Annotated in this window: 389 protein-coding genes, 10 tRNA genes and 2 pseudogenes (1 of these 401 only partly in view); 242 read left to right on the top strand and 159 right to left on the bottom strand. The window is 55.2% G+C overall.

Annotation, left to right across the window (positions count from 1 at the left end; genetic code table 11):
- From plsY to DSD30_RS07550, 6 genes are all read right to left on the bottom strand, one after another.
- Nucleotides 1-564, bottom strand: the 5' portion of a protein-coding gene (gene plsY, locus DSD30_RS07575) for a glycerol-3-phosphate 1-O-acyltransferase PlsY (protein WP_114009048.1). Its footprint begins 102 nt before the window's first position; the window shows 564 of its 666 coding nt (coding positions 1-564); it begins with the start codon at nt 562-564; its stop codon lies off the left edge, out of view.
- Between the two features lie 73 nt (nt 565-637).
- Nucleotides 638-1951 carry a dihydroorotase gene (locus DSD30_RS07570; RefSeq protein ID WP_425359452.1) on the bottom strand — a complete coding sequence of 438 codons (1314 nt, stop codon included), beginning with the start codon at nt 1949-1951 and terminating at the stop codon, nt 638-640.
- A 6-nt stretch (nt 1952-1957) separates the two neighbouring features.
- Entirely contained in the window at nt 1958-2905 is a 948-nt protein-coding gene (locus DSD30_RS07565; RefSeq protein ID WP_114009047.1) for an aspartate carbamoyltransferase catalytic subunit, read from the bottom strand.
- A 130-nt stretch (nt 2906-3035) separates the two neighbouring features.
- Complete coding sequence (locus tag DSD30_RS07560; RefSeq protein ID WP_114009046.1) at nt 3036-3977, bottom strand: AEC family transporter; 942 nt, start codon at nt 3975-3977, stop codon at nt 3036-3038.
- Between the two features lie 135 nt (nt 3978-4112).
- Nucleotides 4113-4664, bottom strand: coding sequence for a Holliday junction resolvase RuvX (gene ruvX, locus DSD30_RS07555; RefSeq protein ID WP_114009045.1), 552 nt, complete (start codon nt 4662-4664; stop codon nt 4113-4115).
- Between the two features lie 64 nt (nt 4665-4728).
- Nucleotides 4729-5310: an NADPH-dependent FMN reductase gene (locus tag DSD30_RS07550; protein ID WP_114009044.1), complete on the bottom strand. Its 582-nt coding sequence runs from the start codon at nt 5308-5310 to the stop codon at nt 4729-4731.
- Nucleotides 5311-5607: 297 nt separating this feature from the next.
- On the opposite strand from DSD30_RS07550, the gene gatC reads away from it, so the two are divergent.
- The 7 genes from gatC to DSD30_RS07515 all read left to right on the top strand — a co-directional run bounded on the left by gatC (nt 5608) and on the right by DSD30_RS07515 (nt 11794).
- The gene (gene gatC, locus DSD30_RS07545) at nt 5608-5895 is read left to right on the top strand and encodes an Asp-tRNA(Asn)/Glu-tRNA(Gln) amidotransferase subunit GatC (protein WP_114009043.1); all 288 of its coding nucleotides are present in this window, start codon (nt 5608-5610) and stop codon (nt 5893-5895) included.
- Nucleotides 5896-6030: 135 nt separating this feature from the next.
- Nucleotides 6031-7503, top strand: a complete 1473-nt coding sequence (gene gatA / locus DSD30_RS07540; RefSeq protein ID WP_114009042.1) for an Asp-tRNA(Asn)/Glu-tRNA(Gln) amidotransferase subunit GatA — start codon at nt 6031-6033, stop codon at nt 7501-7503.
- Between the two features lie 9 nt (nt 7504-7512).
- A complete protein-coding gene (locus DSD30_RS07535; RefSeq protein WP_157967608.1) occupies nt 7513-7857 on the top strand; it encodes a chorismate mutase in 345 nt (114 codons plus the stop codon).
- Between the two features lie 61 nt (nt 7858-7918).
- Nucleotides 7919-9382, top strand: coding sequence for an Asp-tRNA(Asn)/Glu-tRNA(Gln) amidotransferase subunit GatB (gatB, locus tag DSD30_RS07530; protein ID WP_114009040.1), 1464 nt, complete (start codon nt 7919-7921; stop codon nt 9380-9382).
- 252 nt (nt 9383-9634) lie between these two features.
- Nucleotides 9635-10198, top strand: coding sequence for an NnrU family protein (locus tag DSD30_RS07525; protein ID WP_114009039.1), 564 nt, complete (start codon nt 9635-9637; stop codon nt 10196-10198).
- 388 nt (nt 10199-10586) lie between these two features.
- Nucleotides 10587-11042, top strand: a complete 456-nt coding sequence (locus tag DSD30_RS07520) for a GNAT family N-acetyltransferase (RefSeq protein WP_114009658.1) — start codon at nt 10587-10589, stop codon at nt 11040-11042.
- A 485-nt stretch (nt 11043-11527) separates the two neighbouring features.
- Entirely contained in the window at nt 11528-11794 is a 267-nt protein-coding gene (locus DSD30_RS07515) for an SEL1-like repeat protein (protein WP_114009038.1), read from the top strand.
- 180 nt (nt 11795-11974) lie between these two features.
- Here the strand turns inward: DSD30_RS07515 and ubiV are convergent, their stop codons facing one another.
- The 3 genes from ubiV to ubiT all read right to left on the bottom strand — a co-directional run bounded on the left by ubiV (nt 11975) and on the right by ubiT (nt 14651).
- Nucleotides 11975-12904 (bottom strand): ubiquinone anaerobic biosynthesis protein UbiV, encoded by a 930-nt coding sequence (gene ubiV / locus DSD30_RS07510; RefSeq protein WP_114009037.1) that lies wholly within the window; start codon nt 12902-12904, stop codon nt 11975-11977.
- A 16-nt stretch (nt 12905-12920) separates the two neighbouring features.
- Nucleotides 12921-13901 (bottom strand): ubiquinone anaerobic biosynthesis protein UbiU, encoded by a 981-nt coding sequence (gene ubiU, locus DSD30_RS07505; RefSeq protein ID WP_114009657.1) that lies wholly within the window; start codon nt 13899-13901, stop codon nt 12921-12923.
- A gap of 159 nt (nt 13902-14060) precedes the next feature.
- Nucleotides 14061-14651, bottom strand: a complete 591-nt coding sequence (ubiT, locus tag DSD30_RS07500) for a ubiquinone anaerobic biosynthesis accessory factor UbiT (RefSeq protein ID WP_114009036.1) — start codon at nt 14649-14651, stop codon at nt 14061-14063.
- An 888-nt stretch (nt 14652-15539) separates the two neighbouring features.
- On the opposite strand from ubiT, the gene guaB reads away from it, so the two are divergent.
- The 11 genes from guaB to DSD30_RS07445 all read left to right on the top strand — a co-directional run bounded on the left by guaB (nt 15540) and on the right by DSD30_RS07445 (nt 26959).
- Nucleotides 15540-17039 (top strand): IMP dehydrogenase, encoded by a 1500-nt coding sequence (gene guaB / locus DSD30_RS07490; RefSeq protein ID WP_114009034.1) that lies wholly within the window; start codon nt 15540-15542, stop codon nt 17037-17039.
- Nucleotides 17040-17146: 107 nt separating this feature from the next.
- On the top strand, nt 17147-17884 hold the full coding sequence (locus DSD30_RS07485; protein WP_114009033.1) for a hypothetical protein: 738 nt from the start codon (nt 17147-17149) through the stop codon (nt 17882-17884).
- Nucleotides 17885-18069: 185 nt separating this feature from the next.
- On the top strand, nt 18070-18861 hold the full coding sequence (locus DSD30_RS07480) for a hypothetical protein (RefSeq protein WP_114009032.1): 792 nt from the start codon (nt 18070-18072) through the stop codon (nt 18859-18861).
- 106 nt (nt 18862-18967) lie between these two features.
- On the top strand, nt 18968-19939 hold the full coding sequence (locus tag DSD30_RS07475; protein WP_198662869.1) for a zinc transporter ZntB: 972 nt from the start codon (nt 18968-18970) through the stop codon (nt 19937-19939).
- Nucleotides 19940-20102: 163 nt separating this feature from the next.
- Nucleotides 20103-20234: a hypothetical protein gene (locus DSD30_RS21965; RefSeq protein WP_280955305.1), complete on the top strand. Its 132-nt coding sequence runs from the start codon at nt 20103-20105 to the stop codon at nt 20232-20234.
- A 21-nt stretch (nt 20235-20255) separates the two neighbouring features.
- Nucleotides 20256-20954: a hypothetical protein gene (locus DSD30_RS07470; RefSeq protein ID WP_157967607.1), complete on the top strand. Its 699-nt coding sequence runs from the start codon at nt 20256-20258 to the stop codon at nt 20952-20954.
- 212 nt (nt 20955-21166) lie between these two features.
- On the top strand, nt 21167-22462 hold the full coding sequence (locus tag DSD30_RS07465; RefSeq protein WP_114009029.1) for an RsmB/NOP family class I SAM-dependent RNA methyltransferase: 1296 nt from the start codon (nt 21167-21169) through the stop codon (nt 22460-22462).
- 122 nt (nt 22463-22584) lie between these two features.
- Nucleotides 22585-23187 carry a MarR family winged helix-turn-helix transcriptional regulator gene (locus DSD30_RS07460; RefSeq protein ID WP_114009028.1) on the top strand — a complete coding sequence of 201 codons (603 nt, stop codon included), beginning with the start codon at nt 22585-22587 and terminating at the stop codon, nt 23185-23187.
- A 431-nt stretch (nt 23188-23618) separates the two neighbouring features.
- Nucleotides 23619-24692: a biotin synthase BioB gene (gene bioB, locus DSD30_RS07455; protein WP_425359451.1), complete on the top strand. Its 1074-nt coding sequence runs from the start codon at nt 23619-23621 to the stop codon at nt 24690-24692.
- 231 nt (nt 24693-24923) lie between these two features.
- Nucleotides 24924-26474, top strand: a complete 1551-nt coding sequence (gene guaA / locus DSD30_RS07450; RefSeq protein WP_114009027.1) for a glutamine-hydrolyzing GMP synthase — start codon at nt 24924-24926, stop codon at nt 26472-26474.
- Nucleotides 26475-26608: 134 nt separating this feature from the next.
- A complete protein-coding gene (locus DSD30_RS07445) occupies nt 26609-26959 on the top strand; it encodes a TfoX/Sxy family protein (protein WP_114009026.1) in 351 nt (116 codons plus the stop codon).
- Between the two features lie 40 nt (nt 26960-26999).
- Here the strand turns inward: DSD30_RS07445 and DSD30_RS07440 are convergent, their stop codons facing one another.
- The gene (locus DSD30_RS07440; protein ID WP_114009025.1) at nt 27000-27512 is read right to left on the bottom strand and encodes a L,D-transpeptidase; all 513 of its coding nucleotides are present in this window, start codon (nt 27510-27512) and stop codon (nt 27000-27002) included.
- 283 nt (nt 27513-27795) lie between these two features.
- Nucleotides 27796-28152, bottom strand: a complete 357-nt coding sequence (locus DSD30_RS07435; RefSeq protein ID WP_114009024.1) for a TraR/DksA family transcriptional regulator — start codon at nt 28150-28152, stop codon at nt 27796-27798.
- Between the two features lie 534 nt (nt 28153-28686).
- On the opposite strand from DSD30_RS07435, the gene DSD30_RS07430 reads away from it, so the two are divergent.
- The 9 genes from DSD30_RS07430 to gltX (DSD30_RS07390) all read left to right on the top strand — a co-directional run bounded on the left by DSD30_RS07430 (nt 28687) and on the right by gltX (DSD30_RS07390) (nt 39075).
- Nucleotides 28687-29256 (top strand): NnrU family protein, encoded by a 570-nt coding sequence (locus DSD30_RS07430; RefSeq protein WP_114009023.1) that lies wholly within the window; start codon nt 28687-28689, stop codon nt 29254-29256.
- A gap of 384 nt (nt 29257-29640) precedes the next feature.
- Nucleotides 29641-30318, top strand: a complete 678-nt coding sequence (locus DSD30_RS07425; RefSeq protein WP_114009022.1) for a DUF2659 family protein — start codon at nt 29641-29643, stop codon at nt 30316-30318.
- Complete coding sequence (locus DSD30_RS07420; RefSeq protein ID WP_114009021.1) at nt 30315-31682, top strand: outer membrane protein assembly factor BamB family protein; 1368 nt, start codon at nt 30315-30317, stop codon at nt 31680-31682. Before DSD30_RS07425 ends, DSD30_RS07420 begins: the two co-directional genes overlap by 4 nt.
- Before the next feature lie 252 nt (nt 31683-31934).
- Complete coding sequence (gene der, locus DSD30_RS07415; RefSeq protein WP_114009020.1) at nt 31935-33383, top strand: ribosome biogenesis GTPase Der; 1449 nt, start codon at nt 31935-31937, stop codon at nt 33381-33383.
- A gap of 26 nt (nt 33384-33409) precedes the next feature.
- Nucleotides 33410-33898, top strand: a complete 489-nt coding sequence (locus DSD30_RS07410) for a hypothetical protein (RefSeq protein ID WP_114009019.1) — start codon at nt 33410-33412, stop codon at nt 33896-33898.
- 194 nt (nt 33899-34092) lie between these two features.
- The gene (locus DSD30_RS07405; protein ID WP_114009018.1) at nt 34093-35475 is read left to right on the top strand and encodes a class II 3-deoxy-7-phosphoheptulonate synthase; all 1383 of its coding nucleotides are present in this window, start codon (nt 34093-34095) and stop codon (nt 35473-35475) included.
- 130 nt (nt 35476-35605) lie between these two features.
- On the top strand, nt 35606-35917 hold the full coding sequence (locus DSD30_RS07400; protein WP_114009017.1) for a DUF2834 domain-containing protein: 312 nt from the start codon (nt 35606-35608) through the stop codon (nt 35915-35917).
- Nucleotides 35918-35982: 65 nt separating this feature from the next.
- Complete coding sequence (locus DSD30_RS07395) at nt 35983-37695, top strand: NAD+ synthase (RefSeq protein ID WP_114009016.1); 1713 nt, start codon at nt 35983-35985, stop codon at nt 37693-37695.
- A gap of 39 nt (nt 37696-37734) precedes the next feature.
- Entirely contained in the window at nt 37735-39075 is a 1341-nt protein-coding gene (gene gltX, locus DSD30_RS07390) for a glutamate--tRNA ligase (protein ID WP_114009015.1), read from the top strand.
- Here gltX (DSD30_RS07390) and DSD30_RS07385 read toward each other — a convergent pair.
- Nucleotides 39035-40195, bottom strand: coding sequence for a DUF2865 domain-containing protein (locus tag DSD30_RS07385; RefSeq protein WP_157967606.1), 1161 nt, complete (start codon nt 40193-40195; stop codon nt 39035-39037). The two genes, gltX (DSD30_RS07390) and DSD30_RS07385, sit on opposite strands and share 41 nt — an antisense overlap.
- 381 nt (nt 40196-40576) lie before the next feature.
- On the opposite strand from DSD30_RS07385, the gene DSD30_RS07380 reads away from it, so the two are divergent.
- Complete coding sequence (locus tag DSD30_RS07380) at nt 40577-41056, top strand: flavin reductase family protein (RefSeq protein ID WP_114009013.1); 480 nt, start codon at nt 40577-40579, stop codon at nt 41054-41056.
- 86 nt (nt 41057-41142) lie between these two features.
- Here DSD30_RS07380 and DSD30_RS07375 read toward each other — a convergent pair whose 3' ends face one another.
- Nucleotides 41143-42711, bottom strand: coding sequence for a SulP family inorganic anion transporter (locus DSD30_RS07375; protein WP_114009012.1), 1569 nt, complete (start codon nt 42709-42711; stop codon nt 41143-41145).
- Between the two features lie 374 nt (nt 42712-43085).
- Here DSD30_RS07375 and DSD30_RS07370 point away from each other — a divergent pair, with 374 nt between their 5' ends.
- Entirely contained in the window at nt 43086-43592 is a 507-nt protein-coding gene (locus tag DSD30_RS07370; protein WP_114009011.1) for a CreA family protein, read from the top strand.
- Nucleotides 43593-43609: 17 nt separating this feature from the next.
- Here the strand turns inward: DSD30_RS07370 and DSD30_RS07365 are convergent, their stop codons facing one another.
- The 5 genes from DSD30_RS07365 to DSD30_RS07345 form a co-directional block, all read right to left on the bottom strand.
- The gene (locus tag DSD30_RS07365) at nt 43610-44500 is read right to left on the bottom strand and encodes an aminotransferase class IV (RefSeq protein WP_114009010.1); all 891 of its coding nucleotides are present in this window, start codon (nt 44498-44500) and stop codon (nt 43610-43612) included.
- On the bottom strand, nt 44493-45065 hold the full coding sequence (locus DSD30_RS07360; RefSeq protein ID WP_114009009.1) for an anthranilate synthase component II: 573 nt from the start codon (nt 45063-45065) through the stop codon (nt 44493-44495). The genes DSD30_RS07365 and DSD30_RS07360 overlap by 8 nt, the downstream gene beginning before the upstream one ends.
- Entirely contained in the window at nt 45062-46576 is a 1515-nt protein-coding gene (gene pabB / locus DSD30_RS07355; RefSeq protein WP_114009008.1) for an aminodeoxychorismate synthase component I, read from the bottom strand. The genes DSD30_RS07360 and pabB overlap by 4 nt, the downstream gene beginning before the upstream one ends.
- Nucleotides 46577-46694: 118 nt before the next feature.
- Entirely contained in the window at nt 46695-46991 is a 297-nt protein-coding gene (locus DSD30_RS07350; RefSeq protein WP_114009655.1) for an ArsR/SmtB family transcription factor, read from the bottom strand.
- Nucleotides 46992-47482: 491 nt separating this feature from the next.
- Nucleotides 47483-47851 carry a hypothetical protein gene (locus DSD30_RS07345; protein ID WP_114009007.1) on the bottom strand — a complete coding sequence of 123 codons (369 nt, stop codon included), beginning with the start codon at nt 47849-47851 and terminating at the stop codon, nt 47483-47485.
- Between the two features lie 160 nt (nt 47852-48011).
- Between DSD30_RS07345 and cysS the strand changes: the two genes are divergently transcribed.
- From cysS to rarD, 3 genes are all read left to right on the top strand, one after another.
- On the top strand, nt 48012-49412 hold the full coding sequence (gene cysS, locus DSD30_RS07340; RefSeq protein WP_114009006.1) for a cysteine--tRNA ligase: 1401 nt from the start codon (nt 48012-48014) through the stop codon (nt 49410-49412).
- A gap of 151 nt (nt 49413-49563) precedes the next feature.
- Nucleotides 49564-51150 (top strand): citramalate synthase, encoded by a 1587-nt coding sequence (cimA, locus tag DSD30_RS07335; RefSeq protein WP_114009005.1) that lies wholly within the window; start codon nt 49564-49566, stop codon nt 51148-51150.
- Nucleotides 51151-51237: 87 nt separating this feature from the next.
- Complete coding sequence (gene rarD / locus DSD30_RS07330; protein WP_114009004.1) at nt 51238-52173, top strand: EamA family transporter RarD; 936 nt, start codon at nt 51238-51240, stop codon at nt 52171-52173.
- On the opposite strand, the gene DSD30_RS07325 is transcribed toward rarD, so the two are convergent.
- The gene (locus DSD30_RS07325; protein ID WP_114009003.1) at nt 52170-52631 is read right to left on the bottom strand and encodes a DMT family transporter; all 462 of its coding nucleotides are present in this window, start codon (nt 52629-52631) and stop codon (nt 52170-52172) included. The genes rarD and DSD30_RS07325 overlap by 4 nt on opposite strands.
- A gap of 202 nt (nt 52632-52833) precedes the next feature.
- The gene (locus tag DSD30_RS07315) at nt 52834-53445 is read right to left on the bottom strand and encodes an LOG family protein (RefSeq protein ID WP_114009654.1); all 612 of its coding nucleotides are present in this window, start codon (nt 53443-53445) and stop codon (nt 52834-52836) included.
- Nucleotides 53446-53793: 348 nt separating this feature from the next.
- On the opposite strand from DSD30_RS07315, the gene DSD30_RS07310 reads away from it, so the two are divergent.
- From DSD30_RS07310 to DSD30_RS07300, 3 genes are all read left to right on the top strand, one after another.
- Nucleotides 53794-55500, top strand: coding sequence for a LysM peptidoglycan-binding domain-containing protein (locus DSD30_RS07310; protein ID WP_114009001.1), 1707 nt, complete (start codon nt 53794-53796; stop codon nt 55498-55500).
- A 207-nt stretch (nt 55501-55707) separates the two neighbouring features.
- On the top strand, nt 55708-56073 hold the full coding sequence (locus DSD30_RS07305; protein ID WP_114009000.1) for an ArsR/SmtB family transcription factor: 366 nt from the start codon (nt 55708-55710) through the stop codon (nt 56071-56073).
- A 73-nt stretch (nt 56074-56146) separates the two neighbouring features.
- A complete protein-coding gene (locus tag DSD30_RS07300; RefSeq protein WP_280955304.1) occupies nt 56147-58075 on the top strand; it encodes an ABCB family ABC transporter ATP-binding protein/permease in 1929 nt (642 codons plus the stop codon).
- Nucleotides 58076-58345: 270 nt separating this feature from the next.
- On the opposite strand, the gene DSD30_RS07295 is transcribed toward DSD30_RS07300, so the two are convergent.
- The 10 genes from DSD30_RS07295 to rpsF form a co-directional block, all read right to left on the bottom strand.
- Complete coding sequence (locus DSD30_RS07295) at nt 58346-59098, bottom strand: SDR family NAD(P)-dependent oxidoreductase (protein ID WP_114008999.1); 753 nt, start codon at nt 59096-59098, stop codon at nt 58346-58348.
- Nucleotides 59099-59134: 36 nt separating this feature from the next.
- Nucleotides 59135-60631, bottom strand: coding sequence for an amidophosphoribosyltransferase (gene purF / locus DSD30_RS07290; RefSeq protein ID WP_114008998.1), 1497 nt, complete (start codon nt 60629-60631; stop codon nt 59135-59137).
- 262 nt (nt 60632-60893) lie between these two features.
- Complete coding sequence (locus DSD30_RS07285; protein ID WP_114008997.1) at nt 60894-61499, bottom strand: CvpA family protein; 606 nt, start codon at nt 61497-61499, stop codon at nt 60894-60896.
- A 217-nt stretch (nt 61500-61716) separates the two neighbouring features.
- Nucleotides 61717-63114 carry a DNA repair protein RadA gene (gene radA, locus DSD30_RS07280; protein ID WP_114008996.1) on the bottom strand — a complete coding sequence of 466 codons (1398 nt, stop codon included), beginning with the start codon at nt 63112-63114 and terminating at the stop codon, nt 61717-61719.
- Nucleotides 63115-63155: 41 nt separating this feature from the next.
- Nucleotides 63156-64328 carry an alanine racemase gene (gene alr / locus DSD30_RS07275; RefSeq protein ID WP_114008995.1) on the bottom strand — a complete coding sequence of 391 codons (1173 nt, stop codon included), beginning with the start codon at nt 64326-64328 and terminating at the stop codon, nt 63156-63158.
- Between the two features lie 292 nt (nt 64329-64620).
- On the bottom strand, nt 64621-66108 hold the full coding sequence (locus DSD30_RS07270) for a replicative DNA helicase (RefSeq protein ID WP_114008994.1): 1488 nt from the start codon (nt 66106-66108) through the stop codon (nt 64621-64623).
- 314 nt (nt 66109-66422) lie between these two features.
- On the bottom strand, nt 66423-67040 hold the full coding sequence (gene rplI, locus DSD30_RS07265) for a 50S ribosomal protein L9 (protein ID WP_114009652.1): 618 nt from the start codon (nt 67038-67040) through the stop codon (nt 66423-66425).
- Between the two features lie 136 nt (nt 67041-67176).
- Nucleotides 67177-68157: a DUF2232 domain-containing protein gene (locus DSD30_RS07260; RefSeq protein ID WP_157967605.1), complete on the bottom strand. Its 981-nt coding sequence runs from the start codon at nt 68155-68157 to the stop codon at nt 67177-67179.
- Nucleotides 68158-68305: 148 nt separating this feature from the next.
- Nucleotides 68306-68539: a 30S ribosomal protein S18 gene (gene rpsR / locus DSD30_RS07255; protein WP_114008992.1), complete on the bottom strand. Its 234-nt coding sequence runs from the start codon at nt 68537-68539 to the stop codon at nt 68306-68308.
- 14 nt (nt 68540-68553) lie between these two features.
- Entirely contained in the window at nt 68554-68973 is a 420-nt protein-coding gene (gene rpsF, locus DSD30_RS07250) for a 30S ribosomal protein S6 (protein WP_114008991.1), read from the bottom strand.
- Nucleotides 68974-69665: 692 nt separating this feature from the next.
- On the opposite strand from rpsF, the gene fabD reads away from it, so the two are divergent.
- The 7 genes from fabD (at nt 69666) to gmk (ending at nt 77387) form a co-directional block, all read left to right on the top strand.
- On the top strand, nt 69666-70610 hold the full coding sequence (gene fabD / locus DSD30_RS07245; RefSeq protein ID WP_114008990.1) for an ACP S-malonyltransferase: 945 nt from the start codon (nt 69666-69668) through the stop codon (nt 70608-70610).
- 202 nt (nt 70611-70812) lie between these two features.
- The gene (gene fabG / locus DSD30_RS07240; protein ID WP_114008989.1) at nt 70813-71553 is read left to right on the top strand and encodes a 3-oxoacyl-[acyl-carrier-protein] reductase; all 741 of its coding nucleotides are present in this window, start codon (nt 70813-70815) and stop codon (nt 71551-71553) included.
- A 527-nt stretch (nt 71554-72080) separates the two neighbouring features.
- The gene (locus DSD30_RS07235) at nt 72081-72317 is read left to right on the top strand and encodes an acyl carrier protein (RefSeq protein ID WP_114008988.1); all 237 of its coding nucleotides are present in this window, start codon (nt 72081-72083) and stop codon (nt 72315-72317) included.
- Between the two features lie 376 nt (nt 72318-72693).
- Nucleotides 72694-73956 carry a beta-ketoacyl-ACP synthase II gene (gene fabF, locus DSD30_RS07230; protein ID WP_114008987.1) on the top strand — a complete coding sequence of 421 codons (1263 nt, stop codon included), beginning with the start codon at nt 72694-72696 and terminating at the stop codon, nt 73954-73956.
- A gap of 199 nt (nt 73957-74155) precedes the next feature.
- Nucleotides 74156-75631, top strand: coding sequence for an endolytic transglycosylase MltG (gene mltG, locus DSD30_RS07225; protein ID WP_114008986.1), 1476 nt, complete (start codon nt 74156-74158; stop codon nt 75629-75631).
- A 223-nt stretch (nt 75632-75854) separates the two neighbouring features.
- Nucleotides 75855-76742, top strand: a complete 888-nt coding sequence (locus DSD30_RS21720) for a YicC/YloC family endoribonuclease (protein ID WP_138147625.1) — start codon at nt 75855-75857, stop codon at nt 76740-76742.
- A 6-nt stretch (nt 76743-76748) separates the two neighbouring features.
- Nucleotides 76749-77387: a guanylate kinase gene (gmk, locus tag DSD30_RS21715; protein WP_138147626.1), complete on the top strand. Its 639-nt coding sequence runs from the start codon at nt 76749-76751 to the stop codon at nt 77385-77387.
- A 64-nt stretch (nt 77388-77451) separates the two neighbouring features.
- On the opposite strand, the gene rsmA is transcribed toward gmk, so the two are convergent.
- The 6 genes from rsmA to lptF form a co-directional block, all read right to left on the bottom strand.
- A complete protein-coding gene (rsmA, locus tag DSD30_RS07215; RefSeq protein ID WP_114008985.1) occupies nt 77452-78303 on the bottom strand; it encodes a 16S rRNA (adenine(1518)-N(6)/adenine(1519)-N(6))-dimethyltransferase RsmA in 852 nt (283 codons plus the stop codon).
- Between the two features lie 41 nt (nt 78304-78344).
- Nucleotides 78345-79349, bottom strand: coding sequence for a 4-hydroxythreonine-4-phosphate dehydrogenase PdxA (pdxA, locus tag DSD30_RS07210; RefSeq protein WP_114008984.1), 1005 nt, complete (start codon nt 79347-79349; stop codon nt 78345-78347).
- 219 nt (nt 79350-79568) lie between these two features.
- Nucleotides 79569-80501 (bottom strand): SurA N-terminal domain-containing protein, encoded by a 933-nt coding sequence (locus DSD30_RS07205; protein ID WP_114008983.1) that lies wholly within the window; start codon nt 80499-80501, stop codon nt 79569-79571.
- Between the two features lie 151 nt (nt 80502-80652).
- Nucleotides 80653-82977 (bottom strand): LPS-assembly protein LptD, encoded by a 2325-nt coding sequence (locus DSD30_RS07200; RefSeq protein ID WP_114008982.1) that lies wholly within the window; start codon nt 82975-82977, stop codon nt 80653-80655.
- 2 nt (nt 82978-82979) lie between these two features.
- Nucleotides 82980-84068 carry an LPS export ABC transporter permease LptG gene (lptG, locus tag DSD30_RS07195; RefSeq protein WP_280955303.1) on the bottom strand — a complete coding sequence of 363 codons (1089 nt, stop codon included), beginning with the start codon at nt 84066-84068 and terminating at the stop codon, nt 82980-82982.
- Between the two features lie 15 nt (nt 84069-84083).
- Nucleotides 84084-85319, bottom strand: a complete 1236-nt coding sequence (gene lptF, locus DSD30_RS07190) for an LPS export ABC transporter permease LptF (protein WP_157967604.1) — start codon at nt 85317-85319, stop codon at nt 84084-84086.
- 324 nt (nt 85320-85643) lie between these two features.
- Here lptF and DSD30_RS07185 point away from each other — a divergent pair, with 324 nt between their 5' ends.
- The 3 genes from DSD30_RS07185 (at nt 85644) to DSD30_RS07175 (ending at nt 88563) form a co-directional block, all read left to right on the top strand.
- Nucleotides 85644-87134, top strand: coding sequence for a leucyl aminopeptidase (locus DSD30_RS07185; RefSeq protein WP_114008979.1), 1491 nt, complete (start codon nt 85644-85646; stop codon nt 87132-87134).
- A gap of 109 nt (nt 87135-87243) precedes the next feature.
- Complete coding sequence (locus tag DSD30_RS07180) at nt 87244-87711, top strand: DNA polymerase III subunit chi (protein WP_198662866.1); 468 nt, start codon at nt 87244-87246, stop codon at nt 87709-87711.
- Nucleotides 87712-87861: 150 nt separating this feature from the next.
- On the top strand, nt 87862-88563 hold the full coding sequence (locus DSD30_RS07175; RefSeq protein ID WP_114008977.1) for an MORN repeat-containing protein: 702 nt from the start codon (nt 87862-87864) through the stop codon (nt 88561-88563).
- Between the two features lie 24 nt (nt 88564-88587).
- Here the strand turns inward: DSD30_RS07175 and DSD30_RS07170 are convergent, their stop codons facing one another.
- Nucleotides 88588-89001, bottom strand: coding sequence for a VOC family protein (locus DSD30_RS07170; protein WP_114008976.1), 414 nt, complete (start codon nt 88999-89001; stop codon nt 88588-88590).
- 3 nt (nt 89002-89004) lie between these two features.
- The gene (locus DSD30_RS07165) at nt 89005-90885 is read right to left on the bottom strand and encodes an ABC-F family ATP-binding cassette domain-containing protein (RefSeq protein WP_114008975.1); all 1881 of its coding nucleotides are present in this window, start codon (nt 90883-90885) and stop codon (nt 89005-89007) included.
- 236 nt (nt 90886-91121) lie between these two features.
- Here DSD30_RS07165 and DSD30_RS07160 point away from each other — a divergent pair, with 236 nt between their 5' ends.
- The 3 genes from DSD30_RS07160 to DSD30_RS07150 all read left to right on the top strand — a co-directional run bounded on the left by DSD30_RS07160 (nt 91122) and on the right by DSD30_RS07150 (nt 92979).
- On the top strand, nt 91122-91811 hold the full coding sequence (locus DSD30_RS07160) for a glutathione S-transferase family protein (RefSeq protein ID WP_114008974.1): 690 nt from the start codon (nt 91122-91124) through the stop codon (nt 91809-91811).
- Between the two features lie 226 nt (nt 91812-92037).
- Nucleotides 92038-92460, top strand: coding sequence for a nucleoside-diphosphate kinase (gene ndk, locus DSD30_RS07155; protein WP_114008973.1), 423 nt, complete (start codon nt 92038-92040; stop codon nt 92458-92460).
- A 135-nt stretch (nt 92461-92595) separates the two neighbouring features.
- Nucleotides 92596-92979: a GFA family protein gene (locus DSD30_RS07150; RefSeq protein WP_114008972.1), complete on the top strand. Its 384-nt coding sequence runs from the start codon at nt 92596-92598 to the stop codon at nt 92977-92979.
- A 6-nt stretch (nt 92980-92985) separates the two neighbouring features.
- Here DSD30_RS07150 and DSD30_RS07145 read toward each other — a convergent pair whose 3' ends face one another.
- Nucleotides 92986-93606: a LysE family translocator gene (locus tag DSD30_RS07145; RefSeq protein WP_114008971.1), complete on the bottom strand. Its 621-nt coding sequence runs from the start codon at nt 93604-93606 to the stop codon at nt 92986-92988.
- Nucleotides 93607-93914: 308 nt separating this feature from the next.
- Here DSD30_RS07145 and DSD30_RS07140 point away from each other — a divergent pair, with 308 nt between their 5' ends.
- Nucleotides 93915-94238, top strand: coding sequence for a hypothetical protein (locus DSD30_RS07140; RefSeq protein WP_138147638.1), 324 nt, complete (start codon nt 93915-93917; stop codon nt 94236-94238).
- A gap of 90 nt (nt 94239-94328) precedes the next feature.
- Here DSD30_RS07140 and purN read toward each other — a convergent pair whose 3' ends face one another.
- Both purN and purM read right to left on the bottom strand, forming a co-directional pair.
- Nucleotides 94329-94982: a phosphoribosylglycinamide formyltransferase gene (purN, locus tag DSD30_RS07135; protein WP_114008969.1), complete on the bottom strand. Its 654-nt coding sequence runs from the start codon at nt 94980-94982 to the stop codon at nt 94329-94331.
- 2 nt (nt 94983-94984) lie between these two features.
- Nucleotides 94985-96070, bottom strand: a complete 1086-nt coding sequence (gene purM / locus DSD30_RS07130; RefSeq protein ID WP_114008968.1) for a phosphoribosylformylglycinamidine cyclo-ligase — start codon at nt 96068-96070, stop codon at nt 94985-94987.
- Nucleotides 96071-96362: 292 nt separating this feature from the next.
- On the opposite strand from purM, the gene DSD30_RS07125 reads away from it, so the two are divergent.
- The 6 genes from DSD30_RS07125 (at nt 96363) to DSD30_RS07100 (ending at nt 103824) form a co-directional block, all read left to right on the top strand.
- Entirely contained in the window at nt 96363-96899 is a 537-nt protein-coding gene (locus DSD30_RS07125; protein WP_114009651.1) for a CDP-alcohol phosphatidyltransferase family protein, read from the top strand.
- Nucleotides 96900-97037: 138 nt separating this feature from the next.
- Entirely contained in the window at nt 97038-98147 is a 1110-nt protein-coding gene (locus DSD30_RS07120) for an AI-2E family transporter (RefSeq protein WP_114008967.1), read from the top strand.
- A 39-nt stretch (nt 98148-98186) separates the two neighbouring features.
- Nucleotides 98187-98867 (top strand): HdaA/DnaA family protein, encoded by a 681-nt coding sequence (locus tag DSD30_RS07115; protein WP_114008966.1) that lies wholly within the window; start codon nt 98187-98189, stop codon nt 98865-98867.
- A gap of 418 nt (nt 98868-99285) precedes the next feature.
- Entirely contained in the window at nt 99286-101550 is a 2265-nt protein-coding gene (locus DSD30_RS07110; protein ID WP_114008965.1) for an RNA degradosome polyphosphate kinase, read from the top strand.
- Nucleotides 101510-103063: a Ppx/GppA family phosphatase gene (locus tag DSD30_RS07105; protein ID WP_114008964.1), complete on the top strand. Its 1554-nt coding sequence runs from the start codon at nt 101510-101512 to the stop codon at nt 103061-103063. Before DSD30_RS07110 ends, DSD30_RS07105 begins: the two co-directional genes overlap by 41 nt.
- A gap of 38 nt (nt 103064-103101) precedes the next feature.
- Nucleotides 103102-103824 (top strand): hypothetical protein, encoded by a 723-nt coding sequence (locus tag DSD30_RS07100; RefSeq protein WP_114008963.1) that lies wholly within the window; start codon nt 103102-103104, stop codon nt 103822-103824.
- 80 nt (nt 103825-103904) lie between these two features.
- Here DSD30_RS07100 and rnd read toward each other — a convergent pair whose 3' ends face one another.
- Nucleotides 103905-105155 (bottom strand): ribonuclease D, encoded by a 1251-nt coding sequence (gene rnd, locus DSD30_RS07095; RefSeq protein ID WP_114008962.1) that lies wholly within the window; start codon nt 105153-105155, stop codon nt 103905-103907.
- A gap of 360 nt (nt 105156-105515) precedes the next feature.
- On the opposite strand from rnd, the gene aspS reads away from it, so the two are divergent.
- Nucleotides 105516-107297, top strand: coding sequence for an aspartate--tRNA ligase (gene aspS / locus DSD30_RS07090; RefSeq protein WP_114008961.1), 1782 nt, complete (start codon nt 105516-105518; stop codon nt 107295-107297).
- A gap of 173 nt (nt 107298-107470) precedes the next feature.
- Here the strand turns inward: aspS and DSD30_RS07085 are convergent, their stop codons facing one another.
- Nucleotides 107471-109597 (bottom strand): hypothetical protein, encoded by a 2127-nt coding sequence (locus DSD30_RS07085; RefSeq protein ID WP_114008960.1) that lies wholly within the window; start codon nt 109595-109597, stop codon nt 107471-107473.
- A gap of 460 nt (nt 109598-110057) precedes the next feature.
- Between DSD30_RS07085 and DSD30_RS07080 the strand changes: the two genes are divergently transcribed.
- The 3 genes from DSD30_RS07080 (at nt 110058) to DSD30_RS07070 (ending at nt 116070) form a co-directional block, all read left to right on the top strand.
- Nucleotides 110058-111665 (top strand): EAL domain-containing protein, encoded by a 1608-nt coding sequence (locus DSD30_RS07080; protein WP_157967603.1) that lies wholly within the window; start codon nt 110058-110060, stop codon nt 111663-111665.
- A 174-nt stretch (nt 111666-111839) separates the two neighbouring features.
- Nucleotides 111840-113435, top strand: coding sequence for an EAL domain-containing protein (locus tag DSD30_RS07075; RefSeq protein WP_198662865.1), 1596 nt, complete (start codon nt 111840-111842; stop codon nt 113433-113435).
- 334 nt (nt 113436-113769) lie between these two features.
- Nucleotides 113770-116070: an NADP-dependent malic enzyme gene (locus DSD30_RS07070; RefSeq protein WP_114008957.1), complete on the top strand. Its 2301-nt coding sequence runs from the start codon at nt 113770-113772 to the stop codon at nt 116068-116070.
- Nucleotides 116071-116126: 56 nt separating this feature from the next.
- Here the strand turns inward: DSD30_RS07070 and DSD30_RS07065 are convergent, their stop codons facing one another.
- On the bottom strand, nt 116127-117614 hold the full coding sequence (locus DSD30_RS07065) for an AMP nucleosidase (protein ID WP_114008956.1): 1488 nt from the start codon (nt 117612-117614) through the stop codon (nt 116127-116129).
- Between the two features lie 39 nt (nt 117615-117653).
- Nucleotides 117654-118358, bottom strand: coding sequence for a hypothetical protein (locus DSD30_RS21490; RefSeq protein WP_157967602.1), 705 nt, complete (start codon nt 118356-118358; stop codon nt 117654-117656).
- Between DSD30_RS21490 and DSD30_RS07055 the strand changes: the two genes are divergently transcribed.
- Nucleotides 118357-118980, top strand: a complete 624-nt coding sequence (locus DSD30_RS07055) for a LysE family translocator (protein ID WP_114008954.1) — start codon at nt 118357-118359, stop codon at nt 118978-118980. The two genes, DSD30_RS21490 and DSD30_RS07055, sit on opposite strands and share 2 nt — an antisense overlap.
- A gap of 90 nt (nt 118981-119070) precedes the next feature.
- On the opposite strand, the gene DSD30_RS07050 is transcribed toward DSD30_RS07055, so the two are convergent.
- A complete protein-coding gene (locus DSD30_RS07050) occupies nt 119071-122730 on the bottom strand; it encodes a vitamin B12-dependent ribonucleotide reductase (protein ID WP_114008953.1) in 3660 nt (1219 codons plus the stop codon).
- Between the two features lie 735 nt (nt 122731-123465).
- On the opposite strand from DSD30_RS07050, the gene DSD30_RS07045 reads away from it, so the two are divergent.
- The 3 genes from DSD30_RS07045 (at nt 123466) to DSD30_RS07035 (ending at nt 125538) form a co-directional block, all read left to right on the top strand.
- Nucleotides 123466-124233 (top strand): response regulator, encoded by a 768-nt coding sequence (locus DSD30_RS07045; protein WP_114008952.1) that lies wholly within the window; start codon nt 123466-123468, stop codon nt 124231-124233.
- A 186-nt stretch (nt 124234-124419) separates the two neighbouring features.
- Nucleotides 124420-124833, top strand: coding sequence for an NADH:ubiquinone oxidoreductase subunit NDUFA12 (locus DSD30_RS07040; RefSeq protein ID WP_114008951.1), 414 nt, complete (start codon nt 124420-124422; stop codon nt 124831-124833).
- Between the two features lie 315 nt (nt 124834-125148).
- Nucleotides 125149-125538 (top strand): DUF2155 domain-containing protein, encoded by a 390-nt coding sequence (locus DSD30_RS07035; protein ID WP_245418433.1) that lies wholly within the window; start codon nt 125149-125151, stop codon nt 125536-125538.
- A 61-nt stretch (nt 125539-125599) separates the two neighbouring features.
- Here the strand turns inward: DSD30_RS07035 and aat are convergent, their stop codons facing one another.
- From aat to DSD30_RS07005, 6 genes are all read right to left on the bottom strand, one after another.
- Entirely contained in the window at nt 125600-126244 is a 645-nt protein-coding gene (aat, locus tag DSD30_RS07030; protein ID WP_114008950.1) for a leucyl/phenylalanyl-tRNA--protein transferase, read from the bottom strand.
- A 161-nt stretch (nt 126245-126405) separates the two neighbouring features.
- Nucleotides 126406-127752 (bottom strand): acetyl-CoA carboxylase biotin carboxylase subunit, encoded by a 1347-nt coding sequence (gene accC, locus DSD30_RS07025; protein WP_114008949.1) that lies wholly within the window; start codon nt 127750-127752, stop codon nt 126406-126408.
- 72 nt (nt 127753-127824) lie between these two features.
- Entirely contained in the window at nt 127825-128307 is a 483-nt protein-coding gene (gene accB / locus DSD30_RS07020) for an acetyl-CoA carboxylase biotin carboxyl carrier protein (RefSeq protein WP_114008948.1), read from the bottom strand.
- A gap of 68 nt (nt 128308-128375) precedes the next feature.
- On the bottom strand, nt 128376-128825 hold the full coding sequence (gene aroQ / locus DSD30_RS07015) for a type II 3-dehydroquinate dehydratase (protein ID WP_114008947.1): 450 nt from the start codon (nt 128823-128825) through the stop codon (nt 128376-128378).
- A 268-nt stretch (nt 128826-129093) separates the two neighbouring features.
- Nucleotides 129094-129885: a DsbA family protein gene (locus DSD30_RS07010; RefSeq protein WP_198662864.1), complete on the bottom strand. Its 792-nt coding sequence runs from the start codon at nt 129883-129885 to the stop codon at nt 129094-129096.
- Nucleotides 129886-130081: 196 nt separating this feature from the next.
- Entirely contained in the window at nt 130082-131542 is a 1461-nt protein-coding gene (locus DSD30_RS07005; protein WP_114009649.1) for a M48 family metalloprotease, read from the bottom strand.
- A gap of 166 nt (nt 131543-131708) precedes the next feature.
- On the opposite strand from DSD30_RS07005, the gene DSD30_RS07000 reads away from it, so the two are divergent.
- Nucleotides 131709-132857, top strand: coding sequence for a pyridoxal phosphate-dependent aminotransferase (locus DSD30_RS07000; RefSeq protein ID WP_114008945.1), 1149 nt, complete (start codon nt 131709-131711; stop codon nt 132855-132857).
- Between the two features lie 82 nt (nt 132858-132939).
- Here DSD30_RS07000 and DSD30_RS06995 read toward each other — a convergent pair whose 3' ends face one another.
- Nucleotides 132940-135948, bottom strand: a complete 3009-nt coding sequence (locus DSD30_RS06995) for a ribonuclease E/G (RefSeq protein ID WP_114008944.1) — start codon at nt 135946-135948, stop codon at nt 132940-132942.
- Nucleotides 135949-136704: 756 nt separating this feature from the next.
- Here DSD30_RS06995 and DSD30_RS06990 point away from each other — a divergent pair.
- The 3 genes from DSD30_RS06990 (at nt 136705) to prfB (ending at nt 142037) form a co-directional block, all read left to right on the top strand.
- A complete protein-coding gene (locus DSD30_RS06990) occupies nt 136705-138021 on the top strand; it encodes an N-acetylmuramoyl-L-alanine amidase (RefSeq protein ID WP_114008943.1) in 1317 nt (438 codons plus the stop codon).
- A gap of 313 nt (nt 138022-138334) precedes the next feature.
- Complete coding sequence (locus tag DSD30_RS06985; RefSeq protein WP_114009648.1) at nt 138335-140785, top strand: penicillin-binding protein 1A; 2451 nt, start codon at nt 138335-138337, stop codon at nt 140783-140785.
- A gap of 117 nt (nt 140786-140902) precedes the next feature.
- Nucleotides 140903-142037 (top strand): peptide chain release factor 2 gene (prfB, locus tag DSD30_RS06980; protein ID WP_114008942.1). Its coding sequence is split into 2 segments (ribosomal slippage): nt 140903-140971 and nt 140973-142037, totalling 1134 coding nucleotides; the frame shifts between segments, so codons are not numbered across the junction.
- A gap of 88 nt (nt 142038-142125) precedes the next feature.
- On the opposite strand, the gene DSD30_RS06975 is transcribed toward prfB, so the two are convergent.
- Nucleotides 142126-143571 carry a M23 family metallopeptidase gene (locus tag DSD30_RS06975; RefSeq protein WP_157967601.1) on the bottom strand — a complete coding sequence of 482 codons (1446 nt, stop codon included), beginning with the start codon at nt 143569-143571 and terminating at the stop codon, nt 142126-142128.
- Nucleotides 143572-143837: 266 nt separating this feature from the next.
- Nucleotides 143838-144323: a thioredoxin-dependent thiol peroxidase gene (gene bcp / locus DSD30_RS06970; RefSeq protein WP_198662863.1), complete on the bottom strand. Its 486-nt coding sequence runs from the start codon at nt 144321-144323 to the stop codon at nt 143838-143840.
- A gap of 306 nt (nt 144324-144629) precedes the next feature.
- On the opposite strand from bcp, the gene DSD30_RS06965 reads away from it, so the two are divergent.
- Complete coding sequence (locus tag DSD30_RS06965; RefSeq protein WP_157967600.1) at nt 144630-148064, top strand: AsmA-like C-terminal domain-containing protein; 3435 nt, start codon at nt 144630-144632, stop codon at nt 148062-148064.
- A gap of 82 nt (nt 148065-148146) precedes the next feature.
- Here DSD30_RS06965 and tyrS read toward each other — a convergent pair whose 3' ends face one another.
- Nucleotides 148147-149403, bottom strand: coding sequence for a tyrosine--tRNA ligase (gene tyrS, locus DSD30_RS06960; RefSeq protein WP_114008939.1), 1257 nt, complete (start codon nt 149401-149403; stop codon nt 148147-148149).
- Nucleotides 149404-149704: 301 nt separating this feature from the next.
- Here tyrS and DSD30_RS06955 point away from each other — a divergent pair, with 301 nt between their 5' ends.
- Together DSD30_RS06955 and DSD30_RS06950 are read left to right on the top strand one after the other, a co-directional pair.
- Nucleotides 149705-150853: an anhydro-N-acetylmuramic acid kinase gene (locus DSD30_RS06955; RefSeq protein WP_245418396.1), complete on the top strand. Its 1149-nt coding sequence runs from the start codon at nt 149705-149707 to the stop codon at nt 150851-150853.
- Nucleotides 150854-151004: 151 nt separating this feature from the next.
- Nucleotides 151005-151715 carry a tryptophan 7-halogenase gene (locus DSD30_RS06950; protein ID WP_157967599.1) on the top strand — a complete coding sequence of 237 codons (711 nt, stop codon included), beginning with the start codon at nt 151005-151007 and terminating at the stop codon, nt 151713-151715.
- 65 nt (nt 151716-151780) lie between these two features.
- Here the strand turns inward: DSD30_RS06950 and DSD30_RS06945 are convergent, their stop codons facing one another.
- Nucleotides 151781-152485: an alpha/beta hydrolase gene (locus DSD30_RS06945; protein WP_114008937.1), complete on the bottom strand. Its 705-nt coding sequence runs from the start codon at nt 152483-152485 to the stop codon at nt 151781-151783.
- Nucleotides 152486-152843: 358 nt separating this feature from the next.
- Here DSD30_RS06945 and DSD30_RS06940 point away from each other — a divergent pair, with 358 nt between their 5' ends.
- The 8 genes from DSD30_RS06940 (at nt 152844) to sufA (ending at nt 160463) form a co-directional block, all read left to right on the top strand.
- Entirely contained in the window at nt 152844-154034 is a 1191-nt protein-coding gene (locus DSD30_RS06940; RefSeq protein ID WP_114008936.1) for a cysteine desulfurase family protein, read from the top strand.
- A 262-nt stretch (nt 154035-154296) separates the two neighbouring features.
- On the top strand, nt 154297-155781 hold the full coding sequence (gene sufB, locus DSD30_RS06935; RefSeq protein WP_114008935.1) for a Fe-S cluster assembly protein SufB: 1485 nt from the start codon (nt 154297-154299) through the stop codon (nt 155779-155781).
- Between the two features lie 40 nt (nt 155782-155821).
- Nucleotides 155822-156184 (top strand): hypothetical protein, encoded by a 363-nt coding sequence (locus tag DSD30_RS06930; RefSeq protein WP_114008934.1) that lies wholly within the window; start codon nt 155822-155824, stop codon nt 156182-156184.
- Between the two features lie 38 nt (nt 156185-156222).
- Nucleotides 156223-156975 (top strand): Fe-S cluster assembly ATPase SufC, encoded by a 753-nt coding sequence (gene sufC / locus DSD30_RS06925; protein ID WP_114008933.1) that lies wholly within the window; start codon nt 156223-156225, stop codon nt 156973-156975.
- 14 nt (nt 156976-156989) lie between these two features.
- Nucleotides 156990-158297: a Fe-S cluster assembly protein SufD gene (sufD, locus tag DSD30_RS06920; RefSeq protein WP_114008932.1), complete on the top strand. Its 1308-nt coding sequence runs from the start codon at nt 156990-156992 to the stop codon at nt 158295-158297.
- Nucleotides 158298-158341: 44 nt separating this feature from the next.
- Nucleotides 158342-159589: a cysteine desulfurase gene (locus DSD30_RS06915; RefSeq protein WP_114008931.1), complete on the top strand. Its 1248-nt coding sequence runs from the start codon at nt 158342-158344 to the stop codon at nt 159587-159589.
- A 50-nt stretch (nt 159590-159639) separates the two neighbouring features.
- Nucleotides 159640-160035, top strand: coding sequence for an SUF system Fe-S cluster assembly protein (locus tag DSD30_RS06910; RefSeq protein WP_114009645.1), 396 nt, complete (start codon nt 159640-159642; stop codon nt 160033-160035).
- 41 nt (nt 160036-160076) lie between these two features.
- Nucleotides 160077-160463 carry a Fe-S cluster assembly scaffold SufA gene (sufA, locus tag DSD30_RS06905; protein WP_114008930.1) on the top strand — a complete coding sequence of 129 codons (387 nt, stop codon included), beginning with the start codon at nt 160077-160079 and terminating at the stop codon, nt 160461-160463.
- 64 nt (nt 160464-160527) lie between these two features.
- Here sufA and DSD30_RS06900 read toward each other — a convergent pair whose 3' ends face one another.
- From DSD30_RS06900 to parE, 7 genes are all read right to left on the bottom strand, one after another.
- Entirely contained in the window at nt 160528-161520 is a 993-nt protein-coding gene (locus DSD30_RS06900) for a GGDEF domain-containing protein (protein WP_245418395.1), read from the bottom strand.
- 406 nt (nt 161521-161926) lie between these two features.
- Nucleotides 161927-163438 carry a DEAD/DEAH box helicase gene (locus tag DSD30_RS06895; protein WP_114008928.1) on the bottom strand — a complete coding sequence of 504 codons (1512 nt, stop codon included), beginning with the start codon at nt 163436-163438 and terminating at the stop codon, nt 161927-161929.
- Between the two features lie 252 nt (nt 163439-163690).
- Nucleotides 163691-164167 carry a hypothetical protein gene (locus tag DSD30_RS06890; protein ID WP_114008927.1) on the bottom strand — a complete coding sequence of 159 codons (477 nt, stop codon included), beginning with the start codon at nt 164165-164167 and terminating at the stop codon, nt 163691-163693.
- 117 nt (nt 164168-164284) lie between these two features.
- Nucleotides 164285-165043, bottom strand: a complete 759-nt coding sequence (locus DSD30_RS06885; protein ID WP_114008926.1) for a hypothetical protein — start codon at nt 165041-165043, stop codon at nt 164285-164287.
- 43 nt (nt 165044-165086) lie between these two features.
- The gene (locus DSD30_RS06880) at nt 165087-165362 is read right to left on the bottom strand and encodes a hypothetical protein (protein ID WP_245418394.1); all 276 of its coding nucleotides are present in this window, start codon (nt 165360-165362) and stop codon (nt 165087-165089) included.
- A gap of 158 nt (nt 165363-165520) precedes the next feature.
- Nucleotides 165521-165901 carry a TIGR02301 family protein gene (locus DSD30_RS06875; protein ID WP_157967598.1) on the bottom strand — a complete coding sequence of 127 codons (381 nt, stop codon included), beginning with the start codon at nt 165899-165901 and terminating at the stop codon, nt 165521-165523.
- Between the two features lie 16 nt (nt 165902-165917).
- A complete protein-coding gene (parE, locus tag DSD30_RS06870; RefSeq protein WP_114008924.1) occupies nt 165918-167978 on the bottom strand; it encodes a DNA topoisomerase IV subunit B in 2061 nt (686 codons plus the stop codon).
- 339 nt (nt 167979-168317) lie between these two features.
- Between parE and DSD30_RS21485 the strand changes: the two genes are divergently transcribed.
- The gene (locus DSD30_RS21485; RefSeq protein ID WP_157967597.1) at nt 168318-168491 is read left to right on the top strand and encodes a hypothetical protein; all 174 of its coding nucleotides are present in this window, start codon (nt 168318-168320) and stop codon (nt 168489-168491) included.
- 163 nt (nt 168492-168654) lie between these two features.
- On the opposite strand, the gene DSD30_RS06860 is transcribed toward DSD30_RS21485, so the two are convergent.
- From DSD30_RS06860 to DSD30_RS06850, 3 genes are all read right to left on the bottom strand, one after another.
- On the bottom strand, nt 168655-170688 hold the full coding sequence (locus DSD30_RS06860) for a methyl-accepting chemotaxis protein (RefSeq protein WP_198662862.1): 2034 nt from the start codon (nt 170686-170688) through the stop codon (nt 168655-168657).
- A 240-nt stretch (nt 170689-170928) separates the two neighbouring features.
- A complete protein-coding gene (glnA, locus tag DSD30_RS06855) occupies nt 170929-172338 on the bottom strand; it encodes a type I glutamate--ammonia ligase (protein WP_114008920.1) in 1410 nt (469 codons plus the stop codon).
- 146 nt (nt 172339-172484) lie between these two features.
- A complete protein-coding gene (locus DSD30_RS06850) occupies nt 172485-172823 on the bottom strand; it encodes a P-II family nitrogen regulator (RefSeq protein WP_114008918.1) in 339 nt (112 codons plus the stop codon).
- Between the two features lie 490 nt (nt 172824-173313).
- Here DSD30_RS06850 and DSD30_RS06845 point away from each other — a divergent pair, with 490 nt between their 5' ends.
- The 11 genes from DSD30_RS06845 (at nt 173314) to DSD30_RS06800 (ending at nt 184697) form a co-directional block, all read left to right on the top strand.
- Nucleotides 173314-174951 carry an NAD(P)H-hydrate dehydratase gene (locus DSD30_RS06845; RefSeq protein WP_114008917.1) on the top strand — a complete coding sequence of 546 codons (1638 nt, stop codon included), beginning with the start codon at nt 173314-173316 and terminating at the stop codon, nt 174949-174951.
- Between the two features lie 160 nt (nt 174952-175111).
- Nucleotides 175112-175196, top strand: a tRNA-Leu gene (locus tag DSD30_RS06840).
- A gap of 371 nt (nt 175197-175567) precedes the next feature.
- On the top strand, nt 175568-176920 hold the full coding sequence (gene tig, locus DSD30_RS06835) for a trigger factor (protein WP_114008916.1): 1353 nt from the start codon (nt 175568-175570) through the stop codon (nt 176918-176920).
- A gap of 94 nt (nt 176921-177014) precedes the next feature.
- On the top strand, nt 177015-177470 hold the full coding sequence (locus tag DSD30_RS06830; RefSeq protein WP_114008915.1) for a DUF1499 domain-containing protein: 456 nt from the start codon (nt 177015-177017) through the stop codon (nt 177468-177470).
- A gap of 591 nt (nt 177471-178061) precedes the next feature.
- Complete coding sequence (locus DSD30_RS06825) at nt 178062-178715, top strand: ATP-dependent Clp protease proteolytic subunit (protein ID WP_114008913.1); 654 nt, start codon at nt 178062-178064, stop codon at nt 178713-178715.
- A 258-nt stretch (nt 178716-178973) separates the two neighbouring features.
- On the top strand, nt 178974-180242 hold the full coding sequence (clpX, locus tag DSD30_RS06820; RefSeq protein ID WP_114008912.1) for an ATP-dependent Clp protease ATP-binding subunit ClpX: 1269 nt from the start codon (nt 178974-178976) through the stop codon (nt 180240-180242).
- 510 nt (nt 180243-180752) lie between these two features.
- Nucleotides 180753-183179, top strand: a complete 2427-nt coding sequence (gene lon / locus DSD30_RS06815; protein ID WP_114008911.1) for an endopeptidase La — start codon at nt 180753-180755, stop codon at nt 183177-183179.
- Between the two features lie 57 nt (nt 183180-183236).
- Nucleotides 183237-183545 carry a hypothetical protein gene (locus DSD30_RS21480; protein ID WP_157967596.1) on the top strand — a complete coding sequence of 103 codons (309 nt, stop codon included), beginning with the start codon at nt 183237-183239 and terminating at the stop codon, nt 183543-183545.
- Nucleotides 183546-183596: 51 nt separating this feature from the next.
- Nucleotides 183597-183872, top strand: a complete 276-nt coding sequence (locus DSD30_RS06810; protein WP_114008909.1) for an HU family DNA-binding protein — start codon at nt 183597-183599, stop codon at nt 183870-183872.
- 111 nt (nt 183873-183983) lie between these two features.
- Nucleotides 183984-184496 carry a hypothetical protein gene (locus DSD30_RS06805; RefSeq protein ID WP_114008908.1) on the top strand — a complete coding sequence of 171 codons (513 nt, stop codon included), beginning with the start codon at nt 183984-183986 and terminating at the stop codon, nt 184494-184496.
- A gap of 39 nt (nt 184497-184535) precedes the next feature.
- Nucleotides 184536-184697, top strand: coding sequence for a hypothetical protein (locus DSD30_RS06800; RefSeq protein WP_157967595.1), 162 nt, complete (start codon nt 184536-184538; stop codon nt 184695-184697).
- Between the two features lie 39 nt (nt 184698-184736).
- On the opposite strand, the gene DSD30_RS06795 is transcribed toward DSD30_RS06800, so the two are convergent.
- The 3 genes from DSD30_RS06795 to DSD30_RS06785 all read right to left on the bottom strand — a co-directional run bounded on the left by DSD30_RS06795 (nt 184737) and on the right by DSD30_RS06785 (nt 186389).
- Nucleotides 184737-185507 (bottom strand): hypothetical protein, encoded by a 771-nt coding sequence (locus DSD30_RS06795; protein WP_138147681.1) that lies wholly within the window; start codon nt 185505-185507, stop codon nt 184737-184739.
- Nucleotides 185508-186098: 591 nt separating this feature from the next.
- Nucleotides 186099-186175 (bottom strand) — tRNA-Val (locus DSD30_RS06790).
- A gap of 137 nt (nt 186176-186312) precedes the next feature.
- A tRNA-Val gene (locus tag DSD30_RS06785) sits at nt 186313-186389 on the bottom strand.
- Nucleotides 186390-186802: 413 nt separating this feature from the next.
- Between DSD30_RS06785 and DSD30_RS06775 the strand changes: the two genes are divergently transcribed.
- Both DSD30_RS06775 and DSD30_RS06770 read left to right on the top strand, forming a co-directional pair.
- A tRNA-Asp gene (locus tag DSD30_RS06775) sits at nt 186803-186879 on the top strand.
- A gap of 45 nt (nt 186880-186924) precedes the next feature.
- Nucleotides 186925-187001, top strand: a tRNA-Asp gene (locus DSD30_RS06770).
- Nucleotides 187002-187322: 321 nt separating this feature from the next.
- Here DSD30_RS06770 and DSD30_RS06765 read toward each other — a convergent pair.
- Entirely contained in the window at nt 187323-188426 is a 1104-nt protein-coding gene (locus tag DSD30_RS06765; RefSeq protein ID WP_157967594.1) for a carbohydrate kinase family protein, read from the bottom strand.
- A gap of 615 nt (nt 188427-189041) precedes the next feature.
- Here DSD30_RS06765 and DSD30_RS06755 point away from each other — a divergent pair.
- From DSD30_RS06755 to dnaE, 25 genes are all read left to right on the top strand, one after another.
- Nucleotides 189042-189407, top strand: coding sequence for an NADH-quinone oxidoreductase subunit A (locus DSD30_RS06755; protein ID WP_114008900.1), 366 nt, complete (start codon nt 189042-189044; stop codon nt 189405-189407).
- Complete coding sequence (locus DSD30_RS06750) at nt 189398-189979, top strand: NuoB/complex I 20 kDa subunit family protein (protein WP_171021946.1); 582 nt, start codon at nt 189398-189400, stop codon at nt 189977-189979. The genes DSD30_RS06755 and DSD30_RS06750 overlap by 10 nt, the downstream gene beginning before the upstream one ends.
- 103 nt (nt 189980-190082) lie before the next feature.
- On the top strand, nt 190083-190685 hold the full coding sequence (locus tag DSD30_RS06745; RefSeq protein WP_114008897.1) for an NADH-quinone oxidoreductase subunit C: 603 nt from the start codon (nt 190083-190085) through the stop codon (nt 190683-190685).
- Nucleotides 190686-190710: 25 nt separating this feature from the next.
- Nucleotides 190711-191901: an NADH-quinone oxidoreductase subunit D gene (locus DSD30_RS06740; RefSeq protein WP_114008895.1), complete on the top strand. Its 1191-nt coding sequence runs from the start codon at nt 190711-190713 to the stop codon at nt 191899-191901.
- A gap of 97 nt (nt 191902-191998) precedes the next feature.
- Nucleotides 191999-193096, top strand: coding sequence for an NADH-quinone oxidoreductase subunit NuoE (gene nuoE / locus DSD30_RS06735; RefSeq protein ID WP_114008894.1), 1098 nt, complete (start codon nt 191999-192001; stop codon nt 193094-193096).
- A gap of 8 nt (nt 193097-193104) precedes the next feature.
- Nucleotides 193105-194409, top strand: a complete 1305-nt coding sequence (gene nuoF, locus DSD30_RS06730) for an NADH-quinone oxidoreductase subunit NuoF (protein WP_114009643.1) — start codon at nt 193105-193107, stop codon at nt 194407-194409.
- Nucleotides 194381-194761 carry a pentapeptide repeat-containing protein gene (locus DSD30_RS06725; RefSeq protein ID WP_114008893.1) on the top strand — a complete coding sequence of 127 codons (381 nt, stop codon included), beginning with the start codon at nt 194381-194383 and terminating at the stop codon, nt 194759-194761. The genes nuoF and DSD30_RS06725 overlap by 29 nt, the downstream gene beginning before the upstream one ends.
- Before the next feature lie 2 nt (nt 194762-194763).
- Nucleotides 194764-196848 (top strand): NADH-quinone oxidoreductase subunit NuoG, encoded by a 2085-nt coding sequence (gene nuoG, locus DSD30_RS06720; protein WP_114008892.1) that lies wholly within the window; start codon nt 194764-194766, stop codon nt 196846-196848.
- 11 nt (nt 196849-196859) lie between these two features.
- Nucleotides 196860-197909: an NADH-quinone oxidoreductase subunit NuoH gene (gene nuoH, locus DSD30_RS06715; RefSeq protein WP_114008890.1), complete on the top strand. Its 1050-nt coding sequence runs from the start codon at nt 196860-196862 to the stop codon at nt 197907-197909.
- An 18-nt stretch (nt 197910-197927) separates the two neighbouring features.
- On the top strand, nt 197928-198173 hold the full coding sequence (locus DSD30_RS06710) for a hypothetical protein (protein WP_114008889.1): 246 nt from the start codon (nt 197928-197930) through the stop codon (nt 198171-198173).
- Nucleotides 198174-198190: 17 nt separating this feature from the next.
- Nucleotides 198191-198448: a hypothetical protein gene (locus DSD30_RS06705; protein ID WP_114008887.1), complete on the top strand. Its 258-nt coding sequence runs from the start codon at nt 198191-198193 to the stop codon at nt 198446-198448.
- A 1-nt stretch (nt 198449) separates the two neighbouring features.
- Nucleotides 198450-198938: an NADH-quinone oxidoreductase subunit NuoI gene (gene nuoI / locus DSD30_RS06700; RefSeq protein ID WP_114008886.1), complete on the top strand. Its 489-nt coding sequence runs from the start codon at nt 198450-198452 to the stop codon at nt 198936-198938.
- Nucleotides 198939-198996: 58 nt separating this feature from the next.
- Nucleotides 198997-199611: an NADH-quinone oxidoreductase subunit J gene (locus DSD30_RS06695; RefSeq protein WP_114008884.1), complete on the top strand. Its 615-nt coding sequence runs from the start codon at nt 198997-198999 to the stop codon at nt 199609-199611.
- Nucleotides 199612-199671: 60 nt separating this feature from the next.
- Nucleotides 199672-199980 carry an NADH-quinone oxidoreductase subunit NuoK gene (nuoK, locus tag DSD30_RS06690; protein WP_114008883.1) on the top strand — a complete coding sequence of 103 codons (309 nt, stop codon included), beginning with the start codon at nt 199672-199674 and terminating at the stop codon, nt 199978-199980.
- A 4-nt stretch (nt 199981-199984) separates the two neighbouring features.
- Complete coding sequence (nuoL, locus tag DSD30_RS06685; RefSeq protein WP_114008881.1) at nt 199985-201943, top strand: NADH-quinone oxidoreductase subunit L; 1959 nt, start codon at nt 199985-199987, stop codon at nt 201941-201943.
- Nucleotides 201943-203454 carry an NADH-quinone oxidoreductase subunit M gene (locus DSD30_RS06680; protein WP_114008879.1) on the top strand — a complete coding sequence of 504 codons (1512 nt, stop codon included), beginning with the start codon at nt 201943-201945 and terminating at the stop codon, nt 203452-203454. Before nuoL ends, DSD30_RS06680 begins: the two co-directional genes overlap by 1 nt.
- Nucleotides 203455-203488: 34 nt before the next feature.
- Nucleotides 203489-204934 (top strand): NADH-quinone oxidoreductase subunit NuoN, encoded by a 1446-nt coding sequence (gene nuoN / locus DSD30_RS06675; RefSeq protein WP_114008878.1) that lies wholly within the window; start codon nt 203489-203491, stop codon nt 204932-204934.
- Nucleotides 204935-205194: 260 nt separating this feature from the next.
- Nucleotides 205195-205959: a biotin--[acetyl-CoA-carboxylase] ligase gene (locus DSD30_RS06670; RefSeq protein WP_114008876.1), complete on the top strand. Its 765-nt coding sequence runs from the start codon at nt 205195-205197 to the stop codon at nt 205957-205959.
- Between the two features lie 29 nt (nt 205960-205988).
- Nucleotides 205989-207653, top strand: coding sequence for a ribonuclease J (locus DSD30_RS06665; protein ID WP_198662860.1), 1665 nt, complete (start codon nt 205989-205991; stop codon nt 207651-207653).
- 87 nt (nt 207654-207740) lie between these two features.
- On the top strand, nt 207741-208145 hold the full coding sequence (gene mce / locus DSD30_RS06660) for a methylmalonyl-CoA epimerase (RefSeq protein WP_114008873.1): 405 nt from the start codon (nt 207741-207743) through the stop codon (nt 208143-208145).
- Between the two features lie 25 nt (nt 208146-208170).
- The gene (locus DSD30_RS06655) at nt 208171-208446 is read left to right on the top strand and encodes a DUF1467 family protein (RefSeq protein WP_114008872.1); all 276 of its coding nucleotides are present in this window, start codon (nt 208171-208173) and stop codon (nt 208444-208446) included.
- 806 nt (nt 208447-209252) lie between these two features.
- Nucleotides 209253-210581: a proline--tRNA ligase gene (gene proS / locus DSD30_RS06650; protein WP_114008870.1), complete on the top strand. Its 1329-nt coding sequence runs from the start codon at nt 209253-209255 to the stop codon at nt 210579-210581.
- A gap of 161 nt (nt 210582-210742) precedes the next feature.
- Nucleotides 210743-212011 (top strand): lipoprotein-releasing ABC transporter permease subunit, encoded by a 1269-nt coding sequence (locus DSD30_RS06645; protein WP_114008869.1) that lies wholly within the window; start codon nt 210743-210745, stop codon nt 212009-212011.
- 337 nt (nt 212012-212348) lie between these two features.
- Complete coding sequence (locus tag DSD30_RS06640; protein ID WP_114009642.1) at nt 212349-213050, top strand: ABC transporter ATP-binding protein; 702 nt, start codon at nt 212349-212351, stop codon at nt 213048-213050.
- 775 nt (nt 213051-213825) lie between these two features.
- The gene (gene dnaE / locus DSD30_RS06635; protein ID WP_114008867.1) at nt 213826-217272 is read left to right on the top strand and encodes a DNA polymerase III subunit alpha; all 3447 of its coding nucleotides are present in this window, start codon (nt 213826-213828) and stop codon (nt 217270-217272) included.
- Nucleotides 217273-217296: 24 nt separating this feature from the next.
- Here the strand turns inward: dnaE and DSD30_RS06630 are convergent, their stop codons facing one another.
- Nucleotides 217297-218217, bottom strand: coding sequence for a DMT family transporter (locus DSD30_RS06630; RefSeq protein WP_425359455.1), 921 nt, complete (start codon nt 218215-218217; stop codon nt 217297-217299).
- A 235-nt stretch (nt 218218-218452) separates the two neighbouring features.
- Here DSD30_RS06630 and DSD30_RS06625 point away from each other — a divergent pair, with 235 nt between their 5' ends.
- From DSD30_RS06625 to lpxB, 16 genes are all read left to right on the top strand, one after another.
- Complete coding sequence (locus tag DSD30_RS06625; protein ID WP_245418393.1) at nt 218453-219319, top strand: helix-turn-helix domain-containing protein; 867 nt, start codon at nt 218453-218455, stop codon at nt 219317-219319.
- Between the two features lie 201 nt (nt 219320-219520).
- Nucleotides 219521-220321 carry a 30S ribosomal protein S2 gene (gene rpsB / locus DSD30_RS06620; RefSeq protein ID WP_114008864.1) on the top strand — a complete coding sequence of 267 codons (801 nt, stop codon included), beginning with the start codon at nt 219521-219523 and terminating at the stop codon, nt 220319-220321.
- Between the two features lie 107 nt (nt 220322-220428).
- The gene (tsf, locus tag DSD30_RS06615) at nt 220429-221352 is read left to right on the top strand and encodes a translation elongation factor Ts (RefSeq protein ID WP_114009640.1); all 924 of its coding nucleotides are present in this window, start codon (nt 220429-220431) and stop codon (nt 221350-221352) included.
- A gap of 343 nt (nt 221353-221695) precedes the next feature.
- Nucleotides 221696-222412 (top strand): UMP kinase, encoded by a 717-nt coding sequence (gene pyrH / locus DSD30_RS06610; protein ID WP_114008862.1) that lies wholly within the window; start codon nt 221696-221698, stop codon nt 222410-222412.
- 148 nt (nt 222413-222560) lie between these two features.
- Complete coding sequence (gene frr / locus DSD30_RS06605; protein WP_114008861.1) at nt 222561-223121, top strand: ribosome recycling factor; 561 nt, start codon at nt 222561-222563, stop codon at nt 223119-223121.
- A 243-nt stretch (nt 223122-223364) separates the two neighbouring features.
- Nucleotides 223365-224156, top strand: coding sequence for an isoprenyl transferase (locus tag DSD30_RS06600; protein ID WP_114008859.1), 792 nt, complete (start codon nt 223365-223367; stop codon nt 224154-224156).
- 150 nt (nt 224157-224306) lie between these two features.
- Complete coding sequence (locus DSD30_RS06595) at nt 224307-225095, top strand: phosphatidate cytidylyltransferase (RefSeq protein WP_114008858.1); 789 nt, start codon at nt 224307-224309, stop codon at nt 225093-225095.
- A gap of 47 nt (nt 225096-225142) precedes the next feature.
- A complete protein-coding gene (locus DSD30_RS06590; protein ID WP_114009639.1) occupies nt 225143-226378 on the top strand; it encodes a 1-deoxy-D-xylulose-5-phosphate reductoisomerase in 1236 nt (411 codons plus the stop codon).
- A gap of 54 nt (nt 226379-226432) precedes the next feature.
- Nucleotides 226433-227353, top strand: coding sequence for an alpha/beta hydrolase fold domain-containing protein (locus tag DSD30_RS06585; RefSeq protein WP_114008856.1), 921 nt, complete (start codon nt 226433-226435; stop codon nt 227351-227353).
- A 126-nt stretch (nt 227354-227479) separates the two neighbouring features.
- Nucleotides 227480-228625, top strand: a complete 1146-nt coding sequence (rseP, locus tag DSD30_RS06580) for an RIP metalloprotease RseP (protein WP_114008855.1) — start codon at nt 227480-227482, stop codon at nt 228623-228625.
- Between the two features lie 227 nt (nt 228626-228852).
- Nucleotides 228853-231162, top strand: a complete 2310-nt coding sequence (gene bamA, locus DSD30_RS06575) for an outer membrane protein assembly factor BamA (RefSeq protein ID WP_114008853.1) — start codon at nt 228853-228855, stop codon at nt 231160-231162.
- A 65-nt stretch (nt 231163-231227) separates the two neighbouring features.
- Nucleotides 231228-232268, top strand: a complete 1041-nt coding sequence (lpxD, locus tag DSD30_RS06570) for a UDP-3-O-(3-hydroxymyristoyl)glucosamine N-acyltransferase (RefSeq protein WP_114008851.1) — start codon at nt 231228-231230, stop codon at nt 232266-232268.
- Between the two features lie 132 nt (nt 232269-232400).
- Complete coding sequence (gene fabZ / locus DSD30_RS06565) at nt 232401-232868, top strand: 3-hydroxyacyl-ACP dehydratase FabZ (protein ID WP_114008850.1); 468 nt, start codon at nt 232401-232403, stop codon at nt 232866-232868.
- On the top strand, nt 232868-233665 hold the full coding sequence (lpxA, locus tag DSD30_RS06560; protein ID WP_114008849.1) for an acyl-ACP--UDP-N-acetylglucosamine O-acyltransferase: 798 nt from the start codon (nt 232868-232870) through the stop codon (nt 233663-233665). The genes fabZ and lpxA overlap by 1 nt, the downstream gene beginning before the upstream one ends.
- 2 nt (nt 233666-233667) lie before the next feature.
- Nucleotides 233668-234537 (top strand): LpxI family protein, encoded by an 870-nt coding sequence (locus tag DSD30_RS06555; protein ID WP_114008847.1) that lies wholly within the window; start codon nt 233668-233670, stop codon nt 234535-234537.
- Between the two features lie 50 nt (nt 234538-234587).
- Nucleotides 234588-235742, top strand: coding sequence for a lipid-A-disaccharide synthase (gene lpxB, locus DSD30_RS06550; RefSeq protein ID WP_342635038.1), 1155 nt, complete (start codon nt 234588-234590; stop codon nt 235740-235742).
- A gap of 123 nt (nt 235743-235865) precedes the next feature.
- On the opposite strand, the gene gltA is transcribed toward lpxB, so the two are convergent.
- Together gltA and gltX (DSD30_RS06540) are read right to left on the bottom strand one after the other, a co-directional pair.
- Nucleotides 235866-237155 (bottom strand): citrate synthase, encoded by a 1290-nt coding sequence (gene gltA, locus DSD30_RS06545; protein ID WP_114008845.1) that lies wholly within the window; start codon nt 237153-237155, stop codon nt 235866-235868.
- 429 nt (nt 237156-237584) lie between these two features.
- Entirely contained in the window at nt 237585-239006 is a 1422-nt protein-coding gene (gene gltX / locus DSD30_RS06540; protein WP_114008844.1) for a glutamate--tRNA ligase, read from the bottom strand.
- A gap of 159 nt (nt 239007-239165) precedes the next feature.
- Here gltX (DSD30_RS06540) and DSD30_RS06535 point away from each other — a divergent pair, with 159 nt between their 5' ends.
- Nucleotides 239166-241694: a ComEC/Rec2 family competence protein gene (locus DSD30_RS06535; protein ID WP_114008843.1), complete on the top strand. Its 2529-nt coding sequence runs from the start codon at nt 239166-239168 to the stop codon at nt 241692-241694.
- Nucleotides 241695-241886: 192 nt separating this feature from the next.
- Here DSD30_RS06535 and lexA read toward each other — a convergent pair whose 3' ends face one another.
- From lexA to DSD30_RS06485, 10 genes are all read right to left on the bottom strand, one after another.
- The gene (lexA, locus tag DSD30_RS06530; RefSeq protein ID WP_114008841.1) at nt 241887-242600 is read right to left on the bottom strand and encodes a transcriptional repressor LexA; all 714 of its coding nucleotides are present in this window, start codon (nt 242598-242600) and stop codon (nt 241887-241889) included.
- Nucleotides 242601-242777: 177 nt separating this feature from the next.
- Nucleotides 242778-243470: an adenosylcobinamide amidohydrolase gene (locus tag DSD30_RS06525; protein ID WP_245418392.1), complete on the bottom strand. Its 693-nt coding sequence runs from the start codon at nt 243468-243470 to the stop codon at nt 242778-242780.
- A gap of 135 nt (nt 243471-243605) precedes the next feature.
- Nucleotides 243606-244340, bottom strand: coding sequence for an SH3 domain-containing protein (locus DSD30_RS06520; RefSeq protein ID WP_114008838.1), 735 nt, complete (start codon nt 244338-244340; stop codon nt 243606-243608).
- Nucleotides 244341-244424: 84 nt separating this feature from the next.
- Entirely contained in the window at nt 244425-244844 is a 420-nt protein-coding gene (gene csgH / locus DSD30_RS06515) for a curli-like amyloid fiber formation chaperone CsgH (protein WP_114008836.1), read from the bottom strand.
- Between the two features lie 45 nt (nt 244845-244889).
- Nucleotides 244890-245621: a hypothetical protein gene (locus tag DSD30_RS06510; protein WP_157967592.1), complete on the bottom strand. Its 732-nt coding sequence runs from the start codon at nt 245619-245621 to the stop codon at nt 244890-244892.
- A 30-nt stretch (nt 245622-245651) separates the two neighbouring features.
- On the bottom strand, nt 245652-246161 hold the full coding sequence (locus DSD30_RS06505) for a hypothetical protein (RefSeq protein ID WP_114008833.1): 510 nt from the start codon (nt 246159-246161) through the stop codon (nt 245652-245654).
- A 162-nt stretch (nt 246162-246323) separates the two neighbouring features.
- Nucleotides 246324-247865: an autotransporter outer membrane beta-barrel domain-containing protein gene (locus tag DSD30_RS06500; protein ID WP_114008831.1), complete on the bottom strand. Its 1542-nt coding sequence runs from the start codon at nt 247863-247865 to the stop codon at nt 246324-246326.
- 96 nt (nt 247866-247961) lie between these two features.
- The gene (locus DSD30_RS06495) at nt 247962-249629 is read right to left on the bottom strand and encodes a beta strand repeat-containing protein (RefSeq protein WP_114008830.1); all 1668 of its coding nucleotides are present in this window, start codon (nt 249627-249629) and stop codon (nt 247962-247964) included.
- Between the two features lie 312 nt (nt 249630-249941).
- Nucleotides 249942-251006 carry a CsgG/HfaB family protein gene (locus DSD30_RS06490; RefSeq protein WP_157967591.1) on the bottom strand — a complete coding sequence of 355 codons (1065 nt, stop codon included), beginning with the start codon at nt 251004-251006 and terminating at the stop codon, nt 249942-249944.
- A gap of 15 nt (nt 251007-251021) precedes the next feature.
- Complete coding sequence (locus DSD30_RS06485) at nt 251022-251462, bottom strand: curli assembly protein CsgF (RefSeq protein ID WP_245418391.1); 441 nt, start codon at nt 251460-251462, stop codon at nt 251022-251024.
- A 466-nt stretch (nt 251463-251928) separates the two neighbouring features.
- Here DSD30_RS06485 and DSD30_RS06480 point away from each other — a divergent pair, with 466 nt between their 5' ends.
- From DSD30_RS06480 to DSD30_RS06450, 6 genes are all read left to right on the top strand, one after another.
- Nucleotides 251929-254814: a peptidoglycan-binding domain-containing protein gene (locus tag DSD30_RS06480; protein WP_157967590.1), complete on the top strand. Its 2886-nt coding sequence runs from the start codon at nt 251929-251931 to the stop codon at nt 254812-254814.
- A 321-nt stretch (nt 254815-255135) separates the two neighbouring features.
- On the top strand, nt 255136-255435 hold the full coding sequence (locus DSD30_RS06475) for a DUF2849 domain-containing protein (RefSeq protein ID WP_157967589.1): 300 nt from the start codon (nt 255136-255138) through the stop codon (nt 255433-255435).
- 63 nt (nt 255436-255498) lie between these two features.
- The gene (locus DSD30_RS06470) at nt 255499-257169 is read left to right on the top strand and encodes a nitrite/sulfite reductase (protein ID WP_114008824.1); all 1671 of its coding nucleotides are present in this window, start codon (nt 255499-255501) and stop codon (nt 257167-257169) included.
- A gap of 7 nt (nt 257170-257176) precedes the next feature.
- Complete coding sequence (locus DSD30_RS06465) at nt 257177-257884, top strand: phosphoadenylyl-sulfate reductase (RefSeq protein WP_157967588.1); 708 nt, start codon at nt 257177-257179, stop codon at nt 257882-257884.
- 17 nt (nt 257885-257901) lie between these two features.
- On the top strand, nt 257902-258438 hold the full coding sequence (locus DSD30_RS06460; protein WP_245418390.1) for a DUF934 domain-containing protein: 537 nt from the start codon (nt 257902-257904) through the stop codon (nt 258436-258438).
- 384 nt (nt 258439-258822) lie between these two features.
- Entirely contained in the window at nt 258823-259653 is an 831-nt protein-coding gene (locus DSD30_RS06450; protein WP_114008819.1) for a ferredoxin--NADP reductase, read from the top strand.
- A gap of 77 nt (nt 259654-259730) precedes the next feature.
- On the opposite strand, the gene DSD30_RS06445 is transcribed toward DSD30_RS06450, so the two are convergent.
- From DSD30_RS06445 to DSD30_RS06425, 5 genes are all read right to left on the bottom strand, one after another.
- On the bottom strand, nt 259731-260933 hold the full coding sequence (locus tag DSD30_RS06445; protein ID WP_114008818.1) for a molybdopterin molybdotransferase MoeA: 1203 nt from the start codon (nt 260931-260933) through the stop codon (nt 259731-259733).
- Between the two features lie 43 nt (nt 260934-260976).
- Complete coding sequence (gene moaC / locus DSD30_RS06440; protein ID WP_114008816.1) at nt 260977-261462, bottom strand: cyclic pyranopterin monophosphate synthase MoaC; 486 nt, start codon at nt 261460-261462, stop codon at nt 260977-260979.
- A gap of 36 nt (nt 261463-261498) precedes the next feature.
- Entirely contained in the window at nt 261499-262296 is a 798-nt protein-coding gene (trpC, locus tag DSD30_RS06435) for an indole-3-glycerol phosphate synthase TrpC (protein ID WP_114008815.1), read from the bottom strand.
- Nucleotides 262297-262362: 66 nt separating this feature from the next.
- Nucleotides 262363-263379, bottom strand: a complete 1017-nt coding sequence (gene trpD / locus DSD30_RS06430; protein ID WP_114008814.1) for an anthranilate phosphoribosyltransferase — start codon at nt 263377-263379, stop codon at nt 262363-262365.
- A 155-nt stretch (nt 263380-263534) separates the two neighbouring features.
- Nucleotides 263535-265415 (bottom strand): SurA N-terminal domain-containing protein, encoded by a 1881-nt coding sequence (locus DSD30_RS06425; protein ID WP_114008812.1) that lies wholly within the window; start codon nt 265413-265415, stop codon nt 263535-263537.
- 426 nt (nt 265416-265841) lie between these two features.
- Between DSD30_RS06425 and tpiA the strand changes: the two genes are divergently transcribed.
- The 6 genes from tpiA to DSD30_RS06395 all read left to right on the top strand — a co-directional run bounded on the left by tpiA (nt 265842) and on the right by DSD30_RS06395 (nt 271656).
- The gene (gene tpiA, locus DSD30_RS06420) at nt 265842-266594 is read left to right on the top strand and encodes a triose-phosphate isomerase (protein WP_114008811.1); all 753 of its coding nucleotides are present in this window, start codon (nt 265842-265844) and stop codon (nt 266592-266594) included.
- Between the two features lie 262 nt (nt 266595-266856).
- Nucleotides 266857-267258 carry a preprotein translocase subunit SecG gene (gene secG, locus DSD30_RS06415; protein WP_114008809.1) on the top strand — a complete coding sequence of 134 codons (402 nt, stop codon included), beginning with the start codon at nt 266857-266859 and terminating at the stop codon, nt 267256-267258.
- A 357-nt stretch (nt 267259-267615) separates the two neighbouring features.
- Nucleotides 267616-269247: a CTP synthase gene (locus DSD30_RS06410; RefSeq protein WP_114008808.1), complete on the top strand. Its 1632-nt coding sequence runs from the start codon at nt 267616-267618 to the stop codon at nt 269245-269247.
- Between the two features lie 123 nt (nt 269248-269370).
- Nucleotides 269371-270240, top strand: a complete 870-nt coding sequence (locus DSD30_RS06405; protein ID WP_114008806.1) for a VOC family protein — start codon at nt 269371-269373, stop codon at nt 270238-270240.
- 99 nt (nt 270241-270339) lie between these two features.
- Nucleotides 270340-271170, top strand: coding sequence for a 3-deoxy-8-phosphooctulonate synthase (gene kdsA / locus DSD30_RS06400; RefSeq protein ID WP_114008805.1), 831 nt, complete (start codon nt 270340-270342; stop codon nt 271168-271170).
- Between the two features lie 300 nt (nt 271171-271470).
- Nucleotides 271471-271656: a hypothetical protein gene (locus DSD30_RS06395; protein WP_138147715.1), complete on the top strand. Its 186-nt coding sequence runs from the start codon at nt 271471-271473 to the stop codon at nt 271654-271656.
- 72 nt (nt 271657-271728) lie between these two features.
- On the opposite strand, the gene DSD30_RS06390 is transcribed toward DSD30_RS06395, so the two are convergent.
- Nucleotides 271729-272712, bottom strand: coding sequence for a DUF1835 domain-containing protein (locus DSD30_RS06390; RefSeq protein ID WP_157967587.1), 984 nt, complete (start codon nt 272710-272712; stop codon nt 271729-271731).
- A 227-nt stretch (nt 272713-272939) separates the two neighbouring features.
- Here DSD30_RS06390 and DSD30_RS06385 point away from each other — a divergent pair, with 227 nt between their 5' ends.
- The 3 genes from DSD30_RS06385 to DSD30_RS06375 all read left to right on the top strand — a co-directional run bounded on the left by DSD30_RS06385 (nt 272940) and on the right by DSD30_RS06375 (nt 275584).
- The gene (locus DSD30_RS06385; protein ID WP_157967586.1) at nt 272940-273461 is read left to right on the top strand and encodes a GNAT family N-acetyltransferase; all 522 of its coding nucleotides are present in this window, start codon (nt 272940-272942) and stop codon (nt 273459-273461) included.
- Between the two features lie 271 nt (nt 273462-273732).
- Nucleotides 273733-275007, top strand: coding sequence for a phosphopyruvate hydratase (gene eno, locus DSD30_RS06380; protein ID WP_114009636.1), 1275 nt, complete (start codon nt 273733-273735; stop codon nt 275005-275007).
- A gap of 223 nt (nt 275008-275230) precedes the next feature.
- Nucleotides 275231-275584 carry a DUF6693 family protein gene (locus DSD30_RS06375; protein WP_157967585.1) on the top strand — a complete coding sequence of 118 codons (354 nt, stop codon included), beginning with the start codon at nt 275231-275233 and terminating at the stop codon, nt 275582-275584.
- A gap of 81 nt (nt 275585-275665) precedes the next feature.
- Here the strand turns inward: DSD30_RS06375 and DSD30_RS06370 are convergent, their stop codons facing one another.
- The 3 genes from DSD30_RS06370 to DSD30_RS06360 all read right to left on the bottom strand — a co-directional run bounded on the left by DSD30_RS06370 (nt 275666) and on the right by DSD30_RS06360 (nt 278232).
- A complete protein-coding gene (locus DSD30_RS06370) occupies nt 275666-275983 on the bottom strand; it encodes a hypothetical protein (RefSeq protein ID WP_114008799.1) in 318 nt (105 codons plus the stop codon).
- A gap of 112 nt (nt 275984-276095) precedes the next feature.
- Entirely contained in the window at nt 276096-276707 is a 612-nt protein-coding gene (locus tag DSD30_RS06365; RefSeq protein ID WP_157967584.1) for a UbiX family flavin prenyltransferase, read from the bottom strand.
- A gap of 7 nt (nt 276708-276714) precedes the next feature.
- Nucleotides 276715-278232 carry a UbiD family decarboxylase gene (locus DSD30_RS06360; protein ID WP_114008796.1) on the bottom strand — a complete coding sequence of 506 codons (1518 nt, stop codon included), beginning with the start codon at nt 278230-278232 and terminating at the stop codon, nt 276715-276717.
- A 440-nt stretch (nt 278233-278672) separates the two neighbouring features.
- Here DSD30_RS06360 and DSD30_RS06355 point away from each other — a divergent pair, with 440 nt between their 5' ends.
- From DSD30_RS06355 to DSD30_RS06340, 4 genes are all read left to right on the top strand, one after another.
- Nucleotides 278673-278984 carry an FtsB family cell division protein gene (locus tag DSD30_RS06355; protein ID WP_114008795.1) on the top strand — a complete coding sequence of 104 codons (312 nt, stop codon included), beginning with the start codon at nt 278673-278675 and terminating at the stop codon, nt 278982-278984.
- Between the two features lie 175 nt (nt 278985-279159).
- Nucleotides 279160-280203: a pyruvate dehydrogenase (acetyl-transferring) E1 component subunit alpha gene (gene pdhA, locus DSD30_RS06350; protein ID WP_114008793.1), complete on the top strand. Its 1044-nt coding sequence runs from the start codon at nt 279160-279162 to the stop codon at nt 280201-280203.
- 12 nt (nt 280204-280215) lie between these two features.
- A complete protein-coding gene (locus tag DSD30_RS06345; RefSeq protein ID WP_114008792.1) occupies nt 280216-281601 on the top strand; it encodes a pyruvate dehydrogenase complex E1 component subunit beta in 1386 nt (461 codons plus the stop codon).
- An 11-nt stretch (nt 281602-281612) separates the two neighbouring features.
- Nucleotides 281613-282965, top strand: a complete 1353-nt coding sequence (locus DSD30_RS06340) for a pyruvate dehydrogenase complex dihydrolipoamide acetyltransferase (protein WP_114008791.1) — start codon at nt 281613-281615, stop codon at nt 282963-282965.
- Nucleotides 282966-283040: 75 nt separating this feature from the next.
- Here DSD30_RS06340 and DSD30_RS06335 read toward each other — a convergent pair whose 3' ends face one another.
- Nucleotides 283041-284252 (bottom strand): MFS transporter, encoded by a 1212-nt coding sequence (locus tag DSD30_RS06335; protein WP_114008789.1) that lies wholly within the window; start codon nt 284250-284252, stop codon nt 283041-283043.
- 229 nt (nt 284253-284481) lie between these two features.
- Here DSD30_RS06335 and lpdA point away from each other — a divergent pair, with 229 nt between their 5' ends.
- From lpdA to DSD30_RS06310, 5 genes are all read left to right on the top strand, one after another.
- On the top strand, nt 284482-285876 hold the full coding sequence (lpdA, locus tag DSD30_RS06330) for a dihydrolipoyl dehydrogenase (RefSeq protein ID WP_114008788.1): 1395 nt from the start codon (nt 284482-284484) through the stop codon (nt 285874-285876).
- Between the two features lie 233 nt (nt 285877-286109).
- Nucleotides 286110-286352, top strand: a complete 243-nt coding sequence (locus DSD30_RS06325; RefSeq protein WP_114008787.1) for a GlsB/YeaQ/YmgE family stress response membrane protein — start codon at nt 286110-286112, stop codon at nt 286350-286352.
- A gap of 74 nt (nt 286353-286426) precedes the next feature.
- Nucleotides 286427-287410 carry a lipoyl synthase gene (gene lipA / locus DSD30_RS06320; RefSeq protein ID WP_114008785.1) on the top strand — a complete coding sequence of 328 codons (984 nt, stop codon included), beginning with the start codon at nt 286427-286429 and terminating at the stop codon, nt 287408-287410.
- Nucleotides 287411-287429: 19 nt separating this feature from the next.
- Nucleotides 287430-287882, top strand: coding sequence for a type II toxin-antitoxin system RatA family toxin (locus DSD30_RS06315; RefSeq protein ID WP_114008784.1), 453 nt, complete (start codon nt 287430-287432; stop codon nt 287880-287882).
- A gap of 553 nt (nt 287883-288435) precedes the next feature.
- Complete coding sequence (locus DSD30_RS06310; protein ID WP_171021952.1) at nt 288436-289203, top strand: tetratricopeptide repeat protein; 768 nt, start codon at nt 288436-288438, stop codon at nt 289201-289203.
- A 76-nt stretch (nt 289204-289279) separates the two neighbouring features.
- On the opposite strand, the gene xth is transcribed toward DSD30_RS06310, so the two are convergent.
- The gene (xth, locus tag DSD30_RS06305; protein WP_114008781.1) at nt 289280-290071 is read right to left on the bottom strand and encodes an exodeoxyribonuclease III; all 792 of its coding nucleotides are present in this window, start codon (nt 290069-290071) and stop codon (nt 289280-289282) included.
- A gap of 58 nt (nt 290072-290129) precedes the next feature.
- Nucleotides 290130-290459, bottom strand: a complete 330-nt coding sequence (gene erpA / locus DSD30_RS06300) for an iron-sulfur cluster insertion protein ErpA (RefSeq protein ID WP_114009635.1) — start codon at nt 290457-290459, stop codon at nt 290130-290132.
- Between the two features lie 231 nt (nt 290460-290690).
- Between erpA and DSD30_RS06295 the strand changes: the two genes are divergently transcribed.
- The 15 genes from DSD30_RS06295 to DSD30_RS06225 all read left to right on the top strand — a co-directional run bounded on the left by DSD30_RS06295 (nt 290691) and on the right by DSD30_RS06225 (nt 310583).
- Nucleotides 290691-291905, top strand: coding sequence for a deoxyguanosinetriphosphate triphosphohydrolase (locus DSD30_RS06295; RefSeq protein ID WP_114009634.1), 1215 nt, complete (start codon nt 290691-290693; stop codon nt 291903-291905).
- A gap of 217 nt (nt 291906-292122) precedes the next feature.
- Nucleotides 292123-293883 carry an arginine--tRNA ligase gene (gene argS, locus DSD30_RS06290; RefSeq protein WP_114008780.1) on the top strand — a complete coding sequence of 587 codons (1761 nt, stop codon included), beginning with the start codon at nt 292123-292125 and terminating at the stop codon, nt 293881-293883.
- 77 nt (nt 293884-293960) lie between these two features.
- Complete coding sequence (locus DSD30_RS06285; protein WP_114008779.1) at nt 293961-296432, top strand: SPOR domain-containing protein; 2472 nt, start codon at nt 293961-293963, stop codon at nt 296430-296432.
- A gap of 170 nt (nt 296433-296602) precedes the next feature.
- Entirely contained in the window at nt 296603-297478 is an 876-nt protein-coding gene (locus tag DSD30_RS06280; protein ID WP_425359450.1) for a segregation and condensation protein A, read from the top strand.
- The gene (scpB, locus tag DSD30_RS06275) at nt 297475-298194 is read left to right on the top strand and encodes an SMC-Scp complex subunit ScpB (RefSeq protein ID WP_245418389.1); all 720 of its coding nucleotides are present in this window, start codon (nt 297475-297477) and stop codon (nt 298192-298194) included. Before DSD30_RS06280 ends, scpB begins: the two co-directional genes overlap by 4 nt.
- Nucleotides 298195-298305: 111 nt before the next feature.
- Complete coding sequence (locus DSD30_RS06270) at nt 298306-299421, top strand: ABC transporter ATP-binding protein (protein ID WP_114008778.1); 1116 nt, start codon at nt 298306-298308, stop codon at nt 299419-299421.
- Between the two features lie 99 nt (nt 299422-299520).
- The gene (locus tag DSD30_RS06265; RefSeq protein ID WP_114008777.1) at nt 299521-299739 is read left to right on the top strand and encodes a twin-arginine translocase TatA/TatE family subunit; all 219 of its coding nucleotides are present in this window, start codon (nt 299521-299523) and stop codon (nt 299737-299739) included.
- Nucleotides 299740-299893: 154 nt separating this feature from the next.
- Nucleotides 299894-300394 (top strand): Sec-independent protein translocase protein TatB, encoded by a 501-nt coding sequence (gene tatB, locus DSD30_RS06260; RefSeq protein ID WP_114008776.1) that lies wholly within the window; start codon nt 299894-299896, stop codon nt 300392-300394.
- On the top strand, nt 300395-301195 hold the full coding sequence (gene tatC, locus DSD30_RS06255) for a twin-arginine translocase subunit TatC (RefSeq protein WP_114008775.1): 801 nt from the start codon (nt 300395-300397) through the stop codon (nt 301193-301195). It abuts the gene before it with no gap.
- Nucleotides 301196-301474: 279 nt separating this feature from the next.
- The gene (serS, locus tag DSD30_RS06250; protein ID WP_114008774.1) at nt 301475-302752 is read left to right on the top strand and encodes a serine--tRNA ligase; all 1278 of its coding nucleotides are present in this window, start codon (nt 301475-301477) and stop codon (nt 302750-302752) included.
- A 94-nt stretch (nt 302753-302846) separates the two neighbouring features.
- On the top strand, nt 302847-303593 hold the full coding sequence (gene surE, locus DSD30_RS06245) for a 5'/3'-nucleotidase SurE (RefSeq protein WP_114008773.1): 747 nt from the start codon (nt 302847-302849) through the stop codon (nt 303591-303593).
- A gap of 201 nt (nt 303594-303794) precedes the next feature.
- Nucleotides 303795-305798, top strand: coding sequence for a LysM peptidoglycan-binding domain-containing M23 family metallopeptidase (locus DSD30_RS06240; RefSeq protein ID WP_114008772.1), 2004 nt, complete (start codon nt 303795-303797; stop codon nt 305796-305798).
- A gap of 305 nt (nt 305799-306103) precedes the next feature.
- Nucleotides 306104-306835: a PopZ family protein gene (locus DSD30_RS06235; protein ID WP_114008771.1), complete on the top strand. Its 732-nt coding sequence runs from the start codon at nt 306104-306106 to the stop codon at nt 306833-306835.
- Between the two features lie 260 nt (nt 306836-307095).
- On the top strand, nt 307096-309954 hold the full coding sequence (locus DSD30_RS06230) for a valine--tRNA ligase (RefSeq protein ID WP_114009631.1): 2859 nt from the start codon (nt 307096-307098) through the stop codon (nt 309952-309954).
- A 158-nt stretch (nt 309955-310112) separates the two neighbouring features.
- A complete protein-coding gene (locus DSD30_RS06225; protein WP_114008770.1) occupies nt 310113-310583 on the top strand; it encodes a DUF1203 domain-containing protein in 471 nt (156 codons plus the stop codon).
- An 82-nt stretch (nt 310584-310665) separates the two neighbouring features.
- Here DSD30_RS06225 and DSD30_RS06220 read toward each other — a convergent pair whose 3' ends face one another.
- Nucleotides 310666-311541, bottom strand: coding sequence for an ATP-binding protein (locus tag DSD30_RS06220; protein ID WP_114009630.1), 876 nt, complete (start codon nt 311539-311541; stop codon nt 310666-310668).
- A 278-nt stretch (nt 311542-311819) separates the two neighbouring features.
- On the opposite strand from DSD30_RS06220, the gene yajC reads away from it, so the two are divergent.
- The 5 genes from yajC to DSD30_RS06200 all read left to right on the top strand — a co-directional run bounded on the left by yajC (nt 311820) and on the right by DSD30_RS06200 (nt 316202).
- Nucleotides 311820-312107, top strand: coding sequence for a preprotein translocase subunit YajC (gene yajC / locus DSD30_RS06215; protein ID WP_114008769.1), 288 nt, complete (start codon nt 311820-311822; stop codon nt 312105-312107).
- 76 nt (nt 312108-312183) lie between these two features.
- On the top strand, nt 312184-313818 hold the full coding sequence (gene secD, locus DSD30_RS21850) for a protein translocase subunit SecD (protein WP_138147735.1): 1635 nt from the start codon (nt 312184-312186) through the stop codon (nt 313816-313818).
- A gap of 18 nt (nt 313819-313836) precedes the next feature.
- Entirely contained in the window at nt 313837-314796 is a 960-nt protein-coding gene (gene secF / locus DSD30_RS21845; RefSeq protein ID WP_245418388.1) for a protein translocase subunit SecF, read from the top strand.
- A gap of 133 nt (nt 314797-314929) precedes the next feature.
- Nucleotides 314930-315319 (top strand): Mth938-like domain-containing protein, encoded by a 390-nt coding sequence (locus DSD30_RS06205; protein WP_114009629.1) that lies wholly within the window; start codon nt 314930-314932, stop codon nt 315317-315319.
- A gap of 19 nt (nt 315320-315338) precedes the next feature.
- On the top strand, nt 315339-316202 hold the full coding sequence (locus DSD30_RS06200; RefSeq protein ID WP_114008768.1) for a phytoene/squalene synthase family protein: 864 nt from the start codon (nt 315339-315341) through the stop codon (nt 316200-316202).
- 24 nt (nt 316203-316226) lie between these two features.
- Here the strand turns inward: DSD30_RS06200 and trmFO are convergent, their stop codons facing one another.
- Complete coding sequence (gene trmFO / locus DSD30_RS06195; RefSeq protein ID WP_114009628.1) at nt 316227-317624, bottom strand: methylenetetrahydrofolate--tRNA-(uracil(54)-C(5))-methyltransferase (FADH(2)-oxidizing) TrmFO; 1398 nt, start codon at nt 317622-317624, stop codon at nt 316227-316229.
- Nucleotides 317625-317816: 192 nt separating this feature from the next.
- Between trmFO and DSD30_RS06190 the strand changes: the two genes are divergently transcribed.
- Nucleotides 317817-318503 carry a hypothetical protein gene (locus DSD30_RS06190; RefSeq protein WP_198662858.1) on the top strand — a complete coding sequence of 229 codons (687 nt, stop codon included), beginning with the start codon at nt 317817-317819 and terminating at the stop codon, nt 318501-318503.
- A 766-nt stretch (nt 318504-319269) separates the two neighbouring features.
- Here the strand turns inward: DSD30_RS06190 and uvrA are convergent.
- Nucleotides 319270-322173 carry an excinuclease ABC subunit UvrA gene (uvrA, locus tag DSD30_RS06185; RefSeq protein WP_114008767.1) on the bottom strand — a complete coding sequence of 968 codons (2904 nt, stop codon included), beginning with the start codon at nt 322171-322173 and terminating at the stop codon, nt 319270-319272.
- A gap of 432 nt (nt 322174-322605) precedes the next feature.
- On the opposite strand from uvrA, the gene DSD30_RS06180 reads away from it, so the two are divergent.
- Nucleotides 322606-323136: a single-stranded DNA-binding protein gene (locus tag DSD30_RS06180; protein WP_114008766.1), complete on the top strand. Its 531-nt coding sequence runs from the start codon at nt 322606-322608 to the stop codon at nt 323134-323136.
- A 72-nt stretch (nt 323137-323208) separates the two neighbouring features.
- Here DSD30_RS06180 and DSD30_RS06175 read toward each other — a convergent pair whose 3' ends face one another.
- Both DSD30_RS06175 and DSD30_RS06170 read right to left on the bottom strand, forming a co-directional pair.
- Nucleotides 323209-323811, bottom strand: coding sequence for an NADase-type glycan-binding domain-containing protein (locus DSD30_RS06175; RefSeq protein ID WP_114008765.1), 603 nt, complete (start codon nt 323809-323811; stop codon nt 323209-323211).
- Nucleotides 323812-323934: 123 nt separating this feature from the next.
- Nucleotides 323935-324879: a cation diffusion facilitator family transporter gene (locus DSD30_RS06170; RefSeq protein WP_114008764.1), complete on the bottom strand. Its 945-nt coding sequence runs from the start codon at nt 324877-324879 to the stop codon at nt 323935-323937.
- Nucleotides 324880-325046: 167 nt separating this feature from the next.
- Between DSD30_RS06170 and DSD30_RS06165 the strand changes: the two genes are divergently transcribed.
- Nucleotides 325047-326099 carry an efflux RND transporter periplasmic adaptor subunit gene (locus tag DSD30_RS06165; protein WP_198662857.1) on the top strand — a complete coding sequence of 351 codons (1053 nt, stop codon included), beginning with the start codon at nt 325047-325049 and terminating at the stop codon, nt 326097-326099.
- Nucleotides 326086-329304 (top strand): efflux RND transporter permease subunit, encoded by a 3219-nt coding sequence (locus DSD30_RS06160; RefSeq protein ID WP_245418387.1) that lies wholly within the window; start codon nt 326086-326088, stop codon nt 329302-329304. Before DSD30_RS06165 ends, DSD30_RS06160 begins: the two co-directional genes overlap by 14 nt.
- 83 nt (nt 329305-329387) lie before the next feature.
- On the opposite strand, the gene DSD30_RS06155 is transcribed toward DSD30_RS06160, so the two are convergent.
- Both DSD30_RS06155 and DSD30_RS06150 read right to left on the bottom strand, forming a co-directional pair.
- Nucleotides 329388-330947 (bottom strand): CYTH and CHAD domain-containing protein, encoded by a 1560-nt coding sequence (locus tag DSD30_RS06155; RefSeq protein ID WP_198662856.1) that lies wholly within the window; start codon nt 330945-330947, stop codon nt 329388-329390.
- A 116-nt stretch (nt 330948-331063) separates the two neighbouring features.
- Nucleotides 331064-331693 carry a MarC family protein gene (locus DSD30_RS06150; RefSeq protein ID WP_114008762.1) on the bottom strand — a complete coding sequence of 210 codons (630 nt, stop codon included), beginning with the start codon at nt 331691-331693 and terminating at the stop codon, nt 331064-331066.
- Between the two features lie 232 nt (nt 331694-331925).
- Here DSD30_RS06150 and gyrA point away from each other — a divergent pair, with 232 nt between their 5' ends.
- Nucleotides 331926-334706 (top strand): DNA gyrase subunit A, encoded by a 2781-nt coding sequence (gyrA, locus tag DSD30_RS06145; protein WP_114008761.1) that lies wholly within the window; start codon nt 331926-331928, stop codon nt 334704-334706.
- 221 nt (nt 334707-334927) lie between these two features.
- On the opposite strand, the gene DSD30_RS06140 is transcribed toward gyrA, so the two are convergent.
- A complete protein-coding gene (locus tag DSD30_RS06140) occupies nt 334928-335152 on the bottom strand; it encodes a hypothetical protein (RefSeq protein WP_114008760.1) in 225 nt (74 codons plus the stop codon).
- A 230-nt stretch (nt 335153-335382) separates the two neighbouring features.
- Here DSD30_RS06140 and coaD point away from each other — a divergent pair, with 230 nt between their 5' ends.
- The 6 genes from coaD (at nt 335383) to tgt (ending at nt 339778) form a co-directional block, all read left to right on the top strand.
- Nucleotides 335383-335883: a pantetheine-phosphate adenylyltransferase gene (coaD, locus tag DSD30_RS06135; protein ID WP_114009624.1), complete on the top strand. Its 501-nt coding sequence runs from the start codon at nt 335383-335385 to the stop codon at nt 335881-335883.
- 11 nt (nt 335884-335894) lie between these two features.
- A complete protein-coding gene (locus DSD30_RS06130) occupies nt 335895-336440 on the top strand; it encodes a peptidylprolyl isomerase (protein WP_114008759.1) in 546 nt (181 codons plus the stop codon).
- Nucleotides 336441-336551: 111 nt separating this feature from the next.
- The gene (locus tag DSD30_RS06125) at nt 336552-337025 is read left to right on the top strand and encodes a peptidylprolyl isomerase (protein WP_114008758.1); all 474 of its coding nucleotides are present in this window, start codon (nt 336552-336554) and stop codon (nt 337023-337025) included.
- A 26-nt stretch (nt 337026-337051) separates the two neighbouring features.
- Complete coding sequence (locus DSD30_RS06120) at nt 337052-337456, top strand: VOC family protein (RefSeq protein ID WP_171021954.1); 405 nt, start codon at nt 337052-337054, stop codon at nt 337454-337456.
- A 34-nt stretch (nt 337457-337490) separates the two neighbouring features.
- Nucleotides 337491-338537 (top strand): tRNA preQ1(34) S-adenosylmethionine ribosyltransferase-isomerase QueA, encoded by a 1047-nt coding sequence (gene queA, locus DSD30_RS06115; RefSeq protein ID WP_114008756.1) that lies wholly within the window; start codon nt 337491-337493, stop codon nt 338535-338537.
- 80 nt (nt 338538-338617) lie between these two features.
- Nucleotides 338618-339778: a tRNA guanosine(34) transglycosylase Tgt gene (gene tgt / locus DSD30_RS06110; RefSeq protein WP_114009623.1), complete on the top strand. Its 1161-nt coding sequence runs from the start codon at nt 338618-338620 to the stop codon at nt 339776-339778.
- 77 nt (nt 339779-339855) lie between these two features.
- Here the strand turns inward: tgt and DSD30_RS06105 are convergent, their stop codons facing one another.
- From DSD30_RS06105 to DSD30_RS06095, 3 genes are all read right to left on the bottom strand, one after another.
- The gene (locus tag DSD30_RS06105) at nt 339856-340458 is read right to left on the bottom strand and encodes a DUF4864 domain-containing protein (RefSeq protein ID WP_114008755.1); all 603 of its coding nucleotides are present in this window, start codon (nt 340456-340458) and stop codon (nt 339856-339858) included.
- A 366-nt stretch (nt 340459-340824) separates the two neighbouring features.
- Nucleotides 340825-340900: transfer RNA gene (locus DSD30_RS06100), tRNA-Lys, on the bottom strand.
- Nucleotides 340901-341013: 113 nt separating this feature from the next.
- Nucleotides 341014-341089 (bottom strand) — tRNA-Lys (locus tag DSD30_RS06095).
- A 425-nt stretch (nt 341090-341514) separates the two neighbouring features.
- On the opposite strand from DSD30_RS06095, the gene DSD30_RS06090 reads away from it, so the two are divergent.
- A complete protein-coding gene (locus tag DSD30_RS06090) occupies nt 341515-342252 on the top strand; it encodes a cytochrome c biogenesis CcdA family protein (RefSeq protein ID WP_114008754.1) in 738 nt (245 codons plus the stop codon).
- A 23-nt stretch (nt 342253-342275) separates the two neighbouring features.
- Here the strand turns inward: DSD30_RS06090 and DSD30_RS06085 are convergent, their stop codons facing one another.
- Complete coding sequence (locus DSD30_RS06085; protein WP_114008753.1) at nt 342276-343193, bottom strand: DMT family transporter; 918 nt, start codon at nt 343191-343193, stop codon at nt 342276-342278.
- A gap of 194 nt (nt 343194-343387) precedes the next feature.
- Nucleotides 343388-344455: a hypothetical protein gene (locus DSD30_RS06080; RefSeq protein ID WP_114008752.1), complete on the bottom strand. Its 1068-nt coding sequence runs from the start codon at nt 344453-344455 to the stop codon at nt 343388-343390.
- 166 nt (nt 344456-344621) lie between these two features.
- On the opposite strand from DSD30_RS06080, the gene glmU reads away from it, so the two are divergent.
- Entirely contained in the window at nt 344622-345965 is a 1344-nt protein-coding gene (gene glmU, locus DSD30_RS06075) for a bifunctional UDP-N-acetylglucosamine diphosphorylase/glucosamine-1-phosphate N-acetyltransferase GlmU (RefSeq protein ID WP_114008751.1), read from the top strand.
- A 154-nt stretch (nt 345966-346119) separates the two neighbouring features.
- The gene (glmS, locus tag DSD30_RS06070; protein ID WP_114008750.1) at nt 346120-347946 is read left to right on the top strand and encodes a glutamine--fructose-6-phosphate transaminase (isomerizing); all 1827 of its coding nucleotides are present in this window, start codon (nt 346120-346122) and stop codon (nt 347944-347946) included.
- A gap of 60 nt (nt 347947-348006) precedes the next feature.
- Here the strand turns inward: glmS and DSD30_RS06065 are convergent, their stop codons facing one another.
- The gene (locus tag DSD30_RS06065; RefSeq protein ID WP_114008749.1) at nt 348007-348402 is read right to left on the bottom strand and encodes a YbaN family protein; all 396 of its coding nucleotides are present in this window, start codon (nt 348400-348402) and stop codon (nt 348007-348009) included.
- A 322-nt stretch (nt 348403-348724) separates the two neighbouring features.
- Between DSD30_RS06065 and DSD30_RS06060 the strand changes: the two genes are divergently transcribed.
- Nucleotides 348725-349624, top strand: coding sequence for a DUF502 domain-containing protein (locus DSD30_RS06060; RefSeq protein ID WP_114008748.1), 900 nt, complete (start codon nt 348725-348727; stop codon nt 349622-349624).
- An 11-nt stretch (nt 349625-349635) separates the two neighbouring features.
- Here DSD30_RS06060 and recG read toward each other — a convergent pair whose 3' ends face one another.
- Nucleotides 349636-351741: an ATP-dependent DNA helicase RecG gene (gene recG, locus DSD30_RS06055; RefSeq protein ID WP_114008747.1), complete on the bottom strand. Its 2106-nt coding sequence runs from the start codon at nt 351739-351741 to the stop codon at nt 349636-349638.
- 188 nt (nt 351742-351929) lie between these two features.
- Here recG and DSD30_RS06050 point away from each other — a divergent pair, with 188 nt between their 5' ends.
- The gene (locus DSD30_RS06050) at nt 351930-352229 is read left to right on the top strand and encodes an FAD assembly factor SdhE (RefSeq protein ID WP_114008746.1); all 300 of its coding nucleotides are present in this window, start codon (nt 351930-351932) and stop codon (nt 352227-352229) included.
- A 148-nt stretch (nt 352230-352377) separates the two neighbouring features.
- Nucleotides 352378-355881: a transcription-repair coupling factor gene (gene mfd, locus DSD30_RS06045; protein ID WP_198662855.1), complete on the top strand. Its 3504-nt coding sequence runs from the start codon at nt 352378-352380 to the stop codon at nt 355879-355881.
- A gap of 23 nt (nt 355882-355904) precedes the next feature.
- Here mfd and DSD30_RS06040 read toward each other — a convergent pair whose 3' ends face one another.
- The 3 genes from DSD30_RS06040 to DSD30_RS06030 all read right to left on the bottom strand — a co-directional run bounded on the left by DSD30_RS06040 (nt 355905) and on the right by DSD30_RS06030 (nt 361028).
- On the bottom strand, nt 355905-357254 hold the full coding sequence (locus DSD30_RS06040) for a diguanylate cyclase domain-containing protein (protein WP_114008745.1): 1350 nt from the start codon (nt 357252-357254) through the stop codon (nt 355905-355907).
- A gap of 51 nt (nt 357255-357305) precedes the next feature.
- Nucleotides 357306-359015 carry an AMP-binding protein gene (locus DSD30_RS06035; protein ID WP_114008744.1) on the bottom strand — a complete coding sequence of 570 codons (1710 nt, stop codon included), beginning with the start codon at nt 359013-359015 and terminating at the stop codon, nt 357306-357308.
- 120 nt (nt 359016-359135) lie between these two features.
- Nucleotides 359136-361028 carry an extracellular solute-binding protein gene (locus tag DSD30_RS06030; protein WP_245418386.1) on the bottom strand — a complete coding sequence of 631 codons (1893 nt, stop codon included), beginning with the start codon at nt 361026-361028 and terminating at the stop codon, nt 359136-359138.
- 383 nt (nt 361029-361411) lie between these two features.
- Here DSD30_RS06030 and DSD30_RS06025 point away from each other — a divergent pair, with 383 nt between their 5' ends.
- Entirely contained in the window at nt 361412-362059 is a 648-nt protein-coding gene (locus DSD30_RS06025; protein ID WP_114008743.1) for an invasion associated locus B family protein, read from the top strand.
- Between the two features lie 111 nt (nt 362060-362170).
- Here DSD30_RS06025 and hspQ read toward each other — a convergent pair whose 3' ends face one another.
- On the bottom strand, nt 362171-362494 hold the full coding sequence (gene hspQ, locus DSD30_RS06020; RefSeq protein WP_114009620.1) for a heat shock protein HspQ: 324 nt from the start codon (nt 362492-362494) through the stop codon (nt 362171-362173).
- A gap of 396 nt (nt 362495-362890) precedes the next feature.
- The gene (locus DSD30_RS06015; protein ID WP_114008742.1) at nt 362891-363934 is read right to left on the bottom strand and encodes an HpcH/HpaI aldolase/citrate lyase family protein; all 1044 of its coding nucleotides are present in this window, start codon (nt 363932-363934) and stop codon (nt 362891-362893) included.
- A gap of 294 nt (nt 363935-364228) precedes the next feature.
- On the opposite strand from DSD30_RS06015, the gene DSD30_RS06010 reads away from it, so the two are divergent.
- Nucleotides 364229-365179 (top strand): AEC family transporter, encoded by a 951-nt coding sequence (locus DSD30_RS06010; RefSeq protein ID WP_114008741.1) that lies wholly within the window; start codon nt 364229-364231, stop codon nt 365177-365179.
- A 9-nt stretch (nt 365180-365188) separates the two neighbouring features.
- On the opposite strand, the gene DSD30_RS06005 is transcribed toward DSD30_RS06010, so the two are convergent.
- Complete coding sequence (locus DSD30_RS06005; RefSeq protein WP_114008740.1) at nt 365189-366418, bottom strand: UbiH/UbiF family hydroxylase; 1230 nt, start codon at nt 366416-366418, stop codon at nt 365189-365191.
- Nucleotides 366419-366649: 231 nt separating this feature from the next.
- On the opposite strand from DSD30_RS06005, the gene DSD30_RS06000 reads away from it, so the two are divergent.
- The 3 genes from DSD30_RS06000 to DSD30_RS05990 all read left to right on the top strand — a co-directional run bounded on the left by DSD30_RS06000 (nt 366650) and on the right by DSD30_RS05990 (nt 369309).
- Entirely contained in the window at nt 366650-367645 is a 996-nt protein-coding gene (locus tag DSD30_RS06000) for a DUF2182 domain-containing protein (RefSeq protein WP_198662854.1), read from the top strand.
- A gap of 119 nt (nt 367646-367764) precedes the next feature.
- Nucleotides 367765-368460, top strand: a complete 696-nt coding sequence (locus DSD30_RS05995; protein ID WP_114008739.1) for a CDP-alcohol phosphatidyltransferase family protein — start codon at nt 367765-367767, stop codon at nt 368458-368460.
- Between the two features lie 75 nt (nt 368461-368535).
- Nucleotides 368536-369309, top strand: a complete 774-nt coding sequence (locus DSD30_RS05990) for a TerC family protein (protein WP_114008738.1) — start codon at nt 368536-368538, stop codon at nt 369307-369309.
- A gap of 27 nt (nt 369310-369336) precedes the next feature.
- Here the strand turns inward: DSD30_RS05990 and DSD30_RS05985 are convergent, their stop codons facing one another.
- Nucleotides 369337-369564 carry a hypothetical protein gene (locus DSD30_RS05985; RefSeq protein ID WP_157967583.1) on the bottom strand — a complete coding sequence of 76 codons (228 nt, stop codon included), beginning with the start codon at nt 369562-369564 and terminating at the stop codon, nt 369337-369339.
- 14 nt (nt 369565-369578) lie between these two features.
- Between DSD30_RS05985 and DSD30_RS05980 the strand changes: the two genes are divergently transcribed.
- The 6 genes from DSD30_RS05980 (at nt 369579) to DSD30_RS05955 (ending at nt 376395) form a co-directional block, all read left to right on the top strand.
- On the top strand, nt 369579-370514 hold the full coding sequence (locus tag DSD30_RS05980; RefSeq protein ID WP_198662853.1) for a LysR family transcriptional regulator: 936 nt from the start codon (nt 369579-369581) through the stop codon (nt 370512-370514).
- A 496-nt stretch (nt 370515-371010) separates the two neighbouring features.
- A complete protein-coding gene (locus tag DSD30_RS05975; RefSeq protein ID WP_114008736.1) occupies nt 371011-372600 on the top strand; it encodes an ABC transporter ATP-binding protein in 1590 nt (529 codons plus the stop codon).
- Nucleotides 372590-373675: an ABC transporter permease gene (locus tag DSD30_RS05970; RefSeq protein WP_114008735.1), complete on the top strand. Its 1086-nt coding sequence runs from the start codon at nt 372590-372592 to the stop codon at nt 373673-373675. The genes DSD30_RS05975 and DSD30_RS05970 overlap by 11 nt, the downstream gene beginning before the upstream one ends.
- A complete protein-coding gene (locus DSD30_RS05965; protein WP_114008734.1) occupies nt 373675-374595 on the top strand; it encodes an ABC transporter permease in 921 nt (306 codons plus the stop codon). Before DSD30_RS05970 ends, DSD30_RS05965 begins: the two co-directional genes overlap by 1 nt.
- Nucleotides 374596-374719: 124 nt before the next feature.
- On the top strand, nt 374720-375787 hold the full coding sequence (locus tag DSD30_RS05960; RefSeq protein ID WP_114009617.1) for a BMP family ABC transporter substrate-binding protein: 1068 nt from the start codon (nt 374720-374722) through the stop codon (nt 375785-375787).
- A 239-nt stretch (nt 375788-376026) separates the two neighbouring features.
- Nucleotides 376027-376395, top strand: a complete 369-nt coding sequence (locus DSD30_RS05955; protein ID WP_157967582.1) for a hypothetical protein — start codon at nt 376027-376029, stop codon at nt 376393-376395.
- 97 nt (nt 376396-376492) lie between these two features.
- Here DSD30_RS05955 and DSD30_RS05950 read toward each other — a convergent pair whose 3' ends face one another.
- From DSD30_RS05950 to DSD30_RS05940, 3 genes are all read right to left on the bottom strand, one after another.
- Nucleotides 376493-377320: a transglutaminase-like domain-containing protein gene (locus DSD30_RS05950; protein WP_114008732.1), complete on the bottom strand. Its 828-nt coding sequence runs from the start codon at nt 377318-377320 to the stop codon at nt 376493-376495.
- A gap of 84 nt (nt 377321-377404) precedes the next feature.
- Nucleotides 377405-378445: a permease gene (locus tag DSD30_RS05945; protein WP_114008731.1), complete on the bottom strand. Its 1041-nt coding sequence runs from the start codon at nt 378443-378445 to the stop codon at nt 377405-377407.
- A 48-nt stretch (nt 378446-378493) separates the two neighbouring features.
- The gene (locus tag DSD30_RS05940; RefSeq protein WP_114008730.1) at nt 378494-378787 is read right to left on the bottom strand and encodes an ArsR/SmtB family transcription factor; all 294 of its coding nucleotides are present in this window, start codon (nt 378785-378787) and stop codon (nt 378494-378496) included.
- A 474-nt stretch (nt 378788-379261) separates the two neighbouring features.
- On the opposite strand from DSD30_RS05940, the gene DSD30_RS05935 reads away from it, so the two are divergent.
- A complete protein-coding gene (locus DSD30_RS05935) occupies nt 379262-379630 on the top strand; it encodes a hypothetical protein (RefSeq protein WP_114008729.1) in 369 nt (122 codons plus the stop codon).
- Nucleotides 379631-379707: 77 nt separating this feature from the next.
- On the opposite strand, the gene DSD30_RS05930 is transcribed toward DSD30_RS05935, so the two are convergent.
- Nucleotides 379708-381276, bottom strand: a complete 1569-nt coding sequence (locus DSD30_RS05930; protein WP_114008728.1) for an inorganic phosphate transporter — start codon at nt 381274-381276, stop codon at nt 379708-379710.
- A 344-nt stretch (nt 381277-381620) separates the two neighbouring features.
- On the opposite strand from DSD30_RS05930, the gene DSD30_RS05920 reads away from it, so the two are divergent.
- The 3 genes from DSD30_RS05920 (at nt 381621) to DSD30_RS05910 (ending at nt 386700) form a co-directional block, all read left to right on the top strand.
- Nucleotides 381621-382247 (top strand): hypothetical protein, encoded by a 627-nt coding sequence (locus DSD30_RS05920; RefSeq protein WP_157967581.1) that lies wholly within the window; start codon nt 381621-381623, stop codon nt 382245-382247.
- A 260-nt stretch (nt 382248-382507) separates the two neighbouring features.
- The gene (locus tag DSD30_RS05915) at nt 382508-384829 is read left to right on the top strand and encodes a sensor domain-containing protein (protein ID WP_114008725.1); all 2322 of its coding nucleotides are present in this window, start codon (nt 382508-382510) and stop codon (nt 384827-384829) included.
- Between the two features lie 173 nt (nt 384830-385002).
- Nucleotides 385003-386700, top strand: a complete 1698-nt coding sequence (locus tag DSD30_RS05910) for an adenylate/guanylate cyclase domain-containing protein (protein WP_157967580.1) — start codon at nt 385003-385005, stop codon at nt 386698-386700.
- Nucleotides 386701-386781: 81 nt separating this feature from the next.
- Here the strand turns inward: DSD30_RS05910 and DSD30_RS05905 are convergent, their stop codons facing one another.
- Both DSD30_RS05905 and DSD30_RS05900 read right to left on the bottom strand, forming a co-directional pair.
- Entirely contained in the window at nt 386782-387975 is a 1194-nt protein-coding gene (locus DSD30_RS05905) for a PepSY-associated TM helix domain-containing protein (protein WP_157967579.1), read from the bottom strand.
- Nucleotides 387976-388131: 156 nt separating this feature from the next.
- Nucleotides 388132-389418, bottom strand: a complete 1287-nt coding sequence (locus DSD30_RS05900) for an Nramp family divalent metal transporter (protein WP_114008722.1) — start codon at nt 389416-389418, stop codon at nt 388132-388134.
- Between the two features lie 264 nt (nt 389419-389682).
- On the opposite strand from DSD30_RS05900, the pseudogene mntR reads away from it, so the two are divergent.
- A pseudogene (mntR, locus tag DSD30_RS05895) lies at nt 389683-390123 on the top strand (manganese-binding transcriptional regulator MntR); the annotation flags it as partial.
- Between the two features lie 45 nt (nt 390124-390168).
- Here the strand turns inward: mntR and DSD30_RS05890 are convergent.
- From DSD30_RS05890 to DSD30_RS05880, 3 genes are all read right to left on the bottom strand, one after another.
- Nucleotides 390169-390447, bottom strand: coding sequence for a c-type cytochrome (locus DSD30_RS05890; RefSeq protein ID WP_114008720.1), 279 nt, complete (start codon nt 390445-390447; stop codon nt 390169-390171).
- Between the two features lie 77 nt (nt 390448-390524).
- On the bottom strand, nt 390525-392591 hold the full coding sequence (locus DSD30_RS05885; RefSeq protein WP_198662851.1) for a hypothetical protein: 2067 nt from the start codon (nt 392589-392591) through the stop codon (nt 390525-390527).
- A gap of 250 nt (nt 392592-392841) precedes the next feature.
- Nucleotides 392842-395028 carry an FdhF/YdeP family oxidoreductase gene (locus tag DSD30_RS05880; RefSeq protein ID WP_114008718.1) on the bottom strand — a complete coding sequence of 729 codons (2187 nt, stop codon included), beginning with the start codon at nt 395026-395028 and terminating at the stop codon, nt 392842-392844.
- 319 nt (nt 395029-395347) lie between these two features.
- On the opposite strand from DSD30_RS05880, the gene DSD30_RS05875 reads away from it, so the two are divergent.
- Nucleotides 395348-395668, top strand: a complete 321-nt coding sequence (locus DSD30_RS05875) for a hypothetical protein (protein WP_114008717.1) — start codon at nt 395348-395350, stop codon at nt 395666-395668.
- A gap of 133 nt (nt 395669-395801) precedes the next feature.
- On the opposite strand, the gene DSD30_RS05870 is transcribed toward DSD30_RS05875, so the two are convergent.
- Both DSD30_RS05870 and DSD30_RS05865 read right to left on the bottom strand, forming a co-directional pair.
- On the bottom strand, nt 395802-398024 hold the full coding sequence (locus tag DSD30_RS05870) for an EAL domain-containing protein (RefSeq protein ID WP_198662850.1): 2223 nt from the start codon (nt 398022-398024) through the stop codon (nt 395802-395804).
- 262 nt (nt 398025-398286) lie between these two features.
- A complete protein-coding gene (locus DSD30_RS05865) occupies nt 398287-399309 on the bottom strand; it encodes a LacI family DNA-binding transcriptional regulator (RefSeq protein WP_114009616.1) in 1023 nt (340 codons plus the stop codon).
- A 308-nt stretch (nt 399310-399617) separates the two neighbouring features.
- On the opposite strand from DSD30_RS05865, the gene DSD30_RS05860 reads away from it, so the two are divergent.
- From DSD30_RS05860 to DSD30_RS05825, 8 genes and pseudogenes are all read left to right on the top strand, one after another.
- Nucleotides 399618-400949 carry an ABC transporter substrate-binding protein gene (locus DSD30_RS05860; protein WP_114008715.1) on the top strand — a complete coding sequence of 444 codons (1332 nt, stop codon included), beginning with the start codon at nt 399618-399620 and terminating at the stop codon, nt 400947-400949.
- A gap of 101 nt (nt 400950-401050) precedes the next feature.
- The gene (locus tag DSD30_RS05855; RefSeq protein WP_114008714.1) at nt 401051-401998 is read left to right on the top strand and encodes a carbohydrate ABC transporter permease; all 948 of its coding nucleotides are present in this window, start codon (nt 401051-401053) and stop codon (nt 401996-401998) included.
- 59 nt (nt 401999-402057) lie between these two features.
- Nucleotides 402058-402933: pseudogene (locus DSD30_RS05850) on the top strand (carbohydrate ABC transporter permease); the annotation flags it as partial.
- Nucleotides 402930-403118 (top strand): hypothetical protein, encoded by a 189-nt coding sequence (locus DSD30_RS05845; RefSeq protein WP_114008712.1) that lies wholly within the window; start codon nt 402930-402932, stop codon nt 403116-403118. The pseudogene DSD30_RS05850 and the gene DSD30_RS05845, both read left to right, overlap by 4 nt.
- Nucleotides 403119-403121: 3 nt before the next feature.
- Nucleotides 403122-404219: an ABC transporter ATP-binding protein gene (locus DSD30_RS05840; protein ID WP_114008711.1), complete on the top strand. Its 1098-nt coding sequence runs from the start codon at nt 403122-403124 to the stop codon at nt 404217-404219.
- On the top strand, nt 404212-405210 hold the full coding sequence (locus tag DSD30_RS05835; protein WP_114008710.1) for an ABC transporter ATP-binding protein: 999 nt from the start codon (nt 404212-404214) through the stop codon (nt 405208-405210). The genes DSD30_RS05840 and DSD30_RS05835 overlap by 8 nt, the downstream gene beginning before the upstream one ends.
- A 9-nt stretch (nt 405211-405219) precedes the next feature.
- Nucleotides 405220-406845, top strand: a complete 1626-nt coding sequence (locus tag DSD30_RS05830; RefSeq protein WP_114008709.1) for a dihydroxyacetone kinase subunit DhaK — start codon at nt 405220-405222, stop codon at nt 406843-406845.
- Nucleotides 406846-407043: 198 nt separating this feature from the next.
- Nucleotides 407044-407532: a GNAT family N-acetyltransferase gene (locus DSD30_RS05825; RefSeq protein WP_157967578.1), complete on the top strand. Its 489-nt coding sequence runs from the start codon at nt 407044-407046 to the stop codon at nt 407530-407532.
- 63 nt (nt 407533-407595) lie between these two features.
- Here the strand turns inward: DSD30_RS05825 and DSD30_RS05820 are convergent, their stop codons facing one another.
- From DSD30_RS05820 to DSD30_RS05790, 7 genes are read right to left on the bottom strand one after another with little or no spacing between them, the layout of a single operon-like run.
- Nucleotides 407596-408786, bottom strand: coding sequence for an NnrS family protein (locus tag DSD30_RS05820; protein ID WP_114008708.1), 1191 nt, complete (start codon nt 408784-408786; stop codon nt 407596-407598).
- A gap of 35 nt (nt 408787-408821) precedes the next feature.
- The gene (locus DSD30_RS05815; protein ID WP_198662849.1) at nt 408822-409040 is read right to left on the bottom strand and encodes a hypothetical protein; all 219 of its coding nucleotides are present in this window, start codon (nt 409038-409040) and stop codon (nt 408822-408824) included.
- A 17-nt stretch (nt 409041-409057) separates the two neighbouring features.
- Entirely contained in the window at nt 409058-409231 is a 174-nt protein-coding gene (locus DSD30_RS05810; RefSeq protein WP_114008706.1) for a protein NnrT, read from the bottom strand.
- Nucleotides 409232-409245: 14 nt separating this feature from the next.
- Nucleotides 409246-411144, bottom strand: coding sequence for a nitric oxide reductase activation protein NorD (locus tag DSD30_RS05805; protein WP_114008705.1), 1899 nt, complete (start codon nt 411142-411144; stop codon nt 409246-409248).
- 4 nt (nt 411145-411148) lie between these two features.
- The gene (locus DSD30_RS05800) at nt 411149-411943 is read right to left on the bottom strand and encodes a CbbQ/NirQ/NorQ/GpvN family protein (RefSeq protein WP_114008704.1); all 795 of its coding nucleotides are present in this window, start codon (nt 411941-411943) and stop codon (nt 411149-411151) included.
- A gap of 4 nt (nt 411944-411947) precedes the next feature.
- Nucleotides 411948-413297, bottom strand: coding sequence for a cbb3-type cytochrome c oxidase subunit I (locus DSD30_RS05795; protein ID WP_114008703.1), 1350 nt, complete (start codon nt 413295-413297; stop codon nt 411948-411950).
- Nucleotides 413298-413308: 11 nt separating this feature from the next.
- Nucleotides 413309-413761, bottom strand: a complete 453-nt coding sequence (locus DSD30_RS05790; protein WP_114008702.1) for a c-type cytochrome — start codon at nt 413759-413761, stop codon at nt 413309-413311.
- A gap of 124 nt (nt 413762-413885) precedes the next feature.
- Between DSD30_RS05790 and DSD30_RS05785 the strand changes: the two genes are divergently transcribed.
- Nucleotides 413886-414101: a DUF1858 domain-containing protein gene (locus DSD30_RS05785; protein WP_114008701.1), complete on the top strand. Its 216-nt coding sequence runs from the start codon at nt 413886-413888 to the stop codon at nt 414099-414101.
- Here DSD30_RS05785 and DSD30_RS05780 read toward each other — a convergent pair.
- Nucleotides 414085-414804 (bottom strand): Crp/Fnr family transcriptional regulator, encoded by a 720-nt coding sequence (locus DSD30_RS05780; protein WP_245418385.1) that lies wholly within the window; start codon nt 414802-414804, stop codon nt 414085-414087. The two genes, DSD30_RS05785 and DSD30_RS05780, sit on opposite strands and share 17 nt — an antisense overlap.
- A gap of 155 nt (nt 414805-414959) precedes the next feature.
- On the opposite strand from DSD30_RS05780, the gene DSD30_RS05775 reads away from it, so the two are divergent.
- From DSD30_RS05775 to DSD30_RS05765, 3 genes are all read left to right on the top strand, one after another.
- Nucleotides 414960-415391, top strand: a complete 432-nt coding sequence (locus tag DSD30_RS05775; RefSeq protein WP_114008700.1) for a pseudoazurin — start codon at nt 414960-414962, stop codon at nt 415389-415391.
- 48 nt (nt 415392-415439) lie between these two features.
- Entirely contained in the window at nt 415440-416669 is a 1230-nt protein-coding gene (gene nirK / locus DSD30_RS05770; protein WP_114008699.1) for a copper-containing nitrite reductase, read from the top strand.
- Nucleotides 416670-416800: 131 nt separating this feature from the next.
- The gene (locus DSD30_RS05765; protein ID WP_198662848.1) at nt 416801-417463 is read left to right on the top strand and encodes a formylglycine-generating enzyme family protein; all 663 of its coding nucleotides are present in this window, start codon (nt 416801-416803) and stop codon (nt 417461-417463) included.
- 191 nt (nt 417464-417654) lie between these two features.
- Here DSD30_RS05765 and DSD30_RS05760 read toward each other — a convergent pair whose 3' ends face one another.
- The 4 genes from DSD30_RS05760 to DSD30_RS21840 all read right to left on the bottom strand — a co-directional run bounded on the left by DSD30_RS05760 (nt 417655) and on the right by DSD30_RS21840 (nt 421693).
- Nucleotides 417655-418602: an ABC transporter substrate-binding protein gene (locus DSD30_RS05760; RefSeq protein ID WP_198662847.1), complete on the bottom strand. Its 948-nt coding sequence runs from the start codon at nt 418600-418602 to the stop codon at nt 417655-417657.
- Nucleotides 418603-418654: 52 nt separating this feature from the next.
- The gene (locus DSD30_RS05755) at nt 418655-419635 is read right to left on the bottom strand and encodes an ABC transporter permease subunit (RefSeq protein ID WP_114008698.1); all 981 of its coding nucleotides are present in this window, start codon (nt 419633-419635) and stop codon (nt 418655-418657) included.
- Nucleotides 419636-419664: 29 nt separating this feature from the next.
- Nucleotides 419665-421203, bottom strand: a complete 1539-nt coding sequence (locus tag DSD30_RS05750) for a sugar ABC transporter ATP-binding protein (protein WP_114008697.1) — start codon at nt 421201-421203, stop codon at nt 419665-419667.
- A gap of 382 nt (nt 421204-421585) precedes the next feature.
- Entirely contained in the window at nt 421586-421693 is a 108-nt protein-coding gene (locus DSD30_RS21840; protein ID WP_245418427.1) for a hypothetical protein, read from the bottom strand.
- Here DSD30_RS21840 and DSD30_RS21835 point away from each other — a divergent pair.
- Nucleotides 421653-422027 carry a hypothetical protein gene (locus DSD30_RS21835; RefSeq protein ID WP_245418445.1) on the top strand — a complete coding sequence of 125 codons (375 nt, stop codon included), beginning with the start codon at nt 421653-421655 and terminating at the stop codon, nt 422025-422027. The genes DSD30_RS21840 and DSD30_RS21835 overlap by 41 nt on opposite strands.
- Nucleotides 422028-422058: 31 nt before the next feature.
- On the opposite strand, the gene DSD30_RS05740 is transcribed toward DSD30_RS21835, so the two are convergent.
- Nucleotides 422059-422148 (bottom strand) — tRNA-Ser (locus DSD30_RS05740).
- 361 nt (nt 422149-422509) lie between these two features.
- Between DSD30_RS05740 and DSD30_RS05735 the strand changes: the two genes are divergently transcribed.
- The 7 genes from DSD30_RS05735 to DSD30_RS05705 all read left to right on the top strand — a co-directional run bounded on the left by DSD30_RS05735 (nt 422510) and on the right by DSD30_RS05705 (nt 430661).
- Complete coding sequence (locus tag DSD30_RS05735) at nt 422510-423802, top strand: septal ring lytic transglycosylase RlpA family protein (RefSeq protein ID WP_245418384.1); 1293 nt, start codon at nt 422510-422512, stop codon at nt 423800-423802.
- A gap of 293 nt (nt 423803-424095) precedes the next feature.
- Nucleotides 424096-425265, top strand: coding sequence for a D-alanyl-D-alanine carboxypeptidase family protein (locus DSD30_RS05730; protein ID WP_198662845.1), 1170 nt, complete (start codon nt 424096-424098; stop codon nt 425263-425265).
- Between the two features lie 187 nt (nt 425266-425452).
- Nucleotides 425453-426133: a dTMP kinase gene (tmk, locus tag DSD30_RS05725; RefSeq protein WP_114008695.1), complete on the top strand. Its 681-nt coding sequence runs from the start codon at nt 425453-425455 to the stop codon at nt 426131-426133.
- Complete coding sequence (locus DSD30_RS05720; RefSeq protein ID WP_114008694.1) at nt 426134-427228, top strand: DNA polymerase III subunit delta'; 1095 nt, start codon at nt 426134-426136, stop codon at nt 427226-427228. It begins immediately after the preceding gene.
- Between the two features lie 243 nt (nt 427229-427471).
- Nucleotides 427472-429031: a methionine--tRNA ligase gene (gene metG / locus DSD30_RS05715; protein WP_245418383.1), complete on the top strand. Its 1560-nt coding sequence runs from the start codon at nt 427472-427474 to the stop codon at nt 429029-429031.
- An 8-nt stretch (nt 429032-429039) separates the two neighbouring features.
- Complete coding sequence (locus tag DSD30_RS05710; protein ID WP_114008692.1) at nt 429040-429819, top strand: TatD family hydrolase; 780 nt, start codon at nt 429040-429042, stop codon at nt 429817-429819.
- 29 nt (nt 429820-429848) lie between these two features.
- Entirely contained in the window at nt 429849-430661 is an 813-nt protein-coding gene (locus DSD30_RS05705) for an MBL fold metallo-hydrolase (protein ID WP_114008691.1), read from the top strand.
- Between the two features lie 510 nt (nt 430662-431171).
- Here DSD30_RS05705 and DSD30_RS05695 read toward each other — a convergent pair.
- Entirely contained in the window at nt 431172-432353 is a 1182-nt protein-coding gene (locus DSD30_RS05695) for an NAD(P)/FAD-dependent oxidoreductase (RefSeq protein ID WP_157967577.1), read from the bottom strand.
- Between the two features lie 91 nt (nt 432354-432444).
- Here DSD30_RS05695 and mnmC2 point away from each other — a divergent pair, with 91 nt between their 5' ends.
- Together mnmC2 and mazG are read left to right on the top strand one after the other, a co-directional pair.
- Nucleotides 432445-433185, top strand: coding sequence for a tRNA (5-methylaminomethyl-2-thiouridine)(34)-methyltransferase MnmC2 (gene mnmC2, locus DSD30_RS05690; protein WP_114008688.1), 741 nt, complete (start codon nt 432445-432447; stop codon nt 433183-433185).
- Between the two features lie 13 nt (nt 433186-433198).
- Nucleotides 433199-434035, top strand: coding sequence for a nucleoside triphosphate pyrophosphohydrolase (mazG, locus tag DSD30_RS05685; protein ID WP_114009610.1), 837 nt, complete (start codon nt 433199-433201; stop codon nt 434033-434035).
- A gap of 126 nt (nt 434036-434161) precedes the next feature.
- On the opposite strand, the gene hflX is transcribed toward mazG, so the two are convergent.
- The 9 genes from hflX to dusB form a co-directional block, all read right to left on the bottom strand.
- Nucleotides 434162-435541 (bottom strand): GTPase HflX, encoded by a 1380-nt coding sequence (hflX, locus tag DSD30_RS05680; protein WP_114009609.1) that lies wholly within the window; start codon nt 435539-435541, stop codon nt 434162-434164.
- Between the two features lie 18 nt (nt 435542-435559).
- Nucleotides 435560-435841, bottom strand: a complete 282-nt coding sequence (gene hfq / locus DSD30_RS05675; protein WP_114008687.1) for an RNA chaperone Hfq — start codon at nt 435839-435841, stop codon at nt 435560-435562.
- A 362-nt stretch (nt 435842-436203) separates the two neighbouring features.
- The gene (locus tag DSD30_RS05670) at nt 436204-437664 is read right to left on the bottom strand and encodes a TrkH family potassium uptake protein (RefSeq protein WP_114008686.1); all 1461 of its coding nucleotides are present in this window, start codon (nt 437662-437664) and stop codon (nt 436204-436206) included.
- 21 nt (nt 437665-437685) lie between these two features.
- Nucleotides 437686-439062: a Trk system potassium transporter TrkA gene (trkA, locus tag DSD30_RS05665; RefSeq protein ID WP_114008685.1), complete on the bottom strand. Its 1377-nt coding sequence runs from the start codon at nt 439060-439062 to the stop codon at nt 437686-437688.
- Nucleotides 439063-439273: 211 nt separating this feature from the next.
- Entirely contained in the window at nt 439274-440644 is a 1371-nt protein-coding gene (gene ntrX, locus DSD30_RS05660) for a nitrogen assimilation response regulator NtrX (RefSeq protein WP_114009608.1), read from the bottom strand.
- 2 nt (nt 440645-440646) lie between these two features.
- Entirely contained in the window at nt 440647-442992 is a 2346-nt protein-coding gene (locus DSD30_RS05655) for a sensor histidine kinase NtrY-like (protein WP_114008684.1), read from the bottom strand.
- A gap of 179 nt (nt 442993-443171) precedes the next feature.
- Nucleotides 443172-444605, bottom strand: coding sequence for a nitrogen regulation protein NR(I) (ntrC, locus tag DSD30_RS05650; protein ID WP_114008683.1), 1434 nt, complete (start codon nt 444603-444605; stop codon nt 443172-443174).
- Nucleotides 444606-444616: 11 nt separating this feature from the next.
- Nucleotides 444617-445726 (bottom strand): two-component system sensor histidine kinase NtrB, encoded by a 1110-nt coding sequence (locus DSD30_RS05645; RefSeq protein WP_114008682.1) that lies wholly within the window; start codon nt 445724-445726, stop codon nt 444617-444619.
- Nucleotides 445723-446760 (bottom strand): tRNA dihydrouridine synthase DusB, encoded by a 1038-nt coding sequence (gene dusB / locus DSD30_RS05640; protein WP_114008681.1) that lies wholly within the window; start codon nt 446758-446760, stop codon nt 445723-445725. Before dusB ends, DSD30_RS05645 begins: the two co-directional genes overlap by 4 nt.
- A 191-nt stretch (nt 446761-446951) precedes the next feature.
- Between dusB and DSD30_RS05635 the strand changes: the two genes are divergently transcribed.
- Both DSD30_RS05635 and DSD30_RS05630 read left to right on the top strand, forming a co-directional pair.
- Nucleotides 446952-448184, top strand: a complete 1233-nt coding sequence (locus tag DSD30_RS05635) for a bifunctional 2-C-methyl-D-erythritol 4-phosphate cytidylyltransferase/2-C-methyl-D-erythritol 2,4-cyclodiphosphate synthase (RefSeq protein ID WP_114008680.1) — start codon at nt 446952-446954, stop codon at nt 448182-448184.
- A complete protein-coding gene (locus DSD30_RS05630; RefSeq protein ID WP_342635034.1) occupies nt 448108-448758 on the top strand; it encodes a CinA family protein in 651 nt (216 codons plus the stop codon). Before DSD30_RS05635 ends, DSD30_RS05630 begins: the two co-directional genes overlap by 77 nt.
- 151 nt (nt 448759-448909) lie before the next feature.
- Here DSD30_RS05630 and DSD30_RS05625 read toward each other — a convergent pair whose 3' ends face one another.
- Complete coding sequence (locus tag DSD30_RS05625) at nt 448910-450361, bottom strand: TolC family outer membrane protein (protein WP_245418382.1); 1452 nt, start codon at nt 450359-450361, stop codon at nt 448910-448912.
- 341 nt (nt 450362-450702) lie between these two features.
- The gene (locus DSD30_RS05620) at nt 450703-451356 is read right to left on the bottom strand and encodes a protein-L-isoaspartate O-methyltransferase family protein (RefSeq protein ID WP_114008677.1); all 654 of its coding nucleotides are present in this window, start codon (nt 451354-451356) and stop codon (nt 450703-450705) included.
- Nucleotides 451357-451629: 273 nt separating this feature from the next.
- On the opposite strand from DSD30_RS05620, the gene DSD30_RS05615 reads away from it, so the two are divergent.
- A tRNA-Cys gene (locus DSD30_RS05615) sits at nt 451630-451703 on the top strand.
- A 40-nt stretch (nt 451704-451743) separates the two neighbouring features.
- On the opposite strand, the gene DSD30_RS05610 is transcribed toward DSD30_RS05615, so the two are convergent.
- Both DSD30_RS05610 and DSD30_RS05605 read right to left on the bottom strand, forming a co-directional pair.
- Entirely contained in the window at nt 451744-452814 is a 1071-nt protein-coding gene (locus DSD30_RS05610) for a sensor domain-containing diguanylate cyclase (RefSeq protein ID WP_198662844.1), read from the bottom strand.
- Nucleotides 452815-452944: 130 nt separating this feature from the next.
- The gene (locus DSD30_RS05605; RefSeq protein WP_138147802.1) at nt 452945-453673 is read right to left on the bottom strand and encodes a PDDEXK family nuclease; all 729 of its coding nucleotides are present in this window, start codon (nt 453671-453673) and stop codon (nt 452945-452947) included.
- Nucleotides 453674-453887: 214 nt separating this feature from the next.
- Between DSD30_RS05605 and cobD the strand changes: the two genes are divergently transcribed.
- On the top strand, nt 453888-454916 hold the full coding sequence (gene cobD, locus DSD30_RS05600; RefSeq protein WP_245418381.1) for a threonine-phosphate decarboxylase CobD: 1029 nt from the start codon (nt 453888-453890) through the stop codon (nt 454914-454916).
- Nucleotides 454913-455914, top strand: a complete 1002-nt coding sequence (cbiB, locus tag DSD30_RS05595; RefSeq protein ID WP_245418380.1) for an adenosylcobinamide-phosphate synthase CbiB — start codon at nt 454913-454915, stop codon at nt 455912-455914. The genes cobD and cbiB overlap by 4 nt, the downstream gene beginning before the upstream one ends.
- A gap of 71 nt (nt 455915-455985) precedes the next feature.
- On the opposite strand, the gene DSD30_RS05590 is transcribed toward cbiB, so the two are convergent.
- Genes DSD30_RS05590 through DSD30_RS05580 form a run of 3 tightly spaced genes read right to left on the bottom strand, consistent with a single transcriptional unit; the run spans nt 455986 to nt 458340 of the window.
- Nucleotides 455986-457455, bottom strand: coding sequence for a cobyric acid synthase (locus DSD30_RS05590; RefSeq protein WP_245418379.1), 1470 nt, complete (start codon nt 457453-457455; stop codon nt 455986-455988).
- A gap of 50 nt (nt 457456-457505) precedes the next feature.
- Complete coding sequence (gene cobU / locus DSD30_RS05585; RefSeq protein ID WP_114008674.1) at nt 457506-458060, bottom strand: bifunctional adenosylcobinamide kinase/adenosylcobinamide-phosphate guanylyltransferase; 555 nt, start codon at nt 458058-458060, stop codon at nt 457506-457508.
- Nucleotides 458061-458076: 16 nt separating this feature from the next.
- Nucleotides 458077-458340 carry a hypothetical protein gene (locus DSD30_RS05580; RefSeq protein WP_114008673.1) on the bottom strand — a complete coding sequence of 88 codons (264 nt, stop codon included), beginning with the start codon at nt 458338-458340 and terminating at the stop codon, nt 458077-458079.
- 277 nt (nt 458341-458617) lie between these two features.
- On the opposite strand from DSD30_RS05580, the gene DSD30_RS05575 reads away from it, so the two are divergent.
- The 3 genes from DSD30_RS05575 (at nt 458618) to DSD30_RS05565 (ending at nt 461127) form a co-directional block, all read left to right on the top strand.
- Nucleotides 458618-458693 (top strand) — tRNA-Asn (locus DSD30_RS05575).
- 127 nt (nt 458694-458820) lie between these two features.
- Complete coding sequence (locus DSD30_RS05570) at nt 458821-460392, top strand: DUF6538 domain-containing protein (RefSeq protein WP_114008672.1); 1572 nt, start codon at nt 458821-458823, stop codon at nt 460390-460392.
- Between the two features lie 354 nt (nt 460393-460746).
- On the top strand, nt 460747-461127 hold the full coding sequence (locus DSD30_RS05565) for a hypothetical protein (RefSeq protein ID WP_114008671.1): 381 nt from the start codon (nt 460747-460749) through the stop codon (nt 461125-461127).
- Nucleotides 461128-461373: the final 246 nt, after the last annotated feature.

Below are 461373 nucleotides of genomic sequence, written 5' to 3'. Positions count from 1 at the left end.
ATTGGCTTTGTGTTTCACCCACAAAAGAGCCGTTAGCACCGCAAAGACTTCTGCCATCTGCCATTCGCCAAAGCCCATCAGAGCAAAGGGCATCATGCCACTGGCAATCAGGGCAGACAGGGACGAATAGCGTGTGATGAAAGCGGCCGCGAGCCAAGTGAAGGCAAACAGCAGGAATGCGGGCCAATAGAGGCCGAGCAGCACGCCGAGATAGGTTGCGACGCCTTTGCCACCCTTGAATTTCAACCAAAAGGGGAAGAGATGTCCAAGGAAGGCCCCGATGGCGGCCAGATTGGCAGTTTCCGGGCCCCACTGGGCAGCGATGACAACGGGAATGGTGCCTTTGAGCAGATCACCGAGCAGAGTGAAAAAGGCCAACTTCTTGCTGCCGGTGCGCAGCACGTTGGTCGCGCCGATATTGCCTGAGCCGATTTTGCGGACATCGCCCATCCCGGCAAATTTGGTCAGCAACAGGCCAAAGGGTGTGGACCCCAGAATATAGCCGAATGCCAGCGCCATGAGATAGTAGGGCAGGGAATAGGTCAGGCTGATCGGATCGGGCATTGTCTGTCCTCAGGCGCAAGGGGCCGGGCCAAGCGGGTTGGTCCGGCGCGATGTTGATTCTGTTGAGCCAGGCTCAAGAAGGATCGTAATGGTGAACCAGCTGGCCTTCAACGTATGTTTGCAAAACCCGGCCGGATAGACGCGCTTTGTGGAAGGCTGTGTTTTTGGAGCGGGATTTCAGCAGATCGCGATCCATCACCCAAGGTTCATCCGGGTCAAACAGGATGATGTCTGCCGGATTGCCCGGTTTCAGAGTGCCGGCATCCAGAGACAGCAGAGCTGCCGGGGTGGTGGACAGGGCCTTGAAGGCCTGCGACAGGCTCAACTGATCGCTGTGAACCAGACGCATGGCGGCCGCCAACATGGTTTCCAGACCAACCGCACCGTCGGCGCATTCGGCGAAGGGGTGGCGCTTGGTGTCAACGTCTTGCGGATCGTGAGCGGAATGGATGACATCGATGGTGCCGTCGGCAACGCCTTCAACCATCGCCAGCCGTTCGTCTTCGCTGCGCAAAGGCGGGGACATTTTGTAGAAAGTGCGGTAGAGGCCGATGTCATTCTCATTCAGCGTCAGATGATTGATCGAGACACCGCAGGTGACATCGAGACCCTTATCCTTGGCGCGGCGGATGATTTCCAGGCTTTCGGCGCAGCTGATCTGGCTGGCATGGTAGCGACAGCCGGTCAGCTGGGCGAGGCGGATGTCACGGGCCACCATGATGGTCTCGGCTTCGGCCGGAATGCCGGCAAGGCCAAGTCGGGTGGAGGTTTCACCCAAATTCATCACCCCATTGCCGACCAGATCCGGGTCTTCGGGGTGATGGACAATGAGGGCATCGAAATCGCGGGCATAGGTCATAACCCGGCGCATGACCTGGGCATTGGTGATGGCCCGGCGGCCATTGGTCAGGGCGACGGCGCCCGCCTCCAGCATCATGCCAATTTCGGTCATTTCCTTGCCATTGAGACCCTTGGTCATGGCTGCATAGGGGGCGACATGGACGCTGGCCGTGTCACGAGCCCGGCGCTTGATGAAATCAACCAGAGCGATATCGTCGATCACCGGGTCGGTGTCGGGCATGGTGGCGATGGTGGTGACGCCGCCTGCTGCGGCTGCACGGCTGGCGCTTCTGAGGGTTTCGCGATGCTCGGCACCCGGCTCACCGGTGGTGACATGCATGTCGACGAGGCCCGGCGCGGCAACCTTGCCATGGCCATCCACGCGCAAGATGTCGGTCGGAAGCTGGCCTGCCACATTGGCGCCGATGGCCTTGATGCGGCCATCCTCGACGAGGATCGCGCCTTTTTCATCGAGACCGGTCGATGGATCCATCAGATGCAAGTTGGTGAGGGCAAAGGCGGATTGTTGTCTGTCTGGCATGATCATTCTCTCTTATTCCACCTCAACCGGTCCAAGTTCCAGGCTGTTTTTGGCCAGCAGCTCAATGACGGCCATACGGACGGCGACGCCCATTTCCACCTGCTCATGAATGACCGAGCGTCCTGAATCGGCGACCGAGCTGTCAATTTCAACGCCGCGATTCATCGGTCCGGGATGCATCACGATGGCATCCTTGTCGGCATGTTGCAGCTTGTCTTCGTCAAGGCCGTAGAAGTGGAAATATTCACGCACCGATGGGATGAAAGCGCCATTCATGCGTTCGAGCTGCAGGCGGAGCATCATTACCACGTCAGCGCCGTCCAGTCCCTTCTTCATGTCGCGGAAGACCTTGACGCCGAGCGCCTCGACATCGGCGGGCAGCAGGGTGGAGGGGGCAATCAGCCGCACTTCCGCGCCCATGGCATTGAGCAACTGGATGTTGGAGCGGGCTACGCGGGAATGGAGAATGTCGCCGCAAATGGCAACCACCAGATTTTGCAGGCTTGGTTTGTGCTGCAAAATGGTCAAGGCGTCGAGCAAGGCCTGTGTTGGGTGCTCGTGGGCTCCGTCACCGGCATTGATCACCGAGCAGCCAACCTTGCGGGCCAGCAATTGCGGTGCACCGGCGGCGCCATGGCGGACGACCAGAATGTCCGGATTCATCGCGCCGAGGGTCAGCGCGGTGTCGAGCAGGGTTTCGCCCTTGGAGACCGAGGAATTTTTGACCGCCATATTCATGACGTCCGCGCCAAGGCGTTTGCCAGCCAGCTCGAACGAGCTTTGGGTGCGGGTCGAGGCCTCAAAGAACAGATTGATCTGGGTGCGGCCCTTCAGAATGGCCTTCTTTTTTTCGACCTGTCGGGAAACGGCAATGGCTTCCTGTGCCAGTTCCAAAAGAGCTGTGATTTCGGGAGGGGTCAGCCCGGCAATGCCGAGCAAATGGCGATGCGCAAATGCCACGTCTTTATCCTAGCGTTTCGGGGTTTTCGCTAGATGTATAGCTATAGGTGGAATCGTTCCGGGCCGCAAGAGTGAGAAACCGTTTGACTCGTTGAAAATTGATCAACCCGGCAGCGCCCCATTTCATGGGTCATCCGGTGATGAAACTGCGGATGATCAGCAACCACAACGGAATGGTCAGAACGGCGAGGCCGGTTTGCAGCGTGACCATGCCATTCAGCAATTCCGCGTCGCCGCCCATTTTCTTGGCCAGAATATAGCCATTCATGGCGGTTGGTACGGCCATGCAGATGACGGCGATTTCGAGCACTTCGCCCTCAAGGCCAAAAATCAGCCCGACGCCAAGAGCCAGAGCTGGCATGGCAATCAGCCGCCAGAGGGTGCCGATCCAGTTGAACAAGCTGGGCGGGAAGAGATAGCGCAGCTTGAGGCCTGCGCCGACAATCAACAGGCCAGTGGCAAGCCCCGCGCGCGCGGTGACCTCGATGGTGGTGCCGATCGCGTCCCATATGGGGATTTCGAGCATGTTGAAGACCAGCCCGCCTGCGGAGGCCCAGATCAGCGGATTTTTGAGAATATTCATCAAAACGCTGGCGACTTGCGGCTTTGATTTGGAAGCGAAGGTGGCAAGAATGGTGACGACAATCACATTGATCACCGGAATCATCGTGGCCATGGCAACGGCAACCAGAGCCATGGCATCGGTGCCGTAGGCTTTCTGGACGATGGATAGGGCAATGAAACCGTTCCAGCGCAACACGCTTTGATAAATCGAGGTGTAGGCCGGACCATCAAGCGACAGGGCTGACTTCATCATTGGGTAGGCAACCAGCAGAATCAGCGCCATCACGACGAGGGTGGTAATCAGCGCGCCGGCCATTTCGCCCAAAGGCACATTCTTCAAATCCGCCGAGACCAGCGAATGAAAGATGAGCGCCGGGAAGAAAAGCCAATAGGAAAGGGTCTCCAGTCCGTTCCACTGATTTTCCGGCACCATTTCGCTGCGGCGGATATAGAGACCCAGCGCAACAAGGCAAAAGGTGGGAATCATGGCTTCGAGTATGAGCAGCATTGGGCATTCCGGACGGTAAGGGGACCAAAAGGGCGGAGGGACGATTGGACAAGGCTGGCCCGACAGGCTTGATCCTGTGTACCGGGGTCAGTGGGTTACGGCAAGTCTGTAATGCCCACCAATTGCCTTCTTTGATCAGTCTTCAGGTTGGCCGTCATTGTCTTCTGTCCCCCGGTCGGGTGCCAGACGCGCTCGGTCCAGAGCGCCTTGCAGAATGTAGGAGGCGGCCATTTTGTCGACCACTTCGTCACGGCGTGCACGCGAGGTATCGGCATCGAGCAGGGTGCGGGTGACAGCGACGGTTGAAAGACGCTCATCCCAAAAGGTGACGGGGATCGGATCCGTTTCGCGCTCGCGCCACAGATCCCGCAAGGAGAGGTAAAAGTCGCGTGTGGCCTGAGCGCGTGGACCTTCAGAGCCGTCCATATTGAGCGGCATGCCCAGAATGAAGCCGCCGACATTATGCTCCTTGCAAAGAACCATCATCCGTTCGGCATCGAGCGAGAATTTCTTGCGCTGGATGGTCTCAACGGCACTGGCGATCATCCGACCGGTGTCAGACACGGCAACGCCGATGGTTTTGGTGCCCAGATCAAGCCCCATCAGCCGCTCGCCGGGCTTCAATCCGGCGATCAGGTCATGCAGCGGAATGTCAATCGGCGCTTTTTTCTTCTTCTTGCGGGCCATGTGCTGAGTCTCTCGTTGCTGGAATGCCTTGATTGCAGTGTTGTGGCTTGTTGAGCCTGTTGGTTCAACCGATTAATTCGTCTTTGGTCGTTTCACAGGCGTTGGCAAAGGCAGTGAGATAGGTCTGTACTCTGGCATCTTGTTCCGGCGCGCGCATGATATGGGCGATTTCATCGGGAGAAGCCTTCATCAGCGCGAAGCGTTCGAAGATGTCTGGTTCAAATCGACTGGTTATTGTTGAGAGCACCAGCCGCAAGGTGGCGAGCATGTCATCTCCCCGGTGGGAGGCATGCAAGAGCGCTACTGGTTTGTCGATGATCTGCTCGCCGGATACAAGCCAATCAATGGCATTTTTAAGGCCGCCGGGCAGGGTGCGGACATATTCGGGACTGGATATGATGATGCCGTGACAGGTTTCCACTGCTGACATGAAGGCTGCAACGGAAGGGGGCAATGGATTGGCTTCAAGGTCGGGTGAGAAGACGGGCAATGTACCCAACGCATCAAAGACCGTGACATTTATGCCCTCAGGGGCTGCTTTGCGGACGGCGTGGAGCAGCGCAGTGTTGGTCGATTCCTGACGTGCACTCCCGGAAATTGCGAGGAGGCGAAGCGGAACGGATCGCTGTGAGGTTGGCGATGGCATCGCAAAGACCTTGTTCGGGCGGGTAAGGGGGATATCGATTTGCCTTCTTCTTGTCCCGATTCTGAGCGCGCTGTCTTCGGCTTTTTGTGGCAAGAGAATAGCAAATGGGGAAAATCGGCATATTCCTTGATGCCATGGTGACTTTCGTGCGGGCTTTGGACCGTTGGGGAGTTGCACCCCTTTCTTCAGCAATGCTATAGCCCTTGATGAGTGAGATGAGACTCATAGTATGTCCGGGCTGCTGTCTGCGTTTTTTCAAGACGTGCGCCGGACCTTTCATTTGGAAGGCTTGCATTCATGTCAATTGACAAGGATACGGTCAAGCGCGTGGCGCGTCTCGCCCGCCTGTCCGTTACAGAAGAAGAGGCGGAGAACCTCAAGGGTGAACTGAACTCCATTCTCGATTGGGTCGAGATGCTCAATGAAGTGGATGTCAATAATGTGGTTCCGATGACTGCCGTTGTCGATCAGGAAATGAAGAAGCGGGACGACGTGATCTCCGACGGCCACTATGCCGATCGCGTCGTGGCCAATGCGCCCATGTCCGAAGACAATTTTTTCATGGTTCCAAAGGTCATCGAATAGACCCTTTCAGGTGCTTGTCCCCGTTTGGGCGGCAAGTCTTGGCGAACCCTTAAATGAGATGGATCGGGATTGTTCGGACGATAGAGGCCTTGGGGCTTACGGACGACCTTCCTGCAAAGTGATGAGGAAGCCAGAGTGACAGATCTCACGGCTTTGACAATTGCAGAGGCCCGCGACGGGCTGGCAAAAAAAGAATTTACCGCAACCGAGTTGACCCAGAGCTACTTGAGCGCGATTGACGCCGCTGATGCGCTCAATGCCTATATCATCAAGACGCCGGAAAAGGCGCTTGAAATGGCAAAGACGTCTGATGCGCGCATCGCCAAGGGCGAAGCTGGCGCACTGGAAGGCATTCCACTCGGGATCAAAGACCTTTATTGCACCAAGGGTGTCGGCGCACAGGCGTGCTCGCATATTCTGGACAAGTTCACGCCGGAATATGAAAGCACCGTGACGCAAAACCTCTGGGACGATGGCGCCGTTATGCTCGGCAAGCTCAATATGGACGAGTTTGCCATGGGATCTGCTAACGAGACCAGCTATTTCGGCCCGGTTAAAAACCCTTGGCGTGCGACGGGTGAAGACATTGACCGGGTGCCCGGCGGGTCTTCAGGTGGCTCGGCTGCGGCTGTGGCGGCACGCATTTGTGCGGCTGCAACTGCCTCGGATACCGGTGGTTCGATCCGCCAGCCTGCTGCCTTTACCGGTACGGTCGGTATGAAGCCAACCTATGGCCGTTGTTCGCGCTGGGGCATGATTGCCTTTGCCTCGTCGCTCGATCAGGCCGGACCAATCACCCGCACCGTGCGCGATTCTGCTATTTTGATGAAGTCGATGGCGTCGGTTGATGCGAAAGACACCACCAGCGTCAACCTGCCTGTGCCCGATTATGAAGCCGCGCTGACCGGCGACATTCGCGGCATGCGCATTGGCATTCCGAAAGAATATCGCGTCGACGGCATGCCTGCAGAGGTGGATGCCTGCTGGCAGCAGGGGATTGACTGGCTGAAAGCAGCCGGGGCGGAGATTGTCGATATCTCCCTGCCAATGACCAAATATGCCCTGCCAGCCTATTACATCGTGGCACCCGCTGAGGCTTCGTCCAACCTTGCCCGTTATGACGGCGTGAAATACGGTCTGCGCGTTCCCGGTGATGACATCGTCGACATGTATGAAAAGACCCGCGCCGCTGGCTTTGGCTCCGAGGTCAAGCGTCGTATCCTGATCGGCACCTATGTGCTGAGCGCTGGTTATTATGATGCCTATTATCTGCGCGCCCAAAAGATCCGCACGCTGATCAAGCAGGACTTTGAGAAAGCGTTCGAAAGCGTCGACACCATCCTGACGCCAGCTACCCCATCGGCTGCCTTTGAGTTGGGCCGTGAGGTGACTGATCCGGTACAGAACTATCTCAACGACATCTTCACCGTGACTGTGAATATGGCTGGTCTGCCGGGCATTGCGGTGCCTGCTGGCAAGTCGGCTGAGGGCTTGCCGATGGGGCTGCAACTGATCGGCAAGGCATTCGATGAGGAAACCCTGTTCCGCGCAGCGGGCGTTTTGGAAGATGCCGCTGGCATCATGGAAGCGCCAGCCAAGTGGTGGTAGGAGCCGAGATTGAAAGATCAAAAGGCGATGAGAAAGCCTGAAGACTGCACTGAACGTGCTCATATTCGTGAGGAAATCGACCGGGTCGACCGGGAGCTGATCGCGTTGTTCAAACAGCGCGACGGCTATATCCGGCGGATGGCCCACATCAAGACAGACCCCAACGAGGCGCGGGTTGACTGGCGCGTCAAGGATGTTCTGGACAAGGTGTTGGCCGCGCTTGAAGACCATGATCTGCCACCAGATCTCTATATGGAATTCTGGGAGCAACTGATCGACCTCAATATCGATTATGAGACAGTGGCCATCGCGGCCATTCAGGCAGACAAACAAGATACATCCGGCACCGATTGAGTGCTGTTATCTATTGAGTGAGGAGCAGCGGCAACGCGCTCCCATAGCTGAGGACGAAAATATGGCTGAAGCGTCCAGCAAATTGATCAAAGGGGCGACGGGCGACTGGGAAGTGGTCGTTGGCATGGAAATCCATGCGCAGGTCGCCTCCGAGGCAAAACTCTTTTCTGGTTCCTCCACCGAGTTCGGTGGCGCGGCCAACAACCATGTGAGCTTCGTTGATGCGGCCATGCCCGGCATGTTGCCCGTGATCAACGAGGAATGCGTGCGTCAGGCGATCCGGACCGGTCTTGGCCTGAAGGCCGAGATCAACAATCGCTCGGTCTTTGACCGCAAGAACTATTTCTATCCCGATCTGCCACAGGGCTATCAGATCTCGCAATATAAGGATCCGATTGTTGGCGAAGGCGTTGTTATTCTCGACATGCTGGATGGCGAGCGGATCGAAGTGGGCGTTGAGCGGTTGCATCTGGAACAGGATGCGGGCAAGTCGATGCATGACCAGCATCCGACCATGTCTTTTGTTGATCTCAACCGCTCCGGCGTGGCTTTGATGGAGATCGTCTCCAAGCCTGATATCCGCTCGTCAGAGGAAGCCAAGGCCTACATGACCAAGATGCGGACCATCGTGCGGTATCTTGGCACGTCTGACGGCAATATGGAGCAGGGCTCGATGCGGGCCGATGTCAACGTGTCTGTGCGTCGTCCGGGCGATGAATTCGGCACCCGCTGCGAGATCAAGAACATGAACTCGATCCGGTTCATCGGTCAGGCGATCGAGTATGAAGCCCGTCGCCAGATTGCAATCCTTGAGGATGGCGGTTCGATTGATCAGGAAACCCGTCTTTACGATCCGAAAAAGGGCGAAACCCGCTCGATGCGGTCGAAAGAAGAAGCGCATGATTATCGCTACTTCCCGGATCCTGATCTGCTGCCGCTGGAATTTGACGATGCCTATGTGGATGCCTTGCGTCAGGGGCTGCCCGAGCTGCCAGATGACAAGCGGGAGCGCTTCATCACCGAGTTGGGTCTCAAGCCTTATGATGCGTCTGTTCTGGTCGCCTCCAAGCGTCTGGCTGACTTCTTTGAGGAAGTGGCCACGGGCCGCGATTCCCAGCTGGCTGCCAACTGGGTGATCAATGAATGGCTTGGTCGTCTGAACAAGGAAGGTCTCGACATTGATGCCAGCCCGATTTCCGCTGACCAGCTGGGCAAGATTGTCGATCTGATCAAGGCGGGCGATATTTCCGGCAAGATCGCCAAGGATCTGTTTGAAATCGTCTGGACCGACGGGGGCGACCCTGCCGAGGTGGTGGAAGCCAAGGGCATGAAGCAGGTGACCGACACCGGCGCGATTGAAGCCATTGTCGACGACATCATCGCCAACAATCCCGATCAGGTCGAGAAGGTCAAGGACAAGCCGGGCCTGATTGGCTGGTTCGTCGGTCAGGTGATGAAGGCTTCGCAGGGCAAAGCCAACCCGCAGGCCGTCAACCAGATCCTCAAGGACAAGCTTGGCATCTAAGCTTTGCTGACAGTCTGATCATTCATTGCTGACAAGGGCGCGGGAGACATTCCGCGCCTTTTTCTATGGGCACGATTGTGTCTGGCGTGTATGGACTGTCACGCTAATTTTGTCTTGGATAGATAGCAAAAGAGGGGATGCTTCTTTTTGGTAACTTGGTTATCGTTACTGCGATAACTAATTCGTTGACCATGCTGTTCTGTTTCTATCAGCTGGTCACTTGCGGTTTCAGGACCATTGGGGGACCAATCAATGACTTTGCTTGTTTTGGGGGTGCTGCTTTGGTCAGTGCTCCACTTCTTACCCGTCTTTGCGCCAACCATGCGCGCTGGATTTTTGTCCAAACTAGGCGAAGGGCCGTATCGTGGGCTGTTCAGTCTGTTGATGTTCGGCTCAATCGGGCTAATGGTGATGGGCTGGCGCAGCTCGGTCGCTGGGGAAGAGCTGTTTGCTGGTGGCTATTCGTTGCGGCACGTCACCTATGCCTTCATTCTCGCCGCAATCATCCTGTTTGGGGCTGCCAAGGGGCAGAGTCGCATTCGCCGTGTCATTCGTCATCCCATGTTGACCGGTGTCATTGTCTGGGGCACTGGCCATTTGCTGGTCAATAACGACCCGCGTTCGCTGGTTCTGTTCGGTGGCATGGTGGTCTGGGCGCTGATTTCGATTGTTGGGATCAATCGACGCGATGGAGCCTATCGTCCACCGGACCCCTGGAGCTGGATGCGGGAGCTCCGACTGCTGGTCATTTCGGTGGTGCTCTATATCGGTCTTGTTTTTGCCCATCCCTATTTTACCGGTATTGCCCTGTTCTAGCATCGCTACCGGCGATAGTCTTTGATCTTTGATGCGCGTCTGAGTAACTCGGTGTGAGTTGCTTGGGCGCGCTTTGTTTTGGGCCTGTTATTTAAGCGTATAATAGGACCAATTTCTCTTTCTCTGTCAGGAAGACTACAGCTTGCGCTGGCAAATTGGCACAAATCGTCGAACTCAGAGACAAGTGTGCAAATTTTGCGAGAAAAATACCCGTTTTTTGTACTCCTCTGTGGGTCGGCATGACTTATGACAAGACTATCGTATAAGAAGTCGGCTAAAGAAAAGCCGACTTGCCTATCGGCTTCTCCTTAAGGGAGAGCATTGATGGGAGAATCCACATGATAGCCTGTGCCGATCCTCCGGGCACGCTTTTGAAGGAGTTATGATTGTGTTTCAGATTGAAATTCGGGAAGCGCAACGAAAAGATGTCCCTGCTATCGTGTCGATGCTGATTGACGACGTTATCGGCAAAGACCGTGAGAATGACGCTGATCTCACCCCCTATTATGAAGCATTTGACGCAATCTCCGCGGATGCCAACAATTCGATCTTTGTCGCCTGTGACGAAGTCGGTGCGGTGGTGGGCACCTTCCAGCTGGTCTATATGCACGGCCTGTCGGTGATGGCAGCCAAACGCGCCGAGATCGAAGCGGTGCGTATTCACTCCTATTTCCGTGGCCGTGGTCTTGGTAAGCAGATGTTTGCCTGGGCGATGGACAAGGCCAAGGCTGATGGGTGCGCGATCCTGCAGCTGACCACGTCGAAGACCCGCGGCGATAGCCAGCGTTTCTATGATCAACTCGGTTTTGAAGCGACCCATATCGGCTACAAGATGAGTCTTTAACGGCCTCTGGTCGTTATTGGTCTGAGTGTCTGCCTTGCGCCATTTGTGGCCAACAAGCGACCCTCATGGTGGTATGGATTTTTTGGATACCTCTGCAATCGCAGGATTGCAGGGGTTTTTCTTTGCTTTTGCCAGTTTTTGCAGTCTTTCGCCTGCGCCTTACTTTTGGGATGCGCCCTTTGTCCCTTGTTGCTTTTGCTTAGGGCTGTCTTGTTGAAAAGCGTTCGCATGGTTTCCCAATGGTTACCTCGAATGCTCACATTCTCTTCAAGTTTTCCTCACGCCCCGCAGCTTTCTGCCGATTTCTAGGTTACTGAAAAGTTAGCTTCAGGAACTTGTAACCTTTTGTTTTCATTGCGGTAACCAAGGAAATTTACGTCGAATTGAGGGATTTCTTACACCATTGATCTCATGAGGACGGGCAAACGCCCACGGCAATCGGACCTTGGACGGGTCTGGCAGATATCCAGAAATGGGGATGTAAAATGGCTAGAGTAGAATATGAAATTTCAGAGCTGAATGGTGTTGGTCTTGATGCCAGTGGCGAAGTTTTCTTCCAGTTGGGGCTGTCTTTCGCAGTTGGCGAACAGGGTGAGCCGGATCTGGTGGCAGCCCACAAATGGTTCAATCTTGCCGCCATGAAAGGCAACCGTGACGCAGCGATCCGTCGGCAGGAACTGACATTCGAGATGTCGACGCTTGAAATTTCCCGCGCCCAGCGTGAAGCTCGTGAGTGGATGCGCCTGCACTAAGCCTGTCCGATTGCCCGAAGGGGTGATCTCCGCCCGGAAACGAGCGACTGCGTTTCAGGACGGCGAACCAAAGTGAAGGTTCCAGCACCGGACGGTGGCCAATGTGTAAGTTTGAGTGACGGGTACCAGATGTCTGGTGCCCGTTTTTTGTTGTCCTGATGCCTGTGATAAAACCACGCCCTAATGAGGCGTGTCTGTCCCTAGATCCAGCGCCTGTTCCACCTGCTGCATCCCCGGCTGGCCATGGATAAATCCATTGACGAAATCGTGGTTTGGCATCAGCTCGGTGATTTTGGCGCGCGCCTCGGACGCATCGATGTTGCCTTGCGTGAAAGCACGGAAGGTTTCTCCGACCGCCAGCATGTCACCGGTATGGGGGGACAAACGGAAAGCGTTGACCCCGGCTTCAGCAAGAGCAGGCAGTTCGTCGAGCAAGAGCTGGCTGCCATGGGACATGGTCTGGATGCCATTCACCGCCAGAAAATCCTGCCCGGTCAGGCTCTTGACGTCGCGGCCATCGGGATCCACTTCGCAGACAAAGCGACAACTATCCTTGGACAGATGATGCAGACGGGCGTGATAGCAGCGGGCTGACAAGGCCAGCGGCAGCCGCCCGAAGACCTGCAATTCATAGGCTGGCTCAGGAGCCGCCTTGATCAATTGGGCCGTGGTTTCGGCTGGCACTTCTGCTGGCAGCACAAACCGCACAGCACCCCGGCTGGCGAGCGAACGGATGGTTGCCTCGTTATAGATGTTGATATAGGGGCCGACCACATAGTCGCGGCCCTTCAAAAAGGCGAGGGCGGTCAGGTCATTGGCTTCGACCATCCACATATCCTGCTCGCACTGTTCCTGCAGATTCTTGCGCTCCGCCTTGGTGGTCACCAGCGCAAGAGTGGAAATGATGACCTTCTTGCCAGCACTTTCCATCCGCTCGAGAATGTCGGGCAGCACCTTGTTGCGGAAGGGCAGGCGCTTGGAGCAGACCGGCTCGCCAATATAGACCAGATCGAAGTCGCCTTCGTCGGCAACCTTGAAATAGAAATCGCGCCAGTCGCTTTCCGACCAGTTGAACAGGCAGGGGCCAAGGGTGAGTTCGGTATGTTTCATTGCCGGGTCCTTTCCCTTAGCGCCAGGTTTTCTGGTAAGAGCCTTTGGTGGTCTTCTGGCCCTCGGTCAGTGGTGCCAGAATGGCATCGAGATCGACGCTACGCCCGGTGGCAACTGCATCCACCGCGGTGCGGAAGCTTTTGACAACCTGCGCCATATAGGCCTTGCCACGCTGGCGGCCTTCGATCTTCAAAGCTGTAACGCCTGCCTGTTGCAGCTGTGGCAGCAGATGGGCGGCATTCAGGCTGACCGGATCTTCAAACACATAGCCCACTTCGCCATCGCTTTCGAACCGGCCCTTGCAAAGGGTCGGATAGGCGGCGGCTTCCCCCTTGGGATACTGGTTGATGGTGATGCCTTCAAGCGTGCTTTCCAGATGGGAGCCACGATCTTCATATTTGACCGAACCCGGAGGCGAGCAGACGCCATTGATGTTGGGTGACTTGCCGGTGCAATAGGAGGAGAGGGAACAACGCCCTTCTGCCATCACACACAAGCCGCCAAAGATGAAGACTTCGGTCTCGCAGGTGATTTCTGCATTGATCGCGGCGATTTCCTGCACCGTGAGGACACGCGGCAGGACAACCCGTTTGACGTTGAACTCATCCGCATAATAATTGATCATGTCCGCATTGGCCGCAGCGGCCTGCACCGACAGGTGAGCGCGCAAATCCGGATGCTTGGTTGCGGCATAGTCGAGCATGCCCAGATCGGCGAGGATGATCGCATGGGCATTGGACGCGGCGACTTCATCAATGGCCTCGCGCCAGAGGTCGGTCTTGCCGGCTTGTGCAAAGGTGTTGACCGCGACCAGCACCTTGGAGCCGCGCGCGGCGGCATAATCGATGCCCTGATGCAGTTCCTTGGTCGAGAAGTTGAGGCCGGGAAAGTTGCGGGCATTGGTTTCGTTGCGGAAACCGCAATAAACGGTGTCGGCACCGGCATCAACGGCCGTGCGCAGGGCGGCAGGGGTGCCTGCTGGGCAAACCAGTTCCATGGCTTTCTGGGTCATCTCTCCTCCTGGTAACTGCAGATCTGGTCCTTGAACCCTTTTTCGGGATCCAGATGATCGCATGCCCGCAACGTCGAAAAACGTGCGGGCCATGCGGGCTGTTTCTTGTCCTACCGGGTCTTGATGCCCGGTGAATGGAATGGCTTAGGTCGGATAAACCCCATGCATTGGTTCCATCACCATTGCATTGTCATTGGCCTGCCGGGCTGCCGTCGTGAAGGAGCCGTTGCGCAGGGTTTCCAGAATGGCCTTGCCGCCGGATTCAACGGGACGGGACAACTTGCCCGCCATCTGGGCGCATTCGTGGATGAAGTCGATTTCCGCATCATCGAGCGCATTGCGCAGGGCCAGCACGGCTTCGGTGTCGCCTTCAATGGTCAGATCGCGGGAAAAGAACAGGGCATCGCCATCTTCCTCGCCATCCATCAGATCGAGCAGGGACATGAAGGGAGCCGAGACGGTGACATCCCGGTTCGGGAAGGCATCAATCGAGCGTGAGAGGCGAATCTGGACGCGTTCATTGTAGAAGGTGAGACAGGCGATCCAGTCGAGATCTGTCGGCACCACCACAAAACATTTTTCGGCATAGTCGCCCAGACGCTCAAAGAATTCCGGATGCTCGTAGGCAATCCGGTTGGCCGCGCCAGCAATCAGGCGCTCAAGTGGCATCAGGGGCAAAAACTGGGTCAGGCGTGCGACGCATGGGGGGAAAGAACGCACCGTTCCGTCAGTCATTATCGTATCTCCTCAGTCCCGGATTGCGGGCTGTCTTCGAGATGCAGACAATCGCAACCCTGGCGAGGCTATCCTGAGGGGCCTTCGGACTGCGCATTGGAATGCTCATCTTGGCGACAAATAGCAGGTTTTGAATGACAAAAATCATCGCTACCTGCGCCAAAATGGCGCACGTACATTCCCTTAGTTCTTCCGGTTATGGCCTTTTGTTGCGTCCGAGCGGCCAGACACAGGGTTGGCTGAGGTTTGGAGAGGGGCTGGCCAATCGTCCTTTTGCCGCGTTTGCCGCAATAAAGCGCAGAAAACCGTAGATCCGCTGGTGGCTTGCTCGAGCCGCCTTCAAGAAGCCCTTGCCGCTCAGACTGGCGAGCTTGCATCATGCCCGGTTCCCCGACGGAAAGGTGGGGGATTGGGGCGCACTTTGTGCTTCGCCTTTTGGCGTGTTGAAATCTTCCTTCAGGTGAGCGGTGTCACCCCTGTCAGGCGTGCCCAAGGGCATTTGGCATCGGTTTGCACCGCTTTGGCGGTTGGGGACGACAAGTGTTCGCAATTTATCAACAGGCGTTGCTTTGACGGCAACGTTTCTTGGTGTTCCTTATCAGGATGAGGTGCGAAACTTTTCGGATATTGCGCTGCTGTGGCCTGATTTTTTGCATTTTGGACGCAGGCCATTTTTGCTGGGGCAAAAGAAATGACAGAGTCATGATTTTGCTAGGCAAAGGCCAGCAAGCATGGTAGTGACCAGCGTCAACTTCTATCAAATCGCTTCTGATCAAATGGCTCCTGTTTTGCAGTATTCTGGCAGGCTCCATAGAGGCATTTTCCTTTTGGCACCGCGTTTGTCCCCTCCCTCCCGGCATGGCAAACCAAACTCAGAGGACTGTTGACATGGCCATCATCCTTGAACCTTCCACCGGTCGCGAAGCGCTGACGTTTGACGACGTTCTGCTTCAGCCAGATCATTCCATCGTGATGCCCGGCGAGGTGAATATCACCACGCGGCTGACCAAGGAAATTGAACTCAGCTTGCCGATCCTGTCCTCCGCAATGGACACCGTGTCTGAAGCCAAAATGGCGATTGCCATGGCGCAGGCTGGCGGTATGGGTGTGATTCACAAGAATCTGTCCCTTGAAGAGCAGGCCGAGCAGGTCCGTCAGGTCAAGAAATTCGAAAGCGGCATGGTCGTCAATCCGCTGACCATCACACCGGACTATACGGTGGAGGAAGCCAAGGCCCTGACCAAGCAATATGGCTTTTCTGGCGTGCCTGTGGTCGAAGGCACCAAGGATGGCGAGAAGACGGGCCGTCTCGTCGGTATTCTGACCCACCGCGATCTGCGCTTTGCCTCCGATCCCGAGCAGCGCGTCTATGAATTGATGACCCGCGACAATCTCATCACCGTCACCGAGCAGGTGTCGCAGAAAGAAGCCAAGCGGCTGCTGCACCAACACCGCATTGAGAAGCTGCTGGTGGTCGATGACAAATATCACTGCATCGGTCTGATCACCGTGAAGGATATCGAAAAATCCCGTCTCAACCCCAATGCCTGCAAGGATGCGCAAGGCCGTCTGCGTGTGGCCGCTGCTTGCTCCGTGGGTGACAAGGGGTTCGAGATGGCCGAGGCGCTGATTGATGCCGAGGTTGATGCTTTGGTGGTGGATACCGCCCATGGTCACAGCCAGGCAGTGCTTGATGTTGTGACCCGGATCAAGAAGGCAAGCAACAATGTGCAGGTGATTGCCGGTAACGTGGCCACCGCGAGTGCCACCAAGGCGCTGATTGATGCAGGGGCGGATGCGGTCAAGGTCGGCATCGGGCCGGGCTCGATCTGTACCACCCGTATTGTCGCTGGCGTTGGTGTGCCACAATTGACCGCCGTGATGGATTGCTCGGCTGCTGCTGCAGAGGCTGGCGTGCCAACCATTGCGGATGGTGGCATCAAATTCTCGGGCGATCTGGCCAAAGCTCTGGCCGGTGGTGCGATGGTTGGCATGGTTGGCTCACTGTTGGCTGGCACCGACGAAAGCCCCGGAGAGGTTTATCTCTATCAGGGCCGTTCGTTCAAATCCTATCGCGGCATGGGCTCTGTTGGTGCCATGGCGCGCGGCTCCGCCGACCGCTATTTTCAGGCCGAAGTGCGCGACAATCTCAAGCTTGTGCCAGAAGGTGTTGAAGGTCAGGTGCCATATAAAGGCCCGGTTGCAGCGGTTCTGCACCAGCTGGCTGGTGGCCTTCGGGCGGCCATGGGCTATACCGGGTCGAAGGATCTGGCCGAGTTCCGCGAGCGGGCCAAATTCGTCCGTATCTCCTCGGCTTCCTTGCGTGAGAGCCACGCACACGACGTCACGATCACCCGCGAAAGCCCGAACTATGGCGGCGTGAGCTGATTTTTGTGACAAACTGAGTGTTTCAAAAGGCCCTTGCTTCTGCTGGGGTCTTTTTTTGTTTACCACTCAAAAGGAGAATCTTTTAAGGACACAAGGCGGGCGGGTTGATGTTTGAGCATGTGGAGATTTTTTTCTTCAGTGCCCATGAGATGTTTCTCGATATCTTTATGCTCGAAAATTGGGCGCTGGCTTTCTGGCTTTTTGAGGCGGTCGGGCTTTTGGGACTGCTGGTTGTTGCCGGTTATATGTCGCCTCGCCTGTTGTTGTTTATTACGATGCTGCTCGCGGCTATCTTTGTTGCCAGCATCATGATGTTGGGTGGTTTTGACAAGTCTGCGTTCCGCACGATCCATTGGTCCGAACTCAACTTCATAATTTCAAACGGTGCTGTTACGATCTTTCCGATCGTCTTTTTTTCCGTGTTTCTGTTTGCTTATGGTCGAGTGAAGAGGGGGACCGTCGCCGAAGCGTCGCCACTCGGTTCGTTCACTTTGTCGTCTCTTCTCTTGTTCTATCTTCTCCTCTTTCCGATGACCTACTTCTTTTGCTTCTCATTTGGGGGGAGAGGGATATCTTATGACACCGCATCCAAGTTTGTCGCATGGACCAGCGGTGCGCTCCTTTGTGCAGGGGCAGTCTTTGCTCTTGCTCTCTCGGTGCTCGGTTATCTGACACATTCCGTGCCTGTCTTTTTTGCGTCTGAAAAGGTCGCTCGGACTTCTCTGCTTGTTCTATGTGCCGCGCCTTGGCTTTTCTTTGACTTCAAAGACTATATCTGGAAGTTCAACCGTATGTTGGATCTCATTGTTTTGGAAATGGTTCGCTCAGCATTGGCAGGCGGCTAGCTGCGTGGCTGTTGGCTTTTGTGGCTTTGGACCCATGCGTCTTCTGAATCTGGGATAGCGATTGCCGCTCATCCTGATGAGTAACCCGACGAGGTGCACTCATATCAATTGCTGAAGAGAGACTTCCGCTGATTGACAAAAAATCGGGTCTCATTTTGAACTGTCGCTGGGTTAGGAAAACAGGCATGCCTTCCTTCTTCTTGTTGGTCCGTTTTGCGGCTTGGCTGCTCATGGCGGCTGCTGCATCGCTCATACTCTATGTCTTCATCGGTACAGATGGTGAAATATGGGCGATACAAGCGCTGAAGGTTGCCAAGATCTCGGGCTTTGAGATCAATCTGCTCGCCTTTGTCGTGATTGCGATCGCAAAACGAAAATGGCTTGTTGCTGTCAATTTTTTGTTTCTGGGCGCGATGCTGGTCTGTAGCTTCCTCGGCACGTTTGATGTCTTCTGGGCAAATGATGGGCGAAGCGGTAACCAATTGGCCGATATGACTGCGGAAATCGGCGTGATCAACTATGTTGTTGTTGGCTCGATTTTGAAAAAAGAGCGGATCCTGGCTTGTATCGCTCTTCCTGCCATGTTCGTTGTCGTGACCTTCTGTGTTTATTTTGCTGTCGCCCATTCTTTGAAAACTGAATTCGCCAAGTCCGAGGCGCAATCAACTTGCTTCTATCGGATTGATCGCGTGGAATGGAACAAAATCGCGGTGGAGCCTATTCATTCTTTGTCTGGATCGAAACTGGGTTTCTTTGTTGGAGAGCATTCCCCAAGGATCGCAAAGGTTCAAGGCGATAGAGCCCTTTTATATTCTTATGGGTCACGATATTTCTCGAACTCTGTTGGAAATGATTCCCTGCTACGCGATTTGCCTTTTCTCGATGGATTACAAAAACTCTCGAACTCTTTTGGAAATAGCGACCTGCCAAGCGATTTGCCTTCTCAATTGATTTCGCTGTGCAACAAAAGCAGATGAGCAAACGGACAGAGTCTGTTCACTTCTTTGCAGCAAAGTCTGAAAAGTCCGCATAGGCCTGTTAGGGTGAGCCGAGTTCTTTTGCGCGATCAATGAGGTGGCTTTGATGAGCGAGCATATTTTACGGGCCTGTTTGCTGGATGGTGCAGGCGGCGCAACGCCTTTGGCGCAGGATAAGTTGGTCGGGCTGGATCAGGTCGACGGGTTGGTTTGGCTGCACTTTGATGGCTCCAGACCGGAAGCCCGAGACGGATTGAAAGCAGCCTTTCCCAAGCTTGATCTGTTGGTGCTTGATGCCTTGCTCGATGTCGAGACACGGCCACGGATGACGCAGATTGACGATGGTGTTTTGCTGATGCTGCGCGGGGTCAACCTCAATGACGGGCAGGAGCCGGAAGACATGGTGTCGGTCAGTGTCTGGGCTGAGCCGAACCGCATCATTTGTGTCAGCCAAGAGCGAGTGCGGGCGGTTGGTGACCTCGAGGCTTTGCTGCAGTCGGGCAAGGGGCCGAAGGATACGGGACAGTTTCTTAGCATGTTGTGCAAGCGTCTGATCCAGCGGCTTGAGCCGACATTGTCAGCGCTGGATGATGCGACGGATGCGATCGAAGAGCAGGTTTTGCTGACGCCGGATGTATCCCTGCGAGAGCAAATTGTCGACGTGCGTGGACAGGCCATTGCCTTTCGGCGCTATCTGGCGCCACAGCGCGACGCGATTGATTTGCTCTTGCTGGCGGATATCGACTGGCTCGGTGATCGGCACCTTCGGCATTTTCAGGAATCCTATAACCATGTCACCCGCTATGTGGAGGATCTGGACGCCATTCGAGAGCGCTGCCAGATCGTCAAGGACGAGATTGCCCATGCGCTGGCGGACCGATTGAACCGGCAAATGTATGTGCTGTCCGTGATCACGGCGATATTCCTGCCACTGAGTTTTCTGACCGGCCTGCTGGGCATCAATATCGGTGGCATTCCGGGGGCGGAGAGTGGATCAGCCTTCTGGATTTTCCTCGGCCTGCTGGCAGGGCTCGTCGCGCTGCAAGTCGCCCTTTTCAAGTGGCTCAAGTGGTTTTAGAAAGCTGCTGTTTTTGAAATCCTGGTAAGTGTTTGTTCGGCTCCTGCCGATGGGCAGCGGCTGTTTGTGTGTCTGAGTGTGGGCAAAACACCCCAATGAACACGGACTGCTGGAAATTTTGCCTCATGGATGTATGGTTGATTTCGGCAATCTGGGGGTGAATGTGCTGAATTTCCTATTTGATGATTCTGACTATAAGGGCATCCGCAAAACGATCTTTGCGGTTGGATGGGTCAATATTGCGGTGTTTCTACTGCTGAAAACCAAAGGCGTTTCGATTGGCGACCTTCTTTAAACCAGCAAAAAAGTGGATGAGGTGGAGCAAGCCATCCCGTTGATAACCAACATCGAATTGCATGTGCTGCTGGGGTTGGTGTTGGCCTATCTACTCTTTCGATTGTGGTTTGGCCGAGAAATGGCGAAGGCAAAAGCCGTGATTGCGTGGGAAAATGAGAAAATTCATCAATTGCCTGAGTTCAGCAAGGGGTGTGAGCAGCTGAAAGAGTTTTCAGATAAATGGGAGATTGATCCTGTTGATGCTATAAATGAGTTAGAAAAACACAATAAGCAGCTAGAAAAACTCAGTGATAAGATTGGTTGCCTAAGACAATCTCTTGTTGATGAAGTAAAAATTTTTAATCTTAATGTTGAAGGGGTGAGCTCAGAGTCTGAAAAAGACGCATCAATTATTGTTAGAGAAGTTCGTGATTGTGCGAACGGTCTTTTTAAAGAGCTTAATGTTCAAGTTCATACTTTTTCTGATAAAGTAAGGGGTGATCAATTTTATGTTAATATTAAAAATTTGGAAAGTTTAATTAAATTTAGCAATGAAGTGAAGAATGCTTGTTTAGATCAGAATCTAATCGTAATGTTTAAGAGCCTTGATGAAAGTATTTTTCAAAACCGTCGGGAATTTAGAGGGCGAAGGGCAGTGGAATTTGATATATTTGAAATTTATTTTCCTCTTATATTTGGTCTCACCTCTCTGGCGGTCGGTCTGTTCGAAATTTTCTGAATTCCGTTCATCGCGCCCTGTCAGCTGTTGTTTGATTCCGCACGGCCTTCTGCCTGTTGGCTCCGTGATCCACTTTGTTTGGTTCCGTGCATGGTTTGAGGCCGGTTTGAATGCCTTTTCTCGCTCTTTCCTCTTTCCCCTGCGGGCTTTCTCCTCTATATGATCGCCTCTACAATCAAGACTGTTTCATAAGAAAAGACTGGGAAAAGACAATGAAGCTGGGTGGTCGACTGCAAGCTGCTATCGAAGTGCTGGAAGAGGTGGAAGGGCGCAAGCGTCCTGTGGCCGAGGCGCTGAAGGATTGGGGACGCAATCACCGCTTTGCCGGGTCGGGCGACCGTTCGGCGATTGGCAACATCGTCTATGATTCCTTGCGCTCTCGTGCGTCACACGCCTGGAAGATGGGCGAAGAGACCCCGCGCGCGTTGGCACTGGCGACGATGGCCTTTGACTGGAACAAGGATGTCGAGGCTTTGCAGGCCTTGATTGCCGATGACAATCATGCGCCAGCCCCGCTGAGCGATGCCGAGATAGCCGCGATCCAGGCCAAGTCGATGAAAGACGCCCCTTTCTGGGTGCGTGGCGACATTCCTGAATGGCTTGAAGCGAGCTTCATGGAAGCCTTCGAAGAGGATGCTTTGCTGGAGGCCCGTGCCTTTTCCCAGCGGCCGCCGGTTGATATCCGGGTCAATCGCCTCAAGACCAGCATCGAGAAGGTGGAAAAGGAGCTGTCGCGCTTCAATCCGCGCCGCACGGCTCTGGGCAAGGATTGCCTGCGCTTCCCGGCAGGCAAGGGGGATTCGCGCCAGCCGAATATTCAGGGCGATCCGGCCTTCCGCAAGGGCTTTTATGAAGTGCAGGATGAAGGCAGTCAGATCGTGTCCAGCCTGATTTACCCGCGGCCCGGTGAGCAGGTGCTTGATTATTGTGCCGGTGGCGGCGGCAAGACGCTGGCCATGGCCGCGCAGATGGAGAATAAAGGCCAGATCTACGCCTATGATGCGGACGCTTCGCGTCTTGCGCCGATTGTTGATCGGCTGACGCGGGCTGGCGTCCGCAACGCCCAGACCCGGACGCCGAATGACGGTGCGCTGGATGATTTGCTTGGTCGGATGGATCGCGTGGTGGTGGATGCGCCTTGCACCGGAACCGGAACGTGGCGTCGTCGCCCGGAAACCAAATGGAAGCTGACCGAAGAGCAGCTCGGCAAACGGGTGGAAGAGCAGCAGTTGGCGCTGGCACAAGCGCGCCAGTTTGTTCGCCCCGGTGGCTATCTGGTCTATATCACTTGCTCGGTGCTGGCGGCGGAAAATGAAGACCAGATCTATCATTTCATTGAAAATAATCCCGATTTCGAGTTGGTCTCGGCTGGTGAGGTCTGGCAGGATCTTTATGGCTTTGACGCGCCCAAGCCTTGGTCCTCTGACATGATGAGCGTGACCTTGACGCCGGCCTCGACCCAGACCGATGGCTTTTTCTTCTCGGTGCTGGAGCGGCGTCCTGAATAGGTTAATTTTGCTGTTTTCTGTCAGTAACTTCGTCTGATATCATATCCAGTGAATTGAAAAGATCGCGAGGCTGGGGTAAACCACGACTCGTGATTTTTTTGTTTTCGAGAGGGAATGAAGCCATGGCCAAAGCCGGAGATGCCGTGCAGGTTTCGATGTTCGACACTTTGCCGGACATGGCCCCGCCGCAGCCAAAGCTTGCGTTGGAGGAGCCTGCGGACCTGGAGCCCTTGCTGCCCAAGGCAAAGTCTGCGGCCAAGTCTGGCGCCAAAGCAAAAAGCCGTCCGGCTACGGCGCTGGCCAATGACGAGGCTTTCACGCTCGAAAACTTTCTGCCTTACCGCATTCTGGAAGTGGCGCAAGGTTTGTCTCGTCGGATGAGCAAGATGCTGCTGGAGGAATGGGACATGAGCCTTGCCGAATGGCAGGTGCTGGCCTCCTTGTCACGCGAGGGGGCCGTCTCTGTGCGTGAAGTGGAGCCAAAAACGCTGCTGGATACGGTGGCTGTGTCCCGTGCCGCCAAACGCCTGACAGATCGCAAGTTGATCAAGCGTGAAGTGAACAAGCGCGACAAGCGGTTGGTGGTTCTCAAGCCGACCAAGAAGGGCCGCGATGTGGCCTCGGAAATTGGCCATCTGGTGATGGAAATGGAAAGCGACCTCTTGAAGGGCATGAATGTGCAGGATCGCATTCGCCTGTCTCAGTTGCTCAAAACCTTGGCCTGAGATTCTCTCATCGCGCGTCGCTGCTCTTTTTGTGCGGCATCAACCCGGTTTGCTTGCAGGCCGGGTTTTCTGATTCTGGGGGGCGTGGTTTTGAAATGCAAAAGTGACGTGAGATTGGGCTGTTATTATTGATAAAAATGCGTATTGATTGGGATCAATGAAATAAAATTACAATAAACTCCGACTGTTATGAAATTTTAATCTCATGATTTTGATCAATAACTATTGTTGCGTATCGTATGTGTGAATAAATGATCGATAGTTGTTATATCTAAGGTTAGGTATTCTTCGATTTTGCGTTTGGTTTCCTTGTTGTTGCTTGAGGTGGTCGTGATCGCGTGAAATGCTTAGGGATGAATGCCGACAGGCCCCCACTCATTTGATCGCATTGCGGTGACCGACCGAATGCCGTTTGCGAAAGGAGCTTCTTCTTGTCTCTTTCCTTCTTGGCCAATTCCGAAGATTTTTCCCCCCGTCATGACTGGACCCGCGAAGAGGTCATGGCCCTGTTTGTAATGCCGTTCAATGATCTGTTGTTCAAGGCGCAGAGCGTGCATCGCGCCAACTTCCCTGCCAATGAGGTGCAGTTGTCTTCGCTGCTCAATATCAAGACCGGTGGGTGCTCGGAGGATTGCAAATATTGTTCGCAATCTTCGCGTTATCAGACCGGCTTGCAAGCCTCGAAGATGCTGACCAAGGATGTGGTCAAGGCCTATGCCCAGAAGGCGCAGGCTCAGGGTGCGTCGCGCTTCTGTATGGGGGCGGCGTGGAAGAATCTCAAGGATCGGGATATGGAGCGCGTGGCGGGGATCATTCAGGAGGTGAAAAACCTTGGAATGGAAACCTGCATGACCCTTGGCATGCTGAGCCGTGAGCAGGCGGCACAGTTGAAGGATGCCGGGCTCGATTATTACAATCACAATGTTGATACCTCGCCATCCCATTATTGCAAGGTTGTGACCTCGCACTCTTACGAAGACCGGCTCAATACGCTCAAAGCTGTGCAGGAAGTGGGCATCAATGTTTGCTCCGGTGGCATTCTGGGGTTGGGAGAAGAGGAGGTCGACCGGGCTGACATGCTCTGCACCCTTGCCAATCTGCCGATCCACCCGCAATCGGTGCCGATCAACAATCTGGTGCCAGTCGATGGCACACCCTTTGCCGAGCATGTGTCGGTAGAATCTCTCGATTTCATCCGAATGATTGCTGTGGCGCGGATCGTTCTGCCGCGCTCGGCGGTGCGGCTGTCTGCCGGACGCAAGGCCTTGTCGAAGGAAGGGCAGGCCTTATGCTTCTTTGCTGGTGCCAACTCGATCTTTTATGGCGAAACCCTGCTGACGACGGAGAATCCGGATGCGGTGGCGGACCGGCAGTTGCTGGCGCAGCTCGGGATCGAATCCGGTCCGGCCAAGCCGTTTGAAACCCATCCTCATGATCTGGTGCCAGAGGCCAATCTGGAGAAAATGCTGGCCGAAGGAGGGCCTTTGGCTGAGGCTGGCGAATAGAAACAGACCCCTCGGCCTGTCTGCGTTGTGTCCCGGTGTTTTTCGGGGTTCAAAGGCCGGGTTTGTGATGCTGCAATTGGAGCATTGAAGAATGCCGACTTGGAAAAGTCGGCATTTTTCTTTTTGATGCACGGAAATCGTCAAGGAACGTTGCGTTTGCCGTGGCTTCGTCCTAAGAGGATGATTAAAGCTCGAGGACAAGAGCGAAACGCAAATCAGGAAAAAGGGCCAATGACGGATAAGATTCTCATCATCGACTTTGGGTCACAGGTCACGCAGTTGATCGCGCGGCGCGTGCGTGAGGCGGGTGTCTATTCCGAGATCGTGCCGTTCCAGAATGCCGAAAAGGCATTTTACGAGATGCGCCCCAAGGGCATCATCCTCTCTGGCGGTCCGGCCTCGACGACAGATATCGGGTCTCCTCGTGCCCCGCAGGCGATCTTCAATGCTGGCATTCCCATTCTGGGGATCTGTTATGGCCAGATGACGCTGTGTGTGCAGACCGGTGGCAAGGCAGAAGGTTCCGACCATCGTGAATTCGGCCGTGCCTATGTGGAAGTGGTCGGCAAAAGCCCGCTGTTTCAGGGCATCTGGGACAAAATCGGCTCTCGTCACGAAGTCTGGATGAGCCATGGCGACCGGGTCGTCGAGCTGGCTCCGGGCTTTGAAGTGATCGGGGTATCGGAAAATGCCCCTTATGCGGCTTATGCCAACGAAGAGAAAAAGCATTATGGCGTGATGTTCCATCCTGAAGTGGTGCATACGCCGGACGGTGGCAAACTGCTTTCAAATTTCGTGCATCACATCTGCGGTTGCTCCAAAGACTGGACGATGGCGCATTTCCGTGCCGAAGCCATTGCACGCATTCGGGCGCAGGTCGGCGACAAAAAGGTCATTTGTGGCCTGTCTGGCGGCGTCGACTCGTCCGTGACGGCTGTGTTGATCCATGAAGCGATCGGCGACCAGCTGACTTGTATCTATGTCGATTCCGGCTTGATGCGGATGAATGAGAGCGAGCAGGTGGTTTCCCTGTTCCGCGAGCATTATAATATCCCGCTGGTGCATGTGGACGCGTCGGAAATTTTCATTTCCGCTTTGGAAGGCCAAACCGATCCGGAGCGCAAGCGCAAGATCATCGGTGGCCTGTTCATTGATGTGTTCGAAGATGAAGCCGAACGGATCGGTGGCGCGGATTTCCTCGCTCAGGGGACGCTCTATCCAGATGTGATCGAATCCGTCTCCTTCACCGGCGGTCCGTCCGTGACCATCAAATCGCACCACAATGTGGGCGGTCTGCCTGAACGGATGAATATGGAGCTGGTCGAGCCACTGCGCGAATTGTTCAAGGACGAAGTCCGCGCGTTGGGTCGCGAGCTTGGGTTGCCAAGTGACTTTGTTGGTCGGCATCCTTTCCCGGGTCCGGGTCTGGCGATCCGTTGCCCGGGTGGGATCTCCCGCGAGAAACTCGACATTCTGCGTCAGGCTGATGCGATCTATCTTGATGAGATCCGCAAGGCTGGTCTTTACGATGCCATCTGGCAGGCTTTTGCCGTGCTTTTGCCGGTGCAAACCGTCGGTGTAATGGGGGATGGCCGGACTTACGAGTTTGTGTGTGCCCTGCGTGCGGTGACCTCTGTTGATGGCATGACCGCCGATTTTTATCATTTCGACATGAACTTCCTGTCGAAAGCGGCGACTCGTATCATCAACGAAGTCAAAGGCATCAACCGTGTCGTCTATGACGTCACATCGAAGCCACCCGGGACGATCGAGTGGGAATAATTTCTCATTTTTGCTCAAAAACTATTTTCCAAAAAGGCACCTTTCGGGGTGCCTTTTTTTATATGAGTTTGCACTAATATACTTAATTGCTACAATGGCCCTTTAAAAAAGTATTGCGATCTGTGGGGTTTATTATGGCTTTTGATGAAGTTGATGCGCATCGCCTCCGTGATGTCGTGGCTGAGTTGCCCGATGTGACGGAGGTGAAGATGATGGGAGGACTTTGCTTTCTCACCGCTGGCAATATGATTGGCGGCACGCATATTGATAAATCGGGCACTCGGGTTTTTATGTTCCGAGTCGGCAAGAAAAACATGATGGAAGCCTTGGCAAGGCCCGGGGCATCCACCCTGATTAGCGGGTCGCGTCCGATGACCGGATTTGTCCGGGTGGATGCGGATGATTGCTCGCAGGATGAGTTGATTGGCTGGATCGCATTGACGATGCGATTCGTTGGTGACCTGCCACCGAAAGACAAGGAGTAGGCCCTTTCGGCGTCCTTTTACGTGTGGTTCGCTGCTTGTTTTAGCGGCGAATGGCGATGCGGGTGTTGCGAGGACCATTGCGGCGGACCAGATCAAACAGGGTTCTGGCATTGTCGGGATGCAGGCGAATGCAGCCATGAGAGGCAGGGCGCCCCAAACGCTTGATGGCATTGGTGCCGTGGATGGCGTAGCCTCGATAAAAGAAAATGGAGTGGGGCATCGGTGCACCGCGATATCGTTTGGAATAATAACGACGATGCATGCGGGTTGGACGGAATTTGCCAATCGGTGTGCGATAGCCTCGGCGCGCCGTCGAGACAGTCCAGGTGTGACGCCGCTTGCCATTGACTGTGACAAACATCTTCTGACTGGAAATATCAATCGTGACATGAACGCCCCGGCTTTTCGCCTCAGCCGAACGTGGCTGGAAGGTGAGTGCCAAGGCAAGGGCAAGGCATGCCATCATTGTCCATTTGAGAGCACCATGCCTTACGGTTTGGTCTGCAATGGACAAGACGCAATGGTAGAGAGATTTTTGATTGCGGTCGGTCATGGTGTCTGCTCCCCTTGCAGTCTGTTCCCCGATCTTCTGAGGTCGGAAACAGCCGGGCGAGCAAACCGGAGAGCCAATCGAAGGAACATTATCAGGGCATGGCTTGGTGCGCCTGTGGTCTTTTGTGCTGTTCGCTTCGTAACTCTGTCTCTTGAACCGTCAGGTTTGCAAGGCTGTTCACGACTTCGCACAGATTTCCGTGCAGATGATACCTCTATCAAAACCTGCTTTTAGAGCCATTGCAAACTGCAATTGCCTTCATTTTGCCTTAACCTTAAGACCGTCAGTTCTTTTTCAGCTTTTCCAGCAGGGAAGCGCATTGCACGCAGTGGGTTGCGGCGGGGTCGATTTCGAGGCGCTTCAGGGGGATTTTGGAGTCGCACTCGACACAATAGCCAAAGTCGCCATCTTCCAGACGTTGAAAGGCCTGCTCGATCCGCTGTAATTCGACATCGCGGCGGCGCTGGGCTTCCTTTGCCATCGCCTGCCCCTGCAGGGCGTCCATGCGCGACAGGCGGCCGACGCTTTGCTGGTCCAGGGAAACAATGTCACGCGCTTCCTTTGACATATCACTCAGATCTGAAATCTCGATGCGCTTTCCTTCGAGCATTTTCAGGGCAGCTTTGGGCGAGATAGACATGGCACCTCCCGAATGGCGGTTCTGGTCGCCAGCCTAGCGGCCCTGAGGCACTGTCCCGCGATCCGGGCGGGCGCCCGTGTAGGCCTGTTGATGGTTGCTACGCACTTGGCACTTAGCGCTTGCCGAATGGCTCACCCCACTGACCCAGCCCATATACCAGCTTGGGACGGCCTTGGGGAGAAGAGCGTTTCCCTCATGTTGCATGCTTAACGAAAGGGCATCTGACAAGTTCATACCCGATTGCTCTACTTGTCCGTAGAGTTCCTATGTCAGGTAGCGTGGTGCAAGTGGCAGAGAAGGTCAATGGCTTTTTGGTGCGTGCGGACATCTTATCGCATGCGTCTAGACCAATGGATGAAAATGGCGGGTTTCTGGTCAATTGCGTCGGTTACCGCACGGGATGCGGTGTTGGTTGCCGTTAGGGTAGGGTGAGGAGGACGTTTGTCAAATATAGTTGAGTTGTGATCTCAAGAATTGACAGTCACCGCAACATTCGATACCTAGCCCGCAGACCTGACTGAACTGGACATACACATGCTCGCCCTGATTGCCGGAATCATCCTGTTTTTTGCTATTCATCTGGTGCCGCAGCGCCAAACCCTTAAAAATGCACTCGTGGAGCGTATTGGCATGATGGGCTATCGTGCCCTGCATGGGATTGTCGCTCTTGCTGCCGTAGCGCTGATATTCGGGGGGTATTTCGTGGCCCGGTATGATGTGGTGCTGTGGTATCCACCGGTTTGGACCCGCCATTTGGCAGCAACCTTGATGTTGTTTGCCTCCATTCTGCTGTTTGCAGCGCCGTTCAAGGGCAAGATCAAAGAAAAGCTTACCTCACCTTTGTCCGTTGCCATCAAGGTCTGGGCGCTTGCGCATCTGATGGCCAATGGCACGCTGGCTGATGTCATCCTGTTTGGCTTTTTCCTGTTTTATGCGGTCACCTATCGTATTTCGCTCAAAAAACGCATTCAGGCCGGGCTTGTGGTCGTGCCTGAGGGGCGCTGGCTTAATGATGTCTATGCGGTCGTTCTTGGCTTGGGCTTCTATGCGGTGATGGTGCTTTGGCTGCATGAATGGGCCTTTGATGTGGCACCACTCGGCTGAGTGTGTTTTCGCGAAAAAGGTCTGAATAACAGGCCCGTCTTCTGTTTGGTCCGGCAGTTGGTTGCAGGAAAGTGCCGTGCGACCCCATTGCTGCCACATTGCCTGTGGAAGCAATGTCGGCTGGAAAAATACCGGATCGATCCCCGTACTTGCTGCTTGGTGTGGCCAAGCATGGGGTTTTCTCCGTCAATTCAGGGTCTAACGGCATTGCAGTGATTGCGTGTTGTCGTGTGACTCGCTAATGTCCGGCAAAAGATATTAAGTGACGTGCAGGTCTTTTCACCTGCATGGATGAGTTTTGCCGGTGATGGCCGGTATGTGAAGCGATCGGATGCGGGCTTTGACCTGCTGATCGTTTCAGTCGAAGGATGGATGCATTAGATCATGTCGGACACCGATTTTATCCGCGAAGTAGACGAAGAGCTGCGCCAAGAGGAAATCCGCAATCTTTGGGACCGTTTCGGGCCTTTCGTTATCGGCTTCGCCCTGCTGATCGTGTTGGGAACCGCTGCCAACAAGGGCTATGACTACTGGAAGGAAACACAGGCGCAACAGTCTGGTGATGCTTTCCTTGCAGCGCTGACCCTGTCCGACAACAACCAGTCGAGCGAAGCCATCGCTGCCTTGGAAAGCCTGAAGGCCGAAGGGTCTGGTGGCTACCCGTTGCTGGCTGAAATGCGGATTGCTGCCGAGAAAGCCACTTCAGGTGATGTTGATGGCGCAATTGCCGGATTTGAAGCGATTGCTGCCAATCCATCCCATGACGCGGTCATTCAGGATCTGGCGCGGGTGCGGGCCAACATTCTGATGCTGGATCAGGGCAAGGCGGATGACGTTATTTTGCAATTGTCTGGCATGATGGATGACAATGGCTTCCGTCACAGTGCGCGTGAGATGGTCTTGCTGGCCCATATCGAAAAGTCCGAATATGACAAGGCTCTGCCCATTGCCGAGCGTATGGTGGCTGATGCGGAAACGCCCTCGCAGATGCGTCAGCGGGCCGAGGTCTATGCCAACTTCCTGCGCTCGAAATTCGCGCCAAGCGAAGGAAAATCCTCATGAAACCAGCTGAGCTGAACCACGGCAAAAGTCTGAAGTCACGACGGGTTTGCGTTTTGGCGTCGATGCTATTGGTGGGATTGGTGACTGGCTGCACCAGCGTTGCGGATCTGGCCAGTGACATCAATCCTTTCTCAAAGAAGGAAGTGCCTTTGCCCGGCACCCGGACGTCGTTGTTTGAAACCGCGGCTGAAATCAAGTCCGAAGACAGCAGCCCGGTTTCTCTTTCCGGTGCCGTTGCCTTCAATAGCTGGGGGCAGGCTGGTGGTCCGGCTACGAACAATCCGCCACATGCGTCTTATAGCGGTCAGGGCAATCGGATTTGGAGCGTCAGTGCGACCATTCGCGGCGGCGAGAGCGATCCACGTGCCGGTGCGCGTCCGGTCTCTTATGGCGGGCGTGTTGCTGTCTACGGGCCGGATGGCAAGGTGTCTGTTCATTCTGCCGCCAATGGCAGCCGGATCTGGTCGACATCCATTCGGCCGGAAAATGAAAAAGGCATTGCCACGGGCGGTGCCGTGGCAATGGATGCCAACCGTGTCTATGCGGCGTCAGGCTTTAGCGAGCTGGTTGCGCTGGAAGGCGGTTCTGGCCGCCGTCTGTGGTCCTTTGCTCTGGATGCGCCGGCCCGCGGCGCGCCTGCGGTGCAGGGCAATGTCGTGCTGGCGGTGACAGCAACCAATTCGATCTATGCGGTCAATGTGTCTGATGGCACCGAGCTTTGGTCTTTCAACGGCATTCCCGAAGGGGCGGGCCTGATTGGCGCTGCGGCTCCGGCGATCAGTGGCAACACTGTTTTGTTTGCTGGCACTTCCGGTGAACTGGCCGCTCTTGATATCAAAACCGGCGAAATGCGTTGGACCGACACCATGGTGCTTGGGAGCCGCCGCTTTGCCGTGTCTGGCATCTCTGCGGTTGCGGGTGGTCCTGTGATTGCTGATGGGGTTGCTTATGTGGCGTCGGTCAGTGGCAACATGGTGGCTTTCCGTCTGCGTGATGGTGAGCGGCTTTGGGAACGCAATATCGGTTCGAGCCACGCGCCAGTCGTCAACGGCAACAGTGTCTTTGTGCTTGATCTGGATGACCGGATCTTTGCGCTCAATCGCAAGACAGGCAAAATTCGCTGGTCAAACCAGTTGCCGTCCATTAGAGAGAAGAAAAAGCGGTCGACTTGGGCCGGTCCAGTACTTGCCGGTGGTAGCCTTTGGGCTGCGTCTAGTGAAGGACAGCTGGCAGCCGTCAGCCCGCAAACCGGGCAGGTTAAGCTGAACAAAAATACCAAGGATCCTGTCTTCATTGCGCCGATTGCGGTGGGTGGTCGTCTGATCACCCTTAGTGGATCGGGGCGTTTGTCCGGCTATAACTGATCCGGACTTGTCTGACGGACAGTCATCATTGTCTTGATTGATCAGGTCCGCCCGTCCCGCCAAATGCGGGGAGGGCGGGCCTTTCCTTCAAGGCTCGAACAAGAATAAGAAGTGCCCTGGGTCCGGTCCGGGGTTTTGTGTTATCTAGCGGGCTGAGACGGCGCAAGGTTGCGGTCTTCCCCGTTGGCGTTCCCGACAGGCTGTTGCCAAGCAGCGCCGGATGGTCGGGACGGAAAGCGTTTTGGAAACGTTATGAAACTGAATGTGGCCATTGTTGGCCGACCCAATGTCGGCAAATCCACTTTGTTCAACCGTCTGGTTGGCAAGAAGCTTGCGCTGGTTGATGACCGGCCCGGTGTTACCCGTGACCGCCGCGAGAGCGAAGCTCGGATCGGTGATCTGACGATCAACATCATTGATACCGCCGGGCTTGAAGTCGCCGAGGAAGATGCGCTTGAAACCCGCATGCGTCTGCAGACCGAGGAAGCCATTGCCTTGGCGGATGTGGTTCTGTTCATGATGGATGCACGGGCTGGCATCACACCGATGGATGAATATTTCGCCAAGATGGTGCGCAAGGCAGGCAAGCCGACGATCCTGTTGGCCAACAAGTCCGAAGGTCGGGCATCTGATGCGGGCTTTTATGAAGCCTTTGCGCTGGGACTTGGCGATCCTGTGCCTCTGTCCGCCGAACATGGCATCGGCATTTCCGATCTGTATGAAGCATTGCTGAAATATGAGGAAGAAAAACTGGCGGCTGCCGGTCCGCTCAATGATCAGCTCGACAGCTTGCTTGCCGAGGAAGACGGGCCACAGGTTGATGTCGTTATCGAGGATGATGAATCCGAAGCTCCGCTTTATGATCCGACCAAGCCGCTGCGCGTGGCGATTGTCGGGCGTCCCAATGCGGGAAAGTCGACGCTGATCAATCACATGATTGGTGAGGACCGCCTGTTGACCGGGCCGGAAGCGGGCATTACCCGCGATTCCATTTCGGTCAATTGGGAGTTTCGTGACCGCAAGATCAAGCTGTTTGATACCGCTGGCATGCGCAAGAAAGCCCGGGTGCAGGAAAAGCTTGAGAAATTGTCAGTGTCCGACGCTCTGCGTTCGATCCAGTTTGCCGAAGTGGTGGTTGTCACGCTTGATGTGACCAAGCCCTTCGAAAAGCAGGATTTGCAGATTGCCGATCTGGTGCAGCGCGAAGGCCGGGCCATCGTGATCGCTCTCAATAAGTGGGATCTGATCGAGAATCCACAGGAAGTGATGGCTGATCTGCGTGAGAAAGCGTCCCGCTTGCTGCCGCAGATGCGCGATGTGCCGATGGTGCCGATCTCCGGTCTGACGGGCAAGAATCTTGACCGTCTGATGCAGGCCGTTCTCGACATCTATGAAATCTGGAATCGCCGGATTTCGACCTCCCGGCTCAATCGCTGGCTGAATGATGCGGTTGGCTCACACCCGCCTCCGGCTGCTGGTGGTCGGCGCAACAAAATTCGCTATGCCACCCAGATCAAAGCCCGTCCGCCGACTTTCGTGGTGATGTGCTCGCGGCCTGAAGCCCTGCCGGATAGCTATACCCGCTATTTGCTCAACGACTTGCGGGAAAGCTTTGATATTCCGGCTGTGCCCGTGCGGATGCTGATGCGCAAGGGGGACAACCCCTATGCCGCGAAGGCAGCAAAGCGGAAAATCCAGTAAGAAAGGCGTCGGGAGGCGCAAGTGTTGTGAAGCAGTCTGTTGTTGCCGCTTTCGTGGTTGGTCTTGTCTGCGGGATCGTGCTTTGGCCTCTGGCGCTTCTGAAGGCACCCGGTGCGTGGCAGATTGCCCAGCAACAGGTTTGCCAAATTGTTGATGGTGGCCGCTGGGTTGCCAAACCCGGCCTGTGTGTGAAAGCCGATTGCTACCTGAACGGGACCTGTGGTCAATGGGCGGCTTTGCCTGCCAGCGTCTGCAGCTCAGTTGCGCAAGGAGACAATCTGGCAAAGGCCTATTTCGAAATGGGTGAACCGGTGAGCATCAGTGATGATGCCTATCACTGGCGCTGGCATGCAGCGAGTGACGAGGGCCCGATCGCCGTCGTTGATGGAGAGCGTATTGCCGCCTTCACATGCAGCCCGCCAGATGGTCTCGCGTCCTCCCAGACGGATGGCGGCTCGTTGTTTGGCAATTTCAAGCTGCCTTTTTCCGATAAACGCGGGAATATAATGGACTGAATCTGCTGTCTTTCTGTTCTTTTATAACAAAAAGACTCACAGACTTTTCCTGTTTATGCGCTTACATCTATGGAAACGTGTAGTTCAGATGTGTATAACAACGTTTCGACCGGCCTGATATCGGATGAATGCTTGGGGCCGGTCTTTTTGTCCGCCAGGTTTTCCTGGCACTCAGTAAAGAAAAAGAGGGTACTATGAGCAAGACTTGGACCCCGGACAGCTGGCGGTCGATGCCGATCCTGCAAGTTCCGGACTATCCCGACCAGGAGGCAGTAGACGCTGTTGAAGGTCGCCTTGCAACCTATCCGCCTTTGGTCTTTGCTGGCGAGGCCCGCAAACTGCGCAAGCAGCTGGCCCGGGTTGCTGAAGGTGATGGTTTTCTGCTCCAAGGTGGCGATTGCGCCGAAGCCTTTTCAGAGCATCACCCTGACAACATTCGCGATTTCTTCCGCGTATTCCTGCAAATGGCTGCGGTGCTGACTTTTGCCGCCGCATCGCCCGTGGTCAAGGTTGGCCGCATTGCAGGGCAGTTCGCCAAGCCGCGTTCCTCGCCGACAGAGACTGTTGACGGTGTGGAACTGCCAAGCTATCGCGGCGACATCATCAATGGCATCGATTTTACCGAAGACGCCCGTATCCCTGATCCGCACAAGATGGAGATGGCTTACCGGCAGTCAGCGGCGACGCTGAACCTGTTGCGTGCTTTCGCGCAGGGTGGCTTTGCCAATCTCGATCATGTCCATCAATGGACCATGGGCTTCCTTGCTGACAGCCCACAAGGCCACCGCTATCAGGAACTGGCAGATCGCATCACCGAGGCTATGGCTTTCATGCGCGCCTGTGGGGTGGAGCCATCGCAGACGGAAGCACTGCGTTCGACCGATTTCTTCACCAGCCACGAAGCCTTGCTGCTTGGCTATGAAGAGGCCTTCACCCGGGTTGATTCGACGTCTGGCGATTATTATGCCACCTCCGGCCACATGCTGTGGATCGGGGACCGCACCCGCCAGATCGATCATGCCCATGTGGAATTCTTCCGTGGCATCGAAAATCCGATCGGTCTGAAATGTGGCCCGTCGCTTGATCCGGACGATCTTCTGCGTCTAATTGACGTGCTGAACCCGGACAACGAGGCTGGCCGCCTGACCCTGATCACCCGCTTTGGTGCAGACAAGGTTTTTGATCACCTGCCTGCTCTGGTCAAGGCCGTGAAACGGGAAGGCAAAAAGGTCGTCTGGTCCTGTGATCCGATGCATGGCAACGTGGTCAAGGCGAACAATGGCTACAAGACCCGTCCGTTCGAGCGGATCCTGAAAGAAGTCGAGAGCTTCTTTGCGGTTCACCGATCTGAAGGCACCTATCCGGGTGGTATCCATGTGGAGATGACCGGCAAGAATGTCACCGAATGCACTGGTGGCGCGCATGAGATCACTGAAGATGATCTGACCGATCGCTACCACACCGTTTGTGACCCACGCCTCAATGCCGATCAGGCACTTGAGCTGGCCTTCCTGATTGCCGACAATATCAAGAAAGACCGGGAAGAGCGCAAACAGGCTGCTGCCAACGTCGCGTGATCAATTTGATCCTGCTAATAATACAAAAAGCCTGACTTAACGGTCAGGCTTTTTTTGTTGTGCCTTTTGCTTTTGGGTGAACGGGCCTGATCGGGAAGCAGTAAAAGACAACAAAGATCTGGAGATTGATATGACCCTTGCTCGATTTTATCTGTTGATGTGTTTGGTTGGTACGCTTTGGCCGTGGGTCCATTTCGCTGATTTCTTTTCCTCTCACGGCGCTGACTTTGCGTTGTTCTTTGCTCAGATGGCCCCCACTGCTGTGGCCAAGGGACTGACCGTGGATATCAGTCTGTCGATCCTCGTTTTCTGGGTTTGGTCCTTTGTCGATGCGCGCCAACTGAGTGTGAGAAACTGGTGGTTGGTTCTGCCTGCGACACTTTGCGTTGGATTCTCGTTGGCGCTGCCTTTATATCTCTTCTTGAGAGAGAGTAAGGCGTAAGCCTTGCATTGTTGAGATGATTGTGCCCGGCAATTGCCGGGTCGTGTGTCTGCAGCTCGGAATGGATGCCTGTCGTGCAGGCAAGTTCCGGTGCTGCTTCCAAGACAGGAATAAAGCGCGTGACCGATAAGCTCACATTCAGCCTTGCCCAACTCAATCCGATCTTGGGCGACCTTTCTGGCAATGCTGCCAAAGCACGGGCCGCCCATACGGTCGCGTCAGAGCAGGGGGCCGATTGCCTCGTCTTGACCGAGTTGTTCATTTCTGGCTATCCGCCAGAGGATCTGGTGTTGAAACCAGCCTTTCAGGTGGCCTGTCGGGCGGAAGTCGAAAAGCTTGCAGAGGTTACCGAAGGCGATGCACCAGCGATCCTGATCGGCACGCCGTGGGTGCATGATGGCAAGCTCTATAATGCGGTTTGCCTGCTTGATAATGGCGAAGTCCAGACCGTGCGTTACAAGGCCGATCTGCCCAATTATGGCGTGTTTGATGAGAAACGGGTTTTTTCTGCCGGGCCGATGCCGGGGCCGATGTCCATTCGGGGCGTGGCTGTGGGTGTGCCCATTTGTGAGGATATCTGGGATAGCGATGTTTGCGAATGCCTGATGGAGACAGGTGCTGAACTCCTTGTGGTGCCAAATGGGTCGCCGTTCAATCTCGACAAATGGGACATTCGCCAGCAAGTGGCGGTCCAGAGGGTGGTCGAGACCGAATTGCCGCTCATCTATGTCAATCAGGTTGGCGGGCAGGATGAGTTGGTGTTTGACGGCGCGTCCTTTGCCTTGAATGCAGACCGCTCGCTGGCGACACAAATGGTTGGCTTTGCCGAGGATCAGCAGGTGGTAACCGCTGTGCGCGGGGAGCAGGGTTGGCGGCTGGAAGGGCCGATCGTTCCTGTGATGGATCGTGATGCCGGCGCATGGTCTGCCTGCATGTTGGGCTTGCGCGATTATGTCAACAAAAACCGCTTTCCCGGTGTTGTTCTGGGCCTGTCGGGGGGGATTGATTCTGCCATATGCGCCGCTTTGGCCGTGGATGCCTTGGGGGCGGACCGGGTGCATTGTGTGATGCTGCCCTATCGCTATACCTCGGAGGAAAGCCTCAAGGATGCGGCTGATTGTGCCAAAGCCCTTGGCGTGCGCTATGACATTGTCGACATTGCCGAGCCGGTGGATGGCTTTGCTCATGCCCTCTCAAGCCTGTTTGACGGCACGACGGAAGGGGTGACGGAGGAGAATCTCCAGTCGCGCGCCCGTGGCACCATCCTGATGGCGATCTCCAACAAATTCGGCCATATGGTCGTGACCACCGGCAACAAGTCCGAAATGTCGGTTGGCTATGCGACGTTGTATGGCGACATGAATGGCGGCTACAATCCGATCAAGGATCTTTATAAGATGCAGGTCTATCACCTGTCTGCTTGGCGCAATGCCAACAAGCCGGACGGGACGATGGGGCCGGGTGGTGAGGTGATCCCGACCAACATCATTTCCAAGGCTCCAACGGCAGAATTGCGCGAGAACCAGACAGATCAGGACAGCTTGCCGGAATATCCGGTGCTCGATGACATTCTTGAATGTCTGGTCGAGAGGGAAATGGCGGTCGATGAGATTGTCGAACGGGGTCATGACAAGGCTCTGGTCCATCGCATCGAGCATCTGCTCTATATCGCTGAATATAAGCGCCGCCAGTCGGCGCCGGGGGTCAAATTGTCGGAAAAGAATTTCGGGCGCGACCGCCGCTACCCCATTACCAACGGCTTCCGGGACCGCAGCTGACGTTCCGACCGTTTCCAGACTTTAAAGGAAGATCGCCTGATGGCTGAAATCGTTCGCTTCGCTCCGTCTCCGACGGGCAATATTCATATTGGCAATGCGCGTACGGCGCTGATCAATTGGCTGACCGCTGTCAAAAGCGGCGGGCAATTCATCCTGCGGTTTGATGACACCGATCAGGAACGCTCCAGGCAGGAATATGCCGACGGTATTGCAGCAGATCTCGACTGGCTTGGGATCAAGCCTAACCGGGTGGAAAAACAGTCGGCCCGGATGGCGACCTATGATGAAGTGGCCGAGAAGCTGAAGGCTATGGGACGGCTTTATCCCTGTTATGAGACAGCTGATGAGCTGGACCGCAAGCGCAAGCGCCAGCGAGCCCGTGGCTTGCCACCGGTTTATGATCGGGCCGCCTTGGAGCTGACAGAGGAACAAAAAGCCGGCTTTGAGGCCGAAGGCCGTCGGCCCCATTGGCGCTTCCTGCTCGATCACAAGACCGTCGCCTGGCAAGATGGTGTGCGCGGTGAGCAAAGCATTGAATGCGACAGCGTGTCCGATCCGGTGCTGATCCGCGAAGATGGCACTTACCTTTATACCCTCCCATCGGTGATTGACGATATTGATATGGGCGTCACCATGGTGATCCGCGGTGATGACCATGTGACCAACACGGCGGTGCAGATCCAGCTGTTTGAATTGCTTAGCGGCAAGGCTCCGGGCTTTGCCCATCACAATTTGCTGACCAGTGCGACCGGCGAAGGACTGTCGAAGCGTCTTGGGTCCCTGTCGATCCGCACCATGAAAGACGAGGGCTACGAGCCTTTGTCGGTCGCGATTTTTGCGGTTCTGATCGGAACCTCCGAACCGGTGCAGCCGCTTGCTGATATGCAGGCGCTGGCTGATCTGTTTGCCCTTGATAAGGTGTCGCGCAATGCATCGAAATTCGATATGGCCGACCTTGGGCACCTCAATGCGCGCATCCTGCATGAGAAGAGCTATGCACAGGTGAGCGACCGTCTGGCGGCTTTGGGCGTTGCGGGTGGCGAAGAATTCTGGCTCGCCGTGCGTGGCAATATCGAGCGGCTGCCCGACGCCAAGGGCTGGTGGGATATTGTTGACAAAGGCCTGCCCGAAGATGCGGTTGCCAGATCAGAAGATGATTCAGATTTTTATGCCAAGGCCTTGGAATTGCTGCCCAATGAGCCATGGGATGGTACGACCTGGAAGGCCTGGACCAATGCGGTGAAGAGCGAGACCGGGCGCAAGGGCAAAGGTCTGTTCATGCCGCTGCGGGTGGCCCTGACCGGACGGTCCCATGGACCAGAACTGGCGGCTTTTCTGCCTATTCTTGGGTACCAAAAAACTTCGGACCGACTATCCTGATGGAGCGACCATCAGCGGTGTGCACGACGCCTTTGTCGGAGCGCACCTCTGGTGGTTTGTAAGGCGCAAAGGCAACCCCCAAGCGCTGGGCGGCACGGGTGTCCGGGTCAACCATGATGCTCTGTTTGGGCATTGGCAGTGGCACGATTGGACCTGTGGGGGCTGCATTTTCAGGCTCTGGCCGAATGGCCGGGTTGGCCGGTGTTGTCGGCAGCGAGGGGGCACTGTCGCCAGCGATCGAAGCCAGTTGGCTTTGCGGGGCCTGACAGCTGCAATTGGAAACATATTCCTTCTGATAGAGGAAGGCTGTTTCGAGCGAATTGTAGGGGCGTCCGCTCAGGGATCGCATGTCCTCGGGCGTCTCGCCGGGATTTTGATAGATATACAGCTCAACATCGGCGCCGGGGCAGCGTGACTGACAGGTATTTTCATCACGCTCGAAGCTGCCTTGGGTGGTGGAGAAGCTGACCGGGAAGAAATAGCCGTCACAGGCCCGAACGCAGACCGTCTTATAGGTGCCGACTTCCGGGATGTCCCGATCATCATAGCCCCATTGTCTGCTGAGATTGCTCTCACGGGTGCGGAAAATCGAGCCAAACAGGCCACGGCGCTTTTGGACTGGTTCGGCGCGAGCAAAGCGGTCATATTGCTGGCCACAGCCCGCATTGCCCAGCTCACGCAGGATGCGGGCTTTTTCCAGACCATTGTCTTGCGGGGCTGATGGCGCATAGCGTGCGCGCTTTTGCTCCAGAGCGGCGAGATTGCGCTGCATCTTGTCAATGCGCTTCAACAAAGCCGGGCAACTGGCCTTTGGCGAGCGGCGAAACAGGAAACCACGCCGACCGGTGCAGCTGTCCCGTTTGGCCAAGCGGTTGGCATTGTCCAGCTGTGCCAGCTGCTTGTGGACGGCGGCGTCATATTTCTCGAAATTGCGGTTGGAGCGGGAATGTTTGGCGCGTTGCATCCGGGCCAGTTCGCCCTCCAGTTGGGCGCAATGCTGGGCAATGGTGACCCGTGACACGGTCTGCGCGCTGGCATTCGGAGCATTCATCACACCCGCCGATATCGTCATCAGCGCAAAGGTCAATCCGGCAATCTTGGTTCGCAGCGTCAAGGTCATCATCCGCTTTCAGGACGTCTTTTGGCCCGCAGGTAAGGGCTCTTGCTGGTTGGGGCAGGGAAGGGCGCTCAGGCAATGAGAGCGACAGCACCCTTTTGCTGATTTGAATCCAGAATCACCCCAGAATGAGGCGAAATTATTGTCCTTTTGTTTCATCAAACAGTTTCACATGCAAATGCCATGATCAAAAGTGACAAGACACTCACAGGCAGTGTGGGGGGCGACGTTCTGTCTCCGGCATCAGTCTTTCTATTGATGCCCCTTTTCCCCTTGGGGAAAGTGCGCTAAGAGAGCGACAAATCCCAATGGCGCTTCTGGTTCGTAATATGGGCTGAGGAGCAAAGCGGCTACGACCAGTCGCCAAGACGAACGGAAAAGTTGATGATCACGGATGTTGAATTTCGCCAGGCCCTTGGCACCTTTGCCACAGGCATCACGGTTGCCGCTACCCTGGACAAGGATGGTCAGCCACATGGCCTGACCGTGAACAGTTTCAACTCCGTCTCCCTGGATCCGCCGTTGGTTCTGTGGTCCCTCAATAAGCAGTCCCATCAGCTTGATGTTTTTGCGGAGAGCGGTTTTTACGGCATCAGTATTCTGGCCGAAGATCAGATGGAGATTTCCAATCGCTTTGCCGCGATGATCGAGGATCGTTTTGATGGCATCAACTGGCAGGCGGGGGGAACCGGTGCGCCGTTGCTTGATGGGGCTCTTGCGACCTTTGACTGCAAGGTCGAGCAGATTGTCGAAGGGGGTGACCATATCATTTTGATCGGACGGGTGCTGTCGGTCACAAAACGGGACGCCGCACCTTTGCTCTATCATGAGGGCGCTTACAAGAGCCTTGGCTCTGCTCTTTAAAGACCATTTCTTAGCCTGCGAAAAAGCCTCTGTCAGATCTCAATCCGACAGAGGCTTTTTGTTTGGCTTTGCCACACAGCAGCGTTTTAGTTGGCAGCGATACCGTGCTTTTTCCCGAACAATTCGGAATAGTCGACGGCCACTTGGTATTTGGGATCTTCAATCACCGAAACTTCGATGAACTTGTCGGCTTTTTGCAGCAACTCGCGGCAGTCCGGTGACAAGTGGCGCAGATGCAGCTTTTTGCCTTGTTCGTCATATCTGGTGGCAAGGCTGTCTATGGCCTGAAGCGCGGAATGGTCCCAGACGCGGGCAGATTTGAACTCGATAACCACATCCTCGGGATCGCTTTTCGGGTCGAACAGCTCTTGAAAGCTGGCAACAGAGCCAAAGAAGAGCGGGCCGTGCAATTCATACACTTTCCAGCCATGCTCTTCGACGCCGACTTTGACGTCGATGCGTTTGGCGGCTTCCCAGGCAAAGACCAGAGCGGAAACAATCACACCAACGACCACGGCGACAGCAAGGTCGGAATAGACGGTGACGCAGGTCACAAGAATGATGACGAAGGCGTCATGGCGGGGAATGCCGCGCATGATTTTGAGGCTGCGCCACGCGAAGGTGCCGATGACAACCATGAACATCACGCCGACCAGAGCCGCGAGCGGGATCTGTTCAATGAGGCCCGAGGCAAAGAGGATGAAGGACAGCAGGAACAGGGCTGCGGAAATGCCGGACCAGCGGGTGCGGCCGCCGGATTTCACGTTGATCATCGACTGACCGATCATGGCACAGCCGCCCATGCCGCCAAAGAAGCCGGTGACGACATTGGCTGCGCCCTGTGCGATGCTTTCCTTGGAGGCTCCCCCATGGGTGTCAGTCATTTCCGACACGAGATTAAGGGTCAGCAGGCTTTCGATCAGGCCAATGGCCGCCAGAATGGCTGCATAAGGGAAGATGATCTTCAGGGTCTCAAGGGTGAAGGGAACCATTGGAATGTGGAATTCAGGCAGGCCGCCGGCGATGGTGGCTAGATCGCCAACACGCGGAATATTGAGATCAAGGCCAATCACCAGCATGGAGACGCCTACAATCGCCAACAGAGGGGCGGGAATTGCTTTGGTCACCTTAGGCGCAAGCCAGATGATGACCATGGTCAGCACCACAAGGCCGAGCATGGTGTAAAGGGGGGTGCCGGTCATCCAGACCAACTCTCCAGCGGCATCCTTGACCTTGAACTGGGACAGCTGTGCCAGACCGATGACGATGGCAAGGCCATTGACGAAGCCGAGCATCACCGGATGGGGCACCATGCGGATGAATTTGCCCCAACGCATGATGCCGGCGGTGATCTGAAGCAAGCCCATCAGCACGACGGTGGCGAACAGATATTCCACGCCATGATTGATGACCAACGAGACCATCACGACGGCCAGTGCGCCAGTGGCACCGGAAATCATGCCCGGACGACCGCCGAACAAAGCGGTAATCAGGCCGACGATAAAGGCAGCATAGAGGCCGACCAGTGGATGGACCTGCGCCACAAAGGCAAAGGCAACGGCTTCAGGTACGAGGGCCAAAGCCACAGTCAGACCGGACAGCGTGTCTGTCTTGAGCTGTTTTGGGGACATCATATTGGCTAGGCGCGCGCTCATACCCGTCGGGGTAGCGGTTTCCATTGTCATAAGGGTTCCTGTTCGGGAAATGGCATTCAAGCCGAGCAATGTGGTCGGCGAATACGTAAATCAACTAATTTAGAATTCTTCTAACGGACTGATGTGTGTATTGCAAGGCCGCGAACGCCCGAATTTCATGCATGGCTGCAATGAAACTGCCTCATGGCTGTGCGTTTGTTCTTGTCTTGCCTATCTCAGGGTCGCAATTTGATCTGCATGACTTATATCTGAACCAATAAGGGACTTCGCTTTCGCGTGCGAATATTGACGAACCGGCCATATCGGCCTGTTTATCAGATGCAAGCATTATGCGAGTCGATACTGCCAAACCAGTAGCAAAACAGGATTAGACTATGTTTCGTTCATTGATGGGGGCCTGCCTTGCGCTGGCACTTGGGGTTACGTCAGCCATGGCTGCTGACGGGCCGGACTTGATTTTCAAGAAATCGACGGTCTGGAAGTTCCTGACCCCGGATCACAAATTGGCAACCTATGCCATTGACGACCCTCTGATTGACGGGGTTGCCTGTCACTTCACCGTGCCGGAAAAAGGTGGCATTTCAGGGATGTTTGGTGTGGCTGAGGAAGTCTCCGATGCGTCGCTGGCCTGTCGTCAGGTTGGTCCCATTTCTTTCAAGGAGAAGTTTGAGCAAGGGGACGAAATGTTCCGCACGCGTCGGTCGCTTCTGTTCAAGAAAACCCGCATCGTGCGCGGTTGTGACTCCAAACGCAACGTGCTGGTTTACTTGATTTATTCGGACAAGCTGATTGAAGGCAGCCCGAAAAACTCCACTTCCACCGTGCCGATCATGCCTTGGGGCAACAATGAGGCGTCGCGCTGTGGTGACTGGCTGAAATAGGTTTGGTTGCCTACCCTTTAGCGTGCCTCGAGCGGGTGGACTGCTTCCGTCAAGATGCGGCGAAAGAGGGCTTGCAGCTGCGCGATGATGTCCTCGTCTGAGGCAGTATAAATATGGTCATCCAGCTGGTTGACCCTGCGAACGATACGAAGGCTGTTGGTGAGAAAGACACCATCAGCCTTTTTCATGTCGTCGAGGGTGAGGCTTTGCTCCTTCGCTTCGCACCCAATATTCGCGGCATAAGCAAGGACCTTGCTGCGCAGGATGCCTGATAGTAGGCCATCTTGGGGCGGCGGGGTGACGAGATTGTTGCCAAAGACGGCAAAGACATTGCCGATGGTGGTGCAGGCAACCTTGTCCTTGTTGTTGAGCATCAGGGCGTCGCCTGCGCCTGCTTGTGATGCCTCTTTTGCCGCCAATATGTGATCGAGATAATTGAGGCTTTTGAGACTGGCAGAGGGGGAGCCTTCATTCTTGCGGATGGCGCTGGTGATCAGGCTGAGGCAGTCAAAGGCCATGCTGTCGGGATAGGGGGCCACGCTGGCAAAGGCGAAGCCGGGGCTTGCTTCTGCGGGCACAAGACCACGCCCACCCTGTGTGCGGATCACGGTCAATCGCAGGATGGCATTGGTTTGCGCGTTGACACGGCTCAGCTCCTGAACGATGGCGTCTAGCGCCGCCGCCTTCTGCGCGATGCCAAGACGATGGGCGCTGGTCAGCAGGCGGTTGCGGTGTTCTGGCCACCAAATTGGTGCGCCTTTGAGGATTGGCAAGGTCTCAAAGATTCCATCGCCGAGCAACAGACCGCGATTGTCGAGTGCGATCTTTGCTGCTGTGGCCTCTTCGCCGCGCAGAAGGGTATCATCGATCCAGACGGCTTTTGTAAAGCCGGAATGCGGGTCAGTCATCAAGCTCCTCCAGAAAATGCTTCAGCAAATCGTGGCCATGATCGGTCAGGATCGATTCCGGATGGAATTGCAGCCCATGGGTCTGGTGGGTCCGGTGGGAGAGCGCCATGATTTCTCCCGCTTTTGAGCGGGCGGTGATGCGCAGCATATCAGGGACCGTGTCCGGAGCAACGACCAGCGAGTGATAGCGACCAACGCGCAAGGGATTGGGCAGGTTTGCAAACAGGCCGTTGCCATCATGGGAAATCTGACTGGATCGGCCGTGCATTGGTTCAGCTGCGTGGGTGATGGTGCCACCGAAGGCCGCGCCAATGGCTTGATGGCCAAGGCAGATGCCAAGGATCGGGATGCGACCGGAAAAGGACTTGATCAGGTCGATCATGATGCCGCCATCCTCCGGTCTTCCCGGCCCCGGAGACAAAAGGATGCCATCTGGGTCAAGGCGAGCAATGTCATGAAGGCTCAAGGCATCGTTGCGATAGATGGCGACCTGCTCGCCCAGCTCTTCGCAATAGCGGGCCAGATTGAAGACGAAGCTGTCATAATTGTCGAGAATGAGGATCATGAACCGTCCCGACCCACAGGCTTGCTTCGGGCTTCAATCGTGTCTCGTTCCGCTTCAACCGAGGTACCCAAACCGCGAAAAAGGGCAGCGGCTTTGTGTAGGCATTCCTCATATTCCGCAGAGGGATCAGACAGGATCGTGATGCCTCCACCCGTATGAAACTGCACCTTGTCATCGCGGAAGGTCACGGTGCGGATCGCTATGTTGGTATCCATTGCGCCATTGAAGCCAAGATAGCCGATGGCACCACAATAGACGCCACGCGGCAGGTCCTCCAATTCTGTGATGATTTCCATGGCGCGAATTTTTGGTGCGCCTGTGATGGACCCACCGGGGAAGGTTGCACCCAGCAGGGAGACGGCTCCCAGCCCCTCTTTCATCTCACCTGTGACAGAGGAGACCAGATGATGCACTCTAGCATAGCTTTCGAGGGTGCAGAGGTCCGGCACCTTGATCGTTCCGGCCTTGCAAACCCGTGACAGGTCGTTGCGCATCAAGTCGGTGATCATGATGTTCTCGGCTCGGTCCTTGTCGCTGGCTTGCAATGTCGCCGCATGGTCAGCATCACGGGCGGGGTCGGTCAAATCCCGTGGGGCCGTGCCCTTGATCGGTCGTGTCTCGACACAGCCTTTCGCATCCAGCGTTACAAAGCGTTCCGGCGAGCTGGAGGCAATCACATGATCGCCGCAGTCCAGATAGGCGGCGAAGGGGGCAGCGTTTTGCCTGCGCAGCTGGAGATAATAGGCAAGGGGGGAGGCGGCATCTCCTGCTGGCAAGCAAGCGCTGAAACATTGGGTGATGTTGGCCTGAAAGATGTCGCCATCGCGGATATGGGTACGGGTCTTCTCAATAGCCGCTTCAAAAGCCTGTCGGGTGAAATTGGAGCGCCAGCCGGTGATTGCGGGTGGGGTGTCGTTCGAGTTTGACGGGTTGCTCGGGTTTTGCAGCAGATCCCGAAAACATTTTAGCCGCAAACGGGCGCGTGCGGCGCGGGCTTCTCCCCGCTCCGGATAGCCGGACGACAGGATCCAGGCTCGATCACGCGGTGCTGCATCCGGACCATCGGCAAAATGGTCGACCGCTAGAATGACATCATAAAAGGGCAAATGCAGATCGGGCAGTCGGTCTTGATCTCGGCTGGTGGTTGGCAAATGCTCCAGCAAACGGCCCGCTTCATAGGCGAAATAGCCGATGGCGCCGCCCTGAAATGGCGGAATGTCTGCCTCTACCGAAGTCAGTTGATGCGTGTCGAGGGCCTTTTGCAGTGCGATCAACGGGGCATCCGGCAGTATATCGCCGTTCCAGAAGGCCTTGTCATCACGGGAGGTAAGAATGCCGAAGGGATCTGCCGCCAAATAGGAGTAGCGTCCCAGTTTGCCGGACGGGGCAGCGCTGTCGAGAAAAGCAACATGGGGCAAGTCGGCAAGGGCTGTCAGGCACCGGGCCAGAGAGGGCGGAGCAATTTCCTTGATAAACGGGGAAGGTCGTGCCCCGAGATCGTTGCTGAACATGGACTTCGGTCAAACCTTGTCGGCATCTGTCGTCAGACCTGTGGCCATTTCGACAGATGCTGTCCTCAAGATCTAAATCAGACCTTTCGGCTCTTGCGTGGATGTGATGCGGCTGATCCTAAGGCTGACAGAAGCTCTTATGCAAGACCGAAAGCACTTCCTCGACAACCGGGCTGGCGAGGGAATAGTAGATCGTGGTGCCTTCACGACGGGTCGTGACGACGCTTTGGGCGCGCATCAGGGCCATGTGCTGGGACACGGTTGTCATGCGCAGGCCGGTTTTCTCGGCAAGGGTGCCGACATTCTGTTCGCCATCAATAAGTTGGCACAGAATGAGGAGACGAGGGCCGGATGCAAGGAGTTTTAGAAATCCTGCCGCCTCTTCTGAATTTTTTTCCAGGTCTTGAATGTTCATATTCATGTCAGGGTCTCTAGCTCCGGGAGCTCTTGGGTAGACTGATTTTTCGGACGTTTTTTAGTCCGCTTGTCCGCCATACCCCTCCTTCTCCTTGGTGTCGTGTGACAATAGGTCTCCGGTCATCTTGGGACATTACTATACCGATGGCTTAGTCGAGTGAAGCTGTTTTCGCGGATTCCCGTCATTTTTTGTGGTCATTGGTCCACAATTTGGACAGCCCTAGTTACAAATACTAAGCAATTGGACGTTGGAAGCTTAAACGATTATTCAGTTTATCGCGCAGGAAATTGATTGCCTGTGAAGAACGTGACCCGGTTGTTCATGATAAACAGAATCACCCTGTCTGAAAATGGAAAAGCTCCTGACAATGAAGTCAGGAGCTTCCATGCGGCAAAGAGTGGGTGCGACTGGTTCGGGCATAAATGCCCATGGGATGGGTTCTTTGCCGTATTCGATTGCCAGTGTGAGTGGCGAAAATGAAGGTCTCATCAAGCCGAACCATTGTGATCCTGATTGATGAAAACACCATACGAAATGCGGGCTGAACGAAGTCTGAGGTGATCATTCATCTTCGGTTCATGTTGATGAATGGTGATGGTTTGGATGTGTAAAACCATTTTTTCTGACCGCTTTCTCGTCCGTTTTCGGTTCCAAAGTTGCGCGGCATCTTGCAGATATTGCGGGTTGATGCGTGGATAGCGCGCTTTATTCTGCTGTTTGGCGGCTTTGGACGGTTGACGCGCCACGACAATTTGGCCATTGTGGCGGCCATGAAAACGGATCGTCCTACCAACTGCTGCATTATTGGTTCGATTATTATCCACTAGCATATCGCTGGCTGGAGCCGTTTCGCTCATCCCTACAATATCTTGAAACGATTTCCGGCCAACGCCCGATGTGCGGTTGTTGTTCTGGCATGTCCGGTATTTTGCATTCCGGGCCGCGCCAAGGTAACGATGCGTTTGAAATTGAAGACTTTTTCTGCACGAATTGCAGATACAGATTGGGAATGGGTCAATGACCAAACATGCCGAACAAGCAAAGCTGACGCTTTACAATAGCCTGACAAAGCGCAAAGAGGCTTTCGAGCCGATCGATCCGAACAATGTTCGCATGTATGTCTGTGGACCCACCGTCTATGACACGGCCCATATTGGCAATGCCCGTCCGGTCGTGGTGTTTGACATGCTGTTTCGTCTGTTGCGCCATACATATGGGGCCGAGCATGTGACCTATGTGCGCAACATCACCGATGTGGATGACAAGATCAATGCCAGGGCGGCCGATCGCGGCATCTCCATTCGCGAGCTGACCGAGGAAACAACGGCGCTCTATCATGCGGATATGGATGCATTGGGCGCCATGCGCCCGACGATCGAACCGCGGGCGACCGAGCATATCGATGAAATGCTATCGATGATCGGCACCCTGATCGAAAAAGGCCATGCCTATGCTGCCGAAGGCCATGTGCTGTTTGCGGTTGATACGATGAAGGATTATGGCGAATTATCCGGTCGCTCCATCGACGACATGATTGCTGGCGCGCGAGTCGAAGTGGCCCCTTACAAGCGCAATCCGATGGATTTCGTTTTGTGGAAGCCCTCCAAGGAGGGCGAGCCGAGCTGGCCGAGCCCGTGGGGCGCGGGGCGTCCGGGCTGGCATATCGAATGTTCTGCCATGAGCGAGAAGCATCTGGGTGAAGAGTTCGACATTCATGGGGGTGGGATCGATCTGACCTTCCCGCATCATGAGAATGAGATCGCCCAGTCTCGCTGTGCCCATGGCAATCACACCATGGCTCGGGTCTGGATGCATAATGGCTTTGTTCAGGTGGAAGGGGAGAAGATGTCGAAATCGCTTGGCAATTTCACCACCGTGCATGACCTGATCGATCATTGGCCGGGGGAAGCGATCCGGCTGGCCTTGCTGACCACCCATTATGCCAAGCCGTTCAACTGGACGGCGGACGGGGTGCGTGAAGCCAAGAAAATCCTTGATCAATGGTATGCCCTGACGGCTGATGTCGAGGCATCCGTACCAGATGAAGCCGTGATTGCCGCGTTGGCCGACGATCTCAATACGCCCAAGGCGATTGCCGAACTGCATGGCTTGCGCAGCAAAGCGCAAGGCGGGGATCGCGAGGCAGCGGCACGGTTGAAGGCCAGCCTGCAGCAATTGATCGGTGTGTTGGCGCAAGATCCGAAGGACTGGGCCAGCTGGCGTCCGGCGGATGCCGCCAAGGTGGATGAAACAGCCATTCAGGCGCTGGTGGATGAGCGGCTGGATGCCCGCAACAACAAGGACTTTGCCAAGTCTGATGAGCTGCGCGATACGCTTGCCGCCATGGGTGTGGCCTTGAAAGACTCCAAGAATAAAGAAACGGGGCAGTTTGAAACAAGCTGGACCCTGAAAGACTGAATGTAAGGAACCCGCAATGGCGTCATTGCGGGTTCTTCTCTACCCACCTTCCGGAAACAAAGACAATAAGGGGTGGGTGGCAATTGCGGGCTCTAAAAGCCCAAACGACGATCGCAAACACCAACCAGACTGCAATTCAGGACCCAAATCAATGACCAAAGAACGTCTCTATCTGTTCGATACCACGCTGCGCGATGGTGCTCAGACCAACGGCCTTGATTTCAACGTTGAGAACAAGATTGTCATTGCCCGCATTCTTGATGAGCTTGGGGTGGATTATGTGGAAGGGGGCTATCCCGGTGCCAATCCGACGGATGATGCTTTTTTCACCGAGAAGCGGACGGAGAAGGCAACCTTCACCGCCTTTGGCATGACCAAGCGGGCCGGGCGGTCGGTGGAAAATGACCCCGGCGTGCAGGCTCTGATCAATTCTTCCGCCGATGCCATCTGTTATGTGGCAAAGAGCTGGGACTATCATGTTGACGTGGCGCTCGGCTGCACCAATGAGGAAAATCTCGAAGGCATCACCGACTCGGTGAAGGCGGCGATTGCGGCGGGCAAGGTCGCGATGGTCGATTGCGAGCATTTCTTTGATGGCTACAAGGCCAATCGCGACTATGCTCTGGCCTGCGTCAAGACCGCTTATGAGGCCGGCGCGCGCTGGGTGGTGTTGTGTGATACCAATGGCGGCACCATGCCGCATGAAGTCTTTGAAATCATGCAGGATGTGACGCAGCATGTGCCGGGATCCCATCTTGGCATTCACGCCCACAATGATACCGAGCAGGCGGTGGCCAACTCGTTGGCAGCGGTGCGCGGTGGGGTGAGGCAGATTCAGGGCACGCTGAATGGCATTGGTGAGCGCTGCGGCAATGCCAATCTGGTGACCTTGATCCCGACCTTGAAATTGAAGCCGGAATTTGCTGATCGTTTCGAAGTTGGCGTTAACGACACAGGCTTGAAAAGCCTGACGATGATTTCGCGCCAGTTTGATGATTTGCTCAATGAAGCGCCGGATCGGCATCAGCCTTATGTGGGCGAAAGTGCCTTTGCGACCAAGGCCGGCATCCATGCCTCGGCTATCCTCAAAGACCCGCATACCTATGAACATGTGGCGCCGGAACAGGTGGGTAACAGCCGCCGGGTTTTGGTCTCCAATCAGGCAGGCCTGTCGAACCTGATCGATGAATTGGCCCGGATGGGGATCGAAGTCGACAAGAAAGACAAGCGTTTGCCGGACCTGTTGGCCATCGTCAAGCAGCGCGAGGCGGAAGGCTATGCCTATGAGGGGGCGGGCGCGTCGCTGGAATTGCTGGCGCGGCGGCATCTGGGCAGTGTGCCGGATTATTTCCGGGTGGAAAGTTTCCGCACCGTCGTCGAGCGCCGCTACAATGCGATGGGCGATCTGGTGACCATGTCCGAAGCGGTCGTTAAGGTCGAGATTGATGGGGAGACGCGCATGTCGGTGGCCGAAGGGCAAGGTCCGGTCAACGCGCTTGATATCGCGCTTCGCAAGGATCTGGGCACCTTGCAGGACAAGATCGAAAATCTGGAGCTGGTCGATTATAAGGTGCGCATCCTGAATGGTGGCACCAGCGCTATCACCCGCGTGTTGATCGAAAGCCGGGATGGGCAGGGACATCGCTGGTTTACAGTGGGTGTTTCGGAGAATATTGTCGATGCTTCTTTCCAAGCTTTGGTGGATTCTGTCACCTACAAGCTCTTCAAATATTCATGACTGCGTGAGGGGCCGGGGTTCGGTCTGCTCGGATAAAGTGAGGACCCTGTGTCTCAACTGCCAAAAGATAGCGGCGGGCCATCGCCCATGGCCAGCGTCCAGAGTGACGATGCGTCCCAACGGGAGACGCGGCTGGGTCTGTTGGCGGCCATCGGTGCCTATGGGTCATGGGGGATTCTAACCCTCTTTTATGCTCATCTGTCCCATGTGCCGCCGATGGAAGTGGTATCACATCGGGTTGGCTGGTCGCTGCTGGTTCTGTCGCTGTTTTTTGTCTGGCGCAAGCGTTGGGGTGAGGTCTGGCAGATCTTTCGCACCCCGCGAACCTTGCTGATCCTGCTGGCGACCAGCGTGCTGATTTCGGTCAACTGGCTGACTTACATCTGGGCAGTCAGCAACGGACAGGCAACGGAAGCCAGTCTTGGCTATTTCATCGTGCCTCTGGTCAATGTGGCAATGGGATATGTGATGCTGTCCGAGCGGTTGTCTCGCTTGCAAGGCGTGGCGATCGGCTTGGCGGTGGTTGCCATCGGCTTGCAGCTCGCCTTGCTTGGCACTTTGCCGATTGTTTCGATGACGGTGGCCGTGACCTTCGGAATCTATGGCTATTTGCGCAAGATCGTGCCTGTGGGGGCCAATCTCGGTCTGCTGATCGAGTTGATCCTGATTTCGCCCTTTGCCATCGGCTTTCTTATTTATGTGCATGGCATGGGCGAGGGGCATCTGATCGGTTATGGCACCAAGACAACCATGTTTCTGCTGCTGACGGGCCTTGTGACCTATCTGCCGCTGCTATGGTTTTCGTCTGCAGCGCAACGCCTGAGGATGGCGACCATTGGCGTGCTGCAATATATGAACCCGACTATCCAGTTTCTGGTGGCGGTGTTCGTGCTGGGTGAGACGGTCTCGACGAGCAAGCTCGTTACCTTTGCTCTGATCTGGTTGTCGGTGCTGATTTATTGCTATGACGCCCTGACGGCGTCGCGCCGACAGAAGAAGAAACCGACACCTCTGCAAGTCTAGTTGTTTTTGGGCAGCAGTAGCCAGATTGCACCAGCCAGCATGACCAGACCGCCAATGCGGCGCATGTCGATGGGCTGCGGCTCCTGTCCGGTCCAGCCGAAATTGTCGGCCAGCAAAGCGAGGGCCATTTGGCCAAAGATGATCAATGGCACGGCGGCAGCAGGGCTGACATGGCCGAAGGCATAAGCTGAGCCCGTGACAATCACCACACCTGCCAAACCGCCAATCAGTGACAGGCCGATGCGGGACATGTCGAGCGGGGCGACGGTGAAATTACCGGTCGGATAGAGCAGGGTGAGGAAAAAGGCGCCGAGCAAACCGCCGGCAATCAGAATGACAAGGCCGGTGCTGATCGCATTGTCTGCCATGCTCATACGTGCCGCAAAAATCCCCTGCACACCGACAAAAATGCCAACGGCGAGGGCCGAAAGGGTGCCCATCAGGGCAAACTGGTTCATGATCGTTCTCGACTGTCTCGGGGGCTTGATCGCGGCCAGACATTGCGGGCTGCTTCAAGGCGGCAGCAATCGGTCGATTGTGCCCGGGTTCGGCATAGACCACGAAACCAGCGCGGCCAATGCGCCATATCAATTTGATGCAGAAAAGGCATCGTTTGCGGTGGATAGGATCGCAAAATTAGTCCAAAGGATCACAGCGCGATCATAGTCGTTTCAAATCGTCGCTGTCATGACCCACGCCAATGGCGCTGTCCGGCACTGCGGCAGCCGCTTCGATTAGTCGTGGGACGATGTCCTCGGCTCTGCTTGCAGTCAGAAAACCAACTTCCATGCCGTCGCGAATGAACTCCTCATTGCGCATATGATTGAGCAGCACGGTCAGGGGATCCCAGAAGCCGTTGATGTTGGCCAGCAGAACGGGCTTCTTGTGACGCCCAAGCTGGGCCCAGGTGAGCATTTCAACCAGCTCTTCCAAAGTGCCGATGCCGCCGGGCAGGGCGACGAAGGCCTGAGCATGATTGAACATCATGCGTTTGCGCTCATGCATGTCCTCGGTGATGATCAACTCCTGCACATCATCGAGCATTGCCTCGCGCTGTTGCAGGAAGCCCGGAATGATGCCGGTGACCCGACCGCCATGGTCGAGGACACTTTTGGCCGTGATGCCCATCAAGCCAACCGAGCCGCCGCCATAGACCAGCTCAATACCGGCTTTCGCCATGCTTTGGCCGAGGGTTTCAGCGGCCTGAGCATAGGCCGGATCGTTACCACGGCCAGAGCCACAATAAACGCAGATTTTTTCAAGTTTTGCCATGAAATCTGTGTCGCATTGGATGGGGGCCGGGTCAAGAAAGTTGCGCCGCTTTCCCCACGCAATGGTATTTGGAGCGGTTTCGGTGTCATTCTGGGCGCAAATCGCCAGATTCCGGCCAGTTGCAAGGGGCAATTGCTTGCCCGACAGGGAAAAACAGGTTAATCCAAACTGGCAAATAAAAGGAATCCGCCGCTTTCGCGCTCTTTAAGCAGATTGAACAAGGCTCTGTGCTAACGACAAAAATGATAATGGGCGGTAGTATCTAATAGCCCTGTGCAATCTCTTAAGTGACACGATAGTCTGGATGGACCGACGCCAAAAGTGGCGTCAAACAAGTGTGATGGAACTATGAAGCCTGCTGCTCTTTTGATGGCCGTTGGTGGTGGCGTAATTGCCGTTGCTCTCGGTGTGTTTGTCTTTGCCGATCAATTGGGATTGGGAAACAAGACGACGCCTGAAAAACCCGCCGTGACCGAAACTGCCATGCCGTTAGAAAATGCGGCCAAGGCTCCAGACGTGGACGAGCCGAAAACCGACGAAAAGCCAGCTGTGCAGCCCGAGGCAAAACAGCCTGAGCCCGCACCGGTCAAGGAGGTTGCCGAGAATAATCAACCGACGGATGCCGAGCCAGCGGCCACAGAGCCGGCAAAGGCGGCAGAACCGGACGTCACATCCGAGGCCAAACCCGAGGCACCGGCCCCTTCTTTCGATGTGGTTCGTGTCGAGCCCAATGGGGAGACTCTTGTTGCTGGCAAGGCCAGCCCGGGCTGGCTGGTTGAGCTGAAAAATGGCGAAGAGACGCTTGCCAAGGCAGTTGCCGATGCCAATGGTGACTGGGTGATGCTTCTTGCTGAAGCGCTGGAGCAGGGCGTTTCTGATTTGTCGCTGATGGCTTCTTCGAAAGATGGTGCCAACACGGTAGCATCGACCAGCAATGTAACGGTAGCCCTGCCGGAAGATGGCAGCGGTGAGTTGCTGGTTATTGAGACAGCGCCAGGTCAGGCTTCCAAGGTGCTGGCAAAGCTTGCGGCACCAAAGGCAGAAGCCCCGAAGACCGAGCCAATGGTCGCGCCTGCGCAACCAGAGGCAGCGGTTGAGCCAGAAAAGACGGCTCAGGCAGCTGACCCTGCGACCTCCGAGGCCTCGGATCCTGCTGTCGAGGCAGCAAACGATGACACACCTGCGGCTCCTGTCGAGCAAGCCAAAGCGCCAGTTGAAGAGACCAAGCCAGAGGTTGAGAAACCGACTGCTGTGATGAGCGAGGCGAAGGACGAAGCCAAGGCACCTGTCGAGCCTGTCGTTGAGGTGAAGTCAGAAGACTCTGCCGCCGAGATGGTCAAGCAAGAGGAAAAGCCTGCCGAGGAGCCGAAAGAGGTGGACCCAGAGGCAGCGTCATCCAATCAACTCGTCTCGATCGAGGCGGTCGAGATTGAAGGCGATGTTCTGTTCATTGCCGGGGCTGCGGAGCCTGCCGGGTCGATTGTTCGTCTTTATGTTGACAATCGTGCGGTGTCCGATCAGCGCAGTGGTGAGACCGGGCGCTATTTGTTTGATGGCAAGCTGAAACTGAATGCCGGGGAGCATCGTGCGCGCGTCGATCTGCTCGACACCAAGCGTGGCGTTGTCGCCAAACGGGCCGAAGTCGTGTTCACCAAAAAGGCATCTGCACCGGTTGAGAGTGAAAGCAAACCTGCTGTGGTGGCCGAAGCCGACCCTGCTGGTGCGACGAGCGATACACCAGCCCCAGTCAGCGAAACGCCGGCTGCATCTCAGCCTGTTAAGACCAAGAAGGTGATCATTCGCCGTGGTGACAATCTGTGGGAGATCGCACGTCGCGTCTATGGGGCAGGGATTCGCTATTCCACCATTTATGACGGCAATATCGAACAGATCCGCAATCCGAATCTGATTTATCCGGGCCAGGTGTTTGAACTGCCGGAAGGTGAAGATGGATGGGAACGCAATTTTGATGCGGTCGAAGCGCCTCCCGAAGGTGCCGCGGATGCAATGGATGGCGCTGACGCCACAGCGAATAGCCCTGCCAATGGTGGCTGATTGAGCATCTCTTTTTCGTCAGTTCTGGTCTTTCGAGATTCAGGATTTGATTCAACAAATTCCATTAAGCCCGCCTTCTGGCGGGCTTTTTGCTGACTGTCGTTTTATCGTTTTTTTACGATAGATCCTTGCGAGGTGATCTAGACTCTGTTATTCATCGAAAAAAAACGATAAGACTCATGTGGCCAGATCTTCAAGGGGACGCGCGTGACAGATCAGGATATTTGCTCTCGGACCGGGTTGCCTGTCGATGCGGCCGGGCATCGTTGCTGCCACCCGAATGGCGAGCTTGTGCAACTATACAAAGCCTTGGCGCATCCGGTTCGATTGATGATCCTGACGCGGTTGGCTGCCGACCATCATCGCTGTTGCGGTGACATTTGCTCCGAGTTGCCGTTGGCGCAATCCACCGTTTCGCAACATCTCAAAGTGCTGCGCGAGGCAGGCTTTATCGAGCATAAGGCCTGCGGTCAGCATTCCCACTACAAACTCAACGCACAAGGCATCGCTTTGCTGAAAAGCCAGAGCGAGCAATTCTTCCAATCTCTCGATTCTGCGTCACACGTCTCCTGACCCTTTTCGTGTGGTGGCTGCCCTTTGTGGGGTGGTCGCAGGCTCGAAGACCGAACCGCTTTAGGACCACAACATGGTGCAAACACCCAATGTCGCTGCCCCGACAGCCGAGAAGATCGGCCGTGTCGATGCAGAGGCTTCCGCAATGCAGACCCTGCGCAACCTTTGGCCGTATATCTGGCCGTCTGACCGGGTTGATCTGAAACGCCGCGTGGCGCTGGCTATTACCGCTTTGTTGATCGGCAAGGTGATCAACGTTTTGACACCGTATTTCTTCAAATGGGCAACCGATGAGTTGGCGGATCCTTCCGCGCCTGATGGGGTGGGGGTGGCCGCTTGGCTTGCCGTGCCGATCCTGCTGGTTGTTGCTTATGGGGCAGGGCGGATTGTCAATGTCGCCTTCGATCAGACGCGCGATGCCCTGTTTGCCAGGGTGGGGCAACATGCGGTGCGTAATCTGTCCTATGAAACCTTCCAGCACATGCATCGCCTGTCTCTGCGCTTTCATTTGCAGCGGCGGACCGGGGCTTTGTCGCGGATCATTGAACGCGGCACCCGTGCCATCGAAGGGGTGGTCCGCCACACGATCCTGCATGCCATTCCAACATTGATGCAGTTTGTCTTGATGGCGGCCGTCATCGCCTATGAGTTCGACTTTGTCTATGTGATCATCGTGGTTGTGATGATCTCGCTCTATGTTGGTTTCACCATCAAGGTGACAGCATGGCGGATCGATATTCGGCGCAAGATGAACGAGTCCGACAATGAGGCAACCTCGAAGGCTGTCGACAGTCTGCTCAATTTCGAGACCGTGAAGTATTTCGGCAACGAGAAGCTTGAAGCGGCCCGGTTCGATAAGTCAATGGCCGGCTATCAGGTGGCGGCGATCAAAACGTGGGTGTCGCTGGCATGGCTCAATTTTGGTCAGGCTGCGATCTTCTCTGCCTGCATGGCGCTGTGCATGGGGCTGTCGGCCTGGGGCGTTATGAAAGGTGAGAATACAGTCGGCGACTTTGTCCTGATCAATGCGCTCCTGATGCAGTTGGCACCGCCCTTGAACTTCTTTGGGTCGATGCATCGAGAGATCAAGCAAGGCTTGGTGGATCTCGAAGCCATGTTCGAGCTTATGCGTCAACCTGAAGAAGTGCAGGACAAACCGGATGCGCAGCGTTTGGCCGTTGATGGCGGGTCTATTCGCTTTGATAATGTCCATTTCCATTATGATGCTGATCGACCCATTCTCAAGGGCATCAGCTTTGAGGTGCCTGCGGGCAAGACGGTGGCGATTGTCGGGCCGTCGGGGGCAGGCAAGTCGACCATCTCACGGTTGCTGTTCCGTTTCTATGATGTGATCGATGGTTCGATTGCCATCGACGGGCAGGACTTGCGTGCCGTGCAGCAGGATAGCCTCCGCGCCCAAATTGGCATGGTGCCGCAGGATACCGTGCTGTTCAACGAAACGCTTCTTTACAATATCGGCTATGGTCGTCCGGATGCGGACCGGTCCGAGATTGAAGACGCTGCGCGGATGGCGCAGGTGTCCGACTTTATCGCCAGCCTGCCGAAAGGCTTCGAGACAGAAGTGGGCGAGCGTGGTCTGAAATTGTCGGGCGGTGAAAAGCAGCGCGTGGCGATTGCTCGAACCATCCTGAAAGCACCGCCTATCCTCGTGCTTGATGAAGCCACTTCGGCACTCGACAGCCATACCGAGCAGGAAATCCAGTCGGCCCTTGATGAGGTCTCGAACAATCGCACGACCCTTGTCATTGCCCACCGCCTGTCCACGGTGATCAATGCCGATGAGATCATCGTGCTCGAAGCAGGGCGTATTCGCGAGCGCGGACGCCATGGGGAGCTGCTCGAGAAGAAGGGTCTTTACGCCTCGATGTGGGATCGTCAGCGCGAAGCAAGCGAAGCCGAAGAGAAGCTGCGCAAGGTGGAAGATCTCGAACGGCAGGGCTACGGCTCATTTCCGGAAAAAGAGACGGAATTGGCGGAATAAGTTATGGAACTTATTTCTTGTCGTGAGTCTTTTCAGAGTCTTGTGGGGTGGTGCTGAGAGTTTGATTCTGGGCTAATTGAGGAATTGATTCAACAAGTTCAGACGGAGAATCTGCAAATTGAGACATAGAATCACCTCGTTCACAAAATGAGTCAGGGGGGCGAGGAAAGACTCAGGATCTGATTCTTCTTTTGCTGCTAGTTTCCTGTTTTCAAACAAAAAAGCCCCGGATGGCTGACGCCGTCCGGGGCTTTATATTGGTCTGTTCGGTCAGCCAAGGACCGGATGGTCATAGCTCTTCCAAGATCGGGTCGGGAAGTCATAGAGCTGACCATTCTTGTCGCAGTCAGGCAGCAGGCAATCAACGATGAAAGGTACCACTTCGCTTGGATGTGGCACGGTCATCGGATCCTCGCCGGGGATTGCCTTGGCACGCATGCCGGTGCGGGTGCCGCCGGGATTGAAGCTGTTGACCTTGAGATTGGTTTGTTCAATCTCGCCCGCATAGGTGCGGACCATGGCTTCGAGGCCAGCCTTGGAGACGCTATAGACGCCCCAAAAGGGTTTGCACTTGTGGGCAGCGCTGGAACTCATGAACAGGGCACGGCCCGCATCGGACTGGCGCAGCAATGGGTCGATTGAGCGGATCAGACGCCAGTTGGCGGTCAGGTTGACGCCGAGCACCTTGTCCCAGTCCTTGGTCGGGTTTGCGTGGCCAAGGGGGGTGATGGCCCCGAGCAGCCCGGCATTGCCCAGCAGAATGTCGAGCTTGCCCCAGCGCTCATAGATGGCCGCGCCCAGACGGTCGATGCCGTCATAATCCATCAGGTCAAGCGGCACCAAAGTGGTCGACCCGTTGAAGGCCTGAATCGCATCATCGAGTTCTTCCAATGCGCCGACGGTTTTGGCGATGGCAATGATGTGGGCTCCTTCGCGCGCGAGCGCGAGGGCGGCCTGCCAGCCGATGCCACGGGACGCGCCGGTGACGACGGCGATGCGACCTTCAAGGCGTTTTTCAGTCATGAGGTTGCCTTTCCTTGGAGAGAGGGCTGTCCGGGGTCAGTCTTTCAGCAGACCGCCGCCGCGGTGATTTTCCGAGCCGTCCACATCGACCAGCTCGGTAGGATAGTCGCCGGTAAAGCAATGGTCGGTGAATTGCGGAGCCTCGTTGTTGCGGCCCTTGAAGCCACAGGCCCGATAGACGCCATCGATGGAAATGAAGCCCAGAGAATCGGCACTGATATAGTCACGCATGCCTTCAAGGTCATATTGCGCTGCCAACAGCTTCTTCCGGTCCGGGGTGTCGATGCCGTAATAATCAGAATGGGTGATGGGCGGGCTGGCCAGCAGCATATGCACTTCCTTGGCACCGGCGTCGCGCATCATTTGCACGATCTTGGTCGAGGTGGTGCCACGCACGAGGCTGTCATCGACCAGCACGATCCGTTTGCCTTCGACCTGCGAGCGGTTGGCGGAGTGCTTCAGGCGAACGCCAAGGGCGCGGATATGCTGGGAAGGTTCGATGAAGGTCCGGCCGACATAGTGGTTGCGGACAATGCCAAGTTCGAACGGGATGCCGGTCTCTTGCGCATAGCCAAGAGCCGCTGGGACGCCGGAATCGGGGACTGGAACAACCACATCCACGTCGAGCGGCAGTTCCTTGGCCAACTCGCGACCGAGATTCTTGCGCACATCATAGACCGACCGCCCTCCAATCACAGAATCGGGGCGGGAGAAATAGATATATTCGAAGATGTCGAGACGGGCCGGCTTCTCCGGGAAGGGGTGATAGGACTGGATCCCTTCATCGGTGCAGACGACGACTTCACCATTCTCGACGTCGCGAACAAAGTCGGCGCCAATCATGTCGAGGGCACAGGTCTCCGATGCCAGAACCGGTGAGCCATTGAGGTCACCCAGAACCAACGGACGGATACCATGAGGGTCGCGGGCGCCGATCAACTTCTTGCGGGTCAGAGCGACCAGAGCATAACCACCTTCCATCTGCCGGATGGCATCGATGAAACGGTCAACGATATTGTTTTCGCGGCTCTTGGCGATCAGCTGCAGGACGACTTCCGAATCGGAATTGGACTGGAAAATCGCGCCGCGCTTGATCAACGACTTGCGCAGGGTCATGGCATTGGTGAACTGGCCATTGTGGGCCACAGCAATGCCGCCCCCTTCCAGCTCGGCAAAGAGTGGCTGAACATTGCGCAGGGCTGCCCCACCAGCGGTGGAATAACGGTTATGGCCGATAGAGGCTGAGCCGGGCAGGCGCTCCATCACCGAGGCGTTGGAGAAATTGTCGCCCACAAGGCCGAACCTGCGTTCCAGATGGAAATGGTGGCCGTCATAGGTTGCGATGCCTGCTGCTTCCTGACCGCGATGCTGGAGGGCGTGAAGCCCCAGAGCGGTCAGGGCCGAAGCGTCCTCTACATTGTAAACACCGAACACACCGCATTCCTCGTGCAGTGTATCCCCTTCCAGATTCCAATCTTCATCCTGATCCCGCAAGACGCTTTGAGGATCGATCTGTGAGTTGTTTTTTTGCATCGGATTGTACTTCTCAATCTGGGCGCTAGGATTTGAGGCGCGGGAATGTCCGTTTTTTGATTTCGAGCACAAAGCCGTTGGTGGGCTGGTGCTCTGATGTTCAGAGCATCCCTAGCTGGTTTGAGCACAAAAGGGATGCACCAAGCAGTAAAACGACGAATGGCGGGGTGTGCCCCGCCAATTCTGTCTTCTTCCTTTAGCATAGACAGACGCTTTCGTCAGCCTTGCCTTGAAATACGCGACCATTTGGTCATCAACAGCGTCAATTCTTGCTGTTCGAACTGATCAGATTATCCAGCTCTTTGCTTTCGCCGGATTTGTAGCTGGTATTCTCGTTGTCGATCAGCCCCTCTCGGCGCTGCTTGAGCTTTTCAAGCAGCTGCTCTTCGGGGTCCTCCGGCAAGAGGCCGATCAGTTTGTCGCCGATCTGGTTGAGCAAAGGTTTGGCCTTGGCCTGTGCAATCCAGTTTGGCTGGCGGTCTTCAGGCTGGAACCAGTTGAACATGATCATTGCCACCGCCATCAGGATGGCACCACGTGCCGCGCCAAAGACAAAACCAAGGGTCCGGTCGAGTGCACCAATGCGGCTGTCGAGAACAAAGTCGGAAATCTGAATGGTGATGAAGGAGACAACGATCAGCGTGATCAGGAAAATACCCAAGGCTGTGGCTGCCTGTGCGACCAGAGGCTGCGGCAGATAGGTCTTGACGAGGGGTAGGGCCTGATCAAACAGATAGATGGTTGCAAAGGCAGCTGCAACCCAGGCGCCAATGGATAGGACCTCACGCACGAAGCCACGGATCATGGCCAGGAATGCGGAAATCAACAAGACGATGAGAAAAATCCCGTCGAGGAGTGTGATGGGCATCAGAATTCCATCCTGTTAGTGAGCCATGCACGGATCCTGCATGGATGGCTGATCCGGCGTCTTTCGCGTTTGCTTGTTTCTATAGGGCCATGAAGGGGGCAAGAGCAAGGCCTTTTGCGCAACTTATGCGCCTGTTGGGGCAACAAGGACCAATATCGGCCTTGCTGTGCGTCCTCCCTGCAACAAGCTGCAACAATTTGGCATCTGTCGTCCCCGGCTAGTCATCACTCTCGCTCAGGTTCGAGCCGACGGCGATGCGGGCCACCAGATCGGAGAGGGTTTCAAGACTGGTCAGGCTCAATTCGGTGGATTTGGTGGCTTTGAGGGATGCTTCGGGGACCGAGGCGCTGGAGAAACCCAGTTTGGCTGATTCCTTGATCCGGGCAGCGGAATGGGAGACAGGGCGGATGGCTCCCGACAGACTGATCTCGCCAAAATACACCGCCTCGGAGGGCAAAGCCACGCCTGCCAGCGAGGAAACCAGCGCAGCGGCCACTGCCAGGTCGGCCGCCGGTTCGGTGATCTTCATGCCGCCTGCCACATTGAGATAGACGTCGTGACTGGACAGCCGGACACCACAATGGGCGTCGAGCACGGCCAGTACCATGGCGAGACGGCTGGAATCCCACCCCACCACTGCCCGGCGCGGGGTGCCAAGGGGGGATTGGGCGACAAGGGCCTGAATTTCCACCAGCAACGGGCGCGAGCCTTCCATTCCGGCGAAGACCGCTGCACCCGGTGTCGAAAGGTTGCGCTCACCAAGGAACATGGCGGACGGGTTGGCAACTTGTGACAGGCCGCCCCCGGTCATTTCGAACACACCGATCTCGTCGGTCGGGCCGAAGCGGTTCTTGATGGCCCGCAAAATGCGGAATTGATGGCCGGAATCGCCCTCGAAATGCATCACGCCGTCGACCATATGTTCCACAACGCGCGGTCCGGCAATCTGGCCATCCTTGGTAACATGGCCAACGAGGATGACAGCAGCGCCGGTTTGTTTGGCATAGCGAATCATGGCCTGTGCGGAAGCGCGGACCTGTGTGACCGTGCCCGGAGCACTGTCGGCGCTGTCGGTCCAAAGGGTCTGAATGGAATCGATCACCACCATGTCCGGTGCAGGGCCGGAGGTGAGGGTGGCGAGAATGTCTTCCACGCTGGTTTCCGCTGCCAACTGCACTTTGGCCTGCGCGAGACCGAGACGCGAGGCCCGCAGGCGCACCTGATCAATGGCTTCCTCTCCGGAAATATAGACGACTTGGTGACCGCGATGGGTCAGGGCTGCGGAGGCCTGAATGAGCAGGGTGGACTTGCCGATGCCCGGATCGCCACCCAGCAACAGGACGGAGCCTTTGACAAAACCGCCGCCTGTCACCCGGTCCAGCTCGCTGACGCCGGTCTCGATGCGCGGGGCAGGCTGCTCCTGTCCAGACAGAGAAACCAGTTCCACCACCCGGCCTGACTTTCCGCGCACCGTGCGTGGCGAGCCACCAATGCCGGCGCCTTCAACTTCCTCCATGATTGAGTTCCACTCGCCGCAGCTTTCGCACTTTCCCGCCCAGCGGTTGGTGATCGCTCCGCAGGATTGGCAGACGAAGGTGGATTTCTTGCGGGCCATGATGGAGTCCTTGCAGGCTGATTCGAAGCGACGGGTGGGGCTTAGAGATAGCGACGATAGGCGCGCAGGCCAAGGCTCGTCAGGATTTCATAGCCGATCGTTCCCGCATGGGCGGCCACTTCGTCAACAGCGATGTTTGATCCGAACATTTCCACCAAGGTTCCCGGCTCTGTCAGCTCTTCGGGAATGTCGGTGATGTCGATGATCGTCAGATCCATCGTCACCCGGCCAATGATGGGGGCGCGGTGGCCTGCAATCCAGACTGAAGCGCCCTTCGCCTTGTCCGAGCTGCCTGCGGCACGCAAATAGCCGTCCGCATAGCCGATACACAGGGTGGCAAGGCGGCTTTCACGTTTGGTGACCTCGCAAGCACCATAGCTGACGGACCAGCCTTCAGGTACTTTGCGGGTGGATAAGATGCGGCTTTCAAGGGTGGCGACCGCCTGCATAGGATTGGGTGCCTCATTGACCGCCTGGCCGCCATAAAGCGCGATGCCGGGACGCAGAAGATCGAAATGATAGTCGGATCCAAGGAAAATCCCGGCTGAATTGGCAAGGGATGCAGGAATGGTCGGGAAACAGGCGCGGATGGCGCGGAAGCGCTCAAGCTGGTCTTTGTTGAGGGGATGGCTTGGCTCATCGGCACAGGCCAGATGGCTCATGATCAGGGTTACTTCGAAGTTTGGCGGCGTGGCTGCCCAGCGTTCTGACAAGCTGTGGGCGGCCTTCAGGCTCAGCCCCATCCGGTTCATGCCAGTGTCGAAATGCAGTGCACATGGCATCGTTAGCCCCAGTCTTTCGCAATAGGCGTGCCAAAGATCGATCTCCTCGTACGATCCAAGCACGGGGCGCAGGCTGTGGGCACAGATATAGCCAAGCGCTTCGTCACTATGATCACCAACCAAACCATTCAGAACATAGATGGTGGCGTCTGGCAGCTGTGAGCGGACGCGTTCACCTTCACGCGGATGAGCGACAAAAAAGACCTGGCAGCCTGCCTCTGACAAGGCAATGGCAGCCTGTTCCAGACCGGTGCCATAGGCGTCAGCCTTGATGACAGCAGAACAGGCTGCCTGATCGCTTTTGCTGGCGAGAAAGCGATAGTTGGCCGCAAGGGCTGCAAGATCAATCGTCAACAGGCTGCCTGCGGTGGCTTCGCTTGGCGCAGCGGTGAAGGCTATGTGGGTCGAGGGCTGAATTGGCGTTTGGGGCATGGTCGGGTCTTTGCAAAACCGGCTAGAAAAGCGGGCGGAAAAACAGGGACTGAATGCGGTAGCTTGCGCAAAAGCCGCTTGCAACGCAAGGGCTTGTTCGATCTGCCAATGAGCTTTGCACATGGTGCAGAGGCCGCGCCTTGTTTCTGTGCTGCCTTTGTCAATGTTTGACGCTTGCCAAACCCGAGGCAAATTGGTCCGGGCACAGAGACAGCCAAGACCGTCGGACAGACAGTCTCTGACGTCTGTGCCGACCGCGCGGGATTCGCTGCGGTCAGCAGACTGAGATGGCCTATTCGTAGGTATCCGGCAGATAGTCTTCGCGGGCCAAATCGGAGAAGCGGGTGAACTCGCGCTGGAAGGCAACTGGCACGCTACCGGTTGGGCCGTGGCGCTGCTTGGCGATCAGGATTTCTGCCTTGCCCATGGCGCGGTCCATTTCGGCCTGCCAGGTGAAATGTTCCTCGGTGCCGGGTTTGGGCTCCATGCGCTCGAGATAATATTCCTCGCGATAGATGAACATCACGACGTCGGCGTCCTGTTCGATGGAGCCGGATTCACGCAAGTCGGCAAGCTGCGGGCGTTTGTCGTCACGGGCTTCCACCTGACGGGAAAGCTGGGAGAGGGCAATGACCGGCACTGCCAGTTCCTTGGCGAGCGCTTTCAGGCCGGTGGTGATCTCGGTGATCTCCTGCACGCGGCCCTGTGACGCCTTGGAAGAGGAGCCGCTCAACAGCTGCAAATAGTCGATGATCAGCAGGTCGAGGCCCTTCTGGCGCTTGAGGCGCCGGGCGCGAGCGGCCAGCTGGGCGATGGAGATGCCACCGGTCTGGTCAATATGCAACGGTGTGATCTGCATTTCCTGCGCCTTGTGGGCGATGCGGGCAAATTCGTCCTGATCGACTTTACCACGACGGATCTTTTCAGAGGAGACCATCGCCTGCTCGGCAATCACACGGGTTGCGAGCTGTTCGGCGGACATCTCGAGTGAGAAAAAGCCAACGACGCCGCCATTGATGGTTTTCAAAGAGCCGTCTTTTTGCTCTTCGGCGCGATAGGCGCTGGCGACATTGTAGGCGATGTTGGTCACAAGCGAGGTTTTGCCCATCGCGGGACGGGCAGCAAGAATGATCAAATCCGAATGCTGCAAGCCGCCCATCTTCTGGTCGAGATCCTTCAGGCCGGTAGAAATGCCCGACAACTGGCCGTCGCGCTTGTAGGCGGCTTCGGCCATCTCGATGGCTTCGGTCGCGGCGGTGGCGAAGGTAACGAACCCGCCCTTGTCACCACCGGTTTCTGCCAGCTCGAACAGACGCTTTTCGGCGTCTTCGATCTGTTGCTTGGGCGGGGTGTCAATCGGGGCATCAAAGGCGACATTGACCACGTCGGTGCCGATCTCGATCAGATCGCGGCGGGTCGCCAGATCCATGATCAGCAAACCGAAATCCTCGGCATTGATGATCGAGGTGGCCTGAGAGGCAAGACGCAGCAGATAAATATCAACCGGCATTTCCGCGACCATGTGATCAGCGGGGAAAAAGGTCTTGAGCGTCACTGGAGAGGCGATCTTGCCCGCCCGGATCAGCATCGAGGCCTTTTCATAGATTTCACGCAGATTCGGGTCAAAGAAATGGTGCGGCTTGAGGAAGGACTCTACCCTGTCATAGGTCTGGTTGTTGACCAGAATCGCCCCCAGCAGCTGTTGTTCAGCTTCCAGATTGTGCGGTGCCTGACGGGCAAGGGTCGGCTCATCGCCGTCGCGCTTGGCGGCCATTTCCATGTTTTTCGTGCCTCATTGCTCAAGTGGTTATCTAACTAGACACAGGTCGGATGCAAATTGAAGCGTCTGATAGATGATTCACGGCAATCAACAGACGAAATTTTTCGCCGCCCTTTTTTGCTGGACTCTGATTCGATTTGATTCACGTAAGAGAGAATCGTTTCTAGACCGAATTGACAGTATGATCGGGGCGAATTTACCTCCCGATGGCCTGCCGATAGCGTAACATGCAAAAAGGCCCGGCTTGTGGGCCGGGCCTTGATAGCTTGTGGACGATACGGGGATATCCGTATCGCAGTGCGTCGGACGCGATCTTATTCTTCGTCTTCTGCAGCGGCTTCTTCAGAAGCTTCTTCTGCTTCTTCTTCGCCTTCAATTTCTTCCAGCAGCTCTTCGTCGAGTTCCAGATCTTCTTCAAACTCGAAGTTGTCTTCGTCACGCTCGGTGCGGGACAGATCTTCGCCAGCAGCCTGACGTTCTGCTTCGTCCATGGAACGGGCAACGTTGGCGGAAACAGTCAGCTCGACTTCTGGATGCAGAATGACGGTGACAGCGTGCATGCCGATGGATTTGATCGGACGCTCCAGAGAAATCTGGGTACGGCTGATGGAAACGCCTTCTTCGGTCAGGGCATCTGCCAGATCGCGTGGGGAAACGGAGCCATACATCTGGCCGGTTTCGGACGCGGCGCGGATGATGATGACCGTTTTCTCGCCAATGCGCTCTTTGAGGGCTTCTGCCTCGGATTTTGCTTCGAGGTTGCGGGCTTCCAGCTGGGCGCGTTCGGCTTCAAAACGCTTTTTGTTGGCGTCAGTTGCACGGATGGCTTTGCCCTGAGGCAGCAGGAAGTTGCGGGCATAACCAGTACGTACGGACACGATTTCGCCCATCTGGCCAAGCTTGGCAACGCGTTCAAGCAGAATGACTTCCATTTTGATCTCCATTCACCGGAATTGGATCCGGTCTTTGTTGTGGTCGGGCAAGGCCCAATTTGTTGTCTTTGTTGGATCCCTGAATCTCTATAAGAATGAGGGTCCGGTTCATTGTCGTGAGCGGCGTCGGATTGGATCAATCCGGCTCGCTCTGATCGTCATTCTGTCCGTCTGGTCCATCATTGGATCGGGAGGACAGTCTTCTGGCACGCAGATCCAGCAAAACTTCGGTGGTTCCCAAAATGACCACGAAAAAGCTGATCCACTGAAGGATGATGAGCAGAATATAGGTGACCCAAAGAACGCCGCCCCGGAAGGGATTTCCGACCGTCATGTTGTGAATGACAGACAGGCCAACCAGCAACAGGACTGCACCGAAACAGGAGGCGACGATCTGCGCCAGGACGCCTGACAGGTCCGGCAGCACGAAGAGGCCAATGAGGGCGGCAAGGAAGATATAAGCCCCGACCGGCGGGAGCGTCAGCCAATGCAGGCCCGGCCACGGGCGGGCAAGCCGACCTGATTTGTGCACCACCTTGCCAGCAATATAAAGATTGGCTGCCATGCTGAAGACCAGCATCAGGGCTGAGGCCGTGGGCGCCATGCGGCCAACCAGCTGCACCAGACCGTCGAGATCCACCCCTGCATCGGCGAACTGACCGCCGTCATAGATCTGTTTAACCAGCGTGGAGATGGCATCCATGTAGGTGTCGAGGCTAAAGCCAAACGGCACGAACATGGCCAGCGTCGCGACGGCTGCGAATCCCGCGATCCACATCAACAGGCGAGAGAGCGGATAAAAGAAAACCTCGCCAGTGTGTTCATCGACGCGGCTCAGGCTGGCAAGATGGCAGATCCACCAGGCAGGCAGGCTGGTCAGAAGCGCAAACAGCAAACCGGCCAGCGGGCTGATCATCAAAGCTGTGGTGACGCCAGAGGTGAGGGCGGCAATAAGACCGGCAAAGTTGCCCCAGCCAAGCGAGGCGATTATCAGCGGTAGAGGAGCGGCAAGAACCAGAAGAAAGCCAATACCAAAAATACCACCGGCATAACCGGAGATATTCAAAAGGGTTGTGCAGAAGCCTGCAACAATGGCGATGGGAAGATAGTGGTTCATTCTTTTGCTGTCCCGCTGACCGTTCGGTCTCTGGTGGCGGTTAGAGGCAGGTCGCGATGCCATACCCCAACGATCACATTGTTGTTTCTCTCAGGGAGAGATGCGAAGGGCGGTTATCCGTCCTTCGCGAATGTCTGTCTCTCAGCGATTAGCTGATGACATATGGCAGGAGGCCAAGGAAACGTGCGCGTTTGATGGCACGGGCCAGCTCACGCTGTTTCTTGGCAGAAACTGCCGTGATACGGGAAGGAACAATCTTGCCGCGCTCGGAAATGTAGCGCTGCAGAAGACGGATATCCTTGTAATCAATTTTCGGTGCATTATCGCCGGAGAAAGGGCAAGTTTTGCGACGACGGAAAAATGGACGACGTGCTCCAGACATGGTTCTTGCTCCTCTTACTCAGCTGCTGCTTCTTCGCGACGTGGACGACGTGGGCCACGATCCGGACGATCACCGCGATCACCACGAGGACCGCCACGGCGGTCATCACGATCACGCTTCTGCATCATTGCAGACTGATCTTCTTCATGTTCTTCAACGCGAATGGTCATGAAACGCATGACATCTTCGTTGAGGCGCATCTGACGTTCCATTTCAGCAACGGTGTCAGATTGTGCGTCGATGTTCATCAGAACATAGTGTGCTTTGCGGTTTTTGTTGATGCGGTATGCGATCGACCGCAGACCCCAGAATTCAACCTTGCCGACGGTGCCGCCAGCTTCGGTGATCAGGGTTTTATATTGCTCTACCAGAGACTCAACCTGCTGCTGAGAAATATCCTGGCGAGCAAGGAAAACGTGCTCGTACAGCGCCATTGTTCCTGCCTTGTCTATCAAGTTAATGTTCATCAGTCTGGCTGGCGCAAAGCCTCCAAAAAGCCTCAGACAAGGCTCTTTTGAGAATAAACCGCTTTATAGAGCGAAGACACCGGAAGGCGGGAAACATGCTCCCTACCAAAGCCAGAAACTCTGAATGCGGTCGATTCCGCAAGGAATTCAGGCAATAGTCTTCCGTTCAGCCCTCGGCCTCGCCAAGCTGATTGGCGCTTTATAGCGGAAAATCTGGGATGTGCAAGGCAAAAATGGGGTGATTCTGCCCGTTGTTCGGAAAAGCTGCGCTCTTGATCTGGTTGCTTCTGCTTTTGTCAGGTAAATTGTCATTTGTTGTAAAAAGCGGTGAATTTGATTACGTTACGTAATGTCATGTGGAATTTTGACTGAAGATGGGGGCTGTGAAGCCCGGAATAAAGTCTAATTTGGCAAGTTTTTGCGTTGCGCGCGCTGCGTGCTCTTGACTCTTTCGTCTAATAAAGCCAAATGCGTGGAAGGTTGTCACAGACGCGTCAAAGTGACTGGAAAAGCGCGCGGAACAATTGGATTCCGATAGGCCTATCCGGTGAGCGTCTCTTGCTCGGCCCTGTCCAATATGAAAAAGGGCTGGCGGATGTCAGTAAACAAACGTACGTTGAAGAATGTGCGTCCTTTAGGTGTTTGAGGTTGGAAACGCAATGAAGAAAATCGCTTTTACATTCCCTGGTCAGGGCAGTCAGACTGTCGGCATGGGCAAGGCGCTGGCAGATGAATATTCTGTTGCGCGCGCTGTTTTTGAAGAAGTCGACGATGCGCTTGGTGAAAAGCTGTCCGACATCATGTGGAATGGTCCGGCCGAGACGCTGACCCTGACCCGCAATGCCCAGCCAGCTCTGATGGCCACGTCCATCGCCGCATTTCGCGTGCTTGAAGAACGTGGTCTCGTTCTGGCTGACAAGGTTTCCTATGTTGCCGGTCACTCTCTGGGTGAATATTCCGCGCTGGCTGCTTCTGGCGCGTTGAGCCTGTCCGATACTGCTCGCTTGCTGCGCATCCGTGGTGACGCAATGCAACAGGCCGTGCCTGTCGGTGAGGGCGCCATGGCTGCGATCATCGGCATGGACATCGACGATGTCAAAGAAGTTGCCGATTCTGCCTCCGAAGGTGAAGTCTGTCAGGTTGCCAACGACAACTCCGCCGGTCAGGTTGTTCTCTCCGGTGTGAAGGCCGCGATTGAGCGTGCGACCCGTCTGGCGCGGGAAAAAGGCGCCAAGCGCGCTTTGCTGCTGCCGGTGAGTGCTCCGTTCCACTGCGCCCTGATGGCCCCTGCTGCTGACGTGATGTCTCAGGCTCTGGCCAAGGCGACCATCAACCAGCCGGTTGTTCCGCTGATTGCCAACGTTCTGGCTGGTCCGGTTAGCGATCCGGAAGCCATTCGTCGCCATCTGGTCGAGCAGGTCACTGGCATGGTGCGCTGGTCTGAATCCATCTCCTGGCTGGCTTCCAACGGCGTGAGCACACTTTATGAAGTTGGTGCTGGCAAGGTGCTGTCCGGTCTGGCGCGGCGCATTGCGAGAGGCGTTGAAACCATCAATGTTGGCGAACTGACTGATATTGACGCAGCAATGCTGAAATTGGCCTAAAGGCCATTTGAAACATATAAAAACAAACATACATGTCCTGTCGTGAGAGATCATTTTGAAAAGAGGAAGACAGGATTGATCGACCCAGTCTCAGGGAGTTCAGAACCGCAGCGTTGGTTCTGAACTCCTTTCAAGTCGTTGTTTCTGGCTGGTATTCTTGATGATCTGGTGTCAAGCGGGTCGATCCAGGAGGAAGAAGAGAATGTTTGATTTGAGCGGGAAATGTGCACTTGTGACCGGTGCAAGTGGCGGCATTGGCGAATCCATCGCTGCTGCATTGCATGCACAGGGTGCCACAGTTGCTCTTTCCGGTACGCGCGTTGAAGTGCTCCAATCTGTTGCAGAGAAGTTGGGTGGAGAGCGGGTTTTCGTTACGCCAGCCAACTTGTCTGATGCAGATTCGATTGCTTCACTGGTGAAAGACGCTGAAGGCGCGATGGGCCAGATTGATATTCTGATCAACAATGCTGGCATTACCCGTGACGGTTTGTTCATGCGTATGAAGGACGAAGACTGGGAGCAGGTGCTCAACGTCAATCTGACTTCTGCAATGCGTCTGTCACGCGCGGTGCTGCGCGGCATGATGAAGCGCCGCAATGGCCGCATCATCGGTATCACCTCGATTGTTGGCGTGACTGGCAATGCGGGTCAGGGCAATTATGCGGCTGCCAAGGCCGGCATGATCGGCATGACCAAATCTTTGGCGCAGGAAGTTGCCAACCGTGGCATCACGGCCAACTGCATTGCGCCGGGCTTCATCAAGACGGCAATGACCGATAAGCTGAACGAGAAACAGCAGGAAGCCATCAATGCTTCCATTCCGGCGTCCCGGATGGGCACGCCAGAAGAAATTGCTGCAGCGGCGGTGTATCTTGCCAGCGAAGAAGCGGCCTACATCACGGGTCAGACCCTGCATGTCAATGGCGGCATGGCTATGATCTGAAAGAAGACCGGTCCGGGCAAATTGCTTAGGAATCGGTCTTCTCTATTGCTATTTTTGCATCCCGGTTCACATCATGTATGGCATGGAATCGGAATGCATCGGGGAAGAAGGGGATTGGTTGATCTGTCCCTTGTTTGATAGCCTTCTGCCCTGAAAAAGACTTGGGATGATCGGGACTTTTGGCTCTTAGAGCAAATACAGAGCTTCTCAAGCGCAAGAAAGTGTGTTACGAACCGCGCGAATTCCGGGGTAAGCCAAGGGTTTTGGCCGATTTGGAAGTGGTTTGACGGCCAGGTGCTCGCGACAATTGATCTTTTCGATCCTGTGGGCCAGTTGGCGGTGTACGCAATCGGGAAAGTTTTGTCAGGTTTTGCCTCTCAGGACTTTTTTCCCACCGGGGCTCTCTCGCAAGACTTTTGTCAGTCGAGAAGCCATAAGCCAATGAAACAAGGCGCTGTCCTGACGCAAAAAACATGAAATGCGATCAGGTGGAGCTTTAGATCGATTGACAAATTTGAGGAAGAAACATGAGCGATATCGCTGAACGCGTAAAAAAAATCGTGATCGAACATCTCGGTGTAGAAGCTGAAAAAGTGACCGACACTGCAAGCTTCATCGACGATCTGGGTGCAGACAGCCTGGACACCGTTGAGCTGGTTATGGCTTTCGAAGAAGAATTCGGCACCGAAATTCCAGACGATGCTGCTGAAACCATCCAGACCGTTGGCGACGCTGTCTCCTTCCTGACCAAAGCTGCTGGCTAATGGCTTTGGTTGGACCTGATCGCTGAGATCGGGATCAATTGGATTGAAAACCGGAAGGTGCGCATGCTCCTTCCGGTTTTTTTGTATCGGGAGGAATCAGATTTGTTGCCCTACAGCTTTAAAAGGGTTCAAGGGATCTTGTGTGATTTTCTGTAGGGGGAAGTGTATAACCGGGTTGCAGAAAGCTGTGCTTGCTGCATTGTGTTGCCTGCTGGAGGGGGGCTGAGGGCGTTCAAGGGTGTGTGTCCAACTGGAATAAGTGTCGAAAAAGGCTTACTTCTGCGTTTTTTTGCGCTAATAGATTGTGAAATAACACTCGCCACCGGTTCTGTTCCCGATGAGGCGAGATCACGAACAAAAGGATCGGAGACTAAGGATGAGACGAGTTGTCGTAACCGGTTTGGGAACCGTGAGCCCGTTGGGTGCCAATGTGGAAACGACGTGGTCCAATATTCTGGCGGGGAAAAGTGGTGCAAAGCGCGTTGCTGGCTTCGAGTTCGAAGATCTGGCCTGTCAAATTGCCTGCCAGCTGCCATTTGGGGATGGTACCAATGGCACTTTCAATCCTGATACTGTCATGCCTCCGAAAGAACAGCGCAAGGTCGATCCTTTCATCGTTTATGCAATTGCTGCAGCAGAAGAAGCGTTGGCTGATGCCAATTGGAAGCCGGAAAGCTATGAAGACCAGATCGCAACCGGAGTGGTGATCGGGTCCGGCATTGGCGGCCTGTTGGGAATAGAAGCCGCTGCCTACGATCTGCAGGAGAAGGGGCCTCGCCGGATCAGTCCGTTCTTCATTCCCGGTCGCCTGATCAACCTGGCCTCTGGCTATGTTTCCATCCGCAACGGCCTGAAGGGTCCGAACCACTCGGTGGTCACGGCTTGTTCGACCGGGGCCCATGCCATCGGCGATGCTGGTCGTATGATTGCCCTTGGGGACGCGGATGTGATGGTGGCTGGTGGCACTGAAAGCCCGATTGGCCGTCTGTCTTTGGCCGGCTTTGCTGCTTGTCGGGCTTTGTCGACCCACTTCAATGATCAGCCGGAGATAGCTTCCCGTCCGTATGACAAGGATCGCGATGGATTCGTCATGGGAGAAGGCGCTGGCGTCGTCGTGCTTGAAGAGTATGAACATGCCAAGGCGCGCGGTGCGAAAATCTATGCCGAGCTGATTGGCTATGGCATGTCTGGCGATGCCCACCATATCACGGCTCCCGCCGAGGATGGGGACGGGGCTTATCGCTGCATGAGTGCTGCGATGAAACGGGCTGGCATAACGGCGGACCAGATCGACTATGTCAACGCGCATGGCACATCGACACCATTGGGTGACGAGATCGAATTGCGGGCGATTGAGCGTCTGGTCGGTGATGCTGCTGACGGGTTGACCATGTCCTCGACCAAATCGGCGGTTGGTCATCTTCTGGGTGCTGCCGGCTCGCTGGAGGCGATCTTTACCTCGCTGGCGATCCGTGATCAGATTGCACCGCCAACGCTCAATCTTGACAATCCGTCGGTTGAAACGAAGATCGATCTTGTGCCGCACAAGGCCAAGAAGATGGAAATCAAGGTGGCGTTGTCCAACTCCTTCGGATTTGGGGGCACCAATGCCTCGCTTATTCTGAAAGCGCCTGACTAGGGTTCATTGCCTGACACTGCGACGAGAGGCGGTCATCGACCGTCTCTTTTTTGCCATGAAGACTGCTTAGAGCCTTGCTGACTGACTGGAGACTGGTTGCATGCCAGACTTCAAAACGGCAAGGTGCCCCGTACGACGCCGGGTCTTGGACCAATGCCAGCTGGCCCGGCGAAGCACAGTTTATTGACTTGAGGCTGATATGGTTGAAGACACCAAAGACAAGGACGAACTGCCCAAGGATGGTGCCGGTAAAACCGAGAACATCGAAGATGGCCAAAAAGCCAATGAGCCTGAGGCGGTAAGCAAGGCTGACAAGGATCAGGGCGAGACAACCGGCGGTGATGCTCCATCAAAGACAGATGCAGATGCAAGCGTGAGTGCAAAGGCTGATGCTGCGCAGGAGAAAGCCGACGAGGCTGCGTCAACAGATGAGGCCCAGACTAAGTCTGACAATGAGGCCAAGACTACGTCTGACAATGAGGCCAAGATTGAGTCCAAGTCTGAGCCTGTCAGCAAGGTGGATCCCGAGCCAGTCAAGCCTGCGTCGAGTGATGATGGGCAGCTGAAAGCGCCACGCAGTGCGCGTCAGGCAATTGAGCCGGAAACCCCGCCACCACCACCGACCCGGTCAAAAGCTGTGCGCCATCCGGTCGTGGTGTTTTTGAATTTTGTCGTTACTGTCGTGCTGCTTGGTGTTCTGACCGTTGCGGGACTGCTTTACTATGGCAAGCAGACCTTCATCGAAGAAGGGCCGTTGACTCAGGAGAAAACGGTTCTGGTCAGCCGCGGTACGGGACTTGCGACCATTGCCAGCATTCTTGAGCAAGAAAATATCATCAGTGACAAGACGGTGTTCGAATATGGCGTCAAGGCATACCAGCAGCAGGCGAATCTGAAGGCCGGGGAATATCTGTTCAATCCGGGCATTTCAATGCATCAGGTGATGAATGTTCTGACCTCGGGTAAATCGATCCTGCATTCGATTACCATTCCTGAAGGCTATACGTCCTATCAGGTGCATGCTCTGCTGGAAAAGGATTCGGTGCTTGTCGGCGATCTCGGTGAAGTGCCTGCAGAAGGATCGATCCTGCCGGAAACCTACAAATTCTCACGTGGCACGACGCGCGCAGACATGCTCAAGCGGATGATGGATGCCCATACAAGGGCGGTCGATGAAATCTGGGCCCGCCGGACCTCTGATCTGCCGCTCAAGGACAAGCAGGAAATGGTGACGCTGGCTTCGATCGTCGAGAAAGAGACGGGGATGGCCGGGGAGCGCACGCGGGTCGCCGGGGTGTTTGTCAATCGCCTGAACAAGGGCATGAAGCTGCAAACGGACCCGACCGTCATTTATGGCATTTTCGGCGGCAAGGGCAAGCCATCCGGTCGCCCGATCTTCCGCTCCGATCTCGATAAGAAGACGCCTTACAACACCTATCAGATCGAGGGGTTGCCACCGGGGCCGATTGCCAATCCGGGGCGTGCGGCTCTGGAGGCCGTGGCCAATCCAAGCCGCACCAAGGATCTCTTCTTTGTGGCTGATGGCACAGGCGGTCATGCTTTTGCCGAAACACTGGCCGAGCATAATCGCAACGTCAAACGGTGGCGGCAGTTGGAGAGTCAGCGGATTGATGCACAGAAAAAGGCCGGGGAAGCAGACGCTTCGGCCAACTGATCTGCCTTTGCTGACGAGCAGATATAAAAGGGGGCGTCTCATTTAAGGCGCCCTTTTTCTTGGGCTTGTCGCTCACCTTGTTGATACCTCGCAGAAGTGGATGCTGCGCGTCGCTTTTGCCTGTCGGACGCTTGACATGGTGGGGGCTGGGTCAGAATGTAGGGCAAATTTCAGAAGGCTCATGTGCGGTTCATCGCTTGGGGCCATGTCAGGGAAAATGACGATGACGCTTGTAAGCATGACCGGATTCACACGGGCCAGTGGTGCAGTGGAAGGCTATAGCTGGACCTGGGAAATCAAAACGGTGAATGGCAAGGGGTTGGATTTGCGCCTGCGCTTGCCTAACGGGTTTGACGATCTTGACCGCCCGGTTCGTAATCTGGTGTCTCAACGGTTGGCGCGTGGATCCTGCTTTGTGACCTTGACCGTGCAAACCGATGCGGTCGGTCAGACTTTGCAGGTCAATCAGAATGTGCTGGACGCTGTGCTCGACGCTATGGCGCTGGTCGAAGGCAAGCTGGATGTCAAAAAGCCGAGCCTTGATGGCATTTTGGCGATCAGGGGTGTGCTTGAGCCGGTTGAAAAGGAAGAGAGCGAAGAAGAGCGTGCAGCTCTGGTTGCCGCCTTACTGGAAAGCTGCGAAGCCGCTGTGGCGGATCTTGATGCCTCTCGCCGCAGCGAAGGGGCGATGCTTGATGAGATTGTTCGCCAGCGGGTGGATGAAATTGAGGCTCTGACAAAACAGGCCGAAGACTGTCCGGCCCGGACTGCTGACGCCATTCGTGTGAAACTGCGCGCCCAGATCGACCGGATTGTTGAAAGCGACAAGGGCTTTGACGAGGATCGTCTCTATCAGGAAGCCGTATTGTTGGCTGGCAAGGCGGATATTCGCGAGGAGCTTGACCGACTGTATGCGCACTGCGCTGCAGCTCGGGCTTTGCTGGACGAGGGCAAGCCGGTGGGCCGCAAGCTCGATTTTCTGGCGCAGGAATTCAACCGCGAGGCCAATACGCTGTGCTCCAAATCGAACGACACCAGTCTGACGGCAATTGGTCTTGACCTGAAGGCCACCATCGAGCAACTGCGCGAGCAGATCCAGAATGTGGAGTGAAGAAGCATGTCCAATCCAACCATGATCCGTCGCGGCCTGATGCTGGTGCTGTCTTCGCCGTCAGGGGCAGGTAAATCGACCATTTGTCGTCACTTGCTCGATAGCGACCGCAATTTGCACATTTCGGTTTCCGCTACCACACGGGCCAAACGCGGCAGTGAAATTGACGGGGTGCATTATCATTTCACCTCCGAGCGGCAGTTCCATGCCATGCGTGAACGGGGTGACTTGCTGGAATGGGCAGAGGTTCATTCTAACTTTTACGGCACGCCCCGTGATCCGGTCGAGGAAGCCTTGTCGCAAGGGCGCGATGTGCTGTTTGACATAGACTGGCAGGGCACCTTGCAGCTGAAGAAAGCGGCCCGCAAGGATGTTGTGTCGATCTTCATCCTGCCGCCCTCCATGGCAGAGCTGAAAAGCCGTCTGGTGCGCCGGGCTGAAGATGCTGAGGATGTCATTGCCCGTCGTCTGGAAAATGCCAAGATCGAGATCAGCCACTGGGACGAATATGATTATGTGATCGTCAATGATGATCTGGAAAAGGCCTTCAAGGCAGTAACCTCCATCGTCGAGGCAGAGCGGCATCGGCGCGAGCGGGTCATTGGCGCGCGGACCTTTGTTGACGATATGCTGAACAAGAGCTGATCCATTGGCTTAGCAATGAAAAAGGGTGCCACAGTCGATTGTGGCACCCTTTTTTTGTTTCGGATCAGCTTTGTTTCATCGCCTCGAAGATATTGGCTAGATCAACGAAGCCTTCGATGGATACGGTTTCGGCCCGCTGGGTTGGTTCAAGGCCTGCCTGCTCAATCAGGGCCATTTGGTCCACCCCGAGGCTCTTGAGGCTCTGACGCAGCATTTTACGGCGCTGCCCGAACGCCGCGGCGGTCACCTGTTCAAGATATTTGAGCTTGCAGGGCAGGGGATTGGCCTTGGGCGTGAGGTGCACGATCGCAGAGGTCACCTTGGGCGGTGGATTGAAGGCCTCACGGGATACATCGAACAATTTCTCTGCATGACAACGCCATCCCGCAATGATGCCGAGGCGGCCATAGGCCTTGTCTTGCTCGGTCGCAATGATCCGTTCGGCGACTTCCTTTTGGAACATCAAGGTGAGTGAGTCATAGAAGGGCGGCCAAGGGTCCTGCTCGAGCCAGTGAAGCAGCAACTGCGTGCCGACATTGTAGGGCAGGTTGGCAACAATACGGACCGGGCCTTCGGGCACCAGCTCTCGCATATCGACCTTCAAGGCATCGCCCTGAATGACTTCGAGACGGTCCGGGTAATGATCGGAAATTTCGGCCAATGCACTCATGGCGCGGGGGTCCATCTCGATGGCGATGACCTTCTTGGCACCTTCATGCAGCAAAGCACGGGTCAAGCCGCCGGGGCCGGGACCGACCTCAATGATCGTATGGTTGGAAAGGTCCCCTGCCGCACGGGCAATGCGGCAGGTGAGATTGAGATCGAACAGGAAATTTTGACCAAGGCTCTTTTTCGCTCTGAGGTCATGCTTGTCTACGACCTCACGGAGTGGCGGTAGATTGTCGATTTGTGCCATTGGTCTTGTGGGCTTTCCTGCATGCTGACCGGGATGTGTGGTCAGGCTTTCAACTTGCCGGCCAGTTCAATGGCGGCAATCAGGCTTGATGGATTGGCAATGCCTTTTTCAGCAATGTCGAGTGCGGTGCCATGATCCGGCGAGGTGCGGATGAAAGGCAAGCCGAGGGTGACGTTGGCTGTTTCATCAAAGGCGATCGTCTTGACGGGGATCAGTGCCTGATCATGATACATGGCGATGGCGGCGTCATAGGTTTCGCGCGCGCGCTTGTGGAACAGGGTGTCGCCGGGATATGGACCGGAAATGCGAATCCCTTCGGCCTGCAGCTTCTTGACGACCGGAGCGATGATTGCATCGTCTTCGGATCCCATCTTGCCTTCTTCACCGGCATGCGGATTGAGGCCTGACACCACGATGCGTGGAGACACGATGCCGAAGCCCTTTTTGAGGTCATTGGCAACGATCCGGGCGACCAGTTCGATCCGCTCAGGCGTCAAAGCTTCGGGAACGTCCTTGAGCGCAATGTGGGCGGTCACAGGAATTGTACGCAACTCCGGTCCGGCAAACATCATCACTGGCGTGGCGCTTTCTCCGGTCTTCTGCTCAGCCAGCACACCAAGGAACTCTGTATGGCCGGGATGCTCGAATCCGGCTTTGTAGAGATTGCTTTTCTGGATTGGGCAGGTGACAAGGGCTTTGGCCTTACCGTCGAGTACGGCGGCTGTCGCTCTTTCGATGGCCTCGATGACCGCTGGAGCATTGGAAACTTCAAGCTCGCCGGGATTGCAGTTCATCTTGTTTTCGAGCGGTATGACCGGCAGATGCATAGGGAAGGCGTCGAAAACGTCATCCAGACCGCATTTGAGAATGGGTACCGACAGGCCAAACATTCTTGCCCGGCTTTCGAGCAACTCCGGATCGCCAAAGACGACGAAAGGTGACAGGCCTTCCTTCTCACTGGCAAGCCATGCTTTGAGAACGATTTCCGGGCCAATGCCAGCGGGTTCGCCCATTGAGACGGCAAGAATATCGGGTTTTGTAGGCATAACTGTTTCCTGATCAATCTGGTTGGCACGAGCATGTAACGTTGCAAATAGCCACGATGCTCTATGACAGCACAAGCGTTCCGGCCACGAAACCTGCAATTTGCGAGGCAAACGCGACCAAGCCGACTTGGATCAGAGAATATTCGTTCAGGCGATGGTCCCCGACATCTGTCTGATCTTGCGTGCTGTCATCAAAGTGATTGTTGTTTTGCGATGATACTAACGCTTTTCGATGACGGCACGTGCGCGCAATTCAGCGAGATACTTGCGAGACAAGGCTTTGCTTCTATCATCTTTAAGCTTTGTCTCGATCTCGTCGCGCAAGGTGGCCTCTTTGCCGAGGTCTTTCTTGCCACACACAGCCAGCATCTCGTATCCGGTATCCGTTTTCCGCGGCTGTGTCAAACGATTCACTGGCGTATCACGAAGGGTTTTGGAGATGGCAGGCGGCAAGGCGCCGGATTCGCGACGTCCCACTCGGGTCACTGCGACATCGGTCAGGCGTCTTGCTTTCTCAAGGTCCGTGTCGCAGGACTGAAAACTGTCCCTGAAACGCTTGGCTTCACGCAGGCGGAGATTCTGATTCTTGGCGCGAGCGACAAACAGCACTGATGTCAGATCGAACTGGATCGTGCTTTCCACGCTGTTCCTTGATTCACCCTTTTCATTGAGGGCTTGCATAATCTCTGCCTCATCTACGCGGATTTGAGCGTTGAAGCGGGCTCGGATCAGGCTGCGCCAGGCCAATTGGGCCCTCAGCCAATCCTTGAGTGTTTCCTTGTTGACGCCTGCCTGACGGAAAATGCCAATCATCCGTTTCGTTGAGATTTTGGCGTTGCGCGCCATGTTGCCAAGGGCGCTTTCAATATCGGAATCCGATGGGGTTCGGTTGCGGTCGCGGGCTTCAAGGAGCTTCAACTTGTCATCAATCATCGCATTCAGTGCTGCTGATTTGCTCAGCCTGCGTTTTCCACCCGACAGCAGGCGTTCCAGCTTCTGGCGTTGAGTGATATCCAAATCAGTGATTGCAGCGCCATTGACGACAGCAACAATTCCGCTGGCCTTGGCGTTGGGTGCAAGGGTCGGCGCGAGCAGGATGGTCATCGCCAGAGCAAGCAACAGGGCAGAGGATTTCAATCGAATGTCAGTCATGGATCCGCTCGTTGTTTCAGTTTTGTTGCTGTCAGCTGTCGTCACCCGGTACAGTCCGAACAGATTTTATAAAATTGGGACCCGAACCAGCCATCGGCCCAGTCCTCGCCAGACAAAATCGCAAAATTGCGGCAATCTAAAGACGTTCTTACTAGAAGCCGTGGCTGAAGTTGCCACCACCAATGGATTTGATGTCCAGCCGGAACTGAATTTTCTGTTCACTGGTTTCGTCTGTATAGATATCCCGCTCATGGGAATAGTTCAGGCTGATGGCAAAACACTCATCATCATATTTCAATCCGAGGGATCCCTCGACAAAGTCATTCTGCGCCATGTCAAACCGAGCCGCGCCTGCAGCTGTCCAATATTCGCTCAGCTTGTAAGCGGCACTGGTGGAAAGCTCCTGTCGTACCGTGGCGATACCGGCGGAGGGGCGCTTGTCGGTGTAACTGTAGCCAAGGGTCCCTGACAGTCGGCCGTGGGATCCTGAGGCCTCGATGGCCGCATATTTCAGATCTGCTGATTTGGCATCGAAGCGTCCACGGGCAATTGCCTGGAAGGCGCCATTGGAATTGATGCCGACCCGGGCAACATAGTCCGAGGCCTTCTTGTCAAGACCGCTATCCAGACCCGTGCTTGTCAGGTCCTGTTCCGAGAAGGAATTTGTCCCTGCCAAATGATAGGTCCGGCCTGCCAGTGCGTTAAAGGACCAGCCGGAGGCCAACTGCATGCGATACTGGAAGCCCACATTGGCACGGGTGCCGCCTTCAACCCGATCGTAACCGGAGAATTTGTTCGGGTCGAACAGGATGCTGTCGTCAAAAATCAGACTGTGGGCATCGTCGTTGGGCACCGCGCCCACATGGGCTTCATTCGGGCTGACAATGACCTGAGCGATCGGTTCGATGATATGCGACGTGGTGCCGTTGACGGCAAGGATTGGCAAACGGTAGTCGACACCGACGGTCGGCATGCCGCGGAAGGCGTAATCGTCATCGACCAGAGCTGCCGGTGCACCGGATTTGCTCGGCATCCAGTAGAAGTCGCCGCGCAGGGAGGTGAAGGGGGTGATGACCTGACCGCCCGGCGCAATGAATTTGCGCTTCCAGCTGGCTTCGACGCTGGTGCGGTTATAATTGCCATTCAGCCCGTAGGTACGGGTGATGCCACCAACGGTTTCGCTGTTGGTTTCGTTGCGGGTCAGGGTGGTCGAATTGACTTTGAGACGTGCTTCGCCCCCCAGCAGAGGCTGCTTGGCGTAGGCGCTGTAATCAATGGACGGATGAATGATGGCCTGCTGGCCCTGACTCAGATTGTCCGTCATGATGTTGTAATAGTTGGCGCGCGCGTCGAAATGGTTTCGTTCGCCTTGACCAACCAGAAACAATGTCGAGCGTTTGTCTTCGTCAGCGTCGGTCAGATTATAGTCACGCAGGAAGCGCTTGTCCGACAGAAGGGCAACGTCCCAGCCAAATTTCCATTGCTTGGTCAGATTGAATTCTGCTTTGGACTCAATCGCACCCCGGAAATCCTGATTGCCGCTGGTCCCGGAAAATTCCTTTGGATCTTGCTGCAGAATGCCATGCCCGGTGACTTCATACTGGCCCTTTGCCAGATGATGCCGCCATGTGGCCGAGGCCATAAGACCTTGCTTGGAGTAATAGGCTGGCGTGAAGGTCACGTCATAATTGTCGGTCAACGCCCAGTAATAGGGAACGCTGGCATGGACGCCCAGCTTGCTGTCATAGCCAACGGAAGGCAACAGGAACCCTGTTGCGCGTTGTCGGGACGGGTCGGGATGGGCGAAGTAAGGGGTATAGAGCAGCGGTACACCGAGGAACTCGAACTTGGCAGACCGGTAATAGACCATCTTGTCCTTGGAATTGTAGATGATCCGGGAGGCCTTGATCTGCCAGAGAGGCGACTTTTTCGGATTGTCGCGGCAGGGCTCACAAGTGGTGTAAACGCCCTTGTCGAAAATCGTGATATCGTCATCGGGCCGTTCGGCACTTTCAGCTGCAAACCGCGCCTTTTCAGGCGTCTGGACGCGCAGGGACCGGACAAAGCCGGTGCGGAAGTCGTCGGTGATGTCGATATAGTTGGCGGTGACAATGTTGCCATCCGGCTCGGTCAGGCGAACATTGCCCTCGGCAATCAGGCGCGCAGAACTCTGGTCATAGGTGACCTTGTCTGCCTCAAGCGCATAGACGCCGTAATAGATCTGGACATTGCCGACAGCGGACACCCGCTCGCGGTCATAGTCATAGACCATCTGGTCGGCTTCGACCAGCATGCGGGTCTTCTGATCCGGGCGCGTGATATTGAGGGAATTGGATAGACCTTGCGCGTCAGCAGGGACCAAACCGAAGGGGGTAATGAGCAAAACCGAGGCAAGCAAACAGGCGCGCAAACCTGATGGTTTTTCAGGGTGCGAAATCACTGTTTTGGGCCTGTTGGTACGGACGGTACTCATCATACTTATCCGTCCTCCTGATATAACAAAATCGAGAACCCTATCAAGGACGCAACAATCGCTGGAAGCCAAGCTGACAGAATTGGGTTAACCAGTCCTGTACTGCCGAAGTTTTTTGCCAGTTCGGTCACAACATAAAGCACGAACCCGGCCAGAACACCACCCAGAATCATCTTACCCACATTTCCAAAGCGAAAAACACCCAAGGAGACGGTTGCAGCGATCAGGACCATTGCAGCCATGAGCAGAGGGCGGGCTAGGAGTGTTTGATATTGCAAGCGATATCGGTGTGCAGGCAGGCCGGATCGGGCGGCCCGATCGATGACGGCGGCAAGCTCCCAGAAGGGCACTGAACTGGGCTTGGCCATGGTCTCGCTGGCTTCTTCGGCGGTCAGGTGGGTGCTGACCAGATATGTCTCATAATGGCGCGGTGCGGCAGAGGCTGACGTGACCAGAACGTCACTCAACCGCCAATAGCCCTCTTCGAGGCGACCTGTCTTGGCATCGACCCGTTCGAGGAAGTTGCCTTCCTTGTCATAGGAGAAGACCGTTATGCCTGCCAGTTGGCGGCCATTGTCATGGCTGGAAATGGCCTTGAGGATCGAGTCTCCGTCTTCTCCCTGCTGTCGCACCCAGTCCCGACTGGACGCCTGATCGGCGGGACTAAAGCTTGCGCCGAAGATCCGCGCATCAATTTCAAGCGACTTGTCCATCAGATAGGCTGAAACGGGATTGTAGGCAGAGAAAGCCAGAACCCCCAAAGCAACCGCAACAAACAGGGCAGGGCTTAAGAAATGCCAGGCGGACATGCCGGACGCGCGCATGATGACCAGTTCAAGCTTGCGGGAGAGGTTAAGGAAAGCCGCAATCGAGCCGAACAGAACGGCAAAGGGCATGATCTGTTCGGTGAATACAGGCACCCGAAACAGGGACATCATGAACAGGGACCAGAGGTCAGCATTCTCCTTGTCACCACCCCGGCGGATCAACTCGACAAAGTCGATCAGCAGGATCAGCAGGAAACAGCCGATGAAACTGGCCAGAATCATGAAGAGAAACTGTCTGGCGATGTATCTCGAGATAATCTTTGGCAATGTGGTGACCTGACCTTACTGAGCGCCTTGAATGTCGGGCTTGCCGGTGAGTGCGCTCAGCCTATTCGAAATGCGTTCATTGAACAACTCGATGGAGCGGATCAAATTATCGAACAGGATGATCCGGCGGCCTGTGAGAATGACCCAAAGGCTGAGCAGAATTGAAACAACAGGCACCAGATACATGATGGGGACCGCCCAGGCGGACTGCACCGCCAAGCTCATGCAGGCAAAGCCCATCATGCGCAGGCTGGTGGCAATGATCACAGCAATGACAATGGCGCTGCCACGTCGCTCTCGCGTGGTGCGGACCTGTGCCAGAAAAGCGGTGATGACGGTGGCAAAGACGAGATTATAGAGCGGGTTGGCAAAGCGGTCATGCAGTTCGGCGCGGGACCGGTCGGCAAATGCCTGATAGATGGGATCGTCGGTGTCAGGGCTGATCAGATATGCGGTCGAGCGTTCGCGCGGCTTGAAGTAGCGGCTGGCGGTTTCCCCGACGCCGGTGAATTTGGACAGATCGATAGCGTAGGAGTCAAATTCGATGATGTTGACCGAACCGAAATCCTCCTGATTGTCGATGCGTTGACCATTGTCATCAACATTGTGATTCTGCTGCTGGATGGTGCCTCGATCCATTTTCAAGAAGGTGCCTTCGCCTGTTTCGACGATCTGGGCAAACTCCGATGAATAGACCACATGGCGGGCCGGGTCTCGTTCATCGGACAGAAACAGCCCGCGCATGATGCCATTGGGCTCGCGCTTCTGGATATGGAAGGTCATGCCATCTTCAATTTCGGTGAAGATGCCTTCCTTGACGATGCGCGCAACCAGATCGGCACGCACCTGCGAGATATAACCACGCAGGGTGCCCAGAGCGTGAGGCGCCGCATACAGGCTGAGCCCGCCACCAATCAAGGTTGCGACGATGCCGAGCACCAGAATCGGTTTCAACACCACCCATGGCGAAGCGCCGGTGGCGTTGATCACAACCAATTCACTGTCGGCATTCAGGCCGTTGAGGGTGTAGGCCGCGGCAATCATCACCGCAAAGGGGGCAATCACCATCACCAGCGTTGGCAGAACCAGCGAGGTCATGGAAAAAAAGATTAGCAAAGTCTGCCCCTTGGCGGTGACAAGATCCATGTCACGCAGGGCTTGCGACAGCCAGATGATGGCGGTCAATACGGCAGCGGACATTAGAAAAGCCGTGGCTGCACGGAAAAAGATATAGCGTTCAATCAGCTTCATGTGGCCGCGGTTCGTCTGCTGGTCTGGTTTTCTTGCATTGTTCGGCAGCGTTAGGGCCGAAGTGTGTTGGTTATATGGCTTTGAAGCCTCTTGAAAGGCAAGTCTTTTTGGTGGTTCTGACAGGAGTTTGATCCCTCGGGCGCTGTTCGGTGGACAGGAATGGTCCGGCAGTGGGGCTTTTTGCTGATCCGCAGCTTTGCGACTTGAACTTGCTGCGCGATGGTTCCAAGTTATAAGACAACATACTTCATTCTTTCGCATCCGGCTGATCCTTCTTTTCAGGGCGTGCCGGATTTTTCTTCAAGCTAGGAAGACAAGATCATTATGACAAAACTCCCGGACCTCAAATTTCATCCCGTCACTGCCCCCAAGTCTGGCGTCACCATTTTGTTGGTTGGCAAGTCTCTTGCGTTGGGACCAGTGGCCAAACAACTCGATGAGGCCAGCGCTGGCGCCATCAGTCGGGCAATGAAAGTGGCTGAATTCAAAGGGGAACTCGGATCGAAAGCCTCAATCCTTGCACCGTCCGGTGTTGAGCTGGATGGGATTACTCTTGTCGGGATCGGTGAGGAAGCGCTCAGTGAGAAGGACTTCCTGCGTCTTGGTGGCATCGCCATGGCAGAGCTGAAAGGCAAAGCCAAGGGGTCGGTCGTTCTGGAAGCCGAAGGGGTCGAGTTCGATGCTGCTTCTGCGTCGCTGATCGCCATGGGGCTGAAGCTGCGGGCCTATGAGTTTGACACCTACAAGACCGAAAAAGGCAAACCGAAGGAAGAAAAAGACGCGGTTAAGGTGTCCATTCTTTGCGCCGATGTCGAAGGTGCGATTGCTGCATGGGAAAAAGACGATGCGGTGTCTGACGGTGCAATTCTGGCCCGCGATCTGGTCAATGAGCCAGCCAACGTGCTTGGTCCGAAAGAATTTGCGGCACGTGCCAAGGCGCTCGAATCGCTTGGTGCGGAGGTGGAAATCCTCAAACAGCCGGATCTGGAAAAGCTTGGTATGCGGGCGCTTCTGGGTGTGGCCCAGGGGTCTGAGCGCAAGCCACGGGTTGCCATCATGAAATGGAACGGTGGTGCTGAGGGCGAAGCACCCGTGGTGTTTGTCGGCAAGGGTGTGGTGTTTGACACTGGCGGCATTTCCATCAAGCCCGCTGGTGGCATGGAAGACATGAAGGGTGACATGGGCGGGGCTGCTGCTGTGACTGGCCTGATGTGCGCGCTTGCAGGCCGGAAGGCCAAGGTCAATGCCATCGGCATCATCGGTCTTGTCGAGAATATGCCAGATGGCAAGGCACAGCGCCCGGGCGACATTGTCACTTCCATGTCTGGCCAGACCATCGAGGTCATCAATACCGACGCAGAAGGCCGCCTCGTACTGGCTGATCTGTTGCATTATTCCAAGGAAGAGTTCAAGCCGCGCTTCATGATCGATCTGGCGACCCTGACCGGGGCCGTTCTGGTGGCGCTGGGGACGCAGAATGCGGGTATCTTTTCTGATAGCGACGCATTGTGCGCCCAATTGAGTCAGGCGGGCGAAGTGACCGGTGAAACGGTTTGGCGTCTTCCGCTGGCCAAAGAATATGACAAGATGATCGACAGCAAGTTTGCCGACATGAAAAATACCGGAGGTCGCTGGGCCGGTTCGATCACGGCGGCGCAGTTCCTCAAACGCTTTGCCGGGGACACCGACTGGGTGCATATTGACGTTGCAGGTACCGCGATGGATTCGCCCAAAACCGATATCAGCCAGAGCTGGGCATCGGGCTTTGGCGTGCGGTTGCTCGACCGTCTGGTCAAAGACAATTATGAAGGCTGATTTCAGCCTTGTTTGTTGAAAGACAGAGGGGCGCTGAGAATGCGCCCCTTTTGTTTGGCTGCGGGGACATGCTACAAGTCAGTCTGTTGCGTCCAATCAGGGAATGACCATGCCCGCCGACATTTTTTTCTATCATCTGCAAATGCAGCCGCTCGAAGGGACCTTGCCCCTGTTGTTGGAGAAATGCGTCGAGAAGGGGTGGTCCGCCTTCGTTCAAACCGGCTCGCACGAGCGGGCCACCGCGCTTGACAATCATCTCTGGACATGGCGGGAAGACAGTTTTCTTGCCCATGGCATGGCCAGCATGGCGCATGCCGGTCGACAGCCGGTGCTGATCGCTTCTGAGGGGATCAATGCCGAAAATGGAGCGGCGGTGCGGTTTTTCGTTGATGGGGCAAAGCCGGAAAGCGATCTGACCCTGCTTGAGGGGTTGGAACGGGCAATTCTGATGTTTGACGGCAATGATCAGGAGGCTCTGCAAGCCGCGCGGCAAAGCTGGCGAGCGCTCAAGGAGGCGGGCTTCCCTGTGACCTATTGGCAGCAGAGCGAACGCGGCGGTTGGCAAAAAAAGGCCTGACCACTCAGTTTGCCAATGCTGCTTTTCGGTTTGCGGACCTGCGACAATCTATCCTATCTCTTTGTTCAAACTGCTACATCTGGCCGAATTGTCCACCTGTGACGAATTGTGCAGACTTGCCCCGAATCCAAGATTTCCGGGGGACTTACTATGGCTGGATTGGTGCGCGTTTCTGCGCTTGCATTGTCGGTTTTGGCTTTCACGACATTCGAAGCCACTGCCGTGACCATTCAATATAAGGATGGTGTCTATGAGGGGCAGTATATCAGAGGCAAAAACAACAAGAAGCAGCCGCACGGACAGGGAATTTTCCGTTTCAATTCAGGAGCCAGTTACAAGGGCACCTTCGCCCGTGGGCGCATGGCGGGTCATGGCGTCTATACCTACCAGTCTGGCACGCGCTGCCGCGGTGAGTTTTCCAAGGGCAAGATTTCCAGCTACGGCGTCTGCCAATATGCCAATGGCAATGTCTATGAAGGCAACATGGTGCGCAGTGTCAGGCAGGGACAAGGCACGATGACCTTCGCCAAAGGCGGGCGTTATCGCGGCCAGTGGCTCAAGGGCAAGGTGCATGGCGAAGGCAAGATGATTTATGCCAATGGCGCGTCCTATGTAGGGGATTGGCGCAATGGGAAGCGCAATGGGCAAGGCAGCTATCGCGACAGCAAGGGCAATCTGTTGCGCGGCTATTGGCGCAACAACATGAAGGACGGCCCTTTCTATATTCGCTATCAGAAAAACGGCAAGTTCAGCATCTTTTGCGGCAAATATAGCAACAACAACAAGGTTCGGATTGAACGCTACCAGGGGGGGACCGTCGCCAGCTGTTTTCAGTGGGCGCGCACCTTCTAATGCTGGGCCTATCTGCCTTGTAGACTAAAGCTGTTTGAGTGGGGACTGGTCATACTGGACCAGATCCCACCGGTTGCCATAGAGATCTTCAAAGACCGCCACCGTGCCATAGTCGGCCTTTAGTGGCTCGCGGACAAAAGTGACACCGCGATCCTGATAGAGCTTGTAATCGCGCCAGAAATCGTCTGTTTCAAGGAACAGAAACACCCGACCGCCGGCCTGATCGCCAATATACTGGCTTTGATGGTCATTCGAGGCGCGGGCCAGCAAAAGAGCAAAATCCCCGCCGCCTTTGGGCCGGACGGTGACCCAGCGTTTGTCCTGCTCTGGCTGATAAGTGTCTTCGATCAGCTCAAAGCCCAGCGTGTTGACATAAAAGCCAATGGCTTCGTCATAATCGCGCACAACTATGGCGACCAGCGACATGGACTGGGGCATGGTCTAGTCCTCGATTTCTTCGCTCATTTCCAGCCATTTCTCCTCGATCTTTTCGAGCAGGTCTGACAGATCAGAGCGGTCTTTTGACAATTTCGCGCCTTTTTCGGGGAATTTGGCAAACAGGTCCGGGTCGGCGAGCATGTCGTCGATCTTGGCCATGCGGTCGCGGATCTTGTCCATGTCGCGCTCGGCTGCCTGAATTTTGCGGCGCAGAGGGGCTTGTTCCTTGCGCTTTTCTGCTGCAGAGCGGCGTTTTTCGATGGCTTGATTGCTCTCGCCACTGGCGCTTTTGGCTTTTTCCGTGCTGTCGGGATTGTTGCGGGTGGCAAGCAGCAGGCGGCGATAATCCTCCAGATCCCCATCATAGGGCTTGCAAGTGCCGTCATGGACCAGCCACAGACGGTCGACACAGGCCTCGATCAGATGGCGGTCATGGGAAATGAGCAACACTGCCCCTTCATAATCATTGATCGCGTGGACCAACGCTTCGCGGCTGTCGATGTCCAGATGGTTGGTCGGCTCATCGAGGATGAGCAGGTGAGGGCCGTGGAAGGTGGCCAGACCCAGCAGCAGACGGGCTTTTTCACCCCCTGACAGGCTTTTGGCCGGCAGGTCCATTTTCTCGATGCCAAGACCCATATTGGCCACCCGCGCCCGAACCTTTGCTTCTGGTGCGTCGGGCATCAGCGGCTGGACGTGATCATAGGCGCTGTTATTGGGGCGCAATTCGTCCAGCTGGTGCTGGGCGAAGAAGGCAATGTCGAGCTTGTTGGCGCGGAAAATATCGCCAGCATCGATTTGCAGACGGTCGGAAATCAGCTTTGCAAAGGTTGATTTGCCGTTGCCGTTGGCACCCAACAGGGCGAGGCGATCGTCCGGGTCAATGCGTAGGCTGAGATTGCGCAGAACCGGCTTGCCTGGCTCATAACCCACTGAGGCCTTTTCCATCCGGATGATCGGCGGAGCCATGGTCTTTTGCGGGTTGGGGAAGGTGATGGGGTGGATGTGGTCTTCCATAACGGCGGCAATCGGAGCCATTTTCTCCAAGGCCTTCAGGCGACTCTGGGCCTGCTTGGCCTTGGTGGCCTTGTAGCGGAAGCGCTCGACAAACTTTTCCATATGCGCCCGTTGTTCCAGCTGCTTGGTGCGCATTTTCTGCTGCAATTCAAGCTTTTCGCGGCGGGTGCGTTCAAAGCGATCATAGCCGCCGCGATAGGCGGTGAGCTTGAGCTGATCAAGATGGGCGATGTGATCCACCGCCTTGTTGAGCAGGTCTCGGTCGTGGCTGATGATCATCACGGTATAGGGATAGCGTGCGATATAGGCCTCAAGCCAGAGGGTGCCTTCCAGATCGAGATAGTTGGTCGGCTCATCGAGCAGCAACAGGTCTGGCTCGGAGAAGAGAATGGCGGCGAGCGCCACGCGCATCCGCCAACCGCCGGAAAAATCCTTGGTCGGGCGGGCCTGTGCCTCTGCATCAAAGCCCAGACCGTGGAGAATGGTGGCCGCGCGCGCTTCGGCCGAATGGGCGTGAATGTCGGCAAGTCGCAACTGGATTTCCGCAATGCGGTCCGGGTCGGTGGCCGTCTCACTTTCCGCCAACAGCGCGGTGCGTTCCTTGTCTGCCTTAAGGACGAACGACAGCAGTGTCTCGTCGCTGGCAGGGGCTTCCTGTGCCACCTGTCCGACGCGGGCACCCCTGCGGATCGAGGCCGTGCCGCTTTCGGGACTGAGTTCGCCAACGAGAATTTTGAACAGGGTTGTTTTGCCCGTGCCATTGCGCCCGACGAGGCCGACTTTTGCGCCTTCGGGGATGACGAGGGTGGCTTCCTCAAACAGAGTGCGGCCAGCGATGCGGAAAGTGAGATTATTGATATGAAGCATAATTCCTGCCTTGTGCCCCATTTCCCGCCCCTTGGCAATCGCACAACTGGGGTGGTGGCTTTTATCCCGGAACATTTGTGCGGGACGTGGTGAGGAAAACACACGGACGTGAGTGGGAAAATGTCCACTTACCGGAAAATTACTGGTCATCGGCCATGGCGCGTTGCAAACTCTGAGGCCAATAAGGCCCCGATGCTCGAACCAGCCATCGGGGTCAGACGTCTGGAGACAAGAGCATGACCATCAAACTTTATGACCTGTGCGGCGCGGACCGGGCGTTTCGGTTTTCGCCCGCTTGCTGGCGCACAAAGATGGCGCTGGCGCACAAGCAATTGGAATGTGAGACGGTGCCAACCCTCTTTACTGAAATCGGAACCATCGAAGGGGGCGGGCAAACAACCCTGCCGGTATTGGTGGATGAAGACAGTGTGGTGCGGGAATCCTTCGAGATCGCCGTGTATCTGGAAAAGGCCTATCCAGATGCTCCCAGTCTGTTTCGTGGTGAAGGCGGCATTCGAACAGCGCAGTTCATGCATTGGTGGACCAATGCGACAGTGGATGCCCAGATTGCCCGATTCACCTTGCTCGATATCTATGACGGGTTGAACGAAGCGGACAAAGCCTATTTCCGACAGAGCCGAGAAAAACGCTTTGGCAAACAGTTGCATGAAGTGGTGGATCGCACGGAAGATGCCATCCAGCGTTTTCGCGACAGCCTGTTGCCTTTGCGACTGACCGTTCGCAAACAGGATTTCATCGGTGGTGACAGTCCGATCTATGCGGATTATTGTGTCTTTGGCTCGTTCCAGTGGGGGCGGATGGTCTCGGACTTTGCCTTCCTTGAAGCGGACGACCCGGTGGCTCAATGGTTCGAGCGTTGCCTTGATCTTTATGACGGTCTGGGTCGAAAGGCAAAATTCACGTGAGATGCGACGAAATGCTGCGAAAGGCGCGAAGGCCTCGACTATATGGCATAAATCCGTTGAGGAGTGGCGGGCGACCGGGCTGAAATGGGAAAGGGGCTTGCAGGCCGATGCTCAGGCGGCTATATAGCGGCCAAATTCGGCCCGCAAAATAGGCAGAAATCTCTATGGAATTCTGTTCTTGTGATGGGGCCTTTCGCATATCTGATATCTCACGAGGATTCTTTCGATGGCTATTGAACGCACTTTTTCCATCATCAAGCCGGATGCAACCAAGCGTAACCTGACCGGTAAAATCATCGCCAAGTTTGAAGAAGCTGGCCTGCGCATCGTTGCTTCCAAGCGCATCCGCATGTCTCAGGAACAGGCCGAAGGCTTCTACGCTGTTCACAAAGAGCGCCCTTTCTTTGGTGAGCTGGTTGAGTTCATGATGTCCGAGCCTGTTGTTGTTCAGGTTCTGGAAGGCGAAAATGCCATCGCGAAAAACCGCGAAGTCATGGGCGCGACCAACCCAGCAGAAGCTGCTGAAGGCACCATCCGCAAGGAATTCGCTCTGTCCATCGGCGAAAATTCCGTTCACGGTTCTGACGCTCCAGAAACCGCTGCAGAAGAAATCAAATTCTTCTTCTCCGACGACGAACTCGTTGGCTAATCGGATTTCCGATTGATCTTTTGAAAGGCCGTCTGCGTGATGCAGGCGGCTTTTTTTGTTGGTTGGTGCTTGGCTAATCGTGAGCAGCCAGTATGCTTTAAGGATTCATACTGAAAAGCCGAGACGGGGGGCAAAATGAATACAGGAAGATGCAATTGCGGCAAGGTGCGGTTTGAGGTCGAAACGGTGCGTAAAGAACTCAATGTGTGCCATTGCACGATGTGCAGACGGTCGAGCGGCCATATTTGGGCGGCCACCCATGCACCGTTTGATCAGGTCACGTTCATCGAAGAAGAAGGGCTGACCTGGTATGAGTCCTCTGATTTCGCCAAGCGTGGTTTTTGCCGGTTCTGCGGCTCAAGCCTGTTTTATCGGATGAATGATGAAGAGGGCATTGGAATCGCCGCTGGCTGCCTTGACGCGCCGACTGGCCTAGAGATTGGCAAGCATATCTTCGTCAAGGACAAGGGAGATTATTACACAATCGATGATGATGCGCCGCAAATCCAGAAATACTAGGCGGCCTTAGCGGCTGGCTGCGGCCAAAGCTGCACCAAAGCTCATGAAGGTGGCGCCGATGCCGCGGCGCAGATAGCGCATGCGCTTGGCATTGGAGAAGAAACCACGTAAGCGGCTGGAGAGCATGACGACGCTGAGATGGCTCATCAGGCACATTAGGGCATAGGTCACGGCCATGATTGCGCCATCGCGATGCAGGGTGGTGGGATCAGACAGGAAAGGCGGGATGATCGCCAATTGTACGGCTATGGCTTTTGGATTGGTCACCGCCACGCCAAGAGCGGTCAAAAAGATTCCGCGCCGGCTGGGAAGCTTGACCATTTCCGAGGTCATTTCGAAAGAGGACTTGTCGCGCCAGGTCTTGATGCCGAGCCAGACCAGATAGCAGCCGCCGATGATTTTCAATACCAGAAACGCGGTGCTAGAAGTGGCCATCAGGGCGCCGAGGCCGAAGGTCACGCCAAGACCGATGATGGCCATGCCGATTGTGTTGCCCGTAGCCGACCAGATTGGCAAAACTCCACCAAAACGTAAGGCGTTGGACAGGGTCAGCAGCAGGCTCGGACCGGGGCTGAAAGCAGGCAGGACAGACAGGGCGACAAACAGCAGCCAGGTTTCAATGCTCATGGACAATTCTCGAAAGATCGGTCGTGCGTTCGATGTGAAACGCGCGAAAATGGGATTGCATTTCACTGGTAGATCGGATTTTTGCCCATGGCAAGTGGCGAGCTTGGGAAAATACTCATATCTTGCTTTGCCTGTGAGAGTGGAATCTCTAAAGTGATCGTGGTTGACGTTGGGAAAGTATGAAACCCAACTGTTGCGGGTGTGATGCTCTGAGCAGCCAGAATTTGCTTTCTGGTGGTTTGAATGATTGGTGGAGAGGATGCCTCTCCCAAGTGATAATGTTGAGGCCGAGAGGCCAGGAGTTTGTGATGTCCAGAATGCTCAGCAATGTTTGTGTTGCTTTGTTTGCTGTTTCCACCCTGTCGATGTCTGTCGCAGGAGCCAGTGCTGACGATCGGGTTTTGTCGGTGGATGATTATCGCGCCCGTGTGGTCGACTATTGCCTCTATGACCAATGGAAGCGGGCCAAAAATGGCGAGACAAAGGGGATTTTGGGCGACTGCCGCTGTGCCGCCAAGGCCTATGTTAAAAGCCTGTCAAAGGAAGAACTGACAGAGGCGCGCAGTGATAGTGATCTTTCGCGCGCGCAGAAGAAGATCGTTCTGACCAATTATGCCAAATGCAGCAAGTGAATGTCGTCTGACGACTGCTGACAGACAATGAACAAACAAAACCCCGCCTGACAACGTGTCGCGCGGGGTTTTTGATCTGACAAATACCAATCAATTGATCAGCGCGATGGATCCGTCGAGTGCGTCGTCATTGATCTGCACGCGCATGCCTTCGACCGAGACTTTGCCAGCCGCGACCAGCGCGACTGCGCGCGGATAGATCTGGTGTTCGACCTTGAGGATGCGGGCGGTAAGGCTGTCTTCGTCGTCGCCATCGAGCACTGGCACCACCCCTTGGGTGATGATGGGGCCGGAATCCATGTCGGCACGAACGAAATGCACGGTGCAACCAGCAACCCGGCAGCCGGTATCCAGCGCCCGCTGTTGGGTGTGCAGGCCCTTGAAGGCTGGCAGCAGGGACGGATGGATGTTGAGCATCCGGTCTTCCCACTTGGCAACAAAGCCTGCGGTCAGGATGCGCATGAAGCCAGCCAGCACCACCAATTCGATATCATTGTCTGCCAGAATGCGATGGATCTCGGCGTCAAAGGCTTCGCGGTCGCCCTTGAAGGGGCGATGATCGACGACAGCGGTTTTGATACCGGCATTTTGCGCCGTTTCCAGCCCCTTGGCGTCGGGCTTGTTGGCCAGCACCAAGGCAATGTCGGCGGGATAGTCGGCCGCGCGGGCCGCTGCCAGAATGGCTTCCATATTGCTGCCACGGCCCGAAATCAGGATGGCTGTGCGTTTCTTTTGAGCGCTCATGATCAGCCTCCGAAGGAGATCATGCTGTCATAGATGACCGCATCGCCTTCGCGCGGGGCCAGAGAGCCGAGGGCAATCGGGCTTTCACCGGCGGCCTTCAGGCTGTCCATCACCGCGTCTTCATTGGCTTCATCAGTGACGACAATCATGCCAACGCCGCAATTGAAGGTGCGCAGCATTTCCTTGTCGGCAACGCCTCCGAGCTTTTGCAGATAGCCAAAGACGGCAGGTGGCGTGACCGCAGCAAGGTCAAGGTGAGCGGCCAGATTGTCCGGCAGAACGCGTGGGATATTTTCAGGGAAGCCGCCGCCGGTGATGTGCGCCAGCGCCTTGATGCCATCGCTTTCCTTGAGAGCTTTGAGGATCGGCTTGACATAAATGCGGGTTGGCTCCAACAGAGCTTCGCCAATGCTCTTGCCTTCGGCGAAAGGAGCGGGATCAGCAAAAGTCAGGCCGTTGGTCTCCAGAATGCGGCGGACCAGCGAAAAGCCGTTGGAATGAACGCCGGAAGAAGCCAGACCGATCAGCTTGTCTCCAGCTTCAACCTTGCGCGGCAACAGGCTGCCACGTTCGGCAGCACCCACGGAAAAGCCAGCCAGATCATAATCCTGATCCGCATACATGCCCGGCATCTCAGCCGTCTCGCCACCGATCAGCGCGCAGTCAGCCTGCTTGCAGCCCTCGGCAATGCCGCGGATCACATCGGTGGCGGCCTCGACATCCAGTTTGCCGGTGGCGAAATAGTCGAGAAAGAAGAGCGGCTCAGCGCCCTGAACAATCAGGTCATTGACACACATGGCGACGAGATCGATGCCGACCGTGTCATGCTTTCCGGTTTCAATGGCGATTTTCAGCTTGGTGCCGACACCATCATTGGCAGCCACCAGAATGGGGTCCTTGAAGCCTGCACCCTTCAGATCGAACAATCCACCAAATCCGCCGATATCCGTGTCCGAGCCGGGACGCGCGGTTGCCTTGACAATGGGCTTGATGGCCTGCACGAGGGCGTTGCCTGCGTCAATATCCACGCCCGCATCGGCATAGGTGAGATGATTGGACTGAGCCGGCTTGTTCGTCTGGTCTGACATGGTAGCATCCTGAAAGAATGGGCAGAGGCAAATAGCATTTTCCCTGACACACACGAATTTGCAGTCAAAAGCAAGTCTTGTTCAAAAAAAGCACGATTTGCACCTTTGGAAGGTGGATTAACGCTTGGAAATCACTCAGCAAGTGCCCAAATAGGGAGAGGTGTTGCCGCCATTGTTCGCATATTCAGACCAGCCCTTGGGTTGGCTGGTCGCCTCGGTGCTGGCGCACTTCCTGCCCTCGCTCGGTCTCCGTGACAAAAAGAAATATGACAAGACAAAAAGAGTTCCAATTTTGACCCTACCCAATATCATTACGATTGCCCGGATGCTGATGGTGCCATTGCTCGTCTGGTTGCTGGTGGAAGGGCGCTATGATCTCGCCTTCTGGACCTTTCTTGTGGCTGGGGCGTCAGATGCGGTTGACGGAATATTGGCGCGCAAATTCAATATGCAGTCGGTGCTGGGGACCTATCTGGACCCGCTGGCCGACAAGGCGCTGATGGTCAGCATTTATGTGACGCTCGGATTCATGCTGGAAATTCCCACTCATGTGGTGATCGCGGTGGTCAGTCGCGATATACTGATTGTCGGCGCTGTGGTTCTGTCCTGGATGCTGGATCAGCCCGTGCCGATGAAGCCGCTGATGATCTCGAAGGCCAACACGACTGTGCAGATCCTGTTTGCGGGTCTGGTGTTGGCGGAGCTTGGGGCATTCCTGTCGCTGAATGGGGAACGTGATATTCTGGGCAATGTCGTGGTGATTTTCACGGTCACATCGGCGATTGCCTACATGGTGGACTGGGTTGGTCACATGGCGCGGGCCGAGTGATCGTTCATGAGGGCTGGCGGCGACTTTTTCGGAATAAGCCTGACAATGGACTTGCTATGGCCATGGTGGATGGCTAGAGACGAAGCTACCGACTGTCCGAAAGCCCTTTGAGCACATGTTTCGATTGGAGCGACATTCATGACTTTGCAAAAGCAGTTTACCGTCTGGCTCGTCGCGCTGGTGGTGATGATTGTCAGCCTCTATGTCTTTCGGGGCATCCTGCTGCCTTTCGTTGCGGGAATGGCTCTTGCCTATTTGCTGGATCCGGTTGCCGATGCTTTCGAGCGTCTGGGGATGAACCGGATGTGGGCGACGGTGTCGGTGTTGATGGTGTTCGTTCTGTTCTTCATCATGATGCTGGTGGTGCTGGTGCCGACACTTGCCAACCAGATGGCCGGGTTTGCCGAGAAATTCCCCAGCTACATGGCTTCCTTGCAGAAACTGATCCTCACTTCGAGTTCCGACTTTCTGCCGCGTTTCCTGTCTGACTTCGATGCCGCCAGCGTGCAGAACAATATCAAGGACCTGATGGGGCAGGGGGCGAAATGGATCGGGACGTTGATTCAGTCCTTGTGGAATGGCGGTCAGGCGTTGATCGACATGCTGGCTCTGTTGGTGATCACACCGGTGGTTGCTTTCTATTTGCTGTATGATTGGGACCGGATGGTTGCCACCATTGACGGGTGGTTGCCACGGGATCACCAATATACGATCCGTCGTCTGGTCAATCAGATGGACGAGAGCGTTTCGGGCTTTGTGCGCGGGCAGATTACCGTTGGTCTCATTCTCGGGGTCTTCTATGCGGTCAGCTTGTCGCTGCTTGGTTTGAATTTTGGCCTGCTGATCGGCCTCGGGGCGGGCGTTATCAGCTTCATCCCCTATGTGGGGGCGACTTTGGGGCTGTTGGTGGCCGGTGGGGTGGCGATCGTGCAATTCTGGCCGGAACCGCTGCCGATTGGCTTGGCCCTTGGTATTTTTGCCATTGGCCAGTTTTTGGAAGGCAACATCCTGCAGCCTCGCCTCGTGGGGGAACGGGTCGGGTTGCATCCGGTCTGGCTGATGTTTGCCTTGCTGGCTTTTGGTTCGCTGTTTGGATTTGTCGGCATGTTGATTGCTGTGCCAGCAGCTGCTGCTGTCGGCGTCATCATTCGCTACATTCTTGAGCAATATCTTCAGTCACCGCTCTATCGAGGCACCAAGGGAAACCTTGTGTTGAAGCCACAAGAAGAAACCGAAGACGAGGCTTGAGAAGCCTTCCACTCTTCTCGCACAGGAGCATGAAGCTGAATGCAGGGTGATCAAATGTCATTGCGGCTGCCGCATGAGACGGCAATGGGGCGGGAGGATTTCCTGCCCGGGCCATCGAATGCGGCTGCCTTCGACATGATCGACCTGTGGCCGGATTGGCCCTCGACCTGGTTGCTGCTGGCCGGGCCTGTTGGTGCGGGAAAATCGCATCTGGCACGCATCTGGCAAGAACGCTGCAATGCGCGGATTGTAAGCCTAGAAGAGCTCAACAGCAGTGATCCGACGGAGCTGGTCGCGGGTGGGGCAATCGTTGTGGAAGATGCTGATGGGCCGGAGCGCGATGATACAGCCTTGTTTCACCTGTTGAACTCGGCCCGCGAGGCTGGGGCCTATGTATTGATCACAGCACGGGAATGGCCCGATGCGTGGGGTGTGGCCCTGCCGGACCTGATGTCGCGTCTCAGGTTGACCACCCCGGTTGAAATTTTCGAGCCCGATGATGAGTTGCTGCGCTCGGTGCTGGTCAAGCTGTTTGCTGATCGGCAATTGGCACCGGACCCGGCGGTGATCGAGTTCATTGTCCTCAGGATGGAGCGATCGATTGCCGCAGCCTTGAAGGTGGTTGATGCCATTGACCGGGAGGCGCTTGCACGGCGGCGTACCATCACGCGCCCCTTCGCCTCGACAATTCTCAAGGAACTGGATGACGGGGTGATCTAGGCTCCGGTCTGTCGTGTCTTTCTTTTCGATGCAATGGCAGCGTTGAGAGGTGCCGCTCGATGCCTGTTCACAATGCTGCTTTGGTTTCAATGGGATTGAGGCAAACGTCACAAGAATGCTATGCTAGGCCTATATTGGCTGGGTCCGGTTGCGCACGTGATTCACATGATGAATCCGAGGCGTGACTTGGATCTGGCGTCGTCGCTGTCTGCTGTCTTTCCTGCCGTTTTTTGACCCATTCGGGTCGGCGATTGGCGGGTGGTGGTGGCTGCGGTGGCACACTTGCTTTTCACATGCCAAGGGTCGGTACTTTGTTGAAATGATCGATCCATGGCGCTTGGGTGGGGAACCGGACTGCCGGGTGAAGCTTTTGCTTCGGACGGTTTGTTTCGGACGAGACAGCAACGGGCAGAGGTTTATGTCTGACACATTCGAAACGACTTCTGAGACTATCGACCAAAACAACAACGCTCCAGAGCCGCAGCAGGCCAATGACGCTGCAGGCGAGGGTGCATTGGATGACCTGCTTCCCACCGAAGAGGAAATCGAGGCGCTGATGCGCAGCCCCGGGCGTTTTGTCAACCGCGAGCTGTCCTGGCTTGGCTTCAACAGTCGGGTGCTCGAAGAAACCGAAAATCCCGCACATCCATTGCTGGAACGTCTGCGCTTTCTGTCCATTTCGGCCAACAACCTCAATGAGTTTTTCATGGTGCGCGTGGCCGGTCTGAAAGGCCAGGTGCGTGCCGGTGTCCATTCGGTCAGTGCCGACGGGATGGAGCCGAGCCAGCAGCTCGTCAAGGTCAATGCGGCGGTGACCGAACTGGTCAATCGTCAGCAGGAGCGCTACCGTGCCCTGCGGCAGGAGCTTGAAGGCGAAGACATCTATATGGTCGAGCCAGAGGATCTGACGGCGTCTGATATGGAGATGCTGGAAAAGGTCTTCCTTGAGGGGATTTTCACGGTTCTGACACCGCTTGCCGTTGATCCGGCGCATCCGTTCCCCTTCATTCCCAATCTGGGCTTCTCACTGGTGCTTAATCTCGAAGCCACCGATGATCATGAGCATCTGACCGCCATCGTTCGAATGCCGCACACCCTTGACCGGTTTGTCATGTTGCCGAGCCTTGAGGATCGACCATCGAGCAATCGATCCATCCGGGTCGAGCAGGTGGTGTCTTTGTTCATCGACAAGATCTTTCCGGGCTATAATGTCAAGGGACTTGGCGCGTTCCGGATCATTCGCGACTCGGACATCGAGATCGAGGAAGAGGCGGAAGATCTGGTGCGGCACTTCGAAACCGCGCTGAAGCGTCGCCGCCGCGGATCGGTCATCCGATTGGAAATCGAAGCCAGTACCCCACCGGAATTGCGGGCCTTCATTGCCCGGGTTATCGATGTGGTGGAAGACGAAATGGTTGAGATCGACGGGCCTCTGGCGCTTAATGATCTTTCAGATTTGGTTGATATCGATCGCCCGGACCTCAAATTCAAGCGCTACATTGCCCGGTTCCCTGAGCGAATTCGCGAGCATAATGGCGACTGCTTTGCGGCGATCAAGGAAAAGGATCTGATCATCCATCATCCGTATGAGAGCTTTGATGTGGTGGCGCAGTTCCTCACGCAGGCCGCCCGTGATCCGGATGTGATGGCCATCAAGCAGACGCTCTATCGCACATCGAAAAACTCGCCAATCATCCGCGCTCTGGTGGAAGCGGCCGAAGCGGGCAAGTCTGTCACGGCTCTTGTTGAGCTCAAGGCCCGGTTCGACGAAGAGGCCAATATCGGCTGGGCGCGCGATCTGGAACGCGCCGGGGTGCAAGTGGTGTTCGGCTTCATCGAGCTGAAGACCCATGCCAAGCTGTCAATGGTGGTGCGTCGGGAAGGGGGGCGTCTGGTGAGCTATTGCCATACGGGCACTGGCAACTATCACCCCATCACCGCCAAGATCTATACCGATCTCAGCTTCTTCACTGCCAACGAAGAAATCGCCATGGATGTGGCCCGGGTGTTCAATTTCATCACCGGCTATGCCGAACCGGCCGAACTGAAGCATCTGCTGGTCTCGCCATATACCTTGCGTAGCACCCTGATTGACTATGTCGAGAAGGAAATCGAACATGTCAGACAGGGACGTCCGGGGCGGATTTGGGCCAAAGCCAACTCGCTGGTGGATCCGCAACTGATTGATGCCTTCTATCGCGCAAGTCAGGCCGGGGTGAAGATCGATCTGGTGATCCGCGGTATTTGCTGCCTGCGGCCACAATTGCCGGGCCTGTCTTCCAACATCCGGGTGAAGTCGATTGTGGGTCGCTTCCTTGAACATTCCAGAATCGTCTGTTTCGGCAACGGCAAGGAATTGCCAAACCCGGATGCAGTGATTTATATGGGGTCGGCTGATTTGATGCCGCGCAATCTGGACCGTCGTTGTGAAACCTTCATTCCGGTGGAAAATCCGACAGTGCATGCGCAGGTGCTGGATCAGATCATGGCAGCCAACCTGATGGACAACCAGCAGAGCTGGGAAATCCTGCCGGATGGGTCGTCGCGTCGCATCCGGGCAGCGGAAGGGGAAGAACCTTTCAACGCCCATAAATTCTTCATGACCAATCCCAGCCTGTCGGGCCGAGGTGACTCACTAGAACATGACGCTCCAACAGCATTTACCGACCGGGTCCAAGGGTAACAATCCCTTGGACAAGTTCACCATTCAGGGCCGGATCGCCGGATCCGTCCCTGTCGCCGTTATCGATATCGGGTCCAATTCCGTGCGTCTTGTCATGTATGAGCGCCTCGCACGGGCGCCTGTGCCGATGTATAACGAAAAGCAGCTTTGCGGCCTTGGCAAGGGCTTGGCCTCCAGTGGCAAACTCGACAAGAAGTCGGTGGAAGCGGCGTTGAATGCGCTCAGGCGGTTTCGCTTCATGCTGGATCATTCCGGGGTTCGAGACGTGCATGTGCTGGCCACTGCTGCGGCGCGGGATGCCAAGAATGGCCCTGCCTTTCTGACTGCGGTCGAAGAGATATGTGGTGTTGCGCCACAGGTGCTGTCCGGTGAGGATGAAGCCCGCAAATCCGCTCGCGGTGTGATGTCTGCGATGCTGGAGCCTGATGGCGTGGTCGGTGATCTTGGCGGCGGCAGCCTTGAGCTGATTGATGTCGCCGGGCACGCACTTGGTACCGGGTCAACCTATCCGCTGGGTGGCTTGCGCATTCGGGAAATGGCCAACGGTTCGACCAAGAAGGCAATGGAGATCGCCCGCAAATCTCTTGATGAATCTGCCGAACTGGCCGACCTCAAGGGCAAGACCTTCTATGCCGTCGGAGGTACCTGGCGCGCTTTGGGCAAGCTGCATATGGCCTCCATCGCCTATCCGCTCAATGTCATGCATCACTATGAGATCGAGGTGAATGAGGCGATGGAATTCTGTCGCCAGTGCATGCGCGGTGATATCGAGGATTTTTCCGGTATCGGAGCGGTTTCCAAGGCAAGACGCAATCTGCTGCCGTTTGGTGCGGCGGTGATGTATGAGTTGCTGCGCATCGGCAAGCCCAAGCGAGTGGTCATTTCCTCCCTTGGGGTGCGGGAAGGGCATCTGTTTGAACAATTGACCGACGAGCAACGTGCAGAGGATCCCTTGCTCACCGCGTGCGAGGAACTGTGTATTCTGCGGTCTCGGGCACCGCTTTATGCCCATGAGCTGGCAGACTGGATGGACCAGGTCTATGGGACGCTGAAGGTGGATGAAAACGCCTATGAAAAACGGCTGCGTCGGGCGGCCTGTCTGTTGGCGGACATCGGCTGGCGAGCCCATCCGGACTATCGCGGGACGCAAAGCCTCAATATCATTGCTCATGGATCCTTCATCGGCATTGATCATCCGGGGCGGGCTTATCTGGCCATGTCCAACTATTTCCGCTTTGAAGGCCTGTCCGGTTCAAACATGAGTTTGAGAATGCGAGCGGTGACGGATTTGCATTTGCGCACCATGGCACGGGTCACAGGGGCTGCCCTGCGCTTTGCCCATGTCGCGGCCGGGGAATTGCCCGGCATTTTGCCGCAGTTGCGTGTGTCGCTTGAGGATGATGTGGCGACGCTGCATATTCCCGATGAGCTGAAAATGTTGGTGCATGACAAGCTGGTGCGCCGCTTTACCAGTTTTGTGCGATTGCTTGGTTACGATGCTGCTGTCGAATAGTGAGTGGTGTTGCCTGATAACAAGCACTGGAGACAAAAATGAACAAGAGTGACACAAGCGCCATCGCGTCTGAGGGCGCAGCCCCGGTTACTTGGGTCGTGCTGCAAGGAACCCTTGAAGAAGGCGTGCTGCCAGATCCCAAACTGGTGCCTCAATGCTACCATGACCGAGACCCTTATGGTGAGTATGTCTATTTCGCTGCCAGCGATGACAGTGCAATCACCCAGACCGAGGCTGGCAAGCGGATTTCCGTGCTCGATTATCGATGTCTTGCCGAAGTGCGGGTGACGTTTGAAGCCGACCTTGTCGAGCAGGGACTGAGCGATATCGCGTGGTGTGCCGAGGATCATGCGGAGCAGGGGGAGGCCTTCCTTTGCGAAATTTGGCCGAGCTGGCAAGAGGTGCGGCTGGTCGATGTGGCGGAGAGCATGTTTCCACCCGGACAGGATTTTGTCATGGCCCGAAGCGTATTGTCGGTCGAGGACGCGCAGGCAGCATGGATTGAGGTTACCCGGATCGAGGCTGATCAGCCCTCGGAGATGGCTTTGACCTTCTGCCGGGTCGATTCTGATCGGTTGCTGGAAATCAAGGTGGTGCTGAAGGATGATCAGGTGCAGATCGATATGATCGCCGAGATGTGGCGCCGTCTGGTGGCCCGCTATGGTGCGCTGCCTTACACCACATTGAGCGGTGCCGAGCGCATCGAGCCAGATCAGGACGAAGAATTCGACATGATCGGCGAGGTGTCGGGAGAAGCCTGAGCGGTATCCGGGGCGTCCGGCTTTTTGCAACGCTGGATCTGAAAAAAGACGATGTCAGCTGACGCTGGCATCGTCTTTTGCTATTCGGCTTTTTGTGCGGCTGCCTCTTGCTGGATTGGATCCGGCTTTTTGGGCTTGCGGCGGCGTTTGCTCGCAGGCTTCTTTTCGGGCAGAACAGGCGGCTCGCATTCGATGGTTGCCACCTTCTTGCCTTCAAGGCGCAGGGCCAGTTCGCCCTTTTTGATCAACAGGGCGTGCTGACCGAACAGCTCCCGGCGCCAGCCTTTGAGGGCCGGGATGTCTGCCTCGTCGTCACTGGCAATCTTTTCCAGATCATCAACGGTTGCGATGACCTTTGCGGCCACGCCGTGCTTCTCTGAGGTGAGCTTTAGCAGCACTTTCATCAAGTCGACCGCGGCGCCCGACCCTTCGGGCTGGACCTTTCCCCTTGGAACCTCAGGCAGGTCCTCATTCGGAATTTTCGCCACTTCCTGCATCAGCTCGAGGAGATCGACGCCAGATTTGGACCGTTCATAGCCTTTGGAGACCGAACGCAGGGCGGCCAGAGCATCCGGGCTTTGCGGTTGCTGGATCGCCAGTTCGAAAATAGCCTCATCCTTGAGAATGCGGTTGCGTGGCACGTTGCGGGATTGGGCTTCTTTCTCGCGCCAAGCAGCCAGCTTCTTCAGGGCGGCAAATTCGCGGGGCTTGCGGATGCGCAGTTTCATGCGCTTCCAGGCATTGACCGGCTCGGTATAGTAGGTTTCCGGCGAGGTGAGGATTTCCATTTCCTCCTGCACCCATTCGCTGCGCTGCTGCTCGTCGAGATTGGCACGCAAAGCATGATAGACATCCCGCAGGTGGGTAACGTCTGCCATCGCATAGGTGAGTTGCTTGTCGGTCAAGGGACGACGGGACCAGTCGGTAAAACGGCTGGATTTGTCGATCCGGTTGCCGGTGAGGCGCAGGACCAGCTGATCATAAGAGATGGAATCACCAAAGCCGCAGACCATCGCCGCGACTTGACTGTCGAACATGGGCGCCGGGATCAGATTGCCGAGATGATAGATGATCTCGATATCCTGACGACCGGCGTGAAACACCTTGGTCACACTCTCATCAGCCATCAAGGCGAAGAAGGGAGCCAGATCAATGCCATCCGCGAGCGGATCGACAATAACCGATAGATCCGGGCCTGCCATCTGGATGAGGCAAAGCTTGGGCCAATAGGTTGTTTCGCGCAGAAATTCCGTGTCTACGGTGACATAGGGATGCGCAGCAAATTGGGTACAGGCGTCTGCCAACTCGGCAGTGGTCGTAATTGTTTTCATTTCGCAATCGCTTATATAGAAACAATCCAGTTTTGTCGCCCACTCTTTCAGACAATGCCCGTGAAATGGGGATTAGTTGCAGCAAATGTCTGCCTGTTCGCCCCAATCGCTCGTTTTTCGTTGATTTTCACGCAAAAAGGCACCGAAGCCAGTCCTCTGGCTTGACAGTTTCGGTTCAGAAATGCACGGTCCGGCCTGAAGCATCGAGGGCGTCATTTGCGCGCCCTTTTTCATTGAAACTGAAGGAAATCCCCTCTATTAAGTGCGGGTCGATTTTTCGGTCGAGTTTTCAAATCGGGATGGGCGCTCTTGCCTCAAAGGGGTGAGGGGTCCGATATCTCCAGAATCAGGACACTATTCATGCATCCTTATCGCAGCCATACTTGTGGCGACCTTCGCGAAAGCAATGTGGGCGAGCACGTTCGCCTTTCCGGTTGGGTTCACCGCGTACGAGACCATGGTGGTCTTCTCTTTATCGATTTGCGCGACCAGTATGGTCTCACCCAGGTCGTGGCCGATCCGGATTCTCCTGCCTTTGCCGAAGCCGAAAAAGTGCGCGGCGAATGGTGCATTCTGATCGAAGGTGAAGTCAAAGCCCGCACCGCCGAGACGATCAATGAAGGCCTGCCTACCGGGCATGTCGAGATTTTCATTTCCAAGCTGGAAGTGCTGGGGGCTTCGAAAGAGCTGCCGCTGCCGGTCTTTGGTGAGCCGGACTATCCGGAAGATACGCGCCTTAAATATCGTTTCCTTGACCTGCGTCGCGAAACCATCCATGGCAACATTCTCAAGCGCTCTGCGATCATCGCTTCGGCCCGTCGCCGGATGCAGGAAATCGGCTTCAACGAATTCCAGACGCCGATCCTTGCTGCTTCTTCTCCGGAAGGGGCGCGTGACTATCTGGTGCCAAGCCGTATTCATCCGGGTAAATTCTATGCGCTGCCACAGGCACCGCAGCAGTTCAAGCAGCTGCTGATGATTTCCGGTTTTGACAAATATTTCCAGATTGCCCCTTGCTTCCGTGATGAAGATCCGCGCGCTGATCGCCTGCCGGGTGAGTTCTATCAGCTTGACGTGGAAATGAGTTTCGTCACCGAAGACGATGTGCTCAACACCATGGAGCCGGTGATCCGCGATCTGTTTGCTGAATTTGCTGATGGCAAGCCTGTGACGCAAGACTTCCCGCGCATTCCATATGCGGAAGCGCTGCGCAAATATGGCTCTGACAAACCTGACCTGCGTATTCCGATCGAGATGGAAGAAGTCTCCGAGCATTTCCGTGGCTCGGGCTTCAAGATCTTTGCCCGCATGCTGGAAGAAGAGCAGAATGAAGTCTGGGGCATCCCGGCCAAAACCGGTGGCTCGCGTACCTTCTGTGACCGCATGAATAGCTGGGCGCAGAGTGAAGGTCAGCCGGGTCTTGGCTATATCTTCTGGCGCAAGAATGACGATGGCAGCTTGGAAGGCGCAGGTCCACTGGCCAAAAATATCGGCCCAGAGCGCACCGAAGCCATCCGCACCCAGTTGGGTCTGGATGCGGGTGATGCCTGCTTCTTCGTTGCGGGTGATCCGAAGAAATTCTACGACTTTGCCGGTAAGGCTCGTAACCGGGCTGGTGAAGAGCTGGATCTGATCGATCGTGATCGCTTCGAGCTGTGCTGGATCGTCGACTTCCCGATGTATGAGTGGAACGATGACGAAGAGAAAGTCGATTTCTGCCACAACCCATTCTCCATGCCAAAGGGCGAGCTGAAAGGGCTGGAGGAAACGGACCCTCTGAAGCTCGATGCTTATCAGTATGACGTGGTCTGCAACGGCTTTGAAATCGGCTCCGGCGCGATCCGTAACCACAAGATCGAAGTGATGAAGAAAGCCTTCGAAATTGCTGGCTACGATGAAGAGGTTCTGATCGAGCGCTTTGGCGGCATGTATCGTGCATTCCAGTATGGCGCGCCTCCGCATGGTGGCATGGCTGCGGGTCTGGACCGTATCGTGATGCTGCTGTGTGGTACGCCGAACCTGCGTGAGATCACCCTGTTCCCGATGAACCAGCAGGCTGAAGATTTGTTGATGGGCGCGCCAAGCGAGCCAACCAACCAACAGCTCCGTGAATTGCATCTGCGGCTTAACTTGCCGGAATAAGACTTTTTCTTAAAAGTTTGATTTGAAATAGAAAAAGGGCGTTCTGGTGAGCGCCCTTTTTGTTTGTCCGATTGTTGGCCCCAATGACCGTATCACCTGAATTCCGGTTGATTGTCGTTTGGGGCTGTTGCCCCGTTGCACCGAGATTTGAGGGCAGCGGGGCGGGATTGGATTCACTGATTGGCGGTTACGCCGATCTTCAGAATGTCCGGAATCGCGTGCGGGGCTTGTGAGGCCGCGCCCAGCAGCTGAGCAACTGGGACAGGAGCACCGGGCTTGAGCAAAATGGTGATGTTGTCCGGATTGGCAAGGAAGGCTTTGACCTCGCCTGCCACCATCTGGGCGAAGTCCGGTTTGGTGAAGGCGGAGAGAATGGCCTGTATCTGGCTTTCCGCGAAGCTGCGCACCTGATCGGGTCCCATGCCAGAGAAGCCACCTGCCATATTGATCATTTCATCAATGCCGCCAAGATTGGTCAGGGTGAGGGAGGATGGCAGCACCGTACCGGTGGCGATTGCTGCCTGGGCCTGTTCCGGATCATCCAGGTAGGCACGCAGGATGCCGCCGAAATTGATCGAGCCATCGAGCTTGGCGATGTCAGCCAGTTCGATATTCAGTGGGTCGAGCTTGATGCTTTCGCTGGCTTCATCCCAACGCAGGGTGATGTCTTCGTTGACCAACAAGCGTTCCATATTAAGCTGTGTCATCAGCACCGACACCATCGGATGCTGGATCAGATCTTTCGGTACTGACAGATCCGAAATACGGGTCTTGATCAGGGTCGGAATGGCGAGACCCTGTTTCTTGGTTTCGATCAGGATCTGGTTGGCACTGACCATGTTGGCGGATGGATCCCTGACTTTCAGGCCATTGAGCACCATCTTGATGGCATTGGGCGCCAGCTTGGCTGATTCAGCCGGGGTTGGCTCTTCGCCCGCCAGTCCCTTGTCGATCACGGTTTCGATATGGGCATAATTGGGAAATTCGAGATTTTCGATAGCAAAGCGATCAAAGGCTGCGGACACCCCAACCGGACCTGTGAAGTCAAATCCAGAGACAGACATTTCGCCAATGCCGTCTTTGTTGATGTCGGCGATGCGCATTGAGCTCAGTTTGGCCTCGACTGTCTGGCCTGACATGTCGCCTTCGGGGATGGTGCCGCTGAACTGAATGTCTTTGACTTCCCCCAGACCATAGGAGAAGGACCTTGCCAGATCAAAACCAGCCTTGATCAAGGCCTTCTGGTCTTCCGGTGGCATCTTGTCTGGTTTTTGGTCCTGACTGATCATCTTGTCCAGCAAAGGGACAATGTAACTTGCAGGCTGTTTTACCGTGAGGTCTTTTTGGGTTGATGGGCCCAGTGTGGCGGTAAAGAAGCCCTTTGCGGAAAAGGACATGTTTTCGGTCGTTGCCACTTTGACAACGTCTCTGGTGCCTTCGATCGGCGGCATGCCGGGGTCAATGGCGGCCCAAAGAGCGGCCATGTCATAGCCTTCATAGACGGTCTTGCCTGCTTCAAATGTCACCTGATCAAAGGGCAGGTCGTCGTTGGTTTCTTTGCCTGGCTCAACAACGGAAATCTTGCCCTTCTGATAGGCCATTTCCATGCTGCCTATCCGGCCATTGGCGAAGTCTGTCAGAGTGATGGGGCCGATTTCGCGTTCTTCGATTGCGGCACCGTCGGGCGCGAACTGGGTCATGACATAGCCGTCGGAGCTATATTCTTCGTAGGACGGCTTGGTCAGGATGGGGCGGATATAGTCAAGGAAACTGCCGATTGGTCGGGAGGGCGCAATCTTGAATTCGCCGACAAAAGGCTGGAATCCATTGCTCACCTGATCCTTGCCGAGCGCACGCGCCTTCAGTTGCATGTCACTCGCGGTGCCTTCGGCATCCAGCGTCACATCAAAGGTTATGCCTTCATAGATGATGCTGTCATAGGTGATGCCGTCTTCCTTGAGGGCGAAACCTGCGCCAGTCATGGATGGCACCGTGATTTCAAGATCGATGGTAAGATCGTCGTTTTCCGCGGTGCCGTTTTCTGTTGCGTCAGTGGTTGTGCTGTTGGCGGCTTTTATGCCCGTTTCAGGCAAAGACCAATTGAGCTTGTAGACGACATTCTGAGCGGTCAACAGATCCTTGTCTGCCTGATAGTGTGTCGAGCCGACCTCCACCGTCAGCCAGCCGGAGGCATTGACGTCATCGATCATGGCCTGAAAGGCCTTTTCGGCATCGCTTTGGGCCTGCACCAGCGAGGTGGAGATGAGAAGAAAAGATAAGGAAAGAGCGTGGCGTTTCATTGTCAATTTGCCTCTTGATTTTTCGAAGACAAGATCGGTCAAAAAAAGAAATTGGTTAGAGCTCGGGGTTGGGTCGAGCAGACGTCGGGCTTTATGAAATTCGGTTCCGGGTCACCTCATTGTGCAGCTATGTGTGCATTTTTTGGGCAACCTTCAATTGTCTTCATGGCGATAATAAGAAGTCTGCGCACGATAGGGGGAAAAGACAAGCCATATTTTGGTGATCGACCTTTCGGGATCCGATTGACGTTAAGTGCTGGACTGCAAAGGTAACAAGTTGTGAATTCTTGCATTTTTCGTCTTGCAACAAGCTGTTTCTGCCTGCTGGCGGTCGCGGAATTAAGTCAATGTTAGGGCTCCATTACTATCGTTTGTACGGTATGGAGGACTATGCGTCTTGCGAAAACCGATCAGATCCATAATCTTGCTCCTTGTGGGCGTTGTGTTAGGTGTGCTGCCTTTGTTTGCGGCCAACATCTTCATGCGCGATTATGTCATGACGCAAGGGCACCAGCAGTTGGAGCAGACATCCAAGCGGGTGTTGGCACGGTCCGAGACGCTTATCCAGACAGCCATCGACATCTTTTCTGTGCTGCCGCATTATAGCGTGCCAGTTTGCGACAAGTCGTTGCAGGACCGGTTCCGGTCGATGATTTTGCGGCATCCAGTGCTGCATGATGTGGGGCTGATCTATAACGGCGAATTCATGTATTGCTCGTCGATGCAGCAAAGCGCCAGTTTCCATCCGATTTCCGCCAAGGCTGTTGGTGGCGTTGACCATTTGAGTTATGTGGCTGTTCAGGATCGGGATTCCGAAATGCGCGGGCTACTGGTCAATTGGTCGATCGATGATCAGGTTTCGATTGGCGGGTTCATCCTTGAGGATGCTTTCAATCTCGATGACCGGCAAAGTGATTTTTCCAGTAGCTTTGAGCTGTCTGTGATGCTTGAAAACGGCACCATGCTTGTCGAGACCACACCCAAGAGCCGCCTTCTGAAACGGGCGCCTTTTGCCACCTTTCACGAGAATCCGGTTCTCAAGGATGATTTGATTTCCCATCAGGAAAAGTCCAGTCGCTATCCGATTTCAGTGTCGGCCAGTTTGCCGTTTCAGGAGGCCTGGGCCGCGTCGAGTGGAGCGATGAATGTCATCAATGGTTTTGGCGTTCTGAGCGGAGCCCTGATCCTCATCTTCTTCGTGCGCATGGCGTTGAAGAAGCCCGACCCGCACAATACCATCGAGGAAGGCATTCGCCGGCGCGAGTTCATTCCGTATTATCAACCGATTATCGATATCCAAAGTGGTAGATTGTCTGGCTGCGAAGTGCTGGTCCGCTGGCGCAAGGAAGACGGTACCATCCTGTCGCCGGGGCACTTCATTGATCTGGCCGAGGCAACCGGTCTGGCACGACCAATGACGACATCCTTGATGGAGCAGGTGGCGCAGGATCTTGGAGGGGCCTATCAAGGGCGGCATCATTTGAAAGTGGCGATCAACCTGTTCAACCGCCATTTCGACAATTTGAAAGTGGTGTCTGAAATCGAGCAGTGCTTCGGCAATAGCGGCGTGCGGTTTGACCAGTTGGTGTTTGAAATAACGGAGCGCCAGCCGCTTGAAAATCTTGATCGGGCGCGGGCTATTATCATGCGGATGCAAAAACTGGGGATCCGTGTGGCGCTGGATGATGCGGGGACCGGCCATGGCGGCTTTACCTACCTTCAAACCCTCGGCATGGATATCATCAAGATCGACAAGTTGTTTGTTGATGCCATTACCGGGGATAGCAGTCAGGTTCCTATTGTCGATTCCCTGAGCCATATGGCGCGCGGCATGAACATGGTCGTCGTTGCTGAAGGTGTTGAAACCGAAGAACAATTGGCCTATTTGCGGCGGTCGGGGATCAACGAAGCGCAGGGCTATCTTTTCTCTCCTCCACTGCCTGCCAGTGCCTATTTGCAACTGGTCGAAGCACTTGGTGGTAATGCTGGCAAGCAGGTCAAAAAGGATGCAGCCAGCGACGTCTCTAGGGAAGATACTGGTGCCATGTCTGCTGTAAAGTCCGCGTAAGAACCCTCTCATTTTTGCGTGTCTGTGCTGATCTCCTGCTTGGGGATCATTTTTTTGCATACAGCTTGTGATTCATTGAAAAATATACCGATTTTTCACTGCTTTATGCTGCAATGCGAGTCAATCAACTTGCAGGGTTCCATGATCAGAAACGGGAAAAAGATAGCGCTTTTCATGTTGCTTGGAGTGATCGGGGCCTATTTCCTGACGCTTGGAGCGCAGTCTATCCTGTTATGGCAAGCCAAGAAGGACATCAAAGCCGATGTCGAGGTGGCAAGCCAGTTGATGATGGAGAGGGCGACGCATGCGACGGAAGAAGCGATCAAGCTGCTCAACCGGTTGGCCCAATCCAATGGCCTGTCCTGCACGGCAGATCACCGTTATCTCTATAGTGAAGCTACGCGCTCCCTTGCATGGGTCGACACTATTGGTCTGGTCGATCGCAATGGCAATCTGGTTTGCACCGATTTGGGGCAGTCCTCGCGGCAGGCGGGACTGTTGCCAAACTTCTCGGTAAACAATCCCGAAATCACGCTTTCATTGTCCGGAGAAGGGGAGGATACGCTTCCTTCTTTGTTGGTCGCGCGCCATGTGGCCAATGGTCGCCGTCTTGTGGCGCGGGTGCCGGGCGAGCTGATAAGCACGGACCCGGTGCGCAATGACTTGCGCCCATTTCGCATTGCCATGTTGTCGATGGGGGCGGGCAACCCGTGGTATATCCTCGAACCAAGCAATATGCGCGGTGACACCATCGTCAAGGTGCACAAGCTTTCGGAGTATCTGCCATTTGAGGTCGATATCTCGATCTCGGAAGATGCGCTCTATGCCGTGACCGAGGAAATGCGGGAAATTGTTAGTGCCTTTGGCACGATTTTCGGCTTCATCGCTCTGTTCTGGGGCTATTATCTGGGACGTTATCGGCCGAATGAAGGTGACCGCATTCTTGACGCGATCGACAATGGTGAGTTTGTGCCATTCATGCAGCCGATTGTCGATTTGGAAACGGGCATGATCACCGGCTGCGAAGTGCTTGCGCGCTGGCACAAACCCGATGGCAGAACGATACCACCGCATGAATTCCTGCCGTTGGCGCAAAATTTCCGACTTACGCGGGAAGTCACCTGCCATATCATGGAAGCGACTCGGGATATTCTGGCGCCTGTTGCGGCGACCGGGCTGGAATTCCATGTGTCCTTCAATCTGTTTTCCCATCAATTGGTTGATGACACGATTGTCTCAGATATTCGCGATGTCTTTCAGGACAGTCTGGTTACCTACAAGAATCTGATTTTCGAGATTTCAGATCGTGTGCCGTTGAATGATATCGAACTTGCCAATGATGTGATTTCGAAGATTCAAGCTTTGGGTGCCGAGATCGCTCTTGATGATGTCGGGTCGGGACATAGCGGCTTGCACAATCTGTCGACCTTCGGTGTCGATATTCTCAAGCTCGATAAGCTGATGGTTGATTCCCTTAACAGGGGGCTTGGAGGCAAGGAACTGGTTGGCGGGGTCGTTCAGCTGGCAGGCAAGCTGGATATCGGCGTGATTGCCGAAGGCGTTGAGACTGAGCAGCAGGTTCTGCTATTGCGCAAGATGGGTGTCTCTGCAGCTCAGGGCTATCTGTTTGCTCCACCATTGCCTGCCAACTCCTTTGTCGATCTGTTCAAGGCGAGTGCCAAACGCATTGCTCCTCCAAAAGCACCGGAAGCCAATGGAGCATCAAACAAGGGCGAACAAGCGGATCGTGAGCAAGCGACAGCTGCCTGATCGTCCAACTCGATCGTAAGCGTTTGCTGATCTGACATCCCCTGGCATTCTCTGACATATCTGTACGTGCGGCGCTGAAGGCAGTCTGAATGAGATTGTTTTCTCAGGCGATGGCGTTTGCTGCCTATCCGAAAGGGGAAGTCTGTGGGGTGCAATCGTCACAAATGCCTTTCGCTGCTTTTTTCTTGAGTGGGTAATATCGCTATTCCTACGCAAAAGGTCTAGTGTGCGGATCAGGAGGCTAGGCTGGTTGACCTTGCGTCAATCAGTGCATCCGGCGGCTGAATGCCTGCGGGAATTCAAGAAGACATAATCAAAGCACGAGATAGACATCATGACCGAAGAGACCAAAGCCAGAAGCGAGTTGGATGAGGCTGCTTGCTTCTACCACTCCTATCCGCAACCCGGTAAGTTGGAAATTGCAGCGACGAAACCACTGGGCAACCAGCGCGATCTGGCGCTTGCTTACAGCCCCGGCGTGGCGGCCCCTTGTAATGACATTGCCGAAGATCCCGGCAAGGCTTTCGACTATACGGCACGCGGTAATCTGGTGGCGGTCGTTTCCAACGGTACAGCCGTTCTCGGGCTTGGTCCAATCGGCCCGTTGGCCTCCAAACCGGTGATGGAAGGCAAGGCGGTCCTGTTCAAGAAATTTGCTGGTGTCGACGTGTTCGATATCGAGGTGGATGAAACCGAAATCGATCCATTCGTCAACGTGGTGGCGGCTTTGGAGCCAACGTTTGGCGGTATCAATCTTGAAGATATCAAGGCGCCTGAGTGCTTTGAAATCGAGCGCAAGCTGCGCGAGCGGATGGATATTCCGGTCTTCCATGATGACCAACATGGCACGGCCATCATTGTTGGTGCGGCGGTGCTTAACGGTCTCAGCCACGCCAACAAAGACATTGCGGACGCCAAGATCGTTGCGTCCGGTGCCGGGGCCGCTGCGCTGGCCTGCCTGCATTTGCTGGTCTCTCTTGGGGCCAGGAAAGAGAATATCTGGGTCTCGGACATTGACGGTGTTGTCTATCAAGGCCGGGAAGAAATGGACGAGTGGAAAGCGGTCTTTGCCCAGAAAACCGATCTGCGCGACCTTGATGAAGTGATTGATGGCGCAGACATTTTCCTTGGTCTGTCGGCAGGCGGTGTTCTGAAGGCGGAGATGGTCAAGAAAATGGCTGCCAATCCGCTGATCATGGCACTGGCGAACCCATCGCCGGAAATCATGCCCGAAGAGGCAAAGGCGGTGCGTCCGGATGCTGTGCTTTGCACGGGCCGTTCGGACTATCCTAACCAGGTCAATAATGTGCTCTGCTTCCCCTATATCTTCCGTGGTGCACTGGATGTTGAAGCGACCGCCATCAACGAAGAAATGAAGCATGCGGCGGTTCGGGCGATCGCGGAACTGGCCAAGGAAGAGATTTCCGAGGTCGCGGCCCGCGCAGCGGAAGGCCAGTTGCATCCGTTTGGCCCCAACTATCTTATTCCCACGCCTTTTGATCCGCGGCTGATCCTGCGCATTGCGCCGGCGGTCGCCAAGGCGGCTATGGAAACCGGGGTGGCCAAGCGGCCGATCGGGGATTTCGACGCCTATAATGAACGTTTGGGCCGCTTTGTCTTCCGCTCCGGTCTGATCATGAAGAATATGATCGCGCAGGCCAAGAGTGATCCCAAGCGGGTGATCTATTCCGACGGTGAAGATGAACGCGTGCTGCGTGCGGCAGCCATTGCCATCGAGGATGGATTGGCACAGCCGATCCTGATCGGGCGTCCGGACGTGATGCAGAAGCGGGCCGAGCGCTTCGGTTTGCGCTTCAAGCCGGGTGAGGATTGCGAGATCATCAACCCGCTCGATGATCCACGTTATCGTGACTATGTGAACGAATATTTTGCCTGTGTGGGCCGCAAGGGTGTGCATCCGCAGGCGGCAGGCACCATCGTGCGGTCCAACACCACCATCATCGGGTCGTTGGCCGTGGCGCGGGGGGATGCAGATGCGTTGATCTGTGGCCTTGACGGTCGTTTTCGCAAACATCTGCTTGAAGTCCAGTCGATCATCGGCTTGCAGGAGGGTTTTAAGGAATGTTCAGCCCTGTCGTTGCTGATCAATCGGCGTGGTGCCTATTTCCTGACCGACACCTATGTCAACAATTATCCCAGCGCCTCGGAAATCGCCCAGACAGCCTTGCGGGCTTCGGAGCATATCCGTCGCTTCGGTCTGACGCCAAAGGTTGCCTTGTTGTCTTCGTCCAACTTCGGGACGCGCGACTTTGACACGTCCCTGAAGATGCGCGAAGCGCTGGACACCATCTGGCAGGCGGCTCCGGATCTGGAAGTCGATGGCGAGATGCATGGGGACGCTGCCCTGTCGCAGGTGTTGCGCGATCGGGTGATGCCGAATTCGAAATTGAAGGGCAGTGCCAATCTGCTGGTCTTCCCGTCAATGGATTCCGCCAATATCGCGCTGAACCTGATCAAGGAAATGACCGAAGCGCTGCATGTGGGGCCGATCATGATCGGCATGGCCAAGCCTGCCCATATTCTGACCCCGTCGGTCACCTCGCGCGGTGTGGTCAACATGACTGCACTGGCGACGGTTGATGCGCAAAATTATTTCGCCAATTCAGACGTTTGATTGATTTTCATATCATATGAAAAAGGCGCCTTGTGGCGCCTTTTTTGTTGGATCTGCTATTGGAATGCCGTTTCGGCGAAGCTGCGCAGTTTCCTTGAATGGAGACGTTCGATCGGCATCTCGCGGAGCTTTTCCATCGCCCGAATGCCGATTTGCAGATGCTGGGCGACCTGTTGGGTATAGAAGCTGCTGGCCATGCCGGGCAGTTTGAGCTCCCCATGCAGTGGCTTGTCAGAGACGCAGAGTAGGGTGCCATAGGGCACACGGAAGCGGAATCCGTTGGCGGCAATGGTGGCGGATTCCATATCCAGCCCGATGGCGCGGGACTGGGACAGACGCTCAACCGGTTCTTCATGGTCGCGCAGTTCCCAGTTGCGGTTGTCGATGGTGGCGACGGTGCCGGTCCGCATGATCTTTTTCAACTCGTAATCCTCAAGGCCGGTGGCTTCGGCGACCGCACCTTCCAGCGCGACCTGTATTTCGGCCAATGCGGGGATCGGCACCCATGTGGGCAGGTCGGCATCAAGGACATGGTCTTCGCGCACATAGCCATGGGCCAGAACATAGTCGCCCAAGCGCTGGGTGTTGCGCAGGCCCGCACAATGGCCAAGCATCAGCCAAGCATGGGGGCGGAGGACAGCGATATGGTCGGTGATGGTTTTGGCGTTGGACGGTCCGACGCCGATATTGACCAAGGTTATGCCGCTGTGATCCTTGCGCTTCAAGTGATAGGCAGGCATTTGCGGCAACCGGCTCAGTGGCATGCCTTCCGTTGGTGCCTCCGACCCGCTCGGTGTGATCATGTTGCCGATCTCGACAAAACTCTCATAGTCCGAGTTGCCTTTTGCCATTTCCTTGCGTGCCCACGCCACAAACTCATCAACATAAAATTGGTAGTTGGTAAAGAGCACGAAATTCTGGAAATGCTCCGGTTTGGTTGCCGTATAGTGGGCCAGACGATGAAGTGAATAGTCGATGCGCGGACCGGTGAAGGGCGCAAGGGGGACCACATCATCTGGGCCGAAATGGCGGGTGCCGTTGACAATGGCGTCATCGGTGATGGCAAGATCCGGCACATCAAACACATCGCGCAAAGGCCGCGCCCAGGTCTCTGGCAATTCTCCATCGACATCCATGCCGTTGGGCCAAGCAAAATGCACCGGGATCGGTGTTTTGGATGGGCCGACCTCGATAGCCACTTGATGGTTGGATAACAGCAACCCGATCTGGGTGGTCAGATAGTGGCGAAACAGGTCTGGCCGTGTGATGGTGGAGGCATAGCAGCCCGGGCCGGGTACGTGGCCAAAAGACAGGCGGCTGTCAATCTGGGCATGGGTGTCGGTGGTGATGCGAATTTCGGGATAGGTCGCTCGATAGCGACCAGAGGCAGGGACATCGCCTTGCGCGACGCGGGTGAAGGCATCCTGCAGAAAACTGGTATGGGTGTCATAGATGGCCAGCAACCGATCAATGGCTTCGGACGCATTGCGAAAGGTCTCGTGGCTGAACGCGTTGGGCGTGATCACGGAAAAGGGCTTTTTCATTCTTAATCTTTCTCCTTTTCCTCTGGCCTTTTCTACCTGTTAGAGAAAAAGGTCAAGAGAAATGTTGTTTCGGCAACGGTTATCGCTTTGTTGTTGCGTATATGTGATCAATTGATTTGTTTTCCAGCTTACAGCACCATGAACTATCCTGCGACTTGTGCCTAGATTGCTGAAAGCCATTCCGTTCTTCCGGCTCACCATAAAAATTGCCGTATTTTTGAAATTATTTACAGGTTTACGCGTAGCATGGTTAAGAACCTGATTAATTTCGGGCCGGGCGACCCGAATATGGTTGTTCGCCATCACAAGCACAGGAGAGTTGACGTGAAATCCGAGGCCCCCGTGCGGAAATGTATCTCGATAGTCGCAGTTTTCTGCGCATTCCCGCTCTTTGCGACCGCTGCCGAGGCTGCGTGCGTTCGCAATGACACGCCCAAAAATCTCTATGTCGTTATGTCGTCGAGCGCCGGAATGCTCGAGCGGACCTTTGTTGCCGGAGCGACTGTATGCCTGCCCGTCGGTAAGGGGTTGAAAGCCAAAGTCAATGTGTTGCCGTTTAGCGGCGCCCGGTTTGGCTGCAGAACCGAGATCCGCTCTGGTCAAACCGTTGGGCTTGATCAGTTCGGTACGATGAATAAGTGCCATTTCCAGACGGATTGATCGCCGCGCAAGTTTCGGGTTGGCGGCGTTTGCCATATGACCTAGCCTGATCCCACGTTGCTTTTCATCATGGGATTGTTTCATGTCGCCAGAATTCTTACTGACCTCTTTGTTCATTGTCATCACACCGGGAACGGGCATGATTTACACGCTCGTCTCGACCCTATCGCATGGCTTTCGCGCCGGATTGATCGCTGCGTTGGGTGGAACATTGTCGATCATTTCGCACATAACCGCCGCCATTCTGGGGGTTGCTGCCTTGCTGCATGCGAGCGCTCTGGCCTTCCAGGTGGTGAAATTTGCCGGTGTGGCCTATCTGCTGTTCATGGCCTATCAAATGATCCGGGATCGCAGCCGCTTTGACAGGTCAACTCTGGAACCCGAACACCAAGTCCGCCGGTCATCAGCCTCCATTATCCGCGACGGTATCTTGCTCAATTTGCTCAATCCGAAATTGTCGATCTTCTTCCTCGCCTTCCTGCCGCAATTCATTTCCGTCGAAGCGACCAACCCGGTCGGGGACATGATCTATTTGGGTGGTGTCTTCATGGCCATGACCTTTGTGGTCTTTGCTCTTGTTGCTGGAGCTGCTGCGCAGGTGCGGGACCAGCTGTTGGCCCGGCCGGGCGTGATGACGTGGCTGAAGCGCGGTTTCGCTGCGAGCTTCGTTGCGCTGGGCGCGCGGTTGGCTCTGACGGAGCGGTGAGGGCGGAATATAGTCTCATTTATATCGCTTGAAACGAAAAAGCCCCGCTCGATGTGAGCGGGGCTTTGTGTTTGTCATAATCAAAGGATCTTAGCTGCAGCCGCTGGTCGAACCGCAGGTATCGCATTTGAGGCAGGTGCCGTTGCGGACCATGGTGAAGTTGCCGCATTCGCTGCAGCTTTCCCCTTCATAGCCCTTCATGCGGGCCAGAGCGATCTGATCGGCCTTGGTTGGTTCGGCTTTGATCTGGCCGACCTCGGTCGGGCTTGGCTGCGCTTGGCTTTCCGATTTCAGCATGGTCGTGGTGCCAGATGGCATCGCAGCCGTTGGCGCTGCGGCCTGACTCTGGGCGACGTCCTGTCCATCGACCAGCTTGAAGCGCTCAGTCTTGCCGCGCAGCAGGCCTTTGGAAATCGGAACCGGGGTCTTGCCTTCAGCCGACCCCTTGCCGGTGGAGGTGGTCGCGATGTCGTCCGGATTGACATGGGCGAGATCGTGACGATCCAGATAGGAAACGGCCAGTTCGCGGAAGACATAGTCGAGGATCGAGGTGGCGTTTTTGATCGCCTCGTTGCCCTGCACCATCCCAGCCGGTTCGAACCGGGTGAAGGTGAAGGCGTCGACATATTCATCCAGCGGCACGCCATATTGCAGACCAAGCGAGATGGCGATGGCGAAGTTGTTCATCAACGAGCGGAAGGCTGCGCCTTCTTTGTGCATGTCGATGAAGATCTCGCCAATGGAGCCATCATCATATTCACCGGTCCGCAGATAAACCTTGTGGCCGCCAACGGTGGCTTTCTGGGTGTAGCCCTTGCGGCGATCTGGCAGCTTTTCACGCTCACGGATGCGACGTTCAACGATGCGTTCAACGATCTTTTCGGTGACCAGAGTTGCACGCTCTGGAACAGGCGTCGCGGTTGCTGCGATGGCTTCGGCTGCATCTTCTGCTTCGTCCTCATCATCGGCCAACAGCTGGCTGTTGAGAGGCTGGGACAGTTTGGAGCCGTCGCGATAGAGCGCATTGGCCTTGAGGGCCAGTTTCCATGACAGCATGTAGGCTTCTTTGCAATCCTCAACCGATGCATCATTTGGCATGTTGATCGTCTTGGAGATCGCGCCGGTGATGAAGGGCTGGGATGCGGCCATCATGTGGATGTGGCTTTCAACCGACAGATAGCGTTTGCCGATGCGGCCGCATGGATTGGCGCAGTCGAAGACCGGCAGATGCTCATCCTTGAGATGCGGAGCGCCTTCCAGCGTCATTGCACCACAGACATGAATGTTGGCGACATCGATTTCTTCCTTGGAAAAGCCAAGGGCTGCCAGCAGGTCGAAATTCGGGTCATCGAGCTGTTCTGCGGTGAAGCCGAGAGTATCCTTGCAGAAGTCTTCGCCCAGTGTCCACTTGTTGAAGGCGAACTTGATGTCGAAGGCGCTTGCAAGGCCTGCTTCTACAGTTGCCAGTTTTTCGTCGGTCAGGCCTTTGCCTTTCAGGGCATTGTGGCTGATGGCATTGCAGCTTTTCAGCGTGCCGCGACCAACTGCATAGGCTTCGATGTCTTTGATCTGGTCTTCATTGTAGCCAAGGGTGCGCAGGGCATTTGGTACGGCGCGGTTGATAATCTTGAAGTAGCCGCCACCGGCGAGCTTCTTGAACTTGACCAGAGCAAAGTCCGGTTCGATGCCCGTTGTGTCGCAATCCATGACAAGGCCGATGGTGCCGGTTGGGGCAACCACGGTGGTCTGGGCGTTGCGGTAGCCATATTGCTGACCCAGCTCAAGGGCTTTGTCCCATGCCTGAACAGCATGGTTCAACAGATGCTTGTCATTGCAGTTGGCATGGTCAAGGGCGACCGGGTTGGTGTCGAGGCCTTCATAGCCATCATTCTGGCCATAGGCAGCGCGGCGATGGTTGCGAATGACACGCAGCATATGCTCGGCATTGGCTTCGTAGCGGGCGAAAGCCCCCAATTCCTTGGCCATTTCAGCCGAGGTGGCGTAGCAGATACCGGTCATCAGCGCGGAGATGGCACCGCAGATCGCACGGCCTTCGTCGCTGTCATATGGAATGCCCGAGGTCATCAGCAAGCCGCCAATGTTGGCATAGCCCAGACCCAGCGTGCGGTAGAGATAGGAGCGCTCGGCAATTTCCGGCGACGGGAACTGGGCCATCAGAACGGAAATTTCCAGCACCATGGTCCACAGACGGGTGGTGTGCTCGAACTGCTCTACATCGAACTTGCCGTCCGCTTTGAGGAACTGCAGCAGGTTGATGGAGGCAAGGTTGCAGGCGGTGTTGTCAAGGAACATATATTCCGAGCAGGGGTTGGATGCGATGATCTCGCCGTCTGCCAGACAGGTATGCCAATCGTTGATGGTGGTGTGATATTGCAGGCCCGGATCAGCGGATGCCCAAGCGGCATAGCCGATGCTTTCCCACAAATCGCGTGCCTTGACGGTCTTGCGGACATCACCTTTTATACGGCCGATCAGGTTCCAGTCGCGGTCTTCGTTGACGGCATTGAGGAAATTATCGGTGACGCGGACGGAGTTGTTGGAATTCTGGCCGGACACGGTCAGATAGGCGCCGCTGTCCCAATCGGTGTTGTAGATCGGGAATTCAATATCCTTGTAGCCCTGTTTGGCGAACTGGATGATGCGGCGAATATAGTTTTCCGGCACCTGAGACTTTTTGGCCAGGCGGATTTCGCGCTTCAAGGCAGGGTTTTTGGCTGGATCAAAGCATTCGTCGTTGGAGCCCTGACAATTGACGCAGGCCTTCATGACGGCTTTCAGGTGTTTGGAGACGATCTTGGAGCCGGTGACAATGGCTGCAACCTTCTCTTCTTCCTTCACTTTCCAGCTGATATAGGCCTCGATATCAGGGTGGTCGATGTCGACAACAACCATTTTCGCTGCCCGGCGGGTGGTGCCACCAGATTTGATCGCGCCCGCTGCCCGGTCGCCGATCTTGAGGAAGGACATCAGGCCCGAGCTCTTGCCGCCACCGGAAAGAGATTCGCCTTCGGAGCGCAGAGAGGAGAAGTTGGTGCCGGTGCCGGAGCCATATTTGAACAGGCGGGCTTCGCGCACCCACAGATCCATGATGCCGCCATCATTGACCAGATCATCGGCGATGGACTGGATGAAGCAGGCATGGGGCTGGGGATGCTCATAGGCGCTGGCAGAGCGGGTCAGACGGCCGGTTTCGAAATCGACATAATGGTGCCCCTGAGATGGGCCATCGATGCCATAGGCCCAATGCAAGCCAGTGTTGAACCATTGTGGCGAGTTCGGTGCGACGCGCTGGGTGCAGAGCATGTAGCGCAGTTCGTCAAAGAAAGCGCGGGCGTCGGCGTCGCTATCGAAATAGCCGCCTTTCCAGCCCCAGTAGGTCCATGTGCCAGCCAGACGGTCAAAGACCTGCTGAGCAGACATTTCCGGACCGTAGCGCTCGTCTTCGGGCAATTGGGCAAGGGCTTCCTCGTCAGGGGCGGAGCGCCACAGCCAGGAGGGAACGGAATTTTCTTCAACGCGTTTCAGCGCCGCCGGAATGCCAGCCTTGCGGAAATACTTTTGGGCCAGAATATCGGCTGCAACCTGTGACCAGGAAGCCGGAACATCGATATTTTCTAGTTTGAAGACGATGGACCCGTCCGGATTGCGAATTTCACTTGTTGCCTTGCGAAACTCGATGCCTTCATAGGCCGATTTGCCTTCGGTGGTATAGCGCCGCTCTACACGCATTGAATATGCCCCTACAGATATGTGTCTGCCAACGAAATCCTTCGCCAGCCAATTGCAAAACAGTGATTGAGATAAACCGTGGCCATGGTTCGGTCCGCAACACTGTTTCAGTTTCGAGTCCACCCACCCACAGAATCGTGGCAAAATGCACTCGGTTGACGAACACCATTAGATCCAGAATTAGGTTAACAGAATCTATATATGGTGTCCAACTTGGCGACCGATGCGCTATATATAGTGTTTCTCGCCCCAATCTTCCAGCATTAGACACAAGTATTGCCCGGTCCCGGTTTCTTCTCCCTTAGCCAATTTGATGGGCATTAGGGGGAACCGTGATCCGTCGTTATTCACACTCGATACTGGGTCGGGAAGTCTGGAAAACAGGTCCAGAAACATATACGTGGCGCGCCCGTCGCGACAGGATCAGAGTATGCTTTTTTGGACCGCAAATCGTCAAGTCGCGGAATTACGCGTTAACTATGGATAGTGGTTGGCATTGTGTGCATATCTATATCTAGTGTTTCGTGAAACAGGATGCAAATGAGGAAGAATCGCACTTTCAGGCCGTCAACCCCTCTCTGTTACTGCTTGGATAAGAGGCGGACACAAATCTGTTAAAATTGAAATCAAATTGGGTTCAAATTGACAGGCCGAATTTGAGCGTGAGTTAAAAGCTCTGTGCCATACTGATGACTGAACTGACAATAATCAAACGAAGTCAACAGGTTGGGTAAAATGTTGGAGCATCATGCTGCCTATGGACTGGATGTCGAATCGCTCGACGTGGTCATCGTTGATGACTCCAAAACAGTCCTGACGATGATTCGATCCATGATCTCGGCTCTCAAGGTCGAACGGGTTCGGGCCTATGATCGCGCAGACCTGGCTTTGCAGGCCATCATGCATGAACCACCAAATGTCATCCTGACAGATCTTGCCATGTCCCCAATGTCCGGTACCCAGTTGTTGCGGTTGATCCGGCAGCAGACGATGGCACCGCTTTGTTACATTCCGGTGGTGGTGATCACTGCCCATGCCACGGAGCGCCGGGTGGCGCAGCTGTTTGAATGTGGCGCACATCACGTGTTGGCCAAGCCAATGTCGGCGGCGGTGTTGCAAAGTCGGTTGCGCTCGTTGGTGACAGACCCTCGCATGATGCGGCTGGATGGCGATCGCTATGTGATCGATGGCATGCAGGAAATGCTCGAAGAGAAGAAATCGCGGATGGAATCACTGGCCAAGGCGCGACAGTTCCACACCGAAGTGCTGCCGCAAGCCGTGGAAAGCCAACGGACCGTGGATCGCATTCTCAAGGGTCAGATCGATCACAACAAGGAAGAGGTCCGGACGATCAAGCGGATGTCCACGGGCATGATGATTGGCGAGAAGTTGCGCAAACAACGCGAGGAGCGCGAGGAACGAGAAATGGCAGAACGTGCAGCGCAGCGCAGTGGGCAACGCTCGCGTCGTTATGCCGGGGTCAGTCGGCGCAAAGCTGGATAGAGATTCAGTCGACCGTGGGGCGAGGGAAGAGAGTTGCATTCGGTGGAGGGAGAATGTGGCTCTTTTCTCAGTTTAGGGCTGATGCTTATGGCTCTCCGCGCCAGCTTTGACCAAAGCAGTCTGGACAATTGCGGATATATGTTGGCATAGTGCCAAGCAATTCCAATGCGTCAAAGCGGGTTCACAATGAAGAATATGCTGAGAATGGTCTTCACCTGGTGGGGTAACACGACCTTCGGTACCTGGTACCACACCAAGCGCCACGGCTTTTGTGTCGGCAAGGATGATTTCGGCAACAAATATTATAAGCAGAAGGTGCCTAACAACCCTGCCTATTCGGGCAGCCGCAAGGGCGAGCGCCGGTGGGTTGTGTATGCCGATCCTGCCGAAGCGAGTGCTATTCCGGTTGGCTGGCATGGCTGGCTGCATTATCGCGTTGATGTGCCGCCCAGTCAGGATGAACATGTGCCTTGGCCGTGGGAGCGCGGGCACATACCCAACCGCACAGGAACGCCGCAGGCCTATCGCCCGGACGGGTCAATTCTGTCGCCGCAGAAACGACCGGAAGTATCAGGGGATTACGAGGCCTGGACACCCTGATGCCACATTGATACCCGGATCCTGATCCACCATATCATCGCCGCTCAACACAGAGCGGCGATTTTGTTTTGTGCCCATTGTGTTGCATCCTTGCTGCGGACCTTCGGAAAATCGCCATTTCGGCTCTTGCCTTCGAGGGGCAAACAGGGCTAGGAACGAAGCGTGCCGGGGTGGTGCGATTGAAGGCGGATTCGTCCTGACGAGCCGCGTTCCCTGTCAGAAAAGTCCAGAATGCCCGACTATGTCGCGGTTCGCTGGATGTCGGAGAAGTCGATGTTGTCTTTGGTGAACCGGATTGGGTCCCGCCTTTCTCGCATGGCGATGGTTTTGGGCATTGTGTCCACCAGTGTGATGGTTGCCGCTCCAGCGTCGGCCGAGAAGATTGCCAACAATGTGACCATCTTTTCCGGACTGGACAAGATCACCGGCCGGATCATCCAGTTTGATGTCTATATTGACGAGACCGTGCAGTTCGGTGCCTTGCAGGTGACGCCACGGGTTTGCTACTCCCGACCAGAGACGGAGCGCCAGCAGGTGTCTGCCTTTGTCGAGGTGGATGAAATCACGCTTGAGCGCAAGGTTCGGCGGATCTTTACAGGCTGGATGTTCGCTTCCAGTCCGGGCCTGAATGCAGTCGAGCACGGGGTCTATGATGTGTGGTTGGAAGGCTGCAAGCAGGATTCCAGCGTTCCCAAACCACAATAAATGCCCACCACATTTTTTCGCAGTGCCCACATTTTTTCGCAGTGCGTTGCGCGATGCCTGATCAGGGGGCGTCCGGACCTGTTGCCATGTCCAAAGCATAGAAATCGGCTTCGCGTTCCAGTGCCTTGCGCAACTGGTCCTGATAGTCCGCCTTGGAGATCTCGATCGCTCCGAACTGCATCAGATGATCAGTGATGAACTGGGTATCAAGCAACGTGAAGCCACCGGCCTTCATCCTCTCCACCAGATGAATTAGCGCCATTTTCGAGGTGTCGCGGGCGCGCGAAAACATGCTTTCTCCGAAAAATGCGGTGCCCAGACTGACGCCATACAGTCCGCCAATCAGTTGGTCTTTATCCCACACTTCCACCGAATGGCAATACCCCATGCGGAACAGCTCGCGATAGAGCATATGGATCTGGGCATTGATCCAGGTGGAGGGGCGATCTTCGGTGGATTCGGCGCAGGCATTCATCACGCCATCGAAATCCTGATCGACCGTGATCTTGTAGGGGGTCGTCCGCATGGTGCGGGCCATGCGCTTGGAGACATGAAAGCCATCCAGCGGGATGACCCCGCGCATCTCAGGCTCGATCCACATTACGCTCTGGTCTTCGGCGTCTTCTGCCATGGGAAAGATTCCGCAGGCATAGGCGCGTAGCAGCAATTGCGGTGTGATCTCAAAGGGGGACGAATCGTCAGACATGGCGCAATCCTAGTCCAACTTGTTTGAACAAAGTAGGACGGTGGTTTCTGGAATGTCCGCAACAAGAAAACTATCCTAAGAAATTTTCTGTTGCGCCTGACAACGAAAAGGCCGCGCGGGGGAGCGCGGCCTTGACTTCCATTCGATAGACGAGGTTTGGATCAATCCTGCGGCTCGGCGAGGTGTTTTTCCAGCCAATGGATGTCATAGTCACCGTTTGCGATGTCGGGATTGTCTACCAGATCGCGGAACAGCGGCAGAGTTGTGTCGATGCCATCAACCACGAACTCGTCGAGCGCGCGACGCAGGCGCATCATGCATTCCACACGGTTGCGACCAATAACAATCAACTTGCCGATCAGGCTGTCATAATAGGGTGGAATGGAATAGCCCTGATAGACACCGGAATCGACGCGGACACCAAGGCCGCCCGGAGGATGGTAGTGGGAGATCTTGCCCGGAGATGGCACAAAGGTCTTGGCATTCTCGGCATTGATGCGACATTCAATGGCGTGGCCAGAGAAGGTCACATCGGACTGCTGGATGTCGAGGCCAATGCCGGCGGCAATCTTCAATTGCTCATGGACGAGATCGATGCGGGTGATCATTTCGGTGACCGGATGCTCGACCTGCAGACGGGTGTTCATTTCGATGAAATAGAACTCGCCATCTTCATACAGAAACTCGATGGTGCCTGCACCGGAATAACACAACTGCTTCATGGCGTCGGCGCAGATTTCGCCGATCCGGTTCTGCTGCTCGGTATTCAGGGCAGGGGAACAGGCCTCTTCCCATACCTTCTGGTGCCGGCGCTGCAAGGAGCAGTCGCGTTCGCCCAGATGGATGGCATGGCCATTGCCGTCACCCAGAACCTGTACTTCGATGTGGCGCGGTTTGGCGAGATACTTCTCGATATAGACGGTGGAATCGCCAAAGTTCGCAGAGGCCTCGGCGCGTGCGGTAGAGAAGGCGCGCGCCATGTCTTCGGACTTGTGGACCACCTGCATGCCCTTGCCGCCGCCGCCGGAGGCGGCCTTGATCAGCACCGGATAGCCCATGTCTTCGGCAAGACGGATGGCTTCCTCGGCATCGACAACGCTGCCGTCAGAGCCGGGAACCACCGGGATACCCAGACGTTTGGCGGTCTGCTTGGCGGCAATTTTATCGCCCATGATGCGGATATGTTCAGCCTTCGGGCCGATGAAGCCGATATTGTGGTCTTCCAGCGCCTGCGCGAAACGGGCATTTTCCGACAGGAAACCATAGCCCGGATGAACCGCATCAGCGCCGGTAATTTCACAGGCGGCAATGATGTTGACGATGTTGAGGTAGCTGTCTCTGGCCGCAGGTGGGCCGATGCAGACGCTCTCGTCGGCGAGTTTGACATGCATGGCCTCGGAATCGGCGGTGGAATGAACGGCCACCGTCTGAATCCCCAGCTCCTTACAGGCACGCAAAACGCGAAGGGCAATTTCGCCTCGGTTTGCGATCAGAACCTTAGAAAACATGAATTTCCCCTAGACTCCACAGCATTCCGGGTGTGCCAGAATGCTGCAAGATAAGTTTGTTTGGCAGGCGCCTTATTCGATGATGACCAGCGGCTCGTCATATTCGACAGGCTGCGCGTTATCAACGAGGATTGCCGTTACCGTGCCAGAGCGTGGCGCAGGGATGTCGTTCATGGTTTTCATGGCTTCGACGATCATCAGAGACTGGCCTTCTGTGACCTTGTCGCCAACGGAGATAAAGTTTGGTGCACCTGGCTCTGGTGCCAGATATGCGGTGCCAACCATCGGGGAGCGAACCGCATTGGGATTGGATGCATTGTCCGATGCAGCAGGAGCGGCAGCAGCCACAGGGGCAGGAGACACTGGCGCAGCAACAGGCGCAGGAGCTGCTGCCGCCGGAGCCGCATAGGTCGCCTGCTGGATGATCACTTCCCGAGCAACTCGAATGCGCAAGTCATTTTGCTCGACTTCGATTTCCGTCAGATCTGTTTCCTGAACCAGTTCTGCCAGCTGACGGATGAAGTCAGGATCAAGTTTGCTTTTGTCTTTTGTCATTTGTTCGCATTCCGTATTTTCAAAGCAGGATTTTCCCGCTGTTGCGAAAGAGGCTGCAGGGTGACGGTTTACCTGTCACGCTTGCCAAGATGGGTCACGAGGGCTTCCATCGCCATAGTATATCCGTCCACGCCCAGACCGCATAGAACAGCCATTGCGACCGGAGAGACATAGGATTTGTGGCGGAAGGTTTCCCGTGCATGAATATTGGACAGATGGACTTCGATAACGGTCAGGCCGCTTGCGCGGATCGCATCATGAAGGGCAACTGACGTATGGGAATAGGCGGCTGGGTTGATGATCAGGCCTTTTGCCTTTTGTCCGGCTTCCTGAATCCAGTCAACCAACTCGCCTTCATGATTGCTTTGGCGGAAATCCACCGACACGCCCAGTTCCGATGCCTTTTTGTGACAAGCCGCTTCAACGTCACTCAGGGTCAGGGTCCCGTAAATACCAGGTTCTCTTGTTCCAAGTAGATTGAGGTTGGGACCGTTAAGAACGAAAATCGTGTCTGTCATTGTATTATCCAAGTGAATTTCAGCCACGGCCGGGATCACATTCTTGTTACCAGCCGTGACGCCAAATATAGGAACTCGTTTTGAGATAGAAAAGAGCAGCACTCCACTCTTTTCTTCTTTGGGAGGGCATTTTGAGTGAGAATTTTGCGAAAAGTAAGACCTTGATCCAGTTCGTTCTTACGTAACGTAATGAATGGCAGTCGGTTTGTGCCGACTGCCGTCTTTTCTGAACACAAAACCCACGGCCTCCCCGTGTTGTGCTCCGCTCTTAACAACTGGTGGAGCCGCAGGAGCGCACCTCTTTGATTTTGCCAATCAGAACGTCTGCGGGCACAAAGCCGGGAATCACTTCATCGCCAATGATGAAACCGGGGGTGCCGGTCAGTTGCAGAGATTCTGCGAGACGGTAATTCTCTTCAATTGGCTTGAGCAGGGCGCGGTCTTCGAAGCGTTTTTCGAGGTCGTCGCGGGAGATGCCAAGTTTTTCAGCGACACGCAGCGCCGATTCCTTGTTGGCCCGGCCGCGCAGGGTCATCATGTCTTTATGGAAGTCCCAGTATTTTTCGGGCGCTTCTTCAGAGACAGCCATGGCGACGAGGGCGGCTTCCATGGAGGGCTGACCGAGCACCGGCCATTCCTTGACAATGAAGCGCAGATTTTTGTCACTTTCGAGCAGGTCGATCATGCTGGAGAAGGCTTGCTTGCAGTATCCGCAGTTATAGTCGAGAAATTCTACCAGTGTGACGTCACCATCCGGGTTGCCAAACACGACCTGTCCTTCGGCGCTGAGCAGAGCTTCCTTGTTATCAGCCAGTGCCTGTTTGGCCTGCTCCGCCCGTTCTTCGCGGTCGGCTGCTTCCCGCTTGGCGTCTTCCGCCCGAAGGAGACCGAAGACGTCGCGGATGACGCTCGGATTTTCCAGCAGATAGTCTTTGACGATCTTTTCGATTTCCTGTTTCTGATCGGCATCAAAGCTTTCAGCAGCGGACGGCGTTGCGGTGAAGCCGAAGGCCGCAAGGGAGATGATCAGGCTGGCGGTCAGGTTTTTCAATGAGCGCATGAATGAAGACATCCTCTTTTGTCTCGTGTCGAAGCGTTGGTCTGTTGGCGGGTGCCCTGACCATCGCGCGGTGTCGCGAAGTTGGTTGCAGAATAGGCGAAATCGGCGTGGCTGCGTCGTATAAATGCGAATACTCACTGGAAAGTGAAGTTATTGCGGTGAAAGGCACGCCGTTGCCAGCCTAAAGGGCCATCAGTTAAAGGCGTGGTGGTTTGTAGGACAGAATGTCATCGGCCTGCAGCCATTCTGGGCTGCCGCGCGGCAGTTTCTTCTGGGCTCGGGCGGCCATCGCCTTGGCCGAACGGATGTCTCCTGCTGCAAAGTAGCCGTTGGCGGTCGCGATCTCGGCGAAAGCGCGATTGCCCAACTGGTCGTAGGCTTGGGCCAGAAGCCGATAGCCGAGCCCCAGATCGGGGTCATTTTGCAAGCCACGGCGCAAATGGTCGACCGCTTGGCGGTAGTTGCGGTTGGACTTTGACGAGAGAATCGCCTGCCCCAGCATGACCCGCAAAATGCCTTCATTGGGCTTCATTGAAATAGCCGTGTTGAGCGGTGCAATCGCGCGGTCTCCATTGCCGGTTTCGAGCAAAATCTGGCCTTTCAACTCCCAGAAATAGGGATGGTTGGGGGCTGCCTTCAACAGACCGTCGACCATCTTCAGCGCCCTTTTGTGGCTGCCGAGGCGATAGGTGACGATGGCTTGCGCATAGCGGTCGGCAAGACTGTTGCCCTTGAACATCCGCATGGTGCGTTTTCCATTGAAGGTGAAGGCCGCAAGTTTGGCGCGGACCAGATCGTGGCGGGCCTGCAGTTGGACGCTGTCCTTGCGGTTGAAGAATTTGCTTTTCTTCGCCAACCGTTCGATTTGGCCAATGCGTTCGCGAGGCAGCGGATGGGAACGAATATAAGGATCAACGAAATTGCCCGAGAAAAGGGCCTGATCGGCGAACCGCTCGAAGGTGGTCAGCATGCCTTTGGCGGATTGGCCTGTGCGCTGCAGATACCGGATGGCTGCACGGTCGGCGGCCGTCTCCTCGGTTCGGGCATAGTTGAGGAAAGTGCGTTGCGCGATGCCCTGTGAACCGGCCGCAATGGCCGTGCCTGCCTGTGCTGCACTGGCATTGCCCGAGGCCGCACCGGCGGCGGCAGCACCTGCCCCCAGAATCATGCCAATGGCGGCGATGGTTTGAGCCCCTTCAATGGCCTGACGCAGACGAATGAGGTGGCCACCAGCGATGTGACCGGTTTCGTGGGCAATGATGCCAATCACTTCATTCGGAGTTTTGGCGGTGATCAGCGTGCCGGTGTTGATGAACATCCGTTTGCCGTCGACGACAAAGGCATTCAATGCGGGGTCGTTGACAAGGTGGATACGGATATTCTGCGGCTTGAGGCCTGCTGCCTTGAAGATCGGGCGGGCATAGTCGCGGATCAGTTCTTCGGTTTCTGCATCGCGCACCAGCTTGATCCGACCACGCTGGGCCTCGGCGGATGTGGCATGCAGCAATGGCGTCAGGCCAATCAGACCGGCGAGCAGACCAGTCAACAGTTTGGTGCTGGCCTTGTGGGGTGCGGGGCCTGCACGCACTGGACGATGGTCGACCAGTGAGAAGGGTAGAAGTTTGCGCAAAGACTTGATACCAAAGCCTTGAACCATGATCACAACCTCTTTTCGTGCCTGATTTTCGCACCAGTGATCGGCCATTGGCATGCCGGACTGGTCTGGAAACGGAGTGCTCCTCGGGGAGCTTTCCCGCCAGTCTGCATCCTCAGTGGGTGAAAATATGGCACAACAGGACAAGAGCGCAAAAAGGAAAAGACAAATGCTCAGGATTTCCAAACGCGGTGCGATCCAGCCGTTTCTGGCGATGGATGTGATGGCGCGGGCCAATGCGCTGGAAAAGGACGGCCAACAGATCGTCCATATGGAGGTCGGGCAGCCCGGAGCGCCCGCGCCCCGTCTGGTGCGCGAGGCGGCGGAAAAGGCGCTGATTGACGGGCGCATCGGCTATACCGACGCAATGGGCATTGCACCGCTCAAAGAGCGGATTGCGCAGCATTACATGGACCAATATGGGGTATCGGTGTCGCCTGATAGCATTGCCGTCACCACCGGGTCGAGTGCAGGGTTCAATCTGGCATTTTTGGCATTGTTTGAGGTCGGCGATCGTGTGATTCTGCCAAGCCCCGGCTATCCTGCCTATCGCAACATCTTGGCGGCGCTGGGTCTCGAGGTGGTCGAGGTGGAAACAAGGGCAAAAGATCGTTGGTGCCTGACGGCGCAGGCCATTCGCTCGGCGCATGCCCAGAAGCCTGTCAAAGGCGTGTTGATTGCCTCGCCCGCCAATCCGTCTGGCACGATCATGGAGCCTGACGCTCTGCAATCGGTGATCGAGACTTGCGAAGAGCTTGGTATCTGGTTCATTTCCGACGAGATCTATCACGGGCTTGATTATGGCATGAAGGCGGAGACTGCCCTTCGCTATTCCCCCAATGTGGTGATCATCAACTCCTTCTCCAAATATTATTGCATGACCGGTTGGCGGATCGGCTGGATGGTGCTGCCTGAACAGGCCCGGCGCTCTGTCGAGTGCCTTGGCCAAAGCCTTTATATTTCTGCACCGATGCTTTCTCAGGTGGCGGCGATTGCTGCTTTTGATGCGCGCGAGGAACTCGAAGGCATCAAGGCGGGCTATGGGCGCAACCGGGCCTTTCTGAAAGAAGCCCTGCCTGCGTTGGGGTTGGGCGACTTCATGCCGATGGATGGCGCTTTCTATGCCTATTGCAATGTCAGCCGACTGACCAATGACTCGATGGATTTTGCCAAACGGTCATTGACCGAGGCTGGTGTCGCTTTGACGCCGGGCGCCGACTTCGATACCACGCGCGGCCATCATTATGTGCGGATGTCTTTTGCCGGGACCGAAGAGGATATGCATGAAGCGGTTCGGCGTCTGAAGGCATGGTTGTGATCGGAACGATCAGCCCTGGTTGCCAATAAAAAAGGCCGCCCCGATATCGGAGCGGCCTTTTTGATGCGTTTGTTCTGGAAGCCTAGAGGAAACCGGAGCGGTTCCACCAGCCAGAGCGTTTCGGACGCTTGTCTTCCGGCTTTGTTTCTTCCTGTTCGGTCGATGCCTTGGCAGACGTCTCCGGTGTCTCGCCTTCGCCCTCTGGGGCTTTGGCTGCGTCGTCTTCGCTTTCGGCCTCAGCAGCATCGGAGGACTCGGTTGCCGGTGCTGCCTCTTCTGGCTGACTATCGGTCACCGCTTCTGCTTTTTCCTCAACAACAGGCGCTGCTTCTTCGCTCTCAAGAACCGGCGCAGCAGCAGTGTCAGAAACCACGTCTTCAACTGCCTCTGCAGGCGCGGCCTCGGCAGGCGTATCTGCGACTGGCGCTTCATCTGTCGGGGTTTGCGCAACAGGTTCAGGGCTGTCAGTGCTTTCCGCCTGTGTGGCTTCATCACCAGCCGTGTCTGCTACAGAACCGGATTCAGATGGCGTTTCAGAGGATGCTTCGTTGCTGTTGGCGTTGTCACCGTCAGCGTCCGTGTTGGTCTCACCGTCGTTGCCATCGGCGGACATGTCGTCCTGACCATTGCGGTTGCGACGGTTGCGACGACCACCCCGACGGCCGCGGCGGCGGCTCTTTTTGGGCTTGTCTTCGTTGCCTTCCTCGTCCGATGCAGACTGTTCTTCATTGTCACTGCCATTGTCGGACTCGTCGTCAGACTGATCGTCCGACGAATTCTGTGCATCGGCTTGCATGTCCGAGTTGGACTTGCGGCGACGACGACGGCGGCGGCGCTTTTTCGAGCTGCTTTCCTCGTCGCGTTCGCGGTCTTCCTGAATCTCGGTTTCCGTCAGATCGTCATCCAGATCATCGGTCAGGATCATCGACACAGTCTGGGTTGGCGCAACTGGCTGTTCCAGCGGCTCGCCCCGTTCGATTTCCAGATGTTTGCCTTCCAGGCTGTCATCCACCTCGATGGTGATGGAGACGCCAAAGCGGTTTTCCAGCTCAAACAGATTGTTTCGTTTCTGGTTGAGGATATAGAGCGCCACATTGGTGCGGGTCTTGACGACCACATGGTGGGTCACACCCTTGAGCAAATGATCTTCAATGGTCCGCAGGATCAGCAAGGCCACAGAGGCTGCTGCACGCACATAGCCGGTGCCATGGCAATGCGGGCAGGGGTCCATGGTGCTTTCCAGCACGCCGGTGCGAATGCGCTGGCGGGACATTTCAAGCAGCCCGAAATGGGAAATGCGACCAACCTGAATGCGGGCGCGATCTGACTTCAAGCAGTCCTTCAGACGCTTCTCAACCGCACGGTTGTTGCGTTTCTCTTCCATGTCGATGAAATCGATGACCACAAGGCCAGCCAGATCGCGCAAGCGGAGCTGACGCGAAATCTCTTCGGCTGCCTCAAGGTTGGTCGACAGGGCGGTGTCTTCGATATTGTGCTCGCGGGTAGAGCGACCGGAGTTGACGTCGATGGAGACGAGCGCTTCGGTCTGATCAATGACGATATAGCCGCCGGACTTGAGGGTGACCTGCGGGCTGAACATTGCGTCGAGCTGGCTCTCGATGCCCATGCGGGTAAAGATCGGCTGTGGCTCGCGATAAGGCTGAACATTCCGGGCATGGCTCGGCATCAGCATCTTCATGAAGCCCTTGGCTTCCTTGTAGCCTTCATCGCCCGCCACAAGGACCTGATCGATATCCTTGTTATAGAGGTCCCGGATGGATCGCTTGATCAGCGAGCCCTCCTCATAGACCAACAATGGCGCTGCCGACTTCAAGGTCAGATCGCGGACATTCTCCCACAGGCGCAAGAGATATTCGAAGTCACGCTTGATTTCGGTCTTGGTGCGCGAGGCACCAGCGGTGCGCAGGATGACGCCCATGCCGTCGGCCACTTCAAGGTCAGAGGCGATCTGCTTGAGACGCTTGCGGTCGGTGACATTGGTGATTTTGCGGGAGATGCCGCCGCCACGGGCGGTGTTTGGCATCAGAACCGAGTAGCGGCCAGCCAGCGAGAGGTAGGTGGTCAGGGCTGCGCCCTTGTTGCCACGTTCTTCTTTCACCACCTGCACAAGCAGGATTTGGCGGCGCTTGATAACTTCCTGAATTTTATACTGACGGGTGCGACGGCGGGAGCGGCGCTCCGGCACTTCTTCCAAGGCGTCTTCGGCACCAACATGCTCGACATCGGACTCTTCATCGCTGTCGTCGTCTTCATCGTCCTCGTCATCGACGGCTTCAAACGAGACATGGTCTTCGTCGTCCAGCTCTTCCGCTTCCTCGATGTCTTCCGGATCGGCGCTGACGCTTTCTGCTTCGGCAACGGCGTGGGCCTGAGCCGGTGGTGTCCCGGATCCGTCGCTGTCGTCGGAGGCGTCGTCTTTGCTCAGATCAATCGCGGCCTCGTCGCCTTCATAGGCGGTGACAAACGCTTCGTCATCTGAAGGTGCGCTTTCCGGAGCAGACGTTGGTTCCGTAGCGGATCCTGCATCGCCAGCGTCTGCAACGACAGGCGCATCAGTGGTTTCAGAAGAAGACGACGCAGCAGCATCAGCAGCGGCTTCCACGTCCGTTGCTTCACTCTGTTCGTTTGTCGTTTCCTGAGCCTCAGTTGCCTGAGCTTCTGCCTTGTCTTCCGCATTCTTGCGGCTGGACCGCGAAGAGCGACGGCGCGACTTGCGCGGCTTCTTCTCTTTGCTGGGCTTTTCCTTCTCGGAACTTGCCTCTACATCATCATCATCGTTGCCATGGCCTTTTTCTTCTTCCAGAAGAGCCTGACGATCGGCAACCGGGATTTGATAATAGTCCGGATGAATTTCACTAAAAGCGAGAAAGCCATGGCGATTGCCACCGTAATCGACGAAAGCCGCCTGCAGAGAAGGTTCAACTCTGGTGACTTTGGCTAGATAGATATTGCCACGCAATTGTTTGCGATTGGCGGACTCGAAGTCGAATTCCTCAACCCGATTGCCGCGTACGACAACCACCCGGGTTTCCTCCGGATGCGTCGCATCAACGAGCATTTGATTTGCCATTGGGTAATGTCTCCACGAAACAGCGCGCCGACAACCGTTCTGGCCAATGCTTCAGGCACCCGGCAGGTTCGCGTTATTCCGTTTTTGTCTGATGACGACCTTGCCTTTCGCTGTGGAAGGATATGCAAACCGTCCAAAGCCAGGGCGTGCAGTCTTGCTGCAATGCTGTCTCTGGAGTTGGGGCCGGTTCTCATATGCATGACCAGGCGAGATCCTCTTGTTTTCAATTTCGTACCCGGCATGGCCTTTGTGAAGGTATCCGGGTCGGGGTTCTGGGCCTACAGACGGGGGCACGTTTCTCATGCACCCCTTGCTGCGGCGGAAAAATCGGTGTGTCAGGCTAAATATCTGACTTGTTTAGGCATTTTGCATCAAGCTTGGTATGTCCGAGGCGTCTGCGCATCTCGCGAGGCGTCACGTTTCGTGTTGATCAGTCTTCCTGCATCTGACCACCTGCCGCGTGTGCTGATGGGGCAAAAAGCCAGATCGTAACAGCGGACAGTCGAATCGGATCATTGCTATGCAACAATGGCCTTTCATCTTTGTAGGGTTCCTAAATCAAATATGCAAGTCTTGGTCCAGATTTAGCTCATCTTTAGACGGGTTTTTAAAGCTGAACATCATACGTGCGAATCCTCACTACCAACTTTCTGTCAAGAGGGGGTTAACCTCGGGGCGATTATGGTTTAGCAACTGTTGCCAAATCGAACCGCGGCATGGTTCGCCCCAGCCAAGGAATGCTTCAAGAGTGCGCCTATGATATTGTCCAATCTGTCTCGCCACATGCGTCACTGTCTGGTGGTCTGCCTGTTCGTGACCCTGACCCTCGCCGGTTTGGGTGTTGTGGGGTTGCAGGCTGCCACGAAAGCGCCCGCAGCCAAGGTCGAGAGCGACAGCGGGGCAGTGGTCGTGCAGGCTGTACGCACCTCTGGCGACGGCAAGACGGCCAAATTTGTGCTTGATGTCTCCCGCCCTGTCAGCTTCAGCGTGTTTGCTTTGGCCGAGCCCTATCGTCTGGTGATCGACTTACCGGATCTGGATTTCGAGATGGCCCATTCGATGGCGCAGGTCGAGCGTGGCATGGTGCGCAATTTCCGTTTCGGCAATTTTGGCGACCAGCGGTCCCGGATTGTGCTTGATCTGAATGGCCCGGCCAAAGTGATGAAGGCTTATAGCTTGCCTGCCGTTGACGACAACGAGGCGCGGCTGGTGATTGAATTGTCGCGCGTCGATGAACGTGAATTCTCCGAACAGTCGCTCAGGGATGTTATTCGTGTTGAAGTCGAGGGCGCGGAGGCGGCAAAAGTCGCGACCCTGTCGGCGCATCCTTTGGCAAAAGATCGCAAGGATGCAGATCCGAGGCCATTGGTGGTGCTCGATCCGGGGCATGGCGGCATCGATACTGGCGCTGTTTCGCCCAAGGGGCATGTCGAGAGCAAGCTGGTGTTGGCCTTTGCTCTTGCGTTGCGCGAAAATTTGCTGGCCGATGGGCGGTTCCGGGTGGCGATGACCCGTGAAACGGACACATTCATTTCTTTGTCCAAGCGGGTGGCCTTTGCCCGGGCTCGCCATGCAGATCTGTTCGTCTCAATACATGCGGATACTGTGAGGCAAAGCTATGTTCGAGGGGCTACTGTCTACACCTTGTCCGACAAGGCGTCTGACGCAATTGCTGCTGATCTGGCGCATCGAGAGAATCGCTCGGATTTGCTCGCCGGTCTTGAGATGGAAGAAAAGGATGATGTGGTCGCGGATATTCTGATTGATTTGACGCGGCGCGAGACCTCCAATCATTCTTCTCTTTATTCCCGCACCCTTGTCGGAGCGCTGGAATCCAGCATTCGACTCGCCAAGCGTCCGCAACGGTCAGCCGGGTTCAAGGTGTTGAAGGCACCTGACATTCCGAGCGTCCTGTTGGAGCTTGGCTATTTGTCAAACAAGGAGGATCAGTCGGCTCTGACCTCCAAGACATGGCAGAAGAAGGCCATCCAATCGATCAGCAAGTCGATCGAGATGTTCTTTGCCCGCCGTTCCACCCATAGCAGTGGACTTTTCACCAAAAGTTCTGGCTGATCGGCAACAATCTGCCGTGTTGCAATTGTCGTGACAAATTCCTGACTCATTCTGGATGCAGCAAACGCGCAACAGGTCAGCCCTTTTGCTGCCCCAATGTCATGTGAGTGTTGCAAATTGAAATCGGGCAGAATAAGTCTTTGCCTTAGCGGTGTGGTATGCGATTTGCTCGCGCGACGATTCTTGGAGCATTGCGCGGATCGCTGAGCGCACCATGCAAGGGGCTGCCGTTGGGTGATCGACGGGCAACCTGCCTGGGCGACAGGGTGAGCGACAGGGCGGGCCAACAGAAGCAATAGGGACAGATATGATAATTTGGCGATTCTTCGGCTTTCTTTTTGCCGCAGGTTCCGTTCTGTTCATCGTAGCGGCGATGGCTGTCTATATTTTCCTCAACTCCATGATGCAGGGGCTGCCGGACTTTACGGCGCTGAGGAATTATGAGCCGCCCGTGATGACACGCATTCATGCAGGCAATGGTGAGCTGATGGCAGAATATGCCCGCCAGCGTCGCCTGTTCCTGCCGATTCAGGCTATTCCGGATCGTGTGAAACAGGCCTTCCTGTCCGCCGAGGACAAGAATTTCTATGATCATGCGGGTATCGATTATTTCGGCATTGGTCGCGCCGTGTTGACCAACATCCGAAATTATGGGCAGAACCGCCGTCTGGTTGGTGCTTCGACGATTACCCAGCAGGTCGCAAAGAACTTTCTTCTTACCTCCGAGCAGTCTTATGAGCGCAAGATCAAGGAAGCCCTGTTGTCGATGCGTATCGAACAGGCCTTCAGCAAGGATGAGATCCTTGAACTCTATTTGAACGAGATTTTTCTTGGTATCGGCTCCTACGGGATTGGCTCAGCGGCTCTGCACTATTTTGACAAGTCGGTGCATGAGCTCAATCTGGCAGAAATCGGTTATCTGGCTGCTTTGCCGAAAGCGCCGAACAATTATCACCCGATCCGTCGAACCGATAAGGCCATCGAGCGGCGCAACTGGGTGATCGATCAGATGGTCAATAATGGCTATGTGACGGTCGAGGAGGCCAATCAGGCCAAGGCCATGGATCTGGAAGTGAAGATGCGTTCGCGCGGTGCGCACATCTTCGCCGCGGACTATTTTGCCGAAGAGGTGCGCCGTTGGATCGGTGAAGAATTTGGTGAAGACAAACTCTATAATGGTGGCCTGTCTGTGCGGACCTCGCTGAATGTCGGGCTGCAACAGGAAGCCCGCAAAGCCCTGAGCGATGGCCTCGTTGCATTTGACCACACCAAGGGGTGGCGCGGGCCGGTGACGACCATCGATCCTTCTGGCGATTGGGGACGCAAGCTTGCCAAGGTTGAGCCGCTGAGTGATGTGCCGGAATGGCAATTGGCTGTCATCCTGTCGGCAGAGGGCAAGGAAGCGAGCGTTGGCTTGCGGCCCGAAATTGACGAGACGGGTAAATTGTCTGCGGAGCGGACGACCGGTGTGATTTCGGTTTCCGACCTCAAATGGGCCAAATGGGAAAGTGGTGATCGCAAGGGCAAAGCTGTCAAAGCGGTGTCCGATGTGTTTCAGCCCGGCGATGTGGTCTATGTCAGCAGCAAGGGCGAGGGGAGCAAATATGACCTTCAGCAGGTGCCAGAAGTCTCTGGTGCGCTGATCGCCATGGATCCCTATACGGGGCGTGTGCTTGCCATGGCTGGCGGCTTTTCCTTTGCCCAGAGCCAGTTTAACAGGGCCACGCAGGCCTACCGTCAGCCCGGCTCTTCCTTCAAGCCGTTTGTCTATGCAACGGCACTGGACAACGGCTATACGCCGTCCAGTGTGGTCATGGATGCGCCGATCGAAATCCAGCAGGGTGGTGGTCAGGGCATCTGGCGACCCCAAAACTATGGTGGCAAATTCTATGGTCCATCTACCCTGCGCCTTGGCATTGAGCGGTCACGTAACGTGATGACCGTGCGTCTGGCGCAGGATATGGGCATGCCTCTGGTGGCGGAATATGCACAACGGTTCGGCATCTATGACAATCTGATGCCTGTGCTTTCCATGGCTCTGGGGGCCGGTGAGACGACCGTGCTGCGGATGGCAACGGCCTATTCCATGCTGGCCAATGGCGGGCGACGGATTACGCCGACATTTGTCGACCGGGTGCAGGATCGCTATGGCAAGACCATCTACAAACATGACCAGCGGATTTGTGAACAATGCAATGTTCAGAGCTGGGCCTATCAGGATGAGCCTCAGGTCGTTGACAATCGGGAACAGGTGCTCGATCCGATGACCGCCTATCAGATCACCTCCATGATGGAGGGGGTCGTGCTGCGCGGCACTGCGCCGGTTGTGCGTAAGGTAGGCAAGCCGATTGCTGGCAAGACCGGCACCACCAACGACGAGCGCGATGCCTGGTTTGTGGGCTACTCGCCGGATCTGGTGGTTGGCGTCTATGTGGGCTATGACCGGCCGCGGCCGATGGGACGCAAGGCGTCAGGTGGTGGATTGGCAGCCCCGATCTTTACCGACTTCATGAAGGTGGCATTGGCTGATCAGCCGAAAAAGCCTTTCCCGGTTCCGGAAGGGTTGCAGCTCATTCCGATTGATCGTCGCACAGGCTTGCGGGAGTCAGCCAGTGGCGAAGGGGTGATTCTGGAAGCCTTCAAGCCCGGCACTGCGCCGCCTGACAGCTATTCGATCATCGGTTTCACCGAGGATATGGGGCGCCCGGTTTCCGCCCAGGAAGCCGAACGGGCCTTGACGCAAGGCACGGGCGGTCTGTATTAAGACCCATCATTTTCTTTCAGTCAGGCGGATGGCGTATTTGCGGCATCCGCTTTGTCATGAACGGTTGCCGGGCAGGGATGCTTCCTCCCGGTTTTTTGAAAGCAAAGCGAAAAGACAATGCGCGCAGAAATTCAAAATGTGGTCGACGAAATCAAGCAGGGTCTTGCTCTGCTGAGGAGGCATCTTTGACTGGGATACAGCCCAGAAACGCCTTTTAGAGTTGAATAATCTCGCCGAAGATCCAACCTTGTGGAACGATCCGCAGGAAGCCCAGAAGCTGATGCAGGAGCGCCAGAAGCTGGAATCGGCGATCAATGGTTTCAATCGTGCCACGCAGGATCTGGAAGACTCGATCGAACTCATCGAAATGGGTGAGATGGAAGAGGATGCCGATATCGTTGCGGACGCCGAGGCGACCTTGCAGGGATTGCTTTCCGAGATCACGCGTCAGCAGATCGAAACCCTGTTGTCCGGTGAGGCCGATAGCAATGATTGCTATATCGAGGTGCATTCGGGTGCCGGTGGTACGGAGAGTCAGGACTGGGCGTCCATGCTGCTGCGCATGTATACGCGCTGGGCCGAGAAGGCGGGCTTCAAGGTCGAGGTCATGGAAGTGACGCCGGGCGAGGAAGCGGGCATCAAGGCTGCGACCATTATGGTCAAGGGCGAGAATGCCTATGGCTGGGCCAAAACGGAGAGTGGCGTGCATCGTCTGGTGCGCATTTCGCCCTTTGATAGTCAGGCGCGTCGCCATACCTCATTCTCCTCGATCTGGGTCTATCCGGTGATCGATGATTCCATCGATATCGAGATCAATGAGAGCGATTGCCGCATTGATACCTACCGCGCCTCCGGGGCGGGTGGTCAGCACGTCAATACGACCGACTCTGCGGTTCGTATCACGCACCAGCCGACGGGCATTGTGGTGCAATGTCAGAACCAGCGCTCCCAGCACAAAAACCGGGCGCAGGCTTGGGACATGCTCAAGGCGCGTTTGTATGAGCGCGAGTTGCAGATCCGCGAAGACAAGGCCAATGCGGAGGCGGCCAGCAAGACTGATATTGGCTGGGGTCATCAGATCCGGTCGTATGTCTTGCAGCCCTACCAACTGGTCAAGGATTTGCGTACCGGGGTGGAAAGCACCAGTCCGGGGGATGTGCTTGATGGTGCCTTGACACCTTATATGGAAGCGGCGCTTGCTCAGCGCGCTTATGGCGATGGCGACGAAACGCCAATCGAAGACATTGTCTGATCTGATTGATCGACAAAAGAAAAGCCCGGTTTCGACCGGGCTTTTTTGTGCCTGCATTTCGCTGCTGTTATTTCAAAGACGCGTCGGATCAAATCAGGTGCCGAAGCTCTTTTCCTGCAGACAGGAAGGCGTAAGGATCAACAGCCTTGCCGTGGACGCGGGTCTCAAAGTGCAAGTGCGGCCCGGTTGATCGGCCCGAGGAACCGACCTTGCCCAGAATAGTGCCCTTGTTGACCTTTTCGCCCTTCTTCGCCAATGCCTTGCTCATATGGGCATAGCGGCTGATGACGCCGCCGCCATGATCCACTTCAACCATGATACCATAACCGGAAATGCGACCGGACCGGGTTACGACACCGCTGCCGGAGGCGCGAATGGATGTGCCATACCGTTCCGCCAAATCGACACCGGAATGCATCGACATGCGATTCAGGAACGGATCCTTGCGAACGCCAAAGCGGCTTGACAGGCGTGCCGTGGGCAATGGATGGGAGATGGGAAGCCTGCTGACATTGCGCTTGAGTTGCATGAAATGGTCGAGTGCCAGTGTCACCTGTTCGGCTTTTTCCGCCAGTTCGTCATGATCAAGTTCTGCGGTGATCGGGACATAAGGTCCACCGACCGCCAGTTGCTCGGATTTTTCGATCTTCACGCCAAGCTTGGCAATGCGCTGTTCGACGCTGGCGGTCTTTTTGCGAATGTCATTGAGCAGATTGTGCAGGATGGCCTGACTGTCGAGCATCTCGGTTTCCAAACGGCTGGCTGCGTCTGCCAACTTGACGATGGTGGTGTTGTCTTCCTTCACTTCCAGCGTATCGATGATCGAAGTCGGCTTCAACCCGAGGGGCGCTGTATCAGCCACCTGGATGCTGCCGGTCGGCGTCATGTCCTTTGCCAAGCTCTGGGAGGATCGAAAACCCAATTTGGCCAGTTCGCGAAAGCGGTTGGATATGTTTTCTCGGGAATCAAAACCGACATCAAAACCGACATCGACAGCGGATGCTGTAGCCACTTTTGTCGGCATTTCAGCGCTCTGGGCTGGTGCCGTTGCCTGCTTGTCTTTGTTCTTGGCGCGCCATGGGGCGGTTTTGGGAAGGGGAACCTTCAAGTCAGAACGAATCGTCATGCCTGCCTTGCGTGCTTTGTTGAGAATTGGCTCAAGCACCGAGGAATAGGCTTCGAAGTCCGCCTGTTTGCGCATCAGGTTCTGGACATGGGTTTCCATCACCTGCTGATCGATCATCTGACGGCTGGCGACCCGGTCCAGCTGGGCGCGAAGATGGGCAATGCGATCTTCATAGGCATTCTGCGCCAGTGCCTGTTCGGAACGGGAAAAGCTAATGATTTCATCACGAAATACGAGATAGGCGGTGGCAGAGAGATAAAGGCAGCTGAAAATGAGGCCAACGATGATTACGCTCGTCACAATCCACGGACGGATCGTGAAATCCTGCACGACATCACCATGGGCGATGATGATCCGGTGTGGTTCGGTGCGTCTACCGAATTCGCGACGGTTACTCTGGGAAAGCATTTGCATCCATACTCGTTATTTGGCTCGATAGTCAGCCAGACAGCCTCTCCCATTAAGCTGCGAGTATGGTTAATTTTTCGTTACTGATCGTGATTTCAGCGGTTGGTTGAAAGAGCCAATTTCGTTTAGAAACCGTGTGTTAGCGCTTTCCAAATGGTTAATGTGAAAAGCGTCGGCATTGCTAAATATATGCAATTACAGCATTTGCATTTGGTCGCCAGAGCTGCTGCCGCGCCTGCTTTTCAGGGCAGGCGCTGCCTTGCAGGTTATGCCTTCAGTGCCTTGGTGGCTTCGAGCACTTCGGCTGCGTGACCCTTCACTTTGACTTTTGGCCAGATTCTGGCCAGCTTGCCATCTGCATCGATCAGGAAGGTGGAGCGTTCGACGCCCATATAGGTCTTGCCATACATTTTCTTTTCCACCCAGACTCCATAGCCTTCGCAGACCTCTTTTTCCGTATCGGCGGCGAGGGTGACTTTCAGGTCATGCTTGGCGACGAAGTTTTCGTGTTTCTTGACACTATCGGGTGAGATGCCAATGATACCGGCGCCAAGGGCTGCAAAATCATCTGCTAATTGTGTAAAATCCAGCGCTTCGGTCGTGCATCCTGGCGTGTTGTCCTTGGGGTAGAAATAGACGATGACCGGCTGGCCTTTCATGGTGCTCAATGTGATCGTGTTGCCGCCATTGACGGGCAGGGTGAAATCGGGAGCGGGTGCCCCTTCCTGAAGCATTGCTGTCTGATCGCTCATCTGGCCATCCTTTCGACTCTTTCATGTGGCATTGGATTGGTACAGTTTTATTGCCTTGTCTGTCGAATGTCTTGTCCCTTCGCTGTTTCGTTTTCTCATTTACGAAGTGGTTTGGTTGCTGGACCTGCATCAGCGCTGTTTGTTCGGAGCGAAAAGCGGGGCAAGATGACCTTGTTGCTCTCTTTGCTGCGATGATGGGGACAAAGCTCTTGTGAGTGCCCCGAATCTGGCCTAACAGGAATAGAGCGGGACGTGAGCACATTTCGGTCGTCTTGCCGGCTAAGCGAAGATGGAGACACAAGAATCTTGACCGATAACGCGGGCCCAGAGCAACAGCGAGAGACTTTACCAGACGAACCGGTTTCGGGTGCTGTGAGTGCAAGCGATGAGACCCTTCCGGTTGCCGTAAGGTCATCCAGTTGGTTGCGGAAGACCCTCTGGGGACTGTCTGGGCTATTGGTTCTTGTGGTTTTGCTGGTCGGGTTGGTCTTGGTCCGATTGTCGATTGCGCCTGTTTCCGTTAGTGGCTTTCTCAACCAGATTGAGGCCTTGGCCGAAGGGGCTTTGCCTGAAGGACAGAGCCTCGAAATCGAGGATGCTCTGGTGAGTTTTGCGGATCAGGGCGGTCTGGCGTTGCGCCTTTCCGGCATTTCGCTCAAGGATCCGGACAAGACGCTGTTGTCTGCACCACGGATTGATCTTGTGGTTGGCCTGCTTGATCTGATTTCGTCGAAACTTCGTCCCACTGAAATCTATATTCCGGAAATGATGGCGCATGTGCGACGGGATGAAAATGGCCGCATTTTGATTGCCGGGCAGGATCCCGGGGCCGATGAAGAAGTATTTGGTCCGCCGGTCCGATCGCAGGCGATTTTCTACGACCCTGATGAGCCGGAATTCGTTTCTCTCGCCTATTCGATGCGTCGCGCCATCAAGCCGCTGACCGATCCGGATTTGACCAAGCGGCCGCCTCGTATCCTGATCCGTAATACCGAGATTGCGTTGGAAGACGAGATCGAAGGAAGCAGCCGCAGTTTTCACAATGTCGCTCTGTCCTACAATCCGACCGGTGCGGAGGATGATCTCTGGCGCATCGATTTTGCCGCGGACGGCCACAATGGCCGGATCGCCTTTGCGATGGCTGAATATCCGCTTGAGGAAGACCAGAAGGGTGAAGAGGGGCGCTCGATCGAGCTGCGTTTCGCCGATCTCTCTCTGGCCGACTTGGCGCCACGCTTTGCCGACAAGAGCCAGAATTTCCAGTTTGCGGCTTCCTTGTATGGAGCGGCTCGTTTCGACTTTGATCTGAAGGGCGAGCTGGTTGACATGCGCACGGCACTGGATGTGGGGGCCGGGCAGCTGGAATTTGATGCCGAGGACAGCACCTATCTTGATGAGGCCAGTTTTCGGCTGGACTGGGACCCGGGTATCCGGGCGATGAAGCTTGAGCGTGGCAAGGTGTTGTTTGGCGAAACCGGTGGTGAGTTTCGTGGTGTGGCCGTCTGGCCGGAAACGCAGGATGGCGACATTCGCATTGCACTTGAAGGTGCAGATATCAAGCTCGCCGCGCGGGACAATCCAAATCCGGCCAAGTTTCTCAAGCAACTGATCCTGAACATGAAAGTAGGCCGTGAGAGCGGTGTTTCGACCATTGAACGCTTTGCTGCCATCGCCGATGAGGGCAGCGTTCAGGGATCAGGCTCAATGGCATGGGTCAATGGAGAATTGACGGCGACCATGACGTTTGTCGCGTCCGCAATGCCCTATGATCTGCTGGGGGCAATCTGGCCTGTGCCGATTGCCAATGGGGCCCGTCAATGGATCATTGAGAATATTGGGGCAGGCCAAATGACGGGCGGCACCATAGAACTGTCGCTCACCGAGAGCATGCTGGAGCGCAATGAAGACAACCGTCTGATCTTGCCTGACGAAGCTGTTCTGGTTCGTTTCGGGGCCAAGGATCTGCGTATCAAGGGCTTTGGCGATTTGCCACCAGCGGAAAAGGTGGACGGATCGGGGGTTATCACCGGGCGCACATTTGTCGCCTCGATTGATGAGGGCTATTTCCTGACCAAGGCAGGGCGTCGGTTCCCAATCAATTCGGGTTTGATCGAAATTCCCGATCACTCGGAAAAGCCGCCCATCGGTGTCGTTGTTGTTGACGGTGAAGGGGATGCTGCTGCGCTCGGGGAAATCGCCGACAGTGATCCGCTCAATGTGCTGGCTCAGGAAAAACACAAACCCGGAGACCTGTCAGGGCGTGCTCATGCCCGCGTGAAGGTGCGCTTTCCGTTCCTCAAGGACCTGAAGAAGGAAGAGGTCGACTATAGCGCCAAGATCGAGCTCAAGGATTTTGCCAGCGCGGCGTCGATCCGCGGCTACAAGCTGAATGATGCCACTTTATCGATCAATACCGATGGATCCCGCATCGCCATTGTTGGCAATGGCTTGGTTGACGGATTGAAGACGGATCTCGATCTTGTCACCTCGACGGATGATTCCGTGGCCTTTTCTTCCAAATTTGCGCTCAAACTGGATGACGATGATCGCCGCAAGATGGGGTTTGATCTGTCGGACTGGTTGCGCGGACCGATCTTTGTCAAGGCTCGCCAGGATGGCAATGAAGAGGGCGTGACCCACTTTGAGGTCGATCTGACCAAGGCTGTGATTGCGCTGGATGAAATCGGCTGGAGAAAAAAGGCCAATGTACGTGGTACGGCCAGCTTCGCATTGGCGGACAAGGGTGGGCTTCTGTCTGTGCGTGACGCCAAGTTGACGGGGGATGGCTTCGATGCTGTTGGCTCGGCAGAGATCGACAAGCAAAGTGGCTTACAGAAACTGACTGTGGCCAATCTTCGTCTCAGCCGCGGCGACCGGTTGCGTCTTGATGTGGTCCAGAGCCAACCAGATTTCTATACGGTGCGTCTGACTGGTGACCTGTTGGATCTGCGTGGCAAGTTCCTCTCGGGCAGCATCGGGGCTCCTACCCAGAAGGGTGCTGCGCCGACGGGCAGCTACCGGATCAATATGGCCGTGAAAAGGATTATCGGTCTGTCCGGTCATACCTTATCCGATTTCACGGCCAGCATCCTGACGATGAAGGGCAAGGACAAGAGCATCAAGGCCAAGGGGCTGATTGATGGGCGGTCGCAATTGTCTGTTGATACCAAGCAGGACAAGCATCCGACCGTTCAGATCTCCAGTGGCGATGCAGGCGCGTTGCTGCGCTTCACCGGGGCGCTGGATCGGGTGTTGGGTGGTCGACTGGCCATGTCTGTTGCCTTGCAGGATGGCTGGGACAAGGTGTCCGGCTCGGTGTTGATGAAGGATTTCAATCTCTCTGGCCGGGTGCAGCAGCAACGCGAACAAAGTGGGTCAGGGCAACAGGTTAGCAATGACTTCGCCAAACTAACCCTGCAATTTTCGGGTCAGGATGGGATCTATCGCATTCGCGACGGTGTTTTGAAAAGTGCCTCTCTTGGGGCGACTATGGGCGGCAGCCTCAATTTGAAGGAAAAGACCCTTTCGCTGGGCGGGACCTATATTCCGGCTTATGGTCTCAATAATATTTTCAGCCGGGTGCCGGTGTTGGGGCGGATCATTGGCGGGCGCAAGAATGAAGGTCTGATCGGCATCACCTTCAAGGTGAAGGGAAGCCTGTCGAATCCGGAAGTCTTCATCAACCCGGCCTCTGTATTGGCACCGGGTGTGTTCCGGCAGATTTTCGAGTTCAATCGATAGTGTCACACCATGTCGCGCACCAAAAAAGGCTCCCCGAAGGGAGCCTTTTCACGTTTGTTGCAGCGTCTCTTGCCGTGGCTGCCTAGCTCAGTTTGAGCAACACATGCTTCTTCTTGCCCATGGACAGCTTGATGACGCCATCCGGATTGAGATCGGCTTTGGTGATCAAGGCGGTCTCATCGGCGACTGGGGCGTCATTGAGCTTGAAGGCGCCACCCTTGATCGAGCGGCGGGCTTCACCGTTGGATTTGGCAAGGCCAGCTGTGACAAAGGCACTCAGAACGCCCAGACCTGCATCGAGATCACTTTGCGCAATGTCGATCGTCGGCAGGTTGGCGGCTGACGCCTGACCGGCTTCAAAGGTCTTGCGAGCAGTCTCGGCGGCTTCCTCAGCGGCAGCACGGCCATGGATCAGAGCAGTGGCTTCGGTTGCCAGAATCTTCTTGGCTTCGTTCAGCTCGTTGCCTTCCAGTGCCTCAAGGCGTTTCACTTCATCCATCGGCATGGTGGTGTAGAGCCGTAGGAAGCGACCGACATCGGCGTCGCCGGCATTGCGCCAGAACTGCCAGTAATCGTATGGGCTATACATGTCGCCTCGCAGCCAGACCGCGCCATCGACAGACTTGCCCATTTTCGAGCCGTCCGACTTGGTGATCAGTGGTACGGTCAATGCGAAGGTCTCGGTCTGGTTCATCCGGCGGCACAGGTCAATACCGGAGACGATGTTGCCCCATTGGTCCGATCCACCCATCTGCAAGCGGCAGCCATATTCCTTATTCAGCACCGTGTAGTCATAGGCCTGAAGGATCATGTAGTTGAGCTCGATGAAGGAGAGGGCCTGTTCGCGCTCAAGGCGCAAACGAACGGAATCGCGGGCCAGCATCTGGTTGACCGAGAATTTCGATCCGACATCGCGCAGGAATTCGATATAATTGAGCTTCAGGAGCCAGTCCGCATTGTCAACCTGAACGGCGTCGGTTGCGCCTTCGCCAAAGGTCAGCAGCTTGGCGAAGATATCACGGATGCTTTCCTTGTTGTCCTGAATTTTGGCTGGAGTCAGCAGTTGGCGCGTTTCATCGCGGCCGGACGGATCGCCCACCATGGTGGTGCCGCCACCCATCAGGGTGATCGGGCGGTGGCCGGTCTGCTGTAGCCAATGCAGCATCATGATGGAAACCAGATTGCCCACATGCAGGGAGGCTGCGGTGCAATCATAGCCCGTATAAGCAGTAACCGTTTCCTTGCAAAAGAGTTGATCCAGCCCTTCCGGGTCCGAGCACTGATGAATGAAGCCACGCTCATTCAGGGTGTGTAGAAAGTCGGATTTGAAGGCGGTCATAGCCGCTTTTCTCCTTCATTAAACGGTTGTTGCTTCTTAATGATCTTTGGGATGGGTTGTCGCCGGGCGACGGACACCCCAAATAATCTAACATGGCTTGAAATGGACCGGACGAGTGTCTGGCCGTGTTTTGACCATGGTAAGGTGGTTTGGTTCCCTCGGCATTTCCGGCAATAGGTCTATTGCCAAACTTGCATTAGGATGATGCTTCGCTGACGGGATGTGTCGGACGCACCACGGGCCGACTGTCTAGCAAAGATCGCATTAAAGATCACTAGCAAGATTGAGAGAAGGGGACAAAATGGCTAAGAATGACGCAAAAATGTCGATCGCTGTGGGTCTGATGAGCGGAACGTCCTGCGATGGTGTGGATGCCGCCCTGATCGAGACAGACGGTACGCAATTTGTCCGTCCGCTTGCGTCGGTCTTTCGTCCCTATAGCGATGAAGAACAAGGCCTGTTGAGACAGGCGCTTGTGGATGCGCGCGATCTCAAGGACCGCACAGCGCGTCCGGGTGCGCTTGCCAAGGCTGAAGACCTGATCACCGAGGCGCACAAACAGGCTGTTGAAAGCCTGTTGGCCAGTGACAAGGGCAAAAAGCACCGTCCCGACGTGATTGGCTTTCACGGTCAGACGGTTTGGCATGATCCGGCCAATCGTCTGACGGTGCAGATCGGCGATGGGCAGGCACTGGCCGATTCCTTTGGGTTGCCGGTGGTCTATGATTTCCGAGCAGCAGATGTGGCACTTGGCGGGCAGGGCGCGCCTTTGGTGCCGGTCTATCACTCTGCCATCCAGCAGCAGCTCGATTTGCCGCTGCCGATTGCCTTTGTCAATATTGGTGGGGTTGCCAACATCACCTTCATGGGCGCCAGCGGCATGATGATGGCCTTTGATTGTGGGCCGGGCAATGCGCTGATCAATGATTTCGTGCGCGAAAAGGCCGGGCTGGACATGGATGAAGGCGGCAAAATCGCGCGCACCGGGTCGATTGACTATCTGGTGCTGGCGACCATTATGGCCGATCCCTATTTCCGCAAGCCGGCCCCCAAATCCCTTGACCGGAATGCCTTTGACATGTCCGCTGTGATGGACAAGAGCCTTGAAGATGGCGCGGCGACCCTTGCAGCCCTGACCGCCGAAACCATTGCACTTGGCCTTGAGCATATGGAGCAATTGGAGCGGCACCCGGCCGAAATGGTCGTGATCTGTGGCGGCGGGCAGCATAATCAGTTTCTGATGGACCAGCTGCGCGGTGCCTTGGACATGCCGGTCATGCCAGCGGATGATCTGGGATGGAAGGGCGACACGATGGAGGCGGAAGCCTTCGGCTATTTGGCTGTGCGGTCACAATTGGGATTGCCGCTGACTTATCCGGGCACAACCGGAGTTGCAAAGCCGACACGCGGTGGTGTGCTGGCCGAGCCTTCCGTGGCTGATAATGCTTGATGCCGCTGCGTGATTGCAGTTTGCCAATTGACCCTTTTTGACAGGGTGCGGATGGCAGAAGGCTGTTGCCTTCTGTGATCAACCGCTTATGGTCTGACGCATTCGAGTTTGTCCTGAACCGATGTTCCGGGTCTCTGCTGGAGTGTGTCTGATGATCCTTCTGCGCGCCGCGTCGCGATGTCTTCTGCTTGCCTTTGCTCTTGTTCTGATCGCACCTTCTGGCGCTCAGGCTGACATGGATGCGTGGTCTGCCTATCTTGCCAAGCGCGAGGTGCAGACCGGCAAGGAGATTGGTGATCTTGACTTGATTCATGATCGCTGGTTGATGCGCTCACGCAGTCTGGAAAGCGTTTATCTGGGCTTTCCGATGACCCGGATGACCTATGACAAGCGCTATATTCTGCCTGATACAGATGCCTTCGCCGCGTTGGAAGGCCTTTTCAAGGAACCCAAGGTGGGCTTGCGGTTTGCGCCAGACGGCATCAAACTCGCCTTCATCGGCATGCCTTTTGAGAAAAAGCGCAAACTGTATGATCTGTCTACCAAGACAAGGGTGTGGGCCGAGTTGTTCCTTGATCGCAAAAGGATCGCCAACACCGATGTCTATATGGTCAATCCGGTGGCCTTCATTCTGCCGATGAATTTCCTTGAGGGACTGGACGAGAAAGGCTTCCTTGCGCGGATGCAGGAGGGCTGGCAATGGCGGGTTCGGGTCTATTATGGCGACGAGGTGGGCTATGTCTATTCTGGCCCGCTGGCTGAAGCGGAAAAGGCGTTGACCATGGTGCGTGATGAGCTTGACTGGCGTCAGGCGCAAAAAGCCCGAGGGGCGACGTCGCAGAGCAATCTGGATTTCTGGTAACGCGCTTCATAGACACAAAAAAGCCGCCCGTATGAGGCGGCTTTTCCATTTGCAGACGTTCAGGTCTAGATCTGAAGGGCGCTTTCTGCCTGATCTCCGCCTTCGGTCACATCCTCAAGCTGGGATGGATCAAAGCCGATACGGCGATCGAGATAGTTGGCACAGACATTGATCAGCTGATCGGTTTCTTCCTTGAAGAAGTGGTTGGCACCAGGAATGATTTCCTGATCGATGACAATGCCCTTCTGGGTTTTCAGCTTGTCAACGAGGGCCTGCACATCTTTGTGTGGCACCACCTTGTCCATGCCGCCATGGGTGATGAGACCGGAGGACGGACAAGGGGCAAGGAAGGAAAAATCATAAAGGTTGGCCGGCGGGGCAATCGAAATGAAGCCCTCGACTTCCGGACGGCGCATCAGGAGCTGCATGCCGATCCAGGCGCCAAAGGAGAAGCCGGCAATCCAGACACCCGGTGCTTCGGAATGATAGGTCTGGACCCAATCGAGCGCGGCGGCTGCGTCAGACAGTTCGCCAACACCGTGGTCAAACGTACCCTGTGATCGGCCGACACCGCGGAAGTTGAAGCGCAGCACGGTGAAGCCACGTCGTGCGAACATATAATAGAGATTATAGATAATCTCGTTGTTCATCGTGCCGCCAAAGCGGGGGTGCGGATGAAGAATAAGTGCAATGGGAGCCTTGCGATTCTTTGACGGATGCAAACGGCCTTCCAGGCGCCCCGCAGGGCCATTGAAGATCACCTCTGGCATATATGCCCGGTCCTCTCTCTATCGTTGTTGCTTCATCAGGGGCTTTGCGCCCTTGATCACCTGCCTTCTGCGCGTCGCCGCAGCATTTGTGTGTAAATGCTTATTTTTTGCGACATGCAAAACGGATATAACTTGACTGCGTGAGGCAAGTTTTATAGCGTTAATTTAGAATGGTTCAAAACTGAAGGCGGGTGCTCCTTGTTGTGTATCCTACATAGCACGAAGCAACACACCCATTTCAAGTCTTTTAGTTGTGATGATCGCTGAATTCTTGTGTGACTGCGTGTAGCCGGGTCGAAGACCAGATCTTTGAGCCTGATACCTTTATTGGGACCGTGATATCTTTGCTGGCGAATGAATAACGATGCTCAGAGCTTATCTTGATCATAATGCGACATCTCCTTTACGTCCCGGCGTGCGCGATGTGATGCTGGCTGCTTGGGAGGTGAGCGGAAATCCGTCGTCCGTGCATATGGAAGGACGGGCAGCGCGTGGCTTGATAGAGAAGGCGCGGCTGCAGGTGGCGGATTTGGTTGGTGCGCGGGCAGGGGATGTGATTTTCACCTCCGGGGCCAGTGAAGCCAATATGCTGGCCTTGTCGCCCGAGATGAAAGAGGCTTATGCGCCAAGCCCGGCTTCGCATTTGTATTTGAGCGCCATTGAGCATCCGTCTGTTCGCGAAGGCGGGCGCTTTGCAGCTCAGGCGGTAAGCGAAATTCCTGTCAATAGCGACGGAATTGTTGATCTGGCCGCTTTGCGCACCATGCTGGACGCTCATGACCCTGCCGCGGGACGGGCGATGATTGCTGTCATGGCGGTCAACAGCGAGACCGGCGTCATTCAGCCAATCAATGCAATTGGTCAGCTAGCCTCCGAGTTCAATGCCTATTTTCATCTTGATGCGGTGCAGGCGGCCGGACGCATCCCGCTTCTCATGGCCGAGATAGGCTGTAGCAGCCTGTCTCTGTCTGCGCATAAGCTCGGTGGACCGAAAGGGGTCGGGGCGTTGGTGATGGCAGCAGAGGGACTGGAGCCTCAGCCGCTGATCACTGGGGGGCCGCAGGAAAATCGTTTGCGTGCAGGCACCGAGAATGTCGCAGGCATCGCTGGCTTTGGTGAGGCCTGTTTCAATGCGGAAAACGCGCTGACATCTGATAATGGCATTGCCAAGCAAAAAGCCTTGCGCGACGCCTTTGAAGCCGCGCTTGTTGCCATGGCACCCGAAGGGATCATTTTCGGTCAACAAAGCCCGCGTGTTGGCAATAGCTGCCAGTTTGCCATTCCGGGTCTGAAGGGCGAAACAACCTTGATTCAGCTTGATCTGGGTGGCGTTGCCGTCAGTTCCGGCTCGGCCTGCTCGTCAGGCAAGGTAATGGCCTCTCATGTGTTGACCGCAATGGGATATAGCGTGGATGTGGCCAGTGGAGCCATCCGGGTAAGCTTTGGTTGGAGCAGCGAAGAGGCGGATTTGTCGCGACTGATCATGCAATTGCGGAAAATATGCGAGAAAAACTCAATAAATACGGCCCGCCTTGTTGAGAATGCCTAGGGTGAATGCCTATATAGGGCATAAGCGAATTCGTAATCGCTTGTTTTTGCAAGTGATTATCAAAAAGAACTGGATGGTTTCACCACACGTATCTGGGTGAAACATCAAGGTGAAATGGGATGTTGCATTACCTGCCATCGGATGTCCCGGACGGTTTCACCTTGCTGGCGGTGTTGTTGCCAGTCCGACGATGATGCAGAGGAGAGTGGCTGAAAAGCCCATTGACCGGCGGTCCTTGAAACCGCTCAACATGGAGTAGCAAATGGCTGCTGTTAAGGAGACGGTCGATCAGGTCAAACAGATCGACGTTGACCAATATAAATATGGCTTCGTGACGGAGATCGAGACGGAAAAAGCGCCGCTCGGTCTGAGCGAAGAGGTGATCCGTTTCATTTCGGCGAAAAAGACAGAGCCGGAATGGATGCTGGAATGGCGACTGGATGCTTATAAGCGCTGGTTGACCATGGAAGAGCCCACATGGGCCAAGCTCGATTATCCGAAACCGAAATTCAACGATATCTATTATTATTCTGCCCCAAAGGGGTCGGATGGACCCAAAAGCCTCGACGAAGTGGATCCCGAACTGCTTCGCACTTATGAGAAGCTTGGCATTCCGCTGCAGGAGCAGGAAATTCTGGCCGGTGTGTCGGAAGAAGATCGCCAATATTCAAGGGTCGCGGTTGATGCCGTGTTCGATTCCGTGTCGGTGGCAACCACCTTCAAGGAAGAGCTGAAGAAAGCGGGCGTGATTTTCTGTCCCATTTCGGAAGCCGTGCGGGACTATCCTGAACTGGTGCAGAAATATCTAGGCTCCGTTGTGCCGGTAACTGACAATTTCTATGCGACGCTAAACAGCGCGGTCTTCACTGACGGATCCTTCGTCTATGTGCCGCCGGGCGTGCGTTGTCCGATGGAGCTGTCGACCTATTTCCGGATCAATGAGCAAAATACCGGTCAGTTCGAGCGGACCCTGATCATTGCCGACAAGGGCTCTTATGTGTCCTATCTGGAAGGCTGCACCGCGCCACAGCGTGACGAAAACCAGCTCCATGCGGCGGTTGTTGAGCTGGTGGCTCTGGAAGATGCCGAAATCAAATATTCGACGGTCCAGAACTGGTATCCGGGCGACAGCGAAGGCAAAGGTGGCATCTATAACTTCGTCACCAAGCGTGGCGATTGCCGCGAGAAAAATGCCAAAATCTCCTGGACGCAGGTCGAGACCGGCTCTGCCATCACCTGGAAATATCCAAGCTGCATTCTGCGCGGGGAAAACTCTGTTGGTGAATTCTACTCGATTGCCATTTCCAATGGCCGTCAGCAGATCGACAGTGGCACCAAGATGATCCATCTGGGCAAGAATACCTCGTCGCGGATTATCTCCAAGGGCATCTCCGCCGGGCGTTCCGACAATACCTATCGTGGTCTTGTCTCGGCGCACAAGAAGGCATCCAATGCGCGGAATTTCACCCAGTGTGACAGCTTGCTGATCGGCGATCAGTGCGGGGCCCATACGATCCCCTATATCGAGAGCAAGAATGCCTCGGCCATTTTCGAGCATGAAGCCACCACCTCCAAAATCTCCGATGACCAGATGTTCTATTGCAGGGCACGCGGCATTGGTGAAGAGGAAGCCGTGGCGTTGATCGTCAATGGGTTCGTCAAGGATGTCATTCAGCAGTTGCCGATGGAATTTGCGGTCGAAGCGCAAAAGTTGATCGGAATTTCGCTCGAAGGATCTGTTGGTTAGACTAGGCAGATCAGAGTTTTAGCACTCGAAGGATCCGAAGATGGTCAAAACTATAACCCTTTTTCGCCCAGTGGGATTGGAAGAACTTGAACTTATCGAGCAAAGCAAGTGGACGCGGTTTCCACCTAGATTGCCTGAACAGCCTATCTTCTACCCAGTGACAAATGAGGGCTATGCGATTCAAATTGCGCGGGATTGGAACACCAAGACCGGATCAAAACACGGCTATGTCACTCGATTTGAGGTCGATGCAGAGTATGTGGCTAAATTTGAACGCAAGATAGTTGGCGGCCGCGATCATGAAGAGCTTTGGGTGCCTTCAGAAGAATTAGACGAGTTTAATCAGAATATTGTGGGTTCAATCGCCGTCACACAGCAATTTATCCCGGACGAAACAAATTGATTGTCGTGACCGTGCTCACTTGAGATTGGAATATAACCATGTTGGAAATCAAAAATCTTCATGCCGAAGTGGAAGGCAACAAAATCCTCAACGGCATCAACCTGACCATCAAGGCTGGCGAAGTGCATGCCATTATGGGGCCGAACGGCTCGGGCAAGTCGACGCTCTCCTACGTGCTCGCAGGCAAGGATGATTATGAAATCACCGAGGGCGAGATCCTGTTCTTTGGTGAAGATGTGCTGGAAATGGAACCGGAAGAGCGTGCCGCTGTTGGCCTGTTCCTCGCTATGCAATATCCGATCGAAATTCCGGGTGTGTCGAATATGACCTTCCTGAAAACCGCGTTGAACGCTCAGCGGATCGCGCGGGAAGAAGGCGAGATCAAGACCCCTGATTTCATGAAGAAAATCAAGGAATTGTCTGCCCAGTTGAATGTCACGCAGGAAATGCTGCGCCGACCGCTCAATGTCGGCTTCTCCGGTGGTGAGAAGAAACGCAACGAAATCCTGCAGATGGCACTGCTTGAGCCAAAGCTTTGCATTCTCGATGAGACCGATTCTGGCCTCGATATTGATGCGCTGCGTATCGTGTCGGAAGGCGTCAATGCCCTTCGTTCGCCAGAGCGTTCGATGCTGATCATCACCCACTATCAGCGCCTGCTCGACTATATCGTGCCGGACGTGGTGCATGTGATGTATAAGGGCCAGATCGTGAAATCGGGCGACAAGGATCTTGCCTTGCAGTTGGAAGAAAAAGGCTATGCCGAATTTACCGGCGAAGCCGCGGCTTGAATGGGGAGACGTTGATGACAAATCCTGTAATCAAAACGGCCGCCGATGAAGCGCTTGAGGCTGTCCTCAAGAATGCGCAAGGTGGTTTGGTCGGTGAGGCACGCTTTGCATCCCTCAGAGCCGATGCCATTTCCCTGTTTGAGGCTGAAGGTCTGCCAAACAAGCGTGTTGAGGATTGGAAATATTCCGACCTCAAGCGGATGATGCCCGCCGATGTTGCTTTGTCGGAGCCCGCTGATGAGGCGGTTCTGACGTCCTTGCTGTCTGAGCTGAATATCCTTCAGGGTGTCGATCGGGCGCGTATTGTGCTGGCCAATGGGGCCTTCATGGCCTCCCTGTCCAATCTCGACAAGATTGATGCGTCTGTCAGCGTCAAATCCGTTGCCGAAGCCCTGCAGGCGGGGACTTTCGTAATTGACGACCCTGAGGTTGCCAAGGACGATATCGCCCTGTCGCTCAACACCGCTTTGCTGCAGGATGGTGTGGTGATCGAAGTGGCGGAAGGGGCTGATGTCTCCATGCCAATCGAGATCTGCAACATTGTCTCCGGTGGTGGTCTCTCTACCGTGCGCAGTCGTGTGGTGGCAGCAAAAGGTGCAAAAGTCTCGATTGTTGAGACTTTCATTGGTGATGAAACGGCCTACCAGCTCAACAGCGCCATTGACTATCGCATTGCCGATGAAGCGGAAGTGCATGTCATGCGTCTGTTGCGTGATGGTTCAGAAGCGGTGCATGTGGGCTCGACAACCGCCATTCTGGGTGGTCAGGCGCGCTTTGAGCATTTCACCATGTCGACGGGCAGCAAGTTCGTTCGTTCGCAGTCTTTCGTGCGCTTCGAGGGTGAGCATTCCAATGCCGACCTGTTTGGTGCGACAATTGCCGATGGCTCGCAGCATAGTGACATCACCTTGAAGGTTGACCATGCGGTGCCGCACTGCAACTCCAAGGAACAATATCGCACGGTGCTTGATGATAAGGCAGAAGGCGTGTTCCAGGGCAAGATCTTTGTGCGTCAGCCTGCCCAGAAGACTGATGGCCAGATGATGAGCCAAGCGCTTCTGCTGTCCGAGGATGCGGCCTTCTACAACAAGCCGGAACTGGAGATCTTTGCCGACGATGTAGTCTGTGGCCATGGCGCGACCTGTGGAGAGCTGGATGAAGATCTGCTCTTCTATCTGCGGGCTCGTGGCATTTCCCATGATTATGCCAAGAAGATGCTGGTGCTGGCCTTCCTTGCCGAAGCGGTTGAAAATGTTTCGAACGAACAGTTCGTTGAAGCGCTGGAAGCCTATATTGCGGACCGCCTAGGGGTGGACCACTAACCTCTGGCGGGCCTCGTGTCCGGTTTGAAAAGGGATGAAAGACGATGCAGTCCCCGATATTGGCCCCTGTGGCCGACTATGACGTTGATGCCATTCGGGCGGATTTCCCGATCCTGTCTCGGGAAGTCTATGGCAAGCCGCTGGTCTATCTCGACAATGGCGCCTCAGCGCAGAAGCCGCAGGTTGTGATTGACGCGGTGACCCGGTGCTACAGCGAAGAATATGCCAATGTCCATCGCGGGCTGCATTTCCTTTCCAATACGGCAACCGACAATTTTGAGGCGGCGCGTGAAAAAGTGCGCCGCTTCCTCAATGCCCCGTCTGTTGACAATATTGTCTTCACGCGCTCTTCGACCGAAGCCATCAATCTGGTGGCTCAGTCCTATGGCAGTCTGGTGCTGAAAGAAGGGGATGAGATCATCCTGTCGATCATGGAGCATCATTCCAACATTGTGCCGTGGAATTTCTTCCGCGAGCGGCTCGGCGTGGTGATCAAATGGGCGCCGGTCGATGAGGATGGCAACTTCCTGATGGATGAGTTTGAGGCGCTTTTGACGGAGCGAACGAAGATTGTTGCCATCACGCAGATGTCAAACGCGCTGGGTACGATCGTTCCGGTCAAGGAGGTTATCGAGAAAGCCCATGCAGCTGGTGCCAAGGTGCTGGTGGATGGCAGTCAGTCGGCGGTTCACATGCCGATCGATGTTCAGGATCTCGATGCCGATTTCTTCGCCATGACCGGCCATAAGCTATACGGACCTTCGGGCATTGGTGTGCTCTATGGCAAGGCCGAGCTGCTGGATGCCATGCCTCCCTTTATGGGCGGTGGCGAGATGATCAAGGATGTCACGCTTGATGGCGTCACCTATGGTGTGCCGCCGCATAAATTCGAGGCAGGAACGCCACCAATTGCACAGGCTATTGGCTTGGGCGCTGCTCTTGACTATATTGATGGTATCGGGCGCGACAGGATCGCTGCCCATGAAGAGGCCTTGAAGACATATGCTCACGAGAAGTTGTCGGGGATCAATTCCCTGCGCATCATTGGGCAGGCCAAGGACAAGGGTGCGATTGTTTCCTTTGAAATGGAAGGAATTCATGCCCATGATATTTCAATGGTTATCGATCGTTCCGGTGTGGCTGTTCGGGCTGGAACACACTGCGCGCAGCCCTTGCTGACACGCTTTGGCGTGACCTCGACCTGTCGGGCGTCGTTCGGGCTTTACAATCGCAAGGAAGAGGTGGACGCGCTTGCGGAAGCCTTGATGAAAGCGCAGGCCTTCTTTAGCTGATATGTGAGATGAGCGCCGCAAGGCTGGCGCACTTGATATGGAAAGATGACATGAGCGATACGTCACAGGAAAACCAGACCCCGGAGAAAGACGTTGAGGCGGCAAGCGCAGCGCCGGGCTCCGCTATCCCGGCTGCCGAGCTGGAACAATTGACGTCGGATATCGTTGCTGCTCTGAAAACGGTTTATGACCCGGAGATTCCGGCTGATATCTATGAGATTGGCCTGATCTATCGGGTGGATATCGATGATGAGCGTAACATTGATATTGATATGACCCTGACCGCTCCGGGCTGTCCGGTGGCGGGTGAAATGCCGGGTTGGGTCGAGAATGCGGTCAATTCGGTGCCAGGTGTCGGCATGGTTACGGTCAACATGGTATTTGATCCGCCCTGGACCCCGGACCGGATGAGCGAAGAAGCGAAAATTGCCATCAACTGGTATTGATGAATGGGCCCTGATGGGCTGTGATAAGGGGATTTTTTCTCATGGTTGGAAGATTTCAGGTTTTGAGCATCACGGATGATGCGGCTGAGCGCATCCGTGAGATTGTTGCCAATGCGTCCGATCCGATCAAGGGCATCCGTGTGGGTGTCAAGAATGGTGGCTGCGCTGGTATGGAATATGTGCTCGACAAGGTTGTCGATCCTGATCCGAAGGACGATCTGGTCGAGGACAAGGGGGTGTCGGTTTATGTCGACCCCAAGGCGGTCTTGTTTTTGCTTGGCACCGAGATGGGCTATGAGGTCACAAAGTTCCGCACCGGTTTCACCTTTAACAATCCAAACCAGACCTCGGCCTGTGGCTGCGGGGAATCGGTTGCCTTGACGCCTGTTGATCCGACTGCGCTGGAAAGCATGCGAAAGGCGCAATAGTTGGTGACATGTTGTCGGATATAGAAAAAGCGGCTCAAGAGCCGCTTTTTTGATTGTGATGGCGTCAGGCTGCGCCATTCTTGACGTCGACAGCGCCAACATCGGGATCTGTTTCGCATTTGACAAGGTTGCGACCGCCGCGCTTGGCGGCATAAAGGCACTGGTCTGCCCGTTCGATGAGATCCTGAACCTTGTCCCCCTTGGAGAAGGTCGAGCAGCCGATCGAAATGGTGATGCGGCCGAGATTTTCACCGGTCGAGCGTTTGATCAGTTCCTTGGCCATGACGGCCTTGCGGATATTTTCAGCAACCGACAGCGCCTGCTTGAGATTGGTGCGTGGCAGAATGACGCCAAATTCTTCCCCGCCATAGCGGCACGGGATATCCTGACCTTTGACATTCTGTTTGACCGCGACGGCAACAAGACGCAGGACCTGATCGCCGGTCTGGTGGCCGAAGGTGTCGTTGAATTTCTTGAAATGATCGATGTCGGTCATCAGCAAGGAAAGCGGTTCGCCGGTTTCCTCTGCTTCTTCCATGGCCTGTTCGAGCGATCGATCGAAATGCTTGCGGTTAGCAAGTGTGGTCAAATCGTCGGTCAGAGACTCGTAGCGAATGGTGTCCAGCGACTGGCGCAGTTCGAGTACTTGCGCCTGCGATTCAGCCAGCTGTGTACTCAAGGCCCGGTTCTGGGATTCGACATCCTTGGTTTCGGAAATCAACTGCGCGACAATCTCGCGAATGACTTGACGGTCTTCGGTTTGTGACAGATTTTTCGAGGCACCTTTCAGGGCGTCGCCATAATGGTTGGCGGTGCTCAGATAGTCCTCGACCTCACGCACGATCGAACGCAATTCCGTCGAGATCTTGTTGCCCACTTCATCAACGCGATCACTGATGCGTGTGGGGGCCAGATGCTCGTTATAGATTGCGTCGATTTGCTTGAGAGAGATAGTGCCAGTGGAACGAAGAATGTCGTTAATTGCCTTGTTCAGGTTTCGATTGAAACCTGCGGCATAGGTATACCAAATTTCATAATTGCGAGGATATGCGGGCATCTGATTTTTCTTCAGATTGCCAAGCGCAGATTCCCCATAAATATAAGTGCGCTTATAATCACTGTTTTCCATTGCAACCCTTGCGCGAAACTAGTGCGCAAATCCTCTTTGTTTCCCCAAACTGGAAATACTTTAGTCAGGCAAGGTTTAAAACGACGTTAAACGCTCGAAAGACAGCCAAGATCTTTTGGGTAAAAAACCATGATGGGCGTTTTTTCAAAGAGGGACTGTATTTTACAGATCTTTCGTTCACGGCAAGAAAAATGCCCGCTCGCTATTTGCAAGAGGGCATTTGCAGCATTTTTGTTACGATCAGCCGACTATTGGTGCAGGGTGCCTCTCGACGGAGGAACCTGTTTGATTTGCCAAGGTGCCATAGTGTCTGTGGCAAATCTTAATGCGGCTGTTAATCGGCGTTGTTTTCGCTTTCCGAACTGCTTTTTGGCGGGCGTATTGGCTGCAGCAAAAAGGCAGGCACATGATCGCCCATGCCGATCACCCGGCGGTCGTCGCGATCGCGTCCACGACGGTTGTTGTCACGATTGCGCTGAGGCTGCGGCGCCGGACGGGGTGGTTCTGCTCGAACAGGTTCCGGGGTGGGCGTTGCCTGACGCTCTTCGCGTTTGTCTTCACTTCGCTCATCCTTGTCCGGACGTACGCGTTTGCGATTGTTGTCGCTGGCGCTCTTGCTGTCATCGCGGCCCTTGCTGTCATCGCGGCCCTTGCCACCACGACGGCCACGGCGCTTATCGCCTCTTTCTTCATCGCCATCATCTCCCGATGGGGATGAGAAGTCCATTTCACCGATCCATTTGACGCCATCGCCTGTCAGTTTCTCAATGGCATCGAGATACTTCTTGTCGGCTTTGGTGGCAATGGTGACTGCAACGCCGGTGCGGCCAGCGCGCCCCGTGCGGCCGATGCGGTGAACGTAATCTTCCGCATGGGTCGGGACGTCGAAATTGAAGACATGGCTGACCGTTGGAATGTCGAGGCCACGGGCGGCCACGTCGCTGGCAACGAGCAGAGTGATTTCATTCTTTTTGAAACCATCGAGCGTTGCCATGCGTGAAGTCTGATCCATATCGCCATGCAATGCACCGGCGCTGAAGCCGTGCTTGGTCAGGGACCGATAGACGGTTGCCACGTCGCGCTTGCGGTTGCAGAAAATGATGGCATTCTGCAGTACCTCGGCCTCATTGATCAGCTTGCGCAAGGTTGCGCGCTTGTCCCAAGGCTTGCTGCCCGAGGAAATGAGGTGCTGGGCGATGGTTTTTGCGGTCGAGGCAGCGCGCGTCACTTCAACTTTGACCGGATTGTGCAGGAATTGATCAGCCAGCGACTGGATTTCCTTTGGCATGGTGGCCGAGAAGAAAACGGTCTGACGGGTGAAGGGCAGCAGCTTGCAAATGCGCTCGATGTCGGGAATAAAGCCCATATCGAGCATGCGGTCGGCTTCGTCAACGACGAAGGTTTCAACCGCTGAAAGCAGCAGTTTGCCGCGTTCAAAATGATCGAGCAGGCGACCTGGCGTGGCGATCAAGACATCCGCACCGCGATCCAGCTTTTTCAGCTGGTCGGCAAAGGATACGCCGCCAATCAGCAAGGACACGGTCAGGCGATGGTTCTGGCCATAGACCTCAAAGCTTTGTTCAACCTGAGCCGCAAGCTCGCGCGTTGGCTCAAGGATGAGCGTGCGTGGCATGCGGGCGCGGGCGCGACCTTTTTCGAGCAGCGACAGCATCGGCAACGTGAAAGATGCCGTTTTGCCGGTGCCCGTTTGCGCAACGCCCAGTACGTCCTTGCGATCAAGGATGTGGGGGATTGCCTGAGCCTGAATTGGCGTAGGCGTTTCGTAACCAGCAGAGTCAACCGCCGCCAGCACTTTTTCACTCAGACCTAGATCCGAAAACTTCATCCGATGCAGGAACCATTTTGCTTTGTGCTTCAGCGCGATCTGGGGATTCAGATCCGTTGAAGGCAGACAGGTGTTTCAATTTGGGCGAACCATACGAGTTTGACAGGAATTGTCAATCGATTGGGGCAAACAGGGTTTATTTCACAGCGAATCTGGACGTTTCGGCACAATTTTCCCTGATTTTCATCCCGAGAAGTGATTATCGATTGTGCAATTGGCGCGATTGACCAAAAAGGCCGACCATCCGTCGGCTCAGCGTCCGGGGTGCTTGCCCTTGAAAGCGGCGTGAACATTGCTGGCCCAACCGGCATCCATGGGGGCTGCATCCGAGTCCATGCGAGCTTTAACTTCTCGCTCGATGTGATTCACCAGATCATCCATCGTCTGGCTGCGGTCATGAACGGGATTTTGGTGTTCCTGTTCAAACAGGTTGATCCAGCGGTCCGAAACGCGCCCCATCGCCATCAAACGATCAAAGGCCCAAGATGGATTGTCCGGATTGAGCAATCCCAACAGAGCGGCGATCACGGAAATCGGGCTTAGCAAAAGATCACGTAAGCCATCTGCGGCAAGCCGGAACTGAAACAGAATCGTGCGACGCACCAGTGAGCCATAGCTTGATGCATTGGAACCACGCTGTTCACCAAAAGCAGCTCTGCGTAGGCAATGCCGATCTTCGTTCCGCGGAGCCAGCCACCGGCTGTCATGTGCCTTTTTGCGCCGTCCCATGCTGCCCCCAGCCTGAAATGCATTCTCTGAAATCAACTGATAAAATCCACCGCCAATATGGGGCAGATTTGCGGCTTTTACAAGGCGAGAAGATGGAAGAAAGACAAGGCGACCGGTTCACTCTCCGGCGATGAGATAATGCCAAGTGCCGTCTGGGGCGATGCCGAGGCGGAAGAATGTGTAGTGTCCGATGGCGTCCATATCCTCAAAATCGCCAGCGGTGATCAGGCGGAACAGCGCAACGCGCTGGGGCTTGGTCAGAGCTGCGAGCGGATAGTGGGCGAAGTAGGGCCAGACATACATGTCCTGCGGTGTATCCTCATCAACATGGACAAAGCCTGCCTCGAGCAATTCCGAGATGATGGCAAGAATTTCGCTTCCCTGCGGGTCGCCAGACATGGCACGAAGCGCTTCAATCGGGTCTGAAGTGCCGCCGTCAAGACCAATGACCGGGGGCACTTCATTCATTTCCATGGGCAGCCGCATGGCTTCGAGCTCGCCGGATGCTGCGGCTTTGGTCAGAGCCTCATACATGCGGCGGACAGGGGCGGGCAGAGCGTCAAGGTCACGTAGAATGACCGGCGGCGGTGCCATGTCGATGGTCTCTGCTGCCATCGGAGCATCGTCGCCTGACTGGCCGTCCGGTGCGATATCGGGACTGAGGCTCTTTTGTTCTCCATCCAGGGTGATGCCGGAGCGACCGGCATCCTCGCCATTGGGGCCAAGCATTGGGTTGGTGTCGGCACTGGAAGTGGAATGGTCAGGCTGGACAATGATCCGTTCAATGGTGACCTGACTTGCCTGGGACGGGGCTGTCGGCAATGCCAGCAAAGCGGTGAGAGCGAGGCAGGACAGAATGTGTCGGTGCGGTCCCATCGTGGCATTCCCTCTTGGCAGTGGCTTGTTGTGCTTTTCGGCGCTATTGCAGTTTACGCTCAAGGCTGTAATCGCCGCACATGATGCGGTCAGGGAGAGCGGAGCAGAAGTCCGCGACAGATTCCTCGCCATAGGCCAGCACAAGGCTGCTCAGGGCCTGAAACAGGGCGGCATGGGCCAAACAATCAATATTGATGCCCTCATCGGAGGCCTGATCCCACAGGTCTCCGAGGATGGAAATTGCTTCCTGCTTCTGGCGATCTACTTCGAGGCGCTCTTCCATGCCGAAAGACTCTTGAATAGGTGATTTGTCGGTCATGGTTTTCTGCCCTGTTCGTTAACCTTTTGATCCGGCCCTTGATCGAATCTTGGATCAAAATAATGGCCATCTGAGGACAGATGTAGCACAATTCGGGCGTCAGATGGGAAGGTGGTTACGAAAGGGTTAAACTTATCCGTAGAAATTAACCGAAATGGTTAACGGGCATGTTTCAGTTTGAGCTGATTGAGCAGGGCCTGACCTTCTGCGTGGTAGATCTCGGTGATCTTGGCTGCCTGGCTGTTGCAGGAGCGATAGGTGCGGGCATAGGTGCGATATGCGCGGTTGAAACGATCCGTTATGTTGCGGCGACGGGCGTCGTCTGCATTTTCGGCATCCAGCAGGGCGGCCATTTGTTCATACCAGCTGGTGGCGCTGGTGTTGTTGCAGAGAGGATCGAGAAACATCAGGGCACCAACGACTGCACTCAACCGTCTTAGGCTCTGCTCATAGGGTGGTAGATTCTCGGCTGCCTTTGGCGCATCGATCACACAGAAGGCCAGACCGAGGCCCAAAAAGCCCGTGGCAAGCCAGCGCATGCCCAACAAGCGCGGGTTAAATGTCGAGATCGGTCGCAAATTCGGCATTTTCCTGAATGAACTCAAAGCGGGCTTCGGGTTTGTTGCCCATCAGCCGGGTGACGGCATCCTTGGTTTCGCCGGGCACCATATCAATGATCTGGACTTTCAGCAATGTGCGGTGCTTGGGGTCCATGGTGGTTTCCTTGAGCTGGGCGGGCAGCATTTCCCCCAAGCCCTTGAACCGGCCAATGTCAATCTTGCCCTTGCCTTTGAATTCTGTTGCCAGCAGCTCATCCTTGTGACGATCATCGCGGGCATAGAGCGTCTTGCCACCCTGAGAGATGCGATAGAGCGGAGGAATGGCGAGATAGAGATGGCCATTGTGAATGAGTTGTGGCATTTCGCGCTGGAAGAAGGTCAATAGCAGCGAAGCAATATGCGCACCATCGACGTCGGCGTCCGTCATGATGATGACGCGGTCATAGCGCAATTCTTCATCGGAATAGGTCTTGCGCGTGCCGCAGCCCAGCGCCTGTACCAGATCAGCCAGCAGCTGGTTGGCATGGAGCTTGTCGCGGCTGGCATTGGCAACGTTGAGGATTTTGCCGCGCAAAGGCAGGACCGCCTGCGTCGACCGGTTGCGGGCCTGTTTGGCGGAGCCACCGGCTGAGTCGCCCTCGACAATGAAGATTTCGGTGTCGCCTTTGGCATTCTGCGAACAGTCGGCCAGTTTGCCCGGCAGGCGCAGCTTGCGGACAGCTGACTTTCGGGTGACATCTTTTTCTTTACGGCGGCGCAGGCGTTCTTCGGCCCGATCCACGACCCATTCGAGCAGACGGTTGGCCTGTTGCGGTGCGTTGGTCAGCCAGTGGTCGAACTGATCGCGGATGGCCTGTTCGACAATCCGGGTGGCTGCCGTGGTTGCCAGACGATCCTTGGTCTGGCCGACAAATTCCGGCTCGCGGATAAAGACCGACAAAAGGGCGCCAGCGCTGGTCATGATGTCGTCAGCGGTGATCAGGGCGCCTTTCTTGTTGTTGGTCAGTTCGGCATAGTTTTTCAACCCGCGCAGCAGAGCGGTGCGCAATCCCGTCTCATGGGTGCCGCCTTCAGGCGTCGGCACGGTGTTACAATAGGAATTGGAAAAGCCGTCGCCACCAAACCAGCAGACTGCCCATTCCACCGCACCGTGGCCACTGGTCTTCTCGCTCTTGCCTGCAAAAATTTCCGGTGTCACCAGATTCTGTTTGCCTAGCGTGGCAGACAAATAGTCTTTCAGACCGCCGGGGAAGTGGAAGGTGGCCTTGGGTGGCACTTCCGGGGAATGCTCCAGCAGCTCTGGTGCGCAGGTCCAACGGATTTCGACCCCGCCAAACAGATAGGCCTTTGAGCGCGCCATATTGAGCAATTGTTCAGGCCGGAAACGGGCTTTCTTGCCAAAGATTTCATGGTCGGGCTTGAAAGCCACCTTGGTACCACGACGATTATGCACGTCGCCCAATTCTTCAACGGGGCCTTGCGTGATGCCACGCGAGAAAGACTGACGATAGAGCTTCCTGTTGCGCGCCACTTCGACAATAAGGGTCTCGGACAGGGCGTTGACCACGGACACGCCCACGCCATGCAGGCCACCAGATGTTTCATAGGCGCCAGAATCAAATTTGCCGCCCGCATGGAGTGTCGTCAGGATCACTTCCAGCGCCGACTTGTCCTTGAATTTCGGATGTGGGTCAACAGGAATGCCGCGGCCATTGTCAGTGACGACAAGCATGCCGTCGGTCTGCAGCTCCACTTCGATCCATGTGGCATGTCCCGCAACCGCTTCGTCCATCGAGTTGTCGATGACTTCGGCGAACAGGTGGTGAAGTGCCTTCTCATCGGTGCCGCCAATATACATGCCGGGGCGGCGGCGAACGGGTTCAAGGCCTTCGAGGACTTCAATGTCGGCTGCTGTATAGTCCGCTTTTGCCGCCGGGATCGGGGCAGGGGATGTCGCCGGCTTGGCGGCTATGTCTGCTGCCTTTGGTTGCTTGGCAACAGGCTTGTTGCCCTTCGGAGTTGGCATGACAGCAAAAAGATCATCTGATGCAGACATTGACTACCCATTGTTTGAGGAACAATAGATCGCGGCTTGCTTGGGTTTCGCGGGGCCGGTTCTTGTTTCTGGCGCTTCGTCGGTTCGAATCAGGCGCCGTTTTGTTGCCTCAATGTCTTTGGGAAACGACGTCCGGTCAAGTCGGACGGCAGAAATGTGGATGTTTGGCTGTTGACCCGCTGAAAGCGCGGAGGCTGCCCTGTCAAGACGGACCCGTTTCTTTTCACCATTCATCGGTTGATTTGAACAAATTGAAGTATGGTTAATGTTTGTTAACGATTTGGGCTTTATTCTGTCCGGGTTATGCTTGGGCGTGATCAGACAGGATCCAAAAAACGAATGAACCGCGTAGAAGCAGATATTGATGAGTTGCGCAGCTCGGTCGTCGAGCTGAGATCCAGCCTCTATCGGGCGGGACAAGCGCAGCAACGGGTGGGCGAAGCAACGGAGCTGTCTTTCCGTACCAATATGGCTGCCACCATTTTGCTGGCCATGCTGTTTTTGTTGATGTGATGTTGCGAACCATTTCTTGTCCTATACAGATGCGTTTGGACCGGCTGTTGAGCCGGTTGTTTTGTATCTGATTGGCACAATACATGACACAATACATGACTGGGAAATAAAGAAAGGGCCGGCAAAGCCGACCCTTTTTGATGTTCTGGCGATGCGCAGCAGCTTAGGCCGCGCGAACCTTGTTGAGGAACGCGCCAATGGTGCGGTTGAGTTGACCGGCCTGTTCCGTCATGCCTTGGGAGGCATCGAAGACATGGGTGGCGGAGTTGCTGGTCTGTTCAGCCTCGGCAATCACCTCGTGAATGCCGGATGTCATTTCCTCAGTCTTGCTGGAAGCAAGCTGGACGCTTTGACTGATTTCCGAGGTGGCGTGGCTCTGTTGTTCGATGGCAGCTGCCACGGCGCTGGTGAAGCCGGTCACATCATCCATGGTGGTGGTGATGGCCTCGATCGAGGAGACCGCATCCTTGGTCGAAATCTGAATGTCACTAATCTGACGGGAGATTTCCTCGGTTGCCTTGGAGGTCTGGTTGGCAAGCTCCTTGACCTCGGCGGCAACAACCGCGAAGCCCTTGCCCATTTCTCCGGCGCGGGCCGCTTCTATGGTTGCGTTCAGGGCCAGAAGGTTGGTCTGCTCGGCAATGTCCTGAATGAGATTAACGACTTCGCCAATTTTCTGGGCAGCACTGTCAAGGCTGACAATCTTCTGATTGGACGCATCTGCTGCCTGATTGGCCGCTTGGACGACAGATTTTGCCTGCTCGATCTGACGGCTGATTTCGCCGATTGAGGTTGCCAGTTCTTCCGATGCGGCGGCCACGGACTGGATGCTGCTTTGGGCTTCGCCGGACACGTTCGAGACGGCCCCTAGTCGATCGCGTGTTTTGGCGGCAATCATGCTGAGGCGGGAAGCGGTGCCCTCCATCTCGGAGCCGTTTTCCGCAACCTGCTTGAGCGAGCTTTGTACGCTTGCATCGAAGTCGGCAATGATCTGTTCAACCTGCCTTTGACGATTTTGCTCAAGTTCTTGGGATGTCTGGTTTTCCTGTTGAAGCTTCTGCCGCTCGACCGCGTTGTCGACAAAGACGGTGAGAGCTTCTGCCATCAGGCCGATTTCGTCCTTGCGCTCGGCATAGGGAACCGGATCATCGACATTGCCGGAAGCCAGAGACTTCATGCGGCTTGCCAGTTTGATCACCGGGTCGGAAATGGATTTGCCCATGAACCAGAAAATCGCAGATCCGATGGCCAGCAGTGCAAGGCCTATCATCAGTGAAATGTTGCGGGTCTGGTTGGCAATGGCCATGATTTCTGCTTGATCGACGGTCAGGCGGGCAAACCAGATGTCGCCAGTTCCACGAATGTCAAAGGGCTTGAGGACGGTCAGTTTACCGTTGGCCTCGACGACTTTTTCCATCATATTCAGGCCCTTGAGAGCAGCAATGATGTCCGGGTCCGCTTTCTGGCCCAGCTTGCTCTTGTCCGGATGAGCCACCCAGAGGCCGCCCGCGCTGAGGATCGAGACCTCTGAAGACTGAAATTCCAGATCGGCGTTTAGCAAGTTGCTCAGGTCGCTGAGAGGAATGTCGATCGTTGTGCCGCCAACAGCCTTGCCGTTGGGACCGATGATCGGAGAGGAGGCGGTTGCCATCAGGACATCCTGACCGTTGACCGGATAGACATAGGGCTCGGTCATCGTAACTTTTTTGCTGTCACGGGCGCGATGATACCAGTCTTCGACGCCCCCTTCGGTGGTCATCAACAGTGGCTCATAGGCAACTTTGCCCGCCCCGTGGCTGAAATAGGGGACCAGTTGCCCATTCGCGTCAGAATAGTCCGCAGCACGATGGTCGGCGTCCTTGCCGATGACATCGGGTTCAAACACCATGCCTGCGCCGACAAAGTCCTTGTTCTTGCCAAGAACCGTTTGCATCACGCCTGCATAGGCCTTTCGATCCGTTACCCCTTGCGACAGCAAAGCTTCCAGTGCAAAAGCGCCAACCTGACTGGCAATCTGGCCTTCGGCAATCAGGGAGGTGGCTTCTTTTGCGTGGGTGGCAACGGTCTGCTTGAGATAGTCGGTGCCGGATTTTTCGGCAAATTTTCCAAGCATCACTGACATCGTCGCGATCAGCACGAAGAAGCCTGTCAGAAAAACTGCATTGGTAGAAAAAACGATGCGAGATCGGAGGGACATTGGATACTCCATACGGGAAAGATCTTGCGCCGATATTGGGAATGGTTTCTTAATTTTGACTTTACTGCCGATGGTATCTCCCAGAAAAACAAAAAGAAAATGTAATTCTGGCGCAATCAGGTGCGCGCCGGCTTCATTTGAAAAAGGAAAAGATTTTTAGTGAGTAAACACTCACCAAAATGCATAAAAAAAGAGCCGGAAAAACCCGGCTCTTTTCTTGATATGACGTCTGCGATCGAATTAGCAGCTGTAATACATGCCGAATTCCACCGGATGCGGGGTGTGTTCGAACAGCTCGATTTCTTCCATCTTGAGTTCGATGTAGCCGTCGATCTGGTCTTTGGTGAACACATCGCCAGCCAGCAGGAAGTCGTGGTCCGCTTTGAGGGCGTCCATGGCTTCACGCAGGGAACCGCAAACCGTTGGGATGCCTTCGAGTTCTTCTGCAGGCAGATCATACAGGTTTTTGTCCATTGCCGGGCCTGGATCGATCTTGTTCTTGATGCCGTCAAGGCCAGCCATCAGCAGTGCTGCGAAGCAGAGATATGGGTTCGCGGAAGGATCCGGGAAGCGTGCTTCAACGCGTTTTGCTTTCGGGCTTTCGGTCCAAGGAATACGAACGCAGCCAGAACGGTTACGAGCAGAATATGCACGCAGCACCGGAGCTTCGAAGCCTGGGATCAGACGCTTGTAGGAGTTGGTCGAAGGGTTGGTAAAGGCGTTCAGGGTCTTGGCGTGCTTCAGGATACCACCGATGAAGTACAGAGCTTCCTGAGACAGGTCTGCATATTTGTCGCCAGCAAAGAGCGGCTTGCCGTCTTTCCAGATGGACATGTTGCAGTGCATGCCGGTGCCGTTGTCACCATAGATCGGCTTTGGCATGAAGGTGGCGGTTTTGCCGTATGCCTGAGCCACATTGTGGATCACATATTTGTATTTCTGCAGCTCATCTGCCTGTTTGGTCAGGGAACCGAAGATCAGACCGAGTTCGTGCTGGCAAGACGCCACTTCGTGGTGGTGCTTGTCGACTTTCATGCCGATGCTCTTCATGGTGGAGAGCATTTCGGAACGGATGTCCTGCGCATGGTCGGTTGGGTTGACCGGGAAGTAGCCGCCCTTAACGCCAGGACGATGACCCATGTTGCCCATTTCATATTCGCTGTCGGTGTTCCAAGCCGCGTCAATCGCATCCACTTCATAGGACACTTTGTTCATGGTGTTGGAATAGCGAACGTCGTCGAACAGGAAGAATTCTGCTTCCGGACCCCAGTAGGAGATGTCGCCGATACCGGAGAATTTCAGGTAAGCTTCGGCTTTCTCTGCGGTGCCGCGTGGATCGCGCTCATAGGCTTCGCCGGTGTCCGGCTCGACGATGGAGCAATGGATGCAGAGGGTTTTTTCTGCGTAGAAAGGATCGATATAGGCACTTTCGCAATCAGGCATCAGTTTCATGTCAGATGCTTCGATCGACTTCCAACCGGCGATGGAAGACCCGTCGAACATGAAGCCTTCTTCAAGGAAGTCTTCGTCAACCTGATCTTCAATGACGGTGACGTGCTGCAGCTTGCCACGCGGATCGGTAAAGCGGATGTCGACATATTTGACATCCTGCTCGGAAATCAACTTTACGATTTCAGCTGGTGTGCTCATTCCAGTATCCTTTACTGTCTGTGTTCCCAAGCAGGTCTCGCGGAGCCGATCTGTTTCTCGTCGGGGCGAGACCTGCCTTGTTCCTTAGTTTTCTCTAGAAGGTGTGGTTCTGTGTCGGTCCGGGTGAGGGACCTTCATCTGGTCGCTTAGATCGCGTCAACGCCGGTTTCGCCGGTACGGATGCGAATGACCTGCTCGACCGTGGAGATGAAGATCTTGCCATCGCCGATGCGCCCGGTCTGGGCCGCTTTCTGGATCGCTTCGATGGCGGCATCGACCTGATCTTCCGGCAGGATGACTTCAACTTTTACCTTTGGCAGGAAGTCGACGACATATTCTGCGCCACGATACAGCTCGGTATGGCCTTTCTGACGTCCAAAGCCTTTCGCTTCGATGACAGTGATACCCTGCAGGCCAACATCTTGCAGCGCTTCTTTGACTTCATCAAGTTTGAAAGGTTTGATGATTGCCTCGATTTTCTTCATCGTTCTTTGCTTCCCCAAGTTGCGCCGCTGTTGTCAGCCGTGAACCGTGTCTGTTGCTCATCGCCCATGTGGGGCGTTGGTAGGTTTGTCAGAAATTATGCATTCTTCATGCCAATTCGGTTGATGTTGATAAAAGCAGGAAAATGCAGGCTTCGCCAGTATGACGAGGACGATTTATCAGGCATATTGGGGAAAGGATAAGCTATAAAAATAGGCAATTGATGAAATAGTAGTCAAAATAGCCCTGTTCATCCTTTGTGTCGCAGGGGGCGGTCGGGTTACTTTCGCGCCATTTTGTCATATTTACCCCTTTGGTTGCATAATATAAGGGCAGCTGTTGCGCTGAAGGTGCCTTGTCTTGTTCGACGCTTTTTGTGGTGAGGGCGCGCTTGTTTGATTGTGCCGCTGCCTGCGCGTCGGTAGGCTTTGTCGCATTATTGAGTGAGTCTGGTCGGTTGCGGAACTGGCGGCCAGAGCAAGGGACGGCATCATGACAAAATTGGATCGGTTCGGGGTGGCTGCTGAGATACTGACGCCAAAGCAAATGGGCGAGGCGGATCGCCTGACCATTGAGAGTGGCGTGCCCGGATATCAGCTTATGGAAGCGGCGGGGCAGGCAGTTGCCGAGGCTGCGATTGAGTTGTTGGAGGAGAAAACCGGATCCGGCGCGTCGGGTATGGTCTGTATTCTCTGTGGTCCGGGCAACAATGGTGGGGACGGATTTGTTGCTGCGCGTCTGCTGGAAGAAGAAGGCTGGAGCGTCATTCTGGGTTGCTCGGTGTCGATGGAAGAGCTTGAAGGCGATGCCGCATTGGCTGCTGATGAATGGGGCGATGAGGTTTTCGCCTTGTCGCCGGGGTTGTGGGATGATGCCGATATTGTCATTGATGCGCTGTTCGGAGCCGGGTTGATCCGGCCGATCTCCGGGGAGTTGGCGGATCTGATTGACGCGCTCAATCAATCCGGACTGCCGGTCGTGGCGGTTGATCTGCCAAGCGGTGTGGATGGCAGCAGTGGTCACATTGCCGGTGCGGCCGTACGGGCCGATCGAACCGTGACTTTCTTTCGCAAGAAGCCGGGTCATCTGCTTTATCCGGGCAAGGCCTCTTGCGGTGACGTGTCTTGTGTCGATATCGGTATTCCGTCTCAGCTACTCGAGGAAACGGGCCATTGTGCGACGGAGAATGTTCCCGCGCTCTGGGTTCATAACTGGCCGGAAGCCCTGAAGCCGATTGAGCGGATTGCATCAGGCCGTCTGGCTGACCACAAATTCCACCGGGGCCATTGTCTGGTTTTGTCGGGCGATGCCATTCATTCCGGTGCGGCACGCCTTGCCGCGCGGGGTGCTTTGCGGGCAGGGGCCGGTTTGGTAACGGTGGCGCCGCCACCGGATGCAGCTCATGTGGTGGCTTCGCAAATCACGGCGATTATGGTTGAGCCTGTGCAGGATGCCGCCAGTCTGGCGACGGTGTTGTCGCGCCGGAGCTATGATGTGCTGGTCGCTGGGCCCGGCATGGGAATGGCCCCTGAGCAGCGCTCTCTCCTTTATACGATTCTTGAACGTGATCTTTGCCTGTTGCTTGATGCAGATGCGATCACCTGTGTGTCGCAGGGCATCGAGATGGGTGAGTTTGATCTTAGCAGTTTGCGTGACAGCCCGGCTGCCCGCTCAGGCTGTCTTGTGCTGACCCCTCATGAGGGCGAGTTTGCCCGTCTGTTTCCTGACCTGTCGCACCGGGTGCGGGAAGATAAGGGATTGTCAAAGCTCGATTGCGCGCTGATGGCCGCGCAACGCAGTGGCGCTCATGTGGTGCTTAAGGGGGCTGACACCATCATTGCTTCGCCAGAGGGACGAGCGGTGATCCATTCTCAAGGCGTGCCCTATCTTGCGACAGCTGGCAGTGGTGACGTGTTGATTGGCATCATTGCCGGGTTGATGGCTCAGGGGATGCCGGCGCTCGATGCTGCGTCCGCCGGGGTCTGGCTCCATGGACAGGCGGGGCTTGCACTGGGGCCGGGTTTGATTTCAGAGGATTTGCCCGAAGCTTTGCCGGCGCTGTATCAAGAATTGGCCCAAATTGTGCCTGATAATGGGGTGGATGCGGATTTCATGATGCTGGATGATTAATCCGCCGCACGCGAGAAAGGGCGGAAAGCAACAGGCTTTCACCGGATTCCCCCAGAGAGGTTGGGGAATAAGGAGAGAAATGTGAAATTTTCTTTGCGCTTTCTCTATCGGGTGCTATAGAGGCACCGCTCGATTTGCTGGCGCTAACTGCGCTTGCCGTGCGGGTGTGGTGGAATTGGTAGACACGCCAGATTTAGGTTCTGGTGGCGAGAGCCGTGGGGGTTCAAGTCCCTCCACCCGTACCAATCGCCTCTTTTGCCGCTTGAAGGGTGAAAGAGGGAAGACAGACCGGCTGAATTGCGTGTCCCCGAAAAGCGTTGTGGTTTTTTGGATAAGGACGCGCATTCAGGATTCTTGGCAATGGTCTGTCAGAGGTCCGAGCAATCGGGGGTCTGGCAGGTCTTGGCAGGACGATCGGGACAGGGCTGAGGGGTGTACGGTTCGAATGAGCCGACGAGGAGATCTTTGTCTTGACCCGCTCGGAACTGGCTTGTCTTTCATCAGACGACGGCGGTCGAAACGAAATTGGGTTTGACGGAGTCTGGCATCCTTATTGGATGTCATCCGACCATGCCCCGAACCATATTGTATATGACAAGAACGAAAGCAGATAGATATGCAGGTAACCGAAACCCTGTCCGAAGGTCTGAAACGCGAATTGAAAGTCGTGATTCCTGCTTCTGATCTCGAAGCCAAGTTGGTCGCCAAAATCGACGAGATCAAGGACCAGGTCCGCATTAACGGCTTCCGCCCAGGTAAAGTGCCTGCATCCCATGTCCGCAAGCTCCATGGCAAGGCCTTGATGGGTGAAATCGTTCAGGATCTGATCGGCGAAACCACCCGCACTTCCCTTGAAGAGCGCAATGAGAAAGCTGCCATGCAGCCTCGGTACAACATGACCGAGGACGAAGCAGAAGCCATGAAAATCATGGATGCGCAAGCGGATCTCGAATTCGACATCATCTATGAAGTGATGCCAGCAATCGAAGTGGCTGATGTTTCCGGCGTTGAAATCGAGCGCCCGGTTGTTGAAGTTGAGGACAGCGAAGTCGATGAGCGCCTGATGCAGATCGGCGAAAGCTCCCGTCCGTTTGAGGCCAAAGAAGGCAAAGCTGAAGATGGCGACAAGGTTCTGATGTCCTATCTTGGCAAGATCGATGGTGAAGCCTTTGATGGCGGCGCAGACGAGAATGCTGAACTGGTTCTGGGTTCCAACACCTTTATTCCGGGCTTTGAAGAGCAGCTGGTTGGCGTGTCCGCTGGCGACGAAACCGTTGTCAAAGTGTCATTCCCTGAGGAATATGGCGCAGCGCATCTGGCTGGTAAAGACGCTGAGTTCGAAATCGTCGTCAAGGAAGTTCAGGCTCCGGGCGAGCTGGAAATCGACGATGAGTTCGCAACCAAGCTGGGTCTTGAGTCTCTCGACAAACTGAAAGAGATCCTGAAAGATCAGGTTGTCTCCCAGTATGGCACGATGACCCGTCAGCGCGTGAAGCGTCAGCTTCTCGACAAGCTTGATGAACTGCACAAGTTCGAAGTTCCTCCTACTCTTCTGGAGCAGGAATTCGAGAATATCTGGAAACAGGTAAACTCTGAAATGAACGAAGCTGGCAAGACCTTCGAGGACGAAGACACCACCGAAGAGAAAGCTCGCGAAGAATATAAGGCGATTGCCGAGCGTCGTGTGCGCCTTGGTCTGGTTCTTTCCGAAATTGGTGACAAGAACGAAATCAAGGTCAATGACGAAGAGGTTCAGCGCGGCATCATGCAGCGCGCGCAGCAGTTCCCGGGTCAGGAGCGTCAGGTGTTTGAATATTACACCCAGAATGCCGATGCCCTTGCATCCATCCGCGCACCGATCTTTGAAGAGAAGGTCGTTGACTACCTGCTCGAGCTGGTAAAGGTTGAAGAGAAGACCGTTACCAAGGAAGAGCTGGAGAAAATGATCGCCGAAGACGAAGAAGCGTAAGCCTTCCTCGTTATCGAATGAGCATGCCGCCCGCGCCTTCCGGACGCGGGCGGTTTGCGTTTGGCCCATCATCATCCAAGTGAGAAGAGATCCCATGAACGGAATTGTCGGCGGTGTTGTTCTCGCGATTGCCTCTTTCATCATCATCGCCTTCTATCTGAACATCACCCCTCCCACGGATCTGGGGGTCAGGGAAGGGCGCCTGCCAGCACTTTCGGCGCGGCCCAACGGCGTGTCCAGTCAGGCGGCAGATGAAGAAAAGCGGGTGCCGAGCCTTGCCTTCAAGGCCGACATCACCCAGACGGTCGATGCTGTCAAACAGGCGTTTGAGGCACTTGGGACCGTTGCGATCATCAAGGAAAAGCCGACTTATATCCATGCCATCGCGGTCAGCCCTATCTTCCGGTTTCGTGATGATGTCGAGGTCTATTTCGACGTGGCTGCCCGCAAGGTGCATTACCGATCGCAGTCGCGGGTGGGCTTTGCCGACATGGGGGAGAATCGCCAGCGGTTCGAGGCGTTCAAGCTTCTTTATGAAGCCGAGGAATAGGTCTTTGTTATCGTCTCTGTTGCAAGGATGTTGAAATATTGACGTTTTCTGGTTGTTTGTGTCCATATTTCATGTGTGAAACTGGCGAACGGCGTTTGAGGAAATTCGTAGTGGACTTTCTTCAAAGGATTCACCAAAAGCCTTGAATGGGGCTGGTCAGTGCATAAGTGGGGTGGATAAGATTGCCCTCTGTTGACGGACGCTGACGGTTTGGGCGGGCCAATTGCGCTTGTCAGTAAAATCTTCATTTTCGCGATGCTATGACGATGAAAAGTGGTCCGTGCAGGCGATTCGAGTCGTAGTTAGCGTGAGGCCTTGATGATGCGGATCGGCGATCTGTTGAGCGGTTTTCCTCAGGGAGAGCGCTTGCAGGCCGGTTAAATCATAATCGACAAGGGCGGTCGGTGGTGGTGCCATCACTTGGCCGCAATCCCGTGCAGGGGGTTATGGTGTCGTGATGTTGCGCGGCAAGGATGCACGGCAGGCGAGGGTTTGTCGGTATTTGCGCCGGACGGAATGAGCCGAGATGGGGCAATGTAGAGGCTCCATCTCTGAACGGATGGCCGAAGAGGTCTTGAGAAGGAAAGTGCAATGAAGGATCCGATTGATCTTGCAATGAATTTGGTTCCCATGGTTGTGGAGCAATCCAACCGGGGTGAACGCGCTTACGACATTTATTCGCGCCTTCTCAAGGAGCGCATCATTTTCATCACTGGTCCGATCGAGGATCACATGGCGGCTCTGGTCTGTGCCCAGTTGCTGTTCCTTGAAGCGGACAATCCGAAAAAAGAGATTTCGCTTTACATCAACTCGCCGGGTGGCGTTGTGACCGCTGGTATGTCGATCTATGACACCATGCAGTTCATCAAGCCACCGGTTGCGACGCTGTGTATGGGACAGGCAGCATCGATGGGGTCGTTGCTGTTGTGCGCCGGTGAAAAGGACATGCGCTACGCGCTGCCGAATGCCCGCATCATGGTTCACCAGCCATCTGGTGGCTTCCAGGGGCAGGCGTCTGACATCCAGCGCCACGCCGAAGACATCCTGAAAATGAAGCGTCGCCTGAACGAAGTGTATGTCAAGCATTGCGATCAGGACTATGACATCGTCGAGCAGACCCTTGATCGCGACCACTTCATGACCGCAACCGAAGCCAAGGACTGGGGTCTTGTGGATCGTGTTGTCGAGAATCGTGAGTCTTTGGCGGACGAGGCTGAAGAGCAGAAGGATGCCGGGAAAGAATAAAATCTGGTGCGCCGGCCGGAATGTTTCCGGCCGCGTGATGTGTCCCCAAAATAGGGTTGCATTAAGCCTATCTTGATGATTTGGGGTACATCCTTTTAGAAATATGCTCTGCTGTTGTGGTAATTGGAAAAATTAATACAACAGCAGACCAACCGATGGGTTTATTTTGCTTGCAGCCTATGCACAGCACCATAAACTAGACATGCGGGCAGAGTTGAACGGATTCTGTCTTCTGGCAACGAGAGAAGAGGCACCTACATGAGTAAGGCCGGTGGTGGCGATAACAAGAACACGCTGTACTGCTCCTTCTGTGGCAAGAGCCAGCATGAAGTGCGCAAGCTGATTGCAGGTCCAACCGTTTTCATCTGTGATGAATGCGTTGAGCTATGCATGGATATCATCCGCGAAGAGAATAAGTCTTCGCTGGTCAAATCCAAGGACGGCATTCCGACTCCGCAGGAAATCTGTGAAGTGCTGGATGATTACGTTATCGGGCAGGATCGTGCCAAGCGTGTGTTGTCTGTCGCCGTTCATAACCATTACAAGCGTCTGGCTCATGGCAAGAAGAGCACCGAGATCGAACTTGCCAAGTCGAACATCATGCTGATCGGTCCAACCGGTTGCGGCAAGACCTTCCTTGCCCAGACCATGGCCCGTATTCTTGATGTGCCTTTCACCATGGCGGATGCGACCACCCTGACTGAAGCCGGGTATGTGGGTGAAGATGTCGAGAATATCATTCTCAAGCTGCTGCAGGCTGCTGACTATAATGTTGAGCAGGCCCAGCGCGGCATCGTCTATATTGATGAGATCGACAAGATTTCCCGCAAGTCCGACAATCCCTCGATCACCCGTGACGTATCGGGCGAGGGCGTGCAGCAGGCCTTGTTGAAAATCATGGAAGGCACGGTTGCTTCTGTGCCGCCTCAGGGGGGGCGCAAGCATCCTCAGCAGGAGTTCCTGCAGGTGGATACCTCCAACATCCTGTTCATTTGTGGCGGCGCTTTTGCTGGTCTCGACAAGATCATTTCCCAGCGTGGCAATGACACGTCCATCGGCTTCTCGGCCAAGGTCAAGGATGCGGACGAACGTGGCACGGGCGAGTTGTTCCGTGAGCTGGAACCTGAAGATCTGCTGAAATTCGGTCTCATTCCGGAATTTGTCGGTCGTTTGCCGGTTTTGGCGACGTTGGAAGATCTGGATGAGGACGCGCTTGTCTCCATTCTGTCGCAGCCGAAAAATGCGATCGTCAAGCAGTATCAGGCCTTGTTCGAAATGGAGGGCGTGCGCCTGACATTCCACGAAGAGGCTCTGCGTGGCGTGGCTCGCAAGGCGATTGAACGCAAAACCGGGGCTCGTGGCCTGCGCTCGATTCTCGAAGGCATTTTGCTCGACACCATGTATGAGCTGCCGGGCCTTGAGGGTGTTGAGGAAGTGGTTATTTCCGGTGATGTCATCAAGGGGGAAGCTCGTCCTCTCTATATCTATGGCGACATCAAGTCCGAAGCTGAGCCTTCAACCGCCTGAGGGTTCAAAGATCAAATGTTTCAAGGAGGCGGCCTTAAGGTCGCCTTTTTTGTTGGCAAGACTGAAGTAACAGGCTGATGCGCTGGCTTTTGTCTTGGTTGTCGCGTCCGTCTCTCGCCCGGTTTTCCAATGTCCAAAACCAATTGAGCCAAATATAGTTTTGAACCGTAAAGTCAATAAAATGACTGTGATTTGATCGATCTTTCAATTGCTTAGAGAAGTATTGATGAAAGTTGTAGACTTTGGTTCGAATTGCCTTCTGTGTTTGTTCACAAAGATGACATTGGCTTGTGGAGTGGGTTGAAAAGCCTGTCGTCAAGTCCCAACTAAATGATACCGTGGTGAAACTGCGTGTTTGAGTCTCACCCATTCCCTGCAGGTGACCAGACTTGTCCTCGGAGCCAATGATTGGCTTGCGAGGGGTACCTGCTGACTTGCGGGCCAAAATGAGGCCGCAAACGTTGCCTTGTCTATTTTGGAAAGGTGACGCAGCCAAGAAAGGTAGGAAGCATGACCGAAGATCAAATCGATGAGAGCGGCCAGAAGGTTGCAGACACTTATCCGGTCTTGCCACTAAGAGACATTGTTGTCTTCCCGCACATGATTGTGCCTTTGTTTGTCGGACGCGAAAAGTCCATTCGCGCGCTTGAAGAAGTGATGCAGTCGGACAAGATGATTTTGCTGGCAACGCAAATGAATGCCGGCGACGATGATCCGGCCCCTGAAGACATATACAAGATTGGAACGCTAGCCAGCGTCCTGCAGTTGCTCAAGCTGCCCGATGGGACCGTCAAGGTGCTCGTCGAAGGGATGGACCGCGCCAAGCTTTGCGACTTCACCAAGCGCGACGATCTGTTCGAAGCCAGCGCAACGGTGATGCGCGATGATGACGGCGATCAGGTTGAGGTTGAAGCCTTGGCCCGTTCCGTGTCGACCGAATTTGAAAATTACGTCAAGCTGAACAAGAAAGTGTCGCCTGAAGTGATTGGCGCTGTGTCCCAGATCGAGGATTACTCGAAGCTGGCCGATACGGTTGCCTCGCACCTTGCGATCAAGATCCAGGAAAAACAGGAAATTCTTGGTATTGTCAGCGTTGTCGAGCGGCTTGAGCAGGTGCTTGGCCTGATGGAGAGCGAGATTTCCGTTCTGCAGGTGGAAAAGCGCATCCGTAGTCGCGTCAAGCGTCAGATGGAGAAAACCCAGCGCGAGTATTATCTGAATGAGCAGATGAAGGCCATTCAGAAGGAGCTGGGGGATTCTGAGGATGGCGCGGACGAGATCCGCGAGCTGGAAAACACCATCGAGAAAACCAAGCTGTCGAAGGAAGCGCGCGAGAAGGCTGATGCAGAGCTGAAAAAGCTCAAGCAAATGAGCCCGATGTCGGCGGAAGCCACCGTGGTGCGCAACTATCTCGATTGGCTCACCGGTATTCCTTGGGGCAAGAAGTCCCGCGTCAAGGTTGACCTTGAGAAAGCTGAAACCATCCTCGATACGGATCATTATGGCCTCGAGAAGGTCAAGGAACGGATCGTCGAGTATCTGGCGGTGCAGACCCGCACCAACAAGCTCAAAGGCCCGATCCTCTGCCTCGTTGGTCCTCCGGGTGTTGGTAAAACCTCGCTTGGCAAGTCGATTGCACGCGCCACGGGCCGTGAATTTGTTCGCATGGCGCTTGGTGGTGTGCGGGATGAAGCCGAGATTCGGGGTCATCGTCGGACCTATATCGGCTCGATGCCGGGCAAGGTTGTCCAGTCGATGAAGAAAGCCAAGAAGGCCAATCCGCTGTTTTTGCTCGACGAGATCGACAAAATGGGCATGGATTTCCGTGGCGACCCGTCTTCGGCTTTGCTTGAAGTGCTTGATCCGGAACAGAATCACGCCTTCATGGACCATTATCTCGAGGTGGAATATGACCTCAGCAATGTCATGTTCATCACCACGGCCAACACGCTGAATATCCCAGCGCCGTTGATGGACCGTATGGAAGTGATCCGCATTGCCGGTTACACCGAAGACGAGAAAGTGGAAATTGCACGCCGTCACCTGATCCCGAAAGCAACCAAGGATCATGGCCTGAAGGACAGCGAGTTCAGCCTTGATGATTCCGGTCTTCGGATGATCGTCCAGCGCTATACCCGTGAAGCGGGTGTGCGTAACCTTGAGCGTGAGCTGATGAAGCTGGCGCGTAAGGTGACCAAGGATCTGATCATGAAGAAGCTCGATAAGATCGATGTGACCACGGACAATATCGAGGATTTCCTCGGGGTTCCGCGGTTCCGCTTCGGGGAGATCGATTCTGAGGATCAGGTTGGTGTTGTCACTGGTCTTGCCTGGACGGAAGTGGGCGGCGAATTGCTGACCATCGAAGGTGTCATGATGCCGGGTAAAGGCAAGATGACCGTGACGGGCAACCTGCGTGATGTGATGAAGGAGTCGATTCAGGCAGCCGCTTCCTATGTCCGCTCGCGGGCCGTGGATTTCGGTGTTGAACCGCCTGTGTTCGACAAGAAAGACATCCATATGCATGTGCCCGAAGGCGCAACGCCAAAGGATGGACCTTCGGCTGGTATCGCGATGGCAACTGCCATCACGTCCATCATGACCGGCATCCCTGTGCGCAAGGATGTTGCCATGACCGGTGAGATCACCTTGCGCGGCCGCGTGTTGCCGATTGGAGGCCTCAAGGAAAAATTGCTTGCGGCTTTGCGTGGCGGCATCAAGACCGTTCTCATTCCGGAAGAGAATGCCAAGGATTTGGCCGACATTCCGGACAATGTGAAGAACGCGCTTGATATTGTCCCGGTTTCCAATGTCGGGCAGGTGCTGGAACATGCGCTTGTTGAACTGCCCGAACCAATTGAATGGGATGAAAGCCAGATGCCGGATGTCGGCCTGAAGAGTGACGAGTCCGAAGACTCAACCTCGCTTCAGCATTAAGGCTCGGGTTGATCGAACCACGAGAAAAATGAAAACCCGCCTTGAGCGGGTTTTCTTTTGTCTGTTGGTGTCGAAATTTGGGAGGGGCGAATCTGGCTGACCTCTTCAATGCTCTTCTTCAAACAAACTGGATTTTTTGGCGGGAATCAGCGGATTGTTCGGGAAAAGCCAACCAAATCACGGGGAAAAACGGCAACATTTAATTTCGCTTGCTCGTTTTTTACGCAACAGATTTCTATTTCTTGTTTACAGCGTTTGAAATGGCTGATTTCTGCGAATTTTATGCTTGATTTCTCACCTGTTTCGCCGGATTGTCGCAACTCGCGTCTGGTATTTTCCCAAGGTGTGGTGATTCATAAGGGTTAAGCGTCGCGAAGGACTTGAGGCTTTCGTGATTGAACCGAGAAGGAATTAATTATGAACAAGAATGAACTGATCTCTGCTGTCGCTGAAAAGGCAGACCTGACCAAAGCGCAAGCTGGTGACGCTGTCGATGCATTGTTCAACATCATCTCCGATACCCTGAAGGGTGGTGATGAAGTGCGCATCATCGGTTTTGGCAACTTCTCCGTGACCGAGCGTGCAGCTACCGAAGGTCGTAACCCGCGCACGGGCGATACCATTCAGATCCCAGCTTCCAAAACGCCTAAGTTTAAAGCTGGTAAAGGTCTGAAGGACGCCGTCAACAGCTAATCAGCTGACGACTGGCTCACTAAGCTTTTAAAACCCTCGGCTCTCTTACGGGCCGGGGGTTTTTTGCTACAATGGCCAAGACCAACGCCTGACCCGTGAAAAGGATGCTTCATGATCGACGAAAACTTGCTGGAACCGGATTGTTCCAAATGTGCTGCCTTGTGCTGTGTTTCGCTTGCTTTTGACAAGTCGGACATGTTTCCGATCGACAAGCCCAATGGGGCGCCATGCCCACAGCTCGATAAGAATAACGGCTGCAAGATATATGATTGCAGAGAGGCAGAAGGTTACCACGGCTGCATGAATTTCAATTGCCAGGGGGCAGGGCAGCGGGTGGTGCAGGATTTGTTTGGGGGGCGCAACTGGCATTTCGAGCAAAGCCTGCTCAACGACATGACCAGCGCTTTTGTCATTTTACTGCGTGCCCATGAGCTGCTGTCTTTGCTCAAAGCCGCCGAAGCCCTGCCACTGACTCGTGGTGAGCTGGACCAGTTTGAGGGCTTTGTTGAAGAGCTGAACCCTGACGATGGTTGGACTGAAGCGCTTCTCGAAGCGTTCGAGAAAGGAAAAACCGAAAAACGCGTCTATGCATTTCTGAAGACTCTCCGGCACCATGTGGCGTGAGGGTGAATGCCGGATTGGAGGCCTTTCGAGACCTTCAAAATGAAGGAACGTTCGCATCCGCAACAAAAGGCGGCTGAAAATCGCGGCCCAGACCTGCCGTTCGCTTTCCTGCCGAGCGCTGCGCTGCAGCTTCACGAGACCGGCCATTCGCCCCTCGTGCAGCATTTTTACGCGGCGAATGATGGCAGACCTGACAAATGAAGAAATGATTGGAATTGGATGCGACCTTGTCAACTCGGCTCAATGAGTCAAAGCGATACCTTGGGCTTTGCACTCCTTTATCAATGATCTTGTGCTGGTAGTAAGGTCTTGCGCAAAATTAAGTTTTTGCCTGTCGTCATCAAGAAAATCACTGTCGAAGTCTTTTGTCAGATGAACGGATACATAGCTCTTTTGGTCAAAATCTTCTTTGCTGAAATACCAACTCTCATTATATCCTACTATTTTCGTAAATCGGCTTGTCGCCCACTCCAATTTGTCTTTCAGTTTATCAACATCTAAATGGGATTCGGCAGGGAAATAGTATGAAACTGTGAGCTCCCACACATTGACCTGCACCCGAAAGTTCAGACTTTCTCCCAACGCGTCAATGACATACAGGGCCGAATTTCCACCGGAGACTTTTTGTATTCTGACGCTCGTGGGAGAATTTGACAAATCTCTATTAATCTGTCTTTTGCTGATTTTTGATTCTTTCCAGTCCAGCAAAAGAGGAGTTGGGATATCTATGAGCAGCAAGTTTCGTGGAAGTGTTCGGCAGAGAAACGCATTTGTTTTATGTTGCAGGCCAGATAAGCCGGCATCCTTGGATGAATAGAAAACAACTAACGCAAAGGCGAGACCGGATGCAGACACCTGAGCAAGCGACATGGCGACAAGCAGCCATGTTTCCTTGTCTGTTCCCAGATAGTGCCACGTAACAAAAAGCGACATGACTAGTGTGATTGCGAGAGCGCCAACAGCCAGAACGCGGACCCAGATGGGTGTGTAAATAAAGTTCTTACTATCCATTTTGCACCTGTATGGTAAATTAAAGTTTGCCGGATCAACAATTGGTGCGCCGTTCTCAGTCTCAAGCGTATTGCAATTTATCACAGGTATGTCAACGCCTCTGCTGTCGTACCTGTGACCACGAGCCCAAGGTGCAGAATGCTGCGAAAAATTACTCGCTCTCAGTTCCATTTGAACGGCATTTCTTGGTGTGCCGGCATGCTTCTCTCTCGCGCGCGGCGAACGCCCGCTTACCGCCCGAACGAGCCGTGATAGCCAGGACGAGCTTCGATACCCCTTGAATGTCAGCTCTTGCCTGCAGGCATCGAGGATTGTGCACGTGCAGGAAATGTCGGCAATCCGCCCTGTTTACCTGAAGCACTCTATATCGCTGTGAAATTTCGGCTATGCAGCGAACGTCTCAAATGTCCGCATTGTTGTCGTTTTGGCGGTTCGCAGATGATGTCGAGCTGTGGGGGAGGGATGTTGCGCTTTTGCGTGGCAAACGCTCTCGGGCTCTCGGTGATTTTCCTACAGAAAATGCACCTGCCGCTTCAAATTCAAATCAAGTGGATGGGTCATAACGCTTTCGCTCTGCAAAAGCTTGGGAAATGGTGGGTGATGAGAGATTCGAACTCCCGACCCTCTCGGTGTAAACGAGATGCTCTAACCAGCTGAGCTAATCACCCTTAGCGTTTCAGAGAAACGCCGAAAAACTCCGCACAAGCCTCTATGGCTCTCAGCGATTTTCGAAATCGAAAATGCGCTTGCCGCTGATGGTTCCGTTTGTTTGGAAGCTTCAGCCCATTTCTTGACGAGCAAGAAATGGTGGGTGATGAGAGATTCGAACTCCCGACCCTCTCGGTGTAAACGAGATGCTCTAACCAGCTGAGCTAATCACCCTTGCGCCGTTGTGCGTGAGGTGCTTTTACGGTCTGACAGGCTTGCTTGCAACAAAAAAATGACAGTGTTCCCCATTCGTTGGGGAAATCGCTGCCGCATCTGGATCGGCACTTTGAGGGCTGCTTTGTGGCTTGACCGATCCGTCTCGTTTGCAGGGAAGGGGAATCCCTGCAAGGATGTATGCATTGCGCTGTTGCGGGTGGGTGCGATCCGGTGGGGTGAGCGAAACTTTTCCAAGGCCATTTCTTTCTCACAGGAAAAAATTGGCTGAAACATCAGGTTTCTCACAGGGCATTGAAAGTTTGCACAAAAAGAATTTGTACGGCGCTTGACTTCAATACCTCAGCGTCGTATTTCAGCGCCACTCCACACGAACATGACGCTTCGGCGACAGTGAGTGTGGGCCGGGTACTGGGGGTGTAGCTCAGTTGGTTAGAGCGTCGGCCTGTCACGCCGAAGGTCGCGGGTTCGAGTCCCGTCACTCTCGCCACCCAGATCCCGCATCCAGATTGTGACTGTCTGGACCGCATGTTGCGGGGGTGTAGCTCAGTTGGTTAGAGCGTCGGCCTGTCACGCCGAAGGTCGCGGGTTCGAGTCCCGTCACTCTCGCCACTTTCTCCCTTTGGAGGCAAGTGGCCAAAGCACCGCAAGGTGCTTTTTTTATGCGTTGATTTCCCAACTATTTGCGTTGTTTGCTGCTCTGTGAGGGCATTTGTGTCGCTACAGTTTCGGTATTGGTTGGATGTTTCGATGCATGCTCTGAGGCCCTTTGTCGTGGCGCTCAGAGGGCCTTGGAGAGGCCGCAGGCTACTTGCTGGCACGGAGCGGAAAAGTGTTCAGGGCAGGAGACTGTGCAGCAGTCATCTGCCGCACATAGAAAAAGCCGCATCCTTGGGAATGCGGCTTCATGACTTCTCAAACTGAACCGGGTGATCAACCCTGCCAAGGCCAGAATTTCACTTCGAGAATGGCGCCATCCTTGGCGAAGCGGGCTTCGAGCTCTTCCATGTCAAGCAGGCCGGATTGGGTGTCTACATATTCCACCACGGAGGCTGAATTGATGGCGGCCAGCTGCAGGGCTTTTTCCGGCTCTGCACCGTCGGCCAGCATCGCGCCGAAAGTTGATGTAAAGGCGTCACCTGCGCCTGCGGTGCCTTTGACGTTGGCTTTGAAGATCGGGCAATGATAAACGCCTTTCTCACCGCTGAGATAAGCGCCGCCGGTGCCGTCGGTGATCAGTACCCATTTCGGGCCAGCAGCCATCAGCAAGGACATGAAGCCAGCGAGTGAGCAGTGGGTGTGATCCATGATCAGGCCACGGGTCAACAGGCTGCGCTCTGGGCGTTCGGTGAACTTGATGGTGCGCATGTTGTTGTGATCGCTGTTTTCCAGCAGGACCGGCAACATGCATTCCGCTTCGGCGCGGTTGATGTTGATCAGGTCAATATTCTTGGCAGTCTCGATGAATTGCTCACCACGGCGGTTGATCTGGCGCTCGCCGGGGTTGGCGACCACAAAGGCGCCGGACTCGCGGCCACGCTGACAAATCATCGGGAAGGCGTCTGCCGATTCTTTCGACATGGGTGCGATATGGAGAAGCTGGGCGCCATCAAAAATGCCTTCATGGATGTCATCATCCACCACCAGACAGTTTGCGCCGCGCGCTGTAAAGATCGAGGCATTGCGGTCGTGGGAGGCAATGATGACTGAGCAGCCGGTGATGGCCTTGTCGGTCACCATGAGATTTCCGTCGGACAGACCTTCTCGCTTCAAAAGCTCACGCACCATTTGGGCTTCGATATCGTCACCCAGTTTGACGGTCGGTGTTGTATCGTGGCCAAGGCGGGCATGTGCTACGGCTGCGTTGATCGCGCCGCCTCCGACATGAGTCGAAATATTGCGCGCGTCAATTTTCCGGCCTTGTTCAAGCAGCAAAAATGAATTGTGCGCATTGGTCATGGAGATGCGCTCGATATCATTGTCCGCAACAATGGTAATGATATCGATCATGGCTGATCCGATTGTTGCTGTTTTCATCAAACTTGCCTCTTTTCTGGATTGAACCATCTTGGGAGCATGGAGAGTGAGAATTCTGTCGCTGGTGTCTCGGCGACAACCTAGGCACATTATCCTTTAGTGTATAGATAGGATTTTGTTTTACGACCCGAAATAAATCAAATTCGGCAAAAAGAGTATGACTTCTAAGCATATTTCACAGTTTGAATTCGATTTCATTGTGGGTGACCATGTGGTTGGGCTTGCCTGCGCCAAGTTGGCACATCGTAGATGCCACAGGAGGGCAGTGGCGCGATTTGTTGGCACGCAATGGTTTCCCTTTATGGGACAGGTGGTTAAGCTCTGGGAAGCTGGATTTGGAAAGAGTGCGAAACAATGTTGCGAGAGTGATTTGGCTATAACAGAGTTTGCCACAATCTACTGGCAAACCTCTAGTTCATTGGCATTGTAACGCCACAAATTCCTTGCCTAAGCACTTACACTGAGTTAATCGTGCCATTGACCAATAGCGCTCGTTCTGAGTGTATGTATCTGATGTCGCAGAATTTCGCTTGACGATACAGGGTGTTTGACACGACATCTGTTTCAAGCTGTACAAGACATGCGTTGCCATCAGATGGAGAGGACCGACTAGCGATGGAAAATCTGCTCGGGGAATATCTGCCCATCATCATTTTCATTGGTATTTCGTTGGTGATCGGCCTGGCACTGCTGATTTCTCCCTTTATTCTTGCCTATAAAAATCCCGATCCGGAAAAATTGTCAGCCTATGAGTGCGGATTCAATGCCTTCGACGATGCGCGCATGACGTTTGATGTGCGATTCTATCTTGTGGCAATCTTGTTCATCATCTTTGACCTTGAGGTGGCCTTCCTGTTTCCGTGGGCGGTCGCCTTCGGTGATCTGGGGATGTTTGGTTTTGTGTCGATGATGATCTTTCTGGCTATTCTGACGATCGGCTTCATCTATGAATGGAAGAAAGGGGCTCTGGAATGGGATTGATCGGAAACAATCAAACGCTGGTAGCAGAGCAGCCGAAGGGTATTCTGGACCCGAAGACCGGCAAACCTGTCGGCGCTGACGATCCTTTCTTCATGCAGGTGAATGAGGAATTGTCGGACAAGGGCTTCATCGTTACCGCGACCGATGATCTGATCAACTGGGCGCGCACGGGATCGCTGATGTGGATGACCTTCGGTCTGGCCTGTTGCGCGGTCGAGATGATCCAGATGTCGATGCCGCGCTATGATTGCGAACGCTTCGGCTTTGCGCCGCGCGGTTCGCCCCGCCAGTCCGACGTGATGATTGTCGCCGGAACGCTGACCAACAAAATGGCTCCGGCCTTGCGCAAGGTTTATGACCAGATGCCCGAGCCGCGCTATGTGATCTCGATGGGGTCCTGTGCCAATGGCGGCGGTTACTATCACTATTCCTACTCAGTTGTGCGCGGTTGTGACCGGGTTGTTCCGGTCGATATTTATGTTCCCGGCTGTCCCCCAACGGCCGAGGCGTTGCTTTATGGCGTGATGCTGCTGCAGAAAAAGATCCGCCGCACCGGCTCAATCGAACGTTAGCAGTTTGAGTCACTCGACGATGGTTCACTCGCCGTTTGCTGTCGGGTGGGCTAAAGATATTCAAGGACCATGGGTCATCTGGCCCGAGACAGGATCGTGCATTATGGACGAGGCATTGCGAGATCTGGGCGACTATGTCGCTTTTTCTCTGGAAGGGAAGGTTGTTGACTGGGCGGTTGCCTTTGGCGAACTGACCGTGACCGTTCAGCGGCCGGACATTCTCGAAGTGTTGCGGTTCCTGCGCGATGATCCTCGGCTCCAGTTTGCCTGCTTCATTGATGTGACTGCAGTTGACTATCCGGGCCGGGCGGAACGGTTTGAGGTGGTCTATCATCTGCTCAGCCCAAAACAGAATAGCCGCATTCGGGTCAAGGTGAATGCATCGGAGAGTGATCATGTTGATTCGGCCTGTGGGGTCTATCCAGGGGCCAACTGGTTCGAGCGTGAAGCCTATGACATGTATGGCATTCTGTTTGTTGGCCACCCGGACCTGCGACGACTGTTGACCGACTATGGCTTCGACGGCCATCCGCTGCGCAAGGACTTCCCGCTCACGGGTTATTATGAAGTGCGCTACGACGATGAGAAGAAACGGGTCATCTACGAGCCAGTGAAGCTGGCACAGGAATTCCGCAATTTTGATTTTCTCAGCCCATGGGAAGGCGTTGACTATGCGCTGCCGGGCGATGAAAAGGCCAAGGGCTAGGTGAGGCTGAGAGGGATCGAGACAGATGGCTGAAGCAAAAGTCAGAAATTTCAATATCAATTTCGGCCCGCAGCATCCGGCGGCCCATGGTGTGCTGCGGATGATTCTGGAGCTGGATGGAGAGATCGTTGAGCGGGTTGACCCGCATATTGGTCTTTTGCATCGTGGCACTGAAAAGTTGATCGAGCACAAGATTTACAGTCAGGCGACACCCTATTTCGACCGGCTTGACTATGTTGCGCCGATGAATCAGGAGCATGCCTTCTGCTTGGCGGTTGAACGGTTGCTGGGGCTGGAAATTCCACGCCGTGCGTCGCTCATCCGGGTGCTTTATTCCGAGATTGGCCGCATTCTCAACCACTTGCTGAACATCACCACGCAGGCACTGGATGTCGGGGCGTTGACGCCGCCGCTCTGGGGCTTTGAAGAGCGTGAAAAGCTGATGATCTTCTATGAGCGGGCCTCCGGGGCGCGGCTGCATGCCAACTATTTCCGGGTCGGTGGTGTCCATCAGGATCTGCCAACGGATCTGATTGATGATATCGAGGCTTGGTGCGATCCGTTTTTGAAGGTGGTTGATGACATTGACGCCTTGTTGACCGACAACCGGATTTTCAAGCAGCGCAATGCCGACATTGGCATCGTCGGGCTTGATGATGCCTGGGCATGGGGCTTTTCCGGCTGCATGGTGCGCTCGTGCGGTGTGCCGTGGGATTTGCGCAAGAGCCAGCCTTATGAATGCTATGACGAAATGGATTTTGATATTCCGGTCGGCAAGAATGGTGACAATTACGACCGCTATCTGATGCGGATGGAAGAGATGCGCCAGTCGGTCGGCATCATGCGCCAGTGCATCGACAAATTGCGTCGTCCGGACGGGCAGGGGCCGGTCATGGCGGAAAATGACAAGATCGTGCCGCCGCGGCGGGATGAAATGAAGCGCTCGATGGAAGCGCTGATCAATCATTTCAAGCTGCATACCGAAGGGTTCCACGTGCCGGCGGGTGAAGTTTATGCCGCCGTGGAGGCACCAAAGGGTGAGTTTGGTGTCTATCTCGTCGCCGACGGCAGCAACAAGCCTTACAAATGCAAGATTCGTGCGCCGGGTTATGCGCATTTGTCGGCGATGGATTTCCTGTCGCGCGGCTATCAGCTGGCTGATGTCTCAGCCATTCTCGGTTCTCTCGACATCGTGTTCGGGGAAATTGATCGCTAAGAGATTTTGCGGGGCCGCCATGATGGTCCCAGAATGATGTGAACTGGATCAACGCGCCCTGGGCGCTGCGATCAAACAAAGAATAGGAACGGCAGACATGTCCGTCCGTCGCCTGCATAGCGAACAGCCTGCCTCTTTCGACTTCTCTGCGGAGAATCTCGAATGGGCGCAGCGTGTGATCAAACGATATCCCGAGGGCCGTCAGGCTTCCGCTGTGATCCCGATTCTGATGCGGGCACAGGAACAGGAAGGCTGGATCAGCAAACCGGCGATCGAGTATGTCGCCGACATGCTGTCGATGCCCTATATTCGCGTGCTGGAAGTTGCGACTTTCTACACCCAGTTCCAGTTGCAGCCGGTTGGTGCCAAGGCCCATATTCAGGTCTGCGGTACAACGCCTTGCATGTTGCGTGGAGCGGAAGATCTGATCCGGGTTTGCAAGAACAAGATCGCCAACAAGCCCTTCACCCTGTCCGAGGATGGCAATTTCTCGTGGGAAGAGGTGGAATGCGCGGGCACATGTGTCAACGCACCGATGATCCAGATTTTCAAGGACACTTATGAAGATCTGACGCCGGAAATTCTGGAAGATCTCATTGCCAAAATTGACGCCGGCAAAGAGATTAAACCGGGTTCTCAGCAGGAAGGGCGGATCGGTTCGGCACCTGCGGAAGGGCCTGTGACACTGACCGACCCTGCGCTCTATGATGGTTCGGTGGTGAAATATGGTCTGGGTGCGGGCATTCCGGAAGAGTCTGCCGAGGATAGCCAGCCTGCTGACCAGTTGCCCGTCGAAAAAGCCGTACCCAAGGAGACAGATGCCAAGGCGGCAGCCTCCGAGGCAAAGCCGGGAGTGGCGATCGACAAGCAAGCCCACAAGACAGATGGCGACGCACCGGCCCTGCTCGAGGCACCTGCCGATGGTGTGGCCGACAATCTGAAGGAAATCAGTGGCATCGGGCCGAAAATTGAAGCCAAACTGAATGGCCTCGGGGTCTATCATTTTTCGCAGATCGCTGCCTGGACGGATGAGAATTGCGCCTTTGTCGATGCGCAGCTGTCTTTCCGTGGCCGGATTGCGCGGGAAAACTGGATCGAACAGGCCAAGACCCTGGCAGCCGGTGGCGAAACAGATTTTTCCAAGCGGGTCGAAGCAGGCGAAGTTGACTCCAGCAAGAGCAAGGGAGACAGCTGATGGTCGCAATGCTCCAGGATAAAGATCGCATTTTCACCAACATCTACGGCATCCATGACTGGGGGCTGGATGGGGCGCTGAAGCGCGGGCAGTGGGATGGCACCAAAGGCTTGCTGGAAAAGGGCCGTGACTGGATCATCGAGGAGATGAAGGCGTCCGGTCTGCGCGGCCGGGGCGGTGCTGGCTTCCCGACTGGGCTGAAATGGTCCTTCATGCCGCCTAAGCAGGAAGGGCGTCCGCATTATCTGGTGGTCAATGCGGATGAATCCGAGCCGGGCACCTGCAAGGACCGTGAAATTCTGCGTCACGATCCGCATCATCTGGTGGAAGGCTGTCTGATTGCCGGGTTCGCCATGCAGGCTGATGCCGCTTACATTTATGTGCGTGGCGAGTTCATTCGCGAACGGGAGCGGCTCCAAGCCGCAATCGATCAGGCCTATGATCGCAAGCTGATCGGCAAGAACAACATTCACGGTTATGATTTCGACATCATCGTCCATCACGGGGCGGGGGCTTATATTTGCGGCGAAGAGACGGCGTTGCTTGAGTCGCTTGAAGGCAAGAAAGGCCAGCCGCGCCTCAAGCCGCCATTCCCGGCCAATGTTGGCCTTTATGGCTGCCCGACGACGGTGAATAATGTGGAATCCATCGCCGTTGCGCCGACCATCCTGCGGCGTGGGGCGGCTTGGTTCAAAGGCTTTGGCGCGGAGAATAACCACGGCACCAAGCTGTTCTGTGTGTCCGGCCATGTCAACCAGCCCGCGACCTTTGAGGAAGCCATGTCAGTGCCGTTCAAGGAATTGATCGACAAGCATTGCGGCGGGATTCGCGGTGGCTGGGACAATCTGTTGGCTGTTATTCCGGGTGGCTCTTCGGTGCCGTGCGTACCTGCCAAGCAGATTGTTGATTGCCCGATGGATTTTGACAGTCTCAAGGGCCTTGGCTCTGGCCTTGGCACGGCGGCGGTGATTGTGATGGACAAGTCAACCGACATCATCAAGGCGATTGCCCGGCTGTCCTATTTCTACAAACATGAAAGCTGCGGCCAATGCACCCCATGCCGCGAAGGCACGGGCTGGATGTGGCGCGTGATGGAACGCATGGTGCGGGGCGAGGCCTCGAAGAAGGAAATTGACATGCTGTTCGAGGTCTCCAAACAGGTGGAAGGGCACACAATCTGTGCGCTTGGCGATGCTGCAGCCTGGCCGGTTCAGGGCCTGATCCGCCATTTTCGCCCGGTGATCGAGGAACGCATTGATCAATATACGGCCAATCCGAAGCCGGATGAGGCTCCGCAGGTGGCGGCAGAGTGAGGATGCTATGAAGCTTTTTGAGGAGAAAGAAAAGATCGACGCAACAGACTGCGATCTGTCGAACTCGAGCTTCAATAATGTGAAATTGACAGGGTGCACATTTGACAATGTAAACCTGATGAGGACCAGCTACAGAGGCGTGAATATGTCGAGCTGTTCCTTCGAAGAAGTGAATATGTCTGGTTGGTCGGTCAAGAAGGCAAACCTGTCCGGGGTGGTCGTGGATCACGCCAATCTCAGCGGTGTCGCCCTGACACATTGCAATCTTTCGGGGATGACCATCGATGGGATCGACGTAATGGCGCTGTTGGCCGCTTACAGGGCGCAGACTGAGGACCGCAAGGGAAGTTGACTATGGCAAAGCTGGTTGTTGACGGCAACGAAATCGAGGTGCCCGGCGAATATACCCTTCTGCAGGCCGCAGAAGAGGCCGGGGCGGAGATTCCGCGTTTTTGCTTCCATGAGCGTCTGTCCGTGGCGGGCAACTGCCGCATGTGCCTTGTCGAGGTCAAGGGCGGGCCACCAAAGCCGGCTGCCTCTTGCGCCATGCGCGTGGGCGATTTGCGTCCGGGTCGCGATGGAGAACCGCCGGAAATCTTCACCAAGTCGCCGATGGTGAAAAAGGCCCGCGAAGGGGTGATGGAGTTCCTGTTGATCAACCATCCGCTCGATTGTCCGATTTGCGATCAGGCAGGGGAATGCGATCTGCAGGATCAGGCCATGGCTTATGGCAAGGGCGGTTCGCGTTATGGCGAAAGCAAGCGGGCGGTAGAGAATAAATATATTGGGCCTTTGGTCAAAACCGTGATGACCCGCTGCATTCACTGCACCCGCTGTGTGCGTTTCACCACCGAGGTGGCGGGCATTCAGGAGCTGGGTTTGGTGGGGCGTGGCGAAGATGCCGAAATCACCACTTATCTTGAAGCGGCATTGTCATCGGAGTTGCAGGGCAATGTGATCGATCTCTGCCCGGTCGGGGCACTGACCTCACGCCCCTATGCTTTTACGGCGCGGCCATGGGAGCTGACCAAGACCGAAACCATCGACGCGATGGATGCCGTTGGCTCGAATATCCGGGTGGATACACGCGGCATTGAGGTGATGCGGATCCAGCCGCGCAACAATGATGCGGTCAATGAGGAATGGATTTCTGATAAATCCCGCTTCATTTGGGACGGGCTGAAAAGCCAGCGTCTGGATCGGCCCTATGTCCGCAAGGATGGCAAGCTGACCCCGGTTGCGTGGGACGAAGCCTTCAGGTGCGTGGCTGACAAGCTCAATGGCCTGTCTGGTGACCGGATTGGTGCGATTGCCGGGAGCATGGCGAGCGTCGAGGAAATGTTCGCGCTCAAAATGCTGATGGCCTCGCTGGGCTCGGGCAATCTTGATGCCCGGCAGGATGGCTCGGTGCTGACCTCCGCCATGGGGCGGGCGGCCTATCAGTTCAATGCGACGATTGAGGGCATCGAAGACGCCGATGCGATCCTGATTGTTGGCTCCAATCCGCGCATGGAAGCCGCTGTTCTCAATGCCCGCATTCGCAAGGCGTGGCTGGCGGGTGGCGTGCGGATCGGGGTGATCGGTGAGCAGGCCGACCTTAAATATGACTATGACTATTTGGGCGCAGGCTCGGACACGCTGGCAAGCCTTGCTGGTGGTGATGGGGTTTTCTTTGACATTCTAAACAAGGCCGAGCGGCCGCTGATCCTGATCGGGCAGGGCGCGATCAACCATGAGGATGGCCTTGCGGTTCTGGGACAGGCAGCGAAGCTGGCGGTGGCTTGTGGCGCGGCAGGTGCTGAGTGGAATGGCTTCTCGGTGCTGCATACCGACGCCAGTGCCGTCGGGGCCTTTGAAGTCGGCTTTGTGCCGCAGGATGGGGGCAAGGATATTGCTGCCATGCAGAATGGGGGCGTTGAGGCGCTGATCCTGATGGGCGCGGACGAGTTGGCCTTTGGTGCCTTTGACGATGCCTTCAAGATCTATATTGGCAGCCACGGCGATGCCGGGGCGCATCATGCGGATGTGATCCTGCCCGGTGCCAGCTATACCGAGAAATCGGGCCTGTTCATCAATACCGAAGGCCGGGTGCAGATGGCCTATCGGGCCAATTTTGCGCCGGGGGATGCCAAGGAAGACTGGGCAATTCTGCGCGCCTTGTCTGCGGTGCTTGGCAAGACATTGCCATTTGATAGCCTGCAACAATTGCGCGGGGTGTTGTTTGAGGCGCATCCGGATCTTGCCAGCATTGATGACTGCCTTGTTGGCGATGTTGCCGATATTGCGGCGCTGGCCAAGCTTGCCAAACCCGTCAAGGGGCAGGCGATGGTGTCGCCGATTGCCGATTATTATTTGACCAACCCGATTGCCCGCGCCTCCGCCACCATGGCCGAGTGCAGCGCATTGGCCAAGGAACGCGCGGCTGACGCCGCAGAATAGAGGACCGACGAATGGATGGATTTGTCACAAACTGGCTAATTCCCGGCGCGATTATCATAGGGCAATCCTTGCTGTTGCTTGTCGCCCTGTTGGTGATCATTGCCTATGTCCTTTATGCCGACCGCAAGGTCTGGGCAGCGGTGCAGATGCGGCGCGGGCCAAATGTGGTCGGGCCTTGGGGTCTGTTGCAATCCTTTGCCGATTTGCTGAAGTTCGTCTTGAAGGAACCGGTGATCCCGTCTGGCTCGAACAAAGTGATCTTCCTGCTCGGGCCGTTGATGACGGTGACGGTGGCCTTGGCCGCATGGGCTGTGGTGCCTGTGGCTGAAGGCTGGGCGATTGCCGATATCAATGTCGGGGTGTTGTATATTCTCGCCATTTCCTCGCTCGGTGTCTATGGCATCATCATGGGGGGCTGGGCGTCGAACTCGAAATATCCGTTTCTGTCTGCCTTGCGTTCGGCGGCGCAGATGGTGTCCTACGAAGTCTCCATCGGCTTTGTCATCATCACTGTTTTGCTTTGCGTCGGTTCGCTCAATCTGACTGACATCGTGCTGGCTCAGAAAGAAGGCATGGCAACATGGCTCGGCATGCCATCGCTCAGTTTCCTTAACTGGTACTGGCTGCCGCTTTTCCCGATGTTCATTGTGTTTTTCATCTCGGCTTTGGCCGAAACCAACCGGCCTCCCTTTGATCTGCCAGAAGCAGAATCGGAGCTGGTTGCGGGCTTCATGGTCGAATATGGCTCGACCCCTTACATGATGTATATGCTCGGCGAATATGTGGCGATTGCGCTGATGTGTTCGATGACCGTCATCCTGTTTATGGGGGGCTGGTTGCCGCCGTTTGATTTTGCGCCCTTTACCTGGGTGCCGGGGGTGGTCTGGTTCTTTTTGAAGGCCAGTGCCGTGTTTTTCATGTTTGCCATGACCAAGGCCTTTGTGCCGCGTTACCGCTATGACCAGTTGATGCGCCTTGGCTGGAAGGTGTTTCTGCCTTTGTCGCTGTTTTATGTGGTGCTGGTGGCCGGTGTGCTGCAGTTCATGGGCTGGGCTCCGTAAGCGAGGCGAAGAGACGATATGTTTGAATTGTCACTGCCCGGCATGATCGGGGCCTTGATTGGTGGTGTGATCGGTTGGGCCGATTTCAAGATGATCGGCGGTCTGATCGGGGCAAAATGGATGAAGATGCGTTCGGAGAAGGGCCTGGCCAATCATCCGGACACGAAGAAATACGGGGACTGGATTCAGTTCGGCATCTGGTGTGGCACCCAGTTGCTGTTCCCGGTGATCGGTTATTGGGCCGGATTGTCATTGGCTGGATAAGCCGCTTGGAGAGAAACATGGTGATGACGCCTTTCATTGCTGGCAGTTTGGGCGCCCTGATCGGATTGCTGACGGCTGTGCTCGCCAATCTTCTGGTGTTGCCGGCGGTTCTGCGGGCGCAGGACGACGGCTTTATCATGGGACGGCGCACCACACTGGACGCCAAAAAACAGGCTCAGGTGGCCGACTTTACCCGCTTCATGTATCGCATTCCGATGCCGGTCTTGTTCACTCTTGTCGGCTTTGTCGCTGGCCAACGGTTCTTTGGAGGATAGTATGGCACTTGCTCAAGCTGCAAAATCGCTGATGTTGAAGGAGTTTGTTTCTGCCTTCTTCCTCTCGATGCGCTATTTCTTTGCGCCCAAGGCGACGATCAATTACCCGTTTGAGAAGGGGCCGGTCAGCCCCCGGTTTCGCGGGGAGCATGCACTCAGACGCTATCCCAACGGGGAAGAACGTTGCATTGCCTGCAAACTGTGCGAGGCGATCTGTCCGGCGCAGGCCATTACGATTGAAGCTGGCCCTCGGCGCAATGACGGCACCCGCCGCACCACCCGCTATGATCTGGACATGACCAAATGCATCTATTGTGGTCTGTGTCAGGAGGCCTGTCCGGTGGAGGCGATTGTCGAGGGGCCGAATTTCGAATTTGCCACGGAGACCCGCGAGGAACTGTTCTACAACAAGGAAAGACTGCTGGAGAATGGCGAACGCTGGGAGCTGGAACTGGCTCGCAATATTGCAATGGACGCGCCTTATCGCTGATGGGCGGGGCAAGGAATAACGGAAGGGAAGCCCAAGACCGGGCTTCAGAGCGAAAGACATGATTCTTCAGAGCTTTTTCTTCTATCTCTTTTCGGCGGTCCTGCTCGGGTCCGGGCTGATGGTGATCGGGGCGCGCAATCCGGTTCATTCGGTGCTGTTCCTGATCCTTGCCTTCTTCAATGCCGCTGCTCTGTTCGTGCTGCTGGGGGCAGAATTTTTGGCTATGTTGCTGATTGTGGTCTATGTCGGCGCGGTGGCGGTTCTGTTCCTGTTCATCGTGATGATGCTGGATATCGACTTTGTCGAGCTGCGGGCGGGATTCCTGAGCTATATGCCGATTGGCCTGATGGTCGGTTTGGTGTTGCTGGCCGAGCTGATCATTGCCATTGGCGGCTGGGCGATCAGTCCCGACGTGGTGGCCAATCTGGGTGAACCGATCCCTGATCTGGCCGAGATGTCGAACATCGAAGCGATCGGATCGCTGCTTTATACCAAGTATGTCTATTACTTCCTGAGCGCGGCGATGATCCTGTTGGTCGCCATGATCGGGGCCATCGTGTTGACGCTGCATCATCGCAAGGATGTTCAGCGTCAGGATATTACGCGTCAGGTGGCGCGGACGATCGAGAATTCGATTGAAATCAAGAAAGTGGAATCGGGCAAAGGCATATAGCCTACCGGTTCCCTTGTCTGTGGGCCTGCAAGGGCATGAGAAGAAGGGACTGCCAGAAAGATGGAAATCGGACTGAGCCATTATCTGACTGTAGCAGCGATCCTGTTCGTGATCGGGATGTTCGGCATCTTCATCAATCGCAAGAATGTCATCGTCATCCTGATGTCGATTGAGTTGATCCTGCTGTCAGTGAATATCAATTTGGTCGCCTTCTCCTCTTATCTGGGCGATCTGGTGGGGCAGATTTTTGGTCTGCTGATCCTGACTGTCGCCGCGGCCGAGGCCGCTATCGGGTTGGCCATTTTGGTCGTGTTCTATCGCAATCGCGGCTCCATCGCGGTTGAAGACATCAACATGATGAAGGGCTGAGAGTATCATGTATTCGGCCATCGTCTTTTTACCGCTTCTGGGCTTCTTGATCGCCGGTCTGTTCGGTCGGTCTTTGGGCCACAAAGCATCGGAATATATCACCAGCGCGCTGGTGGTGATTGCCGCTCTGTTGTCATGGATTGCTTTCTTCTCGGTCGGGTTTGGCCATGATGAAACGCGGATCGTTTCCATCTTCACATGGATCCAGTCTGGTGCGTTGACCATTGACTGGTCGATCCGGGTGGACACCCTGACGGTCGTCATGCTGGTGGTGGTCAACACGGTCTCCTCGCTGGTTCATGTCTATTCCATCGGCTATATGCACGAGGACCCGCATCGCGCGCGCTTCTTTGCCTATCTGTCGCTGTTCACTTTTGCGATGCTGTCGCTGGTCACCGCTGACAATCTGTTGCAAATGTTCTTTGGCTGGGAAGGGGTAGGCGTTGCCTCCTATTTGCTGATCGGCTTTTGGTATCAGAAACCGTCAGCCAATGCGGCGGCAATGAAGGCCTTCATTGTCAACCGGGTCGGGGATTTCGGCTTTGCTCTGGGGATTTGCGGCGTTTATGTGCTGTTCGATACGATCAGCTTCAGCGAGATTTTCACCATTGCAGAGGGCATCAAGGGACAGACGATCCATTTCCTCGGGCAGGATTGGGATGCACTGACGACTGTTTGTCTTCTGTTGTTCATGGGTGCCATGGGCAAGTCGGCGCAGTTCCTGCTGCATACCTGGTTGCCTGATGCGATGGAAGGTCCAACGCCGGTATCGGCCTTGATCCATGCGGCGACGATGGTCACAGCGGGTGTCTTCATGGTGGCGCGTCTGTCGCCTCTGTTCGAGCTGGCGCCAACGGCGCTGGAAGTGGTCACCTTCATTGGCGCGACCACCGCCTTCTTTGCTGCCACCGTTGGCTTGGTTCAAAATGACATCAAGCGAGTGATTGCCTATTCGACTTGTTCGCAGCTTGGCTACATGTTTGTGGCGCTGGGTATCGGGGCCTATGGGGCGGCGGTGTTCCACCTCTTCACCCATGCTTTCTTCAAGGCACTGTTGTTCCTTGGGGCCGGCTCGGTCATTCATGCGGTGTCCAATGAGCAGGATATGCGCAAGATGGGCGGGCTCGCCAAGCATATCAAACTGACCTACTGGTTGATGCTGATCGGCACTTTGGCGCTGACCGGTGTTGGCATTCCGGGTACCTTGATCGGCTTTGCCGGGTTCAATTCCAAGGATGCGATCATCGAATCCGCCTTTGCCGCCAACAATGCCTTTAGTGATTATGCCTTTGGCTTGACGGTGATTGCCGCCTTGTTCACCAGCTTCTATAGCTGGCGTCTGGTCTTCATGACCTTCCATGGCCGTGAGCGGATGAGCCCGGACGTCAAGGCCCATATCCATGAAAGCCCGAAAGTGATGATTGTGCCTTTGATGGTGCTGGCCATCGGTGCGGTTTTTGCGGGCATGGTCTTTGCTGGCGACTTCTATGGGCATCATTATGATGATTTCTGGAAAGGGGCGTTGTTTGTCTCGGCCGAGAATGATTTGGTGCATGCGTTCCACAATGTTCCATGGGCCGTGAAACTGGCGCCGTTTGTCATGATGCTGCTTGGCTTGGTGACAGCTTACCTTTTCTATATCCGCTCACCGCAGATCCCGAAGAAACTCGCCGAACGGCACCACATTCTCTATCGTTTCCTGCTCAACAAATGGTACTTCGACGAGCTTTATGACCTTTTGTTCGTGCGGTCTGCCAAGTGGATTGGTCGTGTGTTGTGGAAGGGGGGCGATGAACGGATCATTGACCATTATGGACCCAATGGCATTGCGGCCCGTGTGCTGGATGTCACCCAGCGGGTGGTCAAATTGCAATCTGGTTATCTCTATCACTATGCCTTTGCCATGATGATCGGCGCGGCGCTTCTGGTAACTTACGTCATGCTGAGCGGGGGGGCGCACTAATGAACAACTGGCCGTTGCTGTCGACCGTCGTTTTCCTGCCGCTTGTCGGTGCGCTGATGATCCTGCTGGTGCGCGGGGATGATGCCATTGCCCGCCGCAACATCAACAATGTAGCGCTCTGGACGACGATTGTTACCTTCCTGATCTCGCTGTTGATCTGGAACCAGTTCGACCCGGAAAATCCAGGCTTCCAGATGCAGGAGCGCGCCGATTGGCTGAGTGCCACCATCGCCTATCGCATGGGGGTGGATGGCATTTCGATGCTGTTTGTCATTTTGACCACTGCCTTGATGCCTGCTGCGATTTTTGCCAGCCGCAATTCGGTGACCAAGCGCCTGAAGGAATATATGATTGCCTTCCTGGTGCTGGAAACCATGATGATCGGCGTCTTCTGTGCGCTTGATCTGGTGCTGTTCTATCTGTTCTTCGAGGCCGGTCTCATTCCGATGTTCATCATCATCGGTGTCTGGGGCGGCAAGAACCGGGTCTATGCCAGCTTCAAGTTCTTCCTTTATACGCTGATCGGGTCGGTCCTGATGCTGCTGGCGATCATGGCGATGTATTGGGATGCGGGCACGACCGATATTGTCCAGCTGTTGGCGCATAGTTTCTCGCCCGAGATGCAATTCTGGCTATGGGTGGCTTTCTTTGCGTCCTTTGCGGTGAAAATGCCGATGTGGCCGGTTCACACCTGGTTGCCGGACGCCCATGTGCAAGCCCCGACCGCCGGTTCGGTCATACTGGCCGGAATCCTGTTGAAGATGGGTGGCTATGGCTTCCTGCGCTTCTCGTTGCCCATGTTCCCGCTGGCGTCTGATTACTTTGCGCCAATGGTGTTTGCCCTTTCGGCGGTGGCGATCATCTATACCTCGCTGGTGGCCTTGGCGCAGGAGGATATCAAGAAGCTGATTGCCTATTCCTCCGTTGCCCATATGGGTTATGTGACGATGGGCCTGTTCACCATGACCTCGCAGGGGGTACAGGGCGGCATCTTCCAGATGCTGTCGCACGGCATTGTCTCGGGCGCCTTGTTCCTGTGTGTCGGGGTGGTTTATGACCGGATGCATACCCGCGAGATTTCTGCCTATGGCGGGCTGGTCAACCGGATGCCGGTCTTTGCGACCCTGTTCATGATTTTCACTATGGCCAATGTTGGCCTGCCGGGCACGTCTGGCTTTGTCGGCGAGTTTCTGACCATCCTTGGTGTGTTTCAGACCAATACATGGTTCGCCTTCTTCGCCACGACCGGGGTGATCCTGTCGGCGGCCTATGCGCTGTGGCTCTATCGCCGGGTGGTGTTTGGCAAGCTTGAGAAAGAAAGCCTCAAAGGCATTCTCGACATGGACCGACGCGAGAAGATCATTCTGGTGCCGTTGGCCTTCCTGACTGTTCTGTTCGGTATCTATCCGGCGCCCATTCAGGATGTCACGGCTGCGGCGGTGGAAAATCTGATCAACAATTATCAGGCGGCTCTGGCTGCTGCGGACAAGGTTGCCATGCTGGCCCAATAGGGCCGCGGCGACCACTGAAAGAAGTGAGTGAAACATGACCCCTGAGTTGGCTGCGCTTCCCGACCTGATGCCGGTTTTGCCGGAAATCCTGCTCGCGGTGGGATCTATGGTGTTGTTGATGATTGGCGCCTTTGGTGGCTCAAGAAACAGTCAGGTGGTGACAGGACTGGCAGTGGCGTTGTTGATCCTAGCCGGGGTGCTGCTGCTGATCGGACCGGAAGCCAAGGTTGAAACCTTCAATGGTGCCTTCATTCTTGATCCCTTCGCCCGGTTGATGAAGCTGTTGGTGCTGCTGTCTTCCGGGGTGGCGCTGGCGATGACGGTTGGCTATGCGCGGGCGGAAAAGTTCGACATCATCGAGTATCCGGTGCTGATCCTGCTTTCGACCCTTGGCATGCTGATGATGCTGTCTGCCAACGACATGATCGCGGTTTATCTTGGGTTGGAGTTGCAGTCGCTGGCACTTTATGTGGTGGCTGCCATCAAACGCGACAGCGCCAAGGCGACGGAAGCGGGCCTGAAATATTTCGTTCTCGGAGCTCTGTCTTCGGGCATGCTGCTCTATGGGATGAGCCTGATCTATGGCTTTACCGGCCACACATCCTTTGCTGGCATTTCCGAAGCCCTGCATGTCGACGAGCCGGGGCTGGGTGTGGTTTTCGGGTTGGTCTTTATTCTCGCAGGCCTGACATTCAAGATCTCCGCTGTGCCGTTCCATATGTGGACGCCGGATGTCTATGAAGGGGCGCCGACGCCGGTCACCGCCTTTCTGGCTGCCGCGCCGAAAGTGGCGGCGATGGGGCTGATCGTCCGGTTTGTCTTCGGGGCGTTCGAGTTGATCGACATGCAATGGCAGCAGGTGATTGTCTTCATTTCGATTCTGTCGATGGTATTGGGTGCCTTTGCTGCAATCGGGCAGAAGAATATCAAGCGGCTGATGGCCTATAGCTCGATTGGCCATATGGGCTATGCGCTTGTTGGTCTGGCGGCAGGCAATGCGGCGGGTATCGAGGGGCTGATCATTTATCTCATCACCTATATCGCCATGACGCTGGGGGCCTTTGCTGCCATCCTTTCTATGCGACGCAAGGATGGCATGGTGCAGAGCATTGATGATTTGGCGGGGCTGTCCAAGACGGATTTGCCAATGGCCTTCCTGATTGGCGTGATCATGTTTTCGCTCGCCGGAGTGCCTTGGATGGGCGGTTTCTTTGGCAAGTTCTTTGTGTTCCTCGCCGCCATTGAGGCCGGTCTCTATCCGCTGGCTGTGATTGGCGTATTGGCGTCGGTCGTCGGGGCCTATTATTATCTGCGGATCGTCAAGATCATGTTTTTCGATGATCCCGCACCCAGCTTTGAAGCAAGCCCGGTGGAGTTGAGAACCGTGCTGATCCTCAGTGGTGCGTTTATTTTTACCATGGTGCTTTATATCGGCCCGATCCGGGTGATGGCTGAGGAAGCTGCGAAGAGCTTTTTCTGATCCCAAAGGCGGAACAAAGGCAGTTTTTTGATACAGACACCGATTGTTGTGTTAAGACTTTGCTGCCCGGGGGCTTCCTCGGGCGGTGTCATTTGGGCGGCTTGCAAGCGCTGATCGGACCGTTGCCGAACATCACTTGCGCGGGTTGTAATCAACCTGCCATCTGCCTGATGATCACATACTCGAATTTCCCCTGCTGTCGGTCTTCCGCGTTGGCGCGAGGAACCTGACATCAGCGCATCGATGAGTGAGTTTCCCTCGTGTCCAACATTCCTGCTGCCTATCGTCATCTGTCATTCAAAAGCATCGACTCAACCAACCGCTATGCCCTTGACGCGGCCAGAGATGGCAGGGCCGGCAATTTGTGGGTAACGGCTGGTGAGCAGACTGCGGGACGCGGACGGCGCGGGCGGCATTGGAGTTCGGAGCAGGGCAACCTGTCTGCCAGCCTTCTGCTGATTGATCCTGCCCCGATGAAGGCCATCGGGCAATTGCCTTTGGTGGCGGCGACCGCTGTGCATCGCGCGATCAGTGGCATGCTATCGCCGGTTCAGAGGGCCGAGCTGACGATCAAATGGCCCAATGATGTGCTTTGGGGCGATCAGAAGATCTGTGGTATTTTGCTGGAAACCACCACCTTGCTGAATGGCGCTCAGGCGGTGGTGATTGGTATTGGCATCAATTGCCGCAATCATCCCGAAACAACCGAAGGGTTGGCTGCTGCGGATTTGCTGCAATATGGCTATGATATTGCTCCGGAGCAGGTGTTTGAACGTCTCGCCCATCATCTGGATGAGCGGCTTTTGGTGTGGGATGGTGGGGATGGCATGGCAGAGATTCGCGATGACTGGCTGCTGCGCGCCCGCGGCGTTGGCCAACCGGTGGTGGCGCGCCTGCCCGATGAAGATGTGTATGGCACATTTGAACAACTCGATGAACAGGGCGCCCTGATCATGCGCCTGCCGGACGGCACACAGCGGATCATTTATGCGGGCGACGTGTATTGGCCGGGCGCCATTCGATAAGATCGTTCGAAAGGGATTGAGAGAGATTGATGAGTAAGTCGGAACTGGTCTTCATGCCGCTTGGCGGCGTTGGCGAAATCGGTATGAATATGGCGCTTTATGGCGTCGGGCCAGAGGGAGACAAGAGATGGCTGATCGTCGATTTCGGTGTGGCCTTTGCCCATGAGGCCCATCCCGGTGCTGATCTGATTTTTGCCGACATGCGGTTTCTCGAGCAAGAGCGGGACCGGATCGACGGACTGGTGATCACCCATGGTCATGAGGATCATTTTGGCGCGTTGTTTTCCCTGTGGGAACGGCTGGATGTTCCAGTCTATGCAACGGGCTTTCTGGCGGATCTGGTGGAAGCCAAGGGGGAGCATGAACATGATGCGCCCGATATTCCGGTCATATGCGTGGAGCAGGGGGCACGGGTGCAGATCGGCGCGTTCAATGTGGAATTTATTCCCGTTTCGCATTCGATCCCCGAAGCCAATGCGCTGGCCATTCGCACCGAGCATGGCTTGGTTCTGCATAGCGGTGACTGGAAGCTTGATGACCGACCCGGCGTCGGCAAGAGCACCGACATTGCCCGCTTCATCGAACTTGGCAAGGAAGGCGTGCTGGCACTGATTTGCGATTCGACCAATGCGCTGAGCGAAGGCTCGTCGATTTCCGAGCAGGATGTAGAAGAAGAGCTGACCCATTTGATCGGGCAGGCCAAACACCGAGTCGCGGTGACGACCTTTGCTTCCAACGTCTCGCGGGTGCAGGCCATCGCGCGGGCGGCACGGGCCAATGATCGGCAATGTGTCGTGGTTGGACGGGCCCTGTGGCGTTTCATCGAGGTGGCGCAGGAGCAGGGCTATCTTGAGGATGTGCCCGAATTCCTGTCCGAGCAGGATTATGGTTATCTGCCGCGCGACAAGGTGGTCGCCATTCTGACCGGATCGCAAGGGGAAAAACGCGCGGCTCTGGCCCGGATTGCCGGTGGTGAGCATCCATCGGTGCAGTTCTCAAAGGGCGATCAGGTGATCATGTCGTCAAAGGCCATTCCGGGCAATGAGCGCGAGATCAATGAAGTGATCAACAATCTGGCGCGGCAGGACGTGACCATCATCACGGAGCGCGATGCGCGGGTGCATGTCTCAGGCCATCCGAAGCGGGATGACTTGCGCAAGATGTATGAATGGACGCAACCATCAATCGCCGTGCCCGTGCATGGGGAAGAGATGCATCTGAAAGCCCATGCCGGTTTGGCGCGCGCTATGGGCGTCAAGGAAGTGCTGCATGTGCGCAATGGCTGGATGGCCCGTCTGGCTGGCGGAATGGTCAAGAGTTGGGACGAGTATTTGGGCGGTCGGCTCTACAAGGACGGATCGCTGGTCGGTACTTTTGAGGAAATGGGCATTCAGGAGCGACGCAAGCTCTCCTTTGTCGGCCACATTGCTGTGGCGCTGACGGTCAGCACAAAGGGAGAGATTCTGGGTCGTCCACAAATGGCTTTGGCAGGTATCCCCGACCGCAACAAAAAGAATCGTCTTTTTATCGAAATTGTTGAAGCTGGCATCTATGGTGCTATTAAAGGTATGCCGGCCAAAAAACGTAAAGATATCGAGGTGTTACGTGAAGCGGTGCGACGTTCTGTCCGTTCTGAAGTTCATCAACACTGGGCTAAAAAGCCAACTGTTGCGGTGATGATCAACTTGGTATGACGTGTGTACATTTTCTTTAGGCTCTGCTGGCCTCCCTTTGAAGGAACTCCTTCACCGCAGGGCAATCGATAGAAAGGATAGAAGGAAATGATTGGTCGTCTTAATCACGTTGCTATCGCTGTTCCAGACATGGATGCTGCTGTTGCTACCTATGCCAACACCCTGGGTGCCAAAGTTTCTCCTGCTCAGGACGAACCAACCCACGGCGTGCGCGTTGTCTTCGTTGAACTGCCTAACACCAAAGTTGAGCTGCTCGAGCCACTTGGTGAAAATAGCCCAATCCTGAAATTCCTTGAGAAAAACCCTATGGGCGGCATCCATCATGTATGCTACGAAGTAGACGATATCATCGCTGCTCGTGACAAACTGAAAGCTGACGGCGCTCGCGTTATCGGCGACGGTGAGCCAAAAATCGGCGCACACGGCAAGCCAGTAATCTTCCTGCATCCAAAAGACTTCTGCGGTACCCTGACCGAGCTGGAGCAGGTTTAATCCTTTCAGGAACGGGACCGACTGAATGAGTTTGATCAGTGGCCTTGCAATCTACTTCATCATCTGGTGGGTTACATTGTTTCTCGTATTACCCTTCGGGGTAAGGACTCAGGCGGAATTGAGCGAGAGACGGCTTGGCACGACAGCCAGCGCTCCTGCCAGAGCCATGATGTGGCGCAAGGTTATGGTCACCACGATTGTGGCCTGTCTACTGTTCGGATTGTTCTACTGGGCCGTTGAGGTTCAGGGCTTGGGTCTTGATGACCTGACATTCCTGCCAATGCCAGACAGCTTACGCTAGGCAGAGGCTAGGTTCAGTTCCAGTGAAGAGGGCTCGTTGTCTTCAGACAGCGAGCCCTCTTCTTTTTGGGTGCGCTTTTCCATAACCACTTGGCCAGTTGGCCCGTGGCCTAGGTCCGCTCACCTGAAAACAGTGCCGAGTGTCATATATTTGTTAATGTCGGTCTATATTGGTCGGACCGATGAGGACAGGCTGAAATAAAAGCTGGTCTGGATAAAAACCGCTCTATCAGGGTTTTGCTTGTTGCGGACGTCAGAAACGCGCGCATAAAAAAAGCAAGGCCAAAGGCCTTGCTTCTGTAAGTATCGCGACGTGATCTCTTTGCTCGACTTGCTTTTTGGTTGCTAGTTGAGAGCGGCAGCAGCCCTAGAGCGCGCCAGAGATCATTTATCCTCCCAAGACATTTTCCGCGCGAGATGAGATAACTGTGGTGAGCATATCTCTTATATTTATGAAAGGCAGACTAGTCCCTACAGAGCCTTTTGTCATCACTCTTTTTTGACTCTTGCGTAGTTTTTCGCAATTTCGTGAATCACTGTGGTTTACGATCAGCAGATGCAGCGGATTTTCGATGCGACTGAGGCTGTTTTGCGTGCGTGAAGTAAGGGATTTCCTTGATGTGGCCGCTAATTCTGTGCAAAAAGCATGGACCGAAAGGCTGTTCATGCAGTTTGCTGTCGAACCGCCACGAGTCGTCTGTAAAAACGGCTGAAACAGATTAAGCTGCGCAGATCATCCGCGTCTTTGGTTGATGCGACTTGCGCCCACCATGTTCGTCCCTTTTTCAAAAGAATGAGCCCTGCATCATGCGTCTTTCCCGCTATTTTCTTCCAATCCTGAAAGAGACCCCAAAAGAAGCCGAAATCGTCTCACACCGCTACATGTTGCGGGCAGGGATGATTCGCCAGCAACAGGCCGGGATCTACAGCTGGTTGCCACTGGGCTTGCGTGTGCTGCGCAAGGTGGAACAGATCGTGCGTGAGGAACAGGATCGCTCTGGTGCGATCGAATTGCTGATGCCGACCATGCAGCCAGCCGAGCTGTGGAAGGAAAGCGGGCGCTATGACGATTATGGCAAGGAAATGCTGCGCATCGTTGACCGGCATGAACGTGACATGCTGTTCGGCCCGACCAACGAGGAAATGATCACCGACATTTTCCGCTCCTATGTGAAGTCCTACAAGGATCTGCCGCTCAACCTGTATCACATTCAGTGGAAATTCCGCGACGAGATCCGCCCACGCTTCGGTGTGATGCGCGGGCGCGAGTTCCTGATGAAGGATGCCTATAGCTTCGACACCGATGAGGAGCGGGCGCGTGAGGCCTATCACCGGATGTTCGTGGCTTACCTACGCACCTTCAAGCGCCTTGGCATGACGGCCATCCCGATGAAAGCCGATACAGGTCCGATCGGCGGCGATCTGAGCCATGAGTTCATCATTCTGGCGGATACTGGCGAGAGTGAGGTTTTCTGTCATCGCGATTATCTGACCAAGGCAGTGCCCGGCGATGACCTCGACTTTGATGCCGATCTGTCCGGTATCGTTGCCGACTGGACCAGCGAATATGCCGCGACCGAGGAAATGCATGATGAAGCCGCCTTCAACGCGGTGCCTGAAGCTGACCGCATTGCGGCGCGCGGCATCGAGGTCGGTCACATTTTCTATTTCGGTACCAAATATTCCGATGCGATGAATGCCAAGGTCATGGCGGCCGATGGCAAGGAATATCCGGTCCATATGGGCTCCTACGGCGTTGGTGTTTCCCGTCTGTTGGGCGGCATCATCGAGGCCAGCCATGACGAGAATGGCATCATTTGGCCCAAGTCGGTTGCTCCATTCGATATTGGCCTGATTAATATGAAGGCTGGCAACGAAGATACGGATGCTGTTTGTGAGCAGCTCTATGAGCGCCTTGGAAATGCCGGAATCGATGTTCTCTATGATGACCGCACTGGTCAGGCTGGTGCGAAATTTGCCACGATGGATCTGATCGGTCTGCCGACCCAGGTGATTGTCGGTCCGCGTGGCCTGAAGTCGAATGAAGTGGAAGTCAAGGACCGCGCTACTGGCGAGCGGGAAATGGTTTCTGTTGATGCTGTTGTTGAGCGCATCATTGCGGAGCGGGCCTCCTGATTCCTCATCGGATTATGGGAATGACCAAAACACCATCTGTCGGTGCTTTGGTCTCTTCCTGTACACTGATGTCATCAGGAATCGATTTGCTTGATTCGACATGTCTGCTTGTTGGGCTGCCCAACGCACCTGAGCGTGGGCGGCTCCGTCTGGAGAATTGAATGTCTGCGTCCGAGACCAAAGCGCCATTCGCCTCATTTGAATGGATGATGGCGTTCCGATATCTGCGATCCCGCAGGCGAGAAACCTTCATCTCCATCATTTCATGGCTATCCTTCTTCGGCATCATGCTTGGCGTTGCGACGCTGATCATCGTGATGGCGGTGATGAATGGCTTTCGGACGGAGTTGCTCGACAAGATCCTCGGGATTAATGGCCATCTGGTCATCCAGCCGCAAGACAGTCCGCTGACCGACTATGACACCATCGCCAAGCGGGTCGAAGGGGTCGATGGCGTGCGCTATGTCGTGCCGTTCGTCGAAGGTCAGATTCTGGCTTCCGGTCCGGGTGGGGCCGTTGGGGCACTGGTGCGCGGGATGAGCGGGGAAAGTGTTTCCAAGCTGAAACTGGTGTCCAGCAACGTCTTGCAAGGCAGCTTTGAAGGCTTTGATGATGGCGAAGGCATCGCACTGGGATCCCGCATCGCTCGCTCGCTGGGGGTGGTGCTTGGGGATAGTGTGACACTGATTTCACCCAAAGGCGCTGTGACGCCGATGGGGGTCGCGCCTCGGATCAAGTCCTACAAGGTCAAGGCTGTGTTCGAAATCGGTATGAGCGAATATGACAGCAGCTTCATCTTCATGCCGCTTGCTGCAGCTCAAGCCTATTTCAATCAGGATCAAAAAGTCTCGGCCATCGAGGTTTATGTCGATGATCCGGATGCTGTTGGTCAGATGCGGCCCATGGTTGAGGAAGCCGTCGACCGGCAGATTTACATCACCGATTGGCGTTTCCGCAATGTCACCTTCTTTTCGGCTTTGGAAGTCGAGCGCAATCTGATGTTCATCATTCTGACGCTGATCATTCTGGTGGCAGCTCTGAATATCATTTCCGGTCTTATCATGCTGGTGAAGGACAAGGGCAGCGACATCGCGATTTTGCGCACCATGGGGGCAACGCGCGCCTCAATTATGCGGATTTTCATGATGACCGGGGCTGCAATTGGCTTTGTCGGAACGGTTGCCGGCTTCATTCTGGGGCTGCTTGTCTGTCTCAACATCGAAAGCATCCGGCAGTTCGTCTCCTGGATCACGCGGACCGAGCTTTTCTCGCCCGAGCTCTATTTTCTGTCGAAATTGCCAGCGGATATGGATGTGACCGAGACTGTGTCCGTCGTTCTCATTGCGTTGGTACTGTCCTTCCTTGCAACCCTTTATCCTGCATGGCGTGCTTCGACGCTCGATCCGGTGGAGGCGCTGCGCTATGAATAGAAAGAGCTTTTTCTGGCCTGTCCTGTCCGAGGAAGAAGAACGCCGCAAGAAGGAGCAGGAGCGTGGCGGTCAGCCTGTTATGCCGTCCGGGCCATCCGGACAAACTGTGTCCGTTCCCGCAGATCCATCTCCGGCGCCAACCGAGCCTGCCTTGACACCGCGTGAAGAGATGAGCCCCAGCGATCATGTGGACGAACAGGCAGCGAAGCAGGCACCCGCCGAAACACCCTATCCGTCGGGCTTGCCCGTGATGCCGTCTGTCGCAACAGCCGCCGATCAGCAACAGCAGCCAGCAGAGCTTGCTCCGAACCCTTATGACCTCCAGTATGAGCCAGATATGCCTGACACCCAACCTGTTGACCCCGACATTCTGCTGGCGCTGGTTGATGTGCATCGCTCCTATGAGCAGGCCGACAAACATCTGGTGGTGTTGGATGGAGCGGATCTACAGGTGCGTGCCGGTGAAATGGTCGCGCTTGTGGCACCCTCCGGGGCGGGGAAGTCGACCCTGTTGCATATAGCGGGTCTGCTTGAGCAACCTACATCGGGGGAAGTTTTTATCGCCGGAGAACCACAAGGTCAGGCGGTTGATCGGGCACGGACCCTGATGCGCCGCAATGAAATCGGGTTTGTCTATCAGTTCCATCATTTGCTGGCAGAGTTTTCAGCGCTTGAGAATGTGACCTTGCCGCAGCTTATTCGTGGTGAAAAGCCGTCAGAAGCCAAGGCAAAGGCGCTGGAGTTGCTCTCCTATATGAAAGTCGATCATCGGGCCCAGCATCGTCCGGCCGAGTTGTCTGGCGGGGAGCAGCAGCGTGTTGCCATTGCCCGCGCCATGGCCAATGCGCCACGGGTCCTTTTGGCGGATGAACCGACCGGCAACCTCGATCCCAACACGTCAGAATATGTCTTCAAGGCGTTGAACTCTCTGGTTAAACAGTCGGGGATTGCTGCATTGGTCGCGACCCATAACCTGTTTCTTGCTGAACGGATGGATCGACAGATCACGATTGTCGACGGAAAAATCGTCGAGCTTTGAGCCGGTCCCTGTCACGGGCAACGGGCTGTCATTTCATTTATTTCCACTTTTCGTTGCGGGGCATCTTGTCCGGCAGCTCGCCTGTGCACGACTGGTGGACAGATGGGGACAAGTCAGCAGAATGCGAGACTTTCCTTGTGGGGGGTGTGGATAGTGTTGGGACAGGCTGTGGGCAAAATGTCTTTATGCACAAATTCACAAATCCGGCTCCACATTTCCGCAAAACACGATCCGTGGCCTTTCAGAAAAATTACATAGGATGTGAATAAAAGTGGAACAAATTTGACTAACTATATGATATCTATAGATAATAATTTGAATTTCATGAAAGTGAAATTTGCTTGATAAAAGAACAAAACAAATACATAATGAGGCCAATTGAGGAACAATTTGGAGACTGTGTTATGATTATCCGTGATGTTCTCGCTCTTGGCTCTTTGATCACGTTTATGTCCATGTTGAGTGTTTGGACGACAATTCTAGTTTGATTGTCGTTTGGTGCAGGCCTGTTGTGTCTGTGGAAATCCTTGTGCAGAGTGAAGGCTGTTGCCAGTTCTTTTAAAGGAGACTAAGTGCCCGGACGTTGCGCGGTTCAGCTGCAATTGTGTTCTGGCATCGGGATAAGACGGGATAAAGTCCAAGTCTCCCTTTTCGACTCGTCGGTTGACTTTTATTCTGGATCGCCTGTCGTGGCGCTCTGTGTTTGTTGTGAGATGCGTCTATTGGTTCTGCGCACCCGTCTGTTGACTGGGTGACCGGTCATGAGGTGTGAGCAATGAATGCGGTCTCCGAAGATCTGAAATTTGTCCATCTGCATGTGCATACCGCTTACTCCTTGCTGGAAGGCGCATTGCCGGTCGCCAAGCTGATCAAGAAGACCAAAAGCCTCCAGATGCCTGCGGTCGCCATGACCGATACGCGCAATCTGTTCGGAGCGCTGGAATTTTCTCAAAAAGCCGTTGGTGATGGCCTGCAGCCGATCATTGGCTGTCAGATCGAAGTCGATTTTACTGATGGGGATGTCAAAGGCGTTGGCCATACCGACTTTCCGACTTTGGTGCTGATCGGTGCGACGGATCAAGGGCTGGCCAATTTGGTGCGTCTGGTCTCGCGGTCGTTTCTGGTGCCCCATGATGATCAGGAGCCTCACGTGCTACTGAGCGACGTGGCGGAGTTTGGTGAAGGGGTGATTTGCCTGACGGGTGGTGGCAATGGCCCGATTGACCGGGTTCTGTTCAATCACCATACGGAGTTGGGGCGAGAGCGCCTCGGCAAGCTTCGCGACATATTTGATGATCGGCTTTATGTCGAGATTTTGCGCCATGGCTTTGCCCATGAAGCCATCGTCGAGCCTCAAATTATAGATCTGGCTTATGAGATGAATTTGCCGTTGGTTGCGGCCAACGATGTCTATTTCGCCGAGCGTGAGGATTTCGAAGCGCATGATGCTCTGATTGCCATTTCTCAGGGCAAGGTGTTGGTTCAGGAAGACCGACGACAATTGACGGCGGAGCATTATTTCAAGAGTCAGGATGAAATGGCAGAGTTGTTTGCCGACCTGCCGGAGGCTCTGGAAAATACCATCGAAATTGCCCGCCGCTGCGTGACGCGGGCCCGCACCATCAATCCTATTTTGCCGCGATTTGCCGGGGCGGATGCCGATCCGGAAGAGGCGGAAAGACACGAGGCATCCGAGTTGCGTCGGCAGGCTGAAGAGGGTCTGAAGCGACGCCTTGCGGTGCATGGTCTGGCTCCTGACAAGGAGGAGAAGGATTATTGGGATCGGTTGGAATTTGAGCTCGGCATTATCGAGTCGATGAAGTTCCCCGGTTACTTCCTGATCGTTTCGGACTTTATCAAATGGTCCAAGGAGCACGGGATCCCGGTGGGGCCGGGCCGTGGGTCGGGTGCGGGGTCGCTTGTCGCCTGGGTGTTGACCATCACCGATCTTGACCCCTTGCGCTTTGCCTTGCTGTTCGAACGGTTCCTCAATCCAGAACGCGTATCGATGCCCGACTTTGATATCGACTTCTGTCAGGACCGTCGTGAAGAGGTGATCCGCTATGTGCAGCGCAAATATGGGCGCGACAATGTGGGGCAGATCATCACATACGGAACCTTGCAGGCCCGCGCGGTGCTGCGCGACGTTGGGCGCGTGTTGCAGATGCCGTTTGGTCAGGTCGACAAGCTGTGCAAGATGGTGCCGATGAAGGGTGCTGTGTCTGTGTCTTTGCCTGAGGCTTTGGAGCAGGAACCGCGGCTTAATGAAGCGCGGCGGGATGAGGAGATTGTTGATCGTCTGATCAATATGTCGCTCAAGCTTGAAGGGCTCTATCGTCACGCGTCGACCCACGCTGCCGGTATCGTGATTGGCGACCGCTCACTCGACAAACTGGTGCCGATGTATCGAGACCCGCGCTCGGACATGCCGGTTACGCAATATAATATGAAGTGGGTCGAGCAGGCCGGTCTCGTCAAGTTTGACTTTCTCGGGCTCAAAACGCTGACGGTTCTGGAATATGCCGTGCGGTTTGTGGCGCAGCGCGGCATCGAGATCAATCTCGCCGAGATCCCCATAGACGACAAACCCTCTTATGAGATCTTGGCCAAGGGCGAGACGGTCGGTGTGTTCCAGCTGGAATCGATGGGCATGCGCAAAGCCTTGCTCGACATGAAACCTGACCAATTCGAAGACATCATCGCTATCGTGGCGCTCTATCGTCCGGGGCCGATGGCCAACATTCCGATCTATTGCGCCCGTAAGCGGGGAGAGGAAAAGCCGGACTATTTGCATGAGCTGCTCCAGCCCGTGCTGCAAGAAACCTACGGCATCATCATTTATCAGGAACAGGTGATGCAGATCGCCCAGATCCTGTCGGGCTATTCCCTTGGTGAAGCTGACATGCTGCGCCGTGCGATGGGTAAGAAGATCCGTGAGGAGATGGAAAAACAGCGGGTGCGCTTCTGTGATGGTGCAGAAGAGCGCGGTGTGAGCCGGGAGCAGGCCTCCGAGATTTATGATCTCGTGGCGAAGTTTGCCGACTATGGCTTCAACAAGTCTCACGCTGCGGCTTACGCTTTGGTTGCGTATCAGACTGCGTATATGAAAGCCAATTATCCGGTCGAATTCCTGGCCGCGATCATGACGCTTGATATGAACAATACGGACAAATTGTCCGAATTCCGACGTGATGCCCTGCGCCTTGGTATCGAGGTGCGGCCACCCTCGATTAACGAGTCCGGGGTGCATTTTGTGGTGAAGGACGGCGCGATCATCTATTCGATGGCGGCGATCAAAGGGGTGGGGCAGCCAGCCGCCGAGCATATCATGGAGGTTCGTGGCGACAAGCCTTTCAAGGACTTGGCTGACTTTGCCAAGCGGATCAGTCCGCGCGTGCTGAACAAACGGACGATTGAAAATCTGGCAGCCGCTGGCACGTTTGATGTGCTTAATCCGAACCGGGCTCAGGTGGTGGCCTCGATTGATGTGATTATGGGTGAGGCGGCAAGCCATGCCCGTGACAGCTCATCGGGGCAGGGTGGGCTATTCGGGGCTGAGGAAGCGGCGCCTTTGCCGTTGCCGGATATGCGGCCCTGGACCAGTGAAGAGAAATTGCAGCGGGAATATCAGGCGATTGGCTTTTATCTTTCCGCTCATCCGCTCGATGAATATATCCCGCAACTTGAAAAGATGCGCATTCAGCTTTGGCAGCCCTTTGAGGTGGCGGTCAAGCAGGGCGCGACGGCGGGCCGGCTGGCTGGCACGATCACCGGACGGCAGGAGCGCAAAACCAAGACCGGCAACCGGATGGGCATTATCAATGTTTCTGATCCGACCGGACAGTATGAAGCGGTGTTGTTTTCTGAAGCCTTGCACCGTTTCCGGGACATGCTGGAACCGGGTAAGACGGTGATCCTTGAAGTGGGGGCCGACGAGCGCCCTGAAGGGGTGTCGGTGCGGATCAACAATGTGCGGCCGCTGCAAAGCGATAATGTGCGCAAGACGATGCAGGTGTTTGTCCGAGATGACACGCCACTGCATTCGCTCAGGGCTCAGCTGGATGACCGGGGGGATGGGGAAGTGTCGGTCATTGTCATGCTGGATGATGGGGATTGCGAAGTCGAGATGCGGATCAATGGCACCTATTATGTCTCACCGGAAGTGGGGCGGTCCCTGAAGGCGATCAAAGGGGTTGTCGATGTGCAGGTCGGGGTCTTCTGACCCCAACTTGATCCTGTAGATGCTTTATTCTGCTGCGGACGGTTGGCTGCTTTGTGCCTCTTTGGATGGCCGGGCGTTCGGCCAGCGGGCAAACATGACCAGATTGCCGCTGAGCGCCAAAACGAGACCGACGATGCCGGTCCATTGCCAGTGATAGCCTTCATAAAGGGTCGAGAGTGCAAGGGCGATGATCGGGAACAAGACCGTCGCATAGGCCGCTTTGGCAGAGCCGATTTTGGCCACCAGATAGAGATAGGTGGTGAAGCCAATGATCGAGCCGATGGTGGCAAGATAGATGAGGGCGCCGAGATAGGTGGTGCTGGTTGGCAGAATGACCGGTGTACCGGACAGGCCGATCAGCGCAAGCATGATCAGTGCGCCGTAACCCATGGCCCATGCGTTGGCGGTCACAGGCGTCAGGCCCGCGGCCGAATTGCGGCGCGAGACCATATTGCCCAGCGAGAAAAAGAGAGTGCCGAGCATGGCAAGACCAACCCCTTGCAAGGTGCTTTCCGACTCTGCGCTCAGGATATCGGGGCCGAACAGCAAGGCGAGGCCAGCAATGCCCAAGATACTGGCCAGCAGGGTTTGGCCGGAAATCCGATCGCCAAAGAACAGTCGGGCATTGAGTGCGTTAAAAATCGTTGCCAATGAAAAGATGATCGAGATTAGGCCTGACGGGATGTGACTTGCTGCGGAATAAAAGCAGATGAAATTGAGGCTGAAGAGGCAAAAGGCCTGCGCAATCAGCCATGGCTGATCGTGCTTCTTGGGCAGATTCAGGCGGCCTGATGCGGCGAGGAAAAGCAAGAACAAGATCCCGGCCAATGCGAAGCGATAAAAGATCGACACCAGCACCGGGACCGGGCCAACCTGAAAGGCGATGGCGATCCAGGTGGTGCCCCAGATCAGAACGGTGGCAATGAAACTGATGGCAATCATGATGCTCTCCTTGAAATTTGGAGGCTTTTGATAAGACAGTTTTTCCCGCTTGTTTTGCACTATCTTGCGGTGAAATGATCATGCGGGTGTCTGGAAGCTGTCGTTGGGCTTTTCTTGGTGCGGTCCGAGGCGGTATAGTGAAGCCTGTCTCGTGGGAGGCAGATCGGGCCTCTGTTCGCAGAGCGTTTCACCTGTTAGAAAGCATCTTTTGATCTCCCGCCTTATGCAGAAAGACCAAATGAAGTCGCCGTCCCATTCCGTTTACAGCTATCTCTATGCTTCGCCAAGCGCGAGCCATACCGCCAGCCTTGATCTGGGGTTTGGGAGGTCTTGTGCGATCTGGACGAACAGTGATGATTATATGCGATATGATCAGTTGAGCGGTCATACTTTCAGCTTTTATGTGCGCGGCGGCGAAGGGGTCTGGCGTGTTGATGAGAGGCCCGTTGAGGGATGGCCGGGTGCTATGTGCATTTTTCCTCATGGGCAGAGTTCGGAATGGCGGATTACGCGACCGCTCGAGATGGTCCATCTCTATTTGCCCGATACCGAAATGCGGCGGATGTTTAGCGAATGGACCGGGCGTGACAGCCTTAGTTTTTCGCTGGCTGATGTGACCTACCAGCCTGCGGGCGGGTTGAAATCTTCTTTCATGGCGCTTCATGCTGCCTTGCAGGAAAGTGACCCCTTGCGGGCGGATATGGTCATGATGGATGTTGTTCAGCATGTCATTTCAAATGATTCAATATCGGCCGTTCGCCTTGATCGGGTGAAGGGTGGTTTGTCGACGCGTACGCGCAAGCGGGTGGTTGATTATATCGAATGTCATCTGGATGAAGTGATCCGTCTGAAAGACCTTGCAGACATTGCGGGCCTGAGTGAGTTTCACTTTCAGCGGTCTTTCAAGGAAAGCTGTGGCGTGACACCTCAGGGATTGATCACCGCACGGCGCGTTGAACGGGCACGGGCGCGAATCCTTGCGGGGGATGCCTTGTCTCAGGTGGCGCTGGATTGTGGATTTAGCAGTCAGAGCCACTTTACCCGTCAGTTCAAGGCCGGGGCCGGGATGACGCCAGCAGCCTTTCGCCGGGCTGCGAGCGAGTAAAAATCGGAGAAAAGGGGAAAATCCCGCAGGAATCCGCCAAACGGGACTTTGCGCCTTGCATTCCTGAGATAGACCGCCTATAAGCCCCCTCGAATCCACATGCGGGAGCGGGTATTGGCTCGGAGAAATGAGCCTTTGTCCATCCGGTGCCGCTTTAGGCCACCTCCCGCAGAGGTTAAACCGGTAAAAGGAAATATTACCATGGCACTTCCTGAAGTTTCCATGCGCTCCCTGCTTGAAGCAGGCGTGCATTTTGGTCACCAGACCCACCGCTGGAACCCGAAAATGGGCAAATTCATTTTCGGCGCTCGCAACAACATCCACGTTATCGATCTGTCCCAGACCGTTCCTCTGATGAACGAAGCTCTGAAGGCTGTTTCCGATACCGTTGCTCGTGGCGGTCGCGTTCTGATCGTTGGCACCAAGCGTCAGGCTTCTCTGCCAGTTGCTGAAGCTGCAAAATCTTGCGCTCAGTATTATGTCAACTCCCGCTGGCTTGGCGGCATGCTGACCAACTGGAAAACCATCACCCAGTCCATCCAGCGTCTGCGCAAGCTTGACGAAGTTCTGGATGCTGAAGGCAAAGGTTACTCCAAGAAAGAGCGCCTGACCCTGACCCGCGAGCGTGACAAGCTGGAACGCGCACTCGGTGGTATCAAGGATATGGGCGGCGTGCCTGACCTGATCTTCGTGATCGACACCAACAAAGAAACCATCGCAATCAACGAAGCACGTCGTCTGGGCATTCCAGTGGCTGCGATTGTTGATACCAACTGCGACCCAGACGGCATCGACTTCCCGGTACCGGGCAACGATGACGCGGCTCGTGCGATCTCCCTTTACTGCGATCTGATCGTGGGCGCTGCAATTGACGGTATTTCCCGTTCTGCTGGCGACGCTGGTCTGGATCTTGGTGAAGCTGAAGAAGGGCTGCTTGAGCCCGCTCTGGTCGAAACAGAAGCAGCTGAAGGCGAAGAAGCCGCTGCTCCTGCTGAAGCTTAAGGCGAGAAAAGACATTGGGCCGGGATTTTCCCGGCCTTCCTTCAATTGGGTCGCGCGGACTGGTCTGTGCGACCATTGGCTTGTTTTATAAAGGACGTGAGGCTGCAATGGCGATTACAGCATCAATGGTGAAAGAGCTCCGCGAAGTTTCTGGCGCGGGCATGATGGACTGCAAAAAGGCACTGGCCGAAAATGATGGTGACATGGAAGCCTCTATCGACTGGCTCCGCACCAAAGGTTTGTCCAAGGCTGCTAAGAAATCCGGTCGTGTTGCCGCTGAAGGCCTGGTCGGTATTGCTGAAGCAGGCAACAAAGCTGCACTGGTTGAAGTCAATGCTGAAACCGACTTCGTTTCCCGTAACGAGCAGTTCCAGTCTCTGGTTCGTAAAGTCGCTGACGTTACGATCACTGCTGGCGGCAAGAACGAAGACATTCTGGCTGCTGACTTTGGCGATGGCAAAACGGTTGAAGAAACCATCACCAACGCAGTTGCTACCATCGGCGAAAACATGAACCTGCGTCGCGGCGCTGTTCTGTCTGTCGAAAAAGGTGTTGTTTCTTCCTACATGCACAATGCAACTGCCGCAGGCCTTGGCCGTTTGGGCGTTCTGGTTGCTCTGGAATCCGAAGGCGACGCTGCCAAGCTCGACGCCCTTGGCAAACAGATTGCCATGCATGTTGCTGCAACCAACCCATTGGCTGCAACCACCGAAGAAGTTGATCCTGCCGCTGTCGAGCGCGAAAAAGCTGTGTTCTCCGAACAGGCTCGCGAATCCGGTAAGCCAGAAAACATCATCGAGAAGATGGTCGAAGGCCGTATGCGCAAATTCTTCGAAGAAGTTGTGCTGTTGAAGCAGACCTTCGTGATTGACGGTGAAAACACCGTTGAGCAGGCTATCAAAAATGCCGAAGGCGATGTTGGCGCCCCAATCAAGCTGATTGGTTTTGTTCGCTTCGCTCTTGGTGAAGGCATCGAGAAAAAAGAAGAAGACTTTGCTGCTGAAGTTGCTGCTGCAACTGGCCAGGCTTAAGGTCTGCTCCACCCTGTTTGCATGACAGGGGTGTGAATCTTTGAAAAACAAAGGGCGCTGGGGATGACGAACCAGCGCCCTTCGTGTATGCAGAGGCGGCTTGTGGAGACGGCTTGCGCGCGCGTCGTGGAAGCTCTTTTCTTTGCGTTCGTTCCTGCTGCGGGCGGATGCGATATCTTCGCCGGACATGGCTGTCCTGCCACAAGTTTTACCAAATTTGCCTGTAGGTGATCGTTGCCGGGCTGGTGGTCGGATATCTGGCTGTCAGGCTTGCCGCCGGACAGGATGAGCGCAAGCACGCAAGATCGGTTTCGGCTGATGCGTGACGATGGGGTCGTAGACAATGACAGATTTGAAATATAAACGCATCCTGCTCAAGGTGTCCGGTGAGGCGCTGATGGGTGATCAGGCTTTCGGGATTGATACCAGTGTGGTTGACCGGGTGGCTGGTGACATCAAAAGAGCGCGCGCGATGGGAGCGGAAATCTGCGTCGTGATCGGCGGTGGCAACATCTTCCGTGGTGTTTCGGTAGCCGCTGAAGGGGGCGATCGGGTGGTCGGAGACCATATGGGCATGCTGGCAACCGTGATGAATGCGCTCGCCATGGCCAATGCACTGAATGCTTCCGATGTGCCTGCTGTGGTCTTGTCTGCGGTTGATATGCCGAAGATCTGCGAGAGTTTTACCCAGCGTCGCGCCAAACGGTATCTGGCAGAAGGCAAGGTCGTCCTGTTCGCCGGGGGCACTGGCAATCCCTTCTTCACCACTGATTCTGGCGCTGCTTTGCGCGCCGCAGAAATGGGCTGTGATGCCTTGTTGAAGGGCACACAGGTCGACGGGATTTATTCGGCAGACCCCAAAACCAACCCGGATGCGGAGCGTTATGAGACAATTACCCACGCCGAAGTGCTCAAACAGGGCCTTAAGGTTATGGATGCGGCAGCAATTGCCCTTGCTCAGGACGGGAATATCCCGATAATTGTATTTTCGATCCATGAACCCGACGGTCTGCTTGCGATTCTCAAAGGCGCGGGCCGGGCGACGGTGGTTTCGGATTAGAACGGCTCCCGCTTTTGTGGGTATGTGGCCGTCAGGCGCGGAGGAGGCGTGGCTGGCAGGGGACGAGAGACCGCTGCTATCATGACTGTTCAAACGCCGTTTGGCGGGTATGAATGAGAAACACGTGAAACGATAAAGAGGCTTTACAATGTCTGCCGAAGAACTGGATCTTGACGATCTCGAACGTCGCATGAAGGGTGCTGTGTCTGTGCTGAAAACGGAACTCTCCGGTTTGCGGACCGGGCGTGCCTCCGTCAACCTTCTTGAGCCGATCGTGGTGGAAGCCTATGGACAGACCATGCCACTCAACCAGGTTGGTACGGTTTCTGTTCCTGAGCCTCGGATGCTGTCGATTCAGGTTTGGGACAAGAGCATGGTGAATGCGGTCGAGAAGGCCATCCGTGAATCCAATCTGGGTATCAACCCGGTAACGGACGGTCAGCTCCTTCGTTTGCCCATTCCCGAACTCAACGAAGAGCGCCGTCAGGAAATGGTCAAGATTGCCCATTCCTATTCCGAGAATGCCAAGGTTGCCGTGCGTCACGTGCGCCGCGATGGTATGGATATGTGCAAGAAAGCCGAAAAAGACGGCATGAGCGAAGACGAAGTGCGTATCTATTCCGACGAAATTCAGGACCTGACCAACAAATATGTCGCCGACATCGATACGATGCTCGAAGGCAAAGAAGCCGAGATCATGCAGGTCTAGGATTCGACCTGAGATCGTCTGGTGGATTGCAGCGATTGTGAGCGCCCTTTTCGGGGCGCTCACGTTTATCAATTCGAGGTCCCAGAGCAGGTGCGGTGGGTTATCTTCCGGTGAAGGAGCCTTGGACCCTGTTTGGGCTTTTCCGTTGCGTGGCTGTGCCGACCGGTATGCTGCGCTGCCAAATGAAACAACAGACTGTCATGGCCCGGCTGGGCTGCGGTCCAGTTGGAGGAATGAGTGTCGATGGGTGGCCATACAGGCATCGCGGAAACGCCGCAGACAAGGACCATGGTCGTTCCCAGACACTTGGCAGTCATCATGGATGGCAACGGACGGTGGGCCAAGTCGCGCAACTTGTCGCGCACGCAAGGGCATCGGCAAGGGGTGGTCGCCGTGCGCGAGATCGTCGCCAATGCGGCCGACCTTGGCATTCAATATCTAACTTTGTTCAGCTTTAGCTCGGAAAACTGGGCGCGCCCGGAAAGCGAAGTGCGCGATCTGATGGGGTTGCTGAAGCTTTTCATCCGCAAGGATCTGTCGACCCTCGACAAGCAGAATGTGCGGGTCACGGTGATTGGCGGCCGGAATGGACTGGCGCCGGATATCGTTGCATTGCTGGAAGAGGCGGAAAGCAAGACCTGCAAAAATACAGGTTTGACCCTTGTCATTGCGTTTAATTACGGCGCACGGCAGGAATTGGTCGAGACGTTTCAGGCGCTCGCACGCGAGGTGCAGGCGGGACGGCTTGCACCAGATGCCATCGACGAGGGGATGATTTCCGCTTCGCTCTATTCTGCCGAAATCCCGGATCCAGATGTGATCCTGCGGACAAGCGGTGAGCAACGGTTGAGCAATTTTCTGCTTTGGCAGGCTGCCTATTCCGAGTTCATTTTCGTGGATTGCTTCTGGCCTGATTTTGACCGTCGTCAACTTGAACTGGCGTTGGAAGAATATGGCCGCCGCAATCGCCGCTTTGGCGGTCTGGCGGTGGACGATTTGACGGATGATGCTCAGGTGGTGGCAACCGGATCGTGAGGCTCGCAGTGCCTTGCAGACACGCGGACCAGTGATGCAGCCGCATTCAATACGGGAGACAAGGCGCTGAATAAAGAGACAAATTCGCCTTTCGAGGGCCAGCCGAAACCGAAACCCAAAGCGAATTGGTCGGATTTGGCAGTGCGTGCCATGTCTGGTGTTGTGCTGGCCGTCGCCGCCTTCTCTGTGACCTGGTGGGGTGGACTGGCCTTCGCGCTCTTTTTCGGTGTTGTCACCCTCCTGATCTACAAGGAATGGGTTACCATTGTTGGTGAGCAGCCCTTCGGTGTGCCGGCCAATGTCGGCTATGGGGCGATTTTGGCGTCGTTGCTTTGTCTCTGGTTTGGCTATTGGCAGGCGGCCTTGATCATTCCGCTGATTGGTGCTGCGTTTTTGGCGTTTGCGCGCTGCTCCTATCCCTACGCTCGGTGGTGCGCCTCGGGCGTGATCTATGCGGCGGCATTCGGTTTTTCGATTCTGTCGCTGAGGGCCGATAGTGCCCATGGTTTTGCTGCCATTCTGATTTTGTTTGCGGTGGTCTGGGGCACGGATGTGGTGGCCTATTTTGTCGGCAAGTCCCTTGGCGGGCCGAAATTGTGGCCGCGGGTCTCGCCAAAAAAAACCTGGTCCGGCTCCCTTGGCGGGCTGGTTGGTGGCACCGCTTTTGCGCTGTTCGTGGCGTTTCTGCTCAAGATCGACCCGACCGTCAAACTGACCCTTTTGTTGGCAGGTCTGTCTGTGGTCTCACAAGTGGGGGATTTGGGAGAATCTCACATGAAGCGGCTGTTCAATGTCAAGGATTCGAGCAATCTCATTCCCGGTCATGGGGGCGTGATGGACCGGGTGGACGGACTGCTGGTGGCGGTTGTCTGTGCCGCGCTGATCGGTTTGATTTTTGCCGATATTGGTTCTGTGGCGACCGGCTTTCTGGTCTGGTAAAGCGCACTCTGCCACGGGTGTATGATTACAAGTAGGAGGAATCAATGATGGATCAGGCGACTGATTCTGGGGCTGATCCGCTTCAATCGGCTGGATCTTCGGCCACGGAGCATGGTCCGAAGGTCATTTCAGTGTTGGGGGCGACCGGATCGGTTGGCGACTCCTCGCTTGATATCATTTCTTCTTCCCCTGATCGGTATCGCGTCGGTGCTGTGACCGCCAACGGCAATGTCGAAAAGCTGGCGCAGATTGCGATTGAGACCAAGGCAGGCTTTGCGGCTGTGGCAGATGAACAGTGCCTTGATGCGCTCAAAGACGCATTGTCTGGCACGGGCATTGCTGTCGGGGCCGGGGAGGCCGGGTTGGCCGAAGCCGCTGCCTGGCCCGCGGATATGGTTGTCGGGGCGATTGTCGGCGCGGCAGGAATCCGCCCGACCATGGCGGCGCTCGAAGCGGGCAATCAGGTGGCTCTGGCCAACAAGGAGGCGCTTGTCTGTGCTGGCGATCTGGTTATGGATGCGGCGCGGCGTTTGGGCAAACCCATCTTGCCGGTTGATTCCGAACATAGTGCGATCTTCCAGATTTTCGACGATGCCAACCGCGACGAAATCGAGGATGTGACGATCACCGCGTCCGGCGGGCCGTTCCGTACCTGGGCGCAAGGCGACATAGAGAAGGCAACGCCCGAGCAGGCGCTGAACCATCCCAACTGGTCGATGGGCGCGAAGGTGACGATCGATTCCGCCTCGTTGATGAACAAGGGGCTGGAAGTGATCGAAGCGCACCATCTCTATGATATGCCGCTCGAAAAACTGAAAGTTATCGTCCATCCGCAATCGATCATTCATGGTCTGGTCACCTATAGTGACGGCTCCATGTTGGCCCATCTGGGGGCCGCCGATATGCGCATTCCTGTCGCCCATTGTCTGGCTTGGCCAGATCGGGCCCCTGCCAATACGCGGCGGATTTCGCTTGTCGAGATCGCCCAGTTGACGTTTGAAGCGCCCGATATGGCGCGTTTCCCTTGTCTTGGGCTGGCGCTCGAGGCGCTCCGGGTTGGCGGCAATTTGCCCAACATCATGAACGCGGCCAATGAAGTCGCAGTTGCTGCCTTTCTGGATCATCAATTGCCGTTTGGGGGCATTGCTCGCATGGTCGAGGCGGTGATGGACCGCTTTGTTCAGCTGGGTGAGGTGGGGCCAGTCGGATCGGTGGATGCGGTGCTGGCCACGGACGCTGCGGCAAGGTGCGTGGCTGACGAAGTGCGGGCAAACTTGGTATAAAATGCAGGCTAACTGCGATCCTTTTCAACTCAGGCTGACAAGCAGAGGTGCGCCATGGTGGGAACTCCGGATAAAAAGCTGATGGAAGTCGATGCGCGATTTTCCTTTCGTCCCCCGGCTGATCAACCGGTCAGCCTTGAGGAGACGCGGCGGCGTTCCAGCGAGATTCGTCAAGACCTGCTGGGGCGACATCATGATGCGGTGACGACTGAGGATGGCGCCTTTGGCCGGATCTATCGTTCCAATCTGTCAGATATTCGTTCGGATGCGGTCATTGTTTATATTCATGGGGGCGGCTGGTGCAAATGCGATCTGGTGACTCATGGCAGCATCCTGACCGATCTCGCGGCGCTGAGCCGTCGAACGGTTTATGGATTGACCTATCCTCTGGCCCCTGAAGCCCCTTATCCAGCGGCAATGGATGCATTGTTCGCGCAACTTGCTGCGATTGCGGATGCGACCTCTGCCAAGTTGGTGCTGGCTGGGGACAGTGCGGGTGCCAATCTGGCACTTGCTCTTGCGCTGAGGGCGCGAGACGAAGGCAAGGATTGGCCGATTTCCGCTTTGCTTCTTTGGTATGGCTGTTATCGTTACGCCTTCGATACATCCTCCCATCTGGCTTATGGTGATGGTAGCAATGGGCTCGCAACCGCAGGCATGAAGCAAATGTGGGATGATTATCTCTCAGGGCCTGTTGACCCACGTTATGGGGAATTGAGCAAGGCCGATATGGCCGGACTGCCGCCAGCCTATTTGTGTGAGGCGGAGTGCGATTGTTTGGCTGACGATACGCGTTGGCTTGCGGGGCGCATGGTCGAAGCGGGGGTGCCGCATTGTTATGATCCGGTGCCGTCTGTTATCCATGGTTTCATCCATTTCAGTGCTCACTTTGAAGCGAGTTATCAATCACTGAAACGGGCTGCTGATTTTATTGACTTTTCTGCTCTTCTCGGGGCGCCTCAGGGCAAAGATTGAGGTTGTGGTGAATTGAGGCCGGAAGTCGTAAGGCTCGTCTGTTGATCTCTGCGCAATTTCACCCTATTTAAGCCTTCTTTAGAGTCTGAGGATTATTGTCTCGCCTCAGAGATATTGGAGATATGAATGGAATTTCTTCAGAGCGTGTTTTCAGCCGGTTCCGGCCTGCTGGGCTACGCAATTCCCGCCTTGTTTGTTCTAACAATCGTTGTCTTCTTCCACGAGTTGGGTCACTTCATGGTCGGACGCTGGTGCGGTGTCACGATCAAGGCCTTCTCGATCGGGTTTGGGCGCGAGTTGTTCGGCTTTTATGACAAGCATGGAACACGTTGGAAATTCAGCCTTATCCCCTTGGGCGGTTATGTGAAATTCGAAGGCGATGAAAATGCCGCAAGTGTTCCCGATCAGGAAGCGCTTGATGCTATGGGCAAAGATTCGCGAGATGGATCGCTGCATGCTCAGCCCCTCTGGGCACGAGCGGCAATCGTCGCGGCTGGTCCCTTCGCCAACTTCCTTCTTTCAATCGTCATTTTTGCGACCCTTCTGTTTGCCTATGGCAAGCCGCTGATGGTGCCGCGTGTCGATAGTGTGGTGGAGCAAAGTGCCGCTGAGGAAGCCGGTTTCAAGCCCGGTGACATCATGGTGTCCATTGACGGAACCGAGATCGAGGCCTTCGTTGATGTTCAGCGGGTTGTGGCTTTGAGCTCAGAAGATACCCTGAAGATCGTTGTCGATCGCGATGGTGAGCTGATTACCCTGATGACGACACCACGGCGGACCGAGGTGACCGATCAGTTTGGCAATAAGCAAAAAATCGGCGTGCTGGGGATTCGTCACCAGTCTCGCCCAGAAGACGTGAAGCTGAAAAAATATGGTCCGGGAGAAGCTTTGTGGGGTGGGGTGGAAGAAACCTATTTCATCATCGAGCGCACGCTGGGTTATATCGGACGCATCTTTGTTGGCAAGGAAGATGCTGATCAATTGGGTGGTCCGATCCGCGTGGCTCAGGTGTCCGGGCAGGTGGCGACTTTGGGTCTTGTGGCGCTGGTCAATCTGGCCGGTATGCTGTCAGTCAGCATCGGGCTTATCAATTTGTTCCCGGTTCCGATGCTTGATGGCGGACATTTGGCCTTTTACGCAATTGAAGCTGTCCGCGGTAAACCGCTGTCTGCCAAGAGTCAGGAGTTTGGCTTCAAGATTGGATTGGCAATGGTGTTGTCATTGATGTTTTTTGCAACTTTCAATGACATAACGCAGATATTTTTGCGCTAAGGGATTCTTTTTGGTTGGGTCTGCGCATATGGAAAGTTTGTGCGGATTCAACAAGAAAGATGTGGCTTAACGGCAACGGACTGTGGTCATAAGCCCAATTGGGCAACTTGGGGGGTTGATCCTTGTGAGATTCAGGGTAAAACCCTAATGAACATAAAGATTCCATTTCGTGGGCACATTTGTGTCCAAAACGAATTGATGAAGCAGATATAAGAGTGTTTGGGCTGATGAAAAAATTAAAGACCATCGCTTGGGGAGCGGCTCTAGCAACAGTAATGAGTGTGGGCGTTCCGCTTGGTCCCGTCGATCTTTTTAGTATTAGCCCTGCATTTGCGCAGACTGTTTCCCGTGTTGACGTTCGCGGTAATGCCCGCGTTTCCGACGATACGATCCGGTCCTACATTCAGGTCAAGCCAGGTCAGCGAGCCACCGCTTTTGCGGTGGATGAGTCGCTGAAGGCGCTGTACCAGACCGGCCTGTTCCAGGATGTCAAAATTCGCCGTAGTGGTTCGAGCCTCATTGTTGACGTTGTCGAGAATGCGGTGATCAACCGCATTGCCTTTGAAGGCAACAAGCGCATCGAAGACAAGAATCTCGAACAGATCGTTACCTCGAAAAGCCGCGGCATTCTGAGCGAAACCAAAATTCGCACCGATGCGCAGCGTATTCTCGAAGCCTATCGCCGGTCCGGTCGGTTTGGCGCGAAGGTTGAGCCAAAGGTCATCGATCTGGGACGCAATCGCTCAGATCTGGTGTTCGAAATTGATGAAGGCGACAAGACTGCCGTGTCCCGCGTCAGTATTCTTGGCAACAAGGCATTCAGCGATAGCCGTCTGCAACGGGTGATCAAAACCAAGGAAACCGGCTGGTTGAGCTGGTTCACCAAGAATGATGTCTATGACGCTGAGCGTCTGGCGGCTGACGAAGAACTTCTGCGCAATTTCTATCTCAATCATGGTTACGCTGATTTCCGTGTTGTTTCTTCCATTGCCGACCTTGATCGTGAACGGAATGTCTTTTTCGTTTCGATTACGGTTGATGAAGGTGAGCAGTATAAAATTGGCGAAGTCGAAATCGATAGCGCTGTGCCAGATGTCGATGCCGAAGCCTTGCGCTCCCAGCTGAAGACTGAAACTGGTGATGTGTATCGTCAGGATGCTGTCTCCGATACGCTCGAAGACATGACCATCGAGATTTCCAAGTCTGGTTACGCTTTTGCACGGGTAAGCCCTCGTGCCGACCGCGACTATGAGAACAAAACCATCAATCTGGTTTATCAGGTTGATGAAGGCGCGCGTGCTTACATCGAGCGCATCAATATTCGTGGCAACACCCGGACGCGTGATTATGTCATTCGACGCGAGTTTGACATGGCTGAGGGTGATGCCTTCAACCGTGTTCTGCTGGATCGTGCGAAACGCCGCCTGAATGCACTTGGTTTCTTCGAAAAGGTCGAAATCGGTACCGCCCCGGGCAGCTCGTCTGATCGCGTGGTGCTGAATGTCGAGGTTGTCGAGAAGGGTACGGGCGCCGTTGCTATTGGTGGTGGTTATTCTACTACGGACGGGTTGATCGCGGATATCTCGATCACCGAGAAAAACTTCATGGGTCGCGGGCAGTTTTTGCGTGCAGCCACAGGTTTCGGTACCAGTAAACGGAATTACTCCTTCTCCTTCACGGAGCCATATTTCCTTGGTCGCCGCATGGCTGCCGGTTTCGATGTCTTCCGGGAATCTTATGAAGACAATGCGACCCGCGAATATGACTATGAGCGGACCGGCGGAACCATTCGGTTTGGCCTGCCGATCACCAGTGATCTGACTTTCAACCCATACTATACGTATGAGAGAAAGAAGCTGTCCGATTATACCGGTACTTCGCTTGCCATTCTGCAGTCACAGGCTGAAGGAGCGACCATCAAGTCTGCTGTTGGGTATCGTCTGATCTACAACACGCTCGACAATATGCAGAAGCCGAATGAAGGTGTGTTTGCACGCTTCAATCAGGAATTTGCCGGTATTGGCGGTGACGTGAAGTTCGTTCGCTCGACCATTGATGCGCGCTATTATCGCGAATTGTATCCTGCTTGGGGACTCGTCGGCATGGTTCGTGTCGGTGCCGGTCACATTGAAGGTTACGGCAACGACGATGTGCGTTTGCTTGATGCCTTTAACCAGGGTGGCGAAACCATCCGCGGCTTTGCGCCTAACGGTTATGGCCCACGGGATAAAACATCCGGTGATGCGATTGGTGGCAAGACCTATATCAACGCAACGGCTGAACTCCAGTTCCCGATCCGTGGCCTAGAAACTGTTGGTATCAGCGGTTCGGTTTTTGCTGACGCTGGCACACTGTTTGGTAGTGATGCTGCAAGCGGCACCTACAATGACAATGGCGGCATCCGGTCCTCTATTGGTGCCGGTCTGATCTGGGCGAGCCCGTTTGGCATGTTGCGTCTTGACTATGCCTATGCGCTTTCGAAAGAAAGCTATGATGACACCCAGTCCATCCGCTTCGGCGCTGCATCCAATTTCTGATGCATGGACAATAGATTAAAAAGCCGCTGCTCATTCGGGCGGCGGCTTTTTTTATGAAGGCAATCATGACTGAACCAACCTTTTTCAATAAAGTAGAGAGCCTGAAGCTTGGCGAGATCGCCGAACTTGTGTCTGCTCAGTTGCCTGAAGGCGTTGATGCGTCTGAGGCTATTCATGCGGTTGCACCGATTGAAACGGCGCTTGGCGGGCAGATCTCTTTTCTCGACAATCCGAAATATCTGCCTTTACTGGAAACAACCCAGGCAACGGCCGTCTTGTGCAGCAAGCGCTATGCACCAAAAGTGCCCGAAGGGGTTGTCGCGCTGGTTGTCGGCAATCCATATGACGCCTTTTCCATTGTCTCTACGGCCTTCTATCCGGAGGCGATAAAGCCTCTGCCCTATTTTGAGAGCGATGGAGGCATATCTCAGGCGGCGCATATTCATCCGACAGCCAAGGTTGAAAAGGGTGTTTGCATTGAGCCGGGTGCCAATGTGGGGGCAGGTGCCGAGATTGGAAGCGGTACGACGCTTGGTGCCAATGCGGTGATCGGGCAGGGCGTGCGCATTGGTCGGAACTGTCATATCGGCGCCAATGCCGTGATTCAGCATTCTCTGGTCGGGGATCATGTGATCCTTCATCCCGGTGTCTGCTGTGGTCAGGATGGGTTTGGTTTTTCCATGAGCCCGATGGGCCACAAGAAAGTGCCTCAGGTCGGTCGTGTGATCATTCAGGATCACGTCGAAATCGGCGCCAACAGCACCATCGACCGTGGAGCCAATCGGGATACGATCATCGGTGAAGGCACCAAGATCGACAATCAGGTGCAGATTGGCCACAATGTAGAAGTTGGCAGGCATTGTGTTCTTGTGTCACAAGTGGGGATCTCCGGGTCTACACGACTGGAAGATTTCGTTGCGATCGGCGGTCAGTCCGGTGTTGCCGGTCATATCACAATTGGCATGGGCGCCCAGATCGCCGCGGTCAGTGTGGTGCGCGAAGATGTACCTGCGGGGGGCCGCTTTGGTGGTGTTCCGGCCAAACCGGTCAAGCAATGGTTCCGCGAAATGGCGGCCTTGAAAAAGCTCGCTGAAAAGGGCAACTGATCGCTTCGGATCGCTTGTTGGTCGCCAAATTGGTGGCATGGTTGATCTTTGTTGTATAAGACTGAAAATCGGCACTGCTTGGTAAGGGGCCAGGCCATCTGGACGGGATGTGGGTGCTGAAGGGAAGATAACATGACTGAAAAAAAGACCCTTGATAGCGCAGATATCATGCGCGTCATGGAACTTCTGCCACACAGATATCCCTTCCTGATGATTGACAAGATCATCGATATGGACGGCGATGATAGCTGTGTCGGCATCAAGAATGTCACCATCAACGAGCCACATTTCAAAGGCCATTTTCCCAATCAGCCGGTCATGCCAGGCGTGTTGCTGATTGAGGCGATGGCCCAGACGGCTGGTGCCCTATGCGTCAACAATCGCAAGGAAATGGGCCCGCCAAGCGTCGTCTATTTCATGACGATCGACAAATGCAAGTTCCGCAAGCCGGTCGTGCCCGGTGATGTGGTGCATATTCACGTCAAAAAGATCCGCAATCGGGCCACCATCTGGAAATTCGCGTGCGAAGCCCAGGTTGATGGCGTCAAGGTTTGCGAAGCCGAAGTGAGCGCCATGCTCGTAGGAAATGAAGATAACTAATGGCAACAATACATCCAACTGCCATCATTGCCGAGGGTGCGACGCTCGCCGATGATATCGAAATTGGCCCATATTGCGTTATTGGCGCAGATGTAACGATCGGGTCAGGGGGCAAGCTGCATTCTCATGTCGTTGTCGATGGCAACACGACAATTGGCAAGAATGTGGAGATCTTTCCTTTCGCTGCTGTGGGCCTGAAGCCGCAGGACCTGAAGTTTGAAGGGGAAGATGTTGGATGTGTCATTGGTGACAATGTCAATATTCGTGAATATGTGACCATCAATCCGGGCACCCAGGGTGGCGGTGGCATGACCCGTGTGGGTGATTTCTGCCATCTGATGGTCGGCGCGCATATCGCCCATGACTGCGTTGTTGGTGATCATGTCATTCTGGTCAATCATGCAACATTGGCTGGCCATGTACAGGTTGGTGACCATGCGATTGTCGCGGGCATGTCTGCAGTGATCCAGTTTGCGCGTGTGGGTGAACATTCCTTCGTTGGCGGCATGTCCGGGCTTGAGAATGATCTCATTCCATTTGGTTCGGCCATTGGCAACCGGGCCCATTTGGGCGGGTTGAACATTGTTGGGTTGAAGCGTCGCGGGTTCAGCCGTGAGCAGATCCACAATCTGCGTCACGCCTATCGCTTGCTATTCGCCGATGAAGGCACACTCAGCGAGCGGGTCGATGATGTGGCTAACATGTTCGCCGAGGATGAAAATGTGATGAAAATCATCGACTTCATTCGCGCAGATACCAAGAAGGCGCTTTGCACGCCACGCAACCAAAAAGACTAGCCATGACAATGCCTGGTGATGGGCCGGTGGGCATCATTGCCGGCGGTCATGATCTTCCGCTCGAGGTGGCCGCGGCCCTGAAAAATTCGGGCCGTGACTATTTCCTGTTTGGTTTGGTGGGTGAGGCGGATGACCGGATTTCCGGCCATCCCCATACATGGCTCAAATGGGGTGAGATCGGGCGCTTGTTCAAACTGCTTGAGCAAATGCAGATCCGTGATGTGCTGTTTATCGGTTCAATTACCTCGCGCCCGGATTTCAAGTCCGTGCGTCTCGATTTTGGTGCCGTGAAGGCGCTGCCTGAGATACTCAAGATCATGGCTGGTGGCGGTGATGAGGGTGTGTTGGCGGGGGTCGCCAATTTCGTTGAACGCCGCGGTTTGCGTCTGATGGCTGTGCCCGATGTTGCGCCGTCTCTGGTGGTGGGCGACGACTTATGCGTTGGGGCCGTCAAATCCTATGAAATGGAAGTCGATATCGAGCTGGCATCAGAGGCCGCTATTTTGACCGGTGCGCTTGATGCCGGGCAGGGAGTGGTCGTGGCTGGCGGACGTATCCTCGCGTTGGAAGGGCCTGAGGGCACCGACCAGATGCTGGAACGGGTGTTTCAGATCCGTGAGCAGAAGCGGGCTCGCTGGAATTTCGGCAAGGAAGGCCTGTTGTTGAAGCGGGCACGACCGGGGCAGGATCTGCGGTTCGATATGCCCACAATTGGCCCGCGCACGGTTGAGAATGTGAAGCGGGCCGGTCTGGCGGGGATCATTTGCGCCGCCGGTCAGGTCTTGTGTGCCAATCGTCAGGAAACTGTGCAGAAAGCCGTTGCTTCGGGGCTGATCCTGCAATCTCGTCGGTTGGATGACATTTGCCTGTGATTGGTTGATTGTCTTTCGTAACCATCAAACAGGTGATGAAGGAGGAAGCCGTGGCAGAGCAAAATAGACCACTCATCTATATCGTGATCGGTGAAGAGTCCGGCGACCAGCTTGGGGCGCGTGCGGTCTTGGCGCTCAAGTCAGCCACTGGGGGGCAGATTGCCTTTGCCGGGCTGGCTGGTGAACGCATGCAGGCCGAAGGGCTCAAAAGCCTGTTTCCGCTGCAAGACATTGCGGTCATGGGTCTGGTCAACATCATCAAGCAATATCCTGCATTGCACCGACGTGGCATGGAGGTGGTTGCCGATATTCTGGCAACCAAGCCGGACCTTTTGTTGATCATTGACAGTCCGGAATTTACCCATGCCGTTGCAAAACGCGTGCGCAAACAGCGTCCGGATTTGCCAATTGTCAATTATGTATCTCCCAGTGTCTGGGCCTGGCGCCCGGGACGCGCCAAAAAAATGGCCCGTTATGTCGACCATGTGCTGGCTCTGCTGCCGTTCGAAGTGCAAGCCCATAAGGATCTTGGTGGACCTGCCTGTTCCTATGTTGGTCATCCTCTGATTGAACGGCTGGATGTGTTGCGGCCGTCTGAGGGCGAGAGAGGGCCGCTGGACGCGCCGGTGTTGCTGGTGCTGCCGGGATCAAGGCGCAGTGAGGTGAGCCGCCTGATGGTTGAATTCGGGGCTGTGGTGGCACAAGCCAAGGCGCAGCATCCCAATCTACGGGTGATCTTGCCTGCGGTCAGTCATTTGCGCAGTCTGATTGACGAGGGGTTGCAAGACTGGACCGTTACGCCAGAGATCGTGGAGGGAGAAGCGGCGAAGTTCGCGGCCTTCCGTCAGGCGCATGCAGCTTTGGCCGCCTCTGGCACCGTGACGCTGGAACTGGGGCTCGCAGGCATTCCGATGGTTGTGGCCTATAAAGTCGATTGGCTGATGGGGAAACTCAAATTTCTGTTCAAGGCCCATTCCTTCGTGCTGACCAATCTGGTGCTTGGCCACAATGCGATTCCGGAATTTCTGGATGAGGATGCCAATGCGGACACGCTGGCAGCGCATCTGCTCCCGCTGTTGTCCGACAGCCAAGAACGGGCAGCTCAAATGGCCGCCTTGCAGCTGCTGGATGAGCGTATGCAATTGCCCGAAGGCACGCCGAGCGGACAGGTGGCGCGGATTGTGCTGGACCATCTTGCCAAATAGATCAACGGTTTGCATCCGGCTTTTCAACCACTTGTTTGCCAAACAGGTCCGTCCTGTTGCATGGCAGTGGATACAAAAAAGGCTCCCGAATGGGAGCCTTTTCCGTTTGATGCATAAGCGCTCTTAGCGCTTGTCGATGGCCTCGTAGTCGCGTGCCGTTGCGCCAGAGAAGAGCTGACGTGGGCGACCGATGCGCTGGGATGGATCTTCGACCATTTCTTTCCACTGTGCAATCCAGCCAACGGTACGGGCCAGAGCGAACAGCACGGTGAACATCTCTGCTGGGAAGCCAAGGGCGCGCAGGGTGATGCCGGAATAGAAGTCGATGTTTGGATAGAGTTTCTTCTCGATGAAATATTCATCATTGAGAGCGATTTTTTCCAGAGCCATCGCGACTTCGAGGGTCGGATCGTCCTTGATGCCAAGTTCATTGAGCACTTCGTGACAGGTGCTCTGCATGATGCGGGCGCGTGGGTCGTAGTTTTTGTAAACGCGGTGACCAAAGCCCATCAGGCGGAACGGATCGTCCTTGTCCTTGGCGCGACGGACAAACTCGTCCACGCGATCAGGGGTGCCGATTTCGTGCAGCATGTTCAGTGCTGCTTCGTTGGCGCCACCATGGGCAGGACCCCAGAGACAGGCGATGCCGGCAGCGATACAACCGAACGGGTTGGCACCGGAAGAACCGGCCAAGCGAACGGTGGAGGTGGAGGCATTCTGCTCGTGGTCTGCATGCAGCGTGAAGATGCGGTCCATGGCGCGGGCCAGAACCGGATTCACGTTATATTGCTCGGCTGGCACGGAGAAGCACATATGCAGGAAGTTGGCTGCATAGTCCAGATCGTTGCGCGGATATACGAATGGCTGACCAATGGTGTATTTGTAAGCCATGGCAGCAAGGGTCGGCACCTTGGCAATCATGCGCAGGGAGGCAACCATGCGGTGATGCGGATCGGTGATGTCGGTGGAGTCGTGATAGAAGGCCGACAGAGCGCCAATCACGCCAACGAGAATGGCCATCGGGTGCGAGTCACGGCGGAAACCGGTGTAGAATTTGCTCATCTGCTCGTGCACCATGGTGTGACGGGTCACACGGGTGTCAAAGTCGAGCTTTTCAGCCGCCGTTGGCAGGTGGCCATACAGCAGCAGGAAGCAGGTCTCCAAGAAGTCTCCCTGTTCAGCAAGCTGTTCAATTGGATAGCCACGATACAGCAGGATGCCTTTGTCGCCATCAATATAGGTGATCTCGGATTCACAAGAGGCTGTCGATGTGAAGCCTGGATCATAGGTGAACATGCCAGTTTGGGCATAGAGCTTGGAAACGTCGATTACATCCGGGCCAATGGTCCCGCTATGGATTGGGAATTCCCAGCTCTTATCGCCAACGTTCAATGTTGCTTTGTTGTCACTCATTCGGCTACTCCCAAATTTAGAAAACAATTTCTGTTGCAATCGGAATGAAAGGGTGCGTCTGGGCGCAGCTGACCCTCCGAGGCAACAAAGGAACTGTGCTTTCGGTATATGATTTTTCCCTGATCTGCAAGGTCTGTTCCATGCGTGTTATTGCGGAGAATTGGGAAAAATTCATAAATTTCAGTAGTTTATTCTACCATAGTATGATCTCTATTTTGTAAGGCATTGTTACATTCTGATAGAGAATGTGAGTTGGTAAAGTTTTTTTCCCGTTTCCAAAATCTGAAATGGGACGGGCACTTGGCTCCGGGAATCAACTTTTGGAGGGCTTTTGCCTGAAACATTATCATTTGTGCTTCCTATATATGAAAGCAGGGCCGCGGCATGAAGCCCGGCCCTGCAAATAGTGGTGCACAATTGTTCGTGATGTCAGGCAGTCTGGTCCTTCAGGCGGGCCACAGACTCTTCCTTGCCCAGCACAACCAGCACATCAAAAATACCCGGCGAGGTGGACCGGCCAGTCAGAGCTGCCCGCAAGGGCTGAGCAACTTTGCCAAGTTTGAGCTCTTTGGCTTCCGCAAAGGCGCGAACAACGGCGTCGGTGCTTTCAAGGCTCCATTCTTCAAGGCCATCGAGTTGTGGCAGCAGATCGCCCAACATCGCCTTGGCCTCATCGGTCAACAGCTTGGCGGCTTTCTCTTCCATTGCCAGCGGACGCGTGTCGAACAGGAAAGCGAGACCCGCTTTCAGATCAAGCAGAGTTTTGGCCCGCTCCTTGACACTTGGCATGGCCATCATGATCTGGCTCTTCTTGGCCTCATCAATCAGGTCGAGCATGGCCTGACCGTCTTCGAGATGCGGCAACAAGCCAATCAACTGATCGTAAAGGGCGGCATCATCGGCATTGCGCATATGGATGCCGTTGAGATTTTCCAGCTTTTTAAAGTCGAACCGGGCTGCCGCCTTGTTCATGCCGTCAAAGCCGAACCATTCGATCATTTGTTCGGTGGTCATGACTTCATCGTCACCATGAGCCCAGCCAAGGCGCACAAGATAGTTGCGCATGCCTTCAGGCAGGTAGCCCATGTCGCGATAGGCTTCAACACCCAGAGCGCCGTGACGTTTGGAAAGTTTGGCACCGTCGGGGCCATGGATCAGCGGAATATGCGCCATGATTGGCGTGTCCCAGCCAAGCGCCTGATAGACGAGTGTCTGGCGGGCGGCGTTGGTCAGGTGATCATCGCCACGGATGATGTGGGTGATGCCCATATCATGATCGTCGACAACGACGGCCAGATTGTAGGTCGGATTGCCGTCTGAACGCATGATGATCATGTCATCAAGGTCTTTATTGGGGAAACGAACGGTGCCTTGCACTTTGTCTTCAATGACGGTTTCGCCTTCGAGCGGTGCCTTGATGCGAATGGCTGGCTTGATCCCTTCGGGGGCTTCGGACGGGTCGCGGTCGCGCCAGGTGCCATCATAGCGCGGTGGGCGTTTTTCGGCGCGCGCCTTTTCCCGCATCTCGGTCAGCTCATCAGGCGAGCAATAGCAGCGATAGGCCTTGCCCTCTGCCAGCAGCTGCTCAACGATTTCGCGGTGACGCTCAACACGGGAATACTGCGAGATCGGCTCGCCTTCGGGCGACAGGCCCATCCAGTCCATGCCGGCAATGATCGCGTCAATGGCAGCGTCAGTGGACCGTTCACGGTCGGTGTCTTCAATGCGCAGCAGCATCTTGCCGCCGTTGGCCTTGGCAAACAGCCAGTTGAACAAAGCGGTGCGGGCGCCGCCGATATGCAGATACCCGGTGGGCGATGGTGCGAAGCGCGTTACAACCTCAGAACACATAATGCTATCAATAACCTGTCATTCGGGATAAGGTAAACCGGTGGTTGAGGTTGGTTGTGACGCCGCGAAGAAGAGGGCGCATCAACCGGAAGGGTTCGGTCACCGGCATTGTGATTTGCCAAGGATCTAACACAGCTTGATATCGGGGTGAAAGGCCTCATGGGTGCCGGAAGCGCGGAAAAAGGGGAAAAGAGGGCTGTCCTGTCGTCTGAAGGGAAGTTCGAGGACCTGCTGACGCCTGAGATGCCGCTTGAACAGCGTGCAGCGGTGGGCAACATGCGCGTTTCGTCTTCTCTGTCAACTGTCGGGATCTGGATGCGGCTCTATCTGAAGATAGAGGCACTCGGCCTGCAGCTGGCGGCAAGCTGGCGGGACGATTGCGCGTGCCGGAATGCCCGCTTTCTTTGGTGCGCGCTGGCGATGGCGTTTGGTGCCGGGGCCTATTACTCGCTGCCGGATGAGCCCAGTTTCATGATTGTGGTAACTTTGATGCTGGCAAGCGCTCTATGGGGATGGCGGCGGGCCAGAAAGGGGCTGGTGGATTTTGTTCTTCTGCTGGCTATCTCGGCGCTGTCTGGCCTGTCTGTTGCCAGTTATCACGGGCAGTTTGCGTCCACCCCAGTCTTGCAGAGAGAGCTATCCAGCGCGATCACAGGGGTGATTGATCATATCGACTATCGGCAGCGGAACGGTCGCAAAGATGAACGCTGGACACTCCGCGTGGAGACGATTGACCGGATTGGAACCGATCCGTTGCCACAGCGACTGCTGCTGGTGCGCAAGGCGTTGGGGGAGCGTTTTGCGGTGGGGGAGCGCATCCGGTTATTGGCCAGATTGCAGCCGCTGCAACGGCCTTCTTATCCCGGTGCCTTTGACTATGCCCGCTATCTCTGGGCGCGTTCGATCGGTGGGCAAGGCTATATGGGGCGCAAGATTGAGCGGCTACCGAAGGCGCAGGATACGGGTATTGCGGCATGGTGGGATGCGGCGCGGCACGGGATCGAAAGCAAGAGAAGTGCGATCGCCACGCAGATTTTGGAGCGGATAGAAGGGGAGGCCGGAGGCCTTGCCATAGCATTGGCAGTCGGTAAGCGAGACTATCTGGCCAGTGATGTGAAAGAAGCTCTCAGGCAGAGTGGTCTGGCGCATATACTTGCCATTTCAGGGCTGCATATGGCGCTTGTTTCCATGTCGATCTTTTGGGGCGTGCGGGCCCTGTTTGCTTTGGTGCCGCATTTGGCCTTGTCATATCCGATCCGACAATGGGCTGCGGCCATCGCCCTTATTTGTGCTGCAAGCTATCTGGTTCTGTCGGGTGGGTCGGTTGCGACGATCCGGGCTTTTCTGATGATGGCGATTTTTCTGATCGCAATCATATTGGGGCGTCCGGCACTGACCCTGCACAATCTGGCATTGGCCCTGATTGCGGTGATCCTCTTTCAGCCCTATTCGATGGTTGAGGCGGGCATGCAAATGTCCTTTGCTGCCACCGCTGCACTGATCGCCTCCTATGATCGAATACGGGTGATGCGCATTGCTTATCGGGTAAAGCAGGAAGACAGGGGAACGCAATATCACGCGTCCGGCCTGCACTGGATGGCGCTGATACGCACGGCGGTGCGCTGGATCGGCGGAATCGGCGCAACTTCCCTGATTGCGGGTGTCGCTGTGTTGCCCTTTTCCATTGCCCATTTCCAGCAGATGGCTCCCCTGGGCCTGATTGCCAATTTGATGGTGATGCCGATCATCAGTCTGATTGTCATGCCGTTTGGGCTGGTTTCCGTCGCACTGGTGCCCGTTGGGTTGCAGGCGCTGACATTGCCTCTGGTCGGCTGGGGACTGGAGCGGGTGATTGCGTCTGCGCGTTGGATTGCCGAGCATACAGATGAACAGCTGTTGGTGGTCAGTGGGCAGGGTATGGTCTTGTGGCTGTTTGTACTGGCGATTGCGGCCTATGCCATCCACCGTGGTGGGCTTGCTTGGCTGGCGCTTGCTCCGATTGGGGCCGCTCTGCTGGTCTGGCATCTGGTCGTGCCTGCCGATCTCTGGATTTCTGGCAATGGCACAAGGGTGGCCTATCGAGGCACAGACCAGAGATGGCATCAGATCGGCTCGAAACGCGTCACGATTGATTTTGCCTCTTTGTTGCATTTTGACGGTGATGCCCGCTTGCTGGCCGCAAACCGAGCAGAAGACGACCCTCATGCCGAAGGCGAACGGAATACCTCCGGGCTACGCGCTGCTGTGCGTGTGACAACACGCCATGAGGAAGAGGGCAAGGTGCCCAAGGCGGGATGTGACCGGTTTGCTTGTTTTGCTGCTGGTCTCCATCGGGCGGATGGTCGTCCTACAGCGCTTTCGATTGGTCTGGTGCGCAAGGCGTCTGCCTTTGACGAAGTGTGTGCCACGCACGACATCATCGTCTCGAAACTACCTATTCCTGCCGCATGTGCGGGACCTCGCCATCGCATTGGACCGGATGAGTTGGCAGAGGGGGGGGGCCGTTTTGTCTGGTTTGAGCAGATTGCAAGACCTGTCGTGGACAAAGGCGGCAAAAGCTCAGTGTCGAACGCCAAGGAGACAGCAGCGAGACGGCCAATAAAGTCTTATGATGGCACTGCGGCAAGCCATCACTGGGAGCTGCACGAAGTTGCATCCTTCATCGCGGGGCGTCGCCCTTGGCAATGACACATATTTGGCAATGACGCTTACTTGGTCATCGGGCCATAGGTGTCTTGATCAACGGTGGCATTCAGCAACCGCGATATCGAATTAGACACCGTGATGCCCTGCGGGCCTTTGGCCTCCCAAACTGGGCTCGCCAAAGGATTTGGGTGGCCTATTGTGTTGAATGCTTTGAGGCGATCGAACCAACCGCGATTAGTATTGACGCATTAGGCCAACAAGCTTGCCCTGCACCCGAACACGATCCGGTCCGAAAATCCGGGTTTCATAGGCCGGGTTTGCTGCCTCCAGTGCGATGGAGCCGCCTTTCTTGCGCAGGCGCTTCAAGGTCGCCTCTTCATCATCAACAAGTGCGACAACGATATCACCGGAGACCGCATCGTCGGACTTCTTGATCACGACGGTATCGCCATCAAGAATGCCCGCTTCGATCATGGAATCGCCGCGCACCTCAAGCGCGAAATGCTCGCCACCGCGCAGCATGTCAACAGGCACGGATATGGTGTGAGACTGATGCTGGATTGCGGAAATGGGAACACCGGCAGCAATGCGGCCCATGACAGGGACAGAGACGCCGCTGCTTTGTTCGTCGGCAACCGGTTTGCTGGCGGGAGGGGTTTTCTTCTTGCCCAAACCGCCCTCTACGACGGAGGGTGAGAAACCACGGGTGGCGGAATGAAGAGTAGGGCTGTTCGCTTCTGGCAGCTTGAGCACTTCGAGTGCGCGAGCGCGGTTGGGCAGGCGGCGGATGAAGCCTCTTTCTTCCAGCGCCGTGATCAGGCGATGAATGCCGGATTTGGAACGCAGATCGAGGGCATCTTTCATTTCGTCGAAGGAAGGAGGAACGCCGGTTTCCTTGATGCGCTCGTTGATGAACATCAGAAGTTCATGCTGTTTTCGCGTAAGCATTGCTGTCTCCTGTCTGAAGCAAAATGCCCGGCTGAGAATCAAGCGAGACATCTGTGGCACAAATCACGAACAAACCATATCTGTTCCCTCTGTGTTCCGCAAGGGGAAATTCTGCATTCGTCGCATGTAACCGCGGTTTCTTGCCTTGCGCTGCTGTTCAAGGTGGGAGGGTGCCAGTCAGGACACAGCCTTTGTGCCTTTGTTGGCGGGATCATTTTCCATAATCCAGTCGGCAACAGCCTTGGCGATTGCGTCATAGACAGACTTGCCGATGGCTTCGCCAATGGCCGTATGAAGGCCGGCAAAGCAAGTGTCGCCGATGGGGGCGGCAATGGCGATGCAATCCGTTCCTGTGCCCGTCGCAAGGCCGGTCGGGATCGCATAGTGGGCGTCGCAAATGGCCGCTGTCCGGGCTTGGGTGGCAATCGAACTGGCTTCGAGCATGGCGGCTTTGGTCAGGCCTTCGCTAAGCAGCACGGCAATGTTGATGGTACCCCAGTCCTTGTCCTGATGATCAACCCGCGCGCCGATCCGTTCTGCGTTCGACAAACCGACTGTTGCGACACACAGCGCTGATACCTCGTCCACTTCTGCAGACGCAATCTCATATCGAGTGATGCTGCGTGAGGTGAGCATCGTGACTGCATTGGTGAAACCGTTTTTGTCCTGCTCATGCTGCAGCCATGTGCGCACGTCCAGGTCAACCGGCAAATCATGGTTCTTGACTTCTCGCCACAGGATACGGTCGGCCTCGACAAGGCCGGGGCGGTCGATGGCCCAACTCAACACACGCATGGTCCGGGAAAACTGGATCGTCAGCCAAGGGCAGGCGAGTGTGATGGAAGCAAGGGGAGAGGCTGGATTTGTCACGGGGCGTCAATCATCTATGAAAGGGACGGTCGGCTCGACCGAGACGCAAGTATGCTTACCCGGATTGCCTTATTTCCCCTTCTTAGATGACTCGATTGCGCCCGTCGATTGGCTCAAAGGCGCTGCCCCGGCCTATCAGCAGCCATTGACGAAGGTCAGGATCGGCCATTGCTTCTGCCTGACGGCCTGTTTCTTGATCCAACCGATGCCATCATTGAGTTTGATGCGACACCAAAGACCGTCAGAAGTGAGACTGCAGAAGGTTGCCTTGACACAACTCTCCGGTTTGAGGACTGCTTTGACCGTGGCATTGTTGCGGGGCTCGCTGCGGACGTTGAGATTGACCAGTGCCTTGATGTCGGCCGTTCCGTCGGTGCCCATCGCTGGGGGGGCGAATTGTCGCGGTTTGGCACAGGTTTGGCCATAGCCAAGATAGGAACAGCGAATAGCCTTTCTGGAGGCTGTGACCTGTTGTGCCAAAGCTGCCTTTTCCAGAATGAGGGGCATTCCACTTTGCAGGAACCTTCCGGAAATGCGCTGTTGGTTGCCACCAACCGCTGCCAGAGGGAGTTTTTTGTCGTCAACGAAGATCAACTGATTGTTTTTCAGCGTCCAGCCGCGAATGCTTGCCAACTGATTGATGCAGTTTTGCGGCTTGATGGGATAGAGCGCGTCTTGCTCTGTGGCTGAGAAAGACAAAATACACTGCCCCTGAGCGGCATGGCGCTGGTCATAGGTGATCCAGTCCCCCGCAAAGGCCTGCGCCACCGCGTTGGTGGATTGGGCCACGGATGGGGTTGGTAGCTGACCCAGCAGGATCAATGCAATGGCAGGCAAGCAAGAGGCGAAGCGTTTTATAAAGTATTTCATTGGTCTATCAGACTTCAAACATTGAGGTGAAAACGGGCTAATCTGGTCTGGCCAAAGCAGGAGCGGGCCGATTGGAAAAGGCAATCAATGGGGCGATAGAGACTTGCCACCGGGCCAAAGCCGTTGTCTCTGGGCAAGGATTTTCTGGCCGGATCGGATCGTCAATGTGGCGGTGACTGCATCCTCATCGGTGACTTTCAACTGGATGCGGGCAATTGCGTTTCCCTCGGTCTGTCCCGGTTCGATAACGCCTGCCTGACGGCTGGCAACGGAGCCGCTTGGGCCCTTTTTCTCGACCATCAGTTCGAGCGTCGTTGCCAAGAAGGCGTCGCCCTTGGTCAATGAAACAAGCGGGCTGATCGTCAGCACGTCTTTCACCATGAAAAGCTGAATGTCCGCCTGCCTTACATCATTCGCAGTGATGCCCGAGCGCGCCTCAACCGCGCCCGTGGCTGCAAGGGGCAAGCCCAAAAAGGACAAGGTGAGCCACTGGGGAACTTTCATGTCGCATCCTTCTCTCATGACAATGCAATTGACCTCTGATCGGAATCAGCGGGATGTCAGGGTCGATTGGGTGATGCTGACAGAGGCCCCATTGGTCACGATGAGTGCCGGGACGGTCGTCGAAGTGTTGTTGCCATTCACCGTGTAGCTATATTCACCGGCATTGATGCCCGTCACCTGAAGCTCGGTGTTGTTGTTGTCGCCATTCTGGGTGAGGGACGCGCGGACATTGTCTGTCGGCAAGCCGGTGGTGCCAATCGCAACTGTGCCCTGATTGCTGTTGCCCTGCTGCAGGACGTTGACCTCGGACAAGGAGCCATTGATGGTGGCGTTGGCTGTGTTGTTGCTGCCATCTTGCAGAATGGCGGCGAAGGAACCACCGGTCAGGCCGGAATTGATGGCAACCGTGGCATCATTGTTGCTGTCGGTGATCTGGCCACCCTGCTGGAGAAAGACCACGCCGCCTTCGCCCTCGAGAGTGATGTTAGCCGTGTTGCCCGTACCGATCTGGGTGGCCGGGTTGGCAAGAGCCCCGGCCTCATTGGTGGTCAGGTCGATCCGATTGAAGGTCGTGTCTTCAAGCGTGAGACCGGGAACCAGATCTACACCGCCAACTTGGCTGTTGTTGGCGTTTTGTTGGTCAACGAAAATCTCGTTGGCTGTGCCTTCCTGTTTCAGGATCAGGACATTGCTGTCGCCAGCATGCGCAGGAAGGAGTGTCAGACCGCAAATGGCTGCGGCCGTGATGCCCAATGTCGTATGCGATCGTATCTTCATGTGCCGCTCTCCGTTTGTGACGGGCACATCTCAGAACGAACGTTGCGAGATACTTATGGCGTTGCCATTGCCCATCTGACTGATGCTTGCGTGGTTGTTCTGGCCGACCTGCAGAATGGCGGCCTGATTGTCAAAACCTTGAATGGTGGCGGTCAGGCTGTTGCCTTGGCCGTCTTGCCTGGCCGCAAACAGATTGTCAGATCCCTGAATGTCGATCTGCATGCTGTTGCCAGCGCCTGTTTGCTGCAAGTGACCGGGCTCCAGTCCGCTATCAAGGGTGATGCCGCTGAAGGCGCTGCCAATTGCACCACCATTGTTGTTGCCGGTGATCGTGATCTCCATGAGATTGCCTTGGCCAAGTCCCATGGCAGCCGATTGTTCGAGAACCAGACTGTTCGTGTCTCCAGTTACAATCAGGTCAAGCGTGTTTCCTTCCTGATTGGTCGCGGACAGCAACGTGATGACATTGTCGTCCTGTGTTGCATGGGCCACCGTGCTTGATGCTAGCAAAGCGGCAGCCATAACCATTTGTTTGATCATTTCCTCATCCTGAGCTGGTGTCGTTTGAAACCATCAGAACAGGAAAACTTTACTCGCCTCTTATTCGCCGCAAGAAATCGACATATATGGCCGCTTTGTTGGTTGCAGAGTGAATCTTAGATTAAACTAAGGCGATTATATTGTCTATGTTGCAACCTGTTTCTACTGCAGGATGACAGCTTGGTTGTAATTGCCGGTCTGGCGAAGAAGGGTATAGTTCAAATCGCCCGACTGAATGACCACTGCCTGATTGTTGTCGCCGATAATTTCGCCTTCGATCACATTCTGATTGCCATTCTGGGAGGTGGCAAATTTGTTAAAGTTACTGTTTTCGGTGGCAATCCGGATGCTGTTCTGATCGCCGGATTGTCGGATGTCTCCGGGCTCAAGACTGCCAGCATGGGAAAGAGCCAGTTCGGAAAAACCACCCAAGGCGGGATCATTATTCTGATTGCTGCGGGTGATTGGCGCGACGCCACCGTCAAAGGACACGTCAATGATGTTGTCATTGCCGTCCTGTTCGATGAAAAGGCTGTTATTGTCGCCGCGGCTCGAAACGGCAGTGGCGTTGAGATTTCCGGTCTGACTAAAATCATAACGGTTGCCATCGCCGATCTGCAGCAAGGCGACTTCATTCTCCTCACCGTCGACCGTTCCGCTGATGACATTGCCATCGCCATCCTGCACAAAGCCATAGAGATTGGCGACGGATGCGCCGGATGTTACGAAATTGAGCATGTTTTCGTCGCCAAGTTGGCGCAGTTCTGCCTGGGCCACTTGCAGCAGTCGGGTGACATTGTTGGTAAACTGCCCAAGCCCTCCCATTCCGTCACCGCCATTGTCATCGCCTCCCAGCGTGATGGTGGCAAGATTGCCGACCACGCCCATCAATGCGTTATTTTGCAACAGGGAGAAAACCAGATTGCGCGAGCCGGTCATGGTGACGATCGCCCGGTTGCCCGTGCCATCCTGTCGAAAAGTGTCAAGGCGATTGTCGGTGCCGTCTTCCTGGGTGACGGTTGCCCCGTTGCCCGAACCGAACTGGCGCAGATCGCCCACCTGATTGGCGGCTTCCTGCTGGGTGATGGTCGCCAGATTGTCGGTGCCGTCCTGAACCAGAATTTGCACCCGGTTGCCCGTGTCGCCTCCATTGGATCCGTCATACTGAGAGATGGTCGCTATGTTGGCGCTGGTGCCGGTCTGGATCTGGAGAATTTCGCCCACCGTGTGAGCACTGTCGCCATTGCCACTGCCCACGGCACCAAGGATCGAGGCATCGGTCTGGGTGATGGTCAGGCTGTTGCTTGGCCCGGAAGCGAGACTGGTCGGAGCGACTTGTGATACCGCGCCAATGACATTCAGCCCCGTGCTGGCGGTGGATTGCTGGGTGATGGTCAGGCTGTTGCTGTCGCCCGTCTGATAGAGACCTTGAAGTCCCACGGCGCCTGCGCTACCTGTTGCGCCTGCCTGATTGGCATAGCCGGTCTGGGTGACCGCTACGTCATTGTTGCTGCCATCCTGCAAGACAAAAAGGGAACTGTCGTTCGCACCGACCATGTTGGCCTCACCCAACTGGTCTATGGCGACCCTGTTGGTGACACCGGTCTGGCCGATATAGACTTCATTGTCATTGGCCAAGGCGGGGCTTGCGAGCATGAGGAGCGCCATGGCGGATGTCAGGCGGATAACACTTGGCCGTTTCATGATGTCACCTCAAGCAAAGAAAAAGAAAAGATAGTAAATCAATCAAAATGGTCGGGCAGGAAATCCCGCCCGACCTGAAGGTCAGATGATTGTCGCTTATTGAGTGATGCCAACGATGTTGCCGGAGCCAACCTGGCTTACGACAGAATTGTTGTTGTTGCCATTCTGCGCAATTGCCACCTGGTTGGTGCTGCCAGCAGAGATGTCGACCTGAACATTGTTGGAGTCACCAACCTGAGACATGGCCAGAAGGTTGTTGTTGCTCAGATCGCCGGAGAGGCCGACATTCCACGTTGCCGTGTTGGACTGGCCGTTCTGAACGAAAGACCCAGTGGTGAGGCCGGTGCTTGAAGCATCTCCGGTGAAACCAACAGGGGATGCGCCATTGTTGTTGCCGAAAATGGTGATCGCTGCATTGTTCCAGCGTTTGCCAAACTGACGGACACTGAAGTCATTGCTGTTGCCGGTAACAGCAATGTCTGCCGTTTGCGAATCGTGTGGACCCTGATTGACGTCAATCGTGTTGCTGGAACCGGTGACATCCATGTTGGTCGTGCTGTGGTTCCCATTCTGGTAGACGGTCAAGTCGTTGGACCCACCCAGAACGGTCAGGTTTGCTGTCATGTCATCGCGGATCTGGTCAACGTCAATCAGGTTCAGGTCGCCTGTGATGCTTGCGAGGGTCGTGCTTGCGTTGCCATCTTGCACCACGTCAACACCATTGTTGTTGCCCGCAACATTCGTGGTGGCCGCATTGCCGTTGCCATCCTGAAGAATGTCGAGATCATTCGAGCTTCCTGCGACATCGACATCGACGTCGTTGTCCGTGGTCGATGCATTCTGTTGCAAGACATTGATATCGTTGGAGTCACCGCTGGTGATGTCAATGTCTGCAATGGTGCCGTCGCTTTGCCGCAGCAGGACATTGTTGCTGTTGCTTGGTGATCCGGCTGTGCCACCCAGGTTGATGTTGGCAAGGTTGCTGTTGGTGCCATCCTGCAGCACGCCGATATTGTTGCTGTCACCAACGATGCCTTCAATGGTCAGATCATTGCCCGTTGCAAGGTTGCTGTTCTGATATACGCCCAACTCGTTCGCATTGCCGGTGATGTTCAGAGCGCTCAGCGTGTTGACGCCGCCTTCTTGGGTGACGCCGAAATCGTTCTGGTCGCCATTGACATTCAGCTCAATCGTGTTGCCGGTGCCGTTCTGAATAAGCTCGCCGTTGGTAACCCCCACATTCGCTGCATACCCGTCGAGCGTTTCTCTCACACCGCCAATATAGGTCGAGCCATTGCTGCCACCAATGATCGTTGCGGTGATGCTGTTGTCATCATCGCCGGTGTTGGTTTGCGTGACGCTGTTCAGGTCGTTGGAGTAACCCGATTGGGTGATGGTCGTGGTGTTGTTGCCCGCGCCAGTGCCCGTGGTCTGATCGAGGTTGCGTACACTGTTCGAGTAACCGCCATTCTGTGTCACAGTTGCACTGTTGGCGCCTGTGCCCAACACCGCGTTCTGATCAACGCTGAAAACATTTTGATGCGCATGACTGCTTTGCAGAATTTCCAGGGCGTTGGAGTTTGTGTCGCCATTGTTGGTCTGGTGGGCATAGGCTTCGTTGTTGGTGCCACCTGACTGATCAATCAATGCGGTGTTTGCAGAGCCCGATTGCGTGAGGGTCGCATTGTTGTCTGCTGCGAAGGCGGAGGCAGCAACCGAAAGTCCTGCTGTTGCCGCTAGAAGGGCCAAACGAAGTTTTTTCATAATTAAGTCTCCAAAATCAAATGTCTATTTCAAGAGCTTCACCCATGTCGCCCGTGGCTTTAGCCAGCCCTTGGTGCAATGCTATCGTCAAACTCGATTGCAACCTGATTGTGTAATCGGCAACATTGCAATCATTTATAATTCATTAAGATACCAAGTCAATATAAAAGTTACCAAGTGGTTAATGTGTTAACTTATTGTATTAATTCGCTAAATATCGCCGTAAGCGTCATGTTTTCTAATATAAAACAAAAAGTCTGCAGCAGATTTTCGTTCTGCAACCTAACGCAACTTGAGATTTAAGGTGCGAATCTACCCTGATGGAGACTCGTTGCTTGAATAAGGTGGTGGAAGGCGTCTTGTTTTTTGCTTCACGGGTCTTTTTACTTTTGCCTTGGATGGGCGATATGTCCGCGGGACCGTTGTGGTGATGGACGCAACTCTTCCGGTTTCCGGGCTGGCTTTGGCAAGCGCCATGGCATCGGTTGCCAGACCCTGCTTGCCGGTGCGATAGGTGCGCACATAGTTCAATCCATCATCCGGATCGCGGAACTGCCAGATGCCCAGATCGACGCCTTCGACGATCATCGCTTCAACGGCTTTCTCAACGGCTGCTTCAACGGCCAGTTGGCGTGGTTCGTTGTTGGTTATGCCAGCTTCCCCTTCGAGCAGTTCATCAAGCTTGATGAAGCGGAAGACGCCTGCCTGCAAGGCGACCGATACCACGGTCTTGCGGGCGGTGACCGTTGCAAGCACCTCGCCGCTTTTTGTTGAGACGGCTCTGAGCGCAACGGTGATTTCATCCTTGGAATATTTCGTGTCGGCCCCGATACCGAGATAGCGCGCACCGATGCCGCCCGTATTGACATTGGAGTTATAGCCGACAATGCCGCCTTCGATGATGATGGCTGCATGTTTGAGCGGGGGCAGGGCGCGAGCGCTTATTCTTGTCTCACCGCGATAAAGACGGCGCATTTCGGTGACGATCTGACGTTCCTTGAGCAGATTGGCCAGCCGGTTGCGCTCCATCACGGTAAACCATTGGCGGTTCCCCGCATCCTGAAGGGCCTTGATCAGGATGGCTGCGCCGCCTTGCGTGACCGCGCGTGAGAGCTGCTGATAATTTTTGGCTTCCTTATACTGCCCGGTCTGGTCCTGAAACTCATAGACGGCGACCGGGATCCGCTTTTTCGGTGGCGGGATCTGGCGCAGCTTGAGATTGACCGGAGTGATCTGCGCAACAATCGGCTCTTCGGTCATCAGGGTTTGATGAGAGGCGCAGCCTGTCAATGCAACAAGGCAGAGGGTGGACGTGGCGATCAGGCCTTTGCGCATAGAGGCGCGAGCTGAAGCGCGGAGAGTGTCAACAATAGGCATGAAATTCATCCGCTCTTAGTTGGAGACGAGTTGCGGGACTTCGATTTCCGTCACGGTGCCATCGGTAAAATCGGTGATGACCAGCGAAATGGAGTCGGTGCCACGGTTGAAGGTGATTTCGGTGTCGCCGAAGGTCACCGTGCCGCTGTCTTGCGGGTTGTCGCCGAAGATTGCTTCGGTCACCTGGCTTGCCAGAGCCGAGAGCAGACGACCCTCCAGCTGCCGGACGAACAGATCAGCTGACGTGGAACTGGACGAAGAAGTGGTGTTGTTCGACGCGTTGCTGTTGGCGTCACTGGCAGTTGCCGTGCGTTGGGCATTGGCGGTTGAAATTAGGTGTGATGAGTTCAACGCGTTGCCCCCGAAGGATGGGTTGACCGGCGTGTAGGTCAGTTCGGCGGCCCCGACGGGGCCAGTTGCGGCGAGAATGCCGACAAGAACGAAAAGTCTTTTCACTGTTTTTCCCCCGGTCAATGACACTCTGGATGGCAGTCCGCTCTGGAATTGCCTGTCATTGGTCACTTAAGTCTGGCCTGATGAGGCGTAATTCGTATAAGTTGAATTAAATTTTGTATACAACTTAAAGGATTGTTAGTGTACTGGTTGTATCTAGTCAATCTAATAAATTACAGATTGTGGTTAGGGCGTGATTTTCTTGCAACGGTTGACGGTCTGGAGCGCATGAAAAGGCCAAAACTAGCCTACTTGCGGTGGATGACTGCCAGAGTTTGTCTTTTTCTGGCTTGCTGCCTCATTCTGCCTCTATCGAATGGTACAATGCGTGCGTGTGGTGCGATCCGGGGCAATATTTCGCTTGTTCGGAGCGCAAACAGGCAGGGCTGGTTTGACCAGTTGTGAGGATGCCTGATGAGGGGAGCAATATCGAATGTGTATTATCAGTTGCTATAGAGCGTCGCGCTGGATGACACTTGCGTCATTCCTTCTCGGCATGACGATCGTTTCCACCGGAGCAAAGGCGCGTGATCCGGTCGCGATGCCCGAAGATTTAACCGTAACGGTTGGGACCCAAGGCAGCCAGTTGGCAGGAAATGACAGATTTCTCAAGGGGCCGAGCCTTGTGATGTCTGGCTTTTCGGGCACCAATGAAAGCGGGGACGGCTTTATCAATCTCGAAGGGGCCTCGGTGTCCGTCTTTCCGATTGATGGTTTGGGGGCATTTGAAGGCAAGGAAGCCAAACGACCCGCTTATGTCACAATTCCGGCCGGAGCGGTCGGGCAGATTTTCGGTATAGCACTGGATGACGCAGAGGCGCCCAGCCTTTATCTGACGGCGACGTCTGCTTATGGTCTTCCGATCTCCGGTGCGGACCAGAATGGAGACGGGCAGGAAGACAAGCTGCTGACCGGGCGAGCTGATGCCCGTTTTATGGAAGGGCTGTTTGGACCGAACCCGGACAATGCGCCGGGCAGCGTCTGGAAAGTGGATGGCGTGAGCGGAGAAGTCTCGCTGTTTGCCTCGATCAAGCTGGCGGGCAAAGCCAATGCTGGGCCTGCCCTTGGCAATATTGCCTTTGACAAACAGAGCCAGCAACTTTTCGTCTCCGATCTGGAAACGGGGATGATTTTCCGCCTTGATATGGATGGCAATGTGCTCGAGGCCTTTGACCACGGAACCACAGCGCGGTCTCTGGCCGGGCTGCCGAAGGTGCCCCATGAAGGCACGGCGCGTCTTGATATTCGTGATCCCAGCTTTGATGTTGAGGATCCGGAAAGTTGGCACTTCGCCCCTGCAGAACGACGGGTCTGGGGCTTGGCTGCCCATGAGGGGCGGCTCTTTTATGCCGTGGCTGACGGGCCGGAGATCTGGTCGGTTGGTATTGCGCCCGGTGATGGCGGCTTCCTGTTTGATGCCCGCAAAGAACTGATCCTGCCGGACGGAGTTCCGCCGCTTGAGATTACTGATATTGCTTTTGGGCCTGATGGTTCGATGATCCTTGCCCAGCGTGGGGAGCGTGTCGGCTCGTTCGATTTTTCCAAGGTGACCAAGGCGCGGCGGGCTGAGGTGCTGCGCTTCGTCAAAGAGCGTGATGACAGCTGGCGGGCTCAGCCCGAACCCTATGCCATCGGCTTTGCCAGTCAGTATAGCAATGGCACCGGTGGTGTGGCGCTGGGCCCCGACTATGACGCAAACGGCAAGATGGACGCAGATGCCTGCCAGAATGTGCTCTGGAGCAGTGGTGAACGTCTGCGCTTTGCGCCCAATCTGGATGAGCGCCTGAAAGACGGTGGTGCGATGCGGATTGATGGGGTGCAAGCGCAGCCATTCGATTTGTCCCGGCAAGAGAATAGCCCGCCATGGAAGAGCCATTTCATCGATTATGACGGCGCCTATCCCGATCGCAGTGACAGTGGTTTGGTCGGGGATGTGGAAGTCTATGGTTGTCAGGGCATCGGATATCAGCCACCAGAAGAGCAGCCCGAACAGAGGGAAGAGGAGCCGCCGGTCATCCCGCTGCCCGACCAGCCTGCACCACCTGAGCTGAGCATTCTGAAGCGCAGCATCAGTGATTGTTCTCTTGATCGCGCAAACCGCACCTATCGCTGTGCCTTCTCGATCGCGGTGACCAACCGCGGCGATCGGGCCTATACGGACAGTCTGATGGTCACCGACAGCTTCTCTGGCACCGATGTGATTGATGTACGGGTGTCGCGTGGGCGAGACTGGCATTGTTCTCGGGTGATTGGCGCGTCGGTCCTTTGCCTTACGGATAGAATCCGGATTGAGGCGGGGGAAACCCATCGCCTGACCCTTGATATGCGACTGGCAGCCCCACCGCGAGATCGCCGGTTTGACAATTGTGCTCTCTTGGGTGTGGGCCAGACACCGGTCCAGCAAGTGACGGCAGCTCAGATGCTGATCGAAGCCAATGGTATCCGCTCCGGTGGGGTGGATGGCCGGATGGGACCGAATACGCGGCGAGGCCTTGAAGAATTGCAGGCTTTGCTGGGAATGGCTGTTACAGGCGACTTGTCACCAGCGTTGTTTGCCAATGCCGGAACGCCGATTGGGGATCGCTCAAGGCAGTCCTGTGTGGATGTACCCCTTCAGGGTGTTCCTCTGCCTCCTCCGCCAGTCGTTGAGCCCCCGGAGGTTTTTGATCCACCGATTGTGGTGCCATTGCCGGATTGTAATTTGCGCTCAACCCGGCCGCGGGGCAACCGTTGTTCCTGCCGCTATGATGGCATGCGCAAGATCTCGCCGACCCAATGTGTCTGCCCGCGCGGCAGTCGCCTTGTACCGGGACGAGGGTGCGTAGATCGGCCAAGGCCACAACCGGTTGCTTGTGATCAGGCGACGACCATTCAACGGGGCAAGGCCTGCCTTTGCCGCTATGACAATATGGTGCGCCGGTCGCCGGTGGCTTGTGCCTGCCCGCGTGGAACAAAGTTGCGTCCGGGCCGGGGATGTGTGCGGTTGGATCGACCACGGCCCCCACGCTGTGATGCCCGTACGACAGTGTTGCGCAACAACCGTTGCGATTGTCGCTATCCCTTCATGGCGAAAACGTCAAACACCGCATGTCGCTGTCTGCCGGGCTTGAAGTTTGTGCCCGGTCGTGGCTGTCAGAAGGTGGTCGTGCCGCAGCCACCGCGCTGTGATGGAACAACGGCCATCAAGCGGGGCGAGAAGTGCGTTTGCCGCTATCCCAATATGCGCAAGACATCGCGGACCTCCTGTGCCTGTAAACCCGGCGCAAGATTCTTGCCGGGACGGGGATGTGTGAGCTTGCGCCCATTGCGCGATCAGATCAATCCACGCAACGTTGTTCCATTGTTGCGGCAATAAGCTTCAAGGACAAGGCTCTGCCTGCTTGGCAGAATCGATAGAGAGGAAAAAGGCTTCCCACTGGCGCATCGTGCCGGGAAGCCTTTTTTCGTGGTGTGGGGGAATAGAATAAAATCTTATCCCGACTGTCTGCTGTAGCACGGCGTTCGATCTTTGCCCGCGTGGGTAAATCGCTTTCGCCTTTCGCATGTCTCTTCATTGTTGCTGCGTGGGAAAGCCATTAAATCTCGTTCAACAATGACAGCAGGGGATACTCAATACCCCTTTTCACCGTATTTGGGCGCCGCTTGTCCGGCTGCCATACCATTGGGAAGAAACAGCATGTTTGTTGTAACGGGCAATAGATTGCTTGACGGCATCGTCGTGTATCTGGCGGCAGCGCATCACTGGGTCGAGGATCTTCAGGGCGCGCGGCTTTATGACACGAGCGATGAGGCTCAGACCGTGCTTGGTGAGCAGAGCGATATGATTGTCAGTCTTGATGTCATCCCGGTAAGCAAACAGGACAATGGCCACGTTGTGGCAGACCGGCTGCGGGAGCGTATCCGGTCGGACGGACCAACCATTCAGCCTTTTGATGCCATTCCTCTCGAGCGCCAATTTTCGACGGCTGCGGACTGAGTGACCATATAGGGCAAGCCGCACTATTGCCGCCTAACGGATTTTCAAGTCAAGGACCAGACCATGTATCGTTATGACGAATTCGATGCCGCCTTTGTAAACCAGCGTGTGGCGCAGTTTCGCAGCCAGGTTGAACGCCGCGTTTCCGGTGAGCTGACCGAAGATGAGTTCAAGCCCTTGCGCCTGATGAATGGCCTGTATCTCCAGCTCCATGCCTATATGCTGCGCGTTGCCATTCCCTATGGCTCACTCGATAGCCGTCAGCTGCATCGCCTGGCCGATGTCGCAACCAAATATGACCGTGGCTATGCGCATTTCACCACCCGACAGAATGTTCAATATAACTGGCCGTCGCTGTCTGATACGCCGGATATCTTACAGGATCTGGCTGAAGTGGACATGCATGCGATCCAGACATCAGGCAACTGTATCCGCAACGTGACGACGGATCACTTTGCCGGTGCGGCCCATGATGAAGTGGCTGACCCACGGGTCTATGCGGAGATTATTCGCCAGTGGTCGAGCCTGCATCCGGAGTTCAGCTTTCTGCCGCGTAAATTCAAGATCGCCATCAATGGAGCCAAACAGGACCGGGCGGCAATCCGTGTTCATGACATTGGCTTGCAGCTGGTGCAATTGACCGATGGCGGCGTTGGCTTTGATGTCTATGTCGGTGGCGGGCAGGGGCGTACCCCGATGATTGCCAAGCTTGTGGCCGAAGGCGTCGCCGAGCAGGATATCCTGAGCTATCTCGAAGCCGTTCTGCGCGTCTATAACCTCTATGGCCGTCGCGACAACAAGTATAAGGCACGCATCAAGATCCTCGTCCACGAGACGGGTCTGGAGCAATTGAAAGCCGATATCGAAGCGGAATATGCCCATGTGAAGTCGACCTTCCTCGATATCCCCAAGGAAGAGATTGAGCGGATCGATGCCTATTTCGCCATGCCGAAGCTGCGCGATGCGTCAGCCGGCGTGGCCAAGCTGGCCGAGACCCGGGCGCGGGATGCCGGCTTTTCCCAGTGGGTGAGTCAGAATACTCACGGCCACAAGGTGTCCGACCATGTTAGCGTCACGGTCTCCTTGAAGCCCGTCGGTGGCGTGCCGGGGGATGCGACTGCGGAACAAATGCATTTGGTGGCCGATCTCGCCAGCCAATATGGCTATGACGAAGTGCGGGTCAGTCACGCGCAGAATCTGGTTCTGCCCCATGTGGCGAAGGAAGATCTCTATGCCATCTATCAGGCGCTGGTGACGGTGGATCTGGCCGAGGCCAATGTCGGGCTGGTGACCGACATCATCGCTTGCCCGGGGCTAGACTATTGCGCTCTGGCCAATGCGCGCTCAATCCCGGTCGCACAGGATATTTCCGAGCGTCTTGGTGCCATTGAACGCCAGAAGCAGATTGGCGATCTGAAACTGAATATCTCGGGCTGCATCAATGCCTGTGGTCACCACCATGTGGGCCATATCGGCATTCTTGGTGTCGATCGCAAGGGCGAAGAGCTTTACCAGATCACCCTTGGCGGATCATCGGACGAAAACACCTCGATTGGTGCCATCCTTGGCCGTGGTTTCCCGGCTGCCGAACTGACTGATGCCATCGAGGCCGTGATTGATACCTATATCGGGCTGCGCCTGTCGGACGACGAGCGTTTCATCGATGCCTATCGTCGGGTCGGACCAAAGCCTTTCAAGGAAGCGCTTTATCCAAGCGACCAGAAAGCAGCGTGAGGGGCTTATGAGTGAGAGCAAACAGTTTCAAGTGCCCGATCAGACGGGTGTCGACAGCCTGAACGAGGCCTTCGGCTCCGAGGCACCGCAAGCAGTGTTGCGCTGGCTGGCGGGGCGTGGCGGCAGAGCGCAAGTGCCTCTGGTTTCTTCCTTTGGTGCGGACTCGGTTGTTCTGTTGCACATGATTGCCGAGATAGATCCGTCCTATCCGGTTCTTTTCATCGATACGGGCAAGCATTTCTATGACACGCTGCATTATCGCGATCAGTTGAAAGAGCATTTCGGACTGACCAACTTGCAGGCGGTAACACCGGACCCGGATGATCTGAAGGAAAAAGACCCAAGAGGGGCGCTTTGGATCACCAGTCAGGATGCCTGCTGTGATCTGCGCAAAACCGTGCCATTGGCCCGTGTGATGAGAAACTATTCAGGCTGGATCACCGGACGGAAACGCTTCCAGACCAATGATCGGGCAGATCTGAATGTGTTCGAGCTTGATGGCGACAAGATGAAAGTCAATCCTCTGGCCTCCTGGGGTCCGAAGGATGTAGCAGCTTATATCAAGGCGCATAGCCTGCCGGGTCATCCACTTGTGCCACGGGGCTATCTGTCGATTGGTTGCGCCCCTTGCACCAGCCCGGTAGAAGACGGCGAAGATGCGCGCGCCGGCCGTTGGAAGGGTTCCGACAAGACCGAGTGCGGATTGCATATCTGATGGTAAGAGGACTGACTATGACTGCGAAAAACAACCAGCACAGAGCGCCTCTTTACAAGGACCGGGCGTTTCATGAAAACAAATGGCAGATGTTGGAAGGCGACCAGTCGCCTGTAGATGTCGATCGTCCCATTCTGACCTTTGCCGAAGCCATTCGGTTGCTTGAGTTGCGGGCCAACCTGCCGCAATGTTTCGGGGTTAGTGTCGAGCCCGGCGATGATGTTGAGGCTCTGGCCCCTTATCTCGATGGCATTGCGCTGATTGCCATCTCCTTTCCGGCCTTTTCCGATGGGCGCGGATTTTCCTCAGCCCGGTTGCTCAAGGAGCGCTATGGCTACAAGGGTGAAATCCGTGCGGTGGGGCATTTTATCCTCGACCAGATGCCGTTTCTTGAGCGTTGTGGTGTCGACAGCTTCCTGATTACCAGTGACAAGGTGCGGGCTGGCCTCGAACGGGGTGAGTGGCCCGAAGTGACCAACTATTACCAACCGACCGCCCATGAGGGTGACGCGCCAATTGCCAGCCGGACTTGGCTGCGCCAAAGAAGGAGCTGATTTTCCTTCGGCGGCGATAAGGCTAGTTGCACTTTGCCCGCCAAAACGATATCAGGGCACCGGACCTCCATCGCAGTTCTGCGGATGGGCCCTGTGACCAATGGTCGCTTGCCACCTTTGATTGCTTTTGAATATATGAAGCTTTCATGAACTTTTTCACCAGACAATGAGGTCGGGTGATAAAGATCAAGGTTTTTGCGGTCACCTGACCATAGACAGGGCAAAGGCTGTTGTCGTCGTGTTGGAATGAGGTGGGATCATCTTGTTCGAGAGGACGCGCGCTCGCTGACAGTGCTTGCATTTTTAGAACACCCACGGCCAGTAGATGAAGCGCTTGAAGAAAAAGCTGCTGGACTGGTTAGAGAATGACAAGAGGAGTTTGTTATGACGCAACAAGCCGAGGCCGTTGAAGCCCTTGCTGCGAGCAAATCGGTCTTTCCGATTCCGGCCAATGTCTTTGCCGAAACGGTGACCGAAGTCGAACATTATACGGATCGTCTGTTCAAGTTCCGGATTACCCGTCCGGCATCCTTCCGGTTCCGCTCCGGCGAGTTCGTGATGATTGGCCTGCCGAATGCCGAGCGTCCCGTTTTCCGTGCCTATTCCATCGCCAGCCCGTCTTGGGATGAGGAAGTGGAATTCTATTCGATCAAGGTGCCGGATGGCCCGCTGACCGAGCATCTGCAAAAGATCCAGCCCGGCGACACCATCCTGATGCGCAAGAAGCCGACTGGTACGCTGGTCAATGATGCGTTGATTCCGGGTAAGCGTCTTTACATGTTCTCGACCGGCACGGGCATTGCACCTTTCGCGTCGCTGATGCGCGATCCGGAAACCTATGAGAAATTCGATCAGGTGATCCTGACCCATACCTGCCGCGAGATTGACGAGCTGAAATATGGCGAAGAGCTGTTTGAGTTGTGCAAGAGCGATCCGCTGATCGGTGAGTTTGCGGCTGAGAAGCTGGTTCTCTACAACTCGGTCACCCGCGAGGAGTTCCCCCGTATGGGTCGCATCACCGACCTGATGACATCGGGCAAGCTGTTTGAGGATCTCGGTGTACCGCCGATCAATCCGGAAACCGACCGTGGCATGATTTGCGGCTCGATGGCGATGCTCAATGACACCAAGAAAGTGCTTGAAGATTTTGGTCTTGAGGAAGGCTCCAATGCGCGTCCGGCAACCTTTGTGGTTGAACGCGCTTTTGTCGACTAGGTCTTGACCCGATCATGATTGAGAAAAGGCTGTCTCATCAATGGGGCAGCCTTTTTTCGTTTCACATGATGTTTCTTTTAAAGCCGGATGATCTGGCAGGGCATGCCTGCGTCCACGGCTGCCGCATGGGGCGGGCGGATCAGCAGGCAATCGGCGCGGGCAAAGCCTGCCAGCATGGCGCTATCCTGACCGGTGAACTGCGTGGCAATCAGGCCACCTTGAGCATTGCGGCTGAGGCTGGCGCGCAGATAACTCTGGCGTTTGTCGTTGGCGGCAACCGGGCCGCCCAAAGCGGCTGTCTCGACCAGCAGCGGATCAGTATCGCCCTGTATGGCGCGGATAAGCGGACACAGGAAGAGCAGAGCGCAGACCATAGCTGAGACCGGATTGCCGGGAAGTCCGATCACCTGCATGGCGTCCAGTTTGCCTGCCATCAAGGGTTTGCCCGGTCGCATGGCAATGCGCCAGAAATCAAGCGTCATGCCTGCCTCTGTCAGCGCATCTTGCACCAGATCATGGTCCCCGACGGACGCGCCACCACTGGTCACCAGAATATCGGCCCCGGCAGCGCGGGCTTGTTCTACCTTGGCTGCGATCGCTGTCTTGTCATCACCGACCAGTCCCAGATCAAGAATGTCGGCTCCAGCCTCGCTGGCCAAAGCTGCGACGCCAAATGTATTGGAGGCGACGATCTGTTCCGGGCGCGGATTTTCCCCCGGCAATATCAGTTCATCACCTGTGGCGAGGATTGCCACCTTTGGACGCATGCGGACTTTGACACTGGGGCGGTTCATGGCTGCAGCAAGTGCCAGATTGCCCGCGGTCAGTCTGGTGCCAGCCCTGATCAACACGTCGCCGCGTTTGAAGTCCATGCCAGCGGGGCGAATATATTGCCCTTCAGTGACCGCTTCCAAAGCCATGACAAAGGCACCATCGCGCTCGGCATTTTCCTGAATAAGGATGGCATTCGCGCCTTCAGGCACCGGGGCACCGGTGAATATGCGCACCGCTTCCCAATTGTGTAGACTGTCGGGGAAGAGGGTGCCTGCCGGTACTTCGCCGACCACTTGCAGCTTGGTTGGCAGATCCTTGATGTTGGCGGAGCGGACCGCATAGCCATCCATCGCGGAGGCTGCAAAAGGCGGCTGGTCGCGATGGGCTGCGAGATCTTCGGCCAAAATGCGCCCATGGGCTTCCGCCAAGACCACGTCTTGCGTGCCGGGCGTGGGAATGGATGCAAGCAGGCGCTTCTGGGCTTCTTCAACCGGCATCAAGGACATGATGAGCCTCCCAATGATGATTCTTTCTTATCGCGTATCTGGCTTAGGATGCAGCCTGCCATGGACCGGATTTGCCGCCAGTTTTTTCAAGCAAACGCACCGCGTCGATCACCATGCCCTTGTCTGCAGCCTTGGCCATGTCATAAATGGTCAGGCAGGCGATGGAGGCCGCCGTGAGGGCTTCCATTTCGACGCCGGTTTGTCCGGTCAGCTTGGCCATCGCGGTGACGCGGATGCCCGGCAGGTCTTCAATGGTTTCAAACTCCACAGACACCTTGGACAGGGCCAAAGGGTGACAGAGCGGGATCAACTCATGGGTTCGTTTGGCGGCCATGATGCCGGCGATGCGGGCGGTGGCCAGCACGTCGCCTTTCTTGGCTTGGCCCGAGGTGATCAGGTCAAGGGTCTCGCGCTTCATGCGGATCTGGCCCGAGGCAATGGCAATCCGGCTTGTCGGCACCTTGTCCGAGACATCGACCATATGGGCCGCACCGCTTTCGTCGATATGGGTCAGTTTGGCTTCGCTCATATGGTGATCCTCCCGTCAGTCAAGCTGCCGCAAACCCTAGCGGGCCAGCAAATCGCGGGTCGCTTTGGTCACATCGTCCTGACGCATCAGACTTTCGCCGATCAGGAATGTCTCGATCCGGGCCTTGCTGGCCAGCATGGCGAGATCGTCTGGCGTGAAGAGGCCGCTTTCACCAACCAGCAATTTGTCGTCCGGCACCCGTGGCGCAAGGTCGATTGAGGTTTGCAGGCTGGTCTCAAAGGTCTTGAGATTGCGGTTGTTGATGCCAAGCAGCGGTGAGGTCAGATGCTCTAAAGCGCGGTCCAGCTCTTCGGCGTTGTGGACTTCGATCAACACATCCATGCCCAGTGCAAAGGCGGTTTCTTCCAATGCCTTGGCTTCCTCATTGGTGACAGATGCCATGATGATCAGAATGCAGTCTGCGCCCCATGCGCGGGCCTCATAGACCTGATAGGGTTCATAGAGGAAATCCTTGCGCAGAGCAGGCAAGGAAACCGCATTGCGAGCCGCCACCAGAAAGTCGGGATGCCCCTGAAAGCTGGGCGTATCTGTGAGCACGGACAGACAGGCCGCACCGCCATCTTCATAGGCTTTGGCGAGCTTTGGCGGGTCAAAATCGGCCCGGATCAGGCCTTTGGACGGGCTTGCTTTCTTCACTTCAGCAATCAGTGCATAGAGGCCCGCATCAACTTTGGCTTTCAGCGCGTTGTAAAAACCGCGCACCGGGGCCTGACCGGCAATCTGTGCCTTGAGGTCATCAAGCGTTGCCACAGCCTTGGCAGCGGCAATTTCCTCGCGCTTGTAAAGTTCGATCTTCTTGAGAATGTCAGCCATGGAGCGTGTCTCAGCCTGTATCTGTATGACTTTGGGGTCTGGTCGGTTGCGATTGGATCATCGCAATCAGTCGCGATTGGAGACGTCCACCAGCTTGTTGAGCGCAGCCAGAGCCTTGCCGCTGTCGATGATTTCTGCGGCCAGCTCAATACCATCGGCATAGCTATCCGTTTTGCCAGCGATCAAGAGACCTGCGGCGGCATTCATCTGGACGATGTCGCGATAAGGGCCCTTTTCGCCTTCGAGCAAGGCCATCAGAGCCTTGGCATTGTCATCGCCGGTGCCACCGCGAATATCCTCGATCGTAGCCCGTTTGATGCCGACATCCTCCGGTGCGATGATGAATTCAGATATGGTGCCGTCTTTCAACTGCGTGATCTTGGTTTCGCCAAGGGTCGAGATTTCATCCAAACCACCCGCACCATAAACCACCCAGATGAAGTCCGAGCCGAGAGCCTTCAGGGTTTCGGCAAAGTGGATCTGCCAATGGGGATCAAAGACACCGATCAGCTGACGCTTGACGCCTGCCGGGTTGGAGAGAGGGCCGAGCAGATTGAAAATGGTGCGGACGCCCATTTCAACGCGGGTCGGGCCGACAAACCGCATGGCGGAATGGTGGTTCGGGGCAAACATGAAACCGATGCCTGCTTCCTCAATGCAGCGGGCAACGCCGTCCGGATCCTGAGCGAGATTGACGCCAAGACTGGTCAGAACATCGCCTGAGCCGGACAGAGAGGACAGGGCCTTGTTGCCATGCTTGGCAACAGAGACGCCACCACCGGCCATGATCATCGCGGCGCAGGTCGAGATGTTGTAGGTCTTGGTGCCGGTGCCGCCGGTGCCGACAATGTCCACCGCATCAGCGGGAGCCGTGACACGTGTCATCTTGTTGCGCATCTCGAAGACTGCGCCGGTGATTTCATCGACGGTTTCTCCACGGACGCGCAGAGCCATCAAGAAGGCGCCGATCTGGGACGGGGTGGCCTTGCCACTCATCAAGATGTCAAAGGCCTCTACGGCCTGTTCACGGCTGAGGCTCTTGCCGTCGGCAACGTGCGCCAGAAAAGGCTTCAATTCATCCATAATGCTCTCCAGAAACGTCCGGTCTGATGCCGTCAATATGATTGCTTTGGTCGGCCTTTTTATAAGAGTGGCCTTTTTGTTGGAAGGGCTGTTCGGGGCACCATGTATGATGTCCCGAACAGATAGCCTGTCAATTGGTCGATGAAAGGCGCTTCTTAGCGGGCGCCATTGACGATCTGCTGCATCATGGCTTCGTTGATGGTGTAACCAATGTCGCGCAGGATGGTTTCGCTTAACTGACCAAGCATATCGTTGCCTGCATTTTCGTTGAGGCGCTGTTTGAGGCCAGCAATCTGCAGGGCATCGGTATCGAAGTCCGGCTCTGTGACCTTGTCGACCACGAGCACATATTGGGTCGTGCCTTCAACGGCGCTGGTTTTGTGACCTTCGGGACCATTGAAAGCCTGCTGTACGGCTGGTGTTGGAAGCGCCGCACTGCCTTGACGAGAGACATTGGCGGCTTTCTCAAGGGTTAGCCCTTGTTCGCTCGCAACATCTTCAAGGCTCTTGCCTGCATTGACCTCTTTGAGAAGATCCGCAGCGCGGGCTGCGTTGCGCTCCGCACGTTGGTCCTTCTTCCATGCGGCAATGGCATCGTCGCGGACCTCATCCAGAGTGCGGTCGCGGCTTTCGATCACATCCTTGACCATGAACCAGGCGTAGCCGGAATCCTCGATTTCCACCGGGTCGGCTTCGAAATCGACATCATTGTCAAACACCGCTTTCAACAGATCTGCCTGCGCCGGAAGGTCTGTCACTTTGTCGCCGGACTGCAGATCGCCTGCAACTGAAATGGCGGTAACCATCCGCAACGGCAGCTGCATCTTGTCTGCGACTTCCTTCAGGGTTGCTCCGCCAGCGCGTTCATCTTCAACCTGGTCGAAGACGCTCAGAACATCGTCCTTGGCTCGGTTTGCGGCGATTTCGGCTTTCAACTGATCCTTGATTTCATCAAATGGGGACGCCTGAGAGGCCTCGGTCTTGGCGTTGCGCAGCAGCAGATAACCAAAACGCCCTTTAATGACGTCGGAAACCTGACCTTCTTCCAATGCGTAAAGAGCATCTGCGGCCACTTTTTCGGGGATTTCAGCCTTCGTCAGCAGCCCGAAGTCGATGTCGGCCTCGGTCAGATTGCGCTCGGTCATGATGTCTTCATAGGTGGCGCCATTGGCAATCTTGTCAGAAGCGGCTTTGGCATCTTCTTCCGTGCTGAAGAGGATCTGCTGCATCTGGCGGCGTTCTGGCTGGACAAAACGGTTCTGGACCGTTTCATAATAATGCTTGGCGTCTTCGTCGGTGACCTTGGAAGCGTCCATGATGTCGCCCGGCTCGAGCTTGAGCATTTCGAAGGTGCGATATTCCGGTGCCCGGAAAGCCATCTTCTTTTGCTCGAAATAGCTTGTCAGTTCAGCATCAGATGGATCTTCAATCTCGCTGACAGTGTCTTCGCTCAAGGTCACATAGGAAATGTCGCGGGTCTCAAAGCTGAAGGTGTTGAAAACCTTCAATGCTGCAACGGGCAGGGTGGCTTTCCCTGTCAGTCCGGCGGCCAGTTGGCGGCGGACTTCGAGATTCTGACGATTGACCACATAGCGATCCTCAGTGGTGCCTGCATTGCGCAAAACGAGGTTCATCTGGTTGCGGTCAAATTTGCCAAGCGCCTGAAATGCTGGCTCCTGAGCGATGCTCTTGGCCAGTTCGGTCGGCGAGAGGCCCATATTGAAACGACGGGCCAGATCATTGAGAGAGCCTTCGCCAATCAGGCGTCCAAGCACCTGATTTGGGAGACCAAAGGCCGCTGTCTCGGCGCTGGTCAGACGGCGTCCCAACCGGTTTGACAGCGCGTTGACTTCCAGAATCAGTTCGCTTTGGTAATCGCGGCCATCAATTTCGGTTTCCCCAACCGTCGCAACGGCACCGCGACCAAAATTGGAGAAAATGTCTGCGATGCCCCAGACCGCAAAACTCAGAACCAGAAGGCCCATCAGGATTTTGGCAACAAAACCCGAGGCCATCGAACGCATAGTGTCCATCATGGGATGGTGTGTCCTTCTATCGTGCAGGCGGGTAAAGACCAAACCGTCATGGTTTCATACATTTTTTGGCGGCCCGTCTGCCTTTCTTAAATGTTCGCCGGATCATAGAAAGCTCATGTCCAAGCTGCAACCCAATCCGTGCTGAAAAGGTGGCACAAATGGGGACGGTGCGGATTTTGTTCGCAGAAAGATTGGTGATCTGATCCGATCAAGGGGATTTTGTGACCCAATCACGAGAAAAGTAGGGGGAAAACAGCTCTGCATGGCAGCCTTGCCGTGCAAATGCACCTAAAGTTGGAGTATGAGAAGGGCAATCCGGGAGGCGGAGGCATTTTCTTGTGGCGCGTTGGTGCGGCACAGTTCGGTTTTGACTTCTTCTCTCAGACCCAATTTTTGGACCCATCATCAGATTGAAGGATCAGACATATGAGCATCAAACCTCTCGTCGCCGGTAACTGGAAAATGAACGGCCTTAAGGCATCCGCCCCAGAACTCGAGGCGTTGATCGCCGGATTCGACGCTGAGCTTGCTGCCAAAGCTGATACCATGATCTGCCCTCCCTTCACTTTGGTTGCTGCTTTTGCAGAAAAAGCGGCTGACAGCGCGGTTGCCATTGGTGCGCAGGATTGTCACTTCAATGTATCCGGTGCCCATACCGGCGACATTTCTGCCCAAATGCTGGCCGATGCTGGTGCTGATGCCGTGATCGTTGGTCACTCCGAGCGCCGTGCTGATCATGGCGAGACCAATGACGTCGTCAAATCCAAGGCGGAAGCCGTCTGGGCGCAGGATCTGGTTGCCATCATCTGTGTCGGTGAAACCGAAGCTGAGCGCAAGGGTGGAGAAACCCTCGAAGTCGTCGGGTCCCAGCTGGCTGGTTCCATTCCGGCGGGTGCGACCGCAGCCAACACCGTTATTGCTTATGAGCCTGTGTGGGCAATCGGCACCGGTTTGACGCCAACTGCTGAAGATGTGGCTGAAGTGCACGCCTTCATGCGCAAGCAGTTGGTCGAAGCCTTTGGTGAAGACGGGGCATCCATGCGTTTGCTTTATGGTGGTTCGGTCAAGGCTTCAAATGCTGTTGAGCTGATGGGCGTTGACAATGTGAATGGGGCTCTGGTGGGCGGTGCCAGCCTGAAGGCGGCAGACTTCCTTGGCATTTTGGCCGCTTACAAATAGGCCTTGAAAGCGGCTAGGCCCTGATGAGGTTATTTGCCGTTGTACCTTTGAGAAAAGGGAAAAGGGTGTCTCAATGGCACCCTTTGGTCTTGTTTGTTGGTGGCTTTGTTCCCAAATAGGCAAGGGCGCACGGAAAAAACTCAGCTTGGCACTGGTATTGCCGGGAGTCTTGTTGTAGAAGACGCCCAAGAAATATGAACCTTTTGCGTCGGGCCGCAGTTCTTTGTTGGCCCGATTGACTGTTTTAAGAGACGGTTGGACGATGGAATCAGTTGTTATTGTCATTCACTTGCTGATTGTTGCTGCCCTTGTGGTTGTGGTGCTTCTGCAGCGCTCCGAAGGCGGCGCGCTTGGCATCGGCGGCGGCGGTGGCGGCGGCGGTTTTATGACCGGACGTGGCGCAGCAAACCTGCTGACCCGGACCACCGCGATTTTGGCGGCTGGCTTCTTCATTACGTCCTTGGGTCTTGGTATTCTGGCGTCGCAGAAAAGCAGCCCGGCTGACGTGCTGGATAATGTACCAGCCCAGACCGGCACCGAGACGCCTGCGACCCCGGGTCAGGGCGGTATTCTGGACGAGCTGCAACAGTTGACGCCAACCGCACCTGCGGCTCCGGTGGCACCTGCGACCCCGAGCGGTCCACAGGTTCCGACCTCGGAGTAAGGCGGAATTGTCTCGTGCGAGACCAGATTCTGACACTTTTTCAACCGGCCTTTGCCTCGCTGCATGGGCCGGTTTCTGTTGACTGCCTGTCGAAATGTGCGGTTATCCCGATCTGAGATAGGTGGTTTTGAAGTCATGCGTTCGTCATATCTATTCCTGACACCCCTGTCGGGGTGAGGCGCGCGCGCTCGCTGGGTGGCTGATCGCCTGTCTGTTTCGTTTCTTGTGGGTCTGTTGCCATCAAGGGTGGTGGTTCGGGCACAGGGGTGCCGGAGCGGGCGGCGTGGGTCACTTAAATGGTGGAACGAGGCCGATTTGTTTGGCGAATCGACTCAAAGATAAGTACTCTACAGGTCCATGGCGCGATATATTTTCATTACTGGCGGTGTGGTGTCTTCGCTTGGCAAAGGGCTTGCGTCTGCGGCCCTTGCAGCGGCTCTACAGGCGCGTGGCTATTCTTGTCGGCTGCGCAAACTTGATCCCTATCTCAATGTCGACCCCGGGACGATGTCCCCCTACCAGCATGGGGAATGCTTCGTCACCGATGATGGTGCCGAGACAGACCTTGATCTGGGGCATTATGAGCGGTTTACCGGTCGTCCTTCGAACAAGAAGGACAATATCACGACCGGGCGGATCTATCAGAACATCCTGACCAAGGAACGGCGGGGCGATTATCTGGGCGGTACAGTTCAGGTGATTCCGCATGTGACGGACGAGATCAAAAGTTTCATTCTTGACGGCAACGATGATTATGACTTCGTGCTCTGCGAAATTGGCGGCACGGTGGGCGACATCGAAGCGACGCCATTTTTCGAAGCGATCCGTCAGCTGGGCAACGAGTTGCCGCGCGGTCAGGCCATCTATATTCATCTGACCCTTGTGCCTTATATCCCGAGTGCAGGTGAGTTGAAGACCAAACCGACGCAGCATTCGGTGAAAGAATTGCGGTCGATCGGCATTCAGCCAAACATCCTGATGGTGCGTTGTGATCGTCAGATCCCGGAAGCGGAACGACGCAAGCTGTCACTCTTCTGCAATGTTCGCCCCGAGGCGGTCATTCAGGCGCTGGATGTCAACAATATCTATGAAGTGCCGCTTTCCTATCATGCTGAAGGGCTGGACAAGGAAGTGTTGGCAGCTTTTGGCATTGACGGCGCACCGAAGCCGAATTTTGATCGCTGGCACGAGATTGTCGATCGGTTGAGCAACCCGGAAGGGGAGGTCACCATTGCGGTGGTGGGCAAATATACCTCGCTGCTCGATGCCTACAAGTCGCTGATCGAAGCCCTGACCCATGGCGGCATTGCCAACAAGGTCAAAGTCAAACTCGACTGGATCGAATCCGATATTTTTGAAGGCGACAGCGATCCGACGGTTCGTCTGGAAGGTGTCCATGGCATTCTGGTGCCGGGCGGCTTTGGGGAGCGTGGGGCCGAAGGCAAGATTGCTGCGGTCAAATATGCCCGTGAGAACAAGATTCCGTATTTCGGCATCTGCTTTGGCATGCAAATGGCAGTGATTGAAGCGGCGCGCAATCTGGCTGGGATCAAGGATGCCTCTTCGTCCGAATTTGGTGAGGCTGGTAGCCACGTTGTCGGTCTGATGACTGAGTGGACCAAAGGCAATGCGCTGGAAACCCGTCGACAGGATGGTGATCTGGGCGGCACCATGCGTTTGGGGGCCTATGAAGCCCATTTGATCGAAGGGTCGAAAATCGCCAATATCTATGGTGAGACCGTCATTCATGAGCGCCATCGGCATCGCTATGAAGTCAATATCGACTACAAAGAGAAGCTCGAAGCGTGCGGTTTGAAATTTGCCGGTCTGTCACCTGACGGGGTTCTGCCGGAGACGGTCGAGATTCTTGATCATCCATGGTTCGTGGCGGTTCAGTATCATCCAGAGCTGAAATCCCGCCCCTTTGCTCCGCATCCATTGTTTGCTTCCTTCATCGGAGCTGCGGTGGAGCAAAGCCGACTGGTCTGATCGGTCGAGGACTTGGAATTGGATGGCTGACCCGCTGAGCAAAATGGGCCAGCCGTCAACCATGCCGATTTGGACTGGGTCATAGTGAAACTGTCCTGTCGGTTAGCTGGGGGAGTATAGGTTATGTTGCGTGGTGTTGATCATGTTGTCGTGGCGGTTCGGGATCTGGAGGCCGCTTGCGCGCTGTATCGCTCCCTCGGTTTTACCATTACGCCTACGGCCTATCATCCGTTCGGGACCAAAAATGCCCTTGTCCAGCTGGATGGGGCCTTCATTGAGCTTCTGTCTGTGCATGACGAAAGCCTGATGCCTGAAGCGACGGAAGGGGATTTCTCCTTTGCCCGTTTCAACCAGACCTTTCTTGAAGACCGGGAAGGGGCCTCGATGCTGGTCCTGCGATCTGACAATGTGGATCGGGATCTGGCAATCTTTCAGGCGCTCAATCTGGAAACCTATCCGCAGTTTGATTTCGAGCGCGAAGCGGTCCAACCAGATGGATCGACAAAAACGGTCAGCTTCTCCAATGGCTTTTTGCATAATGCCTTGATGGACAATACGGGTTTCTTCATCTGCCATCACAAGCATGAGCCCGAGCATTTCTGGAAACCGGACTATCAGCAGCATGCCAATGGCGCACAGCGTCTTTGCTCCGTTGTTTTCAGCGCAGACAATCCATCCGATCATCATGAGTTTCTGGGTGGTTTTTCCGGTCAGAGGGAAATGCGTTCCACCAGTGCCGGTGTGGTGGTGGATACCGGCCATGGCGTGCTGGAAGTTTTGACGCCGCTGGCTGCCAAGACCTTCTATGGGCTCGATTTGCCACTTTCACTGGCTCAGGATGGCGGGATCGCTGCACTGATTATCTGTCTTGATCTGGCGCGCGCCAAAGCGGCGCTCGATGCTGCAAAGATACCCTACTTTGATTATGCCGGACATCTGGTCGTCCAGCCTGATGCCCTGTGTGGCTGTGGCCTGCTGCTGCGGCAGGCTTGACGATGCAGAAACATACAATAGCCCTATTGGACAGACACAGATGTTGCGGCTTCGGGCCGGCGCCCAGAGCACCCCAAAAACCTTCAACGAGATGAGATCATGACTGCACCCAACAAAGTTGTTTCAGCTGGCTCGGTCCAGTTTGGCAATCATCTGCCTTTGTCCGTATTGGCTGGCCCTTGCCAGATGGAAAGTCGCGAGCACGCGCTCGAAATGGCTGCAGCCCTGAAAGAGATTTCCGACAATCTGAATATTGGCATTGTCTACAAATCCTCCTTTGACAAGGCAAACCGGACGAGCCTGAATTCTCAAAGAGGCATCGGCCTTGAAAAGGCTTTGCCGATCTTCGCCGAGATCAAGGAAAAATATGGCCTGCCGGTGGTGACCGACATTCATGAGGCCGATCAGTGCCAGTCGGTTGCCGAAGTCGTTGACATCTTGCAGATCCCGGCCTTTTTGTGCCGTCAGACCGATCTACTGGTTTCTGCGGCCAAAACGGGGGCTGTCATCAATGTTAAGAAAGGTCAGTTTCTTGCACCATGGGATATGCGCAATGTGACTGCCAAAATAGTTGATAGTGGCAATGCCAACGTGATGCTGACAGATCGCGGCACCTCCTTTGGCTACAATACGCTGGTGACTGATATGCGCGGCCTGCCGATTATGGCTGAGACGGGTGCTCCGGTCATTTTTGATGCAACCCATTCGGTGCAGCAGCCGGGCGGACAGGGCAGCACCTCCGGCGGTCAGCGGGAGTTTGTCCCTGTGCTGGCCAGAGCAGCGGTTGCTGTTGGTGTGGCTGGGCTGTTTATTGAAACCCATGAAGATCCGGACAGGGCGCCAAGTGATGGTCCGAACATGGTTCCGATCAAGGAACTTGAAGGTTTGTTGCGCCAGTTGCAGCAATTTGATGCCTTGGCCAAAGCCTAAGGCTATTGAAATCGCGAAAGTCCGAAAAACCCTCATTGCTTTGCGGTGAGGGTTTTTCTTTGTCTTTTTCTGCTGCATTCCGGCATGGGTAAAAGGTGCGGCAGAAGAGCGCAGTTACGTATTTGTAATTACCAATTCGGTTGGATGTTTCTATTTAAGGGAAAGAAACATACGCGCAAACACCTACTTGCAATGACTGCCAACTATTGGGTGGTTTGAGCGTCACGGAATGTCATGTCGCTTCATGGCAAATGAAATGATCGGCGTGCGTGTGCCGCCAGTTTGAAGGGTGAGACCAAAATGAGCGAAGCTGCAACCTCCTCAAGTTCCATCAAAGTGTCCCTTTTTGTTCTTTTCGTGCTGGCCTTGCTGGTTGGCTGGGGCTTTGCGATTGCCACCTTCGGCTATCCGGCGATCATTCTGCCAGCCTTGAGCCTGACCGCCATATCTCTGGTCTCGCTGGTGCTCGTGACCCACGGTCGATAAAAACTCACTGATTGGATTCAGAAAGGCGCGTCCTTGGGGATGCGCCTTTTTTGTCGGGTCCGTGAGTGTCAGTCAGGCCGCGCGGTGCCGCGTGAGGCTTTCTGCCTCGTCATCCCATCGCCAATGGTCACTGGTGGTCAGTTCTGTGCCGCCCCACCAGCGATGCAGGCCGTTTTCTGACAGGAAGTCGGCCTTGCCAGCCAGAACGTCCTTGCCAAACTCGGTGATGTGGAGAGGCGAGGTGATGAACTCTTTGCGCTGTGGGCTGTCAGACAGGATCTGGGCCTTGAATTCCTGCGGCAGTCCGGTCAGGACCGGACGGGGGCAATATTGCAGGCCCGAAAGGATCTTGAAAAAGCTCATGTCGCCAAGGAAAATCGCTTCTTCCATATTCTGTACCTGTGCAAACAGCATGCCCGGGCGGGCGACGCCGCGATCAAGGCTGTAGAGAATCTGGCGCTCGGTACGAGACAGACCATCCGTGCCGGGCAGTTCCTGCAAGGCACGCAAAAAGGCCTGACCCATGAAGGGGAAGCCGGGGATCGGTTCCTGTCGGATTTTGTTGATCGCTTTGGGGCCAGCGTAAGCATAGGCGCGCCATGCGCGCGAGGCGAAGGCAAACATGCGGTCCAGCACCGGCAAGCCCAATTCCTCAAATCGACCAATATTGTCAGGGGTTTGCATGCCCAGATAGGTCGGAGCCTGAATGATGAAGACATTGTTGATCCGGCCAAAGCGGGACAGCATGTCGAGAATTTGCAGGATCTGCAGTTGGTCGTAGAGATCGTGCTCGAACCATAATTCAATCCGCTCGAAGCGGTTATGATCGCGCATCAGTGTCAGACGATCCTTGAAATCTTGCAGGATTTCTTTGGCCTGACTTTGGTCGTCTCCGGCAAGATACTTGCTGCGAATCAGCCCGAACAGATCGTCTTCGGCATCCGGGATCGGGCCTTCGTGCAAGACGTCACGCCATGGCAAAATGGTGTCTTCATAGCCAGCTTCGGCCAACAGGTCGGCGGCGCTGTCCCCATTGGTTATGATCAGTTTTGTCAAGGCTATCCCCATTTTTGCTGCAATGGATTGAATGATATGTGGCGCTCCAGAGGTCTTCAGATTGTGCCAATCGCCTCTGGTGGTTGGCTTTGGTTGCCTCTATCGTGCATTTTCTATGAGATCCGGTTCTAAGAGATCCGGTCCTAAGAGATCCGGGTAAGGATCAAGGCGATTCAAAACGCGCGCCCCTTTGTTTAATGTTGAAGCAGGTTTCCCCGGGAGGGTCAATGATCATTGCTGTGACAAACCGATTGGTTTTGCGCCGGTTCGAGCGGTCGGATGCATCCTTTCTTCTGGGGCTGCTGAATGAGCCGTCCTACCACGCCAATATTGGGGACAGGGGCATCAGAAGCGTTGCTGAGGCCGAGGACTATCTGCTGACCGTGTTGCAGCGTTCCTATCTGGAAAATGGCTTTGGACTCTATCTGGTTGAAACCCATGATGGCGTGCCCATTGGCATGAGCGGGTTGGTCAACAGGGAGGGACTAGAGGGGATTGATCTCGGCTATGCGTTGCTTCCATCCTTTTGGGGCAAAGGCTATGCGCGGGAAGCGTGTCTGGCGGTGATGCAGCATGCGCGGCAGGCCTGTGACCTGTCGGAATTGTTCGCCATCGTCTCAAGGCATAATGCCGCATCGGCCAAGCTGCTGTTGCGGTTGGATTTCGCCTTGATTGGGGATTTTCTTCATGTGGATTCCGGAGAGCGCCTTGATCTGTATCGTTGCAATCTTTTTCAAACCGATGAATAGAGGAGCGGTCTAGGGACTTGATTTGCCCAACTTTGTCCGGGTCGCATCGCTGAAAGCCGGTGCGACATACGATACAAACGGTCTACGACTAAAGCATAGTTTTGCACAGGTCGGACACGAAAAGGGCAAATGTTCGTTATGGGGCTGTCAAAATGCTCCTCTAGGCTCCGATTTGGCAAAAAAGATGCAATCTGCCCTAGGATTCTGTGACGATTTTCGATAGACAGCAAGCATCTGATTTCATTCAATCCATGCAAATTGAGGTATGAACATGACCGCAATTATCGACATCTTGGGTCGCGAGATCCTGGACAGCCGCGGCAACCCTACCGTTGAGGTGGACGTCGTTCTGGAAGACGGCTCTTTTGGCCGTGCAGCCGTTCCATCTGGCGCCTCCACCGGCGTGCACGAAGCGCACGAACTGCGTGACGGTGAAGAGCGTTATCTTGGCAAGGGTGTGACCAAGGCGGTCGAAGCTGTCAATGATGAAATCTTTGACGCTCTGGTTGGTCTCGATGCCGAGAACCAGATCCAGCTTGATCAGGTAATGATCGAACTCGACGGCACTGAAAACAAAGGTCGCATTGGCGCAAACGCCATTCTGGGTACCTCCATGGCTGTTGCCAAGGCTGCTGCTCAGGCTGCTGGCCTGCCGCTTTACCGCTATGTTGGTGGCATGAATGCTTGCACCCTGCCAGTTCCAATGATGAACATCATCAATGGCGGCGAGCATGCGGACAACCCGATCGACATTCAGGAATTCATGATCATGCCTGTGGGCGCTGACAGCATCGCTGAAGCCGTTCGCATGGGTGCCGAAGTATTCCACTCTCTGAAAAAAGGTCTGCAGAAAGCCGGTCACAACACTGCTGTTGGTGACGAAGGTGGTTTTGCTCCAAACCTTGAATCCACCGAAGCGGCGCTTGATTTCATCATGCAGTCCATCAAGGATGCTGGTTACACGCCGGGTGAAGACATCTATCTCGCTCTGGATTGTGCTTCTTCCGAATTCTACGAAGATGGCAAATACAATCTCAAAGGCGAAGGCACCGTGCTTGATTCCGCTGGCATGGCTGACTATCTCGCAGCTCTGGTTGCCAAGTACCCGATCATCTCCATCGAAGACGGCATGGACGAAGATGATTGGGAAGGCTGGAAACTGCTGACCGAGAAAATTGGCGATAAGTGCCAGCTGGTTGGCGACGATCTGTTCGTGACCAACTCTGCACGCCTGCGTGACGGCATTAAAATGGGTGTCGGCAACTCCATCCTCGTCAAAGTGAACCAGATTGGTTCCCTGACCGAGACTCTGGAAGCTGTCGAAATGGCTCATAAAGCCGGTTACACCGCTGTGATGTCTCACCGGTCCGGTGAAACCGAAGATGCGACCATCGCTGATCTTGCTGTTGCGACCAACTGCGGTCAGATCAAAACCGGTTCACTGTCTCGTTCCGACCGTTTGGCAAAATACAACCAGCTGATCCGCATTGAAGAAGAGCTTGGCCCAATGGCGAAATTCGCTGGCCGCTCGATCCTCAAAGGCTAATTGCTGGATTGAGCCGGGCCTTCGGGTTCAGCTGACAAGATTGAAACCGACGCATCCTGACGGGTGCGTCGGTTTTTTTGTGAATGCTTGCACTTCTGATGTTGGGCTTTTGGTGGTGACTACTTAAAATTGTATCAAGTTGTTTTGCCTTCAGGGGTGGCTACTTTTTTTATTGTTGTTGCGGTCAAGGCGGACCGCTGAAAGTTTATCTGGGGAAAGCGCAATGCGTAGTTTGAGATGTGAATTGGAATTGATTGAGGGAATTGGGCTGGTTGTCTTGTGGGTGGTGCTGTCTTTCATCACCTTCGGTTTGGCATTGTTTGTCATGCCCTATTATTTGAACAAGGCACCAATCAACCGAACATTCGTGGTTGATGAACATGGAAACAAAATCGGACGACTGTATGTCGATTTCACGCTTGCGCAAATTGTCGGGCATGCAGTGATTTGGTTGCTTTTGTCGATCGTAACCTTCGGGATTGCTTATATCGTCTATTGGTTCGCGGTTTTCCGCAAATTGCTCAATGCTTCGGTCATTCTGCCGATTGACGCACCAGTTTCTGTGTCCACACGTTAAGACAATCAGCCTGCCTGAACTGGAAGAGCCGTGTTCCCTTGAGGGCTCGTGGGTCTTGTTGGGCGGGCTTTTTTTTGTGTCTTATCCTTCGCTCATTTTGCGGAAGAGATAGGAAATCACTGTTTCAAAGAACATCCACACGATGCGGGCGAACAGGACATAGAGGGCAAAGGCAAGCTTGTCATCGATCTTCAACAGCTCATACCATTTGGCATAATTCATGATGAAGGGCTGTGTCTCCAGCCAGTCGACGGCCTGACGGGTGGAAAGGTGGACCTGCCGGTAGATATCTTCGCGATAAAGAAAGCAATAGATATAGAGCGCTGTGCCAAGAATGATGCCAATGGCCAAGCGCCAAGCGCCTGCCAGAGTTTGCTTCAATGCGACCCACAACAGCATGTCTTTCCCCTTTTTCGTCCCTTGGCGTGCCAAAGAGACCTTAGGCGAAGACAGGCGGGCTGTCAGGCCTTTTTACAGTCATTCCGGTCGATCCTGTTTAGAATTATCGAAATCAGCTCTGAGAGGGTGTCTCGGGCCGCCAGCGTTGCATTAGGTCGTCGACCGGGAGACCGCAAAGCGACAGCAGGCGCGCTGCATTCTGGCGGGCAAGTTCGGTGATGCTTTGTGGTTTGAGATAATAGGCGGGCAGGGGCGGGGCAATGATGCCGCCCATCTGGGTGACCATCTGCATGGCTTGCAGGTGGCCCAGATGCAGCGGGCTTTCGCGGACGGCCAAAACGAGCGTGCGGCGTTCTTTCAGCATCACATCGGCGGCACGGATCGACAGGCGGTCGGTCTGACTGTGCGCCACGGCTGACAGGCTGCGCACCGAACAGGGAACGATCAGCAGGGCGTCCAGCGGGTTGGAGCCGCTGGCGATGGAGGCAGTCAGGTCGCGATCATCATGGAGATGATCTGGCAGGCTTTCGAGCAGTGCCTGTTCATGTGACTCAAGCTCCAAAGAGGCGGTCTGACGGCCACCGTCGGTGAGGATGGCGTGGATCTGAAGCGTTGGATCTGTCTCTGCCAGCTGGCGCAGGAGCTTGAGGCTTTCAAGTGCCAGAACCGATCCGGATGCGCCAGAAACCACGATGCCGATTTTCTTTTTTGTGGGATTGGTCATGGCTGCCTCACTGTTTTTTCGCATGGATGGAGGCAAGCAGGTCATCGACCTTGGTGCAGATCTCGTCATCCATCCGCATCTCTGCCCCCCATTCGCGGTCAGTCTCGGTGCCGATCTTGTCGGTTGCGTCGATGCCGAGCTTGCCGGAAAGGCCTTCGCGGATTGAGGCGAAATCGAGATAGTCCATCGGGGTGTTGTCGATGGTCAACAGATCACGTGACGGGTCCGTCTTGGTGGCGACCGCCCACATGACGTCGGCCCAGTTGCGGGCATTGATGTGTTTGTCGACGATGATGATCAGTTTCGTCATGTTGAATTGCGGCAGCATGGACCACATGCCCATCATCACCCGACGGGCCTGTCCGGCATAGCGCTTGTCGATGGCGATGACGGCAATGCGATAGGAGGCGGCTTCGGGCGGCAGCCAGCAATCGGTGACCTCCGGGAAGGCCTGCTGGACCAGCGGCATGAAGACATCATTCATCGCTTCAGAAATAACCGAGGGTTCGTCCGGTGCGCGGCCGGTATAGGTCGACAGATAGACAGGTTCGTGGCGGCGAGTGACAGCGGTGACCGTCATCAGGGGGAAGGGTTCGACTGCATTATAATAGCCGGTATGATCGCCATAGGGGCCTTCGGGGCGGGTTTCGGTTGCCGAGACAGTGCCCTCGATGATGATTTCCGCATTGGCGGGCACCAGCAGCGGCTGGGTCTTGGCCCTGACCAATTGGGTTGGCTTGCCCCGGAACAAGCCGGAAAATTGTGCTTCGCTCAGCGTTTCGGGGATGGGTGTGACAGCGCCCATGATGGTCGCAGGGTCTGCGCCAATGGCGATGGCGATGGGCATGTCTTCGCCCTGTTGCTGCCATGAGCGGAAATGGGCGGCGCCACCGCGATTTTCCAGCCAGCGCACCAAAGCCTGATTGCGGCTGACTTGCTGCATGCGATAGACGCCCCAATTATAGTGTTTGATAGCGTCTGTCTGTTTGTCATTCGGACGGGTAATGACAATCGGCCAGGTGATCAGGGGGGCGGGTTCGCCGGGCCAGCAGGTCTGGATTGGTAAGCGATCAAGATTGATGGCGTCGCCCGTGTCGACCACTTCCTGCGAAAAGGCGGCGGACTGGATCTTGCCGCGCAGGCTGGTGGCGGCTTTGAGCAACGGTGAAATGGCTCCCAGCAATTCCGAGCGGGTCGGCGGCTGGGGTTGGCGCAGATAGGCCAGAAATTGTCCCAGCTCCAGCAAGGCATCCCTTTCGCAGCCCAAGGCCCATGCGACCCGTTCCACGGTGCCGAACAGATTGAGCAGGACAGGCATGTCGCTCGGTGCGCCATTGCTGCAGATGGGATGCTCCAGCAACAGGGCGGGGCCGTCCTGCTCCATGATCCGGCGCTGTAGCTGGGTGGCTTCCAGCTTCATGGAGACCGGTTCACTGATCCGCAGGAGTTGCCCTTTCTTCTCGCAAAAGCGCATGAAATCCCGCAAGTCGGTGAAGGCAGGGAGTGTGCGGCTGTAAAGAGGCATGATCGGGCCTTGTGATGAGGGACCGGGAAGTGGATGGATGTCGACCTTTCCGGCGGGATCGATAGAGGTGGCTGAGTAGAAGCAGCAAAGGACATTGTGAGCCAAAATGAGCGCTCTGTCTGGCATCGCATTGTTGATCGCATATTCCCATGACCAAGATCAAATGAAGGGGCGATGTGGTGGTCGGCTCACTTTGTCCTGATGAATGGGCAATGTTCCTAAGCTAATTTGTCTGGCTGTGCCGCTTTGATTCAGTTTTGTAAATCAATCGTTAACTGATTGAATTTATTAAGTTTTCATATACCAAAAATGTCTGCAATTCTGAGATTTGGACGGGAAATGAAAGCGTTTGTTAACGCTAGGAGGCGTAAAAAGAGACTGTATCGAGCAGAAAGGGTTTTGCGTACTGCTCGATAAGCCGATTAGTTAGGGTGTACGGCATGGCTACTCGCCAGAGACGAAATTCAGTGCTGCGTCAATTGATGCTGCCGATCAGCTTTCTGTTGATTCTTGCGTATTTTGTGTTTCACGCGTTGCATGGCGGGTATGGGGTTTATTCCCTGACGGCCATGAAGGCGCGTGCGGATGGACTGGAAGCTGATCTGCATGCCTTGCGGCTGGTGCGTGAATCGCGTGAGCATCGCATCGCGTTGTTTCGTCGTGAGACTCTCGATCCTGACATGATGGAAGAGCGGGCCCGTGCCAATATGAATGTCGCGCATCCTGATGAGATTGTCATTTTGACAAATTAACTTGAATTCGGTTTACGAAGTTCAGTTAACTGAAAATCAGTTAAAATAAAATTCCATAGAAATGTCAATAATATGAAGCGTTATTTTAGGTGCTTAATAGCGACTATGACGCAATTGCGGTGCGTGCATTTCTAAGTTATGGTGCGCTCAAGGAAACGCTTGAGGGAGCACCAGCATGGCAGCATCCGGAACAAGTGCCACCAAGAAGACGGTGGCCAAAGGGTCTCGTACCCAAGTTAATCGTACCATTGTTGAGTTTGATAAGGAACAGGAGCTTCACGCTTACCGTGAAATGCTGATGGTTCGCCGTTTTGAGGAAAAGGCTGGCCAGATGTATGGCATGGGGCTGATCGGCGGTTTCTGTCACCTTTATATCGGTCAGGAAGCGGTCGTTGTCGGCATGCAGATGGCCACCAAGGATGGCGATCAGGTTGTCACTTCCTATCGCGACCATGGCCACATGCTGGCCTGCGGAATGGATCCTAAAGGCGTAATGGCGGAGTTGACCGGACGCAAGGGTGGCTATTCCAAGGGCAAGGGCGGCTCGATGCACATGTTCAGCCGCGAGAAGAATTTCTTCGGCGGCCACGGCATCGTCGGTGCTCAGGTCTCTATCGGTACTGGTCTTGCCTTCAACAACTATTATCTTGGCAATGACAATGTCTCGCTGATCTATTTCGGTGATGGCGCGTCAAACCAGGGTCAGGTCTATGAGAGCTTCAATATGGCCAAGCTCTGGAACCTGCCAGCCATCTATATCATTGAAAACAACAAATATGGCATGGGGACCTCGGTTGAGCGGTCTTCTTCCAACACCGACCTTTCCCAGCGCGGTGCCTCTTTTGGTATTCCGGGTGAACAGGTTGACGGGATGGACGTGCGTGCTGTTCTTGCTGCCGCCGAGCGGGCTGTTGAATGGGCGCGCGAGGGCAAAGGGCCTTACATCCTTGAAATGTTGACCTATCGCTATCGCGGTCACTCCATGTCGGACCCGGCGAAATATCGCTCCAAGGAAGAAGTGCAGAAGATGCGCAACGACCATGATCCGATCGAGCAGGTGCGTGCGCGTCTGATTGATGCCGGGATGGCGACCGAGGACGAGCTGAAATCCATCGACAAGGATATTCGTGCGGTCGTTTCCGAAGCCGCCGAGTTTGCCCAGAACGATCCCGAGCCGGATGTGTCCGAGCTGTGGACCGATATTTACGTTGAAGGGTAAGAGGTAGAGATTATGCCAATCCAAGTTTTGATGCCAGCTCTGTCTCCAACCATGGAAGAGGGCAATCTGGCCAAGTGGCTCAAGAATGAAGGTGATGCGGTTGCCATTGGTGACGTGATTGCCGAAATCGAAACCGACAAGGCGACGATGGAAGTCGAAGCGGTTGAAGAAGGCACGCTCGGCAAGATCGTGGTGCCGGAAGGCTCGCAAGGGGTGAAGGTCAACAGCCTGATCGCCTTGATCCTCGAAGAGGGCGAAGACGAGTCTGCTCTCAATGATGCCGCTGTTGAAGCGCCTGCGGCGCCAGCTTCGCAAGAAGCCACGCCTGCGGAGAGCGTCCCTGCCGAAGCTGCCAAGCCAGCGCCAGTGACCGTGCCGGATGTCGAGGAAGAGCCAGAAGTGCCGGAAGGCACACCCATGAAAACCCAGACTGTACGCGAAGCATTGCGCGACGGCATGGCGGAAGAAATGCGCAAGGATGACCGTGTCTTTGTCATGGGTGAAGAAGTGGCGCAATATCAGGGTGCCTACAAAATTACCCAGGGCATGCTGGACGAATTTGGTCCGAAACGCGTGATTGATACACCGATCACCGAGCACGGCTTCACCGGTCTTGCAGCCGGGGCCGCGATGGCGGGTCTGCGTCCAATCGTTGAGTTCATGACCTTCAACTTCGCCCTGCAGGCGATGGACCACATCATCAACTCTTCTGCCAAGACGCTTTACATGTCCGGTGGCCAGATCACCAACCCGATTGTCTTCCGTGGTGCCAACGGGGCTGCTGCACGCGTCGGTGCCCAGCATAGTCAGGATTTCTCTGCATGGTATTCGTCCGTGCCCGGTCTGGTGGTTGTTCAGCCATACACCGCCGCTGACTATAAGGGTCTGATCAAGTCTGCCATCCAGTCCGACAGCCCGGTGGTCTTCCTCGAAAACGAGATCCTTTACGGTCACAGCTTCGATGTGCCGGATCTGGAAGATCACGCTGTGCCGCTCGGTAAAGCGCGCATTGCCCGCCGCGGCAATGACGTGACCATCATTTCCTTCGGGATCGGCATGACCTATGCGCTGGGTGCGGCTGAAGAGCTGGCCAAAGAAGGCATCGATGCTGAAGTGATCGATTTGCGGACCGTTCGTCCGCTGGACATGGACACGGTGCTGCGTTCCGTCATCAAGACCGGTCGCTGTGTGACCGTCGAGGAAGGCTGGCCGCAATGCTCGATTTCCTCGGAGCTTGGTTTCCGGATCATGGAACAGGCCTTCGACTATCTGGATGCACCGGTCGCGCGCGTCACGGGTAAAGACGTGCCAATGCCCTATGCTGCCAACCTCGAAAAGCTGGCCCTGCCAAGCATTGCCGAGGTGATTGATGCTGTCAAAGCCGTAACCTACGCCTGAGGGAGAGTGATATGCCTGTAACGATTACGATGCCGGCCCTTTCCCCGACCATGGAAAGCGGCAATCTGGCCAAATGGCTGGTGAAAGAAGGCGATGAGGTTTCTGCCGGTGATGTGATTGCCGAAATTGAAACCGACAAGGCGACCATGGAAGTGGAAGCCGTTGATGAAGGCGTGATTGGCAAGATTCTGGTCGAAGCCGGTTCTGCTGATGTCGCCGTGAATGCACCGATTGCGATTCTGCTTGAGGAAGGCGAAGACGCTTCTGCCATCGATGAGGCGCCTGCCGCCGCTCCGGCCCCGGCGGCAGCCCCTGCTGAAGAGGCTTCGAAAGCTGAGGCAGCGCCTGCGGCTCCTGCTGCTGACGTCTCTGCTGGTCCTGTGGCAACTTCGGCTGATGGCAACCGGATTTTCTCCTCGCCATTGGCCCGTCGTCTGGCCAAGATCAATGATCTGGATCTGGCGAAGATTGAAGGCACCGGTCCACGCGGTCGTATCGTCAAGCGCGACATTGATGCGGCTCTTGAAGCTGGCACTGCGGGTGCGTCTGCTTCGGCTCCAGCGGCCGACAAAGCAGCGTCCGCCGATGCTGCTCCAGCTCCTGCCAAGTCTGCACCAAGTGGCCCAAGCGATGATGCCATCAAGGCGCTTTATGAAGAGGGGACTTACGAGGAAGTGCCGCATAGTGGCATGCGCAAGGTTGTGGCAAGTCGCCTGACCGAAGCCAAGCAGACCGTGCCGCATTTCTATCTCGAAATGGATGTGGAGCTCGACGCTCTGCTCGCCCTGCGTGGTCAGATCAATGGCGAAGCGCCGCTTGATGCGGATGGCAAGCCAATGTTCAAGCTGTCGGTCAATGACTTCATCATCAAGGCGATGGCAATGGCGCTGCAGAAGGTGCCAATGGCCAATGCCACCTGGACCGAAGGCTCACGTCTGTTGCACAAGCATTCCGATGTTGGTGTTGCTGTTGCTGTTGAAGATGGTCTCTTCACACCGGTCATTCGCAAGGCTGAACAGAAGGCCTTGTCTGCCATTTCCAATGAAATGAAAGATATGGCTGGCCGTGCCCGTAACAAGAAGCTTCTGCCAGAAGAATATCAGGGTGGCACCACTGCTGTGTCCAACCTTGGCATGTTCGGCGTCAAGAACTTCTCTGCGGTGATCAACCCGCCGCATGGCACGATCATTGCCATTGGTGCTGGTGAAAAACGTCCGGTGATCAAGGATGGCGCGGTGGCTGTTGCCAACGTCATGTCCGTGACCCTGTCGTGCGATCACCGGGTCGTTGACGGTGCTCTTGGTGCCCAGCTTCTCGCGGCCTTCAAGGCCTATATCGAGAAGCCAATGAGCATGCTGGTCTGATACCGGCATCCCTGAAAGACACACATTGTCCGGGCCGCAGCCTCTGCGACCCGGTTCTCCCGGCGCAAAGGTAGGTTAGCGGCGTCCGCTCGCCAATTGTCGGGATTGCGGAAGGCGTCTCAGTCTGAGCATCGAGATAATTCCGAAGATCGGGCCCGCCACCAGCGGTGTGAAGGCCCAATGCCAACCAACCAGGGCGATCCAATGGGGCATGAGTTGAACAGAGACAAGCGCAAGGGAAAAGCCGATTGCTGTCTGCATGGTCAGCATCGTGCCGCGATTTTCCGGCTTGGACAATTCGCCCACGGCGGTGGAGAATTGCGCACTGTCCGGCGAGACCGTTGCGCCCCAGAGAATGGCAACCAGAACCACCAGGAAGACCGGGCCGCCAAAGAGTGGGCCGATGATCAGGCTGCAGGTGCCGCTGGCCGCGAGCACCACACTGGTCATCAGGGTGCGGCCGACCTTGTCAGCGATGCGTCCGCCCCAAATGGAACCCGGCGCGCCTGCAGCCAGCGTGAAGAAGGCAACAAGCGAGGCCCATTTGCCGGGATTGTCGATGCCGCTCACCTCGAAGCTGGCACCCAGATAGAGCACAATCCAGGTCCACATGGCATAGACCTCCCACATATGGCCGAAATAACCAAAGTTGGCGAGGCGGATGGGTTTGTTGGTCAGGGCCTCAAAGGCAAGGCCGAGTTTGAATTTCGGGCTTTTGGCAAAGTTGGGGCCGATGGCGACCAGCATCACCGACAAGCCGCCAACGGCGGATATGATGCTGGTGGCAGACAGCACCGCGCGCCAGTCGACATCGCCCCAATAGGCGATGATGTGTGGGGAGGCCGAGCCGATCATCAGCGAGCCGACCAGCATGCCGACCAGCATGCCTGCGTCGCCTTTGGCCCAGCTCATGGCGATTTTCATGCCCACCGGATAAACCCCCGCAATCACTGCGCCGGTCAGCAGGCGCAAGAAGATCGACAAGGGCGTGCCCGGTTCCACATGCATGAAGGCGAAGTTGGCGAGCGCGCCAGCCACCGCGCAAATGGCATAGAGCAAGCGTGGATCAGTGCGATCCGCAAGCCCGAGGGCAGCGCTGATCAGGCAACCAAGGACAAAGCCCGCCTGTACGGACGAGGACAAGAGCGCGACATCGCCGCCGCTCAGAGCAAATTCCTTGGCAAGGCTTGGGGCCACGGCGGACGCCGAAAACCACAGGGACAATACGGCAACCTGACTAAGACACAACAAGGCCAGAGAACGGGATTTGATGGACAGCAATGTCATGGTTCGTCCTGTCTTGATGGGGCGTGAAGCGGCAGGCTAACAGCTGCGTGAGCGGCTGTAATTTGGCCATCCGTTTAACAATGTAGGATATGGCGCGGGCAGGGTGGCCTGTTGGCGTGACGAAAGATGGAATGACAGCATGCTTTGGCGGTTGTGCGGGCATGCGCAAGAGATGCAAGAGGGGCGGATCGGATCCGCTGCGAAGACTTACAGTAGAGGAACCTCAGGAATGGCACAAAATGAATTTGACGTGATCATCGTCGGCTCTGGCCCGGGGGGCTATGTGACCGCGATCCGCGCTTCCCAGCTTGGTTTGAAAACCGCGATCGTCGAGAAGAATGATCTTGGTGGCATCTGCCTGAACTGGGGCTGTATCCCGACCAAGGCGTTGCTGCGGTCGGCCGAGATCTATCACTATATGCAGCATGCCAAGGATTATGGCCTGTCGGCAGACGGCATCAGCTTCGATTTGCAGAAAGTGGTCGAACGGTCCCGTGGAGTGTCTAAACAGCTGAATAATGGCGTTGGCTTCCTGATGAAGAAGAACAAGGTCACCGTTATCAAGGGCGCTGCCGTGCTGGAAGGCAAGGGTGCAATCAAGGTGACCGGAGATGATGCTGGCACTTACAAGGCGCCGCATATTATTCTGGCCACTGGCGCTCGTCCGCGCGTTCTGCCGGGTCTTGAGCCGGACAAGAAGCTGATCTGGACCTATTTTGATGCCCTGAAGCCGGACATCATGCCAAAGAGCCTGCTGGTTGTCGGCTCGGGTGCCATTGGCATTGAGTTTGCCAGCTTCTATCGCACGATGGGTGCCGAGGTGACTGTGGTGGAAATGCTGCCGAAGATCCTGCCTGTGGAAGATGACGAGATTTCCGGCATGGCCCGCAAGGCTCTGGAAAAGCAGGGCATCAAGATCTTGACGGAAGCCAAGGTGGCCAGCGTCACCAAGGGCGGCGATAATGTGGTTGCCAAGGTTGAGAAAAAAGGTGGCAAGACTGAAACCATCAAGGCAGATCGTTTGATCTCCGCTGTTGGTGTGGTGGGCAATGTCGAAAATCTTGGCCTTGAGAAGCTTGGGGTGAAAACCGACCGTGGTTGCATCGTGATTGATGGCTATGGGCGGACCAATGTCGAAGGCATCTATGCGATTGGCGATGTCGCCGGTCCTCCGATGCTGGCGCACAAGGCCGAGCATGAGGGCGTGGTCTGTATCGAGGCAATCGCTGGCAAAAAACCGCATCCGATGGATAAGAGCAAGATTCCAGGCTGTACCTATTGCCATCCGCAGGTCTCCTCCGTTGGCCTCACCGAACAGGCCTGCAAGGAAAAAGGCCTTGATGTCCGCGTTGGTCGCTTCCCGTTCATCGCCAACGGCAAGGCCATTGCCCTCGGGGAGCCGGAAGGCATGGTCAAGACCATCTTCGACAAAAAGACCGGCCAGCTTCTGGGGGCGCACATGATTGGCGCGGAAGTGACCGAGCTCATTCAGGGATTCTGTGTCGCCATGGGTCTGGAAACCACGGAAGAAGAATTGATGCACACCATCTTCCCGCATCCGACCCTTTCGGAAATGATGCCGGAATCGGTGCGTGATGCTTATGGCATGATGATCCAGTCCTAAGCCGACATTGTCTCTCTGGAGAGATGATGGCTTCGTCTGCCGTGTCGGACATCGGGGTCGGGAAGCCGACCTCGAGGGCGTGCTTTTCCTTGAAGATGGCCAATAAGATGCTATTTATGGGAAGGGGCGCAATTGGTTCGGGCTCTGATCGAGGTCAGTCAGGGGATTGACTGGCTAAAGATATCATCCGGTGGGCAGGGCCCAAGGATGCAAAGCGTGAGAGAGGCGAAGATATGGGGTTTATCGGTTGGATCATTGTCGGCATCGTAGCCGGTTTTATTGCTGAGAAAGTCACGAAGTCCAATCACGGGCTTGTGACCAATTTGATTGTTGGTCTTGTTGGGGCATTTGTGGGTGGTTTCATTGCCAGCCGCTTTCACATTTCATTCGTGCAGAATGCCTTGCTGGATACGACCATCATTGCGACGCTGGGGGCGATCCTGGTGTTGTTCATCTATCAAAAAGTTCGAAGCTAACCGGCTTGACCGTGTGAAGGCGGTCAGATACAGCAGGTCAGTTTCTTGAAAAGCGGGATGGCGAGGAAGAGTGAATGGTCACCATCATTGATACGGTTTCCGAAAATGCAGGCGCACCGGCTCCAGCGGCTCCGCGTCCACGCCATCCTGAAAAGGCCCATCGGCCTGACAATCCGATCCAACGCAAGCCAAGCTGGATCCGTGTGAAAGCGCCGGGATCTCCCACCTATAAAGAGACCCGCGCGATCGTCAAAGAAAACAATCTCGTCACGGTCTGTGAAGAGGCTGGCTGCCCGAATATGGGGGAATGCTGGTCGCATAAACATGCGAGTTTCATGATCATGGGTGAGATCTGCACCCGTGCCTGCGCTTTCTGCAATGTGTCCACCGGCATGCCCGGTGCGCTGGACCCCAAAGAGCCGGAAAATACCGGTCGGGCCGTGGCGCAGATGGCGCTGAAGCATGTGGTGATCACCTCCGTTGACCGGGATGATCTCGACGATGGCGGCGCTCAGCATTTTGCCGATGTCATTCACGCCATTCGCGAAGCATCGCCCGAGACCACCATCGAGGTTCTGACGCCTGACTTCCTGCGCAAGGAAGGGGCCCTTGAAACAGTGGTTGCGGCCAAGCCGGACGTGTTCAATCACAATCTGGAAACCGTGCCGTCCAATTATCTCAAGGTCCGTCCCGGTGCCCGCTATTTCCATTCAATCCGTCTGTTGCAGCAGGTGAAGGAAATCGATCCGACCATGTTCACCAAGTCCGGTATCATGGTGGGCCTTGGGGAAGAGCGCAACGAAGTGCTTCAGTTGATGGATGATCTCCGAGTTGCTGACGTCGACTTCCTGACCATCGGTCAGTATCTTCAGCCAACCAAGAAACATCATCCGGTGATGTCCTTTGTCACGCCGGAAGAGTTCAAAGGCTATGAGACCATCGCCTATACCAAGGGCTTCATGCTGGTGTCGGCCAATCCACTGACCCGTTCGTCGCATCATGCAGGCGAGGATTTTGCCAAACTGAAAGCCGCTCGGCTTGCCAAACTCGGACGCTGAGTGAGGACAATACCCACTCATGCCGAAGTTTGAGACCCGCCAGACGGTTCAGCATTCCGCCCAGCAGATGTTTGATCTGGTTGCAGATATTCGCCGCTATCCGGAATTTGTTCCCTTGTGCAAGAGCCTGCATGTCCGCGGTGAGAAGGCGACTGCGGATGGTGCCATCATGGTCGCCGACATGACAGTGGCCTACAAGATGGTGCAGGAAAGCTTCACCTCGAAGGTGACAGTCAAGCCCCAGACCCATCAGATTCTGGTGGAGTATCTCGACGGGCCCTTCAAGCATCTGGAAAATCGCTGGACCTTTGAGCCGGTTGAGGGGCGGGATGATCAGTCGGTGATCGTTTTTTATATCGATTACGAGTTCCGCAGCCGCATGCTGGCAGGCTTGATGGGGGCCATGTTTGACAAGGCCTTTCATAAATTCTCAACGGCCTTTGAGAAGCGGGCCGATCTGATTTACGGCTAATGCCTTCTTTTTGTCTTTCCATATGAAGTTCGTCATGACGGTCAACCTTTGTATGTTGGTTGCCAAACGGTCATGCGTTGCACAAAAGACACGGATTACAAGAAAGTAATTCGTTAACCATGTTGCTTCATGGTTTCTGCCCGGCTTCAGCCACATTATGCTGACAAATTGGGATCACGGGACACAGGCGCGACGCCGGAGGTTGCTTCCAGAAACAGTCTTGCAGACGGACTAAGGAAGCGCCCCCGACACTGCCAAAACAGACCTCAGACAGATCTGAGCAGGCAGGTCAGAGACAGACCATCGCCGTTTACCACGTCAGACACTTTCGTCGTTTCGTCAAACTATCGACATGATTGGAAGACAAGTCAGGCGCAAACGCGATTGGGATGTCCGTTGTATGTGACACCCATGAGACAGGGAGCCGCACCACGCGGACGAAAGCAATGAAGCAGGTCCGATATGAGGCCAGCTCAACAGAATGGTGAAGCGTTCGGTGATTAACATGAACGGGATGCACGGTAAATGGCTGAGCAGGGCATGTGCCTTGGCCATGACTGCGCTTGTCGCAGGCATTGTGTCAACGCCGGGTTCTGCCTTTGATCCTCGCACGATGCTGCAAGGTGGCGCGAAACCGGATGATGCTTTCCGGTTCGGTGCTCAGGCCTATCAGTTCGGCGATAAGACCACGGCTGTCGATGCGCTGACCTATGCGGCGCATAATGGGCATATGGTTTCTCAGTGGAAGCTGGGGCGGATGTATGCAGAAGGGGATGGCGTGTCGAAAGATCAGGCACGGGCATTCGATCTGTTCAATGGCATTGTGGCCCAGCATGGCGACGCGCGACCCGGTTCGATCGAGGCGCGCTATGTGTCCAACGCTTTTGTCAAACTCAGTGAGTTTCTCAAAGTCGGTATCAAGAGCAAGGTGCGGCCTGATCGCGAGAAGGCACACGAAATCCTGCAATATGCCGCGTCCTATTTCCGTGACCCTGATGCTCAGTATCACCTGGCCTTGTCCTATCTGGATCAAGGCAATGGCAAGACCAATCCACGTCAGGCTGCCCGCTGGTTGAACAAGGCTGCGCGCAAGGGACATATCAAGGCTCAATTGCAGCTGGGTGATCTGTTGCTTGAAGGGGAAAAAGTGCCTCGCCAACCGGTCAATGGCCTGAAATGGCTGACCATTGCGCGGCTGCTTGATTCCGGCAATCCTGTGGTGCTGGACCGTCAGGAAGCCGCCTTTGCTTTGGCTGATGACACAACGCGCAAGAAAGCCGTGGTCATGGCCGAAGAATGGGTTTATGGCGGCAAACGCTAAACCCGGCAGAGATTAGTCTACAAAAAAAGCGGATCCGAAACGGTCCGCTTTTTTGTTGGTCTTATATGGGCGCGCTCTATTGCGGTGTACAATCGAGCGTCAGCATCACCGGGACATGGTCGGATGGTTTTTCCCAATCGCGGGTGTCTTTCTGAATGATGCAGCCCTTGAGATGATTGGCTGCTTCTGGCGACATCAAATGATGGTCAATGCGGATGCCGTGATTGCGTGGCCATGCACCGGCCTGATAATCCCAGAAGGAATAAAGATGCGGGGTTGCATTGCAGGCGCGGAAGGCTTCAGTCAGACCAAGGGCCTTCAACTCACGGAACAATTCCAGCGTCTCGGTGCGATAGAGCGCATCGCCCCACCATGCCTCATGGTCGTGGACATCGTCGGCCGTCGGGATGACATTATAGTCACCGGACAGGATGAAGGCTTCTTCCAGCTCGAGCCGGTTCCGGCTCCAATCGATCAGACGGCGCATCCAGTTGAGCTTGTATGGATATTTGTCGGTATCGACCGGATTGCCGTTTGGCAGATACAGGCTGACGACCCGCAAGGGGCCCTTGTCGGTTGCCAAAACGCCTTCGATAAAGCGCGCCTGCTCGTCGCTGTCATCACCGGGCAGGCGGCGATTGACTTCCTCAAATGGCGTGCGGCTGAGCAGGGCCACGCCGTTGAAACTTTTTTGGCCGTGGGTTTCGAGATTATAGCCCAAAGCCTCGATTTCGGTGCGCGGGAAGGCTTCGTCGACCGACTTGATTTCCTGCAGGCAGGCAATGTCGGGTTTTTCCTCTTCCAGCCAGCGCAGGAGGTTGGGATGACGGGCCTTGATGCCGTTGATGTTCCAGGTTGCGATGCGCATGGAGTTTGCCTTTGCCCGTCCGGGCGATAAATCTTTTACGAGGGGATGATTGCGCGTTTCAGAGCGCGAAACTGGTACCGCAGCCGCAGGAGGCGGTGGCCAGTGGGTTCTTGATCTGGAAAGCCTGTCCCATGATGTCGTCAACGAAGTCGACCTCGGATCCTTCCATATATTGCTGGGTCATTGGATCAATCAGAACCACAGCGCCGTCGCGCTCAATGACAAGATCGTCCCCTTCCTTCTGGGTGACAAGATCATAATTATACTGAAAACCCGAGCAACCACCGCCGGAGACGGAAATACGCAGCATCGAGCCTTCCTGCTCCTTGGAAAGGATGAAGGCGATTCGGCGAATGGCACTATCGGTGACTGTGATGGTTTGTGACATGGAAAAGTGTCCCGTTTTGCTCTTCTGGTTCGTGGTGGTGGAGAAGTGGGCCGACATGGCCCCGATCCTCAATCACTTGCCTAGAAGAGTGATGTGTCTTCTGTGGATGGACCAATTTGGTCAGACATTCACACAGTGTTCGAGTTACCCTGATAGTTAAGGCAGGCTGGGCTTAAGTCAATGGTCTTGGCGCGTGGCTTGCGAATTGTTGAATGCAAAATGGATGATAATATGTCGGCAATGATCGGTTTCGGTGCGCAGCCCAGAGCTGTCTATGCGGTTCAACCGCTGGAAAGCAAGGGGCGTCTGGTCCCGGAAGCAGACAGCCCGACGCGGACGCCGTTTCAGCGGGATCGGGACCGGGTCATTCATTCCTCGGCCTTTCGTCGGCTCAAACACAAGACACAGGTCTTTCTTTATCACGAAGGCGATTTGCACAGGACCCGTCTGACCCATACGATCGAAGTCAGTCAGATTGCCCGTTCCATTGCCCGTGCCTTGTCGGTCGATGAGGATCTGGCCGAAGCCCTGGCTCTGTCTCATGATCTGGGGCACACGCCATTTGGTCATGCGGGGGAGCGGGCGCTGGATGATTTGATGCAGCCATATGGGGGCTTTGATCACAATGCCCAATCCTTGCGGGTGGTCACTGAGCTGGAACGGCATTATGCCGACTATGACGGGCTCAATCTTAGTTGGGAAACCCTTGAAGGGCTGGTGAAGCATAACGGCCCGCTGACGGATCGTGAGGGCAACGGCATTGGCCATTATGCCGATGGTCTGCCATTTGGCATTCGTGTCTATGCGGAGCAGCAGGATCTGATGCTGTGGTCCCATGCCAGCATCGAGGCGCAGGCGGCTGCCGTGGCTGACGACATTGCCTATAACACCCATGACATCGATGATGGCTTGCGGGCCGGGTTGATTTCGCTGGATGACTTGAACGATGTGCCGTTGGCGGGGGAGGCGCTGCGCGAGGTGCGGACCCGCTATCCGGGGCTGGAAGAGCCGCGGGTGGTGCATGAGATTGTTCGCCGCCTGATTACGCGCTTGGTGGAAGATGTCATCAAGACCTCGATGGCCAATCTTGAACGGATTGCGCCCGGTGATGTGGAGGCTGTGCGCCGGGCGGGGGAGACCATTGTCTGTTTTTCTGAGGACATGGCCAAGGCGGAGGCCGGAATCAAGCGGTTTCTGTTTGAACGGGTTTATCGAGATCCGCATGTGATGCAGGTGATGGGCAATGCGGAACAGGTGCTGCGCGATCTGTTCACCTACCACATGACCGGTCCTGAGACCTTGCCGCAGGAATGGCGCTATGGGCTGGATGATTGCGACCAGGAGGTGTTTGCCCGACGGGTGGCGGACTATGTGGCAGGGATGACGGATCGGTTTGCCATTTTGGAGCATCTGCGATTGTTTGACGTCACCCCGGATTTGCGCTAGAGCGTAGCCGAACCCTTGAAAGAACAGGGACAGAGCCGCTTGACGGCTTGATGCGAGCAAGCTGTTCCTCACCGGGCTTGATCTGAACAGGTCAAGTGTCGTGAGACATGCCCTTGTCCCTTGGACGCTTTGAAAGAAACGGACGACGCAGTCGAGCCGTGCGCCGAACAGGTTGGCGCCGGGCTGCGGTCCATCAAGACATCAGACTGGAAATGAAATGAACGTCTTTACGCTGTTTACCGAACGGGTTGTTGCTGCTGTTGGCAAGACGGATCTTGCGGCACGCGATGGGGCGGCGCTTGATCTGTCACGGGTCAATGTGGAACCGCCGCGCGATGCGTCCCACGGTGATCTGGCGACCAATGCTGCCATGGTTCTGGCAAAGCAGGTGGGCATGAAGCCGCGCGACGTGGCGAACAAGATTGTCGATGCTCTGGTGGAAGATGGCGACATTGCCAAAGCAGATGTCGCGGGGCCGGGCTTTATCAATCTGACCCTGTCTGACGATTTCTGGCGCAGCGTGGTGCGTACCATTGTCGAGAGCGGCGCTGACTTTGGCCGCGGCGATCTGGGGCAGGGTGCCAAGATCAATGTCGAATATGTCTCTGCCAACCCGACCGGCCCGATGCATGTGGGGCATACGCGTGGCGCGGTGTTGGGTGACTGTATCGCCAATCTGCTGGACTTTGCCGGTTATGATGTGTGTCGTGAATATTACATCAATGATGCAGGTGCGCAGGTCGATGTGCTCGCTCGCTCTGCCTATTTGCGCTATTGCGAAGCGCTGGGCGAAGAAATCGGCGATATCCCCGAAGGGCTTTATCCCGGCGACTATCTTGTGCCGGTCGGAGAGGCTCTGGCCAAGGCGCATGGCGACAAGCTGAAACAAGCTTCAGAAGAAGAATGGCTGCCGCTGGTGCGGGCCTTCACCGTCGATAAGATGATGGACATGATTCGCGGCGACCTTGAAGCGCTGAATGTCAAACATAACGTCTTCTTCTCCGAACGCAGCCTCATTCACGGCGAGCATGATCGGGTGAAGGAAGCCATCGACTGGTTGACGGGCAAGGGGCAGGTCTATGTCGGCACATTACCACCACCAAAAGGCCAGTTGCCGGATGATTGGGAAGATCGCGAACAGACCCTGTTCCGCTCTACCGACTTTGGCGATGACATCGATCGGCCGCTGAAGAAATCGGACGGCTCAAATACCTATTTTGCCAACGACATTGCCTATCACTTCGACAAGTTCAAACGTGGCTATGCCCAACAGGTTGATATTCTGGGGGCTGACCATGGTGGCTATGTGAAACGCCTCAAGGCAGCCGTTGCGGCGATCACCGAAGGCAAGGGTGGACTGGATGTCAAAATCTGCCAGCTGGTCAACCTGATGCGCGATGGCGAACAGCTGAAAATGTCCAAGCGGTCCGGAAATTTCATCACCTTGCGCGACGTGGTCGAGGAAGTGGGGTGCGATGCGGTGCGCTTCATGATGATGTACCGTAAGTCCGAAGTGACCATCGACTTCGACTTTGCCAAGGTGACCGAGCAGAGCAAGGACAATCCGGTCTTTTATGTGCAATATGCGCATGCCCGGACGGCATCGATCTTCCGTCAGGCAGCAACCGAGATTCCGAATCTGTCAGTTGCTCAGGCTGATCTTGCAAAAGCCGATCTGAGCGCCCTAGAGGACGAAGTTGAACTGGCCCTTATTCGCAAGCTGTCTGAATTTCCACGTATTGCAGCAGGTGCTGCTGAAACACAAGAGCCCCACAGGGTGGCTTTTTACCTGTATGATCTTGCCGGATATTTCCATTCTGTGTGGAACAAAGGCAAGGAAATGCCGCAATTACGCTTTATTAACGCTAAAGATGAAAAGATGACTCAAGCGCGCTTGGCTCTTGTTCAAGCTGTTGCGACCGTCATTGCTACGGGCCTCAGCTTGCTTGGTGTGACGGCACCAGAAGAAATGCGATAATGTCGCCTCGGACCCAGTTCCAGACAAGCTTTGCCAGGCATTACGAGTGAAGAGTATGATTATAAAGGCAAATCGTCATGTCTGATACCAATGACAAGAAGCCCATTCCGCCGATTCCAGGCTGGCCCTCCTCCAACGAGCAGGGGCAGCCTAAACCCGATGCGGGACAGGCGATAGAGGATCCACTCGCTGAGCTGGATCGAATCGTCAATCAGGACTTCGATTTTGCAGCATCCCCGAAAGGGCAGCCTGCGGCAGTTTCCCAAGAAGAATTGCGAGAGCTCGAACAGGAGTTGATCCGCGAGTTGCGTTTGCAGCAAGGGCTTGATGCGGCCTCCCGTCCATCTGAGCCGGTGGCTGAGCGCGAGCCGGATCCAATAACGCGTCCACATCCTCTGGCTCGGCAAGCACCGCAAGCTTCGGCACCGCAAGCTTCGGCGCCGCAAGCGCCACAGCCTGCGTCCGTACCGTCTCAGGATTTCTCTGCAGGTTTGCGCGGGTCCCAGCCAGAAAGCTTCGAGATGCCAAAAACGGCCGAAGAAAAACCGGCTGCTCAGACTGAAGATGCTCCACTTGCGCCGCCGGTTGCGGCGTCGCCACGATATGAGCCAACCCCTGCAGATTCTGATGCGCCAGCGGCTCCTGCTGCAGCCGAGCGGCGTGCACCCAGTCTTGATGACTGGAGCAGCCTGATCCGGGGTGGCTCGACCGAGAGCCCTGCTGAGCGTCCTGCGGCTCCGGCCGTTTCGGCGCGTGATGCGGACGATGTGGCGACCAGTGGCAGCTATGGCCAATTGAGACGTCCGTCCCAGCGGGAGACGGCTCCAAGCTATCAGTCGCGGGAACCTGTACGAGAGGAAAATCCCGCCGATCCAATGAGCGGGTTCCGTCTGGGGCAAGCCGCACCAGATTCCGTATCTCTCGACCGGTCTGCCCGTCAGACACGGCAAGAGGAACAGGCCTCCTGGTCACAGCCTGCGCGGGAAAGTGCGCCTGACTATCCTTCTGCCGCTCCGCAGGAGCCTGAGAGCTATGTGCACCAGCCCGTGCCTGAGGTGCGTGCGCCTGTTGCCAGCGACCCGGCCAGTGATCCGTTTGCTGCGTTCAATCAGGCTCCGGCTCAGCCGTCTTCGCATTATCCCGATCCGATGCTCGACCGTGCACCTGTTGCACCAGCGGTTGATGTGAGTGGTCGCGAGCATGGCTATTCCAGCTATCCCGATCAGCAGCCTCAGGAGGCTGGCTATGAAAGCGGGTATCAGGATCAGGACGCGCATTATCAGCAACAGCCTTATGCCCAGTCCGATGCCTATGCTGCGCAGCAAGGTGGATATGCTGCCCCTAATGATTATCCAATGGCATCCGGCCCACATGGGACGTATGCAGATCCGGGTGTTGCTCAGGCTGCGGCTGAAAGCTCTCCGTATTTGGGGGATGAGGATTATTCTGCCCTCGGTCCTGACATGACCACCGCCCAGCCTCCCAAACAGCAGAAATCACGCAAAGGTTTGATCGCTGCTTTGGCCGCGGTGGGTGTGATTGCCGTTGGTGGTCTGATCGCTTGGGGCTTTGGTCAGAGCGATTCAGACAGCACCGAAACCCCTGTGGTCGAGGCCAATACGGGTCCGGTCAAGGAAGTTCCCGATGATCCGGGTGGCAAAGTGATCCCGAATCAGAATGCTGCCGTTTACGACCGCATCGATGGCACCAAGAGTGACGAAGGACCGAGCACCCTGATGCCGGCAACCGAAAAACCACTGGCACTGACCCGCGATGGTCAGGCTCCACGGGTTATTTCACTGTCAGGTGGTGAAACCAACGTTGCCCAGAACGGGGATACGGATGCATCAACCAATCCGGTGCGGCCCAAAGAGGTGCGGACTGTTGTGGTACGTCCCGATGGCACCATTGTCACGGCAAATTCCGGTGACACGGCCAACCAGACTCAAGCGCCATCCGTTGACCAGCAATTGCTGAACCAGACCCCGTCCGAGCAGGCGATGAACTCGACCTTCAACAACGGGATCGAACAAGGTGGCCTTCTGCAAGGGACCGATGCCAACGCCAACACCAACACAGATGCAAATGTGAATGATGCAGGCAATGCGGCAACTGGACTGCCGCTGCCACGCGCCAAGCCGGATGAACTGGTGGCTTTGCAGCAGGCTGCACAGGCCGCAGCACCGGCTCAGCCGGTGGCTCAGCAACCTGCAAGCAACAGCCCGACGCTTCTGGTGCCGCAAAGCACTCCGGCGCAGCCAGTGCCACCTCGGCCGGTTGCTCAAGCCAACAATGACTCGCTTGGCGGATATACCGTTCAGATCACCTCGCAGCGGACGCCGGATCAGGCACGGGCAAGCTTTGCCAACATTCAGGCTCGCCTGCCAATCCTCAATGGCTATCAGCCGGACATCAAAGAAGCCAATCTGGGTGATCGTGGCACCTTCTATCGGGTGCGGGTTGGCCAGTTTGGAGACCGTGCCGGGGCAACTGCTTTCTGTCAAAGCATCAAGAATGCTGGCGGCGACTGTCTGGTTGCCACTCGATAAGACGGGCTGTCTGAGACTAAGAGAAAACCCGGCCTATGTGCCGGGTTTTTTGGTTATCCTCTTGGTTGTGCCGGGATAAGGGGGTAGTCTTTTGCATGAATGAGACTGCTACAACCATGCTTGCCCGCGTGCCCATACGATTTGCAGCGTAAGGCTGCAGGAACGATCCAATGTCGGTCACAGACGATGAAATCAATGCACCTTCCTCAGACGCCTCTTCAGAGGCGGCGGATTCTGTCGCAGCCAATGATGAGGCAGACAAATGGGCGGACATGGCGGGCATCAATCTGGTGCAGAAGGCAGGTGTCGGCGAAGAGGCACTGATTGTTGATGTCGAGGGCTTTGAAGGCCCCCTTGATTTCCTGTTGGCATTGGCGCGGCAACAGAAGCTGGACCTGACCAAGATTTCGATGCTGGCATTGGCTGAACAATATCTGTTGTTCATTGAACAGGCGCGGCAACTGCGTCTGGAGCTGGCGGCGGATTATCTGGTGATGGCGGCTTGGCTGGCCTATCTCAAATCGCGGCTTCTTATTCCGCAAGTGGATGAGGGCGACGAGCCGAGCGGGGAAGAACTGGCGGCGATGCTTGCCTTTCGTTTGCGTAAACTGGAGGCGATGCGCAAGGCGGCGGGTGCGTTGATGGAGCGGCAGCAATTGGGCAAGGACTTTTTCCTGCGGGGACAGCCAGAAGATATGTCGCTGAACCGCAAAATCCATTTTTCGGCCTCTCTTTATGACTTACTGACCTCGTATGCGGCCTTGCGGCAACGGCAATCGGTCTCGTTGGTCCATGTGCGCAAGCGGCAGGTCTGGTCCTTGCAGGAAGCGCGGGATGTCCTGACCCGATTGGTCGGGCTGCAGCCGGACTGGACGCCGGTTGACGTGATCCTCAAGAGCTATCTGCAAATGACCGACATTAAGGTGACCGCGATGGCCAGCTCTTTTGCGGCCTCACTGGAGCTGGTGCGTGAAGGTAAGCTCGAGCTCAAACAGACGGATGCCTTTGGCACCATTTATATTCGTACTTCAAGGAAGGCACGATGATGCAAGACGATGGCATGCTGCCGGATTTTGGCGATTTTGAACAGGATCCCGACCTGTCAGCGCTGGCGGCTGAAGCGCGGTTGCAGCTCAAGCGCATGCTGGAGGCGTTGCTGTTTGCCAGCGTCGAGCCAATGAGCATCGGTGAGATTGCACTCAGAATGCCGGACAATCTCGATGTGCGATCTTTGCTCAGGCAGGTGCAGCAGGATTATGCGGAGCGTGGGGTCAATCTGATTGAGGTCGAGGGAAAATGGTTGTTCCGTACCGCAAAAGATCTGGGCTTCCTGATGCAGGCCGAATCAATTGAGCCGCGTAAATTGTCCCGCGCGGCGCTCGAAACCCTTGCCATCATTGCCTATCATCAGCCGGTGACGCGGGCGGAGATCGAACAGATCCGGGGTGTGTCGACAGTGCGTGGGACACTGGACGTATTGTTGCAGACCGAATGGATCCGGGTGCGGGGACGGCGGAAATCGCCAGGCCGTCCGGTGACTTTTGGCACCAGCGACCGGTTTCTGGTCCATTTCGATTTGACCACGATTCAGGATTTGCCGGGGCTGGAAGAATTGAAGGGGGCGGGCATGATTGATTCCGCACTCCCGCCTGCATTCTCGATGCCGACGCCCGATGACAATGAGGATCTTGCGGAGGATGAAGATCCACTTGATGCTGATGAGGCCGAGGCATTGGAGGCCGTCGCACTTGAGGATGAGTGACCACGTTGTGGTTGCCCTGCTTTTGGATATAAGTGTTTCAATCAATTTCAATTTGAGTTTTGGGCCCCAGTCGCGCTACATGGTTGGGGAAGACCGAGTGCGGAGTTTTGAATGAGCGCAGAGCGACAGAATGGCGAATGGGGTCACCGGGGCACGGCGAGAACCACTTTTGCCGCCGGGTTGACCTTCCAATCGGTCGCCTGCAGCTTTGACGGGTTAGAGGTGTTGCGTGATATCTCGCTGAGTATCAAGCCCGGTGAGGTTGTGTCCCTGCTCGGTCAGTCCGGCTCGGGCAAAACGACCCTGCTCAGGATCGCTGCCGGGATTGAAAGGCAGACGGCGGGTACGGTGTTGATCAATGACCGCGAAGTATCGTCCGGTCGCATCTTTGTGCCGCCCGAAAAGCGCAGTGTCGGTCTGATGTTTCAGGATTATGCGCTGTTCCCCCATCTTTCGATCCTGCGCAATGTGATGTTTGGCCTCACAGATCTGCCCTCCAAAGCGTCGGAGATCGAGGCTTTGGCTGCCCTCGGCCGCGTGGGGCTTGCGGACTATGCCGACCATTATCCACATATGCTTTCCGGTGGGCAGCAACAGCGGGTCGCCTTGGCGCGAGCGATTGCGCCACGCCCCAGCATCCTGTTGATGGATGAGCCTTTTTCCGGTCTGGACAATCGTTTGCGTGACCGGGTTCGCGACGAAACACTGGCAGTTCTGCGTGAGATTGGCGCAACCTGCATCATCGTTACTCATGACCCGGAAGAAGCCTTGCGGATGAGTGACAGAATTGTGCTGCTGCGGGATGGTCGGATAGTTCAATATGCGAAACCCGAAGAGCTTTACTATCATCCAGCCAATCATTGGGCTGCGCGCTTTTTCTCGGATCTCAATGAAATTGAAGGCGTCTATCGCTCGGGCAAGGCCAGAACGGTGGTCGGTGACTTTGCCTGTGAGGGCTTTGACGAAGAGCAGCCATTGATGGTTTGTGTCCGTCAGCAGGGTGTCAAAATGCATGTGGCGATTGATGGCTCCTATGTGCCGGCCATTGCCGCAAGGGTGCGGCGGCGCATGTTCCTTGGCGAAGTGGATCTGTATGAGATTTCGGTCAAGGGGGTGGATCAGCCGTTTTTCGTGCGCTCGAGTGCCGGGCAGATATTCAGTGTTGGCGAGAATATCGGTGTATCCTTTCGTAAAAAAGATGTGCTGATATTTGCCAAGGAAGACTAAAGGGCTTATCTCTCTAGGAAACAGTGCCAGCAAACCAGGCATAAATATAATCGGGAGCTATGCTTCCTATAACGACAAGATCAATTACAGGGAATTCAAATGGGACAGATTGGTATCTGGCAGATTGTCATCATCGCGGTTGTGGTCGTATTGCTGTTCGGCCGTGGCAAAATCTCCGAATTGATGGGTGATGTGGCCAAAGGCATCAACAGCTTTAAAAAAGGCCTCAAGGACGAAGACACCGCGCAGGACGCGATCGAAAACAAGCCGTCCGAGACAGTGGAATCCGAAAGCGAAGAGAAAAACAAGGTCAGCTAGGACCTGTTGTCGTGCCTGCCGGGTTCATGTGACCATTGGCAGGCATTGCTTTGCTTTGGTGGCGCGTGCAAGGGTGGCGTGAAGGGGTCGCGCCACCGGGATTTGTCCGTCGTCGCCTGTTCTCTTTTCTCTTTAGCGGAGCCGGTGTGCATCCATGTTTGATATCGGTTGGACGGAAATACTCGTCATCGTCATCGTCACCATTTTGGTGGTAGGGCCAAAGGAATTGCCTGGTCTGTTGCGTACCATCGGCAAGACGGTGGGTAGTATGCGCAAGATGGCGGGAGACTTTCAGGGCCAGTTCAATGAAGCCCTGCGGGAAGCGGAGCTTGAGGATGTCAAGAATACCATCAGTGACGCACGCAAGTTGAACCCGACCAATGCCATCAAGGATGCTGTGACCAAGGAAATTGGCTCGCTTGACGATGTGACCGATGAACTCAAGAAAGATCTCAATGAAGCGAGTTGGGATTTTGACGAAGCAATGGCTGATGTGGCCGCCAGAAAAGAAGCTGCCAACACGGCCGCTGCGGATCTGGTGGACGAGGGGGATGCCAAACCGGCCGCCGACCCGGCCCCTGTTGCGGCACCGGCTGAAGATTCCAAAGACAAGACAGACGCTTCTGCTGACAAATCCAGCGCAAAGGCCGATTAAATGACTGAGAGTGACAAGGAACTGATCGAGGAGAGCAAAGCTCCGTTGATCGAGCATTTGATCGAGTTGCGCAGCCGGTTGATGAAAGCGGTCATTGCGGTAGCGATTGCCTTTATTGTCTGCTTCTTCTTTGCAGCTGATATTTTCAATATCCTGATCATCCCTTACGAGACGGCAGTGGGCGAGTCGCGTCAGGTCGAACTGATCTTCACCGCGCCGCAAGAATATTTCTTCACCCAGTTGAAACTGGCTCTGTTTGGTGCGCTGTTCATCGCCTTTCCGATCATCGCCAGTCAGATCTACATGTTCATGGCACCGGGGCTCTACAAACATGAGCGGCAGGCCTTTGCACCGTTTCTGATCGCCACGCCGATCCTGTTTGCCATAGGGGCATCGTTGGTGTTCTTCGTGGTGATGCCGTTGGCGATGCAATTCTTCCTGTCGATGGAGCAGACCGGGGCAGGGGTGGCGCAAATCACCCACTTGCCAAAGGTGAGTGAATATCTGGGGCTGATTATGACCCTGATCTTTGCCTTCGGTCTGGTGTTTCAGCTGCCGGTGGTTCTGACCCTTCTGGCGCGCGCCGGACTGGTGGATGCGGAAGGCCTCAAGGCCAAGCGCAAATATGCGGTCGTGGCGACCTTCGTGATGGCTGCGGTTCTCACGCCGCCAGACCCGGTCAGCCAGTTGGGTTTGGCCGTGCCGACGTTGCTGCTCTATGAGTTGTCAATCTGGTCGGTGAAACTGGTTGAGAAGAAACGCCTTGAGAAGGAACTTGAAGGCGAGGAATTCTCGGAATAAATCTCCACGAAATTGGGCGGCTTGGCCGCCCTTTTTCGTTGCGGAAGTAACACAGTTTGTGGGTTACTTGGCTGAATGGCAGTCGGCTCCTGCATGGGGGTTGCGTCTTCTGGTGCCTTTACCTATTTTTCGCGCGACCATTAGCATCTTGCCGACTCGTGTCCTTCCTGATTTGCTTATCGGGCAGGGCCTCGTGGCCAAGCTGTCTTCGAGCGCGGGTGTCGATCCGGTCGGTCTCCCGAAAGATTTTGTGACAGTGCAACAAACGGAACTATTGTCATGTTTGATATCAAATGGATACGCGAAAATGCGGAAAGCTTCGATCAAGGCCAGATTGCGCGCGGCGCCGAAGCCTCCTCGTCCCGTTTGATCGCACTGGATGATGCGCGCGTCGCTTATGTTCAGACCTTGCAGGACGCCCAGCAGCGACGCAATGCTGCTTCGAAGGAAATTGGCAAGGCCAAGGGCTCGGGCGATGAGGAAAAGGCACAGGCCCTGATGGCCGAGGTGAGCGACCTGAAAGGCATCATTCAGGACGGTGAAGCCAAGACCCGTGCCTTGCAGGACGAGCTGAATGAAGCGCTGAGCACCCTGCCGAACCTTGCGTTGGATGATGTGCCTCCCGGAGCGGATGAAGCGGACAATGTTCTGCATCACAGCTGGGGTGATATTCCCCAGATGGACTTCGAGCCAAAGGAACATTACGAACTTGGCGAAGCATTGGGCGGGATGGATTTTGAAGCCGCTGCCAAGATTTCCGGTTCGCGCTTTGTTGTTCTGAAGGGCAAGCTGGCGCGGCTGGAACGGGCGATTGGCCAGTTTATGATCGATCTCCATGTCAATGAACATGGCTATGATGAAGTGTCTGTGCCGACACTGGTGCGTTCGGATGCGATGTATGGCACCGGACAATTGCCGAAATTCTCCGAAGATGCCTTTCATACCGACGATGACCGCTGGCTCATTCCAACGTCTGAAGTGCCGCTGACCAATCTGGTGCGTGACAATATCGTTGACGGGGATCAGTTGCCCATGCGCTTTACGGCCTTGTCCCAGTGTTTTCGGTCCGAGGCCGGGTCGGCTGGGCGCGATACGCGCGGCATGTTGCGTCAGCACCAGTTTAACAAGGTCGAGATGGTTTCCATTACCGACGAGGACAGCTCGGTCGCCGAACAGGAGCGGATGCTCTCCTGTGCCGAGGCCGTGTTGCAGAAGCTGGGCATTGCCTATCGTGTCATGACCCTTTGCTGTGGCGACATGGGCTTTGGGGCGCGCCGGACGTTTGACATCGAAGCGTGGCTGCCGGGGCAGAATGCCTATCGCGAAATTTCGTCCGTTTCCACCTGTGGCGATTTTCAGGCCCGCCGGATGAATGCCCGTTATCGGGTGCCCGGTGAGAAGCATGTGAAATTTGTGCATACGCTGAACGGATCCGGTGTTGCGGTTGGCCGTTGTATGATCGCTGTCATGGAAAATTATCAGACTGCCGATGGGTCGATCGTGATCCCTGAGGTTCTGCGTCCCTATATGGGTGGTCTTGAGGTGATCAGCGCATGAACTCGGTGCGTATGATCCATTGATCCGTTTGGCGGGTTTTCCGTATCGCGCACATGGACGTGCGCGATCGTAATTTTGAAGAAAAGAGGGAAAGATGCGTATTCTGCTGACCAACGACGATGGTATCAATGCTCCAGGTCTGGAAGTTCTGGAGAAAATTGCGCGTTCCCTCTCCGATGATGTCTGGATTGTCGCTCCGGAAAGTGAGCAGTCCGGGATGTCCCATTCCCTGACCTTGCATGACCCGCTGCGTCTGCGTGAGCTGGGCGAAAAGCGCTTTGCCGTGCATGGCACACCGACTGATTGCGTGATTATGGGTGTCGGGCATGTGTTGCCCGAAAAACCCGACCTTGTTCTGTCCGGCGTCAATCGCGGACAGAATATGGCCGAAGATGTGACCTATTCGGGCACGGTGGCTGGTGCCATGGAAGGGGCGCTGCTCGGCATCCGCTCCTTCGCGCTCAGCCAATCCTATGGCTGGCAATCAAAGGACGGGGTCGACTGGACCTGTTCCGCAGAAAAAGGCGCGGAGGTGGTGAAAGGCCTGCTTGATCACGATCTTCCTTTCCAGACCCTGCTCAATATCAACTTCCCCGATTGCCATCCCGATGAGGTGAAAGATGTTGTTTTCACCAAGCAAGGGCGGCGGGATCAGGCACAATTGAGCGTGGAGCCGCGGGTGGATACGCGCGGGCAGAGCTATTTCTGGCTTGGATTTGAAGGCCGCCGGTTTGATCCAAAGCCGGGAACCGATTTGCATGCTATTTACAACCAGCAGATATCGGTGACGCCACTCAATCTGGATATGACGGATCACGTCACGCTCGGAAAGCTAAGCTAGAGGCTAGGTGTTTACCCGTTTCGGACGGCGCGTTGTCTGTGTTGTTTCTCCTGTCAGTGAATTGGAATCTCTGCTGAATCCGTAATGCTGGATGGTTCAGCCAATCGACAGTTTTAGATGCATTTTTAAGGGTTTGGAAAGGTTACTGCGGTTTAATTGTAGCCAAACCTGGGGTGTAGTGCGTTTGAAACCGGTGTTGGCATGAACTATTCTGTATTGCGTAAATGTCTCTCAACAACGTCCATCGTTGCCATTGCAGCGACGCTGGCGGCTTGTAGTGGAGATTTGGAACGACAATGGGGCGATCCCAGCAAAAGGGGATATACGCCCAATCAGCAAAGCATTTTCACCAACTCAACCAAGCAGGTGCCTGTTCAGAGCGCTGCCGTTCAGTCGATGCCTGCTGCGGTCGCTCCTGCACGCCCTGTCACCCAACCGGCCCCTGTCTATAGCCCGCCTCAAACGGTTTATGTAACGCCGCCAGCACAGCAACAGTTCGTCACCAATTCGATTCCAAGCGCAACGCCGCAGCCAGTTTATTCCCAGCCGATGCCGCCGATCGTGCAGGCGCCAACCCAGTCCGTTCCGGTCACAGTGGCGAGCAATCGGGTGCCCGTTACCGCTCCTGTCTCTGTGCCGGTGAATGTGCGCTCAGCGGATTATACTGCAACCAGTTCCATCAATTCTACCCCTCTTAGTGGGCCTCCGGTTGTTGTCTCGCGCTTTGACAGTATGCCAAAAGCAGCGCCACGTGCGAAACAGACGCAACTGGCGACCTATCGGCCTCAGACTTTGGCACCACGAGCTACGGTGAATGTGCCTGTTGCAGCGCAGCCAATGCCGCCAAAGCCGGTTGAGCAGACACGTCGCTTCTCGATATCAAAATTCTTCTCCCTGCCAAAGTCATCGCCCAAGCCAAAGGCGGTCGACTATACATCGACTGCTTCGATCCAGCCGCCCGCTGCGATCCAGTCACAAAATGCACGCGTGCCTGTAACCAACCAGCAGATCTTGAACCAGCAGAGGGTTTCTGCTCCCCGCACCAGTGGTCAATGGACCAGCGCTGGCGGGTCGATGATCACTGCTTTGCCGGGTGACGATATTCAGGGGCTGTCGCGTCGCTATGGTGTGCCTGCAAAGGCAATTGCCGATGTCAATGGATTGGTAGATCAGAGCTTTATTGCACCGGGTCAGCAATTGATCATTCCTGTCTACCAGCAGGCGCAGATTCAGCCGGCTGCATCCGTGCAGCCTCAGACCCGTTGGCAGTCGCCCTCTGTTCAGACGTCCAGTCTGCCGACCATGCCGATTGCGCTTCGGGTGCCCAAGGCCAATCCTTTGCGGCTGCAGTCCAACACCCCTTATGCCGTGAATGTGTCGCGTCATCAGCAGCAGGCCAACGCGCAGAACCGTCACATGGTCATGCCCGGCGATACGCTGAGTGGTATTGCCAGCCGATATGGTGTGTCGACAAAGACTCTGGCTCAGGTCAACGGTTTGTCGCCTACATCGCGTATCCGCATGGGGCAGCGTCTCAGGATTCCGCAAAAGAATGTTGATTACACATCAACTGCGTCGATCAATCGTCAGTCGACCGTAATGACTGCTGTTTCTCAGCAAAAGGTGAAAACACCGCTGCGGCTTGCCAAGCTGCCGAAAACCAAACCACGGTTTGTCAGCAAAGCTTCAACGCCAAAGTCCAAGGTGACCCGACGCAAAGTTGCCGCGCTGAGCCAGCCTGTCGGACTGCCCGATGATGTTCAGTCCGATGCGCGCCCTGTTTCGCAGCCATCCAAGCCCTCTGACGCGCGTGTCGCATCAAACGATCCACAGTTCCGTTGGCCAGTTCGGGGGCGGATCATCTCCAATTATGGCCGAAAGCGTGATGGCGGTCGCAATGACGGTATCAATCTCGCAGTGCCTGCCGGTACATCGGTTCGGGTCGCAGAGAGTGGAACGGTCATCTATGCGGGTGACAAGCTGAAGGGCTATGGCAATCTGGTTCTTGTACAGCATGCAAACGGCTATGTGACGGCCTATGCGCATAACGAGAAGATTATGGTGTCCAAGGGGCAACAGGTGCGTCGCGGTCAGATTATTTCTCAAGCCGGTCGCTCGGGGGATGTGGATAGCCCGCAATTGCATTTCGAACTGCGTATCAAGGGTGATCCGGTTGATCCGGTTCCCTATCTGGTCAGCAGCTAATGAGGCTAGGTTTTTACTTCAAAGGGACGCAATTGCGTCCCTTTTTGAGTTCGGGGAATGCTTTCCTATGACCAACGCCATCGGGTTGGCTTGGTGTTTTTGGTGTGCCTTTGGTCGAATTGCCCGCACAAAGGCGCTAAAATTGGGGGATTTAGGTGGTCCCTCCACATCTGTTTGGCGGTTTTTGGCTGTTCGGATTTCAACAAATATTGAAACCGCCTATAGTTAAGAGATAACCGAATCATGTTCACGGCGGAGCGTGGGGCGGTCATCGACCTAGTTTGTCAGTAGTTTCGGGTGAGGCCATGTCGAATTCCAGTGCAGCTCAAGAACCCTCTATGGAGGAAATTCTGGCGTCTATTCGTCGCATCATTTCCGACGAGGAAGCTGCCATCAGTCAAGATAGTGCGCCAGAACCTGAAGCAGAGTTGCCCGCGGGCGATACCGAGCTTAGTCAGGATGACTTGGATGCGCTGTTTGACAGCCCAGCCCCGGATCCAGAGCCAGAACCGGAAGAAGACCTCGAAATGGACATGGCTGCGGCCATGGCGGCGGAAGCCGACGAGCCGGAAGAGGAAGAAGAGGTTCTCGAGCTTCAGACCGCTTGGCAGGAGCCAGATCTAGTCGAGCCGCGCGATGACGACCTAATGTTCGCCGAAAAGGAACCGGCTCCTGAGCCTGAAAAACCCGAACCATCTGCACTGGAACAGAAGGTTCAGGAAACGCTGGAGCAGAAGGTGCCGGAGATGCTCAAGGCGAGCATTGAAACCGAACCGACGCCGACAGGGCCGTTGCCAGATGTCGGTCGTGGCTCTCCATTGGTCTCCGATGAGGTTTCATCCATCGTCACCAGTGCGTTTGGCAATCTTACCCATACGGTTTTGTCCAACAATCCACGCACCATGGAAAATGTGGTCGAGGACATGCTGCGGCCGATGCTGAAGGCATGGTTGGATCAGAATTTGCCAATTATGGTCGAGCGGCTTGTCCGTGCCGAGATTGAGCGAGTGTCCAGGGGTGAGCAGCATTTCCGCTGATCACCCGCACCAATCCCTTATGAAATCCTCATATTCGCCACCCGATTGATGCGTTTGCGTTCTTTTTGTGCGTGAAATATGCGTCAGTTGGCGCAAGATTGCGCGCAAGGCCTCTCAAATGGTTGACAGGCCGGGGCGGAATGGGATTTACACCTTACCCGAGACTTTTTTGATCAGGCTTGGCGTGCCATGGCCGGGATCTGACATTTGAGAGACAGGCGAGGGGGACACCCCATTTATGCCTGCGATATGGAAGTATGATGCTGGAGAAAACATTCGATGCGGCGGCGGTTGAGCCGCGCCTTTATGATGCGTGGGAACAATCCGGTGCCTTTAAGGCAGGTGCTGGCAAGAAGGACGGGCAGGACAGCTTCTGCATCGTGATCCCTCCACCGAATGTGACCGGCTCGCTCCATATGGGCCATGCGCTCAACAATACCCTGCAGGATGTGATGATCCGCTACCACCGCATGCATGGAAAGGATGTGCTGTGGCAGCCGGGCATGGACCATGCCGGTATTGCCACGCAGATGGTTGTCGAGCGCCAGTTGGCGGCCAACAAGGAACCGTCCCGCCGGGATATGGGCCGCGAGAAATTTCTCGAGCGCGTCTGGCAATGGAAGGGCGAGTCTGGTGGCACGATCTTCAACCAGCTGCGCCGTCTGGGGGCGACTGCCGACTGGTCGCGTGAGCGTTTCACCATGGATGAAGGTCTGTCAAAGGCCGTTCAGAAGGTCTTTATCGAGCTTTATAATGACGGTCTGATCTATCGCGGCAAGCGACTGGTCAACTGGGACCCGAAATTTGAAACCGCGATTTCCGATCTCGAGGTTGAGAATAAAGAAGTCGACGGCCATATGTGGCACTTCAAATATCCGCTGGCTGGTGGGGAGACCTACACCTACACCGAGAAGGATGAAGACGGAAACATCACCTTCCAGGAAGAGCGCGATTATATTTCGATTGCCACGACCCGTCCGGAAACCATGCTGGGTGACGGTGCGGTTGCGGTTCATCCGTCCGATGAACGCTATGCGCCGATTGTTGGCAAATTCTGTGAAATCCCGGTTGGTCCGAAAGAGCATCGCCGGCTGATCCCGATCATCACCGATGACTATCCTGATCCGGATTTCGGTTCTGGTGCGGTGAAAATCACCGGTGCGCATGATTTCAACGACTATCAGGTTGCGCGTCGCGGCAACATTCCTTGCTACCGCCTTATGGATGTGAAAGCAGCTCTGCGTGCCGATGGCGCGCCTTATGCGGAATGCTCTGCGACGGCTGTTGCGATTGCCAAATCCGGCGACCTGCCGAGCGAGAGCGAAGTTGATGCCATCAACCTTGTGCCGGATGAATATCGCGGTCTGGATCGCTTTGAAGCCCGTAAGCAAATCGTTGCGGCTATCAACGCGGAAGGCCTCTGCGTTTTCACCAAGGATGAAGACGGCAATGACGTGCCTTACGTTGAGAATAAAAAGATCATGCAGCCATTTGGTGACCGCTCCGGCGTTGTCATTGAGCCGATGCTGACTGACCAGTGGTTTGCCGATGCTAAGACCTTGGCCGAGCCTGCCATCGCGTCTGTTCGCGAAGGCCGCACCAAGTTCGTACCGCAAAATTGGGAAAAGACCTATTTCGAGTGGATGGAAAATATCGAGCCATGGTGTATTTCCCGTCAGCTCTGGTGGGGCCATCAGATCCCGGCATGGTACGGCCCGGACGAGTCCGTTTTTGTTGCCTACAGCGAAGAAGAGGCGATGGAGCAGGCCAAGGCGAAGTTCGGCAAAGAGGTTGAACTGACCCGCGACGAAGACGTGCTTGATACATGGTTCTCGTCTGCCTTGTGGCCCTTCTCGACTTTGGGCTGGCCGGACAAAACCCCTGAGCTGGACCGCTATTATCAAACCGACGTGCTGGTCACCGGCTTTGATATCATTTTCTTCTGGGTTGCCCGGATGATGATGATGTCGATGCATTTCATGAAGCAGGAGCCGTTCCACACGGTTTATGTCCATGCCTTGGTGCGTGATGAGCATGGCGCGAAAATGTCCAAGTCCAAGGGCAATGTCATCGATCCGCTGGATCTGGTTGAAGAATATGGCGCGGATGCCGTTCGCTTCACCCTGACGGCGATGGCCGCGCAAGGGCGTGACATCAAGCTCGCCACCAGCCGCGTGGCTGGCTATCGGAACTTTGGTACCAAGCTGTGGAATGCAACCCGCTTCACCCAGATGAATGGTTGCGCCCGCGTCGAAGGGTTCGACCCGAACAGTGTCAAAGAAACCATCAACCGCTGGATCGTCACCGAAGTGGCCAAGACCGCGCAGGAAGTCTCCGACGCGATCGAGACCTATCGCTTCAATGATGCGGCCAACGGGCTTTATCGCTTCGTCTGGAACCTCTATTGCGACTGGTATATCGAGCTGTCCAAGCCCATTTTGCAGGCCGACGGCGAGAGCGATGCCAAGAGTGAGACGCAAGCCTGTGCGGCTTGGGTGCTCGATCAGATCTGCTTGCTGCTGCATCCGTTGATGCCATTCATCACCGAAGAGCTGTGGGCGGAAACCGGCAAGATCGGCCCGGCGCGCGATGGTCTGCTGATCACCGAAAGCTGGCCAAGCTATGACATTGCTGACACGGGTGCGGCCGATGAAATCAACTGGTTGGTTGATATCATCAGCGCGGTTCGTTCGGTGCGCTCGGAAATGAATATTCCACCGTCCAGCCAGTTAAAGTTGGAAATTGTTGGGGCGAGTGACGAGACCAAAGCACGCCTTGCCAATCAGGATGCCGTTCTGAAACGTTTGGCACGTGTTGAAGATATCAAGATCTCTGACGAAGTGCCGCAAGGGGCTGCGCAGGTGGTTGTCAATGAAGCAACCGTCGCTCTGCCACTGGCTGGTGTGATCGATCTGGCCGCTGAAAAGGCCCGTCTGGAAAAGGAAATCGACAAGATCTCCAAAGTCGCGGCTAAGTTCGAGGCCAAACTTGGCAATGAGAAGTTTCTTGCCAATGCGCCGGATCACATCGTTGCCGAGCAGAAGGCCAAGCTGGAAGAGCAGAATGCTCTGAAAGCCAAGGTTCAGGAAGCGCTCGAGCGCATTCTTTCCGCTTTGTAAGTTGATCCCAGAGACTGTTCAAAGCCCCGGTCATTGGTTTGGCCGGGGCTTTTTTTGTTTCTGAAGGCTTTTCTGTTGGCAAGCAAGAAACGGGCTGCCGATGGTGATGGCTGTTCCTAGGATGCAGGACATTGATTGGTATTCAAACGGAGCAAACCATGTCTTTTCAAATTTCCGGGCTGGAGCCTGACCAGTTTTCTCATTTGTTCGGGTTGTCGGATGACGTTCTGAAACAACAAGGGGTCATTCGCTATCAGGTGGAAGAATGCCCAGGCTTTCCGGATCGTGTGGGACTAAGAGACATGGCAATTGGTGAAACGGCCTTGCTGCTCAATTATGAGCATTTGCCCGTCCAATCGCCCTATCGATCCCGTCACGCCATTTTTATCTGTGAGGGACCACAACAGGCCGCCCACTATATCGATCAAGTGCCAGACGTTATGACCCGCCGGGTTATTTCCCTTCGGGCCTTCGATGAAGCGCATCATATTATCCATGCGGATCTTGCCAGTGGTGACGAAATCAGGACCAGTATCGAGGCGTTTCTGGCAGACCCGGCCGTCAGATATATCCACGCTCACTATGCTAAGCCGGGTTGCTTCGCAGCGGAAATATGCAGGGTGCCTTGATCTGGATAGGGGTGGCTTTTGTCCTTATTCGGCAAAGCCATCACTGCACTCGTTGCTTCCTTGATGGTTGTTCCGGGCACTGTCAGCGCAGCTTGACGCCCTTTTCACCGGCGAGATCCTGAATGAACTGCCAGGCGACGCGACCGGAGCGGGAGCCGCGGGTGGTGGCCCATTCCAGAGCTGCGGCGCGCAAGACGCTAGGGTCAACCTCGATGCCATAATCAGCGACATAGCCATTGACCATGGCCAGATAGTCATCCTGCGAGCAGTTGTGGAAGCCGATCCAGAGGCCAAAACGGTCGGACAGGGAGACTTTTTCCTGCACGCTTTCGCCGGGATTGATGGCGGTCGACTTTTCGTTTTCGATCATGTCGCGCGGCATCAGGTGGCGGCGGTTGGATGTGGCATAGAATAGTACATTGTCCGGGCGGCCTTCGATGCCGCCATCAAGCACGGCCTTCAAGGATTTGTAGGCATTCTCGCCGCTGTCAAAGGACAGATCATCACAGAAGAGGATGCAGCGTTCCGTGCGTCCCCGCAGACGGTTCATCAGGATCGGCAGGCTTTCGATGTCCTCGCGGGCAATTTCGATCAGTTTCAGGCGGTCTTCTGTTGCTGTCTGCTCATTCACCGCTGCATGACAGGCCTTGACCAGCGATGATTTCCCCATGCCACGGGCACCCCACAAAAGTGCGTTGTTGGCCGGCAGGCCCTTGGCAAAGCGCCGGGTATTTTCAAGGATGATGTCGCGGTTTCGATCGATTGCCTTGAGCAGACTGATATCCACACGATTGACCTTTGTGACCGGCTGGAGGTAAGCGACCGGGGTCGCGTGCCAAACAAAGGCATCAGCCGCGTTGAGATCCGTTTTCGGTGTCTCTGGCGGCACGGCGCGATCGATTGAGATGTGGATTTTCTTCAGCAGTTTTGCGATTCTTTCGAGCTCACTGGCGGACATGGAAGGAAAGGCTCCGTGATTGGCGTCCCAAGCCGCGGAAAAGGTGGCGAAAAAACGGGAGGAACCGCCTGTTGCCCCTTTCATCTTGTGCAAAGGATCATTATGTCTAGCCCTTGATTAGCAGAGTTGGATACAGCGTTGCAAACCGTTCACGGACACTTTGCAAAGTGTCGTTGGATCGCTATAGTCCGCTCGACCCCATTCCCGACCATAATCATGGTCCAACATATCCACGGAATGTGCCCGATGGGTGGGTACACACCGCAAAGGAGGCCTCTATGGACGCGCAAATTCTGCAACTCCTGCCGTTTGTCCTGATCTTCGTGATCATGTATTTCCTGATCATCCGTCCGCAACGCCAGCAGGTGAAAAAACACGCCGAGATGGTGGCCAATGTGCGCCGTGGCGACACCATCGTGACCGGTGGCGGTCTGGTGGGCAAGATCACCAACGCGACCGAAGGTGACGAAGTCACCGTTGAATTTTCTGAAGGCGTGAAAATCAAAGTTGTTCGCAAGTCGATTGCAGAAGTTCGCTCCAAGACCGAGCCTGCTGGCAAAGCCTGATTGCCTGAGCCTTATTTCATTTCAAGTCGCACCCGGTTCGCGCCGGGTGCTCTGCCTATAATGGTAGGATAGCCGCATGCTACATTTCGCCAAATGGAAAGTGGGTTTGGTCCTGATCACCGTGATCGTGGGCATCCTGTTTTCTCTTCCCAATCTCTTTTCCGAAAAATTCCTCAAAGACACGATGCCAAGCTGGATGCCGTCCGGACAATTGGTTCTTGGTCTTGATCTTCAGGGCGGGGCCCATATCCTGCTGCAAGTTGAGGAAGAGGGTGTCATCAAGGAACGCCTTGAAGTTCTGCGCGGCGATGTCCGCTCCCGGCTCCGTGAAGACAAGATCGGTTATAGAGGTCTCGCAGTCAAAGACGGCGCAGTGCAAGTACGCCTTCGCGAACTTGGCGATCTGGAAGCAGCGCGGACGAAACTTCAAACCCTCGTTCAACCGGTCACCTCGTCAATTCTGTCAGGGGGCGGTGCGATGGAAACCGTTCTTGATGTCAATGAGAATGGTCTGTTCCGCCTCAGCCTGACCGAGGAAGGTATCACGTCGCGCGTCTCGAATGCCGTGGCGCAGTCGATTGAAGTGATCCGCCGACGTGTTGACGAACTGGGTACCACAGAACCTTCCATTCAGCGTGAGGGGAACAACCGCATTCTGGTTCAAGTGCCGGGGCTGCAGGATTCCGATCGCCTGAAGAAAATTCTTGAATCCACCGCCAAGCTGACGTTCCGGATGGTGGATACCTCGATGGCTCCGGAAAATGCGCTGCAAACCCGTCCGCCACTGGACTCGGAAGTGTTGTTCGAAGCGCAAGATCCTCAAAATCCTCTGCCTGCCGACCAACGCACACCTTATCTTGTCAACAAACGGGTGCTGATTTCCGGTGATGAGCTGGATGATGCACAGCCAACCTTTGATCCGCAGACCAACGAACCTGTTGTCTCGTTCCGTTTCAACACGTCGGGTGCAACGAAATTTGCGCGCGTCACGGAGCAGAATGTCGGTCTGCCCTTCGCCATTGTGCTTGACAATGAGGTCATCTCCGCGCCTTCCATTCGCGAACCGATCCGCGGTGGCTCCGGTATCATTTCCGGATCCTTCACCGTGGATAGCGCCAATGATCTGGCGGTGTTGATGCGGGCTGGCGCGTTGCCTGCCGATCTTACCATCATCGAAGAACGCACCGTTGGTCCGGGCCTTGGCAAGGACTCCATTGAGGCAGGCGAAGTTGCCGGTCTTGTCGGGGCTTGTGCCGTCGTGATCTTCATGTTGATCAGCTATGGTTTGTTCGGCGTGTTTGCCAACATTGCTCTGGTGGTCAATGTCGGCATGATCATTGGTGTTCTGTCCGGCCTTGGTGCCACGCTGACCCTGCCGGGTATTGCCGGTATCGTTCTTACTGTGGGTATGGCAGTGGACGCCAACGTGCTGATTTATGAGCGCATTCGCGAAGAAAACAATTTCGGTCGGTCGACCATTGCGGCGATTGATGCCGGTTACAGCCGGGCGCTGGGAACCATTCTTGACGCCAACATCACAACCTTCATCGCGGCGATCATTCTGTTCTCGCTCGGCTCCGGTCCTGTGCGTGGCTTCGCTGTGACCCTCGCTGTCGGTATCGTGACGACCGTCTTCTCCGCTTTCACCTTCAACCGCTTGCTGGTGGCGACATGGGTCAAGGCCCGCCGTCCTGCCAACTTGCCTATTTGATCCAACGGAGAGACTGATATGAAACCGCTTCGTTTTATCCCGGATGGCACCCATATCCCGTTCATGAAAGATCGGTTTTGGAGCTTTCCGCTCTCCGGTTTGCTGGTGATCGCCTCGCTTGCTCTTTACCTGATTTTCAACCTCAATTTCGGCATCGACTTCAGAGGCGGCACGCTGATTGAAGTCAAGACCGCTGAACAGGTGGCCGATGTTGGCGACATGCGCGCCAAACTTGGCACGCTTGGTTTGGGGGACGTGGAAGTACAGGAGTTTGGCGCGCCCGACACGGTCTTGATCCGCGTTCAGACGCAGGATGCCGGTGAAGAAGGCCACGAAAAAGCCCAGCAGAATGTTGTCACGCTGGTCAAGGAAACCCTCGGCAACACGGTGGAATATCGCCGTGTCGAGGTGGTCGGGCCCCGTGTCTCCGGTGAGCTGGCAAGTGCCGGTTCCATTGCCGTGATTTCTGCCCTGTTCGCAGTTCTGGTCTATATCTGGTTCCGCTTTGAGTGGCAGTTCGCGCTTGGGGCCGTGATAGCCACCTCGCACGACGTGATCCTGACCATTGGTATCTTTGCCTTGCTGCAAATGGAGTTCAACCTCTCCACCATCGCAGCGGTTCTGACCATCGTCGGTTACTCACTCAACGATACCGTGGTGGTCTATGACCGTATTCGCGAGAATTTGCGCAAATATAAGAAGAAGCCTCTGACGGAAGTACTGGATCTGTCGATCAACCAGACCCTGTCCCGGACGCTTCTGACCTCGGTGACCACTTTGCTGGCTCTCGGCTCGCTCTATTTCCTCGGCGGTGAAGTGATCCGTTCCTTTACCTTCGCGATGATCTGGGGTGTCTTTGTCGGTACATATTCGTCGATCTTCATCGCCTCTCCGTTGCTCATCTTCCTGAAGCTGCGCTCCGAACAGGTTGCGGTGCCGTCCGAAACGGACGAAGCTGGCAATGTGACGGCCTCTTGATCCGATGATTTTCAACTGGTTGAAGGGCAACAAAGACAAGCCCGATTCCAATCCAAAACCGCGCGCCGGGCAGGGGGACACTCCGCCCGGCGTCGCGCCTCAAGCCGATGGCTTCATCGAGAATGCCGTCGCTCTGGCCGCTGGTATCGAAATGGTCGATGCCTTTTATCCCGGACGAGACCCCATCGACTATTATGGCAATGGTGGCTTTCGCTTCGGCGATATGTCCCATCAAGGTGCCTTGATGGTCCTGCCGAGCGGCACCCGCCGTTGGGACCTGCCTGAGGATGGCCCGTTCAGCCTTGCGAGCTTTGAGCGGATTCTCACAGAGAAAGACGACATCGAGATCCTGCTGATCGGTACGGGACTTAGGCTCACTCCGCTGGACCCCAAAGTTGCAGGGCACTTGCGTGGTGAAGGGCTGAAACTGGATGTGATGGATACGGGTGCGGCTGTGCGCACGCTCAATATCCTGTTGTCCGAAGATCGAGCCGTCGCTGCCGTCCTGTTGCCCGTCGATTGAGCCGGAAGGGTGCTCCAGCATGTCAGACCTGCATGATGCGTTTGCCTTCTGTCAGTCCGAGCTGAAACGTCTTGATTCTGTGCGGTATTTTGCCAGCCTGACAGCGCCTGAGGCTGTTCGCGCTGACTTTCTTGCTTTTCAATGTTTCCTTGCTGATGTCGCCGTGATTCCAACGCGCGTTAGCGAGCCCGCGATGGGAGATATCCGTCTGACATGGTGGCGGGATATTGTCGCTGACGCCACTGTTGATCAGAGCCCTGGAAATGAGGTGGTAAATGTTGGACCCGTCGCCTCGGCCTTACAAGTGGTTCAGCATCGGCATGCATTGCCGATCGACCGTTTGGTTCCGATCATCGAAGCGCGTCGGTTTGATCTCTATAATGACCCGATGCCAGATATGCCGCATTTCGAGACCTATGCGGGAGAAACAGAAGCGTTGGCCCTGATGCTCTCGGCACAGATTCTTTGCAAGGATGTTGCTGATATTTCCGGTTTGTGTGGACATGCCGCGATGGCGATCTGTCTGGCACAGCATCTGTTTGACTGGCCTCAAAATGTGGAGCGGCAAAAACTATTCCTGCCTGCCGATGCTTTTGCCGCCCATGGCTTGGCTCAGGCAGATTTGATTGCCGACAAGTCTAAAGCCAACGTGGCCGCGGCCCTTCTGACCCTTGGGGAGCTGGCTGAAATGCATCATGCCAAGGCAATGGCAGAATTGAAGTTGGTACCCAAGGATGTGCGAAGCCAGATCGCCCCCGCCTTTTTGCGGCTTGCTCCGGCCCGTTTGATGATCCGGATGCGCAAGAAGCACCCCGCAAGGTTGCTTCGTTTGGCGAGGTGGCGCTGTTACGGGGCGATTTGGCGAATGGCAGCTGCTGTCTGATGCGCCCCAAGGCCTGTTGGCTGGCTATGCCTGTTGCAACCAGCCCTTGATGTCTTCCAATGCCCGTTTGGTGAGCGCTTTTTTCTTCGACAACTGCTTTTCTGGCCCCCGCATTTTCGAGCCATCTTCCCGGCGGCGCGAAAATTCCACGGGTGGGAACAGCCCGAAATTGACATTCATCGGCTGGAAAGAGCGCTGACCGCCGTTGGAATCGATCAAATGTCCCCCGGTGATGTGGCCAAGCAACGCACCAAATGCGGTGGTTTCCGGCGGTGGGGCAAGGGTTTGTCCGGCAAGCTCAGCAGCGATGAAGCGACCCGCCAACAGACCAATCGCCGCTGATTCCACATATCCTTCGCAGCCGGTGATCTGACCGGCAAAGCGTAGATGAGGCATCGATTTGAGGCGCAGGCTCTGGTCCAGCAGCTTCGGCGAGTTCAGGAAAGTATTCCTGTGAATGCCGCCAAGGCGCGCAAACTGGGCCTTTTCGAGACCGGGGATCATGCGAAATACGTCTGCTTGTGCGCCATATTTCATTTTGGTCTGGAAGCCGACGATGTTGTAGAGGGTGCCGAGCTTGTTGTCCTGGCGCAATTGCACCACCGCATAGGGATCGGTATCCGGATCATGGGGGTTGGTCAGGCCGACGGGTTTCATCGGACCATAGCGAGGCGTGTCGATGCCGCGCTCGGCCATCACTTCAATCGGCAGGCAGCCGTCGAAATATTTCGCCTTTTCTTCCCATTCCTTGAATTCAGCTTTGTCTGCTTCCAGCATCGCCGCGATGAAGGCCTTGTATTCGGCTTCGTTCATGCCGCAATTGATATAGTCCGCGCCTGTGCCTGACGGGCCGACCTTGTCATAGCGGGACTGGAACCATGCTTTGTCCATATTGATCGAGTCGAAATGGACGATCGGTGCAATGGCATCGTAAAATGCGAGGGATTCCTCGCCTGTTGCCGCCAAGATTGCCTCGGAAAGTGACTTGGAGGTAAGGGGGCCGGTGGCGATCAGGCAAGGGCCCGCCTCAGGATCAGGCAATGCGTCCACTTCGCCACGCACCAAGGTGATTAAAGGATGAGCCGCCAAACGGTCGGTGACCGCTTCGGAAAACGCTTCACGCGCAACTGCCAACGCGCCACCTGCAGGCACGGCATTGGCATCGGCTGCGGAGATGATCAGAGACTGCGCCTCTCGCATTTCCTGATGCAGCAGACCGACCGCGTTGGCCTCATGGTCGTCAGAGCGAAAAGAGTTGGAGCAGACCAGCTCTGCACAGTGATCCGTGACATGGGCATCGGTCGAGCGGACAGGGCGCATTTCCTGCAAGATCACGGGCACGCCTTGATTGGCCAATTGCCAAGCGGCTTCAGAGCCTGCAAGACCGGCGCCGATGATACGAACGGATTTTTTGGTTTGCATGATCTGCCAACACTCCAGATAGATTTGCAAAGCGAGGGAAAGTGGGTTTTCCTATCATCCTTCGGCTCAGAAGCAAAGCCTGACTTGTGCCTTGAGCGCAGAAAGATGGCCCTGTCGTTGGCTCGCAGATCTGCATCATGATGGGCGTCTATTGGAATTTTTCCATTTGGCATTGCCAAGGTGCGGTGATACATGATTAGACGCGACACAGCCTTTCGGAGCCGACTCATTCACATCATGACCCGCATCAAAGCCATTTCTTTTTCTTGCCTAGTCGGCGGATTGTCAGCCTTGCTGGCCGGGTGCCAGACCCAGAGCACCAGTTCTCTGGACGATTGGTCCTCGCGGATGAGCTATCGCGCGCCGAGCAGCAGCCAGATTTACATTTGCCATGCCTTCGGGTGCAAACTGAAGCACAGTTTCAGACCCGGTGAAAAGGATCTGGCAAAGCTCAAGTCCATTCTGGCGCGTGGCAAGGCGAGCCCGGAAGCTGAGCGCGAAGCCATCGGCAAGGCCGTTCAATGGTTCGAGAAGCGGGTTGGGCCGATTGTCGGCTCTGACAAGGATATTGGCGGGCTTGATATGCGCAATTCCGGTGTCGCAGGACAAATGGATTGCATCGATGAAGCCAGCAACACCACGTCTTATCTGACCTATGCCGAGAAAAACGGATTGCTCAAATATCACACCGTGCTTGCACCGGTGGCTCGCGGCTTTTTCCTTGATGGTCGTTATCCTCATGCCACAGCCGTGGTAAAGGACAAGGAAAGCGGAAAAAGGCACGCGGTTGATAGCTGGCGTCACGACAATGGCGTTCTGCCGATCATCAAGCCGTTGGAAGCCTGGTATCGCGAATCCCCGTCCCGACAGGCAAGCTGAGCCGGACTGCATTAATCCCTTCAAAATAACAGAATGCGCATGGATCCTGTCCGGGAGTGTGCTGTTGCGCGCGCTGATTGATGAGACTTGTGTCCGTTTCCGGGGTTTCAGAAAGGCGGAAAGCAAAAAGCCCACCGGGGGAGGAGGTCCGGTGGGCTTATTGAACGTCTCAAAACGGGGAGGAGGTCGTTTTGAAACCATCAGGTTTCTGGGAGGAGGAGGAAACCTGAATTTCTGAAGTGATCTTGTTGATCACTGTTGTTGGAATATTTCTAACAAATCAGAAATGAATGTGCACTGCACAATATTGCATAGCAGTTCTGCATCTCGTGCAAATCTGTAAAATTGTCGCAGTCTAGTTGGGTTTCCCACCTGAGAAATGGTGAGTAGATGTATTTTCTTTGCAATTACAATGGTTTAAAAAATTACCCAAAAGGTCAGGTTTCGACCTTCCAATTAGAGGTATCTACGTAAGTTGGCGCGTAGAGAGCGCTTAGGCCGAAATTTGTGTCGGTGAATACGAGCAAAATAACAGCATTTTCTGCCAAATCTGCCTTGATATTATGCACTGCAACATAAGGCGAGCTAAAGGGTTTGATCTAGTTCAAAGACAACAATTCTGTATATCAATGTGCACAAGCCATGCGTTTTTGAAGCAAAAAGGGCTGGCAATCATGCGATGCCAACCCTGATTCCGTCTTTTCGGCGTCTGTCTTGGAGTGCCTATTTTCGCGCCATGTGGAAAAAGTGGGCGCTGTGGACAGAATTACGGCTTGCTGCGGCGGTCCTGCAGCTCCTTGAGGAAAATGCCGGTATAGCTACGCTCATGCTTGGCAACATCCTCCGGCGTGCCCTGAGCGACAATCTGGCCGCCGCCATCGCCACCTTCAGGGCCAAGGTCGAGAATCCAGTCCGCAGTCTGGATCACTTCGAGATTGTGCTCGATGACAATCACCGTATTGCCCTGATTCACCAACTTGTGCAGCACTTCGAGCAGCTTGGCCACATCGTGGAAATGCAGACCTGTGGTCGGCTCGTCTAGAATATAAAGCGTGCGACCCGTTGAGCGTTTGGATAATTCCTTGGACAATTTCACGCGCTGGGCTTCGCCGCCCGACAAAGTGGTCGCTTGCTGGCCGACCTTGATATAGCCAAGCCCCACTCTTTGCAGGGTGACCATCTTGTCACGCACCGATGGCACCGCGGCAAAGAAGTCGGCGGCTTCATCGACGGTCATTTCCAACACATCGGCGATGGATTTGCCTTTGAATTCCACTTCAAGGGTTTCGCGATTGTAGCGGTGGCCCTTGCAGACGTCACAGGTGACATAGACATCGGGCAGGAAGTGCATTTCGATTTTGATCACCCCGTCGCCCTGACAGGCCTCACAACGACCGCCCTTGACGTTGAAGGAGAAACGACCCGGTGCATAGCCGCGTGCCTTGGCTTCCGGCAGACCGGCGAACCATTCGCGGATCGGGGTAAAGGCCCCGGTATAGGTGGCCGGATTGGAGCGTGGCGTGCGGCCAATCGGTGACTGGTCGATATCGATGATCTTGTCGACATGTTCCAAGCCTTCGATCCGGTCGTGCGGGGATGGCATGGCACGGGCACGATTGAGCTTCATGGCTGCACCCTTGTAAAGGGTATCGATCAGGAAGGTGGACTTGCCGCCACCCGAAACGCCCGTCACACAGGAGAATGTGCCAAGTGGGATCGATGCCGTGACATTTTTGAGGTTGTTGCCGCGGGCATTGACGACCGTGATATTTTTGCCTTTTTTGCCCTTGCGGCGCTCGTGGTCAACGCCAATCACTTCAACGCCGGACAAATACTGGCCGGTCAGCGATGCCGGGTCATTCTTGATATGGTCTGGGGTGCCTTGTGAGACAATCCGTCCCCCATGGATGCCTGCACCGGGGCCGACATCGATGACATGGTCTGCGGTTAGGATCGCGTCTTCATCATGTTCGACCACGATGACGGTGTTGCCCAGATTGCGCAGATGTTTGAGGGTTTCGAGCAAGCGGGCATTGTCGCGCTGATGCAGGCCGATGGAAGGTTCGTCGAGCACATAAAGCACACCGGTCAGGCCGGAGCCTATTTGCGAGGCGAGTCGGATGCGCTGGCTTTCGCCGCCCGACAAGGTGCCGGAATTGCGCGACAGGGTCAGATATTCCAGCCCCACATCATTCAGGAAGGTCAGGCGCTCACGGATTTCTTTGAGAATCCGCTCGGCAATTTCCATTTGTTTGGGCGTCAAGCTGTCCGGCAGGTCGCGCACCCAGTGAGCGGCAGCGCGGATCGACAGGCTGGAGACTTCAGAAATATGCTTATTGTCGAGCTTGACCGCCAAGGCCTCGGGCTTCAGGCGGTGGCCATCACAGGCCGAGCAGGGGTGGCTTGACTGGTATTTGCCGATCTCCTCGCGCGCCCAGTTGCTTTCGGTTTCGCGGAAGCGGCGCTCGAGATTGGGAATGACCCCCTCGAATGGTTTTTGCGATTTGTAGGAGCGGGCACCGTCGTCATAGACGAACTGAACCTTTTCCTCGCCCGTGCCATACAGAAGCACTTCCTGTGCCTTGAAGGGCAATTCGATCCACGGCACGGTCAGCTTGAAGTCATAATGCTTGGCAAGGGCGTCCAGTGTCTGGCGATAGAATGGCGAGGTGCCTTTGGCCCATGGCGCAATGGCCCCATCCTTGAGACTGAGTGAGGTGTCTGGGACGACAAGATCGGGACTGATCTGCAATTCACTGCCCAGACCATCGCAGGTCGGGCAGGCACCAAAGGGATTGTTGAACGAGAAAAGCCGTGGTTCAATTTCCGGAATTGTGAAGCCGGAGACCGGGCAGGCGAATTTTTCCGAGAAGGTGATGCGTTTTGGTTCTCCCTTATCGTCCTTCTCGTCAACCAGTTCGACAATCGCCAGACCGTCGGCCAGCTCCAGAGACAATTCGAGGGAGTCGGCAAGGCGCTTTTCAATGCCTTCTTTGACCACCATGCGGTGAACCACGACCTCAATATTATGCTTGAACTTCTTATCCAGTGTCGGCAGGTCACCATCGTCATACATCTGCCCATCGATGCGGAAGCGGGTGAGGCCGCGTTTGACCAGTTCGGCCAGCTCCTTGCGGAACTCTCCCTTGCGGCCACGCACAATCGGAGCGAGCAGAAGAAAGCGCGATTTGACCGGTAGATCCATCACCCGGTCGACCATCTGGCTGACGGTCTGGCTCTCAATCGGCAGTCCCGTGGCTGGTGAATAGGGAATGCCGACGCGGGCAAACAACAGACGCATATAGTCGTAGATCTCGGTCACCGTACCGACGGTGGAGCGCGGGTTGCGTGACGTGGTCTTCTGCTCGATGGAAATGGCGGGCGACAGGCCGTCAATCTGGTCGACATCCGGCTTCTGCATCATTTCAAGGAACTGCCGAGCATAGGCGGAGAGCGATTCCACGTAACGCCGTTGGCCTTCCGCATAGATGGTGTCAAAGGCAAGCGAACTCTTGCCCGAACCAGACAGGCCGGTCATGACGATCAGCTGATCGCGCGGAATGTCCAGATCGACATTCTTGAGGTTATGTTCCCGCGCGCCGCGAATCGAAATCATTTTCTGGGATGAAACCTGGGAGGGAGCAACGGATTTCTCGTTATCCTTGTACATGACAGACCTTTTCGGGACGGATCGCTTTGTATTCCAATGGGCTTTGTGGGCACAATCGCTGAAGTCGTTGGTACGTGTGACGAAGCGCAAAGGATCATTCCTCTGGGAAAGTCCTGATGACGCCTTCACAGCTTCCAATAGTGCTTTGTCAAACCTATGGCAATCACGCGGTTTGAGTGATTCAATTTTTGGTCATATTAGCGAGACAAATTTAAAATGTACACATTTTGTTCTATGGTGTGAATCGTTTAAAATATGGCATCAGGCATCGATATCGAAGCCGGAATGACGAGGTTTTCAGTCCATTTTGCGGGATTGTCGGGGATTGAAGCAAGAGAGGATGGAACTGATCTTAGTTCTTGCCTATGCTGGCGAACAATTCAATCCCGTTACAAACGGGCCGGAAAGATCAGATATAAAAAGGACAATCGAATGGCCGGTAGTGTGAACAAAGTCATCCTCGTGGGCAATTTGGGCAATGACCCGGATATTCGCCGCACGCAGGACGGCCGCCCCATCGCCAATCTCTCGGTCGCCACTTCCGAAAGCTGGAAGGATCGCAACACCGGCGAGCGTCGCGAAAAAACCGAATGGCACCGGGTGGTCATTTTCAATGAAGGTTTGTGCCGTATTGCCGAGCAGTATCTGCGCAAGGGGTCGAAAGTGTATCTGGAAGGCCAGCTGCAGACCCGTAAATGGCAGGATCAGAATGGTCAGGATCGCTATTCGACCGAAGTGGTTCTACAGGGCTTCAACGGCAATCTGACCATGCTGGACAATCGCGGTGAAGGCGGCGGTGGTGGCAACTTTGGTGGTCAGCAAGGCGGCGATTTTGGCGGTCCCGGCGGCAATTTCGGTGGTCAGCAGGGGGGCGACTTTGGTGGTCAGCGTGGTGGACCACAGCAGAGCAGCCCACAGGCAAGCAACTTCCGCGACGATCTGGACGACGATATTCCATTTTGACCGATCGGATCTTGTCGATGCGATGCAAAACCCGGCTTTGGCCGGGTTTTCTTATGTCTGGCCTTGCCTGACCTATTGCTGCTGGTATTCGAAGTCACGGAGATCTTCGAAATCCAGCGCCATTCCAGACAGGCACAGATCGTCATATCTTGAGCCCGGATAGATAGTCTCGATATAGACCCGCAGGGTTTGCACATCGTGCCAACCACCAAGATAGACTTCCTGCACGCCGGGGCGATCGTCCAGTCGATGAGAGAAGCGTGCCCCTTGGTCGGTTTCGATCGTTATGTCCCGCGCCCGGGCATTCTCTCGATAACTTTTGGTGCTTTTCTGATAGCCATTCAGGAACATTATCTTGCGAATGCGGGTGCCGGGGCGCACCTGTAGGGCAATCCATTCGCCTTCGCCCGAGCCATAGGCACCTTCGCACCAGGCCCGGTGTGCCTTTGATAGGCCCCAACCTTCAAGGTTGCCCGGTCGGTAGGTGGCGACCCGCGAGTTGGGGAGGATGGAGCTGGCGCAATAGGTGACATCGTCGACCAGTTCGGTGCCATAATGGATGCGGTCACAGTTGCCCGCTTCTGCCGACATGGTGAAGCCAAGCAGAGGAATGAGGCAGGCAAGGGGACGGCTGGCGTTCCAGATGTGCGGCAAAGATGAAGGGAATAAGCGCATGTGGCCCTCCTGATTGGATGTGCTTTACCCATTTTGCGCCGAGGACGGGCAAAACAAAAGCCCCGCACATGTAGCAGTGCGGGGCTTTTTGAAGAATCAAGAGGAGCGTTGCCTAGGTGCTGGTCAGGCTTGCTCATTCATCGTCTGGGCAACGGAAAGATGGTCTTTGTAGGACTGGGCTTCAATGAAAATCCGATGGATGCTGTCAAAGCGGTCCCTGATCTGGGTTTCAAGGTCAGCGATGACCTTCTCCAACTCACCCACCATCAGATCATTGCGGAAATCGAGGCTGAGGGTCAACAAAACCTCGTTGGGGCCGCGATGCAGTGTGCGCAATTCATTGACGGTCGTCACTGCCGGGTGACTGGCCACCACGCTGGCGATCTCGCTCTCCAACTCGTCTGACGCAGCTTCCCCGATCAGTAGCCCCTTGGTTTCATAGGCGAGCAGGAAGGCTGTTGTCGCCAAAATGATGCCGATGACAATGGAGGCAGCACCATCCATCCACGGAATGTGGAAATAGTAAGCGATGGCGATGCCTATGCCTGCGACAACCAGCCCCAGCATGGCCGCTGAGTCTTCAAACAGGACAGTGAAAACGGTAGGATCCTTAGAGTCCTTGACCGCAGCCACCCAGCCTTTCTTGCCTTTTGTGCTGCTGAATTCCTTGAATGCCACCATCCAGGCCCAGCCCTCAAAGCAGATGGCAAGGCCAAGCACCACGAAGTTGATGGTCGGATCGGCGATCTCGGAGGGCTCAAGCACCTTGTGAATGCCTTCATAAATGGAGAGACCTGCGCCAACAGCAAAGATCAACAAAGCCACGACAAAGGCCCAGAAATAGAGCTCTGACCCATAGCCGAACGGATGCTTCTTGTCTGCGGGTTGGGCGGCCCGACGGATGCCATAGAGCAGCAGGCCCTGATTGCCAGTATCCACCAGTGAGTGGATGCCTTCTGCCATCATGGCTGATGAGCCGGTGATGGATGACGCGATGAATTTGGTTACGGCAATCAGCGCGTTGCCTGCCAATGCGGCATAAATGACCTTTTTGGACCCAGCAGCCAAGTCTCTTCTCCTCTTTCTGTCGCCCCGGAACAGAGTGATGTTTGATTCCTATCTGATGGGCGCGCAGAAGAAAATAGCGAATTGCGATGTCTGGCCTTTGACAAAGCAAATAGTTTCTTATATTCGTAAATACTAATATAATTCACTCAGGCAGGATCATGAGAACCATGCGCACCATTTCAAACCCACTCTTCAACCCTTTCAGGGCTTCTTTGCATGTCGCAAGCCTGATGAGCCTGCTTTTGGCGGTGACTGCCGCGCAAGCGGAGGGGTTTGTCGTCAAGGCAATGACCATTGCAGACAAAAAGGCGGTCTTCGCGACCGTTGAAAGCACCGATGCGATTGCGGCGCGGGTGCGCATTTCCGGAACGGTGACCGAGTTGAGTGCGACCGAGGGCGATCTTGTGCAAGAAGGTGCCGTCATCGCTTTGGTCAAGGACCCAAAGCTTGATCTGCAGATTGAGGCCATCGAGGCGCAGATCCGCGCTGCGGAACGGGAGATTGCCAATCTCAAGACAGAGTTGGAGCGGACACAGGCTCTGTTCCAGCGCGGGTCAACCACCAAGGCACGGCTCGATCAGATCAACACCCAATATGACGTTGCAAAAAGCAAGCTTGAGGCTTCTGAGGCCGAGAAGGCCGTGATTGTGCGTCAGCTGGAAGAGGGCGCCGTTTTGGCGCCACAGACGGGTCGGGTGCTGGATGTGCCGATCACGGTCGGGTCGGTCGTGATGCCCGGAGAGGCTGTCGCCACCATTGCCAAGGAACATTATATATTGCGCCTTTCGCTGCCAGAGCGCCATGCGCGTTTCTTGCATAAGGGCGATAGCGTTGCGCTCGCGGCCCGAGGGCAGGATTGCGCCAAAGGCTGTGATCGGACTGGAACAATCGTCAAGGTGTACCCGCAAATCGCCAATGGTCGTGTGCTTGCCGATGCAACGGTTCCGGATTTGGGCGACTATTTTGTCGGAGAGCGCATTCAGGTGCGCGTCAGTGCCGGGGAACGATCCGCCTTGCTGGTGCCTGAAGATCTGGTTTTCACGCGCTTTGGGGTTGATTTTGTCACGTCCAGACTGGCCGATGACAAAACAGCTGACATCGCCGTGCAAGTGGGGCGCAGTCACCGCAAACAGAGCGGTCTGATGGTCGAAATTCTCTCTGGCATTGAGGCTGGTGACATTCTGATCCAGCCGCAAGGGGGCGAGCATGGACAAAAATAAATCCCCAAAAAAACTGGGCCTCGGCCTGTCGGGTGGATTGGCCAAAAGCTTCATTCGCTCGCCATTGACGCCCCTTTTGCTGATCACCTCTTTTGCGCTGGGTCTGGTGGCCCTGATGGCCTTGCCGCGCGAGGAAGAGCCGCAGATTTCTGTGCCGATGGTCGATATTCATGTCCGGGCAGACGGTTTGAAGGCAGATGATGCGGTCAAGCTCATTACCGAGCCGCTGGAGACCATCGTCAAGAGCATTGATGGTGTCGAGCATGTCTATTCCAACAGCTATGACGATCAGGTGGTGGTCACGGCGCGTTTTCTGGTTGGCACCAGCTCGGACGCCGCTATTTTGCGGGTGCATGACAAGATCCGCGCCAATCTCTCGGCCATTCCTGTCGGTATCCCCGAGCCATTGGTTGTGGGGCGCGGCATCGATGATGTGGCGATCAACGTCCTGACCCTGTCGCCGGACCGCTCGGTTGCCGACCGTTGGACCGATGCTGCCCTTTATAACATTGCAGATGAATTGAGAGTGGAGCTGTCCAAGCTCGAGGATATTGGCCTTACCTATCTGGTGGGGGGGCAGACAGACCAGATCCGTATCGAACCGGACCCGGAAAAACTGGCCCTTTACGGCCTGACCTTGCAGCAATTGGTGGGCAAGGTGCAGTCTGCCAACAGCTCCTTCATGACCGGTGCGTTGCGTGAACAGAACCGGTCCTTGCCGGTGGCGGTCGGGCAGACCTTGCAGAGCGCTTCCGAGATTGGATTGCTGTTGCTGACCAGCCGCGACGGGCGTCCGGTCTATGTGCAGGATGTAGCGCGGATTGTGGTTGGCCAGAGCCAGAAGGATCACCGGGTTTGGAACCTGACGCGCAACGAGGAGGGTGGCTTTGAGCGGTTGCCCGCCGTGTCGTTGGCCATTGCCAAGCGCAAGGGAGCGAATGCAGTCAATATTTCCCATGCCATCCTGCAGCGTGTCGAGCAATTGAAGGGGCAATTGATCCCGCAGGACATCCGTGTCGATGTCACCCGCAATTATGGCGATACGGCCAATGAGAAAGCCAATGAGCTGCTCTATCATCTGGGACTGGCGACCATTTCGATTGTCATTCTGGTCGGCGTTGCCATCGGGGTGCGCGAAGGTCTGGTGGTGCTGATCGTCATCCCAACGACCATTCTGCTCACCTTGGCTGCCGCCTATTTGATGGGCTATACGATCAACCGGGTGTCGTTGTTCGCGTTGATCTTTGCTATCGGCATTCTGGTCGATGATGCCATTGTGATGATCGAGAATATCGCGCGGCACTGGGCGATGAAGGATGGTCGCTCCAAGATCGAGGCGGCGATTGAAGGGGTGGCTGAGGTTGGCAATCCGACAGTCATTGCCACCCTGACCGTGGTGGCTGCTTTGTTGCCGATGATGTTTGTCTCCGGGCTGATGGGGCCTTATATGAGCCCAATCCCGGCGGTGGCTTCTGCGGCGATGGTGTTATCTTTCTTTGTTGCGGTGATGCTGACGCCTTGGCTGATGAATCTCATCGGCAAACCCGGCCATAGTGAAGCGGCTGACGGCGGTATTTTGGGGCGCAGCTATCGCCTCGTGGCGACACCGATCCTGTCAGGCCGCGGGCGGGCTTGGATTTTCTTGCTGTTGGTTGGGGTGGCGACCATTGCTTCGACCCTGCTGATTTATTCCAAGGATGTGACGGTCAAGCTGTTGCCGTTTGACAATAAATCGGAATTGCAGGTGATAGCAGATTTGCCCGAAGGCTCCAGTCTGGAGGCTACCGATCGATTGTTGGCGGCAGCGGCTGATCGTCTCAAAGGCATCGCTGAAATCACCTCGATCCAGTCCCATGCAGGGACGGCTGCACCTTTTGGTTTCAACGGCTTGGTACGGCACTATTTCTTCCGCACCAATCCGGAGCAGGGGGATTTGCAGATCAATCTGGTGAATAAGGAGGATCGTGACCGGACCAGCCATGCGGTGGCGTTGGAAGTCCGCGACCTGATCGCTGATGTGCCACAGCCGGAAGGCACGGTTTTGAAGGTGGTTGAAGTGCCGCCCGGACCGCCTGTTCTCTCGACGCTTCTGGCGGAAATCTATGGTCCGGACCCGGAAACCCGCCGTGCGGTGGCATCAGAATTGCGCAAGCTGTTTGACGCCGTATCCTTCATTGTCGATGTCGATGACAGTTTCGGTGTCCCGACGACACGCGCGCGCATTCGCATCGATCAAGACAATCTGGAATATCATCGGGTCGAGCAGGGAGATGTCTATCAGACCATTCGCTACTATCTGAATGGGCAGGTGGTTGGTTATTCCCACAAAGGGGGCGGGCGTCGTCCGGTTGCGATTGCCGTCAAGCCCAATCGGTCCGATCTGACGATTTCCGAGCGCTTGCTCACCATCCCGGTGCCGCAGAATGCCATACCGGGCGAACGTGGTGTGATCGAACTTGGGGATGTGGTGCGGATCGAGCGGGAGCAGGCGAGTTTTCCGATCTTCCGGCATAATGGCCGCGCGGCAGAAATGGTGATGGCCGACCTTGCCGGGGATTTTGAAGCCCCGATCTATGGCATGCTGGCGGTGCAGGAGAAGATCGATGCCCATGATTGGGGCGATCTGCCTAAGCCGCAGATCTTGCTCAATGGTCAGCCAAAGGATGAATCTGTCACATCGATCCTGTGGGACGGGGAATGGGAAGTGACCTGGATCACGTTCCGCGATATGGGGGCAGCCTTTGCCATCGCCATTCTGGGTATTTATGCCTTGGTGGTGGCCCAGTTCCACTCCTTCCGGGTGCCTTTGGTGGTGTTGACGCCGATCCCGCTGACCCTCATCGGAATCATGCTTGGTCATTGGTTGTTTGATGCTGCCTTCACGGCGACCTCGATGATCGGCTTCATCGCTCTGGCCGGGATCATCGTGCGCAACTCAATCTTGCTGGTTGATTTTGTTGGTCATGAAAAAGGATCCGGGCGACCGCTGAAGGATGTGTTGCTGGAGGCGGGGGCCATCCGCTTCAAGCCGATCATGCTAACGGCGCTGGCTGCGATGATCGGGGCTGCGGTGATTTTGGCGGACCCGATCTTTCAGGGGCTGGCCATCTCGCTGTTGTTCGGGTTGGCTTCCTCGACGCTGCTGACGGTGCTGGTGATTCCGGCGATCTATGTGGCGCTCAAAGGGGTCGATAAGCCGATGTAGGCTGGTCTCTTCTGATATGAAACAAAAAGGCCCGATCACAGGATCGGGCCTTTTTGGTTTGCGGGATCGTATCGGTTTGCGGTTCAGTGCCAGAACATCTTGGCCTTGTCGAATTGTTTCCAGCGTTTCTTTGCCTTGTGCCAAGCGTGATCGGCTTCGGTTTGATGCGTTTCAAGCACATGGGCGACGATGGCTGCATCGCTCTCGTCGCTGCCGCCTGCCAATTGGGTGACGGCACCAAGCTTTTCCGCCATTTCCACGTCATTGATGTAGCCAAAGATTTTCTGCAACGCCTTCAGACGCTTGTTGAAGGCGTTGGTTTTATCGGTGTCATAGAGGGTGGCGAAGAGCTGTCCCTGATAGCGCAGCGTCTTGAGGCGCTTGCGCATGGCATGGCGTTCATCCGGGGTGAGTTTCGTCAGATGGTCACCATGACGTTTGGCTTGCCCGAGGGATTTGTCCAGTGCCTTGGCCGCCAACCCGTCGATGGGTGCTTTCCTGTCTGGTTTGGAGACATATTTGCGCCAGGCTTTCTGTCGGGTGAAAAGTGCCAACTCGATTTGGAAGGAGGCGTGGGACCATTGTTCCAGCTCTTCGAGCACATGCCTGCGGACCATGTCGCGATAGCGCTTGAGCCGGCCGGTCAGGATGCGTTGCTCGTTGCTCAAATCCCCGTCAGTTTGCGCGACGACGGGCAAATAGATGTCTTCGACCAGCACATCCATGTCGCGCAGTTGTCCCACATGCCGCGACAGAGTGCGTGCCTTCTTGTCGAGGGCACGCAGCGGCGGGCCGTCGATCACCGGGCGAAAGGCTCGTAACAGGCTGCGAAGCAGGCGCAGATTGATCCGCAGTTGATGCGGTCCTTCTGGATTGGGGCTTTGCGTCATGACGTGCCAATTGTGCAGGATCGCTGCAACAATGGGGTCCATTTGCTGGATGAATGTCTGCTCGATGCTTTGGCCTGTTGTGAGAGCGGGCAAGCTGACAGGTTTGGGTTTGGGCGGTTTGGCGCTCTCCGCTCCGATCAGGACGTAACCAAGGGTGGCTTTGTTGCGACTGGCCAGACGACAATGCTGACCTTCGAACAGCGCCCCGGCCAAATCGAGCAGGTCGGCAACATTTCCATATTTGAGTTCCAGTTCCGCTTCGCCGATGGGTTGGAGGCCCTTGTCGCTGAAGACATGCCCCATATCGATGGCCAACTCGACGCAGCCACCATTGGCCGTGTGCAAATCAAAGCTGGTGCGCTCAACAACGGTTTCGAAGATGGGCAAGACCAGCGCGCCGTTGGTTGCGTCTTGGACCTTGGCACGCAAGCTGCCGTCGAGGATCTGGTCCAGCTGCGGCTTGGGTCCGGCAATCTCTGTTTCGCTTTCCTGCGGGTTCGACACACCGCCCTGAACCTTGGTCTTGGCCTTGATGGTCTGGATCCAGCAGCCATCATCATCGCGCACCCGCAGCGCGATGCCTGCTTTCCGCAGGGCATGATCGGCTGTATCGAAATAGATGGAGCGCAACCGCCGTTGGGCCGGAAGGGCGTCGCCGCCCGCACGCGCTTCGGCTTTTGCTTGCAGAGCACGAAGCTCGCCGACATCCATCTGGATTTTCAGCTCGAGCTCTTCGGCTGTCTTGTTACTCATACGCATGTCCTCCGCAATGAAGGATAAGCCCGCCTCGGGTGCTTGACAAGATTGGACGTACCTGGTGCACCTGCCTTTGGGAGCATCTCCTTTCGGCGGGCATGTTGGGCTGTGCGTTAGCCGGTGATCATGGCACGGACACCGTCGGCGATGAACTGAATGGCCAGCGCCGAGAGCAGCACTCCGAGCAGGCGGGTCAGAATGTTGCGGCCACTGTCACCAAGGGCCTTTTCCACCCAGCCTGCAATGGCAAAGGTGAGCAACACCAGCAGAAGCACGCTGGCAATGATGGCAAGAATGGAGGTCATCTCGACCCAGTTGGTGGACTGGGAAGACAGAAGCAGCACCGCCGATATGGCACCAGGGCCCGATATCAGCGGGATGGCCAATGGGAAAACTGCAATGTCGTGCATTTCATCGTCGGACAAGGCTTCCTCAGCAGATTTTGATTTGCGCTCCTTGCGTTTCTCGAAAACCATTTCAAAGGCAATGAAAAAGAGCAGCAAGCCACCGGCAATCCGGAAGGCGGGCAGAGAGATGCCAAGCACTGACAGGATGATCTGGCCGACAAAGGCAAAAGTCAACAGGATGCCCGCGGCCACAATCACCGCGCGGGTTCCGATCTTGAAACGTTCCTGCTTGGATGCGCCACTGGTGACCGCCAGAAAGATTGGCGCAAGGCCGATCGGGTCGATGGTCACGAACAGGGTAACGAAGGCATTCAGCAATGTATCAAATGGCAGCATGTCTCACTTTCCCGCATTTTTTTTGCGCCTGATGGCAAGGGCTGAAACGCTGAGGAAACGGTCCGCCAACAACATATGGAAACCACTCGCATATCAGGAATGGCCCTAGTCGACAATGTTCAGCCTATTTGCTAACAGGGCAAGAGCAAAATTTTGATGTGGCGGCGCAAATCGTTTATACAGAACTACCTTTTTGACAGGGATTCGAGACACTCCTTTGACAGACAAAAACATGAACGATTCGGGCGACGGACTAACCGTCGATATCAAGCCCACTTCCATCACGGATGAAATGAAGCGCAGCTATCTCGATTACGCCATGAGCGTGATCGTCAGCCGTGCCTTGCCCGATGTGCGCGACGGCCTCAAGCCGGTGCATCGACGCATTCTTTATTCCATGCATGAGAATGGCTACGAGTGGAACAAGCCCTACCGCAAATCGGCCCGTGTGGTCGGTGACGTGATGGGTAAGTATCACCCGCATGGTGATAGCGCGATCTATGAAGCCCTCGTGCGCATGACGCAGAATTTCTCTCTGCGCTTGCCGCTGATCGACGGGCAGGGCAACTTTGGCTCTGTTGACGGCGATAGCGCGGCTGCAATGCGTTATACGGAATGTCGTCTGGAAAAGGTCACCGAGGCCATTCTCGGCGATCTTGACAAGGATACCGTTGACTTCCTCGATAACTATGATGGATCCGAGAGAGAGCCTGGTGTGATGCCAGCCCGCTTCCCGAACCTTCTGGTCAACGGGGCGGGTGGTATTGCTGTCGGGATGGCGACCAACATTCCACCGCACAATCTGGGTGAAGTGATTGATGCCTCGATTGCCTTGATCGACAATCCGGCTTTGTCGGCTGAAGAGTTGCTCGAATATGCACCGGGTCCGGACTTCCCGACCGGCGGCATCATTCTGGGCCGGGCAGGCATCCGCAGCTATTACAATACCGGTCGCGGATCGGTGATGATGCGCGGCAAGGTTGATGTCGAGGAGATCCGCAAGGATCGCATGGCGCTGATTGTCACCGAGATCCCGTATCAGGTGAACAAGGCAACGATGATCGAGAAGATCGCCGAGGCGGTGCGTGACAAGCGTATTGAGGGTATTTCCGATATTCGCGATGAATCCGACCGTCTGGGTATGCGGGTTGTGGTCGAGTTGAAGCGCGATGCGGTGCCTGATGTGGTGCTCAATCAGCTTTATCGCTTCAGCCAGTTGCAAACTTCGTTTGGCACCAACATGGTGGCGCTGAATGGTGGCAAGCCTGAACTGATGAATTTGCGTGACGTGCTGCATGCCTTCAACCAGTTCCGGGAAGAAGTCGTCAGCCGCCGGACCAAATATCTGCTCAATAAAGCCCGTGATCGCGCCCACATTTTGGTCGGCTTGGCGATCGCGGTTGCCAATATTGACGAAGTCATTCGCACCATTCGCAATGCGCCTGATCCAACGACCGCGCGTAACCAGTTGATGGAACGCCGCTGGCCGGCCACGGATGTGGCGGATTTGATCCTGTTGATCGATGATCCGCGCCATCGGATCAATGACGACGGCACTTACTATCTGTCAGAAGAACAGGCCCGCGCCATTCTTGAATTGCGTCTGGCCCGTTTGACGGCAATCGGTCGTGACGAGGTCGGCGATGAGCTGAATGCGCTGGGTGAGAAAATCACCGACTATCTCGATATTCTGCGCTCGCGTGAGCGGATCTATTCCATCGTCAAGCAGGAAATGCTTGATCTGAAGGAAGAATTCGCCACCCCACGGCGCACCGAGATTGTCGAAGGTGGCGCCGACTTTGACGATGAAGACCTGATCCAGCGTGAGGAAATGGTGGTGACCGTATCCCATGCCGGTTACATCAAGCGTGTGCCGCTCTCCACCTATCGCGCCCAGCGCCGTGGTGGTAAGGGACGCTCTGGCATGGCGACCAAGGATGAGGATTTTGTCACGCGGCTGTTTGTGGGCAATACCCACACGCCGGTGCTGTTCTTCTCCTCGCGCGGCATTGCCTACAAGATGAAGGTCTGGCGTCTGCCATTGTCCGCTCCACAAGGCAAAGGCAAGGCTCTGATCAACCTTTTGCCGTTGCAGCAGGGCGAACGCATTACCTCGATCCTGCCATTGCCTGAGGATGAGGAGAGCTGGGAAACCCTCGATCTGATGTTTGCCACCATCTCCGGATCGGTGCGCCGCAACAAACTGTCTGACTTCAAGTTGGTCAATCGCAATGGCAAGATTGCCATGAAGTTTGAAGAAGGGTCCGATGATGGCATTGTCGGGGTTGAGACCTGCAACGCAGATGATGATGTGTTGCTGACGACGGCCAATGGCCAGTGCATTCGCTTCCCGGTAGAGGATGTGCGCATCTTCCAGAGCCGTGGCTCAACCGGTGTGCGCGGCATTCGTCTCGAAGAGGATGATAAGGTCATTTCCATGTCGATCCTGCGTCACTTCGATGCTACGCCGGATGAGCGCAGTGAGTATCTGCGTCGGGCCAGTGCGATGCGCCGTGCCTTGACTGGCGAAGAGACCGAAGATGGCTCAGAGCTTGAAGCAACTGCAGTAGCCGGCGCTGAACTTGGCGACAAATATGCCGCCATGGACGCAGCCGAGCAGTTCGTGTTGACCATTTCTGAGAATGGCTTTGGCAAGCGGACCTCGTCCTATGAATATCGGACCTCGGGTCGCGGTGGCAAAGGCATTGTTGCCATGGCCGTGAATGACCGCAACGGCCCGCTGATTGCCAGCTTCCCGGCAGAGGAAAGCGACCAGATCATGCTGGTGACCGATGGTGGTCAGCTGATCCGCTGTCCAATCGATGGTATTCGTATTGCGGGGCGCTCGACGCAGGGCGTGACAGTGTTCAAGACCCGCGAAGGCGAGCGCGTGGTGTCCGTGGAGAAAATCTCCGAGGAAGATCACGAGGTGGAAGATGCTGATGAGCTGGATGGGGACGCCGAGGGTGGTGCAACGCCTCCAGACGCCGAACCATCTGGAGATGAAAGCTAATCTCCCACGGAAACTATGTGCGACAAGATAAAAAAGAAGGCCCGCAAGACGGGCCTTTTTTATTGGTCAGATGGTCAAGATTGCATGGGCTGGCAACTGCACAGGACAGAATCTTGTGTTCTGAGTATCGAAGAAAATGGAAAATGCTCTGATACTTCGCTCTGGCACGTGGTGCCTGAGCTATGCATGATCGCTAAGAGAAATGGCGTGTTCTCAAGAGCTCAGTTGACCAGCGCGAGCTCGCTGCTGCAGGAGCTGGTGCCTTTTTGGGCGACGCAGGCGCCGGAGTTCGACTCACCGAAGAAGCCCAAGCTCGAAATGTCGAGTGGAGTGCCATAGCCATCAGACAAGGCTGACGTGCCGCTCAATGCAATGAATCCAAGCCCCATCACGCAAATCATGATGCCAGTTGCCACGAAGAATTTGGTTTTTTCCATAGAAGCCATATCAACATCCCCAAATTATCAGCATTATTACGAAATCAACGTTAAAAAATCTTTTATCGAAACCTATATGAAGTAGGGCTGAGCATCGTGTTCATCTCCTATTCATTTTTACGGATGTCTCTCATTATTCGTTTTGGAAGGCAAGCCTGAATTCGAGTATTGCACTATTGACAGCGTTGTATATTTCCTGTCTTGAAAAGGGCAGGCACGCAATGCAATGGAAGCAGACAATGTCAAAGAAAGTCGCCCTTTATCCCGGATCCTTTGATCCGATCACCTTTGGTCATCTCGATATTGTCCATCGCGCCTGCCATCTGGTTGATGAGTTGGTGCTGGCCATCGGGGTGCATCATGGCAAGGCCCCGTTTTTCACGCCAGAGGAACGTCATGACCTTATTCATGCGGTGGTCTCGCCGATTGCCGAAGAAACGGAAACCGAGCTGAAAGTGGTGACGTTTGATGATTTGGTGATCAATGCCGCCAAACGATCCGATGCGACCATTATGATCCGTGGGTTGCGCGACGGCACCGATTTTGATTATGAAATGCAGTTGGCGGGGATCAATGAAACATTGGCGCCGGAAGTGCAGACCATTTATTTGCCATCAGGCAGCTCGGTACGCCATATTGCTGCCAGTCTGATTCGTCAGGTTGCCGTCATGGGGGGCGACATTTCACCCTTCGTGCCCGATGTCGTTAAAGCGGCCTTTGACAAAAAGCTCTCTAGCTGAACGGAAAATACATGACCCTTACCCGACGCTTGTTTCTGACTGCTGGTCTTCTGGCTACTCTCGTTTGGAGCGGATCGCAGACTGCCTTCGCGGACGAAAAGGACAATATGCTCTATCTTGACACGGTGCATGGCCGTGTTGTCATCAAGATGCGGCCGGATCTTGCCCCCAATCATGTGGAGCGGATCAAGACACTGGCCCGCAAAGGCTTTTATGACGGGTTGAAGTTCCATCGTGTGATTGATGGCTTTATGGCCCAGACTGGCGACCCGCGTGGCAATGGCACCGGGGGTTCGGATCTGCCGGATCTCAAGGCCGAGTTCAATGCCCGTCCGTTTGAACGCGGCGTGGTGGGCATGGCGCGTTCCTCATCTCCGAACAGTGCCAACAGCCAGTTTTTCATCATGTTCAATCGCGCGTCCTGGCTCAATGGCCAATATACGGTCTGGGGTGAAGTGACCGAAGGCATGGAATTCATTGATCGCCTGAAAAAGGGCGAACCGCCTGCAAATCCCGACGTTATAGTCAAGATGCAGGTTGCAGCTGACGCCGAATAATCCTAGCAATTCAATATGTAAGGGCTGTTGCCAAGACAGGCCTTTGCAAACAGCTCCGATATCCATCGCAGAATGGAGCGGGGCCTACTCTCTTAGAAAAGGAAGAGACAAGTGGCAGAGATCAAAGATCCCGAAAACACCCTGATCATGGAAACCACCAAGGGCAAAGTTGTCATCGCCCTGCGTACGGACCTTGCTCCGGCCCATTGCGAGCGCCTCAAAGAGCTGGCGCGCGAAAAATTCTATGACGGTATCGTGTTCCACCGGGTTATCGATGGCTTTATGGCTCAGGTTGGCTGCCCTCATGGCACCGGTACCGGTGGTTCTGACAAGCCTGACCTGAAAGCTGAATTCTCCACCACCGAGCATGTGCGCGGTTCCTGCTCGATGGCCCGTGCGATGAACCCGAATTCTGCCAACAGCCAGTTCTTCATCTGCTTTGACCGTGCCCCTTGGCTCGACAACCAGTATACCTACTGGGGTGATGTGATCGAAGGCATGGAAAATATCGACGAAATCAAGCGTGGCGAGCCGGTGCAGGATCCTGACAGCATCGTTTCCATGCGCGTCGCTGCTGACGTCTAAGACCGTTCTCGAAGCCCGGACCTTGCATGAGTTACGACATTCACTTTCCTAAAATGCGCGTTGCTCGTTCTTGTTGCGATTTTGAAGCAATTAAAGCTTTTTATTGCGAGGGTCTGGGCTTCGCTCTTCTTGGCTCCTTTGAGGGGCATAACGGCTTTGATGGCCTGATCATCGGTCACCCCAATGCCCCTTATCATCTCGAATTCACCATTGAGCATGGTGTGACGGCGCCGCGGGCGCCGGATCATGAGGCTTTGCTGGTTTTCTACCTGCCTGAGCGCGAAGAATGGCAGAAACGGGTTGATATGATGCGGCAGGCAGGATATGAAGCCGTCCCATCCAACAATGACTATTGGGATCAGGTCGGGATCACCTTTGAAGATCCGGACGGATACCGTGTTGTTCTGCAAAATCGCGCCTGGAGCACTTGATGAGCCATGCGCCCATCGATGACTGAGTCAATTCATGCGCGTCGACCTCTTCGACTTTGACCTTCCCGCCGAGAATATCGCCTTGCGTCCGCATGATCCGCGCGACGAGGCAAAGCTGTTGCTTGTGCCACCATCCGGTGCCTTCGAAACTCACCGGGTGCTCGATCTGGCTGACTTTCTGCAGCCCGGCGATGCTTTGGTGTTCAATGATACCAAGGTAATCCCGGCGGAAATGGCAGGAACCCGGGTGCGCGGTGATATTCGCGCCGGCATCCATTTCAATCTGCACAAACGCGAAGATCTGGCAACCTGGCGTGCCTTTGCCCGGCCGGCTAAAAAGGTCCAACTTGGTGATCGGATCGAGTTTGGCTCCCATCTGAGCGCGCGCATCCTTGAGAAAGGGGATGCGGGCGAGGTGGTGTTGCAGTTTGACGCCGAAGGGGCGTCGCTTGATGCTGCGATCGCCGAGGTGGGCCATATTCCGCTACCGCCTTATATCGCGTCGAAACGCGCCGAGGATGAGCGCGACAAGACCGACTATCAAACCATCTATGCCCGAGAAGAGGGCGCGGTTGCAGCACCAACCGCCGGGCTGCATTTCACCGACCGGCTTTTCGATGCGCTGGATGCCAAAGGTATCGAACGGCACTTCGTGACTTTGCATGTGGGGGCAGGGACTTTCCTGCCGGTCAAGGCGGATGATACCGAAGACCATGTGATGCATGCGGAATGGGGCGAGATCAGCCCTGAGATGGCCGCCAGATTGAACGAAGTGCATGCGCGGGGCAATCGGATCATTGCGGTCGGTACGACCTCTCTGCGGCTTCTGGAGAGCGCGACGGATGAGGCGGGTGTCGTGCAGCCCTTCTGCGGTGATACCGCCATTTTTATCACACCGGGCTATCGCTTTCGGGCGATTGATGGCTTGATGACCAATTTTCATCTGCCAAAATCCACCCTGTTCATGCTGGTTTCTGCCATCATGGGACAGGAACGGATGCAGTCAGCCTATGCGCATGCCATCAAGAACGGCTATCGCTTCTATTCATACGGGGATTCCTCGTTGCTGCTGCGCCCTTGAGGTTGCCTGCGCCGGGAAAGAAAGACCAGACAATGACCGACATGACACCGAACAGCACACCTGCCATTGACGCCGACCGGATGGGGCTGGGCCAGCCTTTACAAGATCCGCGCGCAACGGAGTTCAGCTTCAAGCTATTGGCGCAGGATGGCAAGGCACGCCGGGGTGAAGTCTCCATGCCGCGTGGCACGATCCGCACGCCAGCCTTCATGCCGGTTGGCACCGCTGCGACCGTGAAGTTCATGTATCCGGGTCAGGTACGGGACTTGGGGGCCGACGTCATTCTGGGTAATACCTACCATTTGATGTTGCGGCCCGGTGCAGAACGGATTGATGCGCTGGGTGGTTTGCACAAATTTGCCAACTGGCCTTACCCGATCCTCACGGATTCCGGTGGCTTTCAGGTGATGTCACTCGCTCAGTTGCGCAAGATGAGCGAGAAGGGTGTCGAGTTCAAATCCCACATTGATGGCGCCAAATATATGATGACGCCGGAGCGGTCGATTGAAATCCAGTGTCTGTTGGGCTCTGATATCCAGATGCAGCTGGATGAATGCACCAAGCTTCCGGCGAGCGAAGAAGAAATCGAAAAAGCCATGCAGCTGTCCCTGCGTTGGGCCGAGCGTTGCAAAGTGCAATTTGGTGACCGTCCGGGGCAGGCGATGTTTGGCATTGTGCAGGGGGGCGACGTGCCGCGTCTGCGTGAGGAGTCGGCCTTGGCCCTCAAGGCGATGGATCTAAAAGGTTATTCGATTGGTGGTTTGGCAGTGGGTGAGCCGCAAAATGTGATGCTTGACATGCTGGAGCTGACCTGTCCGATCTTGCCGGAGAATAAACCACGTTATTTGATGGGCGTTGGCACGCCGGACGATCTGATCGAAGCGGTGAGCCGTGGGGTCGACATGTTTGATTGTGTGATGCCGACCCGTGCCGGACGCCATGGGTTGGCCTATACGCGCTTTGGCAAGATCAACTTGAAGAATGCCCGTCACAAGGACGACCATCGTCCGCTTGACCCGGAAAGCAACTGCCCTGCCGCTCGTGACTATTCGCGTGCCTATCTGTATCACCTCGTCAAATCAAACGAGGCGCTTGGTTCAATGCTGCTGACCTGGAACAATCTGGCCTATTATCAGGCTCTGATGCAGGGCATGCGGGATGCCATTGAAGCGGGCCGTTTTGCCGATCACAAGGCCGAAGTCAAGGAAGGCTGGGCACGCGGCGATCTGCCTGCCCTTTGATAGGAAAGCTTCCGTTCGTTCTGAAAGGGTGGCCTTGTGAGGGATCTGATATCCCTCACAACAGGTCGATATGGGCGTTAGGCTGGATCGCCCGGGGCAAAGACAATAGCGCTTGAAATGATCCGCCAGTCGCTGTCGCCAAGATTTTGCAGGCCATAGGACAACCGCCAGCGCTTGCCGCGTCTGTCAGTCAGATAGCCATGCTGGATGGGGACTGATCCATCAAGGCTAATGTCTGAAAAACGAAAATCTTCCGCAAAGACGACCGGCAAATAGCGGATTGAGAAGAAGATCAGCATTTCGTCAGGGGAATTGAAGGCGGCCTGAGTCTTCTTTGTGAATGTCTTGTGAAACAGGTCGGCACGTTGCTGGTTGAGGCTGGCAATGTGCATTTTGACGACGAACTGAATGGCCGCACGATCCACTTTCGTCAAAACCAAGAGGTTGGACGGGGCGATGTCGGGTTCTGTCTGTGCGTCCGGCACGTTGGCTGTGACGGCCTTGGCATCGTCTGCCTTGGACGATGTGGAATAGGCAATGGTGCCAACCGCCATGAGAGCGGCAAAGAACAAGCCTCTGACCCACATTGCCATCTTGGTTTGCGCAGGTTTGTCCTGTTGCGCTGATTTTGAATGTTCGGTTTGCCAATCGGCGAAACCGCTGCTGGTTTCGTGTTTCATAATGATTCTCCGATTTCTAAGTGGTGGCGTCTCCTCTGTTATTGCTTCGGTCAATTTTTGGATTGGTCGAAGTCTTCCCTATAATGTAGCGCAAAAATTGCGCTTCATCAGTAAAATCACGAATATGTTAAAGGAATTGAAGTCACTGCCTCATCCAGCGCGGTGGAGAGAGGGCGCAAAAAGTGCGTCACAATCGTGCAATTTCAAGTTATTAAATTGTCACATGTTGCGTTGGAGGATGCAGGCTGGAGCGCTGTGAATAACTCTTGTTTCACGACGCTGGGCACAGCTTGAGGCTCTCCATACAGGACACAAAGCCGCAGCTGGAAGGAATCACAATAGGATTTCAGGAAGAAGAAATGGAAATGGTATGCCCGGAAGGATTCGAACCTTCGACCGTCCGATTAAAAGTCGGATGCTCTACCAACTGAGCTACGGGCACCTGTTCCGTGTTTTCTAAAGCATGAAGCTTTCAGAAAACTTACCACTTTTCACTCAAAACCAGACCGAGGACGCTTTTTGAGCGAACCATACAGTCCCGATTATGAGGGAGATTGGTATGCCCGGAAGGATTCGAACCTTCGACCGTCCGATTAAAAGTCGGATGCTCTACCAACTGAGCTACGGGCACGCCTTGTGTGGTGAGCGCCTTTTTAAAGATATTTTCAGGTCAGTCAACACCCACAGGGAATTCAATCTATTTTTCGTGGGAAAACTCTCAAGTGGTCATAACAGCGTGATTTCCGGGTTTCGAATGGCTGCGATTGTCGGTCTTATATCATATATCATAGCATTTGCCGCCGCGGTGAGGGGATTTGCCGCAAGCTTTCCGATTTGTCACCTTTCCATCCCTTGCTTTGGTCGCCATTGCCTGCAATAGGGAAAGACAGTGGTGCCTGCGGAGCTGGGGCCTCTCGCGACTGTGATTGGACGAGAGGGGGAAGCCCACTTACATGATGGCGCAATAGGCCAGACTGTGGCCTTTAGGTGCAGGCTGCTGTCTGGCGCGCAATGTCGGCGGGCAGGCAATGAGAAATACGAGGAGAAGCATATCCGATGGCCTTTGACGTAACCTATCCCGGCGCTTTGCTGGCGGGCTTCATTTCCTTCGTTTCTCCCTGCGTCTTGCCTTTGGTGCCGCCCTATCTTTGCTATATGGCGGGCGTGTCGATGGACCAGTTGACCGGGACCAATGACAAGCAGCGGGCGGCGAGCCGGATCATCCTGTCTGCTGTTGCCTTCGTGCTGGGCTTCACCACCGTCTTTGTGCTGCTGGGGGCCGGAGCGTCGGTCATTGGCCAATATCTCAAGCTCTATTCAGGCATTCTGTCCTATGTGGCAGGCGCAATCATTATCGTCATGGGGTTGCATTTTCTTGGCGTGTTTCGGATTGCCTTTCTGTATCGCGAGGCGCGGGTCAATGTGCAGAGGAAACCCGCCGGTCTGCTCGGTGCCTATCTGATCGGCCTTGCCTTTGCCTTTGGTTGGACCCCATGCATCGGACCGGTGTTGGCGACGATCCTTGCTGTGGCGGGAACCGAGGAAAGCGTGCAACAGGGCATGTTGCTTTTGACGGTCTATAGCCTCGGTCTCGGGATCCCGTTTTTGCTGGCTGCAGCTTTCGCCGGACAGTTTCTGGGCATGATGCAGCGTTTCAAAAAGCATATGGGGCTGGTTGAAAAGCTCATGGGCGGTCTGCTGGTCGTGACCGGGATTTTGTTCGTCACCGGTCAGGTGCAGAATGCCGCCTTCTGGCTTCAGGAAATGCTGCCCGCCCTCAATAATCTTGGCTGAGGCGGGCGCACGCATCCTGTTGGCTAGGCCTGTTGGGCCTTGCGGAACAACTGTCTTGCAGGAAATGTTGCCATAATCACCCCTGAGAGCACCAGCACCAGTCCAACCATATGGAAGGTGTGGAACTGCTCGCCAAGGAACACAACGGCGAGTACCACCCCGACTGGCGGCATGAAATACATGAAGATGCCTGCCGTCGCTGGGCCGAGGGTCTTGATACCAAACTGGTAGGAGATAAAGGCCAGCACGGACGAGATGAAGGCCAGCCCCATCAGGCTCGCCCATTGATCCTGTGTGGTCGGAAAAGCCCCGGTCGTGCCCAGCTCCCAGATCATGAAGGGCACCTGTATCACCGCGCCAATCAAGGCAACAATGGCGAACATGCCAACGGTCGGCACGGGGCGCAGGGCTTCATTCTTCCATAGCACGGAGTAGATGGCCCAGGCGGTTGCAGCAATCACGAACAGCAGATCTCCGCTGTTGAACTGCACTGCCATCATAGCCGTCAAACTCCCTTTGAAAATAATGAAGAGAATGCCGCAGATCGCCGCGATGATTCCGAGAATTTCGCGCAAACTGATGGCTCGGCCACGGAACAGCCATTCCATCAGAATGATGATGACCGGGGCGGCGGTGTAGATCAATGTGCCGTTGGTTGCTGAGGTGTTTTTCAGCGCCCAGTAGACCCCCGTACCGCACAGCCCCATGGCGAGAAAGGCATTGAGAGAAATCAGCTTCCATTGTGCCATCAGAAGGTGCCGGTGATTGGCCATCGCCCGCCATGCCATCGGCAGGATGATCAGGAAAGCCAGCCCCCAGCGAAAGAATGTCAAGGTGAAGGGTTCAATCGAGCGCACCGCGATCGAGCCAATAATGATATTGGAGGAAAAGAAAAAGGGACTGGCTGCGAGCAGCAGATAGGCAAGGAGATGCGGTGACACGGGGTGGCCTCTTCAGCTGGCAAAGAAGGGATCGGCAAGGGTGGCGCAAAGCTGAAGGCATGTCAGTCTTGAAATGGGGACTGATTGCTCAGGGCGTTTACGTAAGATGAGTTGCTTTTATACGTCTCTTGGTCGCGGCGCAATCCGTCTTGAGACGGGATGACAGCCCGAGCGGGTGGAGGGCACAAAATGCTCTAGCGGCTTGCCAGTGCCTGTCCCTGATAGACGGAAACCCGACAGGCATAGCCACGAAACTTCAACTGTGCGCACAGGTTGGCTGCTTGGGCTGCGTTCTGGATCGGTCCTACGATCAGATCGAGGGACAGTTGGTTGTTGGCGTTGCGGACCATCTTGCTCAGAGGTTTCAGATCGCCGACGATCGCGCGTTGTGAGATCGAGACTTCTTTCCATGCACCTTCGAGATCAGCGATGGAGATGAACTGCCCCAGATCCAGTCCGAAGGAGGTTTGGCTGGAATTGAGCGCCTGTTGCGGGGCATCCACCACTTCGCTTTTTGGCTTGAGGCCCTCATGGGCTTTTTGCAGCACGGCTGGACGCTCGTTTGGCTTGATCTTTGGCAGCATCATATGGCCATTGGGTCCCTCAACCGTCAGATCCATATTCAGTGGTTCCTGAGAGACTTTTACCGCAGACTGGGGCTTTTTCTGAAAGGGATCGAAAGCAGGGCCACTTGGTGGAATCGGGCTGGTCGGCGCAATGGAGCCAGTGGCGGTGTTGTCGATCGGCATGTTGTTGTCTGCAGAGCGTGGCCAAAGAACCCGGTCATCGTCGCGTTTCGGCAAGGTCACAACGCGGACCGGCGCATTATCCGTTGTTCGGGGCTGTTCCAGTTTGGCCAGACGCTGTTTCAAGAGATCATTTTCGCTGCGCAGACGCTTGGTGCTCACATGGAAGGCGGCAACTTCACGCTTTAGGGCTCTCAGTTCGGCCAAAACATCGCGGATCTGGTCCGATTGATGGTTTACCTGATCGGAGAAAGGATTGAAGCTTTCATTCTGGCGGGCAACCGGATTGTTGATTTGGGGATCGTGCGGCCGGACCGTTCCGGTGCTCTGGCGGTCTATGCTGCCGGTCACAAGGCGTGAATCGTCGTTGCCCAGTGATGCTACTACACTGGGGCCTGTCGCGGAATCGCCGGTGTCATCCACCATCGTCAAGGCAACCAAGCCGGTCAGGACTGCCGCAAATGCCCAACCTGCCATCATGGCTACATCGAAGATGGCTTTGCCTGGCCGCGCCATTACAAACTGCCTCCTTCACGCGCGAATCTGTGTTTCACGCTCCGTTAAGCAAAGTCTTTTTTTGTGAGTCCCGCAAGGGTCGTTCTATGAAGTGTCTCAATTGTTCCTTAGTTAAATATGAACTAAGAAGCATAGAGAAAATTAATTGTCCGCAAGGAGAGCATTCATGGCTGAGCGTAGATGCCAGGCGATCATTCTGGCTGCAGGTCAGGGAACCCGCATGAAGTCCAGCAAACCAAAGGTTTTGCACGAGGTGGCCGGGCTGTCGATGGCCGGTCATGTGACCAAGGTGGCGCGGGACGCGGGTGTTGAACTGGTGTCTGTGGTGGTCGGGCCTGAAATGGAGGCTGTCCACAAGGCGGCAGCGGCCATTCACCCCGCTGTATATGCGCACGTACAAACGGAACGGCTGGGCACAGGCCATGCGGTGCTGGCCGCCAAGGCCGATCTGGTTGAAGCTTGCGACGATGTGATCGTGCTGTTTGGCGACACGCCGCTTTTGCGCACCGAAACCATCCTTGCCATGCGGCAGAAGCTGGCTGAGGGCAATGATGTGGTGGTGCTTGGCTTCCGAACGGATGAGCCGGGGCCGTATGGGCGTCTGCTCGAAGAGGCCGGCAAGTTGGTGGCGATCCGTGAAGCCAAGGATTGCAGCCCTGAGGAGCTGGGCGTCACGTTCTGCAATGGCGGCATCATGGGCTTTTCTGGCAAGGTGATCCTGTCTTTGCTCGAAAGCATCGGCAGCAACAACGCCCAAGGGGAGTATTATCTCACCGACGCGGTCGAGCTTGCCAATGCACGCGGCCTTGCCGTGGCGGCGATCGAAGCGCCAGAGGCGGAGTTGCAAGGGGTCAATAATCGCGCTCATCTGGCCAAGGTTGAAGCATCCTATCAGGCTGCAGCTCGGCTCAAGGCGATGGAAGAGGGGGCGACCCTGCTTGCGCCTGATACAGTGTTTTTCTCTCACGATACCAAGCTGGGCAGGGATGTCTTGATCGAGCAGAATGTGATTTTCGCACCCGGCGTCAGCATTGCGGACCATGCCACCATTCGCGCCTTTTCTCATCTGGAAGGGGCGAGCGTGGCAGAAGGCTGTGTTGTTGGTCCTTATGCGCGTCTGCGGCCGGGCACCGAGTTGGAAGCGGACGTCAAGATTGGCAACTTTGTCGAGACCAAAAAGGCGAAGATCGAAAAAGGGGCGAAGGTCAATCACCTGTCCTATATTGGCGACGCCCGCATTGGCTCGAAGGCCAATATCGGGGCCGGGACCATCACCTGCAACTATGATGGGTTCAACAAATTCCAGACCGACATCGGGGTCGGGGCCTTCATTGGGTCGAACACCGCTCTGGTTGCTCCGGCCAAGATCGGGGACGGCGCGATTGTCGGGGCCGGTAGCGTTATCACATCTCCCGTTAACGCTGATGCCCTTGCCGTGACCCGTGCCAAGGCCTTCGTAAAGGACGGCTGGGCGGCTGCCTTCAGGGCAAAAAAGGCCAAAAAGTCATAAGGTTACGTTTGACACCTGTCTTTTAAAGACTGGGCCGTTAGAAACTGCAAACTGATTTGATTTCGCGAATCCGGTTTGCGTGGGTTACCCAAAAGCAAATGAATATTTGCGCGTCGTATCAACGACGACCCTCTTTTTCAGGAAAGACATTGCCATGTGTGGGATTGTTGGAATTCTTGGTAACGAAGCTGTTGCTCCGTTGCTCGTCGATGCCTTGAAGCGCCTTGAATATCGCGGATATGATTCCGCTGGCGTTGCCACGATCCATGAGGGGCAGTTGGGACGGCGGCGGGCCGCAGGCAAACTGCGCAATCTCGAATTGCTACTGGGTGACAATCCGCTGGCTGGCACCATTGGCATTGGGCATACCCGTTGGGCGACCCATGGCATCCCGAACGAAACCAACGCTCATCCGCATGTCGCGGGCAATGTAGCCGCTGTTCATAATGGCATCATCGAGAATTTCCGCGAGTTGCGCCAAGAGATGACCGCCAAGGGCCACGTGTTCGAGACCGAAACCGATACCGAAACCGTTGTTCATCTCATTCAGGATGAACTCAATGCAGGCAAGATGCCGGTCGATGCGGTGTCCGCTGTGCTCGGCCGATTGGAAGGGGCTTTCTCGCTGGCGATTATCTTTTCCGGCGAGGAAGACCTGATGATCGGTGCCCGTCGCGGCTCGCCCTTGGCAGTTGGTCACGGGGAAGGACAGATGTTCCTTGGGTCCGATGCTTTCGCACTGGCACCGTTCACCGATGAGATCACCTATCTCGAAGAAGGCGATTGGGTGGTTCTGAGCCGCACCACAATCTCGATCTTTGATGAGCATAACGAACTGGTTCAACGCGGGTCTACCACGGCGCAGGCTTCGGCCAACATTGTCGACAAGGGCAATCACAAGCATTTCATGGAAAAGGAAATGCATGAGCAGCCCGAGGTAATCCAGCATACCCTTGCTCACTATGTTGATTTTGCTTCCGGCACCGTCCGGTTGAACAACAAGCTGCCCTTTGACTTTGCCAGTTTGAACCGGATTGCCATGTCGGCTTGCGGCACGGCCTATTATGCGGGCGTGGTGGCCAAATACTGGTTTGAGCGTCTGGCCCGCATTCCGGTCGATATCGATGTTGCGTCAGAATTCCGCTATCGCGAGATGCCGATGGAAGAGGGTGGCTTGGCCCTGTTCATCTCTCAATCGGGTGAGACGGCAGATACGCTGGCTTCCTTGCGCTATTGCCGTGCCCAAAAGCAGCATATTGCGGCCATCGTCAATGTGCAGGAAAGCACCATCGCGCGCGAAAGCGATGCAATCTTCCCGACCATTGCCGGACCGGAAATTGGAGTGGCTTCGACCAAGGCCTTTACCTGCCAGTTGTCGGTGTTGCTGGCCTTGGCCATCATGGCTGGTCGTGCGCGGGGCACCATTTCGGCGGCGGAAGAGCAAGATTATGTCAAGGCACTGAGTGAGCTGCCAAAATATATCCGTCAGGCGTTGAAAGCCTCCGACGATATCGAGGCGCTGGCCCATGATCTTTCCAAGGTCAAGCATGTGCTGTATTTGGGCCGCGGCACCAACTTCCCGCTGGCCATGGAAGGGGCGCTGAAGCTCAAGGAGATCTCCTATATCCACGCGGAAGGCTATGCGGCGGGTGAATTGAAGCACGGACCGATTGCCCTGATTGACGAGACCATGCCGGTTGTCGTCATTGCTCCAAATGATTCTTCCTATGAGAAGACCGTTTCCAACATGCAGGAAGTGGCGGCCCGTGATGGTCGGATCATCCTGATTACCGATCAGGCGGGGGCGGACAAGAACGGGCTTGAAGATTGTCAGACGATCGTCATGCCGACCGTGCCGGATATCATCGCACCGATCGTTCTTGCTTTGCCGGTGCAGTTGCTTGCCTATCACACGGCAAACTTCATGGGTACCGATGTCGATCAGCCGCGCAATCTGGCAAAATCCGTCACCGTGGAGTGATCGCCTGCATCATGCAAGGGCGCCCGATGGCGCCCTTTTCCCCGCCATGGAGGGAAAGACCTATAGGTCTGAGCTTGGATTGGGCGTTGGTCCATCGGGTCTTGTGCCGACGTAAAGTGCACTGGCAGCAAAAAACAGGAACACTACGACAAGAAGCCAAAGTCCGGGCTGCACGAAATAGAGAAATGAGACGAACCCCAACGCCATGCCCGCAAAGGCAAGGTATTTTGCCTTGCGCGGAATTGCGCCGTGATCCTGCCAGGCGACGACGGGTGGCCCAAACAAAGGGTGTGTCAGAAGCCAGGCCTCAAGACGGGGAGAGCTGCGGGCAAAGAAGTAGGCTGCTCCGATAAAGAAGATGGTCGACGGCAAAACGGGAAGAAATGCCCCTGCAATGCCAATGCCGGACAGGATCAGTCCGATCGACATGTAGAATGGGCGTTTCAAATGTTCCATGGATGACTTCTCGCGATTGCGACGCAACTTCAATTGTGTGCGCGGCCACCCTAGCATATAGGCAGTTGAAACGCTGGGTGCAATTGCTCAGAGATCACGAAAACGGCACGAAACACGCTGATTGTGCTTTTCAAATGCGCGTCGCCGCACTATTTACAAGATAGGTTGTCTGGTGTGCCCGGTGGGCGGATTGTTTTGATGCAGTCATGCCGACCAGTCATGCAAGTCAGCGATGGTGCGCTGTTCGAGACGTGTGAGATGCGGTTTCCCGCTCCCGGTCAGGTCGCTCGACAGGTGCGCGCTCAACAGGAAGAAGCAGAATATGTCCAAACATAAAGGCGAAGACAAGAAAGACTCTCAGGAGCATGCCGGTTTGAGTTTTGGCGCACGCATTCGAAATTACTTTCTGACCGGCCTTGTCATCGCCGCGCCGATCGGCATCACTCTGTTCATCACGTGGTCCTTCATCCAGTGGGTCGATGATACGGTCAAACCCTACATCCCGCATATCTACAATCCGGACAATTATCTGCCGTTCTCTGTGCCCGGCGTTGGGCTTATCTTCTCGCTGATAATTCTGACCATTCTGGGCTTCCTGACGGCCAACTTTGTTGGCCGCTCCTTCCTGAGTTACGGCGAGGTGATGGTGGGCCGGATGCCCTTGGTGCGTAACATTTACAACGCGCTCAAGCAGATATTCGAGACGGTCCTCTCCCAGAAAGGCCAGACCTTCACGAAGGCTGCGGTGATCGAATATCCACGGCGGGATTTGTGGGCGCTGTCCTTTATCGCGACCAGCACCATGGGGGAAGTTTCACATCGGTTGGCCGATCGGACAGGCAGCAACGAGGGGTTCATCTCGGTCTTCTTGCCGACCACACCGAACCCGACCTCCGGTTTCCTGCTGTTCGTGCCGCGGGAGGATGTGATCATCCTTGATATGAGTGTTGAAGATGCTGCCAAGCTGGTTATTTCTGCGGGTCTTGTGACGCCAGACTTCATTGCCAAACATGCCGCTGAAGAAGAGCGGGACAAGCTTGCCGAGAAATTCGGTATCGAACCTCAGACCATCGAGAGTGATGTGGCAGACATCGCGCAGATTGAGGTGGATGCGCCTGAAGATGCATCCCCAAGTGACGGTCCATCAGAGGAAGCAGATACGCTGTCCGATCGGAAACAGACGCGTAGAAAACGCAAATTCTTTCCGGTTCTGGGCCGGTGAGCGCGGCTCGATTAACCGGCTTTGAGCAAACGGATTGCTTCGTCTCTGCTGAATAGATAGAGCAAATCGCGCAAGGCTGCACCACGGATGCCTTCCAGATCCGGATTGGTCTCAATGATCAGGCGGCCTTCCGTGCGGGCCATTTCCATCAGTCCCTTATGGGCTTCCGGGTCGGTCAGGCGAAAGCCCGGCAGGCCCGATTGCTTGGTGCCCAACACGTCACCCTCTCCACGTAACCGCAAATCGGCCTCGGCAATGCGGAAGCCATCTTCTGTTTCGCGCATCATGTTGAGCCGCTCGCGCGCCACTTGGCCAAGCGGCCCCTTGAACAACAGGATGCAGGATGAGGCCTTGTCGCCACGGCCCACTCGGCCGCGCAGCTGATGCAACTGGGCGAGGCCGAAGCGTTCGGCATGTTCGATCACCATGATGGTGGCTTCGGGCACATCAACGCCGACTTCAATCACCGTGGTGGCGACAAGGATTTGCGCGTCGCCATCCTTGAAGTGTTCCATGGCGGAGCGTTTCTCATCCGATGTCATGCGGCCATGGACCAGTTCCACCTTATTGCCAAAGACCTGCTTTAGGGTGGCGTAGCGATCTTCTGCGGCGGTCGCATCAAGCAGCTCGGATTCTTCGACCAGCGGGCAGACCCAATAGCATTTCACCCCCTGATCAATGGCTTGAGCCAGTCGTTGGACAAGCTCGGGCAGTCTTTCAAGATTCATGGTGCGGGTGTCGATCGGTTTGCGTCCCGCCGGCTTTTCGGTCAGCAGGGAGACATCCATGTCGCCATAATGGGTGAGCACGAGGGTGCGCGGGATCGGGGTGGCAGTCATCACCAACAAGTCTGTTGCTTCGCCCTTGGCCGACAGAGTGAGTCGCTGATGGACACCAAAGCGGTGCTGCTCATCAACAATTGCCAGCCCCAAATCGGCAAAGACGACTGTCTGCTGAAACAAGGCATGAGTGCCGAGCAGGAAGTCGATGTCGCCTTTTTCCAGTGCCGATAAGGTGTCGCGCCTCGTGGCGGCTGTGTCTTTGCCGGTCAGAACCGCAACGCGGATGCCAACCGCCTCGCACAGCGATTTGACGGATTGATAATGTTGGCGGGCCAGCAGATCGGTCGGCGCCATCATCGCGGCTTGCGAGCCAGATTCGATTACGTCTGCGGCGGCCATCAGGGCAACCATGGTCTTGCCGCTGCCGACATCGCCTTGCACCAGCCGCAACATGCGTTCAGGTAAAGCCAGATCGGCCTCGATGTCTGCGATGGCCTCAGTCTGGCTGCCGGTCAGTGTGAAGGGCAGGGCCGCGAGCAGTTTTGCCTTTAGCTTGCCCTCCCAGCAACGGGCGATGCCTGCGGATTTTTTCACCTTGCTGCGCACGAGCGCCAGTGCCAACTGGTTGGCGAGACATTCGTCATAGGCCAAGCGCTTGCGGACCGGGGAGGTTTCTTCCAGATCAGCGAGATCGTGCGGCAGATGGACACGCCGGAGCGCTTCGTCGAAGGGCATCCATTTTTCCCGATCCATCAGAGCCTGATCCTGCCACTCGGGCAAGGATTCCAGATCATCAAGGGACGCTTGCACGGCCTTATGCAGCACTTTGCCCGACAGCCCGGCCGTCAGCGGATAGACGGGTTCCAGCAGTGGCATGGTGGCAAAATCGGCTTCCGAGACCACATGATCCGGGTGGGTGATTTGTGGGCCGCCATTGAACCGCTCCAACCGACCCGAAATGTAACGCATTTCGCCGACGGGCAATTGCTTTTCGAGATAGCCTCCCTTGGCATGAAAATAGGTCAGCGTCAGATCGTCCGTCTCGTCATGGGCGAGAATGCGATAAGGGACACGGCGATTGTTGCGTGGTGGCGGCAGATGTTTGTCGATGGTCACCTTGACTGTGACGATGGCCCCTTCGGGGGCGGTTGCGAGATCGGACTGCAGGCTGCGGTCGATCACCCCGACCGGCATATGCAGCAGCAGATCAATCCGCCGGGCTTCGAGCAGAACATCACCGCGCAATAGCTTGGCAAAGGCTTGTGCGATCTTGGGTCCCACGCCCTTGAGCGACATCAGGGACGCAAAGTAGCTGTTGAGGTGGCTAGGGCGCATGGTGTGGCTCTTTTGATCGGCTCTTTTGGGGCAATGGACAAATCATGCGAAGCATGGACAAAATCCTGTATAACGTCAATCCATGTTCACTATTTGTTTTGTGATAGCTGATCGATCAGATGCTGACAAGTGCGTTGACAGGCGCTATACAGAACCAACTTTGAAAAGACCCTCATAGGAGCTAGACCATGTCCCAAGGTACCACCCGTAGCAGTGAAGGGCTTGATGTCCGCCGCAAAAAGATTCTCATGCGTGCCTGGCATCGCGGTATCAAGGAAATGGACCTGATGTTTGGCCGTTTCGTCGATGGCGAGCTGGACAATCTCAGTGATGAGGAACTGGGGCAGTTGGAAATGCTGCTGGATCAGTTTGACCGCGATTTGATTCAGTGGTTCACCGACGAGTTGCCCGTGCCGGAAGCCTTTGATTGCCCGCTCTTCTACAAAATCAAAAACTACCACGAGAATTTCGAAACAGGCTTGCTCTGATTTGGATTTTTCAAAGGCGGTCCGACATTTCGTTCTCTGGGCGATCTATCGGGCCGCCTTTGTCATTTCTGGCCTTTAGGGTGTCTTTTGTGCCATAAGGCAATTGCCTGCCGTTCTGTTCCCGCCTTTTGATGAGCCACATTTCGCAATGACCAATTTTTCTGACGCCCTGTCCTCCTCGATGATGATCAACGTCACCCATGTGCCTGACGGACTGGAAGGCTATGCGCTGGCGGAAGTGGCTGCTGCTCATCTCAAGGCCAATAAGGACCGCAAGATTGTTGCGGTCTATGTTGCCCGTGATGATCGGCGGATGGCGGCGATGGAACAGGCTTTGCGCTATTTTGCACCCAAGCTGGACTGTGTTTCGTTTCCAGCTTGGGACTGCGTGCCCTATGACCGGGTGTCGCCGAATGCCGAAATCTCGGCTCGGCGCATGACGGCTCTGTCGCGCATGGCCTACCAGACCTTCGGTCAGCCAACCGTGTTGCTGACCTCCGTCAATGCGATTCTCCAGCGGGTGCCGAGCCGCGCGTCGGTGCGCAAACAGAGCTGGTCGGCCCGTCCGGGAAACTGTGTTGATATGGACGACCTGATTGGTTGGCTTGAGACCAACGGCTTCCTGCGTACCCCGACGGTGCGCGAGCAGGGGGAATATGCGGTGCGCGGCGGCATTCTCGATCTGTTTGCGCCAGGGGCCGAGGAGCCGGTGCGGCTTGATTTCTTTGGTGACACACTTGAGAGCATTCGCAGCTTTGATCCGCAGAACCAGCGTTCTGTCGGCCAATTGCGCGAAATCGAACTGGTCTCCGCCTCTGAAGTGGTGCTGACCGATGAGGCAGTTTCCAGTTTCCGCCGTCGCTATACAGCCAGTTTCGGCGCGTCCACCCGCGATGACATGCTCTATCAGGCGGTCAGTGAAGGGCGACGTTATCAGGGGATCGAGCATTGGTTGCCTTTCTTCAATGATGATCTGGAAAGCCTGCTCGACTTTACCGAAGACGCGCCGGTTCTGCTGGACCCGCTCAGCGACGATGCCATCGGCGAGCGCATGGATCTGGTGCAGGATCACTATCTCGCCCGCAAGGAAGGGATGGAGTCCGGGCTGGAACAAAGTGTGCCTTACAAGCCGATAGAGCCTTCTCTGCTTTATCTTGACAAGGAAGAATGGACCAGTCGGCTGGGGACGCAGACCCGCATCCGTATGTCGCCGTTTGATGTGCCGCCAACCGGTGTCAAGACAATCATTGACCTTGGTGGCAAACAGGGGCGCACCTTTGCTGCGGAACGCAGTGCGGACAATGTCAATGTGTTCGATGCTGTGATTGAGCACATCAAGACCCTGAAAGAACAAAAGAAACGGGTTACCATTGCCTGCTGGACCAGAGGCTCAGCAGAGCGGATGCATCAGGTTCTGACTGACCATGGCATCAGCGGGCTTGTGCCGTATGAGACATGGGCGGCGCGCAGTGTGATCACTGCTAAGCAGGTGGGCCTGACCGTTCTGGAGCTGGAAAGCGGCTTTGAGACGGACAAGGATGTGGTGATCGGCGAGCAGGATATTCTGGGCGATCGGCTGATCCGTTCCAAACGCCGCCGCAAGAAAAGCTCTGACATTCTGACCGAAGCGACCAGCTTGTCGCAGGGGGATATCGTCGTCCATATCGAGCATGGTATCGGCCGTTTCATGGGGCTTCAGACGGTGGATGCTGCGGGTGCGCCGCATGATTGTCTCGAAATCCACTATGCAGGCGGCGACAAACTGTTCCTGCCGGTTGAGAATATCGAGCTTTTGTCGCGCTATGGCTCGGAGGACACCGAAGCCCAGCTCGACAAATTGGGCGGGGTGGCCTGGCAGGCGCGTAAATCGAAAATGAAGGCCCGGATCCGCATGATGGCGGATCAGTTGATCAAGGTTGCGGCTGAGCGCGAGTTGCGACAGGGCGAACGGATCACACCGCCTGAAGGCCTTTATGACGAATTTTCTGCGCGCTTCCCGTTTGACGAGACCGAGGACCAGTTCAACGCCATCGAACAGGTGTTTGACGACATGGGCTCCGGCCGTCCAATGGATCGTCTGGTTTGCGGCGATGTGGGCTTTGGCAAAACGGAAGTTGCGCTGCGGGCGGCCTTTATTGCAGCGATGAATGGCAAACAGGTTGCCATCGTTGTGCCAACCACTTTGTTGGCTCGGCAACACTACAAGACCTTTGCAGACCGCTTTGCCGGTTTCCCGCTGATTGTCGAACAGGCGTCGCGGCTGGTTTCGACCAAGCAATTGAACCAGACCAAGAAGGGCCTCAAGGATGGCTCGGTGGACATTGTCGTTGGCACCCATGCCTTGCTTGGCAAGAGCATAGAGTTCCGCGATCTGGGTTTGCTGATCATTGACGAGGAGCAGCATTTTGGCGTCAAGCACAAGGAACGATTGAAGGAATTACGGGCTGATGTGCATGTCTTGACCCTGTCTGCAACGCCGATTCCGCGGACCTTGCAACTGGCACTGACCGGTGTGCGGGAATTGTCACTGATTGCCACGCCGCCTGTCGACCGTCTGGCGGTCCGGACCTTCATATCACCCTTCGATGCCCTGACGATCCGGGAAGCCCTCCTGCGTGAGCGCTACCGTGGTGGCCAAAGCTTCTATGTCTGTCCCCGCATCACTGACATTGCCCAAATCAAGACCTTCTTGGAGGAGCAGGTGCCGGAGCTGAAGGTGGCCGTGGCGCATGGTCAGATGCCTGCTGGTCAGTTGGATGACATCATGACCGCCTTCTATGACGGCAAGTTCGATGTGCTTCTGTCGACGACGATTGTCGAATCCGGTATCGACGTGCCGACTGCCAACACGCTGATCGTTCATCGCGCCGACATGTTCGGCCTTAGTCAGCTTTATCAGCTGCGCGGCCGTGTGGGGCGGTCGAAAACCCGTGCCTATGCCTTGTTTACCGTGCCAGCCAAGAAGGTTTTGACCCCGACCGCCGAGCGCCGCCTGAAGGTTCTGCAAAGCCTCGATACCCTCGGGGCCGGGTTCCAGCTGGCAAGCCACGATCTGGATATTCGCGGGGCGGGCAACTTGCTCGGCGAAGAGCAATCCGGTCATGTCAAGGAAGTTGGCTACGAGTTGTATCAGCAGATGCTCGAAGAAGCGGTCGCCTCGCTGCGCTCCGGGGATATGACGATCATGGAAGACAAATGGTCGCCGCAGATATCCATTGGTACGCCTGTTCTGATCCCCGACAGCTATGTCGCCGATCTTCAGCTGCGCCTCAGCCTCTATCGCCGTCTGGCCGATTTGGTGGATGCCAATGAGATTGACGAGTTCGGTGCCGAGCTGACCGACCGCTTCGGGCCGCAGCCCGATGAAGTCAAGCATCTGTTGAAGATCGTCTATATCAAGGGGCTGTGTCGCAAGGCCAATGTCGAGAAGATCGATGCCGGGCCGAAGGGGGCCGTCATCGGTTTCCGCAACAACGAATTTGTCAATCCGCAGGGATTGGTGCAGTTCATCACCGAGCAGGGCTTGCTGGCCAAGATCCGCCCGGATCAGCGGATTTTCCTTGCGCGCGATTGGAACAATCCCGGCGCGAGGCTCAAGGGCACGGCGGTGATCATGACCCAACTGGCCAAGATTGCACAAGTCCAGAGCTGACGGGCATTTCAGCGGATTGTTTGTCAGAAGCGGACAACGGGATTCTCGAACAGGTCCTTGAGGATCTGCTCGATGTTGAAGTCAATCTTGTTGCTGTCGCAATGATGGAGCGAGAAGTCGAGCACGACATTCACTCCCATGCCGCTATTCTGCTCGACAAACGGGCTCAGTTGCACGATTGAGCGGATGCGCTGGAGGGCAATTCGGGTTTCGAACAGGTCCGTATCGGGGAAGAAGGCGACAAAGCGGCCATTGTCGAGGCGGGCCAGCAAGTCCTCGGCCCGCATCAGGGAATAGATCATCCGGCCGACCCGTGCCAGCAAGGCAGGGCTTGGAGATTGTTCGCGCCTCTCACCCTGCACGAGATCAAACGAGATATCGATCCCCGCAAAGGTCATGCTGGCTGTGTTTTCCTGTTCGTGCAGCACTTGCAGATGGGCCTTGAGAAATTCTTCCGAATAGAGCCGTGTGGTGGCGTCGGTTGGCATCAAGAGCCGGGCTTCGTTGAAGATTTTTTTCAGCTGGCGGCGATAGCGCTCTTCATTGACGAGGATTTCGATGCGGTTTTCAAAGAAACGCTCAGAGAAGGGGAAGGTCACGATGTCGTTTGCCCCTGCCGCCAGCCCCGCAAGACCGTCTTCTGTCGCTTCCTTGTGGCACAGCAGGATGATCGGGAAGGAGAAATAGTTCGGGTTGCGTCTCAGGTCCCCAATGAAGTGGATCAGATGCTCGTTATAGTCGCTCAACTCGACGACCAGCGTATCGAAACTCTCATTCTCGAGATAATGGAGCGCCATTGCCGGTGTCAGGGCCGCTGTGGTGCTGATGGTTTCGGGCAGGGCGCATTCGACGGGCAGGAAGGCCATGCCGGAGCCCAGATAGAGAAGGGACTGGTTCTCAAGGTTGCTTGGCGGTGGCACCACCGGCAGGCCGACGCCGAAACGTTTGAAAGTTCTCGAGCGCCGCTCGGCCTCTCTTCGCATGGTTGCCAGCCGCATCAGTGAGGTCAAGCGGTTGCTGATCAGATCAAGCGTGAGAGGCGGTTTCAACACATCGGCAAAGGGCGTGAGTAACTCTTCCCTCAGGGCCACCGAGGGGTCGGCAATGGCGACCATTGGCACCCTTGCCTGAGAGAAGCCCAGAGACTTGCGCAGGGCTGAGGCGCGTTCGACGACGAGCGCCACGCGGTCCTTGCTGACGTCCAACAGGTCGACCAGCAGAATGTCGGCCGCCATGGATACGTCGTCGGGCCTGTCCTCGGAATGGACACAATGAGACCAGACGGCAAAATTCGCCTCGGTCAGCATGTCGGCCCATTGCGGCATATCCAGACCATAGTCCGGATCGGTAAAAATCAATGCCTGCTTGGCCATGCGACCCTCTCAGTATGCTTGTTATTGGTGTTTTTGGTGCTTGAGACAGGTTCAGGCAACATTGTGAAGTTTTGCGGCTTCAATCAGACTTCCACGTTGGACGCGGCCATCGGTAGAGCGCGGAATGGCCTGAACAAACAGAATATCGCGTGGCCATTTGGTCGAGGATACTTTGCAGCTTTTTAGAAAGGCATAGAAATCTTCCCGGGCCGTTTCCTCATCATGCACCACAAGGGCTGCGAGCAAGTGGTCCGGTCCCCCGTCAGATGAGCGTGCGGTGAAGGCGGCGGCATCGGTGACCCCCGGGCATTGCTTGTAAAGGGTGTCAATGTCGACCGCGCGTTCCGTCAAGCCACCCATCGACAATAGATCAGAAATGTCACCAAGGGGACGGAACAGGGCCCGCTCGTCACCATGTCTTTCGGTGACCAACTGACAGGCGACGTCGGAACGGACAAAGCCATGCTCGGTCATGCGTAGGGGCGTGCCTTCGATAGCACCTGCGGACGGGAATGCAGCCGTTGGTACCATTGCCCCCTTGAGGCACAATTCACCGCCAACGACACCATTCTCGGTCTTGGCTTTGGTTTCATCGACGCCTAGAAGATGGGTCTCGAGATAGGCCGCACCGGGCACATTGCGAGCTTCGATGGTGCCAAGGGGCACCGAACCGATTTCTCCGGGCAAGCGTCTGATCTGGGCAAGCAAAGCCAGTTCGCCGAAATTGGTCACATCAAGCAATCGGGCTGCGGTTTCGTTCTCGGGGAATACGTCCCCTTGGGCATGTGAACGGCTCCAGATCAATGAGATGCTCTTGAGCTGTTCGCGAACCGCCATGACCAACTCCGGGTGGAGATGGCGCCATTGACCGCCGGGCAGCATGATGTGCTGGACGCCATATTCGGACAAAGCGGCATTGAAACCCTGAAGGTTTCGGAATTGATGGAATTGCAACCGAATGCCCGCATCAAAGGCGGTGATGATGCCGGCTGCAAAGCCTGTGAGGCCGGAGAGGTGATAGGCCATCATCAGGCAATCGCCGGGTTCCAGTCCGGTCTGTTCGTAGACATGGCGCGAGGCGCACAGCAACTGGTTGTGGCTGCGGCCCAACGGTTTGCTGACCACACTGCCAGCCGATGCCCAATGAATGGCCAAAACGGAATTGGCGTCGGGCAGGGGGGCAATGTCGAACAAGGTCTCTTCATCGAGAGCCGTGTCCTCATCGTCCATCATCGATTGCAGTTCGATCAGGCCTTCAGGGGCACCATCGCCCAGACAGAAGACAAAGCGGATGGAGAACATGTCAGCGGCGACATTGCGCGCGCGTTCGCCGACCGGTTCGCTTTCATAAAGGGGGCAGCAGACAATGGCTTTGGCGCCAACCTGTTCGAGGCAGTTGCGGATGTCGGCTTCGCCCGAAGTCAACGGAATGGGGGCAAGGATCAGCCCCATGCGGCTGGCGACAAGGGTAAGGATGGCTGCGTCGACGCTAGGGGGCAGCAGGACCGCCACCACCGTGTCACTTTTCATTCCAATGCCGGAGAGGAACTCGGAAATCGCAACCACGCGTCGCCAGGCACGGCCAAAGGACAGGCATTGGGGTTGTCGTCCACAAACCGTATGCAGGGTTTGGTCGTCAATCAGTGCGATTTCGTCTGAGCGCTCCTGCGCCCAATGGGCGAAGCGCTGGTCTATGCGTTCAGTTCCCCACAGGCCTGATGCTCGATAAGTTTCAATGTGATCTGGCGTGTTGAGGAGCATTTCAAGCCTCTTTCCCTCTTGGACGCGATACGCAAGTTGGAAACAGTTTACATGATTCCACAAGGGGCGACACAGCCCCTTGTTGCGATCTTGGTGGAGTTCGGAACAATGCTGATCCTGTCATTCGCCGCGATACCAGAAAGTGGTGGGTCGATAGCCTGCGAGCGGGCGTCCCTTTGCGTCGTCTCCGGGCATGGCAATGCGTTTCCAAAGTCCAAGCCACTGGTCGCTTTTATGGAACATTGGCACCACATAATAGCCGTTGATCAGGACACGATCAAAGGCGCGGACGGCGGCGGTGAAATCCTCTTGCGTACGGGCGGCGAGCAGAGCGTCGATCATCGCGTCAATGGCAGGATCGGCGGCACCGGCCTGATTGAACCAGCCATCCTTGTCGCGTTGGGAGGAATGCCAGCGGGCCTGTTGCTCATTCCCCGGAGACAGCGATGCGCTCCAGGACATTTTCATCATGTCGAAATCCATCACCTTGCGTCGTTCCCAATATTGCGCTGAATCCACCACCCGGACGGACATCGTAACGCCGATTTTTTCAAGGATACGGGCATAGGACAGGGCTAGCCGTTCCTGTTCCTTGCTGGTGGCCAAAAATTCAAAGGCCAGCGGGCGGCCGCTTTCCAGATGGGTCATGACCGCACCCTTGAGGCCGTATCCTGCTGAAGCCAGATCCTTGATGGCCCGTCGCATCACTTTACGCATGTCTCGGGCGTCAGCAGCGGAAACCGGCTCATATGTACCCTCAAGGATCTCTTTGTCGATGCCGTCCAGATAAGGTGCCAGCAACTTTTTCTCGACTTCGCTCATCGGCTGGCCAAGGGACGACAGGCTGGAATTCTGAAAATATCCAGCGGTGCGGGTGAACAGGTCATGATAGAGATTTTTGTTCACCCAGTTGAAGTCGAACAGGGTGGCAAGAGTGCGGCGAACGGTCCGGTCGGCAAAAACCGGTTTGCGTGTGTTGAAAACAAACCCCGACATTCCCTTGGGGAGACCGGATTGCAAGGTCAGCTTTTCAACGCGGCCGTCCTTTGCTGCGTTGAAATCATATTGATTGGCCCAGCGGGCCGGATCGCTTTCGGGCAACAGGTCAAAGGCCCCTTTCTTGAAGGCCTCGAACATGGCGGTATTGTCGCGGAAATATTCTATTTCAATGGTATCGAAATTACTCTGCCCCACCTTGATCGGCAGGTCCTTTGCCCAGTAATCAGGGTTCCGCGTCAGTGTGAGACGGGTGCCCGGATCGACATCATCGATCAGATATGGCCCGGAACCCACGAAGCGATACATGCCAGATTTTGAGAAATCCTCGGTCTTGATGGCGTGGCTTGGCAGGACAGGCAGCATGCCGATCAACAAAGGCAACTCACGGTCGGAGCCATCTTCAAAGACAAAGCGAATTTGGCGTTCGCCGGGTTCTTCGATGGCCATGATGCGGGTGATGCGGCTCTTGTAGGCCGGGCGTCCATGGTCGCGCAGCAACGCGACAGTGAATTTGACATCCTCGACATCAATCTGATGGCCGTCTGAGAATTTGGCTTCATCGCGGAGCTTGAAAGTGATCGAGGAGCGATCCTCAGGCATGTCGACCCATTCAGCGATCAGGCCATAGAGGGAGAATGCTTCATCGTCGCTGCGAGCGAGCAGGGGCTCATAAACATTGAGACCATAATCGACATCCCACAATCCGCGTGGGGCCACCCCTTTCAGAAGAAAGGGATTGAGGCTGTCAAAACTGCCATTAAGGCCATACCGGATGCGGCCACCTTTGGGAGCATCCGGGTTGACATAGTCGAAGTGGGCAAAGTCGGCTGGGTATTTTGGCGTACCATGCATGGCGATGCCATGGGTCGGTTCGGCATGCGCCACACTATCAAGCACCGGACCTGACGTCAGTATCAGTCCAAGCGTCAGGACGCCTGTCTGCCAGAGCTGACGAAGCTGACGACCAAGTTTGTCGGATCCATTGGCAAAGCGGGGCGGACTCGTCATCGGCATATGAAGCTCCTAATGGGCAGTTCAAGGCCAATGGTGTTCAGCGAGGATGCCATTGGCGTTAGGGCAGGCAGGAATCAAATCAGACCCTATTATCTAACACGGGCGGGAAAACGGCCACATACGAGTTCAGCCTACTGGAAATTTTGCATTTGACCCTGTAGAAGAAGTACGACAGTCACTATTCTGCCTAATTCGTTGTGAATGAAGAGGCTGACACGGGATTCGGGGCTGTTGTGGAGTTGGCTTGCGTTCAAGAGCGCGTCCAAAGTGGATTTGCGCAGATTGATGTGCGGGCAGCGACCTGACAGAGTACGACGACTGAAACCAGAACCGGGAAATGCCTTCCTGCGAACACTGAATTATAAATATCGGGATTCTCTTTCATGCTCATGATTGACAAGGCTTCGAAATGGATCAAGCCAGTTACAACCGCCGCTTTTCTGGCGCTGGTTGCCCTTGCCGCGCCGGGCACCAATGCTCAGGCGCAGGAAATCGACGCCGAAGCTCTTGCACAGCAAAATTGGTTGAAATTCTGTAACGAAGATCCCAAGAGCAAGAAGCAGCTCTGTGCCATCACCCAGGAAATGAAGGCTGAAACCGGTCAGTTTCTGGCTTCTGTCTCTGTGCGCGAACTTGAAGGTGCCAAACGCAAGGCTCTGGTGGTCGCTCTGACCCCCGGCATGCTGCTGCGTCATGGCCTGACGGTGCAGATCGACAAGGGCAAGCAGCTCAAGAGCACATTCTCCATCTGTTTCCCCAATGCCTGCTTCTCTGACATGGCGGTGGATGACACCTTCATCGACTCCATGAAGAAAGGTGCGCAGATCGTCGTGACCGCTCTCAACCAGCAAGCCCAGCCTGTACGGTTCGAACTGACGCTGACCGGCTTCACCAAGAGCTACGATGGTGATCCGATCGACGTTCGCAAAACCGCTCAGGAGCAGGAAAAGCTTCAGGAACTGCTGCGCAAGCGTGCAGAAGAACAGCGTCAGAAGCTGCTCGAGCAGAAAAACAAGGCCGAAGGCAACTAAGCCGTCCTTCGTCGGTTGGCTGACACACCGGTCGGCCATCTGGCCATACCAAAAAAGCCGCGCTTCCAAGATGGGAGCGCGGCTTTTTTATTGATCAAACTTGATTGGCTATTAGTTCACAAGGTCATCTTCAGGCTGATAGATGCCTTCTTTCATGCCTTTGAATAGCTGGCGCACTTGCGGATGGCGTACCGGTTCTCCGCTCTTGTCTTCCAGCAGATTCTGCTCGGAAACATAAGCCACATATTCTGTGTCTTCATTCTCGGCAAACAGATGATAGAAAGGCTGGTCCTTGCGCGGTCTCACATCCTCGGGGATCGCGTCATACCATTCGTCTGAATTGGCGAATTCAGGGTCGACATCAAAAATCACGCCACGGAAGGAATAAACACGGTGGCGCACAACCTGACCAATCTGAAATTTGGCGATTTTCATTTCTGGCATGTCTTCAGGCTCCGCTACCCTCTTGAAAGGCATTGTCTTCCCTTGCTGGTGGAGAAGCAATGCTTGTTGCTTGCGACATCATGGTTTCATCCCGGTCAATGTCGGTCTGTTGATGCCGGGCATCTCGGGGGGGACCATGCTGGCAGCCATATATTCGGGCTGCTCTCAGCCTACCACACAAACACTGATCAGTTCCAATGATTGAATGCAGGAAATCAGGCTGCAGGCAGGAGCGCAGAAAAGACTAGATCATAGAGGTGAAGTCAAGTGACATTTCACAGATGGCGGACTTGTACCGTTTCGTGAACGGGCATTGCCGGGTCTGAGCCGGGCAAGCCACAGGCCAAAGCGCCTGAATGCAATGGCTTGTGGCTTTCGGGGGACCTGTCAGCTCAGACCATATGCGTCGGCCATTTCCGGGTCTTTGGCGGCGACCTGACGGGCGAGATCGACGATCACTTTGGCCTGTTTCCAAGTGGCATCATCTTGCATTTTGCCGTCGATCATCACCGCGCCAGTGCCATCCGGCATGGCTTCCAGAATGCGCAGGGCCATTTTGACTTCATCCACCTCTGGGCTGAAAACCCGTTTGGCAATGTCGATCTGGGTTGGATGCAAAGACCATGTTCCCATGCAGCCCAAAAGGAAGCTGTTCTGGAACTGGGCTTCACAGGCTTCAGGATCAGAGAAATCGCCAAAGGGGCCGTAAAAGGCTTTCAATCCATGGGCCATGCAGGCATCAACCATCTTTGCCATGGTATAGTGCCAGAGATCCTGCTGATAGATGGCGCGGGTCTGTCCCTCTACCGGATCGGCCAATACCCGATAGCCCGGATGTCCGCCACCGACGCGAGTGGTCTTCATGCCGCGCGAGGCCGCCAGATCGGCCGGTCCCAGAGATATGCCATGCATGCGCGGGGAGGCGGCACAAATGGCCTCGACATTGTTGACGCCTTCCGCGGTCTCCAAAATGGCGTGGATCAAGATTGGCTTGTCGATGCCGTGTTTGGCTTCCAGCTGGGCCAGCAACTGGTCAAGATAATGGATGTCCCAGGGACCTTCGACCTTGGGCAGCATGATCACGTCGAGCTTGTTGCCAACCGCTGAAACAATTTCGGTGATATCGTCAAGCAGCCACGGGGAGTTGAGGCAATTGACGCGGGTCCAGAGACCGGTCTCGCCAAACTCGTTGTCTTGGGCCATCTGGATGAAGCCTGCACGGGCGGCTTCCTTCATATCTGCGGGGATGGCATCTTCGAGATTGCCCAACACCACATCGACCTTGGCGATCAGGTCTGGCACCTTGGCTCGCATCTTTTCGATATGCGGTGGGACAAAGTGGATCATCCGCTCGACGCGGACCGGTTTTTCGCGAAACGGGGTCGGCGCGCCTATGGCCAGTGGCTTGTAAAAGGCTGATGGTGTTTTCATGCTGTTATCCTCCCTGAGGCGCTCGACATGGCAGGGCGGTCATGGAAGGCCCATGGGCGTGACCCGTCATGGTGCGGCGCATTCGTTGCTCTATTAGCAGCGCAATTTTTGCTGCAACGCAATAAGACTGATGGACAACAGCCAGACAATAGCTGAGCAGCAGGCAGAGGACTGTCTCGAGCGAGCCATTGATTTTGGTTTGCAAGTTTGAAAGGCTAAGGATACACACTTAGTCCTGCTTTGAGCATCCTTCCGCCTCCTGCGCTGCAGCGCCACATCCCAAACGAGTTATCCATGAGCGACCTGTTCACCTTGGCCTTGCCCTTCTTCGGTCTGATCTTTCTGGGCTTTTTGTCTGGCAAGATCACCAGATTGCCAGAGGGTGGGTTGGCGTGGCTGAACTTCTTTGTCGTCTATATTGCCTTGCCTGCTTTGTTCTTTCGGCTTGTCTCCCAGACGCCATTGGAAGAATTGACCAATTGGAGCTTTGTGGTGGCGACCACGGTGACGACCTATATCGTCTTCACTCTGGCCTTCGTGTTCGGTTTGTGGAAGACCAAGGGCAATATGGCGGAGGCCACCATTCAGGGGTTGGCCGGAAGTTATTCCAACATTGGCTATATGGGGCCGGGGCTGACACTGGCCGCGCTAGGGCCGGCGGCGACGGTGCCCACGGCACTGATTTTCTGTTTCGACTCGCTGTTGCTCTTTACTCTGATCCCGATTTTCATGGCCTTGAGTGGAACGGATGAGAAAAGTGGCCGCGAATTGACGCTCTATGTCGTCAAGAAGGTGTTTTTGCATCCCTTCATCATTGCAACCATTCTGGGTGTTCTGGCCGCCGCCATTCATTTTGAGCCACCCGGCTGGATTGCTGAAATGCTGCGGATCCTATCCGGCGCGGCGGCCCCTTGCGCGCTGTTTGCAATGGGGGTGGCGGTTGCCCTGCGGCAGGTGCGACGGATTCCGGGGGAGCTGTCGGTTTTGCTGCCGATCAAGCTGGTGCTGCATCCGGTGTTGTTGTTCTTGCTGCTGGGCTTTCTGGGCACCGTGCCGGAGGTCTGGATCAAGACGGCGATCCTGATGGCCTGCCTGCCGCCTGCCGCCAATGTCTTCATCGTCGCACAGCAATATGATGTCTATGTCGAGCGGGCGTCCAGTACGGTGATGATCGGCACGCTTGTCTCAGTGGTGACCGTGACCTTCTTTCTCTATCTCATCACGCAGAATGTGTTGCCCTTCTGATTGGCCGCTTTAGTCATTTGCGGGGCCACCGACCGAGCCGATGCGGCTGGGGGCGTCTAGACCTGCCTTCATCATGAAGCGGCGGAAGGATGGCACCATATTGGCCAGCGCAAGACCGGCCGTGCGGGCGCCCTGACCAAAGGGCAGCGAGGATAACAGCGACATATTGAGCATGTGGACGCCAGCGGTGCGCGACCAGATGTCGGCACGGCGTGAGCGATCATAGGCGGCGAGCAGCTTGTCGTTGCCCGGATCCTGCAAGCCCGTGGTACCCTGATCTTCGATGGCATCGGCCAATGCTTCGATATCGCGCAGGCTGAGATTGAGTCCCTGAGCGCCGATGGGCGGGAAGACATGGGCACTTTCGGCAATCAGCGCTGCACGGGGCCCGCAAAAGCCCTTGGCAACCATGCCGGCCAACGGGAAGACCTGAGGCTCGGTCAGGATTTCAAACGCGCCATAGATGGAATGGGCGCGGCGTTCCAGCTCCAATGCCAGCGTCTCGTGGCTCATTGCCTTCAACTCTGCCGCTGTTTCCGGGGTGACCACGCAAACGAGGCTGGATGTGTAGGCATCCTGATAGGGCACCAAAGTGAAGGGGCCCGTCTTGGTGTGAAACTCGGTTGATGTGTTGTTGTGCGGGGTTGAGCCATGCCGCAAATTGAGCACAAAAGCAGCTTGCGGATAGGACCATTTGCGCATCTCGATGTTCGCGGCTTCCTTGACCAGCGACTGGCGGCCATCCGCGGCGATCGCCAGCTTGGCCTGCCATATGGTGCCATCTTGCATGGTGATGCTGGCCTTGTCTTCGTCCAGAGAAACAGAAGATGCAAATTGCTGATCTTCGATGAGATTGTCCTGTGTGCCATCCAAACCGGCATGCAAGGCGGCGACCAGCTTGTTGTTGTCGATGTTATAGCCGAAGGCCTCAAGACTGATTTCAGAGCTGTCAAATTCGGTGGTTGGGGCACGCAACAGACGGCCTGTATCATCGATCAACCGCATGACGCGCAGGGCTTGTCCTTCGGCTTTTACCGCTTGCCACAGCCCTAGGCGCTCAAGATAAGAAACCGAGCTGCCAAGCAGGGCCGTGGTGCGACCATCGGTACCACTGTGCGCTGGGCCGATCAGAACGGTGCTGAGGCCGAATTTTGCCATTTGAATGGCCGCAACATGGCCAGCCGGGCCACTGCCCACCACGGCAACATCGATCTTTTTGACCACATTCTGATCCTGCATTCCCTACCTCAACCTGTTTGACGTCAAAGACTTATCGCCCTAGACATGCTCTTACCCTGCTCTTGGTTCCACTTCCACCCCTCAATAGGCCTTATTCCATCCGTCGACAAGGTTGGACTTGTGACAGAATAGCGCATGACAAGGCTTGATATATGGGTTACTTCTGATCCCACCAAGGCCCGGATCCAACCCGTGCGCCTCACCATTCCTACGCACGGACTTTGGACCAAGATGAGTTTTCTCAGTGCATTTTTCGATACCAGCAGTTCGCGGCAATTGCATGAGCAAATGCGGCGCTTTAGGGCAGAGCATCCCGAGCTGGCAGCTGCGGAAACCAAGCCACGCATCCTGTTGTTTGTGGCCATCGCGATTGCCTCTCTTTTTGCCTGGTTCTATCTGTTCGCGATGGTGGTGGACATGGCACCCGACATGGATATGCGAGCGCTGGGGCCGGGCATGTCGGCTTTCAATGTGTTTAACGGCTTTGAAAGCCTTGATGCCACAACCCGCGCTTTCATTGCAGCTGTCTGTGCTCCCTCGGCAGCGATTGGCCATTTCGGCATGCCGGGGCAGGGGGCATGGGGTTTTGAGGATCTCTCAATCGTCTTCGCCATGTGGGTCATGATGGCGGTCGCCATGATGTTGCCCACGGCCGCACCGATTCTCAAAAGCTATGCCGCTGTCGAGGAAGGCAAGGGACGTAAGGCCGGGGTCTTCTCGATCCTGATGCTGGCGCTTGGCTATTTGACCATCTGGGTCGGCTTTGCACTGGTCGCCACCTTGGCCCAGTGGGGTCTGACCGAGATTCAGACCATGTCGCCGGTGATGGCGCCTGCGTCGATGATTTTTTCTGCCTCAACGTTGCTTTTGGCAGGCTTTTATCAGTTCACCACAGCAAAACAGGCTTGCCTTCTGCGCTGTCAACTGCCATTCCCCTATTTCAATCGACGTAGCGAGAGCGGATTCTTCCGAACGCGCGCCGGATCCTATGTGATGGGACTGGAGCAGGGCCTGTTCTGCACCGGGTGCACATGGGCGCTGATGGTGGTGATGTTTGCTGTCGGCGTGATGAATATCATCTGGATGGCCATTCTGGGCTTCCTGATGGGTATTGAAAAGGTTGTTCCCAATCCGTGGGTGACGCGCGGGATCGGAATCTTCCTGATTGTATGGGGTCTGATGGTTCTTTCGATCTCGCCTGCCGGGCGTACGATTTTGGGGCTCTAGGCGCGTTTCAAATCAGCTCGACAAGCTGAACTCATGACCATCCGGTCTGTGGCAAGGTGTTGATGGTGGATCTGGACAGATCGCCTGCAGCGCTCGGTTCGATATAAGAAGCAAGACAAATGAACAAATTTCTAGCCTTTATGATCCATATCCTCACCGCATCCGGCGGGATTTTTGCTTTGTTGGCGCTGGTTGCGGCCGCCGACAGAGAGTGGATGGACATGTTCTTCTGGCTGTTTGTTGCGCAGTTGGTTGATGGGGTGGATGGTCCGCTGGCCCGGCGGTTCAAGGTGATCGAGACCTTGCCCAACTGGAGTGGCGATAGTCTCGATTTCGTGATCGATTATGCCACTTATGTATTCATTCCCGCTTTTGCGCTGGCGCGGGCCGATCTGTTGCCTCAGCCGCTCGATTTGATCGCGGCGAGTGTTATCATCGTGACTGGCGGGCTCTATTTTGCCGATGATCGGATGAAGACCGAATCCAAAGCGTTTCGCGGTTTCCCTGCCGTGTGGAACGGTGCTTTGTTCTACTTGTTCCTCTGGACGCCCGGGCCAGTGTTGGGGATGGGGATGGTGCTGTTTTTGGCGATCGCTCAATTTGTACCGGTGGAATTCATTCACCCGGTGCGGGTCAAGGAATTCCGACCCTTCACGTTGGCCGCTGTTGCCATATGGTCCGTCTTTGCATTGCGTGTCATTCTCAATGATATGCAGGTCAACCAGCTTGATCAGATTGTCTTGACCACAACAGGCCTTTATTTCTTCGCCATTGGTGCATTCCTGCACTATCGCCGCAACAAAATTCGGACCTGAGGCGCATTGAATGCGTTGAGCCTGACAATGTTGCTGCGTCCCTGACACACCATCATGCCTAACGAGGGGCTCGCTATGTTTCCTGATCTGATGGATCCGACCATTCTGGCCAGTCTTTTGACACTGACCGCGATGGAAATCGTGCTTGGTATCGACAATGTGGTGTTCATTTCGGTGCTGGTCAGCAAGCTACCTGCGCAGATGGCCAATCGTGCTCGGGCGATTGGGATTCTGCTGGCGCTGGTTTTCCGGATCGCTTTGCTGTTTGCGTTGACATGGCTGATCGGGTTGACCAAGCCGGTCTTCACCTTGTTCGATCACGGGTTTTCCTGGCGCGATCTGATCATGATCGTCGGGGGGCTGTTCCTGATTTACAAGGCTATGGCGGAGATCCATCTGGAACTGGAATTTACCGACGAGGATGAAACAAAAATCCGCACAGGCGCTGCGGAATATGTGTTTGGTGCGGCGATCGCCCAGATTATCGTTATCGATCTGGTTTTCTCCATCGATTCCATCGTGACGGCCATCGGCATGGCTGAGCATGTCGAGGTGATGATTGCGGCGATGGTGATTGCGATGGTGGTCATGTATGCGGCCTCCGGGCCTATTGCCCGTTTCATCGAAAAGCATCAAACCACCAAGATGCTGGCTCTTTCTTTCCTGATGCTGATTGGCTTTGCGTTGGTCGGTGATGGCATCGGTTTCCATGTGCCGAAGGGCTACATTTACGCGATGATGGGCTTTTCCGTTCTGGTCGAAATTCTCAACATCATCGCGCTCGACGCCAGCCGTCGCCGCAAGTTGGCGCGGCTCAAAGCAGCCGAAGCGGATGCGGAACGGGCTTGATGCGATGTGGAGCAGACGCACTGTTCGCTAAATCGCCTCTGATTTTTCTGATTGATGCAGAAAAGTGCGCAAAAAATCTGTCTCTTTGGGCGGGTCTGGCCCAAATCCATCGCGCAAATCTTGTTTCACCGTTCCGAATGTGCCACTCTTGGCTAAGAGCAATTTCAAGGACTTCAGTCCGAAAAACTGCGTTTTCATCCTGACCGACTGCGTTTGACGGCAATGTGACTTTTCGCCGGGATTGTCTTCAAGCATGGTCGAGCCCAAATTTGTGGAGCAGACCCCTGGATCGCGCACGTCTTCTTTATTCCCCCGCCATGCGGTACTTTGCGGCTGTTGCCGAACATGGGGCCATTCGGGCCGCCAGCCGTGAACTGAATGTTGCCTCCTCGGCGGTCAATCGACAAATCCTCTGGCTGGAAGAAAGCCTCGGTGTGCCGCTGTTCGAGCGTGTCGGGCGCCGATTGCAATTGTCGCCTGCGGGAGACATCCTGTTGCGCCATGTAACTCATGTGTTGCGGGATTTTGAGCAGACGACATCAGAGCTTGATGCGCTCAAGGGCTTGAAGCGCGGGATTGTTCGAATTGCCAGCGTGGAGAGCGTGGCAACCGAGTTGCTGTCCGACTTGGCCGCTTCATTCGGCAAGAGCTATCCGGACATCCAGTTGCGGATCACAGTAACCCATTCGGACAAGATCGCCCGTCTGGTAACAGATTCTGATGCCGATATCGGGTTCACCTTTGATCCGCCAGATGATGATCTGTTGGCGGTCAACTATTCCCATCCGTTCGAGATTGGCGCTGTGGCTACGCGTGATCATCCACTGGTCAATCGCAGTGCCTGTGCTTTTGCCGATTGCCTCGATTATCCGATCATCCTGCCATCCAAAGGCCTCTCCTTGCGCACTGCGCTTGATCGCCTGCTGGCTGAGTCGGACAAGGATGCTTCGGTCTTTGCCGAAGTCAGCACCCTGCAAATGATGCGGCGATTGACAGCGCGGGGGCTTGGTATTTGTTTCCAGACGCGTATTGGTCTCAAGGACAATCTGGATCATTCTGACCTGCAGTTCGTGCCCCTGACCGATGAGCAATTGCAGCATAATACCCTGTCGATTGTCACCCATCAGCAACGGCAATTGAAACTGGCGCCAGCGATGTTTTTGGCGCATGCACGGCAATTCTTTGCCGATCTGTTCAATGGCTGACGGGTCGCATCCGGTTTCTGATGCACTCAAATCACTGTTGCAAGCGGATCAGGGGGCTGGTCCGCTTTTTTGCGTCGTAGCTGTTTTATTGCGTCAGTGATGTCGTTTTTTGTGCAATAAGTACAAGTCCCTATTTTCAAAAGGCTTTTATCAGACTGACTCGATTTTCATGAATCTCCTGAAAATCTTTCAGTCTCTTTTGGTTATCACTCAAATAGACATCGATCACGATATGTGCACACTGCTGTTGGTTGCCTGAATAACTCTCTAATTTCTGCTGAAAAACGGCAACAATTTTGCAGGTTCCTATGACTTCCGTATAGATTGTCAGAGGAATGTCACTTAAACATGGACAGGAATTTGGCGGTGATCGGATCGATGCTTTATGTCCGGTTTGCCATGGATCGGGACCCAAAACCGGGCAGTGGATTGCTTCGTCAATCTCTTTGTCTTGGTGGCCATGTCCCCCTCAAGAATTTCATGAAGACAGGCAAACATGACGGCCGTCCCCTTACTTCAAGCCAAGGGTCTTACCAAGGCATTTGGCACATTGTTGGCGAATGATTCCGTTGACCTTCTGGTTCAGCCCGGTGAAATCCACGCTTTGCTGGGTGAAAATGGTGCAGGGAAATCCACGCTGGTAAAGATGCTCTATGGCTCGCTTGAGCCGACAGCGGGAGAGATCTACTGGAAGGGTGAGGCTGTGCGCCTGTCCGATCCGGCCCATGCTCGCAAGCTGGGTATCGGTATGGTTTTCCAGCACTTTTCTCTTTTTGACAGCTTGACCGTGGTTGAGAATATCGCGCTTGCTCTGCCCAAGGGGCAGAAAATGGGAGCGCTTGCCAAGCGGGTTGAACAGGTCAGCATCGAATATGGTCTGCCGCTGAAGCCACACAATCTGGTGGCAGATCTTTCGGTTGGTGAGCGCCAGCGGATCGAGATTGTGCGCTGTCTGTTGCAGAATCCGCAGCTGATCATCATGGATGAGCCGACCTCGGTTTTGACACCGCAGGAAGCGGAGTTGCTGTTTGAAACCCTTGACCGGTTGGCCAAGGAAGGGCGCTCGATCCTTTATATCAGTCATCGGCTAGAGGAAGTGAAGCGGATGTGTGACACAGCTACCATTTTGCGCCATGGCAAGCTGGTGGCCCATTGCACCCCTTCGGAAGAGACGGCCTCATCGTTGGCGACCCTGATGGTCGGGACAAGCGTCAAGCCGGTGCTGCGCGACAAACCGGATCTGACAGATGCGCCGGTACGTCTGCGTCTCGACAATCTGGATCTGCTGCCCGAAGGGCCATTTTCCATCGAGCTGAAACGCATTTGTCTCGAGGTTCGGGGTGGTGAAGTGGTGGCGATTGCCGGTGTCGCGGGCAATGGTCAGTCTGAATTGTTCGATGCCATTTCCGGTGAACGCGACAGCGCAGCCGACGCGGTTTTGATCAATGACGCCGCAGTCGGTCACAAGGGCGTGACGGCGCGGCGCAATCTAGGCGCCGCCTTTGTACCTGAAGAGCGGCTGGGCCACGCCGCAGTTCCCGGTCTATCCCTGTCAGAGAATGTGCTGCTGACCCGTCACGGGTCGGACAAGCCGCTGACACGCAATGGTGTCTTCATCAAGCGAACCAGAGCGGGTAAGATTGGTCACCGTATTTCCGAGACCTTTGATGTTCGCAAGGGCGAACCAGACCCGCATGCGGGCAGCTTGTCCGGTGGCAATTTGCAAAAATTCGTGGTTGGCCGCGAAATCGACCGGGGGCCGAGCGTGCTGGTGGTTTCTCAGCCGACATGGGGTGTTGATGCGGGAGCGGCATCCTTGATCCGACAGTCATTGCTTGATCTGGCGCGAGCAGGGACGGCGGTGCTGGTTATCTCACAGGATCTTGATGAAATCTTTGAAGTGGCCGATCGGATTGCCGTGATCAATGAGGGCACTTTGTCAAACGCCGAACCGGTTGAAACCATGACGCTGGAGCGGATCGGTCTGTTGATGGGTGGCGTCCATGGGGTTGACCCTCATCTGGATGACATTCCTGTCGTTTCAAGTGAAAAGACCTCTGAAGAAGGAGGCTCCCATGCGTCTTGAATTGCAAAAACGGCGCGCCGCATCAAACATGATGTCACTCTTGTCGCCTTTGCTGGCGATCCTGCTGACTTTGGCAACGGGCGCGGTGATGTTCGGTTTGCTGGGCTTTCATCCCGGTCAGGCCCTGTTCGTCTATTTTGTCGAGCCGCTGCTCGATAGCTGGAGCCTGCAGGAGCTGGTGGTCAAGGCGTCGCCTCTGATCCTGATTGGCGTTGGTTTGACCATTTGCTACCGGTCGAACAACTGGAATATTGGTGCAGAAGGCCAGTTTACCATTGGGGCTATTTGCGGGTCGGTTGCGCCGATCCTGCTGCCTGACTGGCAAAGTGTCATGACGTTCCCGGTGATGATGGCGATGGGGGCACTGGGGGGTGGCCTGTTCGGCTATTTGCCGGCTTTGTTGAAAAACCGCTTTGGGGCCAATGAGATTTTGACCAGCCTGATGTTGACCTATGTGGCCCTGCTGGCGCTCGATTATCTGGTGCGTGGTCCATGGAAGGATCCGCAAGGGTTCAACTTCCCCGAAAGCCGTCTGTTCCATGATTTCGCTCTGACACCCAGTGTGTTTGAAGGCGGGCGAATGCATATTGGTGCGGTTTTCGCGGTGATTGCCGCCGGGGTCATCTTCGTGCTGTTTGCCCGCACGCTGAAAGGGTTTGAGATCAAGGTTCTGGGTGCAACGCCGCGGGCTGGCAGCTTTGCCGGCTTCTCGCGCGAGCGTATGACAGTCTTTGCTTTTGTTGTCTCTGGCGCTCTGGCGGGTCTTGCCGGCATTCTCGAGGTGGCTGGACCGATGGGGCAGCTTATTCCGACCATTTCACCGGGCTATGGATTCACGGCGATCATCGTGGCCTTTCTGGGTCGTCTGAACCCGATTGGTGTCATCTTTGCCGGTTTGCTGCTGGCTCTGTCCTATCTGGGCGGGGAGGCCGCGCAGGTTGAGTTGGGCGTATCGGAAAAGACCTCCAAGGCGTTTCAGGGTATTTTGCTGTTTTATGTTCTGGCCTGTGACACGCTCATCCACTATCGCATCAAACTGGTCAGCACAAAGACCGTGAGCAAAGAGGCACACTGATGGAATTTGCAGAAGCATTGCTGATCTCGATCGTTACTGCTTCGACGCCGTTGCTGTTGGCGGCGATTGGCGAGCTCGTGGTCGAACGGTCCGGTGTGCTCAATCTCGGGGTTGAGGGTATGATGATCCTTGGCGCAGTCTGTGCCTTTGCGACCTCGCTAACAACGGGCAATCCTTATCTGGGTATTCTGGCCGGGATGGCGGGCGGCATCGCCATGGCGGCTCTGTTCGGCCTTTTGACGCTGGGGCTGGTGGCCAATCAGGTTGCGACCGGTCTGGCGTTGACGCTGCTTGGGCTTGGCCTGTCAGGGATGCTTGGGGAGCATTTTGTCGGCACGCCGGGCATCAAACTCGAACCGATTGCCATTCCGTTTCTGTCCAGTCTTCCGATCATCGGCAGGGGATTGTTTGCGCAGGATCTTCTCTTCTATATCGCCATCGCTTTGGTGGCAGGTGTCAGTTGGCTGTTGTTCAAGACTCGCTGGGGGTTGATCATCCGGGCGGTTGGTGAAAATCACGGCTCCGCGCATGCTCTTGGCTATAGTGTCATTCGGGTGCGGTTTGGTGCGGTGCTGTTTGGTGGTTTGTGTGCAGGCCTGTCCGGCGCCTATCTGTCGCTGGTCTACACCAATCTGTGGATCGAAAACATGACGGCCGGGCGTGGCTGGATCGCGCTGGCGCTGGTTGTTTTCGCCTCTTGGCTGCCTGTTCGCATTGCGGTTGGTGCCTATTTGTTCGGGGCTGTTTCGATCCTGCAGTTTCATGCACAGGGCTTTGGGGTGGGCATTCCGTCCCAGCTGCTGTCTGCGCTGCCTTATCTGGCGACCATCGCCGCCTTGATACTTATTTCACGCAACCGGAATGTTGCGCGGGTCAATACCCCGTCCTGTCTTGGACAGGCCTTTGTTCCGGATCGATGATTGACTGTCGCAAGGCTGCCGACAGTCCAACAAACAGCATTCCGGATGGTCCTGTTCGGGATGCAGCAATCGCAAGCAAAGGATCCAGTCAATGGATCTGGCAACCATGAGAGGGATGCTTCAAATGAAAAAGCTTTTTGTAGCGGCGGCTGCCGTTGCTCTGGGTCTGGCCGCGGGCGCGGCGCAGGCTGCTGAAAAGGTCAAAATTGGCTTTGTTTATGTTGGTCCGGTGGGTGATATGGGCTGGTCCTACCAGCACGATCAGGGTCGTCTCGCTGTCGAAGCCGCTTTTGGCGACAAAGTCGAGACCACGTATGTTGAGAATGTTTCCGAAGGACCTGACGCCGAGCGTGTGATCGAAAAGCTGGCCCGTTCTGGCAACGACATGATCTTCACGACGTCCTTTGGTTTTATGAACCCTACCATCAAGGTTGCAAAGAAATATCCAAAGGTGAAGTTCGAGCATGCGACCGGTTACAAGCGCTCCAAGAACGTTGCGACCTATGGCTCCCGCTTCTATGAAGGCCGCTACGTGATTGGTCAGATCGCTGCCAAAATGTCCAAATCCGGCACCGTTGGCTATATCGGCTCTTTCCCAATTCCGGAAGTGGTGCGCGGCATCAACTCCTTCCTGCTGGGTGCTCAGTCTGTCAATCCTGACATGAAGGTCAAGGTTGTTTGGGTCAACAGCTGGTTCGATCCGGGCAAGGAAGCTGATGCTGCCAAAGCTCTGATTGATCAGGGCGCTGACATCATCTCCCAGCATACCGACTCTGCGGCACCTTTGCAGGTGGCAGCGGAGCGCAATGTGCTCGGCTTTGGTCAGGCATCCGACATGATCAAGTTCGCTCCAAAGAACCAGCTCACCGCGATCGTTGACAATTGGGCAGACTATTATGTGTCTCGCGTTCAGGCTGCCATGGATGGCACCTGGAAAGCCGAAGACACCTGGGGTGGTTTCGACAAGGAAATGGTTCATATGGCACCATTCACCAACCTGCCAGACGATGTTGTGAAAATGGCTGAAGAAACCACTGCCGCGATCAAAGCAGGCACCCTGCATCCGTTCCACGGCCCGATCTTCAAGCAGGATGGGTCTCAGGCCATTAAAGAAGGCGAAGTACTGGATGATGGCACCCTGCTTGGCATGAACTGGTATGTCAAAGGCGTCGACGACAAACTGCCACAATAAGGCAAGTTTGACGCTGCCCGGTTCGGGCAGGCCATAAACTTAAGAGCCCTCGGAAGGTGATCTTTCCGGGGGCTTTTTGTATGGGGATGGTCGCTTTTTCGTGGGTAAGTAAAGTTATTGATCAAGAATAAGCAAAATCAACAAGAGACAACCGAAAATTGTATTTGTAGGGTTGCAAAATCGCAATTTGGAAAGATGGAAGTTGGATTATGAACGTTTCTGTAATTGGAACCCGCCTTTTGTTTGCCGGAGTGATGGGCTTGTTTCTTGCCTCAACGATGCCGGCAAGCGCGTATTTCGATGCTGGCACCGGGCATAGAGCCACGATGAAGACGTTGAAAATGTTCAAGAAAAAGAACCTCATTCCGACTTCTATGAAATGCGTCAATCCCAAATCGGCAGGCAAATTTCTCAAGCCCGAAGTGACTTTCACGACCGCACCAAACAAGGATCATCGTCTATGGCATGTCTTTGCCTATTTTGGTCAAGCGAACTGGAAGCCAACAGATAAGCGGTTGAAGCTGAAATATTCAGTCAAACTGACTGCACGCAATAGCGGACAAGCCTTCTTTTGCGCGTTGTATCTGGGGCCAAAGGCTGGGCATTGAGCGGATTATTGGACCGCAACAATCGGGCTGCCCAATTATGTTTAAACCCCGGAAATGGTTTTCCGGGGTTTTTGTGCTTATGCCTTATTGGGGTAATTTATTTGGACAATCTGGATATGAGCGGCAAGCTGGGAGCCAGTTGACCCTCTGGCAACAGCCAGATTGGTTCGGCAATCAGCTTCATGTCGTGGATGCCATGGGCCGGAATGTCGAGGCCCATCGAGTGGGCCACAGCGTGGCGACAGCCGGGCTTGGGGTTGAGGCCCGGCTCGATATCCTTGCGGCCTATTTTGAGATGGTGCGCGATGTCCCATTCAAGGCAGATGCCGTTATGGCGGCTAATGACCCAGCAATGCATGTCATTGCAGAGACCAGCCTTTTCTTCGGGGAAGAAATAGCCTGTGACATAGCCCGCTTCAAAGCCAGTGGCGCGCAGGGCGGCAATGAAATAGGTGTTGATGTCGACGCAGGAGCCTTCGGTCACACCGCATCCCAATGCAGGGACCTCGTCATGGCCTTCGTAAAACCGTTCTGGCGGGTGGCCATAGGTGAAGCGCTCTGCGGTGGCGCAGGCAATGGCTTGAATGCGGTCCGTGCCCGTCAGCTCTGGCGCAATGGTGTTTGCTTCTTCACACAGGGCGTCGGCCGCTCGGGTGAAGCGACTGTCGTGGAAACGGAAAATTGCATCGGGATAGGGCTGGGCGCTGTCATCATTCTGATAGGAATAGGTCAGGACAAGCTTTTCTGCTTGCGGGGTGATTTGCTGCAGGCTTTGACCGGTTTGGGTTTCGATGACCGATTGGGCAACACCCCCCTTTACCTGTAGACCAAGGCAGCGCTCGTGCGGGGTGTCAAGGCCGGTTGGGGCCAGCAGAATGCCGCTTTTGTCTCGGCAGTCAATTTCCAGTTTTACGATGCCAGTCATGCGTTCCTCGCGAGATGATTGCCTGCATTTTGGGGGCGTCCGGGATCAGAAACCCCGCCTTGATCATCAAGGCGGGGCGTGACATCAGATGAACAATTGGAAGATGGCGCCCGACAGAATGGCGCCAACAACCCCAAGCCCGAGATAAAGGGCAAAGACTCGGCGTTTGACCAGCGACCAGACCGCCGCCATGGCGGGGATCGAGCTGACGGCTCCGGCAACCATGAATGACATGGCCGCACCAGCACTCATGCCCTGTTCCATCAATCCGGCGAGAAGCGGCGGAGCAACATAGCTATTGAGATATGCCGGGATGCCGACAAAGGCTGCAATGCCAATCGGCAGGATGCCGGACCCGCCAACCAGACCGGCAATGACCGAGGCCGGGACATAGGTGATCAACAGCCCTTCGAGCGTGTAGGCGAGCGCCAGCCACTTGATCAGAAACAGGGCATTGGTTTTCAACTCGCTCCAGAACAGAGCCTGACGTTTGTCTTCCTTCCAGAAGGGCCAAACAGGCTTGCCCGAAAAGGGTGAGGGGCCACAGCCGCAGGACGAGCATCCGACGGAGTTTTTCTTCAGTGGCTCGGTCAGCCAGCCAGCTTTGATCACGAAGGCAATGACGAAGCCGCCGAACAGCCCCAATGCTACAGCGGAGACAGCTTTGCCAACCGCAAATGGCCACCCCAAAGCCGATGCCGTGATCAGAAGGGTCGGTGGGTCAATCAGGGGTGAGGACAACCAGAAGGCCATGACCGCTGACAAAGGCGCTCCCAAGGCCAGCAGACCCGCAATGAAAGGGATTACCTCGCAAGAGCAAAAGGGGGCGAGACCACCGAGCAAGGCGGCCAGAAAGATCATCCGGGTTTCCTTGCCCTTGAAGGCTTCAGCTACCATGGCTTCCGCGCCAGCGGCTTTGAGATAGGCAATCAGAAAGACGGCAAATGCGATGACTGGCAGTGTGCCCAGAAAAGCTTTGACCGCAATTGAGGTGACCGGGACCAGATTGGAAAAATCCAGAATTGCAACGCAAACCGGGGCCAGAATGACAATGGTCCATGGCGATAGCAACCCATTGAGCTGGGAGCGCCAGGTGGGGGAGAGACCTTGGGTGACTTCCGTCATAGGGAACCTCGTGACATGATCTGATGGAATGAAAGATTTGAACGCTGATCAGGGGCTCTCGTCGGCGCAGCATTCGTCGAGAATGTAGGTGGACAGTAGCTTCAGATGATCGAAGTTGGCCCTGTTGACGATCGATCTGCCCTGTTTTTCCTGCAGGATGACCTCGGCGGCTGCGAGGCACTTCAGGTGATGGGCCAGAGTTGAGGGGGCGATGCCGGTTCGCTCCTGAATGGTGCCGACGCTCAAACCTTCAGAGCCTGCACGCACCAGACAGCGCAACACCACCAGTCTCGCTTCCGAACCGATTGCAGCAAAGCCAAGGGCGGCCTGTTCCTGTTTCAACGTTTGCACCTCATCGTAAAATAATTCGAATAAACTAGTTTTATAGATATATTGAAAGGAATGTCAATCTCCTATCTGCGGATCGTGTCAGAAGAGGTCAAAGTGGTGTCAACTATATGAGTTGCCTATAATTTGATCACTATTTAAGGTAGAAAGTTGGGTATATTCTTGTGAAATACGCGCATAGGTAGTGCCTTGGTACAAGTGTAGGGCTTGATTGTGTCCCAGATTTTCTGCATGATGAAGGTGCTGGTTTTCGATGACTTGTTATTATTGGCAGTGTCCTTAGGGTCTAGTATATGTGGGGGACTCGCTTCATTGGATGCTGCAAATGAGGTCCTTCCTTGTGATGGGCCTCATTTTTTTGCATCTACGTGGTTTGGGAGGGAGATTGATTTCCCTTTTTGTATCGGTCGCTAAACCGACGATAGAGTGAAATCACTTAGTTGCGGCCCCTGATATGAGGCATTGCTGATGCGCACCTTCCTTTGTTTTTTGTTTCTTTCCAGTTTTTCCTTTCATGCTATGGCTGGCGATTATGTTTCTTCTGAAGCCCATGCCTATCGCATGTCCTGCAACAAGGATGGATATGTGCTGACATCCAGCTATCCGGTTTTTCGTTTTATCGAGGGTGGCGCGATGTCGCGTGTCGAGACACTGAACCCGGAGAAGATCTATTTGGGCCGGAGCTGTGATGCGTCGCACAAGGTGCTGGGGCAGGGGGAATGGTGTTGGGCCAATGGCGGCTTTCGCGCAACCTTTGATGGGCATGTGATCGGGTTTCCGCGCCAGGAGATCTATTGTTCCTCTGACAGTGCAGAGTTGACGCCGTGTGGCTGCTAAAAGCCCCCCAAGATCCAAACGAAAAACCCGGCCTCGATGAGACCGGGTTTGTCGCAATGGAGCGATTGTTGGTCTGCTTAGATCATCATGCCGCGCAGCGTGTAGAAGAAAAAGGCTGCAAGGCAGGCAGATACCGGAACTGTAATCACCCAGGCCGATGCAATCTTCAAAAGAGACGAACGTTTGACCAGTTGACGCTTTAGGGCCTTTTTCAGCTTTTTTTGCTGGGCTGCGGTGATGGCCGCTTCCGGACCCATTTCTTTCAACGCACTGAGCATCAGGCGTTTGTCGTCCAGCGGGGCATTTTTGAATTCCATCAGCACCTCTTCCACATGGTCGATGTCCGGGTCGCCCTGATGCTTGGCCAGCACGGTTTCGACCACCCGGCCCATGCGCTGGTCGAGGAACTCACGCAGGAACCCAACGCCGAAAACAGCCCCTAATGCCACATGGGTGGAGCTGATTGGCATGCCGAGCTGGCTGGCTATGATCACAGTTACGGCCGCCGCAAGCGCGATACAAAAAGCGCGCGAGCGATCGAGCTCGGTAATCTCGCTGCCGACGGTGCGGATCAATTTCGGCCCGAACAGCGCCAGCCCGACGGAAATGCCAATCGCGCCAATGACCATGACCCACATGGGTATGCTCACCTTGGCGGAACCGGTGCCTGAACTGAGTACTTCGACGACACCTGCCAGCGGGCCCACGGCGTTGGCGACATCATTTGCACCATGAGCGAAGCTGAGAAGCGCTGCCGCAAAGATGAGCGGCACGGTGAAGAGGCTGTTGACGCTGTTCCTGTCTGGAGCCAGGTCTTTTGTTGCCCGGGCGACCATCGGCTTGACGATCAGATAGCAGAGCACCGCGACCGCTGCACCAGCCATAAGCGCCGTGCTGAAATCAATCTTGATGAGCTTTTTGATGCCCTTCAAAGCAAGATAGGTGGTGAAGGCCCAAGCCATGATGGAAATCATGATCGGGACAATTCGCCGTGCGGCTGCCACCGGGTTGGGTTGGAAGAAGACCAGTCTCTTGAGCATGTAAAGGGTCAGAGCCGCAACGATGCCGCCCATGATAGGGGAAATCACCCAACTGGCGGCGATTTTTGACATTGAGCCCCAGTTGACGACTTCCCAACCGGCCGCCGCAATGCCTGCGCCCATCACGCCACCAACGATCGAGTGGGTGGTTGAAACCGGTGCGCCGAGCCAGGTTGCCGCATTGAGCCAGATGGCCGCACCCATCAGGGCTCCCATCATTGCCCAGACAAAGACATCCTTGTTGCTCAGATCTGCCGGGTTAATGATGCCTTTCTTGACGGTGTTGACCACTTCGCCCCCGGCGATGATGGCGCCGCCTGCTTCAAAGATGGCGGCAATGCCGATTGCCATCGTCATGGTCATCGCGAAGGAACCAACAGCGGGGCCAACATTGTTGGCGACGTCGTTGGCTCCGATATTCATGGCCATGTAGGCTCCGATCACCGAGGCTGCAATCAACAAGAAGGATTGTTCCACATGGGCAAACTGATTGCCTGAATAGATCATCACTGCCACAATGAAAATGACTGCAGTGCCTATCCGTCCCACTTCGGTTCGACTGAGATCGGTCGCATTCTCAATTTTCACATAGTCACGAATCTTCATAGTCCCTCCAGGACATGTCATTCTTCGGCGGGTCGGTCTCCAGCTGCATGTCTTGGTTGGCAGCGTTGGAACTCAGGACAAAGTAAAACTCCAATGCTCGAAATCGAGCGGTCTCGCGAAGCGCTTTATCAAAGCGGACACGAAAATCATCGAAATTTCTCGACATATCGACAGTTTCTTGAGGGTTTGGCGCACTGATTGCTCTTTTGCTGTTCCCAAGCGGGGGGATTTGTTGATACAAGCGACCTACAATTTTTGGTCGCCCGGGTCCCAAATATGGTTTCGATAGGAAACTTATGGTCGCGCGGTTCAAAATGTCTCTCTGCCAAACCCTGTGGGTTGTGATGAAACGCCTCTCTTCTCTCGCGCTGTCCGTTTTTTTGTTTTCAACGCCCGCTCTGTCTTGTCTGGATGACGTCAGAGGAGAGCTGGATGGCAGCGGAAAGGTTTTTGCCGAGACCGTTGAAGCGCTGGACAACAAGACGTTCCGGGAAAGCTATTGCGCCTTGTCTGCAGCAGATCAGACTGTTGCTCTGCGTCTGTTCGACAGTGCCTTCCGCAACCATGAGGGCAATGACCGGGCAACCTTGGCTCGGTTGTCGATCATGATCCCGGATATTCGGGAGAATGTCGCCTTCGTTGCTCAAAATGGCGAAATCCGCGAAGTGGACGACGAGTGGGAAAGCATTGGCATCATGCGTCTGATTGAGCATATGCAGGTTCGCTTTCCATCAACAAAGTCCGTGCTGAGTGATGCTTATGTCCGTGAGACAGAGGCCCTGTTCGATGCGGCCTTCGAGGCTGTTGCGGCCAAAGAGGAACAGTCGGACAATGAAATCACACAATCTCGCCAGACGATTGCCGACTATGAGCGCAAGATTAAGGACTTGATGGATCGCATTCAGTCCTTGCGCGATGTGCGGCACAAATACCGATCGATGCGACAAGAGCTGGAACTACAGATCCGCTGATCCTTTCGCAAGTTTCTGCGGTCTTCCGCATTAGTGCGTATTTCTTGATCCCCTCAGAATTTTAGACATTATTGCCTGCTGCGGCTGTGCTGTTGCACCGCATTCTGTCTCGCCTGTCTGCTAACATGAACAAATCATTGCACAAATGCCCCAGCTAGTGGGAAGCGCATTAGGTTTATTTTGACATTTCGATTCTAATTTTAATCGAATTACTGATTAAGGCGTCCAAAATTCAAGCATATTGCAGGCGAGGGTTGAGCATGTTCAACATCACGGGACTATCATGGAAGAGACTGGCTGGCATGGTGATGCTCCATGTGTTGCTGAACTCCCTTGGTATTCTGGTCGCGCTTTCTTTGATCGAGGGGGCAATTGCTGGACCACTCGCAGTTGCCGTGGTGTTTGCCATCAACGGGATCAGTGCATTCACTCTGATGAGCGTGATCAAACGGCGATACCGAAAGCACAATGCAATCTTGACCCGCATCTTTGACGCCATGCCTGACGTCGTCCTTGCCAAAGATTATGATGGCAATTTTGTTTTCTGCAATGAAACGGTCGCCTCACTTTATGGGGCTAAGCCTGAAGACATGGTTGGGAAAGATGACTTCCACTTTACCGGCAACCGGGAACAGGCGGACTTCTTTCTTGAAAATGTTCAGGCCGTGATGAACAGGAATCAGATTGAGCAGGTTTATGAGGATTCCACCGATACGGAAACCGGTGAGGCTCGCCACTTTCAGTCGCTCAAGATTCCGTTTCGTGACATCAATGGCGATCCTAAAATTTTCGTACTGGCCAAGGATATCACCGATATCACCAAACTGAAGGTGGAGGCGGATCGCAACAAGAAACGGTTGCAGCAGGTTCTGGATGTGTCTCAGGAAGGCTTGTGGGAGTGGAATGCAAAAACCAATCAGGTGCTGCATAATCACCAGTGGGAACTGATTACAGGGGTTCAGGGGAGTGACTGTTCCTTTGCAGAGTTCGAAAGCTGTATTCTGGTTGAAGACCGATCAAAAGTGCGTCAGGCGCTGCAGATGCTGGTCGAGCGCAATTTGCCATATTCCATCGAATTCAGGATGAAACGACCGGATGGGAAGATCATCTGGGTTTGGGATCGTGGCAAGGTGGCGGAGTTTGATGAAGCTGGGCAACCGCTTTGGCTGGTGGGTATTGTTCAGGACATCACTGAAGAGAAGCTTAATCAGGAAAAGATTACGCATCTGGCCTATTATGATCAGTTGACAGGTCTGGCAAACCGCACCCATCTGGAAGAAGAAGTGAAGGTCGCTATCGAGGACAGTCGGCGAAGAGATGCCTATAACGCGCTTTTGTTCATGGATCTGGATCGCTTCAAGCTTCTCAACGATTCCCACGGGCATGACATGGGCGACCGGCTTTTGCAGGAAGTAGCCAAGCGGCTGACCAACTGCGTCGGGGCTGGAGACACCATCGCCCGGTTCGGCGGCGACGAGTTTGTGGTTTTGCTCACCGGTATTGATGCAACGAGCGAAGGGGAAGCAGCCCTTTTGGCGGAAGGCACCGCGCAGGCTATTCTCAATAGCTTCGAAATGCCATTCCAGCTGGGTGAAGTGGAATATTCCTGCTCGTCCAGTGTTGGTATCGCGATCTTCTCGACCGATGACATGTCGCTTGATGAATTGCTCAAACAGGCTGACATGGCGATGTATGATGCCAAGGGGGCCGGACGCAATGCCATTCGTTTCTTTGACCCTGAGATGCAGACGGCAGCGTATAGCCGTGCCGTGCTGGAAGCAGATCTGAAGCGTGACCTGAATGCGGGAAAACTGGAGCTCTACTATCAGCCTCAGATCAACAGTGGCGGCCAAATTGTCGGTGTTGAAGCCTTGTTGCGTTGGCCCCATGACGATCTGGGCATGGTGCCGCCAGCAGAATTTATTCCTATTGCGGAAAGCTCCGGTCTGATCCTGAGCCTTGGTGACTGGATCCTGAAAACGGCCTGTTTGCAATTGTCCGAGTGGGCGAAAGACCCGATCCTGTCGAAGCTGGTTCTCTCGATCAATGTCAGCCCTGTGCAGCTGCATGCCAAGGGGTTCGTCCGGTCGGTCATCTCCGCGCTGGAAGAAAGCGGCGCTCCGGCCGACAAGCTGAAGATCGAAATCACCGAGAGCATGCTTGTGCGCAATATGGACGAGTGCATTTGCAAGATGCTGAATCTCAAAAAGTACGGGGTTCTGTTCTCGCTGGATGATTTTGGTACGGGCTATTCGTCTCTATTCTATTTGAAGGAAATGCCGCTCGATCAACTCAAGATCGATCAGAGCTTCGTGCGCGACATCCTGATTGATCCCAACGATGCCGCGATTGCCGAGATGATTGTTGCCCTTGGCAAAACCCTTGGTCTGAGTGTGATCGCCGAAGGTGTCGAAACGGAAGCACAAAGAGTGCGTTTGCAGCAACTGGGCTGTCATGCCTATCAGGGATACTTGTTTGCCCGACCGATGCCATTGAAGGACTTTGCCTTGTTCACCCGGAGTTTCAATCGTGGAGCTGGTCAACAAGCCTTGCTTGATGATGCCGTGGCATTCGTCGCCTAAGCCTGATGGCCTGATTGGTGAGCCTTTCAGCGCGGCGCGTGTCTTGTGTGATTTGCTTGGGTGATGTGACTTGGTTTGCGCTTTTCATCCATGGCCAAAATGAGTAGGCTTTCCCGCATGCGTCTCGCACGTGCGGGGTGATGGTTTGCTCTCTTGGATCATTGGCGATCGGTATGGAAAAGTCTCTTGCAAGCAACCGGCGCCGTTGGCCTCGGTTGCCTATTTCGGTGATGCTAGGTGTCAGCGTCGGCGCACTGCTGATCATCACAACGATGATCATTATCTTTTACATGGGTTCGCATGCGCGTCAGTTGCTCGGTCAGCAGATCGCTTTGGAAACCAAGCAGCGGGTGACGCGCCTGTCGGACGCCGTCAATGGGCATCTTGATGACGTCGAGCGCCTTGCCCAGATGATTCATCTGGGGCTGTCTCCACTTGATGAGGTCAAGGCTCGCGAGACGCTGATTGTCTCTGCGCTATCGGCGCGTACTGCTCCCATGCGTATCACGCTTTCGGATCTTTCCGCGATGCGCACCGCCAAGGGTGCCATTGAGTTGGCCAGCGCCGGAGATCCTTCTGTTGAAGCGGTTGCCAAGGGCTGGTCCAAGGTGCCGGAGGATGGGGCTCTGCTCTTTCACCTGCCAGCGGACTCCAACAAGGCCAATGCGGTGTCCATCACCATTTTCCCCGCAGCTTTGTCCAAGACAATTGCCGACGTAAGTGACTTGAAGCGGGAGCGATCCTATCTGCTGGCCGACAAGACCAGCCTGATGGCTCATTCCAGCTGGACCACGGATGCGCCGCCCAGCTCATTGCCATTGGCCAAAGCAGGCGATCGTGACCTGCGTAACATCTGGCTCCATTCGAAGGATTATCGGGATTTGCCGATTGAGAATGCCCATATTGATCGGGGAGCCAGAGGAAAGCGGGTCTTTACCTGGACAGACATTGCCCGGCCAAACATCACCTTGATGGTCGGATTGCATGCGGAAGCCAAGATATTTGGCGCAGTCTTTTCCGAAAACCGGACAATGGTTTATGCATCATTGGGCATTGTTGCGCTGTCTCTGGCTATTGGCGTTTTCATCAGCATCATGATTGGACGACCGATTGAAAGGTTGGCAATAACAGCGCGAAAAATGGAGAATCTTTCGCTCGAGGAGATGCCGGAGCTCAATGAGTCGATGATGAAGGAACTGGATGAGGCCAACAGTGCGATCCTGTCTGCTTTCCGGGCGCTGGGTGCCTTTTCCAAATTTGTACCGCGCGATGTGGTGCGGCAGGTGATGGATGGCACGGCGATCGGGGCTGACCGGACCGAGCTACGCAACATGACGATCATGTTCACCGACCTTGCCGGGTTCACTACATTGGCGACACAAAAATCTCCGCAGGAAACGGCGACGCTGCTGAATGATCACTTCGAGATGGTGACAACCATCGTTGATCAGGCTGGGGGAACGGTCGACAAGTTTCTTGGCGATGGTGTGATGGCCTTCTGGGGGGCACCCGTGCAACAGCCTGACCATGCGGAGCGGGCGCTGGCTGCGGCCCGAGACATTTTGACGGCCTTCGAAGCACGCGCGGATGAAAGCATGCGGTTGCGGATCGGGATTTGCACGGGGGATGTGCTGGTCGGGATCAGCGGCTCCAAGGTTCGGATGAATTATACGGTGATTGGCGACACGGTGAATGTTGCTGCGCGGTTGCAGGAGCTTGGCAAGGAAGTGGCAGCCGATGCCCGCACTGTGGCTCTGGCTGGTGGCTCCACCGTCGATGCGGTTGCTGAATGTACTGGGTGGTCAGTTGTCGGCCAGAAGACCTTGCGGGGGCGGCAACAACCGATTGATGTCTATCGATTCGATAATTGAGCAGGCTTTTCCTGCTGCCAAAAACGATGCGCCACCAACCTGTTGGTGGCGCATCTTTGTCTTGTCGTGACCTGTTGGAGGCTAGTTGTGCAACAGGGTGCGGTTTGGCTTGGCCCGTTTCACAAAGAGGGGACTGATCAAGCGGCGCCATGCGAGGGCAAGACCGGTCCAGACCAGGAAAAGTGATGCCACCGAGGCGAGGCCTGCCAAGGTTTGGCCAATGATGCCATAGACTTCGCCGGAATGCAGGAAGCGGATATAGCGTTTGAGTGTCTGGGTTGGTGTGGCCAATTGATCCGGTCCCTGTTCCTTGATCACGTCTCCGGTTTCGCGGCTATAGGTGATCTGTTGTTGCAAAGCGACCTGTTTGCCATTGCCCCGGTCGATCAGCACATCGACACTTTTTGCCTTCTCATTGCCCGGCACGATGATGGACAGGCTGTTCCAGTCGTCACGTACGAGGCGCGCTTTCTCATAGATGGCCTGAAAGGAAACCAGCTCTTCGACAGGTTTGTTCGACACGCCGCTGCTTGAGGACTTGGCCCACATGCCACCACCTTTGCCTCGACCCATCGGGACATCAAGGCCTGCGGTCTCGAACACCAGTTTGTTGGCCCAGCCATAGGAAATGATCACCCCTGTGCCAACCACTGCGATGAGCGGGATCAGCATCCAGAAGGCAAAGACGTGATGCCAGTTAAAGTCACGGGCTTTGGCGGTCGGCATCTTTGTGAACAGGATGCGCTGTTTCAGAAAATACCCTTTCCACCTTTTGGGCATCCAGAGATAGATGCCTGACAGGATCAGGAACAGAAATGCCAGATTGGCGGCTTTGGCAATGTCAGCTCCGACGCTGTTGCGCCCGCCGGCCAGACTGCGGTGCAGGTCTTCAACAAACTCAAAGAAACCTTCGCTCGGATTCGTTTCTGTTGCAATGAATTGACCGGTATAGGGATCAAGCAGCTTGTAATCGTGCCGCCCCGCCTTCACGGCAACCGGCTTTGTGGAATCCTTGTAGATGTCAAGCGTGGTCGTGCGGCCCGAAAAGACAGGGCGGGCAATGGCCACCAGTTCATCGGTGGACAGCATTTCGGCCTTGTCGACGCTCGGGGCCACCGATGGCTCATAGGCGGCCTTGATCTGGGCTTCATAAGTGAGCAATGCGCCGGTCAGGGCTAGCACGAACACAACGATGCCTGTTGCGATGCCGACACCCAGATGGGTCCAGAACAGAATACGGCGGAAAAGGGATTGGTTGGGTTTCTTGGTCAACATAGCTGAACTCCGGTCCAAGAGTTTCATGGATATTTGACCAAGATACTAGTCCCGCTGCGTCGCACAACTGTGTCAAAAAATAGCAGATGTGTCGTGGACTGTAACAGGAATGCAGCCAGTTACAGTTCGTTACAAAGGCGCTATGGTGGGTTCCCTTTATCCTGCAAGGAAGGGTATAGGCACACCAAAAGCATCAGCCAGCAAAATGAAGTTGAGGCTGAGCACTGCGCTGGCACCGATCATCGACAGCAGGCGGACGACGGGACCTGTGGCGTAAGGACCCATAATGTCTTTGCGAGAGGTGAAAATGATCAGGGCGATCATCGGCACTGGCAGGGCGATGGACAGGATCACCTGACTGATGACAAGGGCCTGTGTGGCGTTGGCACCCATGGCGACCACCACAAAGGCAGGCAGCATGGTAACCAGTCGGCGGAGCAGCAAGGGCACGCGGAAACGCAGGAAACCTTGCATGATCATTTGGCCAGCCATGGTGCCGACAACAGAGCTGGAAATGCCCGACGCGATCAGCGAAATGAGGAAAACGCCAGCCGCTGCACCACCGAGCAAAGGGGTGAGCATGTGATAGGCGGTCTCGATTTCGGCCACTTCGCTATGGCCCTGATGAAAGGCGCTCGATGCCATCATGACCATGGCCATGTTGACCATGCCTGCGATCGCAAGAGCTATGACCACTTCTGTGTTGGAGAATTTTAGCACCCGTTTGCGGTCTTCTTCATTGCGGATTTCGGATCGGTTCTGGGTCAGGCCGGAATGGAGATAAATGGCGTGGGGCATGACGGTTGCGCCGATGATGCCAACGGCGATGGTCAGCGCGGTGGCGTCGGCCAGTTCGGGAGTGACCATGCCGACTGCGGCATCGCCCCAGCCAATCGGGGCAATCAGAATCTCCACCAGATAGCATAGACCAATGACACCAACCATGGCGCCAATGATCAGCTCCATCGGTCGGAACCCTTTGTTTTCGAAAAGCAATATACCGTAGGTGACTGTCGCTGTGATCCCCATACCTGCCATCAGCGGCATGTCGAACAAAAGAGCAAGGCCAATAGCTCCACCCAAAAATTCTGCAAGGTCGGTTGCCATGGCGGCAATCTCGCTGACGAACCACATCACCCAGACCATAACAGGCGAGAAGTTATCCCGTGACAATTCAGCCAGATTTTTGCCTGTGACAATGCCCAGACGGGCGGACAGGGCCTGAAATAACATGGCGATCAGGTTGGCGACCAGCACCACCCAGAGCAGTTTGTAACCATATCCGGCACCCGCTTGAATGTTGGTGGCATAGTTGCCGGGATCCATATAGGCGACGGAGGCGATGACAGCGGGACCAGCAAAGAGCAGTTTGCTGCGAAAACCGCGCCTTTCTCCTGACAAAACGGCATTCATGCCTTCTCGTGTTTGATCTGTGGCGAACATGCTGGTCGAACTTCTTCAGGGCTATGGGCAAAAGTAGTCTGGCTTAGAAATATAGCCAAGGCTACATCTCGTGCAATAGGCAAATATGTCGCGCCTTATATTTATGCGATTTGACAAATTGATTTTCCAAAGGTCAAACTGTACCCATGGCTATAAAGGATAATGAGGCGTGATCAATTGATCCGAGCCATCGCAGGTGTGTTCGCAATAAGCGGCCGTTGCATCTCGGGATTGAGTTTACCGCCAGACAATACGGCATAAAGCCGAGCCAAGGATAAGGACGGACATATGAGCAAGCAGACCTTGCAGGCACAGAGATTTGCCCGCGCTCGGGAGGCGCAAGCCAAGGCGGTTCTTGAGGACTATGTCGAAATGATCGGCGATCTGATGCAAGAGCTTGGGGAGGCGCGCATTGCTGACATTGCGGAGCGTATGGGGGTGGCCCATCCCACTGCGACCAAGTCCATTGCACGACTGAAACGGGAAGGTTTGGCGATGTCTCGGCCCTATCGCGGGGTCTTTTTGACAGAAGAAGGCGCCAAGCTGGCCGACAAGGTGCGGGCGCGGCATCGTTCCGTGGTCGATTTGCTGGTGGCTGTCGGGGTGCCCAAGGAAACAGCCGAGGCCGATGCAGAAGGCATCGAGCATCATGTCTCAGAAAGAACTCTGGCTGCGTTCGAAGCCTTTCTTGCGCAACGGGGTTAGGGCTGCTGTACTCAATTTCATGTGCAATGACATGAAGACAAGCTACTATAGACTATTGAGATAGGCGACTAACGCTTCGATTGTTTCGCGTTCAAACTCAAAGTCGGGCATCGTTTCGAAGCCTCCGGTTGCCATGGTGACCTGTTGCAGGTCGGCATCACGGATATCACCGGAATCACCGGATTTCGCATCCTCGCCGTGGCATTCGATGCAATTGTCTTCAAATAGGATTTTGCCGGCATTGATCAGTCCGTCATCCTTCGCCTGGACAGGGCAGGCTGCTGCAATCAACAACATAAGCGTTGCGAGGAAAAAGCGGGGCATGGTGGCGGCTTTCTGGCTTGATGATGTCTGCCGTGGCCGCTTTGCGCGGCCACGGTTTGCTTGTCTTTAAAGGGAAATCACTTTGGCAGGTTTGGCGAAAAGATGAATAGCTGACCGCCTTGGTCGGCCTTGACTTCTTTCACTGCGCCAGCACTTTCGCCTTTATGCTGAACAACACCGATGAGCGTGGAGTCGTTCAGAGCGATGGTGCCGTTGATCTTCTGCTGGCCGGTTCCTGCCAGTTCGTCTGCGGTGTAGAAGGAACCGTCCGATTTCTTGGCGATCAGGGAGGAAATATTCCACGAACCGGAGAATTCGGTCGAGGTTGCCTTTTTGAAGGTGCCCGGATAAGCGGCGATCTTGTTGGCAGCGCGCGGGTTCTTTTTGCCGCCAGCAATTGCCAGCAGATAGCCTTTGCCGGGCTCTGCAAGGGTCATGTCTGCGGCGTTCAGAGGCAGCGCCATCTTGCGCTCGCCAAGGGCGTTGCCGGAATCCTCATCGAGGAACAGAACGTCCTTGTCTGCAGCTTTGACCCAGTAAAGGCCATCAGGTGCCACGGTCTTAGCGGAGCCATCCTGCCAGGTGGAATGGTCGCCTTCACCACCATGCTTAATGCCTTTGTCTGCCACATCAATGGTCAGGGCCCCGTCAACAGCTGCAACTGTGCGGGTTGCCTTAACTGGCAGGTTGGCCGGCAAATCGCCGTTGGCTGCATCGAAGACCGCTTTCATATCACCAAAATCCAGACCGAGCAGGCCGCCCTTGTAGGTCATGGCCTGAACGTAACGGGTCTTGGTGATGTCCGGATCAACGGCAGGATGCTCGGCTTTGGAATCGCCAACGAAGAAAGTGTGTCCTTCTGGCTGCTCGCCAGCGTCCTGCCATTTCAGCATTTCGGTTTCACGGACGGATACGCCTTTGTCCCAGCCTGCCCACTGATAGGACGTTGGCGCGAAGACTGCATCAAAGCTGTTGGGTGCGTCGGCGTTTGTCAGATAGGCGTCGAACATTTTCTCTTTGGTGTCGACTTTTTCGATGCCAAGAGAGGCGAATTTGTCGTTGGCCAGAGCCAGACCATAGAGCTTGCCATAAAGCAGGCCGTTGCGTGCGAGGAACTGGTCACGCTCGGAGGCATCTGAAGGCAGAGGTTTACCGTCAACACCAACGCCCTTTTTGCCGACATAGACCTTCAGTGGTGCAGGCTCGACATCATGGTTGTAGCCAGAGGCGACAATCAGAACATAGTCAGGATGCTGTGGGTTGAGCGGTGCCAGTTTCTCATAACCAGTCTGACCAAGGGCTGGGACCGTATAGGCAACCTGATTTTTCACGTCGACGACGATTGAAGCCAGGCCCATGGTGTCGTGTGTGTCGATTTCGGATTTGACGACTTTCTTGTCTTCAGTGGTGTCAAACATCCGCTGGATGTTCCACTCTTCGGCCATCAGATAGGCGTCGTCAGCAAAGCCGATGCCCGCGCCATATTTGTTGGCAGGCTCGAACCAGGACCCGCAGAAGGAGTTGACGAAGAAGTCAGCCTCTTTCAGCTGCATCTTTGGGGCATAGTCGACAACGGTGCCGTCTGGCTTGGTCTGATTGCCCCAGACGCCGCCTTCGGACTTTGGCTTCATTTCATTGCCAAAGACATTGAAAATGCGATTGTAGAGATGGCCGGAGCCTTTGACGATCTCGGCAGAGATCTTGTCGTTGCCAAGGAATCTGGCCAGCTCATTGCGGTCAAAGTCGATGACATGCACCTGAGAGCCGGTAAAGGTGGCACCGGTTGCCATTTTCTGGGCAACAGTCTCGGAAGACATCGGGCCGTAGCTTTCAGACTGGTAGGCGATGCGAACGGTGTTCTCGTCGATCAACCAGGCGGAATGGCCATCGGGATAGCCGGTCAGTGGCTGGCCGGACATCTTGTCCACTTCGCCGACGGTGGCGAGTGGCTTCATGGCAGAGATATAGGGAAAAGCGGTGTCGCCGGAAGCGCCATCAATCGTGGCGTGTGCAGGGTCGACTGCGGTGGAGGCTTCCGGGATCAGGGCGGTGACTTCGCCGATATTCTTGATATGGCCGTCTGCAAAGGCAGACATCGCGGTCGTGCTGAGCAAAGCTGCGGTCAGGGTCAGCGTCTTGATCATTGAAAAATTCATGATAGTCCCTCAATTGGTCCAAATGCAACGAAACGGATGACAGCGGCATGTGGTCGGGGTGCTGTCTCCATTCAGGCTTCAGACCTAAGAGGGGTGGATATCGGTTATGTGACGAAACATGCAATAATTACGATGTACGACAAAATATCACAGCTTTTTCCTGTCAGTCAGGCAGGGGCTGTGAGAGCCCGTCCTGTCCTCCAGATCAGACCGGCAATTGTTGCTGCGATAGGCGCGTTTAAGTTTGCGGCGATTTCGCTCGCGTGACATGGACGGGAACTGACTTGAAGGCAGGTGTCTTGCTGCGCGGATCCACTTTGGTATCGGTCAGGATATTGGCTTCGGGATAATAGGCGAGGATCGAGCCTTGAGGCAGTCCGAAGGGATAGACGGTCACCCCATTCATCGTCCCGTTGGGTGAGGTGACGTTGGCCTTGGCTTCTGCTTCAATGCCCAGTCTTTTCATGTCGTCTGCATTCATGAGAATGGACCAGCGGGTCTTTGTGCCGCGATAGGTGTCCTTTTCTTCATAAATGATGGAGTTGAATTGACCTTCGCTGCGCATGGTGGACAGGATGAAGTCACTCTTTTCCTGTGTTGGCAGAGCGTGGGTGACAAAGCGCGCTTTGCCGTCAGGCATATTGAAGTCCGGGCTGTGAAGGATCCGGTTGCGAATGTGGAATTCCCGTTTGGCTACATCGATGTCGGCAAGCTCTTCCATGCCGGGAACTAGATTGGCAATGGCTTTGCGCAGTTGGCTATGTTTGCCGAACAGTTTGAAGTCAATGATGTCATCTCCCAGCAGGCGGGAGGCAATAGCAGACAGGATGACGGATTCTGGTCGCACATTGTCAAGGCGGTGAATGCCTCCATCGGACAGGCGGACATAGTTGAACATGCTTTCCTGTGTGGTCGGTTCCCATTCCTCATCACGGGCGGTGACCGGCAGGATCAGAACCTCGCCATCGCCCAGTCCATTGACGTGACCTTGATTGAGTGTGGTGGTCATGAAGAGTTTAAAGCCGATGCGCTCCAGCGCTTCTTTTGCCCATTTGGTGTCAGGTGTGGCTGCATAGAGATTGCCGCCCATGATAATGGCTGAATCGATCTTGCCGTCATGCGCTGCCGACAGGGACGCCATGGTATCAAGACCCTTTGTGTCCGGCAGCGTGATGCCGAACGCCTGTTCCATCTTGGCCATGATCTCATTGGGCAACACCGGCTTGACGCCAATTGTGCCTACGCCCTGAACATTGGAATGGCCACGCAAGGGGAGTAGGCCGGCATCGGGGCGGCCCACCATGCCGCGCATCAGGGCAAGGGCCGCAATCATTTCGACATTCTCGACGCCATGCAGGTGATGGGTCATGCCCATGCCCCATGCAAAGACCGCGGACTTTGCTCGGCCATAAATAGCGGCGACCTCTTCGATTTGCGCGCGGTGAACGCCGCATCTGTTGGTGATCTCATCCCATGTCGTGGCGTTGATATCCGCCAAGAAGGTGTCAAAGCCGTTGGTGTGGCTGGCGATGAAAGCGTCATTGAGACTGCCTGCTTCAATCAGCGCCTTGGCGAGCCCCTTGAACAGAGCCAGATCCTCTCCAATCTTGGGTTGAAGATAATGAGAGGCGACATCGCGACCGCCAGTCATCATGGCTCTGGCGCTTTTGGGGGAGGCGAAGCGAACCAGACCCGGTTCTTTTGCCGGATTGATCATCACCACGTGACCACCGCGTTTGCGGCATTCGAGCAGCTTATGGATGAAGCGTGGATGATTGGAGGCTGGATTGGCACCAATCACGAAAATCAGATCGGATCCCGTCAGATCTGCCAGTTCAACGGTTGATGTGCCGGTGCCGATGGTCGATCCCAGCCCCATGCCTGTGGCTTGATGGCAAAAATAGGAACAATTGGTGACATTGTTGGTGCCATACATTCTGGCCATCAATTGAAACAGGAAACCGGCTTCATTGGAGGAACGGCCTGAGGAGTAGAAAAAGCTTCTGGCCGGGTCCGTGGCTTTCAACTTGTCCGTCACAATCTGCAAAGCGTTCTCCCAATCCATTTTGGAGAAGGATGTTGCTCCTTGCGCCTTGTATAGGGGAACATTCAGGCGACCGAGGGTTTCCATCTCCCGGCCTGTCAATTCCTGAAGCTCGGCGATCGTGTGTTTGTCAAACAGTGCATCGGGGATCGGCGGTTGAATATCAGTCGACTGGGCCTGAACGCTTTTGTTGCAGACCGCCGGATATTCGCCAATCTCGTTGACCATGCCGCCCGCTTGACCGCCCATGCCAAGAGCGCAGGACTTGCAGGTGTTGTTGCTCGTCAAGGCTTTGGCCGACTTCACCACACCGATCTGGCGCAGTGTGTTGAGGGTGTAAAGAACCTTCTTGTGGCCGCCGCCGACAATCTGTTTGGACATGGATCTTTGCCTTTCCGGACTTTTGTCTTCACGTCGGGCCGTTCCCAATTGGATGCGGTTTCTCCAACGCTGTCTTACGGATAGAATAGTGAAATGATGTCTCAGCAGCAATGCGTATTCAGTGTGAAGCCTTCATTGTTCCTGCCCTTCGCGAACCACCGCGCGCCAGTTCACACTGTCTTATTGGGCATAAACCCCTAGTACATCTACCCCAATTGCGAGTTCCCATGGTCAGTGAAATATTTTGACCCGTTGAAACACTGTCGGCCGAGCACAGGCAGATCGTGTTTGGTATAAGTGTGGTGAAATTGGAGGAACCATGTTTGGGGGACAAATAAGCAAATCTTTCATCCGAGCCATCGCCGTTAGTCTGGTCCTTTCAGGCGCATTGATGGTCTCGACACCTCCGGCAAATGCCTATGTCGTCGTGAAGCGTTTCCATCAGTCGGCGGCACCCAATAGAGAGGAGTCTGATATTACCGTCATCCGTTGCCGGAATGGCCTTAGCTATTACATCTACTCGTACTATCGCACGAGTGGACCGCGCTACCGGGTGATTATTCCTCCGCATTGGGGCAAGCCGGTCGGCGGGCATGACTATCACTATTTCGAGCGGGCGATCAGGGCTGCCTGTTCGTGAGGGCAAATCCAGCGCTCACTGGTCTGTCGATTGCAAAGAAGATGACTTGATGTTGGGCGGACATGCGGTTCCGCCCTTCTTTTTTCGGACTAGTCGAGCCTTTGGGGGGCTCGTTGCTTGCATCCCAATCTGGTTAGGCTGAAGCCAGTTGGTGTTCTGTATCCAAAAACAGCAAGTTGGTATCTGTCACCGGTATGGGCGTTGAGGTGCCGATGTTATCGACAAAAGGTACGATTTGATCGGCAGACAGCGGCCGGCTGAAAAGATAACCCTGAAAGACCGAGCAGCCGAGCGCAGCAAAAGTCTCGACCTGCTCGTCGCTTTCGACCCCTTCGATAATGGTCGATATGTTGAGCGAAGCGGTCAGTTCCTGAATGCTTTTGACGATTTGTTCGTTGACGCTGTTGGCAATGGTCAAAGAGCGATCGATCTTGACCACATCCAGCGGAAGCAGACGTAAATAATGCAGAGATGTGTAGCCCATGCCGAAATCGTCGAGTGCAATTTTGACGCCAGCATCGCGAAGCCGCGTCAGACAGTCGATGGAGTGCATCTCCGGCAGCAGAGCGGTGGACTCGGTGATTTCCAATTCGAGTAGCTTCGGTGATAATCCTACTTTGTCGAGAATTTCCAGCACGCGGATGTCAAAGTCTTTTTCAGAGAGCTGCCTTGGTGCGACATTGACCGAAATCAGCAGGTCATGTGGCAGACGTTCTGACCATTTCACACGTTGCTCGCAAGCGATTTCGAGCACTCGATATCCAAGTTGGTTGATGACTCCCAGATCCTCCGCCAGTGCCACGGTAATGGGCGGGGCGATCCGCCCGAAATGTGGATGCTCCCATCGCAAAAGTCCCTCAACGCCAATGACCCTTTTCTTCTTGATATCGACCTGGGGCTGATATTCAAGAAAGAGATCGGTTTTCCCTCTGAGCGAACGCTGCAATTGGTCTGCCAATGCGCGCGCCATCCTACCTTCTTCATCGAGTTGGCCTATTAGTCGCATAGCTTGTCCCTGAAGTGGATTGAGGGTCGAGGCCTTCATCAGATTGCCAAGCACATGCTGATTGCGTCGGGTCGATAGCTGCTCCATCAAGCGAAGAAACGGATAATAGATCACACAGCCAACGGCCAGACCGACCAACTGCACCACAGAACCGGCTATGGAGCCTGTCACCAGATAGCCGCTGATCAGAGCAGGTGTCGTCCAGGCGATCGGGTAGGAAGTCAGGGGCATCAGATCCAGAGACATGGCCAGATAACCGATGATGATTTGGCAGACAGGGACCAGGATGAAGGGAATCGCGAAAATCGGATTGAGAATGATCGGAATGCCAAAAAGAAGCGGTTCGTTGATGTTGAACATGGCGGGCAGCAGGGCGATCAGAGCAAAGCGCTTGTTTGTGGTCGATTTCGAAGCAAACAACATGACCAAAATCAGACTAAGGGTGCTTCCCGCTCCGCCAAATCGCGCAAATAGATGGATCAATTGCGTGCTAACGATATGTTGTGGCGGCAGACCATTGGCCACCAAGGCGTGGTTTTCAATGGTGGCAGGAACAAAGGATTGTTCCGATACGACATGGAGAGTGCTGGTCCCGTGCAACCCAAAGAACCAAAGGACTTGCGCGGCCGTCTCATAGGCAATGGCGAAAGGGAGACCAAGTTCAGCTCCCTTGAATGGAGCGGAAATCAGAGTGTTGATGCTTTGAAGTATATCGGCATTGCCGCCAAGGATCAAAGCAGCCTTTGCGCCTGCAAAGATAATGATCGTGATGGCTGCCGCGGGGAGGGAGACAAAAACATCTCCAACCAATGGGTCGTGGGTTAATCCGGTCACAGGCAACCGGAACCAGCGCACTTCTAGAATCTTCAAATAAATCGTACCGGCCAGCGATGCGGTCAATGTGGCCGTCAACAGCCCCCGGCTCAGGCTCATGGCCGCACTGAGGTCCCCACCCATGGCGGGCGCAGCAAGCACCAGATAGCAGCACAGCACGACAGTGACCGTCACTATTGGATTTGCGATGATTCTGTCGGGCTTTTTGTTGTGAAGCTGGGACAGGATTGTGGCAAATCCAATGAGTACGACCAAAGCTGCGATGCCAAAGGTGCCGGCGATGATCAAATCCAGGGTCTTTACCAGAAATGACTGCCACCTATCTGGAATGGTGCTTTCAAGGATGTGAAAGGGCGAGTGTTTGACAAGAAGGGCAAGGGCACCAATCATGATCAGTGGAAAGGGCAGAATAAAACCGCGACGAATGGCAACGAAATAGTCTAGTCGGGTAAGCCAGTCTGATAATCCAACGATACGATCGCTTAGCGTGCGCGACTGGCAAGCTTCGTTTGTCATGTGTTTGTCCCCCGCCATTCTTCCTAGGGACCTGAAATTGATCCCGGCTCTATTCTTGAATAGGCTTTTTGAGCAACGTGTTTTTATCACACATGAGTAAAGTAATTAATAATCAGCAATGTCGTTAAACGGGAAGTATATTAAAGTTCTTGTAAATGGTTGCTTCAAATTGTTCGAATATCACGGCGCTATCGAAGCGCGGTTTGTCGTCAACGATTTACCCCATCGGTTCATCCTTTGGATTTTTCCACCGAGCTGGCTTTCAAAGATTGTCCTTCAGCAAGACTTCGATGCGTAGATTTTCCTGTTTCAGGTCCGGCTCTCTGTTTTCGCTTCTTGTGCGCAGCATCCGCACGGCCTTGCGTACAGCGCTGTTCGGGTTTTGCGCAATGATGGCGTCTATGTCTCCGGTTTTGAGAGCCTGTTCGCTGAAGGGTGTGCGTTCATGGGCAACCACGGTCAGGCTCGCCAGATCGCAAGATCGCGCACATTGGACGACGGGGGCGCGGGCTTCGGAACTCATCACATACAGGCCGACAATATCGTCATTTCTCTCAACCTGTCTGGCGATGATCCTGTGGGCGCGAGCGTCATCGGCGTAGGTTTCCAGTGAAGGCAAGACAGAGAGATGACCAAATTCGGTATTGATGATCTGATCAAAGCCCAGACGACGCTCGATGCTGTCCAGCGACTGCATGGTTTCCGAAATTACCATGATTTTGCCGGGCTGCTTGTCAACAAATCGCCCAATGATGCGGGCTGCGGTCGCTCCGGCTGCGAAGTTGTCGATCCCGACAAAATCCAGATCGTCATGGCTTTCCTGTCCTGACAGGAACTGAACGACCTTGATGTTGCGTTCCCCCAGTCGGGTCATCGCATCGCGCACCTGCGGCGATTCCGGGGCCATAATGGCGATGCCATCAACGTCGGTTACATCCAGAGTGGAGAGGTAATTTGCCACGGCATGTGGATTATTCATCGGCAGCTGAACGGTGTCCGCTGAGGCCAGTTCCTGCTGAAGGCTTTCATTGACATGACCGACTTGCTTGAGCAGTTCCTCAAGGTAGAGATCCCCTGCGGTGGGGAGAATGAAGCGCACTCTATAGGCTTTGTTGCGGGCCAGACTGACCGCCGCAAAATTACGGACGAAACCAATTCTTTCAATGGCTTCATTCACCTTTTGAATGGATCTTTTGCTGGCATTTGGCCGGTTGTTGAGCACGCGATCAACGGTGGCAAGACTTACCCCTGCGGCTTCTGCGAGATCTTTGGTTGTTGGCCTCATTTGACCCTCTTCTGGTTCTGAGGTGGTCACCTCAATATGAGATTTTTCGAACAAACCGCCTTGAAAAGCAAGCTGATTGGTAAAGAGAGTTAAAATTTTCTCTTGAATTGACGCACGTACCTCAGTTATGGTGACAGTGCGATGGGCCTTATGTAAATGGGAGTTTTTAAGGCATTTCATCGAATAGGGAGTGAAATCATACCAAGGTTGAGGCTCGTGCCTCGGTTTCGGTTTGCACCTTGGGCACGGCAGTGCTCGAGACGGCTTCGCTTTGTCTTTTGCGAGGTCGACATTGGGAGGAACATCACATGCAATCAAAGTTTTTGAATTCTGCTGCAATTTTGGGGCTGACCGTCGGCAGTTGCCTGTTTGGTAGCGCTGCGGCAAAGGCCGAGGATCTGACCCTGTGCTGGGCAGCGTGGGATCCGGCAAATGCCCTTGTTGAGCTCTCCAAGGATTTCGAAGCGAAGTCCGGCCACAATATGAGCTTCGAGTTTGTGCCATGGCCGAATTTCGCTGATCGGATGCTCAACGAATTGAACTCTGGCGGCAAACTGTGCGACCTGATGATTGGTGATAGCCAGTGGATCGGCGGCGCCGCAGAAAATGGCCATTATGTCAAACTGAATGATTTCTTCGAGAAAGAGGGAATCTCGATGGATGATTTCATTCCGGCGACCGTGACCGGATATTCGGAATGGCCAAAGAATACCCCGAACTACTGGGCATTGCCCGCCTATGCAGACGTGGTTGGTTGGACCTATCGCAAGGACTGGTTTGAACGCCCCGAACTGCAAAAGGAGTTCATGGAGAAATACGGCTACAAGCTGGACGCTCCTGAGACACTGGAACAGCTCAAACAGATCGGCGAATTCTTCCAGGGACGCGAAATTGATGGCAAGACCGTCTATGGAGCGGCCATCTATACCGAGCGTGGTTCGGAAGGCATCACGATGGGTGTGACCAATGCGCTCTACAATTACGGTTTCAAGTATGAGGATCCGAACAAGCCATACGAACTGGAAGGGTTTGTGAACTCTCCCGAAGCCGTTGCCGGGCTTGAATACTACAAGTCGCTTTATGATTGCTGCACCCCTCCGGGTTCCTCGGACTGGTACATGTCCGAAGATATCGACGCCTATAAATCCGGTCAGGTGGCCATGCAGATGAACTTCGCTTTCATCTGGCCCGGCGTTGAAGCTGATCCGAATGTCGGCGGTGGCAAGTCTGGCTATTTTTCCAACCCCAAAGGCCCCGGTGGTCACTTCGCGCAGTTGGGCGGGCAGGGCATCTCTGTGGTTTCCTATTCTTCCAAGCAGGATGCCGCTCTTGAATATATCAAGTGGTTCGCACAACCCGAGATTCAGCAGAAATGGTGGGATGCCGGCGGCGCACCTGCTTTCCGAGCTGTTGTGGAAGCGCCGGACTTTGCAAAAAGCCAGCCTTTTGCGCAGACCTTCCTCGACTCCATGGCGATTGTGAAAGACTTCTGGGCAGAGCCTGCCTATGCCGATCTGCTTTTGGCCATGCAGTCCCGCGTGCACAATTACGTCATTGCCGAACAGGGCACAGCGAAAGAAGCGTTGGACAGCCTTGTCAAGGATTGGGACGAAGTGTTTGAGGATGAAGGCAAGAAATAGCCCTCTCTGAGCCCGGTTTATCCTCCTGGTGAGACGGCAATGCCGGAGACAAAGTGACGTCCCGGCATTGCCACCCTGCACCCCTTTTTTAAGAGACTGTTATGTCGGAATCTGTATTGGAGCGTGCTGCGCGGTCCACGCCGCCGGATGTCGCTCATAAGATCACAGGATTGTCGGACAGAGCCATCGCATGGATCTTTGTTGCGCCAACAATCGTGCTGTTGCTGGCAATCAACATCTTCCCGCTGATCTGGACGATCTATCTCAGCTTTACCAACTATCGCGTCAACCGTCCCAACCGTGACGTCGATTTCATCGGGCTGCGCAATTATGAACGCATCCTGACAGACAATGACATCTGGATCACGATGCAGGCAACGGCCAACTTTCTGGTCTGGACCATCATATTGCAGGTTTTGATCGGCTTTTCTCTGGCCTATCTGATCAACAAGAAGTTCAAGGGCAACGATCTCTGGACGACCATCATTGTTCTGCCGATGATGCTGTCGCCTGCGGTGGTCGGCAACTTCTGGACTTTCCTGTATCAGCCGCAAATTGGTCTGTTCAATTACATCATCGGATTCTTCACCGGAGCGGATCCATCCAGCTTTACGATGATCGGGGAGGTGTCTCTGGCGCCATGGGCCATCGTCATCGTGGACACCTGGATGTGGACGCCCTTCGTGATGCTGATCTGTCTGGCCGGTCTGCGCTCCATTCCCGACAGTATTTATGAAGCGGCGGAATGTGACCGGGCCAGCAAGTGGCGGCAATTCTGGACTATCACCATTCCGATGGTGCTGCCGTTCCTGATGTTGGCGGTGCTGTTCCGCGGCATCGAGAATTTCAAAATGTTCGACTTGGTGGTTCAGCTGACGGGTGGCGGTCCCGGTTCAACCACGGAACTCACCTCTATCAACCTCAAGCGTGAGGCTTTCGAGAAGTGGCGCACGGGCTATGCCTCTGCCTATGCGGTCATTCTGTTCGTGACCGTGTTTGGTCTGGCCTCCATCTATGTCAAGGCGCTCAACAAGGTGAAAGAAAGATGAGTTTCTCCGTCACAGAGCCGTCCAAACGGCAAAAATGGCTCGCCGGCATTCTGGTCATTTCCTACGCGCTGCTGACAATGCTGCCGTTGGTCTGGATCATCGCGACTGGCTTCAAATCCTCGCCAGATTCCATCGCCTATCCACCCAAAGTGGTCTTTGAACCGACGGTGGAGGGGTATGTGAACCTGTTCACCACGCAGACCCGTATCAATCAGAATGACACCACACAGATCACCGATGACATGCCGTGGTATGAGCGTCTGGTGCGCGAGAAAGGCAACACCATTGTTGGCCCATCCCGCTTTTCTGAACGGTTCTTCAACTCGGTGATCATCGGTTTTGGGTCCACCTTCTTTGCAATCGTTCTGGGGACCGCTGCTGCCTATGCCTTTTCCCGGTTCCGGGTGCCGCTGAAGGATGATCTGCTGTTCTTCATTCTCTCCACACGGATGATGCCGCCAATTGCCGTTGCAATCCCGATTTTTTTGATGTTCCGGCAACTGGGACTGAATGACACTCATGCCGGGATGATCCTGCTTTACACGGCGGTCAATCTGTCTCTGTCTGTCTGGCTGATCAATGGCTTCATTGACGAGATACCCATCGAATATGAAGAGGCAGCGTTGATTGACGGCTATACGCGGTTTCAGGCCTTCTACAAGGTGGTTTTGCCTCAGGCCGCCACCGGCATCGCCTCGACTGCGATTTTCTGTCTGATCTTTGCCTGGAATGAATATGCCTTTGCGGTTCTTTTGACCTCTGGCACCGCCCAGACAGCACCGCCCTTCATTCCAACGATTATTGGTGTCGGCGGACAGGACTGGCCGGCTGTTGCGGCAGGCGCAACCCTGTTCCTGCTACCGGTCATGGTCTTCACCATCCTTCTACGCAAACATCTGCTGCGTGGCATCACGTTCGGAGCTGTAAGAAAATGACGAATTTTGTCAATGGTTTGCTGCGCCTGAGACGTGGCCCATGGGAGATGGTGGCATCCATCCTCATCGCACTTGGAGTGGTCATGCTGATGCAGCCAATGGTTATGTCGCTATTCACCTACTCCTTCATCATAACGCTGGTTGGCACTGTGATGTTCATCATCGTCAGCCATTTTCCGGAGTGACCCATGGCACAGATCAGAATTGAAAATGTGCGCAAGGATTTCGGTGCATTCACTGCGGTGAAGTCCTCGAGCTTCACAATCGAAGATGGCGAGTTCTTCATGCTTCTGGGGCCGTCCGGGTGTGGCAAGACCACAACCCTTCGGATGATGGCAGGGCTCGAGCTGCCGACCAGTGGGCAAATTTATATCGATGGTGAGGAAGTGGGCATGAAGCCAGCCTCTCAGCGTGATATTGCCTTTGTCTTCCAGATGTTTGCACTCTATCCGCACATGAATGTTGGGAAGAATATGGCCTACCCTCTGCTTAGTCAGGGCATGCCCAAGAAAGCGGCGAGGCAGCGGGTTCACGACGTCGCTTGTATTCTGGGAATTGAGCATATGCTGGATCGGCCCGTGGGTGGTTTGTCCGGTGGGGATCGACAAAGGGTCGCCCTCGGACGAGCCATTGTGCGTGAGCCCAAGGCCTTCTTTATGGATGAACCTCTGGGCGCGCTTGATGCGGAGTTCCGTGAGCATATGGCCGAGGAGTTGCGGGCGCTGCATGACCGGATGGGAGCAACCACCGTCTATGTGACCCATGATCAGCTCGAGGCCATGCAGATGGGGGACAAGATTGTCGTGATGAATCATGGTGTTGTCGAGCAATTCGGCAAGCCGCAGGAGATATATGATTGGCCTGCAACCAAGTTTGTTGCGGATTTTATCGGTTCGCCGTCGATGAACTTTCTTGAGTTTGAAGGCATGATCGGATCGGGGGCCAGTTCCGTTTCGCTGTATGGGCATCAGATCAAGGTGCCGGTGTCGCGCGAAGGGGCAGAGGGTCAGTTGTCGCTGGGCGTTCGTCCCGAGCATATCCATTTTTCTGACTCTTCCGCTTATCGGGGCAAGGTGCTGACGAGTGAATATCTCGGAACGACCCAGATCGTCATTCTCGAGACGCCAAACGGGGTCATCAAGGCCCGCATTTCATCGAAAGTGCCGGTGAAAGAAGGCGAGACTGTCGGGCTTCACTTCGATGAACGCACCCTGACCGTTTTTGAAGGTACCAAGGGACGTGCTTTGGTGTCGGAAGCGAATGAAGGAGTGCTGCATCATGGCTGAGGTTCGATTGGAAAATGTCACCAAGGCATTCGGCGACAACCTTGCCTTGAGCAATGTTTCCCTGACCATTCCTGATGGTGCCTTTGTTGTGTTGCTGGGGCCGACCGGTGCCGGAAAGACGACAACCTTGCGCATGGTTTCGGGGCTGGACGTGCCCGATAGCGGCGAGATCTTTATTGACGATCGGTCAATGAAGGGACTGACACCGGCCCAGCGCAATGTGGCGATGGTGTTCCAGCAATATTCGCTCTATCCGCATCTCTCGGTGCGGCAAAATCTGGAATTTCCGCTCAAGTCACCCCTGCTGAACACACCGGCAGATCAGATTGTCGAGAAGGTCAACCATGTGGCTGAAATCCTGCAGATCTCGCACAAGCTGGATAACAAGGCCACGGCCCTGTCCGGTGGTGAAATGCAGCGCGTTTCCATTGGTCGGGCGCTGGTGCGTAATCCATCCATCTATCTGATGGATGAGCCGCTCAGCTCGCTTGATGCCAAGCTGCGGGCTGATTTGCGGATCGAGCTGAAAAGCATTCAGGCCCATTCCGGAGCGACACTGCTTTATGTGACCCATGATCAGGTGGAAGCAATGACCATCGCGACCCATGTGGGCGTTCTGGATCACGGAAAACTGGTCCAGTTCGGGACGCCGCGCGATATCTATGAAAATCCGGTGAGCATTTATGCGGCCAGCCGCCTTGGGCAGCCACGCATCAATATTTTGCCTGCGGATCTGTTTCCCAATGCCCCTGCCAATGCGAAGTCAATCGGGCTCCGACCCGAACAGATAGAGCAGGGGGCCGGGGAAGATAGTTTCGTCAAACGGGTAGAACATCTGGGAGATCAGACCCGGCTGCATCTCTCGTTCAAAGATCATGATCTGGTCACCGTGACCGACGCTCATACGGGCCTCAATAGCGGTGACATTGTCAAAATTCAGCCAGAGAAGCCATTCTACTTTGATGCAGATGGCGATCGCATTGCCAACTAGGGGAACACTATGGCCCATTTTATGAATAAAAAGGAAGACATGGTCCTCGAAGCCATCGATGCCGTTGTCTCCTCATCAGGACGGACATTGCTGCGCCTTGACGGGTATCCTCATATCAAGGTGGTGACCCGCAAGGACTGGGACCGCTCCAAGGTTGCTCTTGTTTCAGGCGGAGGCTCGGGGCATGAGCCGGCTCATGCCGGGTTTGTCGGCCGAGGTATGCTGACCGCAGCGGTCTGTGGCGACATTTTCGCCTCACCAAGCGTGGATGCGGTTTTGGCTGGCATTCTCGCGGTCACCGGTCCGGCGGGTTGTCTGTTGATCGTCAAGAATTATACCGGAGATCGGCTCAATTTCGGCCTTGCTGCTGAACGGGCGCGGGCCTTTGGCCTCAAGGTTGAGATGGTCATCGTCGATGATGACATCGCTCTTCCGGATCTGCCGCAGGCGCGCGGAATTGCCGGGACCCTGTTCGTGCACAAGATTGCAGGAGCTTTGGCCCAACGCGGTGAGGATCTGGAAACGATTGCCGAAGCGGCCCGCAAGGTGATTGCCGGGACAAAAAGCATCGGCATGTCCCTGAGCACCTGTTCTGTTCCCGGATCTCCAAAGGAAGACCGTATCCCGCACGGTATGGCCGAACTGGGGCTTGGCATTCATGGCGAGGCGGGCGTTGAGCAGGTTGCCTTCACCCATGCAAGGGAAGCCATGTCGGCAATGGTTGAAAAGCTCGAAACCCTGATGCCCGAAGAGCGCTATGTTGTCTTGCTCAACAATCTCGGCGGCACGTCGATCCTTGAGATGAATGTGCTGCTGTATGAGTTGAGCCAGTCCCGTATCGGTGAGAAGATCGAGTATATTGTTGGCCCGGCTGCCTTGATGACATCCCTTGACATGCATGGCTTCTCGATTTCGGTTTATCCCGCAAGCAATGAGGAAATCCAGTTGCTGGATCAGCCGACACCTGTGGCGGCGTGGCCGGGGGTTTGTGAGATTGCTCCGGTTGAAACTGTCTCCTTGCCAGATGGCTTGACACCGATCACGCCACTGCCAAGTGATCATGCCGCAACGCGGGAGTTCCTGATCGACTGTTGCAAGGTGTTGATTGCTGCGGATGATGATCTCAATGCCCTTGATGCCAAGACCGGCGACGGTGACACCGGTTCAACCCTTGCCGGGGCCGCGCGTGCCCTGATTGATGCGATGGATCGTTTGCCACTGGCAGACCATACTCAACTGTATCGCGCCATTGGGCTGGAGTTGAGCCAGACCATGGGCGGATCATCTGGTGTCTTGCTCGCCATTTTCTTTGCGGCGACAGGCGATGGCGCATCCAGCGGGTTGCCTGCACGCGAGGCCTTTCAAGCGGGGCTTGCTCGCATGCAGGAAATTGGCGGGGCACGTTTGGGGGACCGGACGATGGTCGACGCGCTGGCTCCGGCTCTTGACGCGTTGGGTGACGGTATTGCAGCGGCTGCCAAGGCAGCCCGTGATGGTGCCAATGAAACAGCCTTGATGCTGAGCGCCAAAGCGGGGCGTGCGGCCTATATCAGCTCCAAGCAGTTGGAAGGGCACATTGATCCCGGAGCCGAGGCCATCGCGCGGCTGTTTGAGCATCTGCAAAAGCGGCGCTGACCAGCTACGGCCGCTTTGAAGAAAGGCCTTGTTTGGCAATCAATCGAGGCCTTTCTGTTCCGCGAACCGCTGATGATGATGTGGGGAGAGGGTAGACGTGGTTTGGTTGGAATATGTCTCGGTTTTCCTTTGGATCCAGGGCACTATTCCAGCCTATATTGCCATGCCTACCCTCAGACAATGTGATAAAATTACTGGATGACCTCAGCCAGCCATTACACATTTCGAAGAGTGACCTTGGATGATCTTGCCTTGCTGGAAGCATGGCAGAAGACCCCGCATGTTGGCGAATGGTGGGATGCATCTGAACCTTATTCTGAAGCGGATTTGGCGGATATTCGGGTGGCGCGCTGGATTGTTTCACGCGCTGCGCGTCCTTTTGCCTTCATGCAGGATTATGCAGTGCATGGATGGGAAGAGCACCATTTCTCCTATCTTCCCAAGGGATCCCGGGGGATCGATCAGTTTATTGGTGAGGCCGACATGGTCGGTATCGGACATGGATCGGCGTTCATCGCCATGAGAATGCAATCCTTGTTCGATGATGGGGCACCAGTGATTGCGACGGATCCCCATCCAGACAATGAACGGGCAATCGCCGTCTATCGGAAACTTGGTTTCGAACAAGTCGGCTCTCCTCAAGAGACCCGGTGGGGTTTGATCTTGCCCATGTTGGCTAGGCGATAATCAAACCCATCACAGTTGTGTGGTTGCGTCATCCATCGGTCTTGATCCGGGCTGACCGATGTTTCAGCTCCGTGGCCGCAGCAGAAGCGGTCCATAGACCATGGCAAAACCGGCGAATGCAACGAACCAGAGCCCACCCGCCATGTGGTAGAGCATATCTTCGGGCCAGAAACCGGCGATGAACCGGACGATGGTTGACGCCATGATCGCCAGATAGATGACGGAGGTTCCAATACCGGCATGAAGAGGTTGACCGGTATGCCCAAGGGATGCCCGTGTCATGACCGCCAAGGTCATGCCGCCCAGTGCGCCCGCCATCCAGAGATGTTGTGCTGCCGAGGCTGGCAGAATGTCAGGACGGACAATTGCAAATGTCATGGCGAATGCCCCAAGCGGTAGAAACAGATAGGCAAGATGCAGGATAACCACCAGTGGCTCGGAACGTGTGAACCAACCCTTCCAGCGCCCTAGCCTTGCTGTGTGTCCAACACCGACGAGAAACAACAAGGCCGCCGTGAGCGGAGAGTCTGGCCAGAGAACCCACATGATGAATGCCGGTATGCTCACCAGCAGAACCAGTTTGTCGAGGCGTTGCATGGGCGAGGCGGGCATCTGTTTGTGGCCTTCACGCACCAGCCAATTGCGTGTGAAGGAGGGCACGATGCGTCCACCGATGACGCCGATCATCAATAGGACTGCTGCCAGCCCCAAACGGGGCCCATATCCTTGTGCCGCATAGTACCCATTCTGCACATCGATGTGGAACAGAAGGTTGGCAAGCGTGAAGACGACAAGAAGCAACAGGATGATCAGATTGCGCCAGTTCTTGCCCGCCACGATCTCGCGCAGGATGACCAGCCCGAGCACAATCGGGAAAGCCAGATCACCGACTATCACCACCCAGTATGGCAAGGCTTGTGAAAAAAGGATACCGATACGACCGGCAATCCAAAGGCCGACAAGCCCTGCCAACGCCCAACCTATAACGGGCAGACGACCAGTCCAATTGGGAACGGCGGTCAGCAGAAAGCCAGCGATAATCGCGCCTGTATAGCCGAACAGAAAGGCGTGGGCGTGCCATGATACCGGGTCCATTTCGCTCGAGAGCGTGAGGTTGCCGGACAGAGCCAGAATCCAAACCACCACCGCAACCGAGGCCCAGATGGCTCCCAGAAGAAAGAAAGGACGGAACCCGTAGCTCAGGATTGCAGGTCCTTGCCAGCGTCTCATTTGGTCTGCAGTTGATTGGCTCATTTGCGTGATCCTTGGGTGAAAATGGCTACACAGAGTCAGTGATGAGGGCCTGCATCGGCCTGATCCATGAGTGCCCGGATGTGACGGGCGAAAGCATAGGTGGCAGGCAGGCCGATCACGGCTCCAATCGCAATTGCTGCGGTGGTGGAAAGGATCGGACCTCCGATCCAGCTGAAAATTAGGGACGCGAAGAAGGCATTGACGGCCATGGCTCCAGCCCCGAAAGGATAGAGTGCCAAGGTGATTTTTTCCACTGACCAGCCTGTCCTTCTCATCGCCGAGACACCACACGGTGCACGCAGTATAGCGCGGCAATCAATGTCACGCTGGCCAGTGCGAACCATAATTCTGCAGTGGCTGATTGGGCCTGCGGGAGGGGGCGATCATAAGGGGCTGCAAGCGCGGAGACTGGCAGCATGGTGAGGGCGAATGTCAGGTAACGCATGTCGATCTTCCTTCTTATTGATCTCTTGTCAGTGTGCGGTAAATTTCAGGCAAAGCCCTGAGCAGACGCTCGGGGTCAGGCAGCAGTGTGAAGCCACCACGTGCGAAGATCCGTGCGAACCAGTCCTGACCATCTTCGTCTATGATAACACCATGCAGGGTGAGTCCGGCTCGACGTGCTTCTCGCACCGCCATGTGGCTGTCTTCAATGCCGTGTTGGCCTTCATAGTGATCCAGATCGTTGGGTTTGCCATCTGTCAGGACGATCAGCAACTTGCGCGTGGAAGGTTGCTTTTCCAGCTTGCTGGCAACATGGCGTATCGCTGCACCCAGTCGGGTGAAATGTCCCGGTTTGAGAGAGGCGATATTGTCGGCGATGGTTTGGCTCATCGGATCGTCAAAGTCTTTGACCTTGGTAACAAAGACACGATCGCGTTTGAGCGAGGAAAAGCTCCAGATCCCCAGATGATCGCCCGCGGCATCGATGCCAAAGGCAAGCGCCGTCATCGCGTCCTTGGCGACATCGATCACCGAGGTGTCGCCGATCGCGGCTTCCGTGGAGCGGGAGGTATCAATGAGGAAAGCGACGGAGAGGTCGCGCTCGCTCTGGCGTTGATCCATCCAGATCCGGTCACTGCCATAGCCAGTTGCCATAAGGTCTGTCTGCATGCAAATCAGGGCGTCCAGATCAAGCTCGGCACCGTCGATCTGACGCGGTTGTATTTTGCGCCTGGGTCTGAGGGCTTCGAACTGTTTGCGGACTGCGCGAATGCGGCGCGGATCGGCAACGAAGCTGTCACTGGCTTCGGGGTGCGCGGGGGCTTCCAGCACACGACAATGACCATCAAGATAGCTTCGTGTCCGGTGATCCCATTCCGGATAGACAAATTCTCCCGCCAGTTTTTCATGCAGGCTGTCGGCAGGCGACAGGTCGAGATGAAGTCTGAGCCGGGAGGCAATCCGCCTGTCATGCTTGGACAGGGTGATGCGATCCTGATCTTCGGCGGCTTTTTGGGCATTGTCGAGATCGTCATCATCAACACTGCGATTGATGTTCATGGACTCGACCCACGACAGGATTGATTCAAACCGGTGAATGACAAAGCTGTCTTTCCGGTTGGTCTGTTCTTGCTCTTTTCGCTCTCCCACTTTGCGCGACGTTGTCGCACCAAATGGTGCCTTTGCGGTGTCATCGCCTGTCTGCTCATTACTTGATGACCCCGCTTGACGGTGATCAAACCGCAGCCAGAGGGGAACCGTCATGAAAGGAGCATGGTTGCGTCCCTGTTTGTTTAGAGATGGACGATCCACGCTCTCTCTGCCGAGGACCGCCAAGAGTGCAGCTTCAATTTGTGCCTCAGCGCCAGCCTTGGGTAAAGCCTTTCGCTGGCTGAGGTGATGTAGACGCATTTGCTCGAAGGGAGCGGCCAATCCGGGACAAGCCTCAAGTGACCGGTCCGTTGCCTTGCGGTTGGCTTCAATCTGTGCCCAGTCTTGTTGCGGACTGGTTCCTTGGGGCGCGGTGTTGATGTCGTCTTCGGGACGGTGCAAAGCCGCAAGGGCCGTCAGCCAGAGGTAACAGGCACGATTGAGTGCGCGACTTGGAAAATGGGAGATGGCCGGCGGCAACCGGAGGCGTTCTGCGTCAAAGCTGGCCACCCATTCACGATCCCGCTCGGCACCGAGCTTGCGCAGCTGGGGCCGTCGATGCTGCACAAGCGTGGCGGGAGATGGCACCAGATCGACGGATGGACTGCCTCCCAATGCCCGGAAAAGCAACAGAAGGCTGGTGCCCAGACCGTCAAGCGAGACCGCTTCATCGGGATAGCTGGCGTCGATCCCCATGCCACTGGCCAAGTCGTGCCAGAGGTTGCCAACGGTTTCTTCCGGTTCCATCAAGTCGAGCAAATGCATGAGGTTACCCGTAGATCGTTGAAACCAGATCGTTCAGAGCAGTCTTCACATCTGGTTCGTCTGTCAAAGGTTCGATGATTGCGACGGTGATGGCCTGATCAATCCCCATACCGCCAGCTACCAGTTTGGCAGTGTAGATCAGGAGACGCGTGGAAACACCTTCCTCCAGATCCATACCCGAGAGAGCTCTGATGTGCCCTGCCAGACGGACAAGAGGCGCAACGCGGCCAGGTTCCAGCCCGGATTCACTCGAGATGACGGCAATCTCACTTTCCGGATCGGGAAAGTCGAAGGACATCGACAAGAAGCGTTGTCTTGTGGAGGGCTTCAGGCGTTTGAGCACATTCTGGTAGCCGGGATTGTAGGAGGCGACCAGCATGAAGCCCGGAGGGGCTATGAGCTCTTCGGTGGTGCGGTCAATGACCAAGGTCCGCCGGGTGTCTGTCAGGGGATGCAACACCACGGTGACGTCCTTGCGGGCCTCGACGATTTCGTCGAGATAGCAGATCGCACCTTCTCGGACGGCGCGCGTCAAAGGCCCGTCAACCCACTGTGTCTGCCCGCCCTTGAGCAAGTAACGTCCGATCAGGTCTGCTGCAGACAGATCATCGTGACAAGCAACGGTATAGAGCTTTTTGCCCATGCGTGCTGCCATATGTTCGACAAACCGTGTCTTGCCGCAGCCGGTCGGCCCCTTCAAAAGAAGGGGCAGACCTTTGTCATATGCGGTTTCAAAGAGATCACACTCGTTACCGGTTGGAAAATAGTAAGGGATCTGGTTACGCATCTGCATATTCATCTCCTTATTCTCCTGGGGCCGGATTGGCTGATCCTGGCGCGATCACTTCACGTTTCTGGGCGACAACGATCGAATAGATGAAGGCGAGGGCCCCCAATACCACCGCTGCACCGGCTCCAAAGCGCATCAGATAGAAGACCGACAGGCTGTCTTGCACTTCCATGAAATAGTCGCCGATCACACGCTGCATGTGCGTCTGGATGGTTCCTGCAAAGGTCAGAACGAAGGTCATGAAGGCCATTCCACCGGTCATCAGCCAGAAGCTCGCCATGTTGATCACCTGATTATAAGGATCGCGGTTGCGCAGCATTGGCATTGCGTAAGTGAAGACCGCCAGATTGAGGGCAACATAGGCGCCAAAGAAGGCCAGATGCCCATGGGCTGCGGTGATTTGCGTGCCATGGCTGTAGAAGTTGACCCCATGCAGGGTGTGCAAGAAGCCCCAGACGCCAGCGCCAAAGAAGGCAACCGTGGAAGACCCCAGCGACCACAACAAAGCGGCCTTGTTGGGATGATTCTTCCGCCCTTTCCAGACCATGACGAAGGCGAAGGACATCATCAGGAAGAAGGGGATTACCTCGAAAGTGGAGAAGATGGAGCCGATCCACTGCCAGTAACCCGGCAAACCAATCCAGTAGAAATGGTGTCCCGTCCCCAAAATACCCGAGAAGAGGGCGGTGGCAACGATGACATAGAGCCATTTCTCGACCACTTCACGGTCAACACCAGTCAGTTTGAGCATCAAATAACCAAGGATCGCAGCCATTACCAGTTCCCAGGTTGCTTCCACCCACAGGTGAACAACGAACCACCAGTACATTTTATCAAGGCTAAGATTCTCTGGATTGATGAAGGCAAAAATCCACAACAGGGACAACAACCACAGACCCATCAGCAGCACGTTGGTGATTGCGGTTTTGCGCCCAGCCAGAACGGTCAGCGAAATGTTGACCAGGAAGATGACTGCAGCAACCAGAATTCCGAATTTCACCCAGAGTGGCTGTTCGAGGAATTCACGTCCTTCATGAATGCCGACCAGATAGCCAGCCACGGCACCCAGCGTGCCCACCATCAACAGTGCAAGCTGGATGTAAGCCAGCTTGACCGAGAAAAGCTCTCGTTCTGCCTCTTCGGGGACGAGAAAATAGGCCGCTCCGAAAAAGCCCAGCAACAACCAGACGATCAGCGCATTGGTGTGGATCATCCGGATGATGTTGAATGGTACAAGGTCGGATAGAAAGTTTGGCGAGACATAGATCCAGCCAGCCAGCAGTCCGCCAAGCACCTGCACGGCAAACAGTGCCATGGCACAGTAGAAATAGGCCTTGGCCACCTTTTGAGATTGATATTTCATGGTCCTCTCCCTTAGCCCGCGTCGTTCGGCGGCCAGCCTTGCGTGTCCGTATGATCAGCCCAACGCAGGAATTCTGCGAGCCCTCGGATCTCTTCGTCAGTCAGATGAAAGTTTGGCATTTGGCGTCTGCCTTCGACGCCCGAAGGCTGGGCTTCCATCCAGGTCTTGAGGGTTTCGAACGCCCCTTCGGGATCATCGGCAACACCCCAACGGGTCATGACGTTGCCAACTTCGGGGGCAAAATACGCGCCTTCACCGTGAAGCGTGTGGCAGTTGATACAGGAGTTTTTCTCCCAGACCCGCTTGCCCAACACCACTTCCTCGGTCAGCGGCAATTTGGATGTAGAATTGTTGAGTACATAAAAATGGCTATGCACGGTGAGGGCGATAAAGACGGCAACGAAGAAAAGTGAGCCTCCGTAAAACACATTCCTTGCCCGCGATTTTGTCAGTATTTCTGCCATCGACGGCCTCCAAATCAATCGGGAATACCGCAATAGCTAGCGTGTTTCGTAAAGGCGAAGTTTGCGCTGGAACAACGTTTGAGGCGATCAACTCCCTAGAATGGCAGGAAGGAGATATTGACCGATGACCATTGCAAATCTGGAAAATCCTGACCTGACGCTCGATGAGGTTATGAAAACATGGCCTCAGACCGTAGGTGTGTTTCTGCACCATAAAATGCTGTGCGTGGGGTGTCTGGTGAACCCCTTTCACACGATAGCAGACGCCTGTGCCGAATATGATCTGGATGAAGAAAGCTTCCGGGTTGAACTTCGCGCAGCCATCAACGCTGCTGACTGAGCAACATCAAACCATGGGGGTCGGTCACGAGGATGCGTTTCCTGCGGCTTTTGATCAGCCCCTGTTTTTCCCAGCCACTCAAGAGGCGTGAAACGGTGTGTAATGTCGTCGCCGTCATTTCGGACAGGTCTTGCCGCGTGATCGGAAAATCCACCTCGATTCCATCGTTCACTTTTCGGCCCGTCTGGCTGATCAGGCGCATCAAGGCGTTTGCCACCCGTTGCTCGACTTGCTGAGTTGCCATCTCCACAAGACGCATGTTCATTTCACCGACCCGCTTGCCGACAATCTTGTAGGTCTCGGTTGAGAAGCCATCATAACTCGTCACAAAGCGATCCCATAAGGAAGTCGGCCAGCTTAGAATGATGGCCTCCGAAGCCGTCACCGCTGTGGCGGGGTAGGTGTCGCGCCCCAGGGCCTTGGCAATGCCGAACAATTGTCCCGATGGGATATGCAGAGCGATGACCTGTTCGCCGGTCTCTGTCACACGAATGACGCGGATATAGCCGTCCAGAAGCATGAAGAAGCGATCGGCGGCTCCGCCTTCCGAGAAAACGGCAACGCCTTCGCTATAGCGTCGCGAACTTGCCTGATCGAGAATCTCACGAATCTCGTTCAGCGCCAACTTTGAGAAGGGCGGGATATGCGTCAGAAGGCTTTCATCAAGCCTCGGCATTGTCTTTGGCGGTTTTTCTTCTCCCATAGCCGTTTTCTAGCGTTTCATGCGCACAACTTCCACCACTCATTTCGGTTGCTGCCCGGAAAACTATTGAGAAGGTTGTGCCAGAACAACGTTCTTTTGCTCGTGCGATGTAGCTTCGACAGCAACAGATCAATAACCAATGAGGATATCGACACATGCTTCGCACACTGATCACAACAGCAATCGCAACGGGTCTTATGGGAGGCGTTGCTCTCGCGGAGACTTTCGAAGTCAAAATGCTCAACAAGAGCGGCAAGGAACGTATGGTCTTTGAACCCGAATTCCTTCGCATCGCCAGCGGCGATACGGTTCGCTTCATTCCCACCGACAAAGGCCACAATGCTCAAACCGTCAAAGGGCGTATCCCGGAAGGGGCTGAGCCGTTCAAAGGCAAGATGAGCAAAGAAATCGAGGTTACCCTGACCACGGAAGGTTTCTATGCAATTGAATGTAAACCCCATTTCGCCATGGGCATGGTGATGACCATCGCTGTGGGCGATGGTGCAGAGGCACCTGCTTCCTTCCTTGAAGGGCGCATTCCCAAAAAAGCCAAGGCACGCTTTGAAGAGCAACTCTCAAATCTCTAAGACGCCCAACGCCGAATTCTACTGACATGCAAGAGACCGGAGGACGCAATGTTCAAGTCAGGAAAACAGAATAGCATCAATCTTAATCGCCGCGCCCTGTTGCGGGGTGGCCTCGTGGGGGGCGCTGCAGCCGTTGCCGTCGGAGCGGGAGCAGCCTCATCTCAGGCAATGCCTCATTTGCGTTCCGTAACACCTCGGAGCCCTTCCGCAAAATTCGTAAGCGCTGAAGCAGAAGCGCAAACGAAGGCCAAAGCGAAACCGGTTGATCTTTCTGGCTATACACGCGTCAAGCAAGAGCTTGTTGATCCTCCTTTTGCTCCAAAGCATGATCAGGTCGCCAAGGGTGGTCCAAAGATTGTTGAAGTGGAACTGGTGACCGAAGAACGGTTGATCACGGTTGATGAGGACACCGGTGCCAGTATCTGGGCCTTGACCTATAACGGGTCTGTGCCCGGACCACTCATCATCGTGCATGAGGGTGACTATGTAGAGTTGACCCTGCGCAACCCGGAAAACAGCATCATGGAACACAATATCGATTTCCATGCATCGACGGGAGCGTTGGGTGGCGGTGGTTTAACCCATGTCTATCCGGGTGAAGAAGCTGTGTTGCGTTGGAAGGCGACCAAACCGGGTGTCTTCACCTATCACTGCGCCCCTGGTGGAGCGATGATTCCCTATCACGTTACGCACGGCATGAATGGTGCGGTTATGGTATTGCCGCGCGATGGGCTCAAGGATCGTGATGGCAACCCGCTGCGCTACGATAGCATCGCTTATATCGGTGAGCAGGACTTCTATCTGCCGCAAGACGAGAATGGAGACTACAAGACCTACGAAGCGGCCGGCGACGATTATGCCGACAGCATTGACGCGATGCGGACTCTTGTTCCGACCCATTCCGTCTTCAACGGATCGGTTGGCGCACTGACCGGAGATCACGCCTTGCTGGCAAAAGTGGGTGAAACTGTTCTGATGATCCACAATCAGGCCAACCGCGATTCACGCCCGCATCTCATTGGTGGGCATGGAGAATATGTCTGGGAGGCCGGTTCCTTCTCCGACGCGCCGCAGACCGGTCTTGAAAGCTGGTTTATTCGCGGTGGTAGCGCAGGCGCGGCCCTGTATACCTTCCAGCAGCCCGGTGTCTATGCCTATGTGAACCACAATCTCATTGAGGCTGCATTGCTTGGCGCCACAGCCCATTTCGTCGTCGATGGGGAGTGGGACAATGAACTGATGGAGCAGGTCGTTGCTCCAAGGGCAACCTCAGTCTAACTCCCTGGGGGCCAAATAATGACAGGACTGCAGATATGACCAGCATCATCTCCCCCCCCCACTGCAGAATAGGGATAAAGCCCCTAACTATTCTGTGCCTGGTGATGCTGTGTCTCGCTGGAGCGGTATATATGCTATATCGCTCCGGCACCCTTCCCAATCGGGCCTATTTGCCGCAAATGGCCGAAACGTCCGTTCAACTGCCAGATGGGCGCGTTATTTTCGTCCAGAAATACGAAGTCTCCGTTGCCGAATGGAATGCATGTCATGCCGAGGGCGTCTGTTCTGAGAAGCTTCGCCCACCAAAGGGACTGACCGCAGCGGATGCGCCGGCCACTGGATTGAACTATCTCGACATCAGTCAGTATGTTCGCTGGATCTCGGAACGCGCCAATCATCCCTTCCGGCTGCCTGCCACCAAGGAATGGGAGTTTATGGCCAAACCTGTCTTGCCCGAAAAGCCTGACCCAATCTTTTCCGATCCTTCTCTGCGTTGGGCGTCTGACTATCTGGTCAATGCACGCAAGCCCCGGCGTTTGGAGAAAAGAGGCAGCTTTTCTACCAATGCACAAGGGATTGCAGACTTGGATGGCAGCGTTTGGGAATGGACCGATGACTGCTATGTCGGCGAAAGTGGAACAGTTTCCAAACAGCGTTGCCCTGCATTTTACGTTGCCGGGGAGCATATGGCCGTTATTCCGTTTCTGGTCAGAGACCCGGCGCGTGGCGGCTGCGCGGTTGGTACCCCGCCGCCGCATTTGGGCTTCAGGCTGGTAACCGACAAAAAGATCTAACCCTTTTTGGGAACAGTCACCATCAAGCAAGAACAAGGGAACTATTGCCTGCCTTGGCTCGTTCTTTCGATATTCAAAGGGATATGGCGGGGAGGGTGGTTTTGATGGGTGCTTTCGCAGCACAAACAAACAGAGCCGGAACCACCTGCGATGGTTCCGGCCCTTTGTCTTAACGTTCGCTCATCTCGCAATCAGCGAGGAGAGGTCCAGCCTTTATAATCTTTCAGATTGTCTGCCGTGATCAGGACAGGGTCGATCAAGACGGTGTCTTTTTCAGGCTTCTTGCCATTGAAGAAATCATAGCCCATTTTCAGTGCTTCCCCAGCCATGACATAGGGATCCTGCGAAGCGGATGCCTTGATCAGGGAATCTGGATCGGCCAGCGCTTTTTCAGTGTCAGGCGCCCCATCAACACCAGTGATGATGATGTCGGTCCGTTTCAGCTGCTTGGCGGCGAGTTGCGCACCAAGAGCCATTGGATCATTTGCACCAAAGACAGCATCAAGATCGGAGAAGCGGGTCAAAAGACCTTGCATCACATTCATGCCGCCTTCGCGCGCGGCCAGACCATTCTGGTCGTTGGAGACAACCTTGATATCTGAATTCTTCTCAAATACACCCATGCAGCCGTTGAAGCGGTCGTTGAGCGAGGAGGACGACGGGCCTTTGATGATGGCTACATTGCCTTTGCCATCAAGCGCATCGACAATATATTGGCAGGCTTTGCGGCCAGCTGCCACATTGTCGGTCATCACGGTGACATCTGCGCCAGGTGCGGACACGTCAAAAGCAGCAATCGTAACGCCAGCCTTTTTGGCGCGGTTCACAGCCGGTGCGATCGCAGTATCATCCACTGCATTGAGCATGATGATGTCCACGCCTTTGGCGATGAAGCTATCGATCTGGCTGACCTGTTTGTTCAGGTCATAGTCCGCAGAAACGGATGTGATTTCAACATCTGGGTTGATTTCACGTGCACGGTCCTCGATGCCTTTGATGGTGGCAACGAAGAATGGATTGCCGAGCAGCCCGACAGAAATCCCGATGCTTTTGAGTTCCTTATCGGCGGCCATTGCGCCCGATGCCAACACGGACAAAGCGGTTGCTGCGCCCAGTACGAGTTTAAGTGCTTTTCCCATTTTAAATCCTCCCTTGGAAAATGGATAACAAGTTTGAAGATGGGTTTGTCGATCAGGCGGTCGTGCTTTTCCCGCGGAAACGATCCAGCGTGACCGCCGCGATGATGACGAGACCCTTGATGATGAACTGCCAGATGTCCGAGGTACCAGTGAGGATCAGGCCGTTCGAAAGGACAGCTATGATCAACGCGCCGATCAAAGTGCCCGTAATGGAGCCGACGCCACCAACAAAACTGGTGCCGCCAAGAATAACCGCCGCGATGGCGTCAAGTTCATAGGCCTGACCGAGTTGCAGGCCGTTGGCCGCATAGAGGCGTGCGGCTGACATCACCCCCCCAAGGCCCGACATCATGCCGGACATGGCATAAACGAACAGCAACACCAGCGGCACCTTGATACCGGTCAGTCTCGCCGCTTCCTCATTGCCACCGACGGCATAAATCCAGGTGCCCAGAATGGTGCGCCGCAGGATGAACCAGGACAAGATGATCACGGAAATGGCAATGATCGCCAGGATTGGCACACCAAGAATAGTGCCGTCCCCGATCACGGCAAAGGGCAGATCCGCATTGAACACCGTGGTGTCGCCACCCAGAAGCCGGGCAATCCCGCGCACCGCCGTCAGTGACCCCAATGTCACGATAAAGGGCGGTAACTTCAGAACGGCCACGAAGGCGCCATTGACAAGACCAAACACAAGCCCCAGAGCAATCCCGGCTGGAACGCCGATCCATCCCAGCCCCGGAATGAGTGACATAATCACGGCGGCCATGGCCGATGCTGCCAAAATGGAGCCCACCGACAAATCGATGCCGCCGGTCAGGATGACAAAGGTCATGCCTGCGGCCAAAACGATGTTGATGGACGCCTGTTGCAAGACAATGGACAGATTGCCAGCTGCAAGAAACTTGCCTGTCAGGGCGTGAAAGGCGAGCGCCAACAGGATCAAGACAGGCAACATGCCCAAAGCCCGAATGATGCCTTTGAATTGAGCGGATGAATTCTTGGAATTTGAGGTCGGAGCAGAGCTCATCTTGAACGATCCTTTTGGCGCATTGCTAATTATTGTGCGGGGTGACTTTCAGCGATCGTACCCGTTGAAAGCCTCATAATCGCTTCTTGTTGAATGGGTTGGGCTTGGCTGGCTTTGACCTCGCCTGCAATTTCGCCTTCCCGCAGCACGAGGACGCGGTCAGCCACGCCAACAATTTCCGGTAGCTCACTGGAAATCATGACGATTGCCATCCCTTGCCGAGCCAACTCATCGATCAGGCGATAAATTTCCGACTTGGCCCCGACATCGACACCACGTGTGGGTTCATCCAGCAGAATGACCTTGGGCTTTGCTTCGAGAAGGCGGGCAAGAAGCACCTTTTGTTGGTTTCCGCCCGACAGAGACCCGACCAGAACCGACGCGGACGGCGCTTTGATGGACAAATCCTCAAATGCCTTGCCGGACCTTTGAGTTGCTTTGGCGAAGTTTTTGAGAACCGCCATTGTCGCATCTTCACTCATCACACACATGTTGATGTTGTCTGAGATCGACATCTCAAGAAACAACCCCAACTGCTTGCGGTCTTCGGTCAGATAAGCGATGCCTTTGGACAGGGCATCACCGGGGCTTTGTGGGTCAACCTGCGCGCCATCAAGAAAAATCTGGCCCGTTTCTTTGCGGTCCGCTCCATAAATCAAACGAGCGAGTTCCGTCCGGCCAGAGCCGACCAGCCCCGAGATGCCGAGCACCTCACCACGATGAACCTCAAATGAGCAATTGCGCACCTTGCGGTTGTCACCCAACCCTTCAACGCGCATGACAATGTCCGACAGATCCTCGGCTCGGTGTTCCTTTTTGTAGAATGAAGACAGCTCCCGCCCAACCATCATCGAGATCAGGCGTTCAGCGCTCAGTTCCTGACGATCCAGCGTGCCGATATATTTGCCATCGCGCAGTACCGAGCAGCGATCGGCGAGCTTGTACACTTCTTCCATACGGTGGCTGATATAGATGATCGCGATGTTATCTTGTTTGAGGGCTTCGATGACATCAAATAGGCGCTCGGTTTCCCGGCTGGAGAGGGCGGTTGTCGGCTCGTCCATGACAATGATGCGCGCATCTGCCGACAAGGCGCGTGCGATTTCCACCAATTGCCGCTCGCCAAGAGAAAGATCGCTGACTTTCGTGGAAGGGAGGAACGAAACGCCCAGACGGTTCAATATAGGCTGGGTTTCGTTGCGCATGGCTGCATGATTGACGAGCCCGAAACGAGCGCGTTCGTTGCCAAGGAAAATATTTTCAGCGACAGTGAGATTGGGTGCGAGAGACAATTCCTGATAAATGACAGCAATGCCATATGCCTTTGCAATCTTTGGATTGCCAGTCGGCATGGCATTTCCTGAGATTAGGACTTCTCCACCTTTGTCGGACTTGTAAGCGCCCGACAGGATTTTCATAAGCGTGGATTTGCCCGCACCGTTCTCACCCATCAAAGCGTGAACTTCACCGCCATAGGCCGTGAGAGATACATCGGATAAAGCGCGAATAGCCCCGAAGGTTTTGGAAATATCGCGCATTTCCAGCGCTGGATTGGAATCCCTCGCCATACCTGCCGCCCCCCTCAAATTGGCTTAACGCACTCGCGCAGAATGACTTTTTCCTCCCTTGGCTCCGTGGGAACCAAGCTCGTCGAATTGTGTTATAGCTCTCCCGCAACCGCAACCACGGCGAGTAGAAAATAACACGATAGTCTATGAAAACGACAGGTTACTCTATGTGGTTTGGGTGAATGATTTTCTTCGCAAATATGCATAAAGCACCATCAGGTCCAATATCCGGCACAGCTGCAATCCTAAATAAGCACGTGAAATATAGGTACATTTAAAATAGAGAGATTTGATTGCTGCCGATGATCAGAATCATCGTTTCAGCGCATCAAAAGGCAGAATTGCCTTATCACCCGTGGGCTGTTTCAACCGTGTTTGGCTTTTATTTTCCCGGGAAACGACTTCGGAAGACGTTCGCGGCTTCACCATAGCAGCGGCGGAAAGATCGATTGAAATGGGCTGCATCATTAAAGCCCCAGCGGAAGGCTATTTCGGTGATGGATTTGCTTGCTGCCGCGCTGGCCGGAACAGGGGCTGCAGGCGCAATGGACCAGCTGGATGTCATCGAGGGATGCGGCATCATAGGAGGCATGGAACGGATCGGATGGAATGTCATGCAGCGCCCAAGTGAGATGGGAGACGCTCAAGGCTTCCTGCCAGGTATCAAATCGCGCTGTGGAAGCCAATTGACGGCGGCGTGGGATTGCTCCCTGCGCCGCCTTATTCGTGGCTGGACTCAGGACCATCGTGCCGTCTCATACAAAATTGCACGCTACAACCGTCTGATGGAACAACGGGAAGTCAAACCCTCAAGATATCAATAAGTTGTTGAGATCATTTGCCAATGCAAGGGGATGGCGGAGAGGGTGGGATTCGAACCCACGGTACGCTTGCACGCACGCCGGTTTTCAAGACCGGAGCATTCGACCACTCTGCCACCTCTCCACAGTGTGTGGCTGATCGCCCTTTTGCCGCTATTTGCTGGCAAATGCAAGCGTTCGCTACAAAAAGGGCGTTGACTGTTGAAAAACGCTGAAAGGGCGATCTCTAAGAGCCAGCGTCAAGGGGGATTGGGCTTGCCTCATAGTTAAAGAGCCAGCGTATATGGCTTTGGATTTTTTAATCAAGTCTTTACCATGTGGAGCGGAAGGCGTGGTTTTTGCTGGAATTTTGACCCAGATTCAGGAATAACAGTCTTTTGCAAGCTAAACTGGATCCTGTATGTGGTCTCGGCCTTGTTAACCTTGATTATTCACGTTACCGCCGGGACGGGTGCGTCGGCTTTCGAGTTGTGAGTTTTGTCGACATGAACACGTCAATCAAGTGGATTTCCGCCATGGGGGCTCGCCCTTCGTCTGGTCTTGTGTCGGGCCAGAAATCAGCTTTTACGTTTTGTGCCATTGCGGCTGCATCCATGCTGCTGGCAGCATGTTCGTCTGGTCCGGGCTCACCGAGCAAGGGCAAGTATGACCCGAAATACGGGGTATCTGCGAGTGTGCGCGTGGCCAACAAGCGGTCAGATTTCCGCAAAGGTGGTGGGCATTACAAGGTTGGCAGACCATACAAGGTAGCTGGCCGGACTTATGTGCCAAAACACCAGCCCAACTATAACAAAACGGGCAGGGCGTCTTGGTATGGCGATGATTTTCACGGCCGTCTGACTGCCAATGGCGAAATTTTCGACATGCATGATTTGACGGCAGCCCACCCGACGCTGCCACTGCCTTCTTATGCGAGGGTGACCAACCTGAAAAATGGTCGCTCGGTGATTGTCAGGATCAACGATCGTGGCCCTTATGCGCACAATCGGATTATCGATTTGTCAAAACGCGTGGCAGAAGTGCTTGATTTCAAGCGCGACGGGATTGCCAACGTTCGGGTGAAATATGTCGGCAAGGCACGGATGGACGGCAAAGATCGTACATATCTCGAGGCGTCCTATCGTGGGCCGGGCCAGCGGATTGGTGACGATCGGAAGTCCTTGCCTGGCAATGGCAGTGAACGTGATGCGCCTCAGCGGATCATGGTTGCCTCTGCCAAGCCGCAACAGAAAACGAAAAAACGGGGCAATTATCTTCTTGCCCACTTGCCGCCGCTCGGTTCGAAGGCGTCTGCACCAAGTCCGGTCGAGTTGTCAGCACCGGCGCCAGCCGGTTCTTGGGCACCGATTGATCTGGTGGGCGATGGAGCGGTGTTGCCATCCAAAGGCGATTTGCCGCCTTTGGTCGAGTTGGCTCCGATCCAGCTGAATTACGCTGCGATTGAAACCCGGATTGCGGCAGGTCATGCTGCGATCGATGCGATCGTGTCGCAGCCGAACCAAAGGGCGATGTCCGAAATTTTATCCCGCGAGGCCGCTGGTTATGTGAAACATCATAATGGCTCTCATGCCGTTTCGCTGAGCGAGCCGATCAAGCTGGGTGTGTTCAAGCCTGCCTATGCCAAACGTTTGGCAGAAGAGTTTGCCCAATTGAGTGCGGTCGACATGGTTGCTCTGGTCGATGGGCGTGTGTTGCTGCGTCTGACTGCGCTGAAATCAGGTGTCGGCGTGGGGGATATTGACCTGCTGCGGCAATCTTTCGGGCTGCCACGAGGCTAGGGGTCTGGATAACCTTTCCTTGGGTTGGAAATTCTGACGCATATTCAAGCAGTTTTGAAGGGAGAGGCCAGTCCTCTCCTTTTTCTTTTTGGGTTTGCGTTGTACTATCGCCAGAGATTCAGGCCATGCAGGTCTAATGCTGATGATTGATGTTGTGCCGAACAGATCGTGGCTCAGTGTTTACTGCCTGCATGCATAAGAAAGCCATTGAAGAACCAAGTGGGTTTCATTGATTGTTGGGATTGGCGAGGCGAGGGACTCTCCCCCAACTGAGAAGACTTTACGAGGGAAGAATGCTAAATTTGTTTTGCAAGCGTAATAATTTTTTCGCTCTTCTGACAGCCGGTCTGATTGTCTTGCCGGGCCTGTCTGCCGAGGCTCAAGTGTTTCAGACCAAGGCTGAACAGGCCTACATGATTGATGCCAATTCTGGATCAGTGCTTTTGAGCAAAAACGAAAATGAGCAAATTCCTCCTGCGTCTTTGGCGAAATTGATGACGTTGGAAGTCGTCTTCAATGCTTTGAAGACCGGCTCTTTGTCTATGGAAGACGAGTTTCTGATCTCAGAATTTGCATGGCGAGAGGGCGGCGCCAATTCGGGCGGCTCGACCATGTTTGCAAAGCTTGGGTCCAGTGTCCCGCTAGAGGCCCTTATTCAGGGCATCACTGTGCAATCGGGCAACGATGCCTGTATTGCTGTTGCCGAAGGCATGGCGGGCAATGAAGCGAGTTTTGCGCAACTGATGAATAACCGGGCCGAGGATATCGGTCTGACCGGCTCCAATTTTGTCAATTCCACCGGTTTGCCTGCCGAGGGACAACATGTAACCGCCAAGGATCTGTCGATCCTCGCGCGGCACATCATCGAAACCTACCCGGAATATTATCACTTTTTCTCCATTCCCGAGTTCACTTGGAACAACATCACCCAGCGCAATCGCAATCCCACCCTTGGGTTTACGCAAGGAGCCGACGGGATGAAAACCGGTTACACCGAAAAATCCGGCTATGGTCTCGTTTCGTCCGCCAAGCAGGGGGATCAGCGTCTGATTGCCGTGCTCAGTGGCATGAAAAGCAAGAAAGAGCGTCGTGAGGAAGCCCGCAAACTGATGGGTTGGGGCTTTCGGGCCTTTACCTCCAAACGCATTTATGATGCCGACGAGGAAATCGCGACTGCCAATGTGCATGGTGGGGATCAATCCAATGTAATGCTGGTCAGTGAACGCCCTGTCAGTGTTTTCATGGCCCGGTCACAGGAAGGTCGGCTGAAGGCTCGCATCTACTATCAAGGACCGCTGAAAGCGCCGCTAGAGGAGGGAGCCAAGGTGGCAACCCTCAAGGTCTGGTCAGATGACACAGTCATTTTGGAGACCCCGCTGGTTACCGGTCATTCGGTAGGCAAGGGAACACTGAGCCAGCGCGCCATGGATGGTCTTCAAGAACTGTTGCTTGGATGGCTGTGATTCAGCTATCGCGCGTTTGACACATAGGGGATTCTTTAAGGGTCACACAAAGGCGTGTATGCAAGAGGCTTTTTTATGAAAAGCCTCTTGTTTGTCGGAGCGTCTGCCTGACTAATCGGCTTGTAGAGATTCGCGCAGGGTGTCGGCGCCGGTGCGTGGTGCCAGAGAAACAACAATCGAGATATTTATGCGAAAAGGCAAATTCATAACCTTTGAAGGGGGCGAAGGGGTCGGAAAAACCACCCAGATACGCTTGCTTGAAGAGCGTTTGGCCAAGCAGAATATCGATTGTATCAAAAGCCGTGAACCTGGCGGCTCACCGCGCGCAGAAGCCTTGCGGCATGTTTTGCTGTCAGGCATCGCCGATCAGATGGGGTTGGGGGAAAGCGGTGAGGCGATCCTCTTTGCTGCGGCCCGTGCTGATCATGTGGACAGCAAGATCAAGCCTGCGCTTGAACAGGGACAGTGGGTTCTGTGCGATCGGTTTATGGATTCCACCAGAGTCTATCAAGGGGAAAGCGGTGGTGTGGCCCCTGAATTGGTTGATCAGCTGGAACGTCTTGCCATTGATGGCATGCGGCCGGATCTGACGCTCATTCTGGACTTGCGCGCTGAAGTGGGCATGAGCCGGGCGCATGCAAGACGGTCCGCTGACGAGATTGCCGACCGGTTTGAACGCGAAGATCTTGTCATTCACGAAGCCCGACGCAATGCCTTTTTGCAACTTGCCTATAGTGATCCCAAGCGCTGCAAGGTGATTGATGCGTCGCAGAGCGTGGATGAAATTGCTGCGGATATTTGGCAAGTCGTGGAAGCCAAACTCCTGTCGGATCAGGACGACAACAAGCGTGAAAGCGTAGAGGCTTAGATGGCGGATATGGATCTGGATTTTCCGATTTTTGATAGTCTGGAAGGATTGGCAGCTCCGCACCAGCAAGAGCAGTTTTTCGGTCACAGCAAGGCGGAAGAGACCTTTTTGTCCGCTTGGCAGTCGGGCAAGATGCATCATGCATGGTTGTTGACTGGACCGAAAGGGATTGGCAAGGCAACCTTTGCCTATCGGGCAGCGCGGTTCATTTTCAATGAAGGGTTGGGGTCGTCAGGGATGTCTGCAGGGGATTCCTTGCTTGGTGATGGTTTCGGACCTAGCAGCCTTGATGTCAGTCCCGACAGCCACGCGGCCAAACTGGTTGCCAATTATGCTCATCCAAATCTGCTAGCGATTGATCGTCCTTATGATCAAAAAACCAAGAAATTCCGCACCGAAATTACGGTTGATGAAGTGCGCAAAACCGTGCGCTTCTTTGGCTCTACGGCGGGTGAAAATAGCTGGCGTGTTTGTATTGTCGATCCCGCTGACGATTTGAATGGCAATGCGGCCAATGCCTTGTTGAAGATACTCGAAGAACCACCCAAGCATGCTATCTTCTTTTTGGTCTCCCACGCGCCCGGGCGCCTGTTGCCGACCATCCGGTCGCGTTGTCGTCGCCTGTCTTTCGCTCCGCTCGAAAATCCGGTTTTGTCGGAAGCCCTGATGGGGCTGGACATAGCATCCGGTGATCAGGTGGCAGATCTCAGCGTTCTGTGTGACGGGTCAATCCGCAAGGCTGCCGAACTGCAAAGCGATGAAGGTCTGGTGCTGGTCCATGCGTTCGAGCGGTTGTTGCAGCCCCCCTACAATCCAGATTATGAAAGCCTGAGTGCTTTTGCGGAAATGGTCGATCAGCGCGGCAGGGATCAACGGTTCGACGGATTTGCGGATCTTGTTCACCGCCACCTTTCCAATCAGCTGCATAAAGGCGGCGGGAAGGGGGATGTGAGCGGGGCCGACCTCTACCCTTTGGCCGAGGCCTGGGAAAAAGCAGGTTCAATCTTGCGCGAAACCCGCATTTTCAATCTCGACAAGAAACAAGCCGTCATCGCCGTGATGCGGATGGTGGCAAAAGCCTCCAAAGGCCTCTGAGTTTCTCCCATCACTGTCAGCTATTACCAGATTGTGTACCTGACGAATGGGGGCAAATTGACCATAAACGGGCAAGCATCAATGAAAAGCCTTGACGCAACCGGCCCCTTCGCCCAAAACCTCAGGTGACCATTTCCAGCCCGACCCCTCATGGTCGCCCGATTTGTTGCGGCGACATCAAGGTCGCTATCGTCTGGAAATCCCGCATCGAGACAACAACCTTTTGAAAAGACGACATCCGGCATGACTGACAAGCAACCGTTTTTCATTTCCACCGCCATTTCCTATCCCAACGGAGCGCCTCATATCGGGCACGCCTACGAGATGATGGCAACGGATGCCATGGCACGCTTCAAGCGGCTGGATGGTTACAATGTCTTCTTTGTGACCGGCACAGACGAGCATGGCCAGAAGATGCAACAGACGGCGGAGAAGCAGGGACTGACCGCCGCTCAGTTGGCGGACCGCAATGCGCCTGTGTTTGAAGAAATGGCCAAGGCCCTTGGCTGTTCCAATGATGATTTCATTCGCACCTCGCAGCCGCGCCATTATGAGGCGTCAAAGGCCATCTGGAAGGCAATGGAAGAGGCTGGCGACATTTATCTCGACAGCTATGCCGGTTGGTATTCCGTACGCGATGAAGCCTTCTATGCTGAAAGCGAAACCGAACTGCGCGAAGATGGCGTGCGTTATGGTCCACAGGGTTCGCCAGTGGAATGGACCGAAGAGGAAAGCTATTTCTTCCGTCTGTCCAACTATCAGGACAAGCTGATGGAGTTGTATGAAAGCCAACCGGATTTCATGGGCCCGTCCGAGCGCCGCAACGAGGTGATGAGCTTTGTGAAGGGCGGTCTGCGCGATCTGTCAATCTCGCGCACCACCTTTGACTGGGGTATTCCGGTGCCGGGCACAGACAATCACGTTATGTATGTCTGGGTGGATGCGCTGACCAACTATATCACTGCGCTTGGTTACCCGAACATGGACAGTGAGAAGTTCCAGAACTATTGGTCCAATGCCACTCACATCATCGGCAAGGATATCATTCGCTTTCATGCGGTTTACTGGCCTGCTTTCCTGATGTCCGCAGGCATTCCACTGCCCAAGCGTGTCTATGCCCATGGCTTCCTGTTCAACCGCGGCGAGAAAATGTCCAAGTCGGTTGGCAATGTGATCGATCCCTTTGGCTTGATTGAAGAATATGGTCTTGATCAGACCCGTTTCTTCTTCATGCGCGAAGTGCCGTTCGGTCAGGATGGCAATTACAGCCACGAGGCCATCGTTAACCGGACCAATGCCGATCTTGCCAACGATCTGGGCAATCTTGCCAGCCGTTCCTTGTCGATGATCGCCAAGAACTGCGACAAGGCTCTGCCTGCACCGGGGGACTATAGCGCTGAAGACAAAGCGATGTTGGCCCAGGCCGATGGGATGCTGGAAAAATGTCAGGCCTTCATGGACAAGCAACTGATCCATAAGGCGCTTGAAACTGTCTGGGATGTGGTTGGCGAAGCCAACCGGTATTTCGCTTCGCAAGAGCCTTGGGCCTTGCGCAAGACCGATCCAGAGCGGATGAAAACCGTGCTTTATGTCACAGCGGAAGTGATCCGTCAGGTTGGTATTTTGGCTCAGCCTTTCATTCCGACCTCCGCAGGCAAGTTGCTGGATCTGTTCGCTTTGGTAGAAGAGGAGCGTAGCTTTGCGTCGCTTGGTGCTGAGCATCGCCTGAAAGCTGGCACGCCAATTGACAAGCCAAGCCCGGTCTTCCCGCGCTATGTTGAGAAGACCGAAGAAGAGGAATAAATCGCCCCATGCTTGTCGACAGCCACTGCCATCTGGACTTTCCTGATTTCAAGGAAGAGTTGGACGATGTGATCCGGCGTGCCGAATTGGCAGGTGTCGGGCATATGGTGACCATCTGCACTCATATTCGCAAGTTTGATCAGATCAAGGCCATTGCGGAACGCTATGACAATATCTTCTGCTCGGTCGGTACCCATCCGCATAATGCGGATCAGGAGCTGGATTTCAGCGCAGACGATATTGCCAAGCTGGCGGAGCATCCCAAATGCGTGGCGATTGGCGAAGCAGGGCTTGATTATTTCTATGACAATGCCCCAAGGGAAGCGCAGGCTCAGGGCTTGCGCACCCACATCAAGGCGGCGCAGATGACCGGTCTGCCGCTGGTCATTCATTCGCGTGATGCGGATGAAGACATGATCTCGATCCTGAGCGAAGGAATGGAAGAGGGGCCTTATAAAGCCATTCTGCATTGCTTCTCTTCGGGGCGAGAGCTCGCCATGCGGGCGGTGGATATGGGGATGTATGTCTCCCTCTCCGGCATTCTGACCTTCAAACGCTCTCAGGATATCCGTGACATTGTCAGTGATGTCCCACTTGATCGGCTGCTGGTGGAAACCGATGCGCCGTATCTGGCACCGATGCCATATCGCGGCAAGCGCAATGAGCCTGCCTATGTGGCACACACGGCGGAGGTTCTGGCTGACGTCAAAGGCGTCTCGAAGGACGAGATTGCGCAGATCACCACAGACAACTTTTTCCGTCTGTTCAGCAAGGCAGAGCGCAGCTAGACTGCGGATCCTGCGACTTGAGGAAAGCAATGACGGAAAGCGGCTATAAATTTCACATTCTCGGATGCGGGTCTTCTCCCGGCGTGCCACGGGTTGGCAATGACTGGGGCAAATGCGACCCAAACAATCCGAAGAACCGCCGCACCCGTTGTTCTGCACTGGTGGAAAAGTTCGACGGTGACATTGTCACTCGACTGCTGATCGATAGCGGTCCAGATTTTCGCCAGCAAATGCTGACGGCGGGAATCGACTGGGTCGACGGTGTTGTTTACACCCATCCGCATGCGGATCATTTGCACGGTATCGATGACTTGCGGGCCTTTGTGTTCAATCGTCGACAGCGGGTGAAAATCCACGCCAATGCAATGACGATGGAGCGGATCGAGCAAGCCTTTGGCTATTGTCTCAAAACACCCCCGGGCAGTTCTTATCCTCCGATCCTGGATCCGAGCCTGATCGAGCATGGCAAGTTGGTTTCTGTCGAAGGGCCTGCAGGGACGATTGATGCCATGCCTTACAATCAGGTGCATGGCGACATTCACTCGCTGGGCTTTCGTATCGGTAATCTGGCCTATAGCTCCGATGTCAGTGACATTGAGCCTGAGACCGAACTAATGCTGCAGGGCCTTGATGTCTGGATCGTCGATGCACTTCGCTATGCACCTCATCCAAGCCATTTCTCCCTCGATGAGGTGTTGAGCTGGGTGGAGCGGCTGAAGCCGCGCAAAACCATTTTGACTCACATGCATGTCGATATGGATTATGACACTTTGTGCCGGACCTTACCGGACAATGTGGTTCCGGCCTATGACGGGATGGTTCTGTCCTTTGACCGCATCTGAGCGGACTGATGCATGAGCATGCATTGCTGCTGGACAGTCAGCTTCTTTTGATCCAACATTTTCTGATAGCTGATAGCTGATAGCTGATAGCTGATAGCTGATAGCTGATAGCTGATAGCTGATAGCTGATAGCTGATAGCTGTGCTGCGTCTTTGGTCTTTAGGCCTTGCCGCGTTATGCAGCTGTCCATAGGAGACATCGTTGGTTCCAGATAATGCGGATGACAGGTGTGATGTTTGAAGTAGGTGAATTAAGAATATCAGATTAGTCTTTGTTTTTATGATATAATCCAGTCTCAATCGAGAGTGGTCCTCAAAATGACTTTAAGATAAATATTCCATAATATAGATTACACGAATTATGTATATGATCATTGGGACCGTGATACCGATCTCGATATATTTTCAAATTGCCCCCGCTCCACTCTAGCGGATTTGCGCCCTGGCCTCTGATCATGTGCTCACACCGTGACGGCATATGCGCCGCCACGGTGATGTGTGTTGATCGATGCTACCAGTCTTTGCCATCAAGATGATGGGCCATCTCGAAGCTTGCAGGCAATTGGATGGTTGTTTCCAGTCCGGCAATCCGTTCTACGGATACCTGAGCGATGTCATATGCCAATCCGAAGCCAATCTTGAAACCGCCCGTGGCGACAAAGATGCTTTTGGAGTTTGGCAGGAAGCCGACCATCGGGTCTCGCTTGGTGGCTTTTGGGCGAATACCTGCCCAGCGTTGCAGGATTTGAGCGTCCTTTAGCATTGGGCAAAGCGTGTTGGCGTGAGCCCAGATGTCGTCGCAGCGCTCGTCAGTGCTGTTCTCGTCGTCCCATTCTTCCTCTGTGGTGCTGCCAATGGCGCAGACGCCGCCATCGTGCGGTACGACATAGATCTTGCGGTCATAAAGAATGGGCAAGCCATCCGCCTGCCCGACCTTGGCGATCAAGGCCTGACCCTTGATGCCTTTGCCAAGCGCTTCAAGACCCGTCAGACGTTCGAGCATCGGGAAACTGCGATAGCCTGCGGCAAGAACTACGATGCCCGCAGAGAGCGTTTCGCCGCTCTTGAGGGTTACTTCAGCACCGTTGCCAGTGTCTTTGATGTCGACCACTTCCGTGCATTCCAGCAAAGTGCCCGCGCGTTTCTCGACCGATGCTTTGGCTGCCGCACAATAGGCGCGCGGATTGGCCCGGGCTGAGAAATTGTCAAAGGCATAGCCTTCCGGGCAAAGGTCTGTATTCAGCCAGCCATTGAGATTGCTTGGTTCATAGACTCTGTGAAAATAACCAGTTTCTGGTCCATTCCACAAAGTCTCGGCTTCCTTGGATCGGATTTCATGACGCTCGCGAAGATTGGCGGTTGCCAGTGGCACGACGCGGCCGCAGCGGTCGTAGCCAATGGACATTCCAGTCTCTTCCTCAAGTTGCACTTTAACTTTAGAAAGATTTTTCAATGCATTGAATTGAAACTGTTTTTTCTCATTCCATCTTTCAGACATATGGGGCAGCAACGCCCCTAATAGACCATAGCTGGCGCCCTGCCCGATTTCGCCTTTGTCGATCAGCATGGTGCTCAAACCCGCGGCCAAAGTGGCGCGAGCGATGGAAAGGCCAAAGACACCACCACCAATGATGATGACGTCATGGTGCTGTTTGGCGAGAGTTCGGGTGACAGGCGTTTGAGGGCTTGGCATGGGGCTCATTTCTTTTTATGACAGGTAGACTGGCGGCAAACTAAAGCCGCGTATTGTTTGCTGCAACCTACTCCTTTGCCGGAAAAAAGCCATGCCTAAACAGCCCGAACTTGTCTGGCTGGACAATTTGACCCCCAAATCCACACGCTTTGACGATACCTATTATTCCCGCGCCGACGGTCTGGAAGAAACACGTTATGTGTTCCTTGATGGCAATGGCCTGCCGGATCGCTGGCGAGCGGGCGACAATCCGGTAATTGGTGAATTGGGGTTTGGTACCGGATTGAACTTTCTCGCCACATGGCTTGCTTATGGGGCGGCGGTGAACGGTTTGGATGGCTCGGCGCGCTCTGCGCAACAGTCTCTGACATTTGTTTCGGTAGAGAAATATCCGATGGATCGGATGAGCCTTCTGACCGCTTTGTCACCATGGGAGATTCTGCATCCACTGGCCAATCAGTTGGCTGCCGCATGGCAGCCGGAGCAGGCTGGTTGGCAGGCACTGTCCTTTGATGGGGTGCGGCTGCTGCTCTATATCGGTGACGCGGTGGATGCACTCGCTACAATGCCTGTCACCGTCGATGCCTGGTATCTGGATGGCTTCAATCCGAAAACCAATCCGGACCTATGGTCGGGGGCGTTGATGCAGGCTGTGTTTGATGCCAGTACCGATCATGCCACGCTGGCCAGTTACACGGCGGCCGGTTGGGTACGGCGTAATTTGCAGGCCGCTGGCTTCTCCATTGCCAAGCGCAAGGGCTTTGGGCATAAACGGGATATGATCACCGGGTGTAAACCGCCTTCCTCCCTCTCCTCCCATTCAGAAAAATGAGCCAACCATGACAATTGCCCCTTCCCGCGACATTGAGATGCTTGTCGAGATCATGCAACGGTTGCGCGACAAAGAGAGCGGTTGTCCATGGGACATTGAGCAGACCTTTGCATCAATCATTCCCTATACGATCGAAGAAGCCTATGAGGTGCAAGATGCGATCGAGCGCAATGACATGCATGATTTGCGCGAGGAGTTGGGAGACTTGCTGTTGCAAGTTGTCTTCCATGCTCAGATGGGCAGTGAACTGGCGGACGAGCCGGCGCGCTTCGACTTCGGCGATGTGGTTCATGCCATCACCAAGAAGATGATCCGACGCCACCCTCATGTCTTTGGCGATGCGGGTGAGCGTGGCAAAGCCTTGGTGCGGGAGGCATGGGAAGCAATCAAACAGGAAGAAAAAGCGGAGCGTGCCATCCACCGGGCCGAGTTGGGGCTGGAAGATGGGACCAAGGGTCTGCTGGATGATGTGCCGCGCGGGTTGCCGTCCATGAAGGCAGCGGTGAAACTGCAAAAGCAGGCCGGTAGAGTCGGGTTCGACTGGAATGACCCGAAGCTTGTGCTCGACAAGATCATCGAGGAAGCCCAAGAGGTGCGGGCTGAGTTGGATCAGGCCGACGGCACCAATGATGAGGCCATCAAGGATGAGATTGGCGATCTGCTGTTCGCTGTGGCCAATCTTGCGCGTCACATGCATGTGGAACCCGATGAGGCACTGGCTGCGACCAACCAGAAGTTCCGCGACCGCTTTGGCTTCATCGAACAGGAGCTGGAACAGCAGGGCCGCTCGCTCGAAGCCGCCTCACTTGATGAGATGGAACAGCTTTGGCAGCAGGCCAAGAAAAAGTAAGGCTGAAGAGTCCTGGATTTTGGGGGGCTGCGCGAACCAGTCGCTGGGGCTTGAAGGATAGAGAAATGCCAAAGGCCGGGAAGGTTATGTTGCCTTCCCGGCCTTCTCATTATCCGCTCAAACACATCAGTTGACCTGAAAGCGATTAAGCAATTCGGTCTGTAGCTTTTCCGGTGCCCGGATCGTCAGGTCAATACCGTCTTCGCTGTCATTTCGTTCCAGAACATCACAATGACGATAAAGCCACGCGAGCCCTTCTCCATCTTCAAAGCCGAGATGGATCGAAAGAATGTTGTCATTCTGTGCAAGCTTGACTTCGATTTCATGCAGCAGGATATCGGTGCCCTCGCCTGTCGTTGCTGACAGGGCGACGGGTTGCAACTGGCCTGTCGTGCGTGACGGCTGCTGCAAAGCGGCGCGGTCGAGAATTGTTTGCCGCTCTTCCTCTTCGAGCAAATCAATCTTGTTCCATATTTCGATAACGCGTGGATCCTGATAAATTTCGATACCGAGATCATGGAGCACGCTGGCCACATCGGCAGCCTGTGCGCCGGTATCTTCATGCACGATGTCGCGAACATGAAGGATAACATCCGCCTCAAGAACTTCTTCGAGCGTTGCCCGAAAGGCGGCGATCAAATGGGTGGGGAGATCTGAAATGAATCCCACCGTGTCGGACAGAATAATCTGGCGTCCATGAGGCAAAGCCAATGTGCGAAGTGTTGGATCGAGCGTTGCGAACAACAGATCCTTGGCAAAGATGTTGGAGCCGGTCAGCTGGTTGAACAGGGTCGACTTGCCGGCGTTGGTATAACCGACCAGAGCGACAACCGGGTGTGGCACTTTCTGGCGGTTGCTGCGATGCAGGCCACGGGTGCGCCGCACTTGCTCGAGATCTTTTTCAAGGCGGTTGATCTTGTCTTGCAAGGCCCGTCGGTCAGCCTCGATCTGGGTTTCACCGGGGCCACCCATGAAGCCAATGCCACCGCGCTGGCGTTCCAGGTGGGTCCAACTGCGAACCAACCGCCCTTTTTGATAATTGAGATGGGCTAGCTCTACCTGCAGTCGACCTTCTTTGGTCTGGGCGCGACGGCCGAAGATCTCAAGGATCAAACCGGTACGGTCAAGGATCTTGCAACCCCATTCCTTTTCCAGATTGCGTTGCTGGATTGGCGACAGGGCGTGGTCCATTATGACCAACTCAATCTCTTCGTCTTTGATAAGATGGCCCAGTTCGGCCACCTTGCCGGTGCCCAGCAGCGTTGCCGGACGCAAGGCATTCAGAGGAACGCGCAAAACGTGAATGATATCAAGCTCAATCGCTGCGGCCAATCCGGCGGCTTCCTCCAGACGTGCATCATCTGTGCGCCGGATCAGTCGACCTTCAGCGGCGGCCTTGTTTTGCAGCGGTGTGGAAAGAATCGGAACTAGGACAAGTGCGCGGGTCGGGGTTGCTCGGCGATCAATCAGTTTGCCTTCGCCTTTTTCAGCGACCCCGTTTCCCATATCTTTGAAATCGGACAATCAGCCCTCAGTTTTCTCGTTAGTCTCGCCAGCCTCAAAAAGAGACAGCGGGCCGTTTGGCATGATCGTAGAAATTGCATGCTTGTAAACGAGTTGGGAATGCCCATCACGCCGCAGCAGCACGCAAAAATTATCAAACCAGGTTACAACACCTTGCAACTTCACGCCATTGACGAGGAAAATGGTCAATGGTGTCTTCGTCTTACGTACGTGATTAAGAAAGGTATCCTGGAGGTTCTGGGCTCTTTCTGCCATAAGTCCTGCCTTATTGTTGTATTTCATCACTCGGTTATTAACCCGGAAAACGGTTGCAGTATGACGCAGTCATTCCTAATAGACCAGTGACATTCTGATCCTTTTGCAACCGCATAACTTGATTACGGGTCTTGTCCACAAATTGGGGGAAATAGATGCCGAGCACACAGCACAACATCCCCACACATGCCATGCTGCTGCAAATTTAGCGTTTTAAAACGGTTCTAGGGACCGATTCTTTACAGTTTAACCATATCCGTTCGATTGCCAAGCGACAATTGTTATAAATATTCACTTTTGACAAGTCTAAAGCCTTGCAAATGCGTTGAAAGATGAATGCGTTGCTAGTATTGGCGTTTGAGATGCACAGGGTTGCACTATATCTCGTCCTAACGACGCCAGAAATTCAGATTTAACGCCCCAAGCAAGACAATAATTTCGATGCGCCCGAGAACCATCGTGACAATCAGGGCATATTTGACAATCAAATCCATGTCGTAATAGGCCGGCCAAGCGCCCACCTGACTCCAGCCCGTTGTATAGAGGGGGCCGATATTGGAAAAACTGGAGATGGCAGCGACAAGACCGCCATCGAAGTGACCAATGTCATAGGTCACCATGCCGGCAACCACGGCAATCAAAATCATCGACAACAGGAAAGATGACCAGATTGCCTTGAGCAATCGGACAGTAAAGGCACTGCGGCCAATCCTGCCTCCTTGCACTGATGAGGGATGGATGAGACGGCTAATTTCGCTCATTGCCTGAAGGGTCATCGCGCCAATTCGATAGAGTTTCAAACCGCCTGCGGTCGAAAATGGTGTGGCACCAACCAAGGCGACACAGATGACAAGCAGGCTGGGCAGGACGGTGACGTCGGCATGGCGCAGTTCGAAGCCCGAGGTAGAAATGAGCGAAATGGCGGCAAAGAAACCCTGACGCAGCGCCGATGACGGCGGCAAGACGGAGGCACTGCCTGCCAAGCGGAACAAGACAATGGAATAAAGCAAGCCCAGACTAAGCACCAACACCAGCATGGCTATGCTTTCCATATGCTCCCGCAGCAACGGGAACTTGCCGCGTACCGCCATTCGATGCCAGAGCACGCTGGTTGAGCCTATGATCATGCCCATTGCGATGATCAGTTCCGCCATTCGATTGTCATATTCTGCCAGTGTTCCGTCAATTGGCATGAAACCACCAGTCGACAGAGTGGAAAAGGCGAGACAGATAGCATCAAAAGGGGGAATGTCGGCAATGATCAGCAACCAGGCGAGCGTGAGTGTGAGAACCGAATAGGCTGCCGCAATTTGGCGCACCACATAAAGCAGACGCCCCGCATCATCGCCAAGATTGCGTTCGATCACACCAACCTGCTGATTGGGCAAGCCGCCGATGCCGCTCGGGGCCAGAATGAGCAAAAAGCTCAACAGGGTGAGAAGCCCGCCGAACCATTGCAAGATCGCCCGCCAAAAAATCATTGCGGTTGGTACATCGGCTAGGCTGCGAAACATAGTCGAACCCGTCGTGGTCAACCCGGACGCAGCTTCAAACAAGGAATCGATGCCGTTGAGTTGACCGGAAATGACAAACGGAAAGGCCCCGGCCAATGGCAGGCCGAACCATGCCAGCACACACAGCAAAAAGGTCTGGGCGTTGACCAGTTCCTTCTTGTGGCCACGCAAGGCGAAATAGACCCCGCCAGAGAAAAACCCGGTCAGGCCGGATGTCAGCAGGAAGGATCCTGCCAGTTCGCTATCACCTGCGCTCAAGGCGACAAGGGCCGTAGGCAGCATTAACCCGCCTAGGGCGCCAAGCAAAATCGACAGGAAATAGAGGATCGCGATCATGGGTCTCGATATCCGTCGGAATCAGAAGAATTCGAAGCTGACGCGGAACAAAAGCTCCACCTGCTTAACGCGATCGGCGAGAGCAAAAAGGATCACACGGTCGCCGGCCTGTATGGAGACGTCTCCATTGGGGGATAGCACCTTGCCGTCGCGATAGATGGCACCTACGCGAACCCCGTCGGGGAACTCGACACTGCGCAACGGGCGGCCTACCAGTGGTGACGTTTCGAGTGCTTCGGCCTCGATGCCTTCCGCGGCCCCATCTTCTACCGCATGAACGCCTCGAATGCGACCCCGGCGCATATGCTGCAGGATCTTGGAGATGGTAACGGAGCGCGGATTCACGTAGGAATCAATCCCTAGATCATAAGCGAGATCCGGATAGTGAGAATCATTGAGCAGTGCCATGGTGCGCTTGCAGCCCATGCGTTTGGCCATGGCGCAGGACAGAATGTTGACCTGATCGTTGTTGGTTAGGGCGATCAATGTGTCGGTGTCGCGAATGTCTGCTTCCTTGAGAATGTCGCGATCAAGTGCACTGCCCTGCAACACGATCGTATCGTTGAAATCGTTGGCAATCTTGATGGCGCGGTCGCGATTAAGCTCAATCACCTTGGCGCGCGTGCGGTTGCGCCGTTCCTCGATGGCCAGGGCGACATAGCGGCCAATATTGCCCCCGCCTGCTATGACCACGCGATTGGCCTGCCCTTCTTCATGTCCGAAAATGCTCAATGTACGCCAGACCTGTTCGCGTTCAACAACCACATAGGCGCGGTCACCCGCCAGCATCTGATCCTCGGCGTGCGGCACAAACAGGGTGGCGTTGCGCCGGATACCGACAACGACTGCGTTCAAATCCGGGAACAGTTCGGTCAGCTGTCGCAAGGGTGTGTCGACAACAGGGCATTCTTCGGAGCATTCGATGGCGATCATCAGGACCTCACCATCGGCAAAACGGACGGTGTCTTCGGCTCCTGGCATCGCCATGCGCGAAAGAACCATTTCGCCCACTTCCACCTCTGGTGAAATGATCACGTCGATTGGCAGATGTTCGCGCGAGAAGAGATCAGCCCAGTGTTTTTCCAGATAGGATTGCGCGCGGACACGTGCCACTTTGGTCGGAACATTGAAAATCGAATGCGCAACCTGACAGGCAACCATATTGACCTCGTCATACAGGGTGACTGCAATGATCATGTCGGCTTCGTCTGCTCCGGCACGGGCGAGCACGTCGGGATGGGCGCCGTGACCAACATAGCCTCGGACGTCGAGAGAGTCGCGAATGGCAGAAACCAGAGCGGGTGAGCTGTCGATGACCGTGACGTCATTCTGCTCGGATGCCAGATGCCGGGCGATGCCATAGCCAACCTGCCCCGCGCCGCAAATCACCACTTTCATAGCCGATCGCCTTCTATTTATTTTGCATGTTGGAAGGTGTCAGCCAAAGCACTGCCCTACCCTTCACCATGCAACTGGTCCTGCCACAAAGTCTTGTCGAGCCTGCTTTATGGCATATTTTGTCATTCAGCCCAATCTCTTAAACGCATGCCTAGGTTCAATTCCGTGCATGACCGGGATGCCATTTGCTTTCGCTCTGGCTGTGAAACCGCTAAACCACACCCAGACTCTTGAGTTTTCGATGTAAAGCGGATCGTTCCATGCCAACAAATTCTGCGGTTCTTGAGACATTGCCGCCAAAGCGCGCTATCTGGGCTTTGAGATATTCCCGTTCAAACACCTCACGGGCTTTCTTCAGTGGCAGAGACATGATTTGCTCGCCCGCTTCGCCGCTGCCCGGCACACTGGGCGCGGTTTCTCCGACTTCCGAGGGGAGAAGATCGGCGGTAATGATGGCTTGTTCGTCGCCTTTGGTGAGAATCAGCAGACGCTCGATATTGTTGCGCAATTGACGGATGTTGCCCGGCCAGTTATGCGCCTGCAAAATCGCCATGGCGTCTTCACCGATCCTGCGGGCTGGCAAACCAGAAGTGGATGAGAGCATTTCCATGAAATGCAAAACCAGTTCCGGGATATCCTCACGGCGGTCTGCCAAGGCTGGAACAGAGAGCGGAACCACATTGAGACGATGGAATAGATCTTCGCGAAAGTGCCCCTCCTCAACCATGCTTTGCATGTTGCGGGCGGTGGAGGAAATGACGCGGATATCGACCTGCACCGGCTTTTGTCCGCCGACGCGAATAAACTTGCTGGTTGTCAGAACACGGGTCAGTTTGCTCTGGATCTCGTTTGGCAGATCCGCGATTTCCTCAAAATAGATGGTGCCGCCATGGGCTTCTTCCAGCACGCCAATCTTGCGGGCGCTGGTGCCATCGGCTTCGGTACCAAACAGCGCGATTTCGAGATCTTCGTCATTGAACTGGATGGGAGAGAAAGCCACAAAGGCATTGTCGGCGCGGTGGGATTGTTGATGGATGCAGCGTGCGACCAGCTCCTTGCCGGAGCCGGACTGGCCCGAAATCAGGACGCGACTGTTGGTTTGGGCAACGCGGTTGATGGTCTGGCGCAGATGATTCATGACGCTGGACGAACCAACCAGCTTGGTTGTGTCGCCAGAACGAGACTTCAGATCCTTGACCTGCCGTTTCAGAGTCGAAGCCTCGAGGGCGCGTTCAGCAACCAGTATCAGCCGGTCAGCCTTAAAGGGCTTTTCGATGAAGTCATAGGCCCCACGTTTGATGGCTGCCACCGCAGTCTCGACGCCACCATGACCAGAGATCATGACCACTGGCAGCTCCGGATGTTTCTGCTTGATGACAGCGAGCAGGGCGAGGCCATCCAGTCGCGATCCTTGAAGCCAAATGTCAAGGAATATCAGTGATGGACGTCGCTTCTCAATCAATTCGAGCGCTTCGTCGCTATGGGCCGCCATGCGCGTTTCATAGCCCTCATCTTCCAGAAGGCCCGCTACCAGCTCGCGAATATCCACTTCATCGTCAACAACGAGAATATCGGCCGTCATGGTCATTCTCCTTCACTTGTCTTGGTTGCAGGGCTGGCTGGCAATCCCAATCCGGAATTGTAGTTTGCCTCCGATCCATCGTCAGCGCCTTCATCCTGATATTCCGCGACCTTTGGCACCCGCATTTCGATACAGGCTCCACTCGCAAAATCAGACACTTCCTGTGCATCGCGCAAATGAATAGATCCGCCATGCTCCTGCAAGATCTTTCTTACGATCGCCAATCCCAGACCACTGCCGGATTCACGCGTCGTCATATAGGGCTCGAGCAACATTTGTCGGTTGGAGCTTGGCAAGCCGACACCATTGTCGATCACCCGAACGCAATAGGCGTCCGCATCTTCTTTACCGCAGACGGTGATCTGGCCGGGACTGGTTGCCTTGTCCTCGCTCCTGCCAATCGCTTCCGTCGCATTCTTGACCACATTGGCAACCGCTTGCGACAGAAGCCTTTGGTCAAATGATCCGGGCATCTTCTCCGGTATGTCTGTGTTAAAAGTGATATCCTGATTGGCCACCTCAATCAGAAAGACCGATTGCTTGATCACTTCGGACAGGTCTCCGGGCTCGAATACCGGTTTGGGCATGCGGGCAAAGGAGGAAAATTCATCGATCATGCGGCCGATATCGCCAACCTGACGCACGATGGTGTTCACGCATTGGTCAAACACCTTGCGGTCATCTTCCGCCACCTTGTTGCCATAGCGTCGTCTGAGGCGCTCGGCTGACAATTGGATGGGTGTCAGCGGGTTTTTGATTTCGTGGGCAATGCGGCGGGCGACATCTGCCCACGCAGCTGACCGTTGGGCAGATACGAGGTCGGTCACGTCATCGAGGGTAACGACATAGGAATGCACATCTTCTTCGCCTCGTTCCGAGGTGACGCGGACGCGCATGGCGTGTTCTATGCCGTCGCGTACAATGGCTACCTGTTCTTCTTTGTGCGCCCCGATTTTGCTTTCGGCCCCTTCGACCAGCGGAGCGATCTCGGGCAAGACATCGCGCAAATCCTCCCCAAGGAGATCGCTTTCCCTTGCATTGAGCAAGTCCTGAACCGACGGATTCGCAAGGGTAATCAATCCAGTCGCATCGACACCGATGACACCGGCACTGACCCCTTGCAACATGGCTTCGGTGAAACGTCGACGGGCATCCATCGCGTCGCGTGCGAGAATTAACTCATCCCGCTGGGACCGCAGCTCCATGGTCATGGTGTTGAAGGTGTTGTTGAGGTTGCTGAAATCAGACGAACGCTGATCGATTGGCAACTGAACGAACAGATCGCCGTTGCGGACGCTTTCTGCCGCCGAAATCAAGCGCCGGATGGGCGAAACAAGGGTGTTGGCAAAGCCAATGGCGAACCATGTGGTGGAGAGCAGGATGATCAATCCCGCACCAACATACAGAATGGCAAAGGCGGTCTGGATACTCGAACGGCTTTCAAAAAATGCCTGATATTCCTGCACATTCTCCGATGTCATGCGCAGGAAGTTCGACACCACCGGATCAATCACGCGCACAATGAAGAGATAGGCATCGCTAAACTCATCCAGCCGCATGATGCCGGCGACGAGGTTGGACTCGCCCAACGCGATCAATACGGGCTGACTGCGGGCCTGTTCCAGCAAATCTTTGGTTGGCATTCTGGGAACCGGCTGATTGAGGCGACTTGGTGAGGCCATCATTTCCGTTCCCTCACCGTCCACGACAAAAGCAGCCGGAATGCCACGAATACGGGTTTGACGCGCAAAGATTGCCCTGAAGCGGTCTTCTGCCAACAGAAAATAGGGTTCGGATTCATTCAGCACACGACCAATGCCGAGCAGCTCGTTGCGCAGAACACGGGCATGCTCCTGATTGTACGCATCGGCAACTGTTTTTGAGCTGTTGATGATGGCCAGCGTGCGCGACGAGAACCAGCGATCAAGGCCCTGATCAAGTGTGATAGAGGCAAAAATCGCCACCAGAATGGTCGGGGCCGCTGCCACCAAAGCGAACAGGCCCATCACCCGGATATGAAGCCCTGCCCCGGCGCGGCCCTTCTGGCGCGCCCACAGCATTCGAGTTGCTTCCCAACCGATCATCAGGGTCAGCAGCACCAGCATGACCCCGTTGATGATCATTGCAATGCCGATGACCTGCTCGGTTGGCTCAATTGATGTAAGACCCAGCAGGATGACGAAAGAAACCATCCCGGACAGCACGGCCAGGATGACCATGATCAAGCCGGCGATGCGCGACCAGCTACGCTTGTCCGATTGGTTGGCGCTGACGCTGATATTGTCGGTCAGTGTATCCAACGGGTCACGCCACAAGGAGGCTTTTTGTTTGGGTTCGTTATGAGACATACTCGACACGCGCGGCGTTTCCTTCGCAAAGGGCCTGGCTTTTGGAAGAAGCAGGCCCTTTCTATTCCTCTGAATTGTTGCCTAAATGTGACAGGTCTTGGAGGGCCTGTCCATGGTCAACGGAGAAACTGTGTCGGAAAAGTCACAGATGTTCTGTATCAAAGAGCTCGAATAATGTATCAGGCTCCTCTAACGACTTGAATTTCTAAGTCTTTTATCTTCTTGCGCAAGGTGTTGCGGTTCAGCCCGAGGAGCTCGGCAGTCTTGATCTGGTTGCCTTTGGTTGCAGCCAAAGACGCACAAATCAGGGGAAACTCGATTTCCCGAAGCAGTCGATGATAAAGGCCCGGAGGTGGAAGGCTGTCACCATATTCCTTGAATAGTTGTTCCAGATAGGATTCCATCGCGCCGGACAGACTCTGAACCTTCTGTTCTGGCTGGATTTCCGAAGTCAGACTGATCTGATTGAGTTCATTTTCAATCTGAACACTGGTGATGGTTTCCTGCGGATAAAGGGCTGCAAGACGCCGCACCAGATTTTCCAACTCTCGCACGTTGCCCGGCCAGCGATAGCGCAGCATGACGTCGAGGGCTTCTGGCTGGAGTTGTTTGACCGGCAGGCCTTCGCGTTCACCAATGGCAAAGAAGTGGCGGACCAGATCCTTGATGTCTTCAGAGCGTTCACGCAATGGCGGCAAGCGCATCGGGACAACATTGAGACGGAAGAACAAATCTTCGCGGAATAGCCCCTGATGAATGAGAGACTGAAGATCCTTGTTGGTGGCGGCGACAATGCGAACATTGGTCTTGATCGGGGTACGACCGCCGACCGTGGTATATTCGCCCTGCTGAAGGACACGCAGCAGACGGGTTTGCGCCTCCATCGGCATGTCGCCGATCTCGTCAAGGAACAGGGTGCCGCCTTCGGCCATTTCGAACTTGCCTGCCGAGCGGCCATGGGCGCCGGTGAAGGAGCCTTTTTCGTGGCCGAACAACTCGGACTCGATCAGATCCTTGGGAATGGCCGCCATGTTGATGGCAACGAACGGACCTTTGCGGCGCTTGCCATAATCATGCAGGGCGCGGGCGACCAGTTCCTTGCCGGTGCCGCTTTCGCCGGTGACCATGACGGTCAGGTCGTTCTGCATCAGGCGCGCCAGCATGCGATAGATGTCCTGCATCGCGGCTGACCGGCCGATCAGAGGAATGTCCATCCCATCCTCTTCGGAAACCTGCAGGCTGGGGCGTGGCTCAGACAGTGCGCGCCCGGCAATGTTGATCAGCTCTTTCAGATCGAAAGGTTTGGGGAGATATTCATAAGCGCCGCGCTCGGAGGCCTTGATGGCGGTCATGAAGGTGTTTTGTGCACTCATGACGATGACCGGCAAATGCGGTCTTGCCTTTTTGATGCGCGGCAGCACGTCAAAAATATTCTCATCCGGCATCACGACATCGGTGATCACCAGATCGCCCTCGCCCTGTGAAATCCAGCTCCACAAAGTGGTGGCGTTGGAGGTCAGCCGCACCGTGTAACCTGCCCGGGACAGGGCCTGATTGAGCACTGTGCGGATTGCAGTATCGTCGTCGGCAAGAAGGATTGTCCCTTTGCTCATGGTCCAAACTCCTATGAATGGCTTTCGTCGCTGGTGGGCAGCATGACGCGGAAAACGGTATGGCGGCCTGCAGTGTCAAACTCGATGACGCCGCCATGGTCGCCAATCAATTTGGCAACCAGCGCCAATCCAAGGCCGGATCCGTTGGTCTTGGAAGTAACAAACGGGTCGAACAGGCAATCCTCGATTTCTTTCGGGATGCCGGGTCCATTGTCTTTGACACAGATCTCCAATGGCAGAGAGGTCTTCTCTGCAGAACCCGGCACCTGTATGCGGATGCCGGGGCGGAATGCTGTGGTCAGCTCGATTTCCGGATCCTGCGTATCAAGGATCGCTTCGGCAGCATTCTTGACAAGGTTCAGGAAGACCTGAACCAGTTGATCCTGATTGGCATAAACGGCAGGCAGGGACGGGTCATAATGCTCGGTGAGGCGGATTTTGTCCCCAAACTCGGCGTGCGCCAATTGCTTGACCCGATCAAGAACGACGTGAATGTTGACCGCTTCCCGCTCTACCGGGCGCTGATCGGAAAAGACTTCCATCCGGTCAATCAGGCGCACGATGCGGTCGGTTTCTTCGGTGATCAGTTGCGTCAGGGCGCGGTCTGCATCCGAGACTGAGCTTTCCAGCAACTGGGCAGCCCCACGAATGCCCGAAAGTGGGTTCTTGACTTCATGGCCCAGCATGGCGGCAAGTCCGGTGACCGAGCGGGCAGAGTCCCGATGCGTCAGTTGGCGATCCATTTTGTCGGCGATTGAGCGTTCATGCAGCATCACCACGACCGCGCCAGTGCGGTCTTGCACCGGACCGGCATAGACATCGACAACCTTATCGACACCGATGCGCGGGTTGGAGATGTCGACGCGATATTCATTGACCGGAGCCAACCGGTCACGGGCCTGTTCTACCAATGCCAGCACCGGACTGCCAAAGGGCAGAAGATCTGACAATTTGTGTCGGGCCAGATAGGTTGCGCTTGACTGGAAGAAGAACTGTGCCATGTCGTTGGCTGCAATGACAAAACTGTCCTCATCGACCATGATGACAGGATGCGGCAAGGCGCTCATCATTGACTGGTAAGGCACTTCTGTCGGATTCGGGCTCTTTTGTCTCTCACTCATGCAACCTGCCTCTCTGCAGCCACGCTGAAAAAGTCGCGCAAGCCAGCGCGGACCTCTTTCGGATCGTCGGCTGTTAAAATTCTCTTTCTCAGTTGTGCCGCGAGTGAACCGCTAAGGTCTGTCTGCTCGGTCACAGTATCCATGTACCAGCCCAGATGCTTGCGGGCGCAGCGCACACCGACCACATCCGGGTAATAGTCGATCATCCTGTCATAATGCTCGCAGATCAGCTCAAGCAGAGCTGTGCTTTCAGGTGCGCTCCGGCGCGAGCCAGTGTGTAGATAGTGCGCAATGTGGCCGGGAAGCCAGGGACGACCATAGGCACCACGTCCGATCATCAGCCCGTCTGCGCCGGACTGTTGGAGAATGTCGGGCGCGTCGCTCTCATCGAGCACATCGCCATTGGCAATAAGCGGAATGGTGACGGCATCCGCTACCGCCTTGATGGCAGACCAGTCAGCATTGCCTTTGTAGAATTGATTGCGGGTGCGGCCATGGACGGTTACCAGAGCGACGCCGCTCTGTTCAGCACGAGCGGCAAGTTCTGGTGCGTTCAGACTGTCAACATCCCAGCCGAGGCGCATCTTGACCGTTACGGGGACTTCGACGGCTTCCACCACGGCATCAATCAGACTCAGGGCCTGATCGAGATCGCGCATCAAAGCCGAGCCGGAATAACCGGAAATGACCTTCTTGGCCGGGCAACCCATATTGATGTCAATGAGGGAGGCCCCTGCCCCTTCGCTGATTTTGGCAGCTTCGGCCATCCAATCGGGGCGGTTGCCTGCCAGCTGTACCGCATGAATGTCCATGCCCTGCCCTTCGGCTCGCAGACGCATCTCTTCCTTGCCGACAGCGAACGCTTTGCTTGCGACCATCTCGGAGACCACAAGCCCTGCCCCGAATCGCCTTGCGATCTCCCGGAATGGCAAATCCGTGATGCCTGACATCGGAGCCAGAAAAACGGCGTTTGGTACCGTTACCGATCCGATGGACAGTGGATTTGCGGCAGAATGGAGGGGTGTAGTCGTCATAAAGCTCTCTTGATACAGCTACAATTGGAGCTCAGTATAAAGATGCCTAATAAATGTGCAAGCTAATTCGATGGTCAATATTTAGTCATTCACACCCTTTGCACCCAAAAGCCCCAGAAAGCACCTTGACCCCTCGCCTAATATGTTTGAAAGCAGCTGGGAAGAGTTCATAAACCGGAAAAGGCTCCGAAATGACGTCAGCCGCCATCATTGTCGCCGCAGGGTCCGGCAGTCGTGCACGCCGACCTGAAGATCAGGTAGCCAAACAATATGTCGAAGTTGCGGGCAGAATGGTGCTGGCCCACACGCTGGATGTGTTTGCCAAAAGCACTGTGATTGACGTTGCGCTGGTTGTGATTGCCGAAGGCGATGAAGCGCTCTATGCGGCGGCTTTCTCCTCTTTGTCAGCGTCGGAGCGCGCGAAATTCTGTGCACCGGTGATGGGTGGCGCAACGCGGCAGGCGTCGGTTCTGAATGGACTGCGTGCTCTAGAGGTCCATCAGCCCGACAAGGTGTTGATCCATGATGCAGCGAGGCCCTTTGTGACCGGCGACACTCTTGAGCGCTGCCTTGATGCCCTAGCCAGTCACAAGGCTTGTCTGGTTGCCAGTCCGGTGACCGATACGATCAAGCAGATTGATGGCGCTGGCTATATTGCCGCGACAATTGATCGCACCGTTCTTTGGTCCGCACAGACACCACAGGGCTTTGACTATCCCTTCATTCTTGCGGCCCATGAGGCGGTGAGCGAACAACATGATCTCACTTTCACGGATGATGCTGCGGTCGCTGAATGGGCGGGTGAGCGCGTCTGGATCGTTGAAGGCAGCTCAAAGAATATCAAACTGACCAATCCGGAAGATCTCGATATGGCTGACAAGACAATGCGTGAACGCACCTCATCCACCCAACAGGGCTCTTCTGCTCCACTGACGGATATTCGCTTAGGCACCGGCTATGACGTTCACGCGTTCGATGACGGGGATGCCGTGATCATTGGCGGCGTCTCAATTCCGCATGACAGGAAGCTGAAAGGGCATTCAGACGCTGATGTTGGCCTGCACGCGATCACGGATGCGATCCTCGGAGCGATCGCTGATGGTGACATCGGCACACATTTCCCGCCATCGGACCCGCAGTGGAAAGGGGCTCCGTCTGATTTGTTTCTCAAGGATGCGGTACGACGTGTGCGTGAGCTGGGTGGCAAGATTGGTAATATTGATCTGACCGTCATTTGCGAGGCGCCGAAAATTGGTCCGCATCGTCCGGCAATGCGCACCACGATTGCCGGCATCTGCGAGATCGCAATCGGGCGGGTCAGCGTCAAGGCAACCACAAGCGAACGCCTTGGTTTTACTGGCAGAAAAGAGGGTATTGCGGCACTGGCAAGTGCTTGCATACATTTGCCGGATCCTGATCTATAATGCGGCCGGATGGGTAGCTATCCCAAGTTGCAATCACTCAGTCAAGGATCAAGCCATGTACGCGCATTCGGTCGCCACAGAGATGGCCAAGGAGGCCATCAAATTCGCCATCAGGAATGAAATCAAAATTGTCACTGCAGAATCTTGCACGGCCGGCTTGGTTAGCGCGACCTTGACCGAGGTTGCGGGTGCATCGGCTGTTCTGGATCGTGGCTTTGTCACCTATTCCAACGAGGCCAAGGTTGAAATGCTTGGTGTGGATGCCGGGTTGATCGACAAATTGGGAGCCGTGAGTGAAGAAGTTGCACGTGCAATGGCGGATGGTGCGCTGGAAAAATCGAATGCCGATATCGCAATTGCGGTGACTGGCATAGCCGGGCCTGATGGTGGAACGCCCGAAAAGCCTGTCGGTCTTGTGCATTTTGCTCTGTCACGCAAAGGCAAGGAGCAGCGCCATGAGCGACGGATATTCTCTGCAATGGATCGTGCAAATGTGCGTGCGGCCACGGTGGAGCGTGCGCTCGTGATGCTTATCGAGTCAGTCACCAACAGAGGATTTGTTTCCATTGATTGAATGATATTCTTTTCTTGTGAAACGAAATATTCTTGCAAGGGGTGTCCGATCATGGAGGCCCCTTTTCTTATTCTGTTTCAGACTCACAAAAAAGGCCCGGTCATGCCGGGCCTTTTTGTCAGCTAGTGATTGGAGACGCTAGCCAATTGGCTTAGCGACCGTCTGGCGTGCGCAGACCGAACCATTTGTCTTTCACTGCGGTATAGTGTGCAGCAGGATCGTAGGTTGCGACTTTCAGCCCCAGATTGGAGGCGCTGAGATTGCCGACAGAGGAGGCAACTCGGAAGGAAGCGACAATGCGTCCGCGCTGTGCCTGCACCAGAGCAATGCGCGCATCGATCAATTCGGCCTGAGAGTTCAGGACATCAAGCAAGGTCCGTTGGCCGACTTTCTGCTCTTCGATCACACCGCGGGTTGCTAGCTGGGATGCCTTGACCTGCGCCTGTGCGGCTGCAATTTGCGGAATGGTTGCTTCCAACAGGCTCCAGGACGACACAATGTTTGCCCGCACCTGATCGCGCGCCAGATCAAGCTGGATACGACGTTGGCCAAGTGTTTCCTTTGCCTGACGCACTTTGGAATGCGCAGCCCCGCCTTGATAGAAGGGAATGGAGACCTGACCGGTGATCGAGGCCGAATTGGTCGAACCCGAAACATTGGTGTTGGAGTTGTTGTTGCTCCAGTTGCGGCTGGCGTTGCCGCTCAGAGAAACGGTTGGCAACAACGCGCCTTCGGCGATTTTGACCGCCAACTGCGCGACGTCGACATTATATTGCGAGGCCAAAACGGATGGGTGGCTGTTGATGCCTTGCCCGATCGCTGCCTGAAGGGTTTTCGGAAACAGGCGGTCGACCGCAAAGCCGGTGGTCAGGTTGCCGGGCTTTTTGCCGACCAGCATCTGATAGGTAGCGCGGCTGGTTGCCAGATTGGCTTCGGCGACCCTGACCTGAGAAATAGCGCCGGACAGACGGGCTTCGGCTTGGCTGACATCTGTGCTGATGGTTTCACCAACGGCAAAACGGTCGCGCGCCGAGCGGGCCTGTTCACGCAGGAAGGCCACATTCTGTTTGCGCAACTCGAGGATTGCCTGATTTTGCAGGATGTCCATGTAAGCGGTGGCAACGTCGAACAGGACCGATTGTTCCGTCGACTTCAGGCCTTCGCGGGCGGCCTGAATGGCGGCATCCGCTTGGGCAACGCCATTTTTGGTGCGATTGCCGCGATACAGGATCTGCTGAACCTGAAGACCGAGGCTGGTGGAAGTGGACTGTGTGTTGCGGGCAGAGCCGGAAAGATATTCGCGCTCGGACCAAGAACGGGTGGCCGATGCAGTGCCGTTAACGGTCGGGCGATAGGCTGATTTTGCTTGTGGAACATTTTCGTCTGTTGCACGCAACTCAGCCCGGGCTGCATTCAGGGTGGGATTGTTGTTGTAGGCCAACGACAATGCTTGAGAGAGCGTTTCAGCAGACGCCGGATTGAGGGAGAATAGCAGCGCCGTGGCGGCGCTCAGCGTCAGTGTTCGAAGGCAAACCACACCCAATACTCCTACTTCAGCGACCTGCGTCCCGGTTTCTCCGGGTTTCAAGCCACCTTGTTTCAATAATCTAGTCTCTTCCAGCGCGCCACTTTGGGGTGGTGGCGGCATAAAAATCGGGAATTCCCCATTGCTGGCGCTTGGAGAACATACTTTTTTGCGGCACCCATCTGCCAAATTTTGCTTGGAACATAATCGGTTGAGTCGAATTTGCAAAGCGGAAGAATTCGGTTAATGGTTAAAAAATCTTTAATGCTGCTTTCTGGCAACAATCATGCAGACTATGCAGTCTTGGATGCGGGATAAGTTTTGCAAAATCGAATATAGCAGCTGCAACAAAGTCCATCAGGTGTATGGACTTTGTTGCCGTCAATGAAGCTTGGGGGCTTTGCTCAGTACGCGATTGATCAAAAGACGAAAGCGTCTTCCTTGACGAATTCCGGGAGAATTGGTGCGTTGGTGTCAAAGGCGGACATGCGGGAAAAGTGGTCGCCAGTGCGAAGGATCTTGATGGCTTCCGCACGGCGTGCGTTGCCTTCGACAGTGACAAGCTTGCCACCATCCTTGAGCTGATCCAGCAAGGTTTGCGGCACTTCGCCGACGGTGCCTTCGATGAGAATCACATCATAAGGCCCTTGCGTCGGCACCCCTTCCTTCAGATGGCCGGAAATCATGGCAACATTGTCATATCCAAGTTCCGAAATGACAGTTTCGGCCTGTTGGGTTAGATCGTCGTTATTTTCAACCGCAACCACCGTGTTGGCCAACCGAGAGGCAAGCGCTGCTGAATAGCCGGAATTCGACGCGATAATCAGAACCAGATCGTCGGATGAGATGTCTGCAAGCTGCAACAATTTTGCCAAAGGAGACGGTTGGGTAAGGATTCTGCCATTGTCGATTTCGATGTCAGCGTCCGAATAGGCCAAAGATCGTTTCTTTGAGGGCACAAACAATTCGCGCGGTACAGTCAGGAAAGCGTCCAGAACATTATAGTCGGTGACGTCGGTGGTGCGTACCTGATTGTCGACCATTTGCTCACGCGCTTGTCGAAATTTGTTCATGGCGCATTCCTCACGTTGCTGATCAGTGCTTGGGTCCGATGGCAAGGCAACCGGTGCTGGTCGCACATGCTGGGCATGTTAGACACTCTTATGAGTATTTTCCATAGGCCCGCAGACCGCGAGTTGCAAGCATTGTTGTTTAAAATCAATCCATAGACTGACGTGCCAGTGGGCCTGTGTCACCCGGCCTTCACAAAAAAATCAAAATGTGGTGGATATTGACTTGAGTGCGGCAACGGCTTTTGCTATTGACCATGCACCACACGCATGGATGGCTCGATGGCGGAGTGGTGACGCAGCGGATTGCAAATCCGTGTACGCCGGTTCGATTCCGGCTCGAGCCTCCAACCTCTTCTCATATAATTGAATTTTGAATCTCGGCGCGGGTTATGCCGTTGACGTCAGCACCTTGTTGCGGCCGTTGGTCTTGGCTTCATACAGGTAGTCGTCGGCTTCATTCAGGATCGCGTTGATGGTCTTAAGGTCCGAGTTTGCGTGATCTGCAAGGCCAAAGCTGGTCGTAAATTGCATGATATGGCCCCCTTCTTCGATTTGGCAGGTTTCGAACTGGTGGCGAAGCCGTTCAGCGATCACGCGGGCATCCGACAAATTCGTTTCCGGTAGCAAAACAACAAACTCGTCCCCTCCAAAGCGCGATGCGATATCGACGGACCGGAGATTCGCTTTGCAGATTTCAGCGACTTTTTGCAGCACGAGGTCACCGGCGGCGTGACCATGCGTGTCATTGATGGTTTTGAAATGGTCGATGTCGAAGATCAAGATGCTGAAATTGGAGCCATAACGAGTCGCGCGCTGCAATTCCGTTTCCGCAACTTCCATGAATTTGGTGCGTCGATGCATCCCTGTAAGGCAGTCAAAGGCCGCCAAAGCGCGGAGTTCTATCTCGTCTACCACCAGACGGGCCAGATCGCGCAGGATTTCGATATGCTCCAGAGATGCTATGCGGGGTTGCTGGTCCATGACGCACAAAGTGCCGAGGTTGAAACCCTTGGGCGAGCGCAACGGGATGCCTGCATAGAAACGGATGTTGGGATCGCCTGTTACTAGAGGACTGTCCCTGAATCGCGGGTCCTCACTGGCATCGTGGACGATGAGAGGTTGGTTCTTTTCAATGGCGTGGGTACAGAAGGAGATGTCACGTGGGGTTTCGCAAGTCTCAAGCCCCTGGCGTGATTTGAACCATTGCCGATTCTCGTCGACAAGAGATATCAGAGCAATAGGAACGCCGAAGACTTTCTTTGCGATGCGGGTAATGCGATCAAAAGATTCTTCCGGCGCAGAGTCGAGCAAGGCATAGTGTTTGAGATCTTCAAGACGCTGCTTCTCACTGGATTGATCCACCTCGCTGGCTCCCCTTTGGCAAAGTACCTTTGGTGTTCCAATTGAAGCAACTCCGCAGGATATTCTGTTTCGCAAATAAACTAGCAACGGCTTCAATCAATGTCTTCTCACATTTTTCTTACATACTTTTAAAAAATATGTAACTTCTGCGAAAGGCGGCTAGTTGAATTACTGGGAAGGACTTGAATAGTGGTTTTTACTTATAGGTAAATAGTCAGCTAGAGGCTTACGTTTGACCGGCTCGCCCCATAGCGCTGACAAGTTTTTCCCATTTCAGATCTTCAAGAGTAATCAGATCAACATGCAAAGCCTTGGCCTTGCCGAACAGAGCTTCATATTTTGGACGCTTGTTGTATTCGTCATACAAATCGGTCGAGAGGATAAGACCGACAAAGGCATTCGGGGTGCCGAAATGGTCAGCCAAATTGTCGGCCTCATGTAACGCTTCCATCAGTTTTTTGCGGCTGCGGTCGTTTTTGCGCCGATAGGTGGCGCCATAAGCCTTGCAGGAATAGAAAGCGAGGCGATCACCAAAGCGTGCAAGTATGTCGATTTCATTCTCGCCCCAATAGCCATCGCTTTGCCATGATATCTGCTGGCTATAGAGCGCTTCATCTGCACCGGCCTCCAGGGCTGCCAGACAGGCGATTTCTTCCAACCAGCCACCGGTAATATAACGGCGGCTTTCCGCGCTTGCCGCCCGATAACAGCCATTTGACAATGGATCGGCGAGGCCGGATTCCACAAGTGCATCGAGAATGCACAACTCGACCTCATCCAACCGTTCGCGTATCACGCTTCCCTTGAAAAGCTGTTTGCGGATCCGCTCGAAGGCCCGATATTGGCCCGCAATGGCTAGTGATGCGTCCTTGTGACGCCTTGCTGTCTGTAGGTCGCCTGTGCGGTTCTCGTCTATCCAGGCATTCTTGCGGGCGATGAGGTCTTTAATTGTCATGCTGATTTCCATCTTGTGGTGCAGTCTTGTAAATTGCGCGGTGGAAACAATCAACTCGGACCTGCTCTTTTGGAATAGTGTTGGCCGGAAAAGACAGGATTTGGGCGTTTTTCCGATTGCGGACTAACCAAACGGACGTCGCGTATAGTTTGCATCCCTTAGATAAAAAGTCTATGTGCTAAGCGTGCTTCTCCTCGAACATGGAAGTGTTGATATGGTTGCCAGTGACGACAATATTATGATGCATGGCGGAGACTTGTCCGCTGCCATGGCCAAGTATGGTGGGACCCGTGAAGAGTGGCTGGATATGTCCAGCGGCATCAACCAGATCACCTATCCATTTGATGGCCCACAGGCGATTGCCGATATCGGTGCCCTGCCCAATCAGAGTGATCTGGTTGAGTGCCTTGCCGCCGCGCGAGCCGCCTATAAGGTGCCCGATGAAATCTCGGTCGTTGCGTCCCCCGGCACGCAATCTTTGATTCAGGCGATGCCGGTTCTGCTTGGCACCAACCAGAGTTGTCTCATTCTTGGGCCAACCTACAGTGAGCATCAGCGCGCCATGGCGCGCGCGGGCGTTGATGTTGCTATGGTTGAAGAAATGCCAAAGGAATTCTTCCCGGGCGATTGTCTTTTGGTGGTCAACCCGAACAATCCGGATGGACGCAAGTTGCCGCCGGATGCGCTGGTTGAAATTGCCGAGAAGTTGCGCAAGCAACGAGGTTTGTTGATCGTTGATGAGGCTTTTGCCGATCTGACGCCAGAAAATAGTGTTGTTGATCGCTTGTCCGATATGCCCAATGTCGTGGTGCTGCGATCATTCGGCAAGTTTTTCGGTCTTGGCGGTTTGCGCCTCGGTTTTCTGGTGGGACATGAAACGCATATTAGCAAGATCCGCGACATGCTCGGCCCATGGGCCGTCTCAACCCCTGCCCTGCGCATCGGTCGGCAAGCCTTGCGCGATGTGAAATGGCAGGATGAGCAACGCCGCAATCTGATCGACTTCTCGGAGAAGCTTGATGCGATTCTGAAGAAACGCGGATACTATGTCGCCGGTGGTACGCCGTTGTTCCGGCTGGTTCTTAAAGAGAATGCACGCGATCTGCACGAAAAGCTGGCCGAGCAAAAAATCTGGACCCGCGTCTTCGATTACAATCCGGACTATATCCGCTTTGGTGTTCCGACGGATCAGGCGATGCTGGATCGTCTCGACGCAGCATTGGACGTGGCGAGCATCCGGTGATTGCGTTCGGGCCTGAAATCCTCCTTGTGCTTCTCGTTGCCCTTGCGATTGATGCCCTGCTGGGTGAACCGAACTGGGTGTGGGAGCGGTTCCCTCACCCGGTTGTCTGGTTTGGCAAGGCAATCGGCCTGTGCGATCGACTGTTCAATCACCCATCCGAACAAAGCCCCTTTGTCGGGCGTCTCACAGGATTAATGGTGATCATCGTCCTGTTCGCGGGTGGTACAGCGTTGGCGTGGTTTCTACAAGAAAGCCTCCTATCGCTCGGAATTTTCGGAGGCATCGTGCTGGCTCTGGTCAGCTCTGTGCTCATCGCTCAAAAGAGCCTGTATGATCATGTTCTTGCGGTGCAGAAACCGCTTGAGGATGGTGACATCATCGCCGCGCGGCAGGCGGTGTCGATGATCGTAGGGCGCGAGACGAAGTTCCTCGAAAAAGACGGGGTTGCCCGTGCAGCCATTGAGAGCTTGGCCGAGAATTTCTCCGATGGCATTGTCGCACCTGTCTTCTGGTTCGCTCTGTTCGGATTTCCCGGGTTGGTGGCCTACAAAATTGTCAACACAGCCGACAGTATGATTGGCCACAAGAATGACCGTTATCTTTGGTTCGGATGGGCATCGGCGCGATTGGATGATCTGCTTAATCTGATGCCTGCGCGGTTGACCATGTTGTTGCTGCTCTTATCGCCCTTTCATCCGGTTGGCGGGCGGGCGGCGATGGGCGTTGGTGCTGTCTGGGCGGCGATCAAGCGGGACGCACCGAAGCATCGCTCACCGAATGCCGGCTGGCCGGAATCGGCGACCGCAGGGCGGTTGGATATTGCCCTGTCGGGCCCGCGTTATTATGGCAGCAAGCTGGTTGACGAGCCATTTGTCAATGATGGCGGCCGGGTGGATATCGGCCCAGTGGAAGTCGGCGATGCCTTGCGGCTCTATCGCTCCAGTCTGATCGTCCAGTTTCTGGCCATTGCAGCGATTGCCGGTTTTTGTCTTCTTTGACAGCCCAATTCGAAGCAAATGCAAACAAAAAGAGCGCCTGATTGGCGCTCTTTTTGTTTTTTCTTGCGGGGCTAGATGCCTCTATTTGCGACATCCAGCAGGCCGTCGACCTTCAGATGCTTGCCAATGTGATCGGCCAAGGCGTCAAGGGTGTCTTCGACCATCGCTTCATAAGAATGGCTGCTTGCCTCATGACCAAGCTGGGTGAGGAAATGTTTGCGGAAGTCATCCTGATTGAACAGGCCGTGGACATAACTGCCCATGATGCGGCCGGAGCGAGAAATGGCGCCCTCTTCCTTGCCTTCTATGCGGAACATCGGGCGAGCGCGGTCGGGGCCGTCACTGCTGCCGATATGGATTTCATAGCCATGCATCGGCAGATCGCTGGCGGCATGGTGACCAGTCACTTGTACGGTGCGCTTTTCTGCAGCCATGTTGGTTTCGATGTCCAGAAGGCCGAGACCTTCACAGACAGCCCCTTTCGGGCCCTCAATGCCTTCGGGATCGCGGATAACCTTTCCCAGCATCTGATAACCGCCGCACAGACCCAGTACATAGCCACCACGGCGGGCATGAGCCTTGATGTCGATATCCCATCCCTCGGCCTGCATTGCCTTGAAATCATCGATGGTGGTTTTAGAGCCCGGCAGGATAATCAGGTCCGCATCAACCGGGATGGCCTGGCCCTGACGGATCATTTCCACTGAAATGGCTGGGTCTGTACGTAGGGCGTCCAGATCATCGAAATTGGCGATACGGGGCAACACGGGAACAGCGATTTTCAGCCGACCGTCGCGCTTTGCAGCGGCGGCGTCGCGGGAGAGATCCTCGCTGTCTTCAGCAGGCAGGCGTCCTGCCAAATCGAACCATGGCAACACACCGAAATCCGGCCAACCTGTTTCTTTGGTAACGATATCAAGGCCGCTATCAAACAGGGTCGGATCGCCTCTGAATTTGTTGATCACATATCCCTTGATCAGGGCACGATCCTCATCGGTGACAATGCGCTCGGTGCCGACCAGCGAGCCTATGACGCCGCCTCGATCAATGTCCCCAATCAGGATGACCGGCAACTGGGCTGCGGCAGCAAAGCCCATATTGGCAATGTCGCCAGCGCGCAAGTTGACTTCCGAAGCGCTGCCCGCACCTTCCACCACCACAATGTCGGCTTGGGATTTGAGGATGTTGTAGGATTCCATCACGGATGTAAGCAATTTCTGCTTGTTGGCCGCGTAATCGCGGGCCATCATCTGACCAATGGATTTGCCCTGCACCACCACCTGAGAGCCGATGTTGCTTTGCGGTTTCAACAAGACCGGATTCATATGGATGCTTGGCTCCAGCCCACAGGCCAGTGCCTGCATGGCCTGTGCCCGACCAATCTCCCCTCCCTCGTGGGTGACGGCCGCATTGTTCGACATGTTTTGCGGCTTGAAGGGAGCAACCTTCAGACCCTGTTGAGTCAGATAGCGGCAGAATCCGGCCACCAGCATCGATTTGCCGACATTGGAACCGGTTCCTTGAAACATGATCGCGGACATGAGGGGCTTCCTTGTTCTTGCTTTTGTTGGCGCGGGCCGTTGATGTTGGCTCAGAGCGTGATGGCGGGTTGCTGGATTGGCTTGAGAATGAGTGGGAGGCCGGCGCGCACTTCGATGACGCGGTCGCAATGGGCAGCGAGGGTCTGATTAAGGCGCCCTTGATGATCGCGAAAGCCTCTGACTTCCGGGTTGGAAGGAACGATGCCCTGCCCCACTTCGTTCGAGATCAGGATAATCCTGGACTGGCAGGTCTGCATCGCTTCGATAAAGGCCTTGAGACGGTCCTCAAGGGATAGATTGTGATAAAGCACATTGTTCAGCCACAGGGTCATGCAATCGATCAGGATGGCGAGATCAGGGCGACTTTCGGCTTTGAGTATCTCGGCCAGGGCCAGCTCTTCTTCGATGACCCGCCAGCGTGGCCCACGTCGATCCTGATGCATCTTGATGCGATCGGCATATTCTGCGTCTCCTTTGATCACAGGCGATGTTGCCACATAGAGCAGATCACAGTCGCTCTCATGGCAAAGTGTTTCTGCAAATTGGCTTTTGCCGGACCGCGCCCCGCCAAAAATGAAATTGGTGCGGGCATTGTGTGCATCCATCAAGGGTTTTCCTGATTTATTGGCCGTCGGATTTTTGGGGTTTTTCCCGACGGCGTTTTTCAAATTTCACTTCCCACTTTCTGCGATATTTACGCAGATAAGGCAAATCAACCGAAAGGACCACCAGCCCCAGAGGAATCATCCAGAAACCCAGAATTGGCAGAAATCCGAGGATTCCACCAATGACCAGAGCAACACCAAGGCAGTAGCGGCCAAAAGGAAAACCTGGAATGGGGAAAGTCCAGCGGCCGATTTTGAATTCACGCTTCGGTTTGATCATTCGGTTTGTTGGTCCTTTGCTTGATTCCGTCGGGCATGGCCTGTCGTGGATGTGATCCACACCCTAGAATCGCTCGCTGTTAAGGGGATGATTTATAGATGGGGTTGGTGCTGTGAATATCCAGTTTCTCAAAAACGTGACAATTCCGGGCGCTTTTCCACTCTTCCACAAGAGAAGCGAAAAAGTTGAAAAAAGGGGCTTGGCAACACGGCAAAGCTCGATTAGAAACCACCTCACCAACGTTGAGACGCTTTGAAGCGCTAACGAAAAAGAGTTTTCCCCAGTAGCTCAGTTGGTAGAGCAAGCGACTGTTAATCGCTGGGTCGCTGGTTCGAGTCCGGCCTGGGGAGCCAATTGAGGGGTCTGTGATTGAGTTCACAGACTCCTTTTTCGCAGAAATCCGCCGATCCCATTGATTTCCAAGGACTATTGCAATAGAAAATGCAATAGGAATGCAATAGGAAATAAGGCGTTTCAGCGATGGGCAGCACAAGAGAATTGAAATATATCACGTTGAATCGAGGGGTCCTCTACTACACCCGATCAATCCCCAAGGACGTGAAGCATCTCGATCCTCGCCCTGATCCGATTCAGAAATCCCTCAAGACCAAGAATCACGACATAGCCATGTCCCGGCGCGATGCGCTCGTTGAAGCGGATGATAAGTTTTGGCGTTCGCTCCGCGCTACCCAAATGACCAATCAGTCAAGGAAAGAACTTGCCATTACTGGCGACAGTTTCATGGACCTGCTGGGCACCGAGAAGATATCTCTGGACCTTCCCAGCCTGCCCAAGGGAAAGGCCGGATTGACGCTCCATGCCCTTTATCAGAAACAAGCGGAAGAGATCTTTTCCGGCCCAACCGAGGACATGATGGAAAGGTTCAACGCCTGGCTTTCGACCCTGCCTGAAGACGTTGCCGAAAACTACAGAATGATCATTCGGAATATGCAGTTGATCGGGCCCGCAGCCGCCAACTTTGACGATCCATCGCAGATCATTACCACAGCAATGGGCATCCATAGTGACGAGGAGGATCGGGTGATGAAGATTTCCGAGGCGCTCGATAGTTTCTTCGGAAAATTCGCTGTTGCCCGTATGGCGAACATGTCCCCGTCGCAAAAAAAGAACTACGAAACCCCCAAGAAGCGTGCCGTGAGACACTTCATCGATTTAGTGGGAGACGTTTCCCTTCAAGCTGTCACGCGTGAACAGGCCGTTCAGTTCAAGGATCATTGGCTCAAACTCATGCACAATCCAGCACCAGGAGATGAAGCTTTGGGTCGATCTGGGGCATTGAAGGAAATTCAGGATCTCCATTACATCTGGCAATGCTATGCGGATGAGTACAAATGGAAAGACCGGTACGGGCACGCGAAAGCCAATCCATTCGATAATCTAAAAAAGCACTTTCCTGCCCCACCCAAAACATCGGTTCGGGATGCTTCCGAAACCCGCGTAACATTCCCGAATGTCATCATTCGGGACAAATGGCTGCAAGGGGGCGGCCTTACGGGAACCAATGAACAATTGCGGCGGATCCTCTATACCCTCGTGGAAACGGGATGCAACCCTCAGGAAATCCTGCATCTGACGGCACAGAAAATCTGCCTTGGCCACTCAACACCGCATATTCTCATCCAGCCCACACTCGAAGGGGAACGAAGGCATATCGTAAAAACCAACGCTCGAGTGCGGGCGGTCCCGCTTGTCGGCATTGCTCTGGAGGCCATCAAAGAGCATCCCGGTGGTTTCTCTCGCTATTACGACAAAGGGAATTCGTTCAGCGCAGCGGCGAACAAGTACCTCATCGAAAATGACCTGCGCACCAAGGATGCGCCGGTCTATGCGTTGCGGCATGAATACACCGTCCGCATGCGCGATGGGAAAGTGCCAGAACACATCCAGCGTCACATTGTTGGCCATGCGGCTGATGATGTACATGGCAATTACGGAGCTTTCCCGGATCAGCCCGATTTTGATGACAGGTTAGCTGAACTGGCAGATCATATGCGGCGGATAGCCCTTCCATTTGATGCAGGTGTCCTATGATGTCCAGGACGTAGCCTTCTTGGGCCGGAGGGCAAAGAGCCGTCTCCCGAGGTTTCATTAATGTATTAATGAAAATCTCACATCGGTCTGGTGTGCTGCACCAGGAACACCACCTCGCTTGATTCCCATTCACAAAACGGCCCTCTCCTGCCGTTCGTACCGGGCGCAGCAAATTCAAACTCAGAGCCAATTTTGTTCTCTAATTCGTTCGCGCTGCAAACCCTTTAACTGATCGAAGGGTTTTTCCGCGCGAACTAATGAAAGTCCCAGACCTCTCCCTCTAGCCAGATAGGGAGGCTGAGGCCAAAGCTGACGTTTCCCTCCGCACGACCTTGAAGCAGGCGTTCTCGACTCATGCAATGGCCTCCGTCGCCAAAGCGATTGCTGGAACTGAAAATTGACAAGGCCTTGCGCCGTCATGCTGGTGACGAACAACCGGATGCCGCGTCGATCAAAATGGCGTCCGAAGCCGAACACTATCGACAGGGCCTCGCCGAAGAGCTGGCGATCATACCCTATCTCAGAGTCACCAAGATCGGCCGGTCAAACAACTGCTGGACCCATTTCCTCGTCGAATACAGGGTATGGAATTGGCCGCAGTATTTTTTGTCCGGCACTGCTGGTGCATCCGGTTCGGCCTTGAGCTCATACACAGGGAACCTGTCATACGCCCTGCTCCCTTGGCGATACCCGCAAATCAAGACTTTTGACCGATCAGCCTCGTATCGTCATTAACATATTAATGGAGGGATCCGGGCCTCTTGTGTGTGGAGCAGTGGACCACTAGTGAGTTCAATTTGCAATAGATGCAGAGCCGCTATACGCGGCAATGCAGAAAGCTGACAATATGGGTGTGGGGGACTGGCGGAAAAGTTGTGTTTGGCGTTTTGGGCGGCCTGGGCCTTGAAGAAGCAGTCGAGGGAGTCGTTGCCGCATGTGAAAGACACTCGATCGTGATGTTGATCGAGCATCCTAGTTTCG

Origin of the sequence: Cohaesibacter intestini (assembly GCF_003324485.1) — a bacterium.
Taxonomy (GTDB): Bacteria; Pseudomonadota; Alphaproteobacteria; order Rhizobiales; family Cohaesibacteraceae; genus Cohaesibacter; species Cohaesibacter intestini.
This window is presented reverse-complemented; position numbering and strand designations above follow the sequence as displayed.

What these genes read in the sequence shown, in the direction of transcription:
- DSD30_RS07570 (WP_425359452.1), bottom strand. Translation starts at nt 1,951, where the DNA reads ATGATCATGCCAGACAGACAACAATCCGCCTTTGCCCTCACCAACTTG.
- DSD30_RS07560 (WP_114009046.1), bottom strand. Translation starts at nt 3,977, where the DNA reads ATGCTGCTCATACTCGAAGCCATGATTCCCACCTTTTGCCTTGTTGCG.
- ruvX (WP_114009045.1), bottom strand. Translation starts at nt 4,664, where the DNA reads ATGGCCCGCAAGAAGAAGAAAAAAGCGCCGATTGACATTCCGCTGCAT.
- DSD30_RS07550 (WP_114009044.1), bottom strand. Translation starts at nt 5,310, where the DNA reads ATGCCATCGCCAACCTCACAGCGATCCGTTCCGCTTCGCCTCCTCGCA.
- gatC (WP_114009043.1), top strand. Translation starts at nt 5,608, where the DNA reads ATGTCAATTGACAAGGATACGGTCAAGCGCGTGGCGCGTCTCGCCCGC.
- gatB (WP_114009040.1), top strand. Translation starts at nt 7,919, where the DNA reads ATGGCTGAAGCGTCCAGCAAATTGATCAAAGGGGCGACGGGCGACTGG.
- DSD30_RS07525 (WP_114009039.1), top strand. Translation starts at nt 9,635, where the DNA reads ATGACTTTGCTTGTTTTGGGGGTGCTGCTTTGGTCAGTGCTCCACTTC.
- DSD30_RS07515 (WP_114009038.1), top strand. Translation starts at nt 11,528, where the DNA reads ATGGCTAGAGTAGAATATGAAATTTCAGAGCTGAATGGTGTTGGTCTT.
- ubiV (WP_114009037.1), bottom strand. Translation starts at nt 12,904, where the DNA reads ATGAAACATACCGAACTCACCCTTGGCCCCTGCCTGTTCAACTGGTCG.
- ubiU (WP_114009657.1), bottom strand. Translation starts at nt 13,901, where the DNA reads ATGGAACTGGTTTGCCCAGCAGGCACCCCTGCCGCCCTGCGCACGGCC.
- ubiT (WP_114009036.1), bottom strand. Translation starts at nt 14,651, where the DNA reads ATGACTGACGGAACGGTGCGTTCTTTCCCCCCATGCGTCGCACGCCTG.
- guaB (WP_114009034.1), top strand. Translation starts at nt 15,540, where the DNA reads ATGGCCATCATCCTTGAACCTTCCACCGGTCGCGAAGCGCTGACGTTT.
- DSD30_RS07485 (WP_114009033.1), top strand. Translation starts at nt 17,147, where the DNA reads ATGTTTGAGCATGTGGAGATTTTTTTCTTCAGTGCCCATGAGATGTTT.
- DSD30_RS07480 (WP_114009032.1), top strand. Translation starts at nt 18,070, where the DNA reads ATGCCTTCCTTCTTCTTGTTGGTCCGTTTTGCGGCTTGGCTGCTCATG.
- DSD30_RS07475 (WP_198662869.1), top strand. Translation starts at nt 18,968, where the DNA reads ATGAGCGAGCATATTTTACGGGCCTGTTTGCTGGATGGTGCAGGCGGC.
- DSD30_RS07465 (WP_114009029.1), top strand. Translation starts at nt 21,167, where the DNA reads ATGAAGCTGGGTGGTCGACTGCAAGCTGCTATCGAAGTGCTGGAAGAG.
- DSD30_RS07460 (WP_114009028.1), top strand. Translation starts at nt 22,585, where the DNA reads ATGGCCAAAGCCGGAGATGCCGTGCAGGTTTCGATGTTCGACACTTTG.
- guaA (WP_114009027.1), top strand. Translation starts at nt 24,924, where the DNA reads ATGACGGATAAGATTCTCATCATCGACTTTGGGTCACAGGTCACGCAG.
- DSD30_RS07445 (WP_114009026.1), top strand. Translation starts at nt 26,609, where the DNA reads ATGGCTTTTGATGAAGTTGATGCGCATCGCCTCCGTGATGTCGTGGCT.
- DSD30_RS07440 (WP_114009025.1), bottom strand. Translation starts at nt 27,512, where the DNA reads ATGACCGACCGCAATCAAAAATCTCTCTACCATTGCGTCTTGTCCATT.
- DSD30_RS07435 (WP_114009024.1), bottom strand. Translation starts at nt 28,152, where the DNA reads ATGTCTATCTCGCCCAAAGCTGCCCTGAAAATGCTCGAAGGAAAGCGC.
- DSD30_RS07430 (WP_114009023.1), top strand. Translation starts at nt 28,687, where the DNA reads ATGCTCGCCCTGATTGCCGGAATCATCCTGTTTTTTGCTATTCATCTG.
- DSD30_RS07425 (WP_114009022.1), top strand. Translation starts at nt 29,641, where the DNA reads ATGTCGGACACCGATTTTATCCGCGAAGTAGACGAAGAGCTGCGCCAA.
- DSD30_RS07420 (WP_114009021.1), top strand. Translation starts at nt 30,315, where the DNA reads ATGAAACCAGCTGAGCTGAACCACGGCAAAAGTCTGAAGTCACGACGG.
- der (WP_114009020.1), top strand. Translation starts at nt 31,935, where the DNA reads ATGAAACTGAATGTGGCCATTGTTGGCCGACCCAATGTCGGCAAATCC.
- DSD30_RS07405 (WP_114009018.1), top strand. Translation starts at nt 34,093, where the DNA reads ATGAGCAAGACTTGGACCCCGGACAGCTGGCGGTCGATGCCGATCCTG.
- DSD30_RS07400 (WP_114009017.1), top strand. Translation starts at nt 35,606, where the DNA reads ATGACCCTTGCTCGATTTTATCTGTTGATGTGTTTGGTTGGTACGCTT.
- DSD30_RS07395 (WP_114009016.1), top strand. Translation starts at nt 35,983, where the DNA reads ATGCCTGTCGTGCAGGCAAGTTCCGGTGCTGCTTCCAAGACAGGAATA.
- gltX (WP_114009015.1), top strand. Translation starts at nt 37,735, where the DNA reads ATGGCTGAAATCGTTCGCTTCGCTCCGTCTCCGACGGGCAATATTCAT.
- DSD30_RS07385 (WP_157967606.1), bottom strand. Translation starts at nt 40,195, where the DNA reads ATGACCTTGACGCTGCGAACCAAGATTGCCGGATTGACCTTTGCGCTG.
- DSD30_RS07380 (WP_114009013.1), top strand. Translation starts at nt 40,577, where the DNA reads ATGATCACGGATGTTGAATTTCGCCAGGCCCTTGGCACCTTTGCCACA.
- DSD30_RS07375 (WP_114009012.1), bottom strand. Translation starts at nt 42,711, where the DNA reads ATGAGCGCGCGCCTAGCCAATATGATGTCCCCAAAACAGCTCAAGACA.
- DSD30_RS07370 (WP_114009011.1), top strand. Translation starts at nt 43,086, where the DNA reads ATGTTTCGTTCATTGATGGGGGCCTGCCTTGCGCTGGCACTTGGGGTT.
- DSD30_RS07365 (WP_114009010.1), bottom strand. Translation starts at nt 44,500, where the DNA reads ATGACTGACCCGCATTCCGGCTTTACAAAAGCCGTCTGGATCGATGAT.
- DSD30_RS07360 (WP_114009009.1), bottom strand. Translation starts at nt 45,065, where the DNA reads ATGATCCTCATTCTCGACAATTATGACAGCTTCGTCTTCAATCTGGCC.
- pabB (WP_114009008.1), bottom strand. Translation starts at nt 46,576, where the DNA reads ATGTTCAGCAACGATCTCGGGGCACGACCTTCCCCGTTTATCAAGGAA.
- DSD30_RS07350 (WP_114009655.1), bottom strand. Translation starts at nt 46,991, where the DNA reads ATGAACATTCAAGACCTGGAAAAAAATTCAGAAGAGGCGGCAGGATTT.
- DSD30_RS07345 (WP_114009007.1), bottom strand. Translation starts at nt 47,851, where the DNA reads ATGAGCGAAACGGCTCCAGCCAGCGATATGCTAGTGGATAATAATCGA.
- cysS (WP_114009006.1), top strand. Translation starts at nt 48,012, where the DNA reads ATGACCAAACATGCCGAACAAGCAAAGCTGACGCTTTACAATAGCCTG.
- cimA (WP_114009005.1), top strand. Translation starts at nt 49,564, where the DNA reads ATGACCAAAGAACGTCTCTATCTGTTCGATACCACGCTGCGCGATGGT.
- rarD (WP_114009004.1), top strand. Translation starts at nt 51,238, where the DNA reads ATGGCCAGCGTCCAGAGTGACGATGCGTCCCAACGGGAGACGCGGCTG.
- DSD30_RS07325 (WP_114009003.1), bottom strand. Translation starts at nt 52,631, where the DNA reads ATGAACCAGTTTGCCCTGATGGGCACCCTTTCGGCCCTCGCCGTTGGC.
- DSD30_RS07315 (WP_114009654.1), bottom strand. Translation starts at nt 53,445, where the DNA reads ATGGCAAAACTTGAAAAAATCTGCGTTTATTGTGGCTCTGGCCGTGGT.
- DSD30_RS07310 (WP_114009001.1), top strand. Translation starts at nt 53,794, where the DNA reads ATGAAGCCTGCTGCTCTTTTGATGGCCGTTGGTGGTGGCGTAATTGCC.
- DSD30_RS07300 (WP_280955304.1), top strand. Translation starts at nt 56,147, where the DNA reads ATGGTGCAAACACCCAATGTCGCTGCCCCGACAGCCGAGAAGATCGGC.
- DSD30_RS07295 (WP_114008999.1), bottom strand. Translation starts at nt 59,098, where the DNA reads ATGACTGAAAAACGCCTTGAAGGTCGCATCGCCGTCGTCACCGGCGCG.
- purF (WP_114008998.1), bottom strand. Translation starts at nt 60,631, where the DNA reads ATGCAAAAAAACAACTCACAGATCGATCCTCAAAGCGTCTTGCGGGAT.
- DSD30_RS07285 (WP_114008997.1), bottom strand. Translation starts at nt 61,499, where the DNA reads ATGCCCATCACACTCCTCGACGGGATTTTTCTCATCGTCTTGTTGATT.
- radA (WP_114008996.1), bottom strand. Translation starts at nt 63,114, where the DNA reads ATGGCCCGCAAGAAATCCACCTTCGTCTGCCAATCCTGCGGAGCGATC.
- alr (WP_114008995.1), bottom strand. Translation starts at nt 64,328, where the DNA reads ATGCCCCAAACGCCAATTCAGCCCTCGACCCACATAGCCTTCACCGCT.
- DSD30_RS07270 (WP_114008994.1), bottom strand. Translation starts at nt 66,108, where the DNA reads ATGGAAATGGCCGCCAAGCGCGACGGCGATGAGCCGACCCTTGCCCGT.
- rplI (WP_114009652.1), bottom strand. Translation starts at nt 67,040, where the DNA reads ATGGAAGTCATTCTGCTTGAACGCGTTGCCAAGCTTGGCCAGATGGGC.
- DSD30_RS07260 (WP_157967605.1), bottom strand. Translation starts at nt 68,157, where the DNA reads ATGAACCACTATCTTCCCATCGCCATTGTTGCAGGCTTCTGCACAACC.
- rpsR (WP_114008992.1), bottom strand. Translation starts at nt 68,539, where the DNA reads ATGTCTGGAGCACGTCGTCCATTTTTCCGTCGTCGCAAAACTTGCCCT.
- rpsF (WP_114008991.1), bottom strand. Translation starts at nt 68,973, where the DNA reads ATGGCGCTGTACGAGCACGTTTTCCTTGCTCGCCAGGATATTTCTCAG.
- fabD (WP_114008990.1), top strand. Translation starts at nt 69,666, where the DNA reads ATGAAGAAAATCGCTTTTACATTCCCTGGTCAGGGCAGTCAGACTGTC.
- fabG (WP_114008989.1), top strand. Translation starts at nt 70,813, where the DNA reads ATGTTTGATTTGAGCGGGAAATGTGCACTTGTGACCGGTGCAAGTGGC.
- DSD30_RS07235 (WP_114008988.1), top strand. Translation starts at nt 72,081, where the DNA reads ATGAGCGATATCGCTGAACGCGTAAAAAAAATCGTGATCGAACATCTC.
- fabF (WP_114008987.1), top strand. Translation starts at nt 72,694, where the DNA reads ATGAGACGAGTTGTCGTAACCGGTTTGGGAACCGTGAGCCCGTTGGGT.
- mltG (WP_114008986.1), top strand. Translation starts at nt 74,156, where the DNA reads ATGGTTGAAGACACCAAAGACAAGGACGAACTGCCCAAGGATGGTGCC.
- DSD30_RS21720 (WP_138147625.1), top strand. Translation starts at nt 75,855, where the DNA reads ATGACGCTTGTAAGCATGACCGGATTCACACGGGCCAGTGGTGCAGTG.
- gmk (WP_138147626.1), top strand. Translation starts at nt 76,749, where the DNA reads ATGTCCAATCCAACCATGATCCGTCGCGGCCTGATGCTGGTGCTGTCT.
- rsmA (WP_114008985.1), bottom strand. Translation starts at nt 78,303, where the DNA reads ATGGCACAAATCGACAATCTACCGCCACTCCGTGAGGTCGTAGACAAG.
- pdxA (WP_114008984.1), bottom strand. Translation starts at nt 79,349, where the DNA reads ATGCCTACAAAACCCGATATTCTTGCCGTCTCAATGGGCGAACCCGCT.
- DSD30_RS07205 (WP_114008983.1), bottom strand. Translation starts at nt 80,501, where the DNA reads ATGACTGACATTCGATTGAAATCCTCTGCCCTGTTGCTTGCTCTGGCG.
- DSD30_RS07200 (WP_114008982.1), bottom strand. Translation starts at nt 82,977, where the DNA reads ATGATGAGTACCGTCCGTACCAACAGGCCCAAAACAGTGATTTCGCAC.
- lptF (WP_157967604.1), bottom strand. Translation starts at nt 85,319, where the DNA reads ATGAAGCTGATTGAACGCTATATCTTTTTCCGTGCAGCCACGGCTTTT.
- DSD30_RS07185 (WP_114008979.1), top strand. Translation starts at nt 85,644, where the DNA reads ATGACAAAACTCCCGGACCTCAAATTTCATCCCGTCACTGCCCCCAAG.
- DSD30_RS07180 (WP_198662866.1), top strand. Translation starts at nt 87,244, where the DNA reads ATGCCCGCCGACATTTTTTTCTATCATCTGCAAATGCAGCCGCTCGAA.
- DSD30_RS07175 (WP_114008977.1), top strand. Translation starts at nt 87,862, where the DNA reads ATGGCTGGATTGGTGCGCGTTTCTGCGCTTGCATTGTCGGTTTTGGCT.
- DSD30_RS07170 (WP_114008976.1), bottom strand. Translation starts at nt 89,001, where the DNA reads ATGCCCCAGTCCATGTCGCTGGTCGCCATAGTTGTGCGCGATTATGAC.
- DSD30_RS07165 (WP_114008975.1), bottom strand. Translation starts at nt 90,885, where the DNA reads ATGCTTCATATCAATAATCTCACTTTCCGCATCGCTGGCCGCACTCTG.
- DSD30_RS07160 (WP_114008974.1), top strand. Translation starts at nt 91,122, where the DNA reads ATGACCATCAAACTTTATGACCTGTGCGGCGCGGACCGGGCGTTTCGG.
- ndk (WP_114008973.1), top strand. Translation starts at nt 92,038, where the DNA reads ATGGCTATTGAACGCACTTTTTCCATCATCAAGCCGGATGCAACCAAG.
- DSD30_RS07150 (WP_114008972.1), top strand. Translation starts at nt 92,596, where the DNA reads ATGAATACAGGAAGATGCAATTGCGGCAAGGTGCGGTTTGAGGTCGAA.
- DSD30_RS07145 (WP_114008971.1), bottom strand. Translation starts at nt 93,606, where the DNA reads ATGAGCATTGAAACCTGGCTGCTGTTTGTCGCCCTGTCTGTCCTGCCT.
- DSD30_RS07140 (WP_138147638.1), top strand. Translation starts at nt 93,915, where the DNA reads ATGTCCAGAATGCTCAGCAATGTTTGTGTTGCTTTGTTTGCTGTTTCC.
- purN (WP_114008969.1), bottom strand. Translation starts at nt 94,982, where the DNA reads ATGAGCGCTCAAAAGAAACGCACAGCCATCCTGATTTCGGGCCGTGGC.
- purM (WP_114008968.1), bottom strand. Translation starts at nt 96,070, where the DNA reads ATGTCAGACCAGACGAACAAGCCGGCTCAGTCCAATCATCTCACCTAT.
- DSD30_RS07120 (WP_114008967.1), top strand. Translation starts at nt 97,038, where the DNA reads ATGACTTTGCAAAAGCAGTTTACCGTCTGGCTCGTCGCGCTGGTGGTG.
- DSD30_RS07115 (WP_114008966.1), top strand. Translation starts at nt 98,187, where the DNA reads ATGCAGGGTGATCAAATGTCATTGCGGCTGCCGCATGAGACGGCAATG.
- DSD30_RS07110 (WP_114008965.1), top strand. Translation starts at nt 99,286, where the DNA reads ATGTCTGACACATTCGAAACGACTTCTGAGACTATCGACCAAAACAAC.
- DSD30_RS07105 (WP_114008964.1), top strand. Translation starts at nt 101,510, where the DNA reads ATGACGCTCCAACAGCATTTACCGACCGGGTCCAAGGGTAACAATCCC.
- DSD30_RS07100 (WP_114008963.1), top strand. Translation starts at nt 103,102, where the DNA reads ATGAACAAGAGTGACACAAGCGCCATCGCGTCTGAGGGCGCAGCCCCG.
- rnd (WP_114008962.1), bottom strand. Translation starts at nt 105,155, where the DNA reads ATGAAAACAATTACGACCACTGCCGAGTTGGCAGACGCCTGTACCCAA.
- aspS (WP_114008961.1), top strand. Translation starts at nt 105,516, where the DNA reads ATGCATCCTTATCGCAGCCATACTTGTGGCGACCTTCGCGAAAGCAAT.
- DSD30_RS07085 (WP_114008960.1), bottom strand. Translation starts at nt 109,597, where the DNA reads ATGAAACGCCACGCTCTTTCCTTATCTTTTCTTCTCATCTCCACCTCG.
- DSD30_RS07075 (WP_198662865.1), top strand. Translation starts at nt 111,840, where the DNA reads ATGTTGCTTGGAGTGATCGGGGCCTATTTCCTGACGCTTGGAGCGCAG.
- DSD30_RS07070 (WP_114008957.1), top strand. Translation starts at nt 113,770, where the DNA reads ATGACCGAAGAGACCAAAGCCAGAAGCGAGTTGGATGAGGCTGCTTGC.
- DSD30_RS07065 (WP_114008956.1), bottom strand. Translation starts at nt 117,614, where the DNA reads ATGAAAAAGCCCTTTTCCGTGATCACGCCCAACGCGTTCAGCCACGAG.
- DSD30_RS07055 (WP_114008954.1), top strand. Translation starts at nt 118,357, where the DNA reads ATGTCGCCAGAATTCTTACTGACCTCTTTGTTCATTGTCATCACACCG.
- DSD30_RS21490 (WP_157967602.1), bottom strand. Translation starts at nt 118,358, where the DNA reads ATGAAACAATCCCATGATGAAAAGCAACGTGGGATCAGGCTAGGTCAT.
- DSD30_RS07050 (WP_114008953.1), bottom strand. Translation starts at nt 122,730, where the DNA reads ATGCGTGTAGAGCGGCGCTATACCACCGAAGGCAAATCGGCCTATGAA.
- DSD30_RS07045 (WP_114008952.1), top strand. Translation starts at nt 123,466, where the DNA reads ATGTTGGAGCATCATGCTGCCTATGGACTGGATGTCGAATCGCTCGAC.
- DSD30_RS07040 (WP_114008951.1), top strand. Translation starts at nt 124,420, where the DNA reads ATGAAGAATATGCTGAGAATGGTCTTCACCTGGTGGGGTAACACGACC.
- DSD30_RS07035 (WP_245418433.1), top strand. Translation starts at nt 125,149, where the DNA reads ATGGCGATGGTTTTGGGCATTGTGTCCACCAGTGTGATGGTTGCCGCT.
- aat (WP_114008950.1), bottom strand. Translation starts at nt 126,244, where the DNA reads ATGTCTGACGATTCGTCCCCCTTTGAGATCACACCGCAATTGCTGCTA.
- accC (WP_114008949.1), bottom strand. Translation starts at nt 127,752, where the DNA reads ATGTTTTCTAAGGTTCTGATCGCAAACCGAGGCGAAATTGCCCTTCGC.
- accB (WP_114008948.1), bottom strand. Translation starts at nt 128,307, where the DNA reads ATGACAAAAGACAAAAGCAAACTTGATCCTGACTTCATCCGTCAGCTG.
- aroQ (WP_114008947.1), bottom strand. Translation starts at nt 128,825, where the DNA reads ATGACAGACACGATTTTCGTTCTTAACGGTCCCAACCTCAATCTACTT.
- DSD30_RS07010 (WP_198662864.1), bottom strand. Translation starts at nt 129,885, where the DNA reads ATGCGCTCATTGAAAAACCTGACCGCCAGCCTGATCATCTCCCTTGCG.
- DSD30_RS07005 (WP_114009649.1), bottom strand. Translation starts at nt 131,542, where the DNA reads ATGGTTCAAGGCTTTGGTATCAAGTCTTTGCGCAAACTTCTACCCTTC.
- DSD30_RS07000 (WP_114008945.1), top strand. Translation starts at nt 131,709, where the DNA reads ATGCTCAGGATTTCCAAACGCGGTGCGATCCAGCCGTTTCTGGCGATG.
- DSD30_RS06995 (WP_114008944.1), bottom strand. Translation starts at nt 135,948, where the DNA reads ATGGCAAATCAAATGCTCGTTGATGCGACGCATCCGGAGGAAACCCGG.
- DSD30_RS06990 (WP_114008943.1), top strand. Translation starts at nt 136,705, where the DNA reads ATGATATTGTCCAATCTGTCTCGCCACATGCGTCACTGTCTGGTGGTC.
- DSD30_RS06975 (WP_157967601.1), bottom strand. Translation starts at nt 143,571, where the DNA reads ATGCTTTCCCAGAGTAACCGTCGCGAATTCGGTAGACGCACCGAACCA.
- bcp (WP_198662863.1), bottom strand. Translation starts at nt 144,323, where the DNA reads ATGAGCGATCAGACAGCAATGCTTCAGGAAGGGGCACCCGCTCCCGAT.
- tyrS (WP_114008939.1), bottom strand. Translation starts at nt 149,403, where the DNA reads ATGACCGCCTTCAAATCCGACTTTCTACACACCCTGAATGAGCGTGGC.
- DSD30_RS06955 (WP_245418396.1), top strand. Translation starts at nt 149,705, where the DNA reads ATGGCTAAGAATGACGCAAAAATGTCGATCGCTGTGGGTCTGATGAGC.
- DSD30_RS06950 (WP_157967599.1), top strand. Translation starts at nt 151,005, where the DNA reads ATGATCCTTCTGCGCGCCGCGTCGCGATGTCTTCTGCTTGCCTTTGCT.
- DSD30_RS06945 (WP_114008937.1), bottom strand. Translation starts at nt 152,485, where the DNA reads ATGCCAGAGGTGATCTTCAATGGCCCTGCGGGGCGCCTGGAAGGCCGT.
- sufB (WP_114008935.1), top strand. Translation starts at nt 154,297, where the DNA reads ATGGCTGCTGTTAAGGAGACGGTCGATCAGGTCAAACAGATCGACGTT.
- DSD30_RS06930 (WP_114008934.1), top strand. Translation starts at nt 155,822, where the DNA reads ATGGTCAAAACTATAACCCTTTTTCGCCCAGTGGGATTGGAAGAACTT.
- sufC (WP_114008933.1), top strand. Translation starts at nt 156,223, where the DNA reads ATGTTGGAAATCAAAAATCTTCATGCCGAAGTGGAAGGCAACAAAATC.
- sufD (WP_114008932.1), top strand. Translation starts at nt 156,990, where the DNA reads ATGACAAATCCTGTAATCAAAACGGCCGCCGATGAAGCGCTTGAGGCT.
- DSD30_RS06915 (WP_114008931.1), top strand. Translation starts at nt 158,342, where the DNA reads ATGCAGTCCCCGATATTGGCCCCTGTGGCCGACTATGACGTTGATGCC.
- DSD30_RS06910 (WP_114009645.1), top strand. Translation starts at nt 159,640, where the DNA reads ATGAGCGATACGTCACAGGAAAACCAGACCCCGGAGAAAGACGTTGAG.
- sufA (WP_114008930.1), top strand. Translation starts at nt 160,077, where the DNA reads ATGGTTGGAAGATTTCAGGTTTTGAGCATCACGGATGATGCGGCTGAG.
- DSD30_RS06900 (WP_245418395.1), bottom strand. Translation starts at nt 161,520, where the DNA reads ATGCCCGCATATCCTCGCAATTATGAAATTTGGTATACCTATGCCGCA.
- DSD30_RS06895 (WP_114008928.1), bottom strand. Translation starts at nt 163,438, where the DNA reads ATGAAGTTTTCGGATCTAGGTCTGAGTGAAAAAGTGCTGGCGGCGGTT.
- DSD30_RS06890 (WP_114008927.1), bottom strand. Translation starts at nt 164,167, where the DNA reads ATGGGACGGCGCAAAAAGGCACATGACAGCCGGTGGCTGGCTCCGCGG.
- DSD30_RS06885 (WP_114008926.1), bottom strand. Translation starts at nt 165,043, where the DNA reads ATGGGACCGCACCGACACATTCTGTCCTGCCTCGCTCTCACCGCTTTG.
- DSD30_RS06880 (WP_245418394.1), bottom strand. Translation starts at nt 165,362, where the DNA reads ATGACCGACAAATCACCTATTCAAGAGTCTTTCGGCATGGAAGAGCGC.
- DSD30_RS06875 (WP_157967598.1), bottom strand. Translation starts at nt 165,901, where the DNA reads ATGCGCTGGCTTGCCACGGGCTTTTTGGGCCTCGGTCTGGCCTTCTGT.
- parE (WP_114008924.1), bottom strand. Translation starts at nt 167,978, where the DNA reads ATGTCTGCATCAGATGATCTTTTTGCTGTCATGCCAACTCCGAAGGGC.
- DSD30_RS21485 (WP_157967597.1), top strand. Translation starts at nt 168,318, where the DNA reads ATGAACCGCGTAGAAGCAGATATTGATGAGTTGCGCAGCTCGGTCGTC.
- DSD30_RS06860 (WP_198662862.1), bottom strand. Translation starts at nt 170,688, where the DNA reads ATGTCCCTCCGATCTCGCATCGTTTTTTCTACCAATGCAGTTTTTCTG.
- glnA (WP_114008920.1), bottom strand. Translation starts at nt 172,338, where the DNA reads ATGAGCACACCAGCTGAAATCGTAAAGTTGATTTCCGAGCAGGATGTC.
- DSD30_RS06850 (WP_114008918.1), bottom strand. Translation starts at nt 172,823, where the DNA reads ATGAAGAAAATCGAGGCAATCATCAAACCTTTCAAACTTGATGAAGTC.
- DSD30_RS06845 (WP_114008917.1), top strand. Translation starts at nt 173,314, where the DNA reads ATGACAAAATTGGATCGGTTCGGGGTGGCTGCTGAGATACTGACGCCA.
- tig (WP_114008916.1), top strand. Translation starts at nt 175,568, where the DNA reads ATGCAGGTAACCGAAACCCTGTCCGAAGGTCTGAAACGCGAATTGAAA.
- DSD30_RS06830 (WP_114008915.1), top strand. Translation starts at nt 177,015, where the DNA reads ATGAACGGAATTGTCGGCGGTGTTGTTCTCGCGATTGCCTCTTTCATC.
- DSD30_RS06825 (WP_114008913.1), top strand. Translation starts at nt 178,062, where the DNA reads ATGAAGGATCCGATTGATCTTGCAATGAATTTGGTTCCCATGGTTGTG.
- clpX (WP_114008912.1), top strand. Translation starts at nt 178,974, where the DNA reads ATGAGTAAGGCCGGTGGTGGCGATAACAAGAACACGCTGTACTGCTCC.
- lon (WP_114008911.1), top strand. Translation starts at nt 180,753, where the DNA reads ATGACCGAAGATCAAATCGATGAGAGCGGCCAGAAGGTTGCAGACACT.
- DSD30_RS06810 (WP_114008909.1), top strand. Translation starts at nt 183,597, where the DNA reads ATGAACAAGAATGAACTGATCTCTGCTGTCGCTGAAAAGGCAGACCTG.
- DSD30_RS06805 (WP_114008908.1), top strand. Translation starts at nt 183,984, where the DNA reads ATGATCGACGAAAACTTGCTGGAACCGGATTGTTCCAAATGTGCTGCC.
- DSD30_RS06800 (WP_157967595.1), top strand. Translation starts at nt 184,536, where the DNA reads ATGAAGGAACGTTCGCATCCGCAACAAAAGGCGGCTGAAAATCGCGGC.
- DSD30_RS06795 (WP_138147681.1), bottom strand. Translation starts at nt 185,507, where the DNA reads ATGGATAGTAAGAACTTTATTTACACACCCATCTGGGTCCGCGTTCTG.
- DSD30_RS06765 (WP_157967594.1), bottom strand. Translation starts at nt 188,426, where the DNA reads ATGAAAACAGCAACAATCGGATCAGCCATGATCGATATCATTACCATT.
- DSD30_RS06755 (WP_114008900.1), top strand. Translation starts at nt 189,042, where the DNA reads ATGGAAAATCTGCTCGGGGAATATCTGCCCATCATCATTTTCATTGGT.
- DSD30_RS06750 (WP_171021946.1), top strand. Translation starts at nt 189,398, where the DNA reads ATGGGATTGATCGGAAACAATCAAACGCTGGTAGCAGAGCAGCCGAAG.
- DSD30_RS06745 (WP_114008897.1), top strand. Translation starts at nt 190,083, where the DNA reads ATGGACGAGGCATTGCGAGATCTGGGCGACTATGTCGCTTTTTCTCTG.
- DSD30_RS06740 (WP_114008895.1), top strand. Translation starts at nt 190,711, where the DNA reads ATGGCTGAAGCAAAAGTCAGAAATTTCAATATCAATTTCGGCCCGCAG.
- nuoE (WP_114008894.1), top strand. Translation starts at nt 191,999, where the DNA reads ATGTCCGTCCGTCGCCTGCATAGCGAACAGCCTGCCTCTTTCGACTTC.
- nuoF (WP_114009643.1), top strand. Translation starts at nt 193,105, where the DNA reads ATGCTCCAGGATAAAGATCGCATTTTCACCAACATCTACGGCATCCAT.
- DSD30_RS06725 (WP_114008893.1), top strand. Translation starts at nt 194,381, where the DNA reads ATGAGGCTCCGCAGGTGGCGGCAGAGTGAGGATGCTATGAAGCTTTTT.
- nuoG (WP_114008892.1), top strand. Translation starts at nt 194,764, where the DNA reads ATGGCAAAGCTGGTTGTTGACGGCAACGAAATCGAGGTGCCCGGCGAA.
- nuoH (WP_114008890.1), top strand. Translation starts at nt 196,860, where the DNA reads ATGGATGGATTTGTCACAAACTGGCTAATTCCCGGCGCGATTATCATA.
- DSD30_RS06710 (WP_114008889.1), top strand. Translation starts at nt 197,928, where the DNA reads ATGTTTGAATTGTCACTGCCCGGCATGATCGGGGCCTTGATTGGTGGT.
- DSD30_RS06705 (WP_114008887.1), top strand. Translation starts at nt 198,191, where the DNA reads ATGGTGATGACGCCTTTCATTGCTGGCAGTTTGGGCGCCCTGATCGGA.
- nuoI (WP_114008886.1), top strand. Translation starts at nt 198,450, where the DNA reads ATGGCACTTGCTCAAGCTGCAAAATCGCTGATGTTGAAGGAGTTTGTT.
- DSD30_RS06695 (WP_114008884.1), top strand. Translation starts at nt 198,997, where the DNA reads ATGATTCTTCAGAGCTTTTTCTTCTATCTCTTTTCGGCGGTCCTGCTC.
- nuoK (WP_114008883.1), top strand. Translation starts at nt 199,672, where the DNA reads ATGGAAATCGGACTGAGCCATTATCTGACTGTAGCAGCGATCCTGTTC.
- DSD30_RS06680 (WP_114008879.1), top strand. Translation starts at nt 201,943, where the DNA reads ATGAACAACTGGCCGTTGCTGTCGACCGTCGTTTTCCTGCCGCTTGTC.
- nuoN (WP_114008878.1), top strand. Translation starts at nt 203,489, where the DNA reads ATGACCCCTGAGTTGGCTGCGCTTCCCGACCTGATGCCGGTTTTGCCG.
- DSD30_RS06665 (WP_198662860.1), top strand. Translation starts at nt 205,989, where the DNA reads ATGAGTAAGTCGGAACTGGTCTTCATGCCGCTTGGCGGCGTTGGCGAA.
- mce (WP_114008873.1), top strand. Translation starts at nt 207,741, where the DNA reads ATGATTGGTCGTCTTAATCACGTTGCTATCGCTGTTCCAGACATGGAT.
- DSD30_RS06655 (WP_114008872.1), top strand. Translation starts at nt 208,171, where the DNA reads ATGAGTTTGATCAGTGGCCTTGCAATCTACTTCATCATCTGGTGGGTT.
- proS (WP_114008870.1), top strand. Translation starts at nt 209,253, where the DNA reads ATGCGTCTTTCCCGCTATTTTCTTCCAATCCTGAAAGAGACCCCAAAA.
- DSD30_RS06645 (WP_114008869.1), top strand. Translation starts at nt 210,743, where the DNA reads ATGTCTGCGTCCGAGACCAAAGCGCCATTCGCCTCATTTGAATGGATG.
- DSD30_RS06640 (WP_114009642.1), top strand. Translation starts at nt 212,349, where the DNA reads ATGCCTGACACCCAACCTGTTGACCCCGACATTCTGCTGGCGCTGGTT.
- dnaE (WP_114008867.1), top strand. Translation starts at nt 213,826, where the DNA reads ATGAATGCGGTCTCCGAAGATCTGAAATTTGTCCATCTGCATGTGCAT.
- DSD30_RS06625 (WP_245418393.1), top strand. Translation starts at nt 218,453, where the DNA reads ATGAAGTCGCCGTCCCATTCCGTTTACAGCTATCTCTATGCTTCGCCA.
- rpsB (WP_114008864.1), top strand. Translation starts at nt 219,521, where the DNA reads ATGGCACTTCCTGAAGTTTCCATGCGCTCCCTGCTTGAAGCAGGCGTG.
- tsf (WP_114009640.1), top strand. Translation starts at nt 220,429, where the DNA reads ATGGCGATTACAGCATCAATGGTGAAAGAGCTCCGCGAAGTTTCTGGC.
- pyrH (WP_114008862.1), top strand. Translation starts at nt 221,696, where the DNA reads ATGACAGATTTGAAATATAAACGCATCCTGCTCAAGGTGTCCGGTGAG.
- frr (WP_114008861.1), top strand. Translation starts at nt 222,561, where the DNA reads ATGTCTGCCGAAGAACTGGATCTTGACGATCTCGAACGTCGCATGAAG.
- DSD30_RS06600 (WP_114008859.1), top strand. Translation starts at nt 223,365, where the DNA reads ATGGGTGGCCATACAGGCATCGCGGAAACGCCGCAGACAAGGACCATG.
- DSD30_RS06595 (WP_114008858.1), top strand. Translation starts at nt 224,307, where the DNA reads ATGTCTGGTGTTGTGCTGGCCGTCGCCGCCTTCTCTGTGACCTGGTGG.
- DSD30_RS06590 (WP_114009639.1), top strand. Translation starts at nt 225,143, where the DNA reads ATGGATCAGGCGACTGATTCTGGGGCTGATCCGCTTCAATCGGCTGGA.
- DSD30_RS06585 (WP_114008856.1), top strand. Translation starts at nt 226,433, where the DNA reads ATGGTGGGAACTCCGGATAAAAAGCTGATGGAAGTCGATGCGCGATTT.
- rseP (WP_114008855.1), top strand. Translation starts at nt 227,480, where the DNA reads ATGGAATTTCTTCAGAGCGTGTTTTCAGCCGGTTCCGGCCTGCTGGGC.
- bamA (WP_114008853.1), top strand. Translation starts at nt 228,853, where the DNA reads ATGAAAAAATTAAAGACCATCGCTTGGGGAGCGGCTCTAGCAACAGTA.
- lpxD (WP_114008851.1), top strand. Translation starts at nt 231,228, where the DNA reads ATGACTGAACCAACCTTTTTCAATAAAGTAGAGAGCCTGAAGCTTGGC.
- fabZ (WP_114008850.1), top strand. Translation starts at nt 232,401, where the DNA reads ATGACTGAAAAAAAGACCCTTGATAGCGCAGATATCATGCGCGTCATG.
- lpxA (WP_114008849.1), top strand. Translation starts at nt 232,868, where the DNA reads ATGGCAACAATACATCCAACTGCCATCATTGCCGAGGGTGCGACGCTC.
- DSD30_RS06555 (WP_114008847.1), top strand. Translation starts at nt 233,668, where the DNA reads ATGACAATGCCTGGTGATGGGCCGGTGGGCATCATTGCCGGCGGTCAT.
- gltA (WP_114008845.1), bottom strand. Translation starts at nt 237,155, where the DNA reads ATGAGTGACAACAAAGCAACATTGAACGTTGGCGATAAGAGCTGGGAA.
- gltX (WP_114008844.1), bottom strand. Translation starts at nt 239,006, where the DNA reads ATGTGTTCTGAGGTTGTAACGCGCTTCGCACCATCGCCCACCGGGTAT.
- DSD30_RS06535 (WP_114008843.1), top strand. Translation starts at nt 239,166, where the DNA reads ATGGGTGCCGGAAGCGCGGAAAAAGGGGAAAAGAGGGCTGTCCTGTCG.
- lexA (WP_114008841.1), bottom strand. Translation starts at nt 242,600, where the DNA reads ATGCTTACGCGAAAACAGCATGAACTTCTGATGTTCATCAACGAGCGC.
- DSD30_RS06520 (WP_114008838.1), bottom strand. Translation starts at nt 244,340, where the DNA reads ATGAAATACTTTATAAAACGCTTCGCCTCTTGCTTGCCTGCCATTGCA.
- csgH (WP_114008836.1), bottom strand. Translation starts at nt 244,844, where the DNA reads ATGAAAGTTCCCCAGTGGCTCACCTTGTCCTTTTTGGGCTTGCCCCTT.
- DSD30_RS06510 (WP_157967592.1), bottom strand. Translation starts at nt 245,621, where the DNA reads ATGAAGATACGATCGCATACGACATTGGGCATCACGGCCGCAGCCATT.
- DSD30_RS06505 (WP_114008833.1), bottom strand. Translation starts at nt 246,161, where the DNA reads ATGATCAAACAAATGGTTATGGCTGCCGCTTTGCTAGCATCAAGCACG.
- DSD30_RS06500 (WP_114008831.1), bottom strand. Translation starts at nt 247,865, where the DNA reads ATGAAACGGCCAAGTGTTATCCGCCTGACATCCGCCATGGCGCTCCTC.
- DSD30_RS06495 (WP_114008830.1), bottom strand. Translation starts at nt 249,629, where the DNA reads ATGAAAAAACTTCGTTTGGCCCTTCTAGCGGCAACAGCAGGACTTTCG.
- DSD30_RS06490 (WP_157967591.1), bottom strand. Translation starts at nt 251,006, where the DNA reads ATGCCTATTGTTGACACTCTCCGCGCTTCAGCTCGCGCCTCTATGCGC.
- DSD30_RS06480 (WP_157967590.1), top strand. Translation starts at nt 251,929, where the DNA reads ATGACACTTGCGTCATTCCTTCTCGGCATGACGATCGTTTCCACCGGA.
- DSD30_RS06475 (WP_157967589.1), top strand. Translation starts at nt 255,136, where the DNA reads ATGTTTGTTGTAACGGGCAATAGATTGCTTGACGGCATCGTCGTGTAT.
- DSD30_RS06470 (WP_114008824.1), top strand. Translation starts at nt 255,499, where the DNA reads ATGTATCGTTATGACGAATTCGATGCCGCCTTTGTAAACCAGCGTGTG.
- DSD30_RS06465 (WP_157967588.1), top strand. Translation starts at nt 257,177, where the DNA reads ATGAGTGAGAGCAAACAGTTTCAAGTGCCCGATCAGACGGGTGTCGAC.
- DSD30_RS06460 (WP_245418390.1), top strand. Translation starts at nt 257,902, where the DNA reads ATGACTGCGAAAAACAACCAGCACAGAGCGCCTCTTTACAAGGACCGG.
- DSD30_RS06450 (WP_114008819.1), top strand. Translation starts at nt 258,823, where the DNA reads ATGACGCAACAAGCCGAGGCCGTTGAAGCCCTTGCTGCGAGCAAATCG.
- DSD30_RS06445 (WP_114008818.1), bottom strand. Translation starts at nt 260,933, where the DNA reads ATGTCCTTGATGCCGGTTGAAGAAGCCCAGAAGCGCCTGCTTGCATCC.
- moaC (WP_114008816.1), bottom strand. Translation starts at nt 261,462, where the DNA reads ATGAGCGAAGCCAAACTGACCCATATCGACGAAAGCGGTGCGGCCCAT.
- trpC (WP_114008815.1), bottom strand. Translation starts at nt 262,296, where the DNA reads ATGGCTGACATTCTCAAGAAGATCGAACTTTACAAGCGCGAGGAAATT.
- trpD (WP_114008814.1), bottom strand. Translation starts at nt 263,379, where the DNA reads ATGGATGAATTGAAGCCTTTTCTGGCGCACGTTGCCGACGGCAAGAGC.
- DSD30_RS06425 (WP_114008812.1), bottom strand. Translation starts at nt 265,415, where the DNA reads ATGATGGACACTATGCGTTCGATGGCCTCGGGTTTTGTTGCCAAAATC.
- tpiA (WP_114008811.1), top strand. Translation starts at nt 265,842, where the DNA reads ATGAGCATCAAACCTCTCGTCGCCGGTAACTGGAAAATGAACGGCCTT.
- secG (WP_114008809.1), top strand. Translation starts at nt 266,857, where the DNA reads ATGGAATCAGTTGTTATTGTCATTCACTTGCTGATTGTTGCTGCCCTT.
- DSD30_RS06410 (WP_114008808.1), top strand. Translation starts at nt 267,616, where the DNA reads ATGGCGCGATATATTTTCATTACTGGCGGTGTGGTGTCTTCGCTTGGC.
- DSD30_RS06405 (WP_114008806.1), top strand. Translation starts at nt 269,371, where the DNA reads ATGTTGCGTGGTGTTGATCATGTTGTCGTGGCGGTTCGGGATCTGGAG.
- kdsA (WP_114008805.1), top strand. Translation starts at nt 270,340, where the DNA reads ATGACTGCACCCAACAAAGTTGTTTCAGCTGGCTCGGTCCAGTTTGGC.
- DSD30_RS06395 (WP_138147715.1), top strand. Translation starts at nt 271,471, where the DNA reads ATGAGCGAAGCTGCAACCTCCTCAAGTTCCATCAAAGTGTCCCTTTTT.
- DSD30_RS06385 (WP_157967586.1), top strand. Translation starts at nt 272,940, where the DNA reads ATGATCATTGCTGTGACAAACCGATTGGTTTTGCGCCGGTTCGAGCGG.
- eno (WP_114009636.1), top strand. Translation starts at nt 273,733, where the DNA reads ATGACCGCAATTATCGACATCTTGGGTCGCGAGATCCTGGACAGCCGC.
- DSD30_RS06375 (WP_157967585.1), top strand. Translation starts at nt 275,231, where the DNA reads ATGCGTAGTTTGAGATGTGAATTGGAATTGATTGAGGGAATTGGGCTG.
- DSD30_RS06370 (WP_114008799.1), bottom strand. Translation starts at nt 275,983, where the DNA reads ATGCTGTTGTGGGTCGCATTGAAGCAAACTCTGGCAGGCGCTTGGCGC.
- DSD30_RS06365 (WP_157967584.1), bottom strand. Translation starts at nt 276,707, where the DNA reads ATGACCAATCCCACAAAAAAGAAAATCGGCATCGTGGTTTCTGGCGCA.
- DSD30_RS06360 (WP_114008796.1), bottom strand. Translation starts at nt 278,232, where the DNA reads ATGCCTCTTTACAGCCGCACACTCCCTGCCTTCACCGACTTGCGGGAT.
- DSD30_RS06355 (WP_114008795.1), top strand. Translation starts at nt 278,673, where the DNA reads ATGGCTACTCGCCAGAGACGAAATTCAGTGCTGCGTCAATTGATGCTG.
- pdhA (WP_114008793.1), top strand. Translation starts at nt 279,160, where the DNA reads ATGGCAGCATCCGGAACAAGTGCCACCAAGAAGACGGTGGCCAAAGGG.
- DSD30_RS06345 (WP_114008792.1), top strand. Translation starts at nt 280,216, where the DNA reads ATGCCAATCCAAGTTTTGATGCCAGCTCTGTCTCCAACCATGGAAGAG.
- DSD30_RS06340 (WP_114008791.1), top strand. Translation starts at nt 281,613, where the DNA reads ATGCCTGTAACGATTACGATGCCGGCCCTTTCCCCGACCATGGAAAGC.
- DSD30_RS06335 (WP_114008789.1), bottom strand. Translation starts at nt 284,252, where the DNA reads ATGACATTGCTGTCCATCAAATCCCGTTCTCTGGCCTTGTTGTGTCTT.
- lpdA (WP_114008788.1), top strand. Translation starts at nt 284,482, where the DNA reads ATGGCACAAAATGAATTTGACGTGATCATCGTCGGCTCTGGCCCGGGG.
- DSD30_RS06325 (WP_114008787.1), top strand. Translation starts at nt 286,110, where the DNA reads ATGGGGTTTATCGGTTGGATCATTGTCGGCATCGTAGCCGGTTTTATT.
- lipA (WP_114008785.1), top strand. Translation starts at nt 286,427, where the DNA reads ATGGTCACCATCATTGATACGGTTTCCGAAAATGCAGGCGCACCGGCT.
- DSD30_RS06315 (WP_114008784.1), top strand. Translation starts at nt 287,430, where the DNA reads ATGCCGAAGTTTGAGACCCGCCAGACGGTTCAGCATTCCGCCCAGCAG.
- DSD30_RS06310 (WP_171021952.1), top strand. Translation starts at nt 288,436, where the DNA reads ATGACTGCGCTTGTCGCAGGCATTGTGTCAACGCCGGGTTCTGCCTTT.
- xth (WP_114008781.1), bottom strand. Translation starts at nt 290,071, where the DNA reads ATGCGCATCGCAACCTGGAACATCAACGGCATCAAGGCCCGTCATCCC.
- erpA (WP_114009635.1), bottom strand. Translation starts at nt 290,459, where the DNA reads ATGTCACAAACCATCACAGTCACCGATAGTGCCATTCGCCGAATCGCC.
- DSD30_RS06295 (WP_114009634.1), top strand. Translation starts at nt 290,691, where the DNA reads ATGTCGGCAATGATCGGTTTCGGTGCGCAGCCCAGAGCTGTCTATGCG.
- argS (WP_114008780.1), top strand. Translation starts at nt 292,123, where the DNA reads ATGAACGTCTTTACGCTGTTTACCGAACGGGTTGTTGCTGCTGTTGGC.
- DSD30_RS06285 (WP_114008779.1), top strand. Translation starts at nt 293,961, where the DNA reads ATGTCTGATACCAATGACAAGAAGCCCATTCCGCCGATTCCAGGCTGG.
- DSD30_RS06280 (WP_425359450.1), top strand. Translation starts at nt 296,603, where the DNA reads ATGTCGGTCACAGACGATGAAATCAATGCACCTTCCTCAGACGCCTCT.
- scpB (WP_245418389.1), top strand. Translation starts at nt 297,475, where the DNA reads ATGATGCAAGACGATGGCATGCTGCCGGATTTTGGCGATTTTGAACAG.
- DSD30_RS06270 (WP_114008778.1), top strand. Translation starts at nt 298,306, where the DNA reads ATGAGCGCAGAGCGACAGAATGGCGAATGGGGTCACCGGGGCACGGCG.
- DSD30_RS06265 (WP_114008777.1), top strand. Translation starts at nt 299,521, where the DNA reads ATGGGACAGATTGGTATCTGGCAGATTGTCATCATCGCGGTTGTGGTC.
- tatB (WP_114008776.1), top strand. Translation starts at nt 299,894, where the DNA reads ATGTTTGATATCGGTTGGACGGAAATACTCGTCATCGTCATCGTCACC.
- tatC (WP_114008775.1), top strand. Translation starts at nt 300,395, where the DNA reads ATGACTGAGAGTGACAAGGAACTGATCGAGGAGAGCAAAGCTCCGTTG.
- serS (WP_114008774.1), top strand. Translation starts at nt 301,475, where the DNA reads ATGTTTGATATCAAATGGATACGCGAAAATGCGGAAAGCTTCGATCAA.
- surE (WP_114008773.1), top strand. Translation starts at nt 302,847, where the DNA reads ATGCGTATTCTGCTGACCAACGACGATGGTATCAATGCTCCAGGTCTG.
- DSD30_RS06240 (WP_114008772.1), top strand. Translation starts at nt 303,795, where the DNA reads ATGAACTATTCTGTATTGCGTAAATGTCTCTCAACAACGTCCATCGTT.
- DSD30_RS06235 (WP_114008771.1), top strand. Translation starts at nt 306,104, where the DNA reads ATGTCGAATTCCAGTGCAGCTCAAGAACCCTCTATGGAGGAAATTCTG.
- DSD30_RS06230 (WP_114009631.1), top strand. Translation starts at nt 307,096, where the DNA reads ATGCTGGAGAAAACATTCGATGCGGCGGCGGTTGAGCCGCGCCTTTAT.
- DSD30_RS06225 (WP_114008770.1), top strand. Translation starts at nt 310,113, where the DNA reads ATGTCTTTTCAAATTTCCGGGCTGGAGCCTGACCAGTTTTCTCATTTG.
- DSD30_RS06220 (WP_114009630.1), bottom strand. Translation starts at nt 311,541, where the DNA reads ATGTCCGCCAGTGAGCTCGAAAGAATCGCAAAACTGCTGAAGAAAATC.
- yajC (WP_114008769.1), top strand. Translation starts at nt 311,820, where the DNA reads ATGGACGCGCAAATTCTGCAACTCCTGCCGTTTGTCCTGATCTTCGTG.
- secD (WP_138147735.1), top strand. Translation starts at nt 312,184, where the DNA reads ATGCTACATTTCGCCAAATGGAAAGTGGGTTTGGTCCTGATCACCGTG.
- secF (WP_245418388.1), top strand. Translation starts at nt 313,837, where the DNA reads ATGAAACCGCTTCGTTTTATCCCGGATGGCACCCATATCCCGTTCATG.
- DSD30_RS06200 (WP_114008768.1), top strand. Translation starts at nt 315,339, where the DNA reads ATGTCAGACCTGCATGATGCGTTTGCCTTCTGTCAGTCCGAGCTGAAA.
- trmFO (WP_114009628.1), bottom strand. Translation starts at nt 317,624, where the DNA reads ATGCAAACCAAAAAATCCGTTCGTATCATCGGCGCCGGTCTTGCAGGC.
- DSD30_RS06190 (WP_198662858.1), top strand. Translation starts at nt 317,817, where the DNA reads ATGATTAGACGCGACACAGCCTTTCGGAGCCGACTCATTCACATCATG.
- uvrA (WP_114008767.1), bottom strand. Translation starts at nt 322,173, where the DNA reads ATGTACAAGGATAACGAGAAATCCGTTGCTCCCTCCCAGGTTTCATCC.
- DSD30_RS06180 (WP_114008766.1), top strand. Translation starts at nt 322,606, where the DNA reads ATGGCCGGTAGTGTGAACAAAGTCATCCTCGTGGGCAATTTGGGCAAT.
- DSD30_RS06175 (WP_114008765.1), bottom strand. Translation starts at nt 323,811, where the DNA reads ATGCGCTTATTCCCTTCATCTTTGCCGCACATCTGGAACGCCAGCCGT.
- DSD30_RS06165 (WP_198662857.1), top strand. Translation starts at nt 325,047, where the DNA reads ATGCGCACCATTTCAAACCCACTCTTCAACCCTTTCAGGGCTTCTTTG.
- DSD30_RS06160 (WP_245418387.1), top strand. Translation starts at nt 326,086, where the DNA reads ATGGACAAAAATAAATCCCCAAAAAAACTGGGCCTCGGCCTGTCGGGT.
- DSD30_RS06155 (WP_198662856.1), bottom strand. Translation starts at nt 330,947, where the DNA reads ATGAGTAACAAGACAGCCGAAGAGCTCGAGCTGAAAATCCAGATGGAT.
- DSD30_RS06150 (WP_114008762.1), bottom strand. Translation starts at nt 331,693, where the DNA reads ATGCTGCCATTTGATACATTGCTGAATGCCTTCGTTACCCTGTTCGTG.
- gyrA (WP_114008761.1), top strand. Translation starts at nt 331,926, where the DNA reads ATGAACGATTCGGGCGACGGACTAACCGTCGATATCAAGCCCACTTCC.
- DSD30_RS06140 (WP_114008760.1), bottom strand. Translation starts at nt 335,152, where the DNA reads ATGGCTTCTATGGAAAAAACCAAATTCTTCGTGGCAACTGGCATCATG.
- coaD (WP_114009624.1), top strand. Translation starts at nt 335,383, where the DNA reads ATGTCAAAGAAAGTCGCCCTTTATCCCGGATCCTTTGATCCGATCACC.
- DSD30_RS06130 (WP_114008759.1), top strand. Translation starts at nt 335,895, where the DNA reads ATGACCCTTACCCGACGCTTGTTTCTGACTGCTGGTCTTCTGGCTACT.
- DSD30_RS06120 (WP_171021954.1), top strand. Translation starts at nt 337,052, where the DNA reads ATGAGTTACGACATTCACTTTCCTAAAATGCGCGTTGCTCGTTCTTGT.
- queA (WP_114008756.1), top strand. Translation starts at nt 337,491, where the DNA reads ATGCGCGTCGACCTCTTCGACTTTGACCTTCCCGCCGAGAATATCGCC.
- tgt (WP_114009623.1), top strand. Translation starts at nt 338,618, where the DNA reads ATGGGGCTGGGCCAGCCTTTACAAGATCCGCGCGCAACGGAGTTCAGC.
- DSD30_RS06105 (WP_114008755.1), bottom strand. Translation starts at nt 340,458, where the DNA reads ATGAAACACGAAACCAGCAGCGGTTTCGCCGATTGGCAAACCGAACAT.
- DSD30_RS06090 (WP_114008754.1), top strand. Translation starts at nt 341,515, where the DNA reads ATGGCCTTTGACGTAACCTATCCCGGCGCTTTGCTGGCGGGCTTCATT.
- DSD30_RS06080 (WP_114008752.1), bottom strand. Translation starts at nt 344,455, where the DNA reads ATGGCGCGGCCAGGCAAAGCCATCTTCGATGTAGCCATGATGGCAGGT.
- glmU (WP_114008751.1), top strand. Translation starts at nt 344,622, where the DNA reads ATGGCTGAGCGTAGATGCCAGGCGATCATTCTGGCTGCAGGTCAGGGA.
- glmS (WP_114008750.1), top strand. Translation starts at nt 346,120, where the DNA reads ATGTGTGGGATTGTTGGAATTCTTGGTAACGAAGCTGTTGCTCCGTTG.
- DSD30_RS06065 (WP_114008749.1), bottom strand. Translation starts at nt 348,402, where the DNA reads ATGGAACATTTGAAACGCCCATTCTACATGTCGATCGGACTGATCCTG.
- DSD30_RS06060 (WP_114008748.1), top strand. Translation starts at nt 348,725, where the DNA reads ATGTCCAAACATAAAGGCGAAGACAAGAAAGACTCTCAGGAGCATGCC.
- recG (WP_114008747.1), bottom strand. Translation starts at nt 351,741, where the DNA reads ATGCGCCCTAGCCACCTCAACAGCTACTTTGCGTCCCTGATGTCGCTC.
- DSD30_RS06050 (WP_114008746.1), top strand. Translation starts at nt 351,930, where the DNA reads ATGTCCCAAGGTACCACCCGTAGCAGTGAAGGGCTTGATGTCCGCCGC.
- mfd (WP_198662855.1), top strand. Translation starts at nt 352,378, where the DNA reads ATGACCAATTTTTCTGACGCCCTGTCCTCCTCGATGATGATCAACGTC.
- DSD30_RS06040 (WP_114008745.1), bottom strand. Translation starts at nt 357,254, where the DNA reads ATGGCCAAGCAGGCATTGATTTTTACCGATCCGGACTATGGTCTGGAT.
- DSD30_RS06035 (WP_114008744.1), bottom strand. Translation starts at nt 359,015, where the DNA reads ATGCTCCTCAACACGCCAGATCACATTGAAACTTATCGAGCATCAGGC.
- DSD30_RS06030 (WP_245418386.1), bottom strand. Translation starts at nt 361,028, where the DNA reads ATGCCGATGACGAGTCCGCCCCGCTTTGCCAATGGATCCGACAAACTT.
- DSD30_RS06025 (WP_114008743.1), top strand. Translation starts at nt 361,412, where the DNA reads ATGCTCATGATTGACAAGGCTTCGAAATGGATCAAGCCAGTTACAACC.
- hspQ (WP_114009620.1), bottom strand. Translation starts at nt 362,494, where the DNA reads ATGAAAATCGCCAAATTTCAGATTGGTCAGGTTGTGCGCCACCGTGTT.
- DSD30_RS06015 (WP_114008742.1), bottom strand. Translation starts at nt 363,934, where the DNA reads ATGAAAACACCATCAGCCTTTTACAAGCCACTGGCCATAGGCGCGCCG.
- DSD30_RS06010 (WP_114008741.1), top strand. Translation starts at nt 364,229, where the DNA reads ATGAGCGACCTGTTCACCTTGGCCTTGCCCTTCTTCGGTCTGATCTTT.
- DSD30_RS06005 (WP_114008740.1), bottom strand. Translation starts at nt 366,418, where the DNA reads ATGCAGGATCAGAATGTGGTCAAAAAGATCGATGTTGCCGTGGTGGGC.
- DSD30_RS06000 (WP_198662854.1), top strand. Translation starts at nt 366,650, where the DNA reads ATGAGTTTTCTCAGTGCATTTTTCGATACCAGCAGTTCGCGGCAATTG.
- DSD30_RS05995 (WP_114008739.1), top strand. Translation starts at nt 367,765, where the DNA reads ATGAACAAATTTCTAGCCTTTATGATCCATATCCTCACCGCATCCGGC.
- DSD30_RS05990 (WP_114008738.1), top strand. Translation starts at nt 368,536, where the DNA reads ATGTTTCCTGATCTGATGGATCCGACCATTCTGGCCAGTCTTTTGACA.
- DSD30_RS05985 (WP_157967583.1), bottom strand. Translation starts at nt 369,564, where the DNA reads ATGCTTGAAGACAATCCCGGCGAAAAGTCACATTGCCGTCAAACGCAG.
- DSD30_RS05975 (WP_114008736.1), top strand. Translation starts at nt 371,011, where the DNA reads ATGACGGCCGTCCCCTTACTTCAAGCCAAGGGTCTTACCAAGGCATTT.
- DSD30_RS05970 (WP_114008735.1), top strand. Translation starts at nt 372,590, where the DNA reads ATGCGTCTTGAATTGCAAAAACGGCGCGCCGCATCAAACATGATGTCA.
- DSD30_RS05965 (WP_114008734.1), top strand. Translation starts at nt 373,675, where the DNA reads ATGGAATTTGCAGAAGCATTGCTGATCTCGATCGTTACTGCTTCGACG.
- DSD30_RS05960 (WP_114009617.1), top strand. Translation starts at nt 374,720, where the DNA reads ATGAAAAAGCTTTTTGTAGCGGCGGCTGCCGTTGCTCTGGGTCTGGCC.
- DSD30_RS05950 (WP_114008732.1), bottom strand. Translation starts at nt 377,320, where the DNA reads ATGACTGGCATCGTAAAACTGGAAATTGACTGCCGAGACAAAAGCGGC.
- DSD30_RS05945 (WP_114008731.1), bottom strand. Translation starts at nt 378,445, where the DNA reads ATGACGGAAGTCACCCAAGGTCTCTCCCCCACCTGGCGCTCCCAGCTC.
- DSD30_RS05935 (WP_114008729.1), top strand. Translation starts at nt 379,262, where the DNA reads ATGCGCACCTTCCTTTGTTTTTTGTTTCTTTCCAGTTTTTCCTTTCAT.
- DSD30_RS05930 (WP_114008728.1), bottom strand. Translation starts at nt 381,276, where the DNA reads ATGAAGATTCGTGACTATGTGAAAATTGAGAATGCGACCGATCTCAGT.
- DSD30_RS05920 (WP_157967581.1), top strand. Translation starts at nt 381,621, where the DNA reads ATGAAACGCCTCTCTTCTCTCGCGCTGTCCGTTTTTTTGTTTTCAACG.
- DSD30_RS05915 (WP_114008725.1), top strand. Translation starts at nt 382,508, where the DNA reads ATGTTCAACATCACGGGACTATCATGGAAGAGACTGGCTGGCATGGTG.
- DSD30_RS05910 (WP_157967580.1), top strand. Translation starts at nt 385,003, where the DNA reads ATGGAAAAGTCTCTTGCAAGCAACCGGCGCCGTTGGCCTCGGTTGCCT.
- DSD30_RS05905 (WP_157967579.1), bottom strand. Translation starts at nt 387,975, where the DNA reads ATGTTGACCAAGAAACCCAACCAATCCCTTTTCCGCCGTATTCTGTTC.
- DSD30_RS05900 (WP_114008722.1), bottom strand. Translation starts at nt 389,418, where the DNA reads ATGTTCGCCACAGATCAAACACGAGAAGGCATGAATGCCGTTTTGTCA.
- DSD30_RS05890 (WP_114008720.1), bottom strand. Translation starts at nt 390,447, where the DNA reads ATGCCCCGCTTTTTCCTCGCAACGCTTATGTTGTTGATTGCAGCAGCC.
- DSD30_RS05885 (WP_198662851.1), bottom strand. Translation starts at nt 392,591, where the DNA reads ATGATCAAGACGCTGACCCTGACCGCAGCTTTGCTCAGCACGACCGCG.
- DSD30_RS05880 (WP_114008718.1), bottom strand. Translation starts at nt 395,028, where the DNA reads ATGTCCAAACAGATTGTCGGCGGCGGCCACAAGAAGGTTCTTTACACC.
- DSD30_RS05875 (WP_114008717.1), top strand. Translation starts at nt 395,348, where the DNA reads ATGTTTGGGGGACAAATAAGCAAATCTTTCATCCGAGCCATCGCCGTT.
- DSD30_RS05870 (WP_198662850.1), bottom strand. Translation starts at nt 398,024, where the DNA reads ATGACAAACGAAGCTTGCCAGTCGCGCACGCTAAGCGATCGTATCGTT.
- DSD30_RS05865 (WP_114009616.1), bottom strand. Translation starts at nt 399,309, where the DNA reads ATGAGGCCAACAACCAAAGATCTCGCAGAAGCCGCAGGGGTAAGTCTT.
- DSD30_RS05860 (WP_114008715.1), top strand. Translation starts at nt 399,618, where the DNA reads ATGCAATCAAAGTTTTTGAATTCTGCTGCAATTTTGGGGCTGACCGTC.
- DSD30_RS05855 (WP_114008714.1), top strand. Translation starts at nt 401,051, where the DNA reads ATGTCGGAATCTGTATTGGAGCGTGCTGCGCGGTCCACGCCGCCGGAT.
- DSD30_RS05845 (WP_114008712.1), top strand. Translation starts at nt 402,930, where the DNA reads ATGACGAATTTTGTCAATGGTTTGCTGCGCCTGAGACGTGGCCCATGG.
- DSD30_RS05840 (WP_114008711.1), top strand. Translation starts at nt 403,122, where the DNA reads ATGGCACAGATCAGAATTGAAAATGTGCGCAAGGATTTCGGTGCATTC.
- DSD30_RS05835 (WP_114008710.1), top strand. Translation starts at nt 404,212, where the DNA reads ATGGCTGAGGTTCGATTGGAAAATGTCACCAAGGCATTCGGCGACAAC.
- DSD30_RS05830 (WP_114008709.1), top strand. Translation starts at nt 405,220, where the DNA reads ATGGCCCATTTTATGAATAAAAAGGAAGACATGGTCCTCGAAGCCATC.
- DSD30_RS05825 (WP_157967578.1), top strand. Translation starts at nt 407,044, where the DNA reads ATGACCTCAGCCAGCCATTACACATTTCGAAGAGTGACCTTGGATGAT.
- DSD30_RS05820 (WP_114008708.1), bottom strand. Translation starts at nt 408,786, where the DNA reads ATGAGCCAATCAACTGCAGACCAAATGAGACGCTGGCAAGGACCTGCA.
- DSD30_RS05810 (WP_114008706.1), bottom strand. Translation starts at nt 409,231, where the DNA reads ATGCGTTACCTGACATTCGCCCTCACCATGCTGCCAGTCTCCGCGCTT.
- DSD30_RS05805 (WP_114008705.1), bottom strand. Translation starts at nt 411,144, where the DNA reads ATGCATTTGCTCGACTTGATGGAACCGGAAGAAACCGTTGGCAACCTC.
- DSD30_RS05800 (WP_114008704.1), bottom strand. Translation starts at nt 411,943, where the DNA reads ATGAATATGCAGATGCGTAACCAGATCCCTTACTATTTTCCAACCGGT.
- DSD30_RS05795 (WP_114008703.1), bottom strand. Translation starts at nt 413,297, where the DNA reads ATGAAATATCAATCTCAAAAGGTGGCCAAGGCCTATTTCTACTGTGCC.
- DSD30_RS05790 (WP_114008702.1), bottom strand. Translation starts at nt 413,761, where the DNA reads ATGGCAGAAATACTGACAAAATCGCGGGCAAGGAATGTGTTTTACGGA.
- DSD30_RS05785 (WP_114008701.1), top strand. Translation starts at nt 413,886, where the DNA reads ATGACCATTGCAAATCTGGAAAATCCTGACCTGACGCTCGATGAGGTT.
- DSD30_RS05780 (WP_245418385.1), bottom strand. Translation starts at nt 414,804, where the DNA reads ATGGGAGAAGAAAAACCGCCAAAGACAATGCCGAGGCTTGATGAAAGC.
- DSD30_RS05775 (WP_114008700.1), top strand. Translation starts at nt 414,960, where the DNA reads ATGCTTCGCACACTGATCACAACAGCAATCGCAACGGGTCTTATGGGA.
- nirK (WP_114008699.1), top strand. Translation starts at nt 415,440, where the DNA reads ATGTTCAAGTCAGGAAAACAGAATAGCATCAATCTTAATCGCCGCGCC.
- DSD30_RS05765 (WP_198662848.1), top strand. Translation starts at nt 416,801, where the DNA reads ATGCTATATCGCTCCGGCACCCTTCCCAATCGGGCCTATTTGCCGCAA.
- DSD30_RS05760 (WP_198662847.1), bottom strand. Translation starts at nt 418,602, where the DNA reads ATGGGAAAAGCACTTAAACTCGTACTGGGCGCAGCAACCGCTTTGTCC.
- DSD30_RS05755 (WP_114008698.1), bottom strand. Translation starts at nt 419,635, where the DNA reads ATGAGCTCTGCTCCGACCTCAAATTCCAAGAATTCATCCGCTCAATTC.
- DSD30_RS05750 (WP_114008697.1), bottom strand. Translation starts at nt 421,203, where the DNA reads ATGGCGAGGGATTCCAATCCAGCGCTGGAAATGCGCGATATTTCCAAA.
- DSD30_RS05735 (WP_245418384.1), top strand. Translation starts at nt 422,510, where the DNA reads ATGAACACGTCAATCAAGTGGATTTCCGCCATGGGGGCTCGCCCTTCG.
- DSD30_RS05730 (WP_198662845.1), top strand. Translation starts at nt 424,096, where the DNA reads ATGCTAAATTTGTTTTGCAAGCGTAATAATTTTTTCGCTCTTCTGACA.
- tmk (WP_114008695.1), top strand. Translation starts at nt 425,453, where the DNA reads ATGCGAAAAGGCAAATTCATAACCTTTGAAGGGGGCGAAGGGGTCGGA.
- DSD30_RS05720 (WP_114008694.1), top strand. Translation starts at nt 426,134, where the DNA reads ATGGCGGATATGGATCTGGATTTTCCGATTTTTGATAGTCTGGAAGGA.
- metG (WP_245418383.1), top strand. Translation starts at nt 427,472, where the DNA reads ATGACTGACAAGCAACCGTTTTTCATTTCCACCGCCATTTCCTATCCC.
- DSD30_RS05710 (WP_114008692.1), top strand. Translation starts at nt 429,040, where the DNA reads ATGCTTGTCGACAGCCACTGCCATCTGGACTTTCCTGATTTCAAGGAA.
- DSD30_RS05705 (WP_114008691.1), top strand. Translation starts at nt 429,849, where the DNA reads ATGACGGAAAGCGGCTATAAATTTCACATTCTCGGATGCGGGTCTTCT.
- DSD30_RS05695 (WP_157967577.1), bottom strand. Translation starts at nt 432,353, where the DNA reads ATGCCAAGCCCTCAAACGCCTGTCACCCGAACTCTCGCCAAACAGCAC.
- mnmC2 (WP_114008688.1), top strand. Translation starts at nt 432,445, where the DNA reads ATGCCTAAACAGCCCGAACTTGTCTGGCTGGACAATTTGACCCCCAAA.
- hflX (WP_114009609.1), bottom strand. Translation starts at nt 435,541, where the DNA reads ATGGGAAACGGGGTCGCTGAAAAAGGCGAAGGCAAACTGATTGATCGC.
- hfq (WP_114008687.1), bottom strand. Translation starts at nt 435,841, where the DNA reads ATGAAATACAACAATAAGGCAGGACTTATGGCAGAAAGAGCCCAGAAC.
- DSD30_RS05670 (WP_114008686.1), bottom strand. Translation starts at nt 437,664, where the DNA reads ATGATCGCGATCCTCTATTTCCTGTCGATTTTGCTTGGCGCCCTAGGC.
- trkA (WP_114008685.1), bottom strand. Translation starts at nt 439,062, where the DNA reads ATGAAAGTGGTGATTTGCGGCGCGGGGCAGGTTGGCTATGGCATCGCC.
- ntrX (WP_114009608.1), bottom strand. Translation starts at nt 440,644, where the DNA reads ATGACGGCCGATATTCTCGTTGTTGACGATGAAGTGGATATTCGCGAG.
- DSD30_RS05655 (WP_114008684.1), bottom strand. Translation starts at nt 442,992, where the DNA reads ATGTCTCATAACGAACCCAAACAAAAAGCCTCCTTGTGGCGTGACCCG.
- ntrC (WP_114008683.1), bottom strand. Translation starts at nt 444,605, where the DNA reads ATGAGCAAAGGGACAATCCTTCTTGCCGACGACGATACTGCAATCCGC.
- DSD30_RS05645 (WP_114008682.1), bottom strand. Translation starts at nt 445,726, where the DNA reads ATGAGTGAGAGACAAAAGAGCCCGAATCCGACAGAAGTGCCTTACCAG.
- dusB (WP_114008681.1), bottom strand. Translation starts at nt 446,760, where the DNA reads ATGACGACTACACCCCTCCATTCTGCCGCAAATCCACTGTCCATCGGA.
- DSD30_RS05635 (WP_114008680.1), top strand. Translation starts at nt 446,952, where the DNA reads ATGACGTCAGCCGCCATCATTGTCGCCGCAGGGTCCGGCAGTCGTGCA.
- DSD30_RS05620 (WP_114008677.1), bottom strand. Translation starts at nt 451,356, where the DNA reads ATGAACAAATTTCGACAAGCGCGTGAGCAAATGGTCGACAATCAGGTA.
- DSD30_RS05605 (WP_138147802.1), bottom strand. Translation starts at nt 453,673, where the DNA reads ATGACAATTAAAGACCTCATCGCCCGCAAGAATGCCTGGATAGACGAG.
- cobD (WP_245418381.1), top strand. Translation starts at nt 453,888, where the DNA reads ATGGTTGCCAGTGACGACAATATTATGATGCATGGCGGAGACTTGTCC.
- DSD30_RS05590 (WP_245418379.1), bottom strand. Translation starts at nt 457,455, where the DNA reads ATGTCCGCGATCATGTTTCAAGGAACCGGTTCCAATGTCGGCAAATCG.
- cobU (WP_114008674.1), bottom strand. Translation starts at nt 458,060, where the DNA reads ATGGATGCACACAATGCCCGCACCAATTTCATTTTTGGCGGGGCGCGG.
- DSD30_RS05580 (WP_114008673.1), bottom strand. Translation starts at nt 458,340, where the DNA reads ATGATCAAACCGAAGCGTGAATTCAAAATCGGCCGCTGGACTTTCCCC.
- DSD30_RS05570 (WP_114008672.1), top strand. Translation starts at nt 458,821, where the DNA reads ATGGGCAGCACAAGAGAATTGAAATATATCACGTTGAATCGAGGGGTC.
- DSD30_RS05565 (WP_114008671.1), top strand. Translation starts at nt 460,747, where the DNA reads ATGCAATGGCCTCCGTCGCCAAAGCGATTGCTGGAACTGAAAATTGAC.